The 461,373-nt window shown below is 44.9% G+C and carries 378 protein-coding genes, 3 tRNA genes and 1 riboswitch (2 of these 382 cut by a window edge); of the genes, 159 read left to right on the forward strand and 222 right to left on the reverse strand.

The window, feature by feature from the left end; translation table 11 throughout:
• A protein-coding gene (locus AC060N_RS07865; protein WP_479526608.1) for a Gfo/Idh/MocA family protein crosses the window boundary here: on the forward strand, positions 1-915 show its 3' portion. 75 nt of this gene lie to the left of the window's left edge; only the last 915 of its 990 coding nucleotides appear in the window; its start codon lies beyond the left edge, outside the window; it ends in the stop codon at positions 913-915.
• Positions 916-989: 74 nt separating this feature from the next.
• On the opposite strand, the gene AC060N_RS07870 is transcribed toward AC060N_RS07865, so the two are convergent.
• From AC060N_RS07870 to AC060N_RS07885, 4 genes are all read right to left on the reverse strand, one after another.
• Positions 990-3,029, reverse strand: a complete 2,040-nt coding sequence (locus tag AC060N_RS07870) for a hypothetical protein (protein WP_479526609.1) — start codon at positions 3,027-3,029, stop codon at positions 990-992.
• Between the two features lie 247 nt (positions 3,030-3,276).
• The gene (locus tag AC060N_RS07875) at positions 3,277-4,404 is read right to left on the reverse strand and encodes a glycoside hydrolase family 18 protein (protein WP_479526610.1); all 1,128 of its coding nucleotides are present in this window, start codon (positions 4,402-4,404) and stop codon (positions 3,277-3,279) included.
• A gap of 76 nt (positions 4,405-4,480) precedes the next feature.
• Entirely contained in the window at positions 4,481-4,855 is a 375-nt protein-coding gene (locus AC060N_RS07880) for a carboxymuconolactone decarboxylase family protein (RefSeq protein ID WP_479526611.1), read from the reverse strand.
• Positions 4,856-4,928: 73 nt separating this feature from the next.
• Entirely contained in the window at positions 4,929-5,600 is a 672-nt protein-coding gene (locus AC060N_RS07885) for a peptidase associated/transthyretin-like domain-containing protein (RefSeq protein ID WP_479526612.1), read from the reverse strand.
• Between the two features lie 427 nt (positions 5,601-6,027).
• Here AC060N_RS07885 and AC060N_RS07890 point away from each other — a divergent pair, with 427 nt between their 5' ends.
• From AC060N_RS07890 to AC060N_RS07935, 10 genes are all read left to right on the forward strand, one after another.
• Entirely contained in the window at positions 6,028-7,230 is a 1,203-nt protein-coding gene (locus tag AC060N_RS07890) for an aldolase/citrate lyase family protein (protein WP_479526613.1), read from the forward strand.
• A complete protein-coding gene (gene citF / locus AC060N_RS07895; RefSeq protein WP_479526614.1) occupies positions 7,223-8,794 on the forward strand; it encodes a citrate lyase subunit alpha in 1,572 nt (523 codons plus the stop codon). Before AC060N_RS07890 ends, citF begins: the two co-directional genes overlap by 8 nt.
• A 92-nt stretch (positions 8,795-8,886) precedes the next feature.
• Entirely contained in the window at positions 8,887-10,077 is a 1,191-nt protein-coding gene (locus tag AC060N_RS07900; RefSeq protein WP_479526615.1) for an isocitrate/isopropylmalate dehydrogenase family protein, read from the forward strand.
• A complete protein-coding gene (locus AC060N_RS07905) occupies positions 10,077-10,637 on the forward strand; it encodes an HD domain-containing protein (RefSeq protein ID WP_479526616.1) in 561 nt (186 codons plus the stop codon). Before AC060N_RS07900 ends, AC060N_RS07905 begins: the two co-directional genes overlap by 1 nt.
• 30 nt (positions 10,638-10,667) lie before the next feature.
• Positions 10,668-11,018, forward strand: a complete 351-nt coding sequence (locus AC060N_RS07910) for a four helix bundle protein (RefSeq protein ID WP_479526617.1) — start codon at positions 10,668-10,670, stop codon at positions 11,016-11,018.
• 46 nt (positions 11,019-11,064) lie between these two features.
• Positions 11,065-12,876 (forward strand): aconitase/3-isopropylmalate dehydratase large subunit family protein, encoded by a 1,812-nt coding sequence (locus AC060N_RS07915; protein WP_479526618.1) that lies wholly within the window; start codon positions 11,065-11,067, stop codon positions 12,874-12,876.
• A 17-nt stretch (positions 12,877-12,893) separates the two neighbouring features.
• Complete coding sequence (locus tag AC060N_RS07920; RefSeq protein WP_479526619.1) at positions 12,894-14,681, forward strand: aconitase/3-isopropylmalate dehydratase large subunit family protein; 1,788 nt, start codon at positions 12,894-12,896, stop codon at positions 14,679-14,681.
• 37 nt (positions 14,682-14,718) lie between these two features.
• The gene (amaB, locus tag AC060N_RS07925) at positions 14,719-16,257 is read left to right on the forward strand and encodes an L-piperidine-6-carboxylate dehydrogenase (protein ID WP_479526620.1); all 1,539 of its coding nucleotides are present in this window, start codon (positions 14,719-14,721) and stop codon (positions 16,255-16,257) included.
• Positions 16,258-16,523: 266 nt separating this feature from the next.
• Positions 16,524-17,729, forward strand: a complete 1,206-nt coding sequence (locus AC060N_RS07930; protein ID WP_479526621.1) for an NAD(P)-dependent oxidoreductase — start codon at positions 16,524-16,526, stop codon at positions 17,727-17,729.
• Positions 17,730-17,909: 180 nt separating this feature from the next.
• Positions 17,910-19,238: a saccharopine dehydrogenase family protein gene (locus AC060N_RS07935; RefSeq protein WP_479526622.1), complete on the forward strand. Its 1,329-nt coding sequence runs from the start codon at positions 17,910-17,912 to the stop codon at positions 19,236-19,238.
• Positions 19,239-19,325: 87 nt separating this feature from the next.
• Here the strand turns inward: AC060N_RS07935 and AC060N_RS07940 are convergent, their stop codons facing one another.
• From AC060N_RS07940 to AC060N_RS07970, 7 genes are all read right to left on the reverse strand, one after another.
• The gene (locus AC060N_RS07940) at positions 19,326-19,907 is read right to left on the reverse strand and encodes a hypothetical protein (protein ID WP_479526623.1); all 582 of its coding nucleotides are present in this window, start codon (positions 19,905-19,907) and stop codon (positions 19,326-19,328) included.
• Between the two features lie 129 nt (positions 19,908-20,036).
• Positions 20,037-20,519, reverse strand: coding sequence for a GNAT family N-acetyltransferase (locus AC060N_RS07945; protein ID WP_479526624.1), 483 nt, complete (start codon positions 20,517-20,519; stop codon positions 20,037-20,039).
• 146 nt (positions 20,520-20,665) lie between these two features.
• On the reverse strand, positions 20,666-21,319 hold the full coding sequence (locus AC060N_RS07950; RefSeq protein WP_479526625.1) for a PQLLE family protein: 654 nt from the start codon (positions 21,317-21,319) through the stop codon (positions 20,666-20,668).
• A 43-nt stretch (positions 21,320-21,362) separates the two neighbouring features.
• Complete coding sequence (locus AC060N_RS07955) at positions 21,363-21,539, reverse strand: hypothetical protein (protein ID WP_479526626.1); 177 nt, start codon at positions 21,537-21,539, stop codon at positions 21,363-21,365.
• Between the two features lie 246 nt (positions 21,540-21,785).
• Complete coding sequence (locus AC060N_RS07960) at positions 21,786-22,400, reverse strand: hypothetical protein (protein WP_479526627.1); 615 nt, start codon at positions 22,398-22,400, stop codon at positions 21,786-21,788.
• Complete coding sequence (locus AC060N_RS07965; protein WP_479526628.1) at positions 22,379-23,542, reverse strand: PDDEXK-like family protein; 1,164 nt, start codon at positions 23,540-23,542, stop codon at positions 22,379-22,381. The genes AC060N_RS07960 and AC060N_RS07965 overlap by 22 nt, the downstream gene beginning before the upstream one ends.
• A 717-nt stretch (positions 23,543-24,259) precedes the next feature.
• Positions 24,260-24,541, reverse strand: a complete 282-nt coding sequence (locus AC060N_RS07970) for a DUF4884 domain-containing protein (protein WP_479526629.1) — start codon at positions 24,539-24,541, stop codon at positions 24,260-24,262.
• Positions 24,542-25,123: 582 nt separating this feature from the next.
• On the opposite strand from AC060N_RS07970, the gene AC060N_RS07975 reads away from it, so the two are divergent.
• Positions 25,124-26,062, forward strand: a complete 939-nt coding sequence (locus AC060N_RS07975; RefSeq protein ID WP_479526630.1) for an ABC transporter ATP-binding protein — start codon at positions 25,124-25,126, stop codon at positions 26,060-26,062.
• Positions 26,055-27,179, forward strand: coding sequence for an ABC transporter permease (locus AC060N_RS07980; protein ID WP_479526631.1), 1,125 nt, complete (start codon positions 26,055-26,057; stop codon positions 27,177-27,179). Before AC060N_RS07975 ends, AC060N_RS07980 begins: the two co-directional genes overlap by 8 nt.
• Positions 27,180-27,442: 263 nt before the next feature.
• Here the strand turns inward: AC060N_RS07980 and AC060N_RS07985 are convergent, their stop codons facing one another.
• On the reverse strand, positions 27,443-27,607 hold the full coding sequence (locus tag AC060N_RS07985; protein WP_170108985.1) for a hypothetical protein: 165 nt from the start codon (positions 27,605-27,607) through the stop codon (positions 27,443-27,445).
• Positions 27,608-27,628: 21 nt separating this feature from the next.
• Positions 27,629-29,086: an NAD(P)/FAD-dependent oxidoreductase gene (locus AC060N_RS07990; protein ID WP_479526632.1), complete on the reverse strand. Its 1,458-nt coding sequence runs from the start codon at positions 29,084-29,086 to the stop codon at positions 27,629-27,631.
• 327 nt (positions 29,087-29,413) lie between these two features.
• On the opposite strand from AC060N_RS07990, the gene AC060N_RS07995 reads away from it, so the two are divergent.
• From AC060N_RS07995 to AC060N_RS08030, 8 genes are all read left to right on the forward strand, one after another.
• Positions 29,414-30,904, forward strand: coding sequence for an aminotransferase class V-fold PLP-dependent enzyme (locus tag AC060N_RS07995; RefSeq protein ID WP_479526633.1), 1,491 nt, complete (start codon positions 29,414-29,416; stop codon positions 30,902-30,904).
• A gap of 150 nt (positions 30,905-31,054) precedes the next feature.
• Positions 31,055-31,624 carry an RNA polymerase sigma-70 factor gene (locus tag AC060N_RS08000; RefSeq protein ID WP_479526634.1) on the forward strand — a complete coding sequence of 190 codons (570 nt, stop codon included), beginning with the start codon at positions 31,055-31,057 and terminating at the stop codon, positions 31,622-31,624.
• Between the two features lie 163 nt (positions 31,625-31,787).
• Positions 31,788-32,786, forward strand: a complete 999-nt coding sequence (locus AC060N_RS08005) for a FecR family protein (RefSeq protein WP_479526635.1) — start codon at positions 31,788-31,790, stop codon at positions 32,784-32,786.
• A 233-nt stretch (positions 32,787-33,019) separates the two neighbouring features.
• Positions 33,020-36,343, forward strand: coding sequence for a TonB-dependent receptor (locus AC060N_RS08010; protein WP_479526636.1), 3,324 nt, complete (start codon positions 33,020-33,022; stop codon positions 36,341-36,343).
• Between the two features lie 24 nt (positions 36,344-36,367).
• The gene (locus tag AC060N_RS08015; RefSeq protein WP_479526637.1) at positions 36,368-37,933 is read left to right on the forward strand and encodes a RagB/SusD family nutrient uptake outer membrane protein; all 1,566 of its coding nucleotides are present in this window, start codon (positions 36,368-36,370) and stop codon (positions 37,931-37,933) included.
• Positions 37,934-38,206: 273 nt separating this feature from the next.
• Positions 38,207-40,525 carry a GH92 family glycosyl hydrolase gene (locus AC060N_RS08020; RefSeq protein ID WP_479526638.1) on the forward strand — a complete coding sequence of 773 codons (2,319 nt, stop codon included), beginning with the start codon at positions 38,207-38,209 and terminating at the stop codon, positions 40,523-40,525.
• A 10-nt stretch (positions 40,526-40,535) separates the two neighbouring features.
• Positions 40,536-42,779, forward strand: coding sequence for a GH92 family glycosyl hydrolase (locus AC060N_RS08025; RefSeq protein WP_479526639.1), 2,244 nt, complete (start codon positions 40,536-40,538; stop codon positions 42,777-42,779).
• Between the two features lie 208 nt (positions 42,780-42,987).
• Positions 42,988-44,136 carry a lactonase family protein gene (locus AC060N_RS08030; RefSeq protein ID WP_479526640.1) on the forward strand — a complete coding sequence of 383 codons (1,149 nt, stop codon included), beginning with the start codon at positions 42,988-42,990 and terminating at the stop codon, positions 44,134-44,136.
• A gap of 171 nt (positions 44,137-44,307) precedes the next feature.
• Here AC060N_RS08030 and AC060N_RS08035 read toward each other — a convergent pair whose 3' ends face one another.
• The gene (locus AC060N_RS08035) at positions 44,308-44,610 is read right to left on the reverse strand and encodes an RNA recognition motif domain-containing protein (protein ID WP_479526641.1); all 303 of its coding nucleotides are present in this window, start codon (positions 44,608-44,610) and stop codon (positions 44,308-44,310) included.
• Positions 44,611-44,925: 315 nt separating this feature from the next.
• Between AC060N_RS08035 and tal the strand changes: the two genes are divergently transcribed.
• The gene (tal, locus tag AC060N_RS08040; protein ID WP_463231186.1) at positions 44,926-45,882 is read left to right on the forward strand and encodes a transaldolase; all 957 of its coding nucleotides are present in this window, start codon (positions 44,926-44,928) and stop codon (positions 45,880-45,882) included.
• A 271-nt stretch (positions 45,883-46,153) separates the two neighbouring features.
• Here tal and AC060N_RS08045 read toward each other — a convergent pair whose 3' ends face one another.
• The 3 genes from AC060N_RS08045 to AC060N_RS08055 all read right to left on the reverse strand — a co-directional run bounded on the left by AC060N_RS08045 (position 46,154) and on the right by AC060N_RS08055 (position 47,774).
• The gene (locus tag AC060N_RS08045; RefSeq protein ID WP_479526642.1) at positions 46,154-46,582 is read right to left on the reverse strand and encodes a sll1863 family stress response protein; all 429 of its coding nucleotides are present in this window, start codon (positions 46,580-46,582) and stop codon (positions 46,154-46,156) included.
• 246 nt (positions 46,583-46,828) lie between these two features.
• Positions 46,829-47,023, reverse strand: a complete 195-nt coding sequence (locus AC060N_RS08050) for a CsbD family protein (protein ID WP_463231190.1) — start codon at positions 47,021-47,023, stop codon at positions 46,829-46,831.
• Positions 47,024-47,159: 136 nt separating this feature from the next.
• A complete protein-coding gene (locus AC060N_RS08055; RefSeq protein WP_479526643.1) occupies positions 47,160-47,774 on the reverse strand; it encodes a class I SAM-dependent methyltransferase in 615 nt (204 codons plus the stop codon).
• A gap of 133 nt (positions 47,775-47,907) precedes the next feature.
• Here AC060N_RS08055 and fumC point away from each other — a divergent pair, with 133 nt between their 5' ends.
• Positions 47,908-49,305 carry a class II fumarate hydratase gene (fumC, locus tag AC060N_RS08060; RefSeq protein ID WP_479526644.1) on the forward strand — a complete coding sequence of 466 codons (1,398 nt, stop codon included), beginning with the start codon at positions 47,908-47,910 and terminating at the stop codon, positions 49,303-49,305.
• Between the two features lie 94 nt (positions 49,306-49,399).
• On the opposite strand, the gene AC060N_RS08065 is transcribed toward fumC, so the two are convergent.
• Entirely contained in the window at positions 49,400-49,999 is a 600-nt protein-coding gene (locus tag AC060N_RS08065) for a short chain dehydrogenase (protein ID WP_153638764.1), read from the reverse strand.
• Between the two features lie 598 nt (positions 50,000-50,597).
• Here AC060N_RS08065 and AC060N_RS08070 point away from each other — a divergent pair.
• The 8 genes from AC060N_RS08070 (at position 50,598) to AC060N_RS08105 (ending at position 57,117) form a co-directional block, all read left to right on the forward strand.
• A complete protein-coding gene (locus AC060N_RS08070) occupies positions 50,598-51,569 on the forward strand; it encodes a hypothetical protein (RefSeq protein WP_479526645.1) in 972 nt (323 codons plus the stop codon).
• A gap of 146 nt (positions 51,570-51,715) precedes the next feature.
• Positions 51,716-51,901 (forward strand): hypothetical protein, encoded by a 186-nt coding sequence (locus tag AC060N_RS08075; RefSeq protein ID WP_106543436.1) that lies wholly within the window; start codon positions 51,716-51,718, stop codon positions 51,899-51,901.
• 62 nt (positions 51,902-51,963) lie between these two features.
• Positions 51,964-52,575 (forward strand): RNA polymerase sigma-70 factor, encoded by a 612-nt coding sequence (locus tag AC060N_RS08080; RefSeq protein WP_479526646.1) that lies wholly within the window; start codon positions 51,964-51,966, stop codon positions 52,573-52,575.
• A 59-nt stretch (positions 52,576-52,634) separates the two neighbouring features.
• Positions 52,635-53,588, forward strand: coding sequence for a FecR domain-containing protein (locus tag AC060N_RS08085; RefSeq protein WP_479526647.1), 954 nt, complete (start codon positions 52,635-52,637; stop codon positions 53,586-53,588).
• Positions 53,585-55,159 (forward strand): carboxypeptidase-like regulatory domain-containing protein, encoded by a 1,575-nt coding sequence (locus AC060N_RS08090; RefSeq protein WP_479526648.1) that lies wholly within the window; start codon positions 53,585-53,587, stop codon positions 55,157-55,159. Before AC060N_RS08085 ends, AC060N_RS08090 begins: the two co-directional genes overlap by 4 nt.
• Positions 55,146-55,823 (forward strand): ABC transporter ATP-binding protein, encoded by a 678-nt coding sequence (locus tag AC060N_RS08095; RefSeq protein ID WP_479526649.1) that lies wholly within the window; start codon positions 55,146-55,148, stop codon positions 55,821-55,823. Before AC060N_RS08090 ends, AC060N_RS08095 begins: the two co-directional genes overlap by 14 nt.
• A 2-nt stretch (positions 55,824-55,825) precedes the next feature.
• Entirely contained in the window at positions 55,826-56,548 is a 723-nt protein-coding gene (locus AC060N_RS08100; RefSeq protein ID WP_479526650.1) for a hypothetical protein, read from the forward strand.
• On the forward strand, positions 56,545-57,117 hold the full coding sequence (locus tag AC060N_RS08105) for a TlpA family protein disulfide reductase (protein ID WP_479526651.1): 573 nt from the start codon (positions 56,545-56,547) through the stop codon (positions 57,115-57,117). The genes AC060N_RS08100 and AC060N_RS08105 overlap by 4 nt, the downstream gene beginning before the upstream one ends.
• 57 nt (positions 57,118-57,174) lie before the next feature.
• On the opposite strand, the gene AC060N_RS08110 is transcribed toward AC060N_RS08105, so the two are convergent.
• The 9 genes from AC060N_RS08110 to AC060N_RS08150 form a co-directional block, all read right to left on the reverse strand.
• A complete protein-coding gene (locus AC060N_RS08110; RefSeq protein WP_479526652.1) occupies positions 57,175-57,531 on the reverse strand; it encodes an arsenate reductase family protein in 357 nt (118 codons plus the stop codon).
• 134 nt (positions 57,532-57,665) lie between these two features.
• Positions 57,666-58,088 carry a hypothetical protein gene (locus AC060N_RS08115; protein ID WP_479526653.1) on the reverse strand — a complete coding sequence of 141 codons (423 nt, stop codon included), beginning with the start codon at positions 58,086-58,088 and terminating at the stop codon, positions 57,666-57,668.
• Positions 58,085-58,498 carry a DoxX family protein gene (locus AC060N_RS08120; protein ID WP_479526654.1) on the reverse strand — a complete coding sequence of 138 codons (414 nt, stop codon included), beginning with the start codon at positions 58,496-58,498 and terminating at the stop codon, positions 58,085-58,087. Before AC060N_RS08120 ends, AC060N_RS08115 begins: the two co-directional genes overlap by 4 nt.
• Before the next feature lie 287 nt (positions 58,499-58,785).
• Positions 58,786-59,172, reverse strand: a complete 387-nt coding sequence (locus AC060N_RS08125) for a hypothetical protein (RefSeq protein WP_479526655.1) — start codon at positions 59,170-59,172, stop codon at positions 58,786-58,788.
• Between the two features lie 138 nt (positions 59,173-59,310).
• A complete protein-coding gene (locus AC060N_RS08130) occupies positions 59,311-59,733 on the reverse strand; it encodes a DUF3788 family protein (RefSeq protein ID WP_479526656.1) in 423 nt (140 codons plus the stop codon).
• 359 nt (positions 59,734-60,092) lie between these two features.
• On the reverse strand, positions 60,093-60,566 hold the full coding sequence (locus tag AC060N_RS08135; RefSeq protein WP_479526657.1) for a DsrE family protein: 474 nt from the start codon (positions 60,564-60,566) through the stop codon (positions 60,093-60,095).
• Between the two features lie 312 nt (positions 60,567-60,878).
• The gene (locus AC060N_RS08140) at positions 60,879-61,253 is read right to left on the reverse strand and encodes a GyrI-like domain-containing protein (RefSeq protein WP_479526658.1); all 375 of its coding nucleotides are present in this window, start codon (positions 61,251-61,253) and stop codon (positions 60,879-60,881) included.
• Positions 61,254-61,278: 25 nt separating this feature from the next.
• The gene (locus AC060N_RS08145; protein WP_479526659.1) at positions 61,279-61,788 is read right to left on the reverse strand and encodes a DUF3124 domain-containing protein; all 510 of its coding nucleotides are present in this window, start codon (positions 61,786-61,788) and stop codon (positions 61,279-61,281) included.
• Positions 61,789-61,960: 172 nt separating this feature from the next.
• Complete coding sequence (locus AC060N_RS08150; RefSeq protein WP_479526660.1) at positions 61,961-62,830, reverse strand: UbiA family prenyltransferase; 870 nt, start codon at positions 62,828-62,830, stop codon at positions 61,961-61,963.
• A 518-nt stretch (positions 62,831-63,348) separates the two neighbouring features.
• On the opposite strand from AC060N_RS08150, the gene cyoA reads away from it, so the two are divergent.
• From cyoA to cyoD, 4 genes are read left to right on the forward strand one after another with little or no spacing between them, the layout of a single operon-like run.
• Positions 63,349-64,359, forward strand: a complete 1,011-nt coding sequence (cyoA, locus tag AC060N_RS08155) for a ubiquinol oxidase subunit II (RefSeq protein ID WP_479526661.1) — start codon at positions 63,349-63,351, stop codon at positions 64,357-64,359.
• Position 64,360: 1 nt separating this feature from the next.
• Positions 64,361-66,358 carry a cytochrome o ubiquinol oxidase subunit I gene (gene cyoB / locus AC060N_RS08160; RefSeq protein ID WP_479526662.1) on the forward strand — a complete coding sequence of 666 codons (1,998 nt, stop codon included), beginning with the start codon at positions 64,361-64,363 and terminating at the stop codon, positions 66,356-66,358.
• Positions 66,359-66,372: 14 nt separating this feature from the next.
• Positions 66,373-66,984, forward strand: coding sequence for a cytochrome o ubiquinol oxidase subunit III (gene cyoC, locus AC060N_RS08165; RefSeq protein ID WP_479526663.1), 612 nt, complete (start codon positions 66,373-66,375; stop codon positions 66,982-66,984).
• A gap of 44 nt (positions 66,985-67,028) precedes the next feature.
• Entirely contained in the window at positions 67,029-67,352 is a 324-nt protein-coding gene (gene cyoD, locus AC060N_RS08170; RefSeq protein WP_106543456.1) for a cytochrome o ubiquinol oxidase subunit IV, read from the forward strand.
• 115 nt (positions 67,353-67,467) lie between these two features.
• Here the strand turns inward: cyoD and AC060N_RS08175 are convergent, their stop codons facing one another.
• The 6 genes from AC060N_RS08175 to AC060N_RS08200 form a co-directional block, all read right to left on the reverse strand.
• On the reverse strand, positions 67,468-68,220 hold the full coding sequence (locus AC060N_RS08175) for a LytR/AlgR family response regulator transcription factor (RefSeq protein WP_479526664.1): 753 nt from the start codon (positions 68,218-68,220) through the stop codon (positions 67,468-67,470).
• Positions 68,201-69,388, reverse strand: a complete 1,188-nt coding sequence (locus AC060N_RS08180; RefSeq protein ID WP_479526990.1) for a sensor histidine kinase — start codon at positions 69,386-69,388, stop codon at positions 68,201-68,203. The genes AC060N_RS08175 and AC060N_RS08180 overlap by 20 nt, the downstream gene beginning before the upstream one ends.
• A 56-nt stretch (positions 69,389-69,444) precedes the next feature.
• A complete protein-coding gene (locus AC060N_RS08185; RefSeq protein WP_479526665.1) occupies positions 69,445-70,032 on the reverse strand; it encodes an outer membrane beta-barrel protein in 588 nt (195 codons plus the stop codon).
• Positions 70,033-70,212: 180 nt separating this feature from the next.
• The gene (gene rsgA, locus AC060N_RS08190) at positions 70,213-71,283 is read right to left on the reverse strand and encodes a ribosome small subunit-dependent GTPase A (protein WP_479526666.1); all 1,071 of its coding nucleotides are present in this window, start codon (positions 71,281-71,283) and stop codon (positions 70,213-70,215) included.
• A 326-nt stretch (positions 71,284-71,609) separates the two neighbouring features.
• A complete protein-coding gene (locus AC060N_RS08195; protein WP_479526667.1) occupies positions 71,610-72,821 on the reverse strand; it encodes an aldo/keto reductase in 1,212 nt (403 codons plus the stop codon).
• Positions 72,822-73,149: 328 nt separating this feature from the next.
• Positions 73,150-74,400 carry a tetratricopeptide repeat protein gene (locus AC060N_RS08200; protein WP_479526668.1) on the reverse strand — a complete coding sequence of 417 codons (1,251 nt, stop codon included), beginning with the start codon at positions 74,398-74,400 and terminating at the stop codon, positions 73,150-73,152.
• 1,151 nt (positions 74,401-75,551) lie between these two features.
• Here AC060N_RS08200 and AC060N_RS08205 point away from each other — a divergent pair.
• On the forward strand, positions 75,552-76,562 hold the full coding sequence (locus AC060N_RS08205; RefSeq protein ID WP_479526669.1) for an IS110 family RNA-guided transposase: 1,011 nt from the start codon (positions 75,552-75,554) through the stop codon (positions 76,560-76,562).
• A 131-nt stretch (positions 76,563-76,693) separates the two neighbouring features.
• Here the strand turns inward: AC060N_RS08205 and AC060N_RS08210 are convergent, their stop codons facing one another.
• From AC060N_RS08210 to AC060N_RS08225, 4 genes are all read right to left on the reverse strand, one after another.
• Complete coding sequence (locus AC060N_RS08210; protein ID WP_479526670.1) at positions 76,694-77,305, reverse strand: hypothetical protein; 612 nt, start codon at positions 77,303-77,305, stop codon at positions 76,694-76,696.
• Between the two features lie 94 nt (positions 77,306-77,399).
• Positions 77,400-77,900: a hypothetical protein gene (locus AC060N_RS08215; RefSeq protein ID WP_479526671.1), complete on the reverse strand. Its 501-nt coding sequence runs from the start codon at positions 77,898-77,900 to the stop codon at positions 77,400-77,402.
• Between the two features lie 105 nt (positions 77,901-78,005).
• On the reverse strand, positions 78,006-78,755 hold the full coding sequence (locus AC060N_RS08220) for a hypothetical protein (protein WP_479526672.1): 750 nt from the start codon (positions 78,753-78,755) through the stop codon (positions 78,006-78,008).
• Between the two features lie 2 nt (positions 78,756-78,757).
• On the reverse strand, positions 78,758-81,850 hold the full coding sequence (locus AC060N_RS08225) for an Eco57I restriction-modification methylase domain-containing protein (protein WP_479526673.1): 3,093 nt from the start codon (positions 81,848-81,850) through the stop codon (positions 78,758-78,760).
• A gap of 1,244 nt (positions 81,851-83,094) precedes the next feature.
• Here AC060N_RS08225 and AC060N_RS08230 point away from each other — a divergent pair.
• Positions 83,095-83,808, forward strand: coding sequence for a DUF6261 family protein (locus AC060N_RS08230; RefSeq protein WP_479526674.1), 714 nt, complete (start codon positions 83,095-83,097; stop codon positions 83,806-83,808).
• An 866-nt stretch (positions 83,809-84,674) separates the two neighbouring features.
• Here the strand turns inward: AC060N_RS08230 and AC060N_RS08235 are convergent.
• From AC060N_RS08235 to AC060N_RS08270, 8 genes are all read right to left on the reverse strand, one after another.
• Complete coding sequence (locus AC060N_RS08235) at positions 84,675-85,688, reverse strand: aldo/keto reductase (RefSeq protein ID WP_479526675.1); 1,014 nt, start codon at positions 85,686-85,688, stop codon at positions 84,675-84,677.
• Between the two features lie 689 nt (positions 85,689-86,377).
• Complete coding sequence (locus AC060N_RS08240) at positions 86,378-87,391, reverse strand: aldo/keto reductase (protein ID WP_479526675.1); 1,014 nt, start codon at positions 87,389-87,391, stop codon at positions 86,378-86,380.
• Positions 87,392-87,901: 510 nt separating this feature from the next.
• Positions 87,902-89,665, reverse strand: coding sequence for an ABC transporter ATP-binding protein (locus AC060N_RS08245; protein WP_479526676.1), 1,764 nt, complete (start codon positions 89,663-89,665; stop codon positions 87,902-87,904).
• Positions 89,666-89,791: 126 nt separating this feature from the next.
• A complete protein-coding gene (locus AC060N_RS08250; RefSeq protein WP_479526677.1) occupies positions 89,792-91,552 on the reverse strand; it encodes an ABC transporter ATP-binding protein in 1,761 nt (586 codons plus the stop codon).
• Positions 91,553-91,687: 135 nt separating this feature from the next.
• Positions 91,688-91,843, reverse strand: coding sequence for a hypothetical protein (locus AC060N_RS08255; RefSeq protein ID WP_479526678.1), 156 nt, complete (start codon positions 91,841-91,843; stop codon positions 91,688-91,690).
• Positions 91,844-91,863: 20 nt separating this feature from the next.
• Positions 91,864-92,232 (reverse strand): hypothetical protein, encoded by a 369-nt coding sequence (locus tag AC060N_RS08260; protein ID WP_479526679.1) that lies wholly within the window; start codon positions 92,230-92,232, stop codon positions 91,864-91,866.
• A gap of 12 nt (positions 92,233-92,244) precedes the next feature.
• The gene (locus tag AC060N_RS08265) at positions 92,245-92,799 is read right to left on the reverse strand and encodes an RNA polymerase sigma factor (RefSeq protein WP_479526680.1); all 555 of its coding nucleotides are present in this window, start codon (positions 92,797-92,799) and stop codon (positions 92,245-92,247) included.
• A 558-nt stretch (positions 92,800-93,357) separates the two neighbouring features.
• Entirely contained in the window at positions 93,358-93,927 is a 570-nt protein-coding gene (locus tag AC060N_RS08270; protein WP_479526681.1) for a hypothetical protein, read from the reverse strand.
• A 216-nt stretch (positions 93,928-94,143) separates the two neighbouring features.
• Between AC060N_RS08270 and AC060N_RS08275 the strand changes: the two genes are divergently transcribed.
• The 3 genes from AC060N_RS08275 (at position 94,144) to AC060N_RS08285 (ending at position 98,093) form a co-directional block, all read left to right on the forward strand.
• Positions 94,144-95,022: a LytTR family transcriptional regulator DNA-binding domain-containing protein gene (locus AC060N_RS08275; protein WP_479526682.1), complete on the forward strand. Its 879-nt coding sequence runs from the start codon at positions 94,144-94,146 to the stop codon at positions 95,020-95,022.
• Positions 95,023-95,143: 121 nt separating this feature from the next.
• Complete coding sequence (locus tag AC060N_RS08280) at positions 95,144-96,622, forward strand: B12-binding domain-containing radical SAM protein (RefSeq protein WP_479526683.1); 1,479 nt, start codon at positions 95,144-95,146, stop codon at positions 96,620-96,622.
• Positions 96,623-96,764: 142 nt separating this feature from the next.
• The gene (locus tag AC060N_RS08285) at positions 96,765-98,093 is read left to right on the forward strand and encodes an NAD(P)/FAD-dependent oxidoreductase (RefSeq protein WP_479526684.1); all 1,329 of its coding nucleotides are present in this window, start codon (positions 96,765-96,767) and stop codon (positions 98,091-98,093) included.
• 41 nt (positions 98,094-98,134) lie between these two features.
• On the opposite strand, the gene AC060N_RS08290 is transcribed toward AC060N_RS08285, so the two are convergent.
• On the reverse strand, positions 98,135-98,812 hold the full coding sequence (locus AC060N_RS08290) for a MarC family protein (protein ID WP_479526685.1): 678 nt from the start codon (positions 98,810-98,812) through the stop codon (positions 98,135-98,137).
• A 72-nt stretch (positions 98,813-98,884) separates the two neighbouring features.
• On the opposite strand from AC060N_RS08290, the gene AC060N_RS08295 reads away from it, so the two are divergent.
• Positions 98,885-99,331, forward strand: coding sequence for a DMT family transporter (locus tag AC060N_RS08295; protein ID WP_479526686.1), 447 nt, complete (start codon positions 98,885-98,887; stop codon positions 99,329-99,331).
• A 232-nt stretch (positions 99,332-99,563) separates the two neighbouring features.
• Here the strand turns inward: AC060N_RS08295 and alr are convergent, their stop codons facing one another.
• The 14 genes from alr to AC060N_RS08365 all read right to left on the reverse strand — a co-directional run bounded on the left by alr (position 99,564) and on the right by AC060N_RS08365 (position 117,644).
• Positions 99,564-100,721, reverse strand: coding sequence for an alanine racemase (gene alr / locus AC060N_RS08300; RefSeq protein ID WP_479526687.1), 1,158 nt, complete (start codon positions 100,719-100,721; stop codon positions 99,564-99,566).
• Positions 100,722-100,724: 3 nt separating this feature from the next.
• Positions 100,725-101,867, reverse strand: a complete 1,143-nt coding sequence (locus tag AC060N_RS08305) for an amidohydrolase (RefSeq protein ID WP_479526688.1) — start codon at positions 101,865-101,867, stop codon at positions 100,725-100,727.
• 186 nt (positions 101,868-102,053) lie between these two features.
• On the reverse strand, positions 102,054-103,121 hold the full coding sequence (locus AC060N_RS08310; protein WP_479526689.1) for an SDR family oxidoreductase: 1,068 nt from the start codon (positions 103,119-103,121) through the stop codon (positions 102,054-102,056).
• Positions 103,122-103,229: 108 nt separating this feature from the next.
• On the reverse strand, positions 103,230-104,093 hold the full coding sequence (locus AC060N_RS08315) for a pyruvate, water dikinase regulatory protein (protein WP_479526690.1): 864 nt from the start codon (positions 104,091-104,093) through the stop codon (positions 103,230-103,232).
• A 186-nt stretch (positions 104,094-104,279) separates the two neighbouring features.
• Positions 104,280-106,208, reverse strand: coding sequence for a S9 family peptidase (locus AC060N_RS08320; RefSeq protein WP_479526691.1), 1,929 nt, complete (start codon positions 106,206-106,208; stop codon positions 104,280-104,282).
• Positions 106,209-106,463: 255 nt separating this feature from the next.
• A complete protein-coding gene (locus AC060N_RS08325) occupies positions 106,464-106,985 on the reverse strand; it encodes a GNAT family N-acetyltransferase (RefSeq protein ID WP_479526692.1) in 522 nt (173 codons plus the stop codon).
• Positions 106,982-107,287: a putative quinol monooxygenase gene (locus tag AC060N_RS08330; protein WP_106543492.1), complete on the reverse strand. Its 306-nt coding sequence runs from the start codon at positions 107,285-107,287 to the stop codon at positions 106,982-106,984. Before AC060N_RS08330 ends, AC060N_RS08325 begins: the two co-directional genes overlap by 4 nt.
• Before the next feature lie 168 nt (positions 107,288-107,455).
• Positions 107,456-108,007 (reverse strand): hypothetical protein, encoded by a 552-nt coding sequence (locus AC060N_RS08335; protein ID WP_146142060.1) that lies wholly within the window; start codon positions 108,005-108,007, stop codon positions 107,456-107,458.
• Between the two features lie 364 nt (positions 108,008-108,371).
• Positions 108,372-110,903 (reverse strand): TonB-dependent receptor, encoded by a 2,532-nt coding sequence (locus AC060N_RS08340; RefSeq protein WP_479526693.1) that lies wholly within the window; start codon positions 110,901-110,903, stop codon positions 108,372-108,374.
• 3 nt (positions 110,904-110,906) lie between these two features.
• Entirely contained in the window at positions 110,907-111,776 is an 870-nt protein-coding gene (locus tag AC060N_RS08345; RefSeq protein ID WP_479526694.1) for a FecR family protein, read from the reverse strand.
• Positions 111,777-112,268, reverse strand: a complete 492-nt coding sequence (locus tag AC060N_RS08350) for an RNA polymerase sigma factor (protein WP_479526695.1) — start codon at positions 112,266-112,268, stop codon at positions 111,777-111,779. It abuts the gene before it with no gap.
• Between the two features lie 150 nt (positions 112,269-112,418).
• Positions 112,419-113,360: a KH domain-containing protein gene (locus tag AC060N_RS08355; RefSeq protein ID WP_479526696.1), complete on the reverse strand. Its 942-nt coding sequence runs from the start codon at positions 113,358-113,360 to the stop codon at positions 112,419-112,421.
• A 130-nt stretch (positions 113,361-113,490) separates the two neighbouring features.
• Entirely contained in the window at positions 113,491-114,681 is a 1,191-nt protein-coding gene (locus AC060N_RS08360) for a hybrid sensor histidine kinase/response regulator (RefSeq protein ID WP_479526697.1), read from the reverse strand.
• A complete protein-coding gene (locus AC060N_RS08365) occupies positions 114,678-117,644 on the reverse strand; it encodes an ATP-binding protein (protein WP_479526698.1) in 2,967 nt (988 codons plus the stop codon). The genes AC060N_RS08360 and AC060N_RS08365 overlap by 4 nt, the downstream gene beginning before the upstream one ends.
• A gap of 344 nt (positions 117,645-117,988) precedes the next feature.
• Between AC060N_RS08365 and AC060N_RS08370 the strand changes: the two genes are divergently transcribed.
• From AC060N_RS08370 to AC060N_RS08380, 3 genes are all read left to right on the forward strand, one after another.
• Entirely contained in the window at positions 117,989-118,750 is a 762-nt protein-coding gene (locus AC060N_RS08370) for an MBL fold metallo-hydrolase (RefSeq protein WP_479526699.1), read from the forward strand.
• A gap of 118 nt (positions 118,751-118,868) precedes the next feature.
• Positions 118,869-120,473: a fumarate hydratase gene (locus AC060N_RS08375; RefSeq protein WP_479526700.1), complete on the forward strand. Its 1,605-nt coding sequence runs from the start codon at positions 118,869-118,871 to the stop codon at positions 120,471-120,473.
• Between the two features lie 243 nt (positions 120,474-120,716).
• The gene (locus tag AC060N_RS08380) at positions 120,717-122,096 is read left to right on the forward strand and encodes an MFS transporter (protein ID WP_479526701.1); all 1,380 of its coding nucleotides are present in this window, start codon (positions 120,717-120,719) and stop codon (positions 122,094-122,096) included.
• Positions 122,097-122,206: 110 nt separating this feature from the next.
• Here AC060N_RS08380 and trhO read toward each other — a convergent pair whose 3' ends face one another.
• The 22 genes from trhO to AC060N_RS08490 all read right to left on the reverse strand — a co-directional run bounded on the left by trhO (position 122,207) and on the right by AC060N_RS08490 (position 154,922).
• Positions 122,207-123,268, reverse strand: coding sequence for an oxygen-dependent tRNA uridine(34) hydroxylase TrhO (trhO, locus tag AC060N_RS08385; RefSeq protein ID WP_106543503.1), 1,062 nt, complete (start codon positions 123,266-123,268; stop codon positions 122,207-122,209).
• 164 nt (positions 123,269-123,432) lie between these two features.
• On the reverse strand, positions 123,433-124,776 hold the full coding sequence (locus tag AC060N_RS08390) for a TolC family protein (RefSeq protein WP_106543504.1): 1,344 nt from the start codon (positions 124,774-124,776) through the stop codon (positions 123,433-123,435).
• Positions 124,769-126,400, reverse strand: coding sequence for a DHA2 family efflux MFS transporter permease subunit (locus tag AC060N_RS08395; protein WP_106543505.1), 1,632 nt, complete (start codon positions 126,398-126,400; stop codon positions 124,769-124,771). Before AC060N_RS08395 ends, AC060N_RS08390 begins: the two co-directional genes overlap by 8 nt.
• Positions 126,397-127,410, reverse strand: coding sequence for an HlyD family secretion protein (locus tag AC060N_RS08400; RefSeq protein ID WP_106543506.1), 1,014 nt, complete (start codon positions 127,408-127,410; stop codon positions 126,397-126,399). Before AC060N_RS08400 ends, AC060N_RS08395 begins: the two co-directional genes overlap by 4 nt.
• Before the next feature lie 19 nt (positions 127,411-127,429).
• Positions 127,430-128,050, reverse strand: coding sequence for a TetR/AcrR family transcriptional regulator (locus AC060N_RS08405; protein WP_106543507.1), 621 nt, complete (start codon positions 128,048-128,050; stop codon positions 127,430-127,432).
• Between the two features lie 296 nt (positions 128,051-128,346).
• Entirely contained in the window at positions 128,347-129,075 is a 729-nt protein-coding gene (locus tag AC060N_RS08410; RefSeq protein ID WP_106543508.1) for a sulfite exporter TauE/SafE family protein, read from the reverse strand.
• Between the two features lie 9 nt (positions 129,076-129,084).
• Entirely contained in the window at positions 129,085-130,014 is a 930-nt protein-coding gene (locus AC060N_RS08415; RefSeq protein ID WP_479526702.1) for a YeiH family protein, read from the reverse strand.
• A gap of 65 nt (positions 130,015-130,079) precedes the next feature.
• A complete protein-coding gene (locus AC060N_RS08420; RefSeq protein WP_479526703.1) occupies positions 130,080-130,973 on the reverse strand; it encodes a LysR substrate-binding domain-containing protein in 894 nt (297 codons plus the stop codon).
• A gap of 210 nt (positions 130,974-131,183) precedes the next feature.
• Positions 131,184-132,062 (reverse strand): glycine betaine ABC transporter substrate-binding protein, encoded by an 879-nt coding sequence (locus tag AC060N_RS08425; RefSeq protein WP_479526704.1) that lies wholly within the window; start codon positions 132,060-132,062, stop codon positions 131,184-131,186.
• Positions 132,063-132,071: 9 nt separating this feature from the next.
• A complete protein-coding gene (locus AC060N_RS08430) occupies positions 132,072-132,887 on the reverse strand; it encodes an ABC transporter permease (RefSeq protein ID WP_153638833.1) in 816 nt (271 codons plus the stop codon).
• Positions 132,884-134,110 carry a quaternary amine ABC transporter ATP-binding protein gene (locus AC060N_RS08435; RefSeq protein ID WP_463230428.1) on the reverse strand — a complete coding sequence of 409 codons (1,227 nt, stop codon included), beginning with the start codon at positions 134,108-134,110 and terminating at the stop codon, positions 132,884-132,886. The genes AC060N_RS08430 and AC060N_RS08435 overlap by 4 nt, the downstream gene beginning before the upstream one ends.
• 10 nt (positions 134,111-134,120) lie before the next feature.
• A complete protein-coding gene (locus tag AC060N_RS08440; protein WP_463233874.1) occupies positions 134,121-135,269 on the reverse strand; it encodes a hypothetical protein in 1,149 nt (382 codons plus the stop codon).
• Positions 135,270-135,618: 349 nt separating this feature from the next.
• On the reverse strand, positions 135,619-136,101 hold the full coding sequence (locus tag AC060N_RS08445) for a MarR family winged helix-turn-helix transcriptional regulator (RefSeq protein ID WP_463230431.1): 483 nt from the start codon (positions 136,099-136,101) through the stop codon (positions 135,619-135,621).
• A gap of 189 nt (positions 136,102-136,290) precedes the next feature.
• Positions 136,291-137,592 (reverse strand): carboxypeptidase-like regulatory domain-containing protein, encoded by a 1,302-nt coding sequence (locus AC060N_RS08450; protein WP_479526705.1) that lies wholly within the window; start codon positions 137,590-137,592, stop codon positions 136,291-136,293.
• 273 nt (positions 137,593-137,865) lie between these two features.
• Positions 137,866-140,031, reverse strand: a complete 2,166-nt coding sequence (locus AC060N_RS08455) for a beta-glucosidase (RefSeq protein WP_479526706.1) — start codon at positions 140,029-140,031, stop codon at positions 137,866-137,868.
• A gap of 195 nt (positions 140,032-140,226) precedes the next feature.
• Positions 140,227-141,768, reverse strand: coding sequence for an alpha-L-fucosidase (locus AC060N_RS08460; protein ID WP_479526707.1), 1,542 nt, complete (start codon positions 141,766-141,768; stop codon positions 140,227-140,229).
• Between the two features lie 56 nt (positions 141,769-141,824).
• Positions 141,825-143,996 carry a glycoside hydrolase family 3 C-terminal domain-containing protein gene (locus AC060N_RS08465; RefSeq protein ID WP_479526708.1) on the reverse strand — a complete coding sequence of 724 codons (2,172 nt, stop codon included), beginning with the start codon at positions 143,994-143,996 and terminating at the stop codon, positions 141,825-141,827.
• 109 nt (positions 143,997-144,105) lie between these two features.
• The gene (locus AC060N_RS08470; RefSeq protein WP_479526709.1) at positions 144,106-146,550 is read right to left on the reverse strand and encodes a glycoside hydrolase family 31 protein; all 2,445 of its coding nucleotides are present in this window, start codon (positions 146,548-146,550) and stop codon (positions 144,106-144,108) included.
• Positions 146,551-146,613: 63 nt separating this feature from the next.
• A complete protein-coding gene (gene galB, locus AC060N_RS08475) occupies positions 146,614-149,040 on the reverse strand; it encodes a beta-galactosidase GalB (protein WP_479526710.1) in 2,427 nt (808 codons plus the stop codon).
• A 179-nt stretch (positions 149,041-149,219) separates the two neighbouring features.
• A complete protein-coding gene (locus AC060N_RS08480) occupies positions 149,220-150,125 on the reverse strand; it encodes a hypothetical protein (RefSeq protein ID WP_146142062.1) in 906 nt (301 codons plus the stop codon).
• A 28-nt stretch (positions 150,126-150,153) separates the two neighbouring features.
• On the reverse strand, positions 150,154-151,740 hold the full coding sequence (locus tag AC060N_RS08485; RefSeq protein WP_479526711.1) for a RagB/SusD family nutrient uptake outer membrane protein: 1,587 nt from the start codon (positions 151,738-151,740) through the stop codon (positions 150,154-150,156).
• A 20-nt stretch (positions 151,741-151,760) separates the two neighbouring features.
• The gene (locus AC060N_RS08490) at positions 151,761-154,922 is read right to left on the reverse strand and encodes a SusC/RagA family TonB-linked outer membrane protein (RefSeq protein ID WP_479526712.1); all 3,162 of its coding nucleotides are present in this window, start codon (positions 154,920-154,922) and stop codon (positions 151,761-151,763) included.
• Positions 154,923-155,172: 250 nt separating this feature from the next.
• Here AC060N_RS08490 and AC060N_RS08495 point away from each other — a divergent pair, with 250 nt between their 5' ends.
• Positions 155,173-155,301, forward strand: coding sequence for a hypothetical protein (locus tag AC060N_RS08495; protein WP_479526713.1), 129 nt, complete (start codon positions 155,173-155,175; stop codon positions 155,299-155,301).
• A gap of 284 nt (positions 155,302-155,585) precedes the next feature.
• Here AC060N_RS08495 and AC060N_RS08500 read toward each other — a convergent pair whose 3' ends face one another.
• Both AC060N_RS08500 and AC060N_RS08505 read right to left on the reverse strand, forming a co-directional pair.
• Positions 155,586-159,923, reverse strand: a complete 4,338-nt coding sequence (locus AC060N_RS08500) for a hybrid sensor histidine kinase/response regulator transcription factor (RefSeq protein ID WP_479526714.1) — start codon at positions 159,921-159,923, stop codon at positions 155,586-155,588.
• Between the two features lie 34 nt (positions 159,924-159,957).
• Complete coding sequence (locus tag AC060N_RS08505; protein ID WP_479526715.1) at positions 159,958-161,364, reverse strand: radical SAM protein; 1,407 nt, start codon at positions 161,362-161,364, stop codon at positions 159,958-159,960.
• Between the two features lie 324 nt (positions 161,365-161,688).
• On the opposite strand from AC060N_RS08505, the gene AC060N_RS08510 reads away from it, so the two are divergent.
• Together AC060N_RS08510 and AC060N_RS08515 are read left to right on the forward strand one after the other, a co-directional pair.
• Entirely contained in the window at positions 161,689-162,663 is a 975-nt protein-coding gene (locus tag AC060N_RS08510) for a tocopherol cyclase family protein (protein WP_479526716.1), read from the forward strand.
• Positions 162,664-162,734: 71 nt separating this feature from the next.
• Complete coding sequence (locus AC060N_RS08515; RefSeq protein WP_463237129.1) at positions 162,735-163,106, forward strand: hypothetical protein; 372 nt, start codon at positions 162,735-162,737, stop codon at positions 163,104-163,106.
• 740 nt (positions 163,107-163,846) lie between these two features.
• On the opposite strand, the gene AC060N_RS08520 is transcribed toward AC060N_RS08515, so the two are convergent.
• Both AC060N_RS08520 and arfB read right to left on the reverse strand, forming a co-directional pair.
• Entirely contained in the window at positions 163,847-165,283 is a 1,437-nt protein-coding gene (locus tag AC060N_RS08520) for a bifunctional metallophosphatase/5'-nucleotidase (protein ID WP_479526717.1), read from the reverse strand.
• Positions 165,284-166,080: 797 nt separating this feature from the next.
• Positions 166,081-166,488 carry an alternative ribosome rescue aminoacyl-tRNA hydrolase ArfB gene (gene arfB, locus AC060N_RS08525; protein WP_479526718.1) on the reverse strand — a complete coding sequence of 136 codons (408 nt, stop codon included), beginning with the start codon at positions 166,486-166,488 and terminating at the stop codon, positions 166,081-166,083.
• Between the two features lie 188 nt (positions 166,489-166,676).
• Here arfB and AC060N_RS08530 point away from each other — a divergent pair, with 188 nt between their 5' ends.
• Positions 166,677-169,154, forward strand: coding sequence for a plasma-membrane proton-efflux P-type ATPase (locus tag AC060N_RS08530; protein ID WP_479526719.1), 2,478 nt, complete (start codon positions 166,677-166,679; stop codon positions 169,152-169,154).
• Between the two features lie 289 nt (positions 169,155-169,443).
• On the opposite strand, the gene AC060N_RS08535 is transcribed toward AC060N_RS08530, so the two are convergent.
• From AC060N_RS08535 to AC060N_RS08545, 3 genes are all read right to left on the reverse strand, one after another.
• Complete coding sequence (locus AC060N_RS08535) at positions 169,444-169,974, reverse strand: nitroreductase family protein (protein ID WP_479526720.1); 531 nt, start codon at positions 169,972-169,974, stop codon at positions 169,444-169,446.
• Between the two features lie 271 nt (positions 169,975-170,245).
• The gene (locus AC060N_RS08540; protein ID WP_246187236.1) at positions 170,246-170,530 is read right to left on the reverse strand and encodes a hypothetical protein; all 285 of its coding nucleotides are present in this window, start codon (positions 170,528-170,530) and stop codon (positions 170,246-170,248) included.
• Between the two features lie 119 nt (positions 170,531-170,649).
• Positions 170,650-170,808: a hypothetical protein gene (locus AC060N_RS08545; RefSeq protein WP_479526721.1), complete on the reverse strand. Its 159-nt coding sequence runs from the start codon at positions 170,806-170,808 to the stop codon at positions 170,650-170,652.
• Between the two features lie 474 nt (positions 170,809-171,282).
• Here AC060N_RS08545 and cysD point away from each other — a divergent pair, with 474 nt between their 5' ends.
• From cysD to cobA, 8 genes are all read left to right on the forward strand, one after another.
• Positions 171,283-172,236 carry a sulfate adenylyltransferase subunit CysD gene (gene cysD, locus AC060N_RS08550; protein WP_106543532.1) on the forward strand — a complete coding sequence of 318 codons (954 nt, stop codon included), beginning with the start codon at positions 171,283-171,285 and terminating at the stop codon, positions 172,234-172,236.
• Positions 172,237-172,251: 15 nt separating this feature from the next.
• Entirely contained in the window at positions 172,252-173,520 is a 1,269-nt protein-coding gene (locus tag AC060N_RS08555) for a sulfate adenylyltransferase subunit 1 (RefSeq protein WP_479526722.1), read from the forward strand.
• 9 nt (positions 173,521-173,529) lie between these two features.
• Positions 173,530-173,757: a DUF2061 domain-containing protein gene (locus AC060N_RS08560; RefSeq protein WP_106543533.1), complete on the forward strand. Its 228-nt coding sequence runs from the start codon at positions 173,530-173,532 to the stop codon at positions 173,755-173,757.
• 12 nt (positions 173,758-173,769) lie between these two features.
• A complete protein-coding gene (locus tag AC060N_RS08565; RefSeq protein ID WP_153638859.1) occupies positions 173,770-174,237 on the forward strand; it encodes a precorrin-2 dehydrogenase/sirohydrochlorin ferrochelatase family protein in 468 nt (155 codons plus the stop codon).
• A 3-nt stretch (positions 174,238-174,240) separates the two neighbouring features.
• Positions 174,241-176,016, forward strand: coding sequence for an assimilatory sulfite reductase (NADPH) flavoprotein subunit (locus AC060N_RS08570; RefSeq protein WP_153638860.1), 1,776 nt, complete (start codon positions 174,241-174,243; stop codon positions 176,014-176,016).
• A gap of 16 nt (positions 176,017-176,032) precedes the next feature.
• Complete coding sequence (locus tag AC060N_RS08575) at positions 176,033-177,730, forward strand: NADPH-dependent assimilatory sulfite reductase hemoprotein subunit (RefSeq protein WP_479526723.1); 1,698 nt, start codon at positions 176,033-176,035, stop codon at positions 177,728-177,730.
• A gap of 62 nt (positions 177,731-177,792) precedes the next feature.
• A complete protein-coding gene (locus AC060N_RS08580) occupies positions 177,793-178,641 on the forward strand; it encodes an SDR family oxidoreductase (protein WP_479526724.1) in 849 nt (282 codons plus the stop codon).
• Complete coding sequence (gene cobA / locus AC060N_RS08585) at positions 178,619-179,428, forward strand: uroporphyrinogen-III C-methyltransferase (protein ID WP_479526725.1); 810 nt, start codon at positions 178,619-178,621, stop codon at positions 179,426-179,428. Before AC060N_RS08580 ends, cobA begins: the two co-directional genes overlap by 23 nt.
• A 9-nt stretch (positions 179,429-179,437) precedes the next feature.
• On the opposite strand, the gene AC060N_RS08590 is transcribed toward cobA, so the two are convergent.
• Positions 179,438-180,337, reverse strand: coding sequence for a hypothetical protein (locus tag AC060N_RS08590; RefSeq protein ID WP_479526726.1), 900 nt, complete (start codon positions 180,335-180,337; stop codon positions 179,438-179,440).
• 204 nt (positions 180,338-180,541) lie between these two features.
• Here AC060N_RS08590 and AC060N_RS08595 point away from each other — a divergent pair, with 204 nt between their 5' ends.
• A complete protein-coding gene (locus AC060N_RS08595; RefSeq protein ID WP_479526727.1) occupies positions 180,542-181,876 on the forward strand; it encodes an outer membrane protein assembly factor BamB family protein in 1,335 nt (444 codons plus the stop codon).
• A gap of 301 nt (positions 181,877-182,177) precedes the next feature.
• Here the strand turns inward: AC060N_RS08595 and AC060N_RS08600 are convergent, their stop codons facing one another.
• A complete protein-coding gene (locus tag AC060N_RS08600; RefSeq protein WP_479526728.1) occupies positions 182,178-184,259 on the reverse strand; it encodes an alpha/beta hydrolase family protein in 2,082 nt (693 codons plus the stop codon).
• Positions 184,260-184,386: 127 nt separating this feature from the next.
• Between AC060N_RS08600 and AC060N_RS08605 the strand changes: the two genes are divergently transcribed.
• The 3 genes from AC060N_RS08605 (at position 184,387) to AC060N_RS08615 (ending at position 186,214) form a co-directional block, all read left to right on the forward strand.
• Positions 184,387-184,635, forward strand: a complete 249-nt coding sequence (locus AC060N_RS08605; RefSeq protein ID WP_479526729.1) for a hypothetical protein — start codon at positions 184,387-184,389, stop codon at positions 184,633-184,635.
• A 216-nt stretch (positions 184,636-184,851) separates the two neighbouring features.
• Complete coding sequence (locus AC060N_RS08610; RefSeq protein ID WP_479526730.1) at positions 184,852-185,532, forward strand: cysteine hydrolase family protein; 681 nt, start codon at positions 184,852-184,854, stop codon at positions 185,530-185,532.
• 490 nt (positions 185,533-186,022) lie between these two features.
• Entirely contained in the window at positions 186,023-186,214 is a 192-nt protein-coding gene (locus AC060N_RS08615; RefSeq protein ID WP_025865958.1) for a cold-shock protein, read from the forward strand.
• A gap of 140 nt (positions 186,215-186,354) precedes the next feature.
• Here AC060N_RS08615 and AC060N_RS08620 read toward each other — a convergent pair whose 3' ends face one another.
• The 4 genes from AC060N_RS08620 to AC060N_RS08635 form a co-directional block, all read right to left on the reverse strand.
• Complete coding sequence (locus tag AC060N_RS08620) at positions 186,355-186,948, reverse strand: NAD(P)H-dependent oxidoreductase (RefSeq protein WP_479526731.1); 594 nt, start codon at positions 186,946-186,948, stop codon at positions 186,355-186,357.
• Positions 186,949-187,004: 56 nt separating this feature from the next.
• The gene (locus tag AC060N_RS08625; RefSeq protein WP_479526732.1) at positions 187,005-187,445 is read right to left on the reverse strand and encodes a MarR family winged helix-turn-helix transcriptional regulator; all 441 of its coding nucleotides are present in this window, start codon (positions 187,443-187,445) and stop codon (positions 187,005-187,007) included.
• 134 nt (positions 187,446-187,579) lie between these two features.
• Positions 187,580-188,482, reverse strand: a complete 903-nt coding sequence (locus tag AC060N_RS08630) for an SDR family oxidoreductase (RefSeq protein ID WP_479526733.1) — start codon at positions 188,480-188,482, stop codon at positions 187,580-187,582.
• A gap of 741 nt (positions 188,483-189,223) precedes the next feature.
• Positions 189,224-189,484: a hypothetical protein gene (locus AC060N_RS08635; protein ID WP_479526734.1), complete on the reverse strand. Its 261-nt coding sequence runs from the start codon at positions 189,482-189,484 to the stop codon at positions 189,224-189,226.
• Between the two features lie 497 nt (positions 189,485-189,981).
• Between AC060N_RS08635 and AC060N_RS08640 the strand changes: the two genes are divergently transcribed.
• From AC060N_RS08640 to AC060N_RS08650, 3 genes are all read left to right on the forward strand, one after another.
• The gene (locus AC060N_RS08640; RefSeq protein WP_479526735.1) at positions 189,982-192,054 is read left to right on the forward strand and encodes a sensor histidine kinase; all 2,073 of its coding nucleotides are present in this window, start codon (positions 189,982-189,984) and stop codon (positions 192,052-192,054) included.
• 6 nt (positions 192,055-192,060) lie between these two features.
• On the forward strand, positions 192,061-192,597 hold the full coding sequence (locus AC060N_RS08645) for a LytR/AlgR family response regulator transcription factor (RefSeq protein ID WP_479526736.1): 537 nt from the start codon (positions 192,061-192,063) through the stop codon (positions 192,595-192,597).
• A gap of 228 nt (positions 192,598-192,825) precedes the next feature.
• Positions 192,826-199,101, forward strand: coding sequence for a fibronectin type III domain-containing protein (locus AC060N_RS08650; RefSeq protein ID WP_479526737.1), 6,276 nt, complete (start codon positions 192,826-192,828; stop codon positions 199,099-199,101).
• 24 nt (positions 199,102-199,125) lie between these two features.
• Here AC060N_RS08650 and AC060N_RS08655 read toward each other — a convergent pair whose 3' ends face one another.
• From AC060N_RS08655 to AC060N_RS08680, 6 genes are all read right to left on the reverse strand, one after another.
• Entirely contained in the window at positions 199,126-201,075 is a 1,950-nt protein-coding gene (locus tag AC060N_RS08655; protein WP_479526738.1) for a DUF3857 domain-containing protein, read from the reverse strand.
• On the reverse strand, positions 201,075-203,132 hold the full coding sequence (locus AC060N_RS08660) for a DUF3857 domain-containing protein (protein ID WP_479526739.1): 2,058 nt from the start codon (positions 203,130-203,132) through the stop codon (positions 201,075-201,077). The genes AC060N_RS08655 and AC060N_RS08660 overlap by 1 nt, the downstream gene beginning before the upstream one ends.
• A gap of 403 nt (positions 203,133-203,535) precedes the next feature.
• A complete protein-coding gene (locus tag AC060N_RS08665; RefSeq protein WP_479526740.1) occupies positions 203,536-203,916 on the reverse strand; it encodes a hypothetical protein in 381 nt (126 codons plus the stop codon).
• 66 nt (positions 203,917-203,982) lie between these two features.
• Positions 203,983-204,549, reverse strand: a complete 567-nt coding sequence (locus AC060N_RS08670) for a cysteine hydrolase family protein (RefSeq protein WP_479526741.1) — start codon at positions 204,547-204,549, stop codon at positions 203,983-203,985.
• Between the two features lie 349 nt (positions 204,550-204,898).
• Positions 204,899-205,429: an outer membrane beta-barrel protein gene (locus tag AC060N_RS08675; protein WP_479526742.1), complete on the reverse strand. Its 531-nt coding sequence runs from the start codon at positions 205,427-205,429 to the stop codon at positions 204,899-204,901.
• Positions 205,430-205,816: 387 nt separating this feature from the next.
• Positions 205,817-206,191: a DUF423 domain-containing protein gene (locus tag AC060N_RS08680; RefSeq protein ID WP_479526743.1), complete on the reverse strand. Its 375-nt coding sequence runs from the start codon at positions 206,189-206,191 to the stop codon at positions 205,817-205,819.
• A 368-nt stretch (positions 206,192-206,559) separates the two neighbouring features.
• Here AC060N_RS08680 and AC060N_RS08685 point away from each other — a divergent pair, with 368 nt between their 5' ends.
• From AC060N_RS08685 to AC060N_RS08695, 3 genes are all read left to right on the forward strand, one after another.
• Positions 206,560-207,915 carry a serine hydrolase domain-containing protein gene (locus tag AC060N_RS08685; protein WP_479526744.1) on the forward strand — a complete coding sequence of 452 codons (1,356 nt, stop codon included), beginning with the start codon at positions 206,560-206,562 and terminating at the stop codon, positions 207,913-207,915.
• Positions 207,916-208,004: 89 nt separating this feature from the next.
• Positions 208,005-208,979, forward strand: a complete 975-nt coding sequence (locus AC060N_RS08690) for a hypothetical protein (protein WP_479526745.1) — start codon at positions 208,005-208,007, stop codon at positions 208,977-208,979.
• Between the two features lie 18 nt (positions 208,980-208,997).
• On the forward strand, positions 208,998-210,428 hold the full coding sequence (locus AC060N_RS08695; RefSeq protein WP_479526746.1) for a mechanosensitive ion channel family protein: 1,431 nt from the start codon (positions 208,998-209,000) through the stop codon (positions 210,426-210,428).
• Positions 210,429-210,820: 392 nt separating this feature from the next.
• Here the strand turns inward: AC060N_RS08695 and AC060N_RS08700 are convergent, their stop codons facing one another.
• The 7 genes from AC060N_RS08700 to AC060N_RS08730 form a co-directional block, all read right to left on the reverse strand.
• On the reverse strand, positions 210,821-212,194 hold the full coding sequence (locus AC060N_RS08700) for an MFS transporter (protein ID WP_479526747.1): 1,374 nt from the start codon (positions 212,192-212,194) through the stop codon (positions 210,821-210,823).
• Between the two features lies 1 nt (position 212,195).
• Complete coding sequence (locus tag AC060N_RS08705; protein WP_479526748.1) at positions 212,196-212,765, reverse strand: isochorismatase family protein; 570 nt, start codon at positions 212,763-212,765, stop codon at positions 212,196-212,198.
• A gap of 223 nt (positions 212,766-212,988) precedes the next feature.
• On the reverse strand, positions 212,989-213,231 hold the full coding sequence (locus AC060N_RS08710) for a hypothetical protein (RefSeq protein WP_479526749.1): 243 nt from the start codon (positions 213,229-213,231) through the stop codon (positions 212,989-212,991).
• Positions 213,232-213,270: 39 nt separating this feature from the next.
• Positions 213,271-213,636, reverse strand: coding sequence for an RDD family protein (locus AC060N_RS08715; RefSeq protein WP_479526750.1), 366 nt, complete (start codon positions 213,634-213,636; stop codon positions 213,271-213,273).
• Positions 213,637-214,039: 403 nt separating this feature from the next.
• Positions 214,040-215,050, reverse strand: coding sequence for an IS110 family RNA-guided transposase (locus AC060N_RS08720; protein WP_479526669.1), 1,011 nt, complete (start codon positions 215,048-215,050; stop codon positions 214,040-214,042).
• Between the two features lie 1,250 nt (positions 215,051-216,300).
• Positions 216,301-217,047: an energy transducer TonB gene (locus tag AC060N_RS08725; RefSeq protein ID WP_479526751.1), complete on the reverse strand. Its 747-nt coding sequence runs from the start codon at positions 217,045-217,047 to the stop codon at positions 216,301-216,303.
• 39 nt (positions 217,048-217,086) lie between these two features.
• The gene (locus tag AC060N_RS08730; protein ID WP_479526752.1) at positions 217,087-217,311 is read right to left on the reverse strand and encodes a hypothetical protein; all 225 of its coding nucleotides are present in this window, start codon (positions 217,309-217,311) and stop codon (positions 217,087-217,089) included.
• A 344-nt stretch (positions 217,312-217,655) separates the two neighbouring features.
• Between AC060N_RS08730 and AC060N_RS08735 the strand changes: the two genes are divergently transcribed.
• Complete coding sequence (locus AC060N_RS08735; protein WP_479526753.1) at positions 217,656-218,063, forward strand: hypothetical protein; 408 nt, start codon at positions 217,656-217,658, stop codon at positions 218,061-218,063.
• A gap of 392 nt (positions 218,064-218,455) precedes the next feature.
• Here AC060N_RS08735 and AC060N_RS08740 read toward each other — a convergent pair whose 3' ends face one another.
• The 6 genes from AC060N_RS08740 to AC060N_RS08765 all read right to left on the reverse strand — a co-directional run bounded on the left by AC060N_RS08740 (position 218,456) and on the right by AC060N_RS08765 (position 225,392).
• Entirely contained in the window at positions 218,456-218,899 is a 444-nt protein-coding gene (locus AC060N_RS08740; RefSeq protein WP_479526754.1) for a hypothetical protein, read from the reverse strand.
• 204 nt (positions 218,900-219,103) lie between these two features.
• Positions 219,104-219,409 (reverse strand): hypothetical protein, encoded by a 306-nt coding sequence (locus tag AC060N_RS08745; protein WP_479526755.1) that lies wholly within the window; start codon positions 219,407-219,409, stop codon positions 219,104-219,106.
• 60 nt (positions 219,410-219,469) lie between these two features.
• A complete protein-coding gene (locus tag AC060N_RS08750) occupies positions 219,470-221,449 on the reverse strand; it encodes a DUF2075 domain-containing protein (protein WP_479526756.1) in 1,980 nt (659 codons plus the stop codon).
• Positions 221,450-222,710: 1,261 nt separating this feature from the next.
• Entirely contained in the window at positions 222,711-223,706 is a 996-nt protein-coding gene (locus tag AC060N_RS08755; protein ID WP_479524294.1) for an IS110 family transposase, read from the reverse strand.
• 439 nt (positions 223,707-224,145) lie between these two features.
• Positions 224,146-225,126, reverse strand: coding sequence for an IS3 family transposase (locus tag AC060N_RS08760; RefSeq protein WP_106544015.1), 981 nt, complete (start codon positions 225,124-225,126; stop codon positions 224,146-224,148).
• On the reverse strand, positions 225,042-225,392 hold the full coding sequence (locus AC060N_RS08765) for a hypothetical protein (protein ID WP_146142101.1): 351 nt from the start codon (positions 225,390-225,392) through the stop codon (positions 225,042-225,044). Before AC060N_RS08765 ends, AC060N_RS08760 begins: the two co-directional genes overlap by 85 nt.
• Positions 225,393-225,906: 514 nt before the next feature.
• Between AC060N_RS08765 and AC060N_RS08770 the strand changes: the two genes are divergently transcribed.
• Positions 225,907-226,917, forward strand: coding sequence for an IS110 family RNA-guided transposase (locus AC060N_RS08770; RefSeq protein ID WP_479526757.1), 1,011 nt, complete (start codon positions 225,907-225,909; stop codon positions 226,915-226,917).
• Between the two features lie 152 nt (positions 226,918-227,069).
• Here the strand turns inward: AC060N_RS08770 and AC060N_RS08775 are convergent, their stop codons facing one another.
• The 9 genes from AC060N_RS08775 to AC060N_RS08815 form a co-directional block, all read right to left on the reverse strand.
• Positions 227,070-229,151, reverse strand: coding sequence for a heavy metal translocating P-type ATPase (locus AC060N_RS08775; protein WP_479526758.1), 2,082 nt, complete (start codon positions 229,149-229,151; stop codon positions 227,070-227,072).
• A 102-nt stretch (positions 229,152-229,253) separates the two neighbouring features.
• The gene (locus AC060N_RS08780) at positions 229,254-229,664 is read right to left on the reverse strand and encodes a Fur family transcriptional regulator (protein ID WP_479526991.1); all 411 of its coding nucleotides are present in this window, start codon (positions 229,662-229,664) and stop codon (positions 229,254-229,256) included.
• A 441-nt stretch (positions 229,665-230,105) separates the two neighbouring features.
• Positions 230,106-230,639 (reverse strand): transposase, encoded by a 534-nt coding sequence (locus AC060N_RS08785; protein WP_479526759.1) that lies wholly within the window; start codon positions 230,637-230,639, stop codon positions 230,106-230,108.
• Positions 230,640-231,087: 448 nt separating this feature from the next.
• The gene (locus AC060N_RS08790; protein WP_153638907.1) at positions 231,088-231,654 is read right to left on the reverse strand and encodes a dihydrofolate reductase family protein; all 567 of its coding nucleotides are present in this window, start codon (positions 231,652-231,654) and stop codon (positions 231,088-231,090) included.
• Between the two features lie 223 nt (positions 231,655-231,877).
• A complete protein-coding gene (locus AC060N_RS08795) occupies positions 231,878-232,348 on the reverse strand; it encodes a VOC family protein (protein WP_479526760.1) in 471 nt (156 codons plus the stop codon).
• 36 nt (positions 232,349-232,384) lie between these two features.
• Positions 232,385-232,978: a dihydrofolate reductase family protein gene (locus AC060N_RS08800; protein WP_479526761.1), complete on the reverse strand. Its 594-nt coding sequence runs from the start codon at positions 232,976-232,978 to the stop codon at positions 232,385-232,387.
• Between the two features lie 44 nt (positions 232,979-233,022).
• Positions 233,023-233,583 (reverse strand): dihydrofolate reductase family protein, encoded by a 561-nt coding sequence (locus AC060N_RS08805; protein WP_479526762.1) that lies wholly within the window; start codon positions 233,581-233,583, stop codon positions 233,023-233,025.
• 7 nt (positions 233,584-233,590) lie between these two features.
• Positions 233,591-234,034 (reverse strand): VOC family protein, encoded by a 444-nt coding sequence (locus AC060N_RS08810; protein ID WP_479526763.1) that lies wholly within the window; start codon positions 234,032-234,034, stop codon positions 233,591-233,593.
• A gap of 123 nt (positions 234,035-234,157) precedes the next feature.
• The gene (locus AC060N_RS08815) at positions 234,158-234,589 is read right to left on the reverse strand and encodes an SRPBCC family protein (RefSeq protein ID WP_479526764.1); all 432 of its coding nucleotides are present in this window, start codon (positions 234,587-234,589) and stop codon (positions 234,158-234,160) included.
• Between the two features lie 175 nt (positions 234,590-234,764).
• Between AC060N_RS08815 and AC060N_RS08820 the strand changes: the two genes are divergently transcribed.
• Positions 234,765-235,751 (forward strand): GlxA family transcriptional regulator, encoded by a 987-nt coding sequence (locus AC060N_RS08820; protein ID WP_479526765.1) that lies wholly within the window; start codon positions 234,765-234,767, stop codon positions 235,749-235,751.
• Between the two features lie 84 nt (positions 235,752-235,835).
• On the opposite strand, the gene fabF is transcribed toward AC060N_RS08820, so the two are convergent.
• Together fabF and AC060N_RS08830 are read right to left on the reverse strand one after the other, a co-directional pair.
• Positions 235,836-237,074 (reverse strand): beta-ketoacyl-ACP synthase II, encoded by a 1,239-nt coding sequence (fabF, locus tag AC060N_RS08825; protein ID WP_479526766.1) that lies wholly within the window; start codon positions 237,072-237,074, stop codon positions 235,836-235,838.
• Between the two features lie 73 nt (positions 237,075-237,147).
• Complete coding sequence (locus tag AC060N_RS08830) at positions 237,148-237,738, reverse strand: TetR/AcrR family transcriptional regulator (RefSeq protein ID WP_170108995.1); 591 nt, start codon at positions 237,736-237,738, stop codon at positions 237,148-237,150.
• Between the two features lie 207 nt (positions 237,739-237,945).
• On the opposite strand from AC060N_RS08830, the gene AC060N_RS08835 reads away from it, so the two are divergent.
• The 3 genes from AC060N_RS08835 (at position 237,946) to AC060N_RS08845 (ending at position 241,564) form a co-directional block, all read left to right on the forward strand.
• Positions 237,946-239,754: a hypothetical protein gene (locus AC060N_RS08835; RefSeq protein WP_479526767.1), complete on the forward strand. Its 1,809-nt coding sequence runs from the start codon at positions 237,946-237,948 to the stop codon at positions 239,752-239,754.
• On the forward strand, positions 239,744-240,454 hold the full coding sequence (locus AC060N_RS08840; protein ID WP_479526768.1) for a hypothetical protein: 711 nt from the start codon (positions 239,744-239,746) through the stop codon (positions 240,452-240,454). Before AC060N_RS08835 ends, AC060N_RS08840 begins: the two co-directional genes overlap by 11 nt.
• Before the next feature lie 123 nt (positions 240,455-240,577).
• A complete protein-coding gene (locus tag AC060N_RS08845) occupies positions 240,578-241,564 on the forward strand; it encodes a lipoate--protein ligase (RefSeq protein WP_479526769.1) in 987 nt (328 codons plus the stop codon).
• 160 nt (positions 241,565-241,724) lie between these two features.
• On the opposite strand, the gene AC060N_RS08850 is transcribed toward AC060N_RS08845, so the two are convergent.
• From AC060N_RS08850 to AC060N_RS08900, 11 genes are all read right to left on the reverse strand, one after another.
• Positions 241,725-244,694: a type I restriction endonuclease subunit R gene (locus AC060N_RS08850; RefSeq protein WP_479526770.1), complete on the reverse strand. Its 2,970-nt coding sequence runs from the start codon at positions 244,692-244,694 to the stop codon at positions 241,725-241,727.
• Positions 244,695-244,700: 6 nt separating this feature from the next.
• Positions 244,701-245,459 carry a DUF3307 domain-containing protein gene (locus AC060N_RS08855; RefSeq protein ID WP_479526771.1) on the reverse strand — a complete coding sequence of 253 codons (759 nt, stop codon included), beginning with the start codon at positions 245,457-245,459 and terminating at the stop codon, positions 244,701-244,703.
• A gap of 6 nt (positions 245,460-245,465) precedes the next feature.
• Entirely contained in the window at positions 245,466-246,170 is a 705-nt protein-coding gene (locus AC060N_RS08860; protein WP_479526772.1) for a hypothetical protein, read from the reverse strand.
• Between the two features lie 180 nt (positions 246,171-246,350).
• Positions 246,351-247,286, reverse strand: coding sequence for a hypothetical protein (locus AC060N_RS08865; protein ID WP_479526773.1), 936 nt, complete (start codon positions 247,284-247,286; stop codon positions 246,351-246,353).
• Positions 247,287-247,289: 3 nt separating this feature from the next.
• Positions 247,290-248,339: a hypothetical protein gene (locus AC060N_RS08870; protein ID WP_479526774.1), complete on the reverse strand. Its 1,050-nt coding sequence runs from the start codon at positions 248,337-248,339 to the stop codon at positions 247,290-247,292.
• Positions 248,340-248,388: 49 nt separating this feature from the next.
• Entirely contained in the window at positions 248,389-248,916 is a 528-nt protein-coding gene (locus AC060N_RS08875; RefSeq protein ID WP_479526775.1) for a hypothetical protein, read from the reverse strand.
• Between the two features lie 10 nt (positions 248,917-248,926).
• Entirely contained in the window at positions 248,927-250,108 is a 1,182-nt protein-coding gene (locus AC060N_RS08880; RefSeq protein WP_479526776.1) for a restriction endonuclease subunit S, read from the reverse strand.
• A complete protein-coding gene (locus AC060N_RS08885; RefSeq protein WP_479526777.1) occupies positions 250,108-251,565 on the reverse strand; it encodes a type I restriction-modification system subunit M in 1,458 nt (485 codons plus the stop codon). Before AC060N_RS08885 ends, AC060N_RS08880 begins: the two co-directional genes overlap by 1 nt.
• Before the next feature lies 1 nt (position 251,566).
• Positions 251,567-252,196: a hypothetical protein gene (locus AC060N_RS08890; RefSeq protein ID WP_479526778.1), complete on the reverse strand. Its 630-nt coding sequence runs from the start codon at positions 252,194-252,196 to the stop codon at positions 251,567-251,569.
• A complete protein-coding gene (locus AC060N_RS08895; protein ID WP_479526779.1) occupies positions 252,193-253,677 on the reverse strand; it encodes a type I restriction-modification system subunit M in 1,485 nt (494 codons plus the stop codon). The genes AC060N_RS08890 and AC060N_RS08895 overlap by 4 nt, the downstream gene beginning before the upstream one ends.
• A gap of 390 nt (positions 253,678-254,067) precedes the next feature.
• A complete protein-coding gene (locus tag AC060N_RS08900) occupies positions 254,068-254,355 on the reverse strand; it encodes a hypothetical protein (RefSeq protein WP_479526780.1) in 288 nt (95 codons plus the stop codon).
• 381 nt (positions 254,356-254,736) lie between these two features.
• On the opposite strand from AC060N_RS08900, the gene AC060N_RS08905 reads away from it, so the two are divergent.
• The gene (locus AC060N_RS08905) at positions 254,737-255,378 is read left to right on the forward strand and encodes a PQLLE family protein (RefSeq protein WP_479526781.1); all 642 of its coding nucleotides are present in this window, start codon (positions 254,737-254,739) and stop codon (positions 255,376-255,378) included.
• A gap of 258 nt (positions 255,379-255,636) precedes the next feature.
• On the opposite strand, the gene AC060N_RS08910 is transcribed toward AC060N_RS08905, so the two are convergent.
• Entirely contained in the window at positions 255,637-255,777 is a 141-nt protein-coding gene (locus AC060N_RS08910) for a hypothetical protein (RefSeq protein ID WP_479526782.1), read from the reverse strand.
• Positions 255,778-255,990: 213 nt separating this feature from the next.
• Between AC060N_RS08910 and AC060N_RS08915 the strand changes: the two genes are divergently transcribed.
• On the forward strand, positions 255,991-256,791 hold the full coding sequence (locus AC060N_RS08915) for a hypothetical protein (RefSeq protein ID WP_479526783.1): 801 nt from the start codon (positions 255,991-255,993) through the stop codon (positions 256,789-256,791).
• Positions 256,792-257,046: 255 nt separating this feature from the next.
• Here the strand turns inward: AC060N_RS08915 and mnmE are convergent, their stop codons facing one another.
• The 14 genes from mnmE to AC060N_RS08985 all read right to left on the reverse strand — a co-directional run bounded on the left by mnmE (position 257,047) and on the right by AC060N_RS08985 (position 268,022).
• The gene (mnmE, locus tag AC060N_RS08920) at positions 257,047-258,447 is read right to left on the reverse strand and encodes a tRNA uridine-5-carboxymethylaminomethyl(34) synthesis GTPase MnmE (RefSeq protein ID WP_479526784.1); all 1,401 of its coding nucleotides are present in this window, start codon (positions 258,445-258,447) and stop codon (positions 257,047-257,049) included.
• Between the two features lie 562 nt (positions 258,448-259,009).
• A complete protein-coding gene (arsB, locus tag AC060N_RS08925; RefSeq protein WP_479526785.1) occupies positions 259,010-260,041 on the reverse strand; it encodes an ACR3 family arsenite efflux transporter in 1,032 nt (343 codons plus the stop codon).
• An 8-nt stretch (positions 260,042-260,049) separates the two neighbouring features.
• Positions 260,050-260,859, reverse strand: a complete 810-nt coding sequence (locus AC060N_RS08930; protein ID WP_479526786.1) for an arsenite methyltransferase — start codon at positions 260,857-260,859, stop codon at positions 260,050-260,052.
• Between the two features lie 6 nt (positions 260,860-260,865).
• Positions 260,866-261,291 (reverse strand): arsenate reductase ArsC, encoded by a 426-nt coding sequence (locus AC060N_RS08935; RefSeq protein WP_479526787.1) that lies wholly within the window; start codon positions 261,289-261,291, stop codon positions 260,866-260,868.
• 40 nt (positions 261,292-261,331) lie between these two features.
• Entirely contained in the window at positions 261,332-261,664 is a 333-nt protein-coding gene (locus AC060N_RS08940; protein ID WP_479526788.1) for an ArsR/SmtB family transcription factor, read from the reverse strand.
• Between the two features lie 207 nt (positions 261,665-261,871).
• Complete coding sequence (locus AC060N_RS08945; protein WP_479526789.1) at positions 261,872-262,474, reverse strand: FmdE family protein; 603 nt, start codon at positions 262,472-262,474, stop codon at positions 261,872-261,874.
• 49 nt (positions 262,475-262,523) lie between these two features.
• Positions 262,524-263,513 carry a porin gene (locus AC060N_RS08950; protein ID WP_479526790.1) on the reverse strand — a complete coding sequence of 330 codons (990 nt, stop codon included), beginning with the start codon at positions 263,511-263,513 and terminating at the stop codon, positions 262,524-262,526.
• Positions 263,514-263,526: 13 nt separating this feature from the next.
• Positions 263,527-264,279, reverse strand: a complete 753-nt coding sequence (locus tag AC060N_RS08955) for a sulfite exporter TauE/SafE family protein (protein WP_106543651.1) — start codon at positions 264,277-264,279, stop codon at positions 263,527-263,529.
• Between the two features lie 47 nt (positions 264,280-264,326).
• The gene (locus tag AC060N_RS08960) at positions 264,327-264,917 is read right to left on the reverse strand and encodes a TetR/AcrR family transcriptional regulator (RefSeq protein WP_479526791.1); all 591 of its coding nucleotides are present in this window, start codon (positions 264,915-264,917) and stop codon (positions 264,327-264,329) included.
• Between the two features lie 305 nt (positions 264,918-265,222).
• Positions 265,223-266,266: a permease gene (locus tag AC060N_RS08965; protein WP_479526792.1), complete on the reverse strand. Its 1,044-nt coding sequence runs from the start codon at positions 266,264-266,266 to the stop codon at positions 265,223-265,225.
• A 15-nt stretch (positions 266,267-266,281) separates the two neighbouring features.
• The gene (locus tag AC060N_RS08970) at positions 266,282-266,983 is read right to left on the reverse strand and encodes an aromatic aminobenezylarsenical efflux permease ArsG family transporter (protein ID WP_479526793.1); all 702 of its coding nucleotides are present in this window, start codon (positions 266,981-266,983) and stop codon (positions 266,282-266,284) included.
• A complete protein-coding gene (locus tag AC060N_RS08975; protein ID WP_479526794.1) occupies positions 266,968-267,393 on the reverse strand; it encodes a nitrophenyl compound nitroreductase subunit ArsF family protein in 426 nt (141 codons plus the stop codon). The genes AC060N_RS08970 and AC060N_RS08975 overlap by 16 nt, the downstream gene beginning before the upstream one ends.
• Positions 267,394-267,395: 2 nt before the next feature.
• Entirely contained in the window at positions 267,396-267,665 is a 270-nt protein-coding gene (locus AC060N_RS08980; protein WP_479526795.1) for a thioredoxin family protein, read from the reverse strand.
• Positions 267,666-267,713: 48 nt separating this feature from the next.
• Complete coding sequence (locus tag AC060N_RS08985) at positions 267,714-268,022, reverse strand: ArsR/SmtB family transcription factor (RefSeq protein WP_479526796.1); 309 nt, start codon at positions 268,020-268,022, stop codon at positions 267,714-267,716.
• 163 nt (positions 268,023-268,185) lie between these two features.
• Here AC060N_RS08985 and AC060N_RS08990 point away from each other — a divergent pair, with 163 nt between their 5' ends.
• The 5 genes from AC060N_RS08990 to AC060N_RS09010 all read left to right on the forward strand — a co-directional run bounded on the left by AC060N_RS08990 (position 268,186) and on the right by AC060N_RS09010 (position 274,056).
• Positions 268,186-269,265, forward strand: coding sequence for a mechanosensitive ion channel family protein (locus AC060N_RS08990; RefSeq protein ID WP_479526797.1), 1,080 nt, complete (start codon positions 268,186-268,188; stop codon positions 269,263-269,265).
• A 25-nt stretch (positions 269,266-269,290) separates the two neighbouring features.
• Positions 269,291-270,043: an SIR2 family NAD-dependent protein deacylase gene (locus AC060N_RS08995; protein ID WP_479526798.1), complete on the forward strand. Its 753-nt coding sequence runs from the start codon at positions 269,291-269,293 to the stop codon at positions 270,041-270,043.
• A 205-nt stretch (positions 270,044-270,248) separates the two neighbouring features.
• Positions 270,249-270,995 (forward strand): 3-oxoacyl-[acyl-carrier-protein] reductase, encoded by a 747-nt coding sequence (gene fabG, locus AC060N_RS09000; protein ID WP_479526799.1) that lies wholly within the window; start codon positions 270,249-270,251, stop codon positions 270,993-270,995.
• Positions 270,996-271,235: 240 nt separating this feature from the next.
• Positions 271,236-272,090, forward strand: a complete 855-nt coding sequence (locus AC060N_RS09005) for a PfkB family carbohydrate kinase (RefSeq protein ID WP_479526800.1) — start codon at positions 271,236-271,238, stop codon at positions 272,088-272,090.
• A gap of 58 nt (positions 272,091-272,148) precedes the next feature.
• Entirely contained in the window at positions 272,149-274,056 is a 1,908-nt protein-coding gene (locus AC060N_RS09010) for a SpoIIE family protein phosphatase (RefSeq protein ID WP_479526801.1), read from the forward strand.
• Here AC060N_RS09010 and AC060N_RS09015 read toward each other — a convergent pair whose 3' ends face one another.
• Both AC060N_RS09015 and AC060N_RS09020 read right to left on the reverse strand, forming a co-directional pair.
• Entirely contained in the window at positions 274,057-275,838 is a 1,782-nt protein-coding gene (locus AC060N_RS09015) for an SLC13 family permease (protein WP_479526802.1), read from the reverse strand.
• Between the two features lie 143 nt (positions 275,839-275,981).
• The gene (locus tag AC060N_RS09020) at positions 275,982-276,677 is read right to left on the reverse strand and encodes a porin family protein (protein WP_479526803.1); all 696 of its coding nucleotides are present in this window, start codon (positions 276,675-276,677) and stop codon (positions 275,982-275,984) included.
• A 169-nt stretch (positions 276,678-276,846) separates the two neighbouring features.
• Between AC060N_RS09020 and AC060N_RS09025 the strand changes: the two genes are divergently transcribed.
• From AC060N_RS09025 to AC060N_RS09070, 10 genes are all read left to right on the forward strand, one after another.
• The gene (locus AC060N_RS09025; protein ID WP_479526804.1) at positions 276,847-278,310 is read left to right on the forward strand and encodes an aminoacyl-histidine dipeptidase; all 1,464 of its coding nucleotides are present in this window, start codon (positions 276,847-276,849) and stop codon (positions 278,308-278,310) included.
• Positions 278,311-278,851: 541 nt separating this feature from the next.
• Positions 278,852-279,616: a polyphosphate polymerase domain-containing protein gene (locus AC060N_RS09030; RefSeq protein WP_479526805.1), complete on the forward strand. Its 765-nt coding sequence runs from the start codon at positions 278,852-278,854 to the stop codon at positions 279,614-279,616.
• A complete protein-coding gene (locus AC060N_RS09035; RefSeq protein WP_479526806.1) occupies positions 279,613-280,290 on the forward strand; it encodes a DUF4956 domain-containing protein in 678 nt (225 codons plus the stop codon). The genes AC060N_RS09030 and AC060N_RS09035 overlap by 4 nt, the downstream gene beginning before the upstream one ends.
• A gap of 11 nt (positions 280,291-280,301) precedes the next feature.
• Positions 280,302-280,964 (forward strand): DUF2490 domain-containing protein, encoded by a 663-nt coding sequence (locus tag AC060N_RS09040; RefSeq protein WP_479526807.1) that lies wholly within the window; start codon positions 280,302-280,304, stop codon positions 280,962-280,964.
• Positions 280,965-281,476: 512 nt separating this feature from the next.
• Entirely contained in the window at positions 281,477-282,607 is a 1,131-nt protein-coding gene (locus AC060N_RS09045) for a universal stress protein (protein WP_106543635.1), read from the forward strand.
• 119 nt (positions 282,608-282,726) lie between these two features.
• A complete protein-coding gene (locus AC060N_RS09050; RefSeq protein WP_479526808.1) occupies positions 282,727-284,817 on the forward strand; it encodes a hypothetical protein in 2,091 nt (696 codons plus the stop codon).
• Between the two features lie 125 nt (positions 284,818-284,942).
• Positions 284,943-286,010 carry a DUF6340 family protein gene (locus tag AC060N_RS09055; protein WP_479526809.1) on the forward strand — a complete coding sequence of 356 codons (1,068 nt, stop codon included), beginning with the start codon at positions 284,943-284,945 and terminating at the stop codon, positions 286,008-286,010.
• 52 nt (positions 286,011-286,062) lie between these two features.
• On the forward strand, positions 286,063-287,097 hold the full coding sequence (locus tag AC060N_RS09060) for a DUF6340 family protein (RefSeq protein ID WP_479526810.1): 1,035 nt from the start codon (positions 286,063-286,065) through the stop codon (positions 287,095-287,097).
• On the forward strand, positions 287,097-288,098 hold the full coding sequence (locus AC060N_RS09065) for a DUF6340 family protein (protein WP_479526811.1): 1,002 nt from the start codon (positions 287,097-287,099) through the stop codon (positions 288,096-288,098). The genes AC060N_RS09060 and AC060N_RS09065 overlap by 1 nt, the downstream gene beginning before the upstream one ends.
• A 65-nt stretch (positions 288,099-288,163) precedes the next feature.
• Positions 288,164-289,408, forward strand: a complete 1,245-nt coding sequence (locus AC060N_RS09070) for a M48 family metallopeptidase (RefSeq protein ID WP_479526812.1) — start codon at positions 288,164-288,166, stop codon at positions 289,406-289,408.
• Positions 289,409-289,486: 78 nt separating this feature from the next.
• Here AC060N_RS09070 and AC060N_RS09075 read toward each other — a convergent pair whose 3' ends face one another.
• From AC060N_RS09075 to AC060N_RS09095, 5 genes are all read right to left on the reverse strand, one after another.
• Positions 289,487-291,145: a glycosyl hydrolase gene (locus tag AC060N_RS09075; protein ID WP_479526813.1), complete on the reverse strand. Its 1,659-nt coding sequence runs from the start codon at positions 291,143-291,145 to the stop codon at positions 289,487-289,489.
• Positions 291,146-291,265: 120 nt separating this feature from the next.
• Positions 291,266-293,380 (reverse strand): glycan-binding surface protein, encoded by a 2,115-nt coding sequence (locus AC060N_RS09080; RefSeq protein WP_479526814.1) that lies wholly within the window; start codon positions 293,378-293,380, stop codon positions 291,266-291,268.
• An 8-nt stretch (positions 293,381-293,388) separates the two neighbouring features.
• The gene (locus AC060N_RS09085) at positions 293,389-294,600 is read right to left on the reverse strand and encodes a glycan-binding surface protein (protein WP_479526815.1); all 1,212 of its coding nucleotides are present in this window, start codon (positions 294,598-294,600) and stop codon (positions 293,389-293,391) included.
• 19 nt (positions 294,601-294,619) lie between these two features.
• Positions 294,620-296,284: a RagB/SusD family nutrient uptake outer membrane protein gene (locus AC060N_RS09090; protein WP_479526816.1), complete on the reverse strand. Its 1,665-nt coding sequence runs from the start codon at positions 296,282-296,284 to the stop codon at positions 294,620-294,622.
• Positions 296,285-296,304: 20 nt separating this feature from the next.
• Entirely contained in the window at positions 296,305-299,502 is a 3,198-nt protein-coding gene (locus AC060N_RS09095; RefSeq protein WP_479526817.1) for a SusC/RagA family TonB-linked outer membrane protein, read from the reverse strand.
• A 341-nt stretch (positions 299,503-299,843) separates the two neighbouring features.
• On the opposite strand from AC060N_RS09095, the gene AC060N_RS09100 reads away from it, so the two are divergent.
• Positions 299,844-303,983 carry a hybrid sensor histidine kinase/response regulator gene (locus AC060N_RS09100; protein ID WP_479526818.1) on the forward strand — a complete coding sequence of 1,380 codons (4,140 nt, stop codon included), beginning with the start codon at positions 299,844-299,846 and terminating at the stop codon, positions 303,981-303,983.
• Positions 303,984-303,990: 7 nt separating this feature from the next.
• Here the strand turns inward: AC060N_RS09100 and AC060N_RS09105 are convergent, their stop codons facing one another.
• Positions 303,991-304,767 (reverse strand): glycoside hydrolase family 16 protein, encoded by a 777-nt coding sequence (locus tag AC060N_RS09105; RefSeq protein ID WP_479526819.1) that lies wholly within the window; start codon positions 304,765-304,767, stop codon positions 303,991-303,993.
• 502 nt (positions 304,768-305,269) lie between these two features.
• Here AC060N_RS09105 and AC060N_RS09110 point away from each other — a divergent pair.
• The 14 genes from AC060N_RS09110 (at position 305,270) to AC060N_RS09175 (ending at position 322,801) form a co-directional block, all read left to right on the forward strand.
• A complete protein-coding gene (locus tag AC060N_RS09110) occupies positions 305,270-305,635 on the forward strand; it encodes a response regulator transcription factor (protein ID WP_479526820.1) in 366 nt (121 codons plus the stop codon).
• A 10-nt stretch (positions 305,636-305,645) separates the two neighbouring features.
• On the forward strand, positions 305,646-306,857 hold the full coding sequence (locus AC060N_RS09115; RefSeq protein ID WP_479526821.1) for a sugar transferase: 1,212 nt from the start codon (positions 305,646-305,648) through the stop codon (positions 306,855-306,857).
• On the forward strand, positions 306,857-307,606 hold the full coding sequence (locus tag AC060N_RS09120; protein WP_479526822.1) for a TolC family protein: 750 nt from the start codon (positions 306,857-306,859) through the stop codon (positions 307,604-307,606). The genes AC060N_RS09115 and AC060N_RS09120 overlap by 1 nt, the downstream gene beginning before the upstream one ends.
• On the forward strand, positions 307,603-309,777 hold the full coding sequence (locus tag AC060N_RS09125) for a GumC family protein (RefSeq protein ID WP_479526823.1): 2,175 nt from the start codon (positions 307,603-307,605) through the stop codon (positions 309,775-309,777). Before AC060N_RS09120 ends, AC060N_RS09125 begins: the two co-directional genes overlap by 4 nt.
• Before the next feature lie 68 nt (positions 309,778-309,845).
• Entirely contained in the window at positions 309,846-311,210 is a 1,365-nt protein-coding gene (locus AC060N_RS09130; RefSeq protein ID WP_479526824.1) for an MATE family efflux transporter, read from the forward strand.
• Complete coding sequence (locus AC060N_RS09135) at positions 311,197-312,672, forward strand: O-antigen ligase family protein (RefSeq protein WP_479526825.1); 1,476 nt, start codon at positions 311,197-311,199, stop codon at positions 312,670-312,672. The genes AC060N_RS09130 and AC060N_RS09135 overlap by 14 nt, the downstream gene beginning before the upstream one ends.
• A gap of 10 nt (positions 312,673-312,682) precedes the next feature.
• The gene (locus AC060N_RS09140; RefSeq protein WP_479526826.1) at positions 312,683-313,606 is read left to right on the forward strand and encodes a glycosyltransferase family 2 protein; all 924 of its coding nucleotides are present in this window, start codon (positions 312,683-312,685) and stop codon (positions 313,604-313,606) included.
• A 94-nt stretch (positions 313,607-313,700) separates the two neighbouring features.
• Complete coding sequence (locus tag AC060N_RS09145; RefSeq protein WP_479526827.1) at positions 313,701-314,906, forward strand: glycosyltransferase family 2 protein; 1,206 nt, start codon at positions 313,701-313,703, stop codon at positions 314,904-314,906.
• A gap of 12 nt (positions 314,907-314,918) precedes the next feature.
• The gene (locus AC060N_RS09150; protein ID WP_479526828.1) at positions 314,919-316,079 is read left to right on the forward strand and encodes a glycosyltransferase family 4 protein; all 1,161 of its coding nucleotides are present in this window, start codon (positions 314,919-314,921) and stop codon (positions 316,077-316,079) included.
• Positions 316,069-317,280 carry a glycosyltransferase gene (locus tag AC060N_RS09155; protein ID WP_479526829.1) on the forward strand — a complete coding sequence of 404 codons (1,212 nt, stop codon included), beginning with the start codon at positions 316,069-316,071 and terminating at the stop codon, positions 317,278-317,280. The genes AC060N_RS09150 and AC060N_RS09155 overlap by 11 nt, the downstream gene beginning before the upstream one ends.
• Entirely contained in the window at positions 317,281-317,898 is a 618-nt protein-coding gene (locus tag AC060N_RS09160) for an acyltransferase (RefSeq protein WP_479526830.1), read from the forward strand. It abuts the gene before it with no gap.
• Between the two features lie 55 nt (positions 317,899-317,953).
• Positions 317,954-319,018, forward strand: coding sequence for an acyltransferase family protein (locus tag AC060N_RS09165; protein WP_479526831.1), 1,065 nt, complete (start codon positions 317,954-317,956; stop codon positions 319,016-319,018).
• Positions 319,019-319,052: 34 nt separating this feature from the next.
• Entirely contained in the window at positions 319,053-320,243 is a 1,191-nt protein-coding gene (locus AC060N_RS09170) for a glycosyltransferase family 2 protein (RefSeq protein ID WP_479526832.1), read from the forward strand.
• 29 nt (positions 320,244-320,272) lie between these two features.
• Positions 320,273-322,801: a T9SS type A sorting domain-containing protein gene (locus AC060N_RS09175; RefSeq protein WP_479526833.1), complete on the forward strand. Its 2,529-nt coding sequence runs from the start codon at positions 320,273-320,275 to the stop codon at positions 322,799-322,801.
• On the opposite strand, the gene AC060N_RS09180 is transcribed toward AC060N_RS09175, so the two are convergent.
• The 3 genes from AC060N_RS09180 to AC060N_RS09190 form a co-directional block, all read right to left on the reverse strand.
• Positions 322,798-323,922 carry a hybrid sensor histidine kinase/response regulator gene (locus tag AC060N_RS09180; RefSeq protein WP_479526834.1) on the reverse strand — a complete coding sequence of 375 codons (1,125 nt, stop codon included), beginning with the start codon at positions 323,920-323,922 and terminating at the stop codon, positions 322,798-322,800. The two genes, AC060N_RS09175 and AC060N_RS09180, sit on opposite strands and share 4 nt — an antisense overlap.
• 98 nt (positions 323,923-324,020) lie before the next feature.
• The gene (locus tag AC060N_RS09185) at positions 324,021-324,986 is read right to left on the reverse strand and encodes a UDP-glucuronic acid decarboxylase family protein (RefSeq protein WP_479526835.1); all 966 of its coding nucleotides are present in this window, start codon (positions 324,984-324,986) and stop codon (positions 324,021-324,023) included.
• A 1-nt stretch (position 324,987) separates the two neighbouring features.
• Positions 324,988-326,328, reverse strand: a complete 1,341-nt coding sequence (locus tag AC060N_RS09190) for a UDP-glucose dehydrogenase family protein (protein ID WP_479526836.1) — start codon at positions 326,326-326,328, stop codon at positions 324,988-324,990.
• Positions 326,329-326,950: 622 nt separating this feature from the next.
• On the opposite strand from AC060N_RS09190, the gene AC060N_RS09195 reads away from it, so the two are divergent.
• Positions 326,951-330,220 (forward strand): PAS domain S-box protein, encoded by a 3,270-nt coding sequence (locus tag AC060N_RS09195; RefSeq protein WP_479526837.1) that lies wholly within the window; start codon positions 326,951-326,953, stop codon positions 330,218-330,220.
• A gap of 156 nt (positions 330,221-330,376) precedes the next feature.
• Here the strand turns inward: AC060N_RS09195 and AC060N_RS09200 are convergent, their stop codons facing one another.
• Together AC060N_RS09200 and AC060N_RS09205 are read right to left on the reverse strand one after the other, a co-directional pair.
• On the reverse strand, positions 330,377-331,012 hold the full coding sequence (locus AC060N_RS09200) for a Spy/CpxP family protein refolding chaperone (RefSeq protein ID WP_479526838.1): 636 nt from the start codon (positions 331,010-331,012) through the stop codon (positions 330,377-330,379).
• A gap of 194 nt (positions 331,013-331,206) precedes the next feature.
• Positions 331,207-331,887 (reverse strand): Crp/Fnr family transcriptional regulator, encoded by a 681-nt coding sequence (locus AC060N_RS09205; RefSeq protein WP_479526839.1) that lies wholly within the window; start codon positions 331,885-331,887, stop codon positions 331,207-331,209.
• Between the two features lie 176 nt (positions 331,888-332,063).
• On the opposite strand from AC060N_RS09205, the gene AC060N_RS09210 reads away from it, so the two are divergent.
• The 10 genes from AC060N_RS09210 to AC060N_RS09255 all read left to right on the forward strand — a co-directional run bounded on the left by AC060N_RS09210 (position 332,064) and on the right by AC060N_RS09255 (position 340,057).
• Positions 332,064-332,486, forward strand: coding sequence for a DsrE family protein (locus tag AC060N_RS09210; RefSeq protein WP_479526840.1), 423 nt, complete (start codon positions 332,064-332,066; stop codon positions 332,484-332,486).
• Positions 332,487-332,489: 3 nt separating this feature from the next.
• The gene (locus AC060N_RS09215; protein WP_479526841.1) at positions 332,490-333,038 is read left to right on the forward strand and encodes a DsrE/DsrF/DrsH-like family protein; all 549 of its coding nucleotides are present in this window, start codon (positions 332,490-332,492) and stop codon (positions 333,036-333,038) included.
• 15 nt (positions 333,039-333,053) lie between these two features.
• Positions 333,054-333,305, forward strand: coding sequence for a sulfurtransferase TusA family protein (locus AC060N_RS09220; protein WP_479526842.1), 252 nt, complete (start codon positions 333,054-333,056; stop codon positions 333,303-333,305).
• A 25-nt stretch (positions 333,306-333,330) separates the two neighbouring features.
• Positions 333,331-333,726 (forward strand): hydrogenase iron-sulfur subunit, encoded by a 396-nt coding sequence (locus AC060N_RS09225; protein ID WP_106543623.1) that lies wholly within the window; start codon positions 333,331-333,333, stop codon positions 333,724-333,726.
• A 28-nt stretch (positions 333,727-333,754) separates the two neighbouring features.
• A complete protein-coding gene (locus AC060N_RS09230) occupies positions 333,755-335,050 on the forward strand; it encodes a CoB--CoM heterodisulfide reductase iron-sulfur subunit A family protein (protein WP_106543622.1) in 1,296 nt (431 codons plus the stop codon).
• 90 nt (positions 335,051-335,140) lie between these two features.
• Positions 335,141-337,081, forward strand: a complete 1,941-nt coding sequence (locus AC060N_RS09235) for a CoB--CoM heterodisulfide reductase iron-sulfur subunit A family protein (protein ID WP_479526843.1) — start codon at positions 335,141-335,143, stop codon at positions 337,079-337,081.
• A 31-nt stretch (positions 337,082-337,112) separates the two neighbouring features.
• Positions 337,113-337,397 (forward strand): hypothetical protein, encoded by a 285-nt coding sequence (locus AC060N_RS09240; RefSeq protein ID WP_106543620.1) that lies wholly within the window; start codon positions 337,113-337,115, stop codon positions 337,395-337,397.
• 6 nt (positions 337,398-337,403) lie between these two features.
• Complete coding sequence (locus AC060N_RS09245) at positions 337,404-338,522, forward strand: 4Fe-4S dicluster domain-containing protein (RefSeq protein ID WP_106543619.1); 1,119 nt, start codon at positions 337,404-337,406, stop codon at positions 338,520-338,522.
• 139 nt (positions 338,523-338,661) lie between these two features.
• Positions 338,662-339,114 carry a MarR family winged helix-turn-helix transcriptional regulator gene (locus AC060N_RS09250; protein ID WP_463232648.1) on the forward strand — a complete coding sequence of 151 codons (453 nt, stop codon included), beginning with the start codon at positions 338,662-338,664 and terminating at the stop codon, positions 339,112-339,114.
• A 22-nt stretch (positions 339,115-339,136) separates the two neighbouring features.
• Entirely contained in the window at positions 339,137-340,057 is a 921-nt protein-coding gene (locus tag AC060N_RS09255) for a hypothetical protein (RefSeq protein WP_479526844.1), read from the forward strand.
• Between the two features lie 117 nt (positions 340,058-340,174).
• Here the strand turns inward: AC060N_RS09255 and AC060N_RS09260 are convergent, their stop codons facing one another.
• From AC060N_RS09260 to AC060N_RS09285, 6 genes are all read right to left on the reverse strand, one after another.
• Complete coding sequence (locus AC060N_RS09260; RefSeq protein ID WP_463232652.1) at positions 340,175-340,606, reverse strand: DUF2147 domain-containing protein; 432 nt, start codon at positions 340,604-340,606, stop codon at positions 340,175-340,177.
• Between the two features lie 116 nt (positions 340,607-340,722).
• The gene (locus tag AC060N_RS09265; protein ID WP_479526845.1) at positions 340,723-341,487 is read right to left on the reverse strand and encodes a metal ABC transporter substrate-binding protein; all 765 of its coding nucleotides are present in this window, start codon (positions 341,485-341,487) and stop codon (positions 340,723-340,725) included.
• A 12-nt stretch (positions 341,488-341,499) separates the two neighbouring features.
• Positions 341,500-342,306, reverse strand: coding sequence for a metal ABC transporter permease (locus AC060N_RS09270; protein ID WP_479526846.1), 807 nt, complete (start codon positions 342,304-342,306; stop codon positions 341,500-341,502).
• On the reverse strand, positions 342,300-343,319 hold the full coding sequence (locus tag AC060N_RS09275) for a DUF1893 domain-containing protein (protein ID WP_479526847.1): 1,020 nt from the start codon (positions 343,317-343,319) through the stop codon (positions 342,300-342,302). Before AC060N_RS09275 ends, AC060N_RS09270 begins: the two co-directional genes overlap by 7 nt.
• A 98-nt stretch (positions 343,320-343,417) precedes the next feature.
• Positions 343,418-344,188 carry a sulfite exporter TauE/SafE family protein gene (locus tag AC060N_RS09280; RefSeq protein ID WP_479526848.1) on the reverse strand — a complete coding sequence of 257 codons (771 nt, stop codon included), beginning with the start codon at positions 344,186-344,188 and terminating at the stop codon, positions 343,418-343,420.
• 51 nt (positions 344,189-344,239) lie between these two features.
• Entirely contained in the window at positions 344,240-344,590 is a 351-nt protein-coding gene (locus tag AC060N_RS09285; RefSeq protein ID WP_479526849.1) for a rhodanese-like domain-containing protein, read from the reverse strand.
• Positions 344,591-345,014: 424 nt separating this feature from the next.
• On the opposite strand from AC060N_RS09285, the gene AC060N_RS09290 reads away from it, so the two are divergent.
• The 8 genes from AC060N_RS09290 (at position 345,015) to AC060N_RS09325 (ending at position 356,869) form a co-directional block, all read left to right on the forward strand.
• Positions 345,015-345,440, forward strand: a complete 426-nt coding sequence (locus AC060N_RS09290) for a hypothetical protein (RefSeq protein ID WP_479526851.1) — start codon at positions 345,015-345,017, stop codon at positions 345,438-345,440.
• A 217-nt stretch (positions 345,441-345,657) separates the two neighbouring features.
• On the forward strand, positions 345,658-347,517 hold the full coding sequence (locus AC060N_RS09295) for a hypothetical protein (protein WP_479526852.1): 1,860 nt from the start codon (positions 345,658-345,660) through the stop codon (positions 347,515-347,517).
• A gap of 603 nt (positions 347,518-348,120) precedes the next feature.
• Positions 348,121-350,031, forward strand: coding sequence for a hypothetical protein (locus tag AC060N_RS09300; protein WP_479526853.1), 1,911 nt, complete (start codon positions 348,121-348,123; stop codon positions 350,029-350,031).
• Positions 350,032-350,622: 591 nt separating this feature from the next.
• Positions 350,623-352,506, forward strand: coding sequence for a hypothetical protein (locus AC060N_RS09305; RefSeq protein ID WP_479526854.1), 1,884 nt, complete (start codon positions 350,623-350,625; stop codon positions 352,504-352,506).
• 383 nt (positions 352,507-352,889) lie between these two features.
• On the forward strand, positions 352,890-353,627 hold the full coding sequence (locus AC060N_RS09310) for a YrhK family protein (protein WP_479526855.1): 738 nt from the start codon (positions 352,890-352,892) through the stop codon (positions 353,625-353,627).
• An 86-nt stretch (positions 353,628-353,713) separates the two neighbouring features.
• Entirely contained in the window at positions 353,714-354,952 is a 1,239-nt protein-coding gene (locus AC060N_RS09315; RefSeq protein WP_479526856.1) for a pyridoxal phosphate-dependent decarboxylase family protein, read from the forward strand.
• A 60-nt stretch (positions 354,953-355,012) separates the two neighbouring features.
• The gene (locus AC060N_RS09320; protein WP_479526857.1) at positions 355,013-355,708 is read left to right on the forward strand and encodes a hypothetical protein; all 696 of its coding nucleotides are present in this window, start codon (positions 355,013-355,015) and stop codon (positions 355,706-355,708) included.
• 171 nt (positions 355,709-355,879) lie between these two features.
• Positions 355,880-356,869, forward strand: coding sequence for a potassium channel beta subunit family protein (locus AC060N_RS09325; RefSeq protein WP_106543603.1), 990 nt, complete (start codon positions 355,880-355,882; stop codon positions 356,867-356,869).
• 77 nt (positions 356,870-356,946) lie between these two features.
• Here the strand turns inward: AC060N_RS09325 and AC060N_RS09330 are convergent, their stop codons facing one another.
• The 14 genes from AC060N_RS09330 to AC060N_RS09395 form a co-directional block, all read right to left on the reverse strand.
• On the reverse strand, positions 356,947-358,029 hold the full coding sequence (locus AC060N_RS09330; RefSeq protein WP_479526858.1) for a dipeptidase: 1,083 nt from the start codon (positions 358,027-358,029) through the stop codon (positions 356,947-356,949).
• A gap of 15 nt (positions 358,030-358,044) precedes the next feature.
• Complete coding sequence (locus AC060N_RS09335) at positions 358,045-359,133, reverse strand: D-TA family PLP-dependent enzyme (protein ID WP_479526859.1); 1,089 nt, start codon at positions 359,131-359,133, stop codon at positions 358,045-358,047.
• Between the two features lies 1 nt (position 359,134).
• Complete coding sequence (locus tag AC060N_RS09340; protein WP_479526860.1) at positions 359,135-359,605, reverse strand: RidA family protein; 471 nt, start codon at positions 359,603-359,605, stop codon at positions 359,135-359,137.
• Between the two features lie 11 nt (positions 359,606-359,616).
• Complete coding sequence (locus tag AC060N_RS09345; RefSeq protein WP_479526861.1) at positions 359,617-360,936, reverse strand: gluconate:H+ symporter; 1,320 nt, start codon at positions 360,934-360,936, stop codon at positions 359,617-359,619.
• A gap of 171 nt (positions 360,937-361,107) precedes the next feature.
• Positions 361,108-361,458: a DUF3147 family protein gene (locus AC060N_RS09350; RefSeq protein ID WP_106543673.1), complete on the reverse strand. Its 351-nt coding sequence runs from the start codon at positions 361,456-361,458 to the stop codon at positions 361,108-361,110.
• A 56-nt stretch (positions 361,459-361,514) separates the two neighbouring features.
• On the reverse strand, positions 361,515-362,117 hold the full coding sequence (locus AC060N_RS09355; protein ID WP_479526862.1) for a hypothetical protein: 603 nt from the start codon (positions 362,115-362,117) through the stop codon (positions 361,515-361,517).
• Between the two features lie 95 nt (positions 362,118-362,212).
• On the reverse strand, positions 362,213-362,863 hold the full coding sequence (locus AC060N_RS09360; RefSeq protein ID WP_479526863.1) for an HAD family hydrolase: 651 nt from the start codon (positions 362,861-362,863) through the stop codon (positions 362,213-362,215).
• Positions 362,864-362,972: 109 nt separating this feature from the next.
• Positions 362,973-363,563, reverse strand: coding sequence for a TMEM175 family protein (locus tag AC060N_RS09365; RefSeq protein WP_479526864.1), 591 nt, complete (start codon positions 363,561-363,563; stop codon positions 362,973-362,975).
• A gap of 310 nt (positions 363,564-363,873) precedes the next feature.
• Positions 363,874-364,809 (reverse strand): SMP-30/gluconolactonase/LRE family protein, encoded by a 936-nt coding sequence (locus AC060N_RS09370; RefSeq protein WP_479526865.1) that lies wholly within the window; start codon positions 364,807-364,809, stop codon positions 363,874-363,876.
• A gap of 322 nt (positions 364,810-365,131) precedes the next feature.
• Complete coding sequence (locus tag AC060N_RS09375; RefSeq protein WP_479526866.1) at positions 365,132-365,839, reverse strand: DNA alkylation repair protein; 708 nt, start codon at positions 365,837-365,839, stop codon at positions 365,132-365,134.
• Between the two features lie 120 nt (positions 365,840-365,959).
• Positions 365,960-367,519 carry a rhomboid family intramembrane serine protease gene (locus AC060N_RS09380; RefSeq protein WP_479526867.1) on the reverse strand — a complete coding sequence of 520 codons (1,560 nt, stop codon included), beginning with the start codon at positions 367,517-367,519 and terminating at the stop codon, positions 365,960-365,962.
• Positions 367,520-367,606: 87 nt separating this feature from the next.
• Positions 367,607-367,987, reverse strand: coding sequence for a VOC family protein (locus AC060N_RS09385; protein ID WP_479526868.1), 381 nt, complete (start codon positions 367,985-367,987; stop codon positions 367,607-367,609).
• Between the two features lie 119 nt (positions 367,988-368,106).
• Positions 368,107-368,931, reverse strand: coding sequence for a hypothetical protein (locus AC060N_RS09390; RefSeq protein ID WP_479526869.1), 825 nt, complete (start codon positions 368,929-368,931; stop codon positions 368,107-368,109).
• A gap of 1,927 nt (positions 368,932-370,858) precedes the next feature.
• Positions 370,859-372,508: a hybrid sensor histidine kinase/response regulator gene (locus AC060N_RS09395; protein ID WP_479526870.1), complete on the reverse strand. Its 1,650-nt coding sequence runs from the start codon at positions 372,506-372,508 to the stop codon at positions 370,859-370,861.
• A 616-nt stretch (positions 372,509-373,124) separates the two neighbouring features.
• Between AC060N_RS09395 and AC060N_RS09400 the strand changes: the two genes are divergently transcribed.
• From AC060N_RS09400 to AC060N_RS09430, 7 genes are all read left to right on the forward strand, one after another.
• Complete coding sequence (locus tag AC060N_RS09400; RefSeq protein ID WP_153638985.1) at positions 373,125-374,462, forward strand: TolC family protein; 1,338 nt, start codon at positions 373,125-373,127, stop codon at positions 374,460-374,462.
• An 11-nt stretch (positions 374,463-374,473) separates the two neighbouring features.
• The gene (locus AC060N_RS09405; RefSeq protein ID WP_479526871.1) at positions 374,474-375,745 is read left to right on the forward strand and encodes an efflux RND transporter periplasmic adaptor subunit; all 1,272 of its coding nucleotides are present in this window, start codon (positions 374,474-374,476) and stop codon (positions 375,743-375,745) included.
• A 4-nt stretch (positions 375,746-375,749) separates the two neighbouring features.
• Entirely contained in the window at positions 375,750-376,511 is a 762-nt protein-coding gene (locus AC060N_RS09410) for an ABC transporter ATP-binding protein (protein WP_479526872.1), read from the forward strand.
• A 12-nt stretch (positions 376,512-376,523) separates the two neighbouring features.
• Positions 376,524-377,744 (forward strand): ABC transporter permease, encoded by a 1,221-nt coding sequence (locus AC060N_RS09415; RefSeq protein ID WP_479526873.1) that lies wholly within the window; start codon positions 376,524-376,526, stop codon positions 377,742-377,744.
• An 87-nt stretch (positions 377,745-377,831) separates the two neighbouring features.
• Positions 377,832-378,911 (forward strand): sensor histidine kinase, encoded by a 1,080-nt coding sequence (locus AC060N_RS09420; protein WP_479526874.1) that lies wholly within the window; start codon positions 377,832-377,834, stop codon positions 378,909-378,911.
• A 38-nt stretch (positions 378,912-378,949) separates the two neighbouring features.
• Positions 378,950-379,666: a LytR/AlgR family response regulator transcription factor gene (locus tag AC060N_RS09425; RefSeq protein WP_479526875.1), complete on the forward strand. Its 717-nt coding sequence runs from the start codon at positions 378,950-378,952 to the stop codon at positions 379,664-379,666.
• A gap of 239 nt (positions 379,667-379,905) precedes the next feature.
• On the forward strand, positions 379,906-382,797 hold the full coding sequence (locus AC060N_RS09430) for a PAS domain S-box protein (RefSeq protein ID WP_479526876.1): 2,892 nt from the start codon (positions 379,906-379,908) through the stop codon (positions 382,795-382,797).
• A gap of 99 nt (positions 382,798-382,896) precedes the next feature.
• Here AC060N_RS09430 and AC060N_RS09435 read toward each other — a convergent pair whose 3' ends face one another.
• Positions 382,897-383,616: a YebC/PmpR family DNA-binding transcriptional regulator gene (locus AC060N_RS09435; RefSeq protein WP_153638992.1), complete on the reverse strand. Its 720-nt coding sequence runs from the start codon at positions 383,614-383,616 to the stop codon at positions 382,897-382,899.
• A gap of 181 nt (positions 383,617-383,797) precedes the next feature.
• Here AC060N_RS09435 and AC060N_RS09440 point away from each other — a divergent pair, with 181 nt between their 5' ends.
• The 4 genes from AC060N_RS09440 (at position 383,798) to AC060N_RS09455 (ending at position 387,988) form a co-directional block, all read left to right on the forward strand.
• A complete protein-coding gene (locus AC060N_RS09440; RefSeq protein WP_463230043.1) occupies positions 383,798-384,574 on the forward strand; it encodes a Mut7-C RNAse domain-containing protein in 777 nt (258 codons plus the stop codon).
• A gap of 65 nt (positions 384,575-384,639) precedes the next feature.
• Positions 384,640-385,617: a diacylglycerol/lipid kinase family protein gene (locus tag AC060N_RS09445; protein WP_463230042.1), complete on the forward strand. Its 978-nt coding sequence runs from the start codon at positions 384,640-384,642 to the stop codon at positions 385,615-385,617.
• 243 nt (positions 385,618-385,860) lie between these two features.
• Positions 385,861-387,261: a tryptophanase gene (locus tag AC060N_RS09450; protein ID WP_479526877.1), complete on the forward strand. Its 1,401-nt coding sequence runs from the start codon at positions 385,861-385,863 to the stop codon at positions 387,259-387,261.
• 103 nt (positions 387,262-387,364) lie between these two features.
• Entirely contained in the window at positions 387,365-387,988 is a 624-nt protein-coding gene (locus tag AC060N_RS09455; RefSeq protein WP_463230039.1) for a carbohydrate-binding family 9-like protein, read from the forward strand.
• A 41-nt stretch (positions 387,989-388,029) separates the two neighbouring features.
• On the opposite strand, the gene AC060N_RS09460 is transcribed toward AC060N_RS09455, so the two are convergent.
• The gene (locus tag AC060N_RS09460; RefSeq protein WP_479526878.1) at positions 388,030-389,301 is read right to left on the reverse strand and encodes a WD40 repeat domain-containing protein; all 1,272 of its coding nucleotides are present in this window, start codon (positions 389,299-389,301) and stop codon (positions 388,030-388,032) included.
• A 195-nt stretch (positions 389,302-389,496) separates the two neighbouring features.
• On the opposite strand from AC060N_RS09460, the gene AC060N_RS09465 reads away from it, so the two are divergent.
• From AC060N_RS09465 to AC060N_RS09485, 5 genes are all read left to right on the forward strand, one after another.
• Positions 389,497-390,174, forward strand: coding sequence for a hypothetical protein (locus AC060N_RS09465; protein ID WP_479526879.1), 678 nt, complete (start codon positions 389,497-389,499; stop codon positions 390,172-390,174).
• Positions 390,175-390,244: 70 nt separating this feature from the next.
• The gene (locus tag AC060N_RS09470; protein WP_479526880.1) at positions 390,245-392,449 is read left to right on the forward strand and encodes a RelA/SpoT family protein; all 2,205 of its coding nucleotides are present in this window, start codon (positions 390,245-390,247) and stop codon (positions 392,447-392,449) included.
• An 83-nt stretch (positions 392,450-392,532) separates the two neighbouring features.
• On the forward strand, positions 392,533-392,808 hold the full coding sequence (locus AC060N_RS09475; protein ID WP_479526881.1) for a tetratricopeptide repeat protein: 276 nt from the start codon (positions 392,533-392,535) through the stop codon (positions 392,806-392,808).
• 227 nt (positions 392,809-393,035) lie between these two features.
• A complete protein-coding gene (locus AC060N_RS09480) occupies positions 393,036-393,698 on the forward strand; it encodes a tetratricopeptide repeat protein (RefSeq protein ID WP_479526882.1) in 663 nt (220 codons plus the stop codon).
• Positions 393,699-393,840: 142 nt separating this feature from the next.
• A complete protein-coding gene (locus tag AC060N_RS09485) occupies positions 393,841-394,944 on the forward strand; it encodes an ROK family protein (RefSeq protein WP_479526883.1) in 1,104 nt (367 codons plus the stop codon).
• Positions 394,945-395,080: 136 nt separating this feature from the next.
• Here AC060N_RS09485 and AC060N_RS09490 read toward each other — a convergent pair whose 3' ends face one another.
• On the reverse strand, positions 395,081-395,623 hold the full coding sequence (locus tag AC060N_RS09490) for a hypothetical protein (protein ID WP_479526884.1): 543 nt from the start codon (positions 395,621-395,623) through the stop codon (positions 395,081-395,083).
• A gap of 228 nt (positions 395,624-395,851) precedes the next feature.
• Here AC060N_RS09490 and AC060N_RS09495 point away from each other — a divergent pair, with 228 nt between their 5' ends.
• On the forward strand, positions 395,852-397,150 hold the full coding sequence (locus tag AC060N_RS09495; RefSeq protein WP_479526885.1) for a DNA methyltransferase: 1,299 nt from the start codon (positions 395,852-395,854) through the stop codon (positions 397,148-397,150).
• Here the strand turns inward: AC060N_RS09495 and AC060N_RS09500 are convergent.
• The 5 genes from AC060N_RS09500 to AC060N_RS09520 all read right to left on the reverse strand — a co-directional run bounded on the left by AC060N_RS09500 (position 397,147) and on the right by AC060N_RS09520 (position 402,259).
• Complete coding sequence (locus AC060N_RS09500) at positions 397,147-397,980, reverse strand: hypothetical protein (protein ID WP_479526886.1); 834 nt, start codon at positions 397,978-397,980, stop codon at positions 397,147-397,149. The two genes, AC060N_RS09495 and AC060N_RS09500, sit on opposite strands and share 4 nt — an antisense overlap.
• Before the next feature lie 327 nt (positions 397,981-398,307).
• The gene (locus AC060N_RS09505; protein WP_479526887.1) at positions 398,308-399,240 is read right to left on the reverse strand and encodes a 3-hydroxyacyl-CoA dehydrogenase; all 933 of its coding nucleotides are present in this window, start codon (positions 399,238-399,240) and stop codon (positions 398,308-398,310) included.
• Between the two features lie 93 nt (positions 399,241-399,333).
• Positions 399,334-400,095 (reverse strand): helix-turn-helix domain-containing protein, encoded by a 762-nt coding sequence (locus AC060N_RS09510; protein WP_223825893.1) that lies wholly within the window; start codon positions 400,093-400,095, stop codon positions 399,334-399,336.
• A 368-nt stretch (positions 400,096-400,463) separates the two neighbouring features.
• Positions 400,464-400,859 carry a hypothetical protein gene (locus tag AC060N_RS09515; RefSeq protein ID WP_479526888.1) on the reverse strand — a complete coding sequence of 132 codons (396 nt, stop codon included), beginning with the start codon at positions 400,857-400,859 and terminating at the stop codon, positions 400,464-400,466.
• 35 nt (positions 400,860-400,894) lie between these two features.
• On the reverse strand, positions 400,895-402,259 hold the full coding sequence (locus AC060N_RS09520; protein ID WP_479526889.1) for an exonuclease domain-containing protein: 1,365 nt from the start codon (positions 402,257-402,259) through the stop codon (positions 400,895-400,897).
• 93 nt (positions 402,260-402,352) lie between these two features.
• Between AC060N_RS09520 and cysQ the strand changes: the two genes are divergently transcribed.
• Positions 402,353-403,159 carry a 3'(2'),5'-bisphosphate nucleotidase CysQ gene (gene cysQ, locus AC060N_RS09525; RefSeq protein ID WP_479526890.1) on the forward strand — a complete coding sequence of 269 codons (807 nt, stop codon included), beginning with the start codon at positions 402,353-402,355 and terminating at the stop codon, positions 403,157-403,159.
• Here the strand turns inward: cysQ and AC060N_RS09530 are convergent, their stop codons facing one another.
• The 4 genes from AC060N_RS09530 to ligA all read right to left on the reverse strand — a co-directional run bounded on the left by AC060N_RS09530 (position 403,160) and on the right by ligA (position 407,367).
• Entirely contained in the window at positions 403,160-403,699 is a 540-nt protein-coding gene (locus AC060N_RS09530) for a hypothetical protein (RefSeq protein ID WP_479526891.1), read from the reverse strand.
• A gap of 36 nt (positions 403,700-403,735) precedes the next feature.
• Positions 403,736-404,620 carry a 4-hydroxy-tetrahydrodipicolinate synthase gene (dapA, locus tag AC060N_RS09535; RefSeq protein WP_479526892.1) on the reverse strand — a complete coding sequence of 295 codons (885 nt, stop codon included), beginning with the start codon at positions 404,618-404,620 and terminating at the stop codon, positions 403,736-403,738.
• Positions 404,621-404,626: 6 nt separating this feature from the next.
• Positions 404,627-405,169, reverse strand: coding sequence for a DUF6913 domain-containing protein (locus tag AC060N_RS09540; protein WP_479526893.1), 543 nt, complete (start codon positions 405,167-405,169; stop codon positions 404,627-404,629).
• A gap of 185 nt (positions 405,170-405,354) precedes the next feature.
• Complete coding sequence (gene ligA, locus AC060N_RS09545) at positions 405,355-407,367, reverse strand: NAD-dependent DNA ligase LigA (RefSeq protein WP_479526894.1); 2,013 nt, start codon at positions 407,365-407,367, stop codon at positions 405,355-405,357.
• Between the two features lie 288 nt (positions 407,368-407,655).
• A riboswitch (cobalamin riboswitch) is annotated at positions 407,656-407,862 on the forward strand.
• A 104-nt stretch (positions 407,863-407,966) separates the two neighbouring features.
• Between ligA and AC060N_RS09550 the strand changes: the two genes are divergently transcribed.
• From AC060N_RS09550 to AC060N_RS09605, 12 genes are all read left to right on the forward strand, one after another.
• A complete protein-coding gene (locus tag AC060N_RS09550; RefSeq protein WP_106542719.1) occupies positions 407,967-408,173 on the forward strand; it encodes a cysteine-rich CWC family protein in 207 nt (68 codons plus the stop codon).
• A gap of 2 nt (positions 408,174-408,175) precedes the next feature.
• Positions 408,176-408,931, forward strand: a complete 756-nt coding sequence (locus AC060N_RS09555) for a DUF4465 domain-containing protein (RefSeq protein ID WP_479526895.1) — start codon at positions 408,176-408,178, stop codon at positions 408,929-408,931.
• Between the two features lie 305 nt (positions 408,932-409,236).
• Positions 409,237-410,430 (forward strand): cell envelope integrity TolA family protein, encoded by a 1,194-nt coding sequence (locus AC060N_RS09560; protein ID WP_479526896.1) that lies wholly within the window; start codon positions 409,237-409,239, stop codon positions 410,428-410,430.
• Positions 410,431-410,616: 186 nt separating this feature from the next.
• Complete coding sequence (gene ggt, locus AC060N_RS09565; RefSeq protein WP_479526897.1) at positions 410,617-412,305, forward strand: gamma-glutamyltransferase; 1,689 nt, start codon at positions 410,617-410,619, stop codon at positions 412,303-412,305.
• A 131-nt stretch (positions 412,306-412,436) separates the two neighbouring features.
• Complete coding sequence (locus AC060N_RS09570; protein ID WP_463231079.1) at positions 412,437-413,051, forward strand: FKBP-type peptidyl-prolyl cis-trans isomerase; 615 nt, start codon at positions 412,437-412,439, stop codon at positions 413,049-413,051.
• An 89-nt stretch (positions 413,052-413,140) separates the two neighbouring features.
• Positions 413,141-414,214, forward strand: coding sequence for a chorismate synthase (gene aroC / locus AC060N_RS09575; protein ID WP_463231078.1), 1,074 nt, complete (start codon positions 413,141-413,143; stop codon positions 414,212-414,214).
• Positions 414,215-414,225: 11 nt separating this feature from the next.
• The gene (locus tag AC060N_RS09580; protein WP_106542725.1) at positions 414,226-414,408 is read left to right on the forward strand and encodes a helix-turn-helix domain-containing protein; all 183 of its coding nucleotides are present in this window, start codon (positions 414,226-414,228) and stop codon (positions 414,406-414,408) included.
• 3 nt (positions 414,409-414,411) lie between these two features.
• Positions 414,412-414,780 (forward strand): YccF domain-containing protein, encoded by a 369-nt coding sequence (locus AC060N_RS09585; RefSeq protein WP_463231077.1) that lies wholly within the window; start codon positions 414,412-414,414, stop codon positions 414,778-414,780.
• Positions 414,781-415,115: 335 nt separating this feature from the next.
• Positions 415,116-416,267: a pyridoxal phosphate-dependent aminotransferase gene (locus tag AC060N_RS09590; protein WP_479526898.1), complete on the forward strand. Its 1,152-nt coding sequence runs from the start codon at positions 415,116-415,118 to the stop codon at positions 416,265-416,267.
• A gap of 103 nt (positions 416,268-416,370) precedes the next feature.
• Positions 416,371-418,326, forward strand: coding sequence for a glycoside hydrolase family 97 protein (locus AC060N_RS09595; protein WP_479526899.1), 1,956 nt, complete (start codon positions 416,371-416,373; stop codon positions 418,324-418,326).
• Positions 418,327-418,592: 266 nt separating this feature from the next.
• Entirely contained in the window at positions 418,593-419,831 is a 1,239-nt protein-coding gene (locus tag AC060N_RS09600) for a competence/damage-inducible protein A (RefSeq protein ID WP_479526900.1), read from the forward strand.
• A gap of 108 nt (positions 419,832-419,939) precedes the next feature.
• Positions 419,940-422,414: an AsmA family protein gene (locus AC060N_RS09605; RefSeq protein WP_479526901.1), complete on the forward strand. Its 2,475-nt coding sequence runs from the start codon at positions 419,940-419,942 to the stop codon at positions 422,412-422,414.
• Between the two features lie 79 nt (positions 422,415-422,493).
• Here AC060N_RS09605 and nhaC read toward each other — a convergent pair whose 3' ends face one another.
• Entirely contained in the window at positions 422,494-423,951 is a 1,458-nt protein-coding gene (nhaC, locus tag AC060N_RS09610) for a Na+/H+ antiporter NhaC (protein WP_479526902.1), read from the reverse strand.
• Positions 423,952-424,174: 223 nt separating this feature from the next.
• Between nhaC and AC060N_RS09615 the strand changes: the two genes are divergently transcribed.
• The gene (locus tag AC060N_RS09615) at positions 424,175-426,799 is read left to right on the forward strand and encodes a tetratricopeptide repeat protein (protein ID WP_479526903.1); all 2,625 of its coding nucleotides are present in this window, start codon (positions 424,175-424,177) and stop codon (positions 426,797-426,799) included.
• A 94-nt stretch (positions 426,800-426,893) separates the two neighbouring features.
• Here the strand turns inward: AC060N_RS09615 and AC060N_RS09620 are convergent, their stop codons facing one another.
• From AC060N_RS09620 to AC060N_RS09650, 7 genes are all read right to left on the reverse strand, one after another.
• Positions 426,894-427,748: a sugar phosphate isomerase/epimerase family protein gene (locus AC060N_RS09620; protein ID WP_211297845.1), complete on the reverse strand. Its 855-nt coding sequence runs from the start codon at positions 427,746-427,748 to the stop codon at positions 426,894-426,896.
• A 36-nt stretch (positions 427,749-427,784) separates the two neighbouring features.
• Positions 427,785-429,374, reverse strand: a complete 1,590-nt coding sequence (locus tag AC060N_RS09625) for a Gfo/Idh/MocA family protein (protein WP_479526904.1) — start codon at positions 429,372-429,374, stop codon at positions 427,785-427,787.
• Positions 429,375-429,400: 26 nt separating this feature from the next.
• A complete protein-coding gene (locus AC060N_RS09630; RefSeq protein WP_479526905.1) occupies positions 429,401-429,883 on the reverse strand; it encodes a DoxX family protein in 483 nt (160 codons plus the stop codon).
• A 202-nt stretch (positions 429,884-430,085) separates the two neighbouring features.
• The gene (locus tag AC060N_RS09635) at positions 430,086-430,634 is read right to left on the reverse strand and encodes a DJ-1 family glyoxalase III (protein WP_479526906.1); all 549 of its coding nucleotides are present in this window, start codon (positions 430,632-430,634) and stop codon (positions 430,086-430,088) included.
• Positions 430,635-430,753: 119 nt separating this feature from the next.
• On the reverse strand, positions 430,754-431,260 hold the full coding sequence (locus tag AC060N_RS09640) for an RNA polymerase sigma factor (RefSeq protein ID WP_025865617.1): 507 nt from the start codon (positions 431,258-431,260) through the stop codon (positions 430,754-430,756).
• 478 nt (positions 431,261-431,738) lie between these two features.
• Positions 431,739-431,811: transfer RNA gene (locus AC060N_RS09645), tRNA-Lys, on the reverse strand.
• Positions 431,812-431,962: 151 nt separating this feature from the next.
• Positions 431,963-432,035 (reverse strand) — tRNA-Lys (locus AC060N_RS09650).
• Between the two features lie 322 nt (positions 432,036-432,357).
• Between AC060N_RS09650 and AC060N_RS09655 the strand changes: the two genes are divergently transcribed.
• A complete protein-coding gene (locus tag AC060N_RS09655; RefSeq protein WP_479526907.1) occupies positions 432,358-432,558 on the forward strand; it encodes a hypothetical protein in 201 nt (66 codons plus the stop codon).
• 8 nt (positions 432,559-432,566) lie between these two features.
• Here the strand turns inward: AC060N_RS09655 and AC060N_RS09660 are convergent, their stop codons facing one another.
• Positions 432,567-433,283 (reverse strand): LytR/AlgR family response regulator transcription factor, encoded by a 717-nt coding sequence (locus tag AC060N_RS09660; RefSeq protein ID WP_479526908.1) that lies wholly within the window; start codon positions 433,281-433,283, stop codon positions 432,567-432,569.
• 2 nt (positions 433,284-433,285) lie between these two features.
• On the reverse strand, positions 433,286-434,344 hold the full coding sequence (locus AC060N_RS09665) for a sensor histidine kinase (protein ID WP_479526909.1): 1,059 nt from the start codon (positions 434,342-434,344) through the stop codon (positions 433,286-433,288).
• Positions 434,345-434,558: 214 nt separating this feature from the next.
• Here AC060N_RS09665 and AC060N_RS09670 point away from each other — a divergent pair, with 214 nt between their 5' ends.
• The gene (locus AC060N_RS09670; protein WP_479526910.1) at positions 434,559-434,915 is read left to right on the forward strand and encodes a MotA/TolQ/ExbB proton channel family protein; all 357 of its coding nucleotides are present in this window, start codon (positions 434,559-434,561) and stop codon (positions 434,913-434,915) included.
• Positions 434,916-435,009: 94 nt separating this feature from the next.
• Here the strand turns inward: AC060N_RS09670 and AC060N_RS09675 are convergent, their stop codons facing one another.
• The 3 genes from AC060N_RS09675 to AC060N_RS09685 all read right to left on the reverse strand — a co-directional run bounded on the left by AC060N_RS09675 (position 435,010) and on the right by AC060N_RS09685 (position 437,203).
• Positions 435,010-435,828 carry a hypothetical protein gene (locus AC060N_RS09675; RefSeq protein ID WP_479526911.1) on the reverse strand — a complete coding sequence of 273 codons (819 nt, stop codon included), beginning with the start codon at positions 435,826-435,828 and terminating at the stop codon, positions 435,010-435,012.
• Positions 435,829-435,983: 155 nt separating this feature from the next.
• Positions 435,984-436,439, reverse strand: coding sequence for a GNAT family N-acetyltransferase (locus AC060N_RS09680; RefSeq protein WP_479526912.1), 456 nt, complete (start codon positions 436,437-436,439; stop codon positions 435,984-435,986).
• Between the two features lie 92 nt (positions 436,440-436,531).
• Positions 436,532-437,203 carry a 2,3-bisphosphoglycerate-dependent phosphoglycerate mutase gene (locus AC060N_RS09685; protein WP_479526913.1) on the reverse strand — a complete coding sequence of 224 codons (672 nt, stop codon included), beginning with the start codon at positions 437,201-437,203 and terminating at the stop codon, positions 436,532-436,534.
• A gap of 354 nt (positions 437,204-437,557) precedes the next feature.
• Here AC060N_RS09685 and AC060N_RS09690 point away from each other — a divergent pair, with 354 nt between their 5' ends.
• Positions 437,558-441,007 (forward strand): PPi-type phosphoenolpyruvate carboxykinase family protein, encoded by a 3,450-nt coding sequence (locus AC060N_RS09690; RefSeq protein ID WP_479526914.1) that lies wholly within the window; start codon positions 437,558-437,560, stop codon positions 441,005-441,007.
• An 84-nt stretch (positions 441,008-441,091) separates the two neighbouring features.
• On the opposite strand, the gene AC060N_RS09695 is transcribed toward AC060N_RS09690, so the two are convergent.
• The 12 genes from AC060N_RS09695 to AC060N_RS09750 all read right to left on the reverse strand — a co-directional run bounded on the left by AC060N_RS09695 (position 441,092) and on the right by AC060N_RS09750 (position 459,285).
• Positions 441,092-441,805, reverse strand: a complete 714-nt coding sequence (locus tag AC060N_RS09695) for a hypothetical protein (protein WP_479526915.1) — start codon at positions 441,803-441,805, stop codon at positions 441,092-441,094.
• Positions 441,802-442,326 carry an RNA polymerase sigma factor gene (locus AC060N_RS09700; RefSeq protein ID WP_479526916.1) on the reverse strand — a complete coding sequence of 175 codons (525 nt, stop codon included), beginning with the start codon at positions 442,324-442,326 and terminating at the stop codon, positions 441,802-441,804. Before AC060N_RS09700 ends, AC060N_RS09695 begins: the two co-directional genes overlap by 4 nt.
• A 350-nt stretch (positions 442,327-442,676) precedes the next feature.
• Positions 442,677-445,358: an alpha-L-rhamnosidase-related protein gene (locus AC060N_RS09705; protein ID WP_479526917.1), complete on the reverse strand. Its 2,682-nt coding sequence runs from the start codon at positions 445,356-445,358 to the stop codon at positions 442,677-442,679.
• Positions 445,359-445,375: 17 nt separating this feature from the next.
• Positions 445,376-447,874 (reverse strand): glycoside hydrolase family 31 protein, encoded by a 2,499-nt coding sequence (locus tag AC060N_RS09710; RefSeq protein ID WP_479526918.1) that lies wholly within the window; start codon positions 447,872-447,874, stop codon positions 445,376-445,378.
• Positions 447,875-447,977: 103 nt separating this feature from the next.
• Positions 447,978-449,747, reverse strand: coding sequence for an endo-dextranase (locus AC060N_RS09715; protein WP_479526919.1), 1,770 nt, complete (start codon positions 449,745-449,747; stop codon positions 447,978-447,980).
• Positions 449,748-449,851: 104 nt separating this feature from the next.
• A complete protein-coding gene (locus tag AC060N_RS09720) occupies positions 449,852-451,330 on the reverse strand; it encodes a SusE domain-containing protein (protein ID WP_479526920.1) in 1,479 nt (492 codons plus the stop codon).
• A 120-nt stretch (positions 451,331-451,450) separates the two neighbouring features.
• Positions 451,451-452,920 (reverse strand): RagB/SusD family nutrient uptake outer membrane protein, encoded by a 1,470-nt coding sequence (locus AC060N_RS09725; protein WP_479526921.1) that lies wholly within the window; start codon positions 452,918-452,920, stop codon positions 451,451-451,453.
• A gap of 19 nt (positions 452,921-452,939) precedes the next feature.
• The gene (locus AC060N_RS09730) at positions 452,940-456,236 is read right to left on the reverse strand and encodes a TonB-dependent receptor (protein ID WP_479526922.1); all 3,297 of its coding nucleotides are present in this window, start codon (positions 456,234-456,236) and stop codon (positions 452,940-452,942) included.
• Positions 456,237-456,394: 158 nt separating this feature from the next.
• Positions 456,395-457,405: a FecR family protein gene (locus tag AC060N_RS09735; protein WP_479526923.1), complete on the reverse strand. Its 1,011-nt coding sequence runs from the start codon at positions 457,403-457,405 to the stop codon at positions 456,395-456,397.
• 134 nt (positions 457,406-457,539) lie between these two features.
• Positions 457,540-458,127 carry an RNA polymerase sigma factor gene (locus AC060N_RS09740; protein WP_479526924.1) on the reverse strand — a complete coding sequence of 196 codons (588 nt, stop codon included), beginning with the start codon at positions 458,125-458,127 and terminating at the stop codon, positions 457,540-457,542.
• Between the two features lie 485 nt (positions 458,128-458,612).
• Positions 458,613-458,685: transfer RNA gene (locus AC060N_RS09745), tRNA-Lys, on the reverse strand.
• A gap of 138 nt (positions 458,686-458,823) precedes the next feature.
• Complete coding sequence (locus tag AC060N_RS09750; protein ID WP_479526925.1) at positions 458,824-459,285, reverse strand: hypothetical protein; 462 nt, start codon at positions 459,283-459,285, stop codon at positions 458,824-458,826.
• A 246-nt stretch (positions 459,286-459,531) separates the two neighbouring features.
• Here AC060N_RS09750 and AC060N_RS09755 point away from each other — a divergent pair, with 246 nt between their 5' ends.
• Positions 459,532-460,335, forward strand: a complete 804-nt coding sequence (locus tag AC060N_RS09755) for an SDR family oxidoreductase (RefSeq protein ID WP_479526926.1) — start codon at positions 459,532-459,534, stop codon at positions 460,333-460,335.
• Between the two features lie 6 nt (positions 460,336-460,341).
• Positions 460,342-460,755 carry an acyl-CoA thioesterase gene (locus AC060N_RS09760; RefSeq protein WP_479526927.1) on the forward strand — a complete coding sequence of 138 codons (414 nt, stop codon included), beginning with the start codon at positions 460,342-460,344 and terminating at the stop codon, positions 460,753-460,755.
• Here AC060N_RS09760 and AC060N_RS09765 read toward each other — a convergent pair whose 3' ends face one another.
• On the reverse strand, positions 460,756-461,373 hold the 3' portion of the coding sequence (locus AC060N_RS09765) for a LysE family translocator (RefSeq protein ID WP_106542755.1). The gene runs 9 nt beyond the window's last position; the window shows 618 of its 627 coding nt (coding positions 10-627); the start codon falls outside the window, past its right edge — the gene reads right to left on this strand; its stop codon occupies positions 460,756-460,758.

Below are 461,373 nucleotides of genomic sequence, written 5' to 3' on the forward strand. Positions count from 1 at the left end.
CTCGATAATGCTGAAATAGTTGCGGTCGGTTCACGTAATCAGGCCAGATCGGACGAATTTGCCGCCGACTTTCATGTGAATAAAGCATACGGAAGCTACGAAGAGCTGGCTGCCGATCCGGATGTAGAGGTAGTGTACGTGGCTTCTCCGCACTCGCATCACGCCGAACATGCTATTATGTGCATGAATCAGGGAAAGCATGTGCTGTGCGAGAAAGCACTATCGCTGAACCTGAAGGAGGTGATTGAAATGTTTGAGGTGGCCCGGAAGAACAATGTATTACTGATGGAAGCCTTTGTTACTCCGTTTCAACCTTCATACCGCAAAGCGAAAGAGATTATCGAATCGGGCGAGATGGGGAAAATTCAGTACTTACATGGCTGGTTCGGATTTAATACTGCCCCTTACGATCCGCAGGGACGACTTTTTAATCCCGAACTTGGAGGCGGTTCACTGCTGGACATAGGTTTGTATGCCGTGTTCGATGCGCTTTGGTTTTTAGGTTCTCCGAAAGATATATCTGCGTCAGCTGCACTAACTGACCGTGGCATCGATACCAGCCTTACTATGCGGTTCGACTATCCGGATGGTGTGTTTGCATCGCTTTATTCTTCGTTTTATACAGCGTCCGGACCGGGTTGCGATATCTTTTGTGAAAAAGGCATACTACGTATTACCCGGAGAGGAATTTTACATCAACAATTGGAGACCCGTTCGCGGGGAACCGAGCCAGTTCATTATAGCTGGGAAGGTGATGAATGCGGTATGAAGCTGGAAGCAGTGGAAGTGATGAAATGCTTGAATGAAGGCAAAAAAGAGAGTGAAGTGATGCCCTACAGCCGAAGTTTTGAGTTAATGAAAACACTGGATAGTATTCGGGAACACGCCGGAATTCATTATCAGGGTAGAGGCTAGCTAAAGAATAAAAGCAAAATAAAACAGGGCACCTTCATCAGCGGAGGTGCCCTGTTTTTGTTAGGAAAAGCAGGCTATTTAATGGCTTTCAGTGCTTCGTCCACGGCATTCAAAACAGGTTGAGCTGAAATTTTTTGTCCAACAGCCTCTTCCATCCACTGCTGTGGTGTCAGACGGCCTTGTTCATAAATGCGATCGATCTCGTCTGAGAAGTTCTTTCCTTTCAGGTATTCTTCCAGCTGGAATTCGATGAGTTGACCATACGAATAAGCAGGCAGATACAACGGATAGGAAATCATATGAGAATAGATGGCCAGAATCGGTTCGTCTTTCGTCCCAAAAACCGGCGAGAAGTAGGTATTCCAAACGTCTTTCGAGATATTGATGACAGCCGTTTTCAATTCAGCTGAATCAGCGTTTGGATGCGCGTACAGCCACTTCCAAACTTTCATATCAACCATTCCCACACCCATAATTTCCATCAGCGACCAGCCATTATCGAGCGCATTCAGGTATTTGGCCTGAGGATTATCGTCGGTAATACCTAACAGTTTTAAGTCACGACTTTGGAAAATAAATGCTAACGCTTCGGTAAAGGCGGTGTTCGGAACGCCGTGCATCATGTAGTAGTCCATGTTATAGAGCGAGATAGTCTGCTCCACATTATGGCCAAACTCGTGAACGGCAATGTTGTATCCTTTGTAATTCATTCCGGTAGAAGGAATGCGTGTGCGCAAATGCGATTTTTCACCAATCATCTGTGCGCCCCAGGCATGTCCGGAACCTCGGGCCGGATCGACAGCGATCTTGGAAGCGATAAAGTTTGCTCGTTCATCCGACCAGCCCAATTGTTTCAGTAGATTCGGCATATCTTCCTTGAATGCTTTTGGGTCGGGGTAATACGCTTCGGTTTTTTCGTTGAGTGTCTGCTCAGGGATGGAACTACGTGCTTTGAAACCATCGTACCAAATGTCGTATGGACGAAGCGGACGTCCCAGTCGTTCAGCAATTAACTCGCCGATTTGTTTCAGTTCCGGAGAACGAAGATAGGTATCGAACAACGCTTCCACTTCCGGTTGCGGAATTTCCATTTCGCCCGAAAATTTCCGTTTGAAGTACGTGTCCATATCCGGATAATACGCATCGATGGCGCGCAATGCATGGAAGTTGTTCAGGATTTGCTGATAACGGGTATTAGGCTCCGGTTTAAAAGCAATTTCCTTACCGTTGCTGTAAAGCTTATTGGCAAAAGGTTTCCATTCGTAAGCCGGATTGTTGATTACCTTCTCGGGAATATCCTGATCGATGATTCGTTTCATCACCTCGTAAATCATATCCTGCTTTTTCGGACCTTGCTCTTTATCGGCATAATCAGCCTTAATTTCATCGCGAAGATTCCAGTGCGACAGCAGTACCATATCGTCCGGGAACAGTTGCTGGCCGTCGTCGGTACGCAAATGTCCCATTTCGATGTTGTATTCCGAAATGTACAGGTCGGCTTTTGTGTTCGCTTCGGCGTAAGCTTGTTCCAGTTCAGCCGGAACACGTGCAGAGAAAACATCGCCTAACCTGGCGTAAGCCCATTCTTCACGGCTCCACATTGGTGCAAATTTTTCCTTATCGGCTAACGGATAGTAGGGAAAGTTGAGCGCAACGGCAAAAGCAATTTTGTTCCGATAGAGGTCCGACAGCATATGCGAGCCGACCGAGTAGCCGGCAAACATTTTGTCGATGGGGAGCATTGGGCCGGTAGCTAATTGAACGTTTTTCTGTAAGGCAAGTGTTATTTCATCGAAATGGCCATACATTGCCTCGAAATACTGGCTGACACGTTTGAAAAAAGCTTCACGCTGAGCCGCATCGTTGATGTAATTATCTAGGCAAAATGAGGTAAACTCTTTTGCTGAACCGTCATCTTTTCGCCAAAGCGATGCGGCATGCTTTACACCGCGTTCCATTCGTTCAGCGGTGCTGTCACCATATTTTTTGGTTAGTTTCTGAAGGACGTCATTTACGGTTGTTGCCGGAATTGGACTACCGGCCTGTGCCTGACTCATAGCAGGAGCAAACAGTAGAATGATCATAGTCAAGAGGAAAAGCGATTGTTTTTTCACGGGTTCACTTTTTTGTCGGTTAATGAATCGTGTTCATGCCGGAAACCCCTGTGAGGCAACCAGCGATGTTAAAAATAGTGAAATGAACCGGAAAGCTTTCAACATAAAGGATGCCCGAAAACAGGTGTTCAGATAACTTGTTTTCAATCAGATTTTTTGAATGGGAAAAAATGAAAATACCCATTTGACAAATAAAAAACGCACCGAAGAAAATCGATGCGTTTTGGAGCTCAACTAATAATGTGTTTTATTTTTCTGCTGTTTCTTTGGCTTTATAGATTGCATCCAGCAGACCATCCTTCATTTTATCGTTGGCAAGCTGCCAGAACATGATACCTCCTAGATGTTGATCAATGGCGTATTTTGTTTTTAAGGCTACCGATTTCGGATCGTCGTAAGTAGCGAACAAGCTGTCTTTTTCATTATACATGTACGGAGCCTGTGCTACGCTATCCCAATGCGCCTTAAAGCCTTGTTGTGGCGATAAAATAGAATCAAACTTGTCGTATCCAACACCTTGTTTGAAAACGCCGGCCTGGTACAAGCCGTTATCGACATTCTTCACGCCTTTCCAAACGCGGGCATAGAAAGCTGCACCGATCACAATCTTATTGGAAGGAACTCCGGCTTTCTCCAGGTATTTCACCGCGTTATCGGTCGATTCAGTTTGCGATGCATTGGAATAGAGCGGCGTATGATGGCCCGTCACTTTACTGTAGCCGTTAACCAAATCGTACGACATCAGGTTTACGTAGTTGACTTCCGGCATCACTGCTTTCCAGTCGATGGAGTTTTCGAGGAACTGCTGGAAACCGCCCGCAGCAAAACTAATGATGGCTTTTTTACCAAGCGTTTCTCGCAGGGTTGTTACCAGGGCCGTAAAGTTGTCCTTGTCTTCCGGAAGGAATTGATGGCCCGGGAATCCTTCGATGGAGGGATATTCCCAATCCAGGTCGAGTCCGTCGGCACCGGAATTATCGAGGATTCTCTTCACCGAAAGGGCAAATGTTTTGCGTCCTTCGGGAGTCGAAAAAACTTCGGAGCAGGTTTTGCATCCTCCCCAGCCGCCAAGTGAAACCATGACTTTTAAATCCGGATATTTTTCTTTTAGTGCCACCAGGTGAGCGACTCCCAGACTGTCTTCCGGTGAGTCGTAAGCCAGTTCGTCTCCTTTCAGATGCAGGAAACTATAAATGACGTGCGTAACCTCGCCAAGGTTATACTGGTCAATTTTATTGGCATCGCCGGCATAGTAGGCCATTACTGCAATCTGCCCGGAGTTGTCGCTGGAGGCGTCCGGCTTGTTTTTACAGGAAGAGAGGCCAAGTAGCAAGAAGGCAATCAGATACAAAGTAGAAAGGTGCTTCAGTTTCATATGCATATAGGTTAAATTCGTACATCCAGGTCTAAATCTAAGCAATTTCGGATCTTTGGAGATAACTTTTAAAAAGTTATGTAAGATCGGTTCTTTCATTATCCTGATGAAGGTAAAAATCCAGAACATCCATGGCAAAACGGGCAGATACAGTTCCAGGGCCACCGCTCATCTCGATTCCTACTTCAATGGCTTCGATAATTTCCTCCTGCGACGCACCGGAATCGATGGCTTGCTTGATGTGCCACTCCATGCACGATTCACAATTAATAACCACAGAAATTCCGGTTGCAATCAGTTCTTTATGCTTTTTTGCAAGTGCGCCATCCCGGTAGGTGAGCTGCTCCATCTCAACAAAAGCCTGGTAGACTTTCGATTTTTTCTGGTAAAATTCGTGTGCTTTTTTTCGTTGGGTGACGATGTTTTGAATGGCTTCAGAGTTCCTTTTCATGAGTCTGTTTTTCAGGTTACTGTATTAAAATTACGAAAGAGAACTGAAAACAGGCAATGAAAAACAGATGAAGTTAATCCCAGTTGCGGGTGGCCATGATGCTGTCGACGATTCCTTCGTGGTAAACACCAATTCGCAAAAGCGAATCGAGAATCATCGTACGATGGGCTTCATGAATGGCTTTTTCCCGTCGGATGTCATCAGGTGTTTTTTTCTTTTGAAAAATGGTTGCGACATCAGCCAGGCTAAAATTGATACCGACTCCACCACCCAGCGCCGGATTGGTGGACATGTTAACAGGGCCACCAACGTTGCGGGGATGAATGTTTTGCACCATCTTTTTGATTTGCTTATTCATCTGGTCGATGTTTTTAGCAAAGTATTTCATGTTGTTTGGATTCTGCTGGATAATCAGGGGACTCATTTCGTGAGCTGCAAAATGCATGTAATAAACCTTGGGTGAAGCAATGAGATCGTATTTTTTTATTTTGATGATTTTTCTTTCGTAAGAAATATGTGAAATCATCAGCGAATCGCCGGGTTGGCAGGTTAGCGAAAAATGGCCGTCTTGGTTTGTTACCATACCCATCATGGTCCGGTAGTTGATGACGTATGCTCCTTCTACGGGAATGGAGTCCTTGTCGAAGATAAAACCGGAGAATTGGAAGGTCGAATCGGGCCTGTTTTGGGCAAACAATTCTGTACTGGTAATAAGTAAAATAGCAACGAGTAGCAATGCTCTCATAAATAGTAAAAGTTCGGTTTTTACTGAAAGAATTCTACTGCGAAGATGTTGTAATGCATTGAATTCGTTGCTTTAATATTCATGAAGAAAACCTAAAAAATGTTATGGTTGGGAATAAATTCAGATAGTGAGGAATTCTTCGTGATTTGAAGTCCGGAGCTACGGATGTAAATGACGTTTCGTAACGTTGAATCGTCATAACGCAATTATAAATAAAATGCGTGCGCGATAATCTTATTTCGGATATATTATATGTTCTTCGACAATCTTGTGTATGCTGTTTAACATGGGCTTATCCCTGATAACTATCAGGATTTTCAGGAATTTAATTGGGTAACTTTTCAGTCGATTTTAGCACCCATTAGACGGAAAGTAGCAGTAGGAGGGTACTGAATAATTATTTAGTCAATCATTAACCCAAATGCCCATGACTGCAACAGCCGGAAACCGTGGAGACAGCGTACGCTCGGACTGTTTTATTCAGATTACCAAGACTGAGCATCAGGCAACTGAAATCCGGTTACAAAGCAAAGTTGAAAGCCTGTATGGTGATTCCATCCGGGAGCTTTGTCACGAAGTGTTGATTCACTACAATTTACGGAATGTGTTGGTGGAAATTGAAGACAAGGGAGCTTTGCCGTTTGTCACTGCAGCACGCCTGGAATCAGCCATTCGCCAACTCACAGGAACGGAAGAGTCTTTTTCATTACCTATTGAAACAAGACGTCTTCACCGGACCCGCCGCGATCGAACCCGGAGAACCCGTTTGTACCTACCGGGAAATAATCCGAAGCTGATGCTCAATGCGGGTATCTACGGAAGTGACGGTATCATTCTCGATTTGGAAGATTCGGTAGCTCCGGACAAAAAGGTCGAGGCCAGATTGTTGGTTCGTAATGCTTTACGAGTTGTTGATTTTGGTGATACCGAACGAATGGTCCGTATTAATCAACTGCCGGCAGGACTGGAAGACCTGGATTGTATCATTCCTGAGCAGGTGAACCTGATTTTGATTCCCAAGTGCGAAAATGCCCAGCAGATTGTGAAAGTTGAAGAGCGCATCGAAAAAATATTGGGGCAGGAAAACACCGATATCTACCTGATGCCAATTATTGAGAGTGCATTGGGGGTGGTGAACGCATACGAGATTGCATCGGCTTCGCCAAATGTCGCTGCGTTGGCTATTGGTCTGGAAGATTATACGGCCGATTTGGGAGCTCAACGAACGACAGAAGGAAGGGAATCCTTCTATGCCCGTAGTGCTGTGGTGAATGCCGCCCGTGCTGCTGGTGTTCAGCCCATCGATTCGGTTTTCTCTGAAATTGATGACATGGATGCATTGCGTAACAATGTACTCGAATCGAAAGCGCTCGGTTTTGCCGGAATGGGATGTATTCACCCGCGTCAGGTTCCGGTCATCAACGAAGGTTTTAGCCCGGATGAACAGGAAATTGAGAAGGCGAAACGCATTGTAGTGGCTTTTGAACAGGCTCGGGAAAAGGGCTTGGGTGTTGTTGCTCTTGGTTCGAAAATGATTGATGCCCCGGTGGTGAAACGTGCCGTTCACACCATCGAACTGGCCATTCAATCGGGTAAACTGTCAACCAATTGGAGAGAAAATCATGAATGAAGATCTGATATATAACGCAGTCGGACGGCTCGTTCCGTCGGAAATCAACGGCGAACTGGTCGTGCCGTTTATGGGTGTAGGAAAATATCGCCCGGAAGGAAAAAAACATGCACCGGTAATTCCCACCAATGCCGATTACCCAGCTGACGGAAATAAGCAGGTTGCTTCGTTGAAAGAAGCACTGATGAAAGCCGGACTTAAGGATGGCATGACGATTTCGACTCATCACCACTTTCGTGATGGTGACCTGGTTGCCAACATGGTTTTTGATGTAGTGAAAGAGCTAGGCGTGAAAGATATTCGTTGGTATCCGTCAGCATCTTTTCCGTGCCATGCTCATTTGATTCCATACCTGGAAGATGGCACTATCAGCCACATCGAAGGAAGCATGAACGGACCGCTTGGACGGTTTTGTTCGGAAGGTAAGATGAAAAAAACGGCTGTTCTGCGCTCGCATGGCGGACGCTACCAGGCGGTGCAGGACGGTGAAGTGAAGATCGATATTGCTGTGATAGGTGCAGCTTGCGCCGATCCGTTTGGCAATGCTAACGGTCTGAATGGACCTTCGGCTAGTGGATTATTGGGATTCGCTTTAGCTGATTCGCAGTACGCCGACAAAGTTATTGTGGTAACCGATAACATGGTGCCATTTCCCTGTGTGCCGTGGCAAATTCAGGGAAACTATGTGGATTATACTGTTGAAGTGGAGAAAATCGGTATTCCGGAGAAGATTGTTTCCGGAACAACGCAGATTACCAAAAGCCCTGATCGTCTTTTGATTGCGGAGATGACAGCCAGATTTTGTGAAGCCACCGGCATCATTCGCGATGGATTTTCGTTTCAGGCAGGAGCCGGAGGAACCGCGCTTTCCATCGGGATCTACTTTGGCGAAATCATGCGTCGGAAAGGTATTAAGGCCCGGTTTGCCCGTGGCGGGAGTAACAAGTACCTGGTTGAAATGCTGGAAGAGGGTTTGGTGGAGTACATCCTCGACGGACAGACCTTTGATTTGGAAGGTGTTCGCTCCATGCGCGATAATCCGAATCATACCTGGACCAGTCCGTTCACCAGTTACAACTACCACAGTAAAGGAAATTTTGCTGGTTTGGTGGACGTGGTGATTCTCGGTGCTACCGAAGTGGATGTGAATTTCAATGCCAATGTGGTGACACACTCCGATGGCAAGTTACTGCACGGTCTTGGTGGCTGGCAGAATTGCCTTTTCTCCAAGACGGTTATTCTTCCTTTGCCACTTTTCCGTGATCGCATCCCGGTGATTGTGGATGAAGTAACCACACTTTGTGGACCGGGCGAACTCATTGATGTAATCGTAACCGAACGGGGCATCGCCATCAATCCGTTGCGGAAAGATTTAATCGAAAAAGCAAAAGATTCAGGTCTTCCTATTCGGACCATCGAAGAGTTGAAAGAGGAAGCGGAACGCATTTGCGGAAAACCGAAAAAGCCTGTTTTTACCGACAAGATTATCGCAGCCATCAAATGGGTGGACGGAACGGTGATTGACGTGGTGCGGCAGGTAGAAGAAAAGAAAACAGAAAATTGAACCAATATTAGTGACCAAGCCGATTTAAAAACAAACGAGCGCAACGCCTCTGAGTGCCAAAAATCAGTGGTGTGCCAAAAAATCAATTGACTATGGCAAAAAGAACCATCGTAGCGATGCCGGGCGACGGCATTGGAAAGACAGTCCTTCCCGAAGCCATCAGGGTACTGGAAGCAGCCGGATTTGAAGCCGATTACGTAGAAGGTGACATTGGCTGGGAGTTTTGGTGCAAAGAGGGAAATCCGCTGCCCGAGCGCACCATTAAACTTCTGGAAGAGCATAAAATTGGATTGTTTGGAGCGATTACTTCGAAACCGAAGGAAGAGGCGTTCAACGAACTTTCGCCCGAGTTGAAGGAGAAAGGCCTGGTATACTCAAGCCCAATCGTCGGCCTTCGTCAGCATTTCAATCTCGATATCTGCATGCGTCCGTGCCATACTTATAAGGGAAATCCGCTGAACTTCATTCGTCGCGGAAAAGAAAACAGCGTCGAAGAACCGGAAGTGGATGTGGTTATTTTCCGTCAGAATACAGAAGGCCTCTACGGCGGTGTGGAATGGAGTAATCCGGATGACAAAGTTTACGATGCATTGATGACGCATCCCAAGTTTGTGAAAAACTTCGGTTCGGTTCCCCGGAATGAGTTATCGGTTTCGACCCGAATCTTTACGAAAAAAGCTACTGAACGCATTCTTCGCGCTGCCTTTGCTCATGCAGCAAAATACGGCTATAAGTCGGTAACGCTCTGTGAGAAGCCTAATGTGATTCGCGAAACTTCGGGAATGATGTACAAGATGGCGAAAGAGATTCAACAGGAATATTCCGGCATCGCTCTTTGGAATACCAACATCGATGCACAGATGATGTGGTTGACCAAAAATCCGGAAGACTACGGAGTAATCGTAGCCGGAAACATGTTCGGTGATATTGTTTCCGATGGTTTTGCCGGATTGATTGGCGGTTTGGGATTTGCCTGTAGCGCCAACATGGGTGACGAAGTGGCCGTTTTTGAGCCGACGCATGGTTCTGCACCCAAATATGCCGATTACGATGTTTCGATTGTTAATCCAATTGCCATGATTGAATCAGCCTGCATGATGTTGGATCATCTCGGTGAAAACGACAAAGCCATCAAAATCCGTGAGGCCATTGCTGAAGTGGTGGCTGAGGGTAAAGTCCGCACGTACGATATGATGAAGATGGCGGGACGGCCCGATGTGATTGAAAAAGGTGCGGCTTCGACACAGCAGATGGCCGATGCTATCATTGAAAAACTGAAGTAATGAGCAACCTGGAACAAGTATATGATCTTTGGCCGGAGCTGCTCTGGATTAAAGATGATGAGCTTCGCGATAAGACTGCAGAAACATGGCGTCGGGCATTGGAAAGAAGCGTGCTGACGCCGGAAGATCTGCACCGAATTCCGTTCACGCTTCTTTGCGGACCGGATTTGAAAGTCAGCTTCATGGACCACAAGCGGGCGGTTGTACACATTGCCCGTGAAAGTGGTATGAAGATGAACGAATTCTTCAAGAATGAGCTACCGGTCAACATGGATGTCCTGATCGCCGGTGCTATTCTTGCCGATGTAGGCAAACTACTGGAGTATGAGCTGGACGAAAACGGGAATTCTTTTCAGGGAAAATATGGCAAACTGTTGAGACATCCGTTTTCGGGTGTTTCGTTGGCCGAATCCTGTGGTGTTCCACCGGAAGTCTGCCATATTATTGCTGCTCATGCGGGTGAAGGTGATATGGTGAAACGCACTACAGAGGCGTACATTGTGCACCATGCTGATTTTATGACATTTCTGCCTTTTAAGGCAATGAGCAATGAAAAATGAACAGTGAAAAATCAAAATGAATAATGGACAATGAAGGAAAATCAGGTTGTCGAGAAATCGTTTGCCTTTGCACTGAAAATTGTGGAATTGTCTCGGTATTTGATGAAGGAAAAGAACGAGTACATTCTTTCCAAACAGATTTTGAGGTCGGGAACTTCTATTGGTGCTAATATTGAGGAGGCGCAAGGCGGATTTTCGAAGAAAGATTTTTCTGCTAAGATGGGAATCGCTTACAAAGAAGCTCGTGAAACAAAATATTGGTTGCGACTTCTGCATCAATCGGGATACATTGATGAAGCAAAGCTGAATTCTTTGTTGCCCGGTTGCGAGGAACTTCTTAAGATGCTGTATTACATCGTAAAAAATTCCAAAGCAAAGTGAAAGCTCAATCCAATTGTTCATTTCTCATTTTTAATTTCTAATTGAAATGATGACTATCATTGAGAAAATAATCGCTACCCATTCGGGAAAGGATTCAGTGAAACCGGGTGAGATCGTCGATATCAGTATTGATGTTCGTCTGGCCCGGGATTTTGGAGGTGCAAATGTGGTGAAGAATCTGGTGGATAACCAGCTGGTCATTGAGAACAGCGACAAAACTTTCTTCACTTTCGACTGCAATCCAACGGGATCTGATCAGAAATATGCTGCCAACCAGCAAAAGTGCCGGCTTTTTGCCCGCGATTTCAATATCCGGGTGTATGATATCAATTCCGGTATTGGAACCCATCTGGCCATTGATAAAGGTTTAGCCGTTCCTGGCTCAACGGTGGTTTCCACTGATTCGCATGCCAATATTCTGGGGGCAATTGGCGCTTTTGGACAGGGAATGGGTGATCGGGATATCGCTGCTGCATGGGCACGTGGGGCTGTCTGGTTTAAAGTGCCGGAGTCGATAAAGATTACTCTCAACGGAAAACGTCCGGAAGGTGTTTATGCTAAAGATATTGTCCTGAATTTGCTGAAGCATTTCGGTGCCAGTAGTTTGCTGGGCAAATCAGTTGAGCTTTACGGCGAAGAAGTTGATAAGCTTACGCTGGACGAACGCATCACCATCTCATCCATGGGAACGGAAATGGGAGCTATTGCGGTCTTCTTTCCGCCATCGGATGAGGTAATTCAATATGCAAAAGAACGCTCCGGTGAAGATTTCGAGCCGGTATTTGCTGATGGCGACGCAAATTATGCGGAAACCTTCGAACTGGATATGGCAACCTTCATTCCGGCTATTTCCCTTCCGGGAAAACCACATGATGTGGTTCCGGTGGAGCAGGTGAAGGGAACCAAAATCGATTCATCCTTTATTGGTAGTTGTACAAACGGGCGTATGGAAGACATGCGTGCTGCTGCCCGGATTCTGAAAGGCCGGAAAGTAGCGCCCGGTGTGGTGTTGAAAATCGTTCCATCGACCGATGAGGTTTGGAATGCCTGCATGGACGAAGGTCTGATTCGCATCTTCAAAGATGCCGGTGCGATGCTAAGTAATGCCGGATGTGCCGGATGTGCTGCCGGTCAGGTGGGGCAAAACGGCCCTGGCGAGAAAACCGTTAGTACCGGAAACCGGAACTTTGCCGGTAAACAGGGAAAAGGTGATGTATACCTGGCTTCGCCGGCAACGGCAGCGGCTTCTGCGGTAGCAGGTCATATTACCACTGAAGATGATTTGCCGGAACGACCTTCATTATTCGAGGAAGGACATGGCAAGCAGGAAGCAGTGCTGGTAACTCATCATGATAATGAAAAAGAAAAGCCGTCAGTAATTGACGGACGGGTTTGGTTGGTCATGGAAGACAACATTGATACGGACATGATTTTCCATAACCAGCATTTGGCGATTACCGAACTGTCGGAAATGGGGAAATATACTTTTGGCAATCTAAAAGGCTGGGAAGATTTTGCTACCAAAGCAAAACCGGGTGATATCGTCATCACCGGCAAAAACTTTGGTGCCGGTAGTTCCCGTCAACAAGCAGTTGACTGCTTCAAATCATTGGGTGTACAGGCTGTTCTGGCTGAGTCGTTCGGAGCTATTTATGAGCGAAATGCCATCAACGCCGGCTTCCCGATTATGACCTATGAGTCAATTGAAGAACTGGATCTGCAGAATGGTAATGTCATTACTGTAGAATTCGAAACCGGAAAGATAACCAACCGGGAAAATGGTAAGAGCATCACGGTTCAGCCGTTCTCTGATGTTCAAATGGAAATCTACCGAAAGGGAGATTTGCTTCATGTATAACGTTAAAAATTTGGCGTATGTCAGGAAAAACGTTTGCTGAAAAGATTTTGGGTGCACCGGTTGGAAGCATTGTGTTTGCCAAACCAGATATCATCCTGTCGCACGATAATTCGTCGAGTATCGAAAAGATATTCCGCAAGATGGGCGGTGACCGTGTCGCCGATCCCAATAAATTACTGCTGGTGCTCGATCACAATGCACCACCTACCAATGCCAAACTGGCGAACGATTATCAGCAAATCCGCGATTTCGCAAAAGATCAACACGTATCGCGATTTCACGATGCCGGACAAGGCATTTGCCACCAATTGATGGCCGGTCATGCACGGCCGGGAATGTTGGTCGTTGGTAGCGATAGTCATACCTGCACTGCTGGAGCTTTCAACGCTTTTGCAGCCGGTATTGACCGTACGGAAACAGCCGGACTGTGGAAACAGGGAGAAACCTGGTTTCGTGTTCCTGAAACCGTCAAGATTACCCTAACGGGAAAATTACCAGAGCATGTGTATGCGAAGGATTTGGCTTTGTACATCATTGGCATGATTGGCTCTTCAGGGGCTGATTACATGTCCATCGAATATCATGGCGAAGGTGTGAAAACACTAACGGTTTCCGACCGGATGACCATTGCGAATCTGGCCTCGGAAATGGGAGCCAAGAACGCTGTTTTTCCGGCTGACGAAATGCTCGAAGAATATTTTGGAGCGAAGTTCCAGGCCATTTGGGCGGATGATGACGCGGAGTATGCGAAAGAATACACCATCAATCTGTCGGAATTGTATCCGGTAACCGCCTGTCCGCACCATGTTGACAACGTGAAGAGCGTGGATGAAGTAGCCGGAACGCCGGTTGCGCAGGCTCTAATCGGAACGTGTACCAACGGTCGCATTGAAGATTTGCGGGCAGCGGCAGCTATCCTGAAAGGGCATAAAATACCGGAAGGATTCCAGTTGCTGATAACTCCGGCTTCGCGTGAAATATACCTACAGGCCATGAAGGAAGGTTTGGTAGAAATCTTCCTGGAAGCAGGTGGAAATGTTCTTTCACCTTCGTGTGGTCCATGTTTGGGAACAGGGCAGGGAATTCCGGCTGATGGAATCAATGTGATTTCGACGGCTAATCGCAACTTCCTGGGACGGATGGGCAATAAAAATGCTTCCATCTATCTGGCATCGCCGGCAACAGTGGCCGCTTCCGCTTTGCGTGGTGAAATTACTTCGCCCGAAAAGGCAACCTCGGCGCACAAGTTTCCGTATCACAAGCAGCAGACGGCAACCGTGGTGATTGAGCCCGGAGATGACCGTCGGCAGAGTGGTGTGTGGAACTACGCGGATGTGGATAACCTGAATACCGACCAGATGTTTGCCGGCAGTTTGACGTACGAAGTTAACAGTTCGGAACCGGAGAAGATTGTCCCACATTTATTTAAAGGCTTTGATGATCGCTTTGCTGAAAATGTGAAGTTGGGCGATATCATTGTGTGTGGTGAAAATTTCGGGTGTGGAAGCTCGCGCGAACATCCATCAGTAGGCTTGGTAAAAGCAGGCGTACGAGCGATTATTGTGAAATCGGTCAGCCGTATTTTCTTCCGTTCGGCCATTAACCAGGGGCTTCCTATCATTGTGCTTCCCGAAGCGGTTAATGCTTATCAGAAAGGCGAAAGTGTGGAAGTTGACATGGCTTCCGGTGTGATTTATATCGGAACGAAGATTTTCCATTTCAATCCGCTTCCCGATAAACTGATGCAGGTTTTGGATAAAGGCGGTCTGGTGAACTGGATTCGAGAAAGTGAAACAACTAATTAATTATCAGAAAAAATATAACAACATAAATTTAGATACTATGCAAGAAATGAAGGATGTTCTGAAGACATTAGGCATCAAAGATGTGAATCCGGGGTTGTGCACCGGTACCAAATGGATTGATACGACCGGTGATAAAATTACTTCGTACTCACCCGCTGACGGGACGGCGATAGCTGACATTCAGCAGGCAACTTTGGAAGATTACCGGAAGGTGATTGATACCGCTAAGGATGCATTCAAGGTATGGAAGAAGGTGCCCGCCCCGAAACGTGGAGAGATAGTTCGCCAGATTGGTTTGGAACTGCGCAAATACAAAGAGCCGCTGGGGCGTTTGGTTTCCTACGAAATGGGAAAGATTTACCAGGAAGGTCTGGGCGAAGTACAGGAAATGATAGACATCTGTGACTTTGCTGTTGGCCAGTCGCGTCAGTTGTATGGTTATACCATGCACTCTGAGCGTCCTGAACACCGCATGTACGATCAGTACCATTCGTTGGGTATTGTTGGTGTGGTTTCGGCCTTTAACTTCCCGGTAGCGGTTTGGTCGTGGAATGCCATGATTGCACTGGCGGCCGGCGACGTGATTGTCTGGAAACCGTCGTCGAAAGTGCTGCTTTGTGCGATAGCCGTTCATAACATCGTAGCTGATGTGCTGAAGCGCAACGATATCCCGGAAGGTGTATTGAACCTGGTGGCTACCAGCTCGAAATACCTGGGTGACGACATGTTCAGCGATAAGAATATCCCGCTGATTTCGTTTACTGGTTCTACCCGCGTAGGTAAGAAAGTCGGCCGTTTGGTTGGTGAACGTTTGGGCAAATCCATTCTGGAACTAGGTGGTAACAATGCCGTCATTGTAACACCGACTTCCAACCAGGACATGGCGCTTCGGGCTATCGTGTTTGGTGCTGTTGGAACAACAGGACAGCGTTGTACTTCTACCCGTCGCGTTATTCTTCACGAAAGTATTTACGAAGAGTTTAAGCAAAAACTCATCAATGTCTACAAGGGATTGAAGATTGGTAATCCGCTGGACGAAAAGAGTCATGTGGGACCGCTGATTGATAAAGGGGCTTCGGATACTTATTTCAAAGCCATTGAGAAGGTGAAAGCCGAAGGTGGCAAAATTCTCTTTGGAGGTGAAGTTTATAAGGACGCCAGTTGCGAGTCAGGATGCTACGTGGTGCCTTGCGTTGCCGAAGTGGAAAACCATTATGAAATCGTTCAGGAAGAAACGTTCGCTCCGCTGCTTTACGTGATTAAATACAGTACGCTGGATGAGGCTATCGAACTGCACAACGCTGTTCCGCAAGGTCTTTCATCAGCCATGTTTTCAACCAACCTGCTGGAAACTGAAAGGTTCCTGTCGCACGAAGGTTCCGATTGCGGAATTGCCAATATTAATATTGGTACTTCCGGCGCTGAAATTGGTGGTGCTTTTGGTGGGGAAAAGGATACCGGTGGCGGCCGGGAGTCCGGGTCTGATGCCTGGAAAGCTTATATGCGCAGACAAACCAATACCATCAACTATGGTTCGGAATTGCCGTTGGCTCAGGGAATCGAGTTCAACGTATAGCATTTTGACAGGTTCATACATTTGACAAGCTCGTTGGTGTCGCAACCGGATGGCAGGCAGAAAGTACGATGAATGGTTCAGTTGACTTTCTGTACTGCCTCCGGTTTTGCAAACGTGTGTAGTTGTATCGAAAGTTGCTTTCAATATGATAAGCAGCGCATATTTTCTTATCTTGATGGGGATTTCCCATAAATCTATTGTTAGAGCCTGTTTATTTCATCCAATTCCGGTTCAAACTTTTTATTAACTGAATAAAATTTCTGCGAATGAAGTTAGGTATCCTGAAAGAAGGTAAAGTACCGCCTGATCGGCGTGTGCCTTTTTCGCCCGAACAGTGTCTCGAAATCGCCCAACGTTTTCCGCAAGTGGAACTGACAGTTCAATCCAGTCCGATCCGTTGTTTTCCAGATAAAGACTATTTGGACGCTGGCATTTCCATGAACAACGATTTGAGTGATTGCGATATTTTAATGGGAGTGAAAGAGGTACCGATCCCCGATTTGATGGAAGATAAAACGTATCTGTTCTTTTCTCACACCATCAAAAAGCAACCGTACAACAAAAAACTTCTTCAGGAAATCCTGCGAAAGCGAATTCGTTTGATCGATTATGAAGTTTTGACTGAGCTGAATGGAATGCGTGTCATTGGTTTTGGGCGGTTTGCCGGACTGGTTGGCAGTTACAAAGGTTTGCGTGCGCTAACCATCCGTCATGAGTTGCCTGAACCGAAGCCGGCTTATGAGTGCCATGATTTGGCTGAGATGAAATCTGAAGCCCGAAGATTGGAACTTCCACCGTTGAAAATTGCTGTCACTGGCGGTGGACGAGTTACCCACGGTGTTATGGAGATGCTGGACGAAATGAAGATTCGGAAAGTGAGTATTGAAGAATATCTCGCTACAGACCACTTCGATGACCCGGTGTATGTGCAGCTCGAGCCGGATGCTTACAACAAACGCAAAGATGGCAGCGCTTTCGATTTCGGACATTTTGTGAAAAACCCAACAGCGTACGAAGGTAATTTCCTTCGGTTTGCGAAAACCACCGATTTACTCATTTCGGCTGCCTACTGGGATCCCAATGCTCCAGTATTGTTTACACCGGAAGATATGCGCAGTCCGGAATTCCGCATCAAAGTGATATCCGACATTACCTGCGACATCAAAGGTTCTATACCTTCTACGTTAAGGGCTACTACGATCAATGAGCCGTTTTACGGATACAATCCGATTACGGAACAGGAAGAAGTAGCTTTTACCGATCCGAAGAACATTACCGTCATGTCGGTGGATAATCTGCCAACTGAATTACCGCGTGATGCTTCGGTTGATTTTGGCGAAAACCTTATTAATAGGGTATTACCGTCTTTGCTGGGCGATGATTCTGAAGGAATTGTTCAACGGGCTACTATTACCGAAAACGGTAAGCTAACGGAGCGGTATAAATACCTGGAAGATTGGGTAAACTCATGAATTGAAGAAGTGTGTGATAGTGTGAAGACGAGTTTGTGAGATGGGGGAGATTAGGAGAAGATGAGAAAGGGTGAAAGGGAGAGTGGGAGAATTCCATTCCACGTAAAGGCTGTGGTCTGAAATCTTTATTCTAATGTCTGGAGTCTAAAATCTTGATTCTAATATCTATTGTCTTTTAGTATGAAGAAAATATTCATCATCGGTGCCGGGCGTTCCTCTGCTACGCTAATCCGGTATCTGGAAGAGCAAGCATCTACCTTTGGCTGGGAAATCACGGTAGGTGATCAGGATATTAACCTGGTGAAGGAAAAAATAACGCCGCCCACCCGAGCTCTCGTCTTCGACGTGTTCGATGAACAGCAGCGAAACCTGGAAATTGAACAGGCCGATATTGTGGTATCGATGTTGCCGGCCCGGTTGCACCAGGTGGTGGCGCTGGCTTGTCTCAAATTTGGTAAGTCGTTGCTAACCGCTTCGTATGTATCCGACGAATTAAACGGCCTGGATGCAGAAGTAAAGGCGAAAGGCTTACTCTTTCTGAACGAAATGGGCGTTGATCCGGGCATCGATCACATGTCGGCCATGAGGCTGATAGATCGTGTAAAGCAAGAAGGTCACGCTATTACCGATTTCGAGTCATTTACCGGAGGACTGGTAGCACCTGAATCGGACAACAATCCGTGGAATTACAAATTCACCTGGAATCCCCGCAATGTAGTGGTTGCCGGGCAGGGCGGACCCGCCAAATTTCTGCAGGAAGGAAAATACAAGTACATCCCGTACAATCGTCTTTTCCGGCGCACCGAAGTAATCGATATCGAGGGATTTGGCAAGTTTGAAGGCTACGCCAACCGCGATTCATTGAAGTACATCGACAAGTATAACCTGCAGGGAGTTCCAACTGTGTATCGGGGAACCTTGCGCCGTCCCGGGTACTGTAGGGCGTGGGATATCTTTGTACAGCTGGGCGCGACAGACGATACCTACTTCATGGAGAATACCGAGAATATGACCTACAAGGAGTTCATCAACTCGTTTCTCTATTACGCCGAAGCATCGGTGCGGTTGAAGCTGTATCACTACATGCACATCGATCAGGATTCGGACATAATCGACAAACTGGAATTCCTGGAGTTATTCAGCGACAAAAAGATTGGCCTGAAAAGGGCTACTCCCGCGCAAATTTTGGAGCATATCCTTTCGGAGAAATGGAAGATGGAGCCCGAGGATAAAGACATGGTGGTGATGTGGCACAAGCTACTTTACAATCGAAACGGTGATGCACGTCCGGTGAAAATGACTTCCTCAATGGTTGTTTTGGGAGAGGATAGTGTGCATACAGCGATGTCAAAGACAGTGGGACTGCCACTGGCGATTGCTACCAAAATGGTGATGACCGGGCAAATTGCTCTGACCGGCGTGCACATTCCGAACCGTAAAGAAATTTACGAGCCGGTGCTGAATGAGCTGGAGAATTACGGCATCACTTTCGTGGAAAAAGAAGAATAACGAGGCTTCAGCATAAAGAAAGCTCAGATTCTGATTGCTTACGTTGAATGAAACGAGCAGTCAAAGTCTGAGCTTTTATTTTTTGTACTATTCGTCAACCGACCAGCTCCAAACAATGCGCGCATCACCGGTGGAGAAATTGTTCATGCGGTCGAGTTCCGTTTGTGTTTCAAATTCCTCGTCAAACTCTTCGTCCATCGACACAAAACCGAAGTCGCGGTCTTTAATGCTTCGCAGAATGCCGCCGATTAATGGCAACGCCTCTTTTGAAATCACCAGCCAGGGGAGTGCTCCGGCGCCCAGCATATCGCCAACAATATCGAAAGCGTGTTTGCCTAACCTGCCTTTTACTTGTTGAAGCATTTCACCGGCACTGCGCGTGTGCTTCCGGCAATGGCGTAAGTACACCCGCACCTTGATGCGCCGATCTTTAGGCATATCCCGTTCGAGTACAAACAAACCGTCAGCGCCATCGTCGCTCGCCTCCGGAACAAAATTCAATACGTTTTTTTGTCGGGGAGTAAGCCGGATATATGGTTCAGGCGTGGTTGTGAGCACCATCTTGTCGTTGTCTTCGGGGTGTTCCGCTACGATAACGAAATAGAGTTGCCATCGTTCTTTGGGTCGGAGAATGGTGAGTTTTTCGAATTCTAATTTGATTTTAGCCATGGTCAGATAATATTTATTGGTCAAATTCTTTCGGTTATATTCTTGTTGGGCGCAGGAATTATAACCTCCTGAATATAATAAAATATTATCATAATCAATAAAATTCTTCGATAATCTCTTACTGTGGAATTATAAATCCTTCAGCATCCATATGGTGCAGGCGTAATGCCCGGTATCGCCAACGGGTTGTTCTAATCGGCGAAAGCCTGCTTTTTGGTACATGCCGACCGCCTTCTCCAGTTCGGGGAGCGATTCGAGATAGAGTTGCTGATACCCTTGTTCGCGGGCCGAATCGATGCACTGTGCCATTAATTGTTTGCCAATTCCGGTTCCGCGTACCGAAGCTGCTACATAGAACTTCACCAACTCGGCACATCCTTCCGGCAGACCGTTGGAAGGATAGATGCCGCATCCGCCCACAATTTCGCCACTGGCTTCGGCAATCCAGTATTCCGCTTTGGGTACCTGAAACAACTCGTACAGGTGGTCGGTGGTGGGATCGGTATAAACGGTTCCCGGGCGGTCGATTTTGAATTCCCGGAACACTTTCCGAATCATCTCCGCCAGCGGCGCGTTGTCTTCAGGTAATATTAATCGGTAGGTAACCTCCATCAGCTGTTCTTTTCTGTTTCCGGAATCCGGTGTTGAATTCAGGCGGACGGTAAAATTAGGAAATGTGACGAGGAATAAAAAAGCCGGCCCGTTGTGGAGTTGCCGGGCCGGCCTGATGTAGGTGTGCTAAAGGTGAAATGAGAAAGCTAACTACGTACAAGCACACCCAATGCTTCCAGTAACTGAGGCTTATCCTCCATGGCGATTTTGGCTACGGCATAGAAGTCGTGCATCCAATCGTCGATTTTGACGAAGGCGGCGTCTTTAGCCTTAGTCGCCTCCTGTGATTCTCCTATTTCCCTGAAATATAGTGTGCGGGCGCTCTCCATCGCTTCGATGCCGGATAGGGCAGCCGTGATATCTTCAGCTGTGATTTTGAGCGGTGTGAGCTTAGCAAGCAATGCGGCATCGGCTTGCACGCCGTTGTAGAATGTTTTCATGGTTTCTACCCATTTGACGTATGCCCTGGGCAGTGTGCCTGTGAGGCCGAGTTGTTTGAGCGCTACTTCATCCTTGCGAAAGATGACTTTTGCCTTTTTGCGGTGGAGGCCGTACGTGTTTGCCATTTGTTCGGCTTTTGCATCGAAGTCGGCACGGGCTGCAACGGTTTCGTTGTCTTCCTGCTGGTTGAAATCGTATGCGTTGCGGGTTTCGCTGAGTAGCTGACGGCCTTCGGCGATTACTTCCGGACCATAGCCGAACTCAGTCATGGTTGCAGCAATTTCGGGTTGACTTTCAACGTTGGTCAGTGCTACGTTGTAGTGATCAAGAATCTGGGCGTCGGATTTGTAAGTTGACATGTTGAATGGAATTTTAGGTTAGACATATAAAAGTTAATTGAATTCATTTGGTTACTTCGGTTGTTTTGTTGGTTGTCCGGTGACTTTTACCACTTACTCTACCATTTCTACCCGTTACTCTGTCATTTTCACCCGTTACTTTGGTATTTCTACCTGTTCCTCTGCCTTTTCTACCCGTTACGCTGGCATTTCTACCTGTTACCCGGGTGTTTTTACCCATTGATCAAGCATTTCTACCCAATGCTTATACAATTCTACCTGTGGATGTGGTATTTCTTCCGGTTGAACCGGCCTGTCTGCTTCGTGTTTTTGGATTTCCTCTCTCTCTGTCTGATACCAACGATAGCTAAGATAGGGAAAATGGAATAAAAATCATAATCGGGACTGAGTTGTGTTTAGATAATTTTTCACTCTTTGGCTTTGTATGTGATTTTAGTCAATTCTATATATTACTGATTCAAATTGCTTAAAGAATCGAAGAGTTTTTTTTGTTTGATTCGTACATTATCAAGTCAATGGCGCGTAATGGTGAAACACTATAACCTAATTCTTCCTCTACTTTTTCTTGAATTATAACAAAATCTGGATGTTTGATTAGTTTTTTGATTGCTTTAAGATATTCCGAATATAAATCAGGTTTGTTTATTCCAGAAGGTGTTTTCTTACCTGTCAGGTATCTATATATTCGACTATCCCATATTGCGTAAACCTGTGGACTTATGAAATGTAATAGTTTTGAAAGGCCGACCATTGAATTATTGATACTTTTTTTCAATATTGATAATTGTTCAGGATTAAGAATCTTACCGGATTTTGCGTCATTAAGTAAATCAAGAATTAAATCGATTGAATCTGTATTTAGATGAATAATTGTTGGCATCCAACCATAAACAAAGTGGCTCGCAATAATTAAATGATGTTTGTCTATTATTTCAATCTCTTTGAAATATTTAATAAACACTGGGTAGGATTCTGCATAAGAATCAGTGTCAGGTATTGAAAAATTTTCCGCGTCTGATTTTAGTGTTTCTATATTCAGATTGTTGAATATTACCGTGGCTATGAGTATTTGCTTTTCCATTCCTTCTCAATTGCAGCACTAATTTCTATTACAGTTGGTTTTATATCATCTATGATTGATTTAATTCGTCCTTCAATATCAATGGGGTCTTCTGTAATAACCTCTGAAGCAATGAAGTTGAATTTCTTCTTAAAAAAAACTAGCCATTTTTTACCCGTTGGTTTTCTGAAAAGCTTAAGGTTTTCTACAGCTTTTAGCAAAGTATTTTTATATTGATCATCAGATGGGGCAATAATAGCATTGAAGATACAGTATTTGTCAGTCCAGAAATACTCTATCTCAAAGAGGAATATTTCTTTTTCTGGCCACCCTTGCCCCTTTTTTTCTAATATTCTATCCAATTCCTTTGTTGTAAATCGAATGTAACCTTTGTTTTTTGAGCCTATAATAAAATTTGAATCCATTAATTCTTTTTCAAAATATGGATAAAGTATGCTCGAAGGGTCAGGTCTATTTAAAAAAATAAAGTCTAGTGCTTCTTTGTGTGCATTATATACTTTAAGAGCAAGTTCATTTAGTTTGTCATTCATAAGAAGTTCTTTTTTTACAATAGCTAAATAGTCTTCAATGTAATACCTGATTTTTTCACTGATGCTGTTTTTATATAGTGATAATATTTTTTGCAATATTTCTGAGATTTGGGTATATGAATAATTGATATAGAATTGCTTGGAAGAATTATCCAAAGGGTCATTTCCAAAAGGAGTCAAGTAAACGTAATGCCTGTTTTTATCAATGAAATTTTCCTCGGCAATTTTTTTGTAACGTTTAAGCTGATTTGAATGGTCAACTGAATCTACTTTATTTTCAATAAGAACTATATCGTTTTCAAAAATCACTAATATGTCTATATTCCTCCATTCTCTTCGTATTTCACATTTATTTAAATCTAAATAGTCAGAATCAAAGATGTTTCGATTTTGAGCTTTAGAATCAGAAAATATGTCTCTTAAGAACTTTTTTAAGATAATATCACCCAACCCGTGGTTATTATTGGGATTAAATAGATACGCCAGAAAATTTGAATGCCGTATTTCTTTCCTTTCAATAGATAGTGCATTAAAAATATTTGGTTCTTTCAGTGATAATTCGATTTGTTCGAAATCAAAATCGTTGATTAACGTGGCTAATTTTTGCTCCATTTTTCTTGTATTAGATAACAGTTTTTTTACAACTTGTGTACGCTTCCCTGAAGAATGGACGTTCGTTTTTGAAATATGAGTTAGTTATAATTACAAAAAAAAGATTTTCTAAGATAGTCAATTTTATGTTTGCTCGGGAAAGATATCCTGAACTCACATAAAATTGGTAGTGAACTGGGGACTGGAGTGGTTTCGTAGCTCCACCCGGCCTCCCCAAACGGGGAGGCGACGGTCGCGGATAGTAGCGCTTTTAATGCACTTGTTTGACAGATTTGGCTTTCCAGGGGTGTTTCGCGGCCACGACGTATCGTGGCCCTACGGGGTGTGTAATAGAAATGGATGGTTGGTGTTTCAGCGGTTAATTGCTAAATCCTCCTCCGGCCTGTCGGCCACCTCCTCCAGCGGAGGACATTTGCGAGCTGCGGTGCTTTTATCAGCTGGAAGGGTAGATTTTAGCATGAGTTTTATGTCTCAAATTGGTACCGGCGAAGCTTAATCTTGCAGTTGGTTGGCGGACTATCCCCCTTTGGAGGGGGAATTAAAGGGGGAGGATTTTAGGTATTCGGGTTTTCTTCATTTTGCGTTATCCAGTTATCAATTCAAAATCCTCCTTCTGCGGAGGACATTTGCGAGCTGCGGTGCTTTTAATTGACTGGGGCATTGGTTGAGCAAATCCTGACAGGTTTCGAAAACCTGTCAGGATAGGGAGTAAGAGTGCTACTTATTTGTCGATTGATTTCGAATCATGTTGGTGATGCGGGTTGTTCTGGTGGAGTCTTTTACCATGCTGGTGGTTTGTCCGCTGCAGTTGGTGAAATAAACGTAGTGGCCTTCATCATAAAAGCGATAGACTTTGCAGCCGTCGTGCTCGAAAAGATACTGTACCCGGTAGGTTTTGTTGTTCTCCGAACGGGTATTCGAAAGAGGAATACCGGTAGCGCAGGAAAGTAGATTAATAGCGATAAAAGCTAACGCTGATGCTTTGATTATTTTTTTCATGTGTATAGGTTTATGTTGGTTTGGTGATGGAAATTAGGGGTTTTATGTTATTTGGGGAAAGGTTTGGGAATGATCTTTAAGGAAATCCGCCTCCGGAGGAGGACATTTGTTGTTGGCGTGGTTTAATAGCCCCACCCGGCCTCCCCAAACGGGGAGGAGAACGGTCGCGCATGGCGGTGCTTATAATCGGCAGGGGCGTTTATTGGGCAAATCCTGACAGGTTTCGAAAACCCGTCAGGATAGGGAGTAAGAGTGTTACTTATTGGTTGATTTGAGAAAAAGTTTGAGAATGATTCTTTGAGGAAATTCTCTGTTGATCTTTCGGCCATTGCCATTTCTGCAGTTATAAATTTTATAGGGCCGCTGCATGGCCACGATGTATCGTGGCCCTACGTGGCAATAGTGGAGATGGACGGTGAAGTTGGGATTCGGGGAGAGTAATTTGGGCTAATAATTGAACTGTAAGGGTACGGCGCAACAACAGTAACTACAGGAACGAGAGGAACAACAGAAACGAATTCTTTATTTCCGATTTTTCATTGTTAATTTTCGACTAGCTTTATACTCCGAAACGCTTTGCTTATGGAAAACACGCATACACCGGTGATTGAGGTGAAGGAAGTGCACAAGTCCTTCAAGACGGTTCATGCGGTGCAGGGACTGAACCTGACCATCGGGAAGGGGGAATTTGTGGCGCTGCTGGGACCGAACGGTGCCGGGAAAACCACGCTGGTGGAGATGATTGAGGGTATCCGTCATCCCGACAAGGGCGAAATCCGCATCATGGGGAAGACGTGGAAGCACCACGAGGACGAGCTACGGCACCTGATTGGTTTGTCGTTGCAGGAGACCCGTTTTACGGATAAGCTGCGGGTGTATGAAACACTTCGGTTGTTTGCCAGCTTTTTCGGATTGGGAAAGGAGCGGGTAGAGGAGATTATCGAGCTGGTGGCCCTGGAAGAGAAGCGCAAAGCATTTGTGGGAAACCTATCCGGCGGTCAAAGGCAACGGCTGGCTTTGGGTATTTCGCTGTTGAATAAGCCGAAGGTGTTGTTGCTGGACGAGCCGACCACCGGCCTCGACCCGAATGCCCGGCGGGAAATCTGGGCTATTCTGCGCAAGCTGAAAGAACAGGCGGAAACGTCGATGATTCTGACCACGCATTACATGGAAGAGGCGGAGCAGTTGTGTGACTATATTATCATTGTCGACCACGGGAAAGTGTTGCGGGAAGGTACGCTGGAGCAGCTGCTGAAGGGCGAAGAAGGAGAGAAGGTGATTGAGTTTTCACTGAAAGATGGCCCGGAGTCCTTGCCTCCAACGAATGGCAAAATTGGTGAGATGCAATGGAACGGAATGCAGCGGAGTGGAAAGGTAACGGTGCAGGATATGCATACGCAGCTGCCGGAGTTTATGGAGTATTTGCAACAGAACCGGCTTCATTTGCAGGATATGGAGTGCCGCCGTACCACGCTCGACGATTTATTTACTACGTTAACCGGAAGACATTTACATGAATAACCGACTATCGAACCACCAGCTTTGGCAACTAACGCTTTCGTATTCGCGGGAGTTACTTCGTGAACCGGGCGTACTATTCTGGGGCATTGTGTTTCCTATCCTGATGTCGTTGGGACTGGGCATTGCCTTTACGCAGAAAACGGATGTTGTGCGCAAAGTCGCGGTCATTGATGCATCAGGCGATGGTACGTCTATTCAGCATTTCCTGCTCACCGAGGCACAGCCTAATCCGGAAGTGGCAGCTGATTCGTTTCGGTACAGCTTCACCATTCCTGATAAGCAGATGGGAAATACCACTTTCCTTTTCCGGGAAACCGATTGGAAAGAGGCGATGGTTTTGCTGAAACGCGGCCAGATAAATGTGATTTTGACGGAGCAAAACGGAAAGCCGGAATATCATTTCGATCCGCGTAATCCGGATGCTCAGCTGACTTATATCAAGCTGTCGGGCGTTCTGAACGGTAAAGCGGTGAATACGCCACAGGACAATGGCGAAATTAAACCGCTGACGCTGGCCGGAACCCGTTACATCGATTTCCTGGTTCCGGGACTGATTGCCATGAATGCGATGATGTCGTGTATGTGGGGCATCAGTTACGGCATTATCGACCGGCGCTCGAAGAAATTGCTGCGACGCATGGTGGCTACCCCGATGAAGAAGACCAACTTCCTGATTGCCTTTATTACGGTGCGCTTTGTGATGAATTTCATCGAATCGGCGCTGCTGGTGCTAGTGACCTGGCTGGTTTTCGGAATTACCATTCAGGGAAGTATTCCCGGATTATTGGCCATTTTTATGGCAGGTAACCTGGCTTTCGCCGGAATAGCCATTTTCGTTTCGTCGCATACGGCCAATACTGAGGTGGGAAACGGCTTGATTAACCTGGTGGTGATGCCGATGATGGTTCTTTCGGGTATTTTCTTTAGTTACCACAATTTCCCGGACTGGAGTATTCCGGTGATTCAGAAACTGCCGCTAACAATGTTGGCGGATGGTATCCGGGGAATCTTTAACGAAGGGTTGGGCCTGGCAGATATTGCTTTGCCGTTTGTGATTCTATCGGCCATTGGGGTTTTCTTCTTTTCGCTGGGGCTGCGGTTTTTCAAGTGGCATTGATTTGTTGGTTTCAGGTTAGAGAGTTTCAGGTTTCATGTTGCGCTGGCGCTGTAGGGCCACGATATATCGTGGCTGCGTAGTACCCAGATTTCATGTTGCGCTGTGCGGTTAAACCATTTCAGGTTACAGGTTTCAGGTTGTGCTTTGAGGTTACGATAGTTCCTGTTGTTACTATTGTTGGGGACAGTTTTTGAGTTACACTCCCTATCAGAACATCGTAAAAAAAGGCTGCCCGGGATAGCAGACAGCCTTTTGAATCCAACCTATGAGTGTCCTCCCGCGACGATGCGGAGGATTTTAATGTTCAGGACTACCCAGCGGTAAAGTTGCCAGGGAATGAATGCTCTCCAGAAACGGGTTGCCCGTGTGGGAACCGGTGGATACGATTCCTCGGAGTACGCAATGGTTTGGTTGCTTTGTTCTTCCATATCTTTTGATTTTTATTGTTCTTATTCAGGTAACAGCCACCAGAAAGGATAGCCTTTGGCTTTGTGCAGAAACATGTAATGCATGAACCATTTGAGCCAATGTCCGGCTAATCCGGCTTCTCCGATGGTATAGGAAATATCGCGGCCATACTCCGGGTATTTTTTCCAGTCCTGGACAATGGGAAAGACCGTCATGGTGGCAGCGGCTCCGTTCATCATTCCGTAACCGGCAGAGACAATACAGGCAGCACCCATTTTGGACATCGAAGCCTTGTGTTTTAGTTGCGGTTTGCCGGTTTTGATCCAGTCAGCCACGTTTTGAGCCACCACTTTTCCGGTTACACCCGAAGGCATACCAGTACGCGGTGGCGCCGGGAATATTTTCGTGCCTGACGGACTGGTCATCGGTTTGGAAATAGCATGTGGCGGTGCAAAAGCGATTCCTGCGGCGAAGATATTCTCGTAACTGGGATTCTGGTAGGTTGATGGCCAGTCATCGGCCGACCATTGTTCGAACGGTTTGGGTGTATAGTCCGCATCCACCTTCATGAAGCCGTTCGGTGCAAACAGCGTGTCGGTCATATCGCTGCCGTCTTTGGCGAAGGCTTTTATTCCCGGTCCCGTGAAGGAAGGAATCAGCATGGCAAAATCGAAGGTTTCTTCACCCATTGTTCCGTCGAGGGATTCGTAGTGTACTTTCCCCTCTTCGATTTTCTTCACTCCGGCACGTTTAATCCAGCTAATGTTGCGTTCGCGGAAGAACGATTCAGCCAGCGTACGTGTTTGCGTGATATAACCTCCACGCTTGATATAGGCACCGCCCATACCGAAATCGCCCAACTCAAATTCATTGGTAATCCATTTGATTTCGGCCATGTGCGACAGCTTCCGTTTCTTGATTTCGAAAGCTACATTGAGAATGTATTCGAAGGCTGCTCCCTGGCAGGTGGACATCGGGTGCCCGACGCCAATGAGAATCTTTTGCTTTTCGCCGTTTTCCATTTTCTGGATGCAGCCCTGCAGTTTCTCCCAAGCCTGGGCAGCATGGCCATAGGTACAAACCGATTCAGTGAATTTATCAGGTCCCAGACCTTCGGTACCGGCAAAGTTCAGTTTCGGCCCAGTGGCATTTATCAGAAAATCGTAGTCGACCTTTTCTGTTTCGCCAACGCGGTCCTGACCGGTGTATTCAACGGTCACAAATCCTTTGCCGATTTCACTGTCTCCTTCCGGGTGAATGGAAAGAGCTTTGGCTTGTTTGAAAATGATACCAGCCTTTTTGTAGCGTTTATCCAGCCGGAAACGAATCTGGTCGACCGTCATCCGGCCAACACCTACCCAAATATTGGAGGGAATCCAATGGTAGAAAGTGTTTGGTGCAACCACTACCACTTCATGTTTTTTCCCCAATTTCTTTTTCAGGATGGTTGACGCCGTATGGCCAGAGATACCGGCACCCAGCACGACAATTTTTGCCATAATCAATTGGTTTTATTGGTTAGTTGTTTTCTCCGAAGAAGTGTATTGGCGTGTCCTCTCCTCTGTCGTGTCTGCGAAAGCCAAAACCTTACTAAATCTACAATAAAAATCTGTGATTTGCCTGCTTAACAGTTGGTTATTTTGACGTGAAGCCGGATGATGCCATCAATAAGTCTGCATCAGACTGACTATTGATAAATTCAAATTACATGCGATGGATAATAGCCGGAATACATCTTTTTCAATGGGCAAGTCTGGAAAACATTCGAAAATTGGATTACAGATTAAGGTTATTTTTCCATCTTTAGAAAGTTTCAACAACTGACTATGACGACGACATTGACACAACCGACGACCAAACTTGAAGAATACTTCGATTCATTTCGCAAGAATATACTGGGGATCGACCAGACTTTTGAATCTCCTTACGGTGAACAGCCTTTGGTGTATGCCGACTGGATTGCCAGTGGCCGGCTTTACCGCCCCATCGAGGAAAAGCTGTTGGAGCAGTTTGGTCCGATGGTGGGTAACACGCATTCCGAAGCATCGGAAACGGGTTGCACGATGACGCAGGCCTATCATTTGGCCCATGCGATTATCAAGAAACATGTGCATGCTAATTCCGATGATGTAATTCTTACGACCGGATTCGGGATGACATCGGGACTCGCTAAACTGCAGCGTATTTTGGGTTTGAAGATTCCGGAAAAGCTGATGAGGTTTTGCGATATTCCCCGGGAAGAGCGGCCTGTAGTTTTCCTGACCCATATGGAGCATCATTCCAACCAAACTCCCTGGCTGGAATCGCTGGCCGATGTGGTGGTGCTGGAGCCGGATGAGAATCTGATGGTCAATCCACAGTACCTTCGTACCGAACTACAGAAATATGCGAACCGAAAAGTGAAGATTGGTTCTTTCTCGGCTTGTTCCAATGTAAGCGGCGTGATTACCCCTTTTTACGAACTGGCGCAAATCATGCATGAGCACGATGGTTACTGCTTCGTCGATTTTGCTGCGTCGGCACCGTATGTTGATATTGACATGCATCCTAAGAATGAGATGCAACGGTTGGATGCCATTTTCTTTTCTCCGCACAAATTCCTGGGAGGGCCCGGAAGTTCGGGTGTCCTCATCTTTAATAAGAAGCTCTACAAAAACCGCATTCCTGATCATCCCGGAGGTGGCACGGTGAAATGGACGAATCCCTGGGGAGAGCACACATACGTGGACGATATCGAAATTCGCGAAGATGGTGGTACGCCTGGTTTTATGCAGGCTATTCGTGCCGCCATGTGTGTCCGGTTGAAAGAACAAATGGGTGTCGATAAAATCAAGGCGAGAGAGACCGAACTGCTGAAGCGGGCTTTCAAAGGCTTTAGCAAGATCGACGGGGTATTCATTTTAGCACAGGAAGCCCGGGAACGTTTGGGGGTAATCTCTTTCTACGTGGAGGGAATTCATCATAACATGGTGGTTCGTTTACTGAATGACCGGTTTGGTATACAAGTACGCGGAGGTTGCTCCTGTGCCGGAACCTACGGACACTATTTACTGCACGTGGATCGCGAAATGTCGCACCGGATTACTGAGAAAATTAATAGCGGCGATTTATCAGAGAAACCCGGATGGGTGCGACTATCACTGCATCCTACCATGACCAATGCTGAGCTGGACTACATTATGGACTCGCTTGAAAAAGTAGTTGCTAATGCGCATTTCTGGAAAGAAGATTATGTGTACAACCGGCACACCGGCGAATTTGATCACAAAGACGGGAATGAAAAATGTGATATGATTTCGCGGTGGTTTGATTTGTAAACCTGACTCAGTTTATTGTACCTTCCTAAACTCAATATGTTTTCGTTGTCTGATATTTGATTTCAAATGTTATTTGAATTTTAGCAATAATTGTTAAGTTTACTCGCCATGATATAACGTCATCGGATAACTGGACTTACTAACCGGGAAATGGCGGGGGAACTAAAAAACATTAGCAACGAAGAGTTTCGGTCAATTTTTGACCAGTACTATCCTATGCTTTTTCACCTGGGGAAAGAATATCTTCAGGATGAAGATGAAGCCAAGGAGGTTGCCCAAAGTGCGTTTGTGAAACTCTGGGAGATTCGTGAATCCCTTTCGAACGAATCGAATATTCGCAATTTCCTCTATACCATTGCCAAGAATAACTGCCTGAACTGTTTAAAGCGTAGAGAAGTGCTGGCTATGCATCATGACCGGATGAAATATTTGGAGATGCATTTCAATTATGAGGCACTCAACCGGATGGATCATCAGTACCTGGAGTTTTCTGAATTAAAGGAAAAGATTGAAGAAGCAATTTCCGGTCTTTCGGAAAATTGTCGCCGGGTATTTTACATGAGCCGGTTTGAGGATAAATCCAATAAGGAAATCGCTGAAGAACTAGATGTTACGGTGAAAACCGTCGAAGCGCATATGACAAAAGCGTTGAAGTATCTTCGAAAAGAATTGAAAGATTACCTTCCTGTTTTATTGGTGATTACCAATTTCCTGAATTAATTCTGAGAAAAAAATTGAAATTGCAGTTAGGGTTGTCCTTTGCTCGATTGTTTAATAGTTAAAGAATGTGAAAATATTTGCTTTCGCATAAGGATTCATCAGAAGCAGTGCGAGAATAGAGGCTCAGAAAAGTTGTTGTATTGAAAGAAAATAGAAGTAATTGATGTCAGACGAATTATTATCAAAAATACTGTCGGGAACGGCAAGCAAGGAGGAGAAAAGAGCCTATTACGAAGAGGTGGCCACTGATGAATCCTTTCAGGAGGAATTTTATCAGACCAAAAGTTTGTGGGTGAGAGCAACTGCTGGCAGAAAAGAGACAAAGCTGAATCTGGACGAGGAATACCGAAATCTGAAGGAGAAAGTTAGCGGAATGAAAAATGTCGGAATCCGGAGTCTGACTCGTATCTGGATTGGCCGGGCAGCGATGGTTGCGATGCTGCTCTCTGTTGGATGGTTGGCTCACCAGTTGTGGTCGCCTGGAAAGCAGCCGGTGGATTTTACCCAGCAGTTTGCTTCGTCGATTGGCAGCATTTCGCAGATGACTTTGCCGGATGGAACACAAATCTGGCTGAATTCGGGCAGTAAAGTTGTTTATCACGAGACTTCGAAAGAGAGAAATGTTCAACTTGTGGGGGAGGCCTGTTTTGACGTAGCGCATGACGAAGAGCATCCGTTTTCGGTTCAGACAGAAAACATGGTAGTCCGTGACTTAGGTACGCGTTTTAACGTTCGGGCCTATCCTGATGATGAGGTTACCGAAACAACGCTTATCGAAGGAAGTGCGGAAATTCTTTCAGGCAATAATTTGAAGCGAATCTGTGAATTGAAGCCGGGAGAACTGGCTGTGTATGACAAGGCAAATAAGCGGATGTCAATACAGGAGATCGATCCGGCGACCATTGTTGCCTGGATGGACGGTAAGTTTGTCTTCCGGAATGAAAAACTGGTAGATATCTGCGACGAGCTCGAAAAATGGTACGGTGTCCGTTTCCGCTTTGGTGACGATGTAATTAAAGATTACCGGTATACGGCGAACATTAAAAGGACGACTTCTATTTCGTATGTTTTGAAAATGCTGAACATCACAACGCATCTGCATTACAGTATTCAGGAAAATAAAATGGAACCTGACATTATTACGATATCAACAGAAAAGTAACTAAACAAGAATATTAAACGATTGCCTATGCACTAACTATCAACTAAATCAACAAAAAACCGGGAGGGTGGCGCCCTTCCCGGTTCATGTGAATTTAATATCCCGAGCAGTCTCTATATCAGAGAATCGCAAATAAGACTGCTCTATTGTAAACCAAACAGTTCAAATCTATGAAGAATTTTCGAAGATTCCCGGGCAATTTATGCCCCGGGCTAAAAAAATTGTACCTAACCATGAAACTAACTGGATTCCTGTTGCTTCTTTCCGCCATGACCCTGTCGGCGAAGACCTACTCACAGGCGGTACGCTTAAATCTCCAGGTTGAAAATGCCAACATCGTTCAGGTTTTCGATCAAATAGAGAAGATTTCTGAATTTGGCTTTTTCTTTAAGTCCGATCAGATGGACCTCACGAAGCGGTATAGTCTTTCGATAGAAAATGCCAGCATTGACCAGATTCTTTCCCAGGTACTGGATTTGTCGAAATACAAATATCAAATCGTTGACCGCAATATTGTGATTTCCAAAAGAGCTTTAGAAACAGCGCAAAGCGGACAACAAGATAAACACAATGTAAATGGTACGGTAACGGATGAAGATGGAGTCCCGCTTCCGGGGGTAACCATTGTCATTAAAGGAACGACTTCCGGTACGATTACCGATACGAACGGACACTATACGATATCCAATGTTGGTGACTCTGATGTGCTGGTATTCTCTTTTATCGGAATGGTGCCACAGGACGTGCCTGTTCAATCGCGGGAAACCGTTGACGTTACCATGATGCGCGAGACTTATGGAATTCAGGAAGTGGTAGCCATTGGATATGGTACCATGCGTAAGCAAGATGTAACCGGTTCCATTTCCCAGGCAAAAGGCGAGGAGTTGGTGCAAGACCAAAGTTTTAGTGCGCTGGATAATTTGAGAGGTAAAGTTTCCGGTGTTAATATTTTCTCGAACTCAGGTCAGCCCGGAGCTTATCAGAGCCGTGTTGTTATCAGGGGTTTGTCTACCATCGATGCTTCGTCGGCTCCTTTGTATGTGGTTGATGGCGTTGTGATGGAGGATTTTGGATTGATCAACCCGAATGATATCGAGAGTATTGAAGTGTTGAAAGATGCTTCCTCGGCTGCTATTTACGGAGCCCGTGGTGCCAACGGTGTTATTCTCGTGACAACGAAACGCGGTAAAGAGCATGGCAAGGGAACTACTGTAAGCTATCAGGGCTCTGCCAGTGTGAGTACCATGGCCCGTTATATGGATGTATTGAATGCTCAGGAGTGGACCGATGCTTTTATGATTGGTCTTGAGAACGAGAACAAATACATGGATTACAACTGGTCACTGGACAGGATAGATTGGTTTACCGACCCGAACTACTTCGATGCTCAGGGAAATCCGTTGTACGATACGAATTGGCAGAAGGAAGCTACCCGAACTGCTTTTTCTCAAAATCATCAGCTGAATATTCAGCAAGCCGGTGAAAATTCTTCAGCCGGAGCTTTCCTGAACTACACCGATCAGCAAGGTATCGTTAATAATACTTTCAGCAAACGTATCAACGCGAAACTGGCATTTGACGGCGATCCGACGAAATGGTTATCTACTTCTCTTAATCTTTCAGTCAACCATACGTGGGGGCGTTATACTCCGGAAACGGGTGGTGGACAGGAAGCTCGTCGTACCATGATTGAAATGTTGCCTTGGTTACCTCTGCGGGATGCGAATGGTAATTATACTACTTCGGCCAGCTCATCGATGTCCGATACCTTTGGATTCGAAGGAATGTCGAATCCAGTGATGATATTGGATTTACAGAAGCGGATGAGATACAATACGCAGATTTTCGGGAATACAGCTTTAACTTTCCATTTGCTGGACGGTCTTGATCTGAAAACTCAGTTTGGTATCGACAGCCACAACATAACCAGCAAAGGATATTCTTCTGTATCGCTGAACAACATATCTATGCCGAATGGTTGGGCTTATATTGACCATGGAAATATATTTTACTGGCAGGAAGAAACGTATTTGACCTACCAGAAAGTATTGGGCGTACACCGTCTGAATGCGATGGCCGGCCTTTCCTGGCAAGAGCGTACTTATAACTATAATAATTCGTACACCGAAGGATTTAGTGATGACTTCTTTGAGTGGTACAATATGGGGGCCGGTACGACGCCTTCAGCTCCTACATCCGGCTATGATAAGTGGGCAATGAACTCCTACTTTCTGCGCTTTGCCTATACCTATAACGATAAGTATTCGGCAACAGTGACCGGTCGGTATGACGGCTCTTCCAAATTTGGAAAGAACAACAAATATGCATTCTTCCCATCGGCCGGGTTGGCGTGGATTGTATCGCAGGAAGACTTTCTGAAGGACAATGCAACCATCAGTACCCTGAAGCTCCATACCAGCTATGGATTGACGGGTAACTCTGAAATTTCTCCGTATCGATCACTGGCATCGGTCAGTTCGGGAACAAATTTGCTGGATGGTTCAAGAGCTCCTTATTCCTATATCAGTTCGATGGCGAATCCGGATTTGAAATGGGAAAAAACAGCACAATGGGACATGGGCTTCAATTTAGGTTTGTTCCGGAATAAGCTGAATTTCGATATTTCTTACTATCACAAGAAGACTACCGATTTGTTGCTGAATACTCCGTTGCCAACGTCTTCGGGTTTTGGTTCGATATACAAAAATATCGGGTCGGTGCAAAACCAGGGACTTGATATCATGGTCGATGCAACGCCAGTTCGTACCAACGATTTCCAATGGAATGCTACGCTGAATCTGAACTACAATAAAAACAAGATTCTTCACCTGGGAGAAAATGATGAAGATATCGAGATGAACTATTGGGTCGGTGGTTCCGAAAGTATTTTGCGTGTTGGTGAGAACCTGAGTAGCTTCTACGGGTATCGTCGCTTAGGCGTTTACACCATTGAAGACTACGAAGCAGGCAACTGCGAAAAGAGCCAGATTGGTCGCGCTAAGCGGACGAATGAGAAGGAAATTATCGGTAAAGGAATGCCAGATTGGGCCGGTAGTTTTATTAATACTTTCCGGTACAAGAATATTGATTTGACTGTTGACCTGCAATTCGTATGGGGAGTAGAGACATTGCAGCAATTCTACCACTCAACCTACGACCGTTTTGGTATCACCAACGGCTTGTCGAATATCTTGTACGATGCGTATGACGGGACCAATCCCAATACCATGGAACAAGCGATTTACCTGACGAACTCCGGTCACGCCGGACAGAATACAACGGTAGATTCCGGTTGGATTGCCGATGGTTCCTATTTGAGAGGAAACCTGATTCAGCTGGGTTATACCTTCTCTGACAAGCAATGCCAGGCCATTGGTATTTCGAAACTACGTTTATATGCGAATGTGAATAACGCATTCCTGATCTGCTCCAGTAAGTACAATGGGTACGATCCGGAGTCAACTTCCCAGGGCAGTGCCAAGTTCGGTCAGAATATGACCTTCTTCGCCTATCCAAGGGCCAGAACATGGACACTGGGACTAAACGTAACATTCTAATTTAAATCCAAAATGAAGACTACTATGAAAAAGATATTAATATGTTTATCAGTGAGCCTTCTGTTTATGACCTCGTGTAATGACTTTCTGGATGAAAGTCCCAAATCTGCACTGACGGAGGTTGACTATTATAAAACAGAAGCTCAGGCAACGGCAAACGTAAATTACTTATACCGAAACGGGGCACCAAGGCGTATATCTTATGCTTCCAGTGCCTACATCGGCCCCAAGGCTTCCATCACCGGAATGTTGACCGGTTATTTCAGTAACAGTTACGAAGGACAGGAAGTGGTCTGTCGGTATTCCCGCTTGTTGACCCGTCAGCAACATACGAATGAGATATCCGATACCTCGGATGATATTTGGGACAACTGTTATAATGCCATCAACGTGGCTAATAATGCCATTGCGAGCATTCCCAATATTACCATGGATTCGGGAACCGCAGCGCAGTTGACAGCAGAAGCCATGTTTTTCCGGGCATTTAATTATTTCTACCTGGTGAAAACATTTGGCGACGTTCCGCTGCTGTTAGAACCTGCTAACCTGGAGAATCTTTATCCCGAAAGGACAGCATCTGCGCAGGTGTATACCCAGATCGAAGCTGATTTGAAAGCTGCTATCGATGCTCTGCCGGCAAAAACATTTGCTGCTAATGGCCACCGGATTACCAAGTATGTCGCTGCTATGGTTCTTACCGATGTGTATTTCCATCAGGGAGATTATGGCAACGCGAAGACTTATGCGAAAATGGTTATCGATTCACCTCATTCCTTGGTAGCCAATGCAGATATGTCAGGCAGCAGCGCGTACAACCAATTGCGCTCAACCGACGATTTGGATGAAGTCATTTATGCCCAGGAGTATGATGAAAGTATCAGCAATAGCAGCTGGTGGCCAACTTATGCATTTTCATCTTCGGCGACAGCGGTATTCGGAACCTATTCAATTTTTGAACGGGTATACGGTCCGATTGATCAGTTCCTGAATGTTTATCCGGCTGATGATCTGCGTATTCAACCCAACCAGTTCTTCCATTGGAATTATACCAACCCGAATAACGGTAAAACCTGGACAGCTCCCGACGGACAGGCAGGCTGCTGGTATTATTACGATGAAAACGCCGTGCTGAATACCGGAAAAGGTACAAAAGACTGGAACTTCTATCGGTTGGCCGAAGCTTATCTGGACTATGCAGAATCAATCGCTCAGACTGACGGTGTAACGGATGAAGCCGCTACCTATCTTGCCAGAATACAAGTGCGGGCTAACATGAACGGTGAAACAGAAGACCAGATCAAAGCTGGCTTAATGGCGTTGTCGAAGCAGGAGTTCATCGAAACTTGCTGGACTGAAAGAATCCGCGAATTCCCGTTGGAATTCAAAATATGGGATGACTGCGTCCGTACGATGAAATTCCCGGTTATCTCAGCAACCAATCCCGGCGAAGTAACTTATGTTGACCTGATTGGCGCACAGAACGCAGCAGGAGCCACGTTTAAAGAAACCGACCTGGTATTCCCGATTTCATTGAACGAGTTGCAGCGTAACCCGAATTTGACCCAGAATGCAGGTTATGCAAGTAAATAATTGAATACAGTAAGTAGGAAGAGGATCATACCCCGTTTTAGGGGATGGTCCTCTTATACTGAAGTTGTGTGTGTCATTATTTCTTTTCTACCCATTCTTTGATATCCTTGCCAGGAACAGTAACGAATAAAAGCTGTATCTCATCTGAAGTATTTACGTATCAGGAGACAGGCGACTTGAAACATAAAGTTTCAGTGGATCGTCGGAAATAATCTGCATACCTAAAACCTCTCTATGATTAATAAACAGTTCATAAAAGACTCTCCTATGTACATGAGAAAAATTCATTTATTTCTATCGATTGGAATTCTGCTTTTTATCGGGCAGGGATTGAGCTTTGCTTCCGTTCCACCAACATCAACAAAAAAATATACGCAGTATGTCAATCCATTTATTGGAACTGGCTCTGTTGATAGCTTAAGCCTATCGGGAAGTAATTTTCCGGGCGCTTGCGCTCCTTTCGGATTGGTACAGCTTAGCCCTGATACACGAGAATATCCTGACGACCCTTGCAGTGGCTACGATTATAACGACAAAACCATTGTAGGTTTTAGCCATACGCATTTGAGTGGAACTGGTTGTCCTGACCTTTATGATTTTTTGTTCATGCCTTACCAGGGTGATATTCAATGGCAATGTGGGAGCGATGACGGAAAAACAAAAGGATTTCGTTCTGCATTTCGGCATGAGACAGAAAAAGCGTATCCCGGTTACTATAGCGTCGTTCTCGATGACTATCATATTAAGGCAGAGCTGACCGCAACAGAGCATTGCGGAATGCACCGCTACACTTTCTCGAATACCGATCCGGTTCACCTGATGATTGACCTCGATCATTCGCTGGTCAGGAACAGTCCGTATCGCTATTGCAAAATCATCGAAGCCCAGGCCCGTGTGGTCGATTCGAAAACCATCGAAGGATACCGTATTATTTCAGGCTGGGCACCGCTTCGGAAAGTGTATTTCCGGGCCGAATTTTCCCGTCCGTTCGAATCGCACGCTTTTAAAGCCGGAAGAAATATTTTCGAGAATATTCCGGTAGCCAATAATTCCAACCTGAAGTTGGTGCTGAATTTTGATAAGGATAATTCGCAACCGCTATTGGTTAAAGTGGGACTTTCATCAGTATCGGCCGAAGGTGCCCGCGAAAATCTGAAGGCAGAGATAAAAGATTTCAATTTTGATGGTATTGTCGAGCAAACCAACGAAAACTGGAACAAGGAACTTTCCTGTGTTGACGTAGAAGGAACGCCCAAACAGAAGCGGATTTTCTACACCGGCTTATATCATTTGTTTATTCAGCCCAATAACATTGCCGACGTTTCGGGTGATTACCTGGCAACCGACAACAGTATCCGGCATGCGCCTGATGGAAAGCACTACAGTACGTTCTCATTGTGGGACACCTATCGGGCCGCTCATCCTTTTTACTCGCTGGTACAACAGAAGAGAACCGCAGCTTTTATTAATTCTATGCTGCGCCAGTACAAAACGTATGGCTATTTGCCTATCTGGCAATTGTGGGGACAAGAGAATTACTGCATGATTGGTAACCACGCTATTCCGGTTATCGTCGATGCCTTCTTCAAGGGAATTCCGGGAGTTGATTACCAGAAAGCTTATGAAGCTGTGAAGGCATCGTCGACGACTTCGCACCGGAATTCACCATTCAACATTCTGGATAAGTATAGCTATTTCCCGGAAGACTTGCAGACCCAGTCTGTTTCACTAACGCTCGAAATCGCTTACGATGACTGGTGCGTAGCGCAGATGGCAAAGAAACTCGGTCATGAAGACGACTATCAGTTTTTCCTGAATCGCTCCAATGATTATAAAAACCTGTTCGATAAATCGATCGGATTTTTCCGGGCGAAAGACAGCAAGGGAAATTGGATTGAACCGTTTAATCCATTGAAATATGGTGGTAATGGCGGTTTTCCATTCACCGAAGGAAATGCCTGGCAGTATTTGTGGTATGTTCCCCAGGATGTTTATTCGTTTATCGATATGATGGGAGGCGATAAGAAATTTGTTGACAAGCTCGATACCTTCTTTACCCTCAATGCCAAGCCTGGAGATGTTAACGGTAATGCGTCGGGCTTTATCGGGCAGTATGCCCACGGAAATGAGCCGAGTCACCACATTGTCTACTTATACGACTTTGCCGGCGAACCCTGGAAAGCCCAGTTTTACAGTGCCAAAATTCAGAATGAATTGTATACTGATCAACAGTCGGGCTATTCCGGCAATGAAGATTGTGGTCAGATGTCGGCCTGGTACCTGTTCAGTTCGATGGGCTTTTATCCGGTCAATCCGGCCAACAGTGTTTTCTGTTTCGGTTCGCCACAACTGGCAAAAGCCTCCATCAACCTGGCTAGCGGGAAGCAATTTACGGTAACGACAAAAAATGCCGGAGGACAGAACATTTATATCCAGTCTGTCCGGTTGAACGGAAAACCGTATACGCATTCCTATATTACGTATCAGGATATCATCTCCGGTGGTCAACTCGAATTTGTGATGGGGAAACGGCCGAATAAAAAATTTGGAACGGCCCCGAAAGACCGCCCTGTTTCTGTTTTAAGCTACTAAAATGAGTGTGATGAAAATATTGAAAGGCTGGCTAATTGGAATTTTCGTTTTAATGGTTGGATGTGTTGCTCAGGTTCAGGAACAGGGATCTGCAGTCAAATCACCGGTTGATTATGTCAATCCGTATATGGGAAACATCAGTCATATGCTGGTACCCACATATCCTACCATACACCTGCCCAATAGCTTGTTGCGTGTTTATCCTGAGAGGGCCGATTATACGAGTGTCCGGCTCCACGGTTTGCCGCTCGAAGTAACGAGTCATCGTGGTGCTTCGGCGTTTAATCTGAGCCCTTTTCAGGGAAACCCGAAAGATGTCCAACCGGTTGTTTCCTTTTCATACGATCAGGAGAAGATTACACCTTATTCCTATTCGGTTTATCTCGATGAAGCACAAATCGATGTTGATTTTGCCGTGGCGCATCAATCGGCCATGTATGCTTTGAAGTTTGAACAGGAGGAAGCGCCTGGAATAATTTTGAATTCGCTCAATGGCGGAATGAAATGGGACGGGAAAGCGATTTCCGGGTGGCAGCTGATTGGAAACGATACGCGCGTCTTTTTGTATCTCATTCCGGATGAAAGGCCGGAAAAGGTTTCGGTGCTGAAGGACGGCAAAATGCTTACTGCTTCCGATGCATCGGGGAAAAATGCTTGTCTGATACTGAACTTCCCGAAAGGAAAACAAGAATTGCAGTTGCACTATGGGATTTCGTTTATCAGTGCTGAACAGGCTGAGAAAAACATGAACCGTGAAGTGGCCGGGAAAACTATCGCTGAACTTCAGTCACAAGGGCGGAAAGTCTGGAACGATGAGTTGGGAAAGATAGAAATTCAGGGTGGAACGGAAGATGAACGCACCGTTTTCTATACATCGCTGTATCGTTGCTACGAACGTCCCGTTTGTATTTCGGAAGACGGACGTTATTACAGTGCGTTCGATCACCAGGTGCATTCGGATGGTGGACAGCCGTTTTACACCGATGACTGGATTTGGGATTCGTACCGGGCGTTGCATCCGCTTCGGATTTTGGTCAATCCCGAAAGGGAAAACGATATTCTGAATTCATTTGTCTTGATGGCGGAGCAAATGCCGCATATGTGGATGCCGACTTTCCCGGAAATTACAGGCGACAGCCGCCGAATGAATTCCAATCATGGCGTAGCTTCTGTCCTCGACGCTTACCGGAAAGGCCTGCATGGTTTTGATTTGGAAAAGGCTTACGAAGCCTGTAAGAAAGGAATTACGGAGAAAACGTTGGCGCCGTGGTCGGGAAAACCGGCCGGAGCATTATCGGCTTTTTATCAGAAACATGGTTACATCCCCGCGCTGAAGCCGGGCGAAAAGGAGACGATTCCGGAAGTAAATTCGTTCGAGCGTCGGCAAGCTGTAGCAGTTACGTTAGGCACGTCGTATGACGAGTGGTGTTTGTCGCAACTGGCCGATACGCTGGGAAAGGAAGCTGATGCTGCCCGTTTTCTGAAAGCTTCGTTCAATTACCGGAATCTGTACAATCCTGAAACGCAGTTTTTCCATCCGAAAGATGCTGAAGGTAATTTTATCGAGCCGTTTGATTACCGCTTTTCAGGTGGTGTAGGTGTTCGCGATTATTATGACGAAAACAACGGCTGGACTTACAGGTGGGATGTTCAGCACAATATTCCGGACCTGATTAACCTGATGGGTGGGAAAAAAGCGTTTGCTCAAAACCTCGATGCCTTGTTTACTACGCCCATGGGGCGGGGGAAGCGCGAATTTTATACCCAGTTACCGGATCAAACCGGAAACGTGGGGCAGTTTACCATGGCCAACGAGCCATCGCTCCATATTCCTTACCTGTATAATTATGCAGCGGAGCCGTGGAAAACACAAAAGCTGGTTCGCGCTCTTTTACACGAATGGTTTCGAAATGACTTGATGGGCGTTCCCGGCGACGAAGATGGCGGTGGTCTATCCTCGTTTGTGGTGTTTTCATCAATGGGATTTTATCCGGTTACGCCGGGAAAACCTGTCTACAGCATCGGAAGTCCACTGTTTACCGATGTGAAAATTCATCTGGCGAACGGAAAAACATTTGAGCTGGAAGCGAAAAATGCTTCCGATGAAAACAAATATATCCAGTCGGCAACGCTCAATGGAAAACCATTGGACGAACCCGTTCTAAATCATTCGGATTTAATGAACGGCGCCAAACTGGTATTAGTCATGGGCAACCGGGCTAACCGTAATTGGGGTGCTCACCAAAAGCCATAATTATTTTTCAAGCGAAAGCTTGTCCTAATCACCAAAGCTTGATAAAGGACTGTCTTGACAGGGACAGTCCTTTTCTTTTGGATGTCGAGGGAGTAGCCAGTAACCTGCATTTCCTGTTTTTTCAACAGTAAGTAATTTCATCCTTATTCAGACTGAATAGAAGCCGGACAAATTCGCTACCTTTAGACGAATTTTAAATGCTGAATCCATGAAGAAAAATATCTTTCTCCTGTTAATGGCCGGTGTGGCTGTTTTCGCTGGACCCATGAAGGGCGTGGCTCAGGAAAACTCAAAATCAGGTATGATGTTTTATATCGGAACTTACACTGACGGGAGCGATAGTAAAGGAATTTATCGCTGTGAGCTTGACCCGAAAACGGGACAACTGGAGAACTACGCATTGGCCGGAGTTTCAGTTAATCCATCTTTTGTTACGTTAACACCTGATGGTAATTACCTGCTGGCTGTTCAGGAAAAAAATACGGCAGTCGGGAATACCCAGGGTTATATCGAATCTTTTGCGGTAGATCAAACTACCGGTAATCTGGAAGCTATCAATAAAGAACCCAGCGGCGGTGCGGATCCCTGTTTTGTGAGTGTAAATCCGGAAGGTTTTGCATTAACGGCTAACTATTCCAGCGGAAGCGTGGGGCTTTTTCAATTGGATGGAGACGGAACGATAAGCAAGGCGCTGGATGTTAGTCAGCACGAGGGGCATGGTCCCAATGTAAACCGTCAGAAAGGACCGCATGCGCACAGTTCGTATTTCGGGCCCGATGGAAAACGAATCTTCGCTGCCGATTTGGGAACTGACGACGTGTATGTTTACAGCCTCGATGCCGATAAAGGGAAACTGGTGCCATATAAAATGCCAAAAATTCCGATGGCTCCGGGGGCGGGGCCACGTCACATTGCTTTTGGTCCCAACGGACAGAATATGTACGTGATTAGCGAAATGGGATGTACGGTTACCCGCGTGGCAATGAAACCGGATGGCACCTTTGCTGTAAAAGAATCGGTTTCCACGTTGCCCAAAGACTACGATGGTGAAAACACCTGCGCCGAAGTGGAAGTTTCGCCGGATGGCAAATACCTTTATGCTTCCAATCGCGGATTGGACAACATCGTTATTTTTTCGATTAATCCGGAAAACGGGAAGTTGACGGAAAAAGGAACCGAATCGGTGAGAGGAAAGACACCACGGAATTTTACATTGTCTCCCGATGGTAAATTCCTGTTAGTTGCCAATCAGAACAGCGACAACATTGTGGCATTCCACCGTAATCCGGAAACGGGTATGCTTACCTATACCAGCGAAATTAATGCGCCAAAACCGGTTTGCCTTCTATTCCGGTAAACCGAAGTTAAATAAGATCACAAAAGGCTGAACAATTGAATGTTCAGCCTTTTTGTTTTCTAACCTGTCGTTTGTTATTAATCAATAAATTTGAATGCGTTCAATGGAAAGCCCATAATGCCCGCATTCGGCGCCAATATAAGGAAAATTGTACTGAATACAAGCGAAACCTCAGTGACGCGGACGGAAATGACCCCTTTGTTCATAACCTCCGGAACGGCGGGGACGGGCTTTTTTCTCGGTAGCCAGGTTGACAATCACTTTTCGCCCGTTAATCTCAGAGCCATTCAATGATTGGACGGCCTGTTCACCTTCCTCGTCATTAGGCATTTCAATAAAACCAAAGCCTTTGCTACGACCGGAAAACTTGTCCATAATGATCTTCACGGAATCAACCGCACCATAAGCTTCAAAAACACTTCGTAATTCATCTTCGGTTACATCGTACTGAAGACTGCCAACATAAATATTCATTTCATGGTAGTTTTAGTTAGACGTCGTATAAGTTACGGAGTTTTATGCTTTATACACCATAATTACCAAAAGTTTATGTGTAGAAAACAGGCAGACAAAATCAGATGCGATAAAAGTCATGCTCGTTGCCGGATGAATCAACTAGTTTTAAAACGAACTGATTGATGGCGTTTTTGTGGGCATTCCGGGTTGCAGGTGGTTTTGAGATCCTGAATTGCCGGGAGAACGAACTCAATGGAGGCTACATCTGTTGTAGATTATAAAAGCCGAAAGGCACAAATGAGAGATTGTCGTATTAAAAAAAATAGATACCAAATGAATTTACTGGAACAATTAAAAAAAGTAACAACCGTTGTAGCCGATACCGGAGACTTTGAATCGATGAAAGAGTTTAAGCCGCAGGATACGACGACCAATCCGTCGTTGATACTGGCAGCTACCGAAGATTCGAAGTACGATTCACTCATACAGGATGCCGTAAAATATGCAAAAGAGCATGGCGGCAGCAAGGAAGAACAGTTGACCACCTGCATGGATAAGCTGTCGGTAAATTTTGGCCGGGAAATCCTGAAGATTGTCCCCGGTCGTGTTTCCACGGAAGTGGATGCCCGCTTATCCTTTGACACCGCAGCAACGATTGAGAAAGCCCGCACCCTGATTCGTTTGTACGACGAGGTGGGTATTAGCAAAGAAAAGGTACTGATTAAAATTGCATCGACGTGGGAAGGAATTGAAGCGGCCCGCATATTGGAGCAGGAAGGAATTCATTGTAACCTGACCCTGCTGTTCAGTATGCCGCAGGCCATTGCCTGTGCCGATGCCGGTGTAACACTGGTTTCTCCTTTTGTGGGAAGGATTTACGACTGGTACAAAAAGGACCGGGGTGTGGATGATATTCCGGTAGAGGAAGATCCCGGTGTAGAGAGTGTGACCGATATTTTTACGTATTTCAAGAAATTTGGGTATCCGACCGAAATCATGGGAGCCAGTTTTCGCAAAGCGGAACAGATTATCGAGTTGGCGGGTTGTGATTTGCTGACTATTTCGCCTAAGTTGCTGAAGGAACTGGGAAGCAAAGAAGGAACCCTCGAACGGAAACTTCGTCCGGAAGATGCGAAAGATGCCGATATTGAAAAGATAACGCTGGACGAGAAATCTTTCCGCTGGATGCTGAACGAAGATGCCATGGGAACAGAAAAACTGGCTGAAGGTATTCGGAAGTTCAGTGCCGATATCGTTAAACTGGAGAAGAAAGTATCTGCCTTACTGTAATATGCTTCAACAGATCATATAAATGAACCGGGTGGAAATAACCATCCGGTTTTTTTGTTTTATTGGGCTTTGGTGGTGAGTTTCTTCGTGTCCATTGTGTAAAACTTAGCGTCCTTCGTGGTAAAAAATTCCTCGCAAATGGCGCAAAGGTTATCGCAAAGCCCACAAGAGGATTTCCACTGATGGCCACGGATTATCATAGAAAAGCCGGAATGAGCTTGGCTGCATTCCGGCTAACTGATCGCTTTTTTCGCTGTTTGCGTTTTCTGAATTACTTGTCGTTATCGAAGAATTCCTTGACGCTTTGGTTCAGATTATTCATATCCTGGTTAAACTGTGTCTTGAACTCTTCCCATTGTTCTTTGGTTTTATCGTTCAATTGATCTAAATCCGACTGCAGTTTATCGCGTTGTGTTTCCAGATTCTTCAAAGCTTCCTCTTTATCTTCGGATAGTTTATCTGATTGGTTGTCCATCTTGGCTTTAAGTTGGTCGATCTTCTGATTGGTCTGATCGAGCAATTTCTGGGCTTGGCTTTTCAAGTCAGCTTTCTTCTGTTCCAGGGTTTGATTCATCGATTGTGTAACATCTTTCATCTCCTGTTTCACATCGTTGTTATCGTCTTTTTTCGGCTTTTGCTTGCAGGCCGATACCGAGCCAATCATCAGGATCAGCAATGCATAAATGGTAATACGTTTCATGTTTTATCCTCCTGTTTAACGTTTTGTTTCTGAATGAGCATTCTTCGTTACCACGATTGTTAATCACCAGTCTTTTTCCCGTAAGGGAATTCCCGGCAACGGTTTAAATGCAATTATTGAGGGGGAATAAAAACCGGAATTTGGTCTTTCTGTTCTGCAGGATAGCATCGGTGGGATTCCTGCTTTCCGGCGTGTAAATATATAAATTTGTTCGGAATGCTCCGGCGGGGAACCGGAGAAAATTCCTTACAAATCTTCAATCTCTTTTCTGATTTCGGCTGCTATTTCTTCTTTTGTTTTGTTTAATTTCTTCTGCAGGCGCCCCAGTAACTCATCTTCTTTGCCTTCCACAAAGCTTAAATCATCATCGGTTAAATCGCCATACTTCTGTTTCAGTTTTCCTTTTAATTCGTTCCAGTTTCCTGTAATCTTTAAATCCATAATTTTATCCTTTCTGTTATTTGTTTCGATCTTCTATTAATCCTGACAAATAACACGGCGAATTGTTTAGTGTTTTTGCGCTTTTCTGTGGACAGATAATCAAAAACATAGCTCAATGAAAAGCTATCCTGACATCCTAGCCTGCCTTTTCAGCGATGAGCGAAAAAAGCGGAAACTTTTGTGAATGACCGTCCCGTTTTCTCTCCAGCTCGTAGAAGATTTCGTAATGTACCGGGTTCATTACATGTTCCTCCAGCAGCCCCGACAGTTTATCCTTGTCAAAGCCCTTGTGTCCGGTAAATCCACTACCGTGAAAACTGCCGTCTTCTTTTACCAAATCACCAATACACAACTTTCCGCCGGGTTTCAGCAATCGATGGAACACCTGCAAAATATCCGGCAGCGAATCGATGTGGTGCATGGTCATCAAGGTATAAATGGCGTCGAACGGGCCAATATCCGGTAATGTTTCCAGTAAATCGACGTTCAGTGGAAAGAAGTGGGAGAGATGTTCTTTCGCTATCTTCTCTTTCAGTACGTCAATCATGCCTTCTGAACTATCGACCAATACGATGGTGTCGAATGCTTCCTTTAACTGGTAGCTAAGTAAACCGGTTCCGGCTCCGAATTCCAGGGCACTCATTTCCGGTTTGGGGTGTACCTGTTCAATGATTGTTTTTGCGAAAGCGGTAGCTCTTTCTGTTTTTATCGGGTCGTCGTCCCACGTGCGGGCGCGTTCATCAAATGACATGATTCTATTCTTTTTAAATGTTTTTGACAACTGGTTTATTCAACGATTGCCACTCCGGTTTGTTCAGTAAATACAAGTTCATGTCGTACGAAATTCGCCGGAAGACAAAAGTCCGGTGCAAAATATACAGAAAATGGAAAAGTTCAGAACAGAAACCGATTCAATGGGCGAAATTCAGGTTCCCGCCGAACATTATTGGGGAGCCCAAACCCAACGTTCATTTCAAAATTTTCAAATCGGAACCCAGCGTTTCCAATGGCCTTCGCCGATTATCCGTGCACTGGGGATTGTAAAGAAGGCTGCAGCGCAGGCAAATGAGGAACTCGGTGAGTTACCGTCAGATATTGCCGGCAATATTATGGCTGCCGCCGAAGAAGTGATCACCGGCCGGATGGATAGTGAGTTTCCATTGGTGGTCTTTCAAACCGGTTCGGGAACGCAATCGAATATGAATGCTAACGAGGTAATTTCCAATCGTGCTATCGAAATGATGGGCGGCGAAATGGGAAGCAAGAAACCGGTTCATCCCAACGACCATGTCAACCGCAGCCAGTCGTCGAACGACACATTTCCAACGGCCATGCACATTGCGTTGGTTGAAGAGTTGCACAAGCGCCTTTTTACTTCGGTTGAGTTGCTGCGAAAAACACTGGCTGATAAATCGGACCTGTATCAATCGATTGTGAAAACCGGACGCACGCACTTGCAGGATGCCACGCCGTTAACGGTAGGACAGGAGATGAGCGGTTGGGTGGCCCAGCTCGATTTCGCTATGGAAGGCATTCGCGCCTCGCTTCCCGGATTATACGATCTGGCTATCGGAGGAACAGCGGTGGGAACCGGGTTGAATACCCATCCGCAGTTTGCCATGCGGGCCGTGCATTTTATCTCCGAAATTACCGGGCATCCTTTCCGTAATGCGCCCAACAAGTTCTTCGCCCTCTCAGCACACGACGCGCTGGTTCAGACATCGGCAGCCCTGCGCACACTGGCCGGGGCATTGATGAAAATTGCCAACGATGTGCGCTGGCTGTCATCCGGCCCGCGTTGTGGTATTGGCGAATATAATATTCCGGCTAACGAGCCCGGTTCATCTATCATGCCTGGGAAGGTGAACCCTACCCAAAGCGAAGCATTGACCATGGTTTGTGCCCAGGTATTTGGTAACGATGCCACGGTCGCTTTCGCGGGAAGCCAGGGAAATTTCCAGCTGAATGTGTACAAGCCGGTGATGGCGCACAACGTATTGGAAAATATCACACTGCTCGCAGATGCCTGTCGCTCATTCAATGAACATTGCGCGGTGGGAATCGAGCCGAACTTGCCAAGGATTAACGAGAATATCCAAAAGAACCTGATGCTGGTTACGGCACTAAACCGCCACATTGGATACGATAAGGCGGCCCGGATTGCTAAGAAAGCCCACGCGGAAGGGAAGACCTTACGGGAAGCCGCACTGGAATTGAAATACGTATCGGAAGAGGAATTCGACCAGTGGGTCATTCCACTGGAGATGACGCACCCGCATTAATAAGAAAAAAAAAGCCTCGTCAGGAAATTCTCCCGGCGAGGCTATTTTATAATATCAGTGTAGGGTCAGGACATGTCCTGACCTTTCAAAATCATTAGTACAAACGGATAACTTCTCCCGTAACGTATCCTTCTACACTACGAAGATAACCGCTGACGGTCCGTTTCATGGTGACCGGCAGATGACCGGGGAAGAGGTGTCCCTGTCGTTCGGCGGCATCTTCCACCAGGCCCGGAGCGACGACATTGATGCGCAGGCCGCGTTTCAGTTCCCGTGCAGTGGCTATTACAAAGCTGTGAATACCTCCGTTCACCATCGAAGCTCCTACCGAGCCTTTCACCGGGTCTTCGCCCAGAATCCCGGTCGTTAGGGTAAACGAGCCATTATCTTTCAGGTAGCGTTGTCCGATGCGCACCAGGTTCACTTGTCCCATCAGTTTATTGCGGATGCTGATGTAAAAGTCTTCTTCCGTCAGGTCCTCGAAATTGCCCCATTTGGTGGCGCCGGCAATGGAAATAACGGCATCCAGGTTGGGAACATCCTGAAACATCTTCTCGATAGAGCCCTCGGAGGCTAAATCCACGTTGACATCTCCGCTTTTTCGCCCGGCTACAACTACTTCGTGCCGTTTCTTCAATTCTGCTGTTACTTTATTGCCAATGGTACCGTTACCACCGATAATCAATATTTTCATTGTGTTATTTCCTTTTTGAGCCGGGTAATATGTTCCGGCATGTGTTTGCAAAAGGTAAACGGTTGATTCGTTATTTGGTTTGATGGGGCATGGAAAAGAAAAGGAATTGCTCCTCAGATATTACATTCTCTCAGAATAAAATATTCCTGAAATGTTAATGACTCGTGGAGAGTCATATGTTGTTAGGCAACAAAAGGGCGGTGTTTATTCGACCCCGGCCGGGGTCGTACGGAAAAGAGACAGGGCTTTTATTCTAACAATATACCATCCCGGCGGGATGGTATTACGGGGCGAGCAAATTCATCTGTTGTAGTAGGGGCATGACTCTGCAATGGTATACTAATATGCTGCATACAGATGAGCTCAAATCTTTCTACTGTTCTCTTTCCATCTTTCTACTTAGAAAGGTGGATCACTTCTAAGTAGAAGTTTTTAAAAAGAACAGTAGAAGTTTCTGAACTTACACGTAGAAGTTTTCAATAGCATAAAAATAACCGTATTTATCGGGAATTTTCGTTTGCAATATCAAGCATTGAAATGCTCCAATTTCTTGTTCTCCCGCCGGGGCTGTTCATAAATAGGTGAGAGGCTAAAACACTTGGAAGCTAAAATTTTGCTATTTTCAGAAGTAGAAAACCTGACTTATGAAACAATAGACTTCACTGGTTTTAGTAAAATGATAAAACAAAGGAGAAATATAATATTCGTTTTTTTATTGTTGTCTATCAACCTATCAGCGCAAGTTCGGTATGATACCATTCCCCGAGATGATGAGGCTGTAATTGGTGGGTGGTCTGAAAAATTGCCTGTTTTTAAAGATTTTTTGGGCCAGATGTCAACTTATTTTTCAAAAGTCGATTGGGAAGATCTTGATTGTTACGGCAAGAAGGTTTATGTGTCGACGACTTTTGGGAAAGACGGAAAGCTGAAAGACACAAGAGTCCTGAGAGCAGTGAATCCGGCTTGTGATTCAATGGCATTTTATTTTGTAAAAGGACTAAAAGAATGGCTGCCGGGGTCACACCGAGGAAGGTATGTTGATATTTCTTTCGTTTTTCCTATTAGGTTCGATAGCACGTTTAACGACAGAAAGTCGGGTTCCTCATTCTTTCTTGATGCAACGGAAGAAGAATATGCAAAGAGGAAAGCTTATTTTGACTTTGTTTATTCGAACGAATATGGACAAGAGATTATCGGTGACTTTGAGCTTTTCAGGAATTACTTGGCCGAAGTTTTGAGCGATAGTCAGCACGTTTACATTTTTACTGATTACAAACTCCCAAGAAAAGAAGGAATCGAGTTACGGTTTAAATCTCCTGAAAATAAGGATTTACACCTATTGGTAATAGACCTGGAAAAAGAAAAGAGGCTTTACGATTATCGTTTGCGGAAAGGAAAAGTGCGTATACCCAAGGAGAAGCAAATATTTCTTCTGTTCTATCAAGAGAGAACTCCTCCATTGCTTCAAACCGGGATAATGTATGCAAAAGATGATACAACCATCAATTTGAAATTAGAGCACTATACAAAAGGACTATTATTGGATGAAATAAAGGAAATTCAGCAATGATATATAGCCGCATCTCATTACCAAAGATTACTATTGATTTTACGAATTCATGATAATGTATTCCTGAATAATTCTCTATCTTGTCAATACTTATAGTTGTCAGATTAATAAATATAAGCTTGTACCAACACTAAAACCAAATAACCATGAGCAAGAAAAGTCGAAGCAATAATTCAGCCGGGGGAGCCGTGTATGGACTGGGCTTTATTGGAGCAGCCATCTACTTCATTTCCGTTGCCACCAGTTTCTGGATGGGCGTTCTGGGATTCTTAAAAGCCATTGTTTGGCCGGCTTTTCTTGTTTATGAGGCGTTTAAATTTTTTGCCAAGTAAAGTTGTCTGTCGTTGGGAATCGATAGTTAAAAACTCATTTCTTTCTCAATTGCCGTTTGTAAATGCGAATTGCATTTATCATATTTGATAGTAACAATTCTGACCCATTGCCAACTAACACACTTTTCAACGATATTCGTCTGGGCGATAAAAAAGCTTTCGATAAGCTGTTCCTGGTTTATTACGGGGAACTATGTCGTTTTGCCTATACGTTTGCTAAAGATTTCGATCACTCGGAAGAGATTGTTCAACGCATGTTTGTCAGAATCTGGGAGAATCGCAGAAAGCTGATTGAACCGGAGAGTGAGAAATCCTATCTCTACAAAGCAGTTTATAACGAATATTTGAAGCACCGGAGAAGCGAGGACGTTCGAAAACAATACCACCTCAGTTATATTTTAAATAAAAATGATGATGAGGAGGAAACAGAGTCATACCAACAGGTACTTCCATTACTGAATAAAGCGATAGATATGCTGCCGGAGAAATGCCGGCAAATTTTTGTATTGAACAAACTGGAAGGCCTTACCCAGAAAGAGATTGCTGAGTATTTGAATATCTCAGTAAAAACCGTCGAGAACCAGGTCGCCATAGCCGTTTCCAAATTACGGGAAGAGTTGAAACCCTACCTTCATTTATTGCCGGCTACATTGCTTTTTATCGTTTTTCATTAAAATTTTCACCTGTTCTTTAGGGGATTCATTTTCGGGAAGGTTCATTCTTAAAAAAAGCAATGGAACCCATTCCGATGCATCTTATTATTCAGTCATTCGAAAGCGAGCTGTCAAAAAAGGAACGGCAAGAGCTTGATACGTGGTTGGCGGCATCAGACGAAAACCGACAGCAATACGAAGAGTTGCGGAAAACATATACTGCCAGCGGAAAACTGAACATCGACTTCGAACCGGATGCCCGGAAGGCATTAGCGAAAGTACACCGGCGAATCCATTCGAAGAAAGTCATTCGTTTCACCTGGCGGGTAGCTGCTGCAGCAATTTTCCTGGCGCTGGTTACGCAGGTTGTTTTACAAACACAATCAACTGCCACCTGGAACGAGGTTATCGCGCAGCAACGGCAAACCGTTAACCTGCCCGACAGCTCCAAAGTCATCCTGGCGAAAAATGCAAAGTTGAGCTATCCATCTGCCTTTGCGAAAAATGAGCGCGATGTTCGGTTGAGGGGAACAGCCTATTTTGAAGTGACTCACCATCCCGAACGCCCCTTTCGAATAAAAACTGCCGATGCCCGGATAAAAGTATTAGGTACCAAATTCCTGGTGAAATCCGGTGTGAAAAATACAGAGAGCGTTTCGGTAGACGAAGGACGGGTTGCATTCCGGACTGGTTCGTTGTTCGCACGGCAAAAAGTGATTTTGACCAAAAATGAAATTGGGATTTGGAATGCCCAAACTCATCAGTTAACTGAACAAGACAATCCAAATCCAAACAGCAATGCATGGATTTCGGGGCGACTTTCGTTTACGAGCGCACCGTTGTCGGAAGTTTTAAAAACACTGGAAGACCACTTTAAAATATCTGTAGAGCTGGCAGACAAGAATTTCGCCGACCTGAAATATTCCGGGCAATTTAACGATCAGGAAGGCGCTCAGAAGATCATACAAACCATCTGCCTTACCCTTAATCTTTCATACCAACAACAAACTAACCACTTTATCCTTACACCATGAAAAAATTATTGTATCTACTCATCGTGATTACGCTGATGTCGGGAACAGCAGTGGGACAAACCCATTCCCCGACGACCTATCTGGACATTCTGAAAGGGCTTTCCGAAAAGCTAAAACTCGAACTCAGCTACAGTCTCGATTTAGTGGAGCTGAACGAAAACACTACTATTCAATTTAGTGCCAATGCTGATAGCTGTATCGCTGAATTGGAAAAAGCAGCCGATCTGAGAATAACACAAACGGATACGCATTTAATTGTTGCATCGAAGGCACCCGCTTACATTCGTTTGCAGGGAAAAGTAGTCGATGCTAAAACAGGTGAGTTGTTGCCTTATGCCAATATTTTAATTGGAAAAGCCGGGGCTGGTACGATTACCAATACCGAAGGCGCATTCGATTTTAAAATACAAGGACGCTTTGCCGGAAGTCAAATTCGGTTCTCGTTCCTGGGCTATACAAGTCAGCAGCTTTCCATTCCTTATGCCAGTGATAGCAGCCTGGTCATTAAAATGATGCCTAAGCCTTATCTGTTAAGTGATGTGTATGTGTTACCTAATGGAGCAGCGGCAGTTGACATTGTCAAACAGGCAGTAAAGAATATCAAACGAAGCTACCCACGCACGACCACCCAGATGGAAGCCTTTTACCGCAATACCAATTACCGCGATACTATAGCTTCTCAGATTGTTGAAGCGGCTTTGCTGATCCAGGATCGGGGAATTAATACCCAGCCGTCAACCACACGAATCCAGGTTGAGGAGATACGAAAAAGCAACAGCTATCTCGTTCCCAAAAGTACAAAGGAGAAATTATTTGAGGCTGGAATGGAAAAATGGTTCGGTGGACACCGGAATATGTTCTATCGAGCCTATGCAAATAATGTAAGAAATTACCGTATGAGTTGGTGGTATAAACCCTTGACAGATTATAAAACCTTTAAATACGAATTTGCCGGTTTTGAGTGGCTCGATTCGGTGAAAGTTTATAAAATAAAATTCATTTACGACAAGCTTCAACCTGACGGAAAGAGGGCTTCAGAAAATAAAAATTCGGAAGATGGAGGGTACATCTACGTCAGTTCGAAAGACTGGGGAATCTTGAAAATTGATAGGTGGTGGAAGGTGTTGAATAATAGTCACCTTAAAAATATGGTTACCAAAGACGACTATATCTGGAGAACAGAAACAGGCTACCAAAAAGTAAATGGAAAGTATTATTTGAAATACAAAACTGGCTTTGCTATGCCTAATGGGACCTTTTTCGTTTATGAAAATCCGGATGCACCAAGCAAAGAAAAAGTAGTAAAAGAAAGGCAATGGGCCGAATATGTCCTTCTGGTCACCAAGGTAATCACGGACAAAAAAGAAATGGATAAAATCAGGTACAGCGAAAAGCTGGCCCGCGATGAACACACTTATGAAGTGAAATATCCTTATCATCCCGAATTCTGGAAAACTTACAACATTTTAAAAGAAAATCCGGTACAGGCGAAATTCATCCAGGAGATGGAATGGGAAAAATCGCTGGATATTCAGTTTAAAGAAAACTCATCCAACTATGCTAATAACTAATAATATCACAAAGAAATTCGGGAGCTTTGTAGCGGTCGACCAACTTAGCTTCGAAATCGCCAAGCCCGGACTTTACCTGTTTGTAGGAGACAACGGTTCCGGAAAAACCACTCTGTTTAACCTGATAGCCGGACTTATCAATCCCCAAAAGGGAGAAATTAGTCTGGACAACCAGACGGATGCCGATGCACGCCGAAAGCAGATGGGGATTTCCACCGAACCGTTCACTACAGAACCATCGATAACGGTGGATGAAATTGCGGAAATCGTCCAAAAGGTAAAGCATGTTTCTCCGGAAGAAATGAAAGAGCTGTTGAAGCAGTGGGAGATATGGACGGCCCGTGAGAAACCGTTTAAAGCCCTTTCAACGGGAATGAAAAAGAGGTTGAGTATTGCTTTGTCGATGGCCGGCAATCCGGATTTTTACCTTTGGGATGAACCGTACAATGGACTTGATCCGCTTGGCATCAGGTTACTGAACCAGATTATTGAGAAACTTGCCGAACAAGAGAAGACCATTCTTCTTTCAACACACCTGCTGAATGAAATAACGGTGCCTGTCAACACCGGATTTGTCATGAAAGAGGGACGTTTAGCCGGCATTGTTCATCGTGATTCTTCTGCCAACTTCAACGAATCGATTATGGATCTTTTAAAAAATTAGCAATGATTAGCATCGAGATAAAACTATTCAAAAATAAAAAGCAGATTCTTCCGGCAGCTGTTTTAATGCTGGCACTGCTTTTCCTGGCTTTTTTTGATTATTGGTTTGGAGCCGGCGACAAGCAACTAAATGGTGCTGCGTTGGCTGAATTCGTTTCCATACGGGCCAGTCAGTCAACATTGCCAGCCTTATTCTTTCTGTTTTGGGTGCTGCAACGTACCGTTCACCTGGTTAATACGGGGTATTACAAAATGCTGCTGGTAAATGGTTGGCCACGCCACCAACTGTTTTTGTACAGCATGCTGCAAGTTGGTTTATATGCCCTCTCGTTTATGTTGCTGAATTTTATTTGCTACGCATTTCTCAGCTTCTTCTATAGCACCAACCCACTGCAATTACTTTTGAATACCGATTATAACGCGTTAATATCACAGTTCTTATATCTGACGGCGACTGGTTTTATTGCACTAACCATTGCTTTTTGGCGTCCTTCGCCGGTCATGGCTTTACCCGTTCTGGTATATTGGCTGCTCGAAGGTTGGGCGGTCAATCTTATCCACCGTAAGCTGGAGTCCGATGCCGGCAACTTATTACCGCTTCAGGCAATTAAACAAACGATCTCAGAGAACCTGCTGGGTACGCCACAAATAGTTATGATAGCTGCCTATTCACTGCTGTTTCTGCTGATTCTCCATTTTTCCATCCAAAAAAGAATGTTCGTATGAAGATGAAATATCCCATTATCGTTGCTCTTGTTTTTGTTACCGGGCTGGTATTGAATAACAAGGTGACCGAATGGAAAACCTATCGTTTCTATAGTCAACTGAAAAATATAGATGATCCCATTCGGGAGGAACTTAAAAAAGATGAATTTCTCAGCGACGAAGCCGACGACTCCACCTTGGTGATTAATCTGTGGGCGACCTGGTGTGGCCCCTGCCAGAAGGAAATTCCTTTATTAAACGGATTGGTGGATAAATACGAAGATGGACATACGCTTTTTCTTTCCGTAACCGATGAAAGTGAAAAAAAAGTCTCGGAATGGGTGGAACTGCAAAAAAACGAGCCGGAGTATTTCCCGATGTATGAAAACAAACGTCTGATGAACTACCTTTTTCAATTGAACCCGAAACCTGGTTTAAAGAAAGGACGATTCCCGGAGTTGTTGCCTACCAACATTATTATTCACAACGGAAAATTGAGGCTTTTTGAACAAGGCTTTTCCAAAGAAAATGTAGCAAAGATGGATTCCGTTTTAGCAAAAATAGAAGCAGAAAAGGACAGAAGTTTATAATTGACGTAAAACCTGAATAACTTTTCCAAAGCTCCAAACTTTGGAAAAGTTGCTCGTTCATCGTCCCAACGCCTCTTTTATTGCATCCACCGTTTTCTTTGCATTCCCGACAAACAGTTGACCGTCGATTTCGAAGACGGGGCGTTTCAGGAAGGTGTAATCCATCAGCAGTAGTTTTTTGTAGTCAGCATCGCTGGTCACCGGATGTTGGGCCAGGGCATCTTTCAACTTGCGGGCCCGTTTGTTGATCAATTCCTCGTAGCTTCCGGTTTGCTGGTAGAAACGTTCCACCTGTTCTTCGGTTACGGGATTGAATTTGATGTCCTGCTGTTCAAAGCTGTCGTCAACCCCCGCTTCTTTCATGATTCGCTTGCTGGTATCGCAGGTTGAGAGGTAATATACTTTTCGTTGCATAATTATTTAGGTTTTGGGCGGGAAGATAGGGAAAAGTGGAAAGAAAACAGAATTAACAGAAATCCGGTAAGAATAATGAAAGGCGCAGCGGGGTTTTTTATGGCCTGCTGCGCACTTTTTTTACACTGTGTTGTTTACAGTTCGATACTCATATATCCTTCTTTCTGCAATTGAAAGTCATAAAGGAGACCATTTTTAGTCACGTGAATTTGTTTGGGCAGGTTTTTGGGATTGACTTGAAATTTCTTCAGAGACAATCCGCAAGCATACAATTCAACGTGATTTTTTTCTGCCATTTCCAGGTATGGAGCCATCTTGTCCATTTGAGTGATATTGGTAATTGTTTTACCACAAATTATCACCTTAAACTTACCGAATTGACTTCCATCTTCAGTTGCCAAATCTTTAGCTGCCAATATAATTGGCTTCAATTGTTTTATGCTTCTGGTGAGAACGATGTAGTTTTTAACGTTTGAATTTGCCGGTACCCGGGCCTGACTTTTACCTGCAGTCAGGAACGTGAAAATGGCGGCTAGTATGACAATGTATTTTTTCATGCTTTTTTGCTTTTTAAGATGTTAAAGTTGTTATTCAAAGCGAAGAACATCAATCCTCCAAATATGGCGATATTCTTAAACAGCGGTCCAATGGTTGACATTTGTCCGACTTGGATGGTAATTGTAATCGGGATGAGTATCAAAGCCAAAACAATGGCTGCGTATTTGGTATTAAATCCAATCAATAACGCAACGCCAGCAATAAACATAGCAATTCCTGAGGCAATTACTGAAATTTCAGGTTTACCTAACAAATAGCCCAACTCACTGAACCTGGCATGACTGATTCTGTCAACTACTTTTTCAACCTTGAATGTGTGCATGATACTAGCGACAATAAAGATCATGCTTAACAATATTCGGAGTACCGTAACGGCTTTCTTATTTATTTCGATTGTTTTTGTTTCCATTTTGCTTTCTATTTTTTATTGAAACACATTTCGTCTCATTGAAGGTACCAGTTGGTTTTAGCTGATACCGCTCAACTGAAAATGTATATGATTGCCTCTTTATGTGTTTTGGCAAGTTATTTCAACTTCGCACATATCACTATTCTCCCAATATCGGAGTTGGAGGCGATTCTATGCTCATCTGTATGAGACGTACGAAAAGCCCTGTCTCAATGATATGGCACATTAATTTTTTCTTACGATTAAAAAAGGTGTTTGTATAATAGATGTAACTGGTTTTGGTAAAATCAGATCATGTACTTCAATCTCTTATACAAAATGTAGAGAGGAATATTTTGATGAAGTGTATTTTGCTCAGCTAGCGACTGGAAAAAAGCGGAATGACCAATATGGGCATTTGAGAATTGATCTGTGAGCGGTGCAAACGATTTGAACGAAAGTTGATGTCCTGCATTCTCTGCATTTACGGTTTCCGCCTGATTAAATATTGTGCAACAATCAGCTGATTGTTCTAACGTCTTTTGGGGCGGATTAAGTGTTTTGGTTGGTTTTACACCTAATTCGTGTTGTAAGAAATTTCGAACGGAACAAGGAGCAATGATCAGCAACAGTCCCAATAACTGGGCTGCCCACAGATTTCTGTTTCCTTTTTTATGTTTGAAAATCCCTTCCATCACAAAACCTACTGCCGACAAAACTTACGTTCCGATCGATTGTCGTCAAAGTTAATGGAATTTTCTTATGAAGGAAATTACATACTATTTGCCAAAATAGGTTGCGGGTGAATATTCGGAAAATACACTGGTTGTCATTTATTTCAAGTGCTTTTTGTATTCCACTAGTGTCAGCACATCGTTGAGTTGTTCTTTCCCGGTGACGTTGATGACCAGAGGAATCAGCTTCCCTGTTAGTTCCCTTTGGTCGAACTCGCTTTTAATCGCATCGTCGATGTCCAGTTCCATCACACCCGGTTTTGTTTTTTCGGTAAAGTAGAAAGCTGTTTTGAAATAGTGATCCCAGACCGAAAGCCAGAAAACGGTTTTCTTCTTGAACTGTACCTTACACAGCCATGCCTTGCCGTCTTTGTAGTAGTTCCATCCGGCTACCAAATCATAAGGCGTTTTTCTGACCGTTTTCATCAACTCATCGAAGGCATCAAAGCTTGTTCCAAGTACTTCTTTCAACACCTCATCTGACGGTGGAGTGTTCGGGTCTTTCAGTTGGATGGTTTCCATAATTTGAAGCTATTGATTGGTTTAGTGGTTTTTTATTTACGATGAAACTACATATTATCAGTCGAATTACGTTAGGTTCTAACAAAATAGACAGCTTTTTAATGGAAAGAGGTCAGTTGCATTTTCGGATTGTGTTGCTGACCTCTATGGTTTTTTCTCTCTGTTAGTTTACTTTCACCGGGTGTGATTTCAGATTATCAGGAACATCATGGATATTCATAATCTTCATCTCTGGTTGAACTGAAGCGGTTGTTCCATCAGCAGGGCTTAGCGTTTTATTCTGATTTCTCAAAAAGAAAAGCCACTCAAAGGGTTACTTCATGAACCTTTTGAATGGCTTCAATCTATGTTTTTCTTCTTTAGTAGTCCAGCGTTACAATTCTTCCTTTCGTGAAATTGAAGAATTTGTCTTTTTGGGCAACCTGTACACCTTCCATTAAATCGTCAGGCGTATAACCGGCAATTTTCAGACAGGTAGGGCAGGCCATCACCGGGACACCTTTTTCAACCAACTGTTTTACGTAGGTTTGAAAGGATTCGAAATCTGCATAGGTTAAATCTTTCGCATCTTTCACCAGTAATTCAACTGCGTGAATATCCATATAAACGACTACGTCTTTGTCCATCGCCATCATGGCAGCCATTTTCAGCGGCATCAATACCCGGTGCGGGTCATCGTAGCCCTGGGTGATATGAATGAATACGCCATCGCGCGGTGCTTCAGCCTGTGTGGTCATCAGCTTTTGTGCGTCAGTCTCGTTTGCCTGCTTCGGTTTTTGATTACAGGAAGCAAGTAGTAATCCGATCAATAAAAGGAATCCAAACTTTTTCATAGTTTACGTTTTTGGGTTGATAAAACGGTTGCCTTCCGGTGTTATTAGCTGTTTGAACAATTAAAAAAATGGTTGGCTACGGTATTCGGTTTAGCAATTTAAAATACGGAAAAGCAACGAAAAGAGGACGATGGAGGAGTAAGTTATAGAGCAGAGTTCTCAATACTTCAGGCATCGTTTTTTCTTGTCGAACTCAGTTATTTATTATTTCTTCTTCACCGGAATCCAGATTCCTTCTTCTGAGTCGGGCGAAGCGTTTTTATATTTCTCTCCCAATATTTCGAAATGCGGCCGGTCATCCAGCTGGTAATCCTATTGCGGAAGCCATTCGCCCAGGATGTGTTGAAAGAAGGGAGCTGCATCGCTTGCCTTGCCGCGGTAAATGAATACCAGGTACAATCCTTCCGGGAGGACAAAGGTATCCATTCCTTCAGGAACCGAACTAAAATCGGTTACTTCGATAGCAGCCCATTTTTCGAACTCCGTCTTTGGATAGTAATTCGTGAAAAATCCTGATGGATAAATCTGCATCGAAATAAGGTCCTGGTTGACGTCATTTGTAATTTCTCTCAGCCGAGGCATGAATCTCTTCCAAAGCTCTCCGGTTTGATTTTCTGCAAACGACATGGTCATGCGCTTACCTACCAGTTTTTTGACCAGTATTTCTTCAATTCGATATTCTTTCATACTGCGGAGTACCAGAACTGATTTTTTATTTTGAAATTTTAATGCCTTTGGTAATAAATGAGAGTCCCTGTTGGCCGGTAGTCGAAATCATTACTGCTTCGAAAAGGGGCTCAACATCGTTGTTTTCAATAGCCCAATCAAAGATGAAGTTGGCGCCGGTTCCGCCTTCTTTATCACCTTCATCAATGACAATATCGATGGTTTCCAGCGGGGCCAGATAAATGGGCTTATCGAAATAACTCCGGATCTGATGCCCGGCAGAGTTAAAATACCGGGCATTTACTATGTATATAGTATCCTGCGGATTCATGTTCCGGATACTGACCGTTACGGTTAGCGGGTAGGTTTTGTTTTCATTTGATTGATAGACCTCGGAGTAGACCGGTAAATAGGTCGTTCCATGATGCAATGAGCCTTCTGTGGGAAGATTAATGGTTCTTGCCTCCCAGTTAACAGGGTTGGTGGAGCTTATTTTCTTATTCTGTCCACAGGAAAATAGTGCAACCAACGATATAGCGATGATTAGGTATTTCATACGTTCACGTATATGATTCGGCGTTTGGTATAAGATTTTATCTCATATGGAAAAATACGGATTTCTATACGCAAACCAATGTGCCACTCAATTAAAAGTGCATTTTCCTGTCGTATTGCCTGTCAATTGTTTTTATGTCCTGAAAAAGCTCTGGCGATTACTTCAAAAGTCCTTACATCAACGGGTCCACAATCATGGCGATGATGAGTACCAGCACAAAGTAGTTGATGCTCATGAAGTACCGGAACGGGTTGAAGTCGAAGTAGGCTTTGCGCAGCAGTCTTGAGAACAAGGCGATTAACCATACTGCTGCGGCGAATACCATGATTTTAAAGAACGTGGTAATAACCAGTCCCGAAAGGACAATCAATGCACCGATAATGGCCGTAGAGACGGTCCAGATGAAGATGGCCCGTTTGATTTGCACCGGTGTCATAACGGAAGTGATAGACGGAAAGCCGGCTACCTCGTATTCTTTACCATATTTCAGCATGAGCAGCCAAAAGTGAGGTACCTGTGAGATGAAAAAGAAAACAGTGAGGACCACCAACCGGATATCCAGCAATGCTCCGCCGCCGGCCACCCAACCTACTGCAGGTGGAATGGCACCAATCACGCTGCCGGGAATCACCGCGAAAGCGGTCACACGTTTCAACGGGGTGTAAATGCCGTTGTACCAGATGAAGGCCATGAAACCGAGAATAGCTGCTTCCAGGTTACTGCCTAAATAAATAATCCATGTTCCGGCCAGTATTTCGATGGCTGAAATCAGCAAAACATTCCGTTCGGAGATTCGTCCTGATGGCAACGGGCGGTCTTTTGTGCGTTCCATCAACGCATCTTTGTCGCGATCCTGGTAATGGTTTAGCGCCGCCGAGCCGCACGCCAGAATAAAGATTCCCACCATGGGTAGGATGACATTCGAATCGATGTGCTTGTTCGCCAGAACGTAACCAGCCAGCGTCGTCAGTGTGACCACAAAAGTGATCCGTGTCTTGTTCAGTTCAGTCAGTATGCTAATGAAGTTTTTCAGCTTTTTCATGTGAATACAAATGTCTCAATAAAACCAATTGCTACTCAAAAAGTTCTTCAAGGTAAATTGCTCTTAAAAATTTTTATTCGGCAAATCTGCCAAATCTTTTGCTTTTATCTTGCATTATTTAGTCAAAATAAAAATAAATTTGCGACTGTTTTGTAAAATATGGAAGGTTATTTAACTTTTCATATTTAAAATTGTTAAATGACTGTAATCATGTCGTGCACGGGCGGATAAAAGTGGCGGTAAGTAGTTTAACGAGAGCATGATAAAATCATTTAATAAAAGTTCATATATTTTAACAATTGATTGATAGGTGTTTGAGTGGATGGTCGGGAACAACCATATTGAAATAGGGTGAGTTACGTTTCCGGCTGAAGAAAAACGTCAGTTTTTATTGGTTTGGGTGCTAAGTGGCTTGATTCTTTTTGTTTTTGCCCTCCCAAAATTGAAGAAAATGTCTGTTGATACATGGTAGTCCTATGAAATTGATTAAATCTCTTATAAATGTTGCGAGGAACTCAATGATGAAAAAAAATCGTTACAAATCTTTAATGGGAGTGGTATTGTTACTGGCCACGGTTCTCCTGAGCAGTTGTAGCAATATGGTGGTGCTCGACCCAAAGGGACCAATCGGTAACGAGGAAGCTTTCCTGATCAAGATCGCATTCATCCTGATGTTGATCGTGGTTCTTCCCGTTTTTGTTATGGTCATTTGGTTTTCGGTGCGGTACCGTGCTTCCAACAAAAAGGCAACCTACAAGCCTAACTGGGCTCACTCACACAAAATTGAGCTGGTGGTATGGTTGGTGCCGATTGCCATTGTGGCGGCCCTGTCGTATCTGACCTGGGTTAAAACACATGAACTGGACCCGTACAAACCGATTGCATCGGATGTGAAGCCGGTTCGTGTTGAGGTCATTTCCACCGACTGGAACTGGCTGTTTATTTACCCCGATTACAACATCGCCGTGGTCAACCATCTCGTCTTCCCGGCCAATACTCCGGTGAATTTCCGTCTGACATCAGCTTCGGTAATGACTTCGTTCTTTATTCCGCAGTTGGGAAGTCAGATTTACGTGATGGCCGGTATGCGGACCAAGTTGCACCTGCAGGCCGATCACGAAGGAACTTACCTGGGGCAAAACATCGAGTACAGTGGTACCGGATATGCTACCATGCACTTCGATGCAGTGGCCACTTCGAAGGAAGAATTCGAAGATTGGGTGGAAAAAGCCAAACAATCGCCTGACGTATTGAATATGGCTACTTACGAAAAGTTCGCCCAACCCAATACCGACTATCCGGTAACGACTTATTCATCGGTTGCACCGAAGTTGTTCGACCATGTGATGATGCAGTTCATGGGATGGATGGGTGGTACCGACCACGCAATGAAAATGACGGACGATATGGATGATACACACCATATGCACGGAATGCAGGATTCTACTAAAATGCAGGAAGAGCACGGTCCAATGATTATGCAGTCCGATTCGGGACACGTACATACTAAAACAATGGAGGACAAATAATATGTTTGGAAAGTTGACCTTATCGGATATACCGTACAACGATCCGATCATCATGGGGGCCGTGGTTAGTTCCACATTTTTAGCCCTAATAATTATCGGCTTAATAACCTACTTTAAAAAGTGGCCGTATTTGTGGCACGAATGGTTGACCAGTGTCGATCACAAGCGTATTGGTGTGATGTACATCATCCTGGCGCTGGTGATGATGTTGCGTGGTTTTGCTGATGCCATTATGATGCGTGGACAACAGGCTATGGCGGCCGGACCTGATCCGGGCTATCTGACACCTCATCACTACGACCAGATTTTCGGTTCGCATGGTACCATCATGATCATCTTCGTGGCGATGCCTTTTGTGATTGGTTTGATGAACCTGGTAATTCCTCATCAGATTGGTGCACGCGATGTAGCTTTTCCGGTGTTGAACTCAGTTAGTTTCTGGCTGACGGTTGCCGGTGCCGGTTTGATTATGATTTCGCTCGGTGTGGGTGAGTTTACCAATACCGGCTGGTTCGGAATTGCACCGCTTTTCGAAAAAACATATAATCCCGGAGTGGGGGTCGACTACTGGATGTGGGCCTTCCAGATAGCGGGGGTCGGGTCGCTACTGAGTGGGGTGAACTTCCTGGTGACCATCGTGAAGATGCGTGCACCGGGTATGACTTGGATGAAAATGCCGTTGTTCACCTGGACAACCCTGACCACAAACGTATTGATGATTCTGTCGTTCCCGGTGATTACCGGTGCACTGTTCCTGCTGACGCTCGACCGTTACCTGGGCATGCACTTCTTCACCAATGGAATGGGTGGTAACATGATGATGTGGAACAACCTGTTCTGGATGTGGGGTCACCCGGAAGTATATATTGTGGTACTGCCGTCCTTCGGTATATTCTCCGAAGTGGTAGCAACGTTCTCACGTAAAAAACTCTTTGGCTACGTATCGCTGGTTTGGGCGACTGCAGCCATTATGATTCTTTCTTTCACCGTATGGTTACACCACTTCTTCACGATGGGTAACGATACGAATGTGAATATTTTCTTTGGAATAGCGACAATGGCAATTGCGATACCCACCGGGGTGAAAGTGTACGACTGGCTCTTTACCATGTACCGGGGGCGCATTACGTTTGCCACACCGATGTACTGGGTTCTGGGCTTCCTCACGCTCTTTGTGATTGGGGGAATGACCGGAGTGCTGATGGCGATTCCGCCTGCTGACTTCGTTGTACACAACAGTTTGTTTCTGATTGCTCACTTCCATAATATGCTGATTCCAGGCGCACTGTTTGGCTACTTCGCCGGATTTGCCTACTGGTTCCCGAAAGTGTTCGGTTTCCGTCTCGATGAGAAATGGGGCAAGCGCGCCTTCTGGGGATGGGCTGTCGGTTTCTTCGTAGCATTCATGCCGCTGTATGTACTCGGATTCATGGGTATGCCGCGTCGTATGGCTCATTACGATAACATGGCATGGCAACCCTGGTTGATTGTGGCTGCTGTCGGTGCCCTGATTGTTGGTGCCGGTATTCTGTCGCAGTTGATTCAGATTTATATCAGTATTCGCGACCGCAAGAAAAATCTCGACTTGACTGGTGACTCTTGGGAAAATGGTCGTACACTGGAGTGGATGAGTTCTTCGCCGCCTCCGGTATACAACTTTGCCGTGATTCCGAAAGTGGACGAGCTAGACGAATGGTGGGCCATGAAAGAGAATGGCACCGCGTATCAGCGTCCGGCTGAATACCACGATATTCACATGCCGAAGAATGTCGCCCGCGGACCGATTATCGGTGGTCTGGTACTGGCCTTTGGATTTGCCATGGTTTGGTACATCTGGTGGTTGGCCATTGCTGCCATGATTGGCATCATTGCTACCGTGATTATCGGCTCATCACACGACGATGAGGAATATGTTATTCCGGCTGCCGAAGTGAAACGGATCGAAGACGAACGTTTCGAGCAACTGGCTGCTGCCATGGAAGAAAAGAAGAATAACTAAAAAATCAGACAGTAATGAATACTAACGTTTCACAAAACGCAGTACATACAGCAGACGCGGAACATCCCAATCATGCTGAAATCCGGACCTTCGGGTTCTGGATTTACCTCATGAGTGACCTGGTTCTGTTTTCTGTGCTCTTTGCTACCTATGCGGTAATCGGTTTTAACAGTGCCGGCGGCCCCACGGGAAAAGATTTGTTCGACATACCTTACCTGTTTGTCGAAACCATGTTCCTGTTGCTGAGTAGTGTGGCTTTCGGCTTTACGATGATTGCCATGCACAACAACAAAAAACAACGGGTTATCATTGGCTTAATCGTCACCGCCTTGCTGGGACTTGGCTTCATCGGGATGGAGATCCACGAATTCGTTTCGATGATTGGTGAAGGAGCCGGCCCTGATCGCAGTGGTTTCCTTTCCGCCTTCTTTACGTTGGTTGGAACCCACGGTGCTCACGTAACCTTCGGACTCATCTGGATTGCTACCATGATTGGGCAGATTGCCAAATCGGGCATTACCGAAGGTATCAGCTCCCGTATGATGCGCCTCAGCCTTTTCTGGCACTTCCTCGACATTGTCTGGATTGGCGTATTCAGCTTTGTTTACCTGTTGCACGTTGTGTAACGTCTTTGACGAATTTGATTGTAAAAAATTAAAAAAGACATATTATGAGTCAAGCACATAACGAAGAGATGGGAGCCAAGATTACCACGAAAGCCTATGTCGTAGGTTTTATCCTGGCCTTGCTGCTTACCATCGTATCATTCGGAATGGCTATGAGCGGAGCGTTCAGCCGCACGGCGACCATTGTGGGATTGTTTATTGCAGCCTTTGCCCAGATGGTGGTACACCTGCACTACTTCCTGCACCTTGACCGTTCGTCGGCGCAGCGCTGGAACGTGATTGCCCTGCTGTTTACCGCCCTGTTGTTGTTTATCTTCGTAGGCGGAACGCTTTGGGTAATGTATACGCTCAACGCACGAATGATGTAAAAATATAAAGACCAACGGGAACGGTACAACTCGTTTGTATCCTCCCGCTGCTTTCCATTGATTATTGTTCGAAATCAAATGTAAGGACTGCTTTCTCGAAGGCGGTCCTTTTGTTTTAACTCAGCCATTTCTTGAAATCGGTGGCCCGTTCGATGCTGACAATGGTGTCCAACTCATCGTCGGCTTTCGGGGTGAGCTCCAGTTTGACCCTGCCGCGGGAATACGCCACCATGTTCGATATAGCATTCACGTTCACCAGGTATTTCCGGTTTATCCGGAAGAACATAGCGGGATCGAGTAGCGTCTCCAGTTTATCGAGCGCATATTCCACCGGGTAAGTGTTTCCCTGAAAGGTGCGCAAATAGGTGCCTTTGTCGAGCACATAGAAATAGGCAATTTCCGGGACTTCCACTTTCTTAATCTTTTCCCCGATTTGAATCAGAAACCGCTTTTTGTATTCGGGCTGCCTCCCCTGAATTTGTGCCAACAGCGTTTCAAAGTCGATGCTGAAGGCTGACTTCAGGTTACGGAACTTTTGCAGGCTTTCTGCCAAATCGCTTTGACGGATGGGTTTCAGCAGATAGGAAATGCTGTTCAGCTGAAAGGCTTTCACCGCGTACTGGTCGTAGGCCGTAGTGAAGATGATGGGCGTGTTAACTGCTACCTGATCGAAGATGCTGAAACTGATGCCGTCGGATAGCTGAATGTCCAGAAAAATCAGATCGGCGGTGTTTTGGTACAACCATTTCACCGATTCGCGGATCGAGCCCAATTTGGCGAGTATGTGGATCGAGGGATCAACATCCCGTAGCATTTTTTCCAGCTTGTCGGCAGCCAGCTTCTCGTCTTCAATGATGAGTACGTTCATTTGGTTCGGTTTCTATCAGTGGTAGTTTCGCTGTGTAATAGTTATCCTCTATCCTGAAAACCGGTAGGGCCTGATGAATCAGTTCATACCGTTTCGTCAGGTTCGTTTGTCCCACACCGGTAGTGGTTCCCATCGATATTTTAGGTTGAATCGTATTGCGCACCACCAGGCAGTTCTCTTCGCTGTAAACTTCAATCCGAAGTGGCCTGGCGTCGTTGATGATGTTGTGTTTGATGGCATTTTCCAGCACTACCTGCAACGACAGCGGTGGAAGCACCCGTTTGAGTAGGTGGGACGGAATATTCACCGAGTAGGTTAAATCTTTACCGTAACGGATTTGCTGTAGAAACAAGTACGAACGCATAAAGTCGAGCTCTTTCTCCAGTGTCGATACCGGTTGCTCGATGGATTCCAACACATACCGGTAGATGTGCGAAAACTCGTCGATAAACTCCTGCGCTTTTTCCGTATCCTTATCAATTAGTCCCGAAAGTACGTTGAGACTGTTGAACATGAAGTGCGGATTGATTTGGCTCTTCAGCACCTCAAACTTGATCTGCGAAAGCTCTTTCAGCAGGTTCCGGGCCTTTTGTTCTGCCTTCCGGCTTTCGCTGAAGAAGATGGTCCCTTCCAGTATGGCCACCATCAGAATATTGACGACGGCGAAAATCAGGGCATTGCTGATCAGTACACCGGTAAAATCTTCCCGGTAGGCACTAATCCAGTGGGCCAGCGACGTGATGGCGGTTGAAACGACCACAGCAATCACAACGGTCAAACTAAACTGGATGGCAATCCGCTTTAATAGACGCTTGCTCCAGGGGGCTATTCCGTTCAGGTAGCGAATGACCAGCAAGTCGGGATAGGCGATCAGAAAACCGGCCGTCATGCTTAGTACCATGCCCCGCAGAAATCGCAGCAGAAATTGTTCGGGGCCGTCGAGTACATGGTAGCCGCTCAGGTGATTGTAGGTAATAACGAGGACCTGTATCACGGCAGACAACCCCAGCAGTAATTTCAGCAGGCGGCCAAAGGGGAACAAGTTATGTATCGGTTGGTTAGGCATTTCCCGGATGTATGGTTGTTCGACGATAAAAGTACATGTTTTACGAAGAAAACTAAAGAGTTCCCGTAAGCTGAAAATGATGGATGAGCGAACGGATTTCATCAAGTGAGCCGGACATTGGCCCGGTCCACCGATGAAGTCCGAATTCTCTCACGCTATCAGAAGCTCTTGCGTATTCCCACCCTCACCTGCAGGTAACGATAGTCCAGTTGCCGGGTTGTGCCGTCGAAGCTGGTTTCCGGCGTCAGGGAGTTGAATTTCACCCCGGGGGTTAGGCTCCAGCTCTTTCCCAGTGGCAGGTCAATTCCACCGGCCAGTTGCCAGCCCCAGCCATGACCAGTGTCGTTAATGATGTCGCCATCGGCATTCTCGGTTTCGATGTGGTTGTACAAAGCGCCTGCCCGCAGGTACCACGAAACCGGTGAACTGCCCAACGCGCGTTTGTACTGCAAACCCATTACATAGCCGGTTTCCTCGAAACAGACATCCGAGCCTGCAAATGAGTTGTCGGCGCCGAAACGGTTCCAGCCCCAGCCGGCATATACCCCGGTGTGCTGTGCAAAGCGATAGTGGAAGATACCTTCGAAGCCAAGGCCCGGATTTAATTTGGCTCCGCCTAATTTTTGAGTAGCCATCGACAGACCGCTGCTCAGTTCAAATCCCCAGCGGCTATCGGCTGTTTGAGCCTGCGCAGGGAGAATAAGGGACAGGAAGATGATTCCTATGAAGATTGCTTTTGTTTTCATGATTCGCTGATTTGATGTTGATTAATCAGGAGCAAATCTAACGGCTCCGCATCAGCGCTGAAACATTAACCGGATGAACCTGCATATGAGTAGGATGAACGCGTCAGGGGAGGGGATGAGCGTGCAGGGTATTTAGTGGAATTGGTGTTAGATTGTTCAGGTTTGCGATGATAGGAAATCTCATTGCTTCCGGTTCTTCATATCCTTCTTCTTAAAATCCTTCACGATTTTCCCAAACTGTTTGTCCTTTTTTCGGCGTTCGGCTACCGTCGATTCGAAATGGTTTTTCTCCCGTTCCATCTTCATGTAATTCTCGTAAGCACTTTGGTCGATTTCCCCTTTCTCAACAGCCGTCAGAACGGCACAACCTGCTTCGGTAGTGTGGGTGCAATCCTTGAAGCGGCAATGTCGTGCCAGGTTCATGATGTCATCGAAGGTGGTTTCCAGTCCGCCGGTGGTATCGGCAATGCCCACTTCGCGCATGCCGGGATTGTCGATGAGGATGCCGCCGTTCTCGAGAATGGTTAACTCGCGGTGACTGGTCACATGCCTGCCTTTGTGTGTGCTTTCGCTGATGGCATCCGTCCTCATCCGGGTTTGCCCTGACAGGTTATTCAATAACGTCGATTTGCCCACGCCCGACGATCCCAGTAGACAATAGGTCTTTCCTTTCCCGATGACGTTATTCAGTGCTTTGTATCCGGCATGGGTCTCGTTGCTGATGGCCAGCACCGGCACTTCTTTGATGCGATGCGCAATACTCTCCCTTATTTCGGTTATTCGTTGCTCATCGATGAGGTCGGTTTTGGTGAGCACGATAATGGGAGCAACATTGGACGAGTAACAGATGGTCAGGTAGCGCTCCAGGCGGTTGAGATTGAAATCGCGGTCGACGGCCTGTACCAGGAAGGCATAGTCGATGTTGGCGGCGATCATCTGCACTTCGCCGGAGTGGGAGACCGCCTGCCGCTTTAACATGGAGTAGCGGGGCAATACCTGGTGAATAATGGCGAAACCGGCATCGAAAACGGTCAGGGCGACCCAATCGCCCACAGCGGGGAAATCTTCGCGACTTTGGGCTGTAAAACGCATATTGCCGGTTATTTCGGCCTCATATTCCCCGTCGGCGGTACGGACGACGTACCGTTCTTTGTGTTCGGCTACAATCCGGCCAATCCCGAATTGGTCGAGTTGCAGCTCTTTTCTGGTTTCTTCCAACTGGTTAGTATAGCCCAGGTCTTTCAGGTTCATTGTCGTTTGGTGTTTTTTACGAGATGAAAAGATACGGATTTTTCAGGTTTTGTTGGTTGGGGGGAATTATGCTTCGAGGCTTTTGAAAATTTTGAATGATGTCCCGAACCCTCGGGATTGAATTAAAGAGGGATTACGCTAATTAGGAAGAATTACACTAATTGCGCTTCCAGGTTGCTTTGGTAGAAGGCCTTCAGCCTGACAACTACAGCAACCTCGAAGCGCAACCTGAAACATGAAACTTGTAACTCTCTAACAACAGTAACAACAGAAACCACAGTAACTATAGTAACCTCTAAGCGCAACCTGAAACCTTTGAACAAATCCTATACACTCAACAAATCAATCGGTACATCCTTCAGCCGGGCAATGTCCATCACTTTGTTGCGGACATCGAAGCGGGAAGCACAATTGACGTTGCAAACGTCGCACAGGTGGCAGGGATTGTTCGACAGGTCGACCTCGGCCAGCGTGTGCCAGGCCTGCTCCAGGTTTTTGTAGCCATAGGCATACATGTAACTGCGCATGATGGTCGGGATGTCGAGGTGGTGCGGACACTGCGGAACGCATTGCTGACATTGCTGGCAATACAAACCCTGCGCGTCATAGCCGGAAGTCATGCCTAAATCCTTCATCTCCTGCTCTGTCATTTTCAGGTTTTGAATCATCTCCAGGTTTTTCTGCACCAGTTCCACCGAGGTCATTCCCGATACGATGGACGAGATATTTTCGTTCTGAAGCACCCATTTCAGTGCCGCATTGGTGTTGATGCCCGGACCGGTTTTGCTGCGGGCGGCGCCGGCTGTGGTTTTCATCGCCACGATACCCATTCCGGCTTTCGCTGCGCGGTTAATGGCGGTGTTCAGTTCTTCTAAATTCTGGGTTTTGTAGTTGTAGCCTATCATCGCCACGTCGTACACGCCCGATTCGGCTGCGGCGTTGAGCGCCTCGACGGTGCCACCATGCGAGGCAATGCCCACATACTTCACCTTGCCCTGTTTCTTCAGTTGCTCGAATGTTTTCAGTACGTCCTCGTTCAGGATGGTCTCTTTCTTCGAGGCAAACGGTAACAGCACGAAGTCGATGGTTTCGAGACCGAAGCGTTTGAGGCTGGCCTCGGCACTTTTCATGTACTTATCGGCGGTGAAGTCGCTGTTCAGGGTGCCGGCGCCCTTGTTCATCTCATTGGGGATGGCAGCGGTGCCTACCAGGAAACTGTCGCGGGGCAGGCCTTTCAACCCTTCGCCCACGAGGATTTCGTTGTTCCCGCGGCCGTAGTAGTTAGCCGAGAAAAATAGCTTGATGCCAGATTCGTACGCAGCCTTTACCAGTCCTGCGGAGGTGACGCCACTGGTCCCCATACTGATGAGAGGTGTATGAACGCCGGTTTTGCCCAACGGGCGGGTAGGTAAGGCAGCAGGTGTGTTGTCAAGGGTTTTTCCGGAGGCATCGAGGCTGGTGCCCGAGGCCAGCAAGGCGGTTCCGGAGAGGCCCATAATACTTTTCTTCAGGAAATCACGACGGTTGTTCGTTTTCATAGTCCGGTTTTTTGGTGTTTTGCCGATTCAATTGATTATTTGGTTTGTCTGAAACAGTTGGGCTCCCTTACCGGAAGCTGGTAGTTTGGTTTGGACTCGTCCGTTTATGGTGGGGTGGGTGAGCCGTACTTTCGCGGTTGACTAACGTTAGCTGGTGGAAACCGTCTTTCCCGAAGTGGTGTTCCAACGTTCAGGAAAAGACGAATTTAAAGATAAGAATAATTGGGGGTTATCGAAACGAACAACCGGTTGGTTCCATCGAAAAATAGAAACCAACCGGTTGCTCCTTAAAGAGATGGTAATAAAATCGGTTAAACCGATGCGGTTATCACTCAATAATAATTTGGTTATTGAACATGGTTTTAAAAACGGAAGACGATTGGCTGAATATATCTTCACACGTGTCGAGCATGATGATGTAGAATATTTTCCCCTTAAATCGGTCCTTATGTTCAGGAGCTTTAAAGTATGAGAATCCATTCTCTTTCATCGGTAAATTAGCTGGAGTTTCAAAAAGCAATCCTGGGTATTGCGGCTCATCCCGTTCAATTCCGATGGTGTAAAAATGACCTCCTCCGATATTGGGATAGATGGTTGAATCTCTTGATTCAAATGCAATCATCTTATCGTATTTGGTAGAGAACTTAATTTCCTTGTTGTCCCGATATTGAGAAGTAACATTTTTGACGAAATCAGCCAATTTCTCATTCCTTCCTGGTGTTTTCATGATGATGCCAATCGTATAGGTGATATCTGTTCCTTTGCTGTTGGCAATGGCAGGCGGAGTAATGATAAAAGCGCTTTGATGATTGTTGTAATCATAAATCGAAAGATGCCACATCGAATCGACTGATACCTCGATACCCAGTGGAAGAGAGGTAAAAGAAATCAAATCGTCTTTAGTGTATGTCCAAAGCTTTTTCGATTTGTATAAGCTGTCTTTGTCAACAGGAACTATTTGTTTGCGAACTGCTGAACCCAACTGTTGCTCAAACGTTCCTTTCTCGCCGGTTATGCTCCGCACTTTGTCCATGGCATAAATGCTATGTTCCGGCATATTAGCGACTGAGCTTTCCCATGCATAATCGTTCCAGAAATCGGCCGGTTGGTCCGCAGGTAACAATGTCTGGGCTTTGGTGAAATTGACAAAAGCTAATTTGGGAACATTGGCAAGGGCGTAATGATAGCCCAGAAACCAATAAGCCCGGTAATCATCCGGATTGGCGTTAATAGCCTGCTCATAATTACTGACGGCAAGTTCATAGGATGGCTGGTCGTCCATGTTGTAGAGGTAGTGCGCAATGTCGCCCAGTAGCAGATAGAGTTCTTCGTTTTTCGATGGAAGTGCCGAAAATTCATCATAAATGCCATGAAGCTTTTCTACCAGTTTGTCTTTGGGAGTATCGTAATTCCACTGATTGGTCCATGCTTCATAATAGGGGGTGTTATCTTTCACGAAGGTAAAGGCTTCCACCAGTTTGCTGTCTCTGGTTATTTTGGAAATGTCGATGTAATGCACATCTGCAAAGGCAAAATTGACTGCCAATAGCAGAAACAGAAAGGCGATTGTTTTTTTCATCGGTTAAATGGAATGTTGGTTGTTGTTTCGAAAATAGCATTTCATTTCCATCTATCTTAAGGAAAATGTCATTTATTATGTTCCTTAATGTTTTGCATTGTTTTTCCTTTTCAATATCTACTCATCCCAACCCTTCTCTAACATAGAGAAGGGCTAAATCCGCTGCAGGATTGCATGGTTCAATTTCGAAATAAGGATTTCTACCGGAAAACAGCACCGCCTGATTGATTATCCCGGACGACGACACGTGGCCAGAAACGGAATCCACAATTGAAACGTACGACCCCGCCGGGGTCGAGTCTGTTCTTTGAATATCTTCTCTTCTAACAATATAAGACTCCTCCGGAGTCTTCGGAAACCTCTCTGGCAGAAAACTTCCGGTTGAAATCTGGAAACGACTTTTATTCCGAACACAGCATCCCGGATGACATATTGGTAGCCCCGTCCCGATGCTTCGGGATTAACCCGGGGATGTGGAATTTGTGAGGGGAAAGCGCTCGCGCGGCAGATTTGATTGAAATGGTGTGGTTGTTTCGAGCGCAATGGTGATGGAGCAGCATCGAAAATGTTTTAGTTGGCGCTGACGTTGAGAATTATGCCGACGTGTAGGGTCAGGACATGTCCTGACCGTATTTGTATCCAATTGCGTGTCTGTATCTGTGGCGCAGGAATGTTGGTGTTTCAATGATGGTTGGAATGTGCGCCTGTTGAAAATGGGATACGCTCTATTCTTGGGGCGGCGTAGTCACGACTATCGTCGTTGACTCCTTCCCCCAAGCTATGGAATCACAGGCCTTCAGCCTGATAACAACAGTAACCGCTCAGCGCAACCTGAAACCTTCAGAGCAATGAGTAATTAACAATGAGAAATGAGTAATAAAAATACAATAAGGCTGAATCTGAAACTCTTAAATCAATGAACAATTAGTAATCGTTAGTTTGCATTAGAATAAAAATCGAAGGTAAACGGGAAAACATAAATACTTTTATGCAAAAGCTCCATCTGCTGCCTTAACTTTTAATTTAGTAACAGATAAAATCTAATTTTCATATTAAGTACAGCAGATTATTGAGTTAAAGCCAGAGAGTATTTAGGGCAGAACCCATTATCACGATTTCAGCCACTCAATGCGGAGCATAAAAAAAGATTTATGCAAGTATACGGAATTGATCTATCAATGAAAAAGTTCGATGTTCATTACATTGATGAGAATGGAGAAGGAAAAAACAAACAGGTAAAAAACCGATTAGGGGACATAACGGAGTTTTTATCCTCGGTTGCAGATGATGGTGTCTTGTGTGCAGAAAACACAGGGACCTATGGGGATTTACTGGTGGCTATCTGTAACCTGGTTGGCGTAAAAATTGCTTTGGTTCCAGGCTATACCATTAAGCACAGCCTTGGTTTAGTTAAAGGAAAATCAGACCCAATTGATGCTGCAAGGATCAGGGAATATGGCGAAAGGTTCATCGATAAGCTTTCTTTTAAAGTATACGATTCAGAAGAGATTAGCGAATTGAAATCGTTGTATGCGTTACGCTCCCAGCTGGTCAATGCAAGAAAAATTTTGCGTACTGGAGTACACAGTCGTTCGGTTAGTCCAATGCAAAGTATCTCGGTCAAACATCATACAGAAAAAGCGCTGTCAAACCTTGGCCATCAAATCAAAGAGGTCGAGAATGAAATAGAGGCTATCATCGTGGCCAATGAAGACCTTAACGAAAGTTACCGGCTGGCAACCAGTGTAAAAGGTGTCGGGCCCGTTATCGCAACCGATCTGATTATTAAAACAGGCAACTTTAATATTATTGACACAGCCCGAAAAGCATCATCATTCGCAGGCGTATGTCCTTTTCCTAATGAATCGGGCAAAATGGTTGGAAAACGCAGAACAAGCCCTTTTGCCGACAGAAAATTAAAAACATTGCTGTACATGGGAGCCAAATCTGCCGTCAAGCATAACAAAGAATATCAGCTTTACTATCAAAAGAAAAAGATGGAAGGAAAACCTCATTATCTAATCATGAACAATATTGCAAATAAATTACTCAGAACGGTTTATAGCGTTGTAAAAAACAAGACACCATATAGTCTCGACTACGTTTGTCTTGACCCTAGAGAAAGAAAAAATAATACCATCTACTCCCAAAAAGTGGCTTGAAATTTTGTTTTTTAACAGAGTATATGAGAAATGAATAATCCAGAGTACGATTAGGCTAAACTTCAAAACGCAACTTGAAACCTGAAACCTGAAACTTTTTAACAGCAGGAACAACAACAAAAGAAACCTTTTTACAAACCATTCAGCACATCGGTGCCGCGGATGCCGGGTTTGTCTTTCAGGTAGGTGTAGATTTCCTGGTTGCTCAGGTGGTAGGTTTCTTTCAGGCCGGCGATGATGGTGCGCAGGTAGTTGGTGCCGGGCGGGTTGATGGCTTCCGGCTGGTGGGTGGCGTGGGTGAAGGTGAAGATGGGATGGCCGTTTTTGTCGCCCAGGTAGAGCAGGTTGCCGTACCACCAGTTGGGGTCGATGATGAGGGAGCCTTGTTCGATGGCTTTCCCGAGGTCGATGTGCAGGTTTCCGTAGAAGTCGTTTTCCTGCCGGATGATGTCGATGAATTGCCCGGCGGTGATTAAATACATGCGTCCCAGGGTGTGGGCCTGTTCATTGGGTTCGGTGCCGGTGAAAGCCACGCCGCCGTGTTGCCAGCTGCCCGATTGGCGTGCAAAGTACAGCTCCCGGTGGATGGTGATGTTCTCCTTTTCCGTGGGGAGGGTGGTATCGAAACAGCCGGGCTGTGTTTTGGCAGAACCTTCCGGCTGCCCGCCACGGATGTAGCAGTGAAACCGGCTCTCCAGCATGTTGGAACCGTAACTGGCATAGTAGATGTGAGAGGTTTGCATGGTGTATTTGTTGTTGCGAAATGTACTTTTCTAAAGCATTGTCAAACTTATGAATATTTGTAGTGGTTTAGTCCTTTGACTCTGAATGAGTCAATTATCTCCAAAGTTTAAGTTCGGTTTCCACATTGTTTAAACTGTCGGTTATATCATTTCTGAATTGGAAAGCATCTTCTAAGAATTTCTGATAGCTATGGTCTCCGAGGATTCGCGGCCCTTTAATATTCTTATTGAAATTAATGTAGCCATAAAAAATCTGCTCTTCGTCAAGGTAACCATCTTTATCGATGTATTCTTCTTCAATACGAATCTCTAATAATCCCAATTCAAACCATAACCACCATTTTTTCCAGTACATACCGCCCTTTCCACCATCGCTCTTACTTTGAATAACCGGGTCGTAAATATCAATGCAAACACTCCATTCTTTAAATGTTTCGGGTTTATCGAAATTTTCGATGCAGTATTTGAAATCGGAGGCCAGTTTTCTTTGTTCCGGAGGAGTTTCCGGTTGTCCGGCAACAAAGTCCACAAAGCTTTTTAGTACCTGAAGTTTGTTTAAAGTTTCTTTGCCGATAATGTAATAGTCGTCACTCATTTTTTTCGGTTTGCTATAAACTCGTAGTATGTTGTATAAATCTTTCCCTATGGTTCAAACTTTGGAAAAGATAAGCGTTAGTTTCGTCTCTACTTCCAAATCATGTTAGGTTGACAGGTCGGAAAAATCGTCATAAAAGGCCAGAGGATATTTTCCGGACGGTAAACGTTTTTTTTGCTTCATGAAATCCGGGATATGGAGCGTACTATTTTTGAACTCTTTTTCGAGTCCGGATTGTATCGTTTGCCAGTTATTATGACTGTGTACCCAATGTTGGGCCTGACCTTGATCATCGAGATACACAACTTCCGAGCCTCCCATTTTTTCAAAGAAAGCCTTCACCTTCTTTCTAAATGAGTTTGCATATTCCAGGAAACCACCATCGTCACTTTCGGTAAATGCGTTGCAAAAGCTCCACCACCGGTTAGGATAGTAGTTATAAAAATCGTGAAAGGTATCGTTGTAGATGGTTCCATAATCAACATCGTTGGTGTTATCTCTAAGCTCAAAACAAACTCCATTGATAGCTTCATCAATTTCATTTTTCACATATCCATGCTGCTTAAGCCAGGACAAATCGTAAACCTGGTTTCCATACTTTTCAATTAGCAGGTGAAGCAGGTAGAACTCGTCAGTAAGCCAAAGTGTTCTATCGGCGTCGGGATGCTCTATCTTCCCCAATGCTACATATTGAAACGGGGGAGTTCTATCATTTCCTTCCAGACCGAAGTCGAATATGTCATAATAGCCAAAGGTAATTCCGACATGGAAGCGGGATGATAAATCGCGGGCTAACGACTCGATGCTACTGATATCGAGCTGGTGACGACCTATTATGTGAACATCATGTCCCATGCTTAATTGATTGAGTTTTCTACGATGGCGATTTCCTCCTCCCTTAAACCATATAACTCATAAACCATCTGGTCGATTTCTTTATCGGTTTTATCAATTTCTGATTTGATGGTTTGAGCTTTTTCTTTTTGCTCATTGAAATACTGCAACCACTCAGCTTCTTCTGATAGGCTGAGCTTTACTTTTGATTTTTGAAGTTCTTTGAGAAATTCTTTGTTTTTCAGTTCATCCCAATTTTGAAGTTTTTTACTGAATTTCTCGATTTGATATTTAGATTGTAAATAATTTAAAAAATTGAAACTCAGGTTTTGATATTCAACCGACTTCTGAATTATGATTTCAACCTTATTTTCAATTTCAAGTGCTATTTGATTTTCAGCGTTTAATTTTGGAATTTTTAAGGTTTTCCAATCTTCAGGATAAATGTGGATATTACTCCTTCTGTTCGTGTTCAATTCGTAACGAATAGTCGATGAATTAAGAATTGCCAATAAAAAATTGTAAGAATAAAAAGCGGATATTTTTTCAAACTCTAACCGTTCCTCTTCACTATCATACGCTTTATTCAAACTGTTATTATTAACATTTTTCAAATCAATCCACCGCTTAAACCCGATTGCACTTTCGTTGAAATACCCATTATTGTCGTCCAAAAATGTTCGTGGAGAATTCCCGGGGCTTCTCATTGTAACCAACTTTTGCGAGCCCTCAAACATTTCTGTAAAGCCTTTTCTTCTCCATTTTGATGGAGAACGGTCTGTCCCGTATTCAATCCATCTTTCTTTCTGTAAAATCCATTTCCCAATGTCTTTCCCTTCAAAATAAAGTTTTGGGTGTGTGTCGTCTTTAATATCAGACAGAAGGTCGCCAACTAAAAATTCTCCTTTAGATTTCTTTTCATCACTGTTACCAACAATTCCAACGGATGAGTAACATATCTGTGATAAATAATTAAAATCAGAAAAATTATGCAAAATACTTTGTTGATAGTCGATTCTCATGCTTTCCGGATACGATTCAAAAACTTCATCGCTAAAAGTTGTGTCGCTGAACTGGATCCTTTTCGTGTAATTTGGCGAAACAGCTTTTTGTAAGTTTACGATAACGCTTTTTACACCCACATTCTGGAAAACTTCAATATCCGGGAAATAGTCGATTTGGTATAAATATCGATTTGACTTAGACCATTCTAAACTTTTTTTAGCATATTCTGCGTGACAAAAAGCATCGGGAATGATTAAAGAAACTTTTCCGTTTGTTTTAATTAATTGGACAGATTTCTCAATAAATGGAATGTATAAGTCCCATTTTCCAGCTAAAGTTTCAAATTGATTTGATTTAACAAGATGCTCCCTAAAATCTAATGAATTACCTGGACTGTCAGCCCTTACATACGGCGGATTCCCAATTGCTACGTCGAAACCACCGGTGTATTCGGGGCGGAAGGCGTGTTCGCCGGTGCAGGTCATACGCTTAATAAGGGGCTGCACTTTTCTTTGGAATTCCTGCTCTATTTTTGAAGAACAAGGGGTTGCAACCCCTTGTTTATCCAGGTGCTGCTCTTGTTGATTTCCTTGTTGCGCCCGGGCTGACCGGTGTTTCTCCCGATTTGCTTCTATATACTCAATGGTATTGGTCAGTTGTTTTTTCGATTCAATCGGCCTCCTGTCAAACTTTTGCGCCCACAAATTGAATGTCTCATCCTTTGCAAGTCCCAGATGTTCTTTGAATTTCTGAGCTGATTTTCCTTTTAACTTCCTTACCATGTTTGTTAGTTCGTCTTCATCACAAACCAATAACATATGTATGTGATCTTCGACAATATTATAGGCCAGGCAATTGTATTGTTCTTCAATAACAATGTCCGAAATAATCTCAGTAACTTTTATCGCATCTTTATCATCCAGATAAATTGAGCGATCAATATGCATTTCACCATTTGCCCGTCGTTCCCTGACTTTATATTTTATCATTCGCTTAGAGGTTCGGGTGTCATGGGTAACCCACGTAACATGCCAGGCCTTTTTCTTCTTTTTCTGAAAAATATTCGGAAACTCTTTGTGCCAGTTAAAGGCTTTTTCTCCGGCAATATTGGGATCGTCAATCAGTGAGTTGCCACATTTAATGTTGTTGCTGAGCGTGTTTAGTTTGCGACCTTTTTGAGCGGTTCGCAACCAAAGGGAGAGTTTGGCAATTTCAACCGATTCTTCGTTCAGGTCGACGCCGTAGATGTTTTTCTCCAAAATGTCGGTGGTAATATCAGGGAAAACCAGGGCTCCGCCAAGCAGTTGCCCACGCAACTCGTCAACTTTTCGATGTTCGTTTATCAGGAATTCGAGCGCCTGGTTTAAAAATGCGCCGGAACCGCAGGCCGGGTCGAGAATAGTTAATGCCAGGAGCCAGTTACGATAGTCTTCTAGTTTCTTATCGAGGGCACGAACAATATCTTTTTTCCGGTTTCTCCTTCCTTTGGCATATTCTTCATCAACGATGCCAAGTTCTTTCCGCTTTTCCTCGCAAAGTTTTCCAATCGTATTTTCAACAATGTATTTGGTAATGTATTTTGGGGTATAAAAAATGCCGTCCTTTTTACGTTTGGTTTTTTGACTGTCGACTTTTTCGCCTTTTATTTCTGCCTGTACATTTTCAATTTCGCCCAGCGAATGTTCAAAAATATGTCCGAGTATATTGACATCTACATCGGTCTCAAAATCGTAACTACTTAATCGCAGGGTGTGTTCGTAAAGAACATCATCGTCGATGGTAATGTTATCGAGTATTTCGTCAGGCTTGAAAAGTCCGCCATTGTATGCATAAATGTCGTATTTCTTGCCTTTGTAACCCGTGTTCATATACCCGAAATATTTTTTGAAACGGGAGTATAACGGAAAATATTCGTCGAGGTCTTCTTTTAAAGTTCTCCACTGTTTTACAATTTCGCTGATTGAATTTGGCGGTAGCAGAAGTCTATCCTCCGCAAAAAAGATAAATAGAAAACGGTCGAGCAGTTTTTGTGTTTTTTTGAATAATGTGAGTTTATCAGCAAGGGGTTGCAACCCCTTGTTAATTCTAGAGTCAATGTTATTTTTTACCAAATTGTTGTAAATCGCTTCTCTAAATTTCGAATAATCGGCATACAGTTTCTTGGTAATATTTTCTTCCTGTAAAACCGATGCTTCCTTGATTTTTAAAGATAAATCGTTTAGCAGGTTTTCTTTTGCTAAACATAGCCATAGCAACGAGAACTGTTCCTTCGTCAGGTTAAACAAATCAAAATCGATGTGATCGACGGCATTTTGAATGTAGAAGCGAAGTTTCTCAAAATTGGAAGTAATAACATATTTACACTTCGGATGATGATTTTTGTATCCGAATGCCTGCGTTTCAACTTTATCTAAATCGGTGGTGTCAGTTCCTTTCAGTTCAATCACTGCTGTCACATCTTCACCCTGTAAAATGGCACCGTCTGCTTTTTTGCTGTTTGTGGTATTTTTTAGTTCGGTAGTCAGGTTGAAATTGGGTTCCGGGTTTAACGTGTATCCCAAAATCTTCACAAACAGTTCCCGCAAAAATCCTTCCTGAAATTGTTCTTCTTTCGCGTTTCTGATATTTTCCTGCCGTTCGGGATTGTCGAAATAGTTTTGAAATTCAGCGTATTTTTTATCGATTAATGCCGGGTTGAGGTCGTTTAAATATTTCTTTTCAACTGATTTTTGAAACACACTCATATTTCGGTTTTGTCTGAGGTTATTTAACTTTCTAAGGTCACTTTTATATTGTTGGACAAGATTTTGTACCGAAATCTGTCCGACAGGTAGAAGATACTCACTTCCGTCCTTGAAAGTACTCATTTTTTCATCATCAACATAATAATTGCGCTTTGAAGGTTTGTTTAAACGCTCGTTGGCAACAAACAGGGGCGTTCGAGTAGTCGAAAACCCTCGCCGGGGAAAAAAGGAAGGTTTTCGAGTTGTCGAACGGCGTCCCCGGACAAAAAGTGGAGCTTTTCGAATTGTCGAATGACTCGCCCGGGCAAAAAGTGAACGTTTTCGAGTATTCGAATTGCTTCCCTGAGCAAAAAGAGAGCTTTTCGAGTTGTCGAACGGCTTCCCTGAAGAAAAGCCTGGCTTTTCGAGTACTCGAACGCCTATACGATAAAGGCAGAGATAAATGAATGGAGTGGTTCTTGGCTTATTTATGTCATAGAACATCAATGGATTGAGAAAAAATTATCATAAATTAGTAAACAGTTAAACAACCAGACAGTCGAAACCCTAACTAAATTTTTTGGAAATGGTTCAGTTAACCTTTTCTTACGTCGAATTAAAAATTTTCTACCATGCTTAAGAGAATAAGTTCTAATAGCCGCTCTACGGAGGTAGGTTCGGCTATGACTCGTATGACCAAGGCGTATAACAACGCTAACCTAACTACCGACAGCTACCTGGACGGGCTGATGACCGGGCTGTCGGCTGAAAATAATCTGCTAACCAAGGCGGTGGACCGCTCGAAGGCGGAATCGCAGCTGGAAGAGAAGGATGAAGTGCGTGATGATAAAATCCGCTCGCTCTTTCAGTTCGTGAAGGGACAGACCGTTCATCCCGACCCGGCTATCCGCGCGGCTGCGGAAACCCTGATGGTTGTGTTCGATAAATACGGCCTGTCGATTGTAGATGATAGCTATGCGACCGAGACCACGCTGGTGAAGTCGCTGCTCGACGAATTGGGCGAGGATTCGCTGCAGGCATCCATCACGACGGTGGCCGGTACGGCCGAACTGATTGCCCAGCTGCAGGCCGCACAGGATGATTTTGAGGATTTCAGGGTGGAGTACCAGACCGCGAAAGGGAAGGAGGAGAAACTGGAGAGTGCGACTACCATTAAGAAACGGATGGTGGGTACCATTAACAATCAACTGGTGGTGCATCTGCGGGCGATGAGCAATGTGGATGAAGCGCTGTACGGCGATTTCGTGGGGGCGGTATCGACCATTATCGCCGAGAATAACGAAGAGGTGAAGAAACGCCGCAAAAAACCGGAACCGGCTGCATAATACCGGCCTTTGGGCCAGCTACCTTTGGGTTACGACATTGTTGGTTTGTCTTTATAAGGGGCTAGTGTATAGCCGTCCGCCTCACCGGAATGGTGGGGCGGATTTTTTATCCATCCACTCTATTACGGTATACATAACTTTTATGCAGTATGGATTGCGACGTGTGTCCTCCTCAGGAGGAGGTGGCCGACAGGTCGGAGGAGGATTTCTTCTACGAATCCCGATAGCTATCGTGGCCCTACAGCATTGGCGCAACCTGAAGCTTTTTAATTCCACGCAAAGGCCGCAAAGATTCTCGCAGAGAACGCAAATTGGGCACTTTTATCGAAGCCGGACAATAGTAACAACAGGAACAACAGAAACCGCTCACCCCAACCTGAAACTTGTAACGGCGAAGCCTAACCTGAAACGGGTCTCTGTGTGCGGCGCAAGAGCATATTTGTTTCAATCGGGGTTGGAATGTGCGCCTCCGGCTATCGCGTAGATGCCAACCCGGGGTGGCGTCATCCCGACATAGGTCGCGGATTCCTTACCCCTGGCTATGGGATTTCAGGCCTTCAGCCTGACGGACGTAATAGCTGCAAAGTGCAAACCTGAATATTGAATACCGCGCGGCCACGATATATCGTGGCCCTACAGCATTGGCAGAACCTGAAACCTTGAAATCAATGAGAAATGAATAATGAACAATCGAAAGACCATTCTATTTCGTCTAGGGTCTAACGTCTGGAGTCTACTGTCTTTTTCCAACCACAGAAACCGCTCAGCCTAACCTGAAACCAAAAGCAATCCCCATCCGGGCGGAACCAGACGGGGATGATGTATATAGAATTGTTTTGGTTTTCTGATACTGCAGAAGCGACGGGTTATTTCCGGTCGGCTCCCTGTCGGTCGAGCATCCAGCCGGGATATTCGGGTGCCAGCTGGCTCACTTCGTCGAGTTGGGCGAGCTCGTCTTCGGATAGCTCTACGTTCACCGAAGCGAGGTTGTCGGCCAGCTGCTGCGGCTTGTTGGCTCCCACAATCACGGTAGTGACAGCCGGTTGGTGTAACAGCCACGCAAGGGCAATCTGTGCTACCGTTACATCTTTGGCTGTGGCGATTTCGCGCATCACATCGATGATGTCGAAGGCTTTGTCCTTGTTCACCGGCGGGAAATCGAAGTTGGCACGGCGTCCTTCGCCCGATTCCACATCGCGGCCGTATTTACCGCTCAGCAATCCTCCGGCCAGCGGACTCCAGACCATCAATCCCAGTTTCTGGTCGAGGAGGAGTGGCACCAGCTCGCGCTCGAGGTCGCGTCCGGCAATGGTGTAGTAGGCCTGCAGCGAAACGAACTTGCTGAGGTGCTCGCGGGCCGAGATACCCAGCGCTTTCATGATTTGCCAGGCGGCGAGGTTGCTGCACCCGATGTGGCGCACCTTGCCGGCTTTCACCAGCGAATCAAGTGCATCGAGGGTTTCCTCCAGCGGTGTCAGCGCATCGAAGCCGTGAATCTGGTACAGGTCGATGTAATCCATGTTGAGCCGTTGGAGGCTCTCGTCGGCCTGCTGCAGGATGTGTTTCCGGGATAAACCGGAATCGTTGGGACCTTCGCCCATCTTGCCGCGTACCTTGGTGGCCACGACCAGGTCGCTGCGGTTCAGGCCCAAATCGCGGATAGCCTGTCCTGTCATCTGCTCGCTGAGGCCTTCGCTGTAGACGTTGGCCGTGTCGATGAAGTTAATGCCGCCATCAACGGCCTGCTTCACCAGTGAGTTGACCTGTTCCTGCGGCAGGGTCCCGATGGCTGTCCACATGCCGCGTCCGCCAAAGGTCATGGTGCCGAGGCACAGTTCCGAAACCTTCAATCCGGTATTTCCTAATAAGTTGTACTTCATGATACGTCTTTTTTGTTAGTTATCTTTTCAGCGTGGAATGCTGTTTTGGTGCTGTTCATTGGTGTAAACTGCTGGAAGGGCCGAAAGGTTGAATGAGGGAGGGATTGTTTTGATTCTTTAACGTTTTTCTTGTCCTTTTGGTGAAACTAAAGAGGGAAGGTGAAATTCTGTTTCGAATACAATGACCATTGATATGGATAATGGATGTTTTTGTTGGCGCCGACGTTGAGGATTATGCCGGCGTGTAGGGGCAGGACATGTCCTGACCGTATTGGTACCCAAATCAGGGTTTGTGTTTGCGGCGCAGGAGCGTTGGTGTTTCAATGATGGTTGGAATGTGCGCCTGTTGAAACTAGGATACGCTCTATTCTTGGGGCGGCGTCGTCACGACTACCGTCGTTGACTCCTTCCCCCAAGCTATGGAATCACAGGCCTTCAGCCTGGTGAACAACAGCAACCTCGGAGTTCAACCTGAAACCAAAAACAATTAATAAAAAATGAGTAGTGAAAAATCGAAAGACCATTCTATGTCGTCTAGGTGTCTCATGTCTGGAGTCTGATGTCTTTTTCCAACCACAGTAACCGCGAAGCCTAACCTGAAACCAAAAACAATCCCCATCCGGGCGGAACCAGACGGGGATGATGTATATAGAATTGTTTTGGTTTTCTGATACTGCAGAAGCGACGGGTTATTTCCGGTCGGCTCCCTGTCGGTCGAGCATCCAGCCGGGATATTCGGGTGCCAGCTGGCTCACTTCGTCGAGTTGGGCGAGCTCGTCTTCGGATAGCTCTACGTTCACCGAAGCGAGGTTGTCGGCCAGCTGCTGCGGCTTGTTGGCTCCCACAATCACGGTAGTGACAGCCGGTTGGTGTAACAGCCACGCAAGGGCAATCTGTGCTACCGTTACATCTTTGGCTGTGGCGATTTCGCGCATCACATCGATGATGTCGAAGGCTTTGTCCTTGTTCACCGGCGGGAAATCGAAGTTGGCACGGCGTCCTTCGCCCGATTCCACATCGCGGCCGTATTTACCGCTCAGCAATCCTCCGGCCAGCGGACTCCAGACCATCAATCCCAGTTTCTGGTCGAGGAGGAGTGGCACCAGCTCGCGCTCGAGGTCGCGTCCGGCAATGGTGTAGTAGGCCTGCAGCGAAACGAACTTGCTGAGGTGCTCGCGGGCCGAGATACCCAGCGCTTTCATGATTTGCCAGGCGGCGAGGTTGCTGCACCCGATGTGGCGCACCTTGCCGGCTTTCACCAGCGAATCAAGTGCATCGAGGGTTTCCTCAAGCGGTGTCAGCGCATCGAAGCCGTGAATCTGGTACAGGTCGATGTAATCCATGTTGAGCCGTTGGAGGCTCTCGTCGGCCTGCTGCAGGATGTGTTTCCGGGATAAACCGGAATCGTTGGGACCTTCGCCCATCTTGCCGCGTACCTTGGTGGCCACGACCAGGTCGCTGCGGTTCAGGCCCAAATCGCGGATAGCCTGTCCTGTCATCTGCTCGCTGAGGCCTTCGCTGTAGACGTTGGCCGTGTCGATGAAGTTAATGCCGCCATCAACGGCCTGCTTCACCAGTGAGTTGACCTGTTCCTGCGGCAGGGTCCCGATGGCTGTCCACATGCCGCGTCCGCCAAAGGTCATGGTGCCGAGGCACAGTTCCGAAACCTTCAATCCGGTATTTCCTAATAAGTTGTACTTCATGATACGTCTTTTTTGTTAGTTATCTTTTCAGCGTGGAATGCTGTTTTGGTGCTGTTCATTGGTGTAAACTGCTGGAAGGGCCGAAAGGTTGAATGAGGGAGGGATTGTTTTGATTCTTTAACGTTTTTCTTGTCCTTTCCTGGGGTTCAATCAAAGAGGTATCGTCGTGGTCACGGTTGGTTGATACGTCGATTGGAAATGGATTACACGAATTAAGGCGAATTACACGAAACGTAGTTCGACGAAGTCAATTGCGCTTCGAGGCCTCCTCTAAATCAACCAGGAAGCTTAACCTGAAACCTTAATACTGCGCGGCCACGATATATCGTGGCCCTACAGCAGCGGTGCAATCTGAAGCTTTTTAATTTTACGCAAAGGCCATAAAGATTCTCGTTGAGAACGCAAAGAGGGCACATTTCATCGAAGCCGAACAACTGGAACGACAGAAACAACAGAAACTATAGTAACGGCGAAGCTCAACCTGAAACTCTTCTAACCTGGAACCCTCTTCTAGCTTGCCATCTTCCCTTCCTTCAGCATTTGCACGGCATCGGCGAGGGAGCCGGCGCGGGTGACTTCCCCGGAGTTGACGAAGTAAATCTCATCGGCATTGGCAATGGTGTTCAGGCGGTGCGCGATGATTACCTTCGTGGTATGTGACGGAAGCTTTTGCAGGATTTCATCGAGGAGCTGTTCGGTTACCGTATCGATGTTGGCTGTGGCCTCGTCGAGGATGAGCAGGTCGGGTTGCCGCAGGACGGCCCGCATGAAGGCAATGAGCTGCTTTTGTCCGAGGCTGATGCCGTCGCCGGAAACGTCGACTTTGGTGTCGAGGCCCTGGTCGAAGCGCTCCAGCAGCGATTCCAGTCCTGCGTCGTGGATGAGCCTGGTTAGTTCGCTGTCCTTGTATTCCCGGTAGGCTTCGTTGCCATACAGGATGTTATCGCGGATGGTACCGCTGAACAGGAACGGTTCCTGCAGGATAAACCCGATTTTCCGGGTCCGTTCTTCGGGCGTGTAGGCACCGATGTTTTTTCCGTCAAGACAAACCGTTCCACTGGTCGGATCGTAGAGGCGCGAAATGAGCGAAGCGGCGGTGGTTTTTCCGCCACCGGTCGGTCCCACAAATGCGTACGTTTTCCCCTTCTCCAAATCGAAATTGATGTGGTGCAGCACTTCGGTTCCGTTCGGGTAAGTAAACGACACATCCCGGAAGGAGAGGAGCGCATTGGATTCAACGTTGGTGGCGGCTTCGAGCAGTGGCATGTTGTTCTCCATGTTCAGGATTTTCCGGATACGGTCCCATGCCGCCAGTGCCACCTGGAAGCTGGCCCACAAGGAAGCGAGTTGCCGCAGCGGGTTGTAAAAGTTGGTGATGTATGCCAGGAAACTGATGAGCAAACCGATGGTGAAGTGATTGGTTGCGATCAGGTAGATGCCGAAGGTGAGTACCACCAGTTGCCCGATGTTGGAGAAGAAGGTGTAAACCGGCATGAACAGATTGTTGGCGATGCCTGCCTTCACAGACGTGTTGTAATTGTCCAGGTTAGCCTCGTCGAAGCGTTTTCGGAAATAGTCGCGGCGGTTGAAGGCCACAATCACCTTGAAATTGTTGAGACTTTCCTGCACTTCGGAGCTGAGGTTCCCCACACTTTTCAGGTTGACGGCATTGCGTTTCTTCACCCACGGCGACGCAAAACGGGTGATGAGCCAGATGATAACTGCCGGTGCGAGGGCTGCTGCTCCCAGCTCGAGGTTGATGGAGAGCAGGAAAATACCAGCGCCAATCATGATGAGGATGGAGCGGACAAACTGCATCAGCGACTGCGAGAAGAACTGGTTCACCTTGTCGGTGTCGTTGTTCAGACGCGATATGAGATCACCGGCTTTGTTCTGGTTGAAGAAATCGTAGGGTAGCTCCTGTATCTTGTTGAAGAGGGCATTGCGCAGTGTGAAGAGCATGCGTTGCCCTACGGTGCCCATCAGCTTGGTTTGCAGGTAGCCGGCAAACAGCGAGATGATGTACATGACCAGTAAAATGCCGCTGAAAACCAGTACGCCGTGAAACTGTTTCGTCTGCACGTACGTGTCGATGGTGTGCCCGATGAGCAGCGGTCCCAGCAAAGTGAGTGCCGCAGCTACCTGCATGGCGATAAACGCGGTGATGAGCGTGCGTTTCTCTTCGACCATGTGAGCCACCAACGACTTCAGCGAGGCAAACGTTGATTTCTTTTTTCCGGTTTCGTCGGAGGATGTATAGAGGTTGTAATCCATGTATTACTTTTCTGTTTCGTTTTCTTTTACTCACCCCATCCTGACGGTGTCAGGATTTCCCCTCTCTACCAGTAAAGAGGGGCGGGGCGGCAGTCCGTTGTCACTGTACCGCCATTCATGAGCGCTTTATGATGATGTTGTTGTTTCATAGTGGCTGGTGCTTTTTTGCGACTGGTAAATCTGCATGTACTCCGGCGAGGTCTCCAGTAGCGTTTCGTGTTTCCCGGCTGCGACTACTTCGCCTTCCATCAGGAGAATGATTTGCTCGTAGTGTTTGACCGGTGCGATTTTCTGGGTCACCGAAATCAGCGTTAAATCGGGGTAATTCTTCAGTACGTTTCCAATGATTTTCTGTTCGGTTTGCTGGTCGACCCTGGCGGTGAAGTCGTCGAGTAACAGAATTTTCGGATTGAGTGCCAGTGCCCGGGCCAGCATGATGCGTTGCTTTTGTCCGCCGGAAAGACTGGTTCCCCTTTCCGAAACCAACGTATCCAGCTTTTTGGGTAACGTTTGGACAAACTCTTTTAACTCGGCGGTTTCGATGGCCTTCTCCAGCGATTCATCGGTTACCGTATCGCTGAAGGCAATGTTTTCGCGTAAGCTGAGATTGAACATCACACTGTCCTGGAAGACAAAACCAATTTGATTATGAAATGTCTCTTTCCGGTAATTGTCCAGCGGAATATTGTCGAATAAGACCGTCCCTTCGTTGGGATGAATTAATCCCGTCAGGAGATAGAGCAGTTGCGTTTTTCCGGCGGCTGTCGGTCCAATAATGGCGGTCTGCGAACCGGCTTTGATGTTCAGCGAAACGTTTTTCAGGGCCGGCTTTCCTTCGTAGGATACGGTTACATTCTGTAGTTCGATATTGCCTTTTACCGGCTTTTCGATGGTTCCCTTGTCGACCGTTTCCGGGGCTTTCATCACTTTGTCAATTCGTTCGTAGGACGCAGTAGCCCTTGCAATCACATTGCTCATAAACCCAATCACGATGATGGGGAAGATGAGAATGGCCACATAGCTGTTGAAGGCGGCAAAATTTCCCAGCGTCATACTTCCGTTGATGACGTAGTGACCACCGAGTGCAAGAATGGTCAGGGTCGCTAAATTCGCCACGAAAGTGATAACCGGAATGAGGGTCGCAAACAGCGTAAGGATGGAGATGCCCAAATCCTTCGCTTCGGTATTCGCTGAAAGGAATTTCCGGTATTCGGCCTGCTGTGCATTCACCACGCGAATGATAGCGGCTCCCAGAATGCTTTCGTTGATGACCTTGTTGAGCCAGTCGACTACTTCGCGGCTGCGCCGGAACAATACCCGTACCCGCTTCAGCACCATGTAAAAGGCAAAGCCGATGATGGGAATCATGGTAATCACCGGGAGGGCGAGCTTCCAGTCTATGGTGAGAAGGAGCACACAGGTTCCGATAATGACAAAAACCGAGGAAACGATGGAAGCCACAGCCTGAGCCACGAATGTTTTCACCGAATCCATGTCGGACGTCAGGTTGGTGAGCAGCTTCGACGGATTGCTTTCGCGGATAAAAGTAAAGCTCTGGCGCGATATCTTGTCGGAGAGTTTTTTTCGCAGGTCGCGCGCTACCTTTTCCGAAGCGTACGTCTGGACAACTGCCTGCAGGTAGGTGAAGAAGAAGATGGCCAGCGTGGCTGCCAGAAACTCGATGGCTATGGTTCGGAAGACGTAGTGCCCGCTGTTGAAGGTATCGATGCCGTGCGAAATGATTTTCGGGATGATCAGGTTGGCTCCGTTTCCCAGCAGGGCAAACAGTACCAGAAAAATGACCATCGTCCGGTACGGTTTCAGCAAAGCAAACAGGTTGACTTTCTTTTTGGGAGCCGTCTTATCTTGTTTTGTTCTTTTACGCATATCAGGAATCTCTTCGGTTGGCAAAGGAAACCTAAAAATCTGGGTTTCACGTTTCCTTATCGATAAATTAAGCCCTGAACAGGGGTGACAACCGAAATGTAATCTATAAGAATACGGCTGACAGGAAATTTTGTTTTACACCGGCAGAAAAAAGAATGACCAGTTGACTTCCAGGCTTTCCTGAGTCAGGATAAAGGTCAGGAAGGCGAAACTAAAGATGGTGGTATGTTTCGTTGTTTCGCCTTCGTTGACCGGTGTGTTGAATTGTTTTCTAAAAATCATTCGTTCCATTTCCGGATGTTTTGCAGTGACTATTCCGTTTTATCTTTCTCTGATGATTTTTCTTTTTCAGGACAGGGTCCCCAGTGATGATAACGGCTGTGTATCCGGCGGAAGTAACGTTCCCGTTCTTCAGGTGTCATTTCTGCAACCTTTTCCCGTAGTTTGCTACGCCAGCTATGACTGGGCCAGCCTCCGTGTGGGCGGAATCCGCCAAAGAACAGACGGGCCAGAATCAGTAACCCGGCAGCCTGCCAGAAAGTGATTTCCGGTAAGTTGAAAATGTCGGGCATTAAAGCGTTCCACAGTAACATGGCAACGGCGCTCACTACGGCCAGCATCACAATAAAGAGTGGTGCAAACATGAACTTCTTTCTTCGGTATGACATCGTAGGCATCATGATCGTATGTTTTTAATCGTTTATTAATTCGTCGTATAAAATTTGTAATCGTTCTCTCAAATAGACTACAGCATAGCGTTTGCGCGATATCCAGGTGTTGACCGGTTCACCGGTTTCTTTGGAAATTTCTTTGAAAGACTTTCCTTCGAATTCGGTCCACCGGAAAACATCCCGCTGTTCGGGCGGAAGATCTTCCAGTGCATCTTCCAGTTCCTCCCAAACCAGCGTACGGATGTACTCGTTCTCGGGCGAATCCCGGTCGTCGGCCAGTATGGCTCCGAATTCTTCCACTACCTGTTCTTCCTCGTCGTCGGAATAGAACTCAGCGAACAGGTCCGGTTGCTTTTTCCGGTAACGGTCGGTAATCCGGTTCCGGGTAACGGTAAACAACCATGCTGTCAGTTGTTCGATCGGTTTCATCAACCGGTCGGCTTCAGCTAACTGGTAAAAAACTTCCTGAAGGATATCCTCAGCGTCTTCTGCATTTTCCACCCGCTTCCGGATGAATCCGGTCAGCCGGCTGCTGTATGATTTGACGATTTCAGATATATTCAGTTTTTGAGCCACGCGCGTTGCTTTGTTTTTTACTGTTGCTTTCTATTGGGATAGACGGATGAGGAGAATGGATATTTTAACGGAGACGTTTTTTTTTTCAGGTTACATGTTTCATATTTCAGTTTAGCTTTGAGGTTGCTATTGTTCCTGTTGTTGGAAAAAGACATCAGACTCCAGACATTAGACCCCGACGCACGGTCGGGATTTCGCTTTGCTCAACCTTAGATGATATAGAGTGGTCTTTCGATTGTTCATTACGAATTGTTTTCAGTGTGCGCCGGTGCCGTAGGGCCACGATATATCGTGGCTGCACAGACGAGACCTGACCATAGATTTTTGACTTGAAAATTACTACTGTTCGGCTTCGATGGTCGTTTTCTCTTCGTGAACTTTGTGGTTAGAGAAAAAAGGTTCCACGTCAAGGGCGCCAAGGTTTTTCGCAAAGCTCGCAGAGAACCCACGATGGCTATCGGGGCGGCGCTAATCCAGCCTTTGCCGTAACCTCGAAGCGCGATTCTCTCCCGATATTTCGGGACTCAATTTTTCACCCTCAATTGGTTTTTCTTCCTGTTATGGTTTGATGTCGAAAAGGTTAACGCCGGCCATGGTGAGCAAATGAGCCACCAGGTTGAGAATAGCTACCACCGCCAGGGTAGTCATCCAGAAGTGAGCGTTCGATTTCCAGCGTTTGTGGTATAGCCATCCGCTTATGGTGGCAGTGATGACGGCTGTCAACCAGACGATGCCAATTTCCGGTTGGTTCTTTCCGACGATAAAGTCGGGAATAGGTCGATCAGGATGACTCACTTCCATGTACAGGATATTGAAAATCCAGCTAAACACAACGAGGATAATCCCGAGCAGTACGCCGTCAGAGAACGGAGTGAGTGTATGCAACCGTTTAAAATAAAGGTTACGCGCCAGGATTAATATCAGCACGATGTTGAGAAGGTTGATGAGTGAGTAGTAGGTGACCAGGTCGCCGTTGGCCATGTACGACAGGCCATGGATTTCGATGGTAGGGAACACTTTCCAGAGTTCACAGGCTGTAACTCCGGCAATCAGGTTGACAATAATGGCTACGCCTGTCATGAACAGGAGTTTCTTTCCGATAGGAGAATTGGAAAAATGCTTGCTCATCTGCTGGTCATTGTTTGATTTGCAGCTCCTTGTTTTGCCCTCATTCCATCTTGTTTCAGCGTTTACCCACTTACCGTAGCTAAAGTTACTTTTTTACCCGAACAGGAACAAATATTTCCATTTGTTGATGAACGGTTTAAAAGTGGAATTTTAAACGCTTTCAAAAGCGTTCTCAAAGTCGTATATTTAATTGAATGAGCCATTTATTACCCTGCTATGCTTGACTACCTGAACAAACCGTATCCGTTTAACGACGATTTTAAGCATAACCTGCGCATCATCCTCGGCATTAGTCTGGTCGTATTTCTTTTCCTGTTATTGTACAAACCGCTCGATTTGTCGGCTCTCGATCTGTACGACAAAGTATATCTGTTGTTGGGATTTGCTTTGGTGACACTCTTCTCCTTGGGCGTTAACCTGCTGGTGTTGCCAGCCCTTTTCCCGGGTATTTTCCTTTCGGGAAAATGGAAAATCAAACACGAGATACTCTGGAACCTTTGGATGTTGCTGACCATCACGGTAGGTTACTTTTTTTATGCCCGCCTGACCGGATTGTATGAACTGAACTTTTCCACGCTCATCCGGATTTTGTTGTTCAGCATCATTCCTGTGTCGTTGCTGATTGTCATTAATCAAAACAGGCGTCTAAAAATGACCATTCATTCGGTTGACGCTTTCTCTGATGGCATGAAGAATGCAGAGGATGTGATGATTAATTTTCCATCGAAATACAAAAGGGGGAATGCACAGGTGAACGCCCGGGATTTGGTGATGATCCATTCGGCTCAAAACTACATTGAGATATACTGGAAAGAAGGAGACGAGTTACAGAAGGTGATGGTGCGAAACACGTTGGGAAATGCGATGAAACAGGTGAAGCGCTTTCCGCATATCATTCGTTGCCATAGGACCTGCATTGTGAATATGAAGTATGTAACCCGCATGCGAAGCAGTCAGCACGGGTATCATATCCATCTGGACGGTGTGGTTGACGAATTGCATGTTTCCCGATCGTTTGCTCCGCTTTTCCGCGAAATTTACGGAAAACTCCACGAACCGGAACTTTTCCAGGCCGGTTCATCCCTAAAGCGGTAGACCGGACACTTGTCCCTGCCATTCGTCCCTGCCCACTTGAAGCCTTTACCGTTTATCCCTAACTTCACGAAGGTTGGTTTTCGATCCCCTTTTATTTCCCGACAGATAATTCCATTATCCAATGAAAGTACTATTAGTCAATCCGCAATGTGCCGACACATTCTGGAGCTTTAAGTATGCGCTCCGGTTTATTTCCCGAAAGGTGGCCAATCCGCCTTTGGGTTTACTGACGGTTTCAGCCTTGCTACCCGGGGCCTGGGAGAAGCGTGTGGTGGATATGAACGGTACTTCCTTGCGGGAAGACGATGTTGGTTGGGCCGATTTGGTATTTATCGGAGCTATGGATATTCAACGTCATTCGGTAAAACATGTCATCCGGATGTGTCAGAAACTGAATAAGAAGCTGGTCGCCGGCGGACCGCTCTTTACCAGTGAGCCGGAAGAGTGGCCCATGGTTGATTACCTGGTGCTGAACGAAGCTGAAATTACTTTACCATGGTTCCTGAACGATTGGCAACAGGGAACTCCAAAGCATTTGTATCAGACTGATGAATTCCCTTCACTTGCACTTTCGCCGGTTCCCGATTATTACCTTTTGAACCTGAAGAAATATGCCACGCTGAGTCTGCAGTATTCGCGTGGCTGTCCGTTTGATTGTGAGTTCTGCGACATCACCGCTCTATTTGGACGAAAAGTACGCACCAAATCGGCGGAGCAGGTTCTGACTGAACTAGAAAGCCTTTATTCGCTTGGCTACCGTGGTAACATTTTTTTCGTGGATGATAACTTTATCGGGAATAAAGCTAAACTGAAAAGAGAACTTCTTCCAAAGCTGATTGCATGGACGAAAGAACGGAATTATCCTTTCCGGTTCAATACCGAAGCAAGTATAAATCTGGCAGATGATGAAGAGTTGATGAGCTTAATGGTTCAGGCCGGATTTGAAAGTGTGTTCGTGGGAATTGAAACACCTGAGCAGGAGAGTCTGGCCGGATGCAACAAGATACAGAATACCGCGCGGAACATGGTGGAAGATATCCGGAAAATGCAGCGTTTCGGACTGCAGGTTTCCGGTGGGTTTATTGTCGGTTTCGATCAGGATTCTCCTTCTGTTTTTCAGCGGCAAATCGAATTCATTCAGCAAAGTGGCATTGTGACGGCCATGGTCGGCTTGTTGAACGCGCAAAAGAAAACCAAACTATATCAGCGGCTCAAAGATGAGGAGCGCTTGCTGGATGTGAGTTCAGGAAACAATACGGACTTCAGCATGAATTTTATCCCCCGGATGAACCTCGATTTTCTGTTGGATGGCTACCGTCAGGTGCTGAAGGAAATCTACAGCTACGAACCCTATTATCAGCGGGTCCGTCACTTTTTGAGGAATTATAAGACAGGGCTGCACACCCGCCGGAAGATGACTTTTGCCAATGTAAAGGCGTTAATTCGTTCCATGTTTGTTTTGGGGGTGTTGAAACAAGGTCAGTTCTACTATTGGAGACTGTTTGTCTGGACCATTTTTCATTGCCCTGAAAACTTCCCGGAAGCAATTACCCTTGCTATCTATGGATATCATTTCCGCAAGATTTATTCTATCGCCTGACTACATCAATCCTTGCTCATTTCCCGTATAAAGCCGCGGGAACGTTAAATACATCTTAAAAATCAGATAGTCTTCGGGAATTTTCGCACTCGCTTTGTTGGTATAAAGTGAAGACACAAAACAAAAAATAATTTGACAAAATATGAGTGCAAATATTCCAAGCTACGACGGTAAGCGGTTGGTTATTCTGGGCGGTGGTTTTGCAGGGCTTACACTTGCCCGGAAACTGGCTAAAAGTAATTTACAGATCGTATTGGTCAACAAGCACAATTATCATCAGTTTCAACCTTTGTTCTATCAGGTGGCGACAGCGGGTCTGGAACCCAGTGCCATTGCTTTCCCGTTGAGGAAGGTTTTTCAGGATAATCAGAACGTTCATTTTCGCAAAGCGGAAATAGAGAGCGTTGACTTTGATGAGAAGGTGGTGCATACCAGCGTTGGAACCATTCATTACGATTACCTCGTGAATGCAATGGGAGCCGGAAGTAATTTCTTTGGTAATAAAGAGATTCAAAAGCGTGCCTGGGGCCTCAAGAGCATACCGGAATCACTGGCATTGCGTAACCACATCCTGATGAACTTTGAGCGGGCTTCGAGCATCGATGACGAAAAGAAGCGGCAGGAGTTGCTAACTATTGTTATTGTAGGTGGCGGTCCGACCGGAGTGGAAGTGGCCGGAGCTTTGGCCGAAATGCGTAAATGGATTATTCCGCGCGATTACCATGAAATTGATCACCGAAAAGTAAAGATTGCGGTTGTCGAGGCGTCCGGTAAATTGCTCGGACACATGACCGAGAAATCGCACAAAGCTGCTGAGGATTTTCTGAAGTCGCTGGAAGTGGAAGTTTACAACGGTATTGCTGTGAAATCGTATGATGGCGAAGAAGTGACCTTGTCGAACGGTGAGAAGTTGCCCTGCAGCACGTTGGTTTGGGCAGCCGGTGTAAAAGGCATGCCGGTGGAAGGTATCCCGGAGGAACTGATTGACAAACGCGATCGCGTGATGGTTGATGAGTTTAGCCGGATTAAGGGATTTGAGCATGAATTTGCCATTGGTGACCTGGCAACGATGGAAACGAAGGATTATCCGCACGGTCATCCGCAGGTGGCACAGGTGGCCATTCAGCAGGCACGGTTGCTGGCCAAAAACCTTTTACGATTGGAAAAAGGGGAAAAGCTCAAACCCTTCCGCTATAACGATAAAGGAACCATGGCTACCATTGGCCGCAACAAAGCCGTCGTCGACCTGCCCCAGTTTAGTTTCAAAGGATTCTGGGCATGGCTGGTTTGGATGATTGTCCACCTGATGTCGATTGTGGGAGTGAAAAACAGGCTCATTATTTTTATCAACTGGGTGTGGAACTACATCTTCTACGACCAGTCGCTGCGGTTGATTATTTCGCCGGCCAAACGGCCCAAGCACAAAGATGTGCCGGCCGGGCGCCAATTGGAGACATCTTCTTCGAAATAAAATAAATTCCCGGGAAACCGGGATTTTTTTTGCCTTGAATTTTAGGATGCACCACCCAGGTGAAAAGCAATCCGGACTCCTTCTGTCACCATGTTGGCCCCGATAATTCCAAGGATTAGTCCCATTATTTTGCTCATCACCACAATGATTTTGTGTCCGACCAGACGAAGAATATAATCACTGTAGACGAAGGCAAGGTAGGTGAGGAGAATCATCACACCGAAAATAACCGATGTAATCACCATGTGCCAGATGTTGCTTTGCGTGACGTAGTTCATGGCGGTTACGATGGTTCCGGGTCCGGCCAAAATCGGGATAGCCAGTGGCGAGATGGCCATCCCTTCGTCGATGGTAATCTTGTCGGAGTGGTGAATGGTGGACTTTTTGGATTGTAGCATTTCAAATCCTACATAAAACACCAGGATGCCTCCGGCAATCTTGAAACCGGGAATCGTTAGGCCGAAAGCCATGAAGATGTATTTCCCGATGATGATAAAAGCGAGCACAATGATGAGTGCTGTGAATGTGGCTGATTTGGCGATCCGTTTCCGGGTCGGGAAATCGGCCTCGTCCGTCAGGCTGAGGAAAATCGGGATGTTGGTGATGGGATTCATGATGGCAAAAAATCCCATAAATACGGTGAGCGAGAAGCTAAGAAGATGATTCATATTGTTATTTTTAACCGAATAGTTATAGCCATTGAACAATTTATTCTGCATCTGGTTGGTTTAACCAGCCGTTTTTGATGGTTGAAACATATATTGAAGTATTCAGAAATAATTGCTAAACGAATGAATAAACTGCTGATAATCTTTTTAGTAATGATTGTGGGGAGCCTGGTTGCCTGGCAGGGAGCCATTAATGCCCAGTTGGGAAAAATGTTGTCGCATCCGTTGCAGGCTGCATTTATATCCTTTTTCGGAGGAACACTAGCATTGGCTGCGGCTCTGATGTTAATGCAGGTTGGTTTTCCGTCTTTCCAGGTCATCAAAGGTGTCCCGCCATACCTGATGATTGGCGGCTTGCTGGGAGCTATATTCGTTACCAGTGTCATCCTGTTCGTCCCGAAAATCGGTGTGGCCAACGTGTTGATAGCCGCAGTGGCCGGGCAGCTTATTCTGTCGCTCATTATCGATAACTATGGCTTGATGGGCGTTCCCAAACAGCATATTTCAGTAAGTAGGATTGCCGGAACGTTGCTGGTAATCGCCGGACTGTATCTGGTGAATCAGAAGTAACCTTGTGTCTTTGGTACATTCGATTCTCTTGTTACGGATAAGTATTTTTCAATGTTCTGAATAGCTTGGTTTCAGCGGGTTTTAAAAGTCCGGAATTTTATGCTTATAGAATTTTTTTTTATGCCGTGAAAAAAAAATTCTATAAGCATAGGATCCTAATCCTTTGCGCATCGGATTTAATTATTTACTGTTTACCCGATTTTTTGAACCGAAGCCAGGTTGTGTTTCGGGATTATTCCGCCGGAATTATTTTCCGTTCGATATTCATCGGAAGCCGCGAAAGTACTTCGTAGTTCAGGGCATTGCTGATATCACTGAAAGCCGAAACGTTGATTTCGGCATCGCCCTGCCGGCCAATGATGACTACCTGATCGCCCAGTTTCACTTCGGGAATGGCGGAAATATCCACCACAACCATATTCATATTTACGATTCCGATTACATTGCAACTACGGCCACGGATGAGTACACGACCTTTGTTACTTAACGAGCGGCTGTAACCTGTTGCGTATCCTACCGGGATAAGTGCCATAAGTGTGTCCTGTTGTGCCAGGAAATGGTTGCCGTATCCAACGAATTCTCCCGTCTTAATGAGTTTGATGGACATTACTTTGCTTTCCCATCCCAAAATCCGGTGCAAAGGGTCGGTCCGGTTTTTTTTGTGATTGATGTAATGGATAAAGGTTTCGGCACTCGACCAGAAGCCGTACTGCATAATACCGATACGAACCATATCGAGGCGGGCGTTTGGGTAAACGAAGGCAGCAGCGGAATTGGCGACATGACGATATCTGGGAGTAATTTCGTTCTTTTCCAGGATGGCACTCATCTGCCGGTAACGTTTCAACTGCTTTTGTATGCGAACGTGGTTGGAAACGCTTTCCGCACCAGCGAGATGGGTACAAAAACCTCGCACCTGGAAATGCTCAGGCTGCATTTTTATCACGTCGATGGCCTCTATCAGCTCGTTCATGTTTAGTCCGGTCCGGTTCATGCCGGTTTCTACTTCCAGGTGAATCTTGGCAGGTTTATTCAATTCGCGGGCTTCTTCCAGGGCATGTTCCAGTCGTTCGAGATTGAAGACAAAGAATTCGTATCCCTTGTCGATGGCTTCCCGCATGTGGTCCCGGCCCATGTACCCCATAATCATCACCGTGCTTTTCTTCGTCAGGCTGCGGCAAACCCGCTGAGCTTCGTCGAAATTAAAGACCGAGAAATGGTTGATACCGGCCTTTTCGAGCATGGGAACCATCTGCTCGATGCCGTGACCATAAGCATTGGCTTTAACAACCGAAGATATTTTGACGTTTTTACCCAGTTTTTTCTTCAAAAACTGAACATTGTTAATGAGGGCGCTTTCTTTTAGCGTAATGACAGAGGTTTCCTGCATGAATTATTTGTTTTCAATTAACAGCTTCTCGTAAAGAGTTTGGAAGATGGCCATACCGTTGCCAAGTATGTCATCCGGAAAATTAAAATCTGGATTGTGTAATTGCGGCTGGTCGGGACCGGAACCCAATCCGAAGAAGCCGCCATTATATTTTTGCGTGTAGTACGAAAAATCTTCCGACCATTTAAACGGTTGCTCCCGGTACGCATAATCGAATCCGTTTTTGCGGACAGCTTCTTCCAGTAGTTCGACACACTGGTCGTTGTTGACCAACGCCGGAAAATCTTCTACATAGGAAATGGCAAATTTCAATTGTTCGTTTTCGGCTGCTTTCTCAACAACCTGTTCGGCCAGACCGGTCATTTTTTGCATATCATCGTTTTCGTACGCACGAAGGGTAACCATTACTTCGGCGTCACCCGGCGTGGTGCCAAAGGTGACTTCGCCCATGCGAATGTGCACGATGGTGAGGAGGGCGAGGTCGGCAAATGCCGATTTATCTTCAACAATTTCCGACAGTCCCCGGATAATTTGTTCGATGGCTCTGACCGGACTGATGCCATTCTCCGGCTCGGCCGCGTGCGAAGTTTTTCCGGTTAACCGGATGATCATGCCTTTGGATGCAGCCGAAAAAGTTCCCCGTCGAAGTATGATTTTTCCTTTTGGGATGCCCGGTATGTTGTGCAGGGCAAAAATGTAATCCGGTTCTATTTCGGCGAAAGCCGGTGATTCGACAACATCACGAGCGCCTTGTTCGACTTCCTCGGCGGGTTGAAATAGCAAGACGGCTCTTCCTTTCTCCGGGCGATTTTCGGCGATGAAAGGCGCGAGACCCGCTACCATCGACATGTGTCCATCATGTCCGCACGAATGTGCCACTCCTGAGTTTTCGGAGGCATAATGGACGTTGGTGTGTTCCAGAATGGGCAGAGCATCCAGCTCGGCACGGAACATCACGGTAGGCCCGGGATTTTTCCCTTCAAAAATGAAGGCTTTTCCGGTATGACTGATGTCGATGGTTTTATCAGGTTGATATTGTTGAACAAAGTCGCTGATTCGGGCTGACGTTTGCTTTTCCCGGTTCGATACTTCGGGGTGTTGGTGTAACGTATGTCTTAGTTCGATAATTTTCTGAATGGTTGACATAAGCCCAGATTTTTAATTAGAAAACGAAAATTAAATAATTTAAGTGTTAAATAAGCCTAACTTTTGTAAAGGATTTGTTTTGTTTTCTTTCCTGGAGAGAAAAAACGAAACTCCGGCTAACTGGCAGGCAGTTGATTCCGGAGTTCTTGTCATTTTGCAAAAGTTCCTAAAGCATCTTGTGTTCGCCTATTTTTTCAGCAATCCTTCATTTATGATTTGTTCGGCGTGCTCTTCGATGGTTTGCTTCAGCGGAATGTACTGAATGCCCAAATGGTTAATACTTGGAGAGTTGTCAAATTTTACCGCATATCCGAGATTCCTTTTCAGGTATTTCCATTTGAATCCCATCATTGGGCCAACCAGGTAAAGCAACGCACGGGAAACAAGTTTTGACGGAATGGGGTAGTTCCCGTTATATTTTTCACGAAGAATCTGCGCTACTTCCAAGGCTGTTTTCGACTCGGAAACGGCAATGTAACGACCTTTGGCTGTAGGAGTCATCCCCGCTGCTATGTGAACTTTGGCCACATCGCGAACATCAACAAAGCCGAATGTGAGGTCGGGAACGCCGGTTTTGTATTTTCCGTTCAGGAACGAAAGCATGAAATCGATGCTGGTGGAATCGGTTCGTGGTGTGAGTGACGGTCCGAGCACGAATCCGGGATGCACAGTCACCAGTTCCCATTGGTCTTGCTCGCCTTCCATTTTCCACGCTTCTTTTTCGGCTACGGTTTTTGAGTAGGAGTAAGGCTGGTGAGTCAGCGAGCTGGTCTCGTTCCAGTCACGATCGGTAAACACTCCGTTGGGTGTGTTGGTCGATTCAATCGCATCGCCATACATGCTAGCCACGCTGGCCGTAAGCACAATGCGCTTCAGTGAAGGCGTAATGTTTGCCGACAGCAATACATTCCGCGTACCGCGAACGGCCGGATCGACCAAATCTTTTTGGGCGCTTTTAAAGCCGGCGATCTTGAAAGGAGAAGCGGTGTGAAACAGCAACTCACAACCTTTCATGGCTTCCAGGAAGGAGCCCTCTTTCAGTAGGTCGGCTTCGTAAACTTCCAGTTTCCCTTTCGATTTTTCAGCCATATCCAGCAGGTGCTGGTATTTGGCCGTATTTGATTTATTGCGAACAGTCGTTCTTACCTTGAAGCCTTCGTCGAGCAACTGCTTTACTATCCAGGAAGCCACATAACCTGAACCACCTGTGACCAAAACGGGTTTGGACGCATCGATTTGCACACTTGTTTTCATATCGTAGATTTTTGTATTCGTTTAACGAGGATGGTCGTCAAACCTATCCTGAACTATGTACTGATAACAACTGAGGAGAGAGCGATGTTCGGACACATCCGGTCGGCGCTAATTTTCAGGAGGCTTTTGGTGCTTTCGTTCCAGTTCGCCAAACCGGTCGTAAATGTGTCCGATGATTTCGTTGGCGCTGGTCTCGATAGGCTTGTTGGTGACGTTGATGACGGTAAAGCCGCCACGGTCGAAAATCGTTTTGGCGTACTGTAATTCGTCGGAAACATTACGTTTGTCGGTATAGCTTGGATTGTCGCCATAGCCCAGCTGCGAAAGGCGTTTATGTCGTTGGGCGACCAGGTAGGTGAGGTTAATGGAAAGACCGAAAACACGGCGCGGATCGACCTGAAACAGCTCTTCCGGTGGTTCAATACCTTTCACCAATGGAATATTGGCTACTTTCCATCCAAACATTGACATATAGACCGAAAGGGGCGTTTTTCCACTTCGGGAAACTCCGGTCAACACAATCTCCGCATCTTTCAATCGTCTCGGGTTAAGCCCGTCGTCCTGGTTCATGGCGTATTCAATGGCTTCGATGCGGTCGTAATATTGTGCGTTGATGCGGCGGTACAAACCAGGCACATTTACGCTTTTCAGGCCAATTTTATCTTCCAGGTAGTTAGCCAGCGGTCCCATGAAGTCTATCTGTTTAACGTCTTCTTCACGGCAGGCTTTTAAGAGTTCGTGTCGTAACGCGGAATTGACCATGGTATGGGTGATCAGTGCATTGACCTTTTTCGCCCGCAAGACTACTTCTTTGATCTTCTCATTGCTTTGGACGTTGGGTATGATGATAACCTGAATTTTGTTATCGGGATACTGTATGAGGAGCGACTGAACCATGGTGTGACCCGCAACTCCCCGACCTCCCGAAACCACGAAAAGTTTATGTGCCGGTTCTTTTCTGCTATTTTCCATAAGGCCGTGTGGTTAATTAGGCGGTGGATTCATTCTATAAACGCTTGCTTTTGCGAACGCGCCGAAAATGTTTCCCTACTTAAAATACGAATAATTCCATGATTTACAGTAGAAGGTGGTCACCGTAAATCATGGAATTAAAATCAGCGTTGAAAAAAGAAATGAAACCCGCCTGCGCGGAATAACCTATTGTTTCATCTCAGTATTATTTTCGCTTGAACCTTTCAGATAGGTATCGAGGAAGGTCAGGATTTTTCCGTAACCGTTAATTTCGTTTTCCTTTTTCCGGAAACCGTGTCCTTCGTCGGGAAAGACGACATATTCTACGGGTACGTTGTTCTGCTTCATTGCATTCACAATTTCGTCCGATTCTACCTGCAGCACACGAGGATCGTTTTTCCCCTGCAGTACCATCACCGGATTTTTAATCTGGTCGGCGTGGAACAGCGGCGAAATGTTGTAAAGACGGACCGAATCGGCTGTGAAGGGATCGCCCATTTCGGCATACAAAGCTTTCCGGAAAGACTCCCAGTAAGGCGGAATCGATTTCAGCGTGCGCAACCAGTTGGTAACGCCAAATAAGTCGACACCTACTTTGAATTCATCGGGATGGAAAGTCATCGCTGCCATGGTCATGTAGCCACCGTAAGAACCACCGATGATACCAATTTTGTCCGGATCGATGTAATCGAGTGTCTGCAGGTAATTTTTTCCGTAGATGCAATCCATTAAATCCTTATCGCCATGATTCTGGTCATCCATTTTGTAAAAGGTTTTGCCATAGCCGCTGCTGCCCCGGTTATTCACCGCAAGGATAGCGTAGTTGTGGTTGACCAGATACTGAATCAAGGCAAAATAGCCGGTTCTGGATTGTCCCCCGGGACCTCCGTGAACCCACACCAGGGCTGGCACTTTGTTATCGGCGGAAGCATTAATCGGCTTATAGAAGATAGCCGGTATTTGCAGGCTGTCGAATGAATTGAATCGAACCACTTTAGCAGCTACCAAATCGTCAGGATTGATATCCGGGTTCAGCGAGTTGGTCAGTTTTTTCAGTTCTTCCGTGCCGAAGTTATAAACGTAAATGTTGGTCGGTGCTTTCGAAGTTCCCACCGAAAGGCTCATTTTATCTTCGTTATCGGAGATGGCAACGCTCAGGATGTTTCCGTCAGGTATATCGGGGAAGGCTACTTCCTGCCCGGTGGCATTGTCCAAAACGATGATCTTATTCCGGGCGTCTTCGTTTATGCCAATTACCCGGTATTTCTCATTCTCTGAATTGTAACTGAATGCTACATCCCAGTTGGTCTGATAAATCGGCTCACGACTGCCGTCAGCGATGTTGTATTTCACCAGGTACATGAATTCCGAATCGGCATCGGTCCGGTAGAAGAAGGAGTTACCGTCTTTGCTAAATCCGGAAGCTGCATAAATGCCCGGAAAATCAGGTTGTGAAATCTCGGTACGTTGTCCGGTTTTTAAATCGACCAGGAAGAGTTTGGTTTCGCTGGTGGTGATGTTTTGTGCCAGTGCCAGGTATTTCTCATCCCACGAAATGCCACTGATTTCAAGACCGTCGTTGTTTTGATAAATCATTTCCGGCTTCCATTCGCCAATTTTCATTTTATACAGATCGAAGAAACGCGGGTCGCGCTTATTCGACAGGTAGTACATTTCTGTTTTGTCTTTATTCCATCCGGCAAAGCTGGCTTTCTCTTTCTCTCCCGGCGTTAGATCGACAACCGAGCTATCGGACGAAAGCAGATAGAGATGACTGATTTCGTTTCCGCCTTTATCGGCTGAATAGATAATCTGGTCGGTTCCGGGAACGTAATCAACCGGGAAAATAGACTCGACTTTGGAATCGGTAATTTGCTTTTTCGTTCCGTCATCGAGGTTGATTTCGTAGAGGTTGTAGATTCCCGATTCGTTACTGCATATCAGTAATTTCGATTCGTCGGAATTGAACTGACCGCCAAAAATGTTTTTGTTCTTGTAAAACTGGTCAATAGAGTACTGTTTCACCGTGCGTTGAGGTTCTGCCGGTTTTTGTTTACAGGCAAACATAGTTACCGTCAGGAGCAGGATGAAAGCATGAAAGGCTGTCTTTTTCATAAGTTACATTTTTAAATTAGAAGTGCATATATGGTCTCATTATGAGGCATCCGGAGTTTTATGTGGGATAGCTTTTTTCCGGGCAGCAGCGATAGTGCTGCAACAGTTAGAGAGTTTTCGTGAGGTTAAATTAGTCTGAACGAAAAACCATAGTCATTTCTGTCTTGTGTTCAGTGCCTTATAAATTTACACTCTTTTCACGAAAATCAAAACAGGGAAGAAATAATGAACAAATTCCGGAAAGGAGGCTGTTAGCTAATCGGGATAACTAACATACAATAGTCCGTCGTTTTGGAAAACAGGGTGCTTTTGGAGGCCTTTGTATTCCATGGCTAATCGTTGGGCTACGCGTTGACTTGCCTTGTTTTTTGGGTGCATATAAGCTCTTATTTCGGCTGCGTTTTTATTCTGAAAAAGGTATTGAAGCAGTCTTCGGGTTGCTTCGGTCGCGTAGCCGTGACCGGTCATTCCGGGAAACAAAGAGTAATAACATTCATACACACCTTGAGTTTCCAATGGCGATGCTCCAACAGATCCAATCATCTCGTTTTTGTCTTTTAAAGCAACGGTTAGGGCTAATACCGGTTCGTTGGATAAGTAACTGTTCAGGATGTAATCGAACAATCGGCGGGCACCCTTACGGGTTTTTTGCTCGTCTGTGAACATGAGATACCGGGTACATGCCCGGTTGGTCATGAAATTGATAAAAGGCTCTTTGTCTTTTGGTTGCATTTCCCGCAAAAACAGTCGCTCGGTATGTAATACCGGAACCGTCATGCTTGTGAAAGCTTGTTTAACATTGTTATTTGTATAGGGTACACAAGTATTTTATTTATTTCCTCCATAGCCGAATTGAACTCCGCTGAACTAATATATTTTTCCCAGGTTTTTTGATCTTGCCAGGTTTCCATTAAATAAAACTTTTCAGGTGTGTATGTATTTTGAAAGATCTCGAAACGTGGACATTTATACTCATCCCGGGCAATTTCACAAAGTACTTCTAGCAAACTGCGCAATCGCTCAACCAGGCTACTATTCGTTTCAAAAATGACCAGAATGGATACCGTTTCTTCTTTCATGAGATGCAGTTAGGCTTAGGTTATTTACAAGATAAGAATAGTTGGAAGATTTATCGGCATTGTGAAGCGTTAATCGGGCCTGAGAAAAGGGAAAGGTGGGAGGAAAAAAGAAACTGCAGATTCCGGAATGAACCTGCAGTTTTTTCAATAAAGTATATGTAGCCACATTTAAACATGTGGGAGAAAATTCCCTTTTTCATCGATGAAAAGGGTTTTGTGTTGATCTCCTTTTGACAGTTTGACCACATAATGTTTCACGTGCTCTTCTCCAACGGTTATCAGTTCCTTATCCTTGGAGATGTTCCAGTCTTTGTACTGGCTTTTCGCAATCGCGTCGTCAATTTTTATCGGTAGTTCAATGTTTTTCAGAACTTCCCGCATTCTTACCAGATTTCCATCTTTTCCGTAAACTGCATCGATGCGGCCACCATGGTTGGTTTTAATGTAGACCTCGTATTGATCCGGTTTCTTGTCTTTCTTGACTAGCTTCGGATTGATGACATTCCAGCCATATTTTTTAAATACATAAGGGAATGTATGCCACTGAACGGGCTGCCCATCTGCTACATCTTTTCTTACAGCTGTTTTCACAACCTGGGGTACCTGGCTTTGGTCAATGACCAGTTTCTCCATCGGTACCTGTACTTTCATGTCTTGCTGTGCAATGGCCTGCAGGGTAAAGGCCAACACAATCATACTTGCTAACATTAACTTTTTCATGACCCTGAAATTTTGAGTTTAACATCTTTATCCTTTAAATCACTGATTGTAGTGGGCCTGTCTTTTTGAGACAGGTAGCCGGAGGTTTATCTCTTCGTCATCCGGAAGAGAAAAATGCTTCCGGAAACTTTGTTTCGTTCGTCTTTTTGTCGATTCCAGACATTGTTATCTTCTTTTTGGCTTATCAAACAATGTTTCCTGAAATGGGTTGGCTTAGTGGTCTCATTTTTAGGATATTTTAGCTGATGGAGATGCGGTTTAACACTTGTTCAGGGAAAAATGATAAAAAGCAACATTTTGCAACACTTGACTGTGGGAATAGCGTTACAATCGATTGATTCGCAGATGTTAGCGAAAATGGGAGCTACAGTGTTAACCTAACGGAAAGTCGCGGAGAGAAGGGAACCGATTCGGTATTAATCTGAAGTGTGTTGGTGTCGTCGATTGGAACGGTTTCGAAAGAGGAATATTTGATGTTGTAATTGTCGAACAGGTTGAGGATAGAAAAGGCCACTTCACCGGTGATTTTTGCTGTTGAAAAGCGGTAGGTTGCTGCAACGTCTGTTCGCTGGTAGTCGGGTTCGGTATACGAATTGGGATCGGTCGGGTTGGTGTAAAGAGGGAATCCGCTACCATAAACATAGTTGGCTGACAAGTAAAACGGTTTGAGATTGATGATGCCGGCCAGTTTCAACTCATGTCGCTGATCTTGCGGTGCTCGTTGGTAATCCGCTGTCAGGAATTTTTCTTCGGCTTTGCCTATTGAATAGGAAAGCCAAACGGAGTGCCCATGGAAATCCTTTTTCAGGAACAAATCGAGACCATAACTTCGTCCTTTTCCATGCACGTGGGTTTGAACCCCGGTTTCGGTATCGGTCCTGAATTGTGTTAAACCGTCGATGTCTTTGTAATATCCTTCCAGGCTGGCCAGAAAATTCTTACCGTGAAACGACCAGCCACTCACGTAATGCGTCGCTTTCAGGACCGGGACATCTGTGCCGTCGGAGCCGAACCACAGATATTGGTAATTACCGACCGCGTCAATTACGGTGCTTTTGCTGATGAACTGGTTATAAACTCCCCATGCCGCGTTGAATTTCACGGATTGACTAACGGGAATACTGGCTGAAACCCGCGGCTGTATAAACAACTTTTGCTGGTCGAATGGCAAATCGAACCGGAAGCCCGCCTTTAGCTGAACATTTCCCGGAAGGGCAATATGATCCTGCGCATAAAAGTTGAGGCGCTGCAGGTTCGTTTCCTGCGAAGAAAGATTGATTTCGGTTGTGTCGTTGACCAATTTCACCTGGTCGGCGATTAAACCGAATCCTGTTTCCAACGTGTTTATTTTATCGATGGCAAAACGGTTGGTGTTTTTTAAAGAAAACTGCGAAACCTGATTGTCGGTATTGGAATTGGTCCAGCTGGCCAGTCCTCTCCCCGGACCAAACCGGTTTTGGTAGTCACTGCGAATTTTATTGTCCAGGTTGGAATATTCGATGGTCAGACTTGAGGCATTTCCTTTGTTCCAGTTTTTTCCGTAGTAAACGGAGCCGCCTAGTTGTCTATTGTCTTCCTGTGTCGATTTGGAGATATCGAATTGTGTGTTCGTCCGATTGAGTGTGTATTTGAACTGGTCTTCACCTCCGAGCAAACTGACGTAGAAAAGGTCTCCATTGTCGCCACGCGTTGAAAAACGAATGTTGGCGTCGTGGAAAGTGTAGTCCGGACGTACATTGACGCTAAGAGAATTTTGTCCCTGACCGCCACCAGGTCCCGGTCCCTGGCCGCCTGTTGTGGTAGTGGTGGTTCCGGTATATTCTACATCATCAGGATTGTAGAGATTGTAATAGGTCTGCCGGAAGGCCAATAAAATGGATGATTTTTTTGAAAGAGGAACTTCCAGCATTCCGTTGGCTGTAACATTATTCAGTGCCAGATTGAGGCCGGGTTTGTATGTTGAACCGTTTTTACCGGCAATGTTGACAATGCCACCGACCCGTTCACCATAGCGCGCATCGTAGCCTCCTTTCATCACCTGAATATCTTTTACTACCAGCGGATTCACAGCACTGATGTTGTCGTTGAAGTTTTTCAATCCCCACAAAGTAAATCCATCGAAAAGTACTTGGCTGTGGCCTTCGTAACTTCCCCAAATAATCAGCCCGTTGGATTGTTCGCCGGCAGCCAGAACACCTGGTTGAAGACGAAGAAGATTGAATACCGAGTTGTCGTCGTTTCCCGGAAGGAATTGCACAATCTGGTGATTCAGACGCATGACACCAGGCGCATTACCAATTTGCGTAGCTTTCTCGATGACTTTGTTTTCTACAACAATCTCTTTAAGGCCGATGCTGGAAGGCGTGAGAACAAACTGGTAGTTGTTTCCGGGGGCACAAATGGTGTCGAGGATGTAGTGGCCCAGATGAGAAATCCGCAAGTGAAAGATACTGTCAGTAGAAGAGAGGAAATGGAAACTACCTTTCAAATCGGTCGCCAGGCCATGGTCGTTTATCAGGACGTTAGAGTAGGCGAGTGGCTCGTGCGTGATGGCTTCCAGCACTTGTCCCGAAAGGGAGAATGTCTTTGGCGCTTCCGGCTTTTTTTCTTCCGGAAGGATAATAAAAACAGTCCCCCTCTTTCGCCAGGTTAGAGGAAGACCTTTTAGCAGTGCTGAAATGGTTTCTTCGGGTGTATTGAACGAACCGGAAACGGATACGTGATATTGAGACAAGGCGTTGTCGTTGAATGAAAGGTGGAGGTTGTATTTGTCGCGTAATCCGATGAGAACCTGGTTCAACGCCGTATTTTGTGCACTGATTTCATATTTCTGAGCGGAGGCAGAGGTTCCAAAAGCAAGAAGAATGAAAATGACGACAACAATTTTTTGCTTCACGGTTTAGTGGCTTTGTTCGATCTGGTATACGTTTTTTGACTGTTTTACAAAGGTAAGCCCAAATGGCTCACAAACATACTGCAGTACTTCAATAACCGGCATATTTCGTGTGAAATTTCCGCTGTAGGTGTAATCCAGGTTGCTTTTCACCTTGATTTGAACATTGTACTGCCGTTCAATTTCCTGGAATACCAGCTTAATGGGAGTTCCGGTAAAGATGAACATATCGTGCATCCAGGCATTCGATTGTTTCACATCGTAGTGCTGCACAACTTTCAGGTTTCCGCTCTTTTCCAGGTATGCATGCTGGTCCGGATGAAGGATAATATTCTCGTGGGTAACAATGGACTCAACGCGAACCTTCCCGGTGAAACAGGTCACTTTATAATCATCGCCGCGGGCATAAATGTTGAAACTGGTTCCCAAAACAGTCACTTCACCGTATTTCGAAACAACATCGAAGCGACTCCCTTTTTGTACTTCAAAGAAACCTTCACCATTGAGTTTGACGGTGCGGGCGATTTTCCACCAGTAGGGATGGTAGGTGATGGATGAACCGGCATTCAGGTTGACCGTCGAACTGTCGGGAAGAAGTGCCAGTACGTGTTGGCCTGCCGGTGCATTGACCGTTTGGCTATAGAACCGGAGAAATGCTGTGGTGGCCAGTAAGACGATGATTACAGCGGCAGCAGCCAGCCTATAAGGATTCATCCTTCTGACTTTCTTTTCCGGTTCTTTTCCGGCATTCATTTCCTTCGAAAGCGCTTCCCACACATCCTCTTTCGAGCGCGAATACGGATACTCGATTTTTGGATACTGGTCCGGCGAATTCTCGTGGAACTGGTTGTCGTTATATGGTAAATTCTTCTTCATTTAATTCTCCATCGTCTTTTTCAGGAATGCCAGGGCATTCTTCATTCTTTTCTCAACTGCTTTGACACTTAAGCCGAGGCTAGCGGCTATTTCGTGGTATTTTAATTCATCCATCCGGCTCATCAGAAAAACGGTTCGTTGTTTTTCCGGCATTCGCCGAAGTGCGGTTTCATAACGTTTCTCCAGTTCTTTGTACTGGAGTTGAGCTTCCGGGCTTTCTTCCCGGTTACGGGAATTATGATGTTGTTTGATGTAAAAATTGACTGCCAGTTTGTGTCGGCGGTACGAGCTGACAAACAGGTCGCTGGCCATTTTATACAACAGACCTTTGATATTGTCTGGCTTTACCAGGTATTTCTTCTCCCATAACCGCATGAACGTATCCTGTGCAATATCGGTGGCTAATTCCGGGTCGCCCGAACGATAGTACACATAATTGCGAATAGCATCAAAATGAGCGTCGAATAATTCTTTAAATTCTTCTTGCGTCAAAGGAACCTTATTTAGTATAAGCGAATTTACAAAACGCTTTTCAATTGTTGCTCTTTAAAGCCCCCGGCGTTTCCGCCGGGAGCATGAAAAATGAACTCTGCTGTCCGCCTGAACTCCAAGATGGCGGTTTTTTTTGTACGATGAACTTTTTTAGCTAAGCTTTTGTGACAGACAGAATTCCCTGATGGTCATTTCAGTTGTTCCATCGGCGGTTGTTACGGTTACTACGTTGTCACAGGTGCCATCTCCATAATCAACTACTGCGAAAACCTCACCGTTTTGCGAGTAGGTAATTTCCCCTTCGGTGATGAAACGACAATCTCCTGTTTTAACCAGCGGGCTAGTGATAACGTAGCTGTACTCATTTCCATCCGAATCAATCACCTGAACCGAACCGGTTATTTCGATTACGTCGTCCGTCGGATCGAGTTCGGTATCCAAACCGGCTACCCAGGTGCGGGTTTTGTCGGAGATACGCTGAATGGTGGTTCCGTCAGGCATAGTGAAAGTCAGGTCGCTGGTGCAACTGAAGACTTGCTCAGTCGTTCCGTCGCCGGTATAAACGCGGGTAATGGTACCGTCGATGCCGATGGAATCGACGCTGAAATCTTCAAACGTAACCGTTCGGGTAGCACCATCGGTAAACATTGGGGCCGAAATGGTAATGGTGATAGTTCCGCTTAGTACGCGACCGTTTGCCAGGACTGTGCTATCGCCGTAATCGACAATGATTGTTTTTGGGAAAGCCGAATCTCCCATGGCGATATTTACTCCCGGGCAAATACCGTTGCGATACCGTTTGTGGAAATTATAATAGTATCCAAAGCCATAGCCCTCTGTCAGATCTGCACTTTTGAGCGTGCTGGAGTAGTCGTTTATTGCAGACTCAGCCGTTGAAATAAAATCAACTTCATAATTTACTTCTTCCGAAACGGCTTCTATGGTACTTTCATCGCTGATGATGGCGGAAACTGATTTGGTGAATTGTGCATCAGTGATTTCCGGTGTGGATTCGAGGTCAGCCGATTTTTCACTGCAACCAAATAATGCGGTGCCGGCTATTACGACCATTGCTAATACAAGTTTTCTCATGTCATTGATGTTTTGGTTAATTATTGATTTTTAACCCTACACCGAATGAGGCATGAGTTACCCTACCTTCTTTCGAAAAAAATATTCAGGAATAAAGAAAAGAGACTTAGTTTGGATAAATGAAATCGGTTCAGGCATTTACCCTGGCTGATTCGGGATGAAAGATAAGTCTGGCGAAAGCACCGTGCGATTCGTTATTTCCAATTTGCAATTGCCCGTTGTGTGATTCCATGATTAACTCAGTCAAATGCAGCCCCAGTCCAAAATTGGCATCGTGACGTTGGTATGCTGAAAACGGTTTGAATGGATGTTCAATGATTTTTTCCGGAAAGCCGGCTCCTTCATCGTTAATGGTAACTTGCAGCACCTGATTTTTATTACAGATATCTACAGAAATGGTACCGTTGACCGGCGAATGCGAAATGGCATTTTCCAACAGGTTAATCAGCGCTTTGGTGATGTATTTTCTGTCGATGGTCAAAATTGTTTCTAAACTTGGTTTCTGGTGCAGAATTACTTTTAGGTTATGACTTCTGATTTTATCAGACAATTCGGCCAAAGCCAGTTCAACAATTTCATTTAAATCTGTTTCTTCCCGATTCAACGCCAGTTTGCCCCGGGACCTAAGATTTGAGACATCCAAAGCCATGAAAGAGAAGCGTTCCAGCCGCTGAACTGATAAATCCAATATATCTATCAGTTCCTTTGACTCACCGACCATTTGGATACCTTTCAATAATGAAAGTGACCCCAAAACTCCATTGAGTGGCGTCCGGATTTCGTGACTAAGTAACTGAATAAATTCCGACTTAGCTTTATCCAACAGGTGCAGCTCCTCGTTTGCTTTCAATAGTTGCTGATTGAGGCTTTCCAGCTCTTCCGTCCGGTTTCTCACTTCATCTTCCAGCCAGTGATTTACCTCTTTTAGCTTTTTGCGGCTTAGACTCAGTTCCACCTGTGTATCAACGCGGGCAAGCAGTTCATCGAAGGCAAATGGCTTGCTTATATAATCGACACCGCCACTTTGAAAACCTTTTTTTATACTCTCCATGTCGGTTTTTGCCGTTAGAAATATCACCGGCGTCTCAGCGTTGTTATTTGATTCCCTAATCTGCTGACAAACGGAAAAGCCATCCATGTCCGGCATCATCACGTCCAGCAATATCAGGTCGAAGACTTCCAGCGAGCACCATTCCAGCGCTTCTTCTCCATTCATGGCGTATTCGGGTTGATAGCCCTGTTCCGTCAACAGCTTGGCTAAAATCTGGATGTTACGTGGATTGTCGTCGACGATTAATATTCTTGCGTGATGGTTATTCATAATTTTTCAGTTTTTAGCCTGGCAATAACTTCCGGAAAGGCGTGGAAGAGCGTTTCTTCTTTCTCTATGTTGAATGTGTGAAACGCATGGTCCAATTCTTGCAAATAGCTCTTTATTTCCGGATGGTGAATTATTTCTGTGTTTGCAGAGATTTCTTCGATGAACTCTTTCATCATCTTTCGCGGCCTGATTCTCTGCATGCTATTCCATTTTTGCAGTAGTTCGTGTTCATTTTCCCCTGAAATGGCTGAAATGGATTCATTGCCATGTTGTAAACGGTGGTTGTTTTTTTCGTTAACCGGTGGTAGGCAATTGGCAACTGTTTGGAGAAATTTCTTTCGTTCTATCGGTTTCCTAAGCAGCGCTTTGAACAGATTGGGGTATTGCTCTTTTTCTTCGGCTGTCAGCTCGGAAGCGGTGTAGGCGATAAGCGGAATATCCTGCCATTGTGGATTGTTTTTGATGCTTCGGGCTGTCTCGAAACCACTCATTCCGGGCATTCTCAAATCAACGATAATAAGCTGCGGTTTCAGCCTTCTCAATATTTCCAGCGCGTGGGCTCCATTCTCTGCTTCTGATATTTTTACCCGGCTTCCGCCGAAGAAGCCCCGGGTAACTTTTCGGTTAGCCCGATTGTCATCAATGATCAACACGCAGGAGCCGGCAGGGAGTTGATTGTCGATATGTGATTTTTGCTGATATTCTGTATCATCGGCGTCCTTCACAACAGGAATGTCAGGCAGAGTGACATAGAAAGCGCTTCCCTGATTTAGTTTGCTTTCAAGCCTGATTTCGCCGCCCATTAGTTTAACCAGCCGGTGTGTGATGGCGAGTCCCAGGCCTGTTCCTCCGTATATTTTACTGTCCTGGTTGTCGATCTGCTCAAAAGCTTCGAATATTTTTTCCTGTTCCTTATCGGCAATTCCGATCCCTGTATCTTCCACACGAAGAAGAATGGATGAAGAAGTCTCACTTTGATTCGTAGTTGAAACTTCAATCCGGATGTGTCCCTCGTCCGTAAATTTTAAAGCGTTGCTGATTAGGTTGAGCATGATTTGACGAAGCCGGAGTTCGTCCAATAGAAGTATCCGGGGCGTGCTTTCTGAAATCTCACTCAACATCCTGACTCCCTTTTGGGAAGCTTTTAACCGGAACGTATCGACGATTTCCTTCGTGAGAAGACGAATATCAACCGGATTCTCTTTCAGGTTCATTTTTCCGGCGTCAATCTTTGAGAAATCGAGAACATCATTAATCAGGTTCATGAGCACTTTCCCGCTCGATTGCATCGAGGAAAGGTAATCCCGGTGTGCCGGATCCGTAACGCTTTGATTCAGAATTTCGGCGTATCCGAGAATGGCGTTCATCGGGGTTCGTATCTCGTGCGACATGTTGGCCAGAAAGGCACTTTTGATGCGGGTTGCTTCTTCTGCTTTTTCTTTGGCCTGAATTAGTTCTTTTTGAATTTGCTTTCGCTCGGTGAAATTAAGCAAGATACAATGTGAGCGCAGGTAATTTCCCTCCTTGTCATATTGAACACGTCCGGTGACCAAAGCGGTTATCATTTGCCCGTCTTTTCGTTCCAACGTTAGCTCCAAATCATTGATGTAGCCTTCGTTGGAAAATTTTTGAAAAACAACGGGGAACAATTCTTTTGTTTCGTTACTGAATATTTTTCCAAACGGTTGTCCGATAATATTTTTCCGCGAGTAACCGGTGAGTTTGCTCCATTCGTGGTTGATATCCAGAAAGCAGCCGTTTTTGTCAAGCGACTGATAGGCAATGGGCGTGTATTCAAACAAGGTTCTGAAGCGATTTTCGCTTTCCATTAATGATTTCTCGGCCATGTACCTTTCAGTGATGTCGTCAATGCTCAGCAGGTACTTTCTCTCTCCCGAAGTTTGTATGGTTGCCGATGAAATCAACACATGCCGGGTGATGTTTGCATTACCGTGTTTGATCTGCATGGTTCCTTCGACCTTGTGTTCGCCTGTTCCGCTTTGAATGGTGCGATTGAGTGTTTGCCGAATTGCGCAATGCCGGCAGTTGGGCGTCGTCCCGCAGGTATTGGGGTACGCGTTAACGCAATGAAGGATGTCACCGATTAGTTTGCCCACCAGATCGGAGTCAGAACCAAAGTGGCTGAGTTCAGCTCCGGGCTTGTTCACTTTTTCAATCCGGGCCTTCTCGTCCACCAGCATCATAATGATGGGCGCCTGGTCGAAAATCGTGTCGAGAATGTTGCTTTTTTCCTGTAGCTCTAGCCTGGTTTGTTGTTCCGGTGTTATATCGCGGTAGCTGAAAACCCGGCCAATGGTGTGCTCGTTTTCGATAACGGGAAGAGAGGTGCGTTCAATTGTTCTTCCGTCTTTTAAATAGAGCGTGTCAGTTTTTTTGTTCTTGCTAAACCTTTCCGGCTTTTCTGAATATCCTTTTATTGCCAAAGAAGAGTTGACAACCTGACTCTTAGCAAAATCGGCTAATTGAGCCGCCGAAGCATTTTGTTTGATGAGGGGAGCAAGATCCCACATCTTGACTAGCTGACTGTTGTAATGGATAATTTCTCCATCTGTATTCAGCAGCAAAACGCCTTCGTTGTTGGCCTCCAGTGAGGTTTGCAATATTTTTTCCAGTCCCCGGGTTGAGTCGCCGGGAGATGAAAAAGGATGAACCGACTCTTCGGAAATAGTCTTTAAGTCAGATTCAATCATCTCTTTTAGAGCTGTCAGCGGACGAATGTAGTGGGACTCGATCGCTCTTTCAACGTTCAGGTAACCGAAAGTTGAGTCGTCAGGCCATTGAATTTTGCAATAATCAGGAGTGCCTTCAGGGAATTTAATGTGGCGAGACGTAGAAGTTACCGTTAAATGGACAGACGTGTTGATATACAGGGATGTCAGCCGGAAAAGCTTTTGCCATCCTTGTTGAACAATTGGAGAGAGGTGCGGTTTGTCAGAGCTCATGTTCTGTTGTCGCAAACAATTCTAATGGTTCATACTATTGTCGTCCAGGTTTTGGAAAATGATTTTTGGGTGGTCTTTGCGGTCGGTTTATGATAAAAAAACGCCTTTTTTTTCAGAATATTTCCATTCTTATAGAAATGTAATACAGACTAAATAAGCATAGTATAGTAAAATTTATTCATGTGTTTATAAATGAATATTTTACTTTGACGGGACTTGTTTTAACCTATGAGGGGATGAGCGAAATTTATTTTGAGACTGATTTTGTGAAGTGATTTTTCAACAACAGCATGCACATTCGCGCAGGCTGTTTTATCTTAGCATTTATTTTCAGAAAAGGTGAGATGATTGAAATTTGTGCTATTGCATCGGGAAGTAACGGAAACTGCTATTATGTAGGAGACGAGAAGGAGGCTGTGCTTATTGATTTGGGGATTTCGACCAAACAGGCGGTGCAGCGAATGGCCGAGAAAGGATTGGATTTGCAGAAGATTAAGGCAGTTTTCGTTTCGCACGAACATGCCGACCATGTGCATGGCGTCAGAGTGTTTTCCAAGCGTTACAGTATCCCGGTTTATTTTACGGCACAGACTTACCTGAAACTTTCCCGACGAGTGCAACCCAACAGTCCACGGTTTTTCAAACCCGGAGAATCGGTTTCCATCGGTTCCATCACAGTTCATTCTTTTCTGAAGAATCATGATGCAGTAGAACCCTGTAGTTTTCGGATTGAATTGAATAATAAACACATTGGAGTGTTTACCGACATCGGTGAGCCCTGTGAAAATTTGCAGCAGCATTTTACTCAATGCCAGGCGGTTTTCCTGGAAACCAACTACGACGAGCCGATGCTGATGAACGGCCCGTATCCGTATTACTTAAAGCAACGGGTGGGTTCGAAGAATGGTCACTTATCGAACGTACAGGCACTTAATTTGGTGCAGGAGCAAGCAGGAGAGGAGCTGGGACTGATTTTTCTTTCTCATATCTCGGCTGAGAACAATACGCCTGAGTTGGCGATGGAGTCATTTGGTTTGTTATCAGATAAATATGATGTTCGGCTGACCTCACGTTATGCTCCAACCGATGTGGTAAGAATCGATTAGTTGAGATTCATTCTTCTCTGCATTATGTATATATTTGTTACGCTTTACAATGAACTATACGAATCTTCCGGCATAGCCGAAAGCATTCAGGATAAATAACAATATTTGGGATAAAATCATGGCTGAATTTAAGTACCAAAAACCTTTTCCTGTAAAGGAAGATAAGACGCAATACCGTCTTCTGACAAAAGATTACGTTTCGACCGTGGAGTTCGACGGCCGGAAAATTCTGAAAGTTGACCCGAAAGGATTAGAATTGCTCGCACAGGAAGCAATTGCTGATGTTTCGTTTTACCTCCGTCCGGCGCACCTCGAGAAGGTGGCCAAAATTCTGGACGATCCGCAAGCCACGGATAACGATCGTTTTGTTGCCTATACGCTACTGAAAAACTCAGAAGTTTCAGCCAGCGGCGATTTGCCAACTTGCCAGGATACCGGAACAGCCATTGTGATGGCCAAAAAAGGCGAGGATGTTTACACAGGTGTCGATGATGCTGAATTCCTGTCCAAAGGAATTTTCAATACCTATGGCGACCGGAACCTTCGCTACTCACAGGTGGTTCCTTACACCATGTTCGAAGAGAAAAACACCGGAACCAACCTGCCGGCACAGATTGATGTTTACTCGAAGCCCGGCAATTCATACGAATTCCTTTTCCTGACAAAAGGTGGTGGCTCAGCCAACAAAACGTATTTGTACCAGCAGACCAAGTCGTTGCTGAACGAAGAATCGTTGACCAAATTCGTCAAAGAGAAAATCAGAGAATTGGGAACTGCGGCTTGCCCTCCGTATCACCTGGCGATTGTGATTGGTGGCACTTCGGCTGAAGGCAATCTGAAAACCGTGAAGTTAGCTTCAGCTGGTGATTTGAATAACTTACCTACCGAAGGAAATGATGGTGGACAGGCATTCCGTGATTTGGAATGGGAAGCGAAAGTGCAGAAAATGGCGGAAGAGTTTGGCATTGGCGCTCAGTTCGGCGGTAAATATTTCACCCACGACGTTCGGGTAATTCGCTTGCCACGTCATGCTGCTTCGTGTCCGGTAGGTGTGGGCGTTAGCTGTAGTGCCGACCGCAACATCAAAGCTAAAATTACAGAGGAAGGTATTTTTGTAGAGCAACTGGAAAAGAATCCGGCTCGTTTCCTTCCGGCGAAAGCCCCGGAACTAGCGCCTCCGGTTGAAATAGACTTGGATCAGCCAATGGCCGATGTGCTGAAGGAACTGACAAAATATCCGGTGAAAACCCGTTTGAATTTGAAAGGAACACTGATTGTTGCCCGCGATATCGCTCATGCGAAAATCAAAGAGATGGTCGACAAAGGTGAGCCGATGCCGGAATATTTCAAGAATCATCCGATTTATTACGCCGGACCGGCAAAAACTCCGGAAGGAATGCCGTCTGGTAGTTTTGGTCCGACCACAGCGAACCGTATGGACCCGTATGTGGACTTGTTCCAAAGCATGGGAGGATCGATGGTTATGCTGGCTAAAGGAAACCGTTCGAAAGTTGTAACCGATGCCTGTAAAAAGCATGGCGGTTTCTACCTGGGATCGATTGGTGGACCAGCCGCTATTCTGGCGAAGGATAACATTAAATCGGTTGAAGTGGTTGACTTCCCGGAACTGGGAATGGAAGCGGTTCGTAAGATTCGAGTTGAAAACTTCCCGGCGTTCATCATCGTCGATGATAAAGGAAACGATTTCTTTGAAATGTTGTAAATCGGTTTTACACGATATCACAGAAAGCTGCATCAAAAAGTGCAGCTTTTTTTATGTGTTTCTTAAGAAAAATAGTGTTGTCGGGTTGGTAACATATTGTTACTTTGCGGTCAACTCACATTTGTTGCTTTTTGGCTGAACGCACGTAAACATTCGGGCAACATTACGGTTATTCTCTAAGTTGTTTGCTGACCATTCCTAACTGGCGGAGTTTTGAAAATATTTTAAAAACGATTTTTCATTATGGAGCAAAATAAACGCAGTAACCGAAACATACTGCTAGTGCTTTTTGTGGGTGTTCTGATGGGAGCCCTTGACATTTCGATTGTAGGGCCGGCCATACCGTCCATCTCAAAGGACATTGCTGTCAGTCAGCGATTACTGGGATGGATTTTTTCCATCTATGTGTTGTTCAATCTCGTTGGAATCTCGCTGTTTGCCAAGCTTTCCGACCGATTTGGACGCAGAAGCATCTACATGCTTTCCGTCTTTTTGTTTGCCGTCGGCTCACTTATTGTTGCACTTTCGCATACTTTCGATATGTTGATGGTGGGACGCGCCGTGCAGGGATTTGGTTCCAGCGGTATTTTCCCCGTAGCATCGGCCGTAGTGGGAGATGTATTCCCTCCTGAAAAAAGGGGACGGATTCTCGGCCTTATCGGTGCTGTTTTCGGACTGGCGTTCATTATCGGGCCGGTCATTGCCGGAACAATGTTGTCGTTCTTTTCCTGGAACTACCTTTTCCTAATCAACCTTCCAATTGCCGCACTTATTATGTGGGGGAGTTTCCGCATTTTGCCCAATAAAAGAATTGAAAGCTCGACGGTGCTCGACTGGAAAGGAATAGTTTTGCTGGGGCTTTTACTCGGCGCCTTTGCGTTGGGAATTAACCGTACTAGCACATCGGGATTCTTCAGTAGTTTGGCTTCGATGCGGGTTCTGCCCTTTTTAGTGGCGTCAGTGGCTTTGTTTTTTGTGTTCGTCCGTGTTGAGAAAGATGCACAAAATCCGGTAGTTCGGGTGAATATGTTTCAAAGCCGTCAAATTCGCCTGGTAGCACTTATCGCTTTTGGTACAGGCATTTTACAAGCATCGTTTGTGTTTGTTCCCGATTTCGTGGTCGATGTATTCGGAGTCACTTCGGCGAAAGCCAGCTTTATGCTATTACCGGCTGTTCTGGCCATTGCAGTTGGCTCGCCTTTGTTTGGCCGCATGCTCGATGCCGTTGGTTCACGTGTGGTTATACTGATTGGTTTGGTCATTGCTATTGTGGGTTATTACCTGATGCACGAAGTGGAAGGCAGTCGTAGCTTCTTCTATTTGGCAGGTGCCTTAATTGGACTAGGACTTTCCGTTCCATCAGGTAGTTCGTTGCGTTACATCATGCTGAATGAAGTTTCGGCAGCGGAACGGGCAACAACGCAGGGATTGGTAACCATCTTCATCAGTATTGGACAGATGTTGGGCGGTGCTATCATTGGGGCAATAACTGCATCAGAAGAAGGTATCAAAGGTTATCAGAATTTGTTTTTCTACCTGGCGGTGATGATTCTGGTGATGACCTTATTTTCCGTTCGTTTAAAAAGCCGCAAAGTGGAACTGGCAACCAGCGTTCGGGAATAAGAAGAAGATTATTCAGCCGAAAGGCTGGTGAAAAATAAATAGCCCAACTTCCGATGAGGAAGTTGGGCTAAACTTTTATGATATGTTGGAAATCTAGGTGGTTTTCCTTTTTATTCTGAAACAGTTTCCTGTTCTATCTGCTCACTCTCCAGTTTCTTTTTCAAGCCGAGACTGACGCGATTTCGTTTCCGGTTTCCGAATTGATACTCTTTTTTCCGTGCACCGGTATTTTTATCCGGATCATGTTTCTCATCACGACATTCGTCTGAACAGCAACCATCGTATTGAGCAGCACATTCAGGGCACTGAATGAAGAGCAGGTGGCAGGCGTTATTGGCACAATTCGTATGCGTGTCGCACGGTTTTCCACACTGGTGGCAATGCGAAATGATTTGACCATCGACACTTTCGCCCAGACGTTCGTCGAACACAAAGTTCTTTCCGACAAAACGTGACGGAAGGTTCTCCGTTTTGATCTGCCGTGCATATTCCAAAATTCCGCCGTGCAACTGATTCACGTCGTTGAAACCAAAATGACGAAGATAAGCGCTTGCTTTTTCGCAGCGGATACCTCCGGTACAGTACAGCAGGATTTTCTCGTCTTTCTTATCCTGCAACTGTTCAACTACCATTTCAATTTCCTCACGGAAAGTGTCGGCTTCCGGGCAAATAGCGCCTTCGAAATGACCAATCTCGCTTTCGTAGAAGTTGCGCATATCCACGATGATGGTATCGTCTTTACCAGCTAATTCGTGGAATTCCAGCGCACTCAAATGGTTACCTACATTGGTTACATCAAATGTGCGTTCGTCGAGGCCGTCGGCTACAATCTTCGGGCGCACCTTGATGGTGAGTTTGTAGAAGGATTTGCCGTCGTCTTCAATGGCATATTTGATCGGGATGTCTTTCAACAAATCGAATTTGGTCAGCGTTTTCAGGAAGGCTTCCATGTTGTGTTCAGGTACGCTCATTTGTGCGTTGATGCCTTCGCGCGCGACGTAAATACGACCGAAACATTCCAGGGGGAACCATTCACGATACAGTTGATCACGGATTTCACCCGGGTTGTCGATGTAATGATAACGGTAAAACGAAATGGTTTTCCGGTTAAACGTTTCCGCCATCAATTGCTTCTTCAGCTCTTCTTTGTTAATTCGATTGTAGAGAAACATCTTATTAAAATGTGGTCTAAATTAATATAGTGCAAAGGTAGTTTTTCCGCGAATTTTCACAAATAACTTTTTAGTCGTCAACGAGCTAATTGGACGCATAAAAAACCGTACCCTGAAGGATACGGTTCCGCTTACGTTGGTGGAGGACAATCTCCTCCGGAAAGTTACTCATACATGCGATCGCCAATGGATGCCTGTAGGTCGTATATGCTTAGTGCATAGTCAATTTCTGATTTTAGCAGCAATAACCGGCTGTTCGATACCGCAGTGGTGGCGTCGAGCAAATCGAGGTTGGTTATGGAGCCAGCCTTGAAACTGGTTTCAGCCAGTGAAAATGCGTCTCTTGCCTGCTTCAGCTGAAGTTTGAATTGCTGCACCTTATGAGCCGCAGTTTCGACGTTGGCGGAACTTTTAATTACATCGCTTGCCACTTCACGTTGCATTCGCTCCGTTTCGTAAACCGAACTTTGTATGCCCGATTTGGCAAGTAGTTGTTGGTTTTTATTCCGGTTGGCGTCAAAAATCGGGATATGCAAATCCAGGCCTACCGCATAATTGGGTTTGAGCTGATAAAGGCTTGGAATATAACCGTCTTTCGCGCCGGCTGAAACAAAAGCCCGCAGGTTCGGTGTATTCTTCGACTTGATCAGATTCAGGTTCAACTCGGCCAGGCGCGTTTTCTCGCGGGCAATTTTCATCTCGTCACGGTTACGGACCGCCATATTAATCATGGTGTCTGCCACCAGGTGCTGAGGATGATCGACTGTGAGTTTTTCTTTGACAAAGTGACGTTTGGTTTCCGGTTCACCCAACAGTGTGTTTAAGACCGCTTGTTGGATACGGATAGAGGCCAGAATATCAAGCTTTTGGCTTTTTACTCCTGATATTTTCACTTTCGTGGAAAGTGCTTCATATTGCGTTGCCGAACCAGTTTCCATCTTTTTGTTGATGAAATCGAGGTGACGTTGCAAATTGGCCAACTGCTCGTTTTTGATGTCGATGGCTTCCTGCAGGAAAAGCAAACTATAGTAAGTATGCACTGCCCGGATGGACAGTTGCTGCTTCACTTGCTCCAACGTTTGTTTACCCAGCTGCTTGCTCTCTTGCTGAAATGCTATATTCGCCGCTGTTTTACCAAAATCGGAGATGGACTGGCTGACATCGATGGTTGCCGAATAGTTATCGCTCGGATTCATCTGAATTTCACCCATTCCCGGAATGCTGAATTTGGTTACCGGCCCGATATGCGAGTAACTGGCATTGGCACTTACGTTGGGGTAATGTCCCGACCGAGCCAATTCAATCTGTGTATCGGCTCTTTTGATGGCTTCTTCTGCTTCTTTTACCGAAGGGTAACTGCTGACCACCCTGCTGATAATGCTGTCCAGCGAGAGTGAGTCGGCTGGTGAAGTTTCCATCGCAACCGTTTCAGTCTGTGCACTCAGTTGCTGCGAAAATGCCATCACTATGCCGATGAGCAATGGTAATATATGGTTTTTCTTAATCATGATTCACTCGATTTTTTGCTTCCAATTTTTTCCTTGTATGTAACCAGAAAACCGGTATTCCTCCTATCAAAGTAATGATAGCGGCTATTAAAAAGTCATCATCAATTCCCTGGACAAATGCTTCACTGCTCACATGACCTATCAGTACTGATTTTGCCTGCATAGCTGCGGTTCCTAAGGAACTTCCGGTGGTATGCTGAATATAGTTGGTCAGACCGTGAGTTACCTGCTTAAAAGTTTCCGAGTTTGCATTCAATGCTCCACCATAGATCGTAGTGTGAAATTTTATCCTGGAAGATAGAAGAGTTGCCAGAATTGCTACACCGAAACTACCTCCCAACTGTCGAATTACGTTGAACAGACCGGATGCTTGCGCCATTTGGTGCCTCGGAATCTCGAGCAGCGAAATAGCACTCAGCGGGGTAAAGATGATACCCATCGCCAGCCCACGGATATACAGTGAAGTCATAATGTAGTTGTGCTCTGTCAGCCTCGAAAACAAACTGTTTAGATAGAAGCTAAGAGCCAGCAGGATAATTCCCAGGACAACGGGAATTTTTGCGTTGTATTTGTCTGCGAAACTACCGGCAATTGGCGATGCTGCTCCCTGGATAAATCCGATAGGCAAGAAAACGGCTCCCGCCTGAATCGCTGTATACCCAAGGGAGTTTTGCAAAAACAGGGGCAACAGGAATGTACTACCGAACATCCCGATACCAAAAATGAACATGATCAGGTTGCTGATAGCAAAGTTGTAGTTCTTCAGTAGTTTCAGGTCCACCAACGGCTTATCCACTGTTAACTCAGTAATGATAAAGACGGTTAAAGCAATGGCTGAAATAGCAAAACAAATCAGAATAAACGGAGCATGCCAGCCTTCACTATTAGTCGCTGCATTTCCTTCTGACAGAGCGTAGAGCAGTACCGGAAGAAAAATACTGACGGACAGGAATCCTATTAAGTCGAACTTTCCCACCCGGTGATTGACGTATTCCTGTTGGATAATCATGGTGACAACCATACCGATAATTCCGACTGGCACGTTGACGTCGAACATGAGTTTCCAGCTGAAATTGTCAACCAGGTATCCTCCAATCAACGGACCGAAAGAAACGGATGCTGCGGCTGAAATCGCCCAGAATCCGAGGGCTGTTCCCCGTTGTTCCGGCGGAAATTCGCGGGTAATAATCGCCATCCCGATAGGCATTAGCGAACCTGCTCCCAATCCCTGAATAACCCGGGAAAAAATGAGCATGTCCTCGTTGCCCGACATTCCGCACATCATAGAACCGAAGGTGAACAGGAACAGGCCGAAGAAATACATGCGCTTGTGCCCAAAACGATCGGCAAACCATCCGGAGGTCGGAAGCATGACGGCCATGGCGAGCATGTAAGCTGTCAGTACCCATTCTATTTTATCGATGCTCACTCCGAACGAAGCCATGATTTTCGGTAACCCCACATTGACGATGGTGGCATCCAATACCGCCATAAAGGTTCCAATCATGACATTTCCCAAAACCCACCAACGATAAAATTCGCTCTTGGGATGATACGATGAGTCTCTGGTCCGGAGAATCCGCCTGATTCGGTGAGCAAGCGTTATTTTCCGTGGGTGGCTCATTGTCGAATAATTTTAATGACTGATGACATACCGGCCATCAGATTGAATTGACTGATTTTTTCGTTGTTGTCAGCTTTGTCAATTGATATTTTTACCGGAACACGCTGGGTTACTTTCGTGAAGTTTCCGGAAGCGTTGTTCGGCGGAATCAGCGCAAACTGCGAAGCGGTGTTCGAACCGATATAGAAAATCTTACCAAAGAAGGTGACTCCCGGATAGGCGTCGATGGTGAATTTGGCCGGTTGACCATCTTTTATTTCACCTACGCTGGTCTCTTCCAGGTAAACGGTAATCCAGTAGTCGTGGTTGTTCGAGATGGTAACAACCGATTGACCGGGTTGCGCCATATCTCCTTGCAATAACCAACGTTTGGCAATCACTCCACTGATAGGAGCGTAAAGTTTTGTATTATCCAATGAAGCCTCAATCACGCCCACTTGCGATTTGGCTGTATTGATGGCAGCTTTTGCACTTTTAATTTGCGATTGCGCTACCTGTAGTTGTTTTTGAGCTGCCTGGTAAGTTGCCGAAGCAGCTTCGTATGCTTTTTGCAGGTGTTCGAACTGTTCCTGCGGAATAACTCCACCTTTGAACTGTGTTTTCCCCCGTTCAAAGTCGTCTTTGCTTCGTTGCAGGTTCACTTTCAGTACTTTCAGATTTTCTTTGTTGTAGCTGTACTGTGCCTGCGCCTGAATCAATGCCGTTTGTGCCTGTTCAACAGCTGCTTCCGTCTGGTTTTTACGGGCAACCAAATCGGTGCTGTCCAGCTCAGCAAGCAGTGTTCCTTTTTCCACTGTGTCGCCTTCTTTTACGTACATTTTCTCAACGCGGCCCATCATTTTGGCGCTCACGGCCACTTTATCGGCATCAACATACGCATCATCTGTTTTAATGTAATGCGTATATTCTTTGTAATAGTGCCAACCAATACCCAGGACGGCAACAATAACAATGGCCAGGGGAAGGTATACCCTGACTTTCTTTTTCCTGTTTTTGTTCTCGCTTGTCATCTATTTTATTATTGTTTTTTTATTTCTGAATTCCACGTATAAAAACTTCGGTAAAACGGTTGGTCTTTTCCACCAAAACAGCATATTCCTCATCGTCGAGGAAGAAGTATTCCTTGTTTTTGATGAAAGTGGTTCGAAGCCCCCGAAGGATATCGATAAAAAGCTCTGCCAACTCATCCGGATGGTCCTCCTTGAAACTGCCATTTTCCATGCCCTGTTTCAGTACATCGCTCATGATCTGAATTTCCTTGGTTTTGGAACGAATCCAGGAATCATTCATGAGTGACTTGAATTCCCTGATGTTGCTCATCTTGAATCGGCTGAGATTTAAAAAGGTGCGGAACAGTTCCATGCGGGTTTTCACAAAGTTTCGGATCATCTGATCCGGAAACTCTGACTGTTCCATATTTCGCCGGAGATTTTTGATGAATTCATCGTGCTCCTTGTCAACAACATGAATATAGAGGTGTTCCTTGTCAGGGAAATAATAGTATAGCGAAGCTTTGGAAATCCCGAGGTCAGAAGCAATTTCACGCATTGACGTTTTTTCCAGTCCGTAAACTCCGAAACGTCGTTGTGCCGCCTCAGTTATTCTGTTGAGTTTCTCTGTATTTCCTCCAGTGTGCTTTACCTGAACCATTCTATTGTTCTCTTTGACCTTATTGTTAGAAGGGTCAAAAATAATACAAGTAAGTCGCAGTAATGTTTCTTAAATCTTAAATATTTAGCGGAGTATGTAAGAATTCACATAAACACTTTTTAACAACATTATGACAATAAGCAGGTAAGACAACCAAGCTTGGCGTTGAAATATTGGTTGTTATTTTGTTGGCCAGTGTTTGTGCTTACCTCCATTGAGTTGTTCTTTTTCGGTAGGCGGATGGGGAAGGGGAATATTTTATTCGGAAAGGTTTTTTAACAAAAGGCGGTGGTTTTTCAAAGCGGATGCAGAACGCTGAACAAGGTCATGAATCCCGAAAATAGTGTAATGAGGATACAGATTTTCTGAAACAGACTGACGGAAACAATCCGGCTGAGCTTTTGACCGATGAGAATTCCGAAAATCATGATGGGAAGCTGAAAGGCTGTTATTTTTAATGTCTCAACGGTAAGCATATGACTGAAGGCATATCCGATGATGGCCAGTGTAGCTGTTGCTATGTTGAAGTAGGCAAATTTCCCCCGAAAATCGTCGTTGGAAACATTCAGCGAAGTAAGGAAAAGGGCTAGGGGAGGACCACTGATGGACGTAAAACCTCCCAGAAAGCCGCTGGTCAAACCAGCCGTTACAGAACCGCGCAAAGGGTCTTTGATTTTAAAACGAAAACCCTTTAAAAAAGCAACGGAGACAATGATAAGCATTGCTCCCACAAATATTTTGAACGGACGGTCTTCGATGAAATTCAGCAATATCACACCGGGAACAGTTCCAATAACTCCCCAAATTGGGATCTTCAGGGTGTACCGGTTTAGTTTCAGGTTCGGTATTTTCAAGATAATCTGCGTGGAAGTAAGCAGGTTAAAGAGGGTTAGTACCGGAATGACCACTTTGGCCGGATAAAAAATGAGCAAGAAAGGCATAGCAAGCAGGGCAAAGCCAAAGCCTGTCAAACCTTTTAGTACTGATGCAAATAATATGACTATTGCGATGAATACCCATTCCATATTTTTTGGTTAATTGAGAATCAGGATGGAGGAGACGGAAACAATGGCCCAGAGGACCAGCCCCATCAGGACGGGCCGCCATCCTGCGGATTTTATGTCTTTTTTTGAAATTCCTGCTCCGATGAAGAACAGCGCCACCAACAAGCCCTTTTTTCCCAACCAGCTCAGATGTTTAAAAGTATGGCTCCATTGAGGGATATAATGAGCAACAATCATGGCTACTACAAATAACGGAATGAACCACGGAATGTTGATGCGATTGTCACTTTTATTTATCAGTGCGGTTATTATGGTAACCGGAATAATCCACAAAGCGCGGGTCAATTTCACGGTAGTGGCAATTTCGAGTGCATGAGGGCCGTAAACACTGCCGGCACCTACAACCGAGCTGGTATCGTGAATGGCAATAGCTGCCCAATATCCGAAGGTTTCCTGTGAAAGATGCATGAGATGGCCCAGAACGGGGAACAGGAAGAGTGCAACGGAATTCAGGATGAAAACGGTCGCCAGTGCAAAGGATATTTGGCGGTTTTCGGCTTTTAAAACAGGAGCAGTAGCTGCAATGGCACTTCCGCCACAAATGGCTGTTCCTACCGAAATCAGGTAGGAGGTTTTCTTATCGACACGGAAAATCCATCCCAGGAATAACCCAACCAATATGGTTGATACGACTGAAAAGAGTGTGATTTTGAAGCCGGAGATGCCGGCCGTTAATACCGTTCCCAGATTCATGCCAAATCCCATGAGGACGATGGAGGCCTGCAATAGAAAAGAAATTGTTCTGCCGGTTTCGGGTTTGGCGTCTTCGTGTCCAAAGAAGGACAACATGAGTCCGGCTGCTAAGGCAATGGGGGCCGAAACAAAGGGAAACAAAATAAGAGCCGGAACGGCCCGGTATAAAAATGTAGAGGTTGATTTGAGGCTCAGTGCTTTCTTCATGAATGTAGATTTTCAGCAAATCTACCGGAAGGTCATAATGAAAGCAAATACTTAATTCTTATATTCTATAACGCCATGTTATAGTTTCTGACAAAATCAACAAAATACTTGATGTTTCCGGTTAACGGCCCTTTGGGATACGCAAAGCGGAACTTTCGTTTGATATTCAATCCTTTCACAGGAATAATCTTCAGGGTATTGAGCTGAATTTCCTTTTGAATGGCATTCACGGAAACGAGGCCGATTCCGTTGAAACGGGGAAGAAAGTTTTTGATAGCTTCGGTACTTCCCAAGTGAAGAATTACGTTCAGACGGTCGAGGGGATAACCGGCATTCTTTAGGTACTGTTCAATAACTTCCAGCGTTCCGGAGCCTCTTTCTCTAACAACCAGCGGAATGTGCTGAAGTTCGGCAAGTGAGCCGTTGGCATTGCGGCCAAATTTGCAGGTATGTCCGGCGATGACCACAATTTCATCATCGGCAAAATCGACATACTGTAAATCGGTTTTGCTGGAATAGTTTTCGACCATCGCCAGATCGATACGGTTTGCCTGCAGCTTCTGTTCCATTTCAAAAGAGTTGCCGTTAATTAGGCTGACTTCAATATCGGGGTAGCGGGTATGAAACGCCGCAATAACTTCGGGAATTACGTATTGCGAAATAGTGGAACTGGCTCCAAGTCGCAATGAACCGGAGAAGGTTTGTTTCAGGGTACCGAGTTCGTATTTCAGCTCATCATATAAGACGTGTGTTTTCTGGGCAAAGCGGTACACGATTTCGCCTGCCGCTGTTAACGTAATGCGGTTTCCCTTCCGGTTGAAGAGCGCGAGGCCCAATGTATTTTCCAGCTCGCGGATGTGACGGGTAACGGCAGGCTGGCTGATGTACAGCTCCTGTGCGGCCTTGGTAAAACTCAAATTATTGGCAACAGCCAGAAAAACCTGGTAACGGTAGTCCATGCGATTGTTTTATGACGTCCACATCAAAAATAGACGAAATTCGGGGGAATGAACTTTTTTCATGAAAAAATCCTGAACAGGATTGCTTGGCAACTACCTATCCAGGATTTTTTAAAATGATAATAGAGTTCGTCTTTACTCAGTATAATTTATTCATATACCCAAAAAACATCAGTCTTTCGGCCATTAACGTCTGCGTCGGGTAAAGACTTAGTTGGCTTGCTTCTTGAACCAGCCGTCAACCAGCTCTTTATGTTCGTCGTACCATTTTTTTGCAGCCTGATCTTCTTTGCCGGGAGCTGCTTCTACAGCCAACATTAATGATCCCAACAGATCGTCGTTCATTTTGAAGTTACTAAAGAACGTGGCTGCTTCCGGATTCTTGGCCGCCCAGCCTTTTGTGGCATAGGTGGAGATGTTTTCCGCCTCACCCATCACTTTCTTCGGATCCTTCAAAATCTTCAGTTTATACTTGGCAAACATGGTGTGAGGCTTCCAGCCGGTTACCACAATCCACTCTTTTTGGTCGTATGCTTTCTTCAAGGAGGCAAGCATTCCGGCTTCACTCGAAGTAACCAGTTCGTAATTCAGATTGTAATCTTTAATTACTTTCTGAGTAATTTTCATGATACCAGCACCCGGGTTAATACCGATGATTTTGCCATCGAATTTGTCTTTGTATTCGTTCAGCTGATTGATGGAATCGATGGTAACATATTGTGGAACAACCAATCCCAGACGGCCATCTTTGTAAATGGTTCCCAGTTTTTCAATTTTATCGCCAAATTTATCGAGGTAAGGCTTGTGCGTAATCGGGCTCCAAACTTCCATGAAAACGTTGGCATCGCCTTTGGCAACAGCTGCAAATACAGGCGCTACGTCGGCATTAATCAAATCAACTTTGTAACCATGTGCTTCCAGAGCTACTTTGGCCAGGTGTGTATCAGCGATACATTCCGCCCAGTTTACCATAGCAATGGTCACTTTTTTCTTAGCGCCTTTTTCCGAATTATTCTTCTTTGAACCTCCGCAGGATGTCAGCATCAGTGCGGCGGCTGAAATGATTGTAAGTTTTCGTAATAAATTCATATTCATTTATTATTTAGATTTTCCAAGATGTTGTGTTATCCGGTCGAGGATGATGGCCAGCAGTACTACCGCCAAACCACCTTCGAATCCCATTCCGATACGTAACTGACTGATTCCCTGAAGGACAATCTCACCCAGTCCCTTAGCGCCAATCATACTGGCAATTACGACCATCGAAAGGGCCATCATAATGGTTTGGTTAACACCTGCCAGAATGGAAGGCATCGCCAATGGCACCTGAACTTTTACCAGCAACTGCCGCGAAGTAGCACCAAATGCTTTTGTTGCCTCGACAATGTCTTCGGGTACCTGTTGGATGCCTAAAGAGGTGAGTCGGACAACCGGCGGCATGGCAAAAATGATCGTAGCAAAAGCACCAGGAACCGTTCCTAAACCGAAAAACAGTACGGCCGGTATCAGGTAAACAAAAGCCGGCATCGTCTGCATAAAGTCCAGTATAGGGCGGATGATCCGATTGGCTGTCTGACTTCTCGCAGACCAGATTCCAAGGGGAATTCCCAGTGCAAGCGCCAGGACAGTTGATGAGAGCACCAGTGCAAAAGTTTGCATGGTTTGGTCCCAATAACCCATTGCGTAGATGAACAGCAGGCCAAGGAGAGTCAGGAATCCGTTGCCGATTCCGGCACGCCAGAAGGCTAAGCCAGCCATCAACGCAATAGTGACATAAAACGGCATCCATACCCAGAAGGCTTCAACTCCGCCAATGAAGTTGGTCATTCCATAGTTGACGCCGTCGAAAAAACCGGAGAAATTGGCTGTCAGCCAATTAATAAAATGTTCTATATAGGTTCCAACGTCGATCATAAGTCAATGGCATTTTGAATGATTCCTTGTATTTCGTCTTTATCCTTACCCGTCATTTCTACAATGATGGAGGTTTGCGATACCAGTCCTAACAGGAAGTTCTCCTCGTTCACTACTGGAATGGGAAGATCCGTTTCCGTTAATATCGGCAACATGTCTTCCACAGTTGTGTCGGGATAAACCGAGTGGACTTCGGTGTTGACAATCTCTTCGATGTTCTTGGCTCCTTTCTTCTTCGCTTCGATAACATCTTCCAATTGAACAAAGCCGATAAAAGTCCGGTTGGTGCGGATAACCGGAATAGTCTTCAGACCAGCGTCCCGCATTTTGCGAATGACAACTTCTGGTCCGTCTTTCTTCAGACGGGCAACCGTGGGTTTTTCGAACATGACGGAAGAAGCCGTAACAATTTTACCACGCTCAACTTTTTCAACGAACGATTTAACGTAATCATCGGCCGGTGCCGTCAGGATATCCTCTGATGTACCTACCTGAACGATCTCGCCGTCTTTCATGATGGCAATACGGTCACCGAGTTTGATCGCTTCATCCAGATCGTGCGTAATGAACACGATGGTTTTCTGCATTTTCTCCTGCAAGATCAGAAGTTCATCCTGCATTTGGTTGCGAATCAGGGGATCAAGCGCCGAAAATGCCTCATCCATCAGCAGTACTTCGGGTTCGTTGGCCAGTCCCCTTGCCAGACCCACACGTTGCTGCATTCCACCGGAGAGCTCTGAAACTTTCATGTCTTCATAGCCTTCCAGTCCAACCAATGCGATTGTTTCGCGGGCTTTCTGTTCGCGTTCTTCTTTTGGAATCCCTTGAATTTCAAGGCCAAATGCAACGTTGCTCAGAACAGTCCGGTGCGGAAGCAAGCCAAAATGCTGAAATACCATAGCAAATTCTTTCCTTCTGATATTCAGCAACTCCTTGTCGGTCGACCGGGTAATATCCTGGTTGTTGACAAGTACTTTACCTGCTGTAGGTTCGATCAGCCGGTTGATGCACCTGAGGAGCGTGGATTTTCCACTTCCCGAAAGGCCCATGATTACAAAAATTTCACCCTCTTCGATGTTCAGACTGGCGTTGGTAACCGCCACAGTACATCCGGTAGACGATAAAACCTCGGCTTTGCTTTTCCCTTCACGAGATTGTTTCAAAGCCTTTTCCCTGTGTTTTCCAAAAATCAGGTAAAGGTCTTCAATGAGAATTTTCGTCATACGCTTTTAATTAAAAGTAGTAACCAATGTTGATGTTGAACCATGAGTGCCACTCGTTGTCAGAACCCCGACCGAGTCCGTGTCCCCATGGGCCAAACCAGTCCTGGTTTTTACCTGATGCATAATCAACGTAGGTGTACAATCCTGCTTTTGTTGAAATCAGAGATCCAACTACGTTCATCTGGGTATCAAGGAAACCATCAACATTTTTATTCATGTAGTTATAATCTTCATAAAACTGAATGCTGGTAAACGGTCCCCAGTTCATTGGAATCGTATACGCAACACCGGCCGTGTAAACCTGGCCTTCTTTGGCAACCTGGTAAGTGTAGTTGTATGCGGCCATGGTTACCGTGTTCGTGTTCGCATCTGAATTATACGCGTAAGTGAGTGCTTCCAGTTTCACATTTAACTGCTGTTTTGGAAGGAAATTTCCGTCGAAGTGAGCAGCAAACGCGTAATGGTCTCCGTTGCCTTTGGTTACGTGGTTGAACAACCGACCGTATTCGGCCGAAACACCTACTTCGCTGTGACCGAATTTACGTGCAATCCGGCCGTTCCATTGACCACGTTCTTCATCATCTCCTGCTACATCGTAAGAGTAACGGGCAGGATCAACTCCGTAACCACTTGAACCATCGGAAAAGGTATTCCAGGTTTTTCCACCTTCGGCATTCTTATAGAAGGCCATCATAAAGTCCCAGTCGTCGGTTGAGTGAACCAGTTTGATACCGGTATCATAGTCATCTTCCAGACCAATATAGTAAGGCAGGTTGAAGAACCATGAGTGACTGGCGTAAGGTAAATCGCCAAAAGGAACCTGGTTGACACCGACCTGAAGTTGAGTGTTCTTAGAGAAATCGTATCCAACAAAACCTTGTTTCAACATTCCACCGCCGAAGTCTGACGGATAGAAGCGGTACTCTGCATTCAGGAATAATTTGCCATAACGTGCTTTGGCATTGATTCTGAACATGTCGAGCACCCAGTCACCACCTACGTCGGTGTTGGCTTTGTCCCAGGATTTGTAGCGGTAGTTGAAACGGAGTGCTCCGCCAATCTGTACGCTTTTTTCTTTTTTTTCGGTTTGTGAGAATAGGGGGGTAATTAAAAACAATAGTAATCCGGTAATTAAAATTTTCCTTTTACTAATAACCATAATTTAATTGTTTGATTTAAAATGATGTCTTCAAATTCTAAGGCATCAACTTCAGCCAAGAACTACTGAAGTGTTAGATATGTTCTGTGCGACAAAAGTATTTCTTTTAGGGGGGATTAACAAATATTAGACTGAATTAACGATTGTTTAGGATTCTGTTTTTGGTTTTAATGCTTTGAAAATCAGCGCAGATGTATGATTTTTGCTTGAGCGGGCCAAAATGTCTGGCATTCAGGCCGCAAATTAGGTTCTGCAGAACATATATAAAATTTCTGTTAAGTATTTGTCTCAATTTTGACAATTGAGTAGGTTGTAAATTGTAAACAGTTAGTTCGAGGAGAAATTGTCGTCAGAAATCGCGTACATTTTCCTCGCCTCCGGTAAGGACAGGGGAGGCGTCGATGTCTTCGATTTCAAGCATATCGATGAGGGTGTCGAGAGCACTGTTGATTTTATTGATTTCTTCGTCGGAAAGACTGCGCAGCTTTACATCCAGTCTTTTCTGCATCAGGTCGGGTGTGTGTGTCAATATCCGTTCACCGCTGGAAGTAAGTGCTATATTAGTGACTCGCTTATCGCCCGATTTTGGAAGTCGGGCAACATATCCTTTTTTCTCCAACCGGTTGATGATTCCCGTCATCGTGGATGAGTTCAAACGCATGTGATCGCGAATCATGCGTTGTGTTGCCTGGTAGTTCGGAGCTTCCTTCAGGTATTCGAGGCATAGCAGTTGGGGGATACTCACGCCATATTCCTTCTGCACTTTCTTCGACTCCAGGTTAATGGAGCGAACAATCCTTCTTATTTTAATAATGACGGGTGTGAAATCCATAATTCGAAATGAGTCATTTTCACCTCAAAATTGCAAACTTTTCGCGAAACCCGTACATCTTCTGTCAGGCTTTTCACTCTTTTGATTGCCTCGGGACAAAAAAATACTCCCGCCGGTTTGCGACGGGAGTACAGGAATCGAATAACAGGAATTAAGTAGTTAATTGTTTGTTAAGCTTACTGTTTGATATTAATTCCTTCTCAGTTTTCGCTGTATTTTTCTGATGGCCTGATCGATGGATTTTTCCGGCTCGATGACGTTGTACTTACCCCAGAATTCAGGGTCGGAGAAACCTGATACAGCGTCGCTCATGATGACATTCATCTTCATTCGATCGGATGAGCGGAACGGTTTATCCTCAGTTTTCTGCCAATCGGTAACGGCCATCTCGATAGTCGATACATAGTGGGAGTTGAAAAGCTTCTTGTCCCAGTTGATTTTAAACGTTACCTGACCACGGGAATATCCGAAGTACCATTTGCCGTTCTTTTCACGGTAGTTGACCATATAAGCTGCTTCAGTCGGGTATACTTTTGCCCCGATTGGTTTTCTCTTGATGAGAATGTCTGCAGCTTTCAGTTCGTCGGATGTATCCATGTTGAACGTGGCGCTGGTGATGGCAAGCGATTCGGTATCGATGAAGAGTTTGCCATAGAAGAGTGCATCGATGGCACCGGGCCTGGGTTTGAATTCGAGAACGTAAACCAGCTTTTTGTCGATACGCGTTACACTGGCCAGGTTGAACTCGTAGTTTCCAATCATGTCATCCGTAAAGATGATGTAAGGATTTTTCATTATGTCCATCAGCAAGTTGGTGTACGGACCACCCTGGAGTTTGAATACCAATGTATCCAGTTTCGAGTAATCGGTGCTTTTCCGGCCTTTGAATAACCTGACTTTGTCGGCCCGGGCTGAAGTATAAGGCTGTTTGTAGACATCAACTACGGCCTCGGCAAGCGAGACATAACTCCAACCTTTTTTAATGGTCTCACGATAGAAAGCCGTCATTTCCAAGGGTTCTTCAACATAGTTATCCTTTTTCTTGTACATGACAGTCCGAATGAGCAGGTCGGGATCTGTCGGGAAGACCTTGATTTCGCTGAGCGAAACGGCTAAAACATCGAGTTCAATTTTATTCCGTTCGGGCTTCAGACTGGAAACAGGAACCTGTTTGTTTTTATAACCAATGTAAGAAATGGTAATGTTTTTATTTAATTGGTCTTCAGGTACCTTAAGGATGAATTCACCATCGGAGTTACTTACGGTTGCGATGTTGGTTCCATCGATAGCAAGTGTGGCAAATACCAGCGGATCTCCTGATTCACTATCCCGAACCTCACCTTTGAAGGTCTTGTAGTTTTGATTGTCTTCCGGTTGGCTGCGGGGATACGAGTCGGCTGCTGCGGCTGCTCCCGAAATTAAAACAAAGAGAAGTAAGGTAACCCATACTTTCATGTTTTCGAAACTGATGATTGACTGTTTTGTTTTCATGGCTTAAGTTATTTAGCGTTTCTTGCTTTGTGCTTTCTACTCTAAAGACAAGCCGACTTTAAAATGCCCCTAATCATTTTGAGATTTTTTCTACAACCGATACATTTTGAGTGCTCCGCTGCCTAATTGCAATAGTATAAGTAACTTTATTTAGGGTGATATACAGAAGGGCTGAGAGTTTAGTAGGGTGTTGCAATCGGAGGAGAATAAAAAAGGGAGAATAACTGAATATTCTCCCTTGAGCATCAATATTTGATGATAGTTATTTACAACTTACAAAGTCACTGTACCGGTTTGACGGATATCGCGGGAGGAACTTCCTACGAGGATATCGAATTTGCCAGGCTCCAGTACCCATTGGTGTTTCTGGTCATTGTAGTATTCGAAGGCGCTTGACGGAAGTGTCAGTTCCACTTCTTTTGATTCGCCGGGTTTCAGGAATACTTTACTAAAAGCTTTTAATTCCTTTTCAGGACGCTTCAACTCCGACTTTTCCTGGTGAACGTAAACTTCCACTACTTCGCCACCTACCATATCGCCGGTGTTGGTCAGCTTAACTTTAACAGTTGCTTGCTTGTCGCCAGGCGTAACCTGCAAACTGTCGTATTTGAAAGTAGTATAAGAAAGTCCGTGTCCAAAGCAGAATTCGGGGGCTACATTGTACGAATCGTAGTAGCGATAGCCAACATAAATACCTTCTTTGTATACTTCTTTTCCGTTTTTACCGGGGTAATCGCCCATCTTTTCAGCCGGAACGTCGGCCAGCTTTTTCGGGAAAGTCACCGGCAGTTTTCCGGAAGGATTCACCTTACCGAAAATGATTTCGGCGAGGGCTTTTCCGCCTTCCATTCCGGGGTACCAGGCCTCGAGAATGCCTTTGGCGTTGCCTACCCAGCTGGTCATATCCATCGGGCCACCGCCCATCATCACGATGATGGTATTGGGATTGGCTTTCAATACAGCCTGAATCAATTCGTTCTGACCGAACGGAAGCTGCATATTAGGTTTGTCGATGCCTTCAGAGTCGAAAGCGTTGTCAGACCACTGACCGCCGTAGCCGTGAATCCAGCCGCCAACCAAAATCGTTGCATCAGCTGATTTGGCTGCTTTTACCGCCTGGGCAATCAATTTCGGATCGGCTTTTTCGCCGCGGGCTACTTTATACCCCTCGGCGTAGTTGACTTTCACTTTGTCGCCTAAATACTGCTGAATTCCCTGCAGCGGTGTAATTTCAAACGGTGGACGTACCTGGGAGCTTCCTCCACCCATGGCATTTTTGCGATCGGCATTGGCACCAATAACGGCCACACTCTTCAGACCATCTTCCTTCAGCGGAAGCACATGGTCCTGGTTTTTCAGCAGCACAATGCCTTCCTCAGCTACTTTCAAAGCAACAGCCTGATGTTCGGGAGTATTGATTTCGCCTTTCTTGCGGCCGCCACCCATTACGTGGGTTTCGTACATCACACGCAAAATGCGGTGTACTTTGTCGTTCACGACGGATTCGGGAACTTTTCCACTTTTCACCAGTCCGATAACGGTATCACCCATGAAGAATTTGCCGTAGTCGGGTGTTTTCTGCGTCAGGTCGGTTCCCATTTCCAGATCGGTTCCGTTCATCAATGCATCCATGGTATTGTGGACAGCGCCCCAGTCACTCATGACAACTCCTTTGAAACCGAATTCACCTTTCAGAATATCTTTTACCAGGTATTTATTTTCGGTACAAAACTGTCCGCGGAATTTATTGTAAGCCCCCATCAGGGTGTACACGTTACCTTCTTCAACCGCTGCTTTGAAAGCCGGAAGATAGATTTCGCGAAGGGCACGTTCACTCATCTCCACGTCGATGGTGTTACGCTCGGTTTCCTGGTTGTTGGCCAGATAGTGTTTTACACAGGCAGCCACATCCTGGCTTTGCACGCCTTTGATGTAACCCACAGCCATTTGACCTGCCAGATAAGGATCTTCACTTAGGTATTCGAAGTTGCGGCCGTTTAACGGCGTACGGATGATGCAGACTCCGGGGCCCAGAATGTTGTCTTTTCCGCGGGCGTTCGCCTCACTACCAAGTACGGTTCCGAATTTGTAACCCAGCTCTTTGTTCCAGGTCGAAGCCAGGGTTATGCCGGTTGGCAAATAGGTTGATGAATCTTTACCGTTGTTCAGTAATGTCCATCCGCGGCCATGTTCGGGGCGTACTCCGTGCGGGCCGTCTGACATCACCCATTCGGGAATACCCAGGTGAGGAACCCCGGCAGAAGTAAATGACGAGTTCGCATGGATCATTCCTACTTTCTCCTTCAAAGTCATTTGACTAATCAGGGAGTCAATTTTTTTCTCGTAAGCGGGTGCATTGTTTTTCTTGGGTTGTGAGCAGGACAGCACACCCAAAATCAACACACTCAGCACAGGAAGTGCAATCGATTTTCGTTTCATGTATAAATCTGTTGTTTTAGTGGTCACATTTAAAATCTATTGTGGGTAAGGCAATTGTGCACATGACGGGGACTGAAAGAATTCTTTCATCTTGGCTCGGTTTATTGTCAATATTACAAAATAACCTAATGCATTCGAAATTGCTTTGGTGTTAATAAATGTGAAATTTAACTTACTGGTCACATTATTTGCGACTTACATAATGTGTTTTAATATAGCTTTTCCCGATGTTTTGATTTTGAAAACGGTAGCAATGGAATTTGGCATTTGAGCCGGCATGACAATGTGGAGGCCGTCTTTTTTCCATTTCCAGTTAATGGAATCATTTTTCCCCGGAATGGAAATGCTTTCAATTTTCAGGTCTCCTCCCATTTTGCTTTTCGCGAAAGCGGTCAGAACCATCTCTTTATTGGCTCCGGGCCAGCCCAGTACGGTCGCGTAAATGGTATTCGGGAGAGTGGTGTAGCGAACATCTTTTGGTGTATACTCCACTTTTGATTGGAATGCTCCGCCTTTTTTCAATCGTGTTGGGCCTTCACCGAAAACAATCCACGGGCGGGTATTATAAACAGCTTCTCCATATTGATGCAACCAATTACCGATATCGAGCAATACTTTTTGTTGATTTTCAGGAATCACTCCATCTGCCCTGGGAGAAATGTTCAGCATCATGACGCCGTTTTTGCTAACGATGTCTAGCAGCTCGTGGATGATTTCAGCGGCTGGTTTTATAGCCAGTCCCTTCACGTAACTCCAGCTGCCGATGCCAACGGTTTCATCGCACATCCAGGTGTAGGGCAGTAGCTTGTTGGGACGGCCCCGTTCGAAATCCCGGGCACTAACCTGGTCGGGCAAATCTTCGTCTTTATGTGTGATAACTACCTGCTGGTGATTTTTTGCAGCACTTTTCAGGTAATAGTTAATGAAATCCTGACGATAACTCTGCGGAATTTTAGTTAGCAAACCGTCGAAATAAATGAGGTTGGGATGATAGTGACTGATGACCTCTTCCAGTTTTCCCAGCCAGTTTTTGTAGAACTGTTTGGCAGGAATATTTCCGTACAGCATACGCAACTTCGGGTCAGTTGACGAGGTGAACATGTTTTTGTTGTAAGGGTAATAGCTGGTATCGGATTGTGCTTTGGGACTATTCGCATAAATCTGCAGATTCCGGGCCATGTGAAAGGTGGTGACGAATTTCAATCCCCGGCCATGAATGGCTTTGCTCAGTTTGGCCATCACATCCTCGTGCGGGCCCATATCCTTCACGTTCCACGGATTGATTTTACTGGCCCACATCGAAAAACCATCGTGGTGTTCAGCTACCTGACCGGCAAATTTAGCTCCGGCTTTGAAAAATAGGTTGGCCCACTGATCGGCATTGAAATGCTGCGCTTTGAACATGGGAACAAAGTCTTGATAGCCAAATTTATTCAACGGACCATAAGTAGCCACCTGGTGCTTGTAAGCGTTGGTCCCTTTAATGTGCATGTTGCGCGCGTACCAATCGTTGGCGTATGCCGGAACGGAAAGCACTCCCCAGTGGAAATAGATACCGAATTTGGCGTCCTTGAACCATTCTGGCGCTTTTTGATAGTGAGCCGGAATATGCCATTCTTCCTTTTGCTGTTTCTTCTCGTTTGCTGCCCGGCTTGTCGACGAAAGTGTCCCGAGCACAAGTATCAATGAAATAAGTTTTAGTGTCTGAATTCCTTTTGGCTTTCTGAATTGAGTCATGTTGCGTTCTTTAATCCCAGGTCATCGTCCTCCGACGCCTTTCTCCTCTGTTATGCTTAATTTGTAACTTGTATTTCTTTCGTTAACCGGATGTCGTCCGAGGAATTCCCGATTTGCAATTGAATTTGGTCCGGTTCAACCGTGAAGGCTTTCTTTACTTCATTCCAGTATGCCAAATCTTTTGCGTGTAGCTTTAAGCTGACTTTTTTCGTTTCTCCGGGCTTGATGGTTATTCTTTTAAAGCCTTTTAATTCCTTTTTGGGGCGTTTTACTTCTGAATGCAGGTGACGGACGTACAGTTGAGCCACTTCATCACCTGCACGTTTCCCGGTATTGGTAATGTCGAAGGAAATGGTGAGCGGTTTTCCATTTTGTATATTATCGGAACTAACTTTCAGGTTGCTGTATTGAAAGGTGGTGTAGCTCAGGCCGAATCCAAAAGGATACAGCGGCTTTCCTTTGAAGTACATGTAGGTTCTGCCTTTCCGGATATCGTAATCGAGGCGGGGTGGAAGTTGTGTGATAGCCAGCGGCCAGGTTTGCACCAGTCGTCCGCCAGGATTGAAATCGCCGAACAATACAGAAGCCAGCGCGCTTCCTTCTTCCTGACTGCAATGTGTCATGTGCAGAATGGCCGGTACGTTATGCTCCGTCCAGTTAATAGCATATGGGAAACTGCTGATAAGTACCACGATGGTTTTCGGGTTCACCCGATAGATTTGTTTAATTAATTCTTCTTCCTCGAGATTAATGGATTTGCGGTCGACCGCTTCTTTTCCATAGCTTGGCTTGGTTACTTTCGCCCAGCCAGCATCGCCGGTAGGATGGTTGCCAACGACCACGATGGCATAGTCGGATGTTTTGGCCAAATCGACGGCTTTGTTTTTTGAATTGTCTTCGGCATAGCTAACGCGAATGCTGTCGCCAACCCGACTGCGAATACCATCCAACGGCGTAATAGTGTAAGGAGGCGTTCCTCCGTACCAATCGCCGAGTACTTCGTTGGCAAATCGGCCAATCACGGCAATCGACTTGGTTTTTCCGGTTTGAAGTGGCAACGTCTGGTTATCGTTTTTCAGTAAAACGATGGACTTTTGTGTTGCCAGTTTAACCAGGTCTTTATTCTGTTGACTTTTCCGGGGAGCCGGTTCTCCGTTCAGACCGATTTGGGAATACGGATTATCGTTCGGTGGATCGAGCAATCCTAGTTTGATCATTACCCGGAAATCACCCCGGATAACACTGTCGATATCAGCTTCGGTCAGAAGTTTGTCTTTTAATGCCGCGCGAATGGCATCAGCATAATCGTCTAAAAACTGGTTGATGCCCGCTTTTACGGCTTCGGCAGCTCCTTCTTCCAAATCGGGATAGTACTTGTGATCGCTGATCAGCAATTTCAGCGCACCGCCGTCGGTGCAGATGATGCCTTTTTGTCCCCATTCTTTCACTGTTACGTTTTTCAGTACCGGGTTGACCATCATGGGGATTTCGTTCCACGAGTTATACGCTGCCATGTAAGCCTGGCTTCCTCCGTCTTCGATTCCCATTCGAAAGGGAACGGAATAGTATTCGCGGAAAAGTCGTTCGTTGAAGTTGGAAGATGACCAGGTTCGTTCATCTTCGTTACTATTGGCCAGAAAGTGTTTCATCAGCGAGGCCGTCAGCCAGTATTTTGGATTGTTGCCCTGAAGGCCTTTTACGAAAGCAGTGACCATGGTTCCGTTGAAGAAGGGATCTTCTCCGTAGCATTCTTCGGTTCGTCCCCAGCGTGGATCACGGCCTAAATCGGCATTGGGAGCACGAACTACCAGGCCTTTGCTTTTGTATTTTGGGTTTTGAAAAAGATATCGGGTTTCGTAGCCTTCAACGGCGGCTACTTTTTTTAGTAATGCCGGGTCCCAGGTTTCGGCCAGACCGTAAGCTTGAGGGAAAGTCGTAGTGGGAGTAGGGGTGGCATATTTTCCCCAATTTGCCGGTCCGCCCATGGAGACTCCATGCAGGCCTTCTACGTGAGTGGCTCCTTTAATTCCCAGTCGGGGAACACTGGGATCGGTACTCAGACAGCTGATTTTTTCATCCAGTGTCATGAGCGATAAAATGTTGTCAATTCGTTTTTCTACCGGAAGGTTGGGATTCTGGAAAGGGTATTGGTATTGCGCATGTGCTTTTTGGGTTCCTGTCATTAGAGTCCCAATGAGCAGAAGCATTTGGATGAGATGTGATTTCATAGTAAGCCAGTTCTTATCGGGATAGAAAGAAAAGTAATGGTAAAGGGATATTGTACTAAAAAGAACCACCAACCGTGAAAGGATCACAGTTGGTGGATTTGGTTTTTATTTATTGATGTTTCTTAATGAAAGAATGGTAAGATTCAACTTTGAACGTTGTTTTTCCTTCCAGCGGGTTACTGTCGAGCTTATAGTTCTTGCCATCCGATGAAAGCACTACTTTGTGCAGCTGGTTATCCGAAGGAAGACATACCAAACCGTCAGCTTTGGTGTTGTTGGTGTCGAATACTTCCAGCTCCAGTTTGGACCAGTCCATGTCTTTGGTTGACTGGGCCAACTTGATGTGCGGAATGATGGCGCCATTGCGGACCAGCATCACGACCGGAATTTGTCCGGCCTCGATATGGTGCCATCCACCTTCGTAAGCTTTGCCTGTCTGGTAATCGATCCATTCGCCTTTCGGCAGATAAACATCGCGACCGCTTTCGTCCTCGAACAACGGAGCGACGAGAATATCAGAACCGAACAGGTACTCATTATCGACTAACCAGGAACCAGCGTCTTGCGGATACTCTACGAAAAGTGCCCGAACCATGGGTAGTCCTTTTTCGGTACATTCTTTCGCTTGCGCGTAGATGTACGGCATCAGGCGGTAGCGCATGTTATCCGCTCTGCGGAAAGCATCTTCGAAATCTTTGCCGTAGGCCCATGGCTCTTTCGGTGGTGCTCCGTGACAACGACTGTGCGAGCTCAACAAACCAAACGGCAACCAGCGGCGATACAAGTCTTCAGGTGTTTTCTGAACAAATCCGCCAATGTCATGACTCCAGAAAGCAAATCCGGACAACCCGAAAGACAAGCCTGCACGAAGTTCAGAGGCCATAGCGGTGTTACTGTTGGCTGCGTCGCCGCCCCAATGTAACGGGTAGCGCTGACTTCCGGCCCAGGTACTGCGCGCCCAGATGATGTCGTTACCGGTGATTTTCTTGGTAATATCGTGTGCCGCTTTGTTGTAACGCAGCGGATACAGGTTGTGCTCGTAGAATCCGGTGCGTCCGTTGTGGTAAATGCCGTTCAGTGGCGCTGCTTCACCAAAATCAACTTTAATGGCACTTACCCCCATTTTCAAGAGGCCGGCCAGTTTGTCCTGGTACCATTTTACCGTTTCCGGATTGGTGAAATCGAGCATGGCATCTTCTGTTGGAGGATTGCCTTTTGCGTTTTTCACGTAAAGTCCTTTCTTGATGATGTCCGGGAAGAGCGTATTCTTCGGAACAAAGTAAGGCAACTGCCACAGGCAGATATGGAATCCGTTATCCTTCAGATCCTGAATCATTTTTTCCGGAGAAGGGAAGCGCGACTTCGAGAATTTATAGTCACAACGCCAGTCGGTTTCGAACCACCCGGTGTCGAAGTGAATCACATCGGCTGGGATTTTATCCTTGCGGAGATGTTCGGTTACTTCATAGCCTTGTTTCTCTGAGTCATAAGTGATACGGCTCATCCACAGACCAAATGACCATAGCGGAGGCATTGGTGATTTTCCGGTCAGGTCGGTGTACTGATCGAGAATGTCTTTCGGTTCGCCAAGAAAGACGAATAAATCCAGTTGGTCATCGCCAATCATCAGCGTATTTACGCCACGGAAAGAGGCACCGAAATCGCAGGTAATGGGCGTCGAGGTGTGCATGAACATACCGTAACCCCGGCTACTCATGAAGAACGGAATCGGTTTGTATTCCGCTTCGTTCTGGGTACCGTTGGCATCGTCGGTGTACAGCACAACCCTTTGGCCGCGTTTGTTGAAATTGGTAAACGATTCGCCGCAGCCGAAGATTTTTTCATTCGGCGAAAGCGTAAACGATGCAGCCACACTGCGCGAGTAGTCGGATGAACGACGAACAAACGAGAACGGAACAATGGGCGTGTAGGTATCTTTGTTATCTGCAGGACTATCGGTTTGTGTCAGCAACTTTCCCTTGGCATTGTAGATTTTGATGTGCCAGGGATGGGTTTCAACAACTACTGAACCGTAAGCACTCGTGTACTTGTAGCCGTTGTCGACTTTGGTGTATTTCCAGGTGCCCGATTTGGCTTCAGGAGCTACACCGTTGACCAGCATCAGCGATTTACCTTCCGGTTTGGCCACAAAGCCGGTGTTCATCCGGATACGAATGGTTCGTGCCGATACAAAATCTATACGGAAGGGGAGATGCGGGTTGGCTTCGTATTCCCTGCCCGGAAACTCATTGCCCGGAGCGGGTTGCAGAAATGCCAGCATGTTGTCGAAAGCCTGGCGCGTTTTGTACACATTGCGCTGCCATTCGACGGTACCTTTTCCGGTAGCCGGATCGAACTTGGTTAGGCTGTCGGCTACAAAATAAGTATTTTTAAAATTGTAGAAATCGGGACTAATGTCCACCGGTGAGTTGAGTAATCCGTTCTGCGATTCCAGCGATTGCGCGGCTACAGGCTGACTGAACGTAGCCAAAACCGCAGCAGCCAGTACCGTAAAGGTCTTGCGAATCAACAACTGTGGGTTTTTCCTTTTCATCTGTTTATTCTTTGTTTCATTGAATGATTTATACTTTGCTCTTTGTTTTTTGCTTATCCGTTTTTATTGAGCTGTTAGCGTCACCTCCGCATCTGGTAGTCCTTCAGCTGAAGCTGTGAGCTCGATGTTTCCCGGTTTTCCGTCAGACTGAAGAACGATCAGACATTTTCCGTTAAAAGCGTGCCGGTAATTGGCTTTGAATGGTTCGTGACTGGTCTCACTCCCGTTATCTACACCGGCAATAGTGGCTTCGCCGTTTACTTTAAAACGAACCAGGTTGTCGGCATGTGGAACCAGCGTTCCGTTTTGGTCTAAAACGTTTACGGTCACAAATGCCAGATCTTTACCATCGGCATGGATTTGCGGACGGTCCACCGTAAGCTGTAGCTTGGCTGGTTTGCCTGCCGTTTGAATTTCTTTGGTGAGGATGACTTTCCCATCTTTTTTGCCTACCGCTTTCAAAGTGCCAGGCTCGTAGGTCAGGCGCCACATCAAATGAAGTTTGTCACCTGTCTTTTTTCGAATGCCCATCGATTTCCCATTCAGGAAAAGCTCCACTTCATCGCAGTTGGTGTAAGCCCAAACATCGATGGTTTGCCCTTTTTTCCAGTTCCAGTGCGGGAAAAGGTGCAGTACCGGTTTGTTGGTCCATTCGCTCTGATAGAGGTAGTATGCATCTTTCGGGAAACCTGCTAAATCGACAATGCCAAAGTATGAGCTTCGTGCCGGCCATGTGTAGGGAGTCGGTTCACCCAGATAATCGAAGCCGGTCCAGATAAATTGTCCCGAAAGGAAGCCGTATTTTTCGATAAGTTTGAGCGTTTCTTCGTGTGTCGAACCCCACGGTGCATGGCAGTTGTCGTACGACGAACAGGTATAGTCCGGGTTTCCCTTCTCGGGAAGATCCCAGCGTTTGGGCCAGAGCCTGATGCTATCAGACGGCATGTCATAACTTCCACGGGTTTGCAGCGAAGACACCGTTTCGGTAGCAATGAATTTTTGCCCGGGAAAAGAGTCCGGGAAGCTGGCATACAACTGATGATGGTAGTTGTAACCAATCAGGTCGAGCGCGCCCGACTTGATGATGCTGTTGCTCGGCTGCGGATCGTTGCAGGCAGAAGTAATCGGACGAGTTGTATCGTATTGATGAACAATACCGGCCAGCTCGCGTGCGATACTGGTTCCGGTGGAGTCCCATTGTTCTAGGATCTCGTTACCTATACTCCAAATCATCACACTGGGGTGATTGCGGTCGCGAAGAATCTGGTCGGTCAAATCCTGCTTGTGCCATTTATCCCAGTTGTGTGAATAGTCGTATTTAGTTTTCTGTTTTTTCCACATATCAAAGGCTTCGTCCATGACGATGAAACCCATTTTGTCGCACAGGTTCAGCAATTCCGGAGCCGGAGGATTGTGGGAAGTCCGGATAGCGTTGACACCGGCACCTTTTAAAATTTCCAGCTGTCGCTGAATAGCGCGCGTGTTGATGGCTGCTCCAAGGCATCCTAAATCGTGGTGCATGCAAACGCCGTTGATTTTCATCGGAACGCCATTCAGAGAGAAGCCTTTTTTTGCATCGAAGTGGAAATACCGGATGCCAAATGGCAATACATTATCGTCGATGGTTTGGTTGCCGCTGATTACCTGTGTTACACATTTGTACTGCGTTGGTGAATCAATCGACCACAATTCAGGCTGTTGAATATGAAATTGTTGTTCAACGGAAGCAGTGTCTCCCGCAGCAACCTCTTTTTCATTGTCGGTTTCTCCGACTTTCGTTCCGGTTTGATTGTAAAGGGTCGTGCGGAGCGTAATTTTTTTCGATTCCTTCGAATCGTTTGTAACCTTCGTGGTAACATGCACCAATGCATTTTCGTTACTCACTTCAGGTGTGGTGATGTGTGTTCCCCAATGGGAGATATGAATTGGGGAAGTTAGTTCGAGGCGAACATTCCGATAAATGCCGGAGCCGCTGTACCAACGGGAGTTGGGTTGGTCTGAGTTGTCTACTTTTACGACGATGAGGTTGGTGCTGTCACCGAAATGTACGTAGGGAGTCAAATCGTATTGGAAGGAGATGTAGCCGTTCGGGCGCTTTCCAAGATAATGGCCGTTAATCCATACTTCTGAGTTGTGATAAACGCCGTCGAAGTCGATGTAGACACTCTTATCAGCATTCTTTTTTACGAGAGAAAATGTTTTGCGGTACCAACCTATTCCGCCCGGCAGGGCACCGCCACCTACACCGGCCGGATTGTCTTTGCTGAACTTACCTTCAATACTCCAGTCATGAGGTAAGTTCAGGTTTCTCCAGTTTGTGTCGTTAAATGCAGTTTCACTGGCATTGGCTGTATCGCCCAGGTGGAATTTCCAATTGTTGTCGAAATCACTGATAATTCGAACCCGGTTGCTTTGCGGCTGATACTGCTTGCATCCGTTTATTACAAGAAGCAAAGCGAGCAGCAGAAAAAGAGTGTTGACTGTTTTCATTGTATATACTGAAAAGTTTTATTGTAAAAAGTACCATTACTTATCCAATAAACCTAAGCGATTACCGTCAAAATATTTTGGAACAGCATTTCTGTTTTTATTATCAGATAATTAAAGAAGTGGAAAAATCCGGGAGAGCAAAGTGCCCTTCCCGGATCAAACTGCTACTTGTGATGAGACTAATGTGAATCGTAATAAGCTTTGCTAACGAAGTTTAATGTTTGAATGCAGGCTCCCTGTCCGGAAATAACCGGATCGCGAAGAACACCAATCATCATTTTGTCTGCTGTCAACGCCATAATCTTGAACTTCCCTGTCCATGATTTGGTCAGGGTTGTATGGTAATTGATGGGATGAATCAGTGTTACATCGTTCAATGTAATGGTGTGATTCTTCGTATCCAGCATATAGGTTCCAGACTGTTGTCCACCCATCGTAATTCCATCCGGTGTAGACGTGTGGTCAACCTGTACGTAAGGGCCGTCTTTCAAGTTAAAAGTCATTGAACCGAAATCGGTAGCAGCGCAAAGCCACTGGTTGCCGGACCAATCAGGTGACCAGTTCCACGAATCACCACCAACAGCAACTCCGTCGGTTACTGAAAGCCAACTATCGTTAGTTCCGTAAAAGTAGATGGGACCCGCCCATATCTTACTGACGCCGTTGGCATCCAGGTCTAAGTACCAGGTTTTTTCTTTACCATAACCTCCGGAAATGTTGGTCCACATATCTCCGCTTACAGCATTCTGATCAAGTGTATTTATTGACACCTGTACCGAATCAGCCTGTACATATCCACCGGCGCTTTCTACTCCGTATTTAAACGTGTAATCGCCGGGGAATGCGACATTAATCGTATCGACGACCTTGATAGAACGTCCAAATGGAGTAGTCCACAGCGGGGTTACATTAGGTGTCAAACTTGTGAGAACGATATCATTTGGATTGGCGCTCGATGGTTCTATCGTGAAATTTAAATCGCTTTTGGAGAGTAATGCTCCAAGCTCATAGTTATCGGGTGTACAAGCCGAGAAAAGCAAGGTGAGTCCCAATAACGTATATAAAATTTTGAATCTATTTTTCATTGCTTTCTGTTTTATTGATCCGTTAATCTTACCAACCTGCATTTTGTTTCAGCGTTCCTGAAGACAAGGTAATCTGGTCGTTCGGTATTTGCTGAAAGCCGTTGGTTGCTTTGATATTCGCTTCCAGCTGAGAAGCACTTGGAGGCGTTCCACCATTATCCAGATAGGAAACAGAAGTGTTATCAGCAATGGTTTTGGCTGCTTTATCAACTCCCTGACGGAGCAAATCCCAGTAACGGATACCCTCTCCAACAAACTCGAGTCGGCGCTGGGCCATGATCACATCTTCGTTAACCGAAGTGGCCGGCGATGCGGAAGGATTAGCTCTTTCCAAAACCTGGTTGTAATACGAAACAGCATTGGGACTTCCCAATTCAGCTGCCATCAGCAATACATCGGAATAGCGGATAGCAAAATAGTCCTGGTACTGACCAATTTGGAAGTCTGTAACAACAGATGTTCCTGTTGAATCACAGATCGGACTATACTTTTTCATAAAATAGCCAGTGTATTCCCGGTTCTTGTCTGCTTTGGAATAATCCGGAAATTCTTCTGAAATATTGATGATGGAGGCGAACCGGCGACTATCGTCAGCGCTGAATGTATTGTACAGTTTCGGGTCTACTGTGCAGGCACCCCAGCCGTACTGATAAGGGAAATGTGACTCTTCCCTGATTCCTTCCATCACCATCCATGTATTGCCCGTAATGTTACCGTTGTAATCACCGGTTGACGAGTACTTGATAGAGAAAACCACCTCGGGGTTATCTTCCCCTGCATAGGTAACACCTTTCGCTAACGATGCCGCCGGCCACAGGGTTGTGTAGTCGCTGACCAGGCTGTGGCCGCTGTTGGAAATTACGTCTTCAACTGCAGTCAAAGCTGTTTGAGCTGTTTCACCACCAATCGAGCTTTTGCCGTAGTATCCGCTGTAGAACAGGTAAACCCTTGCTAACAATGACTCGGCAGCCCATTTGGTAACCCGACCACTCGGAACGCTGGTGTAGTCGTTCGAAGGAAGATGATCAACAGCATAACGCAAGTCGTTCATAATTAATGTATACGTTGAGTCGGCACTGGCTTGCGGCACATTGTCCAGGGTAGGGGTGGTGACCAACGGAACTTTCTCCCAAAGACGTACCATATCGAAATAGCAAAATGCACGAATGAACTTGGCTTCCGATTCGTATTGTGTTTTTACTGAAGTGCTGTCGCCCCATGAGACCTGGTCCAATTTACCCAGCAAAACATTACAACGGTATATCGCCTGGTAGTAATTTTTCCAGGTAGTACCAAAGATTGATACATCGGAAGGAGAGATCGATTTATTGAATTCATCAAGCATCTGGTATCCGTAACCATCCGATGCTCCTGTTCCTCCTAAGCTATTGTCAGAAAATACCTCAGAAGCTACCGGGAAAGCAGTCGCTCCGTTCCAAATCAAATCCAGACCGTTATAGCATCCCACCAGTGCCGTGTAGGCATCTTCAGGTGTCTGGTAATATGATTCATTGGTTTTCTTCGGATCCGTCAGGTCCGTCGTGAGAAAGTCACTGCACGAACTGAAGGCGGTCATTGCAATTAGTGCAATAAACAAAATCCTATATCTTTTCATATTCATGTTTTCTTTAAGGTTTAGAATTTAAGATTAACACCGACCATAAGTGTTCTGGGACGCGGATAGAAGCCCAGGTCAACTCCCTGTCCGAAAGAGTAGACATTGTTGGCGTCTTTAGCCGAGTAACCTACTTCCGGATCCATGCCATTGTATTTGGTAAAGGTGAAGAGGTTCTGAGCAGCTACATAGAGGTGGAATTCACTGAGATTTTGCCATTTTACCAGCTTGGCAAAATCATAGCCCAGTGAAATATTTGAGATACGCCAGTAGCTTCCGTCATGAATATACAAGTCGGAGAACTTAGCCCAGTTGGCATTGTCCTGTGTTACACGGGGCATGGTGTTCGATGTACCTTCACCATGCCAGCGGCTCAGAATCTCACTGGTCCAGTTTCCATATGCACTGGCAACGTTCCGGTACGACTGAACGATTTTATTTCCGGCTACGCCATTGGTTGTTACCGAGAAATCAACATTCTTATAGTTGCAGGAGAAACTCAGACCAAAAACTTCATGTGGATTCGGGTCACCAATGTTGGTTTTGTCGTCAGCAGTAATTTTGCCGTCACCATTCATATCCACATATTTTACGTCACCGGGTTGAGCATCGGGTTGAAGCACTTGTCCGTTGCTGGTATAGCTCTGCACATCAGCCTCATTTTGGAAGATACCATCTGTTTTGTAGCCCCAGAAATATCCAATCGGGTTTCCGGCGGAAGCACGGAAAAACTCGGGTGCATTGTTAAACAAGATATTGGTGCCGCCATGAATAATTCCATCTTCGGTTGGAATGTTGTTGACAATGTTTTTGTTGTACGAAAATGAGCCGCTAACATTATAATGGAAATCTTTACCAATGTCGTTGTTGAAGGACAACTGAACCTCGACTCCTTTGTTGGTGACGTCACCGCCATTGATGTACGGGTTGGTCTTTACTCCGGCAGTTGCCAGCAACGGAGCGGCAATCAGCCAGTTTTTTGTCTTCTTATTGTAGAAGTCTACATTCAGACCTAACCGATTATCCAGAAATTGTGCATCAAAACCCAGATCGGTCTGATACGACGTTTCCCATTTGGTATCGGTAACACCAATGGTTGACGGGTATGCTCCCTGGGTCAGGGTACTGTTGTCGCTTCCAAAGTTGTACTGCGCATTGGACAGCTGAATGAGTGACAGATAGTTGAAGGCCGTAATAGCATCATTACCATTGGTACCCCAGCTTCCTCGTATTTTCAGGAAGTTAATAGCATTTTTAAGTGGTTCCATGAAGGACGCATTGGATGCTACCCAACCCAATGAAACCGACGGGAAGTAACCCCACTGATGTCCCTTGGCAAACATCGTGGAACCATCGGCTCGGAACACCAGCGAAGCCAGGTAGGTCTCCTTGTAGTTGTAGTTCAAACGACCAAAGAACGATTGCTGTGCATAAACGGCATTCTGATTACCGGTCAACGAAATGGTGTGCGTAACGGTCTGGGCATCGCCGGGATCACTACTTGGACTCATGGTGATGGTGGTTACCTCAGAATTACTCAGATAAGCGCGGTCGAAGTTGCCGAACAGTGTTGTTCCTTTGTTCGAACCGTTCATCCAGGTTCCGGTGTACTTGCGAACAGAGGTACCTCCTAAAATGTCAAACTTGTGATCGTTGAGATTGAAGGTGTAGTTTACCGTATTATCCCAGTTCCAGGTGTAGCCTTGTGAACTACTTTGGGTAATGGTTTCGTAGTCGTTATACGAATAAAGTGAAAGATGACCGTAAGCCGGCAAATAGCTGTGGTAGGCCTCAGAGTAATAGTTTAAACCGAAAGTGGTTTTGATTTTCAGATTTTTCACCGGTTCGAGTTCAGCGTACACATCACCAACCAATGTTTGTCTTTTGGTGTTATTGTGGTTAGTGAGTACCATTTGCGCATACGGGTTGGTCTCTCCGTCGTACCATACACCGCCGTTATAAATAGTCTCATCCTGACTGTTCAGGAAGTTGCCGTTTGAATCGTACATGGCCAGCAACGGTGAAGTCGAAAATGCGCCACGAAGGCTGTTATCATATTGGTTGCCATCTTTAATGCCTTTTTGATCCTTAAAGGAGAAGGTCAGGTGTTCGCCAACTTTCAGTTTATTTCCGTACAGTTTCCGTTCGCTGTTGCTGCGGAAGTTGTAACGTTCGTAATTCGAGTACTTCGAACCACCGACGATACCACCCTGGCTGGTATACGAAAGTCCCAGCGAATATGTCGAAATGTCACTTCCACCACTGGCAGACAGGTTGTAGTTCTGTGTAGGAACATTCGAAGAAAACATTTCATCCATCCAGTTGGTGCCTGTGCCCAGTGCATTAATCTGTGATTGGGTGAAAAACGGAGCTTTACCCGAGTTGATGGCTGCTTCGTTCTGCATGGTGGCATATTCCCGGGCATTCAGTAAATCTACCTTACGTGGTACATTTTGTAATCCGTAATAGGCGTCGAATGAAATTTGTCCGCCTTTTTTCCCGTTAGCACTTCCGCTTTTGGTCGTAATCAAGACAACGCCGTTAGCTCCGTTCACACCATAAATGGCACATGAGGCGGCATCTTTCAATACATCAATCGAAGCAATGTCGGAGTTATTCAGGTAGGTGATATCGTTGGTAATTACCCCATCGACAACATACAACGGGCTGGAGTTACCAATGGTACCCACACCACGAATATTTACTTTGAAACCTCCTCCGGGTTGTCCCGATTCTGAGGTAATGTTTACACCAGCAGCTTTTCCCTGCATGGCCTGCAAAGCGTTTGTTGTATTCTCTTTCTGAAGGCTCGAACCGTCAACCGAAGCGGTAGCACCCGTTACGAGTTTCTTTTTCTGAACACCATAACCAATTACAACCACTTCGTCCAGTCCTTTGATATCCTGTTTCATGGTGATGGTCACCGTTGTTTTTCCGTTTAACGGGATGGATTGTTTGGTGTACCCGATAAACGATGCTTCCAGGACGTCATTCGGTTTTGCCTGCAACGTAAAATGGCCATCGATGTCGGATACGGTACCTGTTGACGTGCCTTTCACCACAATGGTAGCGCCCGGAATGGGTGAACCATCGTCGGCAGCAACTACGGTTCCGTTGATGGTAGCCAGCTGATTCTGGGCAAAACCAGGAACAGCAAGAAATACCAACATCAGGATTGCCATGATTCGTGCTATTTGAATCATTTGTTTCCGAAATAAGAAGAATCGCGTCAGCGACTTTCTTACGAGTTGTTCATTCTTCATAGGTTTATTTGTTTTATTGAAAAAAGGGTGTAAAACAAGTTCTCACCGAAAACTCAACTGTTCCCGGTTTCTATATAATCGTTTGTGAATGTTTGTTGCAGAAATTTTTGTATCCGGTCGTAGATGTAGGTGATTCGCTGGATAACAGCAGACGAATGCTGAATGCCGGATGAAAAATAGAGAGGGTTGCAGTGCACAAAGTATGGTGCTGTTTCCCGGAAGGAATTTCCGGATACGACAAGGCACGCTTGTGCATACCTATTCGCGGCGTCGTGCAGCCCATGCAGGTTCGGATTAAGACTTTTCATATGACCCAGTTAGTTGATTGCCGCATTTATGTCCCGTTGCGACAAAATTGTTACTGACGAATGTATCGATTCGCGTAGCCGGCCATAGGATTGGTTTGTTTCTGTGTGGGGTGATAAATGTTAACAGGGGGAGATATTTGTAAATAAAAGGGGGAGAAATGTTAATGGTATGACCAATTAGGGCATTTCATAACAGTCATCAGAACAGATGAGTTTTGAGAGACTATTATCGTGAAAAGAGATCGATTTTGTAAATAAGAAACCGGAGAAAAGGTTATTCCTTTTCTTTCTTTCCGTATTGCGACGGGGTGATGCTGAATTCGTTTTTGAACTGGCGGGCGAAATATTTCGGGTCGTTGTAGCCTACCCGGTATGCCACTTCGCTAACGGTGAGTTGGCCTTGTTTGAGGAATTGGGCCGCGCGTTTCAACCGGATGGTACGAATGAATTCCACGGGGGTTTGTCCGGTGAGCGAAGATATTTTCTTGTAGAGGTTCACGCGGCTCATGCCCAGCTCCGAGCTCATTTCCTGTACCGAGAACTGGCTGTTGGCAATATTTTTCTCGACTAAATCAATGGCTTTATGGATGAAGATTTCGTCCAGCGAGGTGATTTCGATTTCGCTGGGGCTGACATCGATCTTCTTACGGAAGGCTTTCTGCAGTTTCCGGCGTTGCGCCAGCAGGTTCTTGATGCGCGATTCGAGCAACTTGAAGTTGAACGGCTTGGTGATGTAATCGTCAGCACCCACATCGAAGCCTTCCATTTTCTGGTTGTCGGCCACTTTCGCGGTTAGTAGAATGACGGGGATATGCGACGTTTCGGCCGTAGTCTTGATTTTCCGGCACAGGTCGATGCCATCCATCACCGGCATCATCACATCGCTGATAATCAAATCGGGCAGCGATTTTGAAGCGATTTCCCAGCCGGTATGTCCGTCGCCGGCTTCCAGTACTTCAAAGGTGAGTTTGAAATTATCTTTCAGGTAAAACCGGAAATCTTCATTGTCTTCCACCAATAACAATACCGGTTTGGCATTTTTCGACGGCTTGCCGGTTGTTTCGATTTCTTCTACAGTTTCCGGTTCCATAACGACCGAAGGCTGAGCTACTGGTTGGCGTTTCCAATTCTCTTTTTCCACGTCTATGGAGGTTTCTTTGCCAAATACCAATGGCAACGTCACCCGGAAACAGCTGCCTTTGCCCGGCTCGCTCTCCACGGTAATGGTGCCATTTTGCAACTTCACATATTCATTTACAAGCGCCAGCCCGATACCGCTTCCCTGGTTGTAATCGGAGCCGTTGGTCTCATCCTGGAAGAAGCGCTCGAAAATGCGTTGTTGTTTTTCTTCCGGAATACCAATACCGGTATCGCTGATGCTGATTTCGATGGAAGGCTGTTCTTCTTCGTTTAAACGAACAGCTACATACACGTTGCCGTTTTCGGAGGTGTATTTGAAAGCATTGGAAAGCAGGTTAAGGAGAATCTTTTCCAGCTTGTCGTGGTCGAAATACACGGTGATATTTTCCACATCGGTCTGGAAATAAAGGTGAATATTCTTTTTCTCCGAGAGGTCAGAAAACGATTCGGTGGTTTCGCGAATGAAGCTGACAATTTCGCCTTCGCTCGGGCGAAGCTTAATCTCCTGGAATTCTAGCTTCCGGAAATCGAGTAATTGGTTTACCAGGCTGAGCAAACGCCGGCTGTTGCGGTAAATAAGCTGCAGGTGTTTCTTTTCGTCGTTGTCTTTCGTTTTTTGCAACAACTGCTCAATGGGTGTAATAATAAGCGTGAGCGGCGTGCGAAACTCGTGACTGATGTTTGTAAAGAAACGGAGTTTCAGCATGTCGAGGTCGTGCAGGCGGCGTGCCTTGATTTTTTCCCGCTCGATCTCGAATTTTTCGTGCTCCCGCCTAATGATCCGCTGACGCCATAACCAAATGATGAGCAGGATAATGAGCACATAGGCGACATAAGCGTAAATCGTTTGCCAGAAAGGAGGGAGGATGTTAATCTTCAGGGTAGCACCTTCCTGGTTCCAGTAGCCGTTGTTGTTCGATGCCCTGACGCGCAGAGTGTACTCTCCCGGGTCGAGGTTGGTGAAGGTGGCCCGGCGGTTCTTCCAGTCGGTGTAAATCCAGCTGTTATTAAAGCCTTCCAGTTTGTATGCAAATTGATTTTTTTCCGGATGGAAATAACTTAGCGTGGAGAAGGCTACCGAGAAGAAGTTTTCGGCGTGCTTCAGCGTGATTTCTTTGGTGTCGGTAACGGATTGCGGCAATAACACACGGCGGTTAAATTTTTCACCTACCCGGATGGTTTGGTTGAAAACCTGCAGGTTGGTGAATACCACTTTCGGTGTGTTTTTGTTTTCAATAAGGTTTTCGGGATTAAAAAAGTTGATGCCGTTCGGACCACCGAAGAAGAGCTGCCCATTGCGGGTGACATAAGCCGCCCGTTCGTTGAATTCCTTGGCCTGCAACCCGTCTTCGTCGTCATACTGTTTGATGCGCACGGCAAAATCGGATACCTGGTCGCCTTTAACGAAAATCTGAACCAGTCCCTTGATGGTTCCCAGCCAGATATTGTGTTGTTGGTCCTCTACTATCGAGACGATGTTGTTCGTCGGTAAGCCGTTATTTTTCAAAATACGCCTGAACTGACCGGTATGCTCGTCGTACACATTCAGACCTTCGGGTGTGCCTACCCAAATCCATCCGCGTGAATCGGCTAACAGGCAATTCACCGTATTGCTGCTCAATGTCGTGGTGTCTTTGTCGGTATGAAGCAGGTTACTGAATTTTTGGGTTCTTGTGTTTAGGATGCTCAGGCCATCGGGCGTGCCAATCCACAGGCGGTTTTGTTTGTCTTCGACCAAGGAAATGATAACATTGGAAACGATGGAATTCGCACTGCCGGTACGGAAATGCTGAAAACTTTCCGTATCACGGTTAAACCGGTCGAGTCCGCCGCCCAGTGTTCCAATCCAGAGATTGTTAAATGAATCTTCGTATATCGACCAGATATTGTTATCGGATATACTGGTTGAATCTTTGGGATTGTGGGTGTAGTGAGTGAATTTTTTCCCGTCGAAACGGTTAAGGCCACCGAAGTAAGTACCAATCCAAAGTTTGTTTTCGTGATCGATAAACAGAGAAACAATTACATCGTTGGAGAGGCTGTTGGGGTCATCGTCATGATGAACGTAATGGGTAAATTTTCCGGTTTTCCGGTTATAGTAGTTTAGTCCGCCGCCATTGGTCCCAATCCACAAATTCCCTTTTTTGTCTTCGGCAAAGCAGTTGATATCACCAAAGTTCAGCCCTTCTTCATTTTGAGGCGTATACCGGATGGTGTTGAACAGGATCAGGTTTTTGTGATAATAGCTAATTCCCTCTTTATAGGTTCCTATCCAGATAATCCCTTCGCTGTCGCGGAACATGGCCGTGACACTGTTGTGAGCAATGCTGTGGACGTTGTAGGTTTCGTGTGTCAGGTAGCGTATGGTGAAATCTTTTTTGTCGAGTAGGTTGATGCCTCCGTGGTCGGTGGCTATCCAGATGTTGCCATCCGAGTCTTGTGTGATACCGGTAATGATGTTGGTGTTGGTATGAGTAGGCCTGGAAGCCTGGTCGATATGGACAAGTTTTCCGGTGGCAGGCTCATAATAGAAAAGGCCGATGGCATGGTCCTGCGTCGAAATCCAGATATCGTCATCTTTGTCAATAAATATGCGACAATCCAATTGTTCCCCGGGATACCGGTCATGCAAGAAGCTGGCCTGAATCTTCGCTTTCATACTTCCTTTGGGCTTCATTTCCAGGTAACCATCCTGATGGATGAGCCACAGGTCGCCTTTTGAATCTTCGGCCATGGCAATCACATCGGAGGTTGCCTTTACACCATTGTTATTGGTGAGATGTTCTAACGGAACAATATCCTGATGGAGGGTGTCGAAGCGAAATACCCCGTAACCGCTGGTCATCAGCCAACTTTGGTTTTCACTGTCAGTAAAAAGGTTGATGAAATGATTGATGAATTCAGGGTGTTTTTGCAGAACAGGAGAATTGGAAAACGAGAAAGTCTCGGTTTTTGGGTCGTAAACGTTAAAGCCGTTTTGAGTTCTGACCCAAAGTTTCCCATTGCAGTCCTCGCTAATTGCCGCGATGATGTTGTTGTCAATCGATGTACTGTCGGACGGATTATGTGTGAAAATTTTAAAGGAGTAACCATCATAGCGGTTCAACCCAGATGTAGTTCCGAACCACATAAAGCCTTGCTTGTCACGCAAAATGCATGTAACATGATTATTCGATAACCCGTTTGTATTATTTATCTGGGCAAAGTTGTATTGTTTCTGTTGAGAAAATGCGGAAACACTAGAAAATACAGTTATAAGCAGTATTAGGATAAAGTTGGTGAATCTGATTTTCACAGGCCGGCTTTTACTTGATTCAGTTCCGCAATTTAATAAAAGGTTGGTATTTCCTGAAACATTCGTAATAAACGCGGATGATATTCTTAGAAATGGGGCCGACAGTAGTTTTGTTACCACAATGTTGTACCGGAATGAAGCTTGTCTTTCTGTTGCAAAACAGACCGAAAACTCCATCCCGGGATTTATGGCAATTTAATCTGACGTTCCGTCAAAAATACTCCGGCAATCCTTCCTCAATTTGTTCGTGTTGCCAGACGATAAAGAGTTGTTCATCCTCAAAGCACTCCTTCGGTTGTTTTCCATTGATGAGTTGCAGCAGGATATTGGATTGATTCGGATGCAGTGATAAATCATTCACAACAAAACCCGATTCGATGTATATGTTGCGGGCAGAGGTTAACGAGATGCGGCTCACATCCGGAATATCGCCGGTTTGCTCACTCAGCCGCATGTTGGTGTACGAAATCAGTATCTCTTTCGTAACCGGAAGAAAGTGTTCCAGCATTTTGGCTTTGAGCAGCACTTTGCCCGCTTGTTCGCTAACTTGAATTTTGCTTTGCTCGCTTTCCGGAAGTTGAGCAAACAGTTGTCGGAATTGCTGCCAGTCGGAAACAACGATGGCCAAATTCCGGATGTATCCTTTCTCAGTTATCTCCTCGAACGGTTTGACAATAAACGGAGCCAGTTTATTGCGGAATCCCGATTTTTGATAACGACTTTTGTAGGCATACGAACAGTAATTCACCGGCAGGTTGATTTGTTCCTGTTTCGTATACTCCAGAATTTTTAAAGCCGTAATCTCCGAATCGGGTAGAGTTACTCTCGGGCCATGGGCAAATTGAAAGTTTCGGTCAACTAGTTTTGGCAGATTGTACGGAGTCAATCTCATCTGGTGCAGGTTCAGATGTGACAAACCGGCTTCGGCTAACTCTTTAACTGCTTTTTTCAACTGCTCGAGTTCATCAGGAACGGCCGGAACTTCTACGGTTACTACCGGGATGATGCCAATGGCTTGTTTCACCTTTTTCAGGTTATAATTGGTCGCCCCGATGTCGAACCGGATTTCATTCAGCCCCAGCTCAGCCAATTCGTTGAGCTTTTTGGGTGTAGAAAGAATGCCATTGGTATACATCCAGATGTAGAGCTCGTTCCCAAACGCATCCCTCAACGCTTTCAGGAATGTTTTTGCCCGATCGAATGTCAGGAAAGGCTCGCCACCACTAAAACTAACGCCTTTGAAGCCCATTTTTTTTATGTAGGCGACATACTCTTCCGGTGTGTGAAAATCGATGGTTTGTGTTTCCGGCACGCCAATGGTTTCCTGTGGAGCCGGACAGTAAAAACAATGCGCATTGCACTGGTTGTTGATGAAAAGACAGCTCCATTCACCCGCACCGCAAAGCCGGCAACCCGGCGACAGGTTGCTGGTGTCGACTTTTGTTCCCTTAAATCCGGTTTGAATGTTATCTTTTAGTCGCTCGAGGATTTGTTCCCGCTCGGCTTCCCGTTCAATTGCTTCGTAATACCCCAGCCATTTCAGCTGGTCGTAAAAAACACCATATTCCAGACGATTTCGTTCGACGAGGTCGTTCCGGTACTTGATTAAGGCGTTCATCTTTTATTCCCTCATGGAACCTAACGATATCAATGTTTAGCTCTATTCGGTTATACGAAAAAAGCGAGCAAATATATCGAATTTTCCAATCAGAATTTCTGCCGGAACCATTATTCAGCGCGCGGATGATTAAATAGATTCATTCTTGGTTTTTTGAATTAGGAACACCATTTTTTCATCGCATAGGATTTGAGATCCTTCACCCGGAGGGAGTTCATGAAAAAATCCTTTTTTATTCTCCTTTGCATTCCCTATCTTTTTATTTGGATAGAATTATGCTTAGAACATTTTCGTCTGACAATCATCATAACCAGCTTTAATCTCATGCTAATTATAGATAAGTGGTGTGCTTTTTTCAATCCGGAACAGTTCCAGGGATGGGGGCGCAAAAGGCGTTATTTCGAGGGCTGGTACTATAAGATGGTTAGCGCAGATGAAACCAAAGCTATTGCTGTTATTCCGGGTATTGCGATGGATGAAGCCGGAAAAAAGCAAGCCTTTATCCAGGTACTTGACGGACGAAAACATACTTCTCAATACTTTCGTTTCGATGCGGAACAGTTCCGGCCGCAGGCACGAAAATTCCAATTCTCGATTGCCGGCAATCATTTTTCACTCGATAAGATACATCTGGAATTGCCCGCCCTTTCAGGCGAATTGCATTTCTCGGGTATGGTGCCCTGGCCTAAGCCCTGGTATTCTCCGGGAATTATGGGTCCTTATGCCTTCGCGCCTTTTATGGAATGTTACCATGGAATCGTGAGTATGGATCACAGCATCAAAGGGAGGCTGCAGTGGGATGGTGGATCTGTTGACTTTTCGGGTGGACGAGGCTATACCGAAAAGGATTGGGGACGGTCGTTTCCCAGTGCGTATGTCTGGATGCAAACCAACCATTTTTCCCGTCCGGGAATTTCTCTGAAGCTTTCTGTCGCGAAGATTCCCTGGATACGAAAAGCTTTTGTAGGATTCATAGCCGGTTTGTGGTTGGACGGGAGATTAATTCGTTTTACGACATACAACAAGTCGGCTTTGCGTAAGTCTTCGGTTTCAGCAGAAATGGTTGAATTGATCATTGAAAATCGGAGCTACCGGCTTGGGATTCACGCCTGTCGGGAAAAAGCTACAGAGCTGGCTTCACCTATTCATGGATTTATGGAAGGAAGGATTGAAGAAAGCATGACTGCGAACATTGATGTGGAGCTGTTCGATAGAAAAAGAAGGGTGATAGTATTTAAGGATACCGGGCGAAATGCCGGCCTGGAGGTAGCCGGAAATATTCAGGAAATTATCCTCTGAAACCTTTACGGATAAAGTGGCATATTTTTGTTTACTTCACTTCCACAGAATAACGAAATGTAATCGATTGTATGAATCTTCCCGATATACGTAATGATAATGTTGCCCGGTTTCTCGATAGCGCTGCTGTTGTTCAGGAAACTGCCGAGCAGATCATGAAGGACTTTGCCATGTTTGGTATTACCATCACTTTCTCAGGAAATACGGACCAAGCTTACCGCGAATTGCACGACCAGTTAGTGGATCAAATTCGTCATCTGCTTGCCAATGATTATCAGCGGCTTTTGTCGGTGCTTTACCAGGTGGATATTACGCAAAGGGAAATTACACAGGCCGGTTTGGATTTGCCCGATTATAATGAGATGGAGGTATTGGCGCATCAGATTATTGTGCGTGATCTGAAAAAAGTGCTGACCCGACGTTATTTCAAATCGCAGGGGTGATGTAGTTTCAGGTGAACCGTATAAAAACACAAATGGGAACCATTCTTTGACGAATAGCCCCCATTTCGCTGTTGAAGTTTGCACTTCACAGTGTCAGGTTACGGTTATTGTGGCCGGCTACATGATCGTCCGAAGACTTTCTTGCAACCTCAGGCTCTTGGATAATGTTTGTTACAACATCATCTTCAAGCTGTCCCTTCGGTATCCCGGGAGGACACCTTCCCGGACGAAGCTTCTTTCAGGCTATCTCTGTCGCTCTGTTCCGAAGAACTGATTGACAGTCGATGAAGTGAAACAGGAAATAAATCCTTTGTTCCGGCTTCTTTCTGCAAACATTAACCGGAGTTGCTGTTGCAGAGCCATCAGATTCAGTTTTGAAATGAACGTTTCCGTTTATCCGCGACCGACTGGTAGTTCGATTGGATGTTACTCCTTTCGCTTTCCAGGCTTCAGCTCCTTCAACAAGCAGGTTTTGCAACCTGGATGATCGGAATCGAGCCCCAATTAAGTGACTTTTTTCTTCTCCTTGTTTCCGGCGCGACCTTTTATCGCTCACCTGATATATGCAAATTACAATGTTTTATTTATCAGGCAAGTGTTTTTGGCAAAACAAAATCAACGAAAAACAAACAAGAGATATTAACAATTGTTGATAACGCTTGAGCGCCTTGTATTTATTGATTTTCTGGAGTTGTTAAAACCGGAAGTTTAGCAAAAAAAGAGTAGGCTAGCGATAGAAATTATTCGGTAATAATGGTCACTCGCCCTTCTTTTTTGGGGTGCAATACTTTATTTTTCAGCGCGTAGTGCTCGAGTGCTTTGTAGTCCAACATCGCTTTTGGATTGTTTTCACCAATAATGATCCGGAATCGATTCGGTGTCCGATTCAGAATGTAGTTATTCATTGTGACGAAAATTGAGTCACTGGAAGGAAGGGGAGTTCCGTTTCGATAAACTGAAAGGGAATCATTTTCCAGTCGGTAGGTGTACTTTATGCCGGAAACTTGAAAGAGTTGTCCTGTTTTACTGTTCACGTTGGCTTTGATTAGTTTCTCCAATTGGTTTCCGGTTATTTTTACCAGGCATAGCTTATTCCCGAAAGGCAATAACGAGCGGGCTGACTTCAGTGTGAAAGTTCCTGTGGGAACGTTAGCCCGAATGCCTCCGCCATTGATGAGCGCAACGTCGGAATGATATGCCGCTCGAAAAGCATCAGCAACCAGGTTGCCCGCAGCGCTTTCACCCGTAATTCCTTCCCGGAAGAATAGAGGAACTTCCAGCCGGGCCAGTGGTTCCGAAAGCTTTTGATTCATGTCATTCCGGTAAAATACTTCGAGCTTGCGAAGTTGCGGACTGGGTAAAACCGTTGAGTCCAACGGAATGATTTCGACAGATGGTCTTCCGGTTTTCCGGAGGATAACATGGGCAACCGAACTCATGTTTCCGGCCGGAGCGATAATCGGGCGCTTTCCCAGGTAAAATACATTGCTGTTGTATTCATGCTCTTCTTCTGTGAAAACGAAATTAATTTGAGGAAATGCGTTGAGTAATTTCCTGTTGGTTTCGAGGTCGGTTTGTGTAACGGCAATAATCCAGTCGGGGTGTTGTGACTTTATCTCTGGTAAAACTTCGGATGTGGCTTTCTTCAAATTTTCCTGGACAACGCCTCCGTCATTTAATGTCGTGTTCATCGCGTCTGTTAAGCCGATAAAAGCAATCCGGATGCCCTGGAAATTGTGAATGACGTATTGTGGAACATTGGCGAACGGTTTCCCGGAAGGAGACTGAAGGTTGCTGGAAAACCATTGGAATTTGGACTTTCTGACGAGCGAATCGGCGTGAGCTGAACCAAAATCAAATTCGTGCTGGCCAAAATTGCAAAGGTCGAGGGGAATTTGGTTGAAAGCCCGAATCATCGGCCAGCCTTTATACATTCCTCCGAACAAAACACCGCCCGCCAAATCTCCACCGTGAATCAAGAAGGTATTCTGATTTTCCTGCCGGATGCTGTCTGTTATTGTTTTCAGACGGGCGACGCCGCCTCGTCCGCCGGGAACATCTTCTACAGGAAAGATGCGATGGGCATCGGTGAAGTAAAGTAAATCGACTTGTTGGGCTTTTGCTTTTGATGTTATTCCTAACATTATCAGCAGAAGAATAGAGATAAGTTGCCGCATCAGCTATCCGGATTAAGATTTTGGCGTGAAAATAGAAAAAATGGTTGATGTGTTGGAGAGAAAAGAGATGGTAAAAACAAAGGGGGGAGGAAGGATGAGGCTATAAAACACAAATGGGAACCATTCGGAAGAATAGTTCCCATTTCGCTGTTGAAGTTTGCACTTCACAGTGTCAGGTTACGGTTATTGTGGCCGGCTACATGATTGTCCGAAGACTTTCGTGCAACCTGTGGCTTTTAGACAGTGCCTGTTACAGCATCATCTTCAAGCTGTCCATTCGGTATTCACGAAGAATACCTTCCCGGACGAAGCATCTTTCAAGCTATCTCTGTTTTCGTGTTCCGAAGAACGGTCCAACAGGCGATGAAGACGTCTTGGGAAATGATTCCTTTTTTTCATCTTCTTTCTACAACGTTAACCGGAGTTGCTGCTGTAGAGCCTTGAGATTCAGTTTTGGAATGAACGTTGCCGTTTATCCTTGACCGACTGGTAGTTCGATTGGATTTTACTCCTTTCGCTTTCCAGGCTTCAGCTCCTTCAACAAGCAGGTTTTGCAACCTGGATGATCGGAATCGAGCCTCAATTAAGTGACTTTTTTCTTCTCCTTGTTTCCGGCGCGACCTTTTATCGCTCACCTGATGAATGCAAATTACGACGAATGAGTTATTTGTCAAATGTTTTTGGCAAAACAAAATCAACTAGAAACGAACAGGAGATATGAACAATTGTTAGTAAGTGCTTCAGTTCCTTTGTTTAAGCCATCTTTGAGATGCTATTAGCCTGATATATTCGTTAGTTTAGTCGAAACGGGGTCGTTGACGGCGTGATTTTTTCTCCGAATGTTGCTTTTTGTTTTCCAATCTTCTACGGCGTGAAGCCAATGTTGGACGGGTAGCTTTCCTTCTTTTTTGTGGAGTAAGTGCATGATTGAGCAGGCGATAGAACCGGTCAATCACTTTTTCTTTGTTTTTCAGTTGCGAGCGATCATTCTGTTCGGTCAGTATCAGTTCACCTTCCTTGTTCATCCGGTTCGCCAGCTTGCGTATCAATATGGCTTTTTCGTCAGCAGACAATAACCCGGACGATTCGATGTGGAATCGAAGTTCCACTTTTGTGTTCACCTTATTCACATTTTGCCCACCTGCTCCGCTACTGCGCGAAGCACTAAATTTCAGTTCCGGCATGAAATTACGATGGATTAACATGGTATCGGTGTTTTGTTAGGCAAAGATAATGGATTGAGTCATGATTCCTGACAAGAAAGCGGTGTTTTCCTCCGATAATTGCTTTTTAGTTTAACAATAATTCAACTCTATTAATGTTTTTTAAACTGGTTAAAGCAAACTACTCTTCGGACTCAATTGTTTTTCTGTTGATTTAAAATGATTGCCTTATGAACGGAAACAATGCAGTGGAACCGGAACTTAATGACCTGACCATTGATGAACTAAAAGAAAAACTTCAAACTTCCGAAAAAGGCTTGTCCTCAGAAGAAGCGTCGAAACGACAGAGCCAATACGGGCCTAACAGTCTGAATGAACACAAACAGCATCCCATTGTCAAATTCCTGAAAAGTTTTTGGGGACCTATTCCCTGGATGATAGAAATTGCAGCGATTTTATCGGCTGTTATTCATCACTGGGAAGACTTCTGGATTATTTCTGCCTTGCTTGTACTGAATGCGATTGTTGGTTTTTGGCAGGAGCACAAAGCTGACAATGCCATTGAGCTGCTAAAAAAGAAGCTGGCACTAAAGTCTCGCGTTATTCGTGACGGAAAATGGGCTGAACTTCCGGCTGGTCAGTTGGTGCCGGGTGATGTGATTCGTCTGCGGCTGGGCGATGTGGTTCCGGCCGACGTGAAATTAACGAAAGGAGATTACCTGCAACTGGATGAATCTTCGTTAACTGGAGAATCGTTGCCGGTTGAGAAGAAGGCTTCTGAAATGGCCTATTCCGGCTCGGTTGTCAAGCAAGGCGAAATGAACGGAATTGTGACTGCCACCGGAATGAATACGTTCTTCGGAAAAACAGCTAAACTGGTTCAGGAAGCGAAAACGACCAGTCACTTCCAGCGGGCGGTGATAAAAATCGGGAACTACCTGATTGTTTTTGCCTTCGTGCTGGTTTCGCTCATTTTTATCGTCTCCCTCTTCCGGGGTGAGAGTATGCTTCACTTTATTCAGTTCGCGTTGGTTCTGATGGTGGCTGCTATTCCTGCTGCTATGCCGGCAGTTCTCTCGGTTACGATGGCTGTCGGGGCATCGGCACTTGCGCGGAAAGAGGCCATTGTCAGCAAGCTGGCTTCCATTGAAGAGATGGCCGGAATGGACATTCTTTGTTCGGATAAAACGGGAACCATCACCAAAAATGAGTTAACCCTGGCTGACGTGGTGCCTTTCGACCAATTCGAAGTTAACGACGTGTTGACGCTGGCGACGCTGGCTTCTAATGAGGAAGACCACGATCCCATCGATACGGCAATTATTGAACGGACGAAAGCCGAAGAAGTGAACCAAAAGCGTCTGGGTGACATCGAAATTGTCGATTTTAAACCCTTCGATCCGGTTATCAAACACACCGAAGCAAAAGTAAAAGAAGGTACTTCGGAATATCAGGTAGCCAAAGGAGCACCGCAGGCCATTCTTTCCCTGATCGATAATCCTGGTAAGGTGAAAGAACAAGTCGATAATCAGGTGGAAGCTTTCGCTGAAAAAGGATATCGTGCGCTCGGTGTAGCCCGCACCGATGAAAAGGGGAACTGGCGATATGCCGGTATGATACCACTATATGATCCACCGCGCGAAGACTCAGCTGAAACCATCAAAACCGCTCAGGAAATGGGCGTTGAAGTGAAAATGGTAACAGGCGATCATACGGCTATCGCGAAAGAAACTGCCGATCTGGTGGGGTTGAAAAGGAACATCAAAAACACAGATGCCATCATGCAGCCTTCCGAACGAATGGCATTGAAAGAGATTGAAGAAGCCAATGGTTTTGCGCAGGTTTTCCCGGAACATAAGTACCACATTGTCGAGATACTGCAGCACAATGATCATATTGTCGGGATGACAGGTGATGGAGTGAATGATGCTCCGGCGCTGAAAAAAGCTGATGTCGGAATAGCGGTTTCGGGCGCGACGGATGCGGCAAAATCGGCTGCATCGATTGTTCTGACGAAGCCCGGATTATCGGTTATTATCGATGCGATAAAAGAGAGCCGGAAGATTTTCCAGCGTATGAATAACTATTCCATTTATCGGATTGCGGAAACCATTCGTGTGCTGTTGTTCATCACATTGTCGATTATCGCGTTTAACTTCTATCCGGTTACCGCCCTGATGATTGTTCTGTTGGCTTTGCTGAATGATGCGCCGATTATGACGATTGCGGTTGATAATGTGAGGTATTCCCGCACACCCGACAAGTGGAATATGCGTACTACATTGGGGATCGCAACTTTCCTGGGTGTGGTTGGTGTCTTCTTTACCTTCGCCCTCTTTTTTGTCGGTAAAGAGATGCTCCATTTGAGCGATGCAGTACTTCAACCGTTTATCTATCTGAAACTATCGGTTGCCGGACAATTGACCGTATTCATGGCACGCACCAAGGGACACTTCTGGTCGGTGAAACCTTCTAAAGCACTGATGATCGCTTTTATCAGTACGCAGATCGTTGCTACATTGATCACGGTCAACGGTTTTCTGATGCCAGCCATGGGTTGGAAACTGGCGGCTTTGATTTGGGGATGGGCTCTTTTTGAACTGGTTGTAACCGATGCATTGAAAGTATGGATGCTGAAAGTGCTGGATCACAGTAATGTTCGTTTCCGTAATTACAAACACTGGGGGCGTCATTCGGTACGTGGATGATGCTCTTTCGAACTTGTTTTGAAAGAAGGTGGTCTGACTGGAATGATTTCAATTACTTCGTCACAAGCGGCACAGAGGTAACGTTCACAGCCGGTGCAGGCAAAACAGTTGCTGCAGTATTTGCGTAAGTCGGCTTTGGCAAACTCTTTTCCGCAGTGCGGACAGGTGACGGTATGCTGTTTGGGTTCAGGCACGTTGGCTTACCTTGGATTCATAAAAATAAAAAAAAGCTCCCGGATTGGAACAATGCGTTCTTCCGGAAGCTTATATTTTTTCTGGTAGTCTTACTTTACAATCGGATTTCCCGGACAGGTTTCCGTGTGCGACTTTCTTGTTCTGCCGTTTCCTGCGTATAACCGATGGCAGCCACAGCCACCGGATGGTAACCCTCGGGCAATTCAATGTTTCTTTCGATTTTTTCCGGAAAAAATCCTCCCATCTGGTGTACCTGGACACCGGCTTCGACTCCGGCCATTAAAAAGAATCCCATAGCCATACCGGTATCGTGCCAGGCGTGTCGATTAGGTTTCCCGTTGCGCGCATAGTTGTTATTGGCCAGTGTAACGACGAGGACGGGAGCATTGCCGGCCCAGTTTTGGTTGCCCTCCATTAGTGCATTATAAATTTTTTGGAAGTTTTCTTCCTCGTTGTGGGCAACCAGAAATTTCCAGGGCTGCTCGTTATACGAACTGGGAGCCCATCGGGCAACATCCAGCATGTCATTTATCAATTCGTCACTAACAGGTTGATTGTTGAAAGTGGTCGGACTAAAACGTTCGGCGACCATTTTTTTCATCGTTTTTATATCTTGTGTATACATAGCTAATGATTTAAAAATCCTCATTAGCAAAACTAATCATCATATAACCGAAATGCTTGCACAATTTGGGGAATCTGTTGTACAATTTAAAGGAAAGAATAGGCCTCGTTGTTTTTATCTCCTGAGAAATGTAGAGAACATATTCTCTTTGTTTTGGATACTTACTTCCCAAAAAAATCCCGGGTCACTGGTTAGTGAGTCCGGGAAATTTGTAAAGCATGTTTATCAGCATCCATTATTGGAGTCTGAATACTCTCCAATCATACTGTCTCTAATTCCATTTGTGGAACATGGCTGCTCCGAATATTGCCATAAAGAGTAACCAGATAACAATGCCGATAGCTGCCCAAAGCAATGCTGCTTTTGCCCAGTTTGCCTTACTGGGATTGGTGTTGCTGCCAAATGCCCACACAAATAGCAATATAATTCCAACCAGAGGAATTGCTGTCAGGAAGAGGGTGAGAAACCAGTCAGAAATCGTGACAGGCGGTTGTGGGACTTGTTGTGGTGTTTGTTGAGGTTGCTGCGGCTGTTGCTGCGTTTCTTGATTTTCCATGAGAATTTGTTGTTTAGGTTGTCCTACTCGTAAGGCTTTTCGGTTCCGCCCCGTTTTTTCAGTGGTTGCAGTCTCCACATAATATATCTTAAAAGATTTTATGAGTCGTTGAGTTATCGTTAATCCAATGGAATAATGTGGAGGTGAAATGTAACGTTGCCTATGAATTTATTGATAGAAGAGAGTACAGAGGGATAGTGATAATAGGTTTTTGTGTCGGACGAAATGAGGTAAGGAACAAGTCCGGAAGATGAAGATTTCATTTTCAGGTAGCTCATTTAGTTACATTTAAATATCTCGCTAACTAAATTAATTGATAACATACAGAATACCAAATTGCCACAGCTTAAATATCTGTTTCCTATCTGTTACAAAAGAGCATAAAGGTGTTTTATGGTAAAGAAAATATGAAGTCTTTGTTGTTGAGCTATGTTTCAGAAACTTATTGTGGTGTTCTAAATAAAGATGGTTAAGTATTGATTTTTAGTTTGTTTTATTTTGATTTATGTTTTCTAACGATTTTTTTATCAGATAAGAAAAGGTGGTTTCAATTAATGATCTAATTTTGGGAGCATAAACAAACGAGAATAATGAGAAATTTCACTTCAAATATGAATATGTGTATGTGCAGCATGATGATGTGTATGTGCAGAGCTATTCGTATGCGGAAGTGGACCTCAGGATAAAATATAAAGCCTTTACAAGGTTGAGGAAAAGATAAAGCCCTTCTGCATCGCAGAGGGGCTTTTTTTATGTCTATATCCGGATTTTCATCAGATACCAAAAACCAAATCATAATCAATCAAAAGATGAGTTTAAACCATTTACAACAACTGGAGGCCGAAGGAATCTACGTGATTCGGGAAGTGGCCTGGCGTTTTAAAAGGCCGGTATTGCTCTTCTCAGGAGGTAAGGATTCCATCGTGATGTTTCACCTGGCCCGGAAGGCTTTCTGGCCCGAACCGATTCCGTTTCCGCTGCTGCATATCGACACGGGACATAACTTTCCGGAAACGCTGGCTTATCGTGATCGGCTGGTGAAGGAAAGCAACAGCCAATTAATCGTGCGAAGTGTGGAAGATTCTATCGCACAGGGAAAAGCGGTTGAAGAGACCGGCATTCATGCCAGTCGAAACAAGTTGCAGACCGTCACCTTACTGGATGCCCTGGAAGAATTACAGGTGGATGCTGCCCTGGGAGGCGGTCGGCGAGATGAAGAGAAAGCCCGGGCCAAGGAGCGTTTCTTTTCGCACCGTGACGATTTCGGGCAGTGGGATCCCAAGAATCAGCGGCCCGAATTGTGGAGCCTCTATAATTCGCATCATGCGGAAGACGAGCACTTCCGCGTATTTCCCATCAGCAACTGGACAGAGATGGATGTGTGGCAGTATATTTTGCGGGAAGAGATTCCCATTCCATCGCTTTACTTCTCGCACGAGCGACCGGTCATCGAGCGTGATGGAATTTTGCTGGCCGATTCTCCTTATCTCGTGAAGACGGAAGATGAAAGACCGGTTTTAAAAGAGGTTCGTTGCCGCACGATTGGCGATATGACCTGTACCGGGGTAACGGTGTCACCCGCTTCTTCGCTTGACGAAATCATCGCCGAAGTAGCAGCCACCCGTGTCACCGAGAGAGGCGGTCGGGCCGATGACAAACGGTCCGAATCGGCCATGGAGGATCGCAAAATAGCCGGGTATTTCTAATTCAACACATCACACATGACAACATCAGCTATTACACATAACAGTTATCTCGATATGGATCTGCTGCGCTTTACCACTGCGGGCAGCGTGGACGATGGCAAAAGTACCCTGATAGGACGCTTGCTGTACGATTCCAAATCCATCTTCGATGATCAGGTGGCCGACCTTGAAAAAGTGAGCAGTCGCACCGGGGAAGGATTGAACCTGGCCTTGCTAACCGACGGCCTTCGCGCCGAGCGGGAGCAGGGCATTACCATCGACGTGGCCTATCGCTATTTTGCTACACCCAAACGCAAATTCATCATTGCTGACACTCCCGGGCATTTGCAGTATACCCGCAACATGGTAACGGGCGCTTCCACGGCCGACCTTGCTATCATTCTCATCGATGCCCAACAGGGCGTGGTGGAGCAAACCCGCCGTCACACCTTTATTGCCAACTTGCTGGGCATTGAACACATCGTAGTCTGCATCAACAAGATTGATTTGGTGGATTATGACGAAGCCGTCTTTAATCGCATTGTTGCTGACTTCGATATGGTGAAGAAAGAGTTGAATACAGATGTGACTTTCATTCCTGTAAGCGCTTTAAAAGGCGATAACGTGGTCTCGCGGTCCGAAAAACTGCCGTGGTACAAAGGTCCGTCGCTGCTTCAGTTGCTGGAAGGGATTCAGGTTCGTGTGCCCGACGCCGGTGAACTGTTCACTTTCCCGATTCAGGGCCGTGTAGGGCAAAATGGAAACAGTCGCTATACCGGGCGTATCAGCAGCGGAGTATTACGCCCGGGAACAACGGTGCGAGTGCATCCATCCGGTGAAGAAACTACGGTGGAAGCTATTGAGCTATACCAGGAAGTGAAGCAGGAGGCGTTGCCTGGCGAATCGGTTTCGCTGCGGTTAGCCGGAACACAGTTGTTCAATCGGGGTCATCTTCTGGCGGATGCCGAAGCAAAAATTCGTTACACCCGACACGTGTCGGTGGATGCTTGCTGGTTTAGTGAAACGCCTTTGCAGAAGAACCGCGCTTACCTTCTCGCTCACTTAACCGGCGAGACAAGCGCGGTAGTTGCCCAGGTGGAAGATAAGATAGACTTCGGTAACCTGGAACGACTCAAAGGTGAGCAGACCATCGGGGTAAATGATATTGCCACGCTTTCACTGCAACTGGAGGAAGAAATTCCTGCTATTGCCTACCGGGAAAACCGGACATTGGGCAGCATCATTCTGATTGATCCGGATACGCACCAAACAGTGGCTGCCGGAATGATTATCAACCGGAAATAATAGACGACGATGAGAGAGAAAGCCTACCGTAGTCTGTTGAAAAGTGTCTCATGGCGGGCCCTGGGAACGATTGATACCATTTTGATTTCCTGGTTGATTACCCACAAAATCATGTTTGCGCTTTCCATTGGTGGGGTGGAGGTCTTCACCAAAATGTTCCTCTACTTCTTGCACGAGCGGGCGTGGAACCGCGTCGGGATTGGGAAGCACGACGAAAAACCGGAGTACGAAATTTAAAAACGAACAGCGATGAGTCGAAATGAGAAAACCTATCTGCCCATTACCCTCGATATTACCGGGCGAAAAATCCTGGTGATTGGCGGTGGCCCCGATGCTGCGAAGAAACTGAAGATTTTGCTTCGGTTTACCCGCGATGTGGAAGTGTTGGCCGAAACCGTTTGTGACGAAATCCGGGAAACCGGAGTCGTTTGCCACGAAAAGCCTTACACTCCTGCTATACTCGACGATTATGTTCTGGTGTATGTCTGCCTGAATGACCCGGATATGGAACAGAAAATTCGTCGGGATGGCGATGAGCGACGCGTACTGGTCAATGTGCACGACAAACCTGATTTGTGCCGCTTCGTTTCGCCAGCTATTTACCGGAAGGATAACATTAGCGTGTCGGTGGGCTCGGATTCAAAAAATGTATACGAGGCCATCGCTATTCGTGATTTAATCAGAGAATTCCTTGAGAAAAATTACTTCAGAAATTAACGTATGAGCAACCTATTAGGACTTTTGAATGACAAACAGCAGCAACTGGTTGGCGATTTGACCAGTGGTTTGCAACGCGATCAGCTGTTATGGCTGAGCGGTTACCTGGCTGGCCTGGGGGAAGCTTCCGGCGAAAAGCCCGCCGCAGCTGTAACCGGAACGCAGCAGGTTCCGCTGACGATATTATTTGGAACGCATACCGGTCACAGCGAAGTATTGGCCAATCAGTTGGCCGAAAGGGCTCGCGAGCTCGGCATTGATGCGGAGGCGACCGTGATGGAAGATTATGACGTGCAGGAGTTACCCGATGCCGTAAACCTGCTCGTGATTGTGAGTACGGATGGCGAAGGAGAACCTCCGCTGAATGCGCTCGACTTCCTGGAATACCTGCAGGGTGAACGCTGCCGCGAATTGACCGGGCTGAATTATGCCGTGCTCGGATTGGGTGACCGCAGTTACAAGCAGTATTGCCAAACGGGCATCGATTTCGATGTGGCGTTGGAAGGCAAAGGCGCCAACCGATTGTTAGAGTTGGTGAAATGTGATGTGGATTATCACGAAGATGCCCGCAAATGGAGTGATGGCGTGCTCGAAATCCTGCAACAACAAAAGGGTATAGTATCCGATGCGTCCGTAACCGTTTCGGATCATGTGACTCCTTCAGTTGTTTATGATCGACAGCACCCTTTTCAGGCGAAAGTGCTTGAAAAGGTTAAGCTGAGCGGAAGAGGTTCCGGCAAAGAGGTGTATCACCTGGAATTGTTGCTTCGTGATTCGGGACTGACTTACGAGCCCGGCGATACGGTGGGGATTTTCTGCGACAATCCGCCCGAACTGGTGGAGAAGGTGTTGGAGATTACCGACTTCGACCGCAATGAGCAGGTGACGATTAAGAACGGGACGCATTCGCTGGAAACCGCTTTACGCCATCACCTGGAATTATCGGTGTTGAACCGCTCAGTATTGGAAAGCTACCGCGAATTGACCGGCAATGAGATTCTGGGTGATTTGCTGAATGACGAGCAGGCGCTGGATACCTATCTCTATGGACATGATGTGGTCGATTTGCTGACTGATTTTTCTGCGGAATTGGAAATTGCAGGACTGGTGTCCGTACTGACATCGCTACAACCCCGGATGTATTCCATCTCATCGAGTCAGGCAGCTCATCCGGAGGAACTGCACCTCACCGTTGCGGCCGTGCGCTACGACAATCATGACCGTCGCCGCCACGGTGCTTGTTCGACCTTCCTGTCCGACCGGGTAGAAGCGGGTTCAGAGATTCCGATTTTCATCGAGAAGAATCGGAACTTCAAATTACCCGAACAAAATGAAGCGCCACTTATCATGGTGGGAGCCGGAACTGGAATTGCTCCGTACCGGAGCTTTGTGCAACACCGTCAAAAACTAAAGGCGAAAGGTGATTCGTGGTTGTTCTTTGGCGATCGGCAATTCTTCACCGACTTTCTGTACCAGGCCGAGTGGCAGAAATTCCTGAAAAAGGGATCGCTGGGACAGCTTACGGTAGCCTTCTCACGTGACCAGGAAGAGAAGTTGTATGTGCAGCACCGGATGCGTGAACACGGCCGTCAGTTATACGAATGGTTGCAACGGGGCGCTTATTTCTACGTGTGTGGCGATAAAATCCACATGGCCAAAGATGTTCATCAGACGCTTCAGGAGATTGTGGCTACCGAAGGGGGTATGACGCCCGAAAAAGCGGAAGAGTACCTGAAAGATTTGAAGAAGCAGCGCCGTTACCAGCAGGATGTATATTAACCTCAAAACAAAAACAATGAGCGAGCAAATTAACTGGGATGTTTTATCCGAACTGGAAAAATTAAAATACGATAGTAACTATCTGCGGGGCACGTTGACGGAGAGTTTAGCCGATCCGATTACCGGTGCGATTGCTCCGGCTGATCAACAGATATCGAAGTTTCATGGCATTTATCAGCAGCAGGACCGCGACCTGGAGCTGGAACGTAAAAAGCAGAAGCTGGAACCGGCTTGGTCGTTCCTTATCCGGGTACGGTTGCCGGGAGGAATCTCGACCAGCGAGCAGTGGCTGACCATGGACAGCCTGAGTGATACCCATGCCAACAGTACCCTGAAGTTGACGACGCGGCAGGCTTTTCAGCTGCACGGCGTATTCAAGCGAAAGCTGAAGTCTACCATTCAGGGCATCAATCGTTCGTTACTGGACACGATTGCTGCCTGCGGCGATGTGAACCGGAATGTGATGGCGAGCCCCAATCCATACACTTCGAAGGTGCATGACGAAGTGCAGGACATTGCCCGTCAGTTAAGTGCCCATCTGTTACCACAAACGCCGGCTTACCACGAAATTTGGCTGGACAAAAAGTTAGTGGCCGGCGGACAGCAAGAGATTGAGCCGTTATACGGCAAGCGGTACCTCCCTCGCAAATTCAAGATTGGTATCGCCATACCGCCGAACAACGATACCGATATTTTTTCGCAGGATGTGGGGTTGATTGCCATCGAAGAAGACGGAAAGCTGGCTGGTTTCAATGTCGCTGTAGGTGGTGGTATGGGCTCCACTTTTGGACGGAACGACACGTACCCGCGGGTAGGAAATGTGCTTGGCTTTGCCACCCCCGATCAAGTGTTGGACGTGGTGGAGAAAGTGGTGCTGATTCAGCGCGATAACGGGAACCGGGAAGATCGGAAACGGGCGCGTTTGAAATACACCATCGATTCGCACGGTCTGGACTGGTTCGTGAAGGAGTTGCACGAGCGACTCGGCTATCAGTTGGAAGCCGAACGCCCTTATACCTTTACCCGCAACGGTGACGATTATGGATGGCACGAGAACGATGGCCGCTGGCACTATACGCTCTTTATCGAAGGCGGGCGGGTGAAAAATACCGGCATGTACCAATTGAAAACGGCCTTACGGGAAGTAGCGAAACTGGGGTTGTGCGACTTCCGGCTGACCGGAAACCAGAACTTAGTGTTGGGCGACATTGCTCCAAAGGATAAGAAAAAAATTGCCGATACATTGCAGCATTGGGGCGTCATTCAGGAGGAATTATCCGGATTGAGACGCAATTCCATTGCTTGTGTTGCACTGAATACTTGCCCCATGGCTTTCGCCGAAGCAGAACGTTACCTGCCTTCGCTGATTACGAAGATTGAAAAGCTGCTCGACGAAGTAGGGCTTTATCAGGATGAGATTGTTATACGGATGACGGGATGCCCGAACGGTTGCGGCCGTCCTTCGCTGGCGGAGATTGGCCTGATTGGTAAGTCGCTGGGCCATTACAACCTCTACCTGGGCGGTGGCTTTTCCGGCGAACGCCTGAACAACCTCTATCGTGAAACCCTTACGGAGGAAGAGATATTGGAAACTTTGCGTCCGCTGTTGAAACAGTACGCGGACGAGCGGAACGAAGGCGAACGCTTTGGCGACTTTGTTATTCGGGCCGGAATTGTGAAAGAGATTAAGGAAGGAGCAGAATTCAGACACTGATTTGGAATGCCGGTCGGAGGCCGTAGGAAAGCACCGGCCGGCGCTCCTTTCATTTTAAAAATATGAGAGAGATAACACACATTAGTATTCTGGGCTGTGGCTGGCTGGGAACCTTTCTGGCAAAAGCGTGGCTGAAAAAAGGTGCCATTGTGAACGGTTCGGTTCGGGATAAAGCGGTTTTTCCGTTACTGGCAGCACAGGGCATTCGTCCCTTCCGGGTGAATGTGGAGGAAAATGGTATTTCAACTAACGCCGAAACGTTTTGGAATTGCGAGGTGTTGGTGATTAGCATTCCGCCTGCCCGCAATGAGCGGGTAACGGAAGTTTATCCCCGTCTGGCGGAACAGATGATTGGCGAAGTAAAGCGCCAAAGAATTCCCCGGGTCGTTTTTATCTCCTCCACTTCGGTGTACCCGGAAACAGGCGGTGAAGTGAATGAAGAAACTTCCGGTCGGCCGGAAAAACCGTCAGGAATGGCGCTGTGGCAGGCGGAGCAGCTTTTTCTTCAGGAAGAAGCGTTTCAAACCGTTGTGGTGAGGCCTGGCGGACTGATCGGTCCGGGGCGTTTACCCGGAAATTTCATCCGGAAAGCCAATCCTTCCCGTCCCGGGAATGTACGGGTTAACCTGGTGCACAACGATGATGTGGTAGGAGCCATCCTGCATCTCACGGAAGTGGAAAAAGAAAGCGCCATTTATAACATTGTTTCGCCGGAACATCCTTTACGGAGCGAGCTGTACAGCCGGGCAGCGGAACTGCAGGGCATCGGTTTGCCCGATTTCCCGGTAGGAAAGAATGTGAAGTTTAAAACAGTCAATAGTCAGAAATTAATCGATACCGGTTTTCGGTTTACCTACCGGAATCCGTTAGCAGCGTTGGAGGATTTGTATGAACAGAAGGAGAACGATTGAACGGATACCGGTCTCGTTGGTCGGAGCGGGTCCCGGCGACCCGGAGTTGTTGACAGTAAAGGCCTTGAAGCGAGTACAGCGGGCTGACGTGTTGCTATACGATGCGCTGATAGACGAACGCATTCTGGAGGAAACCGGGTCAGATTGCTTGAAGATATATGCCGGCAAAAAGTGCAGTGATGGACAGAACCCACAGGAACGACAGGATGAAATTCACCGGCAGATGGCCTTCCATTTTCGGGAAGGCAGACAGGTAGTTCGTTTGAAGGCGGGCGACCCGATGATTTTCGGAAGGGGCATGGAAGAGGTTCGTTTCCTGGAAAGTGAAAACATACCATGGGAGGTGGTGCCAGGTATCAGTGCCGGAATTGCGGCTTCGTCGGCCTTTGCGTTGCCCCTGACAGAGCGGAATAAAAGCCGGATGGTGCTGTTTACCAGTGGTTATACTTCGTCGGGCGAAACGCCGGGATGCGATCCGTTGGTGTCGGTGATTAAAGAAGGCGGAACGGTTGTGGTGTACATGGGCCTGACCAAGTTGCACTGTTTGCTGGGGGTGATGGAGAAAGCTGGCATTGGAAACATTCCGCTGATGATTGCGGATCGCGTCAGTCAGGAAGGGGAGCAACTTTTGGCAGCAACCACCGATACTGTGTTGACACGCCTGGAAAGCGTGCGAATTCAGGGACCTTCGCTGGTGATGGTTGGAAAATACCTGGAAACATTGGACCCAAATGCTTTGCTGGAATCACTTCAACAACAGCTACCGGATGCATCGCTGTTGGCGTAGCCTGTGGACTCATTTCTTTTCTTCCGCAAGAAGATCGGAGAACAGATCTTTCTCGGGTTCCAGAATGTGAACGTGTTGTTCCAGATCGATATCCATTTCGCGGATGGAGAAAGCGAGAATGGCGGCCAGGATGCTTTTATTTCGATCGGGACCGAAGTCTGCTTCCACGTGTCTTAATAGCGGTCCCAGTTCGTCGGGCATGTTATGCGCACGGGCGATTTCCCGGACACGGATGTAACGAATGTGGTAATTGGTGATTTCGTGGTAACGCAATAGTTCCCTGAGGGTGAAGATTTCGTCATCCCAAACGGCGACCAGGTTATTGTTCAGGCTAGTGCTCATCTCGTCATGCCATTTCCAGATATCTTCAAACTCAGAGGCATATATCTTTTGTGGATCGAAATAGTATTCGTCCATGATTTCAAGGTACTTCCGTTTGTGGTTGTAAGGATAAGGAGGAATGAAATCGAAGTCATCAATGTCGGCTATTTTATCATCTTTCAGGTAACAAAGGTCGATTCGGAAAGCGCTGAGCTTATCCGGAGAACATTGCAGAAAGCGGATACCGATGATGTCGAATTCGCAGTGGAAATATTCCTCGAACGTATAAGGATTATGGAAGACATGTCGCCGGATCTTATCATTCATTGCCTTTTCATACTCTGGTTTTAAAACAATGTTTTGTCGGCGCAATTCTTTTCGTACTGCTTTTAGCGTGATATACGGCGTCACTTCGATGTACTTGTAAAAACGGTAGGGATTGGTTTTCTCCGGATGGGGAAGCGTGACTGTAACCGAAGTGGATGACGGCCAGGAACCGTAGCCGGAGCGATAAGTGGGAGTGAAGAGCCAGGAAAAGAATTTCACAAAGAGAATCACAAAAGTGATGATGAGCAGAATATCAAGCATGGTTCGCGGTTTTGAGAATCGGTTACGAACCGGGTTAGTATTTGGGTTAACTATCTTAATTTAACGCTTTTATTTCGGATAGTCAATGTTAAATCTGGACCGTGCTATCATTGGCGTATTAAGTTATGAAAAATAGGATGAATGATTCAGGGTGTTTGTGTAGTTACCTGTCTTCTGTTTTTAACATCATCCAAATTCGAACCTATGCGTCTAATCAACTCAATTTTTATCATTAGTGTTTTAATACTTTCCTTTACTTCTTGTCAAACTCATCCTCGTTCGGCCGTCATGTTTCGCGGCGACGCACAGCATTCCGGATATTTTGCTTCACCGGATATTGATACGCTCCATGGCGTAAAATGGAAATTCAAAACCAACGGCTATGTGTTCAGCTCACCAGCTGTATTTGGACAAGATGTCTACTTTGGCAGCAACGACAGCACCTTTTATGCGGTCGATAAATCTTCCGGAAGGGAAAAATGGAGTTACAAAACCGGTGGATATGTTGCCTCTTCGCCTGCAGTGACGGAAGAGTCGGTCTATTTTATCAGCTCCGATGGTTATCTATACGCCTTGGAGCGGTCATCCGGAAAGTTGCAGTGGTGTTTCAACGAAGGACCGGAAAAGCATTTCTCTGCGCCGGGTGTTCAGGGACTGCAACCGAAGGATGAAATAATTGCCGATCCGTGGGACATGTATCTTTCGTCGCCGGTGTGGCACGAAAATGTGTTGTACTTCGGAAGCGGTAACGGGAACTTCTACGCGGTGGATGCGAACACGGGAATGGAAAAATGGCACATCGCGACGGGGGAGGCGATTCACAATGCGCCAACCATCTACAACGACATGGTCATTTTTGGCGGGTGGGACCGGTTCCTGCATGCGGCTAACCTGGAAACAGGCCGCGAGATTTGGAAATTTGAGACGGGAAAAGACACCGTAAATTATAATCAGACGGGTATTCAATCTTCACCGGTGGTTTGGAACGACCGGATTTACTTTGGGTGCCGCGATGCGCACGTGTACGCGCTCGATGGTATGACCGGAAAACTTCTCTGGAAACGGTTTAACCGGTATTCGTGGGTCATCAACACGCCGCTGGTGCGCGATAGCACCGTTTATTACGGCACATCCGATACACATCGTTTCATTGCGTTGAATGCGATCAACGGTGATTCCATCTACAGCAAAGATATCCCGGCCGGATACATCTTTTCATCTCCGGTGACAACTGGTAAACTGATTTACTTCGGTGGTTTTAACGGTACAGTGCATGCTGTGAAAGCTAAAAACGGAGAAAAAGTATGGGAATATCGTATGGATGCTTCGGTTGCCGATCGCGATAGCGTATTGACGGCCGATGGTGAAATCAGTAACGATTTTTACCGGAAGGTTTTCAAGGATGGCTACAATGCACAAACACACGCGGCAGCCATGAAAGGCCTCTATTCTATCGGTTCGGTGCTGAGTACGCCTACGGTATCAGATGGTGTGCTGTATGTCGGGAGTGCCGACGGATATCTGTATGCGTTACACTAAAAATAAAGCTCGTCTGTCTTTATGCCGGGGGAGAAAGGCATCGAAGTAGTCGTTCATTGTATATTTCGGAAGCTTTATTAAACCATCGCCTCCGGAGACAATCAAACGACACAGGTTGATGCGATAGCATTTTCTGGTTGAACAGAACATTTCTTTTTTTTCATAGATTTTGTACACCAAAGTAAAAAGCTGCCCGGACATTCCTGAAAAAGGAAATTGGCCGGTGCAGCTTTTTCGTCTATGGTGCTATCTTATGGTCTAAAGAACGACTTCCGGCCGAAGCCGGAAATCAGTTTCTTCATCACTTGTCGTTAACGAAGCTCTGGTTGAGCGACATTTTGTGCACGTCGTACGGTGCAGCAGGACCTCCCAGGTATTTGTGGAACCAGTCGAGGTGCGCGTCGTAGTACAGCGGCATCGATTTCACGCGGTTGGGCCAGTGACCGTCGTTTTTGAAGATGATCAGACGCGATGGAATGCCCAGTGTCTGCAGTGTACTGAAATATTGAATGCTCTGAGTGTACGGTACACGGAAATCCTTCTGGCCGGTGATGATGAGCGTCGGTGTCGCGAAGTTCTTCACGTATTCCGAAGGCGAGAATTTCTTGTACAGGTCAGAATTCCATGGTTGTCCTTTCAGGTCGAAGTTCGGGAACCAAAGTTCTTCGGTTGCTCCCCACATCGAACGCAGGTCGTAGAGTCCCATCATCGAAGCCAGACACTTGAAACGTTTGGTTTTGGCCTGGAACCAGTTCATCATGTAACCTCCGTACGACCATCCCATGGCGCCCATGCGGGTTGAATCGACATACGACAGTTTAGCCAGTGCATCGGTTACCTTCATCAGGTCCTCGAATGGTTTGCCGCCCCAGTCACCCGAAATTTCGCGGGTGTAAGCCTGTCCGCGTCCGGTTGAACCGTGCGGGTTGGCAAATGCCACTACGTAACCGGCTCCGGGATATACCTGCCAGTCGCCGCGGAACGAATCCATCCATTGTCCCTGCGGTCCTCCGTGAACGTTCAGGATGAGCGGATATTTTTTCGACGGGTCGAAGTTGTGTGGTTTCACAATGAATACCTGTACCTGCTTGTTGTCGGCACCGGTTACCCACATTTTTTCCGCCGGACGGAAATCTACTTTCGACAACAGCTCTTTGTTGAAGTTGGTCAGCTGTTCTTCGGTTCCGCCTTTGGTTTTCATGCGGAAGAGTTCAGCCGGTTTGTCAATGGTGGTAGCCAGGTAGTAAAGATATCCGTTGCTGGCGACATCGAAACCGTAAATGGAGCGCTGTCCCGAAACAGGGGTGATAACGTCCGAAGCCAGATCGACCATGTAAACCGGTTCTCCTCCTTCTTGCTCTGCTGAGAAGAAGATTGACTTGGAGTTGGGAGCCCATTTAAAGTCATCCACCCAGTTGTCAAAGTCCTTGGTGATGATCTTCGTTTCGCCGGTTGCCCGGTTATAGAGCGCGATGTTGAATTTCGCCGATTCGTATCCCGGAATACTCTGGGTACGGTAAGCAATGTATTTGCCATCGGGCGAATAAATGGGCCATCCGTCCCATGCTTTGTTCGTTTTGGTAATGTTTTTGGCTTCTCCTCCCGTTACCGGAACAACAAACAGGTCGCTGTTGGTCGATGCCTCGGGATGCTCAACGTGTTTCGATGCATAGCAAATCTCTTTACTGTCGGGCGAGAAGTTGTAACCTACGCCGCCGCCCAGCATAAACACGGGCGATACAAATTTACCCGGGGTAACATCGGTGTATTTTCCGGTCTCGGTGTTAAATACAATGATGTGGGAATATTTACCCTTGGCGTATTGTGTCCAGTGACGAAACAACAGGTGATCGGCCACATAGGCCTGGATGGGACCGTTGTGCGACAACGAGTCGTTGCGGGCGTTGCACTCACTGTTGGCGCCGCAATCGGGATAAACTTCTGCCGAAAAGGCAATCAGTTTGTTGTTAGGCGACAATACCGGGGCGTCTACACCCATCGAGAAATCGGTTACCTGTTTTGATTTCCCGGTTGCAAAGGAATAGTGAACCATTTGCGGAGTTCCCGATGCAGTCGACACATAATAGAGGTTTTTGCTGTCGCTGGTCCAGATGGGATCGTAATTTCCCTTGTGATCGTTAGTTACCGGGGTGACGTCGCTGTCGTCGGCGTTCATCACATAGATGTCGGTCATCGATTTACCTTTCGGCATATCGTAGTCGGTTACCGTGAAGGCAACGCGCATGCCGTCGGGCGAAACTACGGGAGTACCCACGTGACGTACTTTGTACAAATCGGCGATGGTAAACGCGCTTTTCTGCGGAAACGCTGCCTCCGCAGTAAAGAGGAAGACCATCACAAAGAGATAAAGAATTCGTTTCATACTTCTTTTCGAATTTTAAATCATTGATGAATGAATAAATATCTTGTCATCCAGGTTTCGGGTTATAAGCAACAATGCAAACAAACCGACACCCTAATTGTTTGCCACTGGCACATAAACTCCTGAAATGGAGTTATTATTCATTGGTTTTAGGCAGGATTTTCAGTCTGGTTTTGACCTTGTGGGAAAGGATTTCACCACAATTGACCGGTTTTGGACGAGAAAATTACAAAGAAAAGGAGGAGAGGGGCATGAATTTTCTCATGATATGTCATTTTTAAGCAACTTTAAAGAATGTACCCCCTTCCGGGCTGGGATTATAATGTCTGAGCCGGGATTACACAGATTTATGGATTTAGCAGAGGTTGCTGTGTGATTGCGGTGGTGTGGTTTGGAACGCTGTAGAGACTGGATTAACCGGACACTAGTGTACATGCTGCGTCTCTGGCGACGTATTGTTCATTGGCATTTTTTAATGTCCGTTGATTTCTGTTTTTCCCAACTTAAGTGGGTATATTTAAACATAGTAAAGTACTATTCTTGCAATGGTATCAGAGCGTATGCGGTGGATTGACACGTAAATGTACAGACCATGAAACAGCGATCAGTAAGACGAATTATTTTTCGAACAGTTGGTGTCATCGTGTTCTTTATTTTGGTTTTGATCGGGAACCTGCTGCTTTTCGAAAAGAGAGCTTCGGTTGTTTCGGAAGGAGAGCCTATTACCGCTTCCGATGTAGTATGCCCGGCACTGCTTGTCATCGGTGTTCAGGAAGCAACCACCGGTAAGTCTTCGTTAAACAAATACTATATTGCCGAATCAGAAAATTTAATTCGTGCGATAAACGGATTAACCGAAAGCTTTCATCTCCATAACCTCCCTGTTATTTACATTCGAAGTGAAATCAGGAATCCGCTTATTAATTTACTGAATAGCTCGTATGCAGCCGGTAGCCTGGGCTCAAGGTTTGATAAGCGTTTGAATCTCGTTTCCGATATGGAAGTGGTCAAGAGCCGGAATGATGCTTTTTTTAAAACATCACTTGATGAAGTGCTTCGTCAACATCAGGTTAACAAGTTGTATATTGTCGGGCTGGATGCTGCACACTGCGTCAATACAACGGTGGCAGCGGCGCAAAACAGAAACTACGATGTGACGCTCATCAAGGAAGCTATCCTGTCGAAATCAGCTCAGATGAAAGATAGCATGATGACTGTGTTTCAGGCTCATGGTTCTAAGATCGTAACTATGGATAGTTTGAACTTCGATTAACCGTTGTAATCGGATTGAAGTTTATGCAGTGAAGAGAGTTCACGCCAGTGTTATCAGTTGCTTCTGTTCCTGTTCAAAAAAACGAATGATTTGGTTATGCTTCCGACCAGCCGCTCAGGTAGGCCTTGAATTTTGTATGCGATTCTCCTATTGGTCCGGAGATTTCCTCTCGCGCGTATATGTATCATTCAATAGCCAGTTTTTTGTCGATTTGTGTCAATAATTCCGGTGCGGCCGAATATTTTTGCTGCTTTTTGTCGTAGATCGTCAGTACGCCGGTCCTTTCTAGCTGTTTTATTGATTTTCAGGAGAATAGTTAATGTGCAATCCCACAATTGATTAAGAAATACAGCGAAAATTTTTCCGTGATTTTAAATGGTTGATAATCAGCTTTTAAATGTTTTTTTTCAAAATTATTTTTGAGAAAATAAAAGATGGTGTTTGGATTTCGGATACAATGCGTATATTGCGGCGTATTAAATAAATAACAATGAATAAAGGAACAGTAAAATTTTTTAATGACACCAAAGGTTTTGGTTTCATTAAAGACGAAGAATCAAACAATGAGTATTTTGTGCATGTAACCGGATTGGTTGATGAAATCCAGGAAAATGACGAAGTAACCTTCGATTTGCAAGAAGGAAGAAAAGGATTGAATGCGGTAAATGTTAAACTTGCGTAAGTAAGTTTAAACGACATATTCATTACGATTTTGAGCCTCACGGTTAGTGAGGCTTTTTTTATGCCCAAACGTTTGGTATCGGTCCTGCCGGGAATTAGAACCTTTAACGTTCGTTGTTACAGGTCCTAGTTGCCATATTTTCATTCTACCACTTGAGGTACCGCTTCCCGGATAGCTGACAGCAATCGTACGGCTTGTTGCGTGGCATGCTCTTCAACTTCGTCCTGGGTGTTGTATACGCCCGGAATAAAAATCATTCCGTGCCCGATAACCGGAGTGCGGAAATCCATTTGGGCCAGGTAAGCCGTTTGTTCGAGGGGGCGCAACAAATCGTCCATCCGGAAGTGGTTGTATCCGGTGGGGTGATAGGCTTCCTGTGGTCCGCCCACTGTGGTAGAAACGATAAAGGCTTTTCCTTTCAGTTTGTCTCCTTCACGTCCGTAAGCAAAGTTGTAGGCGAATACGCTGTCGATCCATTGCTTGAGGATTGCGGGAACACTGTACCAATAAAAGGGAAACTGAAGGACGATTACATCACTTTCGAGCAGCATCTGTTGTTCAGCTTCCACATCGATTTGGTAATCGGGATAAAGCTCTCCCAGCTTCCGTATCTCCACATTTTCCAGTTCTTTTTCTACTTTTTCAATGATGGTTTTATTAGCCAATGATGATTCGGGCGTTGGATGGCCCATGATGATGGTTGTCTTTGCTGTTGTTTGATTCATCTTACTCATTTGTTGCTTTTTCGTATTTATATATTTGTACATACAAGTATTGAAGCAAAAAAATATTACTCACAAAGTTTTTGATTGGCATTGTGAATATCAGCCGTGAGTTTGACCGCTAAATCTTCGCCCAGTACATCACAATATTTGTCGTAGAGTCTTTTCAGTGCCTGGTCGATAACCGGGCGAGACTTTTTACCCGGCTCAGTCGGGTAAACATATACTGTTCTGCCTTCCTGATTGGTGTAAACCAGCTCCCGCTGCTTGAGCTTCTCAACAAAACGTGTCATCGTCGATGGTTTCAAGTTCATCCGATGGCTCAACTCATTTTGCGATAAGCCCGGTTGGTCAGTTACCAGAATCATCAGATAACTGTATGATGGAGCCAGTCCGGTAGGGGCAAAAGCTTCCTCTGCCATCTCGTTGATGTGTCGGGATAGCGAGTTTGCCGTGAAATAAAGGCAGCACTCCAACGGTCCGTTACATTGTTGTTCGTTCTTTTCCATTTGACGAGACAAATATAGATGAAAAGTTTGTATGTACAAATATTGAGTGAAATAGAAACGAATAGACGATAGGAATACCAGTACCAAAAGCAATATTCTGATTTACTCCGGGGCCTTCATTTTACTTTCATTGTTCATTTTTCATTCCTCATTCTTCCTGCTTCTTCGACATAGAAGTCCCCAAGGTGATGTTCTCCGTAGTTCGGAGCCAACTGGTCATCGGCCATGAGCGTGAGGAAGAACTCGATGGGGCCGTAGGTTTTGGATGAGGTGAATGTCCTCACTAGTCCAATGGTCATCCGGCGAACCCAGTCGGGGAGGTGTGTAATTTTGATTGGTTTATTCCATGCTTTCAAAGCGAGTGTCGCCAGTTCGTTTTGCGATAAGTTGTCGGGACCGCCAACGGCAATTTCCTGTTCAGCGGAAGTAATGGCATCGACACATACTTTGGCCAAATCTTCACCATGAATGGGATTCATTTGGTAACGACCGTTGCCAAAGAGGTAAACCCTTCCGCCTTTTGCCATATCAAGAAAGTCGCGCATGTCGGAAAAGAAGCCGTTGGGGCGCATCACAGTGTAATCGAGTTCTGATGATTTTAATGCGTCCACGAAAGCTTCCTTGGTCTGGAAGATTTTCAGTTGGCGGTATTTGTCTCCGTTGATGGCTGAGACGTAGATGAACTTTTGTACGCCGGCTTTCTTTGCTTCGTTGAGCAAATTCAGGTTGGCCTGGTAGTCGACGTCCATGTATGTGAGACCGTCTTTTTGCCGGGTGATGCCGATGGAGGATATGACGGTTGTAATCCCATCACATAACCCTTCGAGGGTTTTAGGTTGGGTCACTTCTGCCCGGATAATTTCCCGGTTTTCTCCTTCGAGCGATCCGAGCTTCTCAGGCCGTCGGGCAATTATTTTTGCCGGTATGTTTCGCCGGACCAATTCTTCTGCGATGTAATGTCCAAGGTACCCGGTTGCACCTGCCAACAGTACTTTCTCGGTTGTTTGTGTGGTGTCCATTTTGCTATTTGTTGTCATTTGTCAAGTCGTTTTGTTTCTCCGTTTCCGCTCTTCAATTTACTCTGTTTTGGAGCATATTTCCTGCGAATGTCATATTAATTGTGAAATATTTGGTATTCGATTAAAGCTCCCGGTTATTCGAGTTCTGTGCAATCGCTACTATCTTACCTGGTTCTTTTTTTAAAGATTGACTTTTGCATGATTCCATCCTGGCTTCTTCCGAAATGCGACTATTCGGTTCATTATGAGTAATTCGGATATTAAAATCTTTTATTCTTTATTCTGCTTTGTGATTTGAGTAAGTTATTTTCCTTTGTGTTTGCTCCCAGTTTATTGTGTGAAAATGTTAGCGAATAAATTAACATATGTATGTAAATGATGTATTCGCATTGTGTTTTGATTGTTGTTTATCAACTATTTGGGGGCGTTTTGTTGCTATCTCTTTCAGCTGAGGGTGATAAAGGTTCGTGCAGTGCAAATTTTCTGTTTACAATAGTGGAGATGATGAAACCCGATGTAGTGGCAAGGGATTTTTGTAATCCCGCACTCGTCACTTGAGTTCGTTTTGTCGGTTTCAGGTAATGATGAAGTGGCTCACTTTGGATCCAAGTTGTGAGGAAAGAATGTGTATACAGAATCAGAAGCTTTTGCATGACGATTATTTTTCTGTCAGCAAAATTAGGGAGGAAACCGGTCGAGATCGTCCCAATATATAAAACGGGACTTCTTTTGGGAAAATCGATTTGTCGGCAAGATGGGCTAGGGAAGTTCGGAGGCAATTCTATTGGTGGTAGTACGCCCATCCAATTCTTCTTCGATTGAAATAGTCGTTTCTTGCAGCGCAATCTCCCGGTTGACAATAACGGAAATGGCAAGGCCCGGACCTGAAACAGCTTGTTTCTGTGTCCCTGCGTCAATGACACAACTGTCGTCGACCGTTTTCTGGCTGTGATGAAACGACCCGTTTCCGGTGCAGGCAGTGAACAAAAGCAGCATGTATAGAATCAGAAGCTTTTTCATGACAGTTGTTCGAAGTGTACGCTGTTTGTATTAATAGACTGTCTGAAAATGGAAAAGTTACGGTTTTTGGAAATTTTTTTCTGAGAGTAGAAATATTTTTGATGTATTCATGGGAGCGGCCCTAAAGAATCTTTCTAGTCCCACTGAAAACATTTCTGAAATACTTTTTGGCTACGCTCGGATTTTGGAGACTGGAACGACTGTGCATTAGTGAAATAAGTGTTGAATTTAGATTGAGTGTTTCAAAAATGATTATAATGAGAAATCAATAAAAATAAGCTTCTAATTTTCCCCGATAGTTTAGAATGGTTATTCGTTTTTTCGTTGTGTTGTCTATGTGCTTGATAACTAGGTGGTGTTTGCCTGTGGGTAAAGTGGGATATGACTGAGTTTATTGTTTGACTGTATTGTACCCTGATTTTTATATAGATTTCGAAATCAGATCATTGGTATATTGACTCGATTATGTTATTATTGTTAAGCCATTCACCAACTACATGAAACTATTCGGATTTCTGCGATATAACTTTCTGGTCGGGGCTTTAATGGCTCTACTCCTTACTTTCGTCATGCTTCCCTTTATTCATCTTGGAGGTAAATACAGCTTATCTATTATACGTAGTGTCAAAAAGGATCCAAACACAATTCTGCTTTATCGCGATTTGGATCATGACGGAAACAGTGAGAAGATTATAATTCTGAAAGATTCGGAAGGAAGTTCCTCGGTTCAGGTATTAAAATCAGGAAAATTTTTGTTCGAGTGGCATCTGGCAGGTAAAGTTACACTCAATAACTTTTTCTATGTTTATGATTATGACGGAGACGGTACAGATGAAATCTATGTTTTTACCCATAAGGGAAATGGAATTTATTTAAATGGCTACGACGTCGTTCAGCGTAAAGACTTGTTTGCTCCCATATTTATTTCCGACTTCAGTTATTATCAGGGGACTTTTGATGTTGCCATAAGTTGCGCACAATTTCATGATATCAGGCATGATGGTAACAAGAAGTTATATTTTTCAGCTTTTACCGGGTATTCTAAAAGTATTCGAAAAATATTTTCGGTAGATCTGCAATCCCATAAGGTTAATTCTTCGCCGACTTCCGGAACATCAATTGATTTTGGTCTTCAGTTTTTTGATGTAGATAGTGATGGTACGGACGAAATTGTTGGAGATGTTCCAGCTTATGGAAATTTCAACAACGACTATCCTGTTTCGGATGAGTACATGTGGTTTTTGGCGTATGATGCCAATCTGAACTATAAATTTAAGCCTTACCGGATTGGTAGTTATCCGGGGAGGGTTTTGGTTCAACCCTTTGCGACAAAAAATAAGAGGTATTTCGCCATTTATGCTCACCATACAGGAACAGTTGACAGTTCGTTTATTGCTTTAGCAAATGCAAAAGGAAAAATTGTCAAATCTTATGAGTTTGATGGAGATGAGAGTTTAACTAACTCAAATATTAAAGTTCTTCCTGAAGGTCAAAAAAAAAGATTGGCTTTATATCATAGCAATGGATTTGTTGAGTATTTCGATCGGAATTTGAAACTTGTCGGGAATTACTTTTCTGCTCCATATATTGACTATTTGTTTGAATATGATGTTGATGGCGATGGAACGCCTGAGGAGCTTTATTATGGAAAGGATATTGACCATCTGGTCATTTCCCGGAGTGATTTTACTGACCCTGTAGTGGCAGATATTGACGGAAAAACAGCTTTCTTTTATTTTTCACTGTATAAGATTGCGGGTAAGATCATCTCGTTTTGTATGAACCTGGATAATCGATTCTATGAATTCAAGTATGAACACAACCTACTGTTTACGTATCGGTATCCGATTTATGCCTCCGTTTTTCTGTTGGCTTTTTTATTGATTAGTCTCATCGGGTTGTTTTATCAAAAATTGATCAAACTCAGGTACGATGCGGAAAAGCAAATTCAATTCAATCAATTACGGTCAATCGAGTTGCAATTGAATCCACATTTCATATTGAACATCCTGAATTCCATTGGTGCTCTTTACGAAAAGAAAGAAGTCAAGCCCGCGCGTATTTACATGGGAAAATACAGTAAGATGTTGCGGGATACCCTGCTTTCTTCAGGGAACATTGCCACGACCCTTGAACATGAAGTTGATTTTGTCAGAAATTACCTGGAATTGGAAAAATTCAGGCTTAATAATCGCTTTCAGTATTCAATTGAAAACTCCTGTCAAACAGAGTCCGTTGAGATACCCCGTTTGTTACTCTTTACTTTTGTGGAAAATGGATTAAAGCATGGTCTGTATCCTATTTTGGATACCGGCAAAGCCTTCATAGAAATCATATGTAAAAAGGAGGAAGATGCATTTCGGGTTGAGATTAAAGATAATGGTATTGGCAGGGAAAAAGCCAAAGAAACAAAACGACAGTCGACGGGAAAAGGTCTGGAGATTCTTCAGGAAACGTTGGAATTATATGATAAAATAAATCGCAGGAAGATTCGGTTTTCGATTGATGATGTTTCTCCTGCTGAGGAAAATCCCGGAACCAGGGTTGTTATTAAGATTCCTCAAACCTAGTGACGTATGGAAAAAATCAGCTGTATCCTCATCGACGATGATTCGTTAGCCCTCGAACGCATGGAGGAGTTACTGAAGTTAACGGAAAAAGCAAATGTGCTGGCAACATTTACGAATCCCATATCTGCAGTTCAACAGATTCCTCAAATATCTCCGGATATGATATTCCTGGATGTGGAAATGCCTGGGTATTCAGGCTTTGACATCATTAAAAAAATTCGTGAGACATCTTTTTTTCCAGAGGTTGTCTTTGTTACGGGGTATAATCAATATGCCATTAAAGCCATCAAGGCTGAAGCTTTCGACTATTTGTTGAAGCCGGTTGATTTGGACGAGCTGGAGGACTGTCTGTCACGATTTCTGAATAAAAAGAAGTCGGATGGTTCCATTCCTTCCATTTTGTCGGAACGTGAATATGAGATCATGCAATTGGTGGAGCAAGGGAAAACTAGTAAAGAGATTGGTGAAATCCTTTTCATCAGCAAGCATACAGTCGATACCCATCGGAGGAATATATTGAAAAAAATAGCATCTGATAAATAAATCTGCGAGGCCAAAGTCTTCAACCTAATTTTCTTTCCCAATAAAAATACTCACCGATGAGTATGTGAAATACTCATGGTTAACTTATTGTTTTATTCTGTTAATTACGATATTTCGATGTTCTTACTAACCCCCAGGAAACCTGTAATTCTTCCCAAAATATTTTCCTGGCACAAGTAGTTTGATCTTTTACAAAGAAATGGTCATACTGCTTTAAATTTGATTGTTATGAAAAAGATCTTGCTTTTTTCTTTGGCTTTTTTAACACAATTAAGCACCTATCTTTACGGAGCTGATTATACAATGAATTATAATGATGGAGGTGGTCAGAGTTCAATCCAGGTAGACCCAGGAAACTATTCATTTAAAGTGAAAAATGTTCCATCAGATTATTGGGTTTTTTTTTATTTAGACGGAGTAGAGAAATATAAAGAACAAGATAATGGTAGTGTTTGGAATGGGTATGAAAGTCCATCATATACATATTCAATATCTAGTCATTGTCAGATTGAGATTTATGTTTATAATAAGAATAAAGATCCTGCTAGTAAAAAAACATTTATTTGGGATGTAAAGTTAAACAATCGACCACCAACAGTGCCCGGTACTCCTGTGGCGTCATCGATTACGCGCTCTAGTGCATATATTAGTTGGTCTGCATCATCAGATCCTGATAATGACCAAGTTTATTATGAATACCAATGGAAACAGTCCTGGGGGAGTTGGTCAAGCTTGCAAAAGACCTACACTACTAGTCTAAATTTGTCTGGTTTAAAAGAAGACACCGGCTATAAAATTCAAATAAAGGCTGGAGATGGTCATGGAGGAGAAAGTTCTTGGTCTGAGGGAGCATTTACGACCCAGACGAATTCACCACCGACTGTGCCAGGTACACCGTCAGCGTCGGATATCACACGGACGAGTGCCAAGATCAGTTGGGGCGCCTCTACTGATGCAAACGGAGATCCCATTACATATGAATACCAGTGGAAGATATATGATGGTTTAGGCTGGACTTTCCCCAACAATGCAACGACAGAGGGTAATAGTGTATTGTTATCGGAACTGAAGGAAGGCAAGCAATATGTGTTCAGGATTAAAGCTGCTGATAATGATAAAGGGGAGAGTGACTGGTCCTCGGAATGCAGTTTTACGACCCAGACGAATTCACCACCGACTGTGCCAGGTACACCGTCAGCGTCGGATATCACACGGACGAGTGCCAAGATCAGTTGGGGCGCCTCTACTGATGCAAACGGAGATCCCATTACATATGAATACCAGTGGAAGATATATGATGGTTTAGGCTGGACTTTCCCCAACAATGCAACGACAGAGGGTAATAGTGTATTGTTATCGGAACTGAAGGAAGGCAAGCAATATGTGTTCAGGATTAAAGCTGCTGATAATGATAAAGGGGAGAGTGACTGGTCCTCGGAATGCAGTTTTACGACCCAGACGAATTCACCACCGACTGTGCCAGGTACACCGTCAGCGTCGGATATCACACGGACGAGTGCCAAGATCAGTTGGGGCGCCTCTACTGATGCAAACGGAGATCCCATTACGTATGAATACCAGTGGGTCAAAAATAGTAGCTTGAAATGGCTGAGTCTAAGTATAAATAAAAACACAACGATCGATACGACTTTTAATATTGAAAGCTTGGAGCCTGGCACCGAATATTTAGTGAGAGTTAAGGCATTGGATAATGATAAAGGGAAAAGCGACTGGTCGACTGTATCTCTATTTAGAACCAATAATCCTGAATTTCAGTTGTATAATTCATCTTCTGTCACAAACAGTGATGGTACGATTGACGTTAATATAAATTCCAGGTCTACTGCTAGTGATTATAAGGTCTACGCCTATTATCAAGCCAATAACAACTTAAATCCTACAGATACAATAGAAGTACAACTATCTGACAAGGACGGAGATGGAACTTTTGAGGGAACACTTCCTAAAGGAGGGTTATTTAATAGAAATCATTTTAAAGATGGCGAATATGTGCGTTATTGGTTTGTGGCAACAGATGGAAATAACAGTGTTCGTATTCCAGAGAAGAGTGAAAACCCACCCTATATTTTCACACATGCTATCAATGGCTCACTTCAAAAAGGACTTGTCGTGGTGGATCCAGGCATCAATATGGTTTCTGCCAAAGTTGAGAAAGCTCAGGAAGGTGACCGAACTAATAATACCATTACCTTCACAAATGAGCATTCATTGTATCTGGCTTGTACAGCTTCCCTAAATGGAGTGCCAATATCAGATGCCAATAGCTCGGATCCTACAGCTAATTATGCGCAAGTTTTTTTCAGCAAAATGTTAAAAACAACAAAGAACAATTTATTCATTGGAGGTGATAAAATTAAGTTATCAGTTCCTCCAATAAAAAAGGAATCGCTTACTTTTTCAAATATATACACATCAAGCAATGAAGACGTTTTCACACTTAATTTGAACCGAAATTATTGGGTGACGAATACTCTTGACGCAGCTTCTGTATTTTTTAATGTTTTAAATGTTGTCTTTGAAAAGAGCATTAAGAAGGATACTGTTATAACTAAGTCCATTTCTATAAACAAGGTTGAAAATTCTGCAGACCAATATAGTGTCATTGCGGATGATATCAAAAAAGCATATATCAATACGTTATTAAATGCTTTATATAAAGATCTCAATGACAATACAACCAAGTGGTATCCTCAATTGAATTACTATTTCGATATAACAAAAGGAAATAAAACGGGACGTACCGAGTTTATCTTTGAATATATTCTAGGAAAAACATTCAATAAGTCGTTTTTCGATGACTTTACAAACAATTTAAAAAATATTGTAGATGATCAGTTGAAAGATCAGGCTAAAGATATTGCAAAAGAACTACTAGCACAAGTTGCGGAGATTGCTACAGCAACAAAGATGGTTTCCTTAATAGCAAAAAGTGCAGTTAGTGGTGCAAATATTGGATGGAAATTGGGAGATATATTGACTCTTCCACTTGAAGATCAAGTTACATTAAAATATGCACAAGTTTATGATGTGACTACCAATTTTAATGGCCCTAGTGATAAACCATACCATATATATCCAAGTTACATGCAAGATATTGCGAAAGACTGGCATATATCTCATGTTCGTAACAAAACAGAATTTGATATTAAAGTTAGAAATAATGGAACCATATCTCTATCGAATATTTGGGTAGGGATGGATATTTATGCTCCGGATTCATTGAATGCTGATGGTGTGATTGAAAAAGGAGAGAAAATTGAAAATACTTATACACCTATTGCAGATACATGGGAAGGAGGAACACAACGAAGAGGCTATATCAAATTTAATGCATATAAAAACGGTCAAAAAATAGCTACAACCTATGAAGATTCTTCAACCGGTGAAAAGTATGGACAAGGTGTGACCATTGGGCCAGGAGAAGAGGTAGAATTTAAAGCAGACTATGATTTGGAATCCAGCGTGACCGGTTATCAATATAAATCAGGTATATATTCTGTACAATATGCTATATGGAAAGATGGTTATCCTGGTAGTTCCGGCGCAACAACATTGGTATTTCCTGATAGAATAAAACTGATGGTTATAGATGATAAAAATCCAACTGCTCCATACGAATCTGAACTTCCTAATAAGCCATTTAATTTTGCCGGGGTATCGGATGGAAAGTATGTTGAATTGGGTTGGACTGGTGTAAATGTTCATATCAATCCTGATGTTGTATATTATCGTCTCCAGCGCTCCGAGAATCGTGAAGGGCCTTACAGTAATATTGCCTTGTTGCCCTCAAATCAGTTAATGTATATCGATTTAGATGATGCATTGGAACCGGGTAGTACATATTATTACAAATTATCAGTTTTAGATAATGGCGGTAATGAATCTGTTTTTGATAGTGTTAGTGTTAAAATTGAAAAGCCGGTTAAGCTTATTCCTCCGACACTTATTACCCCAGGAAATGGTGCAGATATTAATACACTTTCTCCCATCTTGTACTGGACTACTCCTGTTGTTGATTCTGTTTATCATATTCAGGTTGCCGACAATGTAAATTTTGATAATGTAATTATAGATCAGACAACAAAAGCAGATTCTTTATCTGTTACCCAACTTCCAATGGATAATACTTATTATTGGAGAGTTCAAGCCGTTTCTGAAGATGGTAGTAGTGATTGGTCTAGTGTATATTCATTTAAAATGGTTGTCGCTAATCCGATTTTGGACGTAGCTCCAGCTGATTCCGTAAGTCTTAGTAATTTATCTGGTTCTTTTAATATTGAAGTAAGTAACAAAGGAACAGGGAATTTGAATTGGAAAGCAAATACGCGCTCGCAGTGGTTGCATATTTTTACTGGACAAAGTGGTGTTAATGAAGGAAGCATACAGGTGGATTATGATTCAAATGAAGGAGGGGAGAGAATTGATACCATAAAAGTTTCTTCTGGTGACATGAATAAATTTATTAGAGTGAAACAGAAAGGAGCTATTTTACCTGAGAATGCTGGACTGATACATGGGCGTGATACAGTTTGTAAAGGAAGTAATGGTATTAATTACAGTATTGACACACTTGCTAATACTGATTATTATAAGTGGACTCTTAATCCTGATACAGCTGGTACTTTGTATGGGAATGGTCCGTCTGTTACAGTAGATTGGAATCCTGATTTTGAAGGAATAGGAACTATAGAAGTTTTTGGAGAGAATCAGAGTGGTGTCGGAAATTCAAACTCTAAACAAGTCCTTGTTGTTGGGACCGTTTCTGCGGTAATAGAAAAAGATAAAGATACAATTTGCAGTAATGATAATGTCATTTTATCCGGACAGGCTGCGAATTACAAAACAATTTATTGGGCTAGTTCTGGTGATGGATATTTTAATGATTCAACAAGTCTGTCAGCTGCATATACACCCGGATTTCAAGATATCGACGAAGGAAAGGTTGAGTTATATCTTATTGCAACTCCTCTAGCCGACTGTGATTTAAATTCTATTGATTCAATACAAGTTGATATTCTGAAACCGCTCGATCTAGGAATGATTGGCATCCCGGATGGGCCGGATAGTGTTAATACTGCCAAAATTGAACAATCGTTTTTCAATATCGAATCAGTAGAAAATGCGCAATGGTATCATTGGTATGTTTATCCCTCAACTGCTGGTACCTTTAGTCGTCAATCAACAAACCAGGGAATAATTACCTGGAATAATGATTTTACGGAAATGGACACGGTGTTTGTAAAGGTGGTTGCTGGAACTACATGTGACTCTTTGATGTCTGATTCTATTTTGGTCATTAAATATTATTCAACTTCACCAAGGATCTTGAGTGAAAATGTATCAAATGTTACCGATTCAAGTGCTGTGCTAAGTGGGATGGTTATTGCTTTTGGAACTTCTGCTAGTGTAAAAATTGAATATGGAAGGACGGATGACTATGGTAATACTGTTAATTGTAATCCCGATATGGGTTTCGGCAATGACACAACCAAAGTGCAAGCCTTGATCTCTGGTCTACAATTTAATACTATCTATCATGCTCGACTTCTTGCCAACAATGACAATGGAATTACCTATGGTGACGACGTAGTGTTTACTACTTCAGGTGTTATAGCAACTGTTCAGACAAAAGCTATTGATAATATTACGTCAACGGGTGCTTCATCAGGAGGAGATGTTACAGATGATGGTGGCTCTTCGGTCACAGCACGGGGAGTTTGTTGGAGTACATCAGTTGATCCTACAATTGATGACTCTCATACGTCCGATGGAAGTGGGACAGGAAGTTATGAAAGTCAAATGGAAAATTTGACTCCGAATACGGAATACCATGTTCGGGCGTACGCTACTAATGGCTATGGAATAGCTTATGGTGGTGACAACGTATTTACAACGAAAGAGGTTGAAATTGTTACGCCGCAAGTGATAGTTGAAGACGCTACCAGTATTACTGATTCCAGTGCAGTTCTAAACGGTTCAGTTAATGCTTATGGAGTTGAGACGAATGTTGAATTTGAGTTTGGAACCACGACCGATTATGGCTATTCTGTTGCCTGCTCCCCTGATAAAATTTCTGGTAATGGTGTTGTAAACGTAGATGCTGCGATTACAGGATTAAGACCGAATACAATTTATCATTATCGTGTTAAGGCAACAAATGCTCAGACAACCGTTACAAGTTCGGATAAAATGTTTACCTCGATGATTACAGCATCTGTTGATTATTCAGCCCCAAAGCTTAAAATTTATCCAAATCCATGTAAAGGATTACTGAAGATTGAGTTACCATCTGACAAAAAGGAAGGTATTGTGATTAGTGTTGTTAATACAAAGGGAAGTTTGGTTTTTGAAAAGCGCTTTAATCTGATGGAATACAAAAATCAGATTTCTCTAAATTTAGAGAATGTGGCTGATGGAATCTATATCGTTAATATTCAAGGAAACACAATCAATCAGTCCGAGAAAATAATACTGCAAAAGTAACACAACAAAAATAGCGTTTAACTATCAAGGGAGACAAAAAAGATTATCTTTTATTGTCTCCTTTTTTACTTTCTTCACCAACACCACCTTCTGTCGTTCCTGTGTAGCGATTCCCGAAAGGAAATTGTCGATGGATTTGACATCGGTGGCTTTGTATTTTCCCTGGTGAATGACCACTTTTCGGGTTACTTCAATGGTTTTGTCTCCATTTTGCCCATAGGTGATTTCGTAATCACCAAATGAGGAGGACAGTTCCCTCTTTGCCGGGAGATATTCCACCTTAAAACCGTTAGGGATGTTGATGGTCAGGGTGTCCTTGTAAGTATAACCTGTGCGCTGATAAATGTCCAGCTGACGATCCGTTGCCAGATGCGACGGAAAGCTGTTCTCGATTAAAAAGTTGGTCGATACAAACATTCGGTTCCCGGTAGGCATGGCATAGCGAGTCGTTTCTCCTTTAACATTCAGCCTGGCTTTGGCCGTGTCTGCGGAAATATCCTGCATGGAAAAGTTTTGAATCGTGAGTCCCGGAACATCTAACCAGCGGGTTAAGGCGTCTTTTTGTTCTTTTGCTGACAAGTGGAGGACCCCAAAAACATCTTCAAACTCGCCTTCCTCGAATTTGGAATTCAGCTGGAATGATGCAGCACCATTGTTTTGCAGGTTGACCTGAATGTGGGAATCCCGTCGGTTCTCTTTTTCTGTGTACTTCGGTGTGCGTACCAGCTTTCCTCCATCTGCTGAAATCTGCAAAGCATACCGATTGGCATTGTCCAGACTGATGTAGCCAAAAGGAATTTGCTGACTGGTGCATTCCAACCACACGGTATCTTGTTCCAGGGGAACGAACAGGATCGCGTGATTCATCTGGCTGGCACCGGGAAAGTCCGGATATTTGATTTGCTTGTAGTTACCACTGCCGATGACTGTGTAATAGGAATTGATGCCAATGGATTTTAGCAGTGCCCGTGTATAGTTACTCAGTGCTTTACAATCGCCGTAGCCTTTGGCATCGACGTCTTGAGATCTGAGCGGTTGGAATCCTCCGATGCCCAACGCGATGTTGACATAGCGTGTTTTCTTTTGCATATACCGGTACACTGCTTTTACCTTGTCCCGTTTATCCGGTATGCTGTCAGTCAGCCTGACCAGTTTTAAAATGGTTTCTTCGGGTAGTAGCGTGCGGCCTTGAATAAGTTGATAGGTCCAGGCGCCATATCCTTTCCAGGTCGAAAAGTTACCGGTTGTTCCCTCATAGGAAATCTCGTCGGGCGAAAGAAGGACCACAGGGAATACATCCATGAAATCAGGTGCCAGTCGTTCCCGTTCGAGCGCTTTCACTCCCGATAGTTGCCAGTGGTAGGTAACTGTATTTTTTTGGTGTGTCTGAGCGAAAGCAAAATCGTTATTCAGCTCTTTGTGTCGTAATTGAAACTTGTCCGGTGTGATGAACGTAATTTCTGCTTTTTCCACGGAAGTGTTATAACCCGGAACCGGAACCCAGTTACCGAAGCCGACCAAATCGTTGTAATTGACTTTGTAATAGTATTCAGCGGTATATGGATAGAGCTTATAAGCCGGCCTGAAGAACTTTACGCGGTTATCACCGAAAAGCGTATAGCTTTCGTTGTAAGCAAAATCACGAATATCTTTATTCCGGAGTCTCTTAACGGTTTTTCCGTGCGCGTCATAGACGGTTCCGCCAATCTGGGAAACGTTGGAGTTTTTGTCGTACATCACAGCGAGGTTAGCTTCGTCTCTTCCATTGCTGTTCAGAATTGTCGCAACGAAATGAACTTCCTTGCTATAGCTCCCGACGCCCGTTCGTTGGTAGGTGACCTTGTATTCCCGGATGACCGCATCAGCGTGCTTTTTCAGGGAGTCGGGAATAGAAGCAGCATCCCGGCTGCTTTGCGAAAATACCGGGATGCTGAAGAAAAAAGTGCAGAGAAAAGTGAGCAATGGTTTTTTCATTAAATGTGTTTTAGTACGACCAGTTCATGCTGCTTGTCGATCATCATTTGGAAGAACTTCTTCAGGGCCTCGTATTCGCTTGGTAGAAATACACTTTTGTTAATGTTCAGAGATGAACTGACAATCAGGTTGCCTCCGAGATTCTGGACCTGGAAAACAAACTGTGCTTCATTATTCGGAAGAACCATTTTGATGGATTTAGGTGCTTCCTGCAGCTGGTAGTTAGCCGGTAATCTATAGGTCTGAACTTGTTGGATGTGGTAGGGATGGTGGAATTCCACCGGATACTCCCTTTTGTCAAGCTTGAATGGGTTATTCTCGAAATACGGTATGACAACCGGTGTGAAGTAAAGCATATCGCCGGGATTTGACGACAACTGGTTATCACTAAATTTGTAGGTGAGGTTCAGGTTATGGTAGAGCGTGTCGAGACCTTTGACTTTGATTCCGTCGACATTCTGCAGCTTGTTTTTATCATCCATTGCTTTGATGAAGTCCGCCGGCGAATCATATTTGCGGATTCTTTTCCTGAATTCGTAGGCGCCGTAGCCTTTTAAATTCATGTTCGCCTGACCGCTGATGTTTGCCGTGCTGTCCATCATCATCAGAACGCTGGACGTCATGGTAAAGGGCTGATAGTTCATCAGATTAATCCACTTGTCCTGAACATCGCCAATGATTCGTCCTTTGTCGTTCAGACAGCGGATGGGAAGCAGGTTCACTTCAGCGTCCTGATCAGTGGCGTCCATCAGGTATGCTTTTCCATTGCTGAGTACCATGGCAACCACGTAGTTGAAACTGCTGATAGATGGATGCGACGGATGAATAATACCATTGTCCTGTGTACTGAGTATGACCGGGTAACTCTTGAAGCCCAGTTCGCGCAATAACCTGACAAGGTTCAGGTTTACATCGGCGCAGTTCCCGGAGCCCTCTTTAAGCGCTTTGTTCAAGGTCGTGTTAGCATACTTGGTTTCGGAGCCATCCCAGGCAATATGCTGTTTGATATATTCGAATGCCTGGTTCATCATTTGCACTCCTCCAGCACCGCTTTTCTTCAACTCTTCAGCTGCGTCCCGGATGTAACCTGCGCTGTTGAGCTGCTTCCCGAAATATTGATTGTCGGTTAAATCTTTATCGACATTTGCCCAGGTCGATGTTACATAATGTATGGGCTCCTGAGGAAATTTTACATATTCCAACTCAAATTCTACCTTGGAAATATAATTCTCCTCTGTCCGAAGGAATTTCTCTTTTGGAAATGCCGGAATGCTATCGGCGGTGTAGTGGTAAATATGCTCCGTGTAATTGAATGAACTGGTGTACCTGGCTTCATCTACAAGGCGGCCCCGAGCCTGCTGATGAACATTGATCGTAAGCTTCTGTTGCCGGTTATCCTGATCGAACTTCACCGGATAATATCCCCTTAAAGTCTTGTTATAATGAAAGTATTCAGGAATAATCGCAGTGAAATCACTGTTTAAGATTGGGATATCCCGCTGAAAATACCACGTGCGAAGATTAAAAAAATGAGTTGTACGAATGGTATAGTCTACCTCGATGATGGAACCTGCTTTTACGTTAGGCAGGGCAAACTTAACCGTATTCCAGTGTTCGCTGGTTTCTTCTGTCATGACATCTTTGTTACTGAGCTTGTCTTTTACCACCTTTCCGTTTTCAAGGTTGTAAGTATAAGCTTTCAGCTGTGATAGTTCGTCATCTTTATCTCCCTGGTACAACGGAATTTCAATGTTGGCATAATCGAAGCCTTCGTTGTCGAGAATTTTGATTCGGAAATGCCGGTTGAAGTGAAGTTGAAAACCGGTTTGACTGCTTCCCGCTTCGTTGGTACGAACGTTTTTGGCCATGTAATCAAAATCGGCCTTTCCATAGTCAAAAATGAAGTATGCGTGAGCGTTCGAATCGGTAGGACATTGCGTCGCTTCGAGGTTCTGGATGTTTACCTTTCCTGTTTTGGGTTCTTTTTGTGCGTCGACCTGTTGGGGTATAGTCACGAGTAACAACAGCACAGACAATAGGAGGAAGCAAGTTTTCATTATTCTTGTTTATTAGTTAGAATTTTTGTGATTGATCCGGCAAATTACCCACGATGCATCTCAACGAGATATTCGTCAGGTAAGTCGAAGGGCAATAATATCAGGATACTATCCTATTTTTATGCCCATAAAAAATAAACGATCCGATAAAGACTCACCGGATAAATGAGTTGCTGCTTCAGGTAAAAAAGGAAGGTAAAAACTGCAGGGATGGTTTGTTTGATAAAGCGTCAGGTCTCATTTTCAAAGGAATCGCAGATTCGTTTATTTTTATTGGCACGCTTAAAGATAAAATCTTATTGCAACGGTACAAGAAATTAGCATTATGTTATTGGACAGTCGGCTGATTACGGCCTGTTTTTGGGCTCTGATAAATTTCTCGTTGGTCACTGTTCAACAGCTGTCATCGTCTCTTCAGAAACTTCCGCCGTGTTCCCCGCGAAGCATTGGCTGCGTGAATATTACCGCCTCCCCAGGTTAAGCCGGAGTGATGGTCGCGGAACGGTGGATTATTAATGCCCCATTCTTCGATCTCGGAGGTTCCTTCCTCTATTTGAACCGGGGCTTTTTTCTTGCCTTTGTATGATGCTATGATCTGTTTGATCTCTTTGTCTCGCAGATGTTTGTCGTATAAATAGGTTGGAATGCAAACGACAAACAGCAGGAACAAGCCGGAGTAAAATAAAAAGGCATTGGCATTGAATTCGGCTATGATACCGATGGCCCGGAAGATTAAGAGGATGCCTCCGGTAATTCCTGAAACGTAAATGATGCCGGTTCTCATAGGTCAGGATTTTTGGTGCGTACCATTAAATGTACTCATCCTGACGGAGATTAACAAAATCGGGAACTACGTGCCAGCTATAATTTCAGCCGTGCTTTGCAACGCCGCAAACCAACGGCCAATGATTTTGTGATGGTACCGGATAATGGCTTCGGCTTTCATGAAGTCGTTATCGTACGTGCTGTGGCTGTCGTGTACCAGAATGGTGTGGTAGTTTTTGGCAAATGCACTTCGGCAGGTGGTGTCGATACAGTAATCGGTCTGCAGTCCGGTAATGTACAGTGTGTCAATTTTGTTTTCCTGCAGAATGGCCGCTAGTTCAGTACGGTAAAAGGAGTCGGGCGTTTCCTTGTTCACAAAATAGTCGTCCCGTTTGTGCCGGAGCTTGTGGTAAACTTTCCAGGCTCTGCTGCCTTCCTTCAGTTCTTCATCGTCATCTTCGGTGTGCCGGATGAAAATGATGGGACGGTTCCTTTTACGGAAGCTGTCGATCAGTTGATTGACGTTGTCGATTAATTCTTTTTCGTGGTAAACCGGCTCGTTGGCATCGGCAAAAAAGCATTCCTGCATATCGATAATCAGAAGTGCTTCACGCGGTTTGGACGGAGAGAGATTTATGTGACCGTTGGACATATCGCAAGGGGTTAACGTGTTTCATTTCATAAAGTTACGCATAAATGGAACAGGTCGGAAGGAATGCCCCTTCAAATTCGCCGCGAGGGGGTGATTGATACCAGCTTATAAATTTGCCTGACCGCCTGTTGGTGGCTCAAATGGCTGATTTTGCGGTTTACGCAGTTGTCTTACGGAAAAATGAAGTAGAGAGTTCCATTAGCTATCGTGGATGAGTGTATGAAATAGTCCATAAGATGTTACACAAAAAACAGGGCGCAGCAAAAAAATGCTGCACCCTGTTACTTTTGTTGGGTGTGGTTCCCTTTTATATTAACCCCAAGGACACCTATGCGAAATATCTTTTATATTAAAAACGGTACTGAAGGTTGACACACATTCTGACATAACTGCCGTTCGCGATGGTTACTTTCAGTTCCGGAGCCAGGTTCAGCTGGTCGGTGAGGGCATAGTTCAAACCGGCACCGATGTTCAAACCTAAGTTGCTGTCGGAAGCGGTTACGCCCGGAGTCGTGATGGTTCCAAAATTGGGATCGGTGTAGGTTGTTCCCGGAATGTCAATCTTGGCAAATGTAACTGATAAACCGGCCGCACCGTAAACGTTCAAACCGCTGTTGTCGCTGTAAAAAAAGATGTAATGTCCGTCAAAATCGAGAACATTCCAGTTGGCATAATTCTTTTCAAAAAAGTGGGTAAATGCAATTCCGCCTTCCCATTGTTCGTTGAACTGATAGACTCCGTTGATGTCAATACCAACATTATCGATATCGGTTCCATATACCAAACCACCGCCTACGCGCAGGTTGGATGTATCGAATGACTGGGAAAAGCCAAAAAGAGGTAAAATAATAGCAAGGACGAGGAATGCAGATTTTTTCATTTTTGTTGAATTAATATGAAACGTTATTGTTGTTTGTGTCCTGGTTAGGTCAATACTCTAAACATAACGAAAAGAATTTCATATTATTGTTAATCTGAATTCAAAAAAATTGAAATTTTCAACACGATATAGCCAGCAAAACATGTAATCTGAAACTTCCTTTTATTCCACGCAAAGCCCGCAAAGATTTTCACGGAGAACGCAAAGAACAACCGTTCCTCGAAGCGAAACCTGAAACCTGAAACCTGAAACCTGAAACCTGAAACCGCTGCAACCGCTAATTTCACCTTTGCACACTATACCTTATCCCTTATTCCCTATACCTTACCCCTTATACCGAATATTTTCATTGTTCACTTCTAATTTCTCATTTCTCATTGTCCACTGTCACCCCATTTTCTTCCAAACGGCAATGAAAAAGAGTATCCAGGCAATGATGAAGCTGGTTCCGCCCAATGGAGTAATGGCCCCGAGCCATTTAATACCGGTAACCGCCAGTAGATAGAGACTGCCCGAAAACAACAAAATACCAATGGTCATCAGTATGGCCGACCAGCTGAGTGTCCCGGAAGGATAGTGTAGGTACAGAACGCCAATAATCAGGATTCCCAGGGCGTGATAAAACTGGTACTGCACTCCGGTGTGGTACACCTGCATCATATCGGTCGCTAATCTGCTCTTCAGGGCGTGGGCGCCAAATGCTCCCAGTATCACTGCCAGTGCCATTAGTACGGCACCGGTCATTAAGATGGATTTACTCATGTTATTGTCTTTTTTCTTTTCGGTAACCATAACAACAAGGAAGAAGTTTTGTTAGACATGGGTTTTCGAAAACTAAAACCTGTACTCCGAAAATGAGAGTGGGAGAATGGGCAGGTCGAACTGGTATAGGATAAGGGTATACGGAGTAAGGAGTAAGGAGTAAGGTTCTCAAACCTGTCACCTGAACAATAGAAACGATAGTAACAACAGAAACTTTAAGGCTCAATCTGAAATATCTTTGGTCTGGCGTCTGTAACTTAATTGCCGAAGTTTAGAGTTAGGCTTTTTGAAACTTGCTCAACAGCAGTAATTAATGAGAAAATTTTATATATTTCAAGAAATGTTCAACCTGCTAACATCACTTACCTATGAAAGAATTTCTTACCATCGTAATCCTCGTTTTTGCTTTTTCAGGATGTAAAAACAGCGCTCGGAAACCGGAAAGTGAGCAACCGTCAACTTCAAAAGATAAGAACACCCAGAAAGTTGCGATGCTGACTGCCGAAGAAAGTGATCCAAAAAATTTTGACTGGATGAAAGGATTTCCTCCGCCGAATGATAAGCGACTCAGTGCCGCCGATGGATCATTCTTTCGTTTCCCGGCATTGCGATGGAGTGTGGTCCACATGAGAGAGTTTTTCCCAACCATCAACGTTAGTCGGGGAATCGGGGCACCACAACTATTGGAATACGAACTGGATAAGAAGATAGAATCCCTTACCTTCTACCCCTTGAATATCCACGAGAAGATGACGTTTGCCGAATCGCTTTTAAAGAACTATACCGATGGCATCATCATTTTACATAAAGGGAAAGTGGTTTACGAAAAATATTTCGGTGAATTGACCGAAGACCGGGTCCATGCCATCATGTCGTTGACGAAATCGTTTACAGGCACATTGGCGTCTATACTTGTCGCCGAAGGTGTTCTCGATGATAATGCACTGGTCAGTCACTATGTTCCCGAACTGAGAGAATCCGCCTTTGGTACGGCTACGGTCAGAGAGTTGATGGACATGACTACTGCCATCCGGTTCAGTGAGGATTACGCCGACCCCAACGCGGACATATACGCTTTCGGAACGGCCGGAAATCCGACACCCAAACCCAGAGACTACACCGGTCCAGTGGGTTATTTCGAATACCTGAAAACTATCAAAAAAGAGGGGCAGCACGGAAAGGCCTTTGCTTACAAAACAGCCAACACTGAAGCGTTGGGCTGGATTATCTCCAAAGCGACTGGGAAAAAGTTATCGGAGTTGCTGTCGGAGCGAATCTGGAAGAAACTGGGAATGGAGGAGGATGCCTATTACCAGATAGATGCATTGGGGACCCCTTTCGCCGGAGGAGGCTTGAATGCAGGCCTGCGCGATTTGGCACGGTTTGGACAACTTATATTAAATCGTGGAGTATGGAATGACCAGCAAATCATTCCAGAACAGGCTGTATTGGATATCATGAAAGGCGGTGATCCGAAACGCTTTGCCCTGGCAGGGTACACCAACCTGAAAGGATGGTCTTACAGGGACATGTGGTGGGTCACAGAAAACAAGAACGGCGCATTTATGGGAAGAGGCGTCCACGGGCAAGCGATCTATGTCGATCCTGCGGCGCAGATGGTACTGGTGCGCCTCGCTTCCCATCCAGTTGCCGCCAATGCAGCGAATGATCCCTACTCTTTACCGGCCTACGAAGCCGCTGCAGAATACCTGATGAATCAATAGAATGGTCCTTCACCGTAATGTCCGTTCAAAATGTAAATAATTACTTTTCTTCTTTTGGAGAAACCAGAAACAATTGAAAAACTATCGATGTGCTGAATTCCGGAAAAATATACCTTCTGACAGTGCTCCTGTATGCATCGATTGCCTCTTTTGCACAGGGCGTGAAGGTTCCTGCCAGGGACTCGATAAACAGCGCCATCATTCTCTTAGAGAAAATTCCTGTCGCTTCAGTGAAGGCTCAATTTGAACTTTCGAGGATAGCTCAATCCCTTATCACTAAACAGCAGTTAGAGGCTGAGAAAGTGAGAAATGATTCCATCCTTAGTGTAGTCGATAGGATGCTCTCCAGGCAAAAAACAAGGTACACAGATCATTTATTGACACGGGATCTCAGTTATCAGATAGACAATCTGCGAAAATATCAGGGGATTTTGACGAAGGAAGAAAAGAAACTGCAGAATATCATCGAAGCGCTGGCAGCCTCCAATCTAACAATTAATCACACTCAAAACGTATGGACCCAGACCCGGACGTTTTATGCATCGAATGATCGCGACACCCTTATATCGAATTCAGTCGATCACGTCATCACCCAGACCGACAGCGTGAAGCGGCAGGTGTCTATCAGGACCCAGTACGCGATTTCGCTGCTGAGCCGTACATCAAAATACACGTTAAAAATTGAAACTGCATTGACCAACTTGTTGCGTATCCGAAAAAATGTACAACAAACATTATTTGAAAGCAATTACCCACCGGTCTATGCGCTGCATTTTTTCGATTTTTCGCAATTACGCGTGAAAACCTATCTGTCCGAATTCGTTCGGGAAGATAGGCAGGTACTGGTCGACTTTTTTCATGAAAATCAATCCAGGTTTCTCTATTATTTCATTTTTCTGGTTGTATTCATTGTCGCCCTGGTGGTAATTTACCGAAAGAGTAAGGTGATTGAGCTTGAAAAACCTAACCTGTATCAGCAATCAGCTCTTGCTATATTGAAGCGTCCCATTAGCCTGGCCATTATTTTCTGGATCTTCGCGTCGGGATTATTTTTCAACATATAACCCCCGATTTTCCAGGATATGGGCATAGTCATTCTTGTGATTCCAATCGTCGATATTTTGGCACACGTTGCCAGGAAAAGCAATAGCTACCTGGTTGTATTTGCTGTACTGGTTTTACTACGGTTTGCTACTTACATTTTTCCGCCATCGAGCCTGTTGAATCGCTATATCTTATTGATCATGGGAATTCTTGAGGTTCTCTTTTTGGCTCGTCTACTAAGGAGCATCGACTTAAAAAGTATCACCAGTCCCATTTTCCATCGCCTGGTCTTTTTTATCATCTGGCTGCATCTCACAGCCGCTGTTGTTGGCTTGGTTACCACCTTGTCAGGACAAATGAGAATCGCTGAAATTGCAATTGACCTTTCCATCTCCAACACATTGGTAGGCATCATGCTTATTATCTCGGCCATCACCATCATTGGTTTTTTGCAGCTGTTTGTGGATGCGAAACAGGCACGATGTTTAAAATTCCTTCAAAAAAGAAAAGAGCTTTTAAAAAAAAGAACCGTATTGATCGTCATGCTAATTACTGCATTGCTCTGGATCCATTACATGTTACAAATGCTTCGCCTGAGCAAGGATTTCTATCACGTCCTCGATACAGTGTTGAACCATAGGTTCTCGCTGGGTACCCTATCCTTTAGCTTATGGAATATTTTCCTTTTCTTTTTTATCATTTGGCTTTCTGTATTCATTTCCGGAGCATTGAGGAGCGTACTGGAAGACGATCTTCTAAAAAAGGCTAAGCTAAAAAAGGGTGTGCCGCGAATCATCTCGGTTATCATTCGGTTTAGCTTTATCACCATTGGTGTTATCCTGGCGGTTAGCGCGGTGGGGATGCCTGTCAATCAGATTACGATTATTTTTAGTGCATTCAGCGTGGGTATTGGCTTTGGACTCCAAAATGTGGTTAACAATTTTGTTTCAGGTATCATTCTGTTGTTTGAACGTCCTGTTCAGATTGGCGATACCATTGAGGTGGGAACGCTTATAGGAACGGTGAAATCGATGGGGATTCGCTCCAGCAACATCCGGACATTCGACGGCGCTGAAGTAGTGGTACCGAATGCCAACCTGATATCAAACGAAGTAATCAACTGGACCCTTTCTGACCGGAAGCGCCGGATAGAAATTATCTCAGGCGTGGCGTACGGCTCCGATGTGCATCAGGTACAGAAGTTACTTCTGGATATCCTCGAGCAACATCCTGACATATTAAAGGAGCCGAAGCCTCTTGTTCTTTTTAACGACCTGGGGGAAAGCTCGCTCGATTTTCGGATGCTCTTCTGGACGGAAAATTTTGACAATTGGATCATCATCAAAAGTGAAGTGATTTTCATGATTCATGATACCCTGTTGAAGGAAGGCATCTCCATCCCCTTCCCGCAAAAGGATCTGCATATTACTTCCTTTGAGAAGTATCAAGGCGGAAACAACGATGAATAGGAATAAATCCAAGCCGAATCTGCAACCCCAAAATGAGTGCTTTGGAGTGTGATTATGTGTCCCTATATTTATGGTGAAGGCGAATGTATAGATGAATGTTAGAAGTCTTTCTTAACACCTAACACTTACAACATTTCCAACAACAGTAACAACAGAAACCGCATCTGGTCTGATGCATCTTTGCACATTTTGTGGTTCCCTATTCAACTGCTGACCGGAGTTGCTTGAGATGATTGTTGCCCGAACCACCGGTTCCAAGCGCGGTGAAGAATAATTTATCCCTTCGGGAATTTTTACGCGGAGCCTTTTTTATCACAATGGACACGAAGTTCGGCACAAAGAACACCAAGTGGTAACATTCTTCGAAGCCCAACCTGTAACCTGTAACTTGATTAACCTATCTTCAACTGTTTCCGTTGCCGGATGAGTGTTCCGAATAAGAGGACAACCATCACGATAAACGAAGCGAGTGCAAAGATGGACAGGAGATGCAGACTTTTATCGGTGACGCCTCCGCGGAAAACGCTCTTAATTTGTGTTCCCGAGATGATGGCTCCGAAGTATCCGAAGGTCCGGTACAGGCCGAAAGAAACGCCCGTCTTGGCTTGCGGAACTTCCACACTAATCATCGCCTGGTTGACGATGCCATTGACGCCGGCAGCCAAGCCGGTCAGCATGATGACGATAACGAGTAGCCAGATAGGAATCGCTTCGTGCAGATAGAACAGTCCGCCCCACGCCAGGCCCATGGTGATGACACCCACCAGATTCATGCGCAGGTTATTCGTTGAACGCGAAATGTAAATGGCGGCAGCGCCCGACATGATTGACATGGGAAACATAATGAGACCGGTTTGCGACGGTGACATCATCTTCACCGCTTCCACCCATTGTGGCAGGGCGTACAAACTCAGGTAAAGAATGTAGGTGGTGGCGGTGGTGCGGATGTACACCCAAAAGAGCGAAGGTTGGTTCCACAGAAGTTTTACATCGAGGAACGGATTGGTCTGCCGGCTTTCGTGCCAAATGAGCACTACCAGCGACACAACGGCTACCACTGGATAAACAAAGTGCAATGGTCGCTGCGTCAGGACGAGAATGGACGAAATCAACAGGACCGCCATCAGGACAATGCCGGTGGCATCGATTTTTTTCAGCAACGAAACGGAGGACGTATCTTTATTTTCTATGGATGGAATATTTCGCGAGAAGTAGAGCGCATTGAGTACCCACGGGATGTTGATGAGAAAGATTCCCTGCCAGCCGAGCCAATCGGTCAGGACGCCGCCAAGGATCGGCCCCAGCACCATACTCACCTGGTTGGCAACGGAGATAATGCCCAGCACTCTTCCGGGTACGGCGCGTTGCTGACTTTGATACCGGTGCGAAACAATGGCGATGGTAGACGGATATGCAGCCGACGTTCCGAATCCGAGGATAACCCGCGATACAATGAGCCACGCAAACGAAGGAGCGAATGCCCCGATGAGTGCTGCGATGAATACCAAAATAAATCCCAACCGGTTGATGACTTTGGGATTGTAAATATCGGCCAGACGCCCCATGAGCGGCTGCCCGATGGTAGCGGCTACGTAGAGCGGTGTAATGAGGAAAGCCCCGGCACTGACGTCACGGGAAAACTGGTGACAAATGGTCGTCAGGGCAGTGGCCAGCATCGTCGAGTTGAGCGGATTCATCATGGTTCCCAATACCAGCGGGAACAATAATTTTCCGTCTAACCGCTCTTTGTCGATGCCTTCCCCCATGTTATCCTTTCTGCGGAAGCTGATTTAGAATATCCACTGTCGTACCCGACTCACCGATGCGCGGGAAGATGTACTGCAGGCTGTTGTTGTGTGCCTCCAGAATCCGGTCGGTCATGGCGTCGGTCGCAAAGCTGACGTTGTAACCCAGCTCGGCGGCGGCACGAGCCGTTCCTTCTACACCAATGCTGGTTGACACACCTCCCAGAACAATACCGGTGACGTTGCGTTTTTGCAACTCGTCATGCAGCTCCGTTTCGAAGAAGGCGTTCCAGGTATGCTTGGTCACGAAAATGTCATCCGGTCGGGTAGGAACCTCGTCGGCGATTTCGGTGAAGTCGTCCGGTTTCTTTGAGGCAGGCATTTGGGCATCCTTCCGGGAACAAGTCCAGGCTGCGCCGTCGGGTTTTACATTGACTATCACCACCGGCAAACTTGCCTGGTGAAATCCATCTACCAGGGCCGCCGCATTTCTCAGTACACCTTCCAGCGGGTGCGCCTTTTCACCGGCCAGAATTCCTTTTTGCAAATCAATCAGCACGAGGGCTGTCTGTTTATCCAGTTCTGTAATCATAAGATGCGTGTTTGTGTTTCTGTGTTACTCAAACAGCGGTTGCAGGCGGGATGTTTTTGGGAAGTCACAGGATAACTGTGTTAAAAGCAATTGAGAGCCTGTCTATCAGCTCGAATAATTTTTTTGAGGGAAAGATGTGAAGAAGATCGGCAGGAGGAGATAGGAAAGCAAATAAGCCAGGCCAGATTACCAAAGCAATCTGCGCCTGGTTTTTCAAAATTGATTATTTACCGTTGTTGTCACAAGGCTTGTAGATAGCGCCGGTGGCAAAGTCAACAATGGCACCCGGCCAGAAAAGGAGAATGTCAGCAACTAAAGCTACGGCACGCACCGGTCTGGCAGGTTCACCCGGTGCCGGTTTGGTTCGTTGACATTCTGAAACAGCACCACCGAAAACAGTAGCACAACTCGACAGGGTAGCAGCAATGAGCAACATCCCGATTACATTCACAATTTTTCTTTTCATAATGATATTAGTTGAATTACTATTGAGAGCCGACGAAACCTACAACCTGGTTATCGTCGTTTTGGAAATATAGTCGTGCAATCCTCTGAAAGAAAACAGGTAGGATAGGATATCAACCGGGATGAATCGCATGAGGGTACGTCCAAAAATCTGCAGCGAATAATAGAATTTGTTTTCTGTTTCCGCCAGGGATGAGACTCTGGAGCGGGTGACGAATTTGGCAGGAGTACGCCCCGCCAGCAGTTCGAAGAGGAAATAGTAAAGGAAATAGGCTAACACCGATATCCATTTGACATCCTCTTGGGGAATGCTGTTTTTGAATAGCAGAATAAATGCCAGGGTCAGAATGAGGTAGATGATGGTGTCCAGCAGGAAATTCACCAATCGTAATTTTTTTCCGGTCATGATTTTGTCGTGTTAAATAATTCTGGTTAGTATCGTTTCTCCGTCTAAATTATCAGATACTGTTAAATACTCCAAGAAAATAAGTAACTAATTCTTTGGTATTTGGTCTTTCTGCCTTGATTCCAACCGGTATATTTTACCGTTCATCCCACAGATCGATGCATTCACCACACAAAATCGACCGTTCACGGAAGATTTAAGCTTCTTCCGGATGTTGGTAATTTTCTGTCTAACCTGACTAAAACGATAGATGCTTGACGAATTTCAGGTTGGACGTCCCGGTTACTGTTGTTGGAAAAAGACATTAGACACCAGACTCGAGACACTAGACGATACAGAATGGCCTTTCGACTTTTCATTGTTCATTTCTAATTGTTCATATACTCTGTTAAAAAACAAAATTTCAAGCCACTTTTTGGGAGTAGATGGTATTATTTTTTCTTTCTCTAGGGTCAAGACAAACGTAGTCGAGACTATATGGTGTCTTGTTTTTTACAACGCTATAAACCGTTCTGAGTAATTTATTTGCAATATTGTTCATGATTAGATAATGAGGTTTTCCTTCCATCTTTTTCTTTTGATAGTAAAGCTGATATTCTTTGTTATGCTTGACGGCAGATTTGGCTCCCATGTACAGCAATGTTTTTAATTTTCTGTCGGCAAAAGGGCTTGTTCTGCGTTTTCCAACCATTTTGCCCGATTCATTAGGAAAAGGACATACGCCTGCGAATGATGATGCTTTTCGGGCTGTGTCAATAATATTAAAGTTGCCTGTTTTAATAATCAGATCGGTTGCGATAACGGGCCCGACACCTTTTACACTGGTTGCCAGCCGGTAACTTTCGTTAAGGTCTTCATTGGCCACGATGATAGCCTCTATTTCATTCTCGACCTCTTTGATTTGATGGCCAAGGTTTGACAGCGCTTTTTCTGTATGATGTTTGACCGAGATACTTTGCATTGGACTAACCGAACGACTGTGTACTCCAGTACGCAAAATTTTTCTTGCATTGACCAGCTGGGAGCGTAACGCATACAACGATTTCAATTCGCTAATCTCTTCTGAATCGTATACTTTAAAAGAAAGCTTATCGATGAACCTTTCGCCATATTCCCTGATCCTTGCAGCATCAATTGGGTCTGATTTTCCTTTAACTAAACCAAGGCTGTGCTTAATGGTATAGCCTGGAACCAAAGCAATTTTTACGCCAACCAGGTTACAGATAGCCACCAGTAAATCCCCATAGGTCCCTGTGTTTTCTGCACACAAGACACCATCATCTGCAACCGAGGATAAAAACTCCGTTATGTCCCCTAATCGGTTTTTTACCTGTTTGTTTTTTCCTTCTCCATTCTCATCAATGTAATGAACATCGAACTTTTTCATTGATAGATCAATTCCGTATACTTGCATAAATCTTTTTTTATGCTCCGCATTGAGTGGCTGAAATCGTGATAATGGGTTCTGCCCTAAATACTCTCTGGCTTTAACTCAATAATCTGCTGTACTTAATATGAAAATTAGATTTTATCTGTTACTAAATTAAAAGTTAAGGCAGCAGATGGAGCTTTTGCATAAAAGTATTTATGTTTTCCCGTTTACCTTCGATTTTTATTCTAATGCAAACTAACGATTATTAATTGTTTACAGGTTTGTTTATGTCTGAATATGGTTGACCTATTTGCCCGTAGGGCATCCAGTATTGTAGTTGAAATGCTATGCGGCCCAACTACTCCGTAGGAGTTTCACAAAAGGCTCCACGCAAAGCCCGCAAAGATTCCCGCAAAGCCCCCAAAAATTGCCAATCGATGGTAATTAATTGTTATGCCCCCAACATCGCCGATAGGCGAAACGCGCGTAGGCCCGTTCCCGATGGCCACCGGGATTCGTTTTTTTGGGGCAAGCCAAAAGGACAATGTAGGAAGTGTTGTTGGCTTCGATGGTAGACATCATTGTGTCCTTGGTGCAACCCTTGTGTTCTTCGTGGTAAAAGAATTAAAAAGGCTCCACGCAAAGCCCGCAAAGAAAGCACAAAGTACACAGTCTATCTTCGTGTTATGAGTGGTAAAAAGGCTCCACGCAAAAATTCCCGAAGGGATAAATCATTCTTCACCGCCGGTGGAACCGGTGGTCCAGCAAATTAAAAAGAGATACAACTCCGGTTAGGAGTTGAATAACTAACCACTAAGTGCACTATCCCCTTTGTGCAACCACAGGTGTTCTTCGCGGTAAAAGAAATATGAATAGACTCCACGCAAAAACCGCAAATAGCTGACCACCCATAACACTGATTCGTCTGTGTACATCCGTGAATTTAATCTGTGATTATTTGTGGAATATATGATTGATAAAAAAGAGGAAAGCCCCATGGCGGTGGGGCTTTTTGTTAAGAGAGGTTGATGGTATTTGTATCCAGGTTTGGGAATCAATCCCTGAATCTACCATAGTCAAACTGGTGTATCAGTAGCATGTCATACCATTTCATTACACACAGTTTCACTTTTTTTATGTCTTCGTGAAATTTTTTTTCCCGGAAAGGGAATAGGCCATCTGTCAGGTAACTTCCTTATGTGACTTACGGCACAAAACGGTCAGGGTTTCACTTTTTCCCGGACAAAATGCCGCATTTTATCAACAATAGCGTGAGCATAACAACCAACGCGCTATCGAGTGCTCGACTGTGTATCCTTGTCGGAGGCAAACGACGCCAGGGGCTCCTGGTTCATGAACCTTTTCAGCTTCCGGACATCTTTCATGGCCTGACTGCGTTGATACAGGTGCCGGCTGCAGGTAATCCGCATCGGGTAAGCATCCAGGTTGTACGGGTTGCGCCGGATGGCCTCGTCCAGCAGATTCAGCGCCAGCGCGTAGTCCGACGCCTCCATGGCTACCTGCATGCGGTGGGCCAGCTTACCGTCGGTAAGAATGTGATGAGTCGACGTTTCCGGTGCCCCTGACGCCGTGATGTCCAACGGTGACATAATGTTCGGTCCGCTGATGTCGGGGGAGTAAAACGGGTGATGAGCCAGTTGAAACCGCAGCTGGATGTAAAAAGTTTCTGTGTCGTAGTTCGGTTGCATTTTGTGCCAGCGCCCGTCCGTTCCCCGCAGCACTCTTGTCACTTCATTGTCGATGGGATCGCCCAGCGAGTTGATGATGGTAATGGCGGCCACCCGTCCGTTCGGGGTAACCGTCACCGCGGCAATCGACAGGCCCATGCGTCCCCGCACGACGGCCTCGGCCGGGTAAGTGGTCGTTTCGCCCAGGTACAGCCGTAGCTGATCTTCACCGCCTGTAAAACGCTCATTGAGGTTTGGCAGCGAACCGGAGTGCCTTGCCGGACTTCCGGTCTGTGCTCCCGCCTGAACCGATATCAGGAGGGAAAGCCCAAGCATCATATGTCTTATCATTTTGTTGGAAAGGTTAAAGGTCGTTACAGAGGCTGGCCGCTATTTGCTCTTCAGCCGGAATACCAGGAACACGAGTCCCAGCAGCAGCGTAAGCTTTAGCATGTATTTCAACATCACGTGTGTGGAATGCCCCAGCTGGTAGCCCACATCGTATGCCGTCATGTCGTGTTGGAAAGGGGAGAGGTCAATCACCGTAAACAGGATTGACAGGAAGACGATTGTCACGATAACAAGAACGAGGTCAAAAACTTTACTTTTTGTCATGGCGTCAGTTTTTCGTTCAACGTATGGTGTGTTCCGTTGCCGGCCGCCACTGCTGCCTGCTCCCGGATGCACCGGTTATGTTGCTTCTACGTGGTCGTAAGCAAATAACTTACGTTATATCTGTTCCCTGGTCAAAAAGAAACATCATGCCCAATTTACCCATAATGTTTGGTTTGAGCAAATGAGGGCCGGCTGGTATTTCGCATCGGAGCCAACACAGGCGTTCGCTGCCGGCCCATCGCGTGGTTGAGCGCAACCTTTTGGCAACCATATTCATCTGGTAAGAGAAGTTCAAAAAAACAGGAAGTTTGAACCGAATGTAAACCAACCCTAATTTTGTGACGATGAAGAAAGCGATGATTCTGGTGATCGGCATTTTTTTGCTGATTTCATGTAAAGACAACGAAAACCCGATTGGAAAATGGGATGACATTATTAAACTCTCAACAAAGAGTGTGGAGTTGACGGCCCAGGCAGACTCTGTGACCATCAACACACAAGGAGACTGGTGGTGGGTAGACGAAATTTCGTTTCAGGACAGCACCTATAGTTATTACAACCGGACAGACATCAACCTCGAAGCGGATGCTTATACCATACAGGAAGATGATTTTACCGTAGAACGACGGGATAAGAACACCTTGTTCGTCCGGTTAAAAGAAAACAACACGGGAGCCGAACGAACGATGCTCATTGGCCTCGAAGCCGGAGACTATTTCGACCACGTGAGTATCAAACAGGCCGCTAATTGATTTAGCCTGCGCCGCACACCCCGTCAGTGGTCGACAGACCCTGATGGTGCTCCCAGAACCAACCGCTGACCTGTCAGCGTGCAAAGCACCTGACAGCGTCGGAAACGAAAACCAACAACTTTATTCCCGTTTTCAGCTTCCAACCCCGACAGGGTTCCGAACCCAGTCAGGGCTTTTGTTGCAGCACCAAAAACCACTGTCGGGGTCTCCGACCACCAACAGGATTTCACCCCGAACCCCGTCAGTGGTTGTTAAACCCTAACGGTGGTATACAAACCAACCGCAGACCTGTCAGCGTGCAACGCACCTGACAGCGTCACAAACGAAGCACTAACAACTGCAATAGTCAAAAAAAGAGAGGCTCACAGGCCTCTCTATCCATTCGGTTGTATTTATTTTCGCGCGATTCTCTTTCTCAGGAGCAGATAGGCAAAGGCCAGCGTACCGAGCATGTTGAACATGTGCCTGAAAATAATTCCGGTAGAGCTACCCATGGCATAACCGGCATCATAAGCCGACATGTGGCTGGTAAAAGTGGGCGAATCAAACAGTGCAAAGATGATGGATAGAAAGAAAACCGTCAGGATTAGCAGGACAAAATTGGTTAGTCTGCTTTTCGTCAGATTAATGAAAATCAGGTAAGCAGCCGCCAGTGCAATCGTCATTCTTAACATGTGTTTGAGAAAAATACCGGTGGAATTTCCAACGGCATCGCCCATTGCAGCAGCCGACGTGTGGCTCGTAAGGGACGGCGCATTAATCAGGGAAAAGATGATGGATAGCGTAAAAATTGTTACCAGTAGCAGGAAGAAATTGGTCAAATTACTTTTTGTCATGGTGTGAAAATTTATTGTTCTACATGAGGTCGTCCGGACGGAAATCGTAGTGATTGACCGCTATCGGAAAACCGGATTCATTGTCTTTTGATGGTCGTGATAGTCAATTTTATAGTAATTGAAGTGCTCCCGAATTCCCGAAAGCATTCCCAATGTATAAATTTTGGTTGGGTGTGGCAAATGGGAAGGAACTAGCCAAATAGTTTAGTGATTTTTAGTTTTTAATATGTTGATGAAATCTTCAATTCTATCTTCTGAAGAGATTTCATCTGTGGTCTCAATTTCTTCAACTTCATACCACGAAAAGTCATCACAATATTTATGAAAGTCAAATTTCTCTATTCCTACCTTTTCTGGGTAAAAAAACATTCCATCAATTAAATATCTTTCTATCTCTGTTTTAATATCTGATATGGGTAAATTGCGAGTATTCAGAAAATCTTTATAATTAAATTTTTTATAGTTCCCTGAATCTCGGTGTAAGTAGTGAATACGAATACCATTGGACATTTTTTGTTAAAAATAGTCAATGTTTGTGTTGCTTGTTGTCGACGATAAGTCACACTCAACTCATTTTATTTCTTCAATTCCAATTTCTTTTAGATACTCAAATGTCGAGTTGTAGAATTCTGGGTTTCTAGTTGCGTCTTCTTTGTCACCTTGGGGTACAACGATCACCATTCCTTGTCTTGCACGAGTTAATAACACGCGGTAAGCATTTTTTAGGTAGTTCTGACGCTCTTCTTTCCGGACATGATACCATTTATTTCCTTTGAAGGACCAATATTCCCATCCTTTAGGCGTATATCGGAAATCCGCATCCCATGTCACACATACCCAGTCGAGTTCAAGGCCTTGTACATGAAATTCAGTAGCAACATCTTCCAAATAATATGATGAACGAATATCATCTTTCTCATCCAAGAACCAATGAATGGGATCGACAGGTGATTTAACGTCTATAGCAAACGGTTTCAGTCGTTGGGCTTGAGAGGATACAACAATACCATAACGTTCACTCCCTCGGGCTTTTTTTTGCAACCATTTTTTGGCTTTGTTTAAATCTCTAGTGATGACAATTGGATATTTCGATTGAAGTTGTTGAAGTGTTTGTTTCGATTCGACAGTATCTAAATCAAGTAATTGCTTAACCCATAGCGATAAATTTTCCGCTCTGAAAGAGCGCATCGAAACTGCCAGATGTAATTCTCTTAAGTATTCTACATTGTTTCGTTTATTAACTTTTGTCAGCACTTCGGATGCATTGTACTCACTGTCGGTAAGTCTATCAGAAATATATATTTTCCATTCCGGGAATGAGCGCTCCAGAGAATTAATCCACTCGCTTATTCCTGCTTCTCCGGTATTAATTTCTTGACCACCTCCGACCAAACATACCACTACAGCCCAATCTTGATGGCGGTCAAGACAGGATACAAGAAACTCGGGTTCAGAAAATTCAAAGTCAGGAATATTTTTTCTCTGTTGCATAAATTTAGTGGTTTGTTCCAAGGTCCAAGCTCTTTGAGCTTCATCAAATAGTGCAACATGTTCGACAGGAGGACGATTGTCTTTCAGACCATCATCTCTAAAGTGATGTACATTTTGAATAAAAGCTTTGACCTCACTTCTTGCTTGCCCTATTTTTAGCTTCTCACCTTTTTCCCTAGCTTGTTGAACTTGGTCGCGAGCCAATGCTTCCTGTAATATTTTAACTAGAGGTCCGTTTCCCGATAGAAAAACACTGTAAAGCTCACTTTCCTTCTTAAAATGCTGAGTTGCTATATCCAAACCAACTAGTGTTTTTCCAGCACCGGGAACGCCTGTTACAAAGCAAATAGCTTTTTCTGATCGTTCTTTCGTATCCTCAATGATTTGTGAAAGCTTTTGCGAAGTGATTTTCAGATTGATCGCATTATCATCTGTTCTGGAGATATCCGCTACTGTATGGTTGTTGTAAAGAGCCAAAGCAGCCTCTATTATTGTTGGGGTTGGATGGTATCGTCCTGCTTCCCAACTAGAAATGTCGATGATTTTGTCACCGTTGAAAAATTGTAGGGCATTTGCCAATATACCGCTTAGTGATGAAACATTACTTCTTATAGGTGCAAAAAGGTTATCGTCTGCTACTGTTGAAGTAATAAGTTGATCTGCAGTTTTGGCATGAGTAGCAATGAGTATAGGAACAATAATTTTATCGTGGCTCGTTTCATGAAAGTTTTTCATATCAAGAGCATAATCCCAAACTTGGTCTATGCTATGCATATGATATTCTTTCTCTCCTACTTTAAATTCTAATATGAATATAACAGACTGGATGATTACTAGCACATCAATTCGTTTTCCCATTCTAGGGATTGAATACTCAAAGTAGATAGAGCCTGAATATGCATGCAGTACATCCTTTAAAATGTTAATCTGGGATAACCATGCATCCTGTTGATTTCGGTCTAATGAGAATTCGTTGTTTCTAGCGAGAATACCAATTATTTCATTAGAGGATGAAGAAAGAAAATTTTGTATCGAATTAGAATAATAGGCTCGGTTCATAGAATGGGATTTTGCAAAGCAAATATGCTAAAAATAATTTATTAAATAGGTTGTAATTGTCATGTACGCCGGCCATACGTCAAAAGTAGGAATAACATTAAAAAATAGCCTGTTTCTTGTGTTTTAAAGAAGAACATCTCCGTGTCAAATAGAGATAAAGATGTGTTTTAAAAGAATCCTCTTGTTCAAACAGCGGATATGAGAAGTTTTTTAAGAAGCAGACGGCTGTTTTTAAAAGAATGTTCGTCGTGAAAAGAAGACAACCATGGTTTTTAAAAAGTAACCGGGTGTGAACCGGAAAACGGCAGTATGCGGGAAAAAGACAGCCCTGGTTGAGAGAAGACAACGAGGTGTAATGACAGGAACAACCATCTGCGGAATAGAAACAGCTACCTGCAAAATGGAAACAAGCAACGTAAAATTGGAAGTAGGCACCTGTTAAAAGGAAACAGCTATCTGCAGAATGGAAACAACGGTATGTGAAAAAGAAACAAACATCGGGCAAATGGAAGTATCGACCTGTTGAATGGAAACAAGCGTGGTAAAAATGGAAGTAAGCACCTGTTTAAAGGAAACAGCTATCTGCAAAATGGAAACAGGCGCATGTGAAATAGAAACAAGCATCGGGCAATCAGGAACAGCTTTCTGTTGCCTGGAAATAACGAGGATGCAATTCGAAGGTTAAGAGGTTTCGCTGTGGAGCACACCCGCTTTTGTCCGGAGCGCTGCCGGAAAACCGCAGAGGGCACATCCTTTTTCCCGGAGCGGTGGCCAAAATATGTTGAGCATACATACTTTTCTTCGCAGCGATGGCTAAAACATGTTAAGCATACATACTTTTTCACGCGGCACACCTCAAAAAATGTTCGGGGGACATACTTTTTTAAACGGCGGACCCTAAAATATGTTCTGGGTACATACTTTTTTCCACGGCGACCCCGCCGGCGTGCGAAGCTCATCTCGCCGGATAAGCTTCATCTATATCAGCCGCTTTTAACCACTGGTATTTCATTAACGCGCAATCCGTTCGCGAATGCCCTCCTTCGGAGGAGGTGGCCGAAGGCCGGAGGAGGATTTGTTCAATGAAAAATGAGAAATGGACAATCAGAAATTTATCCTCCCCCTTTAATTCCCCCTCCAAAGGGGGACAGCGTGCTAACTTGCTGCAGAAAATAATTGGAAGCTTATCCGCGGTTCTCCTTCATTCTTTAGTCGTGTCATCGGTGGACGTTTTTGCGTATACTCTGATTAATCCAAATTTTCAGGCTACTTTTTTGTCAGCTATTCTGGGATCAAGACACAAGTAGTTTATATCATACTTTTGTCCGGATTCCAGGATCGCATAAATTATTCTCAGTAGTTTGTTGGCTACATTATTTAGTACTAAATAAGAAGGTTTCCCTTCTGCTTTCTTTCTGATATAATAGTTTTTCATCTCTTTGTTGTAAGTGATCGCAGATGTTGAACATAAATACAGAAGTGTTTTTAATGATCGATCACCCATTGAACTTATTCTGTGCTTTTTTACCATCTTGCCACTACTGTTAGGGAAGGGACAAATTCCTGCAAAAGAAGCAGCCTGGCGGGCTGTTCGGATCTTTGTAAAGTTATGTGTCTTTATGATTAGCTCATTGGCTGTAACAGGTCCTATTCCCTTTATACTGCAAATAAGTTCACTGTTCTGAGCATATTCCTGGTTGGCGTTGATTATTTTCTGTATTTCTTGCTCAACTGAACTGATTTGTTCACTTAGATCAGCGATCACCTCAGTTGCGATATAGTGAGCTCTTAATGACTTGAACGGAAGCCTGCCTTTGTCTTTCCCTTGCGTTAAAAGTATCTTTCTGTTTTTCACCAACACTTGCCGTAAGTTGTGTAACTCACGAAGTTCATGGATGGTCTCATCTGCATATTCAGCCGGTCTTAGTTTATCAGAAAACCGTTCCCCATACTCTCTTATCCTGGCTGCATCTACCGGATCACTTTTCCCTTTTTGAAGACCCAATGAGTGCTTAATCTCATAGCCAGAAACAGCACTGATGCTTACTTCAAAACAGTTAGCAAGAAAAATAAGTAAGTCACCATAAATGCCTGTATGTTCGATGCATAAGGTTGAACTTGAAGGTAAATCAGATAAAAACTCACAAATAGAATTGTAGTTGTTTTTAACTTCCAATTCTTTAATAATTCCCTCTTCAGAAAGAAAATTCACATTAAACTTTTCCTTTGAAAGATCGATACCATAAATTTGTCTCATAGTGTTTTATTTATAGAGGCTCCAATTGAGTGGCAAAAACCGTGATAATGGGTTATACCCTAAATACTCTCTGGCTTTAACTCAAACGTATGTAGTTCTTAATACGCAAATTAGGTTTAAAACCTGGTCCTTTGCTAAAGGTAACGCTACATACGGGAGTCTCTTATTTATGCTATGAGTATAACCAAACTTACTCCTCTATTAAAATGCAAGTCTAACGGCCCTTTGCGAAAATCTTTGCGGTCTTAGCGTGGAGCCTTTTGTGAAACTCCTACGGAGTATGTTGGCACGTGAGGTGCTATCTGCTACAATACTGGATGCCCTACGGGCAATTCAGCTAGCGTTGCTCAGGCATGGACAAATAGCTCAATCCAGACGAAAAAGCTGCTGAAAGAGCTGTCGTTCGCGCATGTGTATCGTCCTGAAAAAAGTTTACAGGTTAGACATTTAAATTTACTTGTTTTTTATAATAGGTTTTCCATCTTTTTTTGAGTGTACCCGATCTGAGATGTGCCTGTTCCGGTGTGAGCATATTGCAGCTCAGATGCGGACGTCTATTGTTGTACTTGTTTATTGTCTTTTCTAACTGACTGTTTGTGAAAATGATGTTCTTGCTTACTTCGAGATGAAGATATTCATCTTTAAGAATACCGTTAACTCTCTCGGCAATGGCATTGTCTCGTGGATTACTGTTCTCTGTCATGCTAACCTGAATTTGGTAATCCTGAAGCAGGTTGACATATTCCTTAGAACAATACTGAATCCCCCGGTCTGAATGATGTATTAATCCTGCGACAGGTTGACCGAGACTTTTTAAAGCCCTCTGCAAACAGGCAACAGCATGTGTGCTATCCAGATCAATGGCCAGATGGTATCCCAATATTTTTTTTGAATAGGCATCTGTCAGTAAAAATAAATACCGGAAACCGGAATGCGTTTTTAGATAGGTAATATCACTTACCCATAGCTGGTTTGGGCCGGAAGGTATGAACCCCTGGATTAAGTTGGGATACTTTCTGTACCAGTGATGGGAATTGGTAGTGATGTGTTGTCGCCTCCTTTTTCTGATCAGCATTCTTTCAGTGGAAAGTAAGTCAAACAAAGCATCACGTCCCATCTTAATGCCGAGCATTTCTAAATCAGGCTTGAGTAGATGATATAGTTTTCGGGTTCCCATTCTCGGATGCTCTTTTCTAATTTCATTAACCATCTGAACAATAATGTGATTTTCGACAATCGCCCGTTCCTGCTTTTTATAATGCTTATGATGAGCTTGCCTGGTGAAACCAAACAGTCGGCATATCCTGCCCAGACCAACGCGCGGATAGCAATACTTTAACGCCTGGACCGTTTGGTTACGGACTTTTTTCTGATCGGAATGTGAAATTGCTTTTCCGCAATATCGATCATTTGTGAAAATCCTTCGGAGCGGAGTTTTTCATCTTCCAGTTGTTTTTCTAACTCCTTAATACGTCTCAGAAGGGCCGTTTTGGAGATTTTATCATCCGGTTCCATACCAACAGAATAAACCTTTTCATTACCAAATTTACGAATCCATTTTAAAACTGTTGTGTGTCCTTTGATATGGTACTTCCGTCGGGCTGCTTCTTTGGTAATAAGCCCCATTTGTACTTCGTTAACGACTTGTTTTATAAACCTCTCGCTATACATACTAAATCCTGCCATAAGTTTACTTTTTGTGTAAACCTATTTCAGGACAAGACACTGTCCTCCTCCAGGAGGAGGTGGCCGAAGGCCGGAGGAGGATTTTCAATGAAAAATGAACGATGAGAAATGAAAAATCGAAAGACCGAAAGACCGTTCTTTATCGTCTATGGTTGAGCAAAGCGAAATCCCGACTGTGCGTTGGGGTCTAATGTCTGGAGTCTAGTGTCTTTTTTCCAACAACAGTAACCACAGAAACAACAGGAACATTTGCAACCCAGAAGTGCAACCTGAAACCCTTAAAACAATTAGTAATCGTTAGTTTGCATTAGAATAAAAATCGAAGGTAAACGGGAAAACATAAATACTTTTATGCAAAAGCTCCATCTGCTGCCTTAACTTTTAATTTAGTAACAGATAAAATCTAATTTTCATATTAAGTACAGCAGATTATTGAGTTAAAGCCAGAGAGTATTTAGGGCAGAACCCATTATCACGATTTCAGCCACTCAATGCGGAGCATAAAAAAAGATTTATGCAAGTATACGGAATTGATCTATCAATGAAAAAGTTCGATGTTCATTACATTGATGAGAATGGAGAAGGAAAAAACAAACAGGTAAAAAACCGATTAGGGGACATAACGGAGTTTTTATCCTCGGTTGCAGATGATGGTGTCTTGTGTGCAGAAAACACAGGGACCTATGGGGATTTACTGGTGGCTATCTGTAACCTGGTTGGCGTAAAAATTGCTTTGGTTCCAGGCTATACCATTAAGCACAGCCTTGGTTTAGTTAAAGGAAAATCAGACCCAATTGATGCTGCAAGGATCAGGGAATATGGCGAAAGGTTCATCGATAAGCTTTCTTTTAAAGTATACGATTCAGAAGAGATTAGCGAATTGAAATCGTTGTATGCGTTACGCTCCCAGCTGGTCAATGCAAGAAAAATTTTGCGTACTGGAGTACACAGTCGTTCGGTTAGTCCAATGCAAAGTATCTCGGTCAAACATCATACAGAAAAAGCGCTGTCAAACCTTGACCATCAAATCAAAGAGGTCGAGAATGAAATAGAGGCTATCATCGTGGCCAATGAAGACCTTAACGAAAGTTACCGGCTGGCAACCAGTGTAAAAGGTGTCGGGCCCGTTATCGCAACCGATCTGATTATTAAAACAGGCAACTTTAATATTATTGACACAGCCCGAAAAGCATCATCATTCGCAGGCGTATGTCCTTTTCCTAATGAATCGGGCAAAATGGTTGGAAAACGCAGAACAAGCCCTTTTGCCGACAGAAAATTAAAAACATTGCTGTACATGGGAGCCAAATCTGCCGTCAAGCATAACAAAGAATATCAGCTTTACTATCAAAAGAAAAAGATGGAAGGAAAACCTCATTATCTAATCATGAACAATATTGCAAATAAATTACTCAGAACGGTTTATAGCGTTGTAAAAAACAAGACACCATATAGTCTCGACTACGTTTGTCTTGACCCTAGAGAAAGAAAAAATAATACCATCTACTCCCAAAAAGTGGCTTGAAATTTTGTTTTTTAACAGAGTATATGAAAAATGAGTAATGAACAATCGAAAGACCATTCTATTTAGTCTAGTGTCTTTTTCCCAACAACAGTAACCACAGTAACAATAGTAACAACAGAAGCAATAGTAACCTTGCAGTGCAACCCGAAAACTTACTCCCGGAGGACGCGTATCGAATTGAAAACCGCCAGCAACGCTACTCCCATGTCACCGAAGACCGCTTCCCACATGTTGGCAACGCCGGCAATTCCCAGCAGGATGAAGATGCCCTTCACGCCTAGGGCGAAGATGATGTTCTGCCAGACAATCCGGCGCGTTTTCCCGGCTACGTCGATGGCATCGACCACTTTGGCGGGAGAGTCGGTCATCAGCACCACGTCGGCCGTTTCGATGGCGGCGTCGGAACCCAGTGCGCCCATCGCCATACCCACGTCGGCCCGGGCAATCACCGGCGCATCGTTGATACCGTCGCCTACAAAGGCCACCTTGTGTTCGCCATCGAGCAATGCTTCGATGTGCCGTACCTTGTCTTCCGGCAGGAGTTCGGCATGGTAGCTGTCGAGCTGCAGCTTTTCGGCCACCGATTGCGCTACCGATGTTTCGTCACCGGTCAGCATCACGGTTTTGATGCCCTGCTTCTTAAGTTTCCGTATAGCATCAAAGGCATCCTCCTTGATGCGGTCGGCAATCACCAGGTAGCCGGCATAGGTCTTATCGACGGCCACATGCACCACTGTTCCTTCCACATCGCAGCTATCGTGTTCGATGAGTTCGCGGTGCAGCAACTTGTCGTTTCCGGCCAGGATGGTGTTGCCATTCGCGGTAGCCACCACACCATGCCCCGATATCTCCTTCACGGTAGAGACATTAGCTGCATCGACTGGCTTTCCCCAGGCTTCGAGAATGGATTGTGCAATGGGGTGGTTCGAGCCCGACTCGGCGATGGCAGCAAATTCCAGCAGCTGTTGTTCATCGTAGCCATTCACGGTAACGACATTCGTGACCTTGAATTCGCCTTGGGTCAGTGTACCGGTTTTATCGAAGACCACCGTTTTTACGTGCGTTAAAGCGTCGAGGAAGTTCGAGCCTTTCACCAGGATACCGTGTTTGGAGGCACGGCCCACGCCGCCAAAGTAACCCAGCGGAATGCTGATGACCAGGGCGCAGGGGCAGGAGATAACCAGCACGACCAGCGCGCGGTAAATCCATTCGCTGAAGGTGGCTCCGGCGATGAACAGCGGCGGCAACACGGCCAGCAACAGGGCACCGATAACCACCACCGGCGTGTAGTATTTGGCAAAGGTGGTGATGAATTTCTCGGTTCGGGCTTTCCGGGCCGTCGCATTCTCGACCAGCTCCAGTATCTTCGAGATGGATGATTCGCTAAAGGTTTTGTTCACCCGGATGGTCAGCAGGCCCGACTGGTTGATCATCCCGGCCATAATTTCATCGTTGGCGTTTACCTTGCGGGGAACGCTCTCGCCGGTCAGCGCTGCCGTATCGACAAACGAGCTGCCTTCGAGCACTGTTCCGTCGAGCGGGACTTTCTCGCCGGCTTTTACCAAAATCACATCACCGACGTTTACCTCTTCGGGGGACACTTTCCTGATTTCTGCTCCCTGTTTGACGTTGGCAAATTCGGGCTTGATTTCCAGCAACGCTTTGATGGATTTCCGGGAGCGGCCCACGGCAATGTCCTGGAACAGTTCGCCCACTACGTAAAAGAGCATCACGGCAACCGCTTCAGGCATCTCACCAATGGCAAACGCGCCCAGCGTGGCGACGGTCATCAAAAACTGCTCGTCGAAAACACGCCCTTTGACGATGTTCCGGACAGCGCCGGCAATTACTTTCCAACCGCTGATGAGCCAGGCCGTGACAAAGACGATATATTCTGCCAGGTGATAGGGCGTTTGAGCCAGCACGTCCTTGAATATGATTCCCAAAACCAACAGCGCCGTAGCGATGCCTGCTTTGATGAGCGTTCCGCGGTTCTCGGCCAGTTCGCTTTTGGCAATCAGTTGCGGGGCGGTTTCGTTATCGGTGACTTCGACGTCTGGTTCCAGTTCGCGAATCTTCTGCCGCACCAGGTCAATGTCGTCTGTTTCGATGGTCATCGACAGGTTGGCAAAGTTGACATTCACAAATTGTACTTCGCTGAGTTTGCCCACGCCATCTTCTATTTTGGCGGCGCAGTTGGCACAATCGAGATTCTTCAGCTGATATTTTTTCATGGTTGTATCCTCTTCTTATGGACACAAAGATACGGCGAGAGCCTGTGCAACCGGGTTGCAAAAGTACACAGCAGTTGTGAAGCGAGATGAAAATGAAGGGTTTTACCGGCAGTCGGAGCAGAGGCCTTTCACCACCATGTTGACGCTGTCGAGACTAAAATCGGTCGGCAGGTTGATTTGGGGGATGGGCGTGTCGTTCAGGCAGAATGTTTTGTTGCAGACCGTGCAGAGGAAATGGACATGCAAATCTTCCGGGGCGCAATCGCAGGTTTCCTGGCACAACGCATATTTCAGGGCGCCCGTCCCATCGTCGATGCTGTGGATGAGCTTGTGCTCTTCGAAGGTTTTCAGGGTACGGTACAGGGTCGTTTTGTCGGCATGGTCGAACCGGTTCTCCAAATCCGCCAGACCGATAGCTGCCTCCTGCGCCATAAACGCCTTCAATACCAGCAATCGCACCGCCGTGGGTTTGATATTCCGTTCTGTCAGCCGATGATCGAGCGTTTCCTGCATGGGGTGTTGTTCCTTTATGACGTTGTTTTCTTCCACACGTAAATAAACTGAAATTTTTTGGAAAGGTTTCAGCGTGCCTCGAAATTTGGCAGGTTATAATTAACGTTGCGCAATACATGTTGGTCTTTTGCACGGTCACGATGTATCGTGACCCTACCGGGGTACCGGCGTTGCGAATGGCAGTTACGTCGTAGGGCCACGACATGTCGTGGCCGCTGGATAACCCAAGCTGTTTAATTTTTTTTTGATGCAACGTTCTGCTGTATTTCGTTTATAGAAATAGAAAATAAGGATTGTATCGGTTGGGCATTTTTTTCGCACGGTCACGATGTATCGTGACCCTACCTGAGGCACCGGCATTGCGAATGGCAGCAACGTCGTAGGGCCACGACAAGTCGTGGCCGCTGCACTAACCAAAGCATTATTAGATAATTGCCAAAATTACCGTGTTAGTTCGCCATATTTCAACCACCATTTTTCCGGGTTTTGTTTGATATACATACGGTATTTCCAAAGGTCGTTTGAGTTTTTGATGATGCGGTCGTAATAGCGAGGTTGCCAACTGAACAATCCGCCCAAAGAATGCTGGTTCGCCCAGCGCGTCACTGAGGCTTTATACTGCCCGATGATCGTCCCCAGAGAGCCTTTCGGTAACGGACCAAAACGATTAGGATGTGTTTTTGTAGATTGAAGTGCGGTTAATTCATGGTAATCCTGACGAATATGGATAATTCCGTGTAAATGATTGGGCATCACAACCATGTTATCCAGATGAACATTTTCGAAGTGCTTGGGAATTTCCATCCAGTAATTTGCAGCCGTTTTTCCCAATGGTGTTAATTCGATAGTAGCGGATGAAGTAGCCTTCCCGAACAGGCATTTTCCAAGACGGACATTCAATGTGATAAAATAGGAGCAGGGCTGGCTGTAATCATGAAATGGGTGTCGGTTGGTTCTTCTTCTGGGGTAATACATTTCGTGAAGTCTTACACTGATTATTGGTTAATTTGGCGGCTACTTCAATTTAGTAAATAATTTCCGGCGATAGATTGATTTAGGCGATTGTTTTGACATTGCACGGTCACGATGTATCGTGACCCTACCGGGGCACCGGCGTTGCGAATGGCAGCAACATTGTAGGGCCACGACTGTCGTGGCCGCTGCACCCAGTAAGCCCGTTTTTGCATATTTCCCTATACTGTATTTTACCGAAACCGGGTTGTTTTAATGTTTAAATAGACATGTATCAGGGATTATCGCACGGTCACGATGTATCGTGACCCTACCTGGGGCACCGGCGTTGCGAATGGCAGCAACCCCCGTAGGGCCACGACATGGCGTGGCCGCTGTACGCCCCCCTTGTTTCGTTTGTAGTGGCCGCTGAATCCGACCAGCCTGTTTTATTTTCAAATAAAAAAAAGGGTCAGTCATAACGTGGTTTGTAACTCAAAACAGTTTTGCCACCGGAATATAACCTGGATTGTATAGGAGTGAATCGCTGTATTTCTTTTAGCGAATTAAAAACAGTAACACCGCTGCTGATAGCTGTTGGATTGACAATAAAATGATACTCGTCAATTAGTCTCTCCTTTACCAGCGAGGAAACAAAACTGACACCACCAAAAACAAGTAGGTCTTTCCCGTTTTGCTGTTTTAACTCGGCAATTTCTTCTCTAAGATTTCCTTTGGTCAAAGTGGTATTGTTCCAGGTTGATTTGTCGAGTGTTGATGTGAAAACAACCTTGTGGATCGAAGCTATCTTTTTTGCAAATGGGTGGGTGGGATTTTCTGCTGCCGTATCCTCCCAATATTTTAGAATCGTTTCTGCCGTTTTTCTGCCAAGTAAGAGCGTGTCGGAGGTCTCGAGGAGTGAACTCATAAACTCCATCAGTTCATTATCCGGATTCAGGGTCATCCAGTCTTTTTCTCCGTTTCGTCCTGCAACACAACCGTTGATTGTCATTTGCATTTGTAATTTTAATTTCCTCATCGTTATCTTGATTTAGGCGATTGTTTTGACATTGCACGGTCACGATGTATCGTGACCCTACCTGAGGCACCGGCATTGCGATTGGCAGCAACGTCGTAGGGCCACGACATGTCGTGGCCGTTGGCTCCATCAATGCCGTTGGACAACCCCCAAATTTTTTATTTGTTTTTCGAGGCTATACGGATGTCATCCCTCCAATGGATGACATCCTTCCATCACCGAATCAGGCCTTTTTCAGCTTCTCAATATCGAATTTCTTCATTTGCATAAATGCTTTCATCACACGGGGAGCGCGTTCGGCATCGCTCATCAGTTCGCCCAGGATGGTCGGAACGATTTGCCACGAAACGCCGTATTTATCCTTCAGCCAGCCGCACTGCTCCGCTTCGGGTACAGCCGACAGCTTTTCCCAGTAGTAGTCAATCTCTTCCTGGGTATCACAATTCACCATAAACGAAACGGCTTCGTTAATTTGGAAGGCGGGACCGCCATTCAGCGCCATGAACTTTTGTCCGTTGATTTGAAAGTTGACGGTGAGAACTGTTCCCTCTTTTTGTCCGTGTATTTCCTGTCCTTCGCTTCCGTAATAGGAGATGTTTTCAATTTTTGAATTCCGGAAAACGGACGTATAAAAACGTGCCGCTTCTTCCGCCTGGTGGTCGAACCAGAGGCAGGGAGTAATCTGATCTTTCATGTTATCTGTTTTTTATAGGTGAGCGTTATTTTATTCTTACACTTCAACAAGACCGGTCTTTACTTTTCCGGCCCGTTTGTAATGGACCATTATCACCCCGGTGGAAGTAATGATACTATCAATTAATTCAAATGAGGCGGGTATCGTTCCGTTATCAAATAGTTTTTTCCCATTGCCAAGTGTCAGCGGGTGAATTTTGATTTTGAGTTCGTCTGCCAGGTCATTTTGTAGCAGTAGTTGGATGAGCTCACTGCTTCCCCAGACCTGAAGGTCGGAACCTGTCGAATTTTTTAGCTTTTTGATATCGGCTACACTTTGAATGAATACGGTGTTCTTCCAGGCCGTTTTTTTTCGGGTTTTCGACAGTACGTATTTGGTACCCTCATTGATGCCCGGCCAAAAATCGGCGTGATGCGGCCAGTAGTCCTCCCATATCTCAAAGGTTTTTCTACCGAGAAGATAGTCTGCCGGTTTCAGTTCATCCTGCACTGCCTGACCATAGATTTCGTCGCCATAGGGTTCCGTCCAGCCACCATATTTGAAACTGCCTGACGTATCCTCTTCCGGGCCACCCGGTGCCTGCATGACTCCATCCAGCGTAATCATCGATAAGACGGTTATTTTTCTCATGATATTTACATTTTGTCGGGGGCGAATGATTTCCTGTGTGAACACTAGTCCCGGACCAACGGCTGGTAGCTAAGCAATACCACGCCGCTTTTAAAGGATTGAACGTTGGTCAGTTCCAGATTTAGCTTTTGCGATATACCGCCGAAAATGGCCGAGCCTGCTCCGATGGCTACCGGATCAATCATGATCATATATTGATCGATTAAATTGGCTTCCGCTAACTGTGTCAGGATGGTTCCGCTTCCCAGCAGGGTGAAGTTGCCATCGGATGTTTTCTTCAACTGTTTCATTTCTTCCACGGCATCGTTGACTATCAACGTGTTTTCCCATCCGGCCTGTTTCAGGGTACGCGAAAAGACGATTTTTTTCGCGGCGTTCATCTTTTGCGCTACTTCCGGACTGCTTTCCATAGCTGCTGGTGTTGGCCAGAAAGAAGCCATCATTTCGTAGGTTTTCCTCCCAAACAGAAGAGTCGTACCGGACTGCATGCTATCGGAGGCGAACTGGTTTTCTTCGGTACCATGCCGGTGCCAGCTGAAATCACCGTTGGGATCGTTCAGAAATCCGTTCAGGGTTATGAATTGGAATGAATGTAATTTTCCCATGACGGACTTAACTTGCTTTTTCGGTACAGTCAAACATCCAGTGCACGCCGAATTTATCGGTGCAGCTGCCGTAGTAGTCACCCCAAAACATGTCCTGGAGTTCCTCTCGTATGATTCCGCCTTCAGAAAGGGCATCGAATAGCTTCCGGGTTTCCTTGCGGGTATCGGGTTGCAGCATAATGTATACGTTGTTGCCTGGTGTTATCTGCGATTGCATGGACCTGGGGACATCGGTTCCCATTATCACATGACCACCGAGAATCGGTAGCTCCACGTGCATGATCAGGTTCTTTTCATCTTCCGGAATAGGAATCATTCCTTCCTGAACGGGAATGTCGCCGTAACGCATGAATCCGGGCTCCATCAACTTGGTTCCGAAGATTTCTTTATAGAAATTGAAAGCTTTCTCCGTATCCTGAAGAAAATTAAGGTACGTGCTCACTTTTGACATGGTGATGAATTTTATTGGTTATAATGGCTCTTTTGTAAGCTTTTTACTTTTTGTTTTATCCCTCCTCCGCGATATCCATCGGAACTCGCCAAAAGGAGCATCTTAAAGTCCCCTTCAGGGGATTTAGGGGTGATTTTCTTCCACGTACCTCTTGAAGTTATCGAGGATGGATTGCCAACCGAATTGCTGCTGTTCGATAGTGTTTGTGTTTTCTGCCTCGAAGCGTTCAGTTACACTTGTTGCACCACCTCCGGATTCGAAGGACACCTGTACTTTCCTGCCGTCTCCCATGGTGTAGGCAATAAACTGGTTGATTTTCACTTCGTCGTATACGCCTTCGAAGTCGAAGCCGATGCTGCCGTCTTTGGCTTCCATGCGTGAGGTGAATCTTCCACTCGGGCGTAAATCGTTCTCCGCTTTGGGCGTGTGCCAGTCATCGGAGGCTGCGTTCCAGCGAACAATGTGCTTTGGGTTGGTCCATGCATCCCACACCTTGTCAACCGGTGCGTTGATGATGGCCTGCACGGTAATGATGGTCTTTGCTTTTGTTTCCATGATGTTATGATTTAGTTTTCATGTTATCATCCTTTCGCTTTGTACAAAATTACTATGTCAGAACTGTTGGTCAGCTGTACAAAAGCGACAAATGAAAGTCTATTTCCGACAAGAACGTCTTATATTTGATGTTATACGCAGTTAGCTTTTTCATGGATACACAAAACAGACCGATATGAAGAAAATAGCCATTCTTGTTCCCGAAAGCTCCGTTTTGCAGGCCATTGCCGACCCACAGTATTGTTTCAGTGCCGTGAACCAGTTTTGTCTGGAGGCGGGAAAAGAGCCTCTGTTCCGGGTGGAACTGGTGGGAGCGAAGAGCGAAGTTCAACTGGGAAACGGGAATTTTTCTGTCCGTCCGGATAGGCTGCTGTCAGAAGCTGGCCGACCCGATTTGATCATCATTCCGGCCCTGTTTGGCGATATGGAAAACGCGATAGCTGCCAACGCGGAGATGATTCCCTGGATTGTCGATCAATACAACGACGGGGCCGAGGTGGCTTCCCTGTGTGTGGGAGCCTTCCTGCTGGCTTCTACGGGATTGCTGGATGGAATGAAATGCTCTACTCACTGGGGCTTTACCGGATTGTTTCGTGAGTTGTTTCCTATGGTGGATGTGCAGGATGGTTTGATTGTGACGGAGGAGAACGGGATTTATTCGAGCGGAGGGGCTAATTCATACTGGAACTTGCTGCTGCACCTGGTAGAGAAGTTTGCCGGAAGAGAGATGGCTATCTTAACATCGAAGTATTTTGCCATCGATATCGGACGGAACAGTCAGTCACCGTTTGCCATGTTTAAAGGACAAAAGAAGCACGACGATGATTTGGTCAGGAGAGCGCAGAATTATATTGAACAGAACATCGACGGCCGGATAACGGTAGATGAGCTGGCGGATAAGCTATCGGTCGGCCGGCGCAGTTTTGAGCGTCGGTTCAAAAGGGCGACCAACAATTCGGTGCTGGAATACATTCAGCGGGTAAAGATGGAAGTAGCCAAGCGCAACTTCGAAACCAGCCACAAAAACATCAGCGAGGTAATGTTCGAAGTAGGCTATACCGATAGCAAGGCTTTTCGAAATACCTTCCGGAAGATCACCGGCCTGACACCTGTTGAGTACCGGAACCGGTATAACAAGATGGTGGTGCCGGCGGAAGGGTAGTTGTTTCAGTTTTATTCGTAAAAAATGAGAAATGAACAATGGGAGTAAAGTTCATTTCTCATTTCTAACTTTTCAATGTTATTATCAGATTTTTTTGAAGATCAGCGTTGCATTGTGTCCGCCAAAACCGAAGCTGTTGGTCATGGCTACATCCACCTGGGCATCGATGCTTTCGCCGGTAATGATGCGTACATCTTTCGGGATGGCCGGGTCGAGGTTCACCGTATTGATGGTGGGTGGTACGATGTTATCAGTAATGGACTTGATGCACAAAATTGACTCGGCTGCACCGGCTGCTCCCAGCAAGTGTCCGGTCATCGATTTAGTCGCACTGATGTTTAGCAACGGCTTTTCGCCAAATACTTTTTGCACGGCCGTCACTTCACTCGGGTCACCTACCGGTGTGGAGGTGGCGTGCACATTCAGGTAATCCACTTTGTCGGGATTGAGTTGTGCCTCTTCCAGCGCCAGCTCCATGGCTTTAATGGCGCCGATTCCTTCCGGGTGCGTAGCGGTCATGTGGAAAGCGTCGGCTGTCATAGCTGCACCGACCATCTCGGCATAAATGTGAGCTCCGCGTGCTTTGGCGTGCTCGTATTCTTCGAGAATCAACGCACCGGCTCCTTCGCCCATCACAAAACCGTCGCGGTCCACATCGAACGGGCGACTGGCTGCTTCGGGATGTTCGTTGTTGGTCGACATCGCCTTCAGGGCACTGAATCCGCCCATCGATGCCGGAGTAATCGGTGCTTCTGAACCACCGGTTACGAATGCTTTGGCTTTTCCCATCCGGATGTAGTTGAATGCATCCATGATGGAAGTATTGGAAGTAGCACACGCCGAAACGGTGGTATAATTCATTCCCTGCAATCCGTATTTCATCGAAATCATTCCCGATGCCATGTTGACGATCAGTTTTGGGACGAAGAACGGACTGAAACGGGGTTCAAAGCCATTCTGCACATACTTGGTTACCTCTTCTTCAAATGTTCCCATTCCGCCTTGTCCGGACCCCCAGATAACGCCGACATCGAACGGATCCATTTTCGATAAATCCAGACCGGAATCTTCCATGGCCTGGGCGGCGGCGTACAATGCATATTGAGTGAAAAGATCACTGCGCTTGATTTCGTTGCGTTCGAGGTATTCTGCCGGATTGAAATCCTTTACTTCGCAGGCAAACCGCGTTTTAAATTTCGTCGGGTCGAAGCGGGTGATGGTGGCGGCCGCACTTTTCCCGGCAACGGCATTTTGCCAGAAGTCCTGAATATTATTGCCTAGTGGGGTTACCGCTCCCAGTCCGGTAATAACTACTCTCTTCATAAGGATATTGGTTTTTGTTTCTTTAATATGTTTATACCAATTGGTATATTCATGATTAAAAAAATTTATTTATTCAGATTACTATTTGTTCTATCTGTGTTTTCAACTGTTCCAGGTTCGATAATAAGGGCTTTTCGGTGCCCAGCGTTTTCGCAATCAAGATGCCTCCTTCCACCAGCGATATGAATACATCGGCGAAAGCTTCGGGTTCGACATCTGGTTTTACCTGCCCGTTGTCCAGACCCTCCTCGATAATGGATATAAGATTGTTACGCCAGCTTTCCAGCGCCGAACTTGCCTTTTCGAAAAGTGCAGGGTGGGCATCGTCGGAATCGGAAGCAGCATTCAAAATCGGGCAGCCTCCCCATTCAAAGATGGTGGGGTAGTACTCTTTGTAAAACGAAACGTAAGCCATCAGCTTCTCGCGCGTATTTTTGGCCTGCTGCAGCCCGGTATGAACCGTTTTTCGTATCTGTCCGTAGTTGAAAGCAAAAGCAGCCAGTGCCACTGCATCCTTGTTGGCAAAGTTTCCGTAGATGGCTCCTTTGGTGAGGCCCGTTGCTCCGGTAATATCGGCCATGGACGTACCGGCAAACCCTTTCTTGTTGAAAATGGCAGCGGTCTGCGCAATAATGAACTGCTTTGTCCTTTCCGATTTCTTCATACCTTCTACAAATATATACCAATTGGTATAAAAACAAAAATATGGAAGGTTTCTTTGTTCAAGGAAAAAGATAGTGCCGAACAAGTGTGTTTGTTTTATTGCTATCATGAGAATATTCATATAAAAAAACAGATTTCTTGATAGCATTTTATGTTACATTTGTGACGCAGACAGACAAAGCAGATTGGTTAACTAACTAACAAAAGATTGAAAAAGCTTGTATTTTCTATTCTCATTGGATTGATTCCATTGATTTACTCATGTACGTATTCTCCGGGAGGGGAGAATTTTGTGGACGTCGATCAAAACACCACTCCGCCGCAGGTTCAAAACCTCACACTCGATTTAAATGATGATACACTCCATGTATGGACGAAATCGCGTTATAATTTCAATTTGGTTTCGGACAATCAGCCGATTGTGGGTGTCATAATTACGCTGGACGGAGAACAGCATGTTTACGACAAAACAAGTGGCTACATAGATATTGATCCGGCTGCCTTTCATGAAGGTATTTATCCGATGGAGATGAAAGTATATACTACTTCCGGTACTGGGAGCCTGGCTGATGTAACAGGGAATGAAGGATTCCTGTTTACCAAAGAGTGGGTTGTTGTATTTGAAAATCCAAAAGCACCGAACCTGAAGCTAACTTCCTCCATTGAAAACGGGTTTATCAAATTCTCATGGGATAAGTTTAACTCCTCGTTTTTCCACGCCTACAAGTTGTCGATCGATAACAAAGGCATCAACGACCGGTATTCTGTTGCGTTTTACAATTCCGACAGTACTTCATTTATCGACTCTCTGTATGTGGGCGGGCAAATCAATGTGACACTAACAACCGAGTTTTATGATTTAAACAGAGATATCCATACAGCCGTAGTCAACTACACTTATGATTACCCTGTCGATATTCAGTTTGCCGAAAACCTGGATAGTCTGACTATCAGCTGGACACCAAATCCATTTCAGTGTAAAACCTACTATAGCCTGGGAGATGCTATTTCAAAAGTTCTGGTGCCATCGGGTAATTCCTATACAATTCCGGCGACCGGACTTGGAGAGCCACTTCTTCATCGGATTGATTTTGAACCATTGAAATCAACGATTTGGGGAAAAGCGACTCATTACCTTTATGAAAGGCATACGTTGGGAACTGAAGATGGGCTGCAGTTCACCGATATGCTATACAAGCCCGATTTGAATTCCTACTTTTATAAGGGCTCCATGTTTGTCAGGGAAGTGGATGAGAATTTTCAAATTACTGGTAACTATGACTTTCCGTACGACTATAATAATAATCCTACACTGACATTCTCGGAAGATAATCAAAGCCTGTATGCTATCGTGAACCAGAAACGGATGCGGTTTAGTACATCCGGTATGAATGTGTTGGAGGAACTTCCTAATGGACTGGGCGATAATGCAACGATTCAGGTAATGAAGAACCTGAACGATACTATTTTCCTGGTTGGTTATGACGGCCGTTTTTGCCTGTTGAATATTCAAAACGACAGTATTATTTCTGATTCCGGACCTTTGGGCTCTATCCGCGGAAACAGCTATTACCGGTTTGCCATATCCTCTGACGGACATTATGCAGCCTTTTGTAATGATCTTGGGTTGCATATTTGTGAAGTGGTCGACAACCAGCAAATAATTGTGCAGTACGAAGATTCTGGGAATGATATCAGTTGTCTTTTTAATCCCCGAAAGCCCAACGAGTTGTTGGTAAATTCAATGGATGGTATTTACGTGATGGATTGTTCGACCGGGCAAACCATTCGTAATCTGAATCAGTTTGTGGCGAATCCCATCAATTTCGATCCGGTGACAAACAATTTATTGTTGGTTTCCTATTCGCAAAAAAAGATTTTCGTGTACGACTATGACAATGATGTTGTCAAATTAGAGCTTAACCATCATGCGAGTCCATGGAATTTTCGCCTCTTAAATAACTATATCTTTTTTAATTCGGGTTATCACCTGGCAATCACAGATTATGTCCATTAAGAAAATTATACCGCTCATTTCCCTTTGTTTCATCAGTATTGGCCTGAAAGGGCAGGGGTTTGAATTTCGTCCGGCCATTGGTTGGGGTACGTATGCGATGGCTGATTTTAAAGATTTTCAGCAGTACGCTATTCCCGATATAGGGGTGAATGTGAAAAGCGTGAAAGCGTTTCCGGGCTATGCCAATTTCGGAGCCGATGTATTGTACTATTTGAATCCTTCGTTCGGTTTCGGGGGTACTACCGGTTATTATTCCACCGGTGCCCGAAACAGCTATGCCGATTATTCGGGGTCTTATAGGATGGATGTTAAAGCCAGGGCCGTGAATTTTGGGGGAATCGTTTCGTATAAACAAGAAGTTGGGAGCAACCTGTTTTTGGGACTGGAGTTGTCTTCCGGAATTAAGCTTGCTAATATTGATATAGCTGAAAAATTAGTCATTCCCAGTCAGGGGTTTGACGAAACATATCAGTTCGAAAGCCACAACTGGTGGATGATGCCGCAGGTCAGGATGAGTCGCTATTTTTTTACCGACATCTCTTTTGGTATTTATGCCGGTTATGAATATAACGCGAAAAGCAAAATAGAAACGAAGGAGAATGTTCTACATTATCTGGTCGGTGAGCATGGTCCGGTTAAGCAGGATTGGTCGGGGGCCCGGATTGGAGTATATGTGACGATTCCCATGAATAATTTATAATGTAGCAGGCTGTGGCGTAGTCTCTCGAAGCAGAGGGTGATGTAGCAATGTTCGTCCTGATTCCTTTTCTTTCCCAGCAAACTGAGAAATAAAAACTTCCTATTTTTGCAAAAAAATTCATTCATGCTGATTATCGATTCGCCCTCAAATAACGCTTATTTCAATATCGCTTCCGAAGAGTATTTGCTGAATACATATCCGAACGACGAGATCTTCCTGCTCTACGTAAATGCGCCTTCCATCATTGTGGGACGGTTCCAGAATACGCTGGCGGAAATCAACCTCGATTATGTCACCGAAAACAAAATCAAGGTGGTTCGCCGGATGTCGGGCGGTGGTGCCGTTTACCACGACCTGGGTAATCTGAACTTCTCGTTCCATACGCCTCTGGGCGACGACGATTTTTCCGATTTCTCGAAATTCACCCAACCGGTGGTCGATTTGCTGAACAACCTGGATGTGCCGGCTAAGCTCGAAGGACGGAATGATTTGGTGGTCGATGGCAAGAAATTCAGCGGCAACGCCAAGCTAGCCCGCAAGGGGAAGATGATTCAGCACGGTACCATTTTGCTGGACTCCGAGATGAAGGTGTTGAGCGAAGCTTTGAAAATCAACCCGCTAAAATTCCGGGATAAAGCAGTGAAGTCTGCCCGGGCCCGCGTAACGAACCTGATTGACTATTTCCCGGGAGGTATCACTGTCGACAGGTTCAAGGAAATGCTTATCGGGCAAATCATCAAGGAGAACGCAGAGAATACAACCATTCACAAACTAAGACCGGATGAAGTGGCGAAAATAAAACAACTGTCCGCCGAAAAGTACAGCACCTGGGACTGGAATTTTGGTGGTTCACCCAGCTACGATTTCAACAAAGCCATTAAAGTGCCCGCCGGTTTCATCGAATTGCACATGGATGTGAAGAAAGGCGTCATTCAGAAAGTGAAGATATTCGGCGATTTCTTTGCGTCGCAACCCATCGAAGAGCTCGAAGAAAAGCTCGTCGGTGTGCCGCACGAAACCGAAAACCTCCGGCAAATCCTTTCATCGGTGAACCTGACCGATTACTTCGGGAAGGTAGAGTTTGAGGAGATTATGACGTTGTTTCAATAAGCATCGCTGTGCTGTTCTTGTCATCGTCGGTCACAACCGCATTTTTCACGAAGGAGAAGGCAGAGACAACGTCAGCCCGGAAATAAAAAAAATATTGTCCAACGCCTGGACCGCGGCGCATCAGCAGAATGCTTGACGAAGAATAAACATCAAGTTAACTTTAGTAATACTCCTTGATATACGCGTAAGCCCGGTCGAAAAGAACCTGGTCTTTATGAAGTTTATATTTCAGTAAAGCTTTTCTCAGTGATCTCTGAACTTCCCGTTCTCCGGACGTGGTGTTTTGCCATCCGGGAAAGTTTACCACCCGAACAATTGCATCAATGTCATTCACGATACGTTCAACGACTGCTGGTGTCTGGTCTGTCTTTAGCTCCAGGAACAATTCGGTAAGTGCTGCTTTGGGAGATTTTTCCTGAATCTCTAGTTCAATTTCTTTCTCTGCAGCTACCGTTTCCTTGGCCAGTTTGCACAGCTCCTTCACAAATTCGATGGATGAAATCAACCCTTGCTCGGCTTTGTCCCGCAGTTCTTCCAGTCGTTCACTTAGTTTTTTGAATTTGGGATTTCCGGCGTGTTTCTTGAACCGTTTAATAAGAATCTTCTCCAGCCTCTGGCCGTTTTTCGGGTCGGGATTTTCAAAGATTTCCCGTATCACATCCACATCCAATACATATTCATCAAGGTGAGAAATATTGCCAACATGAATATTTTCGTGTATGAGTTTGGTCGTCTGGGCTCCCAGCGAGAACCACAGCAATTTACCAACATTGTCCACTGCCGGACGAACCGATTCGTACACCTGTGATAACCATTTGTAATCCTTCTGATAAATGTTCAAAACGGAATCAGGGGAAAGAGATTCCCACAGTTTGGAAAGGTATTTAAAATCTTTGGCAAAGGCATCTTTTTTCTCGTTCGTATTGATGGCATTCTGAGCAGCCTCTAATCCTTCGAATCCTTCCAGACTCCTGTCCACTCCATCGAAATGACTGAGTGCACTCTTCATCGCCTCGGGCAGGTCATTCCGCAATTCCGATAAGTTGGAAATCAGATTTGTGACACTTTCTTCATCAAATTCTAATGCCTTGGCAGCATCATCAAACACACCAAAGTAATCCACCACGCGACCGTAATGCTTGTCCGGTAAAACCCGGTTGGTGCGGCAAATGGCCTGCATCAGCGTGTGGTCCTTCAACGATTTATCCAAATACATGGTTTGCAGAATAGGGGCGTCGAATCCGGTTAGTAGTTTCGCTGTGACGATTAAGAACTTCAGCGGGGAATTAGCATCGTTAAACTCATCGACAATTTTCTCCTGTTGAGTCTTGTCGATTCCCCATTTTTGCTTGAATTCCAGGTTGTCGTTTGCGGTCGTCGAAATGACAACCCGACTGACTTCTGTTGGAAAATGTTTGTCCAGTTCCTCTTTGTATTGGGCACAACCTAAACGGTCCGGTGTAACAATCATGGCTTTGAAACCATGAGGCTCCACTTTTTCCCTGAAATGGGTGGCAATATCATCCACAATTTTGGCCACTCGCTCCGGCGATTTGAGGAATGCAGCCATCTTTGCCGAGCGTTTGTTTAATGCATCGGCCTCTTCATCCGATAGGGCAATGCTTTCAGTAAACTCTTTGAACGCTTTATCGATGGTTTCCTTATCAACATGAACATCAATCAACCGAGGTTCGAAATGCAACGGTCGCGTAGCTTTATCCCGTAACGAATCCTGAAAGGTGTAGCGTGATAAATAACCGCCTTCATCTTCCTGGGAACCAAAAGCCCAAAAGGTGTTTTTATCGACTTTGTTGATTGGTGTTCCGGTCAATCCAAACAGAAACGCATTGGGTAAGGCAGCCCGCATCTGAAGTCCAAGGTCGCCTTCCTGGGTTCGGTGGGCTTCATCAACCAAAACAATCAGGTTGTCATTGGTATTCATGTTCGGTTGGGCATCGCGGAACTTGAAAATGGTGGAGATAATAATTTTGCGGGTATCGCGGGCCAACAGGGTTTGCAATTCGTTAATCTTGTCGGTACTCTCAACGTTGGGGACATCCGAAGCATTAAATGTGCCGGTTATCTGCGTATCCAAATCCACACGGTCAACCAGAACCAATACGGTTGGACTTTTTAATTCAGGTGCCCGACGAAGTTTCTGAGCGGCAAAAACCATAAGCAATGATTTTCCCGATCCTTGAAAATGCCAGATCAATCCCTTCTTGATTCTTCCCTCAATCACCCGTTGCACAATTTTGTTGGCGCCCTCGTATTGCTGATACCGACAGATTATTTTTATCCGCCGCTTCTTTTTATTGGTGGCAAACAGCGAAAAGTTCTGCATAATGTCCAGTAACCGTTTGGGATGCAACAAATCGGTCAGTTCTTTGCCAATTTCACCCAAGCCCAATTGTTGAGCGAGCGCATCATCATCGTCTTCCAGACGCCAGGGCGACCAGTGTTCCAACGGCGTGCGAACCGCTCCGTAAAACAGTTCTTTCCCTTCGGTGGCAAACGACAAGATGTTGGGGACAAACAATTGAGGAATAGTATTTTCGTAAACATCATGCACCTCGTGTGCCCCGTCCAACCAGCTAACCGATGGGCGGATAGGGGTTTTGGCTTCACCGACAACTACCGGAATGCCATTGATGAAGAATACCACGTCGGGTATTTTCGTTTCACGGTGATGAACACGAAACTGATTGGTAACGATGTAAGTGTTGCTGGAAAAATCTTCAAAATCGATGAGACGGACCGGAACATGACGGTTGTTTTCACCGAAAGGCATGGTCTTGTCACCGGTCATCCATTTAAAAAGCTCTTCATTGGCTTTGACTAACCCTGTCTGGTTCACGGCAATCAATACAGCCCTTAACTTGTAAATCACTTCCTCAGCCAGTTCAGGCTTAACTGCAATTTCGGGATTTAACCGAACCAGTGCATCCTTTATTTCATCCTCTAACAATACTTCATTCACGCTACGTTTTAATTCACCTGGAGCGATATATTCCCAACCGGTACCAAAACTGCTTTGCGGTTCGGCAACCTGCCCGGACGTATTGAGATTGACACCCGATAATTGATGGATAATGTAATGTTCTACGCTGTTTAGTTCGGTAAAAGACATTTATTGCTAAATTTTAGGTAAGAAACTTAATGTTCCTCTTAGTATTAGGCCAATTATCGTTGTGATGGCGAAACTTATTAACGTGCCTAGAAGAACATACTCTGTATATTTTCTGGTTTTATTAGCGTCGTTTGGGTTCAATCGTAGAATTGATTTAGCCGCAATTAGAAAGCCGATGACGCCAAATTGGTTGATGAGAATTAAAGTCAAAGCTAAGAAACGCTCCAGGAAACCGATCCACATGCCCGCTTTGTTTAGACTTTCTTCTTGAGCTTTATCGTCTTCAATTTGCTTTCTCCAATTGGCTGTTAGTTCTCTGATTAGTATACCGGATGGCCATAGTATTAAAACATACCCTAGTATTAGTAGGAGAATATCAACAGAGTTTATGATAGGTAAGAGCCATTTACCAAATGCACTCCAGCCATTAATGAAAAATAACCAAATAATGACAAGTGATAGTAAGTGTGCACTCTGATCAATAAGAAAAAAACGTACTTCGTTATCTTTTTGTACAGCTTTCCAAATATCGATAAGTACGTGTACAACAAAAACAATTAGTGTTAAATACCACCATTGCCACTTTGCAATAAGCAAATAAGAAAGTGCACCGGCGATAAAACTATGTAAATAAAGAAAAGGCGATTTTAAGCCTTTTTCTTTTCTGCTTTCTACCCAGGAATCAGGTTGAAGAATAAAATCACTAAAAAAGTGGGCAAGAAATAGTTTTATGAGTAGAATAGATTGCAAATTGTCCGGTCCCATATAATCTTATATATTGGCGATTAGTTTCTTGTAGTTTTCCAACAGTATTTCTATAGCGTCCCAGTTGGCCGTTCGTTTTCTTTGATTAATAGCTGACTGTGAAATATCTAATAATTTTGCTATTTCGGTTTCATTATGCCCTTGTAATAAATAAAAAACCACCTCTGCTGACATAACCGTCCACTTGTCTATAATCGCATCTAAAAGTTTCAATTCTACAGATAATTCTCTATTTACCTCATTATTTGTAGTTAGCAAAGAAATTTTTTGTCCTTTCGATTTCATTTGTTCCAGTTCCCTTCCGGAATATTGTAAGGCAGTACCATCCGAAAGCGAGAGTTTTTCTTTTAAGTATTCGATGGAACCAATGCCTATAGCTATACGTGCATCTAAGTTGTTATAAATACGCCAGTTTCTTCGTAAGTTGATGTCAATTTTTTCCTTGGCCGTTTTTTTTCCAGCTATGCTGAACGGCTGTTTAAAATTCTTCTTGAAAATGCACTTGACAAGTAAAGCGATTTTTAGAGCATCTTGTACATTCGATGCTATTCCCTGGAAGCTGTCGCCGCGTAAAAATTCAAATGGATAGGGGAGTTTGAAGGCTTTGTTTACTCGCTCAAAGTCATTAATTAAAAGTTCATTTACGTTATCTCGTGTAGCTAGGTCCAGTTCTTTCGATGCGATTATGTCTCCGGTGATGGCTGCGTACATAACTAAGTGTTTTTGTAAATTTAATAAATAAAATATAAGAGCCAAGCCTTATAAAGGGCAAATATAAGTGTTGGGACTTATTTTTTTAATATTAGTGCCATACCTTATAATCACGAAATATAAGTAGTGGGACTTATTAATTGCATTGTAAATTACGCGAACAAGTACCAACTATTTATTTTAAGCTGTTGTTTCAAGGTTCTTGTATTCTAATTCCACCAATTCCCAGGCGATTTCTTGTTTCAGTACCTGAAAATATATGAGTTTATTCTTTGCATCGCATTTTTCTATTTGTTGCACATATTTTTCAAGTGTCTGGATGTTTTCTTCTTTACTGGTTTTGTATAGTCTGACATCCCATCCATTGGGAGATTTACCTGTAATTTCATTTTCTGTAATCTTGAAATTCGTCAGGAGTAGCGCAATGGGTCTGGCTGAGGAAGGCTTTGATATCACATCATCGATATTCGTTAGAATGGGATTACAGACCATGATCAAATTTTCGTCTAACACCCGGTAATCGATAATGCCGTGAATTAATATGCCGGGATGATTGTCTTCCAGTACTAATAATGATTCAAAGAAAGAACTAAGCTTTTTTTCAATTTCATATTGCCGAATATGCCAGCTCTCTTCCTGATAAACCGCATTGAGTACATTGGCAAAGAGCATCAGATTGTCGGTAATTGGCTTCATTCCACCCATAACACTGTTGCCACTGGGATGCATCTGCCAGTTTCTCAGCGTTCGGGCTCTGTTGATACTTCGCTTAAGCGTTTGATGGTGCTCACCGGCAAATACCTCATCGATGATGTCAGCCAAATGTCTATTTCGGCTTTTCCCCTTTTTTTTGGGAATCTCAATGGGAATCTTAAGTTCTTTGGCTTTTAGTTTTATGGCCATTTCGATGATTAATAGCGCCTTTTTGAAGCCTTCATCATACATGGGCCAATAATAGTAGGCGTGGGCTAGTAGATATTCTACGGTTAGCCAGGCTTCTTTGATGTCAGTTGGTACTTTATCGTGAAACCTGCCCTTTACCACATACTTCTCCACATATTCGTCCAGCGAATTGACCTGTTTCACCTCCCATATAATATCAGGTTCAAAATACATCCTCTAAAATAGCTGATTAATTAAACTTTCTTGAAATTCTTTGTTTTCAAAATTCGGGTTGGGACACCAATACCACTGCTCATCATTTTGATGATAAGGAGTCACCCAGGTAATAAATAATGCAGGTACGCGATTCATAAAGGACTTTGAGAAAATTCCTTCTTCCGTAATAATCCTGTCGCTATTTGGAATTGTGCTATTGCTTTTAATGAAACGAAAATCCTTGCCCAAAACAATCTCCAGATCGTCAGGAGCAAAATGAAGCGGGCTAATACAATTGACTGCGATTACCAAAGGCAAATTAGGCTTACCATATTTTCGAGCTTTGTCTTCAATAGCTCTTGATAACGATTTACTGGTATCAACGTATCCGGATTCAAAATAACCTCGTACGCCTACAGCTCGATTCATCTCATCCAAAGAAGAATTTGACCTGGGGAGAAGGCTAATCTCGATTGAAAGATTTTCATCTTCGTAATTAAAAATCTCTTTTTTATAGGTGATCAGCATCTCATGGTAGTCGAGCTCCTTTACTACTTTCTTAATCTCTCGTATAACCGGTTTTACTGAAAATGAGCTGTCGTTTTTTATATCAATCTCCCGAATGGATATCCAGTAAGGAAAGTTGCCTAATTTGTCGAGTTCACTGGCAATTCTATTCTGTTTTTCTTGATAGCTACGCTCTGCATCCGACTCGTCAGTAACCACTTTGGCTTCTAAGTAAAAAAGCGCTTTCCCGTTTTTCGATATCAAAAAGTCGGGCTGTTTGGTGGTATGGTCCAACTCAGGATGAACCTCTAGCTGATAACCACGTGAGTAAAAGAACTCGTGTACGTATAATTCGAAAAAGGCGTAATCAAACTGCTTGGCACTTTGCAGGCGGCGCTTGAGCTCGAATTGCTCCTGCTCAGGGTAATGGCTGAACCAACTATTCAGCTTTTCTCGCACCACAGCAAACTCCTCGCGGCCACTCCGGTTTAAAAAGGAGAAGCTGCGTTCGCCTGGTTTGGCATAAGTTTGGTCGGTTCGAGGTCTGTTGGTGAAGAGCTCCATGTCCCTAAAATATCTGATTAATTAAACTTTGATTGTAATGCAGAACTAATTAGTCGATATTCCAAACTAAATCTGGGTCTCCTTCAAAAGCGCTGTCAATCGTATCATCGTCATATTCTAGATGATTATATTTGCTATGTGTACGTAATTCAGAATCTAACATATTAGATTCTTCTGTCTCTACGTCACAATTTAAATTTTCGTCACTACCTAATGATGGCTTTTGGATCGCATCAATTAATTCTTTTATCAATTCTGCAATCTGTTTATAAGTTACCTTCTCTTCCTCTAAAATGTCATCCAAATAATCCCTTGCCCATCTAGCAATTTCATTGTAATATTCGGGTTTACCTTTTTCAAATTCATAACCCAGTTTGCGCAGCTTGGAAATTATTGCCCCAGGACCTCTTTCAAGCTTTAATGAAACTTGTTCGATGCTGTTATCAGTATCAAGCAGTTTTATAAGTAATTCTTCTTCACTTTCTGTCCACGGAAAATAAGCATTAGAATGTTCTTTTCTTTTTTCTTCGAGTGAATAGGCTTTCATTTTTTTTACTTCTGGAATTACTACTTGCATAATGCATCCCTTAAAATATCTGATTAATTAAACTCTTTTGTAAGGCTTTTGAAAGTGTGAGTTTATCTTCTGCCTCCTGCTGGTTAGCCTCTATTTTATGATATTCACTTACGATTTGTTCTTGAATGGTTAGTGGTGGAATAAAAACACTTAATTTTTTCAACTGAGAGGAATTGATTGATGCGAGGTTGGAAGTCTTTTTTGCACAAGAAAAGAAATACTGCTTACCATAATTTGATCTAGTAAGAAGTGAAAGGAACCATGAAGTGAGCTTTTTAGGGTTGGGTCTCACCGCAAATACATGATTTTGATGAACGCAATTGGGGATTTCATTTCGCCAAACATATCCTCTTCCCAATTTATCAAAATCACCACCCTCAGTAAGCAATACGTCTCCTTCTCGCAATAAAAATCGGTCTCGGTCTTTTGACTTGATTGTGATGGACTTTACTTCAGAGAGATCTAGATATCCATCTTGAACATTTGCAACTCGCAAGTACGGGAGCTCTAGAATATCAGCTTCCGTCGAATTTGCTTTATTTTTAGCTATACCAGTTTGAATCTTTGCGACCGTTTCAAGCAATACTCTTGGCCAATTCCTTCTAGAATTTATTTGGTTATTCAACCACGAATTAAAAACTATATCAAGATTTGAACAGAGCTTTTTACTCTTCTCAATCACCTTATCCATGGCCCAAAGGAGTTCGGCCAGCCGGGCTTGTTGCTCTTTGGGAGGGAGGAGGAATTCGTAGTTGGCCAGGTCTTTCCATTTGATGCGACGAGTAATAGACCCGGAAGCATTTGCAACAACAAACTTCCATAACTCCGGGCTATTAAGAATACCGATTAGAAAGCCGTCAGCTATGAATTCAGGATTTTCTTTGATCGTCAAAATATCGCCGGAACAAACGCCGTAGAAGTTCGCTCTGGGGGCTCTTTCTCTAAAATCACTGGCATACAAGCTTCTTCTTACTAGTAGATAGTCATTCGGTTCAAATAGTTTCATTGCGGAAGTAACGGAATCAGTTGGTTCCCATGAATGAATCCTAAAGTCCCATTGCCCAATATTGCTTGAGCCAACAAATCGCTCGAAATCACTTTCACTCGGATTATTTATTCTTTTCGAATATTCAAAGGCTACATCCCCAAGCTTTACCTTTTTCCAATTACTCCTGTCGATATTTAAATTCATTATTCCAACGTCTCAAAAAGTGATTCCATCGATGATTTTAATGTGTCGCTTTTGCTTTCCCAATCGGAGTATATGCTATTGAAATTTGAAGCTTTTTCGGCTTCATATTTATTTACATATAGATTGATATTTAAGGAGCTGCGATTTTGTAGAATCTCTTCTACGTTTACCAACTTTGATAGACCTGGAATGTCTCTGAACTCCTTGTAAGCCGTAAAAATCTTTTCTATATGTTCATCAAGTAAGTAGCTAATAGTTTTCTCCTTTTTTACTAGGTCACTAGCGTTAATAAAAAGAACTTTTGATTTTCGGTTAGTAGATTTGTTTGTCTTGGAAATAAGCAGGCAAGATTCCATTCCTGAGTTGTAGAATAAATTCCTTCCAAGTCCTATAACTGCTTCTAATCGGTCTGACAATACAAAATTTCTGCGTATATCTTCTTCCGAATTTCGATCAAGCATACCTTGAGGCCACAAACAGATTGAACGACCATTATTGTCGTCCAGACTCTTTTGAATATGCTGCTCGAAGGAGTAGTCTGCACAGCCTTGTGGCGGTGTTCCCCATAGATTCCGGCCGTAGGGGTCGCTCTCAAAGCTTTTCCTATCCCATGCTTTGATGCTGTAGGGCGGGTTGGCCAGGATGACATTGAATTTTTTCAGCTCGTCATTCTCCAGAAAGGCCGGCTGGGCCAGGGTATCGCCACGCGCAATACTAAACTCCTCAATGCCGTGCATAAACATGTTCATGCGGGCAATGGCCGAGGTAATCAGGTTAATCTCCTGTCCGTACAGTTTCAGGGTGCGGTATTCCTTGCCTTCTTCCTTTAGGTGCAGGGCGCAGTTCAGCAGTAAACCACCGGAGCCACAGGTGGGGTCGTACACACTTTCGCCGGGTTGTGGGTCCATAATCAGGGTCATCAGCTTCACCACGGTGCGGTTGGTGTAAAACTCGGCTGCCGTGTGGCCACTGTCGTCGGCAAATTCCTTTATCAGGTATTCGTAGGCGTTACCCAGTTTATCGTCGGGTACGTTGCTCAGGCTGAGCTGGTGTTGCGAAAAGTGCTCAATCAGGTCAAGCAGGGTTTCGTCACTCAGCCGGTCCTTATTGGTCCAGCTGGCATCGCCAAAAATTCCGTACAAAGTATCCGGATTGGCCTTCTCAATGGCACGCATGGCTTTTTGCAGTGCCATCCCTACGTTGGACGTGGTTTCGCGCACCCGGTTCCAATGAGCCTCTTCCGGAACCAGGAAATGATGATTCTCGGCAAAGGAGGCATACTCCAGGTCGCCGTCGCTCTCCTGCAAGGCCCGCTCAAACTCTTCGTCATACACATCACAAATGCGTTTGAAGAATAGGAGAGGGAAGATGTATTGTTTGTAATCGCCTGCATCGATGGTGCCCCGCAACGCCGTCGCGGCACCCCAGAGGTATTTTTCGAGTTCTTGTTGGGTCATACTAATTCATTTTGTAAAGGCCTTCGAAAGCCTTTTGGTCAATGCTTAGTGTTTTTGATTCGTTGTCCCACGTATTTAAAATGCTGATTTCAACGTTTTCCAAAGCATTGGCCAACGCAATATTCTTCACCAGTTGCTCAGGATGAATATTCCAGCCGTTGAATACCACCATGTGATAAGTCAGATTCTCGGCATAGTTGATATCTTGTTTTTTGTCAGGATTGGCTTGATCAACATATGGAAAGTGAATCCAGCCTTTTGGGCCTTTTATCTTTTGAATCAAGTCATTTTTCGCTGTCAGGTATTTCTCCAAATCACGGTTCCAGCCCAGGTTTGTTTTTAAATCGTAGTAGTGGGTAAGTACACTTTTATCCAATATGGCTAAATCGGGTTTAAAAGTTACTGCTTTCATTCCTTTAGTTTCCCGGTAGGAGATAAGTTTGTCAACCAGAAACTGCAATTCTTTATTTCCAATTCGGGTGGCCATATACAAGGCGAATATATCTTCCATATAACCCGAAACAGGGTGAGCGGTACCCCGGTAAATATCATATTCACCTTTGCCCTCCATCAGCTCTCCGGCTTTTTGATATTGCAGGTTGATCTTGTCGATAAATTCTTGTTCTGTCATTTACTGAACCTTGTTAATATTTTTTTGAATCGTTCTTCTGCTTCCAAACTCTCCTGCCAGGCCTTTTTCAAATCATTCATGGCCTCTTCGACAGTGGGCAGATTATCTTCAATCATCTTTTCCACATAAAGCGGAATGTTCAGGTTGAAGTCATTCTCCCGAATCTCGTCAAGATTGGCTACGCGTACGTAGTTTTCTACATCTTCGTAGGCAGAATACCAATCGAATAGTTGTTGTACGTGCTGCGGTTCCAGAAAATTTTGTGCCCGTCCCACACGGATTTGTTCCGAGCCATCGATAAACAGCACCTTTCCCTGGCGGGAAGCTTCTTTATTTTCCTTAAACACCATGACGCAGGCGGCCAGCTGGGTTCCGTAAAAGATATTCGGTCCCAGGCCAATCACCGCTTCCAGTAAATCCTGTTCAAGCAGTGTCTGACGGATTCTTCCTTCGGCACCTTTGCGGAACAATGCACCATGGGGGAGTACCACGGTCATCCGGCCCCGGTCATTCATCGATTTAATCATGTGCTGAACCCAAGCCATGTCGCCATTTCCTTTGGGTGGCACACCGGCCAGGTTCCTGCCGTACGGGTCATTTGTCCAGCTGTCAGCACCCCAGTCCTTCAACGAAAAAGGCGGATTGGCAATCACACAATCAAAAGTTTGGAGTCCGTCGGCCTGAAAAAAGGCCGGATTTCGAAGAGTGTCGCCGCGGGTGATGAAGAAATCTTCAATTCCATGCAGAAACATATTCATTCGGGCAATGGAACTGGATGTCAGGTTTTTTTCCTGACCATATAGCTTCAGGGTTCGGTAATCCTCGTTGTTTTCCTTCAGGTGATTCACACTTTCCAGCAACATACCACCGGTTCCGCAGGCCGGGTCGTAAATGCTTTCTCCTTCGTGTGGGTCGAGTATCAATCCCAGGAGGTGAACGACGGAACGCGGAGTATAAAACTCACCGGCTTTCTTGTTCGTTAAGTCCGCAAAATGCTTGATCAGGTATTCGTAAGCATTTCCCAGAATATCGGGTTCCACCAGGGAGTTGGACAACGTGTATTGCGAAAAGTGCTCGATTAAGTCAATGAGCAATCGGTCCGCAAGCTTGTTCTTGTTGCTCCACTGCGCGTCACCGAAGATGCCGTACAATAAATCCTGGTTGGCCTGCTCGATTCCTCGTAGCGCTTTTTCAATGGCCAGACCAACGTTCACCGTTGTTTCTCTCACATCTTTCCAATGACATCCTTTCGGTATTTCAAACCGGTGAAACTCGGGCAGCGAAGCATACTCGATATCACCATCCGATTCTTCCAATGCCTGCTGGTATTCTTCGTCATATACGTCCGACAGTCGCTTGAAAAACAACAAAGGAAAAATGTAAACTTTAAAATCAGAGGCATCTACCGGCCCTTTTAAAATCCAGGCCGCCTTCGATAAATATTGCTCAAGTTGAGAGAGTGTTAGCTTATTTGTTGTCATTGTTTAATCGCCACTTGGTTTTTGGTTCCTGTTGTCAGTAATCATCCGTCTCAAATGACGGTAAACTGTAGGTTTATCAGGTCGTCAAATTCCGACCAATTTAATAAAGAAAACATAATTAGTCGCCCGTGTTTGCTGGTTTTTATGAACAGCACCATATCCAACTTTGAAAACATTTGATTCAAAGCAAAAAGTGTTGCTCATTCACCCCGTCGGGGGTCCCAACCCTCGACGGTGGTTTTTTTATATTGTTACCCAATACAGGCCAACGGCCTGTCAGCAATAACCCATGGCAACGCCATGAGAGTGAGAATACGAAAAGAGGAATGCGGTCGCGTATCGGCTCCAATTGAAATTCCTGCGCTTTTCCGACCGCAACTGCACCTCCGTTCAACAAAACCGAACCACAGTAACGACAGAAACCATCGCCAACCTGAAACCTGAAACTGCAGCGTAACCTTTAACCTTCAACCTGAAACCTTCATCTCTTCCCTCCCTTCCCAACCTAACTTTCTTCGCTCCGCTAACCATTTCATCGCCTCCGTTAGGCATTTTATTCGTCCCGATAGCCATTTTGGCGCCTCCGCTAATCATTTTTTCGCCACCGCGAGCCATTTCCTCACTTCCGATAGCCTTTTCTTTTTCTCCGATAGGCTTTTTGTCGTTTCCCTTCAGCATTTATCGAACGCCGGATGCAATTGGCTAAATCCCGGGAAGGAGAGGAGAGACAAGGAGCCTTCTTCCTCAGCTCCGATAGCAAGGCAACACGACCTTCGGCCGCTTAGTATCAAATCAGGTGGAAGTTGATGGTTTCCGCCTGAATTCTTATCTCTTATGCTATTGGTTCAACAATAAGCGGTACAATTATATGTTGTCATACCTGCTACCAAAAGAGCAATATAGGTGTTAACTAATCTTGATTGTTCGAAAAAGTAAACAAATAGTGCTCTGTAACATGCGTTTGATATTTAATTATAGGTTGCATATCCGTAAATTTATACATGATCAAGTCAGGACCTTGATATTTCTACTATTTATTCACCAAAAAATTAGTTAATCATGACTGACAAATTAGCCGACCGGCTTGAAGATTACCGTACCATCGTGCAGAACGCACAAAGCGACTCCGAAATCAAAACAGCCTTAGCCGCTTTTGGCTACACCGATGAAAGATTATTGGCTGGCAACGACCTTTACCAGGAAACATTCAATCTGTTCACCAAACAAAACAAGGAACGTCAGGATGTGCGTGAGGTGTCGGAGCAGCTTTTCTCTTCGCGCGACCAGGCAGAAGAAGCTTACGAACAAACCTGTAAGCTTTGCCGGATAGTATTCCGGAAAGAGCCGGCCCTGCAATCCATTATCCCTTCAGTGCTGATTTATTCGCCCTTTGCTTCCTGGAAACTCAATGCCTGGAAGATGTACGATGCGCTGGCTAATAATGCAACGGCACTGGCGCTACTCACTCCCGTTGGCATTACTGCCGAGGTATTGCAGCAGCGCAAAGACGAACTCGATGCTCTGGAGCAACTTTACAACCAACGCAACATCGAAGAAGGAGAGGCCCAGCAGGCAACCCGGGACCGCGATGCCAAAATGGACCAGCTGAAAGAGTATTGCCGCGATTTGCGCGAAATGGCGAGAATCGCCCTCGACGACCGTCCCCAGCTCCTCGAAAAACTCGGAATCTTAGTCCGCTGAGGTCTTAGTTATATAGTTTGACATGGTAGTCACAACGGGCATCTGTTTATCGGGTGTCCGTTGTTTTTTCCGGAGTGCATTTTTATTAAACAAAAAAAAGCTGTTCAGAATTGGTTGAACAGCTTTTTTTGATTCTTGATTTACTTTGGGGGATTGTTACCTCTGTCTTTACCTGAAGGCTTTCCTGTCGTGCTAGGGCCATTAAATGGCCTTGGATTTACTCCTCTTTTACTCATCATCATTTCGTTTTAAGTTAATTCAGCTATTTTCTTCCTCGTAATCATCGGGACGCTCGTCGTATCCCCGGTCCGACCAGTACGTGTCGTTGTTTGGATTTAGTTGGTTGGAATGATTATCCAGCTCATCTTTGGTGTAATCGGAATTAGAATTTAGTCCCATCTTATTTGTTTTTTATGGTTAAACATGCTGCTAAGGTAAATGATGGTGTTTTGGTCAGTCGAAAAAATCCACGGTAATTGGTTTTGTGTTCAAGTTGTATCGTTGCAAATCGTTGCTAAATCAGACTGTTAATGAGTATCAGAAAAAATTTTTTCTCTCCCGGAAATCTGACTAATTTTAGGCCTCTTACTAACCCCTAAACAGAAACAATATATGTTGAAAAAGCTGACAGAAAGTGTGCAAAAGAAGCAAACTGTAGCAGCTCAATTTAAAATCCTGGAAAAGTTGGCTATTATCCGGTTCGGAGGTGAATCTCAGGCAAGAGAGGTGGTAGAAAAACTTTCATCGAATGGTGTGATCGATGATGATGGTTTAATGGAACTCTTCCGTCTAATGTTTTTCGATCGATTGGAAGAATTAATTCAACCAGCAAAGGATGCAAAGGGATACAAGGAGTTACTATACGAACTGTTTCAAATGGGGCATCGTTTTAACGCGCTTATCGAACAGATGGATGAAGAGGAGAAAGAAAAATTTGTCAGCTTTCTAAAAGCTTTTCAGAATAACGAACAACTGTTTCTGCCTTATTTTTACGTGAATGGAAAGCGTAATACAAGTCGGATGCTTGCAGAAACCAATGTTACTTCAAAGCAGCAGATAGCCGACGAAATTGGCATTTCGAAAGAGACGCTGAACAAATGGTTGAAAGAAGCCTTCGGTACACGGTTTGATGGAGTCAGGAAAATAGCGTTTGGCGACTATATGACGATTATGCAAGCCTTTTCGTTTCGGAAAGATGAAACCAAAGACTACATTTCAAAGCATCCTGACGAATATATCGAGCGTTTGAATCATGACTTGGTACATAACATGGCAACACTCCTTAAAGAAGATGAATTGGAAGGGTTAAACTATAAGAGCCTCAAAGAAAATATGGAACTACAGAAGATTATACTTGAGATGAAAACCATACCATTCTCTATCAAGGAAAATATAAAAGATAAATTGTCGTAACTAAACCCAGTTAATCACTGAATCTTTTTTGTTCGTCGAAAATTATTTTTACCAAGAGTTAATACATAACCCCTTTTTGAACCACAGCAACCATAGGAACAACAGGAACCGCGGAGCGCAACCTGAAACCCTTGAAACAATTAATAATGAATAATGTGTAGTGAGTAATTAAGAGGTCTAAGGTTCACTCTCATGTCTCGCATCTACCGTCTTGCGTCTTTCTTAATACTTAACACTTAACACTTGAAACTGCCTTTATTTTCCAATGCAAAAGTTCCGGAAAATATTCCCCAATACCTCGTCCGTGCTAATTTCACCGGTGATGAGGCCGAGGTAGTGCATGCACTCGCGGATATCCTGCGAGAGGAAGTCGCCGGTGATGCCATTTTCGATGCCATCCAATACACGGTGGATGGACTCACGGGCCTGGGTGAGCGCTTCATAGTGACGGGCGTTGGTGACAATCACATCCTCTTCGTTGTTTAAACGCGACAGGTTCACTGTTTCCAGTAACAGGCTTTTCAGACTGTCGATATTGTGTCCCATCTTGGCGGAAATGAAGACCATATCTTCGTTATCGGCCAGGGTAATATCCATCAGCATTTTCCGGACAACGCCCTCATCTACCTGGTCGGCTTTGTTGCCCACGATAATCAGGTTCTGTTGACTGATATGCTGGCGCACATCTTCCAGGTTTTGCAGGTATTTCTCCGGTTCCCGGGTCAGGTCGAGGAGCAGCAACACAATGCTGGCCTGTTTAATCTTCTGATAGGTCCGCTCGATACCCATACTCTCGATTTTATCGGCGGTGGTACGGATACCGGCTGTGTCGATGAACCGGAAACTGACACCCCGGATGTTGATGACATCCTCGATGACGTCGCGGGTGGTTCCTTCAATTTCCGATACGATGGCGCGTTCGTCGTTCAGCAGGGCGTTCAACAAGGTCGATTTCCCTACGTTGGTTTCGCCGGCAATGGTTACCGGAATACCGTTCTTGATCACATTTCCCAGCTTGAACGAATCGGCCAGCTTGCCAATCATCGCCTCGATACGGGTAGCCAGTTCGAGCAATTGGGTACGGTCGGCAAATTCCACATCTTCCTCACTAAAATCAAGCTCCAGCTCGATGAGGGAGACAAAGCTGAGCAACTCTCCGCGTAGTTTGATGAGCTCCTGGGAGAATCCTCCGCGCATCTGGTTCAGGGCCAGTTTGTGTGATGCTGCTGAAGTAGAAGCAATCAAATCGGCCACGGCTTCGGCCTGCGAGAGGTCCATCTTCCCGTTCAGGAAGGCCCGTTGGGTGAACTCCCCCGGACCGGCCATGCGGGCTCCTTCCGAGAGCAACAGTTCGAGAATCGCTTGCTGGATGTATTGGGAACCGTGGCACGAAATCTCGACCACATCTTCTCCTGTAAAGGAATGAGGAGCACGAAACAAGCTCACTACCACCTCATCAACAATTTTCTCTCCGCTGCGAATGGTGCCGAAATGGAGGGTATTAGCTGGTTGATCGGCCAGTTTTTTCTCTTGATTGGGTGATGTAAAAACTTCCTCGGTGACGGCAATGGCCTTTTGTCCTGAAAGGCGAATTACCGCGATGCCACCCACGCCCGGTGGGGTGGAAATGGCGCATATGGTTGATTGATCGATCATCTTTCTGGTCTCCTTTTTAAGGGGAACAAAGATACAAAATCTGAAGACAACAGACGATAGACACGAGAGGAGAGACGGTAGACGATTTCAGGTTACAGGTTTCAGGTTAGGCGAAGAGGTTTCTGTTGTTTCTTTCGTGAGAAGAGTTTTAAGTTTTAAGAATGGTTGGGTAAGAATCCCAAAGTTCGCCGATAGGCGAAAAGTGTGCGGGCCAGTCAAAGTAGGCCGGGCAGGAGTTGGCGGGAGCGGTTTTTGGCGGGGATTCTGGATTGTGGGTCGGAAAGAAAAAGCCGTGACGCGGGCAGAAGGATCACTTTGACTTGACCTTTTGGTACTTTTAAGTCAAGTTAAAAGTACATGAAGAAATGGTTCTGTACGGATAAAAAAATGATTTGGATTATACACGGAAGTAGCATCAAGGTATGCCCTGACGCTACTTCTGCGTATATTTCTATGAAATATTATTTTGAAAAATACGCCTTCTTCAGCCGAAGGCCACATTCACCAATGCAATCATCACCGGTATTTCTACTATCGGACCAATTGCCTTCAGATTATCTTATCAGTATTTCCAGCGATTCGCTAGACGTACAAGAGAGAGCATGACCGGTACTTCTACCAGTACGCCCACAACAGTTACCAACGCAGCCGGGGATTGTAATCCAAACAGCGAAATAGCTACAGCTACTGCCAGTTCGAAGAAGTTGCTGGCGCCAATCATTGAAGCGGGAGCGCAAACAGTATGTGGTAATTTTAGTCTTCGACCGCCAAACCACGTAATAAAGAAAATGAAATAGGTCTGAATGATCAGCGGTATAGCTACCAATAGAATGATGAGCGGATTGTGGGTAATATTCGTTCCCTGGAAGGCAAATAACAGTACCAGTGTGCTAAGCAAGGCGACGATGGAAACGGGTTTAAACCGGGGAAGAAATACAGTCTTAAACCATTCTTCGCCTTTGCGGCGAATGAGTCGCTTATTTGTGGTGTATCCGGCTGCCAGAGGAATGACTACGAAAATCAGAATGCTGGCGATAAGTGTATTATAAGGAATGTGGACATTGGTAATACCCAACAACAGCCCTACAATAGGCACAAAGGCAACCAAAATAATGAGATCATTTACCGAAACCTGTACGAGCGTATAGTTGGGGTCTCCATCGGTGAGGTAACTCCATACAAATACCATTGCCGTACAGGGTGCGGCCCCCAGTAAAATGGCACCGGCAATGTACTCACCGGCCATATCCGGATTAATGAATGCTGAGTAAAGCTTGGAAAAGAAAATCCAGGCAAAGAAAGCCATCGTGAAAGGCTTAATCAGCCAGTTGACAACCAACGTGAGAATTAATCCCTTCGGGCGTTTCCCTACTTTTTTGAGGCTTGAAAAGTCAATTTGCAACATCATGGGGTAAATCATCAACCAGATGAGAACTGCCACCGGGATATTTACATGAAAAAGCTCCATTTTGCTCAAAAATTGAATGCTGTCCCCGGTAAAACGGCCTATTGCGATTCCTCCCGCAATGCACAGAGCTACCCAAAGGGTGAGATATTTCTCAAAAAAACCGATATGTTTTTTTTGTTGATTCATATCTAAAATTATTTATTAGCGGTAACGGTAATGCTGAAAATGCCGGTTCCGGAAGTCTTGTACTCCTCCATTTCCTGCTCCGACAGGTAATTGCTCAGGATATCATCCGGGATGGTGATGGCTTTGTTCTTTTCGACCTTGATATCGGAAAAGCCTTTCTCTTCGATAATGGAAAGATATTGCTGACGCTGGATAGCGCCCGATACACATCCGGCATACAGTTCAGCTTCTTTGATTAGGCCGTCCGGCAGATCGCCGTCCAGCACCACGTCGGAGATACAAAAGTGGCCTCCGGGTTTCAGTACCCTGAAAATGCCGCTAAAAGCTTTTTCCTTATCGGGAACCAGGTTCAGTACGCAGTTGCTAATAACCACATCGAAGGTATTTTCCGGCAACGGCATCTCTTCGATGTCGCCTTTCACAAATTCGACATTGGTGAAGCCGGTCTTCTCCAGGTTTTTCCGGGCTTTTTCGAGCATGGCATCGGTAAAATCGAGGCCGGTCACTTTCCCGGTTTCGCCGGTGATGGCGCGGGCAACGAAGCAGTCGTTTCCGGCACCGCTTCCCAGATCGAGTACATGGTCACCTTCGCTGATGCGGGCGAACTCAGTGGGCAAACCGCAACCTAGTCCCAAGTCGGCGTCAGCATTATAACCTTTCAGCATGGTGTAGTCGTCGCTGAAAATGGTGTAGGTGGAATCGCCGCAGCAACTGGTTCCGCCACAGCACGACGATTGATTCACTTCCTTGCTTTGTGAGGCAATCTCACCGTATTTTTCCTGCACGAGCAGTTTTAAATCTTCGGGTTTTACTTGCATAGCGGATTATATTTGAGGTTGGATATCTTCGGTATACAGCTGGTAAAAGGCCGCTTTAATTTCGTCGCGCACGCGGATAAATTCACTCCAGATGAATTCGTCCGTTCCGGTAGCATGCGACGGGTCATCGAAGCCGATGTGAAGACGGTGTTTGACTTTTCCCATGAAAGCCGGGCAGGTCTCGTTCGCTCCGCCGCAAACGGTAATCACATAGTCCCATTCGTCGTTCAGGTATTTGTCTACCGGGTCGGAAGTATGGTGGCTGATATCGATGCCAATTTCCTTCATGGCGGCAACAGCCTTTTCATTCAGCTTGCCTGAGGCTTCGGTGCCGGCCGATTGCACGTTGATACTTTTATCGAATGATTGCAGGAAACCGTGGGCCATTTGACTGCGGCAGGAGTTTCCGGTGCATAAAATAAGTACGTCCATATATTTGAGAGGATTTAAGTGGATGACAGATTTGTATGAGTTATTCGCAACAATAATCTTCGATGTGTAAACCGTCGATAAAACCGCCCAGTTCTTCCTGAAGGCGTTTTACATTGTCCATGTCCAGACAGTATTTGGTTTTCACACCTTCGATATGCCCGGTTATCAAGCCTACCTCTTTCAGCTCTTTCAGGTGCTGGTTCACGGTGGTTCTTCCCAGGGGCAGCTCATCGGATATATCACCCGTGATGCACGATTGTGTGGCAGCCAGGAACCGCAGGATGTGCAACCGGGCCGGATGAGCCAGAGCCTTGAAAAGTGCGGCCTTTTCGATGAGCTCCTGTTCGAATAGTTCGGTTTTACTTTGTACCATCTTGTATTTCTTTTGACGCAAATATACGTCAAATATTTAAATGACGTAATTATACGTCATAAAAAACAATTTTTTTACTTTAGCAAGAAAGGAGAGGAGAAGGTGAAAAAGTTTAGGTACAAAGAAACCCGGTATTTGTTAGGAGATATTCCCATGCAAAATACCGGGTTAGCAAGTATGACAGAAAATTATGAAAAGCAGTAATCTTTATTTAGCTGCACAATCGATGCAAACCTTTTTATCGCCTTTTATACGACCATATTCCATGACGGTCATTTCGCCACATTCTTGACAAACAAAGCTGTTGAAGCTGTGGGGATGCTCTTTCAAATCGTAATCAAATACCTCCGACACGATCAGAATTTTATCGGCAGGAGCATTCATCACGTTTTTAACGAGTGGTTCAACCGTTTCGTCCGGAACTTTACTGGCCGGAATCCCTTTTTCACGGTAGTCTTTGAAGAAGGAGGTCTGTTTATTGGCCAGCATGGCTTCAGCCCGGGGAGTCACCCGCACAGCTTTGCCACTGGCCTTGTCGACAACAATAACAGCCCATTTACCTTTGTGTGTTTTTTTTATGTTTCCCTTGCCGAAAGTGGTTCCCATAATCACCTGCAAACCATCGGCAAAACAGGTAGCACAGTGGTCATCGCCCAGGTCAACAAAAGCGATGAGTTGTCCGTCGTGGGCGCGTTCAACACCCAGTGCGTTCATGGCAGCTGCACCAACGCGCAGTCCCATAGGCATGGCCGGACATTTGTGTCCGTGAAACTTTTGCCCGAATTCGAGCCATTCTTGTGGATTGATCATGATGTTGATTTTTAAGTTTGACAATTCGATATTACACAGTTTTCTCTCTCTATCGAAAGAGTAACTGCAATTGGATATTGGCCGAATAAACCGGATTCTGGTTCAGATCGCTGCATTTAAAATCGGCCATCAGTTTTGTTTTCTCTGTAATGAGATAGTTGAATCCCAATCCATACCAGGGCTGATCCGTTGTGGCGGAATTCAGGTCCGAGTATTTTTCGGTAAAAGCGGTGAGTTGGTAATGGGTATGGATGTCGTACCAACCCAGCAGGTAGTAACCGTCTGCTTTGTCACTATTCAATAGTGCCTGAATATATTCGGCCTGCAGATGGAAATGGTTGCAATGAAGCAAGGCTTCCGCACCCCAGCGAAAATCGTCTCCCGAAAGGAGTGAGTCGGCAGCATAAATGGTTGGCAGGTTCATTTCCGTGATGTTCCGGTACGCTACCGAACCTCCCAGGGTAATATCGGATTGCTGATCGAAACGGAATTTCCGGTTTATCCGCGATGTTACCAACAGGGAGTTGTTATTATGCCCGGGTTTGTCCGTGTTTCCGTTGAACAGCCCTATACTGGCATGCCACGGTTGGCCGGACTGATTGTAAAGGTATTCGAGTCCAATCATTCGGGCTCCGTACTTCGGATTCATATTCAGTTTATTGATGACAGATGCCCGCTCCAAAACCGGAATCCGGTAATCGGGTTGCACGCGTTGCATCATAAAGTCAGGGACAAACCGTCCAAGCCGGAACAGCCCGTTTTTTTTCAGATGAATATCCGCCAATGCGTCCTGAAATATGAAATTCTGGTCCTTGTACGAGCGGTAGACTACCTGCATCTTATAGCTAATGAAATTGGCAGTCGGTACCTCGCCCTTAAGCCAGAGTTTGGCCCGTCGAACCATGAATTCCGAAGTGGTATTCAGATTGCTCGAAAACCGGGTTTGGATGTAGCCATTTAGCTGCGGACCTTTATTTTCCTGCGGCTGAACGGATACAGCAATGAATAGGAGCAGCGTTAATAATCTCAATCTCTTCATGACACGATTCATATTAATGGATGACGCCGTACACCATTTTGGCAGCAATTACCAGCAAGACGATGGCGTAAATCACTTTTACCTGTTTCGATTTGGCTTTTTGCGTCATATACCGTCCTCCCAATTGAGAGCCGATAATAACAGCAATGACAACGATGATGGTCAGCGGCCAATTCATATGTCCTTGTGAAACGTGGCCCAGGTACCCCGAGATGGACGAGAACGTGACGACAAATGCGGTGGTAGCCGCAGCTTCTTTGGTTTTGTAGCCCATCATCATGAGGATAGGGGCAATGATGAATCCGCCGCCCAGTCCGAGCATTCCGCCAACGAAACCGGCAAAACCTCCGACAAAGAACCCGATGATGCTTCGCTTCTTCATGGACATCATCTCGTCCGGCTCAGCCATCTTGGAGGCGTATATCATGCGAATAGCAGCCGCGACAACCATGATGGCAAACAGGATTTTTAACGTAGCTACCGGAACTTTGTCGCTGGTCATGGCTCCAATGGGAGAGGCAACAAGTGCTGTTACCGCCATAACAGCACCTCCCTTCCAGTCAACCATTTTTTTCCGTGCAAACGGAATAAGAACCAAACCGGTGTTTAAGCCATTTAATAGGAGACCGAGTGGTATGGCCACGGAAACCATATCAAAACCAGCCCAGTTCAGGACCGGTACGTACACCATTCCTCCGCCAAGGCCCAGCATGGCAAAGATGAATGATGCTACCGCGATGATGAAAAAAACGATTCCGTACAACATGACTAAAAAGTTTAAGTAAGTGTTTACTTACATTAGATGCAAAAAAATTATCGCTTCAGTAATTTGAGCATAAGACTCAGCATTTTCTTGCAGAAATTGTCAACCTGTGATTCTCCCTGGTTGAGTATCAGTTCAATGTTCAATGATACCGGAATGCCCATGTACAGCATAGCGAGATTTTCAACGGGTATCTCTTCATCCCAGGTTCCTTCGGCAATTCCGTCAAGAAAGATTTTGCTAACCAGTGATTTTTGGTTGTTGAAGATTTGACGAAGTGTTGATTTCAGTTGCTCGTCGTTATTGTGTGATGCTTCAGAAAAGAGAAGCATGGTAATTCCTTTGTTGTCCGTTAGGTATTGGACTGTCGAGCAAATGAACTTTTGCAAACGTTCTTCCGGCTCCAGCGAAGAAGTAGCAATTTTTCGCAACTGCCCTATGAAATCGGTCTGTACATCGTTGATAATGGAAAGGATGATGTCCTGCTTGGTAGCAAAGTGGCGGAAGATGGCACCTTCGCTCATGCCGATGCGGTTGGCCAGGTTGCGGGTCGACAGGTTCTTCAGACCATCGGTGTAGATGATGTCGAGTACTGCCTGTTTGATTTGGCCTTGCCGTGTTTCGCTATTTTGCCGTTCCATGACTTTAATGTAAGTAATCACTTACAAAGTTAATTCTTTTATGAGAAATGCAAACGTTTATCGGATTATTTTTTGTGTGATTGAATTTTTTTTTCGCTGCAAGAAAGGGAACTGAAGCTCTGAAGATGAGAAGAGGAGAGTGGATGTAGCGGAGTCCAGTCTGTAGTCTCGAGTCTGAAGTCTGAAGTCTTTTCTCTAACAACAGTAACGACAGTAACAATGTCAACTACAGAAACCTTGCAGCGCAACCTGAAATTGTATGTTGTCTCTTGTCTGGAATCTATTGTCTTAGTTCTTCCGCTCCTCTACATCACATGATTGAAGACGAACCCGACGATGAGTATACCGATGGTAACGATACCGACAAAAACCGAAATCAACTGCCATTTGAGCACTTTCTTCAGAATGATGATCTCGGGTAGGGAAAGGGCAATTACTGACATCATAAAAGCGAGGGCGGTACCGAGCGAGACGCCTTTCTCCAAAAGCACACTAACAATGGGAATAATTCCGGCCGCATTGGAATACATGGGAACGCCAAGCAAAATGGCGACCGGAACGCCGTACCAGTTCTGATTGCCCAACAGGGAACCGAGAAAGTTTTCGGGCACATAACCATGGGCACCGGCTCCGACAGCGATACCAATGAGGATGTAAATCCAGATTTTCCCGACAATCTCCTTAACTGCGTCGTACCCCGATTGTATTCTTTCCTGAAAATGCACTCGTCCTTCTGCATCTTCGTTATGTCCGGCTTTTACTTCATAAACCCATTCAGCCACATACTTTTCCAATCCCAGTTTTCCTAATAGCCAACCTGCCAGGATGGCAATGATGAGGCCGGTTCCCACGTAGATGAGCGCTACTTTCCAGCCAAACATTCCAATCAACAGTACCAACGCCACTTCATTAATCATCGGGGCAGCAATGAGGAATGAGAAGGTGACGCCCAGTGGTACACCCGCTTCCACAAAGCCCAGAAACAGCGGAATAGCGGAGCAGGAGCAAAAAGGCGTGACAATTCCAAGCAGTGAAGCCAGGATGTTCCCGGTAAACAAGGATTTCCCCTCCAGTATTTTTCTTGTTTTCTCCGGTGTGAAATACGTTCTAAGAATGCCAACTACAAAGATGATGAGTATAAGTAATAACAGCACCTTGGGCACCTCGAAGATGAAGAAACGAAGGGTTTCTGTCAGGTGCTTACCGGTTGCCATTCCAAACACATCATCGATGAAAAAATCGGCTACGTGTTTCAGCTGCCAGTAAAAAACAATCCACAGGGGTAACAGGATAGCCGGAAACAACCAGCCATGCATATTTCGGTTAAGCGCAATTACTTTTTCTCTCATTTCTTTTCCATTTTCCTAAAAGTAAACCGTCATCACATAGTAGAAACCGACTCCGATGAATACGACCGAAATAAACCGCCGAAACCAAATTTCGAAAGCCTTTAGCCGGTTATACAAGGTGCCGACTCCTGAAATGGCAAATGCTATGAGGCAGGCAAAAATGATGACGGGTATGCCGGTGGCAATCGCAAAGACGACCGGAAGATACAGTCCTGAGGCACTGCTAATGGTTAACGGGATGAGCATGCCAAAGTACAGCACACCGCTGTAAGGGCAGAAAGCCAGCGCGAACAAAACACCGAGCAGGAGAACATCCCAGTAGTTTTTGTTGCCTTTTTCCTCGAAACGCCTGGTCAGCATTTCCATTCCGGGAAATTTAATTTTCAGGATATCCAGCATGAACAAACCGATCAGAATCAGCAGCGGGCCAATTATTTTCTCACCGTAGCGCTGGAATGTTCCCGAAAGGGCAAATTGGTCAGCTCCCATAAAGATGATGAAAGCCAGTCCCGTATAACCGACGGCTCTTCCCAGCGTGTAGACCAGTCCATTGTAGAATATCTGGTTCCGGTTCTCCAGATCCTTGCCAATGAACCCAATGGCGGTAATATTGGTGGCCAGCGGGCAGGGGCTGATAGCCGTCATCAACCCCAGGATCAATGCCGTGACAACAGGAAGAGAACTACTATCCAAAAGGCTGCTCAGAAATTCTTCCATCGCCAGAGCAACGGTTTGATCTTTTCTTCGATAATCTGCCGGAACTTTTTCGGATTGGTTCGGGCATACATAAAACCTTCGGTGGTAATATTGAACTGCTGGCTTCCTTTTACAATTAACAGTGTCTGGCCGGAAACGCCCAGCTCTTTGCCTTTCGCTTCACCGGATTTTTCATCCAAATTATAGGAAGCGAAACTGACGTCGTTGCCAAACAGTTCCTTCACATCGGCTTGTGCTTCCGATTCGACCGCACGGCAAGTAGCACAACGTGTATTAAAATGGAAATAATAGACGTTTACCCTGGCTTGTTTTTCCAATGCTTTGAGCGTACTAGCTGACGTTTGGGAAAAGGTGAAGGTGCCTGCCATGAATAGAATCAAAGCAAGAAAAGCCGTTTTTGGTGATTTCATGGTTATTGATTTTGGGTTAGTAGCTTTTTCAGTTCCTTAACCGACGGTACTTTTCCTTTTACAACCACTTTTCCATCAACCACCAGCGCCGGTGTTGTCATCACGCCCATTTTCATGATCTCCACGATGTCTTCTACCTTGGAGACCGTAGCATCCAATCCGGCCTCTGCTACGGCCTCGTTGGTTGCTTTTTCCAGTGCCCGGCATTTGGGGCAACCCGTTCCCAGGACTCTGATATCCATGTGAATGGGCTTTACATGTTGAAAATCCATAAGTTCCTGTTTTTAATTTGTTCGTTGTTCGTAAAAATACGAACAGAATTATTCATTCCAAAACTTTTCAAACAGGATTTTTGCCTCGGACCATTTTTCGCGGTTTAGGCAGTATTTAATCTTGGGGGCTTCGATTTCTCCCTGGATGAGTCCGGCATCTTTCAGTTCCTTCAGATGCTGGGAGAGGGTAGACTTGGCGATGGGAAGTTCTTCGGAAAGGTCACCGCTGTAACAGCACGATTGGCGCGATAGCAGGTCGAGTATATAAATGCGAACCGGATGTCCCAGCGCTTTGGCGATTCGTGCTAAGCGGTGCTGGTCTTCGGTAAAGATATCTTTGATCATGTTCTCTTTCATAATAGTAAAATAGCTACTTGTTCGTAAAAATACGGACAATGGCCAATATTTAAAAACCTGTGCGGGCCGGCATGTAAATATTTCTTAAACTATTCGTTTTCGCGGAGCTGTATCAAAACATTATCGGTGTGGATTGTTTACTTTAGTAAAAACCTGAATTCTTATGTTCGATAATAATTACCTGAATGCATTGGTGTTAATCGCTGGTTTGGTGGTCGGTTTCTTCGGTGCGCATTTGATTATCCGTTTGGTGAAGCATCGTTTGCACGAAAAGAAAGACGCCGGATGGATTCAAACGCTGACTCGTATCACCCGTCCGTTGACCTTTTTGGCGGCTTTGTTAGTGCTGCTATCCATTCAGCCCTTGATGGATATGGGGAAGAAGTTGCCTTTTGATTTGCAGCACGTTTATACATTACTTACCATTTTCCTGGTCACCTGGCTTATCATTAACGCCATACGAAGTATTCGGTCGATATTGCTTCGTCGCTATGACCTGGATACCAAGGATAACCTGAAGGCGCGGAAAATGCATACGCAGCTCCGGGTTTTCGAGCGACTGCTCATCGCTATTGTGCTCGTGATTGCTATCGGGATTGCCCTGATGAGTTTCGATAAGATTCACAAGTTGGGGGTTAGTCTTCTGGCTTCCGCCGGAATAGCAGGAATTATTATTGGTTTTGCGGCGCAGAAAAGTATTGGACTGATACTGGCCGGTTTCCAGATTGCCATTACGCAGCCTATACGCCTTGAAGATGTGGTGATTGTCGAAAATGAATGGGGCTGGATCGAGGAAATTACCCTGACGTATGTGGTGGTTCGTATCTGGGATAAAAGGCGTCTCATTCTCCCTATTAATTACTTTATCGAGAAACCGTTTCAGAACTGGACGCGTACAACCGCTGAAATTTTAGGAACTGTATTTATCTATGTTGATTATCGATTTCCTGTGGACGAAATGCGGAAAGCGTTGACAGAAATTCTGGAAAATACCGATTTGTGGGATAAACAAGTGAATGTGCTTCAGGTAACCGATGCAAAGGAGAGAACCCTTGAATTGCGTGCTCTGGTTAGCGCCGCTGACTCGCCAACGGCCTGGGATTTGCGTGTCCTGGTAAGAGAAAAACTGGTAGAATTTGTCCAAAAGAACTATCCTGAATATCTTCCGCAAACGCGGGTTCTGTTTCCCGAACAGAAGAAAAATCTGGAGATGGAACCTGAACGTAGCGAAGAAAAATCTTGATTGAATCTCGTGAATTTCTTTATATATGACTGATTATCTTGATAAAGCGGCCCGGCTCATCCGAGATTCGGGGTATACCATAGCATTTACAGGAGCCGGCATTTCGGTAGAAAGTGGGATTCCTCCCTTTCGGGGGAAAAACGGGCTTTGGAGCCGCTATGATCCCAAAGTACTTGATTTGGACTATTTCTATTCGAATCCGCACGATTCGTGGGTGAAAATCAAAGAGATATTTTACGACTTTTTCGGCAAAGCTCAACCTAATGCCGGGCACATTGCCCTGGCCGGACTAGAACAAAAAGGGTGGCTAAAAAGCGTAATCACGCAAAACATCGATAACCTCCATCAGGAAGCTGGCAGTAAAACCGTATGGGAATTTCATGGTAACTCGCAATGGGTAGTTTGTCCGCGTTGTGGCGCCCGGCATTTTGCTACCGAAATTGATATGAGCGAACTCCCTCCACGCTGTCACGAAGATGGTTCGGTGTTGAAACCTGATTTCATTTTCTTTGGAGAAGGAATTCCACGCGAAGCGTACGATCAATCATTCGCAGCAGCCCGCAAAGCGGAAGTGATGCTGGTGATTGGCACGACCGGCGAGGTTATGCCGGCTTCGATGGTTCCCTACGAAGCGGCCCGAAGCGGAGCGACCATTATTGAGATCAATCCGGAAACAACGCCTTTTACCAACCAGATTACACACATTTTTCTGGAAGGGAAAGCAGGTGAGGTACTTCCAGAGTTGTTGCAACGGGTAAGTCAGTTGATAGTCGATTGAATTTTCAACGCGTCAGTTCGAATTTTACCGCGAAAGACAATTTTGGATACAATATGGATGAATTTATCCCGAGAAATGACCACTTGAAAATTTATCCTTGGGAAAGATTTATATTTTTGTTTTTCGTTAACAAAATCCTTCCGGTTATTTTCCGGAAAGAAATGTGGGCATTTCTTGATGACCATTAAAGTAAACTATAGAACACATGAAACTTTTAGAAGGAAAAACTGCCATTGTTACCGGTGCTGCCAGAGGAATCGGTAAAGCTATTGCACTGCGTTTTGCGCAAGAGGGTTGCAACATTGCTTTTACCGATCTGGTAATCAACGAAGCGGCTGAAGCAACTGAAAAAGAGATTGCTGCTTTGGGTGTAAGAGTAAAAGGTTATGCATCCAATGCTGCCAATTACGAGGAAACTCAGACGGTTGTGAAACAAATCGCTGAAGATTTTGGTCGCATTGACATTTTGGTCAACAATGCCGGAATCACGAAAGACGGTGCATTGAAAAGAATGACTGAAGATCAGTGGGACGCGGTAATCGCCGTGAACCTGAAATCGGTTTTCAACTTCACCAAAGCTGTTCAACCGGTCATGTGGAAACAAGCTTCAGGTAGCGTTATCAACATGAGTTCAGTTGTTGGCGTTTCGGGAAATGCAAATCAGTGTAACTATTCTGCATCGAAAGCAGGAATCATCGGTTTCACCAAATCAGCAGCCAAAGAGATGGGTTTAAGGGGCATTCGCCACAATGCGGTTGCTCCCGGATTCATCATTACCGAAATGACCGGTGTACTTCCTGAAGACGTGAAAAAAGCATGGGAAGCACAAATCCCGATGCGTCGCGGAGGAACTCCGGAAGATGTAGCAAACACCTGCGTATTCCTCGCATCCGATCTTTCTTCTTACGTAACCGGACAGGTGGTAAATGTTTGCGGTGGAATGAATACCTGATACCGAAAATTGAATTGCATTCTATATGAAGGGCTGCCGTTGGGTGGCCCTTTTTTTGTTCTATGCCAGATGATGAGATACAGTCAGTTTTGGTTGATCGTGATATAAATTTCTTTAAATATGGATGTCTGTTGTTAAAAAATATGTTTTTGATGCAGTTTCGGAAGGTCGTCATGATTGGCGGCCTTTTTATTTTCTATATTCGCGGCTGAATTTTAATTGTATCATTTTTGTTACATCATGAAAGGCTTATTCTTAGGCTTGACCACGATAGATATTCATCACATTATTGATCAGTTTCCGACGCCTGACAATAAAGTTAAATCGCCCGATGCACCCGATATTCTGGTAGGTGGCCCTGCTACCAACGCGGCTGTCACCTATTCTCACCTGGGAGGAAGAGCTCATCTGGTTTCCGCTTTTGGTCAAAATGCTTTCAAATCTTTTTTACAGGAAGATTTACGTAAGTTCAACATTGAACATCACGATTTGGCCGCTCAGCGGGAGGAAAAGCCTGTGATTGCTTCGGTAGTTACCACTTCGGATAATGGTGATCGAACGATTTTCACCAACCATCCGGCCGACTATGATATCAGTTTCGATAGCCGTGGCTTGATGGAAGAGAATCAGTTCGATTTTGTCCTTCTTGATGGCTTTTACATTCAAAAAGCGACAGAGATTGCCTGCGAAGCCCGGAGACGTGATATTCCCGTTATTCTGGATGGTGGAAGTTGGAAAGACGGTTTGGAACGACTGCTTCCGCATGTAAATTATGCTATCTGCTCCGAAAAATTTATGCCGCCCTGGTGTAACAATAAAGAAGAGCTGTTTCGTTATCTATCCGAGAAAGGAATTCACCATGTGGCTGTTACCCGGGGAGGGAAACCCATCTTGTACAAAGACGGCTTTGATGTGGTGGAACTTCCTGTTCCTGAAGTGGAACCCGTCGATACGTTAGGGGCCGGAGATATTTTTCATGGCGCATTTGCTTATTACCTTCATCGCCTGCACGATTTTGTACCCGCACTCGAAAAAGCAGCTAAAATCGCAGCACATTCCTGCCAATTTGCCGGTACCCGGGTCTGGATGCAGTAATTTATAATTTGAAGTTAATTTTGATTTTCATAATTTTAGAGAAGTCAATTCGATTTCTATGAAAAATCAAAATATAGCTTTTCACCTAAGTTTCTATCTCTTACTGGCGGGATTTACGCTGACCATGCTGATTGTTGCCATTGGTTACCGTTTTACCCGCGACACCATTCTTGACGGACTGGCCGACCGTGCCCAAACGGTCACTCATACGGCTTCGTTGTTAGTAAACGATGCAGTTGTACATGCACGTAAATCTGCAGAAATCATTGAATCAGGCACTAAGCAGATGAATAGTGAGCAGGAGATGGAAGATCTGCTGCAGCTCGTTTTAAAATCAAATCCTCATCTGGAAGCTGTCCAGCTGAAAGAAAATCTCAATAGTTCGGAAGAAGTTAACCATTTCTTTTACCGAAAAGACTCAACCATTATCGGCTCGGATAGTGACCTGCCAATGTGTGCTAAGTTGCAGGATTGGTACCACCGGGTTTTTGTTTCGGGAAAGGCAGGATGGTCCGATCCGTTTTGGGTAGAGGGGCATAAAACGCAATGTATCGCTTATGCCATTCCTTTCCATGTAAAGAAGAACGGTAAGGAAGTACCGGCTATTGCTTGTTCGGTGATGTCATTGGAGGATGTCTACAACGAGTTATCAGGAATTCAAATTTACAAGAGTGGATTTCCCATTCTGTTTTCTTCGAAAGGGAAGGTGGTTTATCATCCGCAACCGGCTTTTCTGAACGAAAACGTCGATACACTGAGTCACTGTTTTTCTCTGGGCGATCTGAGTAAGATAAAGCGAATTATTGCCCGTGGTGTGGGTGGAAAAGCATTGCTGAATCCTACTTGCTACGGCGGGAGACGTGCTACGGCTGTTTATTGGCCGGTAACCGAAAACGGCTGGTTGATGATGGTGCTGGTTCCTTATTCTGAATTATTGGGAGAGCTTCGAAAGGTGATTATTCTGGTGATGTTTTTGGTTTTGATTGGAACGGGCGTAATGGTTTCGGTAACTATTTTACTTTCCAGGTCGGTGACGACTCCCATCACACAATTGGCCGACGAAGCACGCCGAATCATGGAAGAGGAAGGGGAGCCGCTGGAAGTTGTCGGAAACGAGTTTGAAGTGCTGGCCGGAGGTCTGGCACACATGAAACAGCGGATGGAGAACTACCACGCCCGGTGGGTTCAGAGCCGCCGCGACCAGGAAGAACTGGACCGGGAGCTGGATTTGGCCCGTTCGATTGAGATGAGCATTGTACCGTCGCGTTTTCCGATTTTTCCCGATAGGAAAGAATTCGATTGCTTCGGAAAGCTTATTCCGGCCCGCTCGGTTGGAGGTGACTTGTTCGATGTCTTTTTCCTGGATGAAGATAAACTGTGTATTTCGATTTGCGACACACTGGGAAAAGGCATTCCGGCGGCCATGTTCTCGGTTATGACCCGGACACTGATGCGCGGAATTGCGACGGCGAATATTCAGGTGGGAAGCATTATGGAGCGCCTAAACGAGGAACTTTGTTCTGACGCTGAATCAGATATGTTTGTTACCGTTTTCCTTTCCGTACTGGAAATATCGACCGGAACATTTACCTATTGCAACGCTGGTCACCCACATCCTTACCTGCTCCGGCGTGATGGCGCTGTAGAGGAGCTGCAACATTCACACGGAATCCCAGTAGGTGTAATGCCTCGTCAAACATTTGATGAGACGAAAATGGTTTTTAAACCGGGCGAAATGTTGATTGCTTATACCGATGGAGTAACTGAAGAACAAAATGAAAGTGGTAAGATGTTCGGTCAGGATAGGCTCCGCTATGAAATTGCCCAGGTGGGACAGGTTGAACCGGAGGCCATGGTGGAACGCATTCTGGATTCGTTGCTGAATTTCCGTGGTCGTCTCGAGCAACGGGACGATACCACGTTGTTTGCCGTTAAGTACTTTGGAAATATCGGACAGGATGAGTAATTACCGCAGGTAAGTGAGTCCCAGAATGGTTACCGTTGCAGCCATGTAAAGTATCGTCAACGGAAATCCAATCTTGAAGAAATCGCGGAATGAATAACCTCCCGGACCATAAACCATCAGGTTGGTCTGGTAGCCGATGGGTGTCATGAAGTTGGCGGCAGCGGCAAATGCTACAACCAAAATAAACGGTTGCGGAGGTAAACTCAGGTTGGATGCCATCGTCAGCGAAATGGGAAATATTAGTGCAACAGCGGCCTTGTTGGTTATGAGGTTTGCCAACAGCGACGTTATCAGAAATATACCCGCCAAAAGGGCTACTTTTCCGAAAGGTAAAAAGATGGAGATAAGACTATTTGCCAGCATTTCAGCTACTCCAGTTTTCAACATGGCAGTTCCCAACGCCAGCGACAAAGCAATCACCATGGCCAGCTCGTAATCAATGCTCTTCGGAATGTCTTTGGGAGGATAGATCTTGAGCATGTTGATGAGAATGATGAGCACCAGCAGTGACGTGAACAGCGGCACAAGCCTCAGGGCTGAGAGCAGAATGGCCAGTCCGGTTCCTCCGAAAAGAACAAAATACTGCCACTTGGCCAGTTTTCTGTGGGCCTTTACTTTGGAAATGTAGTAGAAGTCAAGTGTTCCGGCCGACCGGCTTTCGAAACTTTTACCCACAAAGAGCAGCAAAACGTCACCAGCTTTCAGTTTCTGGAAAGTGATTTTACCCGAAATACGTTCTCCGTTACGGTGGATGGCGATAATCGCTGCATCGTAGCGTCCACGGAAATTGGCTTCCATAACGGTTTTTCCTATCAAGGACGAGTTATGCGAAATGACCACTTCTACTACTTCGCTGTTTTTGCTTTCCTGAAGCGAGCCAAGGGTAGGAAAAGAAAGCCCTGAATCGGTTTGGGTAATGATATCCGCAATGGTTTCGGTGTCACCGGCAAACACAAGCTGGTCGTTGACGCGAAGCTGTGTGGTGAGCGAAATGGCCGGGATTCGTTCGTTATCACGAATAACTTCTACCAGATACAAACCTTTCAATCGGTCGAGGCTTTCGTTCCGGATATCTTTTCCCGCAAGAGGAGAACCCTCGTTAATCTGTGTCTGCAGAATATATTCGCGGTTACGCGACCGGAACTGCGACATGGCATCTTTCCTTTCGGGAAGTAATTTCTTGCTAAATAGCAGCATGTAGGCAATCCCGATAACTGCCATAGCTGCACCTACCGGGAAGAAATCAAACATGTCGAGCGAAGGCAGCCCGGGAATAATTTCCTGGTCCAGCACCATGCCATTCACAATCAGGTTGGTGGAGGTACCAATCAATGTGGCACAACCTCCGAGAATGGCTGCGTACGAAAGCGGTATTAATAATTTGGACGGGGAAGTGTTGTTTCGCTTGCTCCAGTTGTGCACATAGGGCATCATGATGGCTACCAACGGAGTATTGTTCAAAAAAGCCGAAAAACCGGCCACCAGAGTCATCATTCGAAGCATGAAGCCTTTGTAGGTTCTCGCTCCTTTGAAGACTTTATCGAAGAGCATTTCCATGATGGGCGTTTGCCGGAAAATATCGCCAAGCAGTAGCAGTAGCAAAATGACGACCAACTGCACATTGGCAAAGCCGCTCAGGATTTCAGCAGGGGTGAGAATGCGTGAAACGCCCAGAACCGAGATGGCAATTACGAACGTAAAGGATGGCCCCAGTATCTCAAAGTAAAGGGATACCAGTATGAATGCCAGGACAACAAATACTATGAGTACTTCGAAATTCAAAATCCAGGTTCAGTTGATCTTCGAAATGTGAAGATATAATATTTTAACAATATGTGATTACCGGAAAACCTTTTTCCGTAAGGATTACAAAGAAAACGGCCGGAATCAATCCGGCCGTTATATCAATAGTATGAAATGTTTTCTTAGAACAATCTGATGCCCAGCGATAAGATCAGTGAATTGCCTTTGTTTTTAAAGCCAATAACTGTCGGGTCATTGTTGGAGACACCTTCTGATACGTTAGTCAATCCCCATGCGTAACGTACGTCAAGAGACAACATAGCTACATCGACACCGACTCCTGCCTGCCAGTCCCAGGTATTATTTTTGAAGTTGTTCGGGTCGTACAGGCTTGGGTCAACTGCAACACCATCTGTTTTATTCAGTGTAATTTCACTTCCGTCGAGAATAAACGACATGGCAGGACCAGTCATCAGGTTGACGGAAGCAACTTTCAGGTCGAGTACTTTAACACCAAGTAACAACGGTATCTGAACTGACTTCACATCCATGTGCTGTGTAACAGCTCCTTCCAAACCACTTTGCGTTGTAGAGGTAGGAATGGTGTAAGTTGTTTTTCCTTTTTGCACACTGTACAGCAATTCAGGCTGAAGAAAAACCTTATTATGTTTCAGTCGCAGAAATGCACCCACATTGAAGCCGTTGGCTGCGTCTGCCTTCAGGTCATTGAGGGTGTAGCTTGATGCACCGGCAATGGCATTGTCGGTCGTAATTTTGGTAGAGTTGATACTTCCCTTGATACCAAGGCTAATCGGGAGTTGAGCAAACAGTGAGGTGGTCAGAGCCACCAATACGAATGACAGAAGTAGTCGTTTCATAAGATTAAAAATTAATGTTTGTAGAGATAAACGAATAAACAATACATGCTATTGTCTTGTGTCTTGTCTTATTTTCGTTGGCCAATTTAACAATTTTAACGATTGATTCCCGTCATTCCCCGGCGAATTTGTACTTTCGTTGCATAACGAAAATAAAAATACTACTTCCATGAGAAAGTTAAATAAGCTCTCTCCGCAGCCTGTATGGGACTATTTTGAAGACATTTGCCAGGTTCCCAGGCCATCGAAAAAGGAGGAGCAGATTATTCAGTTCCTGCTGGAATTTGCTGCAAAACATAATTTGGATGCCAAAACGGATGAGGCAGGAAATGTTTTAATCTCCAAACCGGCTACTCCCGGAAAGGAAAAAGTCAAGAAGGTGATTCTGCAGTCGCATATCGATATGGTTTGCGAAAAGAATTCAGATACGGAACATGATTTCGAGAAAGATCCTATTAAAGCATATGTTGAGGGGGAATGGGTGACAGCCGAGGGTACCACACTCGGTGCCGATTGTGGAATTGGTATGGCAGCTGCCATGGCGGTTCTCACGGCCAACGATTTCGAGCATGGACCCATCGAAAGCCTTTTCACGGTAGACGAAGAGACCGGACTGACGGGCGCATTTGCATTGCAACCCGGATTTTTGAGCGGCTCCATTCTTTTGAACCTTGATTCGGAAGACGAAGGGGAGTTATTCATCGGTTGTGCCGGTGGTGTCGATACCGTTGCTACGTTCAATTATCAACCGGAAGCTTCTCCTGCCGGGATGTTTGCCGTTAAATTATCGGTAACCGGACTGTTAGGCGGTCACTCGGGCGATGATATTCATAAAGGCAGGGGAAATGCCAACAAAATTCTGAACCGTTTCATTTGGGACGCTACACAGAAATATGGAGCACGTCTGGCTTCGTTTGATGGCGGTAATCTGCGGAACGCCATTGCGCGAGAAGCGTTTGGAGTAATTCTGGTACCTTCCGACAAAAAAGAACAATTGACGGCTGACTTTAATGTATTCCGCACCGCTATTCAGAACGAGTTATCGATTACCGAACCCAAACTGAAACTGGATTTGGAAAGTACAGAGGCTCCGCCAACAGTAATGGACAAAGCAACGCAGCAAAAGTTGCTGCTTGCATTGTACGCTTGTCCGCATGGTGTGTTGGGAATGAGTTTCCGGATGCCGGGAATGGTGGAAACATCGACTAACCTGGCTTCGGTGAAGTTCATGGGAGGAAATCAAATCGAGATAACAACCAGCCAGCGCAGCGACCTGAACAGTGGCAAAGAGGATGCAGCTGCCATGGTTAAATCGGTTTTCCAGTTGGCTGGTGCCGAAGTTCGCCACAGCGAAGGTTACCCGGGCTGGACGCCCAATCCGGACTCCGAAATCATGGAGATTACCCGTACTGCTTACAGCAAACTCTTTACGCAAGAGCCCATTGTTCGCTCGATTCATGCCGGATTGGAGTGCGGATTATTCCTGGAAAAGTATCCTTCGTTGGACATGATTTCATTCGGGCCTACCATTCGGGGAGCGCATTCACCTGATGAGAAGATTGAAATTGAAACAGTGACTAAGTTCTGGGATTTACTGGTTGAAGTATTGACTAAAATTCCGGAAGCGAAATAAAAAGCTTGATTGCAGTAAAACGAAAAGGGGGCTGAAGTAATTCAGTCCCCTTTCTTGTCCTAATCATAAACTAAAAACACCAAAGCATAAAAACCGACGGCTGTCTGTTTGGTACAGCCATCATTAAGAAACAATGTTGAATATTTTTCGACTTACCAATACTTTAACTAAGTTATGGTAATAATCTGAATTATGAAAAGATAACCGATAATTATTATTTCTAATGCTTCCGGTTATCCCGAACAGTAAAACAGCTTCTTGATTTGAGTGCGCAAAATAGTAAAGTTTTCAAAGGCAGCCACCCAAACCTTTTATGTTCAAAAACAACTTTTATAAATATCTTCATGTTTTACATGCATAAAACCAGAGGATAGAGCGGTTCCGGGTAATTTTTTTTATAATCGGGGGCAGGTTGTTTCGGCTAATTATGTGAAGAATCATTTTTCGGTTTGATTTCTTTTCTTTCTTATTACATTTTCCCCAATATTTTTCCTGATGTTAAATAAATCAGGCATCTTTGAGTGATAAAAAATGGTCAGAAATGTCAGTTGATTTGCAGCAATTACTTAATCATTTTGAGCCGATTAGTCTGGTTGAAGCAGACAAGGCGCGTTTGATGAATCGCGTGGATTCGAAGTTTGTGGTTTCTGTAGATAAACTGGAAGAGATCCTGTCGGAAATATGGTCGGATTACCAGGTGCTTAGTATCGACGGAGTCCGAAATTTGCCTTACCGGACAAAATACCTCGATACGCCCGATTTTGCCATGTTCAAAGCACATGTCAACGGTAAATTAAATCGTTACAAAGTCCGTTTCCGGGAATATCCCCTGACGGGAATGCGCTTTCTGGAATCGAAGTTCAAACTGAACCGCGGCCGGACCATTAAAAAACGCATTTCGCGACAAGAACGAATTCCGGAAGAAAATGAGGTGGAAGATCAATTTGTGTCGGAACAAACGCCTTATAATCGGGAAGATCTGGAAACGAAACTCTACAATAAGTTTAATCGAATTTCGTTGGTTCATAAAACAGTAAACGAGCGAATTACGATTGATACGGACATCTATTTTTCACTCGATAAGAAAGAGTGGAAAGCGCTGGGCGATGTGTCGGTTATTGAACTAAAGCAAGAGCAGTTCAGTCGGCATGCCGGTTTTACCCGCATTCTGCGAAAACACGGAATCAGGCCCGTTGGCTTTTCAAAATACTGCATCGGTGTTTCGATGTTGTATCCCGACACGAAAATCAACCGAATGAAACAGAAGATTCTGTTACTGAATAAACTAACTAAACACCTATCATGACTACCATTGCGCATTTACTTACATCCATTCCTTTGGTTTCGTCCGTCACCGGCATGTTTGGCATCGAGTGGCTGAACGGGCCGGATACGCTGGAGTTATTACTCAGGTTTCTGTTCAACCTGCTCGTAATAACGATTATTGGCCGGTATCTTTACTACCGGATTTCGCGGCGGAAAGAGTACTATTTCACTTACATCCTCATCGGTACAACGGTATTTTTCATCTCGTTTCTGCTGGAAAGTGTAAAGCTGGAAATTGGTTTTGCACTGGGCTTGTTTGCTGTTTTTGGGATTCTCCGTTACCGTACCGATACCATCCCAATCAAAGAAATGACTTTCCTCTTTGTGATTATCGCTATTTCGGTTATTAATGCCCTTGCCGGAGCGGAAATCAGCTATGGAGAGTTATTTATGACCAACGTTGCCATCGTTCTTGTAACCTGGGCAATGGAGCGTTTATGGTCGTACCGGCAGGAAACACAGAAGAAGATTATTTACGAACGGATTGAGCTGATCAAGCCTGAAAATTACGGTGCCTTGTTGGCTGATCTGGAGGAACGAACAGGTTTGAAAATCAATCGAATCGAAGTTGGCGATATTAACTTCCTTCGCGATACAGCTGAAATTATCATCTTTTACCATCCTTATCAGGAAAAAGCTTCCCGAAAGCCTTAAGCACTTGTATTATGAAGAAGATGATTGCTTTCGCAGGAATGATTTTTTTCCTGCTTGGTGTCAGGCCAGTGGTTGCAGCCGATAATTACGGTGTATGGACCAGTGCTGGCATCCGTAAAGATTTTCACAAATGGAAATTTGAATTGAACGAGGAGTTTCGATTTTCGGATGAAACTCCGAGTCTGGGGCGCTATTTTACCGAGATTGGTGCCGGATACGATGTTTCAGACTGGTTTAGCCTGGGAGCGGGGTATCGGTTTGCCCGGGATCGCGATAAAAACAATGACTGGCGAACGCTTCATCGCTTTATTATAGATGCTGAAGCCAGCAAGGATGTTAAGCGGATGGAATTCTCATACCGTCTGCGTTTTACCAACGAGGATGATTTTATAGCAGGTGGCAACGATGCCGTTTCGTTTATACGGCAGAGAGTCAAGGCGGAATATCACATCCGGAATAGTGCCTGGGATCCGTATTTCTCGGGAGAGATATATTATCAATTGCCGGATGAGAAGGCCGGTAAATTCAACAAAGTAAGATACACTCTGGGAACCAAATTCTCCCTGAACAAAAGAAATCGGTTTGGGCTGTTTATCAGGTTGCAGCACGAAATCAATGTGTCTAAACCCGACCGGGATTTCATTACTGGTTTGGCGTACACCTACCGTTTGTAAATTATCAGGACAAGAACCGTTTTTCGGTGTGAAAATTCTCCACAGCATCATGTTCAGGACGGATTGATGCCGTCCCTTTTTGAATCTTCAGTTATTAATTCTCTTATTTATGTAACCATTTTAAGTTGATGACATGCAATAAGATATGTCATAACATGTTTGTTGTTCTGATTTCGTTGAGCTGGTTTGAGGACAAGCTAAATATTGTTAAATATAGCGTTGATTTTCAACCAGATTTAGTCGGTTTTCGTTTAGAAAATAGAAGGTTGGGAAAACAAATGTTTACCGGGAAGACTTCTCGTTGTCGACGTGCTATGGTAAACTGAACAACCTGAAAAACCAAAGGATTGAAATGAATAAAGCATGTTTTCTTTCTTCGTTTTCAGTTGATTTTCATAATGTATTTTGTTAAATTTATAGTAGCCGCAGGGCAAAGCCAAAAACAACGTTCTTCACTTTTGTCGAAAGCCAGTTGCGGCCATTCAAGTTCGTAAACTCTAAATTCTAAAGCTATGACTGATAAGTTAGTTACCGTTGCCCGTTTTAGCTATCTGCACCGCGCTTACCTGATGAAAGGTTGGCTCGATTCGGCCGGTATCGAAAGCTGCATCCTGAACCAGGGATTACGATATGCTATCCGTTCCGAAGCCCAGAACCGGGTTGAACTTCAGGTAAGAGAAGGAGATGTGGAGAAAGCTTTGGAAATCATCGACCAGGTAAACGAAAAGTACGGGCCCGAGTTTCAGGAACCCGATGATATGGTTTCTGCCATCCGGAGGATTCTGGTGCCGATAGATTTTTCCTCTTTCGCGCTCAATGCCGCAAAATATGCCGTTCATGTTGCCAAACAAAAGAAAGCTGAGTTGGTGTTGGTTCATGCCTTCTTCAACCCGATTGTTAGTCCGTGGGGATACGACAATACATACATCTATCCAAGTAGTGTGACTGATGCACTCCATGAAATTGAGGAGCATGCTACCCGCGGAATGACCAAATTCGTAAGTGACCTCCGGGCTTACATGGAAGAAAAAGACTTGTTGGACATCACCCTGACCACAAGGCTGGTAGGAGGAATTGCTGAAGAGACCATTTTGGAGCTGGCTGACAGCGAGAACTTCGATCTGATTATTCTGGGGGCCAAAGGAAAATCACGGTCCGACTATTGGTACGGTAGTGTAACCGCCAAGATTATTCAGAAAGCCAAAATTCCGGTTTTGGCTATTCCGGAAAAATCAACTTACAAGGATGAGATGTTCAAGCGCATCATGTATGCGACCAACTTCGACAAATCAGATGGTCCGGCGATACGGATGTTGCTGAATATTGCCCGCCCGCTCGATGTTCATGTGCACGTGGTGCATATCGATACGTCCGGTGAGAATCCATTTGCCAATTACGATTTAAATCATTTCAAAGAGAAATATGCCGGGATTCCCGAAGACGTCCCGATGGATTTCGACATGATTAAGAATGACAATCAGGTGAAGGGAATCGAGCAATATATCAAGGACAAAGAGATTGATATTATTTCACTTACGACGCACAAGCGGAATTTGATTACCTCCATCCTGAAGCCCAGTGTGGCTCGTGAATTGCTGTTTCATACAACGATTCCGCTTTTGGTTTTTCACTCGAAGGATTGAGTTGAAATATAGTAAATTACATGTTTTATTTGAATTGATACTAAAGGGCTGCGGAGATTGTGGCCCTTTTTTATGTTTGGAATGATGGTTTGTTGTTATTTTTGTGTCTTAACGAATGATTGACAGGTGTGATTTTCTCGACAGCATATCCCGAAATATTCATCCTTCTTTGCCTGGCTTTTGCCTGGTTTCTGATGCGTTTGCTCTATCGCCACGCTTCTGCGTTTGAAAATCTGGGTCGTTGGCAACTATGGACATTAAAGGGCTTACGGTTTGCTGTACTTTTCCTGATGACTGTGTTGCTGCTTTCGCCTGTTGTTAAGCTGAAGAAAAAAACAAAGAACAAACCATTAGTTCTGGTGTTGCAGGATAATTCCTCTTCCATGCTCAATCATGCCGATTCGCTGAAGATTCGTTCTACGCTGGATTCTCTGAAAAGACGGGTTGCTTCTAATCTTTCGGGCTTAGCGGATTTGAAATGGTTCCTGTTTGCCGATTCTGTTCAGGAGGGGACTGCTCCGGATTACAAAGGTAATTTGTCTGATTATTCAGATGCTATTCAGTCGGTTGCGGCGCAGCATGGCTACGAAAAACCGACTGCTATGCTGGTTGTTGGTGACGGAATTTACAACGCCGGACAAAATCCGGTGAACACTGTAAGGACGCTGGGATATCCTGTTTATTCGGTTATCAAAGGTGATACAACATTACACAGCGACATTCGCATCAGCCAGGTGCGGGCGAATACAACGGCCTTTCCGGGAAAGGCATTTCCGGTAGAGGTGGAGATAGCCGGTAACGGATTGAAATCGGGGCAAACCCACATTTCTGTTACGCATAATGGGAAGGTTGTAGAACAACGGACCGTTCCAATTGCCGGGACCTCTCTTTTTCGTCGGGAATCCTTTCGCTTGAAAAGTGAGAAACCGGGATTGCAACATTATAAAATCCACGTAGACCCCGTTTCGGGAGAGCAGAATACCAAGAACAACACTCGCATACTCACGGTTGATGTACTGAACAGCCAGCGAAAAATATTGATATTGGCTGGGGCGCCACATCCCGATATCGGTGCGCTCACAGAGGCTTTGGAGTCTGATCCACAGTTCAAGGTTGTGGTCGCTCCGTTTGGCCATTTTGATGACTATTCTCCGGAGAAATTTAATTTACTTATATTTTATCAGGTTCCTGAATCAAAAGGTGTTGGCATATCTGACTTAAAGAGATTTATCGATTCCAGAACTTCCCGCTGGTATTTTCTGGGGGCACAAAGCAGTATTTCGGCTTTTAATAAGTTAAATGCTGGTATGAAAATTGTTAGTGAAAGTAAGCAGCTGACTGATGTTCAGATGGAGGTTAATCCCGGCTTTGGGGTGTTTCATACCGATATACGACTGAACGATTGGTTGGGGGCACAAACGCCTCTGGTGATCCCGGAAGGAAAGGTAGAAACAGAGCCTATTATGGAAACGTTGCTTTACCAGTCGGGAAATGGAGAGGAGAAACCGGCCTTGATCATGGGTGAGCAGAATGGCGTTAAAAAAGCTGTGTTTGATGGAGAGGGAATCTGGAGGTGGCGTATCTCGGCCCGGTCAGTCGACGGAGATAAAGCTCTTTTCAATGATTGGATTGTTAATACGGCGCGGTACCTGGTGTTAAAGCGAAATGAAGATCAGTTCAATGTTCACTTTAACCGAATGGTACAGGCCAACGAAGCGGTTCATTTTTCGGCTACGTTGTTTAATGCCATATATGAGCCGGTTCATAATTCGGCGGTTACATTAGATTTGACAGATGCTTCCGGCAAGCTGTTTCACTATGTTTTCACGGAAGGTAATGACGGTTACGAGTTGAATGCCGGCCATTTGTCACCGGGAAGTTACCATTTTTCCGCTGCCGCGAAGGTAGGAGCTGATTCGTTAAAGGAATCAGGTAACTTTGAGGTGATGGCTGCTCAAACGGAGATGTTGGAAACAAGAGCCAATCAGCAAATGATGACGGCTGTAGCGCAGTATTCGGGAGGCAAAGTATATTTCGCCAATCAATTGGAACAGTTATTCCCGGATTTGAAAAAGCTACTGCAGAGCAGAAGTGAGCAAACAGAAGAGGTGGTGATGATGGACGCTATCCGGTATGAATTTGTTCTGTTTCTTTTAATCGCCCTGTTGGCTGTTGAATGGTTTTTGCGTCGTTACTGGGGCGGTTATTGATGAAAAAGCAGTTTTCATCAGGTGATAGATATTTAAATTAATTATTTTGTTGATTTGTCTAAATGCATTGTATTTTAGTTGAATATATGATACTTATAATTTAAGAATTCTCGAATCGGTTACAAATGAATAGAATCCGCATCGTATTTTATTTTCTTTTCATGTTGGCAGGTGTTTCCTTGCTTGGTGGTTGTTCGGCAGTTCGCACGATCAATATTCAGTTGTTACAGCCACCGCCCACTTTTGTTTCTGATTCGATTCAGAGCCTGACGGTTTTTAACCGGAGTATGACGCCGGACTTTAAGAACTGGGATCGCGATTCGCTGGAGCAATTGCTGGCCGATCGCCATTTGGAACTGGACACAACACTTCGCGACAGCATTGCGGCTGATACAGTCATTCAGGTAGCTGCGCATCAGTTGTTCAACTCTGGTCGGTTCGACGTGGTGATTCCCAAAGAGAGTAACCTGACTAATTACTTGCCGGCGACGATTAGTCCGGAGCCCCTGGATTGGAATTTCGTGACGACGATGTGTCAAAACTTCAATACGGATGCGCTTTTGGTGTTGGAAAGCTTTAACGAGGAAGTCAACACGGATTTTGATAGTGGTTACGAGCAGGATTTCTCTGGAAACATGGTCGAGACCTATTACGGAGCTTTGGACCTCACTTATCACTCCCGGTGGAGGCTTTATGATCCGAAACATCGTGAAAAAATCAGGACTTTCGACGTCACGGATACGATTTTCTGGGATTCATACGGATATACTGCCGAGGAAATGTATTACAAGCTGCCGTCCATTAAGGATGCCTTGATCGAAGGGGGCGTGGTGACGGGACAAGATCTGGCTCGCAAAATTGCACCGCAGTGGAAAAATGCCCGCAGGCGTTTGTTTGCAACCGGGAAAAAAGATATCGACAAGGCCATACCGTTGGCAGAAAAGGGAGATTGGGAAGCCGCTCAAAAGATTTGGGAGCAGTATGCTGATGAAGGGTCGAAGAGCAGGAGGAGCAAAGTGGAGTTTAACCTGGCGTTGGCTAACGAAATGAACGGCCATATCGAAAAAGCAATTGAATGGGGTGTTAAGTCGTACAAGACTTATTACCGGCACCAAACTGACGAATACCTGAGAATACTCGATAAACGAAGAAAATTACTGAACAAGATCGACGAAGAGAAGGAGGCCAACTAGTTCTTGGTCAGGTAGGGGCTCATCTCGCCGGTCAAAATAAATACCTTGAATCATGAAAACATGTCGGTTTATTTTGGCGATAATGGCCAGCGCGCTGATTTTTGCTTCATGCACTACCACGCAATCGGTTCCTATCGAAGTGTTGAAATCCGGTAAGGTTAACTTGCCTGCCCAAAAGCGGAATTTGGCGTTTTTAGCCCGAAATTTTAAATATAATGTCGATACACTGGGGAATTACTTCAGTTACAATTATAAGCTAAAAAAAGCACCTGAAAAGGAAAATAAAGGACTGGATAGCCTGGCTGTCCAGTCGGCATTGAGCAGCCTGCAGAAGAAATTGCTGGCAACCGGTCGCTACGATACGATTGTGACTTATCCTTTCAATGCAATTCGACCACATCGCGGTAAGCATGTTTTGCCGCTCTCTCCGGGCTTCGTTACCAAAGTTTGCCAGGAAAGCCACGTTGACGGCTTGGTGGCGTTAGAAATGCTCAGCTACTTCTATTCGAAAACAACGCCCGGCGTGAGAGATCAATCGGGCGAATCCATTGTGAAAATCAACGCACTTTGGGCTCTTTACCTACCGGGAAAAGAAAAACCCGTTGACCATTTCCGCTATACGGACCAATTGGTTTGGGACCGGTTCAACCAGGACGGCGTTCTTGATCTGAGTAAGAAAATCCCTGGTCGTACTGCAGCGGTTGAAATGGCTGCGCAAATTGCCGGAGAACAATATGCCCGCCATATGGGGCCTTTCTGGGCGACAGCGAACCGTACGATTGTTACCCCTTCGGGCGATGAATGGAAGAAAGCGACGCAAATGGCGCAACATAACCAATGGGAGGAAGCCGCTGCCATTTGGAATAAGCTGGCTTCGGTTCCCAACGAGAGGAACCGCGGTATCGCGGAACTTAACCTGGCAGTAGCATCTGAAATGATGAACCAGATTGATTTGGCGGTCAGCTGGGCATCAAAGGCAGTGAAATTGTTGGATGGCAAGCGGTACGGCCCAGTTGCCGGACAATATCTGGCGATTTTGATGGCTCGCCAAAAACAAATTTCAAGACTAAACCAACAAATGAAATAATGACCACTAAAAGTCTGCTAGCTAGTCTGTTGATTCTGTTTTTTCTTCCGGGATGTTATACCACAAATAATTTTGGTTTTGTCGACATGCAGGTGATGGAACCGGCTACAGTTTCCTTGCCTGACAGTATTGTGAATCTGGCTATTGTCGACTTTCACCGAACACCGAAAGCAGATGAAATTGACCTCAAAACGAATGCCGACAGCATTGTAGACCGATATGCTGCAGAAACCCTAAAAGGATTTAAATCACAGACAGACAGTGTTCAGTATTTTAACCATGTTGAAGTAGTTTCCAACGGACTCGACTTTATGCCGAAAGGCCTGTTGTTTCCCGATTCCGTGTTGCGTCATAAGTTGTCGGCCCTTGCTGATTCGCTGGGAGTTCAGACTTTGGTTGCACTTGATACTGTTTGGTTAAGCGATAACAGTAAAAAGACTCAGTTGGTAAAAAAGGTTGTTCTCGGCTCCCGCTGGGGGTTCTTCAATGCTCTTGGAGATTCAAAGACCTATTGGAAAATCTATACGGATACCATGCTTTGGATTCCCAACCGGACAGAGTCGATTGCTTATGAGAAAAATAACCTGTATCCAAAGACCTTTGTGGATGTAATTGACACTTACGGTGAAAACAACGGTACCAGGGTAGCAATGCTGTTTGTACCTTCCTGGAAATGGACTGACCGGTTGATTTATTATTCGGGAAACGATGAAATGAAGAAGGCTGATAGTCTGGCGAATAAAAATCAATGGAAAGAAGCTGCTGAAATCTGGACTAGAATGACGAAGAGCGACAATAAAAATATTCAGGCGAAAGCAACTTTCAATATGGCATTGGCGTGTGAAATGCTGGGACATATTGAGCTGGCACTCGAGTGGGTTTCCAAATCATATCACGTGTACGACAATGAGGACCATAAACAGAAGTGCATGGACTATATCAATATCCTGGCCACACGGCTGCAACAGGAGCGAAAGCTGAAAAAACAGTTTGGCGGTTGATGTCTGGTTGCGGTGGAAGGCGATATTTTGTACATTCGCTCCGCACAAATTAATTCTCGCGACCGATGCATAATTCTGTCTATTACATCATATTGATAATCATTGTTCTGGATTTTCTATTTGAACGTTACCTTGAATATTTGAATTCAAATTCCTTGTCGGTTCAACTTCCCGATCAACTGAAAGGAATTTACAATGAAGAGCAATATGCCCGTTCGCAGGAATATGAAAAAGTAAAAAGTCGCTTTTCACTGATTACTGCCTCCCTGAGTTTCCTGGTTATCATCTTGATGTTTGCTTTGGGTGGTTTTGGCTGGCTCGATAATTATCTGCGACAATGGACCGACAATCCTATTTGGCTGGGGCTGTTGTTTTTCGGCGTTATTGGCTTGGCTTCCGACATCCTTACTTTGCCGTTTGGTTGGTACAGCACCTTTGTTATCGAGGAACGGTTCGGTTTTAATAAAACTACCGTAAAGACTTTCATTTTCGATCATATCAAAAGTTTGTTGCTCGCGGCAGTAATTGGTGGTGGTTTATTGGCCCTGGTGATTTGGATATATGAGCAGACACAAGGAATGTTCTGGGTTTACACTTTAGCCGTCATTACGGCTTTCTCGCTGTTTATGACCATGTTCTATTCGACATTGATAGTTCCGCTTTTCAATAAACAGAAACCATTGCAGGACGGTGAGTTGCGGGATGCTATTCAACGTTTTTCTGAAAGAGCCGGATTCCAACTGGACAATATTTTTGTCATCGATGGTTCCAAACGCTCGACGAAAGCCAATGCTTATTTTACAGGTTTTGGTGCGAAGAAACGAATTGTGCTTTACGATACGCTGATGGATGAAATGGAAACCGAAGAGATTGTGGCCGTTTTAGCTCACGAAATTGGTCACTACAAGAAGAAACACATTGTTTCCGGCCTTTTGTTGTCGTTGCTGAATACGGCGGTCATGCTGTATATTTTCTCTTTGGTTGTCGGTCGACCGGAACCAGCGTTAGCGTTAGGTGCTCACCAGGCAAGCTTTCATGTAGGTTTGGTTGCTTTTGGAATCTTGTATACGCCTCTTTCTTTCCTTATCGGGATGGGGATGAACGTCTTTTCCCGGAAAAATGAGTATCAGGCCGACAGTTTTGCTGCCAGCTACGGATTGGCTGAATCCCTGGGGAACTCATTGAAGAAGCTTTCAGTGAAAAACCTGAGCAACTTAACTCCCCATAAAGCCTACGTGTTTTTCCATTATTCACATCCGCCATTGTTAGCGCGGTTGAAGAATTTGAAAACCAATAGTACAGAAAAATAGGTTTAAACTATAAGTGTGTTTATGATGATTTAATTATCAGTAAAATAGCCTCTTGATGTTGTTTGTCTTTTTCTTCGGCTAATTCCTGATTTTAAAACGGAACCGTTCTGAAGATGTGCTGACCGATACCAATAAAATTCCGGAGGGAAGTTCGGAAAGTGGAATGTAAAGGACTCCTTGTTTTGGGTTTTGACTATAGAAACAGGTTCCGGTCAAGTTGTATATTTTGACCTGGTACTTTCCCTGATAGTTTTGTGGTGTAATTATTAGTTGTTGTCGTGTTGGATTTACGTAACATTGGAAGTTTATGCCGTTTTTCAGGGGGACATCGTTGGTAGAAGTGACATAGGTTGTTAGTTCAGGCATTTCATCCAGTGTAATAACGTAATCGCTGTTCATTACCTTTTCCCAATGACTAATAGGGTTATAGACGCCATCTTCTACAAAATCACCATACCATGTCATGAAATAGGACCATCCAGCCTGGTCTTCCTGAAGCTTATCAGGGTCCGGAACGATTCCACATTCACTGAGTGTAACCATCTTCTTGCCGGCAAAGTCAGTTTTGATCTTATCGAACGTGAGATATTGTGAGCCGAAATCTCCCTTACTCGCGTAGATGTCAACACCCAAAATATCAACATACTCGTCACCAGGGTACCAATCCATGTTGTCGGGGTTGGCATCGGTTGTCCAAACCCAAATCAGGTTATTGAGATGATGGTAATTGACCATGCGGTCGTACATGATTTGCCACAGTTTTTTGCAAGCGTCGGGACCTTTAGCGCCCCACCAAAACCAACCTCCGGAGGCTTCGTGTAATGGACGCCATAACACCGGAATATCTTCGTCTGCCAGGTTTTTCATCAACCCGGAAATGTAATCGATATCACCAAGCATTTCCTTGTATTCAGTGGAGTTTACATCGAAAATTTTCGATACATCAAAGTCGGTATTCTCCGTATAAAACTCTTCGGTTATCCGCGAAGGATCGCGCCAGTGCCAGCACATCGCGGGTATTCCGTTTTTACCGTACCAGGTTTTGGCGTCGTTTGTTGGTGTCATGTCGTCGTACCAGGTGTAATCCCTGTTGCAATGCATGAAGTCAATTCCAATCAGAGCAGGTTCTTTGCCTGTTTGTTGCTTCAACCAGTCCGTTTCATCGAAACTGTTCAGTGTCATGGTACCCGAGATGATTTTCTTCTGAAAATTATCCAGCAGGAACTGATACAGACGAAGTGTATTGTCGCTTGCGTTAGGGTTAACCAGTTGTCCGGTAAGATCGAATTCAATAGCCGGATCGTTGTTAGGAGCAATTTTCAGGTAGTCCACATAAAACCATCCCCAGTTTTTGATGATGTTGATCTCGTTCTGGCCTTCATTTAACCGGACTTTCCCGATACTGATTTCCTGAAAGGTATTGGATTGTGCAACCGTGAAGGACGTTGTATTTCTGTTAATCGAAATATCGTTGGTTTTTTCGCCGTAAGGTGTGGCAACCCCCAATGAAATGTCGTAATAACCAGCTGTAGTAATGGAAAAAACGAAAGTAAGCTGGTCGTTTTCGTTGGAAAAATTACCTACATAGCCTGTACCTGAATAGCCCGAAATGGATGTTTGAGTGGAAAGCCCGGAACTTAGCGAGGCATTTTCCGCTTCGTAGGTGGTTTGAGCACTGACGGTTCGGGTAAACAGAAATAACGACAGGAATGTAAGAAATGGCAGAATCTTATTCATGACTTTGATGAGGTGAGCAGCTTATGAGATATTGTATTGTTTCCGGATATGCTTTGCAGAAGGGAAGAAGCGCACATTCCCGGTAAGGAATGTAGCGCTTCTTTTTTGCTAAACATCTAACTATTTATGTTCGAACCGAATATTGTCGATGTACAAGCCGGTAATGTCCACGTTTCCATCGGCATTGTTGAAATTCATGCCCCATTCGAGTGTGTCATCACCTGAAATTACATCAGGCAGGTCGGCGAATTGGGACAAGTCGTAGGTGACAGTAATCCATCCCGGGGTAGTTTCGTCGGCAGCAACAATGCCAAAGCCGCCCAAATCAATCCGGTTACCCGCCATTTCCATCTGGAAATGTACGTTGGTTGTACCGAACGGCTTGTTCAGGTTGACATCCATTTTCAGTAGGTAGTCGGCTTTGGTTGCCTCTACTTTTGGAAGTTGCGTATGGTTACAGCCCCAAATCCAGGCCCAGCCGGTCAACGCATCAGCAATTCCGTGCATGTAGTTGCCCGAAATGGCAATTGCCGGATCGTTACCTAGTTCAACAGTTCCACCCCAGTTATCCCAACTGAGATCGTGGCCGGTTTCATCAAAGTCGTTGATGACCAGGCTCGGATCAACCACTGGGTCGACGCCGCCAATAAAGATTTCGGGTAACAGGCCTTCTTCACCTTCGTAGGTAATCATCTTGATTTGTCCATAGCCGATGGCTGCATCCAGCGGTACATACACTTCCACTTTAGTGTCCGTTTTGATACCGTAAGCTGTTGCCACTACATTATCGGGGAAGATCAATTCCTTAATCAGATCCATGTTGGTTCCGTTGATGGTCAGAATCTGCCCAGGAGTTGCTTTTGCTTCCGTATAAGATGAGAATGTAGGCAGATTGGTCAGAACAGTGAAATCGGAAGGTGAAGTAACCTCGGTTCCGTTTTTAGCAACTAACGTGATGGGGCCGGTTTGAGCGCCAACTGGTATGGTTACCACCAGCGAAGTTTCAGATTGCGAACCGATGTTTCCGCTTACTCCGCCCGTGAAGTTTACGGTGGTTACCAAATCGAGGTCAGTACCTGTAATGGTGATGTCGGTATTGGCTTTTGCCTGATCCGGAGCAAAGCTGGTAAACACCGGATCGACCAGGGTGAGTTCTTCACTTGTTACATCTTTGCCTGACTGAGTGGCCAATGTAACGACTCCGGTTATTGCATCATCGGGTACGGTAACCTGAAGCTCTGTTTCAGTTGCAGAAGTGACTGTTCCTGCTTTATCGCCGCCAAAGGTAACCGAAGTCACGAGATCCAAATCTCTTCCGGTGATGGTCAATGTGGCTCCGTTTTTCACAGGATTCGGGTCAATCTTCGTGATAACAGGCATAACCAGTGTTAATTCTGCCGGACTAGCCACTTCTACACCTGAAAAGGCAACCAATTTTACAGCTCCGTCTTTTGCATTGGCAGGTACATTAACTGTAATTGTGGTCTTTGTAGCATCTGTCGTGAAATCTGTCACCGTTAAGTTTTCGTTGAAGATGATGGATTTGACCAGATCGTAGTTTTTGCCGGAAATGGTAATCGCTGTTCCCGGTTTTGCCGGATTGGGAGTCATTCCGGTAAATTCGGGTAACGTTACTTTCAAATCGCTTTCGGTGTAAACCACAATGGGCGATTCTGCGCCATTGGAGACAGCTACTTTACCGGTTTGAGCTTCGATGGGAACCAGTACTTTGATTTCGTAACGACTCAGGCTTTTGAAAGCAGCTGAATCAACTGGTACATTATTGGCAAAAATCACCTGTTTAATCTGGGCGAGATAATCTCCTTTTATCGTCAGCGTATCTCCGGCCTTGACGGAATTGGGCGTAAAGCTTTCAATGGAGATGGGCTCAGAATATCCCAGTTCGGTTTTGGTGGTAATATCGCCCTGCGGCGTCTTCAACACGACGTAACCCGGTTCCGCTTCCTGCGGAACTATCAAACGTATCTCATCGTTACTGAACATCGTAAACTCTGTTATTTCGATGTTTTGCGGAAGCACGATAGCGGTTACCTTATTGAGGTTCTGACCGATAAAACGGATTTCCGTTCCGCGCAAAGCGGGAGAGGGTCCAAAGCTGTTCAGTACAACGGGTGCGCTGTCCTTGTCATCTTTGTTACAGGATGCCAGGATGGAACCCACCATCAAAACGATGACGAGCATCCGGAATATAAAGAGGAATCTATTTCGTTTCATAGTTTGGCTTATTTATTTTTTAACGGAACGATGCGAACGTTATCGATTCTGATATCAATAGGATAAGTGTCATCGGATGCTCCGAATAACATGAAAGTGACATTGGTGTACAATTCAATGTTGTCGATCTTCAGATCCGCCTTTGATTCATCTTTATTGTAGATGAAGTCGGATAACGGGATAGAAACGGTTATCCATCCATTGGAAGAGTAGGTTGATTTTACACCGTCTTTGTTATAAGGCTTCCAGTGTGCCTGTGCAGCGTCACCGTCTGGATTGATTCCATCGGGCGTATCGTATTTATCGAACCAAATAAGCATAGGTACATCTGACCAGGTTACCACATTGGCTTCGAAGCAGAGTTCGAGATTGTCTACCTGTCCTTCAGCTACCGGTATATCACCAGCACCGTATTTTGCCCAATAACCATACATCATCGGGTTTAGCCATTGCCATGAACCAAGGGTTCCGACAAATTGGAGATATTGTCCTGAACATCCGTTTTCGGTTCCAAAGCCGCCCAGTCCCCACGGATTACCATACGATGAATCTTCGAAATTGAGGATGATGTTGGTATTATCGCGGAATATGAAGGATGAACGGGTAGCACCATACATGGATTCCACGGTTACTTTTCCGGAAACGGCGCCTTCGGGTACAATGACTTTAATTTGATCCATTGACCACGAAACGATAGTTCCAGCTTTTACGTTATCCGAAAAGTAAACGTTGGGTTCATCGGAACCTTCGGCCGGAAGGAAATAATTACCGTAAATTACTGCCGTATCCCCAGCATTTACATATTCGCAAAGCATGCTTGAAAGGATAGGAGCAGGCACGTCTACCCGGAAAGGATAGGTGAGTGTTTGTCCGTCTTTAAACAGCAGTGTCATTTGGTCGGAAACAGAATCAGGAATGATGCTGGGAACTGATACCAGAACGGATGTAGCAGTGATATAAGCTGGATTCAGCTTTGCTTTCTGGTCATTGAACCAAAGTTCTTTCAGTCCTTGCAAATCTTCGCCCATAATGGCGATCAGACTACCCATGTAGGCGCTAACAACCAGTGAGTCTGCAGATGCAGGGTTGGTTACCCGAATGTATTTGATCGTTGGGTGTTTACCAACGTCATCTGATTCTTTGTTGCAACCGGTAAATAATGTCCCGGCCATCACAACAGTCAGCAGAAGAAATATGGTGATTGATTTTAATGTTTTCATTAGTTTTCAGCTTTTTAGGTTATTCAAAAGTGTAGTCAACAGCCTCTCCATCCAATTTAGGATTCGAAACAACGGCTTCCGAAGGAATCGGGAATGCCTTGATTTGGTCGGAATAGATCACCATTGGAACTTCAGGAGTTGCTATTTCATAACCGGCATAGCTATTCAGCAAGTTTTCATCGCTGGTTGGTATGGCGTAATAGTAGTCTTCGCGGTGTTGTGCGTTCAAAAATTCGGCAGCTGCCTGAGCATCCCGGTAGTACATTCGTTTGATGTCAAACCAACGAATGCTTTCCATACCGAATTCTATGCGACGTTCGTGCATCACTTCATCGAATGTTAACGGAGCACCTCGGTCAGCGAGTCCGGCACGTGCGCGAACCGTGTTTATATACTCAAGGGCAGTAGCATCAGAAGTTTCGGTTCCCGAACCAATGGCTGCCTCACAGTAAATCAGGTACATTTCAGATAAACGCATAAAGTATAGGTTGTTACCAGCATCCTGGTCGGTTCCCACCTGATTGTCAACGTCAGCTGCTTTACCAATCACGTATTTCTTGATATGGCTGAGCACCTGATTGGCATTTTCAATCGGACTGTTCGGATCGTCTGGGTTGGCCGTGCGAATGTTGTAAGTGTAACCACCATCAGCTTTATCGAGCTCTGGGTAGTAATCACCTTTTTGCATGATGATCCACTTGCGGCGACCGTCATTGGGCTCAAAAGCGGCCTGGAAATCAAGTGTCGGACCTTTGCCACTGCCCCAGGTCTGATCGGCAATAACCGAACTTCTCGACCAGGCAACATTTCGTGGGTTTCCCAAACCATAGCCACCGGCACCAATCATTTGCAACGCAAACAGTGATTCGGCATTGTTATTACCTTCAATGGTAAAGAGCTCCTGGTAACTGTCGATCATGTGAAAACCATCAGGATTATCAATTACCTCCTGAGCATATTTTTTTGCTAAATCGAAGTATTCAGCTGAATTGGAATCGGTCAAATCGGATGCCATCGTGAGGTAGAGTTTGGCCATTAGCCCTTTTGCTGCCCATTTAGTAGCGCGACCAGCTTGTTCATCCTTTCCGGGAAGATTTTCTTCGGCGAAAGCCAAATCCCGCCGGATGAATTCATACAGGCTTTTCCGGGTATTCTTAGGCAACATCATATCGCCTGAAGCAATCAGGTCTGAACCGTTTTCAACAATTGGTACTTCGCCCCAGTATTCTGCCAAAAGGAAGTATACCCATGCTCTAACAAAACGGGCTTCTCCCAGAGCAGCGTTGATGACGTCTTCGCTAACACCGTTTTTACGTGCTGCATCAGGCATATCGTTGATAACCGAGTTACAATACGAGTTTACACGGAACAGGCTTTTCCAGCCACTGGTCAGATAAGCATTTCCACTGTTGAAGGAAAAGTAAAAGAACTGACCTTCTTGATCGTAGGTATAATACATATCGCCGGAAGTCATATCGCCTGCGTAAAACATCAGACCGGCAATGTAATCGAACCATGCTCTTCCACCGTAAAGTGTTGCAGTAGCTGAACGTATTTCGTCTTTGTTCTTGTAGTAATTGTCTGCGACAATGCTGTCAACCGGATCGACGGTGAGAAAGTCTTTGGAGCAGGATGAGATCATGATGAAAACACCCAGCAAAATATATTTGATAAACTTTTTCATTTTCAAGAGATTTTTCATCATTAAAAATCGATACTAACACCAAAAGTGTAGGTTCTCGGACTGGGATAACGTCCCATGTCTATATTCTGCATCCTGGCATCCTGATTATATGCTCCAATCTCCGGATCGTAGCCCGAATAGTTGGTGAAGGTGTACACGTTTTGTACGTTGGCGTACACCTTGAAGCGCTCAATGCTGACTTTGCGGGTTAGTTGCTGAGGAATTATGTAACTCAGCGAAATGTTCTTCACCCTGATGTAAGAGCCATCCTCGATAAAACGCGTCGACATCCTGTTATTTCGGTTGTTGTCGTTGGTTGTTACACGCGGAATATCTGTTTCAGGATTGGATAGCTGGTAGTTACTTGGATCCGTTGTACTGCCATTTGAGTCGATCAATTCTGCCCGGGCCCGGTTCACTACTGCATTGCTCTGGTTGCTCCAGATACTGGTTTGTCCTTCAGTTTGTACACGCGTGTAATTCAGGATATCTGCGCCATATGCACCAGAGAGGTATATCGATAGGTCAAAATTTTTGTAGTGAAAGGTATTGTTTACACCGAAAGTGAAATCGGGGTTTGGATCACCAATAATAGTTTGGTCATAGGTGTCGATCACCCCATCTGGTTTTCCATCCGGTCCGGAGATATCTTTGAATTTTACATCCCCAAGCCATATACCTTGTTTTTGATTGATGTAGTTGGTTCCGGGCTGGGTGGGATCTTCAATCTGAACTGCGTGATTGGCAATATCATTAGCACTTTTGAAAATACCTTCCATTATATAACCGTAGAATTGTCCCAATGGTAATCCCTCTTTGGTAATTGTAGCTGTCTGGAACTCGCTGTACCAGTTGAGAGAACCGTAAAAAACCGCATTCGGATCATTCAGTTCTACCACCATGTTCTTGTTATGCGAGAACGTGACGTCGGTGGTCCAGCTGAAATTAGGCTTATTGATATTGTGAGAAGTCAGTGATACATCAATACCCTTGTTCTCCATTTTACCTACGTTCGCGTACGGAGCGGCGATATCATTCCAATCGTCTCCTCCGACGTAACTTGGTACGGAGATCTGCAACAGCAGGTCGCGGGTATTTTTTTGATAAGCATCTACTGTCAAAGTAATTTTATTATCGAATAATCCCAGATCCAATCCGATGTTGTATTGCTCAGTGGTTTCCCATTTCAACGCCGGGTTTGGAAATTTAGCAAGGCGATAGCCGGTACCAAAGGCAGTGGTAACTGTTTGCATGGAAGAGCCGTACAAATAGGTCGAACCGGGCATATTACCAACCGAACCGTAGCCGAGTCGGAGTTTCATATTGGAAATTGCCTCAATGCTCTTCATAAAATTCTCATTGTTAATTCTCCATGCCAGTGATCCGGAAGGGAAATAACCCCACTTGTTATCGGAACCGAACTTTGAAGAACCATCAGCACGGAATGTAAAGGTGGCCAGATACCGCTCGTCGTAGTTATAGTTGAAACGTCCGTAGTATGACATCTGAGTAGAAGAATCCTTCCAACCATCGTTGGAAACGAAAGTTCCGTCTGATGTCATGACATAGATGTCGTTGGTTGTAAAACTTTGTTTGATCAAGGAATTGCCGGACCATGATGATTCCTGCATTTCCTGACCGAACATAGAGGTTAAATGGTGAACGTCAGCGAAGTCGACATTATAAGTCAGGTAATTTTTCCAAACCCAAAACTTGCTGTGTTCTTCCCGCTGCATCATTTTATTGATGTCATTTTTAAGAATGCCCCATTCGTAAGTAGGGTGAAAGGCTTTGTTTACTGAACCATTGACATCATAACTATACTCGCTTCGAAGGTTTAAGCCTTTGATGATATCGGCACTGATGTATGCATTTCCGGTTGTTCTCTGGCGTTTCAGTGTATTGTTCCGCTGGAGTGCCAGTGCTACCGGGTTGTATTGTGATGAACCGGCAACGGTATTTGGACCGGCAAAATTTCCTTCCATATCATAAACGGGAACATCAGGTTGCATCAGCAAAGCCTGCATGATTACACCGTCGCCTCCATCGTTCAGGGTGATCTTTTCATTGGTTTCAGCGTAAGCGAGAGAACCTCCGATTTTTAGCCATTTTTTAACCTGACTGTCCATGTTCATCCGGGTGCTGAAGCGGCTAAAATTGGAACCGATAATGATACCATCCTGATCGAAGTATCCACCGGAGAAGGCGTAAACGGTTTTATCGTTACCTCCAGTGACCGATAGCTGGTGATTTTGCATCCATGCAGGACGGAATACCTCATTTTGCCAATCCGTTCCTCTTCCCAGAATGGAAGGATCGAGATAATTCTGATTCTTTGACCTTTCCAGCTCATCCGCAATCTGGTTCTCATATTCGGCATATTCCCGAAGGTCCATCATGTTAAGTTTGTTGGGAAGCTGTTGCAATGCCATGTAGCCATCGTAGGTTACTTTGGCTTCGCCCTTTTGTCCGCGGCGGGTAGTCACCAAAATAACCCCATTAGCAGCTTGTGCACCATAAATGGCTGCGGCTGAAGCATCTTTCAAAACTTCGATGCTAACTATGTCGGAAGGGTTGATGGTCGATAGCGGGTTAACCTTATTCTGTCCGTTGGCACCACCTGCCCAGTCGAAACCGGCGATCGTCTGCCCGTTTCCGACGAAGGGAACACCATCGACAACATATAAAGGCTCGTTACTTCCGGTTACTGAACTGGCTCCACGGATGCGAATAGAAGTGGCTCCACCGGGCTGTCCGGAGTTTTGTGTCACTTGTACACCTGCAACGCGTCCTTGCATTGCCTGGTCGATGTTGGTTGAAATTGTTGATTTTAATTTTTCTTCGGATACCGATACAACAGAACCTGTCAGGTCCGACTTTTTCATAGTTCCGTATCCAACCACAACTACTTCGTCGAGTCCTGTTGTGGCAGATTTTAAAGAGATATTGATCTCTGTTTTAGAACCTACGCGAACTTCTTGTCTTTGGTAACCGATAAAGGAGAATACCAAAACGGTTTCGTCTGATGGGACTTCAATTGAGTATTGCCCATCGATGTTGGTGATTGTTCCTTGTGTAGTACTTCTCAGCACTACGTTGACTCCCGGTAAAGCTTCGGATGTTCCAGCATCTTTCACTGTTCCGGTAATTCTTTTCTGAGCTAGCAATGCGTGACTCATTAAGAACAACATCAAAACAAAGATTGCATGTTTCTTCATAGATAAGGAATTGATAATTAGTTGATTTAATTTAGTAGCCAGGTGATTGAGATAATGAATGCGATGATGATGAAATAGATGAGTATTTCTATCAGCAGATAAAACTGGCGGCTGTACTTTTTCATGTTAGGTTATATTGGTAGGGTAAAGTTGGGAGTATTCTGCCGATTGACTGTGTGTCACTTGTAAAGGATCGGGGGATGATTATTCCATCAGGGTGTGGATTTGTAAATATTTAGTACTTCAAATGTAAAATGAGGTTGAAAAATCATTTTGAGTAGTTAACTTCATGCAGTGAACCTAACAGGCAATAAATTGCCTGCCTAAATGCTAACCTAACTATGACCCGGATTTCTTGGATCGTAATTATTTGGTTGATTTCGGCCAGTCACGTAGTTGCACAGCAAACAGCTATCAATTTTTCTAATATTGGTACCAGGAAAGGGATGTCCTCGAACTGGGTTACGGCTATTTGTCGTGATTCTGACGGATTTATCTGGGTGGGAACTAACCGGGGACTGAATCGTTTCGATGGTTATAACATTACTACATTTGAATACGGTGCAGGCGATTCAACCACTGTTTCTGATAATTACATTTCCTGTATTGCCGAGGATAAGCATTCTAACTTATGGGTAGGTACTACGTTTGGCGTAAATGTAAAAGGCGTGGATGAAGAGAGTTTTCATCAGATTTCACTGTTCGATCATAACTCTCTTGGTTGTAATGATGTCAACAACATCGGAGATATCTACGTCGCGAACGATAGTACTGTTTATCTGGGAACACACCAGGGATTTTTTACTTATCGGAATGGAATTTTTCGTCCTCATCTGATTGATTCAACTCGCTTTTCGGCGCATGTTAATAATGTAATGTCATTTGCCGAAGACAGTCGTGGAAATATCTGGATGGGAACATTCACCCGTGATTTAATATGTTATCATCCCAAAGTTGGCGTTGTCGAATCTATACCACTTCCACCTATTTATCAGGGAAAATATGTGAATGGCCTGCAGAAACTGTTCATCGACAGTGATAGTTTGCTGTGGATTGGTAGTCAGGCCGGATTGTATGTATACGATCTTCGGAAGAAGAAATGGCAGGGAGCACTTAACCAGGTTTTGTATCGCGAAGTGGGTAACAAGGTAATTAGTGGTATTCAGGAAGACAAAGAAGGGCTTATCTGGTTGGCAACCGACGGATCTGGCATTTTTCTGTTTGATAAGCAGAAAAGTACAGCCCAGAACCTGTTGTATAAAGAAGGGAAACCTGGAAGTATCTCTACAAACGGACTATTCAGTATGCTTATTGATGAAGATGATATCGTTTGGTTGGGTACTTATAAACAGGGGTTGGACTTCTACAAACCAAGTTCTAAAAAGTTTCGGTTGATACAGAATGACCCGGAAATTGACAATTCACTTAGTTTTAATGATGTAGATTGCTGCATTGAAGACAACAAGGGAAATATCTGGATTGGCACAAATGGCGGTGGTGTTAATATTCTCGACCGGAAGACGCATAGATTCCGTTATATTACCGTAGAAAACACCGGAACTCATGGTTTGACCAGTGATGTTGTCGTTTCCCTTTGTGAAGATCACCAGAAAAATATCTGGATGGGTACTTATTTTGGCGGATTGAACAAATACAATCCAAAGACGGGGGAATTCAAAAACTATAAGTATAACGTTAACGATTCCACGAGCCTTTCGGATGACCGTATCTGGAGTATTTTTGAGGACAGAGACAATCGGTTATGGGTTGGTACATTGGGTGGAGGGCTGAATGTATTTAATACTGAAACGAACTCGTTTAAAAGGTATAGTAACGAAAATTCCAACCTTTCTGGAAACTACATCAATCACATTTCCCAGGATAGTAAAGGCCAGCTTTGGATTTCTACTTCCGACGGTTTATCAATTTACGATTCCAGGAAAGATGATTTTGATGTTTATTTCACCAAATATTCGACGAATGGAACACCGTTCTTAGGACCGATAAGTTCCAGTTTCGAAGATAGCAGGGGATGGCATTGGTTGTGCAGCAACAATGGATTGATCAAATTTTCGCCGGACAATCTCAGTGTTGTTGTAATTGATAAAAACAAAGGACTGGCAGCTAACCCTGTTTACCGAATTCTGGAAGATAACCAGGGAAATCTGTGGGTCAGTAGTTCACGGGGAATTACTAAGATTCATTTCTCGAATATTGAAAATGATACCACTTTTACGACAAGCCTCATGCATTTCGATGAAACTGACGGCTTACAGGGATTGGAATTCTCTGAAACGGCATCGTTGAAAACGAGTAACGGAGAACTAATGTTTGGTGGGGTCAATGGGCTAAATATATTTAAACCGGAAGAAATTAAAATCGATCGGACAGTACCCGGCTTGATGTTTACTAATCTTCGGGTATTGAATTCTGATATTAAACCGGAACAGGAGTTCAATCATCGCGTGTTGCTGAATAAACCTCTCAATCATACCGATCAGATTGTACTGAAATATGCTGAAAACCTTTTCTCTGTTGAGTTTGCTGCGTTGACTTATTTATACCCTGAAAAGAACAAATACCGTTATCAGCTTGAAGGTTTCGACGATAGTTGGTTCGAAACCGATGGGACAGCCAATTTTGCCACGTTTACCAACCTGAACAATGGCGACTATGTTCTTCACGTAAAGGGATCGAATGCCGATGGTACCTGGAATGAGGCGGGAATTTCGTTAAAAATAAAGGTGTTGCCACCTTTCTGGAAAAGTTGGTATGCATTAGTAATCTATGTCTTAGTGCTAACGATTTCTTTACTGGGATTGAGGTATATCATCGTTTTTAGGGAACGGATGAATGTGGAGTTGGAGATGGAACGTTCAGAAGCCAGACGTATTCATGAACTGGACAGTATGAAACTGAAATTCTTCACCAATATATCTCATGAGTTCCGTACTCCGCTTACATTAATTTTATCTCCGGTTGAAAAGCTTTTACCGCGTTTTAAAGGAAAACCGGAAGAAAAATATCTTCATCATATTCATCAGAATTCGAAAAAGTTGATGAACATGATCAACCAATTGCTCGATTTCCGGAAAATGGATGACAGAGGATTATCGTATAATCCTTCGTGGGGAAATATTATTGAATTTGTAACAGCTACCGTTTCATCTTTCAACGATTTGAGTGAAAACAAGAACATTGAGTTGCGACAAATCACCGACTTACGTGAATACTTCATGATGTTTGACAGAGATAAGCTGGAAAAGGTACTTTTCAATTTACTATCTAATGCATTTAAGTTTACCCACATAAGTGGTTTAGTGATTGTACAGATAAGTCTGGAAGAGGAACAAAATGGTAGTCAGGAAGGCGAAAACAGCAATCTGGTGATTCGGGTAAAAGATAATGGCGTGGGTATTCCGCCAGAGAATATCGACAAAATTTTCACCCGATTTTATCAGGGGGAAAACGGTAACGGAGCCAAAGAAAAGGGCACAGGTATTGGTTTATCGCTGGTAAATGAGTACGTACAATTGCACGGTGGAAAGATTACTGTAGACAGTGCGCCTAATATTGGTAGTTCTTTTAATGTTTACTTGCCGGTTACCGAAGCTCATGAGCTGGAAGCACATGAAGTTCGGGGAGCGCTCAGGGAAGTAAAATTTTCATCGGATGAAAAGATTGTAGCTCAACCGGAAAAACTTTCTGTTACAGCGAAGAAAGCCGAATCAATATTGCTTGTGGAAGACAATGAAGAACTTCGAAAATACCTGAAAGAAAATTTAGAAGAGGAATATGATGTGATGGAGGCTGCTAACGGACGGCAAGCACTGGAGAGACTTGAAAAATCGCATCCCGACCTTATTCTGAGTGATATTATGATGCCGGAAATGGATGGTGTAGAATTTTGTCGCCGGGTGAAAAACGATAAAATTACCAGTCATATCCCTTTCATTTTCCTGACAGCTAAAGTTTCCGAACAACACAAGCTGGATGGCTTGCATGTTGGTGCTGACGATTACTTTGTCAAGCCTTTCAACTTCGAAATTTTACAAGCTAAAATTCAGAATCTGATTCAACTAAAGAAGAATATCCGCGAGGTATTTAAATCAAAAATGAATATTGAACCGAAGGATATCAGCATTACTTCTTTGGATGAAAAATTCATGAGAAAGGCCTTGGATATCATCGAGGAGCATATGGGAGATTCTAGTTTTTCGGTGGCAGAGTTTGGCCGGCAGATGGGAATTAGTCGTATGCAGCTGTACAATAAAATTGTGGCATTAACCGGAAGCACGCCATTGGAATTTATTCGGATTTTGAGATTGAAACGGGGGGCACAACTACTTCGTAAGAGCCAGCTGAGTGTATCTGAGGTTGCTTACCAGGTCGGTTTTAACGATCCGAAATATTTCAGCATGCATTTTAAGAAGGAATTCAAAATTCTTCCATCGAGGTATCGTGAACTGAATGAAGCGTGATTCAGTTTTATTCTTTCCACTGATAAATCCGGACGTAATCGATTTGGTATTCGGCGGGGAAGATTGAATCGTCGATGCCTTGCTGACCGCCCCACGAACCGCCGATGGCCAGGTTGATGAGTAAGAATTGCGGTTTGTTGAACGGCCAGGCGCCTTCTCCTTCACTGTTGTCCTTGCAGGTAAAGTAGGGAATACCTTCAATCGAAAAGACCAGTTGGTCACGGTACCAATCAACGGCAAATACGTGAAACTCATCAGAGGCGTTTTCATGACGGACTTTGTCGCCTCTTCCGGTTCCCAGATTGTGATTATAATCGCGGGTGTGAACATTGGCATAAATGGTATCGGGATTGAAACCAACATATTCCATGATATCAATTTCACCACAGGCGGGCCAGCCCGCACTGTCGATATTACTTCCAAGTGTCCAGATGGCAGGCCATACTCCGCGTCCTTTCGGAAGGCGGGCACGTACTTCAATTCTTCCGTAAGTAAAGTTGAAAGTTTTCTTCGTGTTTAAACTGGCCGAAGTGTATTCAGCTCCCTCATATGGCTCTTTGAGAGCAGTGATGGTAAGTTTGCCATCTTCTACCCGGGCATTCTCCAGTCGATGGTCTGTGTAGTACTGTGCTTCGTTGTTTCGAACCAACCCCGTTTCATAATTCCATTTGGTGGTGTCGGGAAGTCCTTCATAGTCAAATTCGTCCGACCAGACGAGTTGTAGTTCTTGTGCATTGATAATCAACGGAAAGAAGCATAGGAGTAAAGCAAGGAAGCATTTCATAACAGTTGGTTTCGTTTGGGTTCATCCAAAAGTAGTGATTTGCTTGATTAATATTTAGTTATATAGACTTTTTCTTTCACGAAAGTTAAAATAATGACCGAAGTCTATGATTCACTGCTATAATGCTAACAAATGAGAACAAAAGTTAATATAGATTAATATTAAAACTAACATTAATCATAACCCGTACAACATTGTTTAGAAGGCAATATTATTTAGTTAGCTATGTAGATTTATTGTGAGTCTTTAGCCGAAGATTTAATGTCGAAAGGTTCTTAGACTTTTCATATTTTAATTTACGCTGACTACAAACCTCACTGTCAGCGTATTTCGGTTTTTGTCAGAGTTGTCAGTCGTGGCAACAAGGGATAGGCTTTCACTTCCCACTGACCTAAAAATGGTAAGCGCGTCAATTTTTAGGGAACTTTCTTTAAATGTCTGTAACGTAGCACTTATCGGTTAAGAATTTCTGTGTTGTATTTGAGAACTTATTAAGAAGCGTATGAAGAAGATTCTAGTCGTGGATGACAAACTTTCTATCAGTAAGCTGATTATGCAATTCCTCAGTAAATCTTTTGAGGTGGAACTGAGCGAAGATGGGTTGCAGGCCATGGCTTGGCTGCAAAAAGGCAACATTCCGGATTTGATTCTCACCGATATCCAGATGCCCAACATGGATGGTATGGAACTCATTCAGGTAGTGAAAGAAAGCGGTTATTTCAAAGACATACCGGTTATCGTGCTAAGTAGTCGTGAAAGTAGCAACGACCGGGTGGAGTGCCTCAGGCTTGGGGCTGATGACTATATCACGAAACCCTTTAATCCAGAGGAGTTGCTGATTAGGATTGAAAGAGTGCTAACCCGGTAAAACAGGTTTAATGGAGAAGAACATAACTGAGAAGTTGAAGCTTCTTTATGTCGGTGATGATGAAGGGCTTATTTCTGAAGCAGCTCACCATACGTTTATAAAACTGGAACATCAACCTAGTCCATTAAGGGCTTCGGAGTTGATAAATAATGATGGCTTGCCGGATGCGGTTGTTTGCGAAAGAGATTTGCCGGGAATTAATGGTTTCGATTTTCACCAAACATTTGTCGAGCAATTCGATCCGCTTCATTCTGTTCCCTATATCGTGTTGACTAATGAAAAACAGGGTGTTGATATTCAGGCCGCCATGCAGCAAAAAATCGATGATGTTTATGCCCGGCCTGTATCAGCAGAAATGATTTATAACCGAATTCAACGCATTCGGAAACTAAAGCCACAACTGTCTCTTATCCTTAAAGAGACCGATTCAGATGCCGTTAGCCCATACAAAACGCCTGTTTTTAAGCGGCTCTTTGATATCGTCTTTGCCAGTATCACCTTACTTCTTTTATCTCCTTTGTTGCTTCTGTTTGTTATTGCTATCCGGCTGGAGTCCAGGGGGAAAGTATATTATATATCGAAGAGAGTGGGAACGGGATATAACATATTCAATTTCCTGAAATTGCGCTCGATGTATGCAGACGCAGACAAACGGTTGAAGGAGTTTGAACACCTGAATCAATATGCCCGGAAAGAGTCTGAAGAGGAGCCAAAGAAAGAAGAAAATGTTTTGGTTTCGGAAGAGGGGGAAGCTATGCCTGAAAAGGAGACCGTGCTTTTTGGCGATGATGTGGCTGTAAGCGAGACAGAACATATTCATGGAAGAAAAAAGAAACAGGATCACGCTTTTGTGAAGTTTGAGAATGATCCGCGTATTACGAAGGTTGGAAAAATAATCAGGAAGCTAAGCATTGACGAACTACCGCAATTGATAAATGTGATAAAGGGCGATATGTCCATCGTTGGAAACCGGCCGTTGCCATTGTATGAGGCAGAGTTGCTGACAACCGATGAATGGACCGATCGTTTTAACGGACCCGCAGGAATAACAGGCCTCTGGCAGGTAGAAGCCAGGGGAAAAACATCTAAAATGTCGCCGGAAGAGAGGAAAAGTCTCGATAACAGGTATGTGAAGATTGCTAACAACCGGTTTTCATTCTGGAAAGACATTTGGATTATTTTAAGAACCGTTCCTGCAGTTTTTCAAAAGGAGAATGTTTAATGAAGAGCAAAGTATTTGTATTGATTATTCTGCTATTTGCTTATGGCTCAGCCAGGGCTCAGGTAGCTGATGACTTTCTTGCCAAGAGTTTGGCCGAGAATGATATTTCGAAGGAATTACCTCCCTTGAGTAAACTACTCACGATGGCCGAGAAAAATTCTCCCTTGGTAAAACAATCTGATGCAGATGTGAGCATCAGCGAGCGAAATGTAAAAACGGAAAAACGTAATTGGACGCAGTATCTCTCTTTGGGATCTGATCTGAGATACGGCATGTTCGACAATTTGATTCTGTCAAACAACTTGTCTTCGCAGAATCTGGCGAATTCAACGTCCAATGCTGTGCAAACGCGTTACTCGGTAGGTGTATCGCTGGCGTTACCCCTTACCGTTTTTACTGAGCGGAAAAACAATATAAAAATAGCCGAATCGGAGCAGGATAAAGCAGTTCAGAAACGCCGTGCAGCACTGATGGATTTGCGACAAAGGGTTATTACTCAATACAACGAAGTAATAAAAGATCATCGGTTGATGGTCGTCTCCAATGCATCCTTAAATTCTTTCAATCTGCAGGAAGTGGAAGCGCACAAGGAATTCATTAATGGGAAGATTTCCATTGAGAAGTTAGCCCGGTTGCGTCAGCTGCAAGCGCAAGCGCAAGAAGACTTTGAGAGCAATCAATCGGCTTTTCAAACAGCATTTTTGGTTTTACAGGAAATCGTAGGTACTAAATTGAAATTAAAGGAATGAATTCTAATCTGCTATTTTTCACCCGACTGCTTTTACGCCACATATGGTTACTCATAACTGTGCCGGTGGTTTTAGCTGTTTTTGTATTTTTTCTAACAAGAAACCAGCAGAAGAAATACTCATCTACAACAGAAATCTATACGGGAATTGTTTCCGGTTCGTCTATTGATGTGGCAGATAATCAGCGTGCTGATTTCTACGCCAATAAGACCGCTTTCGATAACTTAATCAACATTATCCAGTCAAGAAAAACAATCGAAGAGGTTGGATTGGAATTGTTTACAAAGCAAATGCTACTCGATAAACCTGATCCGCATCTCATCTCCAACGAGAAATATCGTCAGCTGATGCAGGATGTGCCGGACAGTGTTAAAAGCCTGGTGGTAAAAGGTAATTTCCAGAAGACACTTGAAAATTTCAGAAAGTTCAAAAATAGAAGTGACAATAATTTTATTTACAGGTTGTTAAATCTGTCGAATCCTGATTACAGTGTCGATGAAATCCTGTCAAAAATCGATGTCGAGCGGATCTCCAATAGTGACTTGTTGAAGATAACCTACACTTCAGAAGATCCGGGCGTTTGTCAAAACACGCTGGATATTTTATGCCACGTTTTCATCCGTTCTTATACGCAAATGAAAGTCAATCAGTCGGATGCCGTGGTTTCTTATTTTAAAACGCAACTGGATAAAGCAGACAAACGACTGGCTGCCGCCGAAGATTCATTACTCCTGTTTAAGCAGAAGAACAACATCATCGACTTTAGTGAGCAAATAAAAAATATCGCAACGGAAAAAGAGAACCTGGAAACCGAATACCAGGCGACTGAAATGAAATATCAGGCATCCAAATCAGTCGTTCGCTTTCTGGAGTCAAGAATGAACTCTCAGCAAAAGAGGCAGATTCAGAGCAAAGATGTTTTGAAAATCCGGGATGAAATGGCGGCGGTCAACCTCAAGTTGGCTTCCATGAATCTGAAAAATCAGCTCGATTCGGTGGACACGGTGAATTCCGATAAGAAACTGGCGCAGTTAAAGCTTCGCGCGAACAACCTGAAAAAGCAGCTGGAATCATCGGTTGATGCTTTGTATAACACGAACAATAGCACCGAAGGTGTTTCGACCAATTCGCTGCTTGATGATTGGCTACAAAATATAATCGATTTCGAGAGCAGCAAAGCGCAACTGGAAGTACTGAATAAGCGGAAGCAGGAATTTAATCGCATCTATGCCCGGTATGCTCCGTTAGGCGCTACTATGAAAAAACTCGAGCGAAAGATCGATATCGCTGAGAAGCGCTACTTCTCGTTGCTGAACAGTTTAAGTACAGCCAAGCTTAAGCAGCAGAACGTTGAGTTGACTTCCAACCTAAAAATTCAGGATCCTCCGTTTTTCCCAATTCAACCGCAACCAAGCAAACGTGTGTTGCTGATTATTTTAGCTGGATTACTGGGATTCATTCTGGTAGCACTCGCCATTTTTGCATTGGAATTTATGGATTCCAGCATAAAAACCGTTTTACGGGCCGAGCGCATGATCGGCTTAAAAGTTGCCTCGATATTCCCGAAAATTGACCCACGAAATAAAAAGGTCGACTATACGTACCTGAAGGATAAAGCCATTGACTCAATCGCCCGCCACGTGATATTCACCAGTGAAGAGTCTGCTGAAAATTCATTAGGCTATGCCCTCAATATTTTAGGTTCAACTCAGGAGCATGAAGGCAAAAGCTATCTGGGGCAGTTGCTTGCAGCCAAATTGGTGACGCTGGGATACAAGGTATTGTTTGTAAATCCTGTTCGATATGAAATAGAGACAGAGCGTGGAAGCGATTTCTTTGCTACAGCTCATTATCAACCCGATGAACAATTTTATCGCGTTACTTCTTTGAAAGAGTTACTTCCGAATGATCTGGCGGGCAAACTTCAGGATTTTGATTTTGTTTTCCTGGAAATTCCCGGTATTCTGAAGAATCCGTTCCCGGTTGAACTGATTCAGAAGTCCGACCACGTTTACCTTGTTTGTAGGGCCAACCGGTCCTGGTCGGATGCCGATAGGAATATCGTAACCAATTTCAGAGCGATTACCAAAACACCCGAACCAGTTATTCTGCTCAATGGAGTCGAACTGAGTGAAATGGAACATGTACTGGGTGATTTGCCTCGAAAGTGAAGCTGGCTTCGTCGTGTATTGAAAAAGTTTGTTCAGTTTCGTTTTTTTTCGAAAAATAAAATCGTCTCATGATAAAACTGATTAAACAGCTTATTCATGAGAAAAATGTTGCCTCGCTGGGAAGCAATGTGGGTGTCGCCGTATTCGGGCTGATCGGGTTTCTTATTTTAACCCGTACGCTGGATAAGAGTAGTTTCGGCGACTGGGTGCTTTATACCGCGTTAGCATCGTTTACCGATTTATTGCGATTCGGACTGACTCGTACAGCTGTTATTCGTTTTATCTCCGGGGCTGATTGGCACGTGAAAAGAACGTATCTGGGAACCAGTTTCGGGATTAACCTTGTGTTGGGTGCAGCCATTGTTGTATTCTTCTGGAGCTTGCTTTTGGTATTAAGAGGAGCAGGTGTGGCTTTGAGTAGTGGGTACATGCTCTTTTTGAAATGGTATCCATTGCTGGCAATCGTTAATCTTAGCTGGAATAATTCACTGGCATTGTTCCAGGCGGAACAGCGGTTTTTCCGGATGCTGTGGGTGCAGGCAATTAACCTGGCCAGTTTCGTTGTTTTTTTATTGGTCAACTTTCTGGTTCTCCACTGGGGATTGCAGAGGATTATCTGGGCGCATCTGATAGCCAATTTGTTTGCCAGTATTTATTGCATGGTTCGCAAATACGACGGACTGTTTTTCCTGGGGAAAACAACCGGTGATGCACGCAGGAATCTTCTCAATTTTGGAAAATTCTCCATGGGAACCCTCATTGGTTCCAGTTTACTTCGAAGTGCCGATACATTTATTATAGGACTTAGTCCTGCACTGGGCTCTGCGGCTATTGCTATGTATGCGATTCCAATGAAATTAACCGATTTACTGGGAATACCGTTGCGCGCATTTTCGATGACAGCTTTTCCCAAACTGTCGGTTTTGAGCAAGAACTCCGAAATAGACGCCTTTCGGAAGACTTTTTACAGCTATACAGGGGTGATTACCTTATTGTTTATACCCGTAGCTATTTTGGTGTATTTGTTTGCAGGTCAATTGATCATCCTGTTAGGCGGAAGCCAATACCGTGATTCGATGCCTTTGCTGGTTTCGATATTCCGGATTTTCACCGTTTATACTTTGCTTTTACCGTACGACCGGTTCACGGGTGTTGCTCTTAACAGCCTGAATCGCCCCCGGTATAATCTTTACAAAGTAGTTGTGATGGCGGTGGCCAATATTGTGGGCGATTTAATCGGTGTTTTCGTCTTCCAATCGCTCGAATTTGTAGCCATTGTAACTGTTCTTTTTACGGCCGCGGGTATATGGTTGGGAAATCGTTATCTGTCGAAATTGATAAAGATACGAATAGCACCGGTTTTCACTGAGACTGTCTATTTTCTGAAGGATTTGAAGTTGTACTTAATAAACGACCGGAATGGGAGCGTTTGATAGGACATATGGAGCGGAATTGCTGAAAAAACCGGGAGGTATTCTTCTGTTGTTTCTGGTAGCCACGGCAGGTGCCTGGCTGACGGCGAAGTTGGGCATTATTGCCGGCTTGGGTATGATTTCCCTTCCATTTATTGTGATCTTCATCGCGATAATCCTTCTGAATCCAAAGGTTGGCTTGTTTTCCATTTTTGTCATGGATTTCATCGCGAATGGACTGAGTCGGTATGTCTCCTTGCCTTGGGGACTTTCCATTGACGGTATTTTTGTCCTGATTTATCTATCACTTTTCTTCAAATCGTTCCGGGGACATGTGCCCTGGCGAAATGCCAGAACAGACCTGACTTTGCTGGCAGTTATCTGGTATGCATATGTGTTGTTCGAATTGCTGAATCCCGAAGCCGTCAGTCGCGTGGCCTGGTTTTATGCGATGCGTGGTATCGCTTTGTATATGCTATTCATTGTTCCGTTGATTTTTATCCTGATGGATAAAAGGAAGGACCTGGACATGTTCCTGATTTTCTGGGCAAGTCTTTCGATACTGGCGTCATTGAAAGGAATACAGCAACATCTCATCGGCGTCGATCCATTTGAACAGCGCTGGCTTGATAACGGTGGGGCAGTGACACATATATTGTTCGGGAAACTACGGGTTTTCTCGTTTTATTCCGATGCCGGACAATTTGGTGCTGCACAGGGGCATACGGCTGTTGTGTTCTCCATTCTGGCGCTGAACAAGAGAGGCAATCCCCGTTTGAGGATTTTTTACGCCCTAACGGCCCTGCTGGGGTTTTATGGGATGATGATTTCCGGTACCCGAGGTGCAATTGCTGTACCACTCATTGGGTTTGCCTTTTATGTTTTCATTCGAAAAAACATCAAAGTCATGTTGGCAGGGCTGCTTCTTGGCGCTTCTGTGCTGTTTTTCTTCAAATATACCACCATTGGAAACAGTAATTATACGATTAACCGGATGCGTACGGCGTTCAATCCCAACAATGCTTCGTTGCAGGTGAGGTTGGCAAATCAACGCAAGTTGAAAGCTTATTTGGCCACTCGTCCCTTCGGTGGTGGCATCGGATCGTCCGGAAACTGGGGCCTGCGTTTTAGTCCGAATACTTTTCTGGCCAATACTCCAACAGACAGTTGGTATGTGGCTATCTGGGCCGAGCAGGGTATTGTCGGCCTGGCTTTACATCTTTTTATCCTGTTTTATATCGTGATAAAGAGCGCTTATCGGATCATGTTTAAGATACGGGATGATTGGGTAAAGGCGCAAATGAGTGCATTGGTTTGCGGAATCCTGGGGATTATGGCTGCATCGTACGGCAATGGTGTATTGGGTCAAATGCCCACCGGACTTTTAATCTATTCCAGCATGGCTTTTCTCTTTATGAGTAACAAATTTGATAGGGAAGCGCTCGGGGAGACGATGAAAGGAGAGAAAGTATTAGAAGGATAACTCATTGAATATGCAGCATAAAATGGTAGAAAATTCGCTGGTGTCCATCATAACGGTGAACTATAATCAATCGGAAGTTACGCGGGAGTTGTTAATTTCCTTGCGAAAGCTTACTTATCCTCATGTGGAAGTTATTGTGGTTGACAATGCATCACCGGGCGATTCACCGGATTGGCTCAAAGTGGAATTTCCGGAAATTACCTTGTTAAAAAGCCGGGAGAATCTCGGGTTTGCTGGAGGAAACAACCTCGGGATTAGAGCTGCACAAGGTGAGTTTTTGCTGTTTATTAATAACGATACGGTCGTAGAACCGGGGCTTATCGAGCCAATGGTCGAGTTGTTTCACCAGGACGAATCAATCGGAATGATTAGTCCGAAAATACGGTTCTTTCATACGCCCGACACCATTCAGTATGCTGGATATACGCCCATGAGCCCTTATACCATGCGGCAAAACCTGATTGGTTATCACCAAATGGATAAAGGGCAATATGATGATGTGAAAGAAACCTACTCGGTTCACGGTGCAGCCATGATGGTTCCCCGCCGGGTGATCGAAGAAGTAGGTCTGATGGCCGAAGTTTACTTTTTGTATTACGAAGAACATGACTGGAGCGCCCGAATCCGCAGGGCCGGTTACAAAATTTATTACCAGCCCCGTTCGCTGGTCATGCATAAGGAATCAATTTCTACCGGAAAGGAAAGTCCACTGAAGGTCTATTATATATCCCGGAATCGGGTAGTGTATGCACGAAGGAACTCTTCCGGAATCAAGTTGTTGGTTAATCTCATCTATCTAAATATGGTTGCTATGCCGAGGTCAGGATTGCGATATGTCCTTCAGGGAAGATTTGATTTGTTGAGAGCATTCCTGAGGGGCATGTTTTGGAATTTGAGATCGCACAAAGGTTTGTATCAAAACCCAAGATTATGAGCCGGATGTGCCAGTACTTAAATGGATGGCGAACAGGGAACAATTGGAGAGAAGCTAAATGTGGGTGTCGTTTGACGATCTTAATTTGATGAATATGGCTTTTTTGAAATACATCATTAACGCAATTGAATATTTGGCTTTTATATACTTTGCCATAGCCACGGTTTATGTCCTGATTTTCGCAGTGGCATCCAGGTTTTCAACGAAGGATAAAAGACAGCGGGCGAGCAGAAGGAGACGGATAGCTGTTTTAATTCCCGGTTACAAGGAAGATGCAGTGATTGTGGACGTTGCTGAAAAAGCCCTTCGCCAGACATATGGCAATGATAATTATGATGTTGTTGTCATAGCCGATTCATTTAAACCCGAAACCATTAACGGTCTGAAGAAGATTCCCGTTAAATTGATTGAGGTAAGCTTTGAGAAAAGTACCAAATCGAAATCGCTTAACCGGGCAATGGAGCAATTGGGAGACGGCTATGAAATTGCGGTCGTACTCGACGCAGACAATATAATGGCTGATGATGTCCTCGAGCGCTTTAACGAAGCGTTTGAAAAAGGCTTTCGGGTTGTGCAGGGACATCGCGTTGCGAAGAACCTGAATACCTCTTTTGCGTTGCTTGACGCGGTGAGTGAGGAGGTAAATAACCGGATCTTTCGGAAAGGACACCGGAATTTGGGATTATCCTCTGCTCTGATTGGTTCGGGAATGGCATTTGACTATTCCCTTTTTAAAGAAATGATGTCGACTGTTAAAGCGGTAGGCGGATTTGACAAAGAGCTGGAAATGGAGCTGCTGAAAAGAGGCATTAAGATTGAGTATCTCAATGATGCCTTGATTCTGGATGAGAAGGTCCAAAAAGCAAATGCGTTTGCCAATCAGCGTAAGCGGTGGCTATCGGCCCAGCTCATCTATTTCAGACGGTATTTCTTTTCGGGCTTAAAACACTTGCTTCTGAGGGGCAATATCGACTATTTTGACAAAGTTTATCAAATGATTTCTCCGCCAAGGATATTGTTGTTGGGCGGAGTTACGCTACTGACTTTAGGCTATGGAATTATCAGTTTATGGCCCGGAGCAAACGACTTTTTCGTATTTCATTTTTCGCAATGGTTAAACATGGCATTGATGGTTTTTATCGCTTTTGTTTTCGCCATACCCTCACACTTTTATAACCGACAAAACTTTCCTGCTTTGCTTGAACTTCCCAAAGCTTTTCTGCTGATGTTATTCTCATTGTTTAGGCTGAAAGGCGCCAACAAGAAGTTTATCCACACAGAACACGGTGTTTCAGAATAAAATAGAAAGCGCATGAAAATTGGCATTGAAGGACAGCGGTTATTTCGCAAAAATAAACACGGCATGGATATGGTCGCCCTGGAGTTGATTCGTCATCTCCAGAAAGCAGATCAGCAGAATGAATATGTCATTTTTGTGAAACCGGATAAAGACAATACCTGCATACCGGAAGCGCCCAATTTTAAGGTGGTCGAGCTGCATGGTGGCCCATATCCCATTTGGGAGCAGTTTGCCTTGCCCCGGGCTGCTGAAGCTGAGGGGTGTGATTTGCTTCATTGTACCAGTAACACAGGGCCGATTCGCAGTAAAGTTCCGCTAATTCTCACTCTTCATGATATTATTTTTCTGGAAAAGGTTAGCTTGTTTAACAGGGATGGTACCTGGTATCAGAAGCTGGGAAATATGTACAGGCGATGGATTGTTCCCTCAGTGGTGAAGAGTAGCAAGTGTGTGATTACAGTTTCAGATTACGAGCGAAAGCGTATTAAAGATTTCATGGGGCAGGAAGACAAGCTTGAAGCCATCTACAATGGTGTAGGGGAGCATTTTAAGAGAATTGACGACCAGAATTTACTTCAATACATAAAGGAAAAATACCATTTGCCGGAGAAGTTCTTTTTTTTCCTGGGGAATACAGATCCAAAGAAGAACACAGCAAACGTTTTAAAGGCATTTGCCGAATTTAACGAGCAGAGTAAAGAGCAGTATAATCTCGTTATGCTCGATTATGATGAAAGTGCATTAAGGATGATTCTTTCCGATATCGGTCATCCTGAGATTCGGGACAAGATTCACCTCACCGGGTATGTTGTCAATACCGATCTACCGGCAATCATTAATCAAAGCAGGCTTTTTCTTTATCCCTCATTACGGGAGAGTTTTGGCATTCCCATACTGGAAGGAATGGCCTGCGGAGTTCCGGTTATTACCTCGAATACTTCATCTATGCCGGAAGTTGCAGGCGATGCTGCCTTATTAGTCAATCCGAATGTGCCAGGCGAGATAACAAAGGCTATGTTGCGTCTGGTTTCTGATTCGAAGCAAAGCGACGAGTTAATTGCCAGGGGATTAAAAAGGGCTCGGTCGTTTTCATGGGAGAACATGGCACTCAACTACCTGGAACATTATAAGCGTGTTGCGAATAAATCAACAGACAAGGATTATGAAGGGTAGGGACATTATTGTTATTGGCATACAGCCGTGGGACATAAAGATTGGTAGTAATTGCAAGAATATTGCAACGGAGTTTGCCAAAAATAACCGTGTGCTTTATGTGAATCCACCGTTAGATACCATTACACTAATAAGGGAAAGAAAGACTGAAAAGGTTAAGAAAAGACTGGAGGTAAAAAGGGGCAGAGAAAAAGAGCTGGTCAGTATTGGGCCGAATCTCTGGAACCTGTACCCAAATACCCGGACACGATCAATTAACTGGATTCGTTCAAAACGATTGTTCGACCGATTGAATCGTCAAAATGCCTGCCGGTTTGCAAAGAATATTCTGGAAGCTGCTCAACTACTAGGATTTGAAAACTACATTCTTTTTAATGATAGTTCAATGTTTTTGGGGCTGCATATGAAAGAGTTACTTGAGCCGGTTATGTCCGTGTATTACATGCGTGATTACCTGACGAAAAACCCCTATTGGCGGAAACACGGTGTTCGGTTGGAACCGGAAGTTATAAAACGTGCTGATATAGTGGTGAATAATTCATTGACTTATGCCGAATATGGGGCGAAATTCAATCCGAATTCCTTCATGATTGGGCAGGGGTGTGATGTTAGCCTGTTTAATAATGAGGAGAATGAAGTCAGGGTAGCAGATGATTTGAAGGATATTCCCCGGCCAATTATTGGGTACGTTGGTTATTTGACAGGCAGTCGGTTAAGCGTCGATATTATCGCTCATTTGGCCGAAACAAATAAAAGTTGGAGTGTTGTCCTGGTAGGGCCGGAAGATGATCAATTTAAACGCTCCAGACTTCATCAGATAGACAACGTTTATTTTATGGGAAGCCGCGAGCCGTCTGAATTACCACGTTATATTCAGGGGTTCGATATTGCCATGAACCCGCAACTAATCAATGAGGCAACGATCGGCAATTATCCCCGGAAAATAGATGAGTATCTGGCTATGGGAAAACCTACGCTGGCAAGTGCAACCAAAGCCATGGAATATTTCAGGGAGTATACCTATCTGGGCGTGACTAAAGAAGATTATGTTGAGCTGGCCCAAAAAGCGCTGGAAGAAGATTCTCCACAGCTGCAGGAGGCCAGAAGAAAATATGGAACCAGTCATAGTTGGAAGAATAACGTTAACGAAATTTATAAATACCTAGAACTGGTAGCCAAAAAGAAAAACTTAAGCTTATAGATGAAAAATTTTGTTGCAAGAATTAAAGCGAATCCACGTATGAAGGCATTTGCTATCTGGATGATTACACCCAATCGAAACCCCCGGCCGCGTTTGTGGATCCGATGGTTGGTAAATCCGTTCGTTCATAAAAAAGGTCGAGGGGCCAAAATTCGGAAAAGAAGCAGAATTGATGTTTTTCCGTGGCATCGTTTCGAAATAGGCCGGTTAACGACCATTGAGGATTTTTGTACTGTTAATAACGGGTCCGGTGATGTCATTTTGGGTGATCGTGTCCGTGTTGGGATTGGCAGTGTTATCATTGGTCCTGTAACGATGGGAGATGGTTCCGGACTTGGGCAGCACGTATTTGTTGCCGGTTTTAATCACGGGTATCAGGATGGAAGAAAGAATTCGCGTGGTCAGCCACTGGACATTAAACCAACCATCATCGAAGAGGAAGCACATATAGGTGCTAATTCAGTAGTGGTGGCCGGAGTTACCATCGGTAGGCGAAGCCAGGTTGGAGCGGGAAGTGTCGTCACCAAAGATGTTCCTCCGTTCTCGGTAGCAGTCGGAAATCCAGCAAGGATCATTAAGCGGTACAATGAAACTTCGGGCCAGTGGGAAAGGGTCTGAGATAGTAGTTGGCACTTTAATGAGCTTTCAAATACAACTTACTAAATGCGCAGTAATGAAAGAGACGATTAAAAAAGATTTATCGGTAGAGACATTGAGAGGCCTTGCGATTATTTTAGTTGTGATGGGGCATGTAATCGGGTCGAAATCGGATGGTGGGATGAAAGTCGCTGATGATTCGTTTCTCAGGCACTTGTATTACACTTTTCAGTACCTCAGAATGCCTTTGTTTACCGTCATATCGGGGTGGGTTTATGCATTGCGCCCTGCTACTTTTGGATATTGGAAAGAGTTTTCGTTGAAGAAAATCAGAAGAATTCTACTTCCATTGATTTTTGTTGGGGGAACGTATTATATCATTCAGAATCTTGTCCCCGGAACCAATTTCTCGTATCCGTTAAGGCATATCTGGCGGATTTTAATTTTTCCTTATACGCTCTATTGGTATTTGATGGCTCTGTTCATTTGTTTTTTACTTATCTCTTTCATCGACGTTCAAAAATTAATCGATAAGCTTCCGAATTGGTCAATTCTCTTTGGTCTGGCGCTTCTTTTACTCATTTTTCGGGACACCATCATTCCGAAAACTTTTCCCAACTATTTTGGCTTTAAAGGAGCTATCTACCTTTTCCCGTTTTTTGTGTTAGGCATCGGAATTAAACGGTTTGATACATTTTTCAGGAACAGGACATTTCTTTGGATCGTCGGCTCTATTCTGGTTATTGGGATTATTATTCAGCAATTGGCCTGGTATGGACTGATTGATTATCATTTCTCTGCCAATGGCGGATTAGGCCTGTTGATAGGTGTTACAGGAGTTATTATGTGTCTGCGCATTCATTTGGTGGTCGATTGGTTGGTTTGGATGGGGAAGTTTGCCTACACCATCTATCTGTTTCATTCATTTGGAACATCCGGAGGACGAATTTTACTGAATGACATGGGAATTCACCAAACGGCTTTTGTCTTTTTTATCTCACTTGGGGTGGGATTGGCTTTTCCCATCCTGGTGGAATTAATACTGGATCGCTATCCAATCCCCCGAATGCTTTTTCTGGGACGAGCTATGAAGAAACCTGACACCCGGAAAAAGCGGGTCAATCCCAATCGGGCAAAATAAAATAGGCAAGTATAGAAAGTTAAGAGTGCTGTTTATGAAAGGATTGGAATATTTCTTCTGGATATCATTATTTATCATCTTCTACTCGTACCTGGGGTACGGAATTTTATTGTTTTTCCTGGTAAAACTGAAGCGGTTTTTTCGGAAAGGAATAATATCTGAGCCTCATGAGGTTTATGAGCCTGAAGTGACTCTGTTTGTTGCAGCCTACAACGAAAAGGATTACATCGATGAGAAAATCAAAAACTCGTTTAGTCTCGATTATCCCGGGGAAAAAGTAAAGCATATTTGGGTGACCGATGGCTCAGATGATGGAACGCCGGAACATTTACGAAAATATGATGGAGTTGAAGTTTACCATGTTGATGAACGTGGAGGCAAGATCGGCGCGATGAACCGAGGAATAAAATTCGTGAAAACCCCGATCGTTATCTTTTCAGATGGCAATACAAAGCTGGGAAAAGATTCCATCCGGGAAATTGTAGATCTGTTTCGTGATCCCAAAGTAGGATGTGTCAGTGGTGAAAAACGCATACACAACAAAGATGCTGATGCGGCAGCCGGGGCAGGTGAGGGACTTTACTGGCGATATGAATCGACACTGAAAAAATGGGATGCCGAATTGTACTCCGTGGTTGGGGCGGCCGGTGAGCTTTTTGCGATCCGCACCGAGTTGTGGCAGGATGTGGAAAAAGACACGCTGTTGGATGACTTTATTATTTCATTGCGCGTCGCCATGGCAGGTTATACCATTCAATACAATCCCAACGCTTATGCCATCGAGACTGCTTCGGCCAATGTGAAGGAAGAATTAAAGCGGAAAATACGGATTTCAGCTGGCGGCATCCAGTCGGTTGTTCGTTTGCGAAAGTTGTTGAACATCTTTCGATACAGGACGCTTTCGTTTCAGTATTTTTCGCATCGTGTACTGCGCTGGACGTTGACTCCGTTGTTACTTCTGCTGATTATTCCGGCCAATTTCGTATTGGCTTATCAGGCTGGTTTCTCAATACAAAATTTGTACACATTGCTTCTGGCCGGACAGGTTCTTTTCTATATGGCAGCTTTCGTCGGATGGTTCTTTGAGAACCGAAAAATCCGCATCAAACTGCTATTCGTTCCCTACTATTTTTTCATTATGAACCTTTCTGTTTTTCTGGGATTGAAAAGATATTTAAAAGGTAACCAAAGTGTGAAATGGGAACGGGCTCAACGAGGCGATTGATTGAGAAAATTGGAATGTGAGGTGGACATATGGGGGAAAACAGAATCAACACAGGGATATTGGTCGTGGTTTTTTTACTGTTATTGGCGCCGATTGCAAAAGGAAGCAAATTTCTGATTGACGCAAAGGCTCCCTATCAGGTTACGCCTGATTATTTTGCTCAGCCTCCTACTGCCGGAGATACCATTTTTATTTCATCTCAACGGACAACTTCTGTTGTTTTTGATAGTTTCAACGGTAGTTCCGTAGCTCCAATCGTCATTATCAACCAGGGGGGACAGGTTGCCATCGATGATACGGTTCACTATGCCGGCATTGAATTACGCGATTCTCACTACATCAAACTGACGGGGTCGGGTTCACCTTCCGTTCGCTATGGATTCCATCTGAAAGCGGTGGGTGCGGGTGTCAACCTGAGCGGGTTAAGTTCTGATATTGAGGTAGCTTTTATTGCTATCGATCATTACGGATTTATGGGAATTCAGGCCAAAAAAGACTACCATGCTTCGCCTCCGAATCCCATCCCGGTATTTAAAAACCTGGTGATACACGACTGCTTTATCCAGCATGTTTCGGAAGGTATGTACATTGGTGAAACCAAAACACCGGGGATGGAATTCAAACATGTCCGGATATTCAACAATGTTGTGACGCATACGCAACGTGAGGCTATTCAACTGGCGAATGCAGTGGAAGACGTGGAAGTGTATAATAACCTGATGTTTGATAACGGAACAGCCAAACTGTACGCGCAAAGCAACAATACCCAAATGGGAGATAATACAGTAGGGGATTATTACCATAACATTATATCAGAATCGAATGAGCGAGGCATCGTTGTTTTTGGGATGGGACACATAAGGATTTATTCTAATTACATTGAGAAGAACCATGGTATTTTTATCGACAACAGGACGGTGACGGACACGTTATCATCGATAGTAGTGAAAGGGAATTACTTCCTGAATACAGTTGGAAATCAGGTGGTGCTTAATTTAAATGAGCTGAATGCGATTAACCTGGAGAATAATAGTTTCAACACGCTGATACCATTCTACCATTCCGGATGTAAGGATTGCACAAATGCGACGCTTCAAAACAATCAGGAAAAAAGTTTGCCTGTTCTGAAATTTGCTATTGTGAACGGAACTTATGTCCCCGATACAGGAAATTCGCCGATTTACAAGGACTATGGACCACAGCCTGGCTTGGGGTATCAATTTAATTCATGGCCAACTTTCGTTGATTTAAAAAACATCTACGTCAATTTTGGTGACTCACTTCATTCTGTCATTAGGGCGATAGTAACAGATAATGACAGCGTTTTTGTGGATGTGGTTGGTTTACCGCCGTTTATCAAAAAGAAGCAAGTTGGTAACGGCAAGTTGTTACTTCGTGGCTTTACACAACCGACAAATAAGGGAATTTATCGGGTAATCGCCAGTGATACTGAGCAAAGTAACGGAATTGATATCAAAAAGGCTTTTAATTTGGTTGTCAGGGATCCGGCGAATAAAAGCCCCGTAATTTATGCCAACCGGAATTTGGTTACCAGGAATCTCGAAAAGCAGAGTTTTAAGGTCACTGTTATTGATCCGGATCATGATCCGGTCAATCTTATATCCAATAATTTACCTCCCTTTGTTCGGTTGAAAAAGCAGAATGACAGTCTGTTTATCCTGAAAACAGAACCGCTTTATCAGGATGTTGGAGACTATACTTTTTCGTTAAAAGCAGATGATGGCTATGGAGGAGTAACCCGGGACACATTTCATCTTTCCGTTCATCAGACGCCGATGGAGCCCGGTCAGGTAATCTACCGGGAAAACTTCGGTGGACCTGAATTGGCCGGGTCGCCAATTGACTGGCAGGGCGTGGCTGCCTTTTCCACGACACATACATTGGATAAAGTCTATGCCACCGGTAGTTTTTCATGGAACGGAATCAATACAACGTCGGCTCCTGATAGTTTGTTTGGTCCCTTCTTCTATGGAGCAAACGACAAAGAAAAACTCCATTTTCGTTTTAAATGTGAGCCGCACAATTATCGGGTTAAACTGTATTTCACCGATCGCTCATCTGACTATGACTCGAATGGGCCCGTAATTATGAATATTTGGGCGCAGGACTCATTAATAGCTAAATCATTTGATATATCTGACGAGTTACTTAATACAGCTGTAGAGGAAAGCTTCGAGGTAAATGTTCGGGATAGTGTTCTGGCTATTACGCTGGAACCGGTTAAAAATGCGGTAAAAATATCAGGTGCTGAAATTTCGGTAGGTGAACCCGTTAATCCGGCTGTTTATCACGCCAAATGGTTTGCTTTTCCCAATCCATTTCACGACAGTATCCGAATTACCAACCATCATTCTGACCCGGTTCTTTCCTGGAGTTTACGTGAGATAACGGGGCAGTTGCTCATGACAAAATCGGTTGAAAATAGTACCTATGAGCCTTTTATCCAATTGTATTTTCCGCGGCTAAAAAAGGGTATATATCTACTTCAAATCAGAACCCCAAAAGGTTATAAGGCACAGAAAATCATTAAACTCTAATGGGCAATCGGCATTTCGACAATGAATTTGCTTCCTTTTCCGGGCGTGCTTTCAACCCGGATCAGTCCGTTATTATACCGGGCAAAACTCTGACAAAGAATTAAGCCCAGTCCACTGCCGGCTTCATTATTGGTGCCGTAGGTCGAGATAAATTGCTTCTCATCGAATAACTTCGATAGATTCTCCGGAGGAATTCCCATCCCATTATCAATCACGGCAATATCAACTGTTTTTGATTTCCTGGTTGCGGAAAGTGAAATATTTCCTCCTTCGGGTGTGAATTTGATGGCGTTGGAAATAAGGTTTCGCAGAATAGACATGAAAGTGTTTTCGTCGGCCAGTATTTCGATCTCATCTTCAATTCGATTTTCAAACCTAATTTTCTTGAGGTTCATATTACTCTTTTGGAGTAAGTACAGATTCAGAGACAACTGTTTCAGGTTGAGCTTTTCGGTTTGTATTGTAATATTTCCGCTTTGCGATTTGGCCCATCCCAGTAAATTCTCCAAAAGACTGAATACTTCATCACTGGTTTGGTTGAGCAAGTGTATGGTTTCCATAAACTCGGCATCTTTCATGTTGTGTTGATTGCAGAGTAACAAGTCAAGCGTCATCTTGATACTTCCTACAGGGGAGCGCAGGTCATGTCCGATAACCGAAAACATTTTGTCTTTTATTTCATTCAGGTCACTTAAATGGCGCGTCGTTTTTTGTAACTCATCCCGGGTATACTTCAGTTCGAGATGAGTTTTGATACGGCTAATTAACTCCTCTTTGTTGAAAGGCTTTGTAATGTAATCTACACCGCCGGCTTCAAATCCCTTGACTATATTGGTTTTTTCATTGAGAGCGGTCAGGAAGATAACAGGAACGTTCTCGTTTTCAGGAGATGACTTGATGATTTTGCTGGCTTCGAAGCCATCCATCCCTTGCATCATAACGTCCATTAGCACCAAATCAGGGCGTTTTTTGTTCACCATTTCAATGGCATTTTTCCCGTTAACGGCTATGATGATTTTATAATTCAGCTCTTTCAGAATCAGTGCAATGATTTGGACATTCTTTGGGTTATCATCAACAACCAATACAACAGGAGTTCTGGTAGTAGAGTCGGTTTTCACAGATATTTGTATTTAGATATGATGGACTGAAAGTAAAAATAGAAGAGGTTACCTTCTGGAAATAAATGTTTTCACCAGTTGATAACCTCCTTCTGACTTTAGAACAAAGCTTTTGTTTCGGGCTCTTCGACGAGCAGTTGATCAAAATACTCGATTGTCTTTATCAATCCGTTACGTAGTGGAACCGTGGGTTCCCAGCCCCCCAGTTTTTCACGCGCGAGCGAAATGTCCGGACGACGTTTGGTCGGATCGTCTTTCGGCAACGGGAGATGGACAATTTTCGATTTTGAGCCGGTCAAATCGATAATGTTTTTCGCCAGTTCCAACATGGTAAATTCAGTCGGATTTCCAATGTTAACAGGACCTTTAAATGAATCTTCCGTATTCATCATACGTGTCATGCCGTTAATTAAGTCGCTGATGTATTGAAAACTACGGGTTTGTGTGCCATCGCCAAAAACGGTTATGTCCTTGTTCAACAGGGCCTGCATAATGAAATTCGAAACAACGCGACCATCATTGGGTTCCATTTTCGGACCGTAGGTATTGAATATCCTGATGATCTTGATCCGAACATCATTCTGGGTGTTGTAATTGACGAATAGTGACTCAGCACAGCGTTTCCCTTCGTCATAGCACGAACGAACGCCAATTGGATTCACACTTCCCCAGTAGGCTTCCTGTTGGGGATGTACATCGGGATCTCCATAAACTTCGCTGGTCGAAGCCTGCAGGATTTTAGCTTTTATGCGTTTCGCCAGTCCCAACATATTAATGGCCCCCATTACTGATGTTTTGATGGTTTTTATGGGATTGTACTGATAATGAATAGGGGAGGCCGGGCAGGCGAGGTTATAGATTTCGTCGACTTCGATGAAGTAAGGCATGATAACATCGTGCCTTACCAACTCAAAATAGGGATTGTCGAGCAGGTGAACAATTTTCCGCTTCTTGCCGGTGAAGAAGTTATCAAGACAGATAACTTCGTTTCCCTGTTCGAGTAAATTTTCACAGAGGTGCGACCCCACAAATCCAGCGCCTCCTGTTACCAAAATGCGCTTCATTTCAAGATATTTTTTCTGTGATTACTTCCTTTCTACCGATACTGTAATAGTCAAAGCCAAACTCCGAGAGTTCCTGGATGTCATAAATATTCCGACCATCAAAAATCACTTTCTCGTTCAAAAGTTTTTCCAGTACCTTGAAATTCGGCATCCTGAATTCGGGCCATTCGGTAACCACAACTAGAGCGTCAGCGTCGATACATGCTTCGTATTGATCGTCCGCCAGCGTGATTTTTCCCTGCAGGATTCTGTCGGCCTCCTTCATTGCAACCGGATCGTACGCAACCACATTGGCTCCGGCTTTGATCAGCAAATCAATAATTACAAGTGACGGAGCTTCCCGCATATCGTCTGTTTTGGGTTTAAAGGCCAGGCCCCAGAGAGCTATTTTTTTACCGATAAGGTCGCCGTTGAAATGCTTTTTCAGTTTGGAGAACAGGATAGATTTCTGACGATAATTCACGCTTTCTACTGCTTTTAAAATATCCAACGAATAGCCGGTTTCATCCGCGGTTCTAATCAGAGCCTGTACATCCTTCGGAAAACAGGAGCCTCCGTAACCGGTGCCCGGATAAATAAAACGATTTCCAATCCTTACATCAGAGCCAATTCCTTTGCGGACCATATTAATGTCGGCGCCCACTATTTCACATAGGTTGGCAATATCATTGATAAAGCTAATTTTGGTTGCCAGCATGGAATTAGCCGCGTATTTCGTCATCTCGGAGGAGGCGATATCCATAAACAGGATGGGGTGTCCGTTGAGCAGGTAGGGCTTGTAAAGACGAGTGAGAACCTTCTCGGCTTGTTTTGATTCTGTTCCTACTACAATCCGGTCTGGTTTAAGGAAGTCCTGAACGGCGCTGCCTTCTTTTAAAAACTCAGGATTAGAGGCCACATCAAACGGAATATCAACGCCTCTTTTGTCCAGTTCGGCTTGAAGTGCTTTTTTTACTTTCAGCGATGTTCCCACAGGAACTGTACTTTTTGTCACGACAACCATGTAGTGCTCCAGATGCTTACCAATTTCTGATGCAACGCCCAGTACGTGCTTAAGGTCAGCACTTCCATCCTCGTCAGGAGGCGTTCCCACAGCAATGAAGACGACGTCGCTATCCGTTAAGCTATCTTTCAAATCGGAAGTAAAGGTTAGTCGCTTCTTCTCCAGGTTGCTTTTATAAATGTCTTCAAGTCCCGGCTCATAGATGGGGATTTGTCCATTCTGAAGCATTTCAACTTTCTTCTTATCGATATCTACACAAACAACATCGACACCTGTCTCTGCAAAGCAGGTTCCAGAGACAAGTCCAACATATCCGGTACCTATAACTGCAATTTTCATTTTCGATAAATTTTATTTAACAGATTGATTCTTTCGTTCAGTTTTTAACTACTTCAATGTATTGCAATAAGAATCCCAGGGACTCAATGAAATAAGTCGTATAAAAGCTGTTTTGTCAGGGCGGAACCAGGTGAAAGGGGGCCCTGCAATGTTTTGGAAGTGACGACCGTCCGGGGGCTGGGGCTGTTTTATATGTCTGAAAATCTTTTGCCTATTGATGATTTATTCCTTCAGCTCCTTTTTCAGTGGCAAAGAGCGATGTTGTTCCTGTCACCAAAAATTCTTGTCTTCTCGTAATTCTTTCTGGTTATTCGAATTGTAATCCGGAGAGCCAAATAATTTACGATTCTTCCTTTACGTAAAACTAATTCTTATTTATGTTTAGGTAAAGCGAATTCCGGGTTACATCTGTTAAAAAACCGGAAATAAAATTAAAAACGGTGATACTATCCTTTTTCTTTTGTTTTTTAATCTAACTATTCAAGCGTTGGCAAGGGGCGCAGCACAAATGCTTGCAGTTTGCTCATGAGTAAAAATTAGCAAGATATAAATGATAAAAGTATATGTGTCAGGATATTTCCGCTAATAAAAATCAGAAACAACTACGCTAATAGGTTGTGCGATGAAAGATGAGATTGAAATCCTAAGAGAAGAGCTGGAGAAAGAACGTTCGGCACGTATGCAAGCTGAGAATCGTTTTCAACAGAATATTCGAAAAGAACTGGAGTATTTTGAGCTTCTTGAAAGTGTGAACGATTTGATCTGCAAAACTACGGTTGACGGAAGAATTATCTATGCCAATCAGATTGCTGAGAATGTGTTGGGAGCTGATAGACGCGACATGATTGGGAAAAATATTCTGAGTTTTCTTCCTTCCGGACAAAAAAGAGAATTCTTTGCGCACGGTGCCCGGCAATTCCGCGAAAAAAAATGTGTCACCCGAAGGGAATTGGTGCTCGGAAATGGTTTGAAAGAGCAAAGGTGGTTTTCGGTCATTGTACAATTTACTTACGAGAATTGTACTTTTTGCGAGAATAAGAAAAAGGTGCAAACCAAACGGGAATTTGCTTTTACCGCATCGGAGAATTGTAATTACCAGCACTGCATAATTGTTGCCCACGAAATAACCGACCGAAAGCGAACGCAGGTTAAGCTGGCGAAAAGTGAGAAGCGTTATCGTGAAATGACGAACTTCCTTCCCGAAATGATTTGTGAGGTCGATAGGTGTGGAAAATTAATTTATGCCAATCAGTATGCTTTGAGGGAATTAGGTTACTCTTCAGGTGAAATAAATAATGACGACTTCGACGTATTTAGCGTATTTGTGCCGGGCGATCGGACAAAGATGATGAAGAATTTACCGTTGGTGCTTCAGGGGAAACACTTATCAAATGAATATACTGCACTCAGAAAAAATGGTGAGCAATTTCCTGTAATCGTTTATACGGCGCCGATGTACGAGCAAAATGTAGTGGTTGGTGTTCGGGGAGTGATGATTGACATCAGTGAACGAAAGAAAAGTGAAATTGCCATTTCAAAAAGCCTGAACCAACAGGAGTTGGTTTCCCATATACTACTTCGGTACAACGCGCTCGATGATTTTGATATGATAACGAATGAATCGATTCGTAACCTCGGGGAACATACGCAGGTCAGCCGTGTTTCCATTTACCAGGATAGCAAAGATGGTTCCCATATCAGTGATACTTACGAATGGTGCAATAAGGGAGTCGAATCTAAAATTGATCGATTTGATCATGTAACGTACCAACAAATTCCGTCTTTTCGGTTGATGCTTGAGAACAACGAAACGATCTATCCGGAAACACCTTCTGCACTTCCTGAGGAGTTAAAGAAAATTATCGAAGTTGACTCGCTCAGGTCAGTGATGATATTTCCATTGAGAAATTCAGGAAATACAACCGGATTTATCGTGTTGGAAGATTGTAGGAACGAATGGGAATGGTCTCAGTCGGAAATTCAGCTGTTAAAAACTGTCTCCAATATTATCTCCGATGCGTTTGCTCGGTATCGGTTGCGGACAGAATTGGTTCGCAGGGCGAGTGAAAATAAAGGTATTATTGAATCGATACCGGATCAGATTCTCCGGCTTTCGGCTTTCGGAAAGGTTATTTCGTACGAAACAATCAAACGAACCGGCATATTTCGCGATTGGAATGATATTGTCAACCATTCGATTGATTCGGTTTTGGACAAAGAGTTGTCGGATCGATTTTTAACTGCAATTAATGCGTGTCTGGACAACGGACATTCGCACTTCGATTTTAAGCTTTTCAACCTGGATGCCCTGGAGTATTATGAAGTAAGGTTAGTTAAGATGAATGATTCAGAGGTCCTTTCAATTATTCGCAATGTCACGGAAACAAAAGAAAAGGAAAGAGAATTAAACATCGCCAAGAACAACGCAGAGGAAGCATCTCGTGCCAAATCACAGTTTTTAGCCAACGTGTCGCACGAAATCCGGACGCCCATGAATGCCATCATGGGGTTTAGTGAGTGGCTCTACGACAATATCGATAACGAACTACACAGGAGTTACTTGCACACAATACTGACCAGCGGAAGCAACTTGTTAACGCTAATTAATGATTTGCTGGATCTTTCCCGAATAGAATCAGGGAAAATGAGCCTCGAACTGAAACCTGTGCGGATCAATACACTGGTAAACGAAATTAAAAAAGTCCTTCAACGAAAGATTGAAGAAAAAAACCTGGCTTTCAATATTCATATCGACCGCTCGGTGCCGGCCTTTATATATATGGATGAGATCCGGCTGTACCAAATTCTTTTCAACCTGATAAATAACGCCATAAAATTTACGCGTGTTGGGTATATCTATGTTTCGGTGTACGCTACCCAAACTTCGTATGACAACCTGATCAATCTGATTGTCAATATTGAAGATTCGGGAGTTGGAATCCGTGAAGACCAGAAAGAAAAAATCTTCGAAGCTTTTACGCAGCAATCCGGTCAAAGCAGCAGCTATTACGAGGGAACGGGTTTAGGATTAGCCATTGTAAATGGTTTGATACAGAAGATGAATGGAGAAGTTAAGGTGAAAAGTAAAGTTGGGAAGGGAACGACATTTACATTGATTTTTCGTGATTTAAAAATCTCTGATATCCCGTTAAACGAGACAGGAAAGGAAGAGATGGAATATGAGAGAGTTCTGGAACCCCGGAAGATTTTTATTGTCGATGATGTAAAGCTGAATATTACGGTCCTGAAAAGAATCATCGGGAACGAAAATGTTGAGTTCATGGAAGCTTACAGCGGGGCGCAGGCCCTGGACATGATACAGTTTGATGTTCCTGATTTGGTTTTTATGGACATTCGGATGCCGGGCCTAAGTGGATACGACGTGACGGAGATAATCAAGAATGATGAAAAGCTGAAGCATATTCCAGTTGTTGCGTTTACGGCATCAACCATGAGAAGTGAAAGAAACCGGATTGACTCTTTGTTTGATGCGTACCTTGAAAAACCAGCTTTGAAAAAAGATGTGAAAGCTATTTTGCAACGATTTCTGCCGATTGGGTATAAACCAAGCGAGAAGGGCATTGTGGATAAGCAGGAATTGTATGCGCCACATGAACATGTTTCAAACTTACCGGGTATAATTGATTATTTGGAGAATGATTTATTAAATGACTGGGAACGAATCAAGAACGATTTGGTCATTTTTGATATCGAAGAATTCAATAACCGTTTGGCTGCATTCGCGCAGGAAAATTCTTGTGAGGTATTGGACCGTTATTGCCGGTCGTTAGATGGTGGCTTGCAAACGTTTGACATTGAGTTAATTCAGCGTGAGCTGGCTGGTTTTCCGGAGCTGATAGACAAGTTAAAGTCGTATGTCGTTAGCACCTGAAAAACGATTGTTTGATTATCCCGTTCGCAGTTTTCTAAGCGATTGATTTTCGGACGTATCCACAACATCTTCAATGAAATTAAAATCCCGACAGATGCTTCTATGAGAAACATACTGCCGGGATGTACAACCAGTGGCCGGAATCATTGTCTAATTTTATTCATAGTATGGCCTCTGATAAAACGTGGGGTCATTACGATTTGCTTTTCTTCTGTTTAGCATTTTGGAAATCATGTGGTCGAGCTTTTTCTGTTGCTCGGGTTTCATCACGTTCCTCATTTTTTGAACCGTCGAATAGGCAGCCATCATCACACTGGCTTTTGTTTCGGTTATTGAGCTGAGTTGCTCTTTCACTGCTTTATTGGCTGTGTTATTCAATAATTCGTTGTGTAACAACTGATTCATTTTGCTGAGTTCACCTTCCAGTCCATCCTTTTTCTGCAGGTACTCTGTTCGCAGGTCTACCAGTTCTTCATATTGCTTGTCGGAAAGAGAAAGCTCCATGCGCAATTCCGGTATTTGATTCACGATGAATAAATAAGGTTTCATCACTTTCGGGTAGGACGGTCCCTGATACCGTGACATCATCAGGCCACGGCCATGGTGCATCATTTGGTGGGCGCGCATCATGTCGGGTTGCATCACACCTGGTCCCATCATGTGAGGCGGGTACATCATTGATGAGAGCGTATCTTTTTGCGCTCTTTTGATACTGTTTGTGCTTGCCATCGCAGAAGTGCCAAACGTCATGATAATGAGCATGACGAGAAGCGTTAAGACGTTCTTTTTCATGATATCTGAATTTTTGAGTCCATCATATTTGCATTCTGCCCGCAAGGGCATTGTGTTTTGCTATATTGAACAAGTGGGGCAAAAAAATGACGGACGCAGAAGTCTTAAAGCTTGCTATATTTTGTTAAGCTGCGTTAATTAGAGGACTCTTTTGAAGGAATTTATGTCGTAATCGACAAAAAGATAGGTGAGAACTAACCGGCGAGATTGATTTTCTCCAGCCTTTCGTCATTCAGTATGGTGATGTCTTTTCCGTGCACCTCAATCAGTTTTTCCGTTACGAAATCAGTCAAAATACGACTAACGGTTTCCCTGGAGGTTCCCAACAAATCGGCCATATCATTGCGGGTCAGGGTCAACTGAAAGTGATTACTGCCGTAAAGATTTTTGGAGAAATCGAGCAACATGCCGGCAACACGGCCTGTCACTTGCGTTTGAATATGGTTGACACAATTCTGGAATTGTCGGAGTTCGATCTTGCTGATGGTGGTCAGTATTTCGTAAGCAAACTTCCCGTTTGATTCCACAAAATTTTTGAAAGTCGCCCGGTCAATAAAACAGCACGATACCGGCGTAAGTGCAACAGCTGAATAGTTATTTACATTGTCGCCGATGGTGGTTGGAATGCCCAGGTAGGTGGGGGCTTTTACTACTTTCAGGATTTGCTCGCGGTTGTGTCCCCGCATGACCAGCTTGACGATCCCTTCGCGCAGGTACACAATATTACTGGCAAATGCATCCTGCTTAAAAATGACTTCATCTTTGTCAAACTCGACTTCGACACTTCGTTTCCCCAGCAGATCAAGCTCATCTATCGAAAGGTGGTTTGCTGCCGCCGAACGTACTTTACAATTCAGGCACAGACACTGACTCATGGTAATAAATACTATTGCTAAACCTTATTGACGCCAAATTTAGCAAAAAATGTGATCGATGTCACACCGAAACAAAATAAACCTCACACCGATTTCTTTTCAACCTACTTCGTATGTCTATACTTTTACCCCTGTTAATATGTCAATGTTTACATAATTATTAAAGCAAGAGAATCATGCCTAAAAGAATGACCATGGCGCTTTTTTCCGGAAGTATCGATAAGCTCACTGCAGCTGGCGTGGTACTGACGGGTGCAGCAGCCGATGACATGGATGTCGATATTTACGTGCTTCTGCAAGGAGCGCGTGCCTTCAGAAAAGATGTAGCTGCAGACGCAACAAAACTGGAAATGGCTGAAAATCCTCAGCTGAAACAGGAATTCCTGGATTCGTTGAAGAAGCTGAATGTCAATCCCTGGCTGGAGTTTTTCCGCGATGCCAAAGAGATTTCAAACGTGAAAATTCATGTTTGCGGTTTGGCCGGAAAAATCTGGGGAGCTGAGAAAATGGAGGATTTTAATGAATTAGTCGACGATATCGTGGGAATCAGTGAATACATCACCGCTGCCCAGGAATCAGACGTACACTTATTTATATAAGAGATGGAATTAGTTGCTGAAGAGAAAATACTGGAACTGGAGCGCCGGATCAAGCAGCTCGAAGCCACCAAGAAGAAAGACCAGCTTTCGATGGTCGTCTTTTCGGGTGAACTCGATAAGCTTTTAGCTGCGATGATTATTGCTACCGGTGCTACAGCCATGGATATGGAAGTCAAACTTTTCTTCACCTTCTGGGCCATTTCCGCTTTGCGCGATAAAGAGAAAAGGGCAAAGAAGAAAGAGTTGACGTCTAAAATGTTCGGAGCCATGCTTCCCAGGGGGACTTCGAACGTGAAGCTTTCGAAAATGAACATGGCCGGAGCCGGATTATCCATGCTCAAGTCATTAATGAAGAAAAAGAATGTAGCCTCTCTGGATGATTTACTAAAAACCGCGGGAGAGTTGGGTGTCGAGATCAACATTTGTGAGATGTCGATGGACCTGATGGGACTCAGTAAGGATGAGATGATTGATTATCCGAACCTGAATTACTGCGGGGTTGGAACCTATCTCGCTGACGCGGAAGAGAGTGCTATTCAGTTATTCATATAATAAAAACTCAAAGTTATGTCACAGGAAGAATTAGTTGCCATTCAGGCAGACAAAGTTGTTGATGCTCGTGGTACTGCTTGTCCCGGCCCGCTGTTGGCCGCAAAAAAAGCCATCGCCGAAATCACTTCAGGTCAGGTAATGGAAATATTGTCAGCCGACGAAGGTACCAAGAAGGATATTCCCAAATGGGCAAGTAAAAAAGGCCATGAATACATGGGAACCGTTGAAGAATCAGGCTTTTTCAAAATTTATCTGCGCAAAGCGTAAGCTTTAAAAAAAACGAAAAACTAAAATGGCGAATAAAGCTCCTAAAATTTTAGTGTTTTCAACGGAAAAGATTTCCGACCCCGCGATTGATCTCGCGGGGTTGTTGAAAATGCACTACCCGCCAACCATTTATTCCATTCCGTTACGATGTTCAAGTTCCGTTAAATCCCGCTGGATTATGCATGCCTTTGAGCAGGGCTTTGACGGTGTTTTCATTGCAGCCGACGGGACCGACTGTTCATACGGTGAAAGTTGCGTGGACAAAACCGCGGCGATTATTGCCCAGACACACGAGATGATGAAAGCAAAGGGGATTGAACCGGCCCGGCTGAAAATGGCTGCCTTGTGTTCGGTATGTGCCGAGCCATTCGTAAAACACATGAAATCGTTTTACGAAGCCCTTTCCAAAGTACCGGCGTAACCGGAATATTTTACAATAGAAATGTAACATGGAGAACGAAGTTTTATCATACGACGCACTGGTTATTGGTGGTGGAATCGCCGGTGAAGAGACAGCGCTGAACCTGGCCAAAATGGACTACAAGGTGCTGTTGGTGGAGAAGGAACTCTCGATTGGCGGTAAAATGATTCTGCTGAGCAAGGTTTTTCCTACACTCGACTGTGCAGCGTGTATTACCACACCCAAAGTGTCGGAAACGGCCCGGCATCCCAACATTACCATCTTTACCGGTAGTGAAGTGAAAGGAGTCGAAAAGAAAGGCGAACGGAATTTTGAAGCGCGTATTTTACGCCAACCCCGTTATGTGAAGGAAGACGCTTGTACGGGGTGTCAGGAATGTGAGCCGGTTTGCCCGGTGGTGGTGAAGGATCAGTACCAGTTCAATCTGGTTGGCCGGAAAGCGGTGTTTGTTCCATTCAGTATCGCGAACCCGCGTATTGCTGCCATCGATATCGAAAACTGCTCGTTGTGTGGTGCCTGCGAACGGGCTTGTCCGGCTGATGCCATTGACTTCTCACAGGAGCCGGAAGAGAAGACCTATCAATTTAAGAGTGTAGTGGTTGCTACCGGGTACAAATTATTTGACCCGATTAAAATGCCGCGTTACGGTTACGGCAGATACAAAAATATTATCACCTCCATGCAGATGGAGCGTGAATTAGCCCCTACACGTCCTTTCAATACGATTTTACGTCCGGGTGACGGCAAAATGCCTGACAACCTGGCTTACGTACTTTGTACCGGTTCGCGTGACCATACGGTTGGTAACCCGATTTGCTCGCAGGTTTGCTGCATGTATTCTATCAAGCAGGCTCAATTGCTGATGGGAGCATTGCCTATGGCCGATGTGACCATTTATTACCTGCACATTCGATCGTTTGGTAAGGGATTCAACGAATTCTATGAAACAGCCAAAGGAATGGGCGTTGAGTTCGTAAAAGGGAAAATCGGCAAAATTTCAGAAAAGGAAAACGGAAACCTCGTTTTGAGGTACGATGATATTGAAACAGGTCAGGTGAAGGAGGTCGAGCACGATATGGTTGTCCTTTCGGTAGGTATTCTGGCCAACGATGAAATCGGACAGGTTTTCAAAACACAGAAGCTGGAATTCGATGACTATCGCTACGTGAAGCAAATTGATGAACTGAAACGTCCGGCCATGACCAACATCGACGGTGTGTTTGTGGCAGGAGCAGCTTCCGGCCCGATGGACATTCCGGACTCAATTCTTTCAGCCGGCTCGGCGTCGTCCGAAGCTGCCAGCTATCTTGCATTGACTGAATAATGATTTGATTCAGTGGTGGTAAGATTGATTTACTTGAATAATGAATTAAATATTGTTGGGGCTATTTCCTGACAATCAATATATTTTCGCATGAAGAACAAGATTGGCGTATACGTTTGTCATTGTGGCGGTAATATCTCCGACGTTATTGATGTCAATAAGGTCAGAGAAGAAGCTGAAAAGATGGGAGGCGTTGCCATTGCCAAGCATACCATTTTTGCCTGTGCCGATTCCTCGCAGAAGGAAATCGCTGAGGATATCAAAAATCTGGAGCTCGACGGCATTGTAGTGGCATCCTGCTCTCCAAAGCTGCACCTCTTAACATTCAGATCAGTTGCCGAACGAGCTGGACTCAATCCGCACAACTACGTTCACGCGAATATCCGGGAACAAAGCTCCTGGGCTCACTCTGACGACAAGAAAGGAGCCACCGAGAAAGCTATTTCGCTGGTGCGTTCTGCCGTTGAGCGGGTTTCACACTCAGTAGCGATGGACCCGGTTTCCATTTCTGCTCAGAATGTGGTAGCCGTTGTTGGTGCCGGTGTAGCGGGTATGAAAGCTGCCATCGAATTGGCCGATATGGGCTCGCAGGTGTATTTGATTGAAAAATCACATTATGTGGGTGGTCGTACCTCGCAGTGGGGCAAGCTTTTCCTTCCGGGAGAAACCGGAAAATCAGTTGTAGAAAATCTTTATCAGGAAGTAAAGAAGCGTCAGAATATCAATCTGTTCACTGGTGCCGAACTTGTTTCCAAGAAGGGGAGTGTTGGTAACTTCGAGATTGAAGTGAAAATCACTTCACGAGGAGTGAAGAAAGACGCTGATGCTTCGACAATTGAGAAAGCGATTGAGGTTTGTCCTGAAGAAGTTTCCGATGAATTTAACTTCGGTTTAACCAACCGCAAGGCGTTGATGAACTTTCATCCCGGCCAGTTCCCCGAAATCGCTGCCATCGACGCAGCTACCTGTACCAAGTGCGGTAAATGCGCCGAAGTAAGTGACGCCATCGATTTGAACCTGGAAGAAGAGCGTATCACGCTTCAAGCCGGCTCGTTGATGATTACCACGGGATTTGACCCGTATGAGCCGGAGAAATCGGAATTCGGTTACGGCGATTACGACAATGTCATCACGTTACCACAGCTGGAGCGTCACCTGGAACTCAGCAATGGTAAGGATTTGGTCATCAATGGAAAGAAAATCCGGAGCATGGCTTATATCTATTGCGTGGGAAGTCGTCAGCCGAATGGCGAAAATAAATATTGCTCGCGTTACTGCTGTACATCGGCTGTTCACAGTGCGATTAAAGTGCGGGAAAAAGTGCCGGATATGACGGTTTACCACATTAATCGCGGAATCCGGACATACGGAAAACAGGAAGTGTTGTATGAGCAATCATCCAAAAACGGCGATATCTACATTCAGTTTACCGAAGACACTTTCCCCGAAGTTAGTTCTAATGGAAAACATACAGTTGTTAAGGTGAATGACCTGCTGACTGCCGGAAAAGAGCTGGAAATCGAACCTGATTTGGTGGTTCTGGTGACCGGTATGACACCCCGGAAGGATGATGCCATTGGCGATACACTGAAACTTCCGCACGGCCGTGATAAGTTCTACAACGAAATTCACCCCAAACTGCGTCCGGTGGAAACGACCATCGATGGTGTTTTGATTGCCGGCGTTTGCCAGGGACCGAAGAATATAACCGAAACGGTGAAATCGTCACTGGCCGCTTCAGCTAAGACTTATTCGTTGCTGAAGCGTGGGGAAATCACATTGGAGCCCATTATGGCTAAGGTCGATGCGGAGAAATGCGAGGTTTGTGACAGCTGTTCTGCTGCTTGTCCGTTCGGTGCTTTCGAGTTTGTGGAAGAGAACGGCAAGAAGGTTGCGAAAGTGAATGAATCGAACTGTAAAGGCTGTGGAATGTGCCTGCCGGTTTGTCCGACTGATGCCATCGAGCTTTCAGGCTATACCAATTCCGAGATAGAAGGAATGATTGATGCGCTCACGGAGAGTGAATATTAACCCAATTGTAAACTCTTTAATACCTGATAAAATGGCAGAAGAGAAACAACGTACCGTCAAGATAATGAAGGAAAAAAGGACGGTTTCGGAGGAGGTGAAAGCCAATATCAAGCACTACAATAAAATGAAGAAGTTGATCAAGGATGCATTGAAGGAAGGGCCGAAAACCATTCCCGAAATCGCTAAGGCAACTGAACTTCCCGCCCATGAAGCGACCTATTATGTGATGTCGATGCGAAAGTATGGTGATGTAGTGACCGGTGAGATCGATGACATGGACGAGTATTTTTACTATCACTTGAATCAAAAGAACTAAGCACTTATGTCAAAGGTAGATCCAAAACTGGCAAAAGATATAGCAAAATACGGAGCTGTCGATTTTAGCGCCTGCTACAACTGCGGTAATTGTACGGCCGTTTGCAGCCTGACCGAAGAGAATGCCAGTTTTCCGCGAATGATGATACGCTACAGCATGCTGGGAATGAAAGAAGAAATTCTGAGCAGCAAGGAGCTCTGGATGTGTTACCATTGTGGCGATTGTTCGGCAACTTGTCCGCGTCAGGCCGACCCGGGTGAATTGATGGCCGGTTTGCGCCGCTATGCAATTGCGAACTATGAGCCCTCAGGTATCACGAAGCTCATTTTCAAAAGCAATCCGTTTTCCATCCTGCTAACCCTCGTTTTGGCAACGATTCTGGGTTTCTTTTTGCTGACCATGAAGCCGGACTTCACGGTTTCGCGCTGGATTTTCAGCTGGATGCCTTATGCCGTCATTCACCTGATGGGACTGATTGTCTTTTCTTTTACAGGATTAACGGCTCTTCTGGGCATTTTCAGTATGAGTCGGAGACTGAACCGTAAACACAGTACAGACTCAAATAAAACCAAAAAATCAGTTTTTCAGTCGATTGGCGAAGTACTGACCGAGATTGGAACTATGGGACGATATCAAAAGTGTTCAACCGATGAGGGAGAATACTGGAGTACGAAACCCAACCTGGTTCGTCCGTGGTTTGTGCACTGGTCAATCATGTGGGGCTTTATCGGCCTCCTCTTTGCCACCATTCTCGACTTCCTGTTTAAAGATCCGGCAACAACCATCTGGTTGCCATCACGCATCCTGGGTACCGTTTCCGGACTTTTCCTGATTTACGGAACGTCGCTGGCCATGTATTATCGCATGACCAAACCTACGAAAACGTATGAAGCTACTAAGCTGGCAGACTGGATGTTCCTATTCTTCCTTTGGATTGCTGGTTTAACTGGTTTCTGGATGGAGGTCGCTGTTTCGTTTAACCTGAGTGAAACGCTGAGTCAGGTGATTTTTATGATTCACACCATCATTTCAATGGAACTGGTTATTTTGTTTGCTTTCTCGAAGTTTGCGCATGCAGCTTACCGTCCTATTGCACTATATTTTCTGGCCCGAAACAGGGAATAGATAAAATCCCTCTCTCAATCAATGCTCATATCCGGCTCGAGGCTGTCTCCCAGTCTTGTAGCCGGATTTTTTTTTTGTTAACACTCTTGTTTTTCTCATTTCGATGTCGTAATTTGGTTGTATATACATCTAAAAAGCTATGAGAATTCCAAAATCATTGGATGACAACCTGATATTTCAGTTGGGGACCGTTGCCAGGAAGGTACACCAACATGTCGAAACTGTCTTCCGTAAAGAAAAACTGGATATTACACCGGAGCAGTTCTCCTTATTGACTATTCTTTGGTACAACGAGGGAATCAGCATCAAAGAACTGGCGGACCGGAGCCAGCGTGATAAAACAACCATCTCGCGCGTGGTCAGCAACATGATCAAGCACGATTTAATCCGAAGGTTGGACAATGTAGACGATAAACGGGCCAAGCGGATTTTTCTGACGGACAAAGGCAGAAATTTGCAGGACCAATTGGTCATGCTTTCAGGTGAAATATATGTGCAGGCTCTGGGCAACCTTTCGGATGAAGAGCTTGACCGGACATTGGAAGTGTTCCAAAAAATTGAAAACAATCTTTCTGATAATTCTGAATCATAACCAATTAATCAAACTTGTAACCATGAAAACAATTTTTGTGACAATAGGTAAACTATTGTTATTGACTATTCTAATGCAGATAATTTGGAGTGTCGGTTTAGGAATCGGAAGCCAGTTGTTTCCATTCGAACTTAGTACATCCGGAGTCGATGCAGGACAGTTGTTCCTGAGAATGACCGTCGTTTGTTTGATTCATACATCACTCTTGTATACTTTAATTCATTTCGCAGTTTGGAAAGGGTGGAAGCTGGCCGGTTTATTGGCTTTGGAGATATTTGTCATCCAGTTTGCACTGAGCGCTGTTGAAGCATTGTTTTTCGGCGGATATTTGAAAATGCCGGCCAACCTGGCCTGGTCGATGATTTTTACCGGAATCATTCTGTCCCTTGTCTGGAGTCCGCTGGCCGTGCTTATTTCCGGGAACTGGAAACGAAAAGAGGGCGCCCAACCGGAAAGACCGGCAGTTGGAAAAATGTTTTGGGTGAACATTGCTCTGCTATGCATTGTGATTTATCCTTTTCTGTACCAGTTGGCCGGCTATTTCATTGCCTGGCGGGTGCCCGAAGTAAGAGCTTTGTACGATGGACTGGAAGCACAACCTACTTTTATCGCTCAACTTGGCTCATTCGTATTTTCGGAATTGCACCTTTTGCAGATAATTCGCGGGCTGGTATGGATCGCCATTGCCATTCCGGTTATGCTGGCCATGAAAAGTAGTATGTGGATGAAAGCACTGATGGTTGGACTGCTTTTCGCTTTGCTGATGAATGCTCAACATCTACTGCCTAATGCTTTGATGGTTCCCGAAGTCCGGCTGGCTCACTTTATCGAAACAGCGTCATCGAACTTTGTTTGGGGATTTGTTATTGTTTGGTTGCTGAGCAAAAGTGGTTTTACTCGCTCTTCAAATATTGGTGAAGAAGGTAAGCTGGCTGCTGCATAGTATTTGTGTCACAGAAAAGATCAAATAAAAAACCCCGGCTCGCTCTTGATGCCGGGATTTTTCATATTATTTTTAAGAGATGTCTAAAATCTTATGTCTGAGGTCTCTCTTCTTATTTCAACTTTTCTCCCATTCCTGCGTGCGATACAGAAATCCGATGTAGCCGCGTACACGAAGAATATCGCCTTCACGCCAGATTTTTACATCATAGAATTTTCCGTTTTCAGGATCCATAATGCCGTCGTCACCGACCCACTGTCCGTCATCGTTTTGCGTCAGGCCGTTAATGATTTGCATGCCCAGAATATGTTGATTGTGCAGGTTTCCCTTACACTTATCGCAAAGCGGATCGGCATTCGGGTCATCCCGGAAAAGCTTGATAATTTTGCCGTACAGCTTGCCATCTTTCTTATAGATTCTGACTTCCGACTTCGGTTTACCTGTTTTGTCGTCAATGGTGGTCCAAACTCCCGTAACATCCTGCGCGAAAAGCGTGGCGGCCATGCTAACCAGGAAAAGAGTGAAAAGAATACTAAGTGATTTCTTCATGTTATATATCAATTCAGTTTAGTTTCTGTTTTTGTCAAAAATAGAATTTTATTTAAAAATCCGATGGTAAATTTTTCGTCCGGACGGATTACATCCGAATATCGAAAGGAGATGAGCTACTTTTTCAGGTCTGATGAAACCTGCGTTAGTTGCTCCACATTGTAGTGTATCACATCCATTAATGTTTGGGTACCATGCGTTCCGGGAAAGTTGAGTAACGATACCATTCTTGCATCGGGAAGTACTTCCTGCAACGGTTTTCCTACCGGATTGTGTGCATTGTCAATGATTAATGCTGCATGAGTTTTGGCCATATCGGCAATTTGACGGGCTTCGGGAGGAGCCGGGCCAAACACGCCGGCAATCTTCAATCCGAGCTCTTTGGCCAGTGGGCGTTGGAAAAAATGAACCAAAACCGGCTCTTCGAGCATTCCGTCCTGCTTCAATGTTGCTTTTGCCCGGTTGATGACCGTTTCTATCTGCTTGAGGTTCGCTTCTGCATGTTCGGTAGTTCCCAGTTTTTCAGCGATTTTCATAATCGATTTCCGAAGTGTCGGCAGATCATAGCGTGTATCGATCTGCAGCATTTTGCTTTCATCCACATGCAAGCCTTTGCGCATCCGGTCAAGCATGGTTTCGTAGCCTGCGTAAATAATCAGGTCGGCTTTCATTACGCGCGGAATGTCGCCCGGGCGTAACTCATATTCCGTAGGGTGCTGCATTTTGAAAGGAGCGAGGACAGTGACATTTTGTGCCCCGGCAGCTTCAGCGAAAGCTGCTGTCCAGGCGTTGGTGGCCACTACATTCTGCGCTTTCGCGGAAAAGGAAAAAACAATCAGCGTTAGCAAAAGAAGGAAATAGCGGGTTGGTGAAAATTTCATGTGTGAATTGATTTATGATTTAAACCGTTTGTGATTCAGGTAAATAACCAGGAATACCACCGATGCCATCAGTGCGACACCGGAACTGGCGGGAATGTCTATCGCCAGCGAGAGAAAAAATCCCGAAAGGGAAAAGATGCCGCCCCACAGGCACGACCAGATGATCACTCCGCGCAAACTCTTGGCATGAAGTGATGCGATCAATGCCGGCAAAAGAAGCAGGGCATCGAGCAGAAGTGCACCGATGAGTTTCATGGCAGCAGCAACGGTAATAGCCGTTAACAGAATGATAGTATAGTATAATCTTCCTTCGTTTACACCGGAAGAGAAGGCGATTTCACGGTCGAAAAACACGGCACGGAGCTTTCTCCTGTATTGAAACTGAAAAGCCAGCAAAAGGCCTGAAAATGCCAATACGCCAATTACTTCGTGCCAGCTAAGTGCAAATAAACTTCCCCACAGTAATGAGAGGGTGTCCTGGGCCGGGACATTGAATTTATAGATGAAGATGAAAGCCAGTGAAATGGAGATGACCATCATGAACATGCTGATTTGACCTGTGTCGACCTGCATGGAGCGCGACGTTTTCGTCATCAACAGGACCATGAGTAAGTTAACCAGCATAGTAGTCCAGAACGGATTGTAATGCATCGCCAAGGCAATGGCACCTCCCAGAATAGCGCCGTGCATCAGCATGAAGCGCAACGGAAGCAGGTTCATGCGCAGCAGATAGACGCCGGTTACCGGAAAGGTAAATCCGGCGAAAGCCAACACCAACAGGCCTTTTAGAATAGGAGGGAGCGAAAGCATTTCTAACATAGCTGACCTCCTTTTAGCTCTTTGCGTGGCCAGTTCAGCTGATCGAGCCAGGCTGTTTCGTGCGAGACGAGTATCATCGTTGGTGCTTCGGTCGAACTTAATTCGCTCAACAACTGCAGCAAATCTCCTTTGCCACCCGAATCGAGAAATGAAGTCGGTTCATCGAACAGCAGCACGCGGGCATTCTGACTGAGGCAACGAGCCAGTGAAACACGCTGTTTCTCTCCACCAGAAAGATTGTGATACGACTGTTTGGCCAGATGAAAACAGCCGGTTCGCCGCATGGCCAGTTCGACACGGTAGTTTAATTCTTTTGACGAAAGTTTCCGCTCACTCAATCCGATGGCAACCACTTCTTCTGCCGAAATAGGGAAGGTATTTTTCACATTTTCCTGGTGTACGTAACCAATCAGACTCCGGTTGTGGCGCCATTCATTGCTGCCCACCACGATGTCACCTACCCGAATGGTTCCCTGCACCGGTTGAAGAAATCCGAGCAAGGTCCGCAACAATGTTGTTTTTCCGGTACCGTTAGCACCGTGAATAACCAGTTGTTCACCTCTTCCCAGCTCTAAACTTAAATTTTCGAGGATATTCTTACGACCAATGTCTACTGTCAGGTTCTCAATTTTGACGGGTAATCCCTGAACCCGACCGGCTCGCTTGCGCAGAAAAAGATAAGCGTTGTCAATGCTCATGGAATCGGTAATCAGGTCTTCCGTGCGACACTGAATCTGTTCTACCAACGTGTTGTACGAGAATTCGACCCCGTGCTTTTTGAACACCGGAATGGCCCTTTCACTAAGCAGTTCGACGTGGCAGCGAGTGACTCCCAGACGAACCATCAAACAGGCCGCTGCTTTTCCGGCAATCTTGTCATTCACGAAAAGTTCAGAAGAGGGAATGTTTTTCCCTTTAAGGAAGTCTTCCAGTTCGAAAAGCGGATGCAGCCAGTGTTCGTTGCTGGTAAAGATGGTTTCTTCTCCGCGCCTGACGATGAGTGAGTGTTCCAATGGTCGTTAGTTTTGCCTGTCAAAATAAGACTTTTCGGGCAAAGCACAGAACGGAAATGGATAGAAAATAGATGAGATATGAATTCCGGGCAACCGGATTACATCAGCTTCAGTAGGTTTTGGGCAAATATTCCTATTCCGATGAGGATAATGAAGATGGAGAAAATGTAGCGGAGCCGGGCCTGATTGAGACGTTTGGCATACCAGGCACCAATAATTCCGCCAAGTGAACCTCCGACGACAAACACAGCACTCATCAGCAAATTGACTTCCCGTCCCTGAATGAGATAACTGGCCAATCCAAACGTTCCAAATAGAAAGATGATAAAAAGGGAAGTAGCGATGGCTTCTTTCATTTTCAGTCGGGCACCCAGGTACAGAGCTGGAACCAGAAGGAAGCCGCCACCCACACCAAAGAAGCCACTGGCAAATCCGGTTACGAAGCCCAATGCGATAATCCGGTAGTAGTTAATGCCCCCCGATTCAATTGGAGCATCCGGGTTGCCTGCTTTCTTCCGGGTCATCAGAAAGCCGATATAAATCATCAACAGGGCGAAGAAGAGGAGTAGAACCGGTCCTTTGAACTGCTTGTTGAGCAAAGCGCCCAAATAGGTGCTGACGAGGCCTGGCGCGGCCATGTAGATGGCAATACGAAACTTCACCAACGATTGTCGCATGTAACTGACAGAAGAAATCAGCGAAGTAACACCGACAGCAATCAATGAAGTCCCGATGGCTAAATGAACATTCTGACCAACCAGATAAACCAATAAAGGAACGGCTAAAATAGACCCGCCGCCACCGGTCATTCCTAAAGCGCCGCCCGATAATAATCCGCTTAAGAGGGCATAGACATACGGTAAGATCATGATTTATATGATTGAATCAGTTGATGTTATTAGACCATCAGGATTTAAATTTCATTTTGCTGTTTCCCGCACCTTAACCGGAAGTCCGCTTTGCGCCCAGCTGATGATTCCGTTTTTCAGGTTGATGACATTATCGAAATTTTGCTCCGACAAAAACCAGGTAACCTGATAGCTACGTGAGCCACTTCGGCAACCGACAATCACCTCTACGTCGCGCGGGATTTCATCCAACCGGGCACCGAACTCACTGATGGGCATCACCAACGTGTTTTCTACTCCAAAAGCTACCTGCTCAATTTCTTCCCATTCGCGAACGTCCATCAAGATAGCACCATTTTTGATTTTCTCGTAGGCGGTTGCCGCGTCTACCTCTTTAATTCCTTTTTCGATTCTACGATTCATGGTATTTGAAATTAAATAATTCAACATGGGTCATTGATAAATGACCGATTTAAGTGCAAGCAGATTTAATTTCACAGGGTTGGTTAGCGGGTGGTAACAAAGTCGATCAACTGACTTTGTGTCTTAAATTCTATTACAAAATAAAGGCTGACGGATAAGGAATGCAAATTGTAAATTGTTATTTCCTATAACGTAGTGTTATAATGAGGTGCTTTTCTTTATTTAAAGTCTATTATGGTAAAGGAACCACTTTTGTCTTTGAACTTCCGGTGGCTGCGGTAGCATAAGCTTCACTGAGAAGATATGACAAAGGAATGAAGAGAGTTGGGAAATCCGGCTCCTTTTTGTTTATAGCTATAGGGAAGGTCAGATTGCTGGAAATTTAGCTAACTTGACAATCAATTGAAAAACTAAATCATCCAGTATGCCTGCCAGAAAAATGAACCGATTTGACTTTTTGTTAGGAGAATGGAACCTCACTTATCACATCCCGGAAAGCAGTCTGAGCCCAGCCGGAACGGATTCCGGTAACGGAAAGTTTACCAAGGAAATGAATAGCCGCTACGTTATTTTTGACTATGCCACTGCTTCGGGTGGAGAAGCAAAAGGGATATTCGCGTGGGACGAAAAGACGGAGCTTTATCGCTACTGGTGGTTCGAGAATTCGGGAAATTTTTTGAGCGCTACCTGTGAGTTTTTGGATGATGATACCCTGGCCATGAACTGGCACGATTCGCTGCTGGTACAAACGTTTACCAAAGAAGGGCCGGATAAAGTGATCCTGAAAATGCAGTATCCGGTAGTCGGCGGAGGTTATGAATTGATTATGGAAGTGGTTTTTACACGATAAGTGTGATGAAACCCGGTGACTGATTAAGTTGCCCTTTCAGGGCGCCGGGGAATTGTCGTTATCCTTTCAACCCGGGGCGTTGCCGCCGGGCTGAAATTAGCCGGACTTTCAGCCCGTTCTCAGTCATTCATCATTTTTCCCATTTACCTTTTTTTGTTAACTTTCTCATTGAAAACCCAAAGTAACCCAACTTACAACCCGAAAAACGCCTGACCTTATGAAACGCTTTGCCACCTACTTCCTCCCCGTTATCGTTTTTGCATTAGCATTTACCTCCGGTTGCCAGGACTCTTCAGGACCTGTAGCCGAGGAGACCTATTCCCACAGCATCAGCAGCAGCAACAGCAGCCCTGACGGCATGACAGTTATAGCGTATCACAACAGCAAGTCGAACCAAGACATCGTCAGCGACAAGAATTTCGGCATCAGCTTCACGAGCAAGAACCTAGAAGAGCATATCGACAGCCTGGTCGGAATGAAATCTGGTTACAAGCGATTCGTACTGAAGAACTTCACGATCAACACGGACAACAAGGTTGTCAACATAAACCTCGAAAAGGTTCCGGGAGCAACCAAGATATTCTGGCTTTACAGCGAGAACAGCACGGCAGGAGCGACCGTAAAACCATTCGACAACGGCCAGGAGCTCAGCGCCACCACGGTCGGTGACGATAGCAGCTACAAGTCAGCGAGCATGGATGTTCCGACGGATGGCATGCTCGACAGCATCGTCGTCAGCAAGGACGGATACGACAAGGAAGTACTCAAGAACGTCGCCGTGACCGAGAACGGCAACCAGTTCGACGTCACCCTGCAAGAGCAGCCGCAGTACATCACGCTGGACGGCAGGACCTTCATGATAGGCAAGATCGCCGACGAGAGGAACTACTCGCTCAACGACCCTGCGTATATCGATAGCAGGGTAGAAGGCAACGTCTCCTTCCTCTTCCTCACGGCAGACGGCAATTTCAGGCAACAGGTCACCTCGGACGCTGACGGAAAGTTCCACCTGCAGATACCCAAAGCAGAGATGGGACAGACAGGCATATACATCATGAACCCCGACGACAAGATGTACGGCGCCATGATCGCGGTGGCACTCGACTCGCTCAAGAACACGGAGAACGTCGGCGCACTCAACAAGAGCGTGGATCGCAGGAACCTGCTCCAAGGACACATGAGATACGACATCGATGAGAGTGGCACACTTATTGCATCACCTGCTAATGAGAACAGAACGAGCAACTGGATGGCAGGGCAACTGACTCATGTCGTAATGGAAAAGATCCGAGATAACAAGAATAACGTCTGGACTGATGAGTACGCGACGCAAGACATGGATGATATGGTCACAAGTACCAAAAACACTCTTGACAAAGTGATGAATAATTTCTTCAAGAACGGCAAAGAAGTGGTGACAGATGACTTAACGGGAACGCCAAGTACAGGAAGTACACTAGCATATTGGTTTACCGATGGCATGGCTGCTGGTTATTTTGGGAAAAGAGAGAGCAATGGGGTTGTCGTGCATGCAGAAGCATCTTTTAACAAAGATATCTTTTCTGATCAACAAGAAATTAAGAAAACACTTCTTCAAGAGCTTGGGTCTAATGAAATGTTTTATGAAGTTTCATCATCTAGAGTGACTACTGATCCCAAGCCTCCTCTAACAGTGTACGATGGCATGCAACCAGCAGATAACATCACTGATAATGACCGAGTAAGCCTTGAATGGTATAACATAAGATCAGAGAAAGAGTCTGAGCAAGATGCGACGAAAGGCATCTGGAACGGTACCGGCGATATCGGTCAGATAGCGATGGAGAAAGGCAAGGACCTCCAGGATGTGCAGGATTATATCAGCACATATGGCAGTGCAGAAGCGCAGGCGAAATTCGCCGAGATACAAACAAAGGCCGCCAGTATGCCGCAGACTACCTACACGTTCAAGACAATCATGCCTGACGGGGATGTCACGACAAGAGTTTTCACACCAAAGAATTATAGGGAAGCACTCGGTGATAAGACCATCCCGAAACTCTATCAGCAATCGATAAGAGAGACATTCGAAAAGTAATTTTTTATTTTTAGTAAATTCTTTTTCTAAGAAAAATAATATAATAGTTCAGTAAATCTTGACGTTGGTCGGTACGTCGTAGTAGTCGTCGATGCCGTACGCGATGACCGGACAGCAAGCAGCGACCGATGAACTGTCGACGCAGCCAGGATCAGCGAACCAATTATTGAAGTCGGTCGCGTAGCCATTTCGTCCCGGAGGGACAGTTTACTTCAGCCCAACGGCAACGCCTTGGGGTTCATTAGCGTAAATAACAATCCCACCGCCCTGAAGGGGCAGGTTAATATAACACACCATGAAACAATCGTCACCACCATGGTGCACCTGCCGAATAATTCGTATCTGATAAAATTTTCGTTTTCCTGAACAAATAGGATGTTTCTTATAACGAGCAATACCTGTTGACAGATTAAGTTGCCCCTTCAGGGCGCCGGGGAATTGTCGTTATCCTTTCAACCCGGGGCGTTGCCGCCGGGCTGAAATTAGCCGGACTTTCAGCCCGTTCTCAGTCATTCATCATTTTTCCCATTTACCTTTTTTTGTTAACTTTCTCATTGAAAACCCAAAGTAACCCAACTTACAACCCGAAAAACGCCTGACCTTATGAAACGCTTTGCCACCTACTTCCTCCCCGTTATCGTTTTTGCATTAGCATTTACCTCCGGTTGCCAGGACTCTTCAGGACCTGTAGCCGAGGAGACCTATTCCCATAGCATCAGCAGCAGCAACAGCAGCCCTGACGGCGCGCAAGCCACCGCATATTACTCAGGCAAGACAAAGGGAGACGTTATCAGCAGTGGCAAATACGGCATCAGTTTCACGACAAAGAACCTCGAAGAGCATATCGACAGCTTCAAGGTGGAAAAATCCGGCTACAAGACATTCATCATGAAGAATTTCACGGTCAACACAGACAACAAAACCATCAATGTAAGCCTCGAAAAGATTTCGGGAGAACCAGCAACCAAAGTATTCTGGATCTACAGCGAAAACAGCACCCCAGTAGAAGCAAAGGCACTAGTATTCGATAACGGACAAGAACTCAGCACGAGCATTGTTGGCAATGATGACAGCTACAAGTCAGTGAGTATGAACTATCCAGATGACGGCATGGTCGACAGCATCAAATTTGTCGGCCCTGAGAACAGTGCAACAAAATATGAAACGAAAGTCTTAAAGAACGTTGCCGTGACTGAAAATGACAATCAGTTTGACTTCGCCCTGCAAGAGCAGCCGCAAGAAAAGACCGTTCATATCAAAACGATCGATATAGGAAAAGTGGCTGAAGAGAGAAACTATGATCTCCACGATCCTGATTACATACGGAGCAGGGAACAGAGCGGAATGGCGCTTTTCATCACCAACAAGGACGGCTCATTCTACACGGAAAAGACTTCGGATGAGAACGCTGATATTACACTCACAGTCCCAATAGACATACAAGCGCTGTATGTGGGAATCAAACCGAACAGCATGACGCATGAAGCCCTTCTCAAACTAGTTGTTGACTCGCTCAATAACCATGAAGTCTTCGGAGCGCTGACAGCAGCAGCGAGCAAGAAGGATAATATGAAACTGCACATGCGTTATGATCAAGAAGATGCGCAAGGGAATATAAGCGCATCACAACCAGACAAGGCGAGAACCAGTAGCTGGAAACCAGCATATCTGCTGCCAGGAGGCATGAACCAGGTCATATTTAGGAACTTATGGGATGAACAACAAAGCAAATTCACGGATGAACAAGTATCCCAAACGATGATAGATACTATCACCAGTATTAGAGAACAAAAATTGGATCCAGTACTCAACAATTTCTACAAAAATGGGAATACTATCATAACAGATAAATCATCTACAGTTCCAATAACGGGAAAAACTAATTGTTATTTCTTTATTAATGGTGGACAAGCATTAGGTTATTTTGGTAAAGTAGAAAAAGATGGAGTAGTCGTAAGTGCAGATATAAGTTTCAACAAGGATTTCTGGAATGATGGAAAACAAAATATTCTTGAAGCATTACTTCAAGAGCAAGCATCAGTAAAAGGATTTTATGAGTTGATGAATTCAGAACAATTAAATCTTTTTGATCCTGAAACAACGCCGGATTACGTGACTGGAGCCACTATGCAAGACCTTGAATGGTATCAGGTCAGGATGCAAAGGCTTGCTGATGACGGCGTCCCAGAAAAAGGTTTCTGGGGATGGGACATCGATCAGCGGGTCTTCGAAGAGGCAGCGAACAACCCATATATTCAAAATTTTATCAACACATATGGCACAGTAGAAGCACAACAGCAGTTGGAGCAAGCTAAGTCAGGATCGCTCAAGTCAAGCATCATAGGAGATCAACGAGAATACACCATCAAAACATATCTCATAGACAAACAAAACCCAGACAAGCTCATCGTCAAAAGAGAATATGTCACTAACAAAAATGTTGATAAAGTATTGCAAGATAACAAGTATCCTGGCTTTATCAATAATGATATAAAACAACTCTTTAAGAGATAATTTTTGTCTTTTTTATAATAATTTTTAAAAAAATCCTTAGTAGACTTTAACATTTGTCGGTACGTCGTAGTAGTCGTCGACGCCGTACGCGATGACCGGGCAGCAGGCGGCGACCGATGAACTGTCGACACAGCCAGGATCAGCGACCCAATTATTGAAGTCGGTCGCGTAGCCATTTCGTCCCGGAGGGACAGTTTACTTCAGCCCAACGGCATCGCCTTGGGGTTCATTAGCGTAAATAACAATCCCACCGCCCTGAAGGGGCAGGTTAATATAACACACCATGAAACAATCGTCACCACCATGGTGCACCTGCCGAATAATTCGTATCTAATAAAATTTTCGTTTTCCTGAACAAATAGGATGTTTCGTATAACGAGCAATACCTGTTGACAGATTAAGTTGCCCTTTCAGGGCGCCGGGGAATTGTCGTTATCCTTTCAACCCGGGGCGTTGCCGCCGGGCTGAAATTAGCCGGACTTTCAGCCCGTTCTCAGTCATTCATCATTTTTCCCATTTACCTTTTTTTGTTAACTTTCTCATTGAAAACCCAAAGTAACCCAACTTACAACCCGAAAAACGCCTGACCTTATGAAACGCTTTGCCACCTACTTCCTCCCCGTTATAATTATTGCCATAGCTTTTGTTACCAGTTGCAGTAAGGGCGGAGACGTACCGACGCCCGTCGAGAAAACGTTCTGGCTTTACAGCGATAACAGCACACCAGTAGGAACACAAGTGCAAGTGTTCGACGACGGCCAAAGAATTGGCTCAGCCACCGTCGGCCAAGACGGCAAATACAAGACTGGAACCATGAAGGTCCCGGCAGACCTACAAGCTGACAGCGTCAGAGCCACCGGCCCTGCGAACAATGAAACAAAATACCAAACTAAGGTATTAGAAAAAGTTTCCATCAGCGAGAACGGCAACAGACACGATTTTAACCTGATAAAAGTGCCTGTAGCCCAGAAGATATTCTGGTACTTCGGAAACGAGAGTTCACCGGCAGGAACAGAGATGCAGATGTTCGACGACGGCGAACTGATCGGCACGGCCACGGTCGGCCAAGACGGCACGTACAAGTCAACGAACGCAGCAGTCCCAGAAGACGGACGAATCGACAGCGTCAGATTTGCCGGCCCCACAAACAGCGAAACAAAATACGAAACGGAAGTCTTCAAGGACCTCGCGGTAAACGAAAACGGCAATCAGCTTGAAGCCACGCTGCAAGAAAAGCAACAGTATTTCACGCTAAACTTCACGACGATCGACATTGCAGGCGAGGCTGAAGCGAGGAACTATGACCTCAACGACCCGAGCTATATCAATAGCAGGATAGCGCCCAATACGCCGTTCGCCATCACGAACGAGGATGGTAGCTTCTATAAAGAGCTCACCTCTGACGAGAACGGAAAAGTGACCATCACCGATTATCCTAAAAATGGAGGGACGCTGATCTACATGCTCAATCGGACCGCAGACCACATGCCAGCGATCATGGGAGAGGTGATTGACTCAGACAATGAGAACATAGTGGTCGGCGCAGCATCGACAAAGATAGACACGAGCCTCGTCATGCAGGCATTGATGGGGTATAATATAGTGAATGGACAACTCACTGCACCGACGGGATCAGCACCGCCAAAAACAGTCAACCTGGCAGGAGAAGCTAGCGAGTGGACGCATGGCGTGATGAACGATGTGTATGATAATCAGGCAGGATCATTCACTGAAGAACAGACAACGCAAGCGATGAGAGACACGTTGAAGACGATCAGGGGACACCTTGATGGTATCATGAACAATTTTTACCAGGATGGGACGACTATTGAAACAGATAATGTTGCAGATATTCCACAGACAAACAGCACCCTGTTCTACTGGTTTAGCAATGCAAGTGCAGCAGGAGAATTCGGGAAAAGAGAAGAGAATGGCGTGATTGTTCACGAAGAGATGGGAGTAAATAAAGATTACTGGGGAAATGGAACAGCAGTTCTTACCGCTCTTTACCAAGAGAATGCATCAGCGAAAGCACCATACGAAGTTATGGATAAGGAACAACAAACAATTTTAGATATGAGAAGTCCAACAACAAGTCCTACTGATGCTGATAAAAGACTCTTTGAACTATACCAGATTAGAGCGCAAAAACTCAAGGAGCAAGATCCCTCAGGAGGTATGTGGGCTTTTGGTATTGATCAGTTATCCTTAGAAATAGCAGCACAGTACGATAATCAACATATTATTGACAATGTGAACAAGTTCGGCAGCCCTGAAGCAAAACAAAAGCTCGCAGACTTGCAGAGCGGCACGAAATCAGCAACAATACCACAGGATAAATACACAGCCACAATAATTACAAAAGAGGGAAATATAATCTCTAACACATATAATTCAGAGAATTTTATGAGTGTTCGCAATTCACCGTATTCAAAAAGAATAAAAGAACAAGTACTAGAAATGTTCGAGAAATAATTCTCCTTTCTTTTTTATAATAATTTTTTCTAAAAAAAATTCTTAGTAGACCTTGACGTTGGTCGGTACGTCGTAGTAGTCGTCGATGCCGTACGCGATGACTGGGCAGCAGGCGGCGATTGACGAGCTGTCGACGCAACCGGGGTCGGCATACCAGTTGTTGAAGTCGGTCGCGTTGTACGCGTAGCCGCACGTGCCTGGCGGGAGGGCGCAGCGCTGCGCCGAGGTGCAGACCCAGGTGCTGCCGCTCTGCGTGAGCGTCGTACCTGAAGAACAGGTAAGGCCAACAGAGGCGGGTCAATCAATTTCTTTTTCCGATTTTCGGCAGATTGTTCGCATTTCATTACTTTGGCAGACCAGAAAATAGAAAATCAGCCAAGGGTATGCCGCATCTGTTTACCAATCGTCCCCGACAACACAACCTTTTTATTGATGAACCTGCCGGCTCGAGGCACTTTAGCTGGGAGTCGGTCAACTCGGTTTTGTATTTGCTGGGCGGACTCACCTTTGTTCTGGGCAGCATTTTCTTCCTGCCGAAGTACGCGCACTATGCCGATACCGGCGCGTGGATCTTCTTTGGTGGCTCGCTGATTTACCTCATTGTAACGGTTCACGATTTGTTCGAAGCTTCCGCTTACCTGCGAAGCCGCGAGAACGCTTCGTTTTGGGAACGGTTGGAATTGTTTGCTGCCGGTGTTTATGTCTCCGGAACGGTACTGTTTATTATCGGTAGTTTGTTTTTCCTGTCTCAAATTGATTTTGTCGTGGCTGGAAGTTGGTGTTTTATCTGGGGAAGCCTGCTTTTCCTGGTTGGTGCTTTTATCAATGTCATCCAGATTATTCAGGCCGGATCAATGTTTACGCTTCAATTAATGAATGCCACTGCTATCTGTTTCACCATCGGGTCTGTTATCTTCTTACTGGCTTCGGTTCCTTATCTCTGGAGTCACAAGCAAACCGCTTTTCAGCAGAAGCTTTACAGTTACATGGCCTGGGAATACATTGTGGGCAGTATCTTCTTTTTAACGGGCGGAATCTTCAATTTTTACCGCTCGTACCTGGCGAATAATCACTACAAGCGGCAGGAAAAACGGGAAGCAGTTTACAGCGAAGACCGGTAGAATTGAGCAATCATCCGTTTTTCTGACATCCATCACATCCCTTCGTTGTTTGCTTGTTTATCTTTGTTCCGGTTAAAAATTAGACTATGCGATATTGGAAAAAGCTAACCGGAAATGAGATTAGGGAGCGCGTATTTGGCGCCCTGAACCGGAATGTCAATTATAAAGAGCGAACTACGCTGGGAATTCCGGCTTCGCACCTCGATGAAAATGTGTTTAACCAGGATGCCACTTACTTGAAAGATGCGCCGTTCCTGTCGGCCATGGTGCACAATCCGAATCATATCGGCTGTCATACACTGGGAGATTCTGAACAGTTTTTTGCCGGAACGCAGCAGATCGAGCGCGAATTAGTTGCGCTGGTAGCCGAAGATATTTTGAAAGGTGAGCCGGATGCTCAGGACGGTTATATTGCGTCCGGTGGAACCGAAGCCAACATGCAGGCCATCTGGATTTACCGCAATTTTTTCTTACGCGAAAAAGGAGCGAAGAACAGTGAGATTGCTATTCTCTGCTCGGCCGATTCCCACTACTCGATGCCAAAAGCCGGTAATATCATGAACCTGCCGGTGATTTCCGTTCCGGTCGATGATACTACCCGTGAAATCCAACCGGAAGTGCTGGACCAAAAGCTGGAGGAGGCGAAAGCCAACGGAATAGCCTATTTTATTGTGGTTTCGAATATGATGACCACCATGTTTGGTTCGGTCGATAAAATCGACACGTATGTGAACGCACTGAAAAAAGCCGGCGTCGAATACAAGATTCACATCGATGGTGCTTACGGCGGGTTCGTTTATCCGTTCAGTACGGCTGATGAAGATTTGACGTTCCGGAATCCGGAGATTACCTCATTCACGCTGGATGCACACAAGATGGTGCAGGCTCCGTTCGGTACCGGTGTTTTTCTTATCAGGAAAGGCTGGATGAAATATGCTACAACCGAGGAAGCACAGTATGTCCAGGGAATGGATGCTACCATTATCGGAAGCCGTTCCGGTGCCAATGCCATCGCCGTTTGGATGATTTTGCAGACTTACGGTCCTCACGGTTGGTTCGAGAAGATTCACATTCTGAATTACCGCACCGAGTGGCTCTGCAATCAGTTGGAAGAACTGAATGTTCCCTTTTACCGGAATCCATCATCGAACCTGGTAACCATGCGAGCCGCCAGTATTCCGGTTGAATTGGTGGAAAAATATGGTCTGGTTCCCGATAGTCACCACGCGCCGAACTGGTTCAAAATTGTGGTAATGGAACATGTTACCGTCGATCATTTGCTGCCGTTTGTGGAAGATTTAAAAGCACATTTGGCAGGTAAGTAATCTGCGTTTTCCGGACGAATGAGCGGATAAAGTTTGTATTTTAGACGGAAATTCATTGCCATGAGAATATTTTACGCTATTGCTTTTCTGTTGATGCTATTGGTTGGTGGTAAGGTTTCGGCTCAAATCAGGGCGACTACCGCAGCCGGTAATAAGGTTTTGTTGTTTCCCAACGGAACCTGGAAATACGACGAAGGACAAACGATTATAGATACACTTCCGAATCCCAATCCTCAGCCACAGCAGGCTGCGGTTGCTCCGGCACCAGCAGCTAAACAGGCTTCCTGGTCCATGAAGATTGATTCGAGCCGGGTCGACTCGACATTGAAGGTGCAAATCATCGATGTTTCCAGTCCGCGACTGGCCCGTTTCTTTGGCGAAGAAAAAGGACGGATGCGTTGTAGTGCTGAGTGTGTCAACGAAAAAGGAGTGATATCGATTCGACTGGAATGGGCTGCAGCAGTTGGAGATGCCAATCGGTACTTCGGTTTCATGAGAGATGTGAAAGACGTAACATTTGTGTTGGCGAGTGGTCAGGAGTTGAAATTTCAATACAACCCGGGTTTTAAAGACCACTTCTTTGACAACTACAACATTTCCTATTACAATGGCTCAGTAACATTGACGAAGAATGAGATTGGTGCGTTGTTGTCTTCTCCGGTTGTCCGCATTGACATGGATTGGAAAAAAGCGCCGGAAGAATACGAGCTGAAGAACACACAGTATTTCATGAACAACTTGCCGAAGGTTTTATAAGAGAAGACAATTATCGAAATATTTTTTGAAAGCTCCCTGTTGGACTGAATCAAGCAGGGAGCTTTTCTTTTACCGGCATTCCTGTAACCCTTCTGAACCTTTCCTTTCTTCGTTTTGTTTTTCCCGGTAGGAGTTTCATTCGAAACCTTATAAAATCAAAATATAAAAACAATGGAATATAGAAGACTCGGAAAATCCGGATTAAAACTGAGTACGTTATCGCTGGGTAGCTGGGTGACCTTTCATCAGCAAATCGATGACAGCAAAGCTGATATGCTGATGGGACTCGCTTACGACCGCGGTATCAACTTTTTCGATAACGCGGAAGCCTATGCGATGGGCGAAAGTGAAAAAATGATGGGACGTGTCCTGAAGAAGAAACAGTGGGACCGTACTTCGTATGTGGTGTCGAGTAAGGTGTTTTTCGGTATTCATGGCGAAGATAATAAGCCGACGCAACGCGGCCTTTCGCGTAAGCACCTGGTAGAAGCCTGTAACGAAGCATTGCAGCGTTTGCAGACAGATTACCTTGATTTGTATTTCTGCCATCGTCCCGATAAGGAAACCCCCATTGAAGAAGTGGTTTGGACGATGAATCACCTGATTCAGCAGGGAAAAATCCTCTACTGGGGAACCTCGGAATGGAGTGCTGCCGAAATTATGGAAGCGTTTATGGTGGCCGAAAAGTATCGCCTCATTGGCCCGACCATGGAGCAGCCACAGTACAATCTGTTCGAGCGCACTAAACTGGAAAAAGATTATCTGACGATTTTCAAAGATGTCGGTTTGGGAACAACCATCTGGAGTCCGCTGGCTTCGGGTCTTCTGACGGGAAAATACAATGATGGCATCCCGGAAGGCTCGCGTTTGGATGACAAAAAGATGGAGTGGCTGAAAAACAACATCCTGAACGACGATAAAATTGAACGGGTTCGTAACCTGCAGAACGTGGCAGATGAGCTGGGAACATCACTGGCGACTTTGTCAATTGCCTGGACGATTAGTAATCCGAATGTGACGACTGCTATTTTGGGTGCGACCCGGAAAGAGCAGCTGGAAGAGAACCTGAAAGCACTGGAGGTGTATCCCAAACTCACGCCGGAAGTAAAAGACCGGATTGACGAAATCATGGGTACCAAGCCGGTGTTGCCGATGTTCTAAGACCCAAAAGTGAAAAAATAGAAAAGCTCCCTTGTTCATTCAATACAAGGGAGCTTTTTTGTTGGCGTTATATTTTCTTATTTCCGGAAATATTCCTGCAGAAACCGCACAAAGTTGCCGTGCATGATGTTTTGCACATCTTCATCACTAAAGCCTCTCTTTTTGAGTAATCCCGGCAGTTTTTGTATGTCTGCAATCGTATCCAGGTCGTAGGGACACTGCTCATTACCAAAGGCTCCGTCCAAATCACTACCAACACCTACATGCTGCGAATCGCCGGCCAGTTGACAGATATGATCGATGTTATCGACCATGATGTCCAGTGTCACATTCCGGTCTTTGGGGGTGGAAACACCGCGAATCCAGTCAGGAACCATCATCCACGCATCAAGTGCGACTCCAATGACCGCATTTCGGTTGACCAATTCTCCTATCATCTCGTCGCTGAACTGGCGGTTATGATCGACAAATTGACGACAATTGTTGTGACTGGCCCAGATATTCCCTTTATAAATGTCCAGCGCATGCCAGAAAGCGTCATCGTTCAGGTGAGTCATGTCCAGAATCATGTCCAGCTTTTCCATGGTCTTCAGCAGTTCGACACCTTTTGCGTTTAGCCTGCCGGAAGAATCCGTTCCGTTGGCATAGACTCCCGGGCCATAATGGGCAGGACCAACAGCTCGTAAGCCATAGTTGTAAGCTCTTTCCAGGTGATTCATCGAAATGATGGAATCAGCACCTTCCAGGCTAAGCAGATAGCAAATAGGGGCTTTCCCATCCGGTTTTTCCCACAATGCAAGACTTTCATCTAAGGTTTGACTGTCTACAATCGGCTTCATTTCGCCGGCTTCTTCCATGGTACGGTACCATTGCAACTGGCCCTGTGTTTGCGCCCAGGCCTGCTCCTGTGAATACCAGCCCGGAATGGGACTTCCCGGCTTCACGACTCTTGAAATCTGGGTAGCGACGACCAATCCAACATTTCCTTCCCGTAAGGCCGGAAATGAAACGGTGTTTCGGCCGCGATCGGGTTTGTCGGTCATGCCTTTTTCGCTTTCGCGGATTTGTTCTACCGTCCATCGCTGGTCGCGGTTCCACTCCATGGCGTTCATCGAGATGTCCAGGTGAGCGTCGAAGCACAATATTTTGTCGTTTTCCATTTGTCTATTAGCTGTTTAGTAAATTCTTTTTCGGGCGATTACGTTCCAGGTTCCGGTTACCTGATGATTGGTGACCACATACACTTTTTCGTGGAGCGCCATCGTGGGGCAAATGTGCTTCGGTAAGGCATAGACCAGCTCTCCGATTTCGAAATCCTCTTTCCGGTCGGGAGCTACGACCAAGTGTTCTTCGCTGTGATTGACCACTTCTCCGGGCTCAAAATCGAGAAATTGGAGCCTCGGGTGCGGCATTTCCGATGCAAATGCCTTATAACCCAAATCGAAGCAGACATTGCCATGAGGTTTACTGATGACTCTTCCGGCAATAACGGCAGCAGGTAGAAAATCGAGGTCGGGGATGGTTTCGGTGTAGCCCGCATCCCAAAGTATGGGCGTTCCCGGACAAAGTGTTCGTTCAGGGTATTGCACATGTATCGGAAATGTGGGTGTACCTCCGCAGGCGATTTCTTCCACGTCGATGCCTTTCTCTTTTACATTCTTCATCAGCTGAGCGACGCTTTCGTAGTCACGGTCGATATGAGCCTTCCGCTCCGCTAAATCTATTTCGTGAACATGGCCATCATAAAAGTGAAAACCTGCAAAACGAAGATTTTTACTACCATGAATAAAATCGACGATGATTTCGGCCAAACCGGGAATGATTCCGGTCCGGTGCATGCCGGTATCCAGGTCGATGAAAACCCGAACCGTTTGGCCTTTCTGAAAAGCCGCGGTGTCGAGCACGTGGGCTGCTGCTAGCGAGTCGATGGTAACGGCAAAGGTTTTATCCGGCAAGCGACTGGTGAATTCTAGGAACCAGTTTATTGCCGGACCGAGCAGCGGATAAGCCAGCAAGATGTCTTCGCCGCCGTTTTCAGCCACCATTTTTACTTCCGACAGCGTCGCACATTTGAATTTGCGGATTCCCATCTGCACCTGTAGCTGAATAATCTCGGCAATCTTGTGAGTCTTCACATGCGGACGCAGCCGTTTGACATCACCGGCCATCGCAATCATTCTCCGGATATTCTCTTCTATCCGATCGGGATAAAGCAACACGGACGGCGTAAAAACCGATGATTCGTTGGTGACGGAGTACCACATATCAGGCTTCTTCGTGCAGTTCGAAAATACATTCTACTTCCACAGCGATATTACCGGGAAGAAACATGCCAACGGCACTGCGGGCACCTTTACCGTTTTCTTCGCCAAAAACATCGACCATTAACTGGCTGAAACCGTTGATGACTTGCGGATGCTGTTCAAATTCAGGGTAGCAGTTGACCATTCCAAGCGTTTTAATCAGGCGTTTGATTTTGCCTAAATCGCCAATTTGCGCTTTGATGGTGGCCAGCATAGCCAGCCCTACCTGACGGGCAGCGACTTGTCCTTCTTCCACCGTTAAATCGCGTCCAACTTTCCCTTTGATTAATTGCTTATCGCTTTTGAGCGGGCCTTGTCCGGAAACATAGAGGTGGTTTCCGGTAATTACAACCGGACGATAAATACCACCCAACGGAGGAGCGGGTGGTAATTCCAGTCCCAGTGTTTTAATTTTTTCTTCTACTGTGCTCATCTTAGTTTGGTTTATATAAAATGATTGATGATGAAAACACCTGCCAGACCGACCAGGGAAATGGTCGTTTCCATTACGGTCCAGGTCATAAAGGTTTCTTTCACCGAAAGGTTAAAGTATTCTTTAAACATCCAAAAGCCACCATCGTTCACATGCGACAGCATTAAACTTCCTGAACCAATCGCGAGCACCATTAATTCGGGCGATACGTGTGGTAACGATGCTAACGGGAGAACGATTCCGGCTGCGGTCATTCCCGCTACAGTGGCTGAGCCGACTGACACCCGAATGACCGCGGCAATCAGCCAGGCAAGGAACAACGGAGACATTTGCGAATGTCTGAGTAATTCTCCTAAATATTCGCTGATGCCACTGGCGACCAAAACCTCTTTCAAACCTCCGGCGCCTGCCAGAATCAGCAATATCATGGCAATACTGGATACAGCGTGTGCCAGCCGGTCCATGATGTCGGGAATACGCTTTCCGCGACGGATTCCCAATGACCAGATAGCAAAAAGTACAGAGAGTAACATCGCCAGAACCGGATTGCCAATCCCTTCAATGTATGGATAAATGGCGCTTTCTTTTGGAATGAAGTGATTCGCTATCCCTGAAAAGGCGATCAAAATAACGGGCATCAAAGCAGTTAAAATGCTGATGAACGTCGACGGTAGATCCTTTTCGTCCAAAACTTCATGTCCGGTGAAATCTGCTAATGGTTTCGCCTTAATTTTTTTGAAGCGGGGAGAGAGTATCGGTCCGGCGATGATGATGGCCGGAATGGCAATGAGCAAACCGAGCATCATGGTATCGCCGATATCAGCATGAAACATAGCTGCTATGGCTGTTGGAGCGGGGTGTGGGGGCAGATAGCCATGTGTTACTGAAAGGGACGCCAGCATGGGTAATCCGACCAGGAGCAAAGGAAGCCCCGTTGCCTCGGCAATGGTGAAGGCGATGGGTATGAGGATGACAAAGCCGACGGAATAGAACATGGGGATACCGACAATAAAGCCGGTTAACATCAGGGCCCAGTGGATTCGCTTCAAACCAAAGGCTTCGACCAATGTTTGAGTGATTCGCTGTGCCGCACCGCTGTCGGCCACCAGTTTACCCAGCATGGCTCCAAATCCGAGAATCAAAACCAGCAAGCCGAGCGTTTCGCCCATTCCCTTTTTCAGGGCATCGATGATGGCATTTAACGGCAGGCCCATGGCCAACCCAACAAAAAGGCAAACCAACGTAAACGAAATAAAGGCATTGAGCTTGAATGCGGTAATCAGCAGCAGGAGTAATATAACGCCGGCCAGGACAATCAGTAAGGGCATCATAAGGCAGCAGTTTGATGATGTCTCCTAAATCCAAAGCGTCTTGTTCGGATTTAGGAGAGCATTTGCTTTCGTCCTTAAAATTAAGCGCCTCTCCGGATTTACCAACTCTTTGCAAAACAAATAGAGGAAATCCGACACGGTTTCTTTAAGTTGGAGTTAATTTCCGATTGATTAGATATGGATGCCAAAATATTTCAATGTCATCACATATAGCCAATATGCCAGGGCGGTAAAGACCACGGAAAGAAATAAGGCAATCCAAAAGCTGAGCCCACTTTTGACTAATAGAGGAAAGGAAATTAAAAATACATAGCTGGGAATAACAGCCAGAAGAACATTCCAGGAAAGACTCACAACTTTCCCAACGTCATGCGTGTCGAGATATAACCAAATCATAGCCAAAAACGTAGTCAGCGGAAGCGACGCATATATGGCCGCCATAATCGAGTTGCGTTTTCCAACTTCCGAAATAGTAACAATCAGGATAGAGGTCAGCAGTACTTTAATGATATATCTGAGCATCTTCAGGGTGTTTTGTTTGTGATTGAATATTCTTACGTAAGTTTTATTCTCGAAGTTCAAGTCAGCGAAAAATATTTGATCAATAACACGACGGCCCCGACTACCAGGAACAGGTCGAGTTGTACTTTCAGCTTCAGTAAGCCAAACAAACCATAAAAGAGTCCGGCAATGACGAAAGCCAATGAGATGTAGGCTGAATTCAACCCGTTAAAAACCAATAGAAATCCAATGACAACCGACAGGGTGGGACAGGGAATTAAACCAGCGGGCGAGGCGTACAGATAACCGATGTGAGAATTGGTTTCGATGAAATGGGGATAAACCAAACCAAAAGCCATTATGAGGATTCCGGCTACGACAAACGGCTTTTGCGACATAGTTACAGGTAAACCAGATATTTGCATGCTAAAAATGAAGACTATGATGGCCAAAACGGTAAACGAAGTTCCATTAAAGGGATTTCCTCTCATCCAGGCCAGCAGAGCTACCGTCAGCAACGGAAGGCACAAAATGCTTGCCAGTAACTGGTTCGAAGGTTTCCAACCAGCCAGCAGGGCGACAATCAAAATATAGAAAAGGAGATGCCAGATTTTAGCCAGCGTGACATAATCATTTGCAATGGCATGTAGTCCGTCAAGAATCTCTTCAGCTTTCGGCATGATTTCTCGTTTCAGGTTCGGAAGAAGTTATTTCCCTTGAAATTAAGAACTTTAACAGAGAACCCGAAAGCAAAAGAGAAAAACGTTGACGATTGCTATAGTAATGTCATCAACTCTGAAGGATGTGCAACGGTTTTCTTCGCACCGTTGGCGCGCAGCTCTTCTTCACCCCGAAAACCCCACAGAACACCAACGGCGTACATCCCGGCGTTATTGGCAGTTTGCATATCCACGTCCGTGTCGCCTACGTAAATCATCTCTTTGGGTTCAATCCCCATCTCTTTGCTCATTTGAAGCGCTTTTTGCGGATTGGGTTTTTTCAGACTTTCATCTGTCAGCCCGGCGATGATTGTGAAATATTCTTCCGGAAGAAGTGTCCTGGCAGTCTGTTGCGTCATTTCATCGGCTTTGTTGGAAAGGATGGCCAGTTTTAAATCGCGGGCTGCCAGTTCATCCAGCAAATCGGTAACCCCATCGTACGGGCGGGTCTTGTTAACGCAATTTTTCTTGTAAAGACTGTACATTGTTTCGAAGTAAGCCCGGATGGTTGCTTCATCCCGTTGCGATTCGGGCAAAGCTTCCCTTACTAAGTTTCTGATACCACTACCGACAAATAGCCGATAAGCCTCGTTATCGTGGGTGGGCAGGTTGTTCTCGCTGAGCACCCGGTTCATCGAATCGGCAATATCTTCGATGGTATCGAGCAACGTACCATCCAAATCGAAAATAATTCCTTTAAAAGACATGAGTTCTGTTTTTGTTCGCGGTTACATTCTGAAATGAATCGGCAAACTTACACAATTTGCAGGGGACATCACAAGAAGAGCTCTTCGTTTCGGATAGAAATCGAATACATCAATGTTTGGAAGAGGTTTCTGCAATTGTCCGTTCTATCCGTTTATCGGGAATCAGCCAGATGAGGGCGACAAGAATGTATATACCTCCGGAAAACCATTGACTCAACCAGCTGGAGCCGATAGCAATCAGGTACAATATCGGCGATATTTTACCCTTGATATCTTTTCCAATGGCTTTCGCCAGAAGAGAAGTATGTCCGTGACTTTTGATGATCAGGTTTTGCAGGATGAAATAGGCTATCGCAGCCATTAACAGGACCACTCCATATAGGGCAAGAGGCGTGGAGCTGAATTGATTTTCGCCCATCCAGCCTGTCACAAACGGGATGAGTGAAAGCCAGAAAAGCAGATGCAAATTGGCCCACAAAATGCTGCCATTCACCCGCCTCACGGTGTGCATCATGTGGTGGTGATTGTTCCAGTAGATTCCCACGTAGATAAAGCTCAGTACATAACTCAGAAATACCGGGATTAGCGGCTTCAAATCAACCAGGTCATGACCATGGGGTACTTTAATTTCCAGTACCATAATGGTAATGATAATCGCCAGCACTCCGTCGCTGAAGGCTTCCAAACGTCCTTTATTCATGTTTCAGGTGTGTAGGTTTTAGCCTTTTAACGTGATAAAGGCAACAAGGTTAACAGTCCGGCTAACGGCCGAGGGCAGCCAACAATGAAAATACGAATTGCGTGCATGCCTTCAGCCTGATGAATAATGAGTAATCTATCTGAGTTTTATCGTCTGGAGTCTGGTGTCTTCTTTCTTAGTAAAAGAAAACGGGCCAAAGGCAAAAGCAAAGTTGAAGCGCAACCTGTAACCCGAAATGCGAAGCCCGACAACAGGAACCACAGAAACTACAGAAACCGCGGAGCACAACCTGTAACTATTTAATGATTGTTCATTTTTCATTTCTCATTGCTCCTGCTCCTTTCACCTTCATGGGCAACTTGTAAAATCCATGACTGGCGGTAATGAACAATGTCTTGAAATGCGGTCCTCCAAACGTCACATTAGCTGTCCAGTCCTGTTTCACGTCAATGTGGTCAATATTTTGCCCCCGCTTGTTGAAGACGGTCACACCCTTTCCGGTGAGGTAGAGATTGCCCTCCGCATCGAGCGTGAGGCCATCCGATCCCATGTCGGTGAATAGCTTCCGGTCGGTCAGGTGACCGTTCTTTTCAATCTGATACACGTAGGTTTTGTTGGCGCCTATATCGGCGACATACAACTGTTTGCCATCCGGTGAGCCAATGATGCCGTTGGGTTTCACCAGGTCGTCGCCAACGATAATCACCTTGTGCCGGTCGGGCGTGAGGTAGTAAACACGCTGCTTTTTGATGGCGGGTTGCTTGCGTTTCCAGTAGTCGCGCTGATAGTACGGGTCGGTGAAATACATGCCGCCTTTCGGGTCAATCCAGACGTCGTTGGGACCATTGAGCCGGTGTCCCTTGAAATCTTTTATCAGCACGGTTACTTTCTTATCGGGAGAAATCGACCAAAGCTGGTCATGCAAATCGGCACAGGTGATGAGGTTCCCCTTCCGATCGAAATACATCCCGTTCGAACGGCCGGTATTGTCCATGAAAACAGACAGTTTGCCTGTGGTGCTGTATTTCCAGATTTTGTTGTTGGGCTGGTCGGTGAAATAAACATTTCCTTTGGCGTCAGCTGCCGGCCCTTCGGTAAAAGAAAACTGGTTGGAAATGAGTTTCAACTGAGCACCTTCAGCCACTACCGGACTGTTTTGTGCATTGGCAATGGAAGCGAAGCCCATGATTCCGGCCACTACAAGCGGCAAAATACGAATCAAACGGATGGATGAGAATAACTGCATGTATCAGAGGTTTTTATTTATTATCGTTCAGGAAACCGCCTTTTTCAGGCGAACGAAAGATAGTATTTTCAACGGAAACCAAAATGGAGAGTGGGAGAAAGGGTGAAGTGGAGAGTGGGCGATTGGGTGATGGGGAGAATAGGAGATTATCTAACAGCAACGACGAAGCGTGACCTGAAACCCTGTAATTAATGAACAATGAGAAATGAAAAATGAAGAGAACGATTCGGCTGAACCTGTAACCAACAATAGGAACAACAGTAGCAACAGAAACGATAAAAACCACGAAGCCCAATCTGTAACTTGAAACCTGAAACCTCTTCTATTTCGCCATCGCTACCGCCTTCATCTCCTTCGGCATCTTCTCTATAGCATACCGAAGTGCTGTACGGGGCATCACGGCTTTGTTGCGCACCACGTAGTCGAACACTTCCTGCTGGTGGGCCTGACTCGCGGCTTTCAACATCCAGCCATAACCTTTTTGTACCAGGTCGTCGGTATCCAGGAGTAAAATATCCGCGATGGCGAATATTTCTTCCAAAAACAGACCTCTTCGTGCCGGGACAATCAGTGAGACGGCAGCAGCCCGTTTCACCCATCGGTTATCGGAGGTGGCAAATTCCTTTAGTTTCCCCAGAAACTCCGGGTACATCATCACAAAGTCGCCGATGGTGTGATTGCATAATGTATCGCACGAAGCCCAGTTTTTCACATAATTAGTTACCCAATTCGCAAACACACCGAAATCCTCCGGAACGTACTGTTTGCGCAGGGAATAGGCCCAGTTGCAAGCTACAAATGACTCTTCCAGGTTACCCGACTGCCATAATCGGTCACATAAGGCGAAAATATCCGCTTTGTTCTCCTTTTTCAGCTCTTTCCAGTACTCCTTGCTGATTTTATGGAGGACCGCGGCTTTCACGCCGTAGGATTTTAGTTCTCCCTTGAAAAAGCGTTGCCCCGATATCCGGGTTTCTTCCGTTGCATTGTTTTGCAGTTCTTCACGGAGGCGGGTGAGGATGTTGTTCATGGAATTTTTATTGAATAAAATATATGTCTGCTACTTTCGAGCAATAGGCCTTTATATCTTATGGAATTTACAGAAATCACTTTAGATATATTTAGTGTGGTGACAACCATATGTTGAATCTTAGCTTGTCTCAAGCAGGTATTTTTTTATCGGAATATAAATCAAACCAATTATGAACCCACTAATCAACCCACCAAGGTGTGCGGCGTTGTCAACAGGCGCAATAAGTCCCATGAATAGGGTGGGACCGATAATTACGAGCAAGCCAATTGATAAAATGCCGCGGGACTTCTTCAAATCGTTATTTAAAAGGATCATAGCCAATCCGATGCCATAGAGCCCCATAATAGCGCCTGATGCCCCTACGCTGAGAGTTCTTTCATGAAAAAACATACTGGATATGCTCGATATAACACCGGTCAGGAGATAAAGGATGAGGTATTCCGGGAGACTTAAAGCTTCTTCCAGGAAAATACCAATGAGAACTAATGCAAACATGTTTAGTACTAAATGTACAAGCCCGGCATGAACAAAGATGGATGTAAACAACCGCCACCATTCTCCTTGCTCGACAAGTGGGCGAAAATTGGCACCCCAATGCAGTAAGTCTATTGACGAAGGTTCCATTAAATTGGTTCCGCTGGCTACCATAACAAGCAAAACCAATAGGTTGATGTCAACTAACAGCGAAGTTGCAAATCTTCCTTTAGCTGGAACCAGGTAAGCGATGATACCAATCGATTGCTTTATTTTTTCACTGGAGTCAAGCTTTTGGTACTTGCTTAATAGGCGTGTTTTGATTGGTCTGTTATATATCAGGAGAAAGAAGAGTAATTGAAAACCTAAAAATGTGCCTATAAGCCAAGCCAGTTTACTTCCATTCCGGGTCGCATAAGTACCTTCCTCTGACTCAAGAATGGTAACGTGTTGGATTATTTCGTCCCCTTGCGGTACTCTTTTAATGGCTTCAATAAAGTTATCCCGTTCTTCTGAGTTCGTTAAACGCTTGAAATAGTTCTGCGGATGGAAATTATACCCTCTGAATTCTTTTATGCTTTTGTCAATGAACCGTTGAATTTTTTCTGGCTGCTCTTTCATATCCCACTTATGGTTTGGGAATCTCTGACCATAGGTTTTCCCAATCCATACATTTAAATCGGTCATCGAACCGTAGTATTGGGTTGTATCGACCATCGGACAGGTAAAATGAACATTAATCCATATCTCCGTTCCATATCGGTTTGCGCTTTTTCTGGAAACCGAAAAACTACTAAACTTCTTAAAAGCATAGTAGTTGTCAATTTGGTAGTACTTGGTCCTGGGATGTTGAGTAATCTCTGTTGTACTTTTCAGAGGAGTTAACTTGCCATTTTCGGTGTTGATGTAGAGTTGCATGATAATCAGAGGGACGCCTATAGCGAATACACTTATAAGACTAAGAAAATCTTCAGTCTTATCTTTCACCACCAGAAAACTCACTTTCGGACGGACAAATAGATAAGCAAAAAGTGCTGCTATTCCCATTGGCAAAAAAAGATCAACCAGTATTTCTTTCGGTTCGATCAAATGGTACCGAATAATCAATAGATAATGAGCCAGGGTATAAAGTCCGATAATGACAACGGTTGCTGTCAATATCGGTAAATAGATATGTTTCAGAACCTTCTTAGGAGATTTCATGGGTGGATTTAAGATATTGGTCTGTTAGTGAACGACATCAAAAATAATTGTTTTCCGTTTCAATGGAGAAATCTGTCTCCAAATAATTTACGCGTAATTACTAATCTCAATCAGGTTGCCGTCCGGGTCGCGGAGGTAAAGCGAGCGGATTTTCCCGGTGGCGCCGGTCCGTTCCACAATGCCCTCGATAATCTTTACGCCCTTATTGATGAGCTCGGCCTGCACCTCCTCAATGGCGGTGGCGCTGACGAGACAAATATCGGCCGATCCGCAGGTGGGAGCGGAGGCTTTGGGCTCAAATTCCTTGCCTTTTGGGTGCAGGTTGATTTTCTGCCTTCCAAACGACAACGCTTTCCGGTTATTCCCGAAAACCACCAGCTCCATGCCCAGTATTTCGGTGTAAAACTCGATGGTTGCCGCCATGTTGGCAACGGTCAGTACAATATGGTCGATGCGGTCGATTTTCATAGAATGTTAAAGGTGAATGACATTTGCTTCATAACACTGTTCACTATAATAACGTGACTTTGTTCTCTGGTACTAATTGAAATCGAAAACTTCTTTAAATTAATAAAACTTAAGAAAGCTTATTTCTTTTTCTGTTTAAGCATATGAGAAATAATATCAATAGTTTCTATTTCAGGTAAATCGCTCTTGGTTGAAAAAGTTTTCAATTTTGCGGTGACAATATCTGTTAGCTGTTTATCATCCAAATCCTTTATATCGTTTGTCTTGATTATTTCTTTCACTAAATCTCGGTAAAACTGGTTTTCAGTTCGAGTATCTCTTAACTGTCTATTATATAATAGTTTCATTCGTTGCACAGTGTTTTTTAATTGGGCGGTACTTTTAGATAATTGTTTGAACTCCTTGTTTGTTTTGTCGAATAGTTTATCTTTTTTAAATATTTCTTCTCTGTACCAATAGTAAAATGAACCAAAAAACAATGCATAAAGTAGGCTTGTAATAAGTACTTGCCAGATTAAGTGCCTATTTGATTTATCTAACTCAGATACTCTTGAGTATTTATATTTTAAATCAGAATAATTCAGTGGAATAATCTTAGGAGTTGAGCCATTAACACTCTTTAACGTAAACTGGATCGTATAACTTCTTTTTGAATATATTTTGCTGATTTTTATGAGTTTTGTACTTGTTGTATCAATATCTAAATAGTCATTGTATAAAATTGATTTTAATACACCATTTTGCAATTCTAGTTCTAAATCATTTGTAACACTTTCTTTTAAACTCTTTATCAAGATGGTCTGAACAAAATTGCCAGACGGCTGCCGTAACACATCACTGGAGAATATCTCACCTTGATTACGCCCTACGAAATATGCTATAGAACCTTGCAATAAAAAATTTACAAGGAATGCTAATACTGTACCGGCAATTGTTTTTGTCATAATATTCATTACTATTGTAAATGGAATTATTGGTATTAAGCTATTTAAAAGAACCTTTAGTTATGCTTCGTATGGTTGAAAATGTTTATGAAAAGTAAATTCTTAATTTAACTCAGCTACTATAGACGTCTAAATTAGTGGTTCATTTTATTACTTCCATATACTCTAAATATTTTCACCCAATAACTTTTCAACACCCCAACGTTCATATAGGGTAGAATACAGCAAAACTCCAATAAAATAAAGTGCTATCGTATCAATCCTATCCAAAACCTGCTCCTAAACATAAGAAACCTTTCGTCTGGTGGCTGGTAGGGTGTAGGAATGTGTGTTCAATGAAAATAATGCAGAAACCGGACATTGTTTATGTTGTCTCATTATTTTATCTGTGGAACTATACTTCGGGTGACCCACCACAGGAATTTGACGACAACAATTCATGTTGGTTTCGTCGTATGAAAAAATTGGCGAAAAAAAATTTTTTACCGCCAGGTTCGTCAGGAATTTTACGGGCCAAACCGATTTTGATCGCGTCGCCCAAAAATTCTCTTGCCGGTCAAGCGCTCCCGATCGTATTTCTAAAAGTTTTTTGGTCGACGAGTTGATTCTGAATTCACTCCTGAAAGCTTTTAGGGAGGCGAACTGCTCCAAAAGTTGTTTCTGAAGACTTTTAGGTCGATAAACCGCTCTGGATTTTGCCCCTAGAAACTTTTAGGTCGGTAAATCATTCCGGATTTTGTCCCTAAAAGCTTTTAAGTCGGTAAATAGGTTCTGAATTGGTCCCTGAAGAGTTTTAGATCGAAAAAAATATTCTGTTCGGGCTCCCCAAAAGTTTTAGATCGGTAAATAGGTTTGGAATAGGTCCCTAAAAATTTTTAGATCGGGAATTTTTAGCTGGGGTGCTTCCCAAAACGTTTCAGATCGGAAAAATATAGCTGGACATCGACCAAAAAGTTTTCAGATCGAAAAAATACGGCTGGGAGGCTCCCAAAAAGTTTTCAGATCGAAAAAATACGGCTGGGAGGCTCCCAAAAAGTTTTTAGATCGCGAAATTACATCGGGTTAGGGCTCCGGGCTTTCATCGAGCTTCCCTCTGTTGGTGGTGGCACGCCCCGACAGGGGGGTTCTTGCCGGAAAAGCCTTTGAGCCTGTATCACCTGACAGCGTGATCAATGGAAACATCATACCGTGACAGGGTTCCAAACCCTGTCAGGGATTTCGTCTTCATCCCCGTAACACCTGGTAAACAATTCTTCACCTCAATCCAATTGGGGGCAATCCAACCCCAAAAAGCCTGAAAGGCTTTCATTCCAGAGCCTGGGGTAGCGCCCCAGGTATGAGTGCGGTTCGTCATTCAACCAGCCTGTAGGGCTGGCACCTGTTCTTTTCGACACCTGATATGGTTGTTGAAGCCTTTCAGGCTTCTGTTTATACATTATTCTTTCCCCGGGGCGTTACTTACGAGTGTTCGAAACCTTGTAAGAAGTTATCGGGAAAGCAGATTTGAAATATCAAGCCTTCAGCCTGTTTTGCCTCACCTGGCAGCGGTACTCGTTGGTTGGATTTTTATCTACTCACCCCATCCGGACTGCGTCCGAATTGCCCCACTCTACAAGTAAAGATGGGCGGGGGCCGGTGATAGCATCGAAGTTTGTATTTGCATTCTCCCCGACGGGATATCAGGTTGTTTTTGGAAATGATGCCTTTCGAATATGCAGCGGCGTGAGTCCTTCTCTATGATTAGAGAAGGGTTGGGGTGAGTAGAAAACATTGTTTCGAACACTCGTAGGCGTTACCCCGGGCTTTGAAGTATCAGGCTTTCAGCCTGTACCTGTATTCCCCTGAATGATATTCGGAATGTGATGACAAAAAAAATCCTGACAGGTTGCGAAAACCTGCCAGGATATAGGGTTGGAGCATAGTTCGTTTATTTACTGAAATACTTCTGCCGGACGGCTTTTAGCTTGTATTTGTTTACCGGTTTGGAGAAGTAGTCGTTGCATCCCGCCTGGATGGCTTTCTCGCGTTCGCCGGTAAAACCGAAGCCGGTTAGGGCGATAATGATAACATCTTTGTTGAATTCCCGTATCTGACGGGTCGTCTCGTAGCCATCCAAACCGGGTATCTGCACATCCATCAAAATCAAATCGATATCGGGATTGCCGCGGGTAATTATCACCGCGTCCTCACCGGTCTTCGCCAAAGCAATTTCGTTGCCAAACATCTTCGCGGCAATGGATATGATTAACTCCGATGTTTCATCGTCTTCAACAATCAGCACTTTCAGGTTACCGTCTTCATCGTCCGGTTCGGAAACAATGGCTCCGTTTTCGCCCAGGTTTCGCTTTTCCGATTCCTCGGCAAATGGAAGGGTGAAATAGAAGACAGAGCCTTTTCCTACCTCACTCTCCACCCATAACTTTCCACCTTGTTTCTCGATGAACTCCTTGCAGAGAATCAAACCGAGTCCGGTGCTGGTTTCTCCTTCGGTTCCTTCGCGGTTGACTTTCCCGTCGAGGCGGAACAGCTTGTCCAGCATCTCCCGGTCCATTCCAATTCCCGTGTCGGCAACGGATATTTCGATAAAACGGTCGGGCAATAGGTTGGCTGCAATGTCGACTTTTCCGCCGCGGGGCGTGAATTTTATCGCATTGGAAACCAGGTTCCGGATGATGGTCTGCACCACATTTACATCGGCGAATACCTCGAGGTTGTTGGGGATGGCACAGGTGATCTCAATCTCTTTCGCCTGCGCGGGTTCTGCCAGGATATCCAGGCTGTCGATGATGATGGAGCAGAGGGGAATGATTTCCGGGTTGAACAGGATCATTCCCTGCTGCATGCGCGACCACTGCAACAGGTTTTCGAGCAAGCGGTACAGGTGCGAAACCGAGTCGCGCATGGTTAACGAGAACTTGCGTATCTCTTCCATGGTCAGGTCCTGCAGGTTTTCCGCCATAACCTGGGTCAGGCCCAGAAAGCTGTTAAACGGGCTGCGCAAATCGTGGGCGATGATGGAGAAGAATTTGTCTTTTTCGGCATTGCTAATCAGCAGTTCTTCATTCATGCGCTTGATTTCGGCTTCCGCTTTCTTCCTTTCGGTGATATCCCGGTCGACGCCCCGGTAGCCTTTTAAATTTCCCTTTTCGTCGAGAATGGGAACACCATTGGTGAGCACACAACGCAATTCACCATCTTTCGTGATAACCCAGTTCTCCATATCCTTAATGGGGGCTTTTTTGTCGACAATCTCTGCAAACAGCGGGGCGATGCGTTCCTTTTCTTCCGGCGGCATGAAATCGAACGGGGTCTTCCCGATGATATCATCCGGCGACGAGCCGAACATATCGATACCGGTTTGCGAAGTGTAGGTATACAAGCCTTTTTCGTCGACTTCCCACACCCAATCTGTCTTATTGATTTCGCGAAGACGCTCTTCGCTTGTCTGCAAATCCAAATCGGCCTGCTTCCGACCTGCTATGTTTTTGTCGAATTTGTTTTTTAACGCCCGGTATTTCTGTTGCAGCTCCTGCAACTCAGCGATGAGTTCCTTTTTGGTTTTGGCATTTTGATTCATTACACAGGTTTTAGCGTTCCCGTTAATGGGGCAGTTGCATTTCACCGGTTATCAGCGGTGTTTTCGCTTTACACGAATGGGGTAGTAATATGGGCAAAAAAAATCTCTTTTCCCGGGTATTGTATAGCAGGTTTTAATTATAGATAAGAGAGGAGAGACAGGAGACATGATAAGTTTCAGGTTGGAAAGAGTGTTAAGAAACCTCCACGGATGGACACGGATTAAATTCACGGATACACACGGATGAGTTTCGCGGTTGCTGTCGTTAGGAGGTGACTTTAGACCTTTGACATTCGACGTTGGACGATTTCAAGTTTCAGGTTGCGCAATTGAGGTTACTGTGACTGATATTGTTTCTGTGGATACTATTGTTCTCCTCCGGTTCCATCGGTAGGGCCACGATATATCGTGGCCGGGAGCAATCGGCGGTATACGGGAATTCATTGTTCTGCTTCCCTGCAACCTCGAAGTGCAATTGGCTTCGTCGAACTTCGTTTCGTGTAATTTTCCTTCGATAAAATCCTTCCCTTCGTCGATAAAATCCCTGGCCCGGTCTATTCTGCTTTCAATCGGCTTTGCCGGAAACTACCTTTCGGTAAAATCAAAACGCGAAAGCATGAGAACAATCATCAGGCATATTTCCATCATCGGAATCATCATCCTGTATTTCTCCAATTCGGGTGTTTCGGCGCAACCGGCCGACTCGATCCACTGGAATTTGCAGGACTGTATTCAGTATGCATTGAAAAAGAATGTCACCGTGCGGGGGAGTGAGCTAACCTACCAAAGCAACACAGTTTATGCCGACCAGGCAAGAGCTAATCAGCTGCCATCCCTCAATGCATCGGTCAATCAGCATTTCAGCTGGAGCAAGAGCAACGGCATTAACGATAATTACGCAGGGGCCAACAGCACCGACTACGGTGTGAACTCCAGCCTGACGCTCTTCAACGGCTCGAAGCTGACCAATGCCATCAAGCAGGCCGATTTGAACCTGCAAAGCAGCAACTACGATATTCAGACCAATAAGGAAACCGTGAGCCTGAATATCCTGAACGCCTATCTGCAGGTGCTCTATGCGCAGGAAGCCGTGACCAATGCCCAAAACCAGATTCAGTCGACACAGGGGCAGGTAGAACTGGCCAAGGAAAAGCTATCGCTCCGGGTGATTTCCCAGTCGGAATACCTGCAGGTGAAATCGGAGCTGGCCAGTGAGAAACTGACTTTGGCGAACGCCGAAAAGGATTTGGCCATTGCCCGCCTGAACCTGATGCAGCTGATGGAGCTTCCGGTAACCGATAACTTCCATGTGGTCCGCCCGGTGCTCGATTCGCTGGTCAATCAGCAACGCAGCCCCAATCCGCAGGATGTTTACCTGAAAGCCCTGGGTTTTAAACCCGAAGTGAAAAGTGTGGAGCTGAACAAGCAGAGCGCTGCCCTCGATGTGAACATCGCCAAAGCGGGATATCTACCCAAACTGTCGTTGGATGCCGGAGTTAATACGGGTTATTCGAGCCTGCTGACCGGTTCGGGTTACAGCACCCAGCTCAGCGATAAGCTGACGCCTTCGGTGGGACTGAGCCTGTCCATCCCGATATTCGATAACAAGCAGGTCAAGTCGAATGTAGAGCTGGCGCAAATCGGGACACAGAATGCCGAGCTGCAGGAAATCGATGTGAAAAACCAGTTGCGGAAAGAGATTGAGCAGGCCTGTACCGACGTGAAATCGGCACAGATTCAGTACGAAGCCAGCGTGGAGAAATACGACGCGGCCAATGAGTCGTACCTGGTGGCCGAAGAAAAGTTCCGCCAGGGACTCATTAACTCGGTGGATTTCCTGGTACAGAAAACCAACCAGATTACCGCTCAGAGCAATCTGCTGCAATCGAAATACACCTTGATATTCGACTATAAAATCCTCGATTTCTATTCGGGAATACCGTTAACCCTGTAATATAAACACACATGAAAAAGAAGACTATCATTATTATATCGGCCATTGCGGTGATTGCCATAGGCGGACTGCTAGTGAGCAATGTTATGAAAGACAAGGATAAAACCATCGATTTCAAGACGGCTACGGCCGACACCGGTTACCTCAGCAATACGGTAACCGCCACCGGAACCCTTCAGGCCATTCAAACAGTAGAAGTCGGTACGCAGGTTTCGGGCCGCATCAAAAAACTGTATGTCGATTTTAACTCGCACGTAAAAAAAGGAGAGGTGCTGGCCAAAATCGATGAAGAACCATTACGGCTTTCGCTTGACCAGGCCCGGGCTACGCTCGACAACGCAAAAGCGGAACTGAAATACCAAAAGGCCAACTACGAACGGCTGAAACCCTTATACGAGAAACAACTGATTTCGCAAACCGATTACGACCAGGCGGTCTACAATTACGAGCAGGCCAAAGCCAACGTCATCAGCGCTCAATCGGGGTACGACAAAAGCAAGACGAACCTCGATTACGCAACGATTTATTCGCCCATTGATGGCGTAGTACTTAACCGTGCCGTTGACGAAGGTCAGACGGTGGCTGCGAGTTTCAACACCCCGACGCTGTTCACTATCGCCAACGACCTCACACAAATGCAGGTGGAAGCCAACGTGGACGAAGCCGATATTGGTCAGGTGAGAGACGGACAGCGGGTGGAATTCACGGTAGACGCTTACCCTGATATGAAATTCGCAGGTACGGTAACCGAAATACGATTAGAGCCGGTGACGACCAATAACGTGGTAACATTTACCGTTATCATCTCGGCTCCTAATCCTGACAAGAAATTGCTGCCGGGAATGACGGCCAGCGCCACCATCTTCGTAAAGGAATCGAACGATGCACTAAAAGTTCCGGTCCAGGCACTATTGTTCAAACCCGATCCACAGTTGATGCAGGCCTACATGAGCCAACTTCCTGAAAACGAACGTCCGCATAACGCAGCGATGGCAATTGAACCCAACAAAGGGAAAACCTTGTCACCTTCCGGTGAAAAACAGGACGAAAACGGACAGAAAGAGCAACATGTATGGGTGAAAGATGGTGTGATGCTCCATCCGGTAACCGTAAAAACCGGCATCAACGACGGAACCGATGTGCAGATTCTTTCCGGTCTGAAAAAAGGAGAGAAGGTTGTGCTGTCGATGAGTGAGAAGAAACTGGCAGACAACTCATCGGAAGAAGCCAGGAGTCCGTTCATGCCGACACCTCCGGGGCGACGAAACAAGAATAAAAAGTAAAGAAATGGAAAACAGCACCATCATACAGGTCAATCAGTTGCACAAGGATTTTCACGTGGGCGAAGTAACGGTGCGTGCATTGCGGGGCATCGACATGGAGATTCATACCGGAGAGTTTGTTGCCATTATGGGAGCAAGCGGTTCGGGAAAATCAACCATGCTGAACATACTGGGGTGCCTCGAGAAGCCAAGTTCAGGCGATTATCAGCTCGACGGCATCAACATGGGCGATCTGAACCGGAACGAATTGGCGGGTTTGCGGAACCGGAAACTGGGCTTCGTCTTTCAAGCGTACAACCTGCTACCGCGAACCTCGGCGCTGGAGAATGTGGAATTGCCGTTGTACTACAACAGCAAGGTAAGCAGTAAAGAGCGGAAAGAACGCGCCAAGGAGGCACTGAACGCGGTAGGTTTGAGCGACCGGATGCACCACATGCCCAACCAGCTGTCGGGCGGCCAGCAACAGCGGGTGGCCATTGCCCGGTCGCTGGTGAATGACCCGGTTGTAATTCTGGCCGACGAGGCCACCGGTAATCTGGATACGCGTACTTCTTACGAGATTATGGCCCTTTTCCAGGACCTGAACGACAAGGGCAAAACCATTGTCTTTGTAACCCACGAACCGGACATTGCCCGCTTTACCACGCGGAACATTGTTTTCCGCGATGGCCTGATCAAAGGCGAACATCCGGTGACTGACCGGCTGAGCGCGCAGGAAATGCTGGATAACCTTCCTCCCGACGAGGATGTGGATGTTTCACTTTAAAACCTTAGCGAGATGAATATTTCCAATCTATTCAAAATAGCCATCAATGCCTTGCGAAGAAACAAATTCAGGGCATTCTTAACCATGCTGGGTATCATCATCGGGGTGGCCTCGGTGATTGCCATGCTGGCCATTGGCGAAGGTTCGAAGCGAAGCATCCAGCAGCAGATGTCGTCCATGGGAACCAACCTCATCCAGGTGATGCCGGCTTCCCAGGAAAGAGGAGGCGTACAGCTGGGAAACTCGAATGCAGAGTCGCTGACGCTGAAAGATATTACCGCGGTAGAGAAAAGTTGCCCCGATGTTGTAGCCGTCTCGCCCGAACTGCGGGCCAGCGGCCAGGTGGTATATGGCAACGAAAACTGGCCGACATCGATATTCGGTATCAATGACCAGTACCTGAACATCAAAAAGTACGACCTGTCGAGCGGACGTATGTTCACAGAAAGCGAAATAAAGACAATGGGGAAAGTCTGCCTGGTAGGACAAACGGTGGTAGAAAAGCTTTTTGGGAAAGATGCCAATCCGGTAGGACAGAATATCCGTTTTAATAAAGTCCCGATGAAGATCATTGGTGTATTGGCCGCAAAGGGCGAGAACTCGTTCGGCCGTGACCAGGATGATATCATCATGGCGCCCTACACAACGGTTCAGAAGCGGATTCTGGCCATTGACTATATCCAGGGAATCAGCATGTCGGCCGCCAGCGAACAAAAAGCCGATGCAGCCATCACGGAAGTGGAAAATGCGTTGCGCAAATCACATAAGCTGACCGGTAACGACAATGATGACTTCCGGGTGTTCTCCCAATCGGAACTGGTGAGTACCTTTTCATCCATCAGCAACGTACTGACAGCCCTGCTTGGTGCCATCGCCGGCATTTCGCTGTTGGTGGGCGGTATCGGTATCATGAACATCATGTATGTGTCGGTGACCGAACGTACCCGCGAAATCGGGCTGCGGATGTCCATCGGCGGCCGCGGTATCGATATCTTGATGCAGTTCCTCATCGAATCGGTTCTGCTGAGTGTCATCGGGGGAATACTGGGGATTATACTGGGCTACCTGGCTTCCAATCTGGTCGGTTCCATCATGGGGTGGCCGGTGTATGTGATGTCCAGTTCGGTGATTCTGTCGTTTTTTGTCTGCTCGGCCATCGGTATCTTCTTTGGATGGTATCCGGCCCGAAAGGCCGCCGGCTTAAATCCGATTGATGCCCTCCGGTATGAGTAAATTCTGCTATCTTAGAGACTTCAGGATATAAATCCTTGCCCGTGCTGCTGAAATTCATCTCAGCAGCACGGGCACAAACCATTACAAATGAAACGAAAACTACTTTCCGGTAATCGCCTGCATATTTTGTTGCATGTGCTGGCCTGGATTTTCCTCTTCTTCCTGCCACAGTACCTGATGATGCTGGCTTGGGGGCGCAGCGGAATGATGTCGGGACGGCTTTACTTCAACACGGCGGTGTATGCAGCAGTGTTTTACATCAATTACATCTGGCTGATTCCCCGGTTCTTCCTGAAAGACCGGAAATGGATGTACTTTCTGCTGATATCGGTTATGGTTTTTGCACTTTACTGGGTGAGCGACTGGGGAAATCACCTGTTGGTGACGGCAGATGAGCAACGGTTCATGGAGGCTATGCGGGAAATCTGGAAGAAGAATAACTTCCCGAAACCACCGCCACGGGAATTCCATATTTACATTTATTTAGTGACGAGCATACTTGTTTCGGGATTTGCTATGGGGCTGCGGGTAATGGGTAAACTGGCAAAGAATGAAGCAGAACGAAAAGATTTGGAAAAAGCTAAGCTGAATTCAGAATTGGCCCTGCTGAAAAGCCAGATTAGTCCGCATTTCTTCTTCAATACGATGAACAATATCTATTCGTTGATCAGCCTCAATCAGAACGATGCGGGAGAGGCAGTACTGAAACTCTCGCACATGATGCGGTACTTGTTGTACGAATCGGAGAGCGAGTTAATCCCATTGGAAAGAGAGATTAGCTTCATGCGTAACTATTTCGACTTAATGAAATTGCGCATCAACGAAAAGGTAACCGTCAATGTTTCGTTTCCGGAAGAGACCCAAAATATCGACGTGTCGCCATTGTTGTTTATTCCGTTCATCGAAAACGCTTTTAAGCACGGTATCAGCTACCGCGAAAAATCATTCATCGACATCGTACTGCAGGTTGATGAAGGGAAGATTAATTTCATGTGCCGGAACAGCAAAGTGCTTTCCGGGAAACCGAAAGAAAAAGAGTCGGGGATAGGTCTGGAAAATGCCCGGAAACGCCTGAAGCTGCTTTACCCGGGAAAACATAAACTGGAAATTGATGAGGATGATGAGATGTTCCGGGTGCTGCTAACTATTCAGATTAGCGAGTCATAAAGAAATTGTCTTGTGAAATCAACCTAAAAACCGAAAAAATGAATCTGCGGGTCATAGCTATCGACGACGAACCTCTTGCCCTGCAACTGATCAAGGGCTACATTCAGAAAACACCGTTCCTGGAACTGGTGAATACGTTCGACAATCCGCTCGATGCCATGGAATTTTTGGCACACGAGCAGGTCGACCTGTTGTTTCTCGATATTCACATGCCCGACTTATCGGGAACCGAGTTTACCCGCACATTGACTTCTCCGCCTAAAATCATCTTCACCACCGCCTATGAAAAATATGCGTTGGAAGGTTTTAAACTGAATGCGGTCGATTACCTACTGAAACCTTTTAGCTATGAGGAATTCCTGAAGGCCGCTATCAAAGCGCAGAATATGTTCAACCTGGAACATCAGGCGCATACGCAAATCGAGGCCAACAATGAATATCTTTTTATCAAGTCAGAATACAAGATCCGGCGCATTAACTTCGATAATATCCTGTATATCGAAGGCCTGAAAGACTATATCAAAGTGCACGTACAGAATGAAGCCAAACCCATTCTGTCGCTCAACTCTCTCAAAGCGCTGGATGCCAAGTTACCCGAGGACCGCTTTATGCGGGTACACCGTTCGTATATTGTCAACCTGGCAAAAATCGAAACCATCGAACGAAACCGCATCGTTTTTGGCAAAGTCTACATCCCGGTAGGCGACCAGTATAAAGAGAAATTCCTGGAATTTCTCGATAAGAATTTCCTGTAGTCCGGTTATAAACACTTCTGTATTTCATGGTTTTGGTTCAGTATAACTCAATCTATATGAATCGGGGAGTTCGTCCCTGTTTCAGACAATTTTATTCACTTCTTTATCGTTATAAATTTGTAATAACGAACCCAAGGATAAATTGAATGTGTGGAAAAAACATGACTGCTATATGAGAAATCTTTTCTTAAAAGATTGATAAATAGTATATCTTCGCACCCTTGACTAAGTGATAGAGGATGAATAATTCGATTGTGGTAGCGCTGTTGCAAAACACAGCGATTCTTCTGGCCTTCAGTATGCTGTATGACTATCTGTGGGTAGGAGAAGAGAACTCAAAAAAAATCTCGGATAAACTAATTACCGGCGTTATACTGGGCGCTATCGGGATTATTCTGATGTTATCGCAATGGACCATGAAGCCCGGCCTGGTTTTCGACACCCGCTCGGTAATGCTTTCCATATCCGGTGTTTTCTTTGGACTTGTACCTACGGTTATTGCCATGATTGCCACCGGAGTCTTCCGGATACTGGAAGGTGGTGCCGGCGTGTGGATGGGAACAGCCGTTATCATTACCTCCGGAACCATTGGTATTCTTTGGCGAAAACTCCGTCCCAACTGGTTTTGCAGCAATCAACTTCTGGAGTTACTTTCTCTTGGGGTAGTGGTTCATTTGGCCATGTTGGCTTGCTCACTTTTGCTTCCTGCCAGTGTGCGCTGGGAAACGTTGTCGCAGCTGGCATTGCCGCTCCTGACGGTTTATCCGATTGGGAATGTATTGCTGGGAAAGTTGATGCTGAAGCAGAATAAAAACTGGCAAACCCGGAATGCCCTTCACGAAAGTGAGGAAAAATACCGGACGTTGGTTGAAGGGGCCGGTGATACCATTGTGATTCTTCAGGACGGATTGATTCAGTTTGCCAACCACATGATTTCACAGGCTTTTGGTTATGCACGAAATGAAGTAGTTAACCGAAATTTTCTGGAATTCATTGCACCCTCAGAACGTACTCGCTTAGAGCAATATTACATTGCACGAACCACTGGAAAAGATGCGCCAACGAATTACGAAACGATTATTCAGCATAAAGATGGTCGATTAATCACTGTCGAGCTAACAGCGAGTACACTGACTTATAACGGGCGTCCGGCGCACATGATGTTCGTCAGAGATATTACGGAACGGAAAGAGGCCAAATTAAGACTGGAAAATGAACGGAAACAGCTAAAAACACTTATCGAAACCATTCCCGATTTAGTTTGGCTAAAGGATAAAGAAGGTCGGTTTTTGTCGTGCAATCATGAATTTGAACGGCTGCTGGGAGTTCCGATAAGGGAGTTAATCGGAAAGACGGATTACGACTTTTTTCCGGGTGATTTGGCTACATTCTTCCGTCAAAAAGACAAAGCAGCCATTGAGACCGACGGAGCTCAGACGAACCTCGAATGGGTGACCTACGCTGACGATGGACATGAGGCGTTATTTGAAACCATCAAAACGCCCATGCGTGATTCGGAAGGAAACCTGATTGGCGTGCTTGGGGTAGCCCGGAACATGACCGATTTTTATAGAACACAGGAGGCATTGAAGGAAAGCGAGCGGAAGTTGAAAGAGGCGCAAACGCTGGCACAGATAGGTCACTGGGAACTCGATCTCACAACCATGAACATTGGTTTTTCAGAGGCAATTGGTAACATCCTGGAGTTAGAAGCCGGCACCCTTGAAATTACCTTCGATGAATTTATTCAGCTAATTCATCCGGAGGACAGGAAGAAGGTGAAAGAGTGTTATACTTCCGCTGAAATTAACGAAATGTTTGGCGAAATAACGCATCGGTTGTTACTTAATAATAACCGGATAAAGCATATCGAGCAACGCTACATTACGGAATACAATGCGCAGGGACGCCCCGTCAGACGCCACGGTACGCTGCAGGATATCACCCGTGAGGTTTTAACAGGCATGGAGTTGCTAAAAGCAAAAGAAAAGGCGGAAGAGAGCGATCGGTTGAAATCTATTTTTCTGGCCAACATGAGCCACGAAATCCGTACCCCAATGAATGCCATTATGGGCTTCTCCAATTTGCTGGGAGAGTTGGATCCCGACGACCCGGAGCGCGATAATTTTATTGATATTATCCAGAATTCCAGCAAGCGCCTGCTGCAAATCATCAACGATATTGTCGATATCTCCAAAATTGAGGCGGGCCAATTGCGAATACACAAAACTGATTGCGAGCCTGCCAAGCTGCTTGAAAATAGTTACCGTACCTTTGAGAAATCAGCATGGGTCACCAGCAATCCTAACCTGGATTTGATGTTGGAACTTCCCGAAGATGCCGCCGCCATTCGTTTGCATACCGATGGCATCAGGGTGCAACAGGTGATAGACAACCTGATGAGTAATGCATTGAAGTTTACACAGAAGGGAAGTGTTACGGTTGGTTTCGTTAAGAAACAAACCGAAGATGGCAATTTCATCGAATTCTATGTAAAAGATACAGGGCTCGGTATTTCTCCTGAAAAGGCCGAAATCATATTCGAACGCTTCCGGCAGATTGATGAAGATAAACATCACGAAGGCGCTGGTTTGGGACTTAGTATTTCCAAAGGTATTGTGGAGCTTTTGGGCGGGAGTATCTGGTTTACATCGCAACCCAATATCGGGACTACTTTTAGTTTTACGGTTCCGTATCAACCGGTGAAAGAGATGTTTTCCGGAGGTAAGAAAGACGGAAGTAAAGTCGATGAATTCCAGGGATTGAGCATTATTATTGCTGAAGACGATCGGAATTCGTACATGTACTTGCGCGAAATACTGAAGAACCGGGTATCGGAAATAAAGCATGCTTCCAACGGCCAGGTGTTAATGGATATGCTTGATAAGAGGCAGCCGGATTTGGTGTTGTTAGACATTGATATGCCGGTGAAAAGCGGTTACGAATGTCTTCAGGAAATAAAAGAGAAGGGGATAACGACCCGGATTATAGCGCAAACAGCTTATGCGATGCTGGAGGAGCGCGACCAGTTGCTGGAAGCCGGATGCCATGGTTATATCGCCAAACCAGTTAAAAAAGCCGAATTGTACGAAGCGATTGGTGAGGTGATGAAAACGGCCTATTTAAAGTGAAAGGTTCATTGGATTTTTGATTATAGATGAGAATTACAAAAAAGCCCTGAGGAGCAATGGCATCTCAGGGCTTTTTAACTGTATCTTTTGAGGAGATATTTACTCCGTTTCTTTCATATTGTGGAAGACATTGGTCACATCGTCGTCTTCTTCCAGCTTGCCCAGTAGCTTCTCAATCTCGGCTACTTGCTCTTCATTCAATTCTTTGGTGTCGTTCGGAATACGCTCGAACTCAGCGCTCACAATTTCAAATTCGTTCTCTTCCAGGTATTTCTGGATTGGTCCGAACGATTCAAAATCTCCGTAAATGAGAATGTCGTCGTCTTCAGCAAATATTTCCTGCACCCCAAAATCAATCAATTCCAGTTCCAGCTCTTCCAGGTCGAGTCCTTCTTTGCCTTTGACCTTGAAGTTGCATTTGTGCTCGAACATGAATTCCACTGAACCTGAAGTTCCCAGCGATCCGTTGCATTTGTTGAAATAGCTACGCACATTAGCCACGGTGCGGGTGGGGTTATCAGTAGCGGTTTCTACCAATACGGCAATTCCGTAAGGTCCGTAACCTTCGTAAACCAGCTCTTTGTAATCGTCCTGATCTTTCGATACGGCACGTTTAATAGCCCTTTCGACATTGTCTTTGGGCATGTTGGCCGCTTTGGCATTTTGAATCAACACGCGAAGGCGTGAGTTAGCTACCGGATCGGGGCCACCGGATTTAACAGCGATTGCGATTTCTTTTCCCAGTTTGGTAAAGGTCTTGGCCATGGTGCCCCAGCGTTTCAGCTTCCTGGCCTTGCGGTATTCAAAGGCGCGTCCCATACGTTATAAGTCTTACAGATATTGTATTTTGATGATTTTCCGGCTGCAAATTTAAAAGGCTTTTTCTATTTTTTTCTGCTGAAGCCGAAAAATGACGCGCAAAGTCGTCCGTTTGGCTGTTAAAAGCCCAAATGTCGTATCCCGAAAAAGGTTTTCTTACCTTTACTAGCCAGACGATTCGATGAGTAAACTTTCCTTCATATGGATTCGTGCCTTTGGTAACCTGAACGATTTTCTTCCGTCAGATTACCGGCAAAAGCCTTTCAGGGTAAAACTCAATTTAGGGCAAACGGTAAAAGATGCCGTCGAATCAGCCGGTATTCCCCACGTCGAAATCGATGTGCTGACGATAAACGGCAAGTCGGTCTCGTTTGGTGCTTTGCTGGCTTCGGGCGACCTGGTGAATGTGTATCCGGTAGCTGAATTGTTAAATGATAGCTCGGTTATTCATCTGCGTACGCCGCTACCCTCTGAAGTGCATTTCATTCTGGATGTACATTTGGGAAAGCTGGCGAAGTATCTTCGTATGCTGGGCTTCGACACGCTTTACCGTAACCGGATGGACGACGATGTGATTGCTGATATTGCTGAAACGGAGAACCGGATTGTATTGACCCGCGACCTTGGGATTCTGAAATACAATCGCGTGAAATTAGGCTACTGGCTTCGTTCGCAACAGTCTAAAAAGCAACTTTCGGAAGTGATTGAACACTTTGGACTCATTCGGTCCATTCGTCCCTTTACCCGCTGTATGCAATGCAACGGGCCAATGATAGAGGTACCCAAAGAGGAAGTGCAGGAAAGGCTGGAAACGGGAACGCGCCGCTATTTTGACCGCTTTTATCGTTGCACCGACTGCGGAAAGGTATTCTGGGAAGGTTCCCATTTTGACCACATGAATCTGTTTATCGATGAATTTCTCGACAAGATGAGCCGGAATTCCCCGGATGATGCATAACACATTTTCCACTCTGCTTGCTTGATCTCAATTTTACTATCTTCGGAACATAATTTTCGAAAAAAATGGTACAATCTGACTGGCTGGTTATTCTGAATCCGCATGCTGGAAGTAGAAGAGGAGCGCACGATAAAGGAAAGATTATGAAGCTGCTGAAAAAGCACAAAATTAATTTCCATATGGTGACCTCCGACTATCCGAAACATGCAATTTCCCTTGCGGGTGAAATGGTAGCAGCCGGTTACCGGAATATTATTATCGCCGGAGGTGACGGAACACTAAATGAAGTGGTGAATGGTGTCTTTAAACAAGATACCTGTTCACCGGAAGAGGTAACTATCGGGATGATTCCGGTGGGAACCGGAAACGACTGGATTCGCACTTTCGGGATACCGGATGAATACAAGAAGGCCATCGAAACCATTCTGGAAGGCAAAACCATCCGGCAGGATGTGGGAAAAATCACCATTCGTCGTCCCAATGAAACGGTGACTCGGTATTTTATGAACATGGCCGGGTTTGGTTTCGATGCGATGACAGCAGCCCGCGCCAATCGTTTGAAGGACAAAGGCAAGTCAGGTATTCGGGTATATATACAAAGCTTGGTTTCCAGTTATTTATCGTATCGAAGCCGGCGGTTGCGTTATTTTGTCGATGAAAAGCCGTTTGAAACTGTGCTGTTTAGCGCTAGCGTGGGCATCGGGAAATTCAACGGCGGCGGCATGATGCAGACTCCCGGAGCTATTCCCGATAACGGAGAATTTCAGGTAACAGTCATCCGACGGATAGGCTTGTGGGGAATACTCCGAAATTTTACCGGTTTATACAACGGAAGCTTTATAAAGGACAAGCATGTAACGACCCACACAGCGCGTCAGATTCGATTTGAATCGGATAAGCCCATCCCCGGTGAATCGGACGGAGAGACCCTAAAACGAGGGCATTATACGTTGGAGATCCTACCGGGAAAAATCAATGTGATATATGGAAACGACCGCTATTTTTCGCGACAACCCCATGCTGAAGAACACCCGTTAAAATAAAAATTGGAATTACCCTTTTCGACTTCTTTTCCCGTCGACACCTGTTGCATTCCCTATATTTGTAACATAAGTAAGGGAGTTAACATGAAAATGTCCATTCACACATTGTGGCTGATGTTTCAGCTGTACAGGAATCTGAAGAACAGGGATTCCTTTTGTTAATCCATCGCATTCTAATACTTCTAGATGATTGATTCGGCGAAAGCCGGATTTTACCTGAACACCCTAAATTCTCAAATTAAGATGGATTTACCTTTTACAGAAAGCTATAAAATTAAGATGGTGGAACCTATCCGGAAAAGTACCCGGAAGGAGCGTGAAGCGTGGATAAAAAAAGCCCAATACAATTTATTTAATCTTCGTAGCGAGCAGGTATTTATCGACTTGCTGACCGATAGCGGTACGGGCGCTATGAGCGACCAGCAGTGGGGAGCGATCATGACTGGTGACGAGAGTTATGCCGGCTCTTCTTCCTATTTTCATCTGAAAGAAACCATCAAAGACATTACCGGATTCGATTATTTTCTTCCCAGTCACCAGGGACGGGCAGCCGAAAATGTGCTGTTTTCGTCATTGATTAAAGAAGGCGATTTGATTCCGGGTAATGCGCATTTCGATACAACCAAAGGTCACATCGAATTCCGTCATGCTGATGCGGTCGATTGTACCATCAAAGAAGCGTACGATACCACCAAAGAGCATCCGTTCAAAGGAAATGTCGATCTGGATAAACTGGAGCATGTGCTGATTTCGAACCCGAAAGAGCGCATTCCTATGATTATTGTAACGGTTACCTGTAACACCGCCGGCGGTCAGCCTGTTTCCATGCAGAACCTGAAGGATGTGTACCAGATGGCGAAAAAATACGGCACTACCGTTATTTTCGATGCAGCTCGTTTTGCAGAAAATGCCTATTTCATCAAAATGCGGGAACCCGGTTACCGGAATCATTCTGTCAAGGAAATTGTCCGGGAAATGTTCTCCTATGCCGATGGAATGACCATGAGTTCAAAGAAAGACGGTTTGGTAAACATTGGCGGGTTTATGGCCTTCCGGGAAAAAGAGATGGTAGATAAATGCTCGATGCACACTATCATGTTCGAGGGCTTTGTCACGTACGGTGGCATGAGCGGCCGCGACATGAATGCACTGGCGGTAGGTCTTCAGGAAGTCGTTGATTTCGATTACCTCGATACTCGTATTCAGCAGGTAAAATATTTGGGTGATAAGCTCATAGAGTATGGCGTTCCCGTTCAGCAACCCATTGGTGGACATGCTGTTTTTGTGGATGCCAAACGTTTTCTTCCACATGTTCCCAAAGAGGAGTACATTGCTCAGACGCTGGCTGTTGAGCTTTATGTCGAAGGTGGAGTTCGTGGCGTGGAAATTGGAACATTGTTGGCCGATCGTGATCCGCATACGCGGGAAAACCGGTATCCGGCACTGGAATTAGTTCGTTTGGCCATTCCCCGGAGAGTTTATACCAACAATCATATGCACTATGTAGCTGCGGTACTGAAGAATGTTTACGACCGCAGAGACCAGATAAAACATGGATTTAGCATTACCCACGAAGCACCCATTCTTCGGCATTTTACGGTCGAACTGGAGCGGGTGCACAAGGAGGCATCTGTGAGGAAGTAATTATTTTAATGGATCTTGTTGAAGCCGGAAAATCATCATAGAGGTTTTCCGGCTTTTTTGTGCCCAATGGATTTCGTAGCTTGCACCAACCAAATTACCGAACATGATGACTATCCCAACGATTCCATATCTTTCGGCACTTACTACAGAGAATGCTGGAGAACTGCTTCCGACAGAAGGATTAGCACTTCAGCTTCAGCAAATCAATTGGCAAGAATTTCCGCACAAGCCGGAAGTTGATGTATACCTGGGACATTCCGGTCATTCGCTGTTCCTGCATTACGTGGTTCGTAAGGATTATGTGAGAGCTGTTAACCGAAACGACCAGGAGCCGGTTTATGAAGATTCGTGTGTGGAATTTTTCCTTCAGGAGAATGAAAATTACCGAAATTTTGAGTTCAATGCGCTGGGAGTCTGTTTGTCTGCGGTAGGAGCTGAGCGTAAGAGCAGGCGGCGTTTGCAGGCGGAAGAGTTGGCATTGATTAGACGCAACTCCAGTTTACATCCGGATACATTGCCGCCTGAAGATGTTCTATCGGACTGGAACCTCACGGTTGAGATTCCTTTTTCGATGATTGGACTGGAAAGAGGTAAAAGCTTTCGTGGTAATTTTTATAAATGCGGCGACAAAACACTCATTCCTCATTTTGTTAGTTGGGCTCCTATAAAAATACTCAAGCCGGATTTTCACCGGCCTGAGTTCTTTGCTGATTTATCGATTGCTTAGTACTATTTATCTCTTGCTAGTCGAAGTTCTGTGCACTGCCATTAGAAACTGCAGCCACATCCATCGTCGACGAATTTCAAAATATGTACGCCGTCAAGCCCTTTGGCGACAACTATCCACTTCGAACCATCGGATGCTACATCGTTGACCGATCCCGGAGGTGCACTGGATTGCGTATCCCAAACCCATACCGGGTATACCATCAGCGAAGGATTTTCGGTATCGTAACGGGCCAGGTACAAGCCATCGGCACCATTACCGTAGTAAACGAATTTGTCATCGAAAGCAAAGCTGTTTGAGTTTCCTGCGTGTAACATCGAAGGCGGGGTAGACTGAACCTCATCAGTAGTGAGATTAACGACCACTGCTCCCTGACTTCCCAATGTGGCAATCACCATATTATCGGTAATGAAACGCACCTTGGTCTTTCCACTGTACATATTTTCGGTTGCGACATTCTGATGCGTTACCGGCTCATCAGACAACGTAATGGTCTTCTCAAAAGTGCCATCGGTTCCGGTCAAAACAAGGCTGGCTTTGTCGCCTTCGTTACCACCGACCAACAAGGCCAGGTGATTTCCATCCGGACTCATCGCTATCGAACTGGCTGAAGTGGCTCCGTAATAGTTAAGTCCACTAAAACCTTCGGTCCCTTCCGAAACCCAAAACAGACCACCGTTGGTATTTCCGGCAGACAACATGGCTTCCGAATCCGATAAAACCAAACCGTTTGCCGAAGCAACTGTTTGTCCTTCCAGCAATTTCGAAAGAATGAAAGCGCGGGTGAATTCCGAGGTAGTTAAATTATAGGTATAGAGTGCTGCACCGGTTTTCGGATCGGAACAGGCCATATACACGATGTTATCCTTCAGCATGATGTCGTTCACATCGACGGGCAGATTGGATACGACCGTTTCTACCTGTTCGGTTTCTTCCTTGAACTTTATAATCTGAAATGCACCGCCAAATTCGGTTCCCTGAACGTTATAGCCTATCACTGCTATGTCATCTTTAACGTAAAGGCAAGAGGCACTCAATGGCAAATCGGCCTCAGGGGCACTTACATTTGCCTTGTGAACCAGGGTGAGTCCTTGTACCGGATTAACAGTAGCAGATTTCGTTTGGCCGTCGAATGGACGGAAATGAATAACTTCGTTGACTTGTGTCAGATATCCTGATGCATCTGACTGGGGGATAGTTTGTTTTACAGGCTCATCCACGGGAACACCCTGGTCGCTTGTACATTTACTGAAGAGCAATACGATACTCATCAAAGTAAATACCTTTAGGAGGGAGAGTAAAGTTTTCATCATGGAATACTTATTTAGGTTAAAGATTGATATCGATAAAGGGCAATATTCTGAGAAAAGTTACGGCAATTTATCAAAAAATAAAACCCCCTGTTCATATTCTTGATGGTCTGGTTTTTGTTAGGAAAGATGGAGGATATTTACAATCTTGAGCGTAGGATATTTCTAAGCCGGGCTCGTATTTTTAAGTTGATGATTATGAGGATGAAATATAGCGTATTGACGTTGCTTTTTATGGCCATTTTTGTGCAGACTGCCCTGGCCGGGGAGCCGGATTCATTGTCGGTGCAAAAACCGGAAATGTCAGTGCCTCTGTCGCTTCAATTGCAGCAATCGTCAACGGATTCTGTCATGCCGCATGACTTTGGTGTTGAAGTCGGGACGTCGGTATTTACCAATTTTAAACATGGATACGGCTTCAATCAATATGTGGCTCCGCGATTTAGTTTTTCGCCTCATAAGCGCTGGCGCGTCGATATGCTGGGAACGATGGGAGTGACCCGTTTGGAGGATATGCCCCTCTATTCTTACTACCTGAATGAATATCCGGTGATGAGCGGCCGGTATTACTATGCGTCTTTCCTGGGGCAGGCGACCTACGCTGTTAACGAAAAATTATTCTTGGGCGGAACCGGATTCGTTTCAAATACTTTTCAATCTGAAAATGAGTTGAATCCGGCAGTGAAAAACCTGACGAATTATGGTAGTTCTTTGTTTGTTGGTTATAAGTTTTCCGACAAGTTTAGCATGCAGGCCGAATTCAGTATCAGTAAGGTTGGAAACCCCTACAACGGTGGAGTTTACAACACCCCGGGCGGATACCCGCAGACTGATCTTTACAGGACTTCGCCAGTCGGCACCGATCCGGTGAAGTGAAAACCCGATTTCCTTTCTCCTCCCATATTTGCTAATTTTATGCAGTGACGGATTTGTAAATTGACAGCAAGTGACGGAAAGCTTTAACGAACTTATTTCAGAAGAGTATAATAAACTGATTGCTGCCTGCTCGCGCAGTTTCAGTGACCAGGAACTGGTACAGGTACACGGTGCATTTGAGCTCGCGAGGGAGAAGATTGGCGACAAAACCTGGTCGAATGGCGACCCGGTTATCTTGCATTCCATCGCGGTAGCACGCCTGGCTGCCAACGAAATTGGACTGGCGTCGGATTCGGTGATTTCAGCGTTGCTGCACAACGTGTACACCGAAGAGGAAGAAACCAAAGCCCGGCAGGAAATCGAAAAGCTATTTGGCAGAGTCGTGGCCGAAATACTCGATGGCCTGATTAAAATAAATGGCATCAACACCGATAACCTGGCGCTGCAAAGTGAGAACTTCCGACGGCTGATGCTGGCCCTTTCGGGCGATGTGCGGGTTATCCTGATTAAAATTGCGGACAAGCTGCAGGATATGCGTACACTCGACCGGTATCCGCATTCGGTGCACAAGAAGCATGCGCATGAAACCATGCATTTGTATGCCCCGCTCGCTCACCGTTTAGGGCTGTACAAGGTCAATTCCGAGTTACAGGATATTTCGCTGAAGTATTTACATCCCAAAGATTATCAGCACATCGTCGATAAACTGAAGGAAACGGATGAACAACGAAAAAACTTTGTGTCTGCATTTGTCAAGCCCGTCGAAGTAAAGCTGAAAAAACGCGGTTTCGATTTTGAAATGAAGGCCCGGACCAAATCGATTTTCTCCATCTGGAACAAGATGAAAAAGAAGGGAGTCGACTTTGATGAAGTATTCGATCTGTTTGCTATTCGTATTATTTTAAACTCGAAACCGGAAGATGAAAAATCGGATTGCTGGCAGGCTTTTTCGGTAGTTACCGAAGAGTACCAGTCAAATCCCGAACGCTTGCGCGACTGGATCACCATCCCTAAATCCAATGGCTACGAGTCGCTTCACACGACAGTGTTGGGGCCGGGAAAACGTTGGGTGGAAGTGCAAATCCGTACGCGCCGGATGGACGACGTAGCCGAGAACGGTTTGGCGGCTCACTGGCGCTACAAAGGAGGGAAAGGCTCTTCGGATTTGGACGACTGGCTGAAGAATATCCGCGAGATACTGGAGAATCCCGAAATGAACCCGGTCGATTTCATCGAGGAGTTCAAGGTGAATATATACGAAGACGAAATTTTCGTTTTCACACCGAAAGGTGATCTGAAAAAGCTGCCGGCAGGTTCAACGTTGCTCGATTTTGCCTATGAAATACACTCGGCTGTGGGCGATCATTGCACCGGTGGAAAGGTGAACGACCGGATGGTAACGCTGAAGCATAAGCTGAAAAACGGCGACCACATCTCGGTAGAAACCTCCAACAATCAGAAGCCGAAGCTCGACTGGCTCGAATTTGTGGTGACGTCGAAAGCCAAGTCGCGCATCAAGGCCAGTTTGAATGAGGAGCAGAAAAAGGAAGCCGATAACGGCAAAGAGATGCTTCTGCGTAAGCTGAAAAACTGGAAAATAGACTACAATGACCTGGTCATCCGCGACTTGTTAAAGCACTACAAGTTGAAGTTAGCCGCCGATCTGTACTACAATATTTCGGTGGGGAAAATTGAGCCGCTGGAGATTAAGGATATTCTGACCGGCAAAAAAGAGGAAGAGACAACCAAGGATAAGTTGTCCGAGATTTTGCCGGCTTCGGACCTGAAGGATTTGACGTTCGACACCGGCGGCGATTTCCTGGTGATTGATAATGACATCCGGAACATCAATTACAAGTTGGCACAATGCTGTAATCCGATTTTCGGCGACAACATATTTGGTTTTGTGACTATTCGCGAGGGGATTAAAATCCACCGGATGAACTGCCCCAATGCGCCGCAGATGTTCGAACGCTATCCTTACCGTGTCATCCGGGCCCGGTGGAAGGATACCGGGAAACGGAACTCATTCCAGACGACCATCCACATCTCCGGGACAGATGAAATGGGACTCGTCAGCGATATTTCCCACATCATCTCCAAAGACGTCGGTGTGCAGATGCGCTCGATATCAGTGAATTCGGAAAACGGGAATTTCGAAGGAACGTTGCGGGTGTATGTAAACGACCTGGAGCACCTCGATTTTCTAATCCAAAAATTACGCAATGTGCATGGTGTGCTGTCTGTTGGACGTGCCGACAATATCAAATCCTGAATAGTAAATCTATATTAAACAAAATATGGCACAGTTTTCGTAATACAGTGTGTCAGGAAAACGGGTAATTGAAATTTCAACCTATGAATGAGAAATTGACAAAAGCGAAAGAAGCATACGAGCGGGGCGAACTGGAAGAGGTTTTCTCGTTACTGAATAACGATGAGATCAATGAATTGGATTCAGCGGTCAATATGCTTTTGGGAATGAGCTATTACAAAATGCAGGAGTGGGGAAAGGCCCTCAATTGTTTCAACGCGGTTGTATCGGTTGAACCGGAAAATAAAAATGCCAAAGGGTACATCGATATGATTCAGAATATCTTGAAGTTTTACCACAAAGACCGGTACAACCCCTGATTTCTGTTTTATGGTTATCGCCCGTCTTTTTTTAGGGGGAGATTCCGGTAAAAGCATAAGATTTATGAGTAGATACTATTATATTCAGTGGCCAAGTGTATTAAGCGAGGATGAAAAATATACATGTAACTACTTTCATATTTTTTTAAAATCATTATTTTTGAGCTAAATAAAAGCATTCTATAGAACATAAATATATTGATAGACAATTTAAAATAGGAGCAACAATGAAGAAACTGATCGCTGTTTTAATTTTTAGTGTAGGATTTTTGGCAACCTCTTTTGCACAGGACCAAAAGGCGGATGCAATCGCATCGAAAAATGCGGGAAATGAAGCTTTGCGTTCGAAGGACTATGCAAAAGCGCTTACCAATTTCGAGAAAGCTATTGCCAACTGGGGCGACCAGGATCCGGATTATGTGATGATTTACAACACAGGTTATTCTGCTTACAAAATCAAGAAGTGGAACAAAGCCATCAAGTATTTCACCATGGCGGCTGACGCAAGTTACAAAGCTGAGTATGCGTATTTGTACATTGCTAACTCTTACCGGCACTTGAATAACATGGCCAAGTTTGAGTCAACGCTTGAAACGGGCCTCCAAAAGTACCCGAATAGTAAGAAGATTAAGTCCTTTTTGGGCGTTTATTACCTGAAAGAAGGAAATGCGCACTACAAAAAAGGTGCTGCCATTCTGCAGTCTGCTGCTAACGATGTAAAAGCAGGCAAGTACAAAACAACCGATGACAAGTACAAAGCACAGGTTGCGAAAGCAAAGGTTGATTTCAAAGCCGCAATGCCTTATGTTGATAAAGCTGTGAAACTCGATCCGAGTGATCCGCAGGCAAAACAACTGAAGCAACTGATTCAGAAAAATCTGGATATGTAAGAAATAATACCAAATTGAAAAGGGCCCGGAAAATTCCGGGCCCTTTTTTTGTTTAGAGACTTTCCAAACCGTCAAAAGTCCAACACGTTTTAGAGGGAATTTTGTATTTTCAACCTCCGAAATTCACAAAAACTGTAAACCAATGAACTTATTCGATGACAAGCGTGTGGTGATGACACTCGATGCAGGAGGAACCAACTTTGTCTTTTCAGCCATTCGCGGCGGCGAAAATATTGTTGAACCCATTACATTACCGTCGAACGGAGACAATCTGGAAAAAAGTCTCGCCAACATGGTCGATGGCTTTTCCCGGGTGAAAGAAGAACTGCAGGAGGAGCCGGTAGCAATTAGTTTTGCTTTTCCCGGTCCGGCCGACTATCCCAATGGAATTATTGGTGATTTGGTGAATCTGCCCGGTTACCGCGGTGGTGTGGCACTCGGCCCGTTCCTGGAAGAGAAATTCAATCTGCCTGTTTACATCAACAACGATGGCGATTTATATGCTTATGGTGAGGCGTTGGGAGGTTTTCTTCCCGAAATCAATACAAGTCTGAAAGATGCCGGTTCACCCAAACGGTACCACAACCTGGTAGGAATCACGCTGGGAACCGGTCTGGGTGGCGGTTTGGTGCGCGAAGGCAAACTCATTATTGGCGACAATGCCATGGCAGCGGAAATTTATGCCTACCGGAATAAACTGAATGCCAATTGGTGTGCCGAAGACGGTGTTTCCATTCGTGCGGTAAAACGTCATTACGGTGAGTACAGCGGAGACGCGAATGCCGATGAACTGACGCCGAAAGATATTTTCGAAATTGCCAAAGGCATGCGTCCCGGAAACAGTGAAGCAGCGACAAAAGCTTTTGCATCGGTTGGTGAATCGTTGGGGGATGTATTGACGCACCTGGCTACCACGTTTGATGGCTTGATCGTGATTGGAGGCGGACTCTCCGGTGCTGCCGAACTAATTATGCCCGCAGCATTGGCTGAGATGAATGGTACGCTTGATTTGCCGGATGGCGAAACGATGCCGCGGTTAGTGCAGAAAGTAGTGAGTGCCGATACCGAAGAGGGCTTATCTGCTTTATTGCATCAGAAAGCGGTTGAAATTAAAGTTCCACAAAGCAATAAAACAGTGGTGTACAACCCGGAGCCGATGTTGGCCGTGGGAATCAGCCGCATTGGAGCAAGCCGCGCCATTTCGCTGGGTGCTTATGCTTTTGCTCTTGACAAGCTTGACGAATAAGAGTCGTTGAATCTTAAAATATATGCCGGTTGATTTTTATTGACCGGTTTTTTTTGTGCATGACGGTCAGAACGGAGTGAAGAAAGAGTACACCACTGCACCCGCAATGCAATTTGCAATTTGTTATAGCCAGTTATTATTCATCTATTACTTTCCATTCGTTATTCTTTTTTTCAATCAGATATGGACGATTAAAACCACCACCAGTCCCATTTGGCCATCCGTGCTCATAGTCAATCACCACTAGACCGTATTTGTCGTTAGCGCTGAAACAGATTCTTGAAAAACTTAAAATTACATACTCTTCGTCTTTTCCAATTTCCTTTTTGTGGTCAACAAATTGCCGATAAGGTTTCGCAAATTCCAATCTACTTTTATTAAACTCCCGATATTTTAGTTTCTTAAAGTTCTTTGAACCAACTATTGAATTCGCAATACTGTCGAGATGTGGATTTTCATAAATTCTGTCAAACATCCATTGATTATCTTCTTTGACTTGTGAAATTGGTAACAAAGCGTCAGATACGAAAACCTTATAAGTGTCTTGCCTTTTAATAGTGTCAGGGGCAATTTGGATTTCATCATTCTCAACTGGAGGTGGCGGTTTAATTCGACTTTGATTTAAATCTTTTATTCTTAAATAGTCATTGGCGATATCTTGAATTGCCTGAAATTCCATTTTATTGTATCGATTGTCGGTACAACTAAATAGAAGTAAAGTCAGAAATATAAGTATTGAAACTCTCATTGTAGATTTCTTAATTGGCTATAACGGAGCGCATATGGTGCGTATCCCGAAGGGTATGCACTATATGCGTTGTTGTGTGCCGTTTTTTCTCTTTTTTCTATTCATGTCACTTGTTTATTTGCGTTAATATGCGTTAATTTGACCCTAAATTCGTTTCTTATGAAGCATTCAAGTTTCCTAACTGTCGATGAAGTGGCTCAACACCTGAAAGTTACGAGACAAACGGTATCAAAGTACATCAAAGCAAAAGAGCTTAATGCAGTCAAGATAAACAAGAGTTACAGAATTACTGCTAATGACTTTGAGAGTTTTGTCAATTCAAACTCAACTGCCCAAGAACCGTCAATTTCTTATTTGAGAAGAACCAAGAATTGTACTCTTCAATATACTGATAAAGCAGATGAATTCGAGGTAGTTCATGGAATCACGCATGGTGAATTAAAAACAATTAAAGAATCAAAGCAAACCGAGAACAAGTTCATCTTTGGTGATAACTACTTCGTTTTAAAAAAACTCCTTGACACTCACAGAGGGCTTATTGATTTAGTCTACATCGATCCACCATTTGGTACTGGTCAGGATTTCAACTCCATTGATGAGCACTCCGCCTACTCTGACAAGTTAGTCGATAGTGAATTTCTTGAGTTCATCAGAAAGAGGCTTTTCTTAATGAAGGAATTGATGTCTGATAAAGGCAGTATTTACCTTCACATTGACAAGAAAATAGGACATTATGTGAAAATAGTAATGGATGAAGTTTTCGGTTATCAGAATTTCATTAATGACATCACTCGAATAAAATGTAACCCCAAGAACTTCGCACGAAACGCTTATGGAAACTATTCGGATATGATTTTGTACTATGCCAAGAACAGAGATAGTCAGATATGGAACGACATTAAAGAGCCGATGTCAGAAGAGAAAAGGAAGGTGTTATTTCCCAAAAAGCATCCAAAGCATGGATACTATACTACAAACCCAATTCATGCACCTGGCAAAACAGTCAATGGTGATACAGGCTTGGAGTGGAAAGGTCTGATGCCCCCAAAGGGCAGACATTGGCGATATAGTCGTGATGTGCTGGATGAACTTGATAACAAAGGCTTGATTGAATGGTCGAATACAGGAAATCCAAGAAAAATTGTTTTAGCTAGCGAACACAAAGGATTCAAAATTCAAGATGTTTGGGAGTACAAGGACAAAGGACTTTCCTACGTTGACTATCCGACACAAAAGAATTACGATTTACTTGAGCGAATAATTGAAAACTCTTCCAATCAAAATTCTATTGTACTCGACTGCTTTGCTGGTTCAGGTAGTACTCTGAGGGTTGCAAATAGATTAGGTAGAAAATGGATTGGTGTCGATAATTCAACTCACTCTCTAGAAGTAATCAATAAAACCTTTACAAAAGATCAAATAGATTTTGAGTTTTTGGAATATGTGCCGCTCGATTAAAGGTGTGTTTCTAGATACTCTTCGAGCAAAAGAGCACTGACAATATCGTAGGGAAATTCTTGTACAAGGACGTTAACCTTATCGTTTATTATAGAACCACTCGTCTTTTTAGTCGCCCAAGGAAATCCGTCAATGATTCCAACCCTTATAACATCTCCACGTTGATCTCTACAGAAATCCAAGACATCCTTAACTTGGTTATTTTGATTTCCACCTGAGCGACCAATCCATTTTGCTTCTCCAATAATGTAGGTTTCATTCACCTTCGCTACTAAATCTGGACGTTTTTGTAAATTCTGATTAAGTGTTTCGTTTACGAATGTCTTTCCGTCTTCTTCAGAAGAACTCAATACAAAGATCCCTTCTGTTGATTCTTCAAAATCTTCGAGATTCAACAGCTCAAAATTGTTTCTCACCCAATTTGTGAACATGGGTCCCATTTGCTGATTGATCTTTGGAGCAGATTCTAGCCTAACTACCAATTCATCTGCTGTCATTGCATATAAGGTGTTTGCAATTCTATTAATCTGTCTCGGGTTAGAGGTTCGACAGTTCTCCACTTCTTTTATCAAATAAGCAAGTGGTTCGTCATAAGGGAATTTTACTTCCCCTTGAAGTATTTGAATCAATTCGTCTGTTCGTCTCCCTTGATGTGCTGAAATAATCCTTCTTTTAAGTCTCTGTTCCATGTGGTTTGGGACAGCGGTTTCAAGGGGGTAAATAGCCAATAGATTGTCGAGATAAGGAGTTTCTTCGAATAACTCCATACTTCTAAGTACCCATTCATTAAGCTCGTCTCGTTCGTTTTCTATGTCTATTGATCTATCCATGGGTCAAATTTCGCCTAAATTTTTTATTTTTCAAATGGCACACAACGGTCTCGGCTATGAGTAGTTGCGTGGTTTAGCACTTAACTTAGCAAGTACACACCAAACTGAAAATCCGCGAGGATTTTCAGAAGTAGGCGAGAACAAGCAATTACTTATAGCCATTGTTGTGCGTTCGTATTTTTTATTCAGTTGAAATCAGAAAATTGTGCATTTTCAAAAATAGCTAAAACCTTTGCCTACCATATCCTTATTATCATGAATTCCAATTGTTGGTCAACGAACTCTAAAACAACACAATATAAACTTCCAATAATAGATTTATTTTTTCTACTTCAAAAAATCCTTTTTTTGAAAAGCTGGATTTGGGTATGTATAAAATCCTTCACCCGTAGCCACACCTAATTTATTTTTATTAATGAAATTTTCTTCTAAATATTTCATCACTTTTATCCTGTTGGCATCCTGTGTTTTCTCGGCTGCTATTTTATTTATGTTGTAAGCTGTTGTAACGCCTACCACATCCAAAATACCAAATGGTCCAACTGGTGCACCGGTTGCGACCATCCATGTTTTGTCGATGGTTTCCACATCTGCCACTTCGTTCACATACAAATCCAACGCAGCACCTAAAAGAGGTACAAGTAAAGAATTGAGAATATAACCGGGCTGTTCTTTGTGCAATGGCAAAGGCAACATTCCAATTCTTTTTGCAAACTCCACCACATCGTTGAACACTTTGTGCGAAGTAGTTGGATGCCCCATAATTTCTGCGGTATTGTGTTTCCAAATTTCGTTGGCGAAATGCAGGGCAACAAATTTCTCCGGTCTTCCAGTAGAGGAAGCAAACTGACTTGGTAAGAGTGTGGAAGAATTCGTAGCAAAAACAGTTTTTGCGGGGGCAACTTTTGCTAACTGCTCGTAAAAACCGATTTTAATCTGCGGATTTTCCGGTACGGCTTCAATCAGCAGGTCGGCATCTTTTACAGCCTCTTCTAAATTAGATGAGTACCTTAATTTTTGATATGTATCTTCCAATTGTTGCTGACTTGCATTCAAATCACTTTTAAATGCGGAACTCATAATTTCAAACTTGCCTTTTGCTTTTTCCAATACTTCATCATTAATGTCATAAACGGTGACATTAAATCCATGAAATGCCGTCTGGAAAGCAATTTGATAGCCTAATACGCCACTTCCGGCTACTGTAATATTTTTATAATTCATAAGAAACGAATCAAACTTATCTGTTATTTTCTTCATTGTTAAAGTATTTGATTATTTAATGATAACAAAGATATGGCTATACTTAAATTTACATATATCCTTTAATTCGGTATTTGTGTCCGTTAATTCTTATCGAACTATGTTTTGTCTTGTTCTATATTGTGAAGGTGAAATTGTGGTATGTTTTTTAAAGAATCGCCCAAAGGCAGAGGTAGAATTGAAGTGTAACTGAAATGCAATTTCAGTTACTGTGAGTTCAGGATTTCCCAATAGTACATACGCTTCTTTTAGCAGTATTTCATTAATGACTTCATGCGGTGTTCTTCCACTTGTTTTTTTTACTATTTCAATTAAATATTTATTAGAAATATGCAATTGGTCGGCATACAATTGTACTGTTTTATGTTCTAAAATTTGTTCTTGTACCAGTTTCCTAAACTTCAAATAAATAGTAGAAATGACTTGGTCTTTACTTTCTGGTTCGTTAGCATAGCGATGTGTAATTTCGGCAACTTCAAGTAATATGTTAAAAATAATACTTCGAATAATTTCATCAATAAAATTTCCGTGGGTTTTAGTTTTATGTTTTAAGTAATCAAGCAAGGTCAATATATGTTCTATGTCTTTTGCGGGTGCATTTAATAAGGAATAGCTAACTTGTTGAAACAGACCACTTTTTTCAATAATAAATGGGTTAGAAATATTTTTGAGTAAGAAATTTTTTTCAAAAAACAGAAGTTTCATTTTAAAATCTTTACTAAACTTCCTAAAATGGACAATGGTAGATGGTGCGGAAATAAGAAAACTATTTTGTTGAATAAGATAATTATTACCATCTATTTCCATAGTCATTTTTCCGCTTGTACAGATGCACAGTGAATAAAAATCCATGCGGAACGAGTTTTCGGGAAATTGAAAAATTGATTTCCCCGAAGAAATATAGTAAGGCTTATCACAAGCCACACCATAAAACGAAAGTGTCTGTTTAAGATTTTGGTACAAATGATTTTATTTTATATGACGCACAACTAGTGTGTATCAACATTGTTGTTATTTCTCTTATGTCAGTTGATGAGTTGTTGTTATACCCCCATATTGGGATGTATTGTGTACTTATTTATGTTGAGTAATTAATTTCCGTCTTCATTTCATCGGTTGTTTAGGCATCTCCAAGTTAACAAAAAAATTATTCAGCCATGACATGTTCTTGGTGCAACCGGGGAAGGGGTTGGGATAACTTCCTCTGCCGTCAGGAGAGCTCAACACTGCAATTTCGTACCATCGGACAGGTTAAGGGCTGCCCGGTTTATCGTCAGGAGACAGGCCAGTGGCTTCAGGGCTGACAGACTGGTCTTCAGGACTAGAAGAAATCGGTTCAGGACAGATGAAAAGCTTGTCAGGACAACCTGAAAGCACGTAAGGACTACTTTTCTCTCATCGTTACAGTTGTCCTGAAGAGCTACAGCGTGAATCTTAGGAGCTGGCAACGTGTCCTGACGACCTTTTGAGGTGTCCTTACGACCCGGCGAGTTGTCCTTAAGAGTTTTCGAGCTGTCCTTAGAAACTTTCAGGTCGTCCTGAATGGCTGGTAAGTTGTCCTGACAAGCAACTGATGGAATCTTACGACCTGTCGAGCTGTCCTGACGGGCACTCATATCGCCCTTAAGCAAATGAGACTTCTCCTGACGGCCTAGTTTTGTTCTTCCGAACGAAATTCGATGATACGCGTAGCCGGGTGTTTTTTCAGGTAGCTGCGAATGATTCCCTGGGTATCGCGGTTGTCCTGCCGGGACGAAATGCAGTCGTGCAAAGCCTGAACGCCTTCGGCTGAGCTTTCCTCATCGACATAGCCAAAGCCGGTGTAGCGCCCGTTCTGCACTTTTACGACCGCCCATTCGCCTTTCCGGCGTCCTTCTTCTAGAATGAAAAAGTCGGGCGAACGAAACTGAAGCTTCGCAGCCGCCATTTCAGCCCTTTGGTTGTAATCATCCGGTGATTCTTCGCCTATGCAGGCTCCGTTACAACTCTTTATTTCGTAGTGAAAGCACGCTCCATCCGTTTGGTACAGGCCACAGAGTTTCTGGCATAACCGGTAGTGGTCAACCAAATCGTGCAAATATTCTTTGGCTTCAGCGGCTGAATAAAAACTGGTGAGCGGCAATTCGCCATCGATAATCTTCCTGACTTCGAAGCGCTGGTAACCTTCTTCATCCTGGTAAGTAAACAAACCCCAGTGGAAACGGGTACGCCGTTGTGCCCGGTTGTATAATGGCTGGTGACTTTTTATCTCATCCGATTCCAGCAACAGTGAAACCAGTTCACTGCCGGTAATTTGCCAATCAACGTCGACCAGTTTGCTGCGCATTTCGATGGCCTTTTTCGTGCTGTTGTTGGCAAGATGCGAAAGAACCCGTTGATGAATGTCTTTGCTTTTCCCGATGTAGATGATTTCTCCCGAGTCATTCAGGAAGTAGTAAACACCGGTTTGCCCGGGAAGCGCTTCGAGTTTTTCTTTCGGGAGCTCTTTGGGAGCATTTGAAAACAGATTCTGCGTTTGTTCGTTATTCTGTTGCATTAGAATCTCAAACAGTTTCACGGTAGCGAACGCATCGCCGCCGGCCCGGTGCCGACCGTTGATGGAGATATTCAGATCGGAGCAGAGGTTTCCCAACGAGTAGGAGCGATGTCCCGGCAGCAACTTCCGACTGAGCTGAACGGTGCAAAGGGTTTTTCGACGGTAGTCGTACCCAAGCCGTTTGTATTCTTCCTTCACGAAGTTGTAGTCGAATGCCACGTTGTGCGCCACGAAAATCTTCCCGGCCGTGATTTCCACGAGCTGTTTGGCCACTTCGTAGAACTTGGGTGCATCGGCAACCATCTCGTTGGAGATGCCGGTCAACCGGGTAATGTTGTAGGGAATGTAGCACTCCGGATTGATCAGGCTGACAAACGAATCGGTTACCTGCCGGCCATCGTGGATGTAAACGGCGATCTCTGTAATTTTCCCGTTTCGGTGACTGGTTCCGGTCGTTTCGATATCGATTATGGCGTACATCAGGTGCAAAGATAAATGATATCTCCATTAGATGAACAGCGAATTGGGCAGGCAGTTGAACTTTCCTATCTTTACCGGGTTTGAAAATATGCTATGGAGAAATTCGAACCCAAATCAATGTTGAAACCTGCCATTCGTGCAGCGTTGGAGGCCGGAGAAGCCATCATGAAAGTTCACCGGTCGAGAGACCTGGAAGTGGAGTATAAGGAAGATGACAGTCCCGTTACATTGGCTGACAAAGAAGCCAGTAAGGTGATAATCGAGATGCTTTCTCCGTACGGCTTTCCTTTTTTAAGTGAAGAAGAGGTATTCCCCGATTATAAAGAGCGGCAGGAGTGGAAATATTTCTGGATGATTGATCCGCTCGACGGGACCAAGGAATTTATTCGCAACGGCGACGACTTTACCGTAAATATTGCCTTGATCGATAAAAACCGGCCTGTTTTGGGAGTCATTTATGTTCCGGTTTCCGGTTATCTCTATTTCGGCAGCATTGACAAAGGTGCTTACCGCACAGCCAACGCCGATACACTTTCGTTTGAGCAGATATTTGCCAAAGGGGTTCAGCTTCCGCTGGAAGACGAGCATGAGAAATTTACATTGGTCGGAAGTATGTCACATATGAACGAGGAAACCCGGGCGTATTTCGACAAGCTGATGACTGAAAAGGGAAAAGAAAACGTGGATGTGATTATTCGCGGTAGCTCCCTGAAAATGTGCATGGTGGCTGAAGGAACCGCCGACTGTTATCCTCGTCTGAGCAACATCATGGAATGGGACACAGCGGCCGGACATGCCATCTGCGAAGCTTCGGGTTGTGAAGTAACACAGTGGAACGGAACGCCCCTGGTGTATAACAAAGAGGATTTTTACCAACCCTGGTTCCGGGTCAGCCGTTGATTACTGCATGTCGATGGTGACTGTATCTTCCCAGACTTTTTTCCCGTTAGGTACCGACTTCATTTGGTAATGAACACGGTATTTCCCGTTTCCTGCTTTGCGAACGACCTCGCCGGTCAACAGAAAATCGGCCTTTTGATTGGCCGCCCAGTTCAATTGTGCGCTTTCCGATGGGAGCGTGGTGGTCGTAAAAAGAGTAGCCCTTCTGTCTCCGCCATGAATCACTCTCAATAATCCGGAGCCTGCCAATTTGGCTTCCACTACGGGAACAACTGCTTTGGGGGACGTTCCCAGGGAACTGGGAATGGCAATACTTCCGACAATACAAACCGGTCGTTCGGCAGTCGCGTCATTTCTCACACTTTTCAGCCAGCTGGAATTAAACAGGCTGTGCTGAAGCTTGGACGGAAAATAGACAATGCTCAACGCCGGATCGGGTGTTTGCATTTCCGGTTCCTCCTGCACCTGCCGGGAAACCTGAGGGCTGCAAGCCTGCAACAGGCCCGCCAGTATGATTATATAAAAGGCAGTAAATCTCATATCGTTTGGTCCGGCAAGATAGCGATTACTCGTCAGCTATCCGTTGATCTTTTTCATTTCTTCGGTAATTTCCCGGTAGATGATTTCGCCGATTGGCGCCAAGGGTAGACGTAAAACATTCTCTACTTTGCCTTTAACGTTCAATGCGGCTTTAATCCCTCCGGGGTTACCTTCAACAAAAAGAAGATTGAAAAGGTTTAAAAACTGCATATGTTGGGCAGATGCTTTCCGGAAGTCTCCATTGGCTGCCGAATGGACCATGTCGGCTACTTTGGCCGGAAATCCGTTGGCAATAACGGAAATAACGCCATCTGCTCCTAAGGAAATGGCCGGAACCGTCAGGCCGTCATCTCCCGAAAGGACAGAGAAGTTCTCCGGCCGGTCGCGAAGAATCAGTGCCAGCTCATTTAAATCGCCGGAGGCTTCTTTCACGGCAACAAATTTATCGGAAGCTTCAGCCAAGCGGATGGTAGTGGCGGCATTCATATGCATTCCGGTACGACCGGGAACATTGTACAGTATAATGGGTACGGGGCTATTTTCGGCAATTTGCATGAAATGCCGGTAGATGCCTTCCTGTGTGGGTTTGCTATAATAAGGAACCACCGAAAGGATTCCATCTACTTTACCGGCATCGATATCTTTCAATCCTTCTACCACTTCACGCGTATTGTTTCCACCCGCTCCAACGACAATGGGAAGGCGGCCGGCATTTTTTTCAGCCACAAAATCAACCACGCTTTTCTTTTCTTCTGTCGAAAGGGTAGCTGTTTCCGCTGTAGTTCCTAAAACAACGAGAAAGTCGATGCCTCCGGAAATCATATCTTCCACTAATTCCCCAAGTGCGTCAAAATCAATTGTACTGTCTTTCTTAAATGGTGTTATGAGGGCGACACCTGCTCCGCGAAACTTTTGTCCCATAAAATCTTAACCTTTTCGATTGATGTATTCCAAATAATGAATAATCTGTTCGGTCAGATAACGACAATTCTTTTTCCCTGAGATTTCTACGGTCAAATCGTAGAAGTTGTTTTCCGGCTCTTTCCAACCAACCTTAAAACTCGCCACCGAGTCAACCAATATGCTTTGGAGCGGTAACAGTTCAGTAATTGACAAGTCCAGAAGCAAATCAAACTGAGTATCGGTAAAACTCTTCAAATCATCCGATTTGGGATTTCCTTTCCAGTCGATTTCTTTTCCGGTAAAAAAGCGCGAATGGGACGCTTTGCTGAACGTTTCCTTTTCCTCGGCCGAGTTGACAACCGCCAGTCCCCGGGTACTAATGCCATGCTCTGTCAGAACTTTTCTCATATGTTCGTAACTCTCCATTGCTCCGTCATCTTCGGGATACCACAGAATGGCTGCAGTTTTCGCCGTGTTAAAAGTATGGACCAGCACGTTACGCCCTGGATTCTGATACTTTTTATGCAATCTTTTCAGCGTAACAGTTTGGAGAGCTTTTTTAAACATATTGGGACAAATTTACGAATTCGTTGATTGGTTATTTCTATTTAAGATGAAGAGCTATAATATTTGTGCTTACGATTTGTAAGCAAATCACTGAAAATAGTTTCAATTTAAATACTTGCTTCTTTCGCTTGTGCTTGATTTTAATTCGGTCGTTTTTCTTCTCATATCTGTTTTCTATTCGCGTCTTACGATTCAATCATTTTTAAAAATTCCGGCTCATCGATGATGGGTATTTTCAACTTCTCGGCCTTTTCCCTTTTTGATGGCCCCATTTTATCTCCGGCCAACAGGTAATCTGTTTTTCCGGTAATGGAGCCGGCGTTTTTTCCACCGTTCTGTTCGACCAGTTCACCCAACTCTTTTCTGCGTTGCGAGGTCCCGAAATTACCGGAAATCACGAACGTCAGCCCTTTCAGCTTTTCGGAGGTCGGGAGAGAATCCTCATCAACTTCCATCGTGAGACCGGCCTTGCGTAATTGCTGGATTAAAATACGGTTTTTTTCGTCGTCAAAATAATTCCGGAGGGATTGTGCCATTTTCTCACCAATCTCATCGACCGCAATCAACTCTTCCAGCGAGGCATCTTCCAGTTTTTCAATCGAGCCAAAGGCACGGACAATCTTTTTGGCTGCTGTTTCACCAATGAAGCGAATTCCCAAACCAAACAGCACTTTTTCAAATGGTTGCTGCTTCGATTTTTCAATTCCGTTTACCAGGTTGTTGACCGATTTTTCCTGAAAGAAATCGAGGGAGAGAATTTGCCCCTGCTTTTCGGGCAAATCGTATATGCTGGCCACATCCGTCAGCAAACCTTTGTCAAAAAACAAACGAATGGTTTCTTTGCCCAAACCTTCGATGTCCATAGCACCCCGGCTACAGAAATGCTCGAGCTTTCCTTTCAACTGGGGAGGGCATCCGTTTTCGTTGGGACAGTAATACGCTGCTTCGCCTTCTGTGCGCTTTAATTCGGTTCCGCACTCCGGACAATTGGTAATGAATTCGACCTTGGCAGCATCGTTCTGTCTGGAACTGGTATCGACACCCACAATTTTGGGAATGATCTCACCGCCTTTTTCTACATATACCTGGTCGTCGATATGTAAATCGAGGTTGGCGATGATATCGGCATTATGAAGGGAAGCTCTTTTCACTATGGTTCCCGCCAGCAGAATGGGTTCCAGATTGGCGACGGGGGTAACAGCGCCGGTTCGTCCCACCTGGTAAGTGACAGCTTTCAGGCGGGTAGCCAGCCGTTCGGCCTTAAACTTATAAGCAATGGCCCAGCGCGGCGATTTGGCCGTGTAGCCCATCTCTTCCTGAATTCTGCGGGAATTGACCTTGATAACTACACCATCGGTTGCCACCGGAAGATTTTTCCGCTCTTCGTCCCAGTAATGAAGATAATCGAAAATTTCATCGACCGTTTTACAGGCACGCGTGTGTTCGGAAACTTTGAAACCCCACTTTTTCGCTTTTTCCAGCAGTTCCAGGTGACCATCCGACGGGAGGTTATCGCCCAATACATAATAGAATATGGCGTCGAGGTTGCGCTTCGCCACTTCAGACGAATTCTGAAGTTTCAACGTTCCGGAAGCCACATTTCTCGGGTTGGCAAACGGCGCTTCACCCGTTTCTGCACGAGCTTCGTTCAACTTCTCAAACGAAGCAAAAGGCATCAGCACTTCGCCGCGAATCTCAAACTTCTCGGGAAAATCACCTTTCAGCTTGAGCGGCACACTCCGGATGGTTTTCACATTGGCCGTTACATCGTCGCCCTGAACGCCATCGCCGCGGGTTACCGCACGAACCAGCTGTCCGTTCTCGTACGTAATACTGATGGATGTTCCGTCGAATTTCAACTCACAAACATAGGTGAACGGCTCATCAACGAGCTTCCGGGTACGTTGGTCAAATTCCTGCACTTCACTTTCGGAATAGGTGTTGCTGAGCGAAAGCATGGGGTAGGTGTGACGCACTTGCGTAAACTGCTGGTTGATGTCACTTCCCACACGTTGTGAGGGCGAATTAGGATCTTTGAGTTCTGGCGCTTCTTTCTCCAGTTCGATGAGTTCGTTCATCAAATGGTCGAAAGTTTCGTCGCCAATGGTCGGCTGATTTAAAACGTAATAGTTGTAGTTATGCTGTTCGAGTTGTTCTCTTAATTCCAGTATGCGTTTCCGGGTCTTTTCCGAAGTCATTTTCTTCACATTTTAAAAAACTAAAAGTACTAAAAATGGACGTTCGGAAACATAAAAACATGCCATTCGCAGTGAATTCTTTTGCCTCAATGAAATTGTGAAATCAAAATCAGATAGATAATCACGATACCGACAAGCACAACCAGCCGAATCAGATTTGCCATCTTCCGGGTCTTAATCATAAACAGAAAAAATCTTGGTCGTATGTAAAAAAATCAAATGCTATTGTTGCCCCGAAGTAAGCAAAATATCCTGTTAAAAAATGATCATAATTTGAAAATGTCGTATATCTTTGACGTGAATTTTGGTTTTTCAACCTCCGTTCGGGAGGACGAAAATGAAAAGGGAATCCGGTGAAAATCCGGAGCTGTTCCCGCAGCTGTAAGCCCGTAATTAATGGGTTTCCTGATCCGCAAAACCACTGTTTCAGCTTGAAACGGGAAGGTGCAGGAAACCCGGGTGAGCCAGAAGACCTGCCACGATTCAACAACTAATTTTTGCTTTCGGGATAAATAGCAAAAATGAACTGCAAGCAATTGTTATTCATTTTTCACATTTGGAAGAAAGCCGGAAACAACCATTAATTAAATGTCATTATTATGGGAAACGTATGTCCGCGCTGTGGTTCCACCTTCGAATGTCAACACGATGACATTCAGAAATGTTGGTGTGCCCGTGAACGATTGCCCGCTGCGTTGTGCGAAACGCTCAGGGAAAACTACGATGCATGCTTATGCCTCTCGTGCATCAGTGAACTTCAAAATGACCTCAGAATCAACGTAAATCAAACGACAAAAAAGGATTAATCATGAAGAAATTAAACGGATTGTTCATTGCAACAATTGCTTCGGCTCTGCTTTTTACTGCCTGCGACAAATCGGAAGAAACCATTACTGAAACGAAAACCATCGATTTTGAAGATCTACAGACGCCTTCTTCAGGTTACTGGAATGGCAGCGATGCCTCGGGCGAATTTACGTCGGGCGATATGGTGTTTCCGAACAATTACAACGCCGATTATTCGACGTGGGACAGTTTTGCCTATTCCACATTGAATGATACGCAAACAGCCGGCTATGGCAATCAATACAGCGTTTACGATGCGGCTAATAACGGTAATTCATTTGCCATCTTTTACCCTTCCTATTCAAGCGATGCGTATTTTTCATTTCAGAATGAGCAGGAGTACCAACTGAAAAGCATCGAGCTGTGTAACGACACTTATTCGGCACTTTCGATGAAAGACGGAGACGCTTACAGTAAGAAATTCGGCGGCGATACGGGAAACGATCCCGACTGGTTCAAGGTCGACATTATTGGTTACGATGCGGCTGGCGATTCAATTGGCAATGTTGAGTTTTACCTGGCCGATTACCGCTTCACCGACAACAGCCAGGATTACATTGTGAATGAATGGGCCAAAGTAGATTTATCGAGCCTGGGCAAAGTGAACAAACTGGCCTTCCGTTTTGGCTCTTCCGACGTTGGCGACTATGGCATCAATACGCCATCTTACGTTTGCCTTGATAATCTTCGGTACGAAGTGGTATCGAAAGGAGAGTAGCGAATCATCAACCGGCAGGAATAGAACATTGTCTTTTTGTAACTGTTTAGATGATACTATTCCTGCTTAACATACTTGACTTAAAAAAGGCGGATGTCCCCGAAACGCGGGCATTCGTCTTTTTTTTTGTTGTCTTGATTTTCTTCTATGGATGGTAGTAATAGAAATTATTAAATAAGATTCATTATCAGCGATATAATAATGCGACGTCCTGTTTCGTTATAAAAATGAAATATCGCAATGTGTTGGTTGTTAGTGACGTTGGAAAGTGCGGTATTTTAACCAAACCAAAAAACACTTTTCCTATGTCAGTTCGTGTCAGTGTATTATTGTTGATGCTGAATTTCGGGCTTTTGCTACTACCCGATATGGCCCACGCAAAAAACAAAGAAATACCGGGGTTACAGGTTGAAGGAAAATTACGCACAGACGAAGGCGGCCTGAACGGCGCTACCATTGAAGTCTTCAGAGCAAATAGCGATGAGCTCGAACAAACTGCAACCGTTGATGAAACCGGCAAGTTTGCGCTGCAGTTGGATTTTCAGCACGATTATTACTTCGTTTTTAAGAACAGAGGATGCTATTCCAAAAAATTGCTCCTGAATGCCGTTATTCCTGAGAAAGTATTGAAGCGGGATCCGTATTTTCCACCTATTAAAATCATTGTTACGTTGTTTCGGAAAATCCCGGAAATTGACCCGTCATTTTCTGAGAAACCGGTTGGGAAGATATTCTATTCGGCTGAACTGGATAATTTTGATTCGGAATCGTACTTCAACGATATACAGATACGTGAAAAAATCGATGATGAAGTGGCAACCACCTATTCAAAAAAGCTGGAAAAGGCAAAAGCCCTGGAAGTCAGTGGGAATCTCGCTGCAGCTATGGATGAATACCAGACAGCCACGAGCCTAAAACAAGATGATGACCTTGCTCAGAAAAAGATAGCATCGCTGAAAGAGCAAATTAAGCAAAAGGAACAAATCAGACAGGCTGAAGCTGCCAGAAAAGACAGCATGGACAAACAACTTTTGGCTGCGTCTTTGAAACCCGCAGATACGGCAGATAATGCGCTGGAAGCGCAGGCAAATCAATCGGTTTCTGTTCGGAAGACTTCCGGAGACACTGCCACAAAGGAGAAGCAAAATTTGGCTGAGAACGCTCATCTAGGTTCTGCTGAAACCGCAGAAGTTGAGCCGGATATCGTGCAAGAAAAAGTGCACCAGGATTCTACTCAGAAGGTGACAGGCGAAACCGAAAAAAAGAAAGCCGTTGCAACAACGGAGACCATCGAGATTCAAAAAACAGAAAATGAGAAGTCAAAACCTTCGTCAGTTGATAGTGGAGATAAAAGTTTGGCGCAGGCGTCAATACAACCACTCGAAAATGACTCCGGCAGTGGTATTCTTCTGATATCCGGCTTGATGTTATTTGCGCTAATTGTTCTTCTTTGGTTCAGGAGAAAAGCAAAACAAAAGGATACCGCGGAAAACGAATAATTTTTAACAAGATATATTGCGATGTAAATAGTTTGGACTGTTTAGCTTTTTTTAGGTTCATAAAGTTTCATTAAAAAAGGCAGGTGAATTCTTTCCGGGACACCTGCTTTTTTTGTTTGTCATGTTGTTTTTCTATCGTTTGACAGAATTTCTTTAAATTCCCGTTCAATTTAAACCGAACTAACGATGAAGAAATTTGCTTCTCTTGTATTGCTTTTCCTGATAAGTATTTCACTGTTTGCACAGGACCGGATAACCGGTAAGAATTTTGCTACTCGCTCTGAAGTGATGGCTCGTCACGGTATGGTATGTTCCAGTCAGCCATTGGCGACACAAATTGGAATTGATATCCTGAAAAAAGGCGGTTCCGCAGTTGATGCAGCCATTGCAGCCAATGCGGCGCTCGGTTTGATGGAACCAACCGGTAGTGGCATGGGAGGAGATCTGTTCGCCATTGTCTGGGATGCCAAAACGAAGAAATTATACGGACTGAACGCCAGCGGCCGTTCGCCGAAAGCGTTAACCCTGGCGATTTTTAAGGAAAAAGGATTGAAAGAAATTCCGCCGTTTGGTCCGCTTCCGGTCACGGTTCCCGGTTGTGTGGACGGGTGGTTTTCGTTGCACGACCGATTTGGTAAGCTTCCGATGAAAGACATTCTGGAGCCGACAATTCAATATGCGGAGGAAGGATTTCCGGTTACAGAAATAATTGGCTATTATTTTGGCCGTTCCGTAGAATATTTCAGCAAGAAATTTCCGAATGTGAAGGACACTTACATGCCTGACGGAGAGCCGCCCTACAAAGGGAAAGTGTTCCGCAATCCGATGCTGGCCAATACCTACCGCGAAATTGCCAAAGGTGGCCGCGATGCCTTTTATAAAGGCCGTATTGCACATGTCATTGCCGATTTTATTCAGGAACAGGGAGGTTACCTTTCGTATGAAGATATGGCTGCCCATCATTCGCAATGGGTTGAACCCGTTTCGGTGAATTATCGTGGATACGATGTTTGGGAGCTTCCGCCGAATGGACAGGGAATTGCTGCCCTGCAAATGTTGCAAATTCTGAAGGGCTATGATATTGCTTCGATGGGGTTTGGCTCAGCCGACCACATTCATTATTTCACGGAAGCGAAGAAACTGGCTTTCGAGGACCGCGCAAAATACTATGCCGACATGGATTTTGCCAAAGTACCGGTTCAGACGTTGATTTCAGAAAAATACGCGGCAGAGCGCCGGAAACTTATTCGTCCCGATAGGGCAGGAAAATATTCAGCTGGAGAAATCAGCCAGGGAGAAACGGTTTACCTGACGGTTGCTGACGATGAGGGAAATATGGTATCGTTGATTCAGTCGAATTACCGGGGAATGGGTTCCGGAATGGTTCCTCCGGGGCTGGGATTTATGCTTCAGGATCGTGGCCAATTGTTCAACCTGGAAGAAGGACACGCGAACACTTACGAGCCAGGTAAACGGCCCTTCCATACGATTATTCCCGCCTTCGTTACGAAAGACGGTAAGCCATTTATGAGTTTCGGCGTGATGGGCGGTGATTTTCAACCGCAGGGACACGTTCAGATTTTGATGAACATCATCGATTTTGGAATGGGGCTGCAGGAAGCTGGTGATGCTCCACGCATCAGTCACGACGGCTCCACTTCGCCGACAGGTACACCAGCTGATGGTACCGGACGAATCTCACTGGAAAGCGGTTTTGGTTACGAAGCGATTCGTACTTTGATGCAACGCGGTCATCGTGTTGGATATGAGAACGGAATTTATGGTGGTTACCAGGCAATTATGTACGACGCCAAAAACGATGTTTATTACGGCGCATCGGAATCTAGAAAAGACGGTGAGGCTATTGGTTACTAATTAGCTACCCTGATGTCATTATTTGTGTTAAATTTAATCTAAATTAATGTACTTTTGATAGGTGATATTTGCATGATAGAATAGTTCATGCTTTCTTTGTACGACGCAAAATTTGTATTAAATAGCTTATTATGACAATCGCTAGAGATAAAATGGTTTCCCTCACTTATGAACTCAGAGTAGACGGGAAGGAAGGAGAAGTATTCGAGACTGCGGGAAAAGAAAACCCATTGACATTTCTGTACGGAGCCGGATTGATGCTGCCGATGTTCGAAGAACGTCTGGCCGGTCTTTCTGATGGAGCTGTATTCGATGTGGAAATTGCCGCAAAGGATGCTTACGGAGAAGTGAACGAAGAGGCTATCATCAATCTGCCGAAGCACATTTTCGAAGTAAACGGTGAATTTGATAGCGAACTGGTGAAGCCGGGAAATACCGTTCCGATGATGTCTACTTCAGGACAGCGCATGAACGGAATTGTTTTGGCTGTTGAAGAAGATACGGTCCGTATGGATTTTAATCATCCGCTGGCCGGAGAAGATCTGTTCTTCAAAGGTGAGGTTCTGGAAGTACGCGATGCAACAGCTGAAGAGCTGGCTGCTGTATACAACCAGGGCGGTTGTGGCTGCGGAAGCGGCGGCGGTTGCGGAAGCGGAAGTTGCAGCACCGATGAGCACGAACACGAGCATGCACACGCAGGCGGTGGTTGTGGTTGCGGAAGCGGCGGTGGAAGTTGCGGCTGCTAAGCAAATCGTGAAAACATTTTCTTTTTGAAATAAAGAAATTAACGTATTTTTATCAACCCGGGGCTTTCCCGGGTTTCTTATTTTAGCCTATGAACACTCTTGGACATATTTTCAGATTAACAACGTTTGGAGAATCACACGGTGCAGCAATCGGCGGTGTTATCGACGGATGCCCATCAGGCCTCGAATTGGATGTAGCAAAGGTGCAGAAAGATTTGGATCGCCGTAAACCCGGACAATCGCATATTACCACACAACGAAAAGAAGGGGACAAGATTGAATTCCTTTCGGGAATATTTGAAGGAAAAACCACTGGAACGCCTATTGGTTTTATTATCCGGAATAAAGATCAGCATTCCAAAGATTATAATAATCTCAGGGAGGTGTTTCGTCCCTCACATGCCGATTATACCTACATCAAGAAATATGGCCGGCGCGATCACCGTGGTGGTGGACGCTCCTCTGCTCGTGAAACCATTGCCCGTGTAGCTGCCGGCTCGGTTGCCAAACAATTGCTGCAAAATATCGGCGTGAATGTTCAGGCGTATGTATCGCAGGTAGGCGAAGTAGAAGTGCCCAAAAGTTACCTCGAACTCGATCTCGGTTTAACCGAATCAAATATTGTTCGCTGTCCTGATCTTGAGACGGCTGAAAAAATGATTGCCCGTATTGAAGAAGCCGGACATAATCACGATACGGTTGGCGGCGTTATTACTTGCGTTGCAACGGGAGCTCCCGCTGGATTGGGCGAGCCGGTTTTCAATAAATTGCATGCCGATTTGGGCCACGCCATGTTGGGTATCAATGCTGTGAAAGGCTTTGAATATGGTTCTGGTTTCGCCGGAACACGTCTGTCCGGTTCGGAGCACAACGACGTATTTGTGAAAGATGGTGACAAAATCCGGACGAAAACGAATCACTCCGGCGGTGTGCAGGGAGGAATATCAAACGGTGAGGACATTTACTTCCGGGTGGCGTTCAAACCCATTGCTACTTTGCTGAAAGAACAGCATACAGTCGATAGTTCTTCAAAAGATGTAACGATCAATCCCAAAGGTCGTCACGATCCATGCGTATTGCCCCGGGCTGTTCCCATTGTGGAAGCGATGGCCGCTTTGGTTTTGGCTGACCATTTCCTGATGAACAGCATCTCAAAACTCTAATATTCTAACCAATGGAAATCAGTGAACTAATCCTGCAAACCATGAACGAAGCCGGTCGTCCGCTCAAGAGTGGTGAAATAGCCGAAAGTGCCGGCGTTGACAAAAAGATGGTCGACAAAGCCCTGAAAAAGCTGAAAGATGAGGGGAACATCGTGTCACCGAAGCGTTGTTACTATGAACCTAAACGCCCTTAAGATATGCGCATTTTAGGTAACATCATCTGGTTCATTTTCGGAGGCGTCTTTATCTTCTTCGAATACCTTTGGGGCGGGTTGATTCTTTGCCTCACCATTGTCGGCATTCCATGGGGATTGCAGGCCTTTAAACTAGGAATTGCCCATTTGGCTCCTTTCGGGAAACGCGTGGTGCCAACCGGTGGCAGCATTCCGGTTATATCCTTTTTGCTGAATGTGATATGGATTGTATTTGCCGGTTTCTGGATTGCGTTGACCCATCTTATCTGGGGAATTATCTTTTGTGTTACCATCATCGGCATCCCATTCGGCCTGCAGCATTTTAAACTGATGCGACTGGGCTTTTATCCGTTTGGGTACGATTTACGATAAATGGTTTAAACCATACATATTTGAGCGTTGAAGGTGATTTCAACGCTTTTTTTTACGTGATATTGATGAGCGGTTGCTTCGATTTCTTCACAGTAAGATTGAAAAGATCATGTCGGGAATAATGGCCTGCCACATCCAGTGAACGTCGCCGTCCGGTTACATCTAGTAAAGCATATTCTCCATAAAGAATGGCTTTTTCTCATTCCGATAATTATATATGAAATATAAGCTGGTCGTTTCTGACGAATTTCTGCGAGAAAATTATGATAATCCATTCTCCATCAGGGAAAGTTGGGTAACTTTAACCATCTCAAACCAAATCAAAACCATTAAGCATGGAAGCCCGTCTGCTTGACCAAATTAAACCCTTTATCGTGATGGAGGTGCTGGAGCGTGCCAACGAACTGCAAAAGCAAGGCGTCGACGTCATTCACATGGAAGTAGGGGAGCCTGACTTCGACGTACCGGAATGTGTGAAAGAGGCATGCGAAACCGGAATTAGAAGCGGATACACTCATTATACGCACAGTCTTGGTGATCCCGAATTGCGTGAAGCCATCAGTCGTCATTATAAGAAGGAGTATAATGTTTCGGTCAAGCCGGAACAAATTCTGGTTACGTCGGGAACTTCTCCCGGAATTCTTTTGGCTTTATCCGTGTTGCTGAATGCCGGAGACGAGGTAATACTTTCCGATCCCGGTTATGCCTGTTACGCTAATTTTGTTACCTATGCAGGTGGAAAACCGGTAACTGTGCCCGTTGATGCTAAGAATGGATTTCAGTATACTCCGGAAGGCATATGTGAAAAGCTCACCAATCGAACTCAAGCTATTCTCATTAATTCGCCGATGAATCCTACCGGGAATTTGCTGAGTCCGGAAACGATGAAAGCAATTGCTCAATATTCACCTTATATCATTTCTGATGAGATATACCACGGATTGGTATATGGAGAGAAAGCTCATTCCATTCTGGAATATACAGATAAAGCATTTGTGCTGAATGGATTTTCCAAGTTGCATGCTATGACCGGGCTTCGTTTGGGCTATCTGATTGCTCCCGAGAAATACATGCGACATCTGCAGATATTGCAGCAGAACCTGTTTATCTGTGCTAATTCAGTCGCTCAACGGGCGGGAATAGCAGCTTTGAAGAAAAGCGGACCGGATATTGAGCGGATGCGACATACCTACGACAAACGGCGCAGGTATCTCATCAAGAGATTGCGCGAACTGGGCTTTACCATTCCGGTAGAACCGACAGGAGCCTTTTACATCTTTGTGGATGCGAGTCATCTCTCGAACGATTCCTATAAGCTGGCTTTCGATATGCTGGAAAAAGCACACATCGGTGTGACTCCGGGTATTGATTTTGGTGCGAACGGTGAAGGTTATCTGCGATTCTCATACGCCAATTCATTGGAAAACCTGGAAGAAGGGATGAACCGACTTGCTAGTTATCTGAAGAGCTTCAGAGGTCTGGATTAGAAAAAATCTATAGTTTATCTACTATTTATTTCAGACTATTCACATTAGTTTACACCGAAGTCGTTAAATTTGTGACAGTTGCTAACCAATTAAACCTGACGTGATGAAGCTGAGAATGATTCTGCTGTCCTTTGTAATACTGTGCAGTTTTTCGTGGTTACACGCTGCCGATATTCAATCGCTCCGTTCGCCTGACGGGAGAATTAAAGTGACTTTCCGGCAAACCGATAAGCTTTATTATGCTGTTGATTATAACGATCAGAATATCCTTTGGTACTCGCCGCTTAGTTTGACAGTCAACAATCAGAAACTCGGTTTTCAGGACGAAGTTGTCAGTCAGTTGACTCGTTCCAATAACAACGTTATTAAGCCGTATTGGTGGTTTCGGAGCGAAATCCGGGATGAGTACAACGAACTGGAATTGGTATTCGGTGGGAAATACTCCGTCATCTTTAGAGCTTATAACGATGGAGTCGCCTATCGCTGGAAAACAGATTTCAGAGGAAATGTCAAAGTTCAGGGCGAAGAAGTGGAATACCGGTTTCCGAAGAACTACCAGCTGATTTCGCACCAGGTTAGCGATTTCCAGACTTCCTATGAAAAGAATTATACCAAAGCGCCTATCCTGTCGCTGAAAGAGGCGGACTTTACATCTGTTCCGATAGTTGTTGACGAGGAGACGTTGAAGGTTGCCGTTACGGAAGCCGATTTATACGATTATCCCGGTATGTACCTGACGCATTATGACAACAACAATGGTCGTTCGTATCTCAACGGAATTTTCCCGGCGTACCCTGAAAAAGTAGAAAGTGGAAATCACGGTAGCTTCAATCTTCGGGTACTGGAAAGAGCTGACTATTTAGCACAGACATCGGGTACCAGGGAATTTCCCTGGCGTGTGCTAATTGTTGCTCCGGAAGACAAGGATTTGGCAGCAAATGATATTGTGTATCGGCTGGCCCGGAAAGCACAATTCGATGCATCGTGGGTGAAGCCCGGAAAAGTCTCGTGGGAGTGGTGGAACGGCTGGAACCTGGAAGGCGTCACGTTCAGAGCCGGTATCAATATGGATACGTACAGGTATTACATCGATTTTGCCGCGCGGCATCACATCGAATACGTGCTGATGGACGAAGGTTGGTCCGATCAGTTTGATATTCTACTGCCTAAACCGGGAATCGATGTGCCGGAACTGGTGAAGTATGGCCGTAAAAGAGGAGTAAAAATATTGCTCTGGACGGTATGGCATACCATCGATAGGCAAATGAATGAAGCGCTTGCGTTGTTCGAAAAGTGGGGCGTGGCCGGAGTAAAGGTAGACTTCATCGACCGCGATGATCAGATAGCCGTCAATTTTTATGAACGCCTGGCGGCAGAGGCTGCCAAACACCATTTGCTGGTAGATTACCATGGTTGTTCGAAACCGACGGGATTGGAAAGAACCTATCCGAATGTGTTGAATTTTGAATCCGTGCGGGGCAATGAGTACAATAAGTTTACTACACCCGATACACCGGAACATAACGTCGATATTACCTACATCAGAATGCTGGCCGGCCCAATGGATTATACCCCGGGTGCCATGCGGAACGCTGCCAAGGGGCAGTTCTTTACCTCGTACAGTATGCCAATGAGCTACGGAACGCGTTGTCAGCAGTTGGGTATGTACATTTGCTATTTTGCTCCTTTACAAATGCTTTGCGATGCTCCGACCGAATACGAGAAATATCCCGATATTCTGAAATTCCTCTCTGAAGTACCGGTGACCTGGGATGAAACCATTCCGCTCGACGGTAAACTGGGTGAATACGTTGTATTGGCCAGAAGAAAAGGAAATACGTGGTACATTGGCGCATTGAACAACTGGACCGAACGTACCATTAAGATTGATTTATCGTTCATTGGTGAAGGGCAGCATCAGGCACAAATGTTTGTCGACGGAATGAATGCAGACCGGCGCGGAGATGATTATATGGTGATTTCGCAAAGAGTGAACAGAGGCACACCATTGGAAATAACATTAAAACCGGGCGGCGGAACAGCCATCCGGATTGACTAGTTGTATTGGCTCAACACGAAAAACCTGTCCGGTTGAATTTCCGGGCGGGTTTTTTCATGTCGAAAAGGAGGAAAACCATTGAGAGGATTTCTGAAATCAGGGCATTCGTGCTAAAGGATGTTAATAGTAAGCAACCATCGTTCAACTTTATGGCGTCTTGAAGATGCGTGCAAGGTTGTTTTCCGTAATTTAGACGGAAATTTAACCCAGAGGAGCGAAATCGTTTGTGCTGATTTCAATGGCCCCATGAACAGATTATACATTTAATGAAAGCAGATTTAATTACCATTGGCGATGAGATTCTCATCGGCCAGATTATCGATACCAATTCGGCCTGGATGGCCAGAAAACTTAATGACGAAGGAATTGCTGTCCGGCAGATTACCAGCATATCAGACGACCACGACCACATGTTGGAAACGTTGACAGATGCTTCGGATAAGGTCGACTTAGTGCTAATTACCGGTGGTTTAGGACCGACAAAAGACGACCGAACCAAGGAGGCTATTTGCCAGTTCTTTGACACTCATTTGGTTTCTGATGAAAACGTACTCAAACATATCGAAGCATTGCTGGCTCCGCGTGGAGTACAAATGAACGGCCTGAACCGTGATCAGGCTTTGGTGCCGGAAAAAGCAGTTGTGCTGCACAACCGGATGGGAACGGCACCCGGATTGTGGATGGAAAAAGATGGATGTGTTTTTGTTTTTATGCCGGGAGTGCCTTTCGAAATGAAGACATTGGTCAGCGAGCAGATATTGCCGCGAATCCGTACCCGGTTTAAAACCACGCCCATTATTCACCGAACGGTGCTTTCTCAGGGCTTACCAGAGTCGATGCTAGCCGAACGTATTGCCGACTGGGAAGATAGTCTTCCTTCGTTCATCAAGCTGGCTTATTTGCCTAATCCGATGCACATCCGGCTGCGACTGAGCGCTTCCGGCGAAGACCGGGATATGATGAACAAGGTGCTCGATGAAAAAGTGGAAGAGCTTCTGGAAATTATTCCTGAGCACATCTTCGGTTTCGAGGATGAAACTCTTACCGGGAATATCGGCAAGTTGTTGAAGCAACGCAACCAGACCGTAGGAACAGCGGAAAGCTGCACAGGTGGAAACATTGCCCACTTTTTTACGTCTGATGCAGGAAGCTCAGATTATTTCCGCGGAAGCGTAGTAGCTTACTCAAATGGGGTAAAAGAAAAAGTGCTCGGTGTCCCGGAGAACATGCTTATCGAGCATGGTGCCGTTAGCGCCGAGGTCGTGGAAGCGATGGCTGTAGGAGCCCGCAAAGTGTTGGGCGTTGACTATGTCGTGGCTACCTCCGGCGTAGCAGGGCCAACAGGAGGTACGCCGGAAAAACCGGTTGGCCTGGTTTGGATAGCGGTTGCCGGTCCTGACGGAGTTATTTCAAAAAAATATAACTTTGGTAACGACCGGGGACGCAACATCGTTCGTTCGTCACAATCGGCCCTGAACCTGTTGCGCAATACTTTGTTGAAGTAAAAGACAGACAGCGGAATAACCAGACTTATTTCTTATTGACTCTCAAAACTTCGCTTGTTTTCCGGTTAACCGGATTGAGAAAAATACAGACAAATAAAAAACGATGATATGAAAAAAGCACTTATCATTATTGGTGTGGTTGTGGTGGTTTTATTGGCTGCTATGATTGCCGTTCCTCTGATTTTCAAAGATCAGATTTATAAGAAAGCGCTTGATAAGGCCAATGAGATGGTCGATGCCAAAGTGGAGCTCGACGGTGTCAACCTGTCTTTGTTCAAAAGCTTTCCAAAGGTATATGCCGAACTGGACGGGCTGCGAATTATCGGGAAAGGTGATTTTGCGAACGATACTTTGGTGAGTGTGGGCTCAGTGGCGACGACCATTAACTTGTCGAGCTTGTGGCACATGGACAAAGGAATTGATGTGAATGAGATTATCGTCGACAATCCGAAGGTGGCACTCAAGGTGAATAAGACCGGTAAAAGCAACTGGGATATTACAACGCCGGGCGAACAGCCGGCGACTACGGATACAACGGCTTCAGAGATGCAGCTAAACCTTGACAAGATTTCGGTGCACAATTTATCGCTCAGTTATACCGATGAATCGACGCCCATGTTTTTCTCGATGAATAACGGGGATTTCAATTTGTCAGGAACCATGAACGGTGCCAACAGTACCCTGAAGACGGATGCCCAGGTGAGAAACATCACCTTCGACTACCAGGGCAGCCGTTATGCGAAGGATATCAGTCTCGATATGAAAACGGTTCTGACCGCTAATTTCGATAAAATGAAGTTTGCGGTAGCCGAAAACGAGACGCATATCAATAAACTGCCGTTGAAAATCGACGGAAGCTTTGCGTTGGCCGACTCGAGTTATGATTTCGATCTGAAATTCAGTTCGCCAGGCTCAGGATTCAACGAATTGCTGGGCTTTGTGCCGGAAGAATACCAGTCGTACCTGAAAGGTGTTCAAACGAAAGGAGATGTGGCGTTCGGAGGTTTTGTAAAAGGAGCATATACTGAAAACAGCTACCCGGCGTTTGGCATTGACCTGAAGCTGGACAATGGCTGGTTGAAATATCCGGATCTGCCCAAAGCTGTTGAGAATATCAACCTGGCAGCCAGTGTGAAAAAGCCAGCGGGCGACTTGGACCTGATGACCGTAGATGTGAATAAATTCGAAGCGAACGCGGCCGGGAACCCGGTTTCAGCTAATCTCTCCATTGCTCATCCGATGAGTGACATGCAGTTGAAAGGAAAGCTGAATGGTAAAGTTGATTTTGCGACTGTATCTCAGGCTTTGCCGATGGATTCAATGGATATTCGGGGACTGCTAGATGCTTCAGTTCAATTTGACGGTCCTTACTCGGCTATCGACAAACAGCAGTACGACAAGTTTGAAACGGAAGGGAAAATTCAATTGAAAGGCTTTCGGATGGCATCGAAAGATTTGCCCATGCCGGTTAGCATTTTCTCGGCGAATATGACCATGAACTCACGTTCCATTTCATTATCTTCCCTGAAAGGAAATATGGGGCGTTCCGACTTTTCAGCATCGGGTTCACTTTCCAATTACTGGCCTTATATTTTGAAGGATAAGACCTTGAAAGGTAACCTGAAAGTCAACTCCAATTTGCTGGATGTAAATCAATTGATGGCCAGCATGGCCACGACGGATACGACAAAGACCGATACAACCAAAATGGAGGCCATTGAAGTGCCCGACCACATTGATTTTACGATGCAGGCCAGTATCAACAAAATCCTGTACGATAAGATGGTGATTACCGGAACCAAAGGCCAGGTAATTGTTCGCAACAAAAAACTCTTGCTGGATGGACTGAATATGAATATGCTGAATGGTCAGGTGACTATGGCGGGTTCGTATGAAACACCACAGCCTCAGAAGCCGAAATTTGATTTCAACCTGAAGATAAAAGGCTTCGACATTCCACAGGCATACCAGTCGTTATCGACCGTTCGTACCATGTTACCCATTGCATCGAACAGTACAGGAGAATTTAGTACCGGTATGTCAATCTCTGGATTCCTGAACAAGAATATGGAACCTGTTTTCCAGTCGTTTAACGGAAATGGTGATGTTTCGACATCGAATATTCAGATTGTGGGAGCGAAGGTATTCCAGGAAATCGGTAAGTATTTCAAGAAGAATAAATTCGACAAGGTAGATATCGATAATTTTGCCACGAAATTTAAAATCGTGAATGGAGGTTTGGATGTTTCGCCTTTCAAAACAAAAATTGCGGGTCAGGAAGCAGTCGTTTCCGGACACCAAACCGTCAGTCAGGATTTGGACTATAAAATTGACTTCAAGGTCAATAAGGGTGATTTGAGCGGCGATATCAACAAATACCTGGGCTTCGTACCCGGAACGGAAAATATTCAGAAACTGCCGGTAGGAGTGACCATTGGCGGTACATTCAAGAAGCCTGATGTCAAAGTAGATCTGAATGATGCTAAAAAACTGGTAGAACAAGAGTTCAAAAAGTCATCGAAAAAACAGATTCAGGACGCTGCCAAAAAACTGGGCAACGAGTTGAATAAACTGTTTAAGTAACGATTTTAAAAAGATAGTAAAAACAAAAAGGGCTGCCTCGTTTGATGCAGCCCTTTGTTTTGCCCGGTAGGAGAACTGATCACCGCTTCAATTTTCCTGTAAGTTCGATTCCTTCTTTCTGCAACTCGTCTGGTGTATAGCGCCGTATTTTAAAATTAAGGTAAGCAACCAGAACCGTCATTAGCGGACTGATTAAGTTGAAGAAGGCATAAGGTAGATAGGCGATAACCGGAACGCCCAATACGCGCGATTGTGTGGCTCCGCAGGTATTCCATGGAATCAGTACCGAAACAACGGTTCCCGAATCTTCCAGTGTGCGACTTAGGAGCTCCGGCTTAAGACCGTTTTCCCGGTAGGTTTGCGAAAACATGCGTCCGGGGACCACAATAGCCAGGTACTGATCGGAAGCGGTGAAATTGAAAAATATACAGCTGCTGACAGTGGAGAGCACCAGAGAACCTGTGCTGTGGGCGAATTTCAGAATCTCATGAGTAATACGCTTCAGCAAACCTCCGGCTTCCATTACTCCGCCAAACACCATGGCAGAAAGAATCAACCAGATGGTATCGAGCATGCCACTCATTCCGGAAGTATGTAACAGTTCGTTTACTGCAGCATCGCTGGTTGTCAGGGTAATATCGCCAAACATTGATTGCATGACGGCTATATAGGCGTCTTTCAGGTAAATACCCGAGTTGCCTGATACACTGTGAATGATTTGTGGCTGGAAAATAACAGCGAACAGCGCTCCCAGAATGGTTCCGATGAAAAGCGCGGGCAATGGAGGCATTTTTTTGATAATGATGACCAACAACGTGATCGGAACGATAAACAGTAGTGGCGTTGTGTTGAAAGTTCCCTCGATGGCCGCCTGAACGTCGTCGACGTTGATGGTAACCTGGGTGAAATCGTGCGTGATTCCCATAAACAGGAAGATGATAAGTGTGAGCGTCATCGTGGGAACCGTAGTATACATCATGTAGCGAATGTGCGTGAAGATATCGGTGCCGGCCATAGCAGGAGCAAGGTTGGTGGTGTCAGAAAGCGGCGACATTTTATCGCCAAAGTAGGCCCCGCTGATAATAGCGCCGGCCACAACCGCCTCACTGAATCCGAGCGTTTTTCCAATGCCCAGCAATGCCACACCAATCGTAGCAACGGTTGACCAAGAACTTCCGGTGGCAACCGAAACAATAGCTGATACCACTACTGCCGAGAATAGAAACAGTTTGGGCGAAATAATATCCAGTCCATAGTGAATCATAGCCGGAACCACACCGCTAATCATCCAGGTGCCGGCAAGCGACCCGATCAGCAACAAAATGAGCATTGATGGCATGGCTGAGCTGATATTCTTCAGTATACGGCCCTGTATGGTCGTCCAGCTACGTTTCAGCTGGTGACAAATGAGCCCAGCAATGGCAGCTGAAAGCAAGAGAGCAATCTGATTGGCACCCGCCAGCGTGTCTTCAAAAAACCATACATTCATGCTAAGCATGATGATCAGGAATACAATCGGCAGTAGGGCCTGCCACAAAGCCGGTCGGATTAGGTCTTGTTGGTTTTCATTCAAAATCGAAAAGATTAGTTAGTTGTTAGAATATTCGCTCTGTGAAATATAATATATCCTGCGAATTACCGTTACAAAGAAAAGGTATTTTTACTTACTCATCGTGTTTTCATTGATGTTAATAAAGATACGTGAAGTTCAAACTCCTGATAATATTTTGTTCGGTAGAATTAAAGTTTTCCTTACTTTTATGTTTCGTATATTATCCGGTTTAGCCGTATTTATGAACTATTTCTACATTTTCCTACGTAAGACATTGATTCCTTTGTCACTGGTGATGATACTGTCGTCATTTCCGGAGTTTGTTCATGCCCAAAAAAAGAAGCCTCAAATATTAGAAGTGGGTGGAAAGGTGCGGTTGGATGAAGGTCGATTTGACCATGCCACCATTGAAGTACTGAATACCGACAACAACAAAATTGAAAAGAAGATAGAGGTAACTTCATCAGGAAAATTTGACTTCCAATTACCTTACCAGCATAATTACCAGCTTTTTTTCAAAAGAGATGGATTTTATCCTAAAATGTTGATTCTGACGACGGTTATCCCTGAAAAGGTAATAGCTCGCGACCCATACTTTCCTCCCGTTCAGTTTGTTGTCACCTTATTTAAGGTTGTTCCGGAAATCGATCCGTCATTTTCTAAGAAGCCAGTAGGGAAAATATTCTATTCGGCTAAGGTGGATAATTTCGATTCGGAATCGTATTTCAACGACATGCAGATTCGTCAGAAGATTGATGACGAAAAGACCAAGCTGGCCGACAAGTCCTACCAAAATAAACTCGATCAGGCAAAAGCACTGGAGGAAGCAGGTAAGTTATCAGAGGCCATTGCCATATATCAGCAGGCGGCAGACCTGAAACCGAAAGATGATTTCGTTAAAGACAAGATTAAACTGCTTGGCCAGCAGATTAAGTTGAAAGAGGACCGGGCGAAGCAAAATGAAGAGTTTAAGCAGCTAATGGCTGATGGCGACAATAAGGTAGCTAACAAAGCCTATCGGGATGCTATCGACACCTACAACAAAGCGCTGAAAATTAAGCCGGATAATCCGGATGCAAAGGCTAAAATCGCGCAGGTGAACAATCTAATTGCTGCACAGGAAGCAGCAGCGAAGCAGAAAGCGATGGCAGAAGCCCGTCAAAAACAGTTCGATAACGCCGTTGCGAAAGGTGATAAGTTATTTGGCGAACAGTCGTATGCCGATGCAACTGATGCTTTCAATGAAGCACTGAAGTTACAGCCGGACGCTCAGCATCCGAACGAGATGCTGAATAAGATTCAGGAAGCTTTGGCTGCTCAAAAGAAAGCCCAGGAAGAAGCAGCCCGGCAAAAAGCGTTGGCCGAAGCTCGTCAAAAGCAGTTTGAGCAGACCATTTCGAAAGGCGACAGCTTATTTGCTTTACAGTCATATGCGGATGCTACAACGGCTTTCAACCAGGCACTTCAGTTGCAACCTGATGCAAAGCATCCACAAAAGATGCTGGAGAAAATAAAAGAAGCAGTTGCTGAACAAAAGAAAGCGGCAGAAGAAGCGGCGCAGCAAAAAGCTTTGGCGGAAACCCGCCAAAAACAGTATGATGCAGCCGTTTCGAAAGGTGATAGCTTGTTTGCACAACAGTCATATGCGGAAGCAACCACCGCTTTTAACCAGGCACTGCAATTGCAGCCCAATGCTAAACATCCGCAGGAAATGCTGGGGAAAGTTCAGGATGCATTAAATGCTTTGGCTGACCAGAAAAAAGCGAAGGAAGAAGCTGCGCGACAAAAAGCGTTAGCGGAAGCAGCCAAAAAACAGGCAGAAGCAGAGGCCAATCAACGAAAGTTCTCAGCCGCTGTGGCCAAAGGCGATAGTCTGTTCGGACTGAAACAATTCGACGGTTCCATCGCTGCTTTTAACGAAGCGCTGCAGTTACAACCTGACGCACAATACCCGGCAACAATGCTTGAAAAGATAAAAAAGGCATTCGCTGAACAGAAGCAGTTGCAACAACAACGCGCTTTAGCTGAGAAAAAGCAGGCTGAAAAGGATAAGCAATACAATGATTTAATTGCGAAGGCTGACCAACAGGCAAAAGATAATCAGCTGATGGCGGCCAAACAAAGTTACGCCGACGCGGGGAAAATGAAGCCTCAGGAGACTTATCCTATCCGAAGAGTGAATGAAATTAATGCTTTATTGGCGGAACTGGCTCGAAAGGAGAAGGCCGCAAAAGAAAAAGCATTGGCTGAGCAGGCCCAGAAACAGAAACATTCGTCTTATCAGGAAGAAAAAGATACACTGAATTTTCATTATACTGGTGTCGTAGAGGATTTGTATCTGAAGAACATCAAAAAGGCGGATGCCGCTTTCGCTGAATCGAAATGGACGGTTGCGCGTTTCTTCTATTTCGAAGCACAGAAATACAAGCCATCGGAAAAATATCCTAAAAAGCAGGTTGATGCCTGTGATACGGCAATCGAATCCGAGCTTCAGGCTGAAAGAGAAAAGCAGTACCAGGGCTTCATCAGTAAAGCCGATGCCAGCCTGAAAACGGGAGAATTTACACTGGCGAAATTCTATTATCAGAAGGCGCTGAAAGTGAAGAGCGGCGAGGAGTACCCGAAAAAGCAACTGGTGGCCGTGGAGAAAGCGGTTCAGCAAAAGCATGCTTCTGAAGACGAAGCGCAGTTCCGTTCGTTCGTGAAAAAGGCCGATGATGCGTTTAATCAGAAAGATTTGTCGGTTGCCCGTTTTTACTACCAAAAAGCACTCGCACTGAAACCTGACGAGTCGTACCCCAAAACACAGCTGGACAAACTAAGAAATATGTAGCCCGACGTCAGGACATAAAAAAAGCCCCGCCGGGCTTTTTTGTTTTGTAAGGTGAGTAGAAGGATTTAAATAAATCCGGCGGGACCTTATTTCGTTATACAAAACTAGCATTATTCAGGTACGTGAAGCTGGTGTTCAAATCTTCCCAGATATCGCCTTTGCAACGATCTTCTTCTACGAAGAAATGCTTCATGCCCGCTTTCTCACGTGCGTCAAATATCGGTTTAAAATCGATAGTTCCGGTACCAACCGCAGCAAAAAATTGTTCCGGGCTGTTATCCATGTCTTTCACATGCCACAGTTCGAAACGGCCTGGGAACTTATCGAAATATTCAATTGGCGTGTGACCGCCTTTGGTAATCCAGTATAAATCCAGCTCACTTTTCACCAGGTTCGGGTCTGTATTGCTGAGCAGCACGTCCATCGGAATTTGACCTTCCATTGGCTCAAACTCAAAATTATGGTTGTGATAAGCTAGTTGAAGGCCGTGTTTTTTGGCAAATTGTCCGAGTGTATTTAGCTTATCAGCCGTATTCTTGTATCCATCCAGGTTCTCACGGAACTGTCCCGGCAAATACGGATAAACGATGTATTCGCATCCTGCCTCCGCATGAGCGGCACAAACTTCATCCGCTACATCCGGCTCAAATACGGTATGGCTCGACAGAAACTTCATGCCCATATCGTTGAGCATCTTGGTAAATTCCTTCGGATCCTTACCGTAAAAACGACCATTGGCATATCCAGCAGCTTCAACAGAATTGTAACCTATTTCTGCAACTCTTTTGAGCGTACCTTCCAGATCTTCGTTCAGCTGATCGCGAACAGTGTAAATCTGCAGGCCAATTTCTTTCTGTTTTTTCCCACAGGATGAAAGAACTGTGGGTGCTACCATAGCGGCGGTTGTGAGCATGGCTGATTTTTTAAGAAAATCGCGTCTTGTTCCCATTTTAAATCGGTTTATAGTGTTAGTTAGAATGTAAATTTAAACGATGATTTTTTCATTTTCAGCATCCCAGAACACTTTTTTGTTATGTTTATACGAAAGTGTCCCCATGTGAGCGGTAATGGCTTCTTCGAATCCCTGATCGATATTACAGCTGGGCTCTTCACCACTTCGGATACAGTCGACCCACTCTTTCATGTGAAGGTGTGTCGTATCAACCCGCTTTCCGCCGCGATAGGTGTACAGTAGACCTCTTCCGGCAAAATACTTTTCTGTGGCGGAGGTTACAGCGTCCACGTTTTTCCTACCGGGAATATAAGAATAAATAGGCAGTTCCGGGTCGATGATTCCTTTCTTGATTTTATCAGCGTATTTAGTTGATTCGACGTCTGCATTGATGGTCAACGTTTGTCCCAGTTCCATCCAGGCATCGTGTCCCATCACTACTTTACCACGTTGATGTTGGCTGGAAAGGGTTGCACTGTATACCAGCGATAAATCCTGTTTAGGGAATTCAAAGACGGTGTGCAGCACATCCGGCACCGTTCGACCATCTTTGTAGAAATAAATTCCTCCTGTCGACATGGCTGATTCGGGAATTCCCACATTCATAATCTGGTTAACGGCGTCATACTCGTGCGTCAGCAAATCGCCCGACAAACCGGTACTGTAGTCCCACCAGCAACGCCAACGGAAGAAGCGTTCAAGGCTAAATTCGTGCCAGGGGGCAGGACCAATGAATTGTTCCCAGTCGATGGTGCGTGGATTGGCATCCTCGTGAATCGGGTAGACCCAGGCACCGTTTGGTGTGTTTCGGTTGGTCGTCACTTCCACCAGGTTGATGGGCCCTAAAACGCCTTTATTAATGGCTTCTTTGGCCTTTTGGTAACTATCGGTTTGCCGTCCCTGATGGCCGAGCTGGAAGGTGATTCCGCTCTTTTTCACCGCTTTCCTCACCTCGTAGGTTTCTTCTACGGTCCAGGTCATCGGTTTTTCGCAGTAAACGTGTTTACCGTTCTTAGCTGCTTCGATGGTCATAGGACCGTGCCAGTGGTCAGGAGCGGCGATGACAATAGCATCCACTTCCGGTGCAGCACAAAGTTCTTGGTAGTTCTTGTAGATTGCAGGCATGGGCCCCATGTTTCCGCCGGTTCCTTCCCGGTTGACATTGGCACCTGCTTCCGCACACATTCTCTCGTAGGTGTTGAAGATATCGCAAACAGCTGTAATTTGAATACCCAGGTTTTCCTGTTGTAGAAACTCTTCGTAGCGTTTATCGTCTTTGTTGGTCATGGCGCCTTTCTTCCACTCATCTACCATGGTGGGGTGGGCAAAACCCAGCGCCTTGGCCAGCATCTTTCCGCGGATACCGTATCCGATCAAACCAACACGAAGTGGTTTTCCGCTCACATCCGAAGGGGGAGTGGCTGCAGGTTCCTCGTAACTCATTCCTACTTCATTAGTAATGGAATTACTCAGTAACCGATCGTACTGCTTCTTCTTGTATACCCCGTAGGCAAACGCTCCTAACACGGGAACCGTCGCGAGACTCTTGATAACATCGCGGCGGCCTACGTTCTTTTTATTTTCGTTTTGTTCCTTTTCCGGAGTTTGATTCTTGTCACTCATTGTTCGTTCCTCTCTGAAAATTAGTTCTACTTTGTTTTTACCAGCAACCGGTCGAATCCAATAATTTTCCCGGCAGGAAAAAGGGACAATGCCCACATAGCGAAAAATTCAATAACCACCTTGTCGATAAACAGATAGCTGCCTTCGGAAGGAAGAGCGTACTTCAATCCGATGAAAGGTGGGTGAGAGAAATAATACATGGCTAGCAGCAACATTCCTCCATATATGGCCCAGCGGGTAAATAATCCCAATATCAAAGCAGTGCCGATGAGAACAAGGCCCCACTCGTTCAGCGCGTCGATAACCGGAAGTAATTTGGGCGATGCTACCAGTGAATGATAAAATCCGGAAAGAAATCCTTTGGAATCCATCAAATAACCAACGGATGTCCAGTTGGGATTTAAAAGCTTGGTGATACCTTCGTAGAGAAAATGCCAGCCGATAACAACGCGCAGAATTAAAAGCGCAGTTACCTGTGCATTGGTAAGTTTCTGGTTAGGGTTTGACATGATGCGTTTAGTATTGATTAGGCTAAAAAAAATTGAGATACAAATCTCCCGAAAATTAATAAAAGGTGGGACATTGTAAAAAAACGTTAAATACCATTTTGTGTTTATTACAATTATTTAACTTATGAAAGCAGGTAAATATGACAATGGCACCTCATATGAGATGCCATCTGTAATTTAAGGGGCGTATGTGATGTCCGGATTACTCTACCAGCATGGATTCTGCCAACTTTTCCGCCACTTTTTTGTCTTCCAGGAATTCGACAATTTTCAATGCAAACTTGATAGCCACACCGGCGCCTCTTCCCATGATAATATTTTCGCATTGCAGTGTCGGTTCTGTTAGAACAGTAGCACCTTTCAGATGTTTTTCAAATCCGGGGTAGCAGACCGCCTTCTTACCCTCGAGAAGACCCAGCTCACCTAAAACCATGGGGGCTGCACAAATTGCTCCGAGCGGCTTGTCATCAGCTGCAAAGGCTTTGATTTGCTTTTTCAGTCCTTCATGCTCATTTAAATGCTGAGCTCCCGGCATACCTCCGGGCAAGACGATCATCTCAATATCGTCGTAATTGATTTCTTCGAATAGTTTGTCTGCTACAACAGGGATGTTGTGACTGCCTTTTACCTCTTTTCTCCCGGTAACCGAAACCGTTGTCACATCGAGACGGGCGCGTCTCAAGACATCAATAATGCTAATCGCTTCTATCTCTTCAAATCCCTCGGCAAGGTGTACTGCAATACTTGTCATATCGTTCGTGTTTTTTGATGATTAAAGGTAATCAATCGCTGGCATGCATACAAAAAGCCCGGTGAAACTATTGTTACACCGGGCCTCGAAGAAAAATTGAAGACTTATTGTTCAGCTAATTAAACTGCATAATCTTTTAACCATTTGCTGAGTTTCTTACGCGTAAAGAAAATGCGGCTCTTGACGGTACCCAAAGGCAAATCAAGTTTCTCGGCAATTTCTTTGTACTTGTAACCGCTCAGAAACATCTGGAAAGGCTCTCTGAATTCCTTCTCAAGCATGTCAATCTTTTTGTAAATCTCTTTCTCCGCATGAATCGAATCGGGAGCAGGATAATGGACATCCTTGGAAAGAGTGAGATGAAAGTTGTTGTTGGCTGAATCAAATGTTTTCTTCGCCTTTACGTTGCGTCGATAGTCATTAATGAAGGTGTTCTTCATAATGGTGTAAATCCACGCTTTGAAATTAGTGTTCGTCCGGAACTTGTCACGATAGGTAAGCGCTTTCAGGTAAGTTTCCTGAAGCAAATCCTGCGCTTTTTCCGGATCACTTGTTAAACTTAGGGCGAAATGATACAACCGGTCTTCCAGACTGATTAAGGTGTTTTGAAATTGAATCTGTGTCATGGTTTTTGATGATTAAAGTTCGTGTTGATTGACTAAAATGCGTGTTTGGTTGATCAAATGTACTATCAAAATTATCCTAAGTTTTTTGTTTTAGCAAACGAACGGAGGAGAATCTTTTCATTAAATTGAACTTATTCTAAATAAGTAGTGATATAAATCACTGATATACTTCTATAAAGAAAAATATCAAAGATTCATTCTAAATTACACTTCAAATGAAACATTTTTATACACTTTGGGGTATGGGCAAAGCTTCAGCGCAATAATGGCAAAAGAGGTAGTATTTTAAGTTTCAGTAAATCAATTCAATGTAGAAGTTTCAAAATTGTTTAACTATTTTTGTACGACGAGAATCTGACGTCGGCGGTCAGGTCTGCAAAAGGTAATGCAAGTTATGATAATTAAACAGGCGAATTCAACCGCGTAGTAGTGGAGAGAAACAAAAAAGCCTCCCGGCAGAGGAGGCTTTTTTGAAAAGTGACTGAGCTGGGGCTCGAACCCAGGACCCACGCCTTAAAAGGGCGTTGCTCTACCAGCTGAGCTACTCAGTCATCCTTTATAATGCCTTTGTTTTTCAAAGGCGGTGCAAATATATTTTCTTTTCGTAAAAATGCAAAACTGAAAATATTTTTTAATTCTTATGGCCCAAATTCATTCAATTTTCTGCCATAATCTAATCGAAAAAGAACTTTTTAAAGAAAGTGACTGAGCTGGGGCTCGAACCCAGGACCCACGCCTTAAAAGGGCGTTGCTCTACCAGCTGAGCTACTCAGTCATCCTTTGTTGTGCCCTTGTTTTTCAAAGGCGTTGCAAATGTAGAATCTTTTGTTAAAAAATCAAAAGCAGGATTCTGAACAGGGCAGAAATAAACGCTTTCAATGCCGTCAACTACTTTTTTTTCAGAAACTCAGAACAGCTGATTTTTTTTGAAATTATTTCTCAAACCATATCTTTTCGCAGTATTTCTGAAGATCGACAGGCAAGGAAAATCCCTTATCTGCGACCTACACTTCGCACATAAATACATGTTGTCAATCAAACTTGCATACTTTCAGCCGGAAACTTTAACTTGCTGATTCAATCCTAAACTGATAGCTATGAGAACAACGGCATTTTGGATTTTTGGAATTCTGCAAAGTATTTCACTGGGAGTTATTATTTTCCTTGTATTTCGTTCGCTTAACATCATTAATGGAGGGAATGTGATTGGCCTGGATACGCAATCTGTTCTTAGTATTGTATTTCCCTTGTTCCTGTTGTTAACGGAATATATTATTTATTCGAAGAAGCAGCGCTGAAAACAGTTTTAAAGGTTTTCCAACCTGTTCATCACGGCATTTTTGTATGTCCGGCTCACCGGAACCATTTTCTGCCCAATTTCAACGTATTCGTTGGTAAAAGAATCGAGTTTCGATAGTGATACAATATAGGCCCGATGTGTTCGAATAAAATCCTTTTGTGGCAGCTTTCCTTCAATGCTGGTAATCGTTTCCCGGGTCAAAACAGTTTTGTCATCCAGATGAATCTTCAGATAATCGCTCAGACTCTCGATGTAAAGGATATCACTAAAATTTACCTTGATCATCTTCCGGTCGGACCGAACAAAAATGAAGTCGCTTTGCTCTTCTTCCATTTCCGTTGCATTGTCCTGAATCGAGGCGAGATTTTCATCGAAATATTTGTTGACTGCCTGGAAAAGTCGCTCAAACGAAATGGGTTTGAGCAGATAATCCACCGCCTGTAAATCGAAGCCGTCGACAGCATATTCCCGGTAGGCGGTAGTAAAAATGACTTTGATGTTCCGGTTAATGGATTTGGCAAAGGAGAGGCCGGAAATGTCGGGCATGTTGATGTCGAGAAAGACCAGGTCGACCTTTTTCGAGTTGATGATCTGAAAAGCTTCCAGCGCATTTTTGCAACTGGCTTCAATGTGGATAGAGTCAATTTTCTTCAGGTGACTTTCCAGAATTTCACGGGCAATGGGCTCGTCATCAACAATAATACAATGAATGGTTTTCGACATTTTCAGTTCTTTAATTCGGTTATGGTCAGGTCAACTGTGTACCAGTTTTCACTTCGTTCAATCTTTAGCTCGTGGCGTTCAGGATAATTAAGCTCCAGTCGCTTCCGGATATTCTCGAGGCCAATGCCTCCATTTCCATTATTTTCGATATGGTTTCGGGTTGTATTTCGAATATGAAAACGCAGTTGTCCGTCTTTAAAAACGGTCGTCATATCAATGGTCAGAAATCCATCCACGATGCTACCATGCTTGAACGCATTTTCCACAAACGGAATCAGCAACATGGGAGCAATCTGCACATCATTGTCGATTTCTTCTGCCTGAATGGAGACTTTTAAAGTATCCTGAAACCGAATTTTCTCCAACTCGATGTATTCTTTTACGTGCAGAATCTCTTCGCTTAAACTAACGCGTGGTTTATTTACTTGGTAGAGAATATAATCCAGAATATTGGACAGTTTCAGAATGATCTCCGGGGTTTGCTTCGACTGTTTTAAAGCGAAGCCGTAGAGCGTATTCAGGGTATTAAACAGAAAATGCGGATGGATTTGTTTTTTCAAGTATTCCAGTTCCTGCTCCTTGAACTGCAATTGTGCTTCCAGTATTTTCTTTTCCAGTTCACGGTTGCGTGACTGTATGCGAAAGTTATTATTCAGTAAACTGACAGAACTGATGATACCGACAATCAGATACACCAAAATCAGGATGAATGCGTAATTGCGACTCATCAGTGGCATGTCGGAAATGTGGATATTGGATAGAAAAATAAAGCTTGCCATGATTGTCACGACAATCAGATAGGTCGACAGAATGAAAGTGTAGATACCGTAAAGAGCGAAACGCCAATACTTTTTTGTTAGTAAATATCTTGGAATCAGAAAATAAACAACAAAGTAAGTGACAGCCATAGTCACCGGCAACAGGAAGCTGGCAAACCAGGTCACATAGGTAAGATTGTCGGTTTTGTAACTGAAGAAGTAGACATAGAAAAACCAGACTGCTACCCAAAACAGTGTGTGTAGTAATACCGACCGAAGTTTTATGGTTGTTCCCTGAAACATGACGATAATGATAGGGAATTTAGCTGAATCTGCGGTTTTTTATAGACGAAATACCAAATTATATCCTGATTTTGCAGAAATAACCCCGAAAATTCGTTTTATCTTGCTTATCTGGTCGAAAACCGGCGTTGACTGTTCGTTGGTCGCAAAAAATACTTTTGAGCAAGAGACCATGGTACATTTGGTTTAGTGTTTAACCAAAACAATAAAAATTATGGCTGCATTCTTTGCTAAACTGAACGAGGGAGGTCCACTCTTTATGTATGTGATTTTATTCCTGCTAATCCTGATACTGGTGCTTTTGGTAAAAGGATTTCTGGAAAAAGGAAATAATCAAAAAACACTTTCCCTTATTGGTTCCATTGGTTTGTTTACGATGGTTTGGGGATTCCTGGGACAAACGCTTGGTTTGATTGGGGCCTTCCAGGCTATTGAAAAAGTCGGTGACGTATCGATGGCCTTACTGGCTGGCGGGCTGAAGGTCTCTTTATTGGCACCCATATTTGGATTGATTGTCTTCCTGATTGCTAGATTGGGAATCATCGTTCTTACCTGGATGGGAAAGGATTAAAAGCAGAATAGATGGGATTTTTGAAAAGCCTTCCGAACAGCGTTGCACTGTCGGAGGGCTTTCGTCTTTGATGTTCACCTATGAAAAATGTCTATTATTCACTTGATAAGGTATTTTCATTGTTCTTTGGAACAAAAATGTCTTTCGCTTCAAGATGACATTCTTTAACCATTTCCAATGCGTAATCCATTGTCCCGGCAAAATTGTTGCGACTGTCGGTGCCAAACGAGAATTTTGCTCCGGCAGCTTTTGCCAGTTGAATGAATTCTTTTTTCGGCACGCGATAAAATGAGTTGATTTCAAAAGCCACATGATGTTTGACGGCAGCGCCAATTACTTTTTGCATGCGCTCTTTGGTCCACGCTTTCCGGTAGTCGTTAGCGATGCATTTCGGTAAAAAAGCAGCATTGGCCAGCACATTAATCCCTTCGTTATCGATTACTTGAATGTTGTACGTTACATACATTTCCATGAAATCATCGATATCTGAGACCTGGGTATCATCTTGCCAGATACGCCAAATAGAACCATCTGCTTGAGGAATCTCGAGCGCATCCATGATGACATAATCCAATTGGTCGAGAGCTTCCTGGCTAAAATATTGCCGCCATCCCGGTGTTACCGGTTGTAATCCTACATAAACCGGATATTGCCGTAATTTGGAAATATAAGCTGTCAACAGTGAATCATTCTCGATTGGGCAATAAGGACAAATTCCGGGATGTTCGACAATACCTAATTGTACTCCTTTTTCTTTCGATAGTAATACCGCTTGCTCAATTGTAAGTCCTGGTGCCTGATGGACATGTAAATCCATCTTGGGAATTGGTTGTGGATTCTGTGCGTGCGCAGGAATAATCGCGCATACCAGCAGTAGTGCCAGCATGAAAACGAGTTGGAATAGTTGTTTCATTGGATGTTTTTTTAGTTTTTAGTTATGGTCAGACAAATCATCTTTTTGTCTTATTGTATAAATGACAATTAAGAACAAAAACACCCTTAAACGAAAAATTTCTTTTAGTATCTTTTTTGGAAATATCCGGAAGGAAAGCGGCAATGACAGGATGGCTAGAATGAAAGTTGTTTTTGAAAGCAAACACTGCTTTCGGCATTTTTATACTGTCCATAATTTGGAATTCGGTCGTAGTTGTTTTTGGTGTACAGAGCAATGGCTTCCGGTTGCTTTACGCCCGTTTCCAGAATGCATTTTTCATACCCCTGTTCCGCTGCCCATTTTTCCAAAGCGTTCAAAACTTGTGACGCAATACCCACTCCGCGCAGTTCCGGAAGGACAAACATCCGCTTGATTTCCATCGTGCTGGCATCATAAGGTTTTATCGCGCCACAACCTACAGGCTTCTCATCCCGGTAGGCTACAACTACATGCCTGATTTGGTCAGTCTTGTTGAATTGCGCGTAAAACGCGTGTTCGTCGCCATCGCGCACCCGTAAATCGGCATCGAGTAGTGTGACGAGCTGCATAAAATCGTTGTCTTCGGAGTCGGTTCTTTTCAGGGAAATCATCTAAATGCTTCAAAAAAGTTGAACAGTGAAATTAAAAAGGCGAACAGGAATGAAATCCTTGTCCGCCTTATATTTTGTTCCGGAAAAGTCAATTATTCCCGGGTAAGTTTATCGTTTTCGTAGCTGAAGAGCAACGGAACGCCGGTGGGAATTTCGAGTTTCAGCACTTCCTCTTTTGACAATTCTTCGATGTACATCACAATGGAACGAAGACTGTTTCCGTGGGCCGAAACCAAGACGTTTTTGCCTTCCTTCAACTGCTTCAGAATATTTTCCTTGAAGAAGGGGATGGTACGCTCAGCCGTATCCTGCAGACATTCGCCGTTTGGCGGCGGAACGTCATAGCTTCTTCTCCAGATATGAACCTGCTCGTCGCCGTAGGTTTTAGCCGTTTCGGCTTTGTTCATTCCCTGGAGTTCACCATAGTAGCGTTCGTTCAGGTGCCAGTCGCGGTAAACCGGAATGACATTTTTGCTCATTTCTTCACTGTAAATAACGCCCCATTCGTGCATTTTTCCGTCGGGATGAACCACTACCGGAGTTTTTTCGCTTTTGTTTTTCGCCATCGCAATCATAGCGGTTTCGAGGGCACGAACCTGCACCGAAGTATAAACCACGTCGAATTCGAGATCTTTCAGCGTTTCACCAGCCTTCAGTGCTTCTTCAATTCCGACAGTTGACAGCGGGACGTCAACCCAGCCGGTAAATACGTTCTTCTTGTTCCAAAGGGATTGTCCGTGACGGACCAATACCAGTTTTGCCATTTTTTCTTTTTTTATTGAATGGTTTAAAATTCTTTTTTCAGGTTATTTCTCCGGTTTAACAACTTTAGGGCAGTAGAGGTTGAAAAAAATTGAGGAATAGTGAATTTTGTTTATTGAAGGGAAAATCTGTGTTTAATTAACGCTCATATGTTAATTAAGAAACCTTCTTTTTCCAAAAGACAAGAGAGAAAAGTATAGTGTAGAACGCCAATTTTGAATGCTTTCAAATCACCGTATATTATCCCTATTTTAAAACTTTCGAAAACCTCGCTGGTTGTACATATTGTAAGGATTTAATGGATGATTTATTTGTAAATTTGGTAGTTTGATTACTAATAATAAAAGGATTTGACGATGAGAAAGACTTATGGCGCTGGTATTGATACGAAAAAACGTACTGTCAACAAGAAAAAGAAGATTCAGTACATCAATCTGAAGTTGGCTGCGCTTGGGTTTCCTTATTACCAGGATGAACGAACGGCTCAGTTTTTAGACATAGCCACCCCGTTGCTGGATAATTACAAGGAACAAACCCGTTTGCTGTCCAGTCATTTATCTCCAATCGGAAAACGGATTCAGACCTTCCTGAATGATTACCTGGCTGAAGTACCCGGCAAAAAAAATATTTCCCTCCCGGGAAATTCATTTGTGCTCGACACACATGGTTTGGCCCGCATGATGTCTATTTCCCCGAATAAGGATTGTTACGAAACGGATATGGTTCGGTCGTACCGGACAGCCCAGGGAATATTGCACAACCCGAAGCATGATAAACGTACCACCAAAGGTGTATTTCATGTAGTAGAAGGAGGTTTGCCGGTTCCGAACGACAAGAAAGCGGTTCCGAAACAGACATTTGCCAAACTGCTGGAAGCCGCACTGGATCCACCGAAAGATTTGATGGAACTCCCGTTTACATCCGACCAGGAAGATAAGGCTGAACTGTTTTTAAGCCTGATGCTGCGTCCGGTTGTTGTGCCTGAAGTTCCGGGCCTGACAAAGGAAAAAGCGATGGAAGTACTTTTCCTGGCACCGGGAAACCTGATTAGTAACCTCGATTTCGTCGAATCCATTTTTGGTAATGCCGGCGACCCGAATCTTCCTGAAAATGATGCCGCTCTCGATCCGGAAACATGGACAGGCCACTCGGGATGTGTTATTCTGGCAACACATCTCATTCACATGAAGAAAAAAGACCTGGGACTTCCGCATTATGATGACGCTACCGAACGGCAACGCCGCGACGGAATGTGCTGGAAGGACGAGAATGAGCTGTACAACGACGGTGGCGCATTTAAAATCACAGCCCGTGACGAGCGGGGAGTAGTGGTGACCATTATTGCCGACAACTACTTCGGTTACTGTAAAAAGGAGGTCAAAACGCAAATCAGTTATTCAGCCAACTTATACGGACTTTGCGAAGAAGAACATGCCGGTGGAGCGCTTGCTTTCCAAAGCTACGATTTAGGAGAACGATTCATGCTGGATGATCGTCTGCCTACCAATAATCTCACATTTAAGGAAATGACCAGCCTTTACAGTGATTTGATGAATGTTCAACCGGAAGGGTATGGTATCGATAAGAATAACCCGGATATTCTGTACATCCCTGAAAACGCTGAGTTTAATATCTTCGAACAATCGATTAGCTGGACAAATGGTAACAGCAATCATAGCATCAAGCTGCTGCCGACCAAATATTACATTCTGCCGTCAGGTTACCGCATACAAATGCGGAAGCGAATGAATGGTCACCATTGGCACCTCACCGGTGCGGTAGCCGAAGGAACGCTGTGTCACAAGCCATGTACCGTGTCCGGTGGTGGAAAATCAGAAATCTCGAAATCCATCAGGGACGCCATGATTCAGGGCTCAGTGATCGTTTCCGATGATTTGCAGAAAGACTTGAATATGGTAGAGGAAATCATGGGAATGGATTTTTCCAACCGTTTCAAAGAACCGTATCAGTACACAAAGCCATCACGTAGTATTCTCGACTCGACCCGTTCATTGGGTTCTGTCATTAAACTATTGACACCTGCAGATGAATATTCCGATGAATACAACTTGTGGTTGCAGTCTGTTCCGCAACGGATTAAAGACCTGATTTACATTGTTAAACGTCGCTATCACAATGAGTGGGACAAACACTGGCGTGAGTTCTTCTCGGTGGACCAGATAAACGGAAGCCCGGGTAATGAGCTGAAATTCATGGGGCGTAAGTTGATTTCCAACTATCTGCGCGTAGGTCACGATCTCGACAATTCATGGCGCATTTTCCAGGTACGTCAGGATTTCTACCCGGCACAAAAAGTGCAGGTGGAAGATGACATTACCGCGTCCATCATTGTAAAAACCGATCAACTATCGGATTTGAATCCGCAATATTCGAATCCCAGCGTGAAATTGCTGACCAACTGCGAGGCCCGGCTTTTTCAACGCCCGGATGATTGCGTGATTAAAGGATACGATAAGCAGGCGGAGAGTGACTTGGCAAGCCCAAATACGTTCCTGTCGAACTTCGAGCCGTTGACAAGGGAACAGGTGAAAGAGATTAAGGAAGACACCATTGGATTTGACTTCTACACCCAACCGGTGAAGGATTTGATCAACAACTTCCTGGAAAATGATGAGCCCAATTACCTCGTTGTTCCTTCCGAACCTCGTCTGGTGAATGGTGTGCCATCTCAGAATCCGCGTTACCTGCAGGTTCGTCCCGATCTGGTAGAGCCGACAGATAAATACCTTGCTGAAGTCTGTGAACGAATTTTCCGCAAGATTCCAACAAGTAAACCGCTTTACCTTCCGGTGAATAGTGTCCTTCCGGGACGTAGAAATAATCCGGCCGATCCGAAGAATAACGTTCCGCCGTTAGCCATTTACAACCCAATCCATTACCAGGAATTACCCGAGTTGTTTATCGATTTTATCTGCAGTATTACAGGAAAATCGCCGTCTACGACCGGTTTCGGTTCAGAAGGTGCACTGACAAAAGGTCCGTTCAACAACCTGTTGGTAGCAGCTGACCTGAACAATGCGCTGCTGTCGTATATTCTTACGGGATATGAGCCGCTTTCATCGGCTGCAGGTTATGTTGGCCCGAAATACAAAGTCGACCACGATATCAGCTTGTTGATGCCGGAAATTATTTCCCGCATGTCGGTTGAAGAGCGTGATCCGAAATATCTGATCGAGAACGGATATCTTGAAAAAGTTGAGAATATTGAACACGAGGGCGAAGTGATCGAGGCAAGTTTGCTTGGTTACCGAATTACCATCAAGTTTGTTCACCATTTCCTCGGCCGTATTTTCAATAATCCCGACGCGGTTTTCACAAAGGACATGCTCCGGCCTGAAATGCAGGATAAGGAAACATTCGTGCATTCACTGAAAAACCTTTCCATTACGCAAAAGCGGGTAGCCGAAGGTTTGATGACCGACGGTACTTACGAAGCACTGTGTCCGCCGTTACAGGCGCTGGTATCCATCATGGTTAACGGTGAGTACGAAGGTAAGGACCGTGAACATCCCGATGTTCGCCAGTTGTTTACACGTGAGTATGTGATGAGCAGTGATTGGTACAAGCATCGCCTGAAAGTAAAACAGGAGCGGGACATCAAGTTCTGGAATCAGACCATCACGTACCTGGAAGATGCACTTGGTCGTGAGAATCTGGAAGAAGCTGCGCAGAAACTTGACCTGGAAGCGAAACTGAAAGCTGCCAGAGAAGAGTTGAGCCATGTGCAATCCGATGCTTACATCGACGAATTGTACGGTACGCTCGGAGCAGATCCATTGAAATAGAACAGTTTCAATATAACCAAGAAAGCCACTTCCTAACTTACTGGAAGTGGCTTTCCCTTTTTTGTTATCTGCCAGTTAGTTAAACTATATAAGAAAATAAAGAAGCAGAAGCAATCCTACGACGACTAAAACCGTGTACATGAACAGGTTTCTTTTCCTGCTAATTCGGCGTTCTTCAATCTTCAGCGAAGCAATACTCTCATCGTCCAGTTCTTCGATGGCTTCTGTCAACTCTTTTACCTGGTTGTGGTAATTTGCCCATTGAGCTCCAAAAGAGATGATAAATGCAGCCAACAGAAATAAATACAGCACCGGATCTTCCCAGGGCGTTCCCATTCTGATTTCATGGTATTTGAACTGAAAATAGAAGAAGAAACCTGTTACCACGAATATTGGATTGGAAAAGGAGCTGTTAATGATAAAGTTCCGGTAGGTATTTTTGAAGTAATGCAGTTGGTTCTTCAGGTTATTCATCACTGTATCACTTTCTTTTATCCTGTTCAGCTTATTAAGGTAGATAAAGTCCACACCAAGCAATACTGCTGTGGTACTTGTCAGAACAACGATAATTTGCTGATAAACGGGCTCTGTGACCTGAAATGTAATTAGGTATAGCAATGCAATGACAAGCAAGCCTTTAAAGCCAATATCAAAGTAAATAATCCTTTTACTGCTCTGCGAAAATTGATGTGACTTCTTTTTCCGGTAATCCTGAATTTCGTTCAGCGAGTACTGTTTTCCGGTTGTTTCATCGGCGTTGGCCGATTTCCAGATCTGTTTTATATCGTTTGTTTTCATGATTCCGATGTTTTGAAGTTGGTGTAAGGCTGAAGAATTTTTTCAAGCTTTCGTTTAACCCGGTGTAACTTAACGCCCGCATACTTTTCGCTGATTCCCATGATGTCGGCGATCTCACTGTACGAATGCTCTTCTAAATAAAGCAGTATTAGTGCTTTTTCAACCGGTTTTAGCCGCTCTATTCCCGCATAAAGCATTTGTATTTGCTCTTCATCAACTACATCTTCGGTCGAACTCACAGCATGGTGCTCCGGCAGCTTTTCAGTATAACGAATCAGGTTTTTCCTCTTTCGCCCCGATTTTGAGATGGCCGTATTCAGGCTAACCCGATAAATCCAGGTTGACAGTTTGGAATTCCCTTTGAATGACGGCAATCCTTTCCAAAGGTTGATGATAATCTCCTGAAACAGATCGTCCTTGTCGGCTTGTGTTTTGCAGAAGATGTTGCATACCTTTATCAGCATTGCCTGGTTTTCGTAAACCAGTTGCTCGAACGCTATTTCTGACATTGGTTTTGTCATTTTCATCACTTTTTACACCCGATTAGACGAACGTTTTCCGGAATAACTACACTTTTCAAGCTTTTTCTTTCGCCGAAATACAATGGTCTGGTGTTTCTTTTGCAGTTTAATTAGGTCTTCAGATGAACGGATGTTTCCTTAAATTTACCATAAAAGCCAGAAATACAGGTTGACTCGCAATGATACCGTTTACAGCACTCAGACATTCGTACGTTCAATAGAGGGAATGGAATTTAGAAGAGGTTGGAGAAAAGGGGAGCCTAAGTTAGATGAGTATCGGCTCCTTAGGTTAGTCATTTAAATTGAGCAGAGACGCCAATTTTAGCGCCTCTGCTTCTTTGGTGTTCCGTTTATTTTGGTATTCGAACTAATTGAATTTCATCTAATAAGAATCGGTTAACTTTACCATTCATGTTGGTGTTGCAGTCATTAAATTGAATGCGGAAATGGTGATTTCCCTTCTTCAGCGTAGCTTCCACCGTATTGCTCCATCCCCAGTCGGACCATTCGTTTTTCCCCCTTTGCGGGAAAACCAGGACTCCCTGAAATTGATTGTCGACATAGAAAGAACGGATACCACATTTATTGTCGGTATTCACCGGGCCACTGCCATTCGCATATCGAAAACGGATGCGGTATTTTCCTGCAGAAGATAAGTTTATCATAAAACTAAAAGGCTCTGGTTGGTCAAGATTAAATTCAACGTAACCATCACCTTTATAACCGCTTATTTTTTTCTTTAAAAGATAATTGAAATGTTCAGCCTGAACCGCTATATAAGAAGATGTTGGCTGTATTTCAACCGGTTGGCTTAAAAACGATGAAGTTCCGTCATTTTTCACTGCTGAAACCTGATAGGTTGCTGGTACATTTGTTTTAAAAATCAGGCTTGTGGTATCCTGTGTTTCCGAGATAACCGTTCCGTTTTCAATGACACGATATTTGGCAGCTCCTTTAATGGAATTCCATGTCAAAACGTCTCCCTTGAGCTTCGCCTCCGGAGTATCAGGAGCGGTGATAAAAGGAGCCATCTTCACCGCTGGCCCGTCTGGATGGTTGTTCATGGTCATCTCAATGGTATGTTTTCCGGTTAAACCGGAGGGAATAGCCGGTGTTTTGAGCACTTTTCCATCTAAATTAAAAGAAGAGATGGAATTTCCGAATCCTTTAACAGTCAACGACAAAGTTGAATTTCGATAATGGAAATTGTCGAGATGATAAGTTCCGCCAAAATTTTCCGGAATAACCGGATGAAAATACAAACTATCAGTTCCGGGATGGATACCAAATATGATCCGGTAAGTCATAGCCAGTTGACCGGCAATACTCCACAATTGACGACTGGAATTCAGCACGGTTCCGGCAAAATCGCCTGTTTCGGCGACCATATTTTCTTTATTCGTCAGAAACAGAGCGGCGGCCCGAAGCTGTGTTGCGTAACTATAGGCAACCATGCTTTGCTGCTTTTCTTTGGCTGCTGCTAATGTCCAGAAAGCTTGTACAAATGGCCAGCTGGCATCGTTGTGGTAAGGAGAAATGCCAGGTGTTTGGGGATAAATGCAGGGAATTCCGTAGGGTAGAAGCGGCGTATTTTCCAGTACCGACCGGCTTCTGGATGAATCGGCAATGCCAAAAAGCAAGGTAAACGCTTCGCCCAATGATTCCGAGCGTGGCGAAAGGCTGAAGAAATTCCGGCCATAAAGATATTGTCCGTAATAACCCTTTTCTGCTTCCCATAGGTGTGCATTTATGCTTTTTTTCAGTAAATCAGCTTTGGCACTCCATGAATCGCTTTCCCCTAGTTCTTTGGCCATTTTGCCCAGTACTTTGAGCGTTTCATAGTGAACGGTATTGGTCCCCAAATTCATCGAGGCATAAATGTCAATGGGTTGCATCCAACGGGGATAGGTTTGTTTCCGCCAGTCGAGAAACGATGATTCGCCACGCATCAAACCGGTTGCCGGATCGAGGATGGTCTGCTGATCGCATTCTACGGAGTTTCGGACAATCTCGTAGCTATTTTTCAGCCACTTTTTGTCACCGGTCGTTTTGTATATCTCCCAGGCAGCCAACGACCACACCACGCGGTCAGACGATACGGGCCACGCTCCGCCGGTCCCTGTGTCCTGGATAATGTGACCGTCCTTGACCTTTTTCATCAGGCTTATTTTAGCCACTTCCGGTTCCAGCATTGCCAGCGACAACACAATGCTGTAGCTAATGTCCCGGGTCCATACGCCTCCCCATTTATCGCCGGTGCGGAATGTGCTGTCCGCTTCAATGTCCTGTTTCAGTTCGTCCAGCGAAAGCCGGTAAATAGCGTTCAGTAGCGGAGATTCACTACTAAAAACCGGATATTGAGCGATGTTGTTCTTTAGTTTCCATTCAGGCCTGACGTGCGCATCGGGATCAAAAGCGTTGAAAACCAATTGAACGCTGTAAATGCCATCGCCGTCCGGATCCGTGAGTTCCAGTTGTTTGTTGTTTGGGAGGTTTTCGAAATCCCAATTCAATGGAAAAGCACTTCCGGCGATATAAACGCCTTTAAAATCCTTCCGGTAGATTTTATTTCCATGAACGTCCTGGTAATACCTCTTTGTTTTAAAGTCATTCAGCACCGGACGCATATCCAGATTGAAGCGAACTTTGGTATTTCCCGGCAAGCTCTTAGTCGGGCTTTCACCAACCGAAGACTTGCTTTTCTGTCCAAAAACGGTGCTGATAACAACAGGCTGGTCTCCATTCGGAGTCAAATCAGCCGTGTGGTTAACGTTGTAGTCCAGTTCATTGTCTTTCCCATTAATACTGAATTTGAACTGAATAACAGGGCTAAAAGCTTGCTTTGCCAGACTTTGGTAGTTGGTTACCATGTGCGTATCCGAAAGCGCTTTGGCTACAAAGGAATCCTGAACAACCCGGTCAGAATAGACCGTAAATTCCGGACTTTGATACAGCACTTTTTCCTTTTTCCGACAGGAAGAGAAGGTCGTCAGGAAAAGCAATCCCATGGCAATTGACAGTAAATATTTCATTGTTATGTGGTTAGTCGCTATTTTTCGATGGTTATGTGTTCCACTTCCTGATTAGCCGGGATATAAATCGTACAAACCCGTGTTTCTTTGTCCCATGACCACTGAGAACGCTTTGAGGGATGTTTCTCAGAAGAATTCCAGGCTTCTCTCACCTTCTTCATTTTACCGTCCTGTGTGAGAATGGAATGAGGTGCTTCATTTAAATAAAGCCGATATACTAACTCTCTGGGAGTAACCTGATAACCATTTTCTACCTTAAGTGAATAGTTAATCGTGTAAGCCTCGCGGCTGGTGCTGCAAACCAGTTGTCTTTCGGCGAAGATGTTGCGTTTGTAATCGTTGCTCTGACCATCATCTTCATAGACCGAAAAAGAGGCTCTTTTATTCACGGACGCCGGATAAACATGCAGGAACAATGGGTAATGCGGATCTTGTTGTATGTATTGCATTACCGGCATCATCGGAACGATGGAGCCTTTGCGGACGAAGAGGGGCGTGGTTTCCAACGAAACGGGATAATCGATCCACTGCTTTCCGTCATAAATGGTTTCGGGATGGTCAAAATCAATCCATTTACCTTCGGGCAGATATACTTTTTTCGATGCAGCGCCTTCTTCCGTAACCGGAGCCACCAACAATTCCTTTCCAAACAGGAACTCTGTGTTCAGGTTGGCAGTTTCCGGATCATCCGGATATTCCAGCATCAGGGCACGCATTAACGGAAGGCCTGTGTCGTGCGCTTTTCGTGCATACGAATAAATGTAAGGAAAGAGCTGATACTTCCGTTCGATTGCTTTTTTGCAAATAGCCTCTACTTTAGGGCCGAAGCGCCAGGGTTCCACTGCGTTGTTTCCTTCGTGATGGGCCCGACTGATGGGATTAAACACCCCGAATTGCATCCAGCGGGTGTAGAGCTCACCTTCAGCCTGATAATCGGTTATATCGCCGCAATAGCCCGAAATATCACAACTCCAGAAGGGAATGCCACCCATTCCTGCTGAAAGCGCCAGGGGAATCTGTCCAGCCAGTTTTTGCCAGCCTTTGGTCACATCTTCACCATTGCCGGCATCGCCTGACCAACCAAAGGTGTACCGCTGCATTCCGGCGAAAGCCGAACGGGTCATTTGGAAAATGCGGGTATTGGGATTGTGCTTTTCGAATTCTTCAGTCACGACTTTGTCCCATGTAAGCCCGAAAACGTTGTGTATTTCGGCATGCATTCCCAGATAATGCTTCATGTTAAGGCGGTCTGTTGCCTCTTCGTTACTCCAGGCGGGCTCGCCCATATCAGTCCAAAAGCCACGAACGCCCTGATCGATGACCTTTTGTTGGTAATTGCCCCACCAGTCGGCTACTGCCGGATTGGTGAAATCGACCACACCACAGTTTCCTCCCCAGGGCCAGGGCATGTCATAACTTTTACCGGTACGAATGTCTTTTACAAAGTAGCCCAGCGAATCGGCTTCGTTCCACTGCTTCTTATTAGCCTGTGACACAACAGGGTCTTGCGAGACAATGACTTTGAATCCCTGATTTTCCAAATCATCTAACATCTTCACCGGATCCATGTAGTTTTCCTTTCGCCAGTTAAAATCCTGCAAATATTGGGTCCAGCCGATGTCCTGGAAAATGATGTCACAGGGAATTTGGCGCTTGCGAAATCCGTTGGCAATCTCCCGCGTGAGCTTTTCGTTAGTCAGCATACCGCGCGATTGCGAGAATCCTAATGCCCAATCAGGCGGCATGATAGGATGGCCGGTAAGATTCATGTACCGGGCAATGATTTGCTTGTAGGAAGGACCGTAAATGAAGTAATAGATCATTTCTCCACCCGGCATGGCAAACGAATAGTTGTCGGCTGATTCAGTGCCGAAATGGTAGGTCGTCTTGAAGGTATTGTCGAAGTAAATGCCATACCCTTCACTGCTCATAAAGAAGGGAATACTTTTATAAAGCGGGTCTTTATCAACCTGGTAGCAGGGATTGTCGCTGTTCCACATTTTGAATTGATGGCCGACGCGGTCGATGGGACCATTCTTTTCGCCCAGACCGTAAATGCGTTCCCCCGGACGAAGACTGATGTAACTGGCCATTTGCGTAGAATCCATCTCAAAGCCACGATTCTGATAGTCATCCATCAGGAGTTTCTGATACTTGTTGAAAATACTGATGTGAAAAGGGGCTTTTCGTACCCGGATGATCAAATCGCCGGTATAAATTTCGTAATGCTGTGGTTGCTCCGAAATGTTCAGCTTTTGATTTCCGTTGGATTCGTCGGCTACCACTGCAAAGGATTGATTATTCCGATGAAAATCGTCAGTATCGTACCAAATGCGGATGACTCCCGGACCAACTTCCTTTATCTGTACTTTGATATTATTCTCGCAACTGAACACAGCGGTATTCCCATCGACAGAATAACTCTGGCAATTTCCCGGATGAACAATATCTGAAGCTTTTGCAATTCCTGTTAACAGGAAAAGAAAAGCAACTGCCTGTATAATTAGTTTCTTCATTCTTCTAGTTGTTATTCGATTCCGCGAAGGCAAAACACCTCCTGAAGAACCGATGATCCTTCTACTTTCTTACTTATTCTATATGGAATTTGGGGTTTCTCTGCTAATTATATTCTATTACCAACATTCCCCAGTACTGCATTTCGGGAATGGTGCAGGTGAGGGTAGAACCGTCTTGCGTAAATGCCAATTCTTCGGATGAACCGTAACGGTAATCCGGTGAAGCGTACCAGACCTTTGTTACTGTTTTGGTTGTTTCAATTTGAAGCGACAGGTTTTTTATTACACGTTGAAAAGGTTGTGTTCCCGATGCATCCCGCCAGTTCAAACTGGTCGCATCCATGTAATTCAACAGGTTGATGATTTGCGTTGAGCCCAAATCTTTTCCGGTTACGGTAACACTTCCGGTTTGCGGCGGCCAGCTGTTGATGTTGATTTGTCCGTCGAGCGAAGTTACCGATGGTGTGTTGAAATCGCCGTTGCCTTGTAGCAGGTTCTCATAGGCAACCTGAAAATCGTAATAGCGAGTCAACGCTTCTTTCAGGTCGGTTCGCATCAGCAGGTTGTCGTTAGGGAAATATTCCTTGCCCAGCATGTGTTCTCCCAATTCCAAATGGCTTCCGCCGAAAGCGAAAATAACGGCATCGGTCATTAAAATCCCGGGCGTATTGAAGTAGCCGGTAGAATTGGCTTTGTCGTAATCCATGTACGCGGCTAAAACAGTTTTAGTTCTTGTACCGCCCATCGTTGTATTATCCTGAATAATTCTGGCCAGATCCTCGTACGTGTCATTGGGTGACCACACTTCCGTGTAGGCAAAGTTGACCGGAGTCGACAGGATATTGGCCTGACCGTATTGATTGACCGCATTCATGACCATCTTTTTGTCCGGGAAACGCTGGTGCAGGGTGTTCAGAAACGAGCTGAAGCCATAAGGTAAATCAGCTTGCTGACCATTATAATCGTATACCGTCCCCTGATCACCTAATTGGTCAACATGCCAACCGTCAAAATTCAGATATTGATAAACCAATCCGACTTGGTTGTCGATGTAGTTTTGCCAGTCGACATTGGCGGGGTTGGCCAGAAAAATATCGCTGATGGCCCAGTTATCATCCAAATCAAACTTTCTAACGGTCTGATGATTTTGATCGGCATACAGCATCCAGGCCGATGAAACGCCATCCGTGGCGTAATCATCCCAGGTCCCGTAGAGCAAATCATAGAACATGGAGGCAATTCCATATTCGTGTGCTTTGTTAATGTAACCTTTCACAACGTCGAACGAGACATCGCGTTTGGCAATATCCTGCCACTCAGCAGCAGGTTGTGAACCATCCATCTTTAAAGGCATGTGATGCTTGTTCTGCCAGTCGTAATATTGAATACCGTTGATATGATATCGTGTGAGTTTTGCCAGTTGTGAATTAATATCATCGGCTGTCACATCACCCGAAAATTCAGAAAGAAAACCGTATCGGGGAAAATGTGTCCAGTCAGAAGAGACATCGACACCAATGCTTCCGTATACCTCTTCCTTTCCATTTACCGTTTCGTACACATCCACCATGTAGCCGGTAAAATCGTTGTCCGGAGCTGTCCATTGCCATGTTTTCCCGGGAAAATCTTCTTCTTTAATAACTTCATTTAAATGACGATATCTGATTTTAGCCGAGGAAGTTAATGTCTTATCGGACGTAAACTGTATCACATCGCCGGGATGATACAAGGCTTTGTCCGTTGAGAGTTTTACCGCAGTGTTGGTCGTCGGATTATCCGGTCCATCAGGTGAAGGAGCCGGCGCTTCCGATTTAGTGCAACCTGCGAGTATAAATACGATAAGTAGGTAATATAGTTTATTAAGGCTTGTCATTTCTGGTTAACTTTCTGAACAACAAATTTCCTAGTTGAAACGCCGTTCGGTTTTAATCAGATTAAAAACTGGCGGAGAGATGAACACTCCGCCAGTTATCAAATTTATTGTTTCTGAATATCAATGGTTAAATCCTGAACATTGAGCGTAAGGGTATATGTTCCCGCATCGGCTGCCGAAATAGTCCACTTACTATCATCCGGATCGCCACCAATGTGACGGTACATTTTGGTCGGGTCATTCGGATCCATCATGTACATATCCTGCCCCCAATCACTATTCCGGTTGACCGGAAATTTGAATTCGCCCTCTCCCAAATCTCCATGGAATGTGAAAATATACCAGTTGTTCGGGTCCTGCGTTAACTCAATCGCGTTGGTGATATCCCATCCAATGGAAGTTGCCGATCCCACAATGTAGAGTTTCAACGGCTCGATAGTAATGGTCATTTTCTTCAAATCAACCATTACGTGGTACTGGTTTTCATTGTAAATCGTCCATTTGTTGTCATCGGGATCTCCTCCGTTGTGTAGATAGATCTTCGTTGAATCGGATGGATCACGCATGTACATATCCTGATTCCAGTCGGTGTTTGTATTCACAGGAATTTTAAACTCTCCGGGAGTCAGAACTCCATCGTAGGTGAACTGGAAGAGATTATCAGGATTTTGCACCATTGGGGTGGCATTTGCAATATCCCAGCCATTTGGCGTGGCATCACCAACCAGGTAGAGCTTATCATATGGAGGACCGGGTTGTTTGGTAATGCTGATCGTCAAATCAACCAGATTCAGTTTCACAATGTATATACCATCTTCTGCAATGGTAAACTGAGCGTCCGGCTGTGTGTCATCTGTCCGGTACACGAGGGTGTTATCATCTTTCCCTTTTTGGTACGAAGGAAGGAACGAACCTAATGTAGTAATGAACTTCAGATTTCCGGCCTTCAATGTTCCCTGGTAGGTGAACGTGGTCGGATCGTTTTCATCCGGTGTCATTTCTATTGCATTGTTGGCGTCCCAGCCGTTAGGCGAAGCATCGCCAATCAGGTAAAGGGTACTGGATACCGGTTCGTAGGGTGTTACCGTGAATTTAATGGGTTCAGTCACATCATCCGGTACATTTTCATTGGCAATTTTAGCAGTGATGCGGGCTTCCAAACTAACGGCTGTACCCGGTTGAATTCCCCAGTAATTCAACAGCAGATCATTCAGTTCTGCCACGGTAAAGTCTCTTTTATATACCGCTTTACCCATGCTGTACGATTTGGCATTGGCAAAACCGTTGCCATCCTGATCGATATCGAGCGTGTAGGAAATGGAACTCCCTGTTCCCTGATTACTGCCGGTTGTCCAGTTAATGCTTACAGCCACGTTGGCGTCATTCTTCTGCGAAAGCACAACATTGTCGGCTGATGTTGATATGGCTACTGGTTCTCCCATAGTAATATTAACCGGCTCGTCCTTGGTACATGAGTTCATCATGAACACCGAGGATATACCTAACAAAACGACCAGCGTCAAATAGCCGATATTTAACCCGGCTCGTTTCCGCTGAAATATATGGATATTGAATTTTTTCATGTTTCATTGATTTAATTGAAAAGGAGCAGAGCATTCCCTGTTGTCAACAAAAGGATAGTTCGAATATAACTCTGTCCTTTTCCTTGAATTACGATTCAGTTTATTCTACACTACTCCACTCTAGTAACCCGGATTTTGCGTCAGGTTCGGGTTGGCATCAATTTCCTTTTGCGGAATAGGCAGCAAGAGGAATTTGCTGGTCGCATTCACTTTACCGATGGAATGCAGGAAGTTCAACCCGTAATCTCCGTTGTCTACACGAATCAAATCAAACCAGCGCTGACCTTCGAATGCCAGCTCCATACGGCGTTCGTGAAGTACTTTTGCTTTGAAATCGGCTTGCGACAAACCGGTAACAGCCGGTAATCCGGCACGGGCTCGTACTTCATTCAGCGGAGCTTCCGCCTCGGTGGTTTTTCCCAAATTGTTCAGTGCTTCGGCTTTCATCAGCAAAACATCGGCATACCGAAGGACCGGGAAATCCATGGGACTATTGTCATATGAAGAAGCAATCGATTTGGGCACCAGGAATTTACGAAGATTGTATCCGGTCGTAGAGTATCCCGGATCGTAATCCATTCCGTCGAACTGAGGACAGCCATCATACAAAATAGTCACATCTTTACGCAGATCGCCAGGTTCGTATGAATCGACAAATTCCTGGGTCGGCTGGTTCCATCCCCAACCGCCGGCTACCATATTGGAGTTGCGCGGACCGGTGAAGGTGCTCAACCACGAGGATTGGTTTTCGTTTGACCAGAAATCTTCACCGGCATTAGCAGTGTACTGAATTTCAAACAACGACTCGACTGAGTTTTTGTTATTTACATCGAAATTGTCGGCGTAATTGGGATTGAGTGCATAACCCAGTGATTCCACTTCGTTTGCCAAAGTAACCACCTTGTCCCATTGTCCAAGCGTCAGGTAAACTTTTGCCAGCAAGCCAGCTGCAGCACCTTTTGACGCACGTCCGATATCGTTTCCTGAATACTCTGAGCGGGGTGGAAGTAACTGTTCTGCATCAGTTAGGTCGGCAATAATCTGCTCGTAGACTTTGGCTTTGTCGGTTCGCTTCGGACGCAGGTCGTCTCCGGGTTCCTGGGGTATCGTAATCAACGGAACATCACCAAAGAACCGAACCAGGATGAAGTAATAGAGTCCACGCAAAAATTTGGCTTCGCCGATGATCCGGTTTTTCAGATCCTTGTCGATGTTCATATCAGGAACTTTCTGCAGGATAATATTGCAACGCAGAATACCGGGAGCCGGTCCACGCCATAAGTCGAGTACGCCGGGATTATCCGTCGTGGTAACGAAATTAGCTTCGTCCTGTGTTTCAATGCCATCGGTTCCGCCACCGGCGCCAACAATGCTGTTACCGGCCATAATATCGGTCGTCCACATGCGCATGTTGTACAACTTCGGCCATTGCAGTGGTTGATAAGCACCGTTGATGGCAGTGATGGCGTCTTCTTTTGTTTGGAAGAAATTCGCCGTATTGATAGAGTCGAGCGGTGCCTTTTCCAGGAAGTCCTTGCTACAGGCAACACTCATGAACGTTACTAATATGAGAATGATATATTTTTTCATGGTTGAATCTTTTTTCACGTTAGAAATTCATGTTGACGCCGAAACTGAATGTTTTGGTCACCGGATACAAGCCATTGTCAATACCGTTAACCGTTCCGGATCCCAGGCCGTTATCCTGTACTTCCGGGTCAAAACCGGTGTAGTTGGTAAGTGTGTAGAGATTTGAACCAGCGAAATAAATTCTCAACTTATTGATTCCCCATTTCGTAGTCAGATTTTCCGGAAGCGTATATCCAAATACCACATTCTTCAACCTCAGGTACGAACCGTCCTCGATCCAGCGGTCGGAAGGGCGTGTGTTCTTGTTAGGGTCGTTGAAAACGGCGCGGGGAACATCTGTTTGATCTCCTTCTTTCTGCCAACGTTTCAGTGTTTCTGTTGTTTGGTTAACCGCAACGGCCATTCCTTCGCTCCAAACACGATTGACATTCAGAATTTTATTCCCTTGCACTCCCTGGAAGAAGATAGAAAGGTCAAATCCTTTGTATGAGAAGGTATTATTCAGTGAGAAGATGAATTTTGGGCTTGGATTTCCCAGATAGGTACGGTCGGCATCATTGATAACGCCGTCACTGTTCAAATCCTTGAAACGAATGTCACCGGCTGAGGTGCGGTTGTAAGGATCCAAACCAGGAACCTGCACGGCATGATTATCAACTTCCTGCTGATTTTGGAAGATTCCATCCGTTACGAAGCCGTAAAATTCGTTGACTGGTTGTCCTTCCGCGATACGCGCTGCCGCAAAATTGAAGTTGAAACTACCAGTGGTCATCGGAATGGAATCATTCAGGTTGGTCACTTTATTTTCATTGTAGGAGATATTGAAATCTGTGTTCCATTTGAAATCACCTTTGTCGATGTTCCGGGAGGAAATTGTTAGCTCAGCTCCCTTGTTCTCCATTTTACCGGCATTGATAGACGGAACGTCTACATCGGAATAACCGGTTGAAATCGGAACCGACATGGGAACCAGCATGTCATTGGTATTCTTCTGATAAACGTCACCAGTGATGTTGATTCGCTGATTCAGAATTGTTGCATCAAACCCCAGGTTGATTTGCTCCTGAGACTCCCATTTCACATTGGGATTGGGCATCATCCTCGGCACAACGGCACTGACAATGTTATCGTTGAAGTTATATTTTACCGTCTCCAGTTTCGAGGCAAAAGAATAGTTTCCGATTTCCTGGTTTCCGGTAAAGCCGATACCTGCCCGAATCTTCAAATCATCAACAAAATGGATGTTTTGAAAGAAATTCTCCTGCGAAATACGCCATGCAACCGAACCTGACGGGAAGATACCCCATTTGTTTCCGGAACCAAACCGGGATGATCCATCGCGACGAACGGTGGCAGTAACGAGGTATTTGTCTGCGTAGTTGTAATTCACCCGCGCCATGTAGGAGAGAAGCGACCATTCAGAAGCATTCCCGTCAAGGGTCACCTGGTCGGTTCCGTTGGCCAGTTGCTGCGTCAGATCGCTGGCAAAGTTCTGAATGGAACCTTTCATGAAATCAAAGCGGTTTTCCTGGGCACTTGTTCCCACCATAGCCGTCAGATGATGCACATCTTTGAACGTTTTGTTGTAAGTAAGTGTGTTATCCCAAACCCAGGTAATGTTCTTGTTGGAAGATTGATACAAATAAGACTGATCCTGTGGATTGGGTTTCCAGTCATATTGGGGAGACCAGGTCCGGTCGTACCAGAAATTGGCTTCCAAACCGGCATTCGATTTCAGCACCAAGCCATCCAGCAAGGTGATTTCGGCATAAACTGCACCCCGAACGTTGTATCCTTTTGTGGAATTATCAATCAACTTAGCTGTACCAACCGGGTTACGAATATCACCATCCCATGACGGACGCCCTTCCGGACCTGCATAGGTTCCATCTGCGTTATAAATTGGTTGCGTTGGCAATGCTTTAATGGTGTTACCGATGTTGTAGTCACCTTTGGATTTGATGTCGTGATTCAACGTGAGCCGGTTACCGAATTTGACATTCTTGAATACCTGCGATTCACTGTTAAACTGGACCGTGTAACGCTTGTAGTTGGTATTCAGAACAATTCCGTCCTGGTTCAGAATATTTCCGGATACGTAATAATTTGACTTATCGCTTCCGCCTGAATAGGAGACAGAAAGATTATTCATCCCGGCAGGACTAAAAACAGCTCCCAGCCAATCGGTTCCTTTTCCCAGGGAAGATGGATTGGCATACGCAGGATTTTGTTCCAAACCTGCATTGGCCATCATGTCGTTGTGGAGTGCAGCAAATTGTGACGCATCCAGCACTTTAATCATGTTGGTCGCTTCCTGAATGCTGTAGCTATAATCAACATTTATCTGGCCTTTGCCGGACTCGCCCTTCTTGGTGGTAATAATGACGACTCCGTTCGCACCTCGTGAACCATAAATCGCGGTAGCAGAAGCGTCTTTCAAAATCTGAACAGTCGAAATGTCATTCATATTTAACTGGTTGAGTCCGCTTGTTGTGGGAACTCCGTCGATGACCAGCAATGGGTTGTTGTTGTTAATGGTTCCCATACCACGAATGCGAATGGTCGCATCGCTTCCGGGCGCACCTTGCGAGATAACCTGAACACCGGCTGCACGTCCCTGCAAGGCATCGCTGACGCTTGGCACGGGAAGTGATTCTATGTCCTGTGTTTTCACGGTAACGATAGAACCTGTCAGATCCTTCTTCTTCTGATAACCATAACCTACGGCAACTACTTCGTCCAGACCGATGGTTTGTTCCTGCATGATAACATTCAATGTAGGCTCACCGGTAGGAACAATTTCTTTGGTTTTCATTCCTACGAAAGAGAATACCAATGTGCTTCCGGCCGGAACATCAGCCATACTGTAATTTCCGTTAAAATCGGTGATGGTTCCGTTGGTTGTGCCTTTAATAACAATGGTAACGCCGGGAATCGGCTCTCCTTTGGGGTTGGTCACTTTTCCTTTTAGTGGATGTGCCTGTTGTTGCTTTGTGCCTGAGGGCTCGCCGTTGCTGCCTTTCGGAAAGAGGACGATGCGCCGGTCGATGATTTTGTAGTTAATATTCTTTCCTTCAAACAACCGGTTCAAAACGTCTTCAATGTTACTCTCATTCGCATTGATGCTAACCCGATCATTCAACTGAATCTGGTCGGCATTGTAAAAAAAGACAAACTGTGTTTGCTGTTCAATCTGATTCAAAGCATTTTCCAGCGTTGTGTTTTCGAGGTTAACCGAAAGTCGGGTTTCCTGCGAATAGACACTGGCCGAAACCTGCATCAGACTCATTAGAAGAATGACGAACGTTAGTCGCATAATTAACCATAGTTTAATCATGCCATTCCGCGGAAAGGCAAGCAATCGAAACTTTTTTTTCATAGATTTGTAATGCTAAGTTCTACAAATGAATAGCTCCAACTATTCGTTTAATTTAACAGCCGGGAAGTGCTCCAACATTTCCCGGTTTTATTGTTTTATTTCCGTTCAATCCATATATCAGTGCTGTCGCGTTGTACTTTGATGGGAATCGTTAGATTGACCAAATCAAAGAACTTTTCAATTTTATCGTCCTTGTAGGCGGCTCCCGAGAAGACTTCTTTGCCCAGTTCTGCATCCCGAAAGTGTATGTTTACTTTGTACATCCGCTCCAACGTTTTCGCTATCTCGTTTAACGGTTGCCGGTTAAAATGATATTCGCCGGTTCGCCAGGTGGTCACCAAATTGGTGTTGGCTTGTATCACATTGTCCTTTCCTGTGCTCTTATCGTATCGCCACTGTTCGCCGGGCTTGAGCATCACCGGTGTTTCTTTTTGCGGAATATCTTTAATTTCCACAACTCCTTTCAATAGCGTGGTTTCTGTTCGGTTGTCTTCCGGATATGCTCGTACATCAAACTGTGTCCCCAGCACGTTGACACTCATATCGGGCGTGATGACCCGGAATACGCGTGATTTATTATGCGTCACTTTAAAATAGGCTTCTCCAACCAATTCGATTTCCTGTAGTTTTTTGTCGGGCGAAATGTGGTATTTCAGTTTGGAATCGTAATTCAGCGCCACAAACGTTCCGTCGGGAAGCGTTACCTCCGATTGCTGTCCACGCGGTGTTTTGAATTCAATGACCTGGGCTTGCCTATCACCAGATGAGAAGAAGTGCTTTTCGCCAAGCAAATAGCTCGCTACTCCCAGGATAATTAGTATTGAAGCTGCTGCTGCAATACGGGGAAGTCGCCTGATGGTAAAGCCAGATGAACTTGAACGGCGGAAGATCTCAAGGGACTCGTGCTTGATTTTTTGGAAATCTTTTTCTCCAATATGTGAGTGGTCAATTTCTCTTCTTTTCCATTTCAGCACATAGCCAATCAGCATGGCCAATGCCGATTCTTTGTCCTTTGTTTTCTCTTCCGGAAATTTCTTTAAAGAATCCTTCGTCAGGCTTTCCTTAAATTGCTTGTCAAACAAATGATCAGAGGTTTCCTTCTTCATGGTGTTCGTATTGCTCTTTGTAAGAAAAAGCAGTTACGCTCAGAATATACCCCTGACTATTTCATGCTGTAGAACATGTTTTGCAGAAAATGTGATTGGAGACAGGAACAACTAGTTTTGCAATAGAAAGGACATCAGCGGATTGCTGTCTGCAGAAATAATAAAATGGATTCCGAAGAAGTATCTAATATTTTTTTCAGCTTAGCTATCGCTTTCTGAACACTGTTGCCAACCGATTGATAATTCACCTGCATTACTTCCGCCACCTCTTTATTCGACAGGTTTTTATAAAATTTCAGGTAAATGGTTTCTTTCAGACGAGGAGGAAGTTGATTGAGCGCATCAGCTACCAAATCAAGGCGAAGCTCTTTTTCTTCCGGATTAACTTCCGTTGAATAACTCAACCGGAACGCGTCGATACGTTCATCATCCAGTTCTGTTTCGGTTATTCTGTGAGACTTCCGGATGTTGGCAAAAATCTTTATCCGCAGAGATTTCAGCAAGTAAAAAAGGATGTTGTCAGTGGGAGAGAGCCGATCCTTTTTTCGGGCCAATTCAAAAAAAACATCCTGGATGCTATCGCGAACCAAAAACTCATCGGACGTGAAACGCTGTCCGTACTCACACAACGCCAGGTGGTACGTGTCGAAAATGTAGGAAAAGGCTTCTTCATCACCACGTTTAAAGCGCTCCCAGATTTCTGCATCCAGATTTCGTTGCATAGGTTTCAATGTCGCATCCCCAAGTTTAGTGGTGGTACAAAACTAACTGAAATTTTTCAATCCGGTTACAGGCCTGTTTTATTCTCCCTTCCGAAAAATGAGTAAGCGTTAAGGTTGCATACGGCATTTTTCCTTCCGGGAAGAGGAGTTATCCTGTTGCAAAGCTTGTATCTTTGCATGCCGGGGTCATTTCTTTGCCGACGGAGTAGTTTTCGTGCCTCGTTGAGTTCATTTCTCTGAAGACGGAGTAGTTTGCGCGACTCGCCGAGTTCATTTCTTTACCGCCAACTGACTTTGCGACAGTCGGCGCTGCCATTGCGTCAGTCGCCAGGTACTTTGCGCGAAGCTCGGAGTAGTTTGCATCATTCGGTTTGTTCTTTGCATGAGTGGCGGTGTAGTTTGCATCAAAACCCGCTATTTCGCGACAGCGGGAAAATGGGGTGAACAAAAAAAGCTTCCCGTTTCGGAGAAGCTTTTCTGAAAAGTGACTGAGCTGGGGCTCGAACCCAGGACCCACGCCTTAAAAGGGCGTTGCTCTACCAGCTGAGCTACTCAGTCATCCTTTGTAGTACCCTTGTTTTTCAAAGGCGGTGCAAATATACGGTCATTTTTCTTTTATGCAAAAGATGAAACACAAAAAATTGACGCAGATTGACCAATGATTTTGTGTTCTGATGTTATTCTTCTGAAACCCATTCAATTCCCATTGGCGCGCAATGTAAACTCACCGGTAACATTTTCAGTTTTGATGGTAAATTTCCAGTTGCCGGTAAATTCTGAGTGGTTTTCTTTCACATTGACTACACGCGACCAGCTGGCATAATTTCCGTTTTTCATGTGTATGCTGGCCATTTTATTTCCATTGGGCGTCAACAGCTCGATTTCCATATTGCCAATGGTGCTGTGTCCGTTAATCGACAGTTCCAGTTGATCGACTTTTCGGTTCACCCGGAATTCAATCTCTTTCTGTGATGTGTTGTTGTGAAGTTTCTGGTGTTCCTGTACCAGATTGCCTGGCTCGGCTTCCTGACCGGAGGTTTGCTTCATTTCATCCCGCATGTCTTTCATCGCTGATTCCATTTTTTTGTGGAATTTCTCGGCCTGCTTCTGAATTTCAGCATGCGGATCCTGTGCTTTTGCAAATAGGAATATGGCCATAAGCGGGAACATTAAAATGATTTGTTTCACGTGCTTGCTTTTTATGGTTACACAATTGCTGGTTGGGGCTAAAATAATAATCTAAAAATACAACGGATTCAGGTCGATTAAAAGTATGTCCCTTCTTTTTATCCCACATTTAAACTTGCAAAAACGACCGGTTTGCGAAAAAAGCATACTTTTGTTTACCATAAAACAAACCGGTAGAAGACAGTTCCGGTTTCCTAATTTTCGGATTTTTGTACAATGAAAAATAAGGTGGTAATTATTACCGGAGCTTCCTCGGGGATTGGACGAGCACTGGCTGTGGAATTTGCTTCACGAGGAGCAAAACTAGTTTTGGGAGCACGCAGGACTGATCGTTTACAGGAACTGGAACAAGAGCTTCCGGGTACTGAAATTCTTTCGGTTAAAACCGATGTTTCGGTCGAGGAGGAGTGTAAAAAACTGATAGAACAAGCTGTTTCACACTTTGGCCACATCGACATACTGATTAACAATGCGGGCATTTCCATGCGGGCCAATTTTCAGGACATGGACCTGGAAGTGATGCATAAGGTGATGGATGTGAACTTCTACGGGACAGTTTATTGCACCAAATATGCTTTGCCCTATTTGCTGGAAAGCAAAGGTTCGCTGGTTGGAGTGATTTCCATCGCTGGCCATGTGGGCCTACCGGGAAGGACTGCTTATTCGGCTTCGAAGTTTGCCGTTCGCGGATTTTTGGATACTGTTCGCATCGAGAACCTGAAGAAAGGGTTGCATGTATTGGTAGCCGCTCCGGGCTTTACTGCTTCCGAAGTAAGAAAATCGGCGCTTACCGCAAATGGAACTGCACAGGGCGAAACTCCGCGTAAAGAGGAGAAAATGATGACTTCGGAAGAGTGTGCCCTGCACATTGCCAACGCGGTGAAAAAACGGAAGCGGCAGTTGATTCTCACTTTCGTGGAAGGAAAATTTACCGTTTTCCTGGGCAAGTTTTTCCCTTCGCTGCTCGACAAGTTAACCTTTAATCACATGGCCAAAGAGCCTGATTCACCTATCAAGTAAAGCAATATGTATTCATTCGATACCCAATACCGGGTTTGTTACGGCGACACCGACAAAATGGGCGTGGTTTATTATGGCAATTATCCTCGCTTCTACGAAATCGGGCGAACCGATATGATTCGCGAAATCTACAAATCGTACCGGTTACTCGAGGAGGAGGATAAGATTTTTCTTCCCGCGCGGTCGCTTCATATTAATTACCACAAACCGGCTTATTACGACGAGTTGCTGACGATTCGTACCGTTATTAAGGAAATGCCCAAAGTGAAGTTTCCGTTGGTCTCTGAAATTTTCAACGAGGCTGGGGAATTGATCAACGAAGGGAAAGTGGTACTGGCTTTCATGGATTTTAATACAGGCCGGCCGTGTAAAATTCCGGATCAATTTGAAGAAATTCTTCGCGAAAGGCTGGGAGAATAATCAGTCGAACCGCAGATAGATAAACGAAGCTACGGCAAAAACGATGATCATGATGCCGACGATTTTGTTGGCCCACCACAGCATGTGAAGATTAATTTTGTGCCGGAACAGATTTACCAGGCCGGTTAACACAAACCACCAACTCGATGCCCCGCCAAATACGCCGGTAATAATCATCAAGGATTTAATCGGCGCTGACAGTTTTAATGCCAGTCCCGAGCCGGCAAATACGGCAATAAAAACAAAGACGGCCATCGGGTTGGAAACGGTCAGTAGCAACGTAAAAAGGTAATCCTGTAAGTAAGTTGAACCTTTCTTCTTGAACTTTTGCAACTCCTGCGACGGGTTGGATTTGAAGATGTGCAGTCCGAGGAGAATAAGGATAATCGCACCTGAAATTTCGAAATAGATGGAGTGTGCCGTGATGAAATCGATAATCATCGTCATACTGAAACCGGCTATAATTGCATAGATCGTATCAGACGTTGCTGCTCCCAGCCCCGACGACATACCGGAACGCCAGTTTTTGTTCACTGTACGTTGTATGCAAAGCATTCCGATTGGTCCTAGGGGAACGGAGACAGCAATTCCAATAATGAATCCTTTCCAGATTAATTC

Source organism: Prolixibacter sp. DSM 2831, from assembly GCF_056493735.1.

Excerpts from the sequence above, each read along its gene's own strand:
- AC060N_RS09400 (WP_153638985.1), top strand. The coding sequence starts at position 373,125 with ATGAGAACAATCATCAGGCATATTTCCATCATCGGAATCATCATCCTG.
- AC060N_RS08405 (WP_106543507.1), bottom strand. The coding sequence starts at position 128,050 with ATGGTTCAGGTAAAGCACACTGGAGGAAATACAGAGAAACTCAACAGA.
- AC060N_RS08215 (WP_479526671.1), bottom strand. The coding sequence starts at position 77,900 with ATGAGTGACGACTATTACATTATCGGCAAAGAAACTTTAAACAAACTT.
- AC060N_RS07905 (WP_479526616.1), top strand. The coding sequence starts at position 10,077 with ATGAGCAACCTGGAACAAGTATATGATCTTTGGCCGGAGCTGCTCTGG.
- AC060N_RS07980 (WP_479526631.1), top strand. The coding sequence starts at position 26,055 with ATGAATAACCGACTATCGAACCACCAGCTTTGGCAACTAACGCTTTCG.
- AC060N_RS08115 (WP_479526653.1), bottom strand. The coding sequence starts at position 58,088 with ATGAAAAAATACATTGTCATACTAGCCGCCATTTTCACGTTCCTGACT.
- AC060N_RS08620 (WP_479526731.1), bottom strand. The coding sequence starts at position 186,948 with ATGAGTAAGATGAATCAAACAACAGCAAAGACAACCATCATCATGGGC.
- AC060N_RS09600 (WP_479526900.1), top strand. The coding sequence starts at position 418,593 with ATGAAAGCAGATTTAATTACCATTGGCGATGAGATTCTCATCGGCCAG.
- AC060N_RS08870 (WP_479526774.1), bottom strand. The coding sequence starts at position 248,339 with ATGGAGCTCTTCACCAACAGACCTCGAACCGACCAAACTTATGCCAAA.
- AC060N_RS08120 (WP_479526654.1), bottom strand. The coding sequence starts at position 58,498 with ATGGAAACAAAAACAATCGAAATAAATAAGAAAGCCGTTACGGTACTC.
- AC060N_RS09735 (WP_479526923.1), bottom strand. The coding sequence starts at position 457,405 with ATGAAGAAGGAAACCTCTGATCATTTGTTTGACAAGCAATTTAAGGAA.
- AC060N_RS08560 (WP_106543533.1), top strand. The coding sequence starts at position 173,530 with ATGAGAGAGAAAGCCTACCGTAGTCTGTTGAAAAGTGTCTCATGGCGG.
- AC060N_RS08335 (WP_146142060.1), bottom strand. The coding sequence starts at position 108,007 with ATGAAAAAGTTAATGTTAGCAAGTATGATTGTGTTGGCCTTTACCCTG.
- cobA (WP_479526725.1), top strand. The coding sequence starts at position 178,619 with ATGAACAGAAGGAGAACGATTGAACGGATACCGGTCTCGTTGGTCGGA.
- AC060N_RS08375 (WP_479526700.1), top strand. The coding sequence starts at position 118,869 with ATGGCTGAATTTAAGTACCAAAAACCTTTTCCTGTAAAGGAAGATAAG.
- AC060N_RS08930 (WP_479526786.1), bottom strand. The coding sequence starts at position 260,859 with ATGCAAGTAAAACCCGAAGATTTAAAACTGCTCGTGCAGGAAAAATAC.
- AC060N_RS08030 (WP_479526640.1), top strand. The coding sequence starts at position 42,988 with ATGAAGAAAAATATCTTTCTCCTGTTAATGGCCGGTGTGGCTGTTTTC.
- AC060N_RS08245 (WP_479526676.1), bottom strand. The coding sequence starts at position 89,665 with ATGGATTACAACCTCTATACATCCTCCGACGAAACCGGAAAAAAGAAA.
- AC060N_RS09265 (WP_479526845.1), bottom strand. The coding sequence starts at position 341,487 with ATGAAATTTTCACCAACCCGCTATTTCCTTCTTTTGCTAACGCTGATT.
- AC060N_RS09500 (WP_479526886.1), bottom strand. The coding sequence starts at position 397,980 with ATGGATAGATCAATAGACATAGAAAACGAACGAGACGAGCTTAATGAA.
- AC060N_RS09140 (WP_479526826.1), top strand. The coding sequence starts at position 312,683 with ATGCAGCATAAAATGGTAGAAAATTCGCTGGTGTCCATCATAACGGTG.
- AC060N_RS08640 (WP_479526735.1), top strand. The coding sequence starts at position 189,982 with ATGAAACTATTCGGATTTCTGCGATATAACTTTCTGGTCGGGGCTTTA.
- AC060N_RS09120 (WP_479526822.1), top strand. The coding sequence starts at position 306,857 with ATGAAGAGCAAAGTATTTGTATTGATTATTCTGCTATTTGCTTATGGC.
- AC060N_RS09190 (WP_479526836.1), bottom strand. The coding sequence starts at position 326,328 with ATGAAAATTGCAGTTATAGGTACCGGATATGTTGGACTTGTCTCTGGA.
- AC060N_RS08520 (WP_479526717.1), bottom strand. The coding sequence starts at position 165,283 with ATGCGGCAACTTATCTCTATTCTTCTGCTGATAATGTTAGGAATAACA.
- AC060N_RS09450 (WP_479526877.1), top strand. The coding sequence starts at position 385,861 with ATGGATTTACCTTTTACAGAAAGCTATAAAATTAAGATGGTGGAACCT.
- AC060N_RS09245 (WP_106543619.1), top strand. The coding sequence starts at position 337,404 with ATGTCAAAGGTAGATCCAAAACTGGCAAAAGATATAGCAAAATACGGA.
- AC060N_RS08415 (WP_479526702.1), bottom strand. The coding sequence starts at position 130,014 with ATGAAGAAAGCACTGAGCCTCAAATCAACCTCTACATTTTTATACCGG.
- AC060N_RS08260 (WP_479526679.1), bottom strand. The coding sequence starts at position 92,232 with ATGATGCCTACGATGTCATACCGAAGAAAGAAGTTCATGTTTGCACCA.
- AC060N_RS09020 (WP_479526803.1), bottom strand. The coding sequence starts at position 276,677 with ATGAAACGACTACTTCTGTCATTCGTATTGGTGGCTCTGACCACCTCA.
- AC060N_RS09615 (WP_479526903.1), top strand. The coding sequence starts at position 424,175 with ATGTTTCGTATATTATCCGGTTTAGCCGTATTTATGAACTATTTCTAC.
- AC060N_RS08290 (WP_479526685.1), bottom strand. The coding sequence starts at position 98,812 with ATGCAGAATAAATTGTTCAATGGCTATAACTATTCGGTTAAAAATAAC.
- AC060N_RS08950 (WP_479526790.1), bottom strand. The coding sequence starts at position 263,513 with ATGAAGAGATTGAGATTATTAACGCTGCTCCTATTCATTGCTGTATCC.
- AC060N_RS09055 (WP_479526809.1), top strand. The coding sequence starts at position 284,943 with ATGAATAGAATCCGCATCGTATTTTATTTTCTTTTCATGTTGGCAGGT.
- AC060N_RS09070 (WP_479526812.1), top strand. The coding sequence starts at position 288,164 with ATGCATAATTCTGTCTATTACATCATATTGATAATCATTGTTCTGGAT.
- fumC (WP_479526644.1), top strand. The coding sequence starts at position 47,908 with ATGGAAAAGTTCAGAACAGAAACCGATTCAATGGGCGAAATTCAGGTT.
- AC060N_RS08715 (WP_479526750.1), bottom strand. The coding sequence starts at position 213,636 with ATGACCGGAAAAAAATTACGATTGGTGAATTTCCTGCTGGACACCATC.
- AC060N_RS08485 (WP_479526711.1), bottom strand. The coding sequence starts at position 151,740 with ATGAAAAGATATAGGATTTTGTTTATTGCACTAATTGCAATGACCGCC.
- AC060N_RS08750 (WP_479526756.1), bottom strand. The coding sequence starts at position 221,449 with ATGAACCGAGCCTATTATTCTAATTCGATACAAAATTTTCTTTCTTCA.
- AC060N_RS09440 (WP_463230043.1), top strand. The coding sequence starts at position 383,798 with ATGAGTAAACTTTCCTTCATATGGATTCGTGCCTTTGGTAACCTGAAC.
- AC060N_RS08895 (WP_479526779.1), bottom strand. The coding sequence starts at position 253,677 with ATGACAACAAATAAGCTAACACTCTCTCAACTTGAGCAATATTTATCG.
- AC060N_RS08490 (WP_479526712.1), bottom strand. The coding sequence starts at position 154,922 with ATGGCAATCCTGATGTTGGTATTTCTTGCTGTTCCTGGTTTTGCCCAG.
- AC060N_RS09215 (WP_479526841.1), top strand. The coding sequence starts at position 332,490 with ATGGAATTAGTTGCTGAAGAGAAAATACTGGAACTGGAGCGCCGGATC.
- AC060N_RS08185 (WP_479526665.1), bottom strand. The coding sequence starts at position 70,032 with ATGAAAACAAAAGCAATCTTCATAGGAATCATCTTCCTGTCCCTTATT.
- AC060N_RS08390 (WP_106543504.1), bottom strand. The coding sequence starts at position 124,776 with ATGATTAAGAAAAACCATATATTACCATTGCTCATCGGCATAGTGATG.
- AC060N_RS08430 (WP_153638833.1), bottom strand. The coding sequence starts at position 132,887 with ATGATCGACGTTGGAACCTATATAGAACATTTTATTAATTGGCTGACA.
- AC060N_RS09670 (WP_479526910.1), top strand. The coding sequence starts at position 434,559 with ATGGCTGCATTCTTTGCTAAACTGAACGAGGGAGGTCCACTCTTTATG.
- AC060N_RS08460 (WP_479526707.1), bottom strand. The coding sequence starts at position 141,768 with ATGACTCAATTCAGAAAGCCAAAAGGAATTCAGACACTAAAACTTATT.
- AC060N_RS09125 (WP_479526823.1), top strand. The coding sequence starts at position 307,603 with ATGAATTCTAATCTGCTATTTTTCACCCGACTGCTTTTACGCCACATA.
- AC060N_RS09320 (WP_479526857.1), top strand. The coding sequence starts at position 355,013 with ATGAGAATATTTTACGCTATTGCTTTTCTGTTGATGCTATTGGTTGGT.
- AC060N_RS08625 (WP_479526732.1), bottom strand. The coding sequence starts at position 187,445 with ATGGAAAAGAACGAACAACAATGTAACGGACCGTTGGAGTGCTGCCTT.
- ggt (WP_479526897.1), top strand. The coding sequence starts at position 410,617 with ATGAAGAAATTTGCTTCTCTTGTATTGCTTTTCCTGATAAGTATTTCA.
- AC060N_RS08380 (WP_479526701.1), top strand. The coding sequence starts at position 120,717 with ATGGAGCAAAATAAACGCAGTAACCGAAACATACTGCTAGTGCTTTTT.
- AC060N_RS08270 (WP_479526681.1), bottom strand. The coding sequence starts at position 93,927 with ATGAGCAAGCATTTTTCCAATTCTCCTATCGGAAAGAAACTCCTGTTC.
- AC060N_RS07915 (WP_479526618.1), top strand. The coding sequence starts at position 11,065 with ATGATGACTATCATTGAGAAAATAATCGCTACCCATTCGGGAAAGGAT.
- AC060N_RS09680 (WP_479526912.1), bottom strand. The coding sequence starts at position 436,439 with ATGATTTCCCTGAAAAGAACCGACTCCGAAGACAACGATTTTATGCAG.
- AC060N_RS09355 (WP_479526862.1), bottom strand. The coding sequence starts at position 362,117 with ATGCCGAAAGCTGAAGAGATTCTTGACGGACTACATGCCATTGCAAAT.
- AC060N_RS09105 (WP_479526819.1), bottom strand. The coding sequence starts at position 304,767 with ATGAAATGCTTCCTTGCTTTACTCCTATGCTTCTTTCCGTTGATTATC.
- AC060N_RS09570 (WP_463231079.1), top strand. The coding sequence starts at position 412,437 with ATGACAATCGCTAGAGATAAAATGGTTTCCCTCACTTATGAACTCAGA.
- AC060N_RS09475 (WP_479526881.1), top strand. The coding sequence starts at position 392,533 with ATGAATGAGAAATTGACAAAAGCGAAAGAAGCATACGAGCGGGGCGAA.
- AC060N_RS09435 (WP_153638992.1), bottom strand. The coding sequence starts at position 383,616 with ATGGGACGCGCCTTTGAATACCGCAAGGCCAGGAAGCTGAAACGCTGG.
- AC060N_RS07990 (WP_479526632.1), bottom strand. The coding sequence starts at position 29,086 with ATGGCAAAAATTGTCGTGCTGGGTGCCGGTATCTCTGGCCATACGGCG.
- AC060N_RS08565 (WP_153638859.1), top strand. The coding sequence starts at position 173,770 with ATGAGTCGAAATGAGAAAACCTATCTGCCCATTACCCTCGATATTACC.
- AC060N_RS08955 (WP_106543651.1), bottom strand. The coding sequence starts at position 264,279 with ATGTTGTACGGAATCGTTTTTTTCATCATCGCGGTAGCATCATTCATC.
- AC060N_RS09750 (WP_479526925.1), bottom strand. The coding sequence starts at position 459,285 with ATGGCCATATTCCTATTTGCAAAAGCACAGGATCCGCATGCTGAAATT.
- AC060N_RS08100 (WP_479526650.1), top strand. The coding sequence starts at position 55,826 with ATGATTAGCATCGAGATAAAACTATTCAAAAATAAAAAGCAGATTCTT.
- cyoA (WP_479526661.1), top strand. The coding sequence starts at position 63,349 with ATGATGAAAAAAAATCGTTACAAATCTTTAATGGGAGTGGTATTGTTA.
- AC060N_RS07885 (WP_479526612.1), bottom strand. The coding sequence starts at position 5,600 with ATGAGAGCATTGCTACTCGTTGCTATTTTACTTATTACCAGTACAGAA.
- AC060N_RS08440 (WP_463233874.1), bottom strand. The coding sequence starts at position 135,269 with ATGGTTATTAGTAAAAGGAAAATTTTAATTACCGGATTACTATTGTTT.
- AC060N_RS09620 (WP_211297845.1), bottom strand. The coding sequence starts at position 427,748 with ATGGGAACAAGACGCGATTTTCTTAAAAAATCAGCCATGCTCACAACC.
- AC060N_RS09230 (WP_106543622.1), top strand. The coding sequence starts at position 333,755 with ATGGAGAACGAAGTTTTATCATACGACGCACTGGTTATTGGTGGTGGA.
- AC060N_RS09385 (WP_479526868.1), bottom strand. The coding sequence starts at position 367,987 with ATGAAAATCGACCGCATCGACCATATTGTACTGACCGTTGCCAACATG.
- alr (WP_479526687.1), bottom strand. The coding sequence starts at position 100,721 with ATGCAGGAAACCTCTGTCATTACGCTAAAAGAAAGCGCCCTCATTAAC.
- mnmE (WP_479526784.1), bottom strand. The coding sequence starts at position 258,447 with ATGATCGATCAATCAACCATATGCGCCATTTCCACCCCACCGGGCGTG.
- AC060N_RS09340 (WP_479526860.1), bottom strand. The coding sequence starts at position 359,605 with ATGAGCACAGTAGAAGAAAAAATTAAAACACTGGGACTGGAATTACCA.
- AC060N_RS08770 (WP_479526757.1), top strand. The coding sequence starts at position 225,907 with ATGCAAGTATACGGAATTGATCTATCAATGAAAAAGTTCGATGTTCAT.
- AC060N_RS08820 (WP_479526765.1), top strand. The coding sequence starts at position 234,765 with ATGAAGAAAATAGCCATTCTTGTTCCCGAAAGCTCCGTTTTGCAGGCC.
- AC060N_RS07985 (WP_170108985.1), bottom strand. The coding sequence starts at position 27,607 with ATGGAAGAACAAAGCAACCAAACCATTGCGTACTCCGAGGAATCGTAT.
- AC060N_RS08885 (WP_479526777.1), bottom strand. The coding sequence starts at position 251,565 with ATGACCCAACAAGAACTCGAAAAATACCTCTGGGGTGCCGCGACGGCG.
- AC060N_RS09350 (WP_106543673.1), bottom strand. The coding sequence starts at position 361,458 with ATGCTCAGATATATCATTAAAGTACTGCTGACCTCTATCCTGATTGTT.
- AC060N_RS08410 (WP_106543508.1), bottom strand. The coding sequence starts at position 129,075 with ATGGAATGGGTATTCATCGCAATAGTCATATTATTTGCATCAGTACTA.
- cyoB (WP_479526662.1), top strand. The coding sequence starts at position 64,361 with ATGTTTGGAAAGTTGACCTTATCGGATATACCGTACAACGATCCGATC.
- AC060N_RS09590 (WP_479526898.1), top strand. The coding sequence starts at position 415,116 with ATGGAAGCCCGTCTGCTTGACCAAATTAAACCCTTTATCGTGATGGAG.
- AC060N_RS09060 (WP_479526810.1), top strand. The coding sequence starts at position 286,063 with ATGAAAACATGTCGGTTTATTTTGGCGATAATGGCCAGCGCGCTGATT.
- AC060N_RS08740 (WP_479526754.1), bottom strand. The coding sequence starts at position 218,899 with ATGACAAAAAGTAATTTGACCAATTTCTTCCTGCTACTGGTAACAATT.
- AC060N_RS08000 (WP_479526634.1), top strand. The coding sequence starts at position 31,055 with ATGGCGGGGGAACTAAAAAACATTAGCAACGAAGAGTTTCGGTCAATT.
- AC060N_RS08700 (WP_479526747.1), bottom strand. The coding sequence starts at position 212,194 with ATGGGGGAAGGCATCGACAAAGAGCGGTTAGACGGAAAATTATTGTTC.
- AC060N_RS08310 (WP_479526689.1), bottom strand. The coding sequence starts at position 103,121 with ATGAAAACAAGTGTGCAAATCGATGCGTCCAAACCCGTTTTGGTCACA.
- AC060N_RS08865 (WP_479526773.1), bottom strand. The coding sequence starts at position 247,286 with ATGTATTTTGAACCTGATATTATATGGGAGGTGAAACAGGTCAATTCG.
- AC060N_RS08775 (WP_479526758.1), bottom strand. The coding sequence starts at position 229,151 with ATGAAAAAATATCAGCTGAAGAATCTCGATTGTGCCAACTGCGCCGCC.
- AC060N_RS07880 (WP_479526611.1), bottom strand. The coding sequence starts at position 4,855 with ATGAAAAGGAACTCTGAAGCCATTCAAAACATCGTCACCCAACGAAAA.
- AC060N_RS09690 (WP_479526914.1), top strand. The coding sequence starts at position 437,558 with ATGAGAAAGACTTATGGCGCTGGTATTGATACGAAAAAACGTACTGTC.
- AC060N_RS09240 (WP_106543620.1), top strand. The coding sequence starts at position 337,113 with ATGGCAGAAGAGAAACAACGTACCGTCAAGATAATGAAGGAAAAAAGG.
- AC060N_RS09510 (WP_223825893.1), bottom strand. The coding sequence starts at position 400,095 with ATGGATTTTTATTCACTGTGCATCTGTACAAGCGGAAAAATGACTATG.
- AC060N_RS08280 (WP_479526683.1), top strand. The coding sequence starts at position 95,144 with ATGAAAGTACTATTAGTCAATCCGCAATGTGCCGACACATTCTGGAGC.
- AC060N_RS09695 (WP_479526915.1), bottom strand. The coding sequence starts at position 441,805 with ATGAAAACAAACGATATAAAACAGATCTGGAAATCGGCCAACGCCGAT.
- AC060N_RS09445 (WP_463230042.1), top strand. The coding sequence starts at position 384,640 with ATGGTACAATCTGACTGGCTGGTTATTCTGAATCCGCATGCTGGAAGT.
- AC060N_RS07965 (WP_479526628.1), bottom strand. The coding sequence starts at position 23,542 with ATGGAGCAAAAATTAGCCACGTTAATCAACGATTTTGATTTCGAACAA.
- AC060N_RS08500 (WP_479526714.1), bottom strand. The coding sequence starts at position 159,923 with ATGGAGTTTTCGGTCTGTTTTGCAACAGAAAGACAAGCTTCATTCCGG.
- AC060N_RS08085 (WP_479526647.1), top strand. The coding sequence starts at position 52,635 with ATGGAACCCATTCCGATGCATCTTATTATTCAGTCATTCGAAAGCGAG.
- AC060N_RS09555 (WP_479526895.1), top strand. The coding sequence starts at position 408,176 with ATGAAGAAATTAAACGGATTGTTCATTGCAACAATTGCTTCGGCTCTG.
- AC060N_RS08365 (WP_479526698.1), bottom strand. The coding sequence starts at position 117,644 with ATGAGCTCTGACAAACCGCACCTCTCTCCAATTGTTCAACAAGGATGG.
- AC060N_RS08655 (WP_479526738.1), bottom strand. The coding sequence starts at position 201,075 with ATGAAAAAACCATTGCTCACTTTTCTCTGCACTTTTTTCTTCAGCATC.
- AC060N_RS08345 (WP_479526694.1), bottom strand. The coding sequence starts at position 111,776 with ATGAAGAAGAATTTACCATATAACGACAACCAGTTCCACGAGAATTCG.
- AC060N_RS08995 (WP_479526798.1), top strand. The coding sequence starts at position 269,291 with ATGACTGATTATCTTGATAAAGCGGCCCGGCTCATCCGAGATTCGGGG.
- AC060N_RS09520 (WP_479526889.1), bottom strand. The coding sequence starts at position 402,259 with ATGTACGCCATAATCGATATCGAAACGACCGGAACCAGTCACCGAAAC.
- AC060N_RS09325 (WP_106543603.1), top strand. The coding sequence starts at position 355,880 with ATGGAATATAGAAGACTCGGAAAATCCGGATTAAAACTGAGTACGTTA.
- AC060N_RS07875 (WP_479526610.1), bottom strand. The coding sequence starts at position 4,404 with ATGAAACTGAAGCACCTTTCTACTTTGTATCTGATTGCCTTCTTGCTA.
- AC060N_RS07995 (WP_479526633.1), top strand. The coding sequence starts at position 29,414 with ATGACGACGACATTGACACAACCGACGACCAAACTTGAAGAATACTTC.
- AC060N_RS09540 (WP_479526893.1), bottom strand. The coding sequence starts at position 405,169 with ATGTTTAAAAAAGCTCTCCAAACTGTTACGCTGAAAAGATTGCATAAA.
- AC060N_RS09335 (WP_479526859.1), bottom strand. The coding sequence starts at position 359,133 with ATGTGGTACTCCGTCACCAACGAATCATCGGTTTTTACGCCGTCCGTG.
- AC060N_RS08900 (WP_479526780.1), bottom strand. The coding sequence starts at position 254,355 with ATGCTGAAGGGAAACGACAAAAAGCCTATCGGAGAAAAAGAAAAGGCT.
- AC060N_RS08980 (WP_479526795.1), bottom strand. The coding sequence starts at position 267,665 with ATGGATTTTCAACATGTAAAGCCCATTCACATGGATATCAGAGTCCTG.
- AC060N_RS08600 (WP_479526728.1), bottom strand. The coding sequence starts at position 184,259 with ATGAAACGAATTCTTTATCTCTTTGTGATGGTCTTCCTCTTTACTGCG.
- AC060N_RS08850 (WP_479526770.1), bottom strand. The coding sequence starts at position 244,694 with ATGTCTTTTACCGAACTAAACAGCGTAGAACATTACATTATCCATCAA.
- AC060N_RS08095 (WP_479526649.1), top strand. The coding sequence starts at position 55,146 with ATGCTAATAACTAATAATATCACAAAGAAATTCGGGAGCTTTGTAGCG.
- AC060N_RS09135 (WP_479526825.1), top strand. The coding sequence starts at position 311,197 with ATGGGAGCGTTTGATAGGACATATGGAGCGGAATTGCTGAAAAAACCG.
- AC060N_RS08590 (WP_479526726.1), bottom strand. The coding sequence starts at position 180,337 with ATGCTTGATATTCTGCTCATCATCACTTTTGTGATTCTCTTTGTGAAA.
- AC060N_RS09130 (WP_479526824.1), top strand. The coding sequence starts at position 309,846 with ATGATAAAACTGATTAAACAGCTTATTCATGAGAAAAATGTTGCCTCG.
- AC060N_RS08320 (WP_479526691.1), bottom strand. The coding sequence starts at position 106,208 with ATGAAAAAGACAGCCTTTCATGCTTTCATCCTGCTCCTGACGGTAACT.
- AC060N_RS08480 (WP_146142062.1), bottom strand. The coding sequence starts at position 150,125 with ATGAAAAATAGATTCAAAATTTTATATACGTTATTGGGACTCACCTTG.
- AC060N_RS08665 (WP_479526740.1), bottom strand. The coding sequence starts at position 203,916 with ATGAGAACCGGCATCATTTACGTTTCAGGAATTACCGGAGGCATCCTC.
- AC060N_RS08090 (WP_479526648.1), top strand. The coding sequence starts at position 53,585 with ATGAAAAAATTATTGTATCTACTCATCGTGATTACGCTGATGTCGGGA.
- AC060N_RS09515 (WP_479526888.1), bottom strand. The coding sequence starts at position 400,859 with ATGAGTGCCCGTCAGGACAGCTCGACAGGTCGTAAGATTCCATCAGTT.
- AC060N_RS09235 (WP_479526843.1), top strand. The coding sequence starts at position 335,141 with ATGAAGAACAAGATTGGCGTATACGTTTGTCATTGTGGCGGTAATATC.
- cysD (WP_106543532.1), top strand. The coding sequence starts at position 171,283 with ATGTCTATATCCGGATTTTCATCAGATACCAAAAACCAAATCATAATC.
- AC060N_RS09465 (WP_479526879.1), top strand. The coding sequence starts at position 389,497 with ATGAGGATGAAATATAGCGTATTGACGTTGCTTTTTATGGCCATTTTT.
- AC060N_RS08055 (WP_479526643.1), bottom strand. The coding sequence starts at position 47,774 with ATGTCATTTGATGAACGCGCCCGCACGTGGGACGACGACCCGATAAAA.
- AC060N_RS08890 (WP_479526778.1), bottom strand. The coding sequence starts at position 252,196 with ATGACAGAACAAGAATTTATCGACAAGATCAACCTGCAATATCAAAAA.
- AC060N_RS08515 (WP_463237129.1), top strand. The coding sequence starts at position 162,735 with ATGAATCTTCCCGATATACGTAATGATAATGTTGCCCGGTTTCTCGAT.
- AC060N_RS09225 (WP_106543623.1), top strand. The coding sequence starts at position 333,331 with ATGGCGAATAAAGCTCCTAAAATTTTAGTGTTTTCAACGGAAAAGATT.
- AC060N_RS09655 (WP_479526907.1), top strand. The coding sequence starts at position 432,358 with ATGAGAACAACGGCATTTTGGATTTTTGGAATTCTGCAAAGTATTTCA.
- AC060N_RS08945 (WP_479526789.1), bottom strand. The coding sequence starts at position 262,474 with ATGATCAATCCACAAGAATGGCTCGAATTCGGGCAAAAGTTTCACGGA.
- AC060N_RS09255 (WP_479526844.1), top strand. The coding sequence starts at position 339,137 with ATGAAAACAATTTTTGTGACAATAGGTAAACTATTGTTATTGACTATT.
- AC060N_RS08805 (WP_479526762.1), bottom strand. The coding sequence starts at position 233,583 with ATGGGAAAATTACATTCATTCCAATTCATAACCCTGAACGGATTTCTG.
- AC060N_RS09410 (WP_479526872.1), top strand. The coding sequence starts at position 375,750 with ATGGAAAACAGCACCATCATACAGGTCAATCAGTTGCACAAGGATTTT.
- AC060N_RS09100 (WP_479526818.1), top strand. The coding sequence starts at position 299,844 with ATGACCCGGATTTCTTGGATCGTAATTATTTGGTTGATTTCGGCCAGT.
- AC060N_RS09490 (WP_479526884.1), bottom strand. The coding sequence starts at position 395,623 with ATGGAATTTCAGGCAATTCAAGATATCGCCAATGACTATTTAAGAATA.
- AC060N_RS09360 (WP_479526863.1), bottom strand. The coding sequence starts at position 362,863 with ATGTCTTTTAAAGGAATTATTTTCGATTTGGATGGTACGTTGCTCGAT.
- AC060N_RS09560 (WP_479526896.1), top strand. The coding sequence starts at position 409,237 with ATGTCAGTTCGTGTCAGTGTATTATTGTTGATGCTGAATTTCGGGCTT.
- AC060N_RS07960 (WP_479526627.1), bottom strand. The coding sequence starts at position 22,400 with ATGGAAAAGCAAATACTCATAGCCACGGTAATATTCAACAATCTGAAT.
- AC060N_RS08400 (WP_106543506.1), bottom strand. The coding sequence starts at position 127,410 with ATGACAAGCGAGAACAAAAACAGGAAAAAGAAAGTCAGGGTATACCTT.
- AC060N_RS08630 (WP_479526733.1), bottom strand. The coding sequence starts at position 188,482 with ATGACAACAAATAGCAAAATGGACACCACACAAACAACCGAGAAAGTA.
- AC060N_RS08660 (WP_479526739.1), bottom strand. The coding sequence starts at position 203,132 with ATGAAAACTTGCTTCCTCCTATTGTCTGTGCTGTTGTTACTCGTGACT.
- AC060N_RS09210 (WP_479526840.1), top strand. The coding sequence starts at position 332,064 with ATGCCTAAAAGAATGACCATGGCGCTTTTTTCCGGAAGTATCGATAAG.
- AC060N_RS08730 (WP_479526752.1), bottom strand. The coding sequence starts at position 217,311 with ATGACAAAAAGTAAAGTTTTTGACCTCGTTCTTGTTATCGTGACAATC.
- AC060N_RS08230 (WP_479526674.1), top strand. The coding sequence starts at position 83,095 with ATGCTTAAGAGAATAAGTTCTAATAGCCGCTCTACGGAGGTAGGTTCG.
- AC060N_RS08450 (WP_479526705.1), bottom strand. The coding sequence starts at position 137,592 with ATGAAAACAAAACAGTCAATCATCAGTTTCGAAAACATGAAAGTATGG.
- AC060N_RS08675 (WP_479526742.1), bottom strand. The coding sequence starts at position 205,429 with ATGAAAAAATCTGCATTCCTCGTCCTTGCTATTATTTTACCTCTTTTT.
- AC060N_RS08110 (WP_479526652.1), bottom strand. The coding sequence starts at position 57,531 with ATGCAACGAAAAGTATATTACCTCTCAACCTGCGATACCAGCAAGCGA.
- AC060N_RS08510 (WP_479526716.1), top strand. The coding sequence starts at position 161,689 with ATGCTAATTATAGATAAGTGGTGTGCTTTTTTCAATCCGGAACAGTTC.
- AC060N_RS08175 (WP_479526664.1), bottom strand. The coding sequence starts at position 68,220 with ATGAACGTACTCATCATTGAAGACGAGAAGCTGGCTGCCGACAAGCTG.
- AC060N_RS08220 (WP_479526672.1), bottom strand. The coding sequence starts at position 78,755 with ATGGGACATGATGTTCACATAATAGGTCGTCACCAGCTCGATATCAGT.
- AC060N_RS09035 (WP_479526806.1), top strand. The coding sequence starts at position 279,613 with ATGACTACCATTGCGCATTTACTTACATCCATTCCTTTGGTTTCGTCC.
- AC060N_RS07975 (WP_479526630.1), top strand. The coding sequence starts at position 25,124 with ATGGAAAACACGCATACACCGGTGATTGAGGTGAAGGAAGTGCACAAG.
- AC060N_RS08395 (WP_106543505.1), bottom strand. The coding sequence starts at position 126,400 with ATGAGCCACCCACGGAAAATAACGCTTGCTCACCGAATCAGGCGGATT.
- AC060N_RS09635 (WP_479526906.1), bottom strand. The coding sequence starts at position 430,634 with ATGACAAGTATTGCAGTACACCTTGCCGAGGGATTTGAAGAGATAGAA.
- AC060N_RS09280 (WP_479526848.1), bottom strand. The coding sequence starts at position 344,188 with ATGATCTTACCGTATGTCTATGCCCTCTTAAGCGGATTATTATCGGGC.
- AC060N_RS08645 (WP_479526736.1), top strand. The coding sequence starts at position 192,061 with ATGGAAAAAATCAGCTGTATCCTCATCGACGATGATTCGTTAGCCCTC.
- AC060N_RS09175 (WP_479526833.1), top strand. The coding sequence starts at position 320,273 with ATGGGGGAAAACAGAATCAACACAGGGATATTGGTCGTGGTTTTTTTA.
- AC060N_RS08235 (WP_479526675.1), bottom strand. The coding sequence starts at position 85,688 with ATGAAGTACAACTTATTAGGAAATACCGGATTGAAGGTTTCGGAACTG.
- AC060N_RS09455 (WP_463230039.1), top strand. The coding sequence starts at position 387,365 with ATGATGACTATCCCAACGATTCCATATCTTTCGGCACTTACTACAGAG.
- AC060N_RS08940 (WP_479526788.1), bottom strand. The coding sequence starts at position 261,664 with ATGGTACAAAGTAAAACCGAACTATTCGAACAGGAGCTCATCGAAAAG.
- AC060N_RS09075 (WP_479526813.1), bottom strand. The coding sequence starts at position 291,145 with ATGAATAAGATTCTGCCATTTCTTACATTCCTGTCGTTATTTCTGTTT.
- AC060N_RS09065 (WP_479526811.1), top strand. The coding sequence starts at position 287,097 with ATGACCACTAAAAGTCTGCTAGCTAGTCTGTTGATTCTGTTTTTTCTT.
- AC060N_RS08195 (WP_479526667.1), bottom strand. The coding sequence starts at position 72,821 with ATGAAAACGAACAACCGTCGTGATTTCCTGAAGAAAAGTATTATGGGC.
- AC060N_RS08615 (WP_025865958.1), top strand. The coding sequence starts at position 186,023 with ATGAATAAAGGAACAGTAAAATTTTTTAATGACACCAAAGGTTTTGGT.
- AC060N_RS09185 (WP_479526835.1), bottom strand. The coding sequence starts at position 324,986 with ATGAAGCGCATTTTGGTAACAGGAGGCGCTGGATTTGTGGGGTCGCAC.
- AC060N_RS09580 (WP_106542725.1), top strand. The coding sequence starts at position 414,226 with ATGGAAATCAGTGAACTAATCCTGCAAACCATGAACGAAGCCGGTCGT.
- AC060N_RS08935 (WP_479526787.1), bottom strand. The coding sequence starts at position 261,291 with ATGGACGTACTTATTTTATGCACCGGAAACTCCTGCCGCAGTCAAATG.
- AC060N_RS08495 (WP_479526713.1), top strand. The coding sequence starts at position 155,173 with ATGAAAAATAGAGAGGGTTGCAGTGCACAAAGTATGGTGCTGTTTCCC.
- trhO (WP_106543503.1), bottom strand. The coding sequence starts at position 123,268 with ATGTTTCTCTACAATCGAATTAACAAAGAAGAGCTGAAGAAGCAATTG.
- AC060N_RS09025 (WP_479526804.1), top strand. The coding sequence starts at position 276,847 with ATGAGAAAGTTAAATAAGCTCTCTCCGCAGCCTGTATGGGACTATTTT.
- AC060N_RS08670 (WP_479526741.1), bottom strand. The coding sequence starts at position 204,549 with ATGTCCAACGGTCACATAAATCTCTCTCCGTCCAAACCGCGTGAAGCA.
- AC060N_RS09110 (WP_479526820.1), top strand. The coding sequence starts at position 305,270 with ATGAAGAAGATTCTAGTCGTGGATGACAAACTTTCTATCAGTAAGCTG.
- AC060N_RS09660 (WP_479526908.1), bottom strand. The coding sequence starts at position 433,283 with ATGTCGAAAACCATTCATTGTATTATTGTTGATGACGAGCCCATTGCC.
- AC060N_RS09395 (WP_479526870.1), bottom strand. The coding sequence starts at position 372,508 with ATGAATCAAAATGCCAAAACCAAAAAGGAACTCATCGCTGAGTTGCAG.
- AC060N_RS08255 (WP_479526678.1), bottom strand. The coding sequence starts at position 91,843 with ATGGAACGAATGATTTTTAGAAAACAATTCAACACACCGGTCAACGAA.
- AC060N_RS08205 (WP_479526669.1), top strand. The coding sequence starts at position 75,552 with ATGCAAGTATACGGAATTGATCTATCAATGAAAAAGTTCGATGTTCAT.
- AC060N_RS08050 (WP_463231190.1), bottom strand. The coding sequence starts at position 47,023 with ATGGATTTAAAGATTACAGGAAACTGGAACGAATTAAAAGGAAAACTG.
- AC060N_RS09010 (WP_479526801.1), top strand. The coding sequence starts at position 272,149 with ATGAAAAATCAAAATATAGCTTTTCACCTAAGTTTCTATCTCTTACTG.
- AC060N_RS08845 (WP_479526769.1), top strand. The coding sequence starts at position 240,578 with ATGCTGATTATCGATTCGCCCTCAAATAACGCTTATTTCAATATCGCT.
- AC060N_RS07950 (WP_479526625.1), bottom strand. The coding sequence starts at position 21,319 with ATGTCAACTTACAAATCCGACGCCCAGATTCTTGATCACTACAACGTA.
- AC060N_RS08710 (WP_479526749.1), bottom strand. The coding sequence starts at position 213,231 with ATGAAAAGAAAAATTGTGAATGTAATCGGGATGTTGCTCATTGCTGCT.
- AC060N_RS09380 (WP_479526867.1), bottom strand. The coding sequence starts at position 367,519 with ATGAAATCTCCTAAGAAGGTTCTGAAACATATCTATTTACCGATATTG.
- AC060N_RS08780 (WP_479526991.1), bottom strand. The coding sequence starts at position 229,664 with ATGCAGGAAACGCTCGATCATCGGCTGACAGAACGGAATATCAAACCC.
- AC060N_RS09305 (WP_479526854.1), top strand. The coding sequence starts at position 350,623 with ATGAAACGCTTTGCCACCTACTTCCTCCCCGTTATAATTATTGCCATA.
- AC060N_RS09550 (WP_106542719.1), top strand. The coding sequence starts at position 407,967 with ATGGGAAACGTATGTCCGCGCTGTGGTTCCACCTTCGAATGTCAACAC.
- AC060N_RS08470 (WP_479526709.1), bottom strand. The coding sequence starts at position 146,550 with ATGAAAAGGAAAAACCCACAGTTGTTGATTCGCAAGACCTTTACGGTA.
- AC060N_RS09755 (WP_479526926.1), top strand. The coding sequence starts at position 459,532 with ATGAAAAATAAGGTGGTAATTATTACCGGAGCTTCCTCGGGGATTGGA.
- AC060N_RS08755 (WP_479524294.1), bottom strand. The coding sequence starts at position 223,706 with ATGAGACAAATTTATGGTATCGATCTTTCAAAGGAAAAGTTTAATGTG.
- AC060N_RS08840 (WP_479526768.1), top strand. The coding sequence starts at position 239,744 with ATGTCCATTAAGAAAATTATACCGCTCATTTCCCTTTGTTTCATCAGT.
- AC060N_RS08080 (WP_479526646.1), top strand. The coding sequence starts at position 51,964 with ATGCGAATTGCATTTATCATATTTGATAGTAACAATTCTGACCCATTG.
- AC060N_RS08595 (WP_479526727.1), top strand. The coding sequence starts at position 180,542 with ATGCGTCTAATCAACTCAATTTTTATCATTAGTGTTTTAATACTTTCC.
- AC060N_RS09315 (WP_479526856.1), top strand. The coding sequence starts at position 353,714 with ATGCGATATTGGAAAAAGCTAACCGGAAATGAGATTAGGGAGCGCGTA.
- AC060N_RS08610 (WP_479526730.1), top strand. The coding sequence starts at position 184,852 with ATGAAACAGCGATCAGTAAGACGAATTATTTTTCGAACAGTTGGTGTC.
- AC060N_RS08720 (WP_479526669.1), bottom strand. The coding sequence starts at position 215,050 with ATGCAAGTATACGGAATTGATCTATCAATGAAAAAGTTCGATGTTCAT.
- AC060N_RS09495 (WP_479526885.1), top strand. The coding sequence starts at position 395,852 with ATGAAGCATTCAAGTTTCCTAACTGTCGATGAAGTGGCTCAACACCTG.
- AC060N_RS09330 (WP_479526858.1), bottom strand. The coding sequence starts at position 358,029 with ATGGAAAACGACAAAATATTGTGCTTCGACGCTCACCTGGACATCTCG.
- AC060N_RS08505 (WP_479526715.1), bottom strand. The coding sequence starts at position 161,364 with ATGAACGCCTTAATCAAGTACCGGAACGACCTCGTCGAACGAAATCGT.
- AC060N_RS09195 (WP_479526837.1), top strand. The coding sequence starts at position 326,951 with ATGAAAGATGAGATTGAAATCCTAAGAGAAGAGCTGGAGAAAGAACGT.
- tal (WP_463231186.1), top strand. The coding sequence starts at position 44,926 with ATGAATTTACTGGAACAATTAAAAAAAGTAACAACCGTTGTAGCCGAT.
- AC060N_RS09370 (WP_479526865.1), bottom strand. The coding sequence starts at position 364,809 with ATGCAGTTATTCTCATCCATCCGTTTGATTCGTATTTTGCCGCTTGTA.
- AC060N_RS08605 (WP_479526729.1), top strand. The coding sequence starts at position 184,387 with ATGGAGTTATTATTCATTGGTTTTAGGCAGGATTTTCAGTCTGGTTTT.
- AC060N_RS09725 (WP_479526921.1), bottom strand. The coding sequence starts at position 452,920 with ATGAAAAAATATATCATTCTCATATTAGTAACGTTCATGAGTGTTGCC.
- aroC (WP_463231078.1), top strand. The coding sequence starts at position 413,141 with ATGAACACTCTTGGACATATTTTCAGATTAACAACGTTTGGAGAATCA.
- AC060N_RS09155 (WP_479526829.1), top strand. The coding sequence starts at position 316,069 with ATGAAGGGTAGGGACATTATTGTTATTGGCATACAGCCGTGGGACATA.
- AC060N_RS08315 (WP_479526690.1), bottom strand. The coding sequence starts at position 104,093 with ATGGAAAATAGCAGAAAAGAACCGGCACATAAACTTTTCGTGGTTTCG.
- AC060N_RS08240 (WP_479526675.1), bottom strand. The coding sequence starts at position 87,391 with ATGAAGTACAACTTATTAGGAAATACCGGATTGAAGGTTTCGGAACTG.
- AC060N_RS08880 (WP_479526776.1), bottom strand. The coding sequence starts at position 250,108 with ATGAATTTAAATATCGACAGGAGTAATTGGAAAAAGGTAAAGCTTGGG.
- AC060N_RS08680 (WP_479526743.1), bottom strand. The coding sequence starts at position 206,191 with ATGAGTAAATCCATCTTAATGACCGGTGCCGTACTAATGGCACTGGCA.
- AC060N_RS09675 (WP_479526911.1), bottom strand. The coding sequence starts at position 435,828 with ATGAAACAACTATTCCAACTCGTTTTCATGCTGGCACTACTGCTGGTA.
- AC060N_RS09040 (WP_479526807.1), top strand. The coding sequence starts at position 280,302 with ATGAAGAAGATGATTGCTTTCGCAGGAATGATTTTTTTCCTGCTTGGT.
- AC060N_RS09260 (WP_463232652.1), bottom strand. The coding sequence starts at position 340,606 with ATGAAGAAATCACTTAGTATTCTTTTCACTCTTTTCCTGGTTAGCATG.
- AC060N_RS09365 (WP_479526864.1), bottom strand. The coding sequence starts at position 363,563 with ATGAATAAAGGACGTTTGGAAGCCTTCAGCGACGGAGTGCTGGCGATT.
- AC060N_RS08905 (WP_479526781.1), top strand. The coding sequence starts at position 254,737 with ATGACTGACAAATTAGCCGACCGGCTTGAAGATTACCGTACCATCGTG.
- AC060N_RS08745 (WP_479526755.1), bottom strand. The coding sequence starts at position 219,409 with ATGTCCAATGGTATTCGTATTCACTACTTACACCGAGATTCAGGGAAC.
- AC060N_RS08875 (WP_479526775.1), bottom strand. The coding sequence starts at position 248,916 with ATGCAAGTAGTAATTCCAGAAGTAAAAAAAATGAAAGCCTATTCACTC.
- AC060N_RS09740 (WP_479526924.1), bottom strand. The coding sequence starts at position 458,127 with ATGCAACGAAATCTGGATGCAGAAATCTGGGAGCGCTTTAAACGTGGT.
- AC060N_RS08785 (WP_479526759.1), bottom strand. The coding sequence starts at position 230,639 with ATGTATTACCCCAGAAGAAGAACCAACCGACACCCATTTCATGATTAC.
- AC060N_RS08575 (WP_479526723.1), top strand. The coding sequence starts at position 176,033 with ATGAGCGAGCAAATTAACTGGGATGTTTTATCCGAACTGGAAAAATTA.
- AC060N_RS08425 (WP_479526704.1), bottom strand. The coding sequence starts at position 132,062 with ATGAATTTATTACGAAAACTTACAATCATTTCAGCCGCCGCACTGATG.
- AC060N_RS07900 (WP_479526615.1), top strand. The coding sequence starts at position 8,887 with ATGGCAAAAAGAACCATCGTAGCGATGCCGGGCGACGGCATTGGAAAG.
- AC060N_RS08810 (WP_479526763.1), bottom strand. The coding sequence starts at position 234,034 with ATGTCAAAAGTGAGCACGTACCTTAATTTTCTTCAGGATACGGAGAAA.
- galB (WP_479526710.1), bottom strand. The coding sequence starts at position 149,040 with ATGAAAACAGTCAACACTCTTTTTCTGCTGCTCGCTTTGCTTCTTGTA.
- AC060N_RS07955 (WP_479526626.1), bottom strand. The coding sequence starts at position 21,539 with ATGGGTAAAAACACCCGGGTAACAGGTAGAAATGCCAGCGTAACGGGT.
- AC060N_RS09285 (WP_479526849.1), bottom strand. The coding sequence starts at position 344,590 with ATGAATCGTAGAATCGAAAAAGGAATTAAAGAGGTAGACGCGGCAACC.
- AC060N_RS09460 (WP_479526878.1), bottom strand. The coding sequence starts at position 389,301 with ATGATGAAAACTTTACTCTCCCTCCTAAAGGTATTTACTTTGATGAGT.
- AC060N_RS08015 (WP_479526637.1), top strand. The coding sequence starts at position 36,368 with ATGAAAAAGATATTAATATGTTTATCAGTGAGCCTTCTGTTTATGACC.
- cyoD (WP_106543456.1), top strand. The coding sequence starts at position 67,029 with ATGAGTCAAGCACATAACGAAGAGATGGGAGCCAAGATTACCACGAAA.
- AC060N_RS09640 (WP_025865617.1), bottom strand. The coding sequence starts at position 431,260 with ATGACACAGATTCAATTTCAAAACACCTTAATCAGTCTGGAAGACCGG.
- AC060N_RS09405 (WP_479526871.1), top strand. The coding sequence starts at position 374,474 with ATGAAAAAGAAGACTATCATTATTATATCGGCCATTGCGGTGATTGCC.
- AC060N_RS08035 (WP_479526641.1), bottom strand. The coding sequence starts at position 44,610 with ATGAATATTTATGTTGGCAGTCTTCAGTACGATGTAACCGAAGATGAA.
- AC060N_RS09205 (WP_479526839.1), bottom strand. The coding sequence starts at position 331,887 with ATGAGTCAGTGTCTGTGCCTGAATTGTAAAGTACGTTCGGCGGCAGCA.
- AC060N_RS08650 (WP_479526737.1), top strand. The coding sequence starts at position 192,826 with ATGAAAAAGATCTTGCTTTTTTCTTTGGCTTTTTTAACACAATTAAGC.
- AC060N_RS08545 (WP_479526721.1), bottom strand. The coding sequence starts at position 170,808 with ATGAGCTACCTGAAAATGAAATCTTCATCTTCCGGACTTGTTCCTTAC.
- AC060N_RS08020 (WP_479526638.1), top strand. The coding sequence starts at position 38,207 with ATGAGAAAAATTCATTTATTTCTATCGATTGGAATTCTGCTTTTTATC.
- AC060N_RS08210 (WP_479526670.1), bottom strand. The coding sequence starts at position 77,305 with ATGCAAACCTCTCACATCTACTATGCCAGTTACGGTTCCAACATGCTG.
- rsgA (WP_479526666.1), bottom strand. The coding sequence starts at position 71,283 with ATGAACCTGAAAGACCTGGGCTATACTAACCAGTTGGAAGAAACCAGA.
- AC060N_RS07940 (WP_479526623.1), bottom strand. The coding sequence starts at position 19,907 with ATGGCTAAAATCAAATTAGAATTCGAAAAACTCACCATTCTCCGACCC.
- AC060N_RS09085 (WP_479526815.1), bottom strand. The coding sequence starts at position 294,600 with ATGAAAACATTAAAATCAATCACCATATTTCTTCTGCTGACTGTTGTG.
- arsB (WP_479526785.1), bottom strand. The coding sequence starts at position 260,041 with ATGAATCAACAAAAAAAACATATCGGTTTTTTTGAGAAATATCTCACC.
- AC060N_RS09485 (WP_479526883.1), top strand. The coding sequence starts at position 393,841 with ATGAACTTATTCGATGACAAGCGTGTGGTGATGACACTCGATGCAGGA.
- amaB (WP_479526620.1), top strand. The coding sequence starts at position 14,719 with ATGCAAGAAATGAAGGATGTTCTGAAGACATTAGGCATCAAAGATGTG.
- AC060N_RS09145 (WP_479526827.1), top strand. The coding sequence starts at position 313,701 with ATGGCTTTTTTGAAATACATCATTAACGCAATTGAATATTTGGCTTTT.
- AC060N_RS08910 (WP_479526782.1), bottom strand. The coding sequence starts at position 255,777 with ATGGGACTAAATTCTAATTCCGATTACACCAAAGATGAGCTGGATAAT.
- AC060N_RS09720 (WP_479526920.1), bottom strand. The coding sequence starts at position 451,330 with ATGAAAAAATTCAATATCCATATATTTCAGCGGAAACGAGCCGGGTTA.
- AC060N_RS09705 (WP_479526917.1), bottom strand. The coding sequence starts at position 445,358 with ATGAAATATTTACTGTCAATTGCCATGGGATTGCTTTTCCTGACGACC.
- AC060N_RS09665 (WP_479526909.1), bottom strand. The coding sequence starts at position 434,344 with ATGTTTCAGGGAACAACCATAAAACTTCGGTCGGTATTACTACACACA.
- AC060N_RS09595 (WP_479526899.1), top strand. The coding sequence starts at position 416,371 with ATGAAGCTGAGAATGATTCTGCTGTCCTTTGTAATACTGTGCAGTTTT.
- AC060N_RS08145 (WP_479526659.1), bottom strand. The coding sequence starts at position 61,788 with ATGAAATACCTAATCATCGCTATATCGTTGGTTGCACTATTTTCCTGT.
- AC060N_RS09685 (WP_479526913.1), bottom strand. The coding sequence starts at position 437,203 with ATGGCAAAACTGGTATTGGTCCGTCACGGACAATCCCTTTGGAACAAG.
- AC060N_RS08025 (WP_479526639.1), top strand. The coding sequence starts at position 40,536 with ATGAAAATATTGAAAGGCTGGCTAATTGGAATTTTCGTTTTAATGGTT.
- AC060N_RS08985 (WP_479526796.1), bottom strand. The coding sequence starts at position 268,022 with ATGAAAGAGAACATGATCAAAGATATCTTTACCGAAGACCAGCACCGC.
- AC060N_RS09420 (WP_479526874.1), top strand. The coding sequence starts at position 377,832 with ATGAAACGAAAACTACTTTCCGGTAATCGCCTGCATATTTTGTTGCAT.
- AC060N_RS08860 (WP_479526772.1), bottom strand. The coding sequence starts at position 246,170 with ATGTACGCAGCCATCACCGGAGACATAATCGCATCGAAAGAACTGGAC.
- AC060N_RS08795 (WP_479526760.1), bottom strand. The coding sequence starts at position 232,348 with ATGAAAGATCAGATTACTCCCTGCCTCTGGTTCGACCACCAGGCGGAA.
- AC060N_RS08990 (WP_479526797.1), top strand. The coding sequence starts at position 268,186 with ATGTTCGATAATAATTACCTGAATGCATTGGTGTTAATCGCTGGTTTG.
- AC060N_RS09295 (WP_479526852.1), top strand. The coding sequence starts at position 345,658 with ATGAAACGCTTTGCCACCTACTTCCTCCCCGTTATCGTTTTTGCATTA.
- AC060N_RS09700 (WP_479526916.1), bottom strand. The coding sequence starts at position 442,326 with ATGACAAAACCAATGTCAGAAATAGCGTTCGAGCAACTGGTTTACGAA.
- AC060N_RS08135 (WP_479526657.1), bottom strand. The coding sequence starts at position 60,566 with ATGAAAAAGTTTGGATTCCTTTTATTGATCGGATTACTACTTGCTTCC.
- AC060N_RS08435 (WP_463230428.1), bottom strand. The coding sequence starts at position 134,110 with ATGACGAAAATTCTCATTGAAGACCTTTACCTGATTTTTGGAAAACAC.
- AC060N_RS08815 (WP_479526764.1), bottom strand. The coding sequence starts at position 234,589 with ATGGAAACAAAAGCAAAGACCATCATTACCGTGCAGGCCATCATCAAC.
- AC060N_RS09170 (WP_479526832.1), top strand. The coding sequence starts at position 319,053 with ATGAAAGGATTGGAATATTTCTTCTGGATATCATTATTTATCATCTTC.
- AC060N_RS08045 (WP_479526642.1), bottom strand. The coding sequence starts at position 46,582 with ATGAAACGTATTACCATTTATGCATTGCTGATCCTGATGATTGGCTCG.
- AC060N_RS08250 (WP_479526677.1), bottom strand. The coding sequence starts at position 91,552 with ATGCGTAAAAGAACAAAACAAGATAAGACGGCTCCCAAAAAGAAAGTC.
- AC060N_RS08535 (WP_479526720.1), bottom strand. The coding sequence starts at position 169,974 with ATGTATACACAAGATATAAAAACGATGAAAAAAATGGTCGCCGAACGT.
- AC060N_RS08105 (WP_479526651.1), top strand. The coding sequence starts at position 56,545 with ATGAAGATGAAATATCCCATTATCGTTGCTCTTGTTTTTGTTACCGGG.
- AC060N_RS09585 (WP_463231077.1), top strand. The coding sequence starts at position 414,412 with ATGCGCATTTTAGGTAACATCATCTGGTTCATTTTCGGAGGCGTCTTT.
- AC060N_RS08695 (WP_479526746.1), top strand. The coding sequence starts at position 208,998 with ATGGGCATAGTCATTCTTGTGATTCCAATCGTCGATATTTTGGCACAC.
- AC060N_RS08295 (WP_479526686.1), top strand. The coding sequence starts at position 98,885 with ATGAATAAACTGCTGATAATCTTTTTAGTAATGATTGTGGGGAGCCTG.
- AC060N_RS08765 (WP_146142101.1), bottom strand. The coding sequence starts at position 225,392 with ATGGCAGGATTTAGTATGTATAGCGAGAGGTTTATAAAACAAGTCGTT.
- AC060N_RS09390 (WP_479526869.1), bottom strand. The coding sequence starts at position 368,931 with ATGACAAAAACAATTGCCGGTACAGTATTAGCATTCCTTGTAAATTTT.
- AC060N_RS08200 (WP_479526668.1), bottom strand. The coding sequence starts at position 74,400 with ATGAAAAAAACAATCGCCTTTCTGTTTCTGCTATTGGCAGTCAATTTT.
- AC060N_RS08010 (WP_479526636.1), top strand. The coding sequence starts at position 33,020 with ATGAAACTAACTGGATTCCTGTTGCTTCTTTCCGCCATGACCCTGTCG.
- AC060N_RS08735 (WP_479526753.1), top strand. The coding sequence starts at position 217,656 with ATGAAGAAAGCGATGATTCTGGTGATCGGCATTTTTTTGCTGATTTCA.
- fabF (WP_479526766.1), bottom strand. The coding sequence starts at position 237,074 with ATGAAGAGAGTAGTTATTACCGGACTGGGAGCGGTAACCCCACTAGGC.
- AC060N_RS09220 (WP_479526842.1), top strand. The coding sequence starts at position 333,054 with ATGTCACAGGAAGAATTAGTTGCCATTCAGGCAGACAAAGTTGTTGAT.
- AC060N_RS07945 (WP_479526624.1), bottom strand. The coding sequence starts at position 20,519 with ATGGAGGTTACCTACCGATTAATATTACCTGAAGACAACGCGCCGCTG.
- AC060N_RS08530 (WP_479526719.1), top strand. The coding sequence starts at position 166,677 with ATGAACGGAAACAATGCAGTGGAACCGGAACTTAATGACCTGACCATT.
- AC060N_RS09160 (WP_479526830.1), top strand. The coding sequence starts at position 317,281 with ATGAAAAATTTTGTTGCAAGAATTAAAGCGAATCCACGTATGAAGGCA.
- AC060N_RS08705 (WP_479526748.1), bottom strand. The coding sequence starts at position 212,765 with ATGATTACAGAACTGGATAAACAGACAGCCCTCGTGCTGATTGATTTG.
- AC060N_RS08685 (WP_479526744.1), top strand. The coding sequence starts at position 206,560 with ATGAAAGAATTTCTTACCATCGTAATCCTCGTTTTTGCTTTTTCAGGA.
- AC060N_RS09710 (WP_479526918.1), bottom strand. The coding sequence starts at position 447,874 with ATGAAGAAACTAATTATACAGGCAGTTGCTTTTCTTTTCCTGTTAACA.
- AC060N_RS09300 (WP_479526853.1), top strand. The coding sequence starts at position 348,121 with ATGAAACGCTTTGCCACCTACTTCCTCCCCGTTATCGTTTTTGCATTA.
- AC060N_RS09415 (WP_479526873.1), top strand. The coding sequence starts at position 376,524 with ATGAATATTTCCAATCTATTCAAAATAGCCATCAATGCCTTGCGAAGA.
- AC060N_RS09090 (WP_479526816.1), bottom strand. The coding sequence starts at position 296,284 with ATGAAAAAGTTTATCAAATATATTTTGCTGGGTGTTTTCATCATGATC.
- AC060N_RS08975 (WP_479526794.1), bottom strand. The coding sequence starts at position 267,393 with ATGAAATCACCAAAAACGGCTTTTCTTGCTTTGATTCTATTCATGGCA.
- AC060N_RS08455 (WP_479526706.1), bottom strand. The coding sequence starts at position 140,031 with ATGAAACGAAAATCGATTGCACTTCCTGTGCTGAGTGTGTTGATTTTG.
- AC060N_RS08915 (WP_479526783.1), top strand. The coding sequence starts at position 255,991 with ATGTTGAAAAAGCTGACAGAAAGTGTGCAAAAGAAGCAAACTGTAGCA.
- AC060N_RS09530 (WP_479526891.1), bottom strand. The coding sequence starts at position 403,699 with ATGAGATTTACTGCCTTTTATATAATCATACTGGCGGGCCTGTTGCAG.
- AC060N_RS09425 (WP_479526875.1), top strand. The coding sequence starts at position 378,950 with ATGAATCTGCGGGTCATAGCTATCGACGACGAACCTCTTGCCCTGCAA.
- AC060N_RS09625 (WP_479526904.1), bottom strand. The coding sequence starts at position 429,374 with ATGAGTGACAAGAATCAAACTCCGGAAAAGGAACAAAACGAAAATAAA.
- AC060N_RS08140 (WP_479526658.1), bottom strand. The coding sequence starts at position 61,253 with ATGAAAGAATATCGAATTGAAGAAATACTGGTCAAAAAACTGGTAGGT.
- AC060N_RS08540 (WP_246187236.1), bottom strand. The coding sequence starts at position 170,530 with ATGGAAAATCAAGAAACGCAGCAACAGCCGCAGCAACCTCAACAAACA.
- cysQ (WP_479526890.1), top strand. The coding sequence starts at position 402,353 with ATGGAGAAATTCGAACCCAAATCAATGTTGAAACCTGCCATTCGTGCA.
- AC060N_RS09605 (WP_479526901.1), top strand. The coding sequence starts at position 419,940 with ATGAAAAAAGCACTTATCATTATTGGTGTGGTTGTGGTGGTTTTATTG.
- cyoC (WP_479526663.1), top strand. The coding sequence starts at position 66,373 with ATGAATACTAACGTTTCACAAAACGCAGTACATACAGCAGACGCGGAA.
- AC060N_RS08125 (WP_479526655.1), bottom strand. The coding sequence starts at position 59,172 with ATGGAAGGGATTTTCAAACATAAAAAAGGAAACAGAAATCTGTGGGCA.
- AC060N_RS08855 (WP_479526771.1), bottom strand. The coding sequence starts at position 245,459 with ATGGGACCGGACAATTTGCAATCTATTCTACTCATAAAACTATTTCTT.
- ligA (WP_479526894.1), bottom strand. The coding sequence starts at position 407,367 with ATGACTTCGGAAAAGACCCGGAAACGCATACTGGAATTAAGAGAACAA.
- AC060N_RS08635 (WP_479526734.1), bottom strand. The coding sequence starts at position 189,484 with ATGAAAAAGCTTCTGATTCTATACATGCTGCTTTTGTTCACTGCCTGC.
- AC060N_RS08970 (WP_479526793.1), bottom strand. The coding sequence starts at position 266,983 with ATGGAAGAATTTCTGAGCAGCCTTTTGGATAGTAGTTCTCTTCCTGTT.
- AC060N_RS09310 (WP_479526855.1), top strand. The coding sequence starts at position 352,890 with ATGCCGCATCTGTTTACCAATCGTCCCCGACAACACAACCTTTTTATT.
- AC060N_RS08130 (WP_479526656.1), bottom strand. The coding sequence starts at position 59,733 with ATGGAAACCATCCAACTGAAAGACCCGAACACTCCACCGTCAGATGAG.
- AC060N_RS09270 (WP_479526846.1), bottom strand. The coding sequence starts at position 342,306 with ATGTTAGAAATGCTTTCGCTCCCTCCTATTCTAAAAGGCCTGTTGGTG.
- AC060N_RS09760 (WP_479526927.1), top strand. The coding sequence starts at position 460,342 with ATGTATTCATTCGATACCCAATACCGGGTTTGTTACGGCGACACCGAC.
- AC060N_RS08370 (WP_479526699.1), top strand. The coding sequence starts at position 117,989 with ATGATTGAAATTTGTGCTATTGCATCGGGAAGTAACGGAAACTGCTAT.
- AC060N_RS09200 (WP_479526838.1), bottom strand. The coding sequence starts at position 331,012 with ATGAAAAAGAACGTCTTAACGCTTCTCGTCATGCTCATTATCATGACG.
- AC060N_RS09730 (WP_479526922.1), bottom strand. The coding sequence starts at position 456,236 with ATGCGACTAACGTTCGTCATTCTTCTAATGAGTCTGATGCAGGTTTCG.
- AC060N_RS08790 (WP_153638907.1), bottom strand. The coding sequence starts at position 231,654 with ATGAGGAAATTAAAATTACAAATGCAAATGACAATCAACGGTTGTGTT.
- AC060N_RS08800 (WP_479526761.1), bottom strand. The coding sequence starts at position 232,978 with ATGAGAAAAATAACCGTCTTATCGATGATTACGCTGGATGGAGTCATG.
- AC060N_RS07920 (WP_479526619.1), top strand. The coding sequence starts at position 12,894 with ATGTCAGGAAAAACGTTTGCTGAAAAGATTTTGGGTGCACCGGTTGGA.
- AC060N_RS08725 (WP_479526751.1), bottom strand. The coding sequence starts at position 217,047 with ATGATAAGACATATGATGCTTGGGCTTTCCCTCCTGATATCGGTTCAG.
- AC060N_RS08065 (WP_153638764.1), bottom strand. The coding sequence starts at position 49,999 with ATGAAAATATTGATTATCGGTGGTAACGGTACCATTGGCAATAAAGTA.
- AC060N_RS08285 (WP_479526684.1), top strand. The coding sequence starts at position 96,765 with ATGAGTGCAAATATTCCAAGCTACGACGGTAAGCGGTTGGTTATTCTG.
- AC060N_RS09150 (WP_479526828.1), top strand. The coding sequence starts at position 314,919 with ATGAAAATTGGCATTGAAGGACAGCGGTTATTTCGCAAAAATAAACAC.
- fabG (WP_479526799.1), top strand. The coding sequence starts at position 270,249 with ATGAAACTTTTAGAAGGAAAAACTGCCATTGTTACCGGTGCTGCCAGA.
- AC060N_RS08570 (WP_153638860.1), top strand. The coding sequence starts at position 174,241 with ATGAGCAACCTATTAGGACTTTTGAATGACAAACAGCAGCAACTGGTT.
- AC060N_RS09095 (WP_479526817.1), bottom strand. The coding sequence starts at position 299,502 with ATGAAGAAACATGCAATCTTTGTTTTGATGTTGTTCTTAATGAGTCAC.
- AC060N_RS08275 (WP_479526682.1), top strand. The coding sequence starts at position 94,144 with ATGCTTGACTACCTGAACAAACCGTATCCGTTTAACGACGATTTTAAG.
- AC060N_RS09080 (WP_479526814.1), bottom strand. The coding sequence starts at position 293,380 with ATGAAACGAAATAGATTCCTCTTTATATTCCGGATGCTCGTCATCGTT.
- AC060N_RS09715 (WP_479526919.1), bottom strand. The coding sequence starts at position 449,747 with ATGACAAGCCTTAATAAACTATATTACCTACTTATCGTATTTATACTC.
- AC060N_RS09375 (WP_479526866.1), bottom strand. The coding sequence starts at position 365,839 with ATGAACAACATCCTCACCCGCCTCCGTGAAGAACTGCAAAACAATGCA.
- AC060N_RS09250 (WP_463232648.1), top strand. The coding sequence starts at position 338,662 with ATGAGAATTCCAAAATCATTGGATGACAACCTGATATTTCAGTTGGGG.
- AC060N_RS08445 (WP_463230431.1), bottom strand. The coding sequence starts at position 136,101 with ATGGATTTCACACCCGTCATTATTAAAATAAGAAGGATTGTTCGCTCC.
- arfB (WP_479526718.1), bottom strand. The coding sequence starts at position 166,488 with ATGTTAATCCATCGTAATTTCATGCCGGAACTGAAATTTAGTGCTTCG.
- AC060N_RS08960 (WP_479526791.1), bottom strand. The coding sequence starts at position 264,917 with ATGGAACGGCAAAATAGCGAAACACGGCAAGGCCAAATCAAACAGGCA.
- AC060N_RS08355 (WP_479526696.1), bottom strand. The coding sequence starts at position 113,360 with ATGAGAAAACTTGTATTAGCAATGGTCGTAATAGCCGGCACCGCATTA.
- AC060N_RS07910 (WP_479526617.1), top strand. The coding sequence starts at position 10,668 with ATGAAGGAAAATCAGGTTGTCGAGAAATCGTTTGCCTTTGCACTGAAA.
- AC060N_RS09005 (WP_479526800.1), top strand. The coding sequence starts at position 271,236 with ATGAAAGGCTTATTCTTAGGCTTGACCACGATAGATATTCATCACATT.
- AC060N_RS09480 (WP_479526882.1), top strand. The coding sequence starts at position 393,036 with ATGAAGAAACTGATCGCTGTTTTAATTTTTAGTGTAGGATTTTTGGCA.
- AC060N_RS07970 (WP_479526629.1), bottom strand. The coding sequence starts at position 24,541 with ATGAAAAAAATAATCAAAGCATCAGCGTTAGCTTTTATCGCTATTAAT.
- AC060N_RS07930 (WP_479526621.1), top strand. The coding sequence starts at position 16,524 with ATGAAGTTAGGTATCCTGAAAGAAGGTAAAGTACCGCCTGATCGGCGT.
- AC060N_RS08305 (WP_479526688.1), bottom strand. The coding sequence starts at position 101,867 with ATGTCAACCATTCAGAAAATTATCGAACTAAGACATACGTTACACCAA.
- AC060N_RS08580 (WP_479526724.1), top strand. The coding sequence starts at position 177,793 with ATGAGAGAGATAACACACATTAGTATTCTGGGCTGTGGCTGGCTGGGA.
- AC060N_RS08830 (WP_170108995.1), bottom strand. The coding sequence starts at position 237,738 with ATGAAGAAATCGGAAAGGACAAAGCAGTTCATTATTGCGCAGACCGCT.
- AC060N_RS08420 (WP_479526703.1), bottom strand. The coding sequence starts at position 130,973 with ATGGACTACCGTTACCAGGTTTTTCTGGCTGTTGCCAATAATTTGAGT.
- AC060N_RS08465 (WP_479526708.1), bottom strand. The coding sequence starts at position 143,996 with ATGAAATCACATCTCATCCAAATGCTTCTGCTCATTGGGACTCTAATG.
- citF (WP_479526614.1), top strand. The coding sequence starts at position 7,223 with ATGAATGAAGATCTGATATATAACGCAGTCGGACGGCTCGTTCCGTCG.
- AC060N_RS09430 (WP_479526876.1), top strand. The coding sequence starts at position 379,906 with ATGAATAATTCGATTGTGGTAGCGCTGTTGCAAAACACAGCGATTCTT.
- AC060N_RS09165 (WP_479526831.1), top strand. The coding sequence starts at position 317,954 with ATGAAAGAGACGATTAAAAAAGATTTATCGGTAGAGACATTGAGAGGC.
- AC060N_RS08325 (WP_479526692.1), bottom strand. The coding sequence starts at position 106,985 with ATGACGGTTCCGGTATTACATACCGAGCGACTGTTTTTGCGGGAAATG.
- AC060N_RS09345 (WP_479526861.1), bottom strand. The coding sequence starts at position 360,936 with ATGATGCCCTTACTGATTGTCCTGGCCGGCGTTATATTACTCCTGCTG.
- AC060N_RS09630 (WP_479526905.1), bottom strand. The coding sequence starts at position 429,883 with ATGTCAAACCCTAACCAGAAACTTACCAATGCACAGGTAACTGCGCTT.
- AC060N_RS07935 (WP_479526622.1), top strand. The coding sequence starts at position 17,910 with ATGAAGAAAATATTCATCATCGGTGCCGGGCGTTCCTCTGCTACGCTA.
- AC060N_RS09030 (WP_479526805.1), top strand. The coding sequence starts at position 278,852 with ATGTCAGTTGATTTGCAGCAATTACTTAATCATTTTGAGCCGATTAGT.
- AC060N_RS08005 (WP_479526635.1), top strand. The coding sequence starts at position 31,788 with ATGTCAGACGAATTATTATCAAAAATACTGTCGGGAACGGCAAGCAAG.
- AC060N_RS08360 (WP_479526697.1), bottom strand. The coding sequence starts at position 114,681 with ATGAATAACCATCACGCAAGAATATTAATCGTCGACGACAATCCACGT.
- AC060N_RS08150 (WP_479526660.1), bottom strand. The coding sequence starts at position 62,830 with ATGAAAAAGCTGAAAAACTTCATTAGCATACTGACTGAACTGAACAAG.
- AC060N_RS08075 (WP_106543436.1), top strand. The coding sequence starts at position 51,716 with ATGAGCAAGAAAAGTCGAAGCAATAATTCAGCCGGGGGAGCCGTGTAT.
- AC060N_RS08180 (WP_479526990.1), bottom strand. The coding sequence starts at position 69,388 with ATGAAATCCGTTCGCTCATCCATCATTTTCAGCTTACGGGAACTCTTT.
- dapA (WP_479526892.1), bottom strand. The coding sequence starts at position 404,620 with ATGGGACAAAAGTTTCGCGGAGCAGGTGTCGCCCTCATAACACCATTT.
- AC060N_RS09290 (WP_479526851.1), top strand. The coding sequence starts at position 345,015 with ATGCCTGCCAGAAAAATGAACCGATTTGACTTTTTGTTAGGAGAATGG.
- AC060N_RS09505 (WP_479526887.1), bottom strand. The coding sequence starts at position 399,240 with ATGAAGAAAATAACAGATAAGTTTGATTCGTTTCTTATGAATTATAAA.
- AC060N_RS08555 (WP_479526722.1), top strand. The coding sequence starts at position 172,252 with ATGACAACATCAGCTATTACACATAACAGTTATCTCGATATGGATCTG.
- AC060N_RS07890 (WP_479526613.1), top strand. The coding sequence starts at position 6,028 with ATGACTGCAACAGCCGGAAACCGTGGAGACAGCGTACGCTCGGACTGT.
- AC060N_RS08330 (WP_106543492.1), bottom strand. The coding sequence starts at position 107,287 with ATGAAAGAAGAAACGGTATCCATTCTGGTCATTTTTGAAACGAATAGT.
- AC060N_RS09045 (WP_106543635.1), top strand. The coding sequence starts at position 281,477 with ATGACTGATAAGTTAGTTACCGTTGCCCGTTTTAGCTATCTGCACCGC.
- AC060N_RS08965 (WP_479526792.1), bottom strand. The coding sequence starts at position 266,266 with ATGAGAGAAAAAGTAATTGCGCTTAACCGAAATATGCATGGCTGGTTG.
- AC060N_RS09115 (WP_479526821.1), top strand. The coding sequence starts at position 305,646 with ATGGAGAAGAACATAACTGAGAAGTTGAAGCTTCTTTATGTCGGTGAT.